The organism is Psychromonas sp. L1A2, from assembly GCF_009828855.1.
In the GTDB taxonomy this organism is placed as follows: Bacteria; Pseudomonadota; Gammaproteobacteria; order Enterobacterales; family Psychromonadaceae; genus Psychromonas.
The window spans coordinates 1,038,084-1,499,456 of the sequence record NZ_WUAG01000001.1 but is presented as its reverse complement, the minus strand read 5'-3'; the positions used below and the strand labels follow the sequence as shown (position 1 = coordinate 1,499,456).

Below are 461,373 nucleotides of genomic sequence, written 5' to 3'. Positions count from 1 at the left end.
AGCAATCATTTTCGGAAGCAGCTCGACAGATTCATATAGCCCAACCAGCATTAACTCGTCAGGTGAAAGCGTTAGAGGAAGATTTAGGTGTAATATTATTAATAAGAAAATCAAGGGGGATTAAACTGACTGCTATTGGTCAAATATTTTATGAAGATGCATTACAAATATTAGAACAAGTTGCACGATCAAAACAAAAAATACATTTAATTAATGATGGCCATACAGGTGAATTAATTATAGGAATTACTGTAATGCATTTATGGATAGAGGAAATATCAAATTTTCTAACTATTTTTCGCCAAAAATTCCCAGAAGTGATGCTCAAAATAAATACAGTACTATCTGGCCCACAAGTTAATTCATTACAGCGCGGGCAACTAGACTTGGGTGTGATGTATTTTCCGCCATATGACTCTCGATTAAATTCTATCAAAGTCTATGATGATAAATTAGTATTAGTTACTAGAGTATGCTCAAAACTTGCTAAATTAAAGCCTAAAAAGTTATCAGATATTGGTAAAAGTCGGTTTGTTTGGTTTGATAGAAAAGATTCCGTTAGCTATCACGATAATTTGATTGACCATTTTTCTAAAAATAATTTTTTTCCTAATATTGTTGAACGCGGCAGTGATAATGGTGCAATGCTTTCTCTTGCGGCCTCTGGAGTTGGTTGCACCATTGTACCAAAAGCAATAACTCTAAATTTACCATCTAGCCTTATAGTCATTGAACTAGACGACCTAAACTTACCTCTGGAAATGAGATTAGTGTGGCGAAAAGATTTAACAAACCCTGCAGTTAAAAATTTTGTTAATGTCGCTATTAATTTTTTTAAAAAAAGGTAATTTATTGATACTTGCATTCAAATAATAAGTGAATAACTTGAATAGGTAGGAAAAATGATCAGCTGAATAGTTGCTAATCGCTTTTTCTCCGGCAAGAGATGCAACAATGAAAACATACAAACAACTAACCTACGGACAACGATGCAAGATTTCAGCCTTAAAGAAAATAGACATAAGTCAAAATAAAATTGCAGGACAATTAAATATTAGCCAGTCCACTGTTAGTAGGGAGTTTTCTCGTAACACAGGCAAAAAAGGTTATCGAATAAAACAAGCTCAATTGTTGGCAGATAATCGTCGCTCAGACTATCACAAAAATCTAAAAATGACCGAGAGTATGATTACACTCATCAAAACCAAACTCCAATTAAAATGGAGTCCTGAACAAATATCAGGATGGTTAAGAGAGGCGCATGGTTTACCAACCACGAAGTAAAGATAAACAAGTAGGTAGAGGCTTTATTAAAAACCGCGTCAGTATTGATGTTCGTTCATCAATTGTAGATGAAAAAAGTAGAGTTGGAGACTGGGAAATTGATTTAGTCATTGGTAAAGGCCATAGCGGCGCATTGTTCACGATTGTAGAGCGCAAGACGTGCTTTACGGTTTCTATGCGTGTTAATGATAAATCAGCTAGAGGCGTAACGGCTGCTACAATTGCTTTGTTAAAACCGTACAAAGAAGTTGTACATACGATCACAGCCGATAATGGTAAAGAATTTGCTTCTCATGGCGTGTTAACAGAGCACTTAAAGTGTGATGTTTATTTTGCAGATCCTTATTGTTCCTGGCAACGAGGTTTAAATGAAAATACGAATGGTTTATTACGCCAATACTGGCCGAAATCAACAGACTTCAAAAAGGTATCGCAATCATCAATTGAAAATGTGATAGTGAAATTAAATAACAGACCGAGAAAAAAGCTTAATTATAAAACGCCAGCCAAATTAATGGCTGAGTATATGGTAGCGTTAGCTGCTTAGCTGTTATGCACTTCAAGGTTGAAGGTGTCTTGTAAAGGCACCTCTAAATAATAACGAAACACAACAAACAAAAAAACCACTCTATTGAGTCAATGCCGTTCGGTTAAGAGATGTTAGGCTTATATCTTAACGGATACCTTGATGGTATATAAAACACTGAATGTGAAAACGTTCGGTGTTTTCTTTTTTTAGGCAAAATAAAATGCTTAACATCTTCTAGCATAAGTCGAAGTTTTTTGGGAATAGTGCCATCGCCTGATAAAGCGTAGCCACGGATTTGCATATCTATTATACAAATAGCTGAAGTAAAGCTAATACAAGTGGGTTCAACGTTTGCTTCTTGAGCTATATGTACCATCTCAAGCCTAATTAGATTATAACCAAGCACACTCCCCACAACTCTTGCTTTACCCCTTCTGGAAATCGACTTCGTAAGGTTATTTCGCCATTGAGTTGGTTATTTTTAAGTTCACCAAAGCTCTGCTCTATTTCCCAACGTTCCCAATAAACAGTTAACAATGCCTCCATGGTATAAAGCTCGGAATCAATGAGTGAAGTAATAAAACCTTTAATTTCCCCTTTGGGTTGCTTATAACAAATCATTCTAGCTTGCCAAGTTTCTGGTAATGTTGGATTTTTGGCACGTGCCTGGGGAGAAACAGGCATTTCAATCAATAAGTCATTATCTGCATATCGCTTAATAACTTCATACCTCATGCTCTTTTTTACGGGCGTTAACCAGTGAGCATTGATGCCAAATTGTTGCCAATTTAGCATTAAATCAGCTGAAAAATAACATCGGTCAAATAATGTTAAGGAGTCTTCGGGAATATCTGTAAGCAAGCGTTTTGCTAACGTTGTTTCTCCGATGTCACAACTATCAAAGGCAGCGCCAAGTAACATTCTTGTTTGTGTTGAATGTAAGGAAACCATACGTAATTGAGGGTATACAGGATGTTTTTTTGAAATAAAACCAAATTCAGCTCTATTTTCAGATGTGTCTTGAGCTCTAAATGTAGTGCCATCAACTGCGAGTAAATTTAGCCCTAATGAATGTGGCTTTGAAATAATGGCCTCATGCCATGCAGCGCACGTCGTACTAAAAAGATAACTCATTGGTGACTCACCTAAGCGTTTGCGACAGTCTGTTAATACACTAGGAGCAACATGGGAGTATGTTTCATCTGGGTTTATTTGCAGGGCAATATCTAAGGAGCCACAAACTTCTTTAATAGAATGGTTGCGCATCAAGCCCATCATAATGATGAGCCAGACAGCTTGCTCTGCTGGTAAACGACGACGTCGAATACTTGCTTTTTGTGTTTTAAATAATGCCTCTTCGATCCATTTTGTATCGATAGCAGTTAAAACATTATTGTATGAGTCTTGATTTTCAAATGACTCATAAACTAATTCCATTTCTTGATTATACCATTTCCGATAAATATGTGATCTAATTAAGCTTCTTACAAAGGAGTTAATATGAGTCAAAATTTTTCTGAATTAATTAATGCGCAACCAATGCGAGACAACGATTAAAATTACTCGCTGTCTCGCATTTCTTAGAAGGGAAAAGTAGAACTGATATTGCGACTTTTTTAAAGGTAAGCCGTAGAAGTGTCAACATTTGGATTAAAGCATACCTTCATTCTGGGTTAACAGGTCTGGAAGTAAAGCCCCGTAGCGGGAGGCCTCATCGACTCACGCCAGAGCAACTTGCTAACATAAAACAATATGTCATTGATAATGCGATAAAATCAGAAGGAGGCCGTCTGCAGGGGAAGGATATAAAAGAATATATTGAAACAACATTCGGGGTCACTTATCAAAAAACTAATATTTATCATTTACTCAACAAATTAAATCTAAGCTGGATAGCAACTCGCTCTAAGCACCCCAAACAATCAGAAGAAATCCAAGCATCTTTTAAAAAAATTCCAAATAAATACGATCCTTAAGATCCCTGGGCATGTTCATTTAAAAGATGTACATATTTGGTTTCAGGATGAGGCTAGGTTTGGTCAACGTAATACAACAACTAGGATATGGGCAAAAAAAGGAACCAGGCCAAGGGCCATTCAGCAGCAACAATTTGAGTATGCTTATTTATTTGGCGCGGTCTGTATCAATACAGGTCAAACCGAGGCATTAGTAATGCCTTACAGTAATAGTGAAGTGATGAAGGTTCATTTACGCTTAATTTCTGATGCAACCCCAAAGGGAAAATATGCCGTTGTAATAATGGATCGAGCCAGTTGGCACCAGTCGTATTTAGCTGAAGAGTTTACTAATTTAACGATCATTCACCTCCCTCCGTATTCTCCTGAATTGAATCCAATCGAACAAGTTTGGCATTGGATGCGGGATAATGGAATCGCGAATAGATGCTTTGACGGTTATAACGATATTGTCAATAAATGTTGTGATGCTTGGAATCGCTTCAGTGAAGATAAAAATAGAGTCATCTCACAATGTTATAGGGACTGGGTTAATCTGGAAACTTAATTATCGGAATTGGTATTAAACAAAAAAAATCCCCAACCTTTAATAAGATTGAGGATTATGATCTATCTGTAAGATCGTTCAAGTTTTCTTAACAGATCCTTAAACGATCGGCATTACTCTATTGAGTGGCTTTCTATTCGTTACATAAACTAGCTAATTGCTTATCAACTTAAAGATTAACCATTAATACGTTTATGTAACTCTTGTACTGAGTTAACTGTCGCTTCTGGTGCTGTTGGGTCAGCGGTATGAGCCTGACACGTTGCAAATGCACCGTTTAGTGTTGTTGTGTAGTCTACTTTGTAACGTAACGCAGCACGACGTAATTGACGAGAATCTTCAATCGCTACGCGCCCTTCTGTTGTGTTTACAATGTAGTTGTACTCACTGTTCTTAATACGGTCAAGAATATGCGGACGACCTTCTTGTACTTTATTAACCAGACGAGCATTGATGCCTGACTCTTGTAGTACGATCATAGTGCCGTGTGTCGCATCCAATTCGAAACCTAAATCAAGTAGTTTCTGTGCTAGTTTAGCAACACGCTTTTTATCACTGTTACGGACAGAGATTAATGCGCGGCCAACCGTTGCGACTTCTTTAGTCGAACCTAATTCAGCTTTAGCATAAGCTTCAGCAAAAGTAGCACCGGCACCCATTACTTCACCCGTTGAACGCATTTCAGGGCCTAAGATTGGATCTGAGCCTGGGAATTTGTTGAACGGTAATACCACTTCTTTAACAGAGTAGTATGGTGGAATAACTTCTTCAGTAATGCCTAGTTCTTTCAGCGTTTTGCCTGCCATGACACTTGCACCAATTTTAGCAATTGGCACACTTGTCGCTTTAGAAACGAACGGTACGGTACGTGCTGCACGCGGGTTTACTTCAATCATGTAAACTTCGTTATCTTTAACAGCAAGCTGTGTATTCATTAAACCAACAACACCTAGTTCTAACGCTAATGCTTTGATGTAGCCACGCATTTCGTCTTGAATTTCAGCACTTAGTGTATAAGCAGGTAATGAACATGCAGAGTCACCAGAGTGAACGCCAGCTTGCTCAATGTGCTCCATGATGCCACCGATAACCACATCAGTACCGTCACAGATGGCATCGATATCAACTTCGATTGCATCATCTAGGAAACGGTCAAGAAGTACTGGTGATTCATTTGAAACACTCACTGCTTCTTTAAAGTAACGACGTAAATCAATTTCGTCATATACAATTTCCATCGCACGACCACCTAGTACATACGAAGGACGTACGACTAATGGGTAACCAATACGTGTTGCTGACGTAACCGCTTGCTCAAGTGTGGTTACAGTATCGTTTTCAGGTTGTTTAAGGCCTAGACGCTCAACCACTTGTTGGAAACGTTCACGGTCTTCTGCGCGGTCAATGGCTTCTGGTGAAGTACCGATGATGGGTACGCCAGCAGCTTCAAGTGCACGTGCTAATTTAAGTGGTGTTTGACCACCGTATTGCACGATAACGCCTTTAGGCTTTTCAACACGTACGATTTCAAGTACGTCTTCAAGTGTAATTGATTCGAAGTATAAACGGTCAGAGGTATCGTAGTCCGTTGAAACGGTTTCAGGGTTACAGTTCACCATGATCGTTTCGTAACCGTCTGCACGCATTGCTTGCGCCGCGTGTACACAACAGTAATCGAATTCAATACCTTGACCGATACGGTTAGGGCCACCACCGATGATCATGATTTTTTCGTTATCTGTTGGGTTTGCTTCACACTCTTCGTCGTAGGTTGAGTACATGTAAGCAGTATCAGATGAGAACTCAGCAGCACAGGTATCTACACGCTTGTAAACTGGGTGTAATACAAATTTTTCACGTAGTTTGCGTACTTCAGTTTCTGAAATACCGACTACCGTTGCGATACGGCTATCGGCAAAACCTTTACGTTTAAGTCCACGTAAACGCGCTTCATCTAGAGAACGTAAACCGCCTTCTGCTAGTTTCTTCTCTTCTAAGATTAGATCTTCGATTTGAACGAGGAACCAGTTGTCGATCATGGTGATGTTATGAATTTCTTCCATCGTCATACCTAGACGGAATGCATCGCCGATGTACCAAATACGTTCAGCACCCGCTTCACGTAGTTCGTATAATACTTTGTCTTTTGCGCCAGCATCGTTTAAGTCAACCATTGGGCTGAAACCGTCAGCGCCCACTTCTAGACCACGAAGTGCTTTTTGTAATGATTCTTGTTGGTTACGGCCAATCGCCATGACTTCACCAACTGATTTCATTTGCGTTGTTAAACGAGAATTAGAGTTAGCGAATTTTTCAAAGTTAAAACGCGGGATCTTAGTGACAACGTAATCGATTGTTGGTTCGAACGATGCTGGTGTTTTACCGCCAGTGATATCGTTTTGTAATTCATCAAGCGTGTAACCGATGGCTAATTTTGCTGCGATTTTAGCAATTGGGAAACCCGTTGCTTTTGACGCGAGCGCAGATGAGCGAGATACACGTGGGTTCATCTCAATCAATACCATACGGCCGTCTGCAGGGTTGATACCAAACTGTACGTTTGAACCGCCTGTTTCAACACCAATTTCACGTAGTACTGCTAAAGAAGCATTACGCATTAGTTGGTATTCTTTGTCTGTTAGTGTTTGAGCTGGTGCAACGGTAATTGAGTCACCCGTATGAATACCCATTGGGTCAAAGTTTTCAATCGCACACACAATGATACAGTTATCATTTTTGTCGCGAACTACTTCCATTTCATACTCTTTCCAACCAATTAATGATTCATCAATCAATAATTCGCTTGTTGGAGAAAGGTCTAAACCGTTTGAACAAATATCGTCAAACTCTTCTTTGTTATACGCGATACCACCGCCTGTTCCACCCATCGTAAATGATGGACGGATAATACAAGGGAAGCCAACCATGTCTAATACACCGTAAGCTTCTTCCATTGTATGTGCGATACCTGCACGTGGACATTCAAGTCCAATTTTCTTCATTGCTGTATCAAAACGACTACGGTCTTCAGCTTTATCAATTGCATCCGCTGTTGCACCAATCATTTCAACGTTGTATTTCGCTAAAATACCTTTTTCTTCAAGCTCTAGTGCACAGTTAAGTGCCGTTTGGCCACCCATTGTTGGTAATACTGCACATGGGCGCTCTTTAGCGATAATTTTTTCTACTACTTGCCAGTGAATTGGTTCGATGTAAGTGGCATCGGCCATTTCTGGGTCAGTCATTATTGTTGCTGGATTAGAATTAACAAGTACAACACGGTACCCTTCTTCTCTTAACGCTTTACAAGCTTGTGCGCCTGAGTAATCGAATTCACAAGCTTGACCGATAACAATCGGACCTGCACCAATGATTAGGATAGTTTTTAAGTCATTACGTTTTGGCATCTGAAATTACCTTTTTATTTTTTGTTCTTTGATTAGGAATCGTTACAAAATAACTTGCGATAAATTGTTTCCAAAAAGCCTTAAATGACTGGCTATTTTAAAAACTAAACCGCAAGTAATGTTGAAGCCAATTCTTAACTAGGCGTTTTTGTACTGTTCAATCAATTCAATGAAGTGATCAAATAAAGGCGCTGCATCATGTGGACCCGGGCTAGCTTCTGGGTGACCTTGGAAACTAAATGCGGCTTTATCAGTACGGTGAATACCTTGTAATGAACCATCAAACAATGACACATGCGTTGCACGTAAGTTTGCCGGTAATGTAGATTCGTCAGCTGCAAAACCGTGGTTTTGACTAGTGATCATCACAACGTCACGCTCTAAATCTTTAACAGGATGGTTTGCACCGTGATGACCAAATTTCATCTTCACTGTTTTTGCGCCACTTGCTAGTGCAAGTAACTGGTGACCTAAACAAATACCGAATACTGGAATATCAGTTTTTAGGATTTCTTGGATAGCTTCAATCGCGTAAGTACATGGTTCTGGATCGCCAGGGCCATTAGATAGGAAGATACCATCTGGATTCATTGCTAACACTTCAGATGCAGGTGTTTGCGCTGGTACCACGGTTAATTTACAGTCACGGTCAGCTAACATACGTAAAATATTACGTTTAACACCGTAGTCATAAGCAACAACATGATATTTACAATCTGTTTTTGGTGCAGGTAAGCCGCCAGTTAATGTCCAGCTGCCTTCAGACCATTCAAATGATTCTTTTGTTGTTACTTCTTTCGCTAAGTCCATTCCTTTTAAACCGGGGAAGGCTTTAGCTTGTGCAAGTGCAGCAGCTTCATCAATGTTATCACCGGCGACGATACAACCAGATTGCGCACCTTTCTCACGTAAAATACGTGTTAACTTACGTGTATCAATATCAGCTATACCAACAACATTACGTGCTGTTAAGTATTCACTTAATGATGCTTGACTACGGAAGTTGCTTGCTAGAAGAGGTAAATCGCGGATAACGAGGCCACAAGCATGGATTGATGGAGATTCTTCATCTTCATCGTTTGTTCCAGTGTTGCCAATGTGAGGGTAAGTGAGTGTAATGATTTGTCTTGCGTATGATGGATCAGTCAGAATTTCTTGGTAGCCTGTCATTGAAGTGTTAAAAACAACCTCACCAACAGAGCTTCCGTGAGCGCCGATTGATACGCCTCTAAATACAGTCCCATCTTCCAATACCAGTATGGCAGAATGACTCAAGTTAACCTCCATGAAATAACAAATAAATAAAAATTTATATAATCTGAGTGAGGCCATGCAGAGCATTTTTTCACCAGAAAATAGTAAAATTTGGCAAATTCCGCGTATTTTATAGATCTTAAGCGCAATTGACCAATCAAATTTTTAATTTTATAAAAATAAATGTCTATTTTGGCAATTTATTTATATCTCGAAATATGTTAGCAATTGGTAGATAAGATACCGAGATCAAATTTCGTTTACTTGAGCGTTAAATCAATTAGAAATTAATGACATAAGAGGGAAAAAAGAGTAGCGTGGAGGGAGTAAATTCGGTTACCAATTATCATTAATGAAATTAGTAACCGATTGATTTTTAAGACAGTACTTTAATTAACGTTAAAGTAGCTGGCAAGGTTGGAATTAAAAACACAGCCAACAAACCAAGAAAATGACGTAGGCTATATGGGTCTTTAAAGTTTTCTTCTGACACGGTAACTTCCTTAACGTTTATTTTTATAAATTGATCTAGATCAATTACATAATAACGTAAAAGACTTGGAATTCAAACCAAGTAAAACTGAGGTTATTCTTCTTTTAAGCGGCAAAAGGCCTGTTTATGCAACAATTACAATCACTTCAAGCAGCTCCAGTTTGGTCATTCTTTGAAAAAATATGCGCAATCCCTCATCCTTCAAAGCATGAAGAGCAACTTACTCATTGGATTATTAATTGGGCAGCTAAAAAAAATATCGCCTGTGTTAAGGATAAAATAGGTAACTTAATGCTGACAAAATCAGCTTCCACCGGTTTTGAAGACAAAACTCCCGTTATATTGCAATGTCACCTTGATATGGTGCCGCAAAAAAACAATGATAAAGAGCATGATTTTGTTACTGACCCAATCACCCCTATTATTGATGGTGAATGGTTACGTGCAGATAATACAACGCTAGGGGCTGATAATGGTATCGGTATGGCGTCATGTTTAGCTATTTTAGATGATGACAGTATTGAACATGGTCCATTAGAAGTCCTGATCACTACCGATGAAGAAACGGGAATGACCGGTGCATTTGGTTTAGAAGCGGATGCTTTACAGGGCAAGATTTTAATCAACACCGACTCAGAACAAGAAGGCGAACTTTACGTGGGTTGTGCTGGCGGTGTGAATGTTAACGTACTGCTTCCTTTTGAAAAAATGGAATCTGACATCTCTGAATATGCCTATGAAATTACTATTTCAGGTTTAAAAGGCGGCCATTCTGGCGTTGATATTAACTTAGGCCGCGCAAATGCTGTTAAAGAGCTAGCCTCTGTATTAACTAACTTAGAGGGCACGCCTTTTTTAATCTCGTCACTTTCAGGTGGTAGTTTACGTAATGCTATTCCACGTGAAGCAAAAGCCGTCATTGTGTGTGATGAACAATATTACAATAGTATTAAAACCGTCATCAATACATTAGAAGTTAGCCTTAAAGATAAGTACAGAGCCAGTGAAAATAACTTTTCAGTAAACATCACTCCATGTTCGTTACCCGGCTCAGTATTAACCCACACAAGTCATAACAATCTATTAAACTCGTTAGAAAATTGTAGCAATGGTGTATTTGCAATGGATGACAACTTTCCTAATGTTGTTGAAACATCAAGTAACTTAGGCGTTATCACTCAACAAAGCGGCTCAATTAATCAGTTTGCTATTCAAGTATTAGTGCGCTCACAAGTTGATGCTGACAAACACGCTCAAGCAGATTTAATTGCAACTCACTTCAAACAATTTAATGGACGAGTAGCAAAAGAAGGTAACTACCCAGGCTGGACGCCGAATACAAACTCAGCAATATATAAAGTTATGGAAACACAATATGAAACGTTATTTGCTAATAAACCTAAAGCGATGGTGATCCACGCTGGATTAGAATGCGGCTTATTCAGTGATAAATACCCACACTGGGATATGATTTCATTTGGCCCGACTATTAAATTCCCACACAGTCCTGACGAAAAAGTACATATTGCATCCGTTGATAATTATTGGGCGCTTTTGAAAGCCACCTTAAAAGCAGTTGAGTAAGCATGTAAATGCCTTCGTGGTTAATCACTTTTAATTTTAAAAATCTTAAGTAACCACGAAGAGCACGAAGGAAAACCATCATTAATACTTTTATTAAGCTTTTGACCTAACCTTCTCCACCCTTCGTGCCTTCGTGGTTAATCGGCTTTTGATTTTAAAAATCTTAATAAACCACGAAGCGCTGCGCTACACGAAGAGCACGAAGAAAAACAAGCCCAAACAAAATAAGGTTGTTTAGTTTTAACACTTTTTGCTTTTGACCTAATCTTCTCCACCTTCGTGCCTTCGTGGTTAATCGGCTTTTGATTTTAAAAATCTTAATAAACCACGAAGCGCTGCGCTACACGAAGAGCACGAAGGAAAATAAGCCCAAACAAATAAGTTTGTTTAGTTTTTAACTTTTTGACACTAACCTCCCTGCCAATTCAATCAACGCAACAATTCAAATGTGTTAGGTGATTGGAGACACAACGCAAGTTAGTCGCGACAGCTATTAAGCAAAGCTTGATATTAGGGGCGCTGGCTTCAGCCTGCCAGTATGCGAGCCATCGCATACTGCTATTAGCTATAATGAGCGAAGTGAAAAAAAATCGATTATCAACATCAAAAACAACAATCAAAGTCAAAACAAGCAGGCTAAAGCCAGCGCCCCTTAAAAATGTTTCGTTTAATTGAAATGATCACACTAAACAGACTAAAAACAGGGTTCACAGAGCTCTTCCGCTCGTGACACTAACCTCCCTTCCAATTCAATCAACGCAACAATTCAAGTGTGTTAGGTGATTGGAGACACAACGCAAGTTAGTCGCGACAGCTATTAAGTAAAGCTTGATATTAGGGGCGCTGGCTTCAGCCTGCCAGTATGCGGTCCATCGCATACTGCTATTAGCTATAATGTGTGAAGTGAATAAAAATTGATTCTCAACATCAAAAACAACAATCAAAGTCAAAGTCAAAGTCAAAACAAGCAGGCTAAAGCCAGCACCCCTTAAAAATGTTTCGTAATTGACTAATATGAGCAATTTTCATAAAAACTTATCTCATCCACCTTTGCTAACCTACACAAACAAAAACGCCTCTGATAAAAGAGGCGCAATTATTTTAACTAGAGATCTAAAAAACAGTGAGCTGATTACCTCAGTTGCATTGCTGTATCTGAGCGATTCAATAAGGTTGCTACACCTTCACCAATTGACAACCCTAAGCTTTTAGTAAAACTTTCTAGTTTTGATGGTTTAATTGAATAATCAACAATTTCTTCAGCTTGAATAACATCCCTTGCTACGTAACCTGGGCTACCTAGCCCATCAATCAAACCAAGTGCTAAAGCTTGTTCGCCATTCCAGATTAAGCCTGAGTAAAGATCTTTATTACCTTTCACTAAGCGGTCGCCACGGCCTTCTTCTACTACTTTAATAAACTGTTTATGAGTACTGTCCAACACACCTTGCCAGAATAATGCTTCTTCTGTTTTAGCCGGTGAAAACGGGTCTAAGAAAGCTTTATGTTCACCGGATGTATAATGACGACGCTCAACACCGACCTTCTCCATTAAATCTACAAAACCAAAACCTGATGCGGTCACGCCAATTGAACCGACTAAACTCGATTTATCAGCATAAATGTCGTCCGCAGCAACGGCCATGTAATAACCCCCCGAAGCGCCTAACTCTGCAATCACCGCATACAATTTTTTCTCAGGGTAAATACCACGTAAACGTTTAATTTCATCATTTACGTAACCTGCTTGAACTGGACTACCGCCTGGACTATTGATAACCATCATCACTGCTTTTGAATGTTCATTCTTAAAAGCGGCTCTTAACGAACTGACGATACTATTTGCATTGGCTTCTTCATCAGCGGCGATAACACCATTTACCACGACCATTGCCGTATGCGCTTCTTGAGTTGACGTGTCTTTATCAAGTAAACCTGTGTTCATGAATAAAAACAAAGCAACAAATAAGTAGGTAAAGGTTAATAATTTAAAGACGATGCCCCAACGGCGTGTTCTTTTCTGCTCTCTAAACGTTTCTTTCATGAAACCAGACAGCCACTTTTCTTGATTACTTTCAGGCTCTTGCATAGGTATTTCTCAGTTATAAAATAGGCTCACCATTCAACCCGTAATTAATCTTAATATCAAGTATAAATATTAGCTTTGCTGTTGTAATAATATTGGCATCGTTCATACTTTCCTATTTAAACTCAGCTTGTAATAATAAAAGTGCAAACTCCGTTAACACTGACATTAGCGATAATGGCCGTGCTACCGCAATCACGTTTTATTTATTCATACCTGAGGCTATTTACTTAAGCACCACAAGGAACACAATTACATGCTAATTAAAGCAATTATTTTCGTCTTATTCAGTCTGCTTTCATCTTTCACTTGGGCCGATGTAGAAACGACTGATGAATCAGTAGCAGCGTCAGTTCAAGAACAAACCGCTGCAGCCGTCAGTAAAAAGACAAATGACATTGCAACAGCTAGCTTTGCAGAGAAACCTTTAGTTGAGCGTTATATTCTCGATGAACTAAAAGCGACGCGACATGATTTACAAGATTTAGAACGTAGATTAACCATTGAAATTACCGATAGAGAGCTGGATGTTGCTGAAAAATCACTAAGTTATGCAGAACAAACTGTTAACTTTTTCTTCTATGTGATTGCCGGTGTTGCATCATTAGTGGCTTTATTTGGTTGGAAATCACTGCATGAAATCCGTGTTAACACCACTAAGAAAGCTAATTCACAAATTAAAATGATCGCACAATCTTACGAAGAAAAGTTTCAAACGTTGGAAAAAGACTTACGTCGTAAAACATTACGTATTGCCGATAACCATATTGAAATCGAAAAAATTAATGAGATTCATAACCTCTGGTTACGTGCTCAAAAAAGCCAAACACCAGAACAAAAAATGGCCGCTTACGATGCTATTTTGAAAATTCGCCCTGGTGATTTAGAAGCGTTAACTTCAAAAGCGGATGCAGCAATGGAACTGAAAGAATTCCATTGGGCACTCAGCATTTGTAATCGTGTACTCGACATGGATGATACGAACCAAGATGCATTTTACCAACGAGCTTGTGCTTATGCGTGTTTAGGTGTGGAAGATCAAGCAATCAGTGACTTAGAAAAAGCTATTGAAGGCCGTTCGTCATTGAGAGAATTAGCAGCAGATGAAGATGACTTCGAAAACTTACGTGGTAATGATGCGTTCGATGCTCTATTGACCTGTACTGATAGTTAACTTGTACGATAGTTAATTGCTTTGATGGTTAATTAAACAGGCAGTTAACTTTTACTGGGAGTTGGTTTTAAATAATCAAGAGTTAAAAAGCACTCAATAAATAAGAGCCTATTAGCTATTAGGCTCTAAGCTTTTTTAAGTATAAAAGCTTAGATTTCAACTACTCTAAGTCAATGGCTCGTATGGCTTGTTTTAAAGCATTAACCTCAGTCATTAACACCTCTCGTTTACTTTGTGATTTTTGTGCTTGTAACCTACTTTCAATACCACTTATCTTTTGCACTAACCACCCTCTTATCATTAAATAATAGCGACTATCTGAGCCAAATTTAGAGATAGTTTGTAATGCATTGTCATCTGCAGGAGAGCTTATTGCGATTTGTAATTGTTGAACCATTTCGCCTATTACTTGTTGTTCTGTTTTCTTTTTACTAACGACTTCAGTGTCGAATGTGTTGTTTATTTCATTAGCCGGATTTAAGGTCAATACGATTAATGTGGTGAAACTCAACAAACAGGCAACACTGCCTGCAATAATACTACCTGTAACTAATTTCATGGTTTCGCCTCTTTTAAGTCTTTATTTGAACGTCTTATTCATGTATTTCAATTCTGAATCAAAGACTGTTCGACAATCAATAATGACTTTTGCTCAGTGAAAGTTAAAGAAAAATTAAAGAAAACATTCAACGCCCTATTTGTTATACTGCGCGCGATTTTTGGTATAGATTTGTTACACAGGATAAAAGATGATCATTGATAAGACATGGCGAGTATTAACCGTAGGAGATGGCGATTTATCCTTTTCAGCTTCGCTACTCACTCACCACCAGCCTGCGAGTTTAACAGCAACAGTGCTAGATACTAGCGAGGTTTTATTAAGTAAATATGCGCACAATGATTATCAAACCTTATTAAAACAAAACTGCCCTGTTTTGTGTGAATTTGATGTAACCAACCCAGACTCTTGGTCACAACTAGAGAAGCACAGCTTTGATGTCGTTATCTTTCAATTTCCACTTATTCCTGCTTTTAAATCACAGGCTGAGTTTCAAGAGAAATGCAAAGAAGTCCATATCAATACGTTAAATCGTCAATTGTTACGTTACTTTTTAATTCATTCTTTTAAGCATTTTTTAGACCCAAACGGTGCACGTTTATGCTATATCACTTCTAAAGATGTGAAGCCTTATAAAGAATGGAATATTGAAAATGCGCTACATAGAAATACAGATATTGACTATTTAGGCTGGCATGATTTCGATATTAACGCGTTCCCAGGTTATAAGGTGCGAAATGTTGACCGAGATAAACATGTTAAAGACACTAAAGGCATCACCTATGTGTGGAGTGATAACAAAGAGCATCAGCTCAAAGCGCAATTAAACGAGGCTTTATATCAAGGTGAACTGTATTGCCAATTATGTGCGACTGGCCCTTATAACAATGAGCAAGATAAACTAAAGCACCAAGCGACTAGAAAACACCTTAATATGGTGAATTATGAAGCGTTATGGCAATTGTTATTAGATAAAGAATAAACAAACGACTCATTAATACTAAACCCACAAAAGAGCGAGTCGTTGTAGCTATCAGACAGAGTCTAATTTAAGGGGCGCTGGCTTCAGCCTGCCAGTATGCGAGCCATCGCATACAACGATTGGATTCAATGAGTAAAATGAACAACACAATCAAAATAAGTAAGTGGTAGTTATTAGACAGAGTCTAATTTAAGGGGCGCTAGCTTCAGCCTGCCAGTATGCGGCCCATCGCATACAACGATTGGACTCAATGACCAAAGCGAACGAACAGCCATTATTTGATAACTAACAACACAATCAAAAAAGCAGGCTAAAGCCAGCGCCCCTTAGAAGATGTATCGTTTAATTGTGTTAATTTTACTAAGCTTGTAAAAAGGAATCGCAGAGATCTTCCGCTCGTGACACTAGCCTATCGGCACACACTCAAAAACATGTTTTGTATTTGACTTTAAAAACTCAATCAACCAAGAAGCGCTGCGCTACACGAAGAGCACGAAGGAAAACCAATAAAAACCTTAAATAATGCTTTTGACTTAACCTTCTCTACCCTTCGTGCCTTCGTGATTAATCAGCTTTTGACTTTAAAAACACAGTCGACCACGAAGCGCTGCGCTACACGAAGAGCACGAAGGAAAACCAATAAAAACCTTAAATAAGGCTTTTGACCTAACCTTCTCCACCCTTCATATCTTCGTGGTTAATCGGCTTTTGCTTTTAAAAAACTAAGCAACCACGAAGGGCACGAAAGCAAACCAAAACAAACTAATACTCTTATTCAATAAAGCTTTTTATCTAATCTTCTCTACTCTTCCTACCTTCGTGATTAATTGGCTTTTGATTTTAAAAAATTCAATCAACCACGAAGCGCTGCGCTACACGAAGAAAATCAAACCCAACCAATAAGGTTGTTTAGTTTTAACGCTTTTTGCCTAACCTTCCCCACCCTTCATATCTTCGTGGTTAATCGGCTTTTGATTTTAAAAAACCCAATCAACCACGAAGCGCTGGACTACACGAAGGACACGAAGAAAAAACATCATTAATATTTTTTTAAGCTTTTGATTTAACCTTCTTCACCCTTCGTGCCTTCGTGGTTAATTAGCTTTTGACCTAATCTTTTCTACCTTTCATACCTTCGTGGTTAATTAGCTTTTGCTTTTAAAAAAATCAATCAACCAATCTTTGGTAATGAATTATTTCTTAGGGTTTAATTGTTCAAACTTAGCCATCTGTTCAGGCGTTGCTGGTAATTGATGATTAGCCTTCCACTCGCTGTATGGCATACCATAAACATGTTCACGCGCTTGATCATGCGTCATGTCAATATCACGTTGTTCCGCTTCAGCTAACATCCATTTAGACAAACAATTACGACAAAATCCTGACGTATTCATTAACTCTATATTTTGCACATCTTTGCGGCTATCCAAATGTTTTAATAAACGGCGAAATGCAGCGGCTTCTAATTCAACTTGTTGTGCGTTATCCATAATTTTTTTACCCTATTCTGATAATGTAAGTAGCTTAGACTCAGTTTAATGCTCTGCGTTTTAATATTCAACGGTTGTCGTTCACCTAATCAATAATACCAATCTAAGTAATTATCTAGTCATTTATGCTTGTTAAAATGAATCCTAGCTTCGTTGTTGATTTTGTAATGAGAATAACTAGTTACTGCAATCAACTCCTTGCTATCATCCATTTTCCCTAACGCCTAAATAGACCATTTACTTATCCAGATTGGTATAAGCTGTTTTTGATTTATGCTAAGTAATCTATGCTCAATAATTTAGACTTTATTAACTTCTCTATAAAACAAAAAAGCACCATTAAGTCACGAAACTAAATGGTGCTTTTTACTAAACCAAGAAATTAAACCGCAAAGCCTTACTTATTAAAAGTAAAACTACTGCTACAGTTAACATTACGGTTAAACATGGTTATTTTGCTTTATTCTTTTCTAATCTTTTCTCCCAGAAAGTCGCTTCTTTAATACCTAGTTTAAGAGGATCAAAGCTGTACTCTTCTGGAGATGATTTTCGTTGTAGTTCGTAATCTTTTAAGGCTTTAATCGCAGGTTTACCCATGAAAAAAATAATCAATAAGCCAACAATATTTAACCAAGCCATTAAACCAACACCAACATCGCCTAGACCCCACGCTAAATTAGCGGTTTTAACTGTGCCATAAAAAGCAGCAGTGATTAGCACGACTTTTAAAATGAACGTAAAATCAGGCAATTTTAAGGTACGACGTAAATAAGCGACGTTGGTTTCAGCAATATAGTAATACGCTAAAATAGTCGTAAAAGAGAAGAAGAACAATGCCATTGCAATAAATGGCTTTCCGATACCCGGTAATACTTTTTCAACAGCTAGTTGTGTAAATGCAGGACCATTTGCCGCCATTTCAGCTGCCACGTTTTGTACTAAGAAGGAATCCCCTAGCCCATGAACGTTGTAAGCTCCGGTAATTAAAATGACAAACGCCGTTGCAGAACAAACTAATAACGTATCAATGTAAACTGAAAATGCTTGAACTAACCCTTGTTGTGCTGGATGTTCAACTTCGGCCGCCGCGGCAGCGTGTGGACCAGTACCTTGACCTGCTTCATTAGAGTAAACACCACGTTTAACCCCCCAACCAATAGCAGCACCGATACCCGCCATTGGGCTAAATGCATCACCAATAATCATCATAAATACAGACGGTAGTTCTGTAATATTTAAGGCAATAATAACAAAAACAACCAATACATAAGCAAAGGCCATAAAAGGCACAACCACTTGCGTAAAGTTTGCGATACGTTTAACGCCACCAAAGATAATGAAAGCCAGCATTAAAACAATTAGCAGACCTGTCATTATTTTAGCTTCACTCACTATGCCCATGCCTGTTTCAATTAACATCCCAGTGCCAAACGCTAATTCGACTCCGTTACCAATACTATTAGATTGAATACCCGGTAATAGAAACCCACAGGCTCCGATAGTTGCGATGGCAAAGGTGACCGCATACCAACGTTGACCGGTGACTTTCTCAAGATAGTAAGCTGGACCACCACGATATTGGCCTTGATCGACTTCTTTATAAATTTGCGCTAACGTTGATTCAATGTAAGCAGTGGCAGCACCTAAAAAGGCAACCATCCACATCCAAAATACAGCTCCAGGACCACCAAAACCGATCGCAGCAGCAACCCCCGCTATATTACCGGTTCCTACACGGCCAGATAATGAAACAGATAAAGCTTGAAACGATGAAATACCGTGCTTTGAATTTTTACCCGATAACAACAATGTGTACATTTCTTTAAACAGACGTACCTGTACAAATTTAGTTTGAATTGAATAGAATAACCCGGCAGCTAAGCACAAATAAATGAGTGCTGGACTCCATATAATACTGTTCAAAAAATCAATTACTTCCTGCATAAAACCTTTCCTTAAATTAAATAACCTAATGGGTAATTAGATTCCCATTCTAGAGAGTCAGACTAGTTGACTAACCTAGCACTGCGACAAAAAAAGTAAATAATTTAACGCTTCTATTATCTAAAAAATTTAAGATTTAATATTTTCTAACTCATTAATAATATTAATGTTAATTAAAAATTTAAAATTTGTTTGAAATTTAAGCAAAATAAAAATAGACAGATTATAAGAAGGATCTTGAACGATTTTGTATGACACATAATAAATAAGGAATAATTTGATTGAAAATTTAAGAGTCATGAGTGAAGTAATATTGAAGTGAAATAATCATGCAATATTAATAGACATCAATATTGCACTGTTTATAAGTTAAGTTACAAATGAAGTGAAGTTAACTTTATTTCTCTAATGGAGGTGACTACTTTTTCATTTTAGAGAGTAGATCAGCAAATGGATTATAAGTCGCCGTCGCTACGTTCTCATCTCCCGCTTCAACATGGCTACCGTACAAGTCAGCTTGCGTATATTTATCATGTTCGTGGTCATGACAATAAATACATAACAACTCCCAATTACTGCCATCAGAAGGGTTATTACTATGGTCGTGATCCATATGATGTACCGTTAGCTCTTTAAGGTTTGAGTAAACAAACTCACGAGTACATTTCCCACAAACCCAGGGAAATAACTTTAATGCTTTATCACGATAATCGTGTTCTAAACTTTTATAATTACTTGGAATATAAGCCATCACTACCTCTATGTATCAGTTTCAAGCACATGATATGTTTTCAATCACCATAAGTGAACACATTCAGTTTAAAATAGCGTATTAAAACACTGAAAATGCCTTGATACTTTCATTTAAGTAAACATTAATTTTAAGTTGCTGTAAGCTTGCACTGTAAATAATGTAATAGTAACCGCATTAATAACGACACGAACTAACACGATCTAAATAAGACACATAAACATGCAAACAAATGACCCTTTATACGGCATCAAACTGGCACAAATACTGACTGACCTGCAAACTAAACATTCATGGAAAGAGATGGGTGACAAGTTAGGTATTAAATGCTTTTTAAACAATCCAACTCAAAAATCGTGTTTGAAATTTTTACGTCAAACACCTTGGGCGAGAAGCCGCGTTGAGATTTTATATTTAAAGACTTTTTGCAGTAAACATCCAGAAACAACAAAGCTAATACGTAGCATATTAGCAGCTCAGGATAATACGCAAAACGCACCGATTGAAAAAAAGCCTAAAAAACCCTCTGTTATTAAAAGTAATGACGGATTTCAATGGGCTAAAATGAACAACAAATAAAGCTATCAATAAACCAGTTAATCTGTGTTATTATCGCGCGCCTAAAATAAACAACGTCTAAACTAGGAATAGCTCATGACTCAACAAAAAAAGTTCGATTACCAAATCAAACAGGACGCTAATACCTGGAGTGCAGAAATCACCCGTCGTGTTAGTGCTCGTAGAAGCAGTGTTTCAAAAAAACAAGATGGTTTTGTCACTGAAGCGTTAGCCATTGAATGGGCTACAGCTGAATTAGCAGGCTTTTTAGAGAAACAAAAACAAGCAAACGCACGTAAATCAGAACGTCGTACTGAACGTAATGCGTTAGCTGAAAAAGCAGCAGCAACAAAAGAAGCTTCAAATGCAGCATTCTTAGCTAAAAGAGCTGAATCTCGCGCACTAGCGTTAGCTGCAGCAGAAAGTGATGAAGATGATGACTTCGATTACGACGAAGAGTAATACTGATTCCTGTCGTTTCTGTTAATAGAAACGGCAATATAAAAAAGGCTAACCTGTGAAAATGGGTTAGCCTTTTTTGTTGGAAAAAATTTAAGTAATCAACACAGTTCTACATGAAAAAATGTTTAACAATGAATGTCTTTTTTTGGCTTTACCTTCTCTATCCTTCGTGTAGTCGTGGTTAAACTGCTTTTGGTTTTAAAGAACTTAATCAACCACGAAGCGCTACACGAAGGACATGAAGAAAAACCAAAACAAACGAATACTCTTATTAAATAAAGCTTTTGATCTAACTTTCTTTATCCTTCGTGCCTTCGTGGTTAATCAGCTTTTGACTTTAAAAACACAGTCGACCACGAAGCGCTACACGAAGGACATGAAGAAAAACCAAAACAAACGAATACTCTTATTAAATAACGCTTTTGATCTAACCTTCTTTATCCTTCGTGCCTTCGTGGTTAATCAGCTTTTGATTTTAAAAACATAAATAACCACGAAGCGCTGCGCTACACAAAGGACACGAAGAAAATCAAGCCCAACTAATAAGGTTGTTTAGTTTTAATGCTTTTTGCTTTTGACCTAACCCTCTCTGCCCTTCGTGCCTTCATGGTTAAACCGCTTTTGGTATTAAAGAACTTAATCAACCACGAAGCGCTGCGCTACACGAAGGACACGAAGAAAAACCAAATAAACAAATATTCTTATTAAATAAAGCTTTTGATCTAACCTTCTTTATCCTTCGTGCCTTCGTGGTTAATCGGGTTTTGATTTTAAAAACATAAATAACCACGAAGCGCGGCGCTTCACGAAGGACACGAAGAAAGCCTTTAAAATGAATATCTGCTTTTGACCTAACCTTCTCCACCCTTCGTGCCTTCGTGGTTAATCAGCTTTTGATTTTAAATAAATTAATCAACCACGAAGCGCTTCGCTACACGAAGGACACGAAGAAAACCTTTAAAAGTGAATTTATGCTTTTGACCTTAACTTCTCCACCCTTCGTGCCTTCGTGGTTAATACGCTTTTGACTTTAAAACACAGTCGGCCACGAAGCGCTACGCTACACAGAGAACACGAAGAAAAACCAAAACAAACGAATACTCTTATTAAATAACGCTTTTGACCTAACCTTCTCTACCCTTGTGCCTTCGTGGTAAATAAGCTTTTGATTTTAAAGATCTTAAGCAACCACGAGGCGCTACGCGAAGGACACGAAGAAAACCTTTAAAAGTGAATTTATGCTTTTGACCTTACCTTCTCGACCCTTCGTGGTTAATACGCTTTTGACTTTAAAGCAAAGCCGACCACGAAGCGCTACGCTACACAGAGAACACGAAGAAAAACCAAGGGTAAAATTAGTAGCAAAAAATACATTTTCATTACTTCCAATTCTTTTGATCTAACCTTCTCTGCTCTTCGTGCTTTCGTGGTTAATCAGCTTTTGATTTTAAAAACACAGTCGACCACAATTTTCAGATACAAAAAAGCCCGTCTAAAAGACAGGCTTAGCACATAAGCAAGACAGTTATTTAACTCTCTTGTGCTACAACTTCAACACCATCGTCATCAATGGCGTTACCATCTTCATTTACAAATAAATCACGTTTAGATTTAGTTAATACATAAACAGTAATAACAACGGTTGCTAAAATACCGATAATTGTTGACGTTTGCATCGCTAGGCCAAAACCTAATGATGAATTGTTTAAAATGAACGTAATAACAACAGCCGTCATAAACATCGCTGGCACAGTCGCAATCCAATGGAATTTATTATGGCGAGCTAAGTAAGCCGTTGCTGTCCATAACATCATTACCGCAGTTGTTTGATTTGCAAACCCAAAGTAGCGCCAGATAATACCGAAATCAACTTGCGTTAAGATGCCACCTAGAATGAATAATGGTAGTGCCATCAATAAACGGTTACGCATTGTTTTTTGATTCATATTGAAGTATTCAGCAAGAATCAAACGACTTGAACGGAACGCAGTATCGCCAGAAGTGATAGGTAAAATAACCACACCTAAGAAAGCAAGAATACCACCGAACACACCTAATAAACCAAATGATGCTTCGTATACCACGGCACCAGGACCGCCCGTTGCAACTACGTCAGACAATGCTTCAACCGAACCAAAGAATGATAACGCTAATGCACACCAGATAAGGGCGATAGCACCTTCACCAATCATTGCACCGTAAAATACAAAGCGACCGTTTTCTTCATTTTCAATACAACGCGCCATTAAAGGCGATTGTGTTGCATGGAAACCAGAGATAGCACCACAAGCAATCGTGATGAACAGTGCAGGCCATAATGGAAGATCATTTGGATTCATATTAACGAACATTTGGCTTAACTCGTAATCACCTAATAACGTATGCTCACTAGAGACAACCACTGCAGTGATTAAACCGACAGACATAAAGATTAACAACGCACCAAAGAATGGGTAGAAACGACCAATGATTTTATCAACCGGCACGATCGTTGCGACAACATAATAAGCGAAGATAATAGCAACCATCGACATTAACGACACATTCATATCTGTTTGTTCGTTAACTAAGTTCGTAATCATACCCGCTGGAGCTGATACAAATACCACACCAACTAACAGTAATAAAACTAACGCGAAGATATTCATGAAATGTTTCGCGTTATTACCAAGGTATTTACCCGTAATAGAAGGAACAGACGCCCCGCCGTTACGTACTGATAACATGCCAGAGAAGTAATCGTGAACACCACCAGCAAAGATACAACCGAATACAATCCATAACATAGCAGCGGGACCGTAAAGCGCGCCCATGATAGGGCCAAAGATAGGACCAACACCGGCAATATTCAGTAGCTGTACTAGGTAAACTTTAGGCGTCGACATGGCAACGTAATCTACGCCATCTTCTTTTTCGTAGGCAGGCGTTTGGCGTTGTTTCTTAATGCCAAATACTTTCTCAACAAATGTGCCGTAAATATAATAACCACCGAGTAACAACGCTAAACAGAATAGAAACCAAAGCATGGCCAAGTCCTTTTAAATGAGTGAATTTGATGGTGGCACTATAATCCTTCAACTCAAAATAGCAGTGAATGATTACGTGAGTGGTCAAATACGCATTTAAACGGTCGGTATATTTGTTAAGTGGTTTTAACAGTTTTTTAATATCGCCATAACTTTTTTAAAACAGCCTTTTCTATATAGATTTTGAGCGGTTTTAGACGACTTTTGTGACGACTGAACAAGCTGAATTAACAACATTAATGATCAAAGTCCTTTCAAAATATTTTCAATATTGGTCGCTTTACAACAAGCCAAAACGATCTTTAATCACTTTCAGGTATCGTCGACTAACGGGAGCATGATGGTTTGACTTAGTCACTATTTCTGCAGAGCCATTATCTAAGAGTTTAATTTCTCTAATGCACGTTGGATTAATTAAATACTGACGATGACAACGTATTAGGTCAGTTTTTTCCTCTAATACTTTAAGTGATAAGCTTGCCGTAAACTTGTCACTATCAGTTAATAGATGCACACCTGTTTGTTCAGACATCGCAATTTCGATGTTATTCGGCTCTAATAACAAAATACGATTAAACCCAGAACACGGGATTAACTCTAATTTCTGACTAATGATGGGTGAATAATTAGGTTGCTCCAACTTCTGTTCATTAATCAACTTAATGCGTTGTAAGGTTTTATGTAAACGAGAGCTTTCAACTGGCTTTAATAAATAATCAAAGGCATTATCTTCAAAGGCTTTGATAGCATATTCATCATAAGCTGTTACAAAAACCACTTTAGGCATACTCACAGGATCTAACATACTCAGCAGTTCTAGCCCTGTAATTTGCGGCATATGAATATCTAGAAAAATAACATCGGGCTTTAAACTGTTAATCGCTTTTAAACCCTCAATTGCATTGCTACATTGCGCAATCACTTCAACTTGTTGGCTTTCAACTAATAGCTCATTAAGCTCTTCACGCGCATATAACTCATCATCAATAACAATTGCTTTTAACATCATGCTTCCTGTCTACTGTGTAAAGGTAAAGTGATGGTCGCTTTACAATAGTGATTGGTTTCACAGGTCATCACTAAACCATATTGCTGCCCATATTGGTTCTTTATGCGTTTATCAACAATTTGCAAACCTAACCCAGTACTGCTACTCGGTTCACGGTAATTACCTGCATTATCAATCACCTCTAATACCACTAAAGTTTCTTTACCTTGCTCTAAAAAGTAACCTTTAATCGTTAACTTACCTTTACCAATTAATGTAGAAGTACCATGCTTTATAGCATTCTCAATCAGCGGTTGTAGTGTAAAGGTTGGAATTTTAAGCGATAACAAACGTTCGTCGATCTCTTCTTTTACCGTTAAACGATCGGCAAAACGAGCCAACTCTATCTCAAGGTAAGAATGGACATGTTCCAGCTCTTCTTTGACTGTTACCTGTTCAATATTTTGTTTTAGATTACTTCTGAAAAAATGCGATAAATGCTGAATCAATTCACGTGCTTTTTTTGGATCTTTACGCGTTACCGCACTGATCGTGTTTAACGTATTAAATAAAAAGTGTGGATTCACTTGTGCTTGTAATAAACGAATTTCAGATTGATTAATCAGATTTTTCTGCTGTATATAACGCCCTAATAGAATTTGATTAGAAATCAGTTTAGCTAAACCTTCGCCTAAACTACGATTCAGTGTAGAAAACAGTTTTTGCTTTGGCTCATACAATTTAACCGTTCCAAAGACACGCCCATCCGCTTCTAGTAAAGGGATAACCAGCACAGAACCTAGTTTACAACCGTCATTTAATGAACATTGATAACTTGTTGAATACCCATCAACATACATTATTTCGCCCTGTTCAATGGCTTGTAAAGTATAAGCAGATGAAATCACAGTACCGCATAAATGATGATCTTGACCGACCCCAACAAAAGCTAATATCTTCTCTTTATCCGTAATTGAGACTGCACCAACCGCAGTTTCTTGATAAATAATATCAGCAATTTTTTGACAACTTTTAGCATTAAAACCATGCTTGAATACACCGACGGCACGCTGTGCAATACGCAAAGCCGTAGTAGAAAAGGCATTATAGTTTTTTTCAAAAATGGCTTTTTTATCTTGAATAATACTCATGAATAAAGCCGCACCAAGAGAGTTAGCAATGATCATCGGTAATGCAATGGATTGAACTAATAACCACGCTTGATCAAAAGGTTCTGCGACGGCGAGTATGATCAGCATTTGTACTATTTCAGCAAACAACGTAATACCTAAGGCGATCATCGGTCTAAAGATCTGTTCGATTCGACCTTTACGGAGATAATAAAGATGAAGTAAACCACCAATCAAGCCTTCTGTGGTCGTTGAAATCATACAAGCGACATCGGTAAATCCGCCCATCGAATAACGATGTATTCCACCGGTTAAACCAACCGCGAGCCCAACTAAAGGACCACCCAGTAAGCCGCCCATGACCGCACCAATAGCACGAGTATTGGCTAATGCATTTTCAATGGAGAGACTGAAATAAGTGCCTAAAATACAAAAAGAACTAAACAATAGATAACAAGCGATACGGTGAGAGTTACGTCCGGAGATAAAAATAAGCGGCATAAACAGCGGTGTTTTACTCAATAAGTAAGTGATCACCAAATACACACTAAGCTGCTGTAACAATAATAAAGTAACTTCCACAACAACTCCTAATAAGCAAAGCCAATAACAACATAAAACGATAGAAGCGCATATTATAACAATGTCACAATACTGTCTTAACAATAATTAATTTTTTGACCTTACCTTCTCTACACTTCGTGCCTTCGTGGTTAATCCGCTTTGAGTTTAAAAATCTTAATCAACCACGAAGCGCTGCGCTACACGAAGAGCACGAAGAAAAACCTTTAAAAGTATAATGAGAACACAAAAAACAAAACAAGCAGGCTAAAGCATGCGCCCCAAAGTCAAAACATCTACCTTTGTGGTTAATCTGCTTTTGACTTTAAAAATCTTAATCAACCACGAAGCGCTGCGCTACACGAAGGACAAGAAGAAAAACCTTTAAAAGTTAATGACTGCTTTTGAGCTTACCTTTACTACTCTTCGTGCCTCCGCGGTTAATTCGCTTTGACTTTAAAAACACAACTAACCACGAAGCGCTGCGCTACACGAAGGACACGAAGAAAAACCTTTAAAATTGAATAGCTGTTTTTGACCTTATCTTCTCCACCCTTCGTGGTTAATTCGCTTTTGACTTTAAAGATCTTAATCAACCACGAAGCGCTTCGCTACACGAAGAGCACGAAGAAAACCTTTAAAAATGAGTTTCTAATTTTGGCCTTAACTTCTCTACCCTTCGTGCCTCCGCGGTTAATTCGCTTTGACTTTAAAAACACAACTAACCACGAAGCGCTGCGCTTCACGAAGAAAAACCATCATTAATATTTTTTTAAGCTTTTGACTTAACCTTCTCTACTCTTCGTGCCTTCGTGGTTAATCCGCTTTTGACTTTAAAAACATAACTAACCACGAAGCGCTTCGCTACACGAAGAGCACGAAGAAAAAACGACATGATTAAAATAATTGAATCTTCTCCGCCTTTCACACCTTAGTAGTTAAATAGCTTTGGTTATTAAGTTTTAAAACGCTTAATACCATTCTTCAAAAAAACAGTATTAAAATTAATTAACAGACCTGTCTTCACATTAGCTAATTTCATATAGGTTAATATTTGTGCTTCATGGATAGCTGTTAACTGACTTACACTTTTGAGTTCAATAATGATCTCATCAGCAACGAGTAGATCAATTCTATAGGCGCAATCAATCTCAATAGATTTATATCTTATAGGTAAGGAAAATTGTTGCTTGTATGGGATATTTAAATTGGATAATTCATAAGCTAAACATTTTTCATAACTCGACTCTAGTAATCCAGGACCTAAGTTTTTATGAACTTCAATAGCACAACCAATAACTTAAAAAGATAAATCATCAAACTCCATATTATTATCCTCAACTTCAAATATTAATTAGTATAGTTAACTAACTAAAATAATCTGTTAATGCTATTTAATCGTAAAGTTTTTGCTTTAAAAAGACTTAGCAAACCACGAAAAACACCTTTAAAAATGAATGTCTGCTTTTGAACTTACCTTCTCTACTCTTCGTGCCTTCGTGGTTAATTCGCTTTTGACTTTAAAAACACAACTAACCACGAAGCGCTGCGCTACACGAAGAAAAACCATCATTAATATTTTTTTAAGCTTTTGATTTAACCTTCTCTACTCTTCGTGCCTTCGTGGTTAATCCGCTTTTGAGTTTAAAGATCTTAATCAACCACGAAGCGCTTCGCTACACGAAGGGCACGAAGAAAAACCTTTAAAATTGAATAGCTGCTTTTGAGCTTACCTTCTCTACTCTTCGTGCCTTCGTGGTTAATTAGCTTTTGACTGTAAAGATCTTAAGCAACCACGAAGAGCACGAAGAAACACCAACATGATTAAAATATTTTTTGATTTAACCTTCTCCACCCTTCGTGCCTTCGTGGTCAAACTGCTTTTGATTTTAAAAACACAACTAACCACGAAGCGCTGCGCTTCACGAAGGACACGAAGAAACACCAACATGATTAAAATGTTTTTTGATTTAACCTTCTCCACCCTTCGTGCCTTCGTGGTTAATCGGCTTTTGACTTTAAAAAAAACAACTAACCACGAAGAACAGAACTACACGAAAGCCTCGAAGAAAGACCTTTAAAAGTGTAATGTGAACACAAAAAGCAAAACAAGCAGCCTGAAGCATGCGTCCCAAGGTCAAAATATCTACCCTTTGAGGCTAACCTATTTTTTAACTTATCCCCTATTTCCCCTTCGAGGTTAATCCATTTTTGAGTGTTAAATTAACGCTTACATTGCTTATTAATCGCTTTTTTCAACACGACAAGCTCTGCAATCAACACGCTTTTTTGCGATGATGTTAAACTGGCCTGATATTTTATTTGGTTATACAACGTAGCAAACTTTAGCAATGAAGGCTGCGCATTAACCTTAAGCTCGCCTAACGTTTTACAGTAATCTACAACTGTCTGTCCTTTGCTTCTTGTTAAATATTTTTCAGTTACTTTCTCATATAACTGATTAAACAGACGATCTTCAATAGATAATTTTTCAGATTGCCACGGTTTAAATATCCATAATGCAGTGATCGTTGCGCCTAAAAATAACAGTAGCAGAATCAACATTGATAAATTTAACCAAGGAATATTACTCAATAAACGTTTCAGTATTTCAAGTTGCTTCTGATTATCATAATTTATAACCCAAACCGCCCAAAAATAATCAGCTCTATCAAGAAAGTTAGTAAGTTGATTGAATAATTGATTATTTTGCCAATGACGAAGTGACAAGTATTGCCCTGATAAAAACTCACTTTGATCATCCAAGCTTTGCAAGATACCTTGCTCAACGCGTTCTGGTGAAACATAAGCCGTTGGGTCAACACGCACCCATTGCTTATCTTTCCAAATTTCAACCCAAGCATGAGCATCATATTGGCGTACGCTCAAAAACGCATTCGAGTTATCCCATTCCCCTCCTAAATAACCAGCGACCATACGTGCAGGCACATCCAATACCCTAGCCACATACAAATAAGTACTCGCGTAATGAACACAAAATCCTGCTTGTGATGAAAAGAGAAAATCATCAATTTGTTGCCCACCCAATAAAGGTGGTTTTAAGGTATAACGAAAATCACCTTTATTAAACATCGTTAACAATTGTTCTAATATCGTATATTTATCAATACCTGCAGCGAGCTTATTGTCTATCCACTCTCTTGTTTTAGGGTTATCTATTGCTGCAATCTTATTTGGTAACTGCGTATATTTTTGTAATGATTTAGCGGTATTAGCAAAACCATCAACTTGCTTATATTGCTCTATTTCAAAGGCTTGACGTTTATAAACAGGATCGATACTGCGTAAGCTAAAGTCACTTAACAAGGTACTGTCATTACTTGAATAGGCAAAATCTAGACTCGGTACGTAATGTTTATAATGAGGTTCTAGTATTAATTGATAACTACTTTGTTTATCAATTAATTCGTATTCAATCTGTTGTCCTCTTCTAACCCTTCGTTCTTCTCTTTTCAGGCTGCTACTCTGTGACCATGTTTTCCCATCAAACTCATCTAAAGTAAGCACTCGCCAATAACGCGCTTGCCCCTTCGGCGGCTCACCACTAAAACTCGCTCTAAACGCTAATGCAGAAGATTGACTTAACTCAGCAATACTGCCCGGGCTGACACTATCCGTTAACCCCGTCGTTGCTTTATTTTGTAATGGCATTTGCCACATAGAAGGTAGGCGAGGTAACACAAGGAAAAGAATAATCGCCAATGGCAAACTTAAGACTAATATCTTACTCAGTATTTTAAGTTGGGGTTTTGTGTTTAAAGCTGCACCGTGTATTGACAGTAAAATCATTAGCAGCAGACATGCCACAATGGCAGCTGCACTGGCCATCAATATAGTATGATTAAACACAAGGAAAACCGCGACGAGCACTAAACCTGTATTGACAAAAAAGTGCACATCTCGAACAGATTTTAATTCCAGAAACTTAAGACTAAACCCTAACAAAATGACATGTACTAATATATTTAGCACACCTAATTTATAAACCATCAACACAATAATCGCGATACAAACGACCGATATACTATTGGTAATAGCTTTATTTAATGCCGTCACTCGTCCAGTAAACAGTGCAATACGCCACGCAGCACAAAGCACACCAAAAATGATTAATAGTGCATTGACTTGATCAGCTAATAACACGAGAACTAATGCATAACTAAACACAATTAACGACAAGCTTTGACGTGTTAGAAACTCAGGCATGCTCATCTCCATATAACGCTAAGGCACGCAAACATAACTGTTGATGTTCCGCACCAGAGCCAACGTCAATAACCCTTGTTCCAAGATCTAATGCATAGCTAATGCCTTGCTGTTCATACGTTAACACTTGATAAGCTAACATGGATAACCGCTTTTCAGTGGGCACACCATTAAAAGCAGATAGCGATAAAAACACATCGCCACCTCGCTCTTCCTCAAACAACTTAGTAAAAGTCCCTTTGCCTTGAGCAACTTGTTTCCATGCGATCGATTTTAAGGACTCGCCCTGTTGAAATGGCTTTAAAGTACTAAACGTATCAAAACCAACTTTAGCTGCTTGGTTGCCTACATCAGTTTCTTCACCGCTTAGCACCACGTCATTTAATGCATTTTCAATGGGGCTTGGGTATAACAAGCTTGAGAAACCCAGATCGATATGTGACCACACTCTAAACAACCCAAAAGGATAATAAGACTGAACCGTGACTCGCCCAGGTTTAAACCAACCTCGTTTCGCACTTTTTGCAAACAAGGTTATATTTTGTTGTTCAGATAAAGGTTGCGCGATGCTCGAAGGGAAAGTTGAACTAGCCTGTTTAAAAGCAAAACTCGTTTGTTGGGCACGATTCGATTTGGCATTTCTTGGCAAGGTTAAACGAAGTGTGAATGTACAATTTTCATTAGCAAATTGATCTTCACTATTGGTCGCCGTCAACACAAGACCTGATAAGTTTTGATAACTTAATAGTAAACACGTGATCATAAAGCTTAATAAAAAGTATACTAAAAATAGAATTAAGTTGTTTTGATAATTAGTGCCAACCAAAAATAAAATAACACAGGTCGCCAAAAACATCAGGCCAAAACGAGATGGGAAAATAAAACTATTACCTCGATTTAAGGTAATACTATCAACCACGGGAATACGCTTAATAAGCCAACGGTCGAAGCGTTGATTTATCAGCGTCTTAAACTTATTAGTAATTTTTTTTGCGGTCATTCCGTTACCTTTACTCGATCTTTTTTGCTATTTCAGTTTCAGTGATGGTTTATAAAGATAATGTTTAGCAGTCGCTTTAGTCTGCATATGTAGTGATAGCTTGTGGTACCACCTTATAACAATGCCTTATAACAATACCTTTTACCTATAACAACGACTGATGGTGAAGTTCTTATAGCCTTTAAGTGAAAAACTATTGCAGAGGATCAACATTGTTTAACAGTGTTTGGCTCAACGCTTGACCGCCTTTCTTAAAACCATTCACTCCATTTAATCGGTGATCTGCCACAGCAGCAAACACCGCTTGAATATCTTCAGGCGTCACGTAATCACGCTGTTCAATAAAAGCCATTGCTTTAGCTGCACTTAACAACACTTTTGAGCAACGAGGAGACAAGGCATTGGTGTATTCAGCACCGTAACGGCTCTCTTCAATTAAACGGATCAGGTAATGTAATACCGCATCACTTGCTTGCACTGTTCGGACGGCTGCTTGCATTTCATTTAATTGTAGGCTGTCAATAATGGCTTCGGTTGATTGTGGCTGATATTGCCCTTTTAACATTAATAACTCAGCGTCCTTACTAGGAAAACCTAATTCGATACGCATCATAAAACGGTCTAACTGAGACTCAGGCAATGGGAACGTGCCAGCTTGATCCTGTGGATTTTGTGTCGCAATAACAAAAAAAGGGTCGCTTAACGGGTAGGTATGTTTATCAATAGATATTTTACGCTCTTCCATCGCTTCTAATAATGCACTTTGTGTTTTAGGACTGGCGCGGTTTATTTCATCGGCTAATAACACTTGTGTAAAAACAGGACCTTGATGAAAGGTGAATTGCTGCAATTGCTTATCAAAAATGGACACCCCTAAAATGTCGGCAGGCAACATATCACTGGTGAATTGTACGCGTTGATAATCTAACCCTAATGTTCGAGCCAATGCACCCGCTAACGTTGTTTTGCCCATCCCCGGTAAATCCTCAATCAACAGGTGACCATCGGCTAATAAACAAACCAGCGCCAGCTTAGTCTGTCGCTCTTTACCTAATAAAACAGCATTCAGCTGTGCCAATATTTTTGCAATCTTATTATGCATTGTCTGTTATTCCTCTAAGCAAGCACTAACACTTCAGTGATAGATATTATTGATAAACAACAGATTAGCTTAATTACATCCAGACAAGAAACAATTAAATAAAATACTTACAATACAATCAGTTTAACCACAAAACGGCGTTTATTTAATTAACGCTTTCTACAAGATGCGATCTTTAGTGAATTTACAACTATGTTGGCCAACCCCCATATCAAATATAAGCAACTTAATATCTATACGACAGCATAGCTCAAACATTAAAATACAAATCTAATGCTAAAAACTTAATTTTTTTAAGATGCATTTGCTTATATTTAATTTACTTCTACTCTCTTTGTCCATTCAAAATGAATAAAATAGTTAATAACTTAATTAATAAAACTACACACTACAACATAAGTTTTGGATCAATAATTGCTAATTTAAATAGTAATCACTTTTCGATAATATTTATAGTGTATATACTCCTTTATGGCTAACTCCTTCACTTTTTATATGAATCTAAGAAGGAATATTTAACAACTTCAGGAAATAGAAAATGAAAAAAACAATACTAATAGTAGTATTTGCAATGTTTGTTATTGCGGCAATTACTAGCATTGCTTCAACCTCTTATATTTCTAACCAAGAAATAGATAAAATAATTCTCAAAAAATCACAGCAACAGGCTTCTTTACTGGTTACCAATGTTGAATATATTCTAGAAAATCACCACAACCATTGGTCGACTTACAAAGTTTGGTCACTTCACTTAAAAATCGTCCTGATATTTCCTATGCCATTGTCATTAATAAACAAGTAAAAGCGGTTGCACACAGTGACAGAGAAAAGCTTAATAAAGTCTACGACGACAGTTATTCGGTAAAAGGTGCAAGCCAAGGGGTTTCTCAACACTCTAAATGGTATGCCGACGTACAAAAAGTGTGGGTTTACGACATCATGACTCCTATCTATGTCAACGGTGAGCTTTATGGAACGGTAGATATCGGTATTCCAATTACAGAAGTCAGCAAAGCGGCTGCTGACATATTAATGATTCAGTTAGTTGCAATCTCAGGGATATTTATTATCTGTATCTGTATTCTTATTTGGGTAATGAATCATCTTTTCAAACCCCTTTCAGGATTACAACTTGCATTAGAAGATATCTCTAAAGGTGACGGTGACCTTACCGTAAGATTGCCTATTAAAGGTAATGATGAAATCACGCGTATCTCGATCGCTTTCAATTCCTTTGCTAGCAATATTAATGAAATAGTGACTCAAGTTGTTAAAACAGGCGTGCAATTAGGTCTGTCAGCTACCGATGTTAGAGACCAAGCTTTACGTTCATTAACACGAGGTGAAGAACAAAGTGAGCAATCTATCTTAGTCGTCACCTCAATGAACGAAATGATCGCAACCATCAATGAAATTTCTTCAAATGCATCAGGTGCGGCTGATGCAGCACAAGATGTAAACAAAGAAACGCAAGAGGGTAATAAAATACTACAGGAGGCGACGAGCACCATCCAAAACCTATCTGAAGAAATCAACAATACTTCACTAGTGATTACGTCATTAGCCGATAGAACACAATCTATAGGATCAATTCTTGAAGTTATTAACAGTATTTCAGAACAAACTAATCTGCTTGCTTTAAATGCAGCCATTGAAGCAGCGCGCGCCGGAGAAGCCGGAAGAGGTTTTGCAGTAGTAGCCGATGAAGTCAGAAACCTAGCAACAAAAACTGCTAAATCAACGGGTGAAATCCAAAAAATGATTGACTACCTTCAAACTGAAGCTAAAAGTGCAGTAGAGGCAATGGACATCAGTAAATCGTTAACCTATGAAGGTTCAAAAGCCACTGAAGAAGCGCAACAAGCACTCGTCAAAATATCAAATCAAGTCATCGCAATATTAGATTTAAATACTCAAGTAGCCACTGCAACAGAGGAACAATCGAGTGTATCTAATGAAATTAACATGAATATGGATACAGTGAATAACTCAATAGTAGAAGGTGCAACTGCTAGTCAGGCATTAGAGGTCACCAGCAGAAACTTAACCGAACTTGCAGACACGTTAGATAAGCATGTAGGCTCTTTCAAAATATAAAGCGCATTTTGTAGATCAACTGACAGGTTATATTACAAATATAATCTGTCAGTAAATACAGCTAAAAATACTATTTTAAAATCAAACTTAACGTGTTCAGCTCCTCTACAATACGAAATAAACTACTCCTTAAACTACTCCTTAAACTACTTTCTAAATTTGAGTCCATGAAATGACTTTAAAACTAGGGGGACTCTGCATTACTTTAAATTACTTAATATGCTGATAATTCTTCATTTACATTAAAGTATTTCTCGAAAAAACATCTAATATTTGCTATATTCCACCACCCCTTTCCGGCGTTGCAGGTTTACTTTTAATTTGTTCGCCCTTTGAGAGGCTAATATTTACTAACCGGAGTGTTGCAATGAAAGTTCGTGCATCCGTTAAAAAGATCTGTCGTAACTGCAAAGTAATCAAGCGCCACGGTGTGGTGCGAGTTATCTGCGTAGAGCCAAAGCATAAACAACGCCAAGGCTAAAGTTTGGATATCAAAATCCTAGTGATTCAAGTTTGAATCGCATTTTATAATCATTATTTGTAGAGCATCCTTTCGGGCTTTTCGCAAATAAATCGTTAACTTTAAGGAGTGCATAGTGGCCCGTATCGCTGGCATTAACGTTCCTGATCATAAGCATGCAGTTATCGCATTAACTGCTATTTTTGGTATCGGCAAGACTCGTTCACAAATTATTTGTGCTGAGTCAGGTATTGCTGAAAATACTAAGCTTAAAGATCTGGATGAAACACAAATCGAAGCGCTTCGTACAGAAGTAGCTAAATTCGCCGTTGAAGGTGATTTACGTCGTGAAGTATCTATGAGCATCAAGCGTCTAATGGACCTTGGTTGTTACCGTGGACTTCGTCATCGTCGCAGCTTGCCTGTACGTGGACAGCGTTCTAAAACGAATGCTCGTACCCGTAAAGGTCCGCGCAAAGCAATTAAGAAATAGGGTAAGAGATCATGGCTAAAACACCAACTCGTGCTCGCAAGCGCGTTAAAAAGCAAGTGGCAGATGGTATGGCTCACATCCATGCTTCTTTCAACAACACAATCGTCACTATTACAGACCGTCAAGGTAATGCGCTTTCTTGGGCTACTGCAGGTGGTTCTGGTTTCCGTGGTTCTCGTAAATCTACTCCGTTCGCTGCACAGGTTGCTGCTGAACGTGCTGCTGAAGCAGCGAAAGAGTATGGCCTTAAAAACGTAGAAGTTTTTGTAAATGGACCAGGACCTGGTCGTGAATCTTCGATTCGCGCACTAAACGCGGCGGGTTTCCGTGTAACTAATATTACTGACGTTACACCGATCCCACATAATGGTTGTCGTCCACCAAAGAAACGTCGCGTTTAATCGCAACTTCTAAGGTAATTGGAGAAAGAACAATGGCAAGATATTTAGGTCCTAAGCTTAAGCTTAGCCGTCGCGAAGGTACTGATTTATTCTTAAAATCAGGCGTTCGAGCGATCGAATCTAAGTGTAAAATCGAAAACGCACCGGGTGTACACGGTGCGCGTAAACCACGTCTATCAGACTACGGTTTACAATTACGTGAAAAGCAAAAAGTACGTCGTATGTACGGTGTATTAGAAAAGCAATTCCGTAACTACTACAAAGAAGCTGCTCGTTTACAGGGCAACACTGGTGAAAACTTACTTCTTTTATTAGAAGGTCGTTTAGACAATGTTGTATACCGTATGGGTTTTGGCGCTACACGTGCTGAATCACGTCAACTAGTTAGCCATAAAGCTATCCTAGTGAACGGTAAAGTTGTAAATATCCCTTCATTCAACGTTAAACCTAGCGATGTTATCGCAATCCGTGAAAAAGCTAAAAAGCAAACACGTATTGGCGCTGCATTAGAAATCGCTGGTCAACGTGAAGCCCTTGCTTGGGTTGAAGTTGATACAACGAAGATGGAAGGCGAATTTAAGCGTCAACCTGAACGTTCAGATTTATCTGCTGAGATTAACGAACAGTTAATCATCGAGCTTTACTCTAAGTAAAGTTAACTGCTAAGAGAGGGCATAAATGCAGGGTTCTGTAATTGATTTTCTAAAACCAAGATTAGTTGATATCGAACAAATTTCAACAACTAGAGCTAAAGTGGTTCTTGAGCCACTAGAACGTGGTTTTGGCCACACTTTAGGTAATGCGCTTCGTCGTATTTTATTATCGTCTATGCCTGGCACAGCGGTAACTGAAGTCGAAATTGATGGTGTACAACATGAGTACAGCACCAAAGAAGGCGTGCAAGAAGATATCCTAGAGATTCTTCTTAACCTTAAAGGGCTAGCTGTAAAACTTGAAGGTAAAAACGAAGTTTTAGTTAGTTTAACTAAATCTGGCGCTGGTCCTGTTACTGCAGGCGACATCATTCATGATGGTGATGTAGAGATAGTCAACCCAGAACATGTGATCTGTAATTTAACGGGCAATGCTGAAATCAGCATGCGTATTAAAATTGAAGCAGGTCGCGGTTATGTTCCAGCTTCATCTCGTATTCATAGCGAAGAAGATGAGCGTCCAATTGGTCGTCTTTTAGTAGATGCGACTTTTAGCCCTGTTGAGCGTATTGCTTACAGTGTTGAATCAGCTCGTGTTGAACAACGTACCGATTTAGACAAACTTATTATCGATATGGAAACAGACGGTACTATTGAGCCTGAAGAAGCAATTCGTCGCGCAGCTACTATTTTAGCTGAGCAATTAGACGCATTTGTTGATTTACGAACAAAAGTACAAGTGCCAGTTGAAGAAGAAAAACCTGCATTTGATCCAATTCTTTTACGCCCAGTAGATGATTTAGAATTAACTGTTCGTTCTGCTAATTGTTTAAAAGCAGAGTCGATTTACTATATCGGTGATCTAGTACAATGTACTGAAGTTGCACTTCTAAAAACACCTAACTTAGGTAAGAAGTCTCTAACTGAAATCAAAGATGTACTTGCTTCACGTGGACTGTCTCTAGGCATGCGCTTAGAAAACTGGCCACCAGCAAGTTTAATCGAAGATTAGTCTAAAACCGATTTACGAATAATAAGGATTAGGTTATGCGCCATCGTCAAAGTGGACGTCAACTTAACCGAAACAGCAGCCACCGTCAGGCTATGTTTCGTAATATGGCAATCTCTATTGCTACGCATGAAGTTATTAAAACGACTGTGCCGAAAGCAAAAGAATTGCGTCGTGTAATTGAGCCATTAATTACACTAGCTAAAGTGGATAGCGTTGCTAACCGTCGTTTAGCGTTTGCTCGTCTTCGTGATGATGCAACAGTAGCAAAATTGTTTAATGAACTAGGTCCTCGCTACGCGACTCGTCCTGGTGGTTACACTAGTATCATTAAATGTGGTTTCCGTACTGGCGATAAAGCTCCAATGGCTTACATCCAGTTCGTAGACCGTCCAGTTGTAGCGGACGAAGAAGCGTAAGTTTCTTTATAGTTGCAAGAAAAAAGCCGAACTTATGTTCGGCTTTTTTGTTTTAATATTATGCTCTAATCTAAATTTTAAAATTAGAAAATTAGAAAATTAGAAAATGACAATGAAATCAGTCTATGCTTTTACAAAGCAACTTAAGTACAACACATCCAATCTGTTGGGCCAAAAAAGGTGGCACTGCATTACCTACTTGAACATATTGTTCTGTTCTATTTCCTTCAAAAATATAGTTATCAGGAAATGTTTGTAATCTAGCAGCCTCACGAACAGTAAGACTCCGGCATTGTTTAGGATCGTAATGAACGAAGTAGTATTCTGGTCTAATTGAACTGGACACTTTAATTTTGGATAATACTATCCACTATAGAGGTGAACATGAATACAAAACGTCAGTACAAAACTTATACCACAGAATTTAGAGCAGAAGCATTAGCGTTGGTCAGTGAACAAGGTTATACCGTTCAAGAAGCTGCATCTGCATTGGGCATTACGACTAGTCTACTTTACAGCTGGAAACAAAAAGTTGAAGAGCATGCAAATTCAACCGTAAATTCTGATGAACGGACTGAATTATTAGCGCTAAGAAAAGAAGTTAAAACCCTCCGAATGGAGAAAGAAATACTAAAAAAGGCCAGTGCCTTCTTCGCAAAAGAAATGAAGTAAAGTTTCGATATATTCGATCGTATCGCTCTAAATATCCCATAAAACTACTTTGTAATGTACTGCAAGTGAGTCGCAGTGCATTTTATGATTGGCTAGAACGACCGGCTAAAATTATCAGTGAAGAAGAATTGAATATGTACCGTACTGCACGACAGCTATTTAAACGTAGTCGTGGCAGTTTAGGCTCGCGGCAACTGTGTAAGAACTTAAGACTAGCAGGATTTAAAGTCGGCCGTCACCGTACGCGTAGCATCATGCGTAAGTTGAAATTCGTTGTTAAGCAACGCCAAGCATACAAAGTAACAACCAAACGGAAACACAGTGATAGCATTGCAGATAACTTACTGGCTCAGCAATTCAATCCTGCTCAAGCAAACTTAGTGTGGGCAGGTGATAAGAACGAATCAAGGCTGGATGTATTTAGCTATTGTGATGGACTTATACTCACGTAGGATCGTTGGCTGGTCAATATCAAAACCTATGACCGTTGATTTGGTTGAGCGAGCATTACAGATGGCGATTAATATTAAGCGACCAAAACCTGGCCTAATGTTCCATAGTGATCGAGGCTCTCAATATACGAGTGGACGATTTAGTGCGTTATTGAACAAATATAGAATAACCGCATCGATTAGTAGTGTTGGTGCTTGCTTAGATAACGCGGTTGTAGAGCAATTTTTTGGCAGTTTAAAGAATGAATGGTTATTCAATGTTGTTCATTTAACACGTGATGCAATGAAGATGGATATTGAAGAATATATCCGTTATTACAGCCATGAAAGACTGCATACTACACTTGGTGATTTAACACCGATTAATTATGAAAATTTACAAAGTCAGGTGTCCGGTTGGGCTTGACCAGAATACCCTAATAAGTTATTAAATTGATTCAAAAATAATGTTTAAAAACCCAAGAGATATTACCCGCAGGTATTAAAAAATGTATTCAGGTCGATTGATAAGTCATGGCTCTCCTGAGTTCGCATTTTGCCAAGTAAAATACCTTGATGTAACTGCACTTGACGTAAAAGAGGCAAGATTGTTTTTTCATCCCAAGTGAAATTGGCTAGTTAGTTTGTTTCAAGAGCCACATAACGCCCCTTCCTATTGCTTTAATAGTGCAAATAGAAACTTTATTCGATTCATGTTATGAGGCGAATAATTAATATAAATAATTGCCTCATTATGTGAATATTAAGACCTATCACTGATCTGACGTAAAATAACTAACAGTTAAAATGGCAGATCAATAAATCAATTTATTTGATTACACCAATGGAATCAAAATACCTATATCTATCAATAAACGCACTTCAATGAAATAGATAAAATAATATCAGCTTTGCACTTGTAGAAAACTTTATTTGAAACAGCAATAATATATTGATGCATATTAAGTCAACAACTTAAGTTTTGTAAATATTTGACTGTCTCGGATTAAAAAATTTATAAAATGCCAAATTAAAAAAGTCACTTCATAACTATTATATTAACTCCAAAGCTTATCAACAAAAGATAATCCAACTCTCGTTTGATTTGCTCCAAATTTTTGTAATAGATTCAATGCATATTCATAACGTAGTTCAGAAATGACTTCGACTTTAATTGGGGCCGTTAATTTTAGTTCATCCGGTCCTGTTGCTACTTGCTGTTTTTTATTTTTTATTCTGTTATTAAGCTTTATGGTTTTACCTTTTACAATTCTAAGATGTTGAAGTTTAAAACAATTAGCGTCATCAAACTTCCCATGTTGCACTGCATAAAAAGTTTCCCAAATTGGGCTCGCATTTTTATCTTTTTTAAATTTAAAACTAACTATTTCATTATTAATTGAAATAAAAACTCTCTCATTCGAATTAATTTCACTTTTTATTGTTCCATCACTTTCACCATCATTTTGCAATTTTATAGCTTGAAATGATAAATGATCATCACCAATTCTTTCAGACCATTTCCTTTGACTTTGTGAAGGCACCAAATCACAAGCAGGGGTTAAACATAACCAATATGTGTCCCTCCCATTATCAACTAAATTAAAAACAGTTCCGGTAGTTAAATGATGAGAAGAAATAGAACGAGTACAGGCATAAGCATTTAGATTAGTTAAAGCTTTAAATTCTTGATTAATACATTCAGGAAAATACAATTTAACAATATCTTTATCAGACTGGTTTGTAGCTTTCAATGCTTTTACTATACGTTTAGAAAAATCTACTAAGGAATTCTTCGAAACCACAGATAACTGCTCCCAGTGCCTATCTATTGCATCATAGTGCTTAGTCTGGTCACCATCAGAATTAGCTAAAAGATCAAACATCCACCCTGCTTGAGCAAAGCGATTTTTAATTATTTCACTAGCTTGACCTAACCCTTTATCATCTAGTTCACTTCGCATCAATAACATTAATAAAAACATTGGTGATGCATTTTGCATATTGAGTGCAGTACAAAGTTTTTCATGTAGCTTGACCGCAGGGTCTGTATTTTTCTTTCTAATCACAGATATAAAAATTCGACCTGTAGAAATATAATTCACCTCTGTTTCAAAATCCCATTCCCAAGCTAAATTATGAAATTCATCACCTTCAAATAAAGCCGAATATGGTTTTATTTTTTCTGAAATAATCCAATTCACAATAACTTCAACAGATAAACCAGTACCTTTGCTTATTTCATTAATTTCTGAGGTATTGGGAGACAAAAAATGTTTTGGATTTCTGACCTGAGTTATTTCTTTAGGCTCTGAAGAAGCTAAAAGTTTAACTAAACTTTTTACATCTACTTTATCTGAAATAAATTTATATTTTTCAAAATCAGGATCTTCTTCATCAAGCCATTCGTTAATTTTCTGTTTAGCTGAGTTTTCGAGACGTTCAAATTTTTGTAATTTTAAAAAGTCAGTTAAAATATCATTGTATACTTCCTGAATATCGTCATCATCCCCTTTTGTATGCACCAATATGAGGTTAAAGTGATTATTCTTAGCTAATGCCTTTAAAATTTTTCTTGAACGGCCACCATCATCTTCAGATGAATCTCCATCTAAATGATAATCTAAAATAAGCAAATCACTATGGTTAATATGCTCAGGTAGAACACTATTTTCACCAAGTTTAGGGGATTGCCCATCATATACATCGATACTCCATTTATAGTTATTGTTACACATATCTATAATGGACTTTAATCGCTCAATATTTTCAATTTTAAGCTGTTTTTCTAATGGTTCAGGTCCTATTTTTTCTTTTGCTTGCATGTTACTTTGAACATTTAAAAAGCTATTAAGAGTTGGATATTCATCGTCGATAACAGTCACAGTACGGATTGGTTTAACGAACGCTTCTCGAATTAAATCTGAATAAGTATCAACAGTGCTTAAAGTTACATTAGGCATTATTCATTCCTTTAAATTCAATCGCAAAGTTAGCCCCTAATAGTTTCTTATTTTCTGGTAATGTTTCGTAACGAATTTTATGCCCACCAGCCTGTAAGTTTTGTTTACAAAGATAAAGACCTATCCCTCTTCCACCTCGTTGTTTACGGGTAAAAAACAAGGTAAATAACTGCTCCAAATCATCTTTATCAACACCTGGTCCAGAGTCAGAAATAATAACCTCTTGATCTCTTACATCTAAATTAATTTGCTTTTCTGTAACTTCATTCCGCTCAACCCAGTACTGTGAGTTATTTATTAAATTGATAAAAACAGGATATATGTTGGAAGGCTTTTCCCAAATTGATAAAGACAAAAACTCGTTTGTAGCCGTAAAATTAATTTGTTGAGTTGTGAAGTGATCTTTAAAAAAAGTATTGGTATAAGAAAATATATCTTTACCACTTATTTGTTTACTTGTTTTATCTCCTGATAATTTCAAGGGAGAAAGGAATCTCCATTTATCACTTAACGACTGCTGTGCAACAATGACATCGTCACATGATTGCCTTTGTCTATCACTTAACTCACCACTTGCAATTAAATTAACCCCCCTTGAAATCGTCATGTCTAAACCTTCTATTTCATGGCCGATAATTTCTACTGTGATACCCAATTGAGCCAAAGCATGTAAGCGATTGATTTCCTGACGATATTTCATCGTTTCATTCATGCTATATATTGCTAAGCCCTCTAAATCTATTTGTTCATTTATCAAAGTAAGAGCGGTGACATACGGACTTAGCTTTTGACTATTTTCAATAACAATCTTTTCTTGGTCTTCGTCGAGCTTATCAAGTACTTCATTTAATGTTATTTTTTCTAATTTTAGGTCTTCTAAATACTCAAAAGTTGTAGCTTTATACCTCTCACGGCACTCTTTAATTAACGAATCAAATTCACCAGTTTGCTTTGCAAGCATAGCTTTACCATCACTTGCATACTTAGTAATACTTGCATTTATACTCGCAACTTTACTACGGTAAGCTTCTTGTGCTTTCTCTGTATCTGTTTTTTCTGTTGCTTCAGAAATTGCTTTATTTATGAAGAAACTAAGTTCGTTAGTATACTCTTTAGCTTGTAGTTCTTGTTTACGGTAAGCTCTGTAATCTTCTTCAAGCCTACCCAAGTTATTTGGGATTGGTGTTAAAGAGTAAGATCGTGTTTTATCAATTAAAATATCAATTTCAATTTTTAGCTTTTGTAATTCATCTAAACTATTAAGGCTTTCTCTCTGCGAATATGTATCGTAAATATTTTTTATGTTAGATACATGAGTTATTAGAGCCGTTGAATTTTTATCTATAGAAGAGCGTATACGTTTACGCTCTTTGGTTTGTAATGTTTTACGGTCAGCTTCAGCTTTAACAATTTCTTTTTGCTCTTTAATATCGTTTATCGTTTCTTTCCTATTTGGAGACTTTGTTCCTAAATGCTTATCTGCGACATCAAGAAGAATATTTTCCACTATCTCTCTAAATAGTTTTGAAGCCTTATTTTCTATAAACCCTTCACGACCTGCTTTATCTTTTAAATTAGGATTGCCTTCTCGCGTTATAGCTATACGACCAAACATGCGGCGATTAGCCCAAAAATAACGACCTGCATGTTTAGATCTTCGAAATTCGACTTCAAAATAATCACTATCAACTCGACCATATGGCATGACACGTAAACCATCTCTATATACACGAAATCCTGCATATTTTTCTGCTTGTTCAACGTAAGTTGAATGTAGATTATCTGGTAATGATGTACTCCCAATCTGAAGTTCAAAAGTGCCTAACCTGATATGAAACTCACCGAACGCTGAATCTCGACGTGTTTTATATGGTACTTTTGGTTTGACTAAATAATTTTCATACCATTCGCCAAATACTTTAACTCTACCTTTAAAATATCCATCTGCATCAACATGACCTTCTATGACATGTTCTAGTGATTCAAGAGTTGCGATATCAAACTCTCGAGCTTCATCAATAAGTGCTTTTGGGAATTTACCGTGCCAAGCAGTAACTGAATTTATAAAATCATATGATTGAGGTTCGTCCTCTTTTGAAAATGGGTCAGTGAAATTCGATAGTGTTTGAAAAAACCGATCACGAGCGAGTATTTCAGCACCATCTGCATCTTTTATAGGCGTTTTAGATAATTGATACTTTAAATCATCATTCAGATTAGCCATAAACATAGCTGTACCTTGAACTGTATCATTATTCCATAATGGCCATTTATCAAAATGCCTTTCACTAAAAACATCACTAATTAGCGTATTAACTATTTCATCTTTCGTTGATTTTTCTTTACCATCTAATGATTCTTGTTCTTCAAAACGCTTCCAAGCTTCGTTTAATCTTTTGTCTCGCCCTTCATCATCACCATCACCCCAAACGTTGCCCATTAACTGATCAAATAAGTTAGGTAATTCATCGATTAGATTATGACAAAGTTCAAAGTCAGTAATAGGAATTCTAATATCTTGTAATAGAAGGTATGGATTTTCAAACAAACGCCAATCGATCAACGCGGCAACAAACTTATGGTCAGTTCGTTTGGATACTATAAGAAGTAGAGAGCCAAGGGCGGCACTTGATAAACGCCCAATACCTTTTTGACCTTGTTTAGCTCTATGCTGAAGACCATTTCGGTCATCCAATGCGATTTCAAATTCAGAGGTTTTAGATTCGGTACCTATCGTTAGCCACTTACTTTCGAATTCATCACGACTCATTCCATGACCATCATCAACTAATGCTGCAACTGATATATCGCCATCAAACAGATGTAGCTCAACTTTTTGGGCATATGCATCGTATGCATTTTTCCATAGTTCTGATATTGCTGTTGGGCAATCAGCAATTTGTTCGCGACCTAAGTGATCTATTGTTCTTGCACGGGTTTGAAAAGAAACAGAAGAGCGCATATTATTTCCTAGTGATTAGCTAACTATGTGAATAATATGCTTTTTAATAAAATAAATATACCAGTATAAAGCTATCTACATCTCAGACGTAGTATCTAATATTTGACTTTTAATTGTTTTAATAAGCGATTTACCAAGTTTTATTGGAACCGCATTACCTATCTGTCTCGCCCTTTCTGTTGATGAACCTAAAAAATTAAAATCATCTGGAAAACTTTGAAGCCTAGCTGCATGCCTTAAAGTAATACCATGATCTAACCAAGGATGAACAAATCGACCTTTTGAAGGGTTATTACAGCCAGTAGTAACAGTATTTGATGGTGTATGAAAAAATACCCGCCCATAAACATCTTTATGGCCTCTGTAACCCTTACTGTGACATTTCAATCTAAAGGATATGTCTTCTCGACTACCATTAAGCGGAGTCTCCCTAAAGCGTTCACTTACTTCTGAAGTATGTTTCATATGAAGGTCACAAGGATCATTAGCTAAAAAAGGAGAACCAAATTCAAGATCATTAACAACCTTTTCAGCCTTACTTTTCTCAAATATTTTTTTTTCTACCAGTCTTTCTTTCAGTTTATCTAAAATTTCCTTAGGAGGTGTTTCAAAAACAGTTGATGCGGTTTTCCAGTGAGGTTTAGTTTTCAATCTAGGATCAAAGTGAGTCGCGACAGGAGGCCACTTTAATTTTTTAATGCAAATATCTTTTCGAACAGCAAGAATAAAAGCTCTTTTTCTATTTTGAGGGACACCATGATCTTTTGCATTAACAATAATCGGAGCATCATTAATAACTTGATAACCATGAGATTTAGCTAAGTTTAAAAATTTATTAAGATGTTCCTCATGTCTTTTCCATAAAAGACCAGGAACATTTTCTACAAGAAACACTTTAGGTAATAATGCTTTTACAAAATCAAAATATCTGATTAACAATTGATTACGGGGATCCGAAATCCCAGCACCTTTAATCCTATGAGTAGAAAAACCTTGGCAAGGTGGCCCACCAAGTAATAAATCAAGCTCTCCCTGTTTAATATTCTGATATTTCATTAAACTATGAACATCTACGTCGTTAATATCTTGATTGAAAACTTTTGTTCTTCCATCAACTTTATCCACTAAATTATGGCTATAAGTGCTAGAAGCTTTATCATCAAATTCAACTGCAGCTAATAATTCAAACCCTTGTTTTTGTGCGGCAAGCGAGAAACCTCCAGCCCCTGCAAAGAGATCAATTGCTGTTAAATTCGTAGACATAGTTCATAACACCTTTTTAGTTAGCGCCGGATTATATATCCTCCATTTTATTTAACCTAGAAGTTTAATATATTGGTTATAATTGATGGTCAATATCCTTTAAATAATTCATTTCTATGATGATCTAAATACTTCATATGGCCTTTATGCACATCGAAACGCATTCCATCCTTTAGACCTAATACTTGTGGTTTTTCTAGATGTTTTGAAAGTATTATTTCACCTGTATTTGCAAATGAAATAAAACCGAGATCAAATGCTTTATCTAAATTTGCTAATAATAATAAACCATTATATTTATCAAGCCGCTCTTCATTGTTTGATACATGCCAAGGCTTTATATGAGATGCCATTAATAACTGAGAATTTTTATAACCCGTTACAGCACAACCTTTCCACATATCTATAAGTTGCCTTCTAAAAGTTCCTTGCCCTATTCGAGCACTTATCATTATCGATCTTTCTGTTGCCGTGAGTTTATTATCTTGTACAATTTTTTGTATATCCGATTTAATATCTAATTGGGCTAAATCTTTTAAAAATTGTAAATATGAATTTAAAGCTGCCTTATACATCCCATGACCACGTGCATCGATAACTTTAAACTTATCAAGATTCTTTGCTTGCTCAGCTAATAAGTTAAATTTACTAAATGAATTAACACTAGTTAATGGAACTTGAATAACATTCGCCTCTATAAGCCAATTGGTAATTGAGCCTTGGATTGCTTGTAAATATTTTTTTATTGTATTATTTGATTTCCCAAGGTCTAACATCCATTGAACATACAATGTAGGTAAATCAGATAAATTTTCAAGCAATGCATCTTTAAGGTCATTACTCACAATACTACTTTTAAAATATTCAAATAAGTTATCATCTAAGTAGGCATGTGAAATTGATTTTGCTGAATATCGAGTAACCTTTTCAGAATCAACATTACTATTATAAGCTAGCCCCCAAAACCCCTCTGTTTGTAAATGATAAAAGGGAGTCTCTGGTTTGTCTTGATCATTACCTTGTTTTCTTTCATTAAAATGAAATGAAAATCGCTCTTTCAATACATCATTTAATTGAATTTTATTTGAATGAATATGTCCTGCTTGAATGAGATCCATTACTGATAGCAACATACAAACTTTATGAGGGCTATTTCGGCCACCTCGAGAGTTAGTGTTAAGATTCCGAAATTTTTCTAAATAAAAATCTAATGGCATTATTTTTACCTACTCTTAGATTCTAAATTGGTATGCAACACCACCGTTTGCCATGTTACTGACTCTCGTCCAATAACATCTGCATTTTTATCAGTGACCAATAATGGAGATAATCCAAACTCTTTACTCATGTGTAGTAACTGGTCACTGCACACATCAAGCATATTACGTTCATCGCCACTTGGGCCATGACGCAATGAGATAACTAATTTTCCACCGGGTTTAAGTAAGTTGGCTAATTTTCGTAACGAACGTGAGCGTTGTGTCTCGGGAATATGCATCCAGACAGCACTGAGTAAGATCAAGTCAAAACTGACTTCTTGTTTGGTGACTGTGGTTAAATCGGGTAAGGAGTCTTGCAACCAACGAACGTTTAAACCTTGGGTATGTTGTTTGCCTAGTTCGGCAAGCATTGCAGCAGGCTCTATCGCGGTAACTGAGATATTATTGCTAGCGCCTTGTTGCGCCATATATTTACTATCGCGCCCCGCGCCTGCCCCTAAATCTAACATGCGGGTATCGGGTTTGTTTAAGATGGGTGTTAGATATTCAAGCCATGGTTGATGCACCTGCTCAAAAGATTTTGATAAATACAATTCTACTAATTGCTTTGCATTTTTATTGTAAAAGCTCTCTGGCATTTTATTTACTCAGTTCCCTGCGCATTAATTTCATCTTGTTATTGAAAATATTTAAGGTTTGATTCTCAAAATAGGAAAAAGGAGCTTATTCCTTAATAGCTAAGTTCATTAGATAAGTTCAGCTATTAAATCAGTTTTATCACAAAAAAGTGATTTTAGGAATGATAAGAGTTTGAAATAGCTGATATTAATAAGAAAAACGATGAATATTGCTTATTATTCACTTTTTTAGAGTATTTCAATCTGAAACACTCTTTATTGATGAACAGTAGATTGGTTAATTAATGTTTTGAAATGGCTGATCAGTTTAGCGATTAAGGTATTATTGAGACGTTATTTCAATGTACTACACATAGTAATGAGCCTTCGTGCGAGGTGTTGTTCTGACACGTAAAGCACACCTTGATGGTTCATGTAGTTTGAATCGTGTCGATTTAAATCAAGCGGATTGCCGTGAATATCACTGACCCAAGTGTCTGTCGCGGTGGCTAAACAAGCTGTTGCACTGAAATCCCACAAACTGCCTCCGCCTAACTGAGGTTTAGGTAATTTAATATAACAAGCGGCATTATGTTGAGAGTTCCATTTTTCCATCACAGCACATTCAATCACGGAGATTGCATTCATTACCGCGCCTGCTTGTTCTTTTATCACGACTTTTTCATAACCTAACTCATGGGCTAATATTGTTAACTGCTTAATTAACAATGGATAGTGTTCACTAAACTGAAAGCTTCTGTCGCTGTAAAAAGTAAATGTGTTATTAACTTTCTTGAGGGTATTGATACCACTTGTGCTGCTTTCAGTTAATTTATTGAATGGCTGTTTATTTTTAAAACCTTGCGTCATACCCAATGTGGCTATCATTGTATGGTAAGTGGTATTGCTCGTAGGTTGATGAACAGCCGCCAATATGGGTTCGCCATTTGCTGCGACTAGTGCAATCGATACGGCATAACCATTTCCGCCTTCTATGAAGGGCAAGGTGCCATCCAGTGGATCGATACACCAAAAGTAGTCTTTTGTTAAACGTGGATGACTGTTTGTATTTTCTTCACACCTTTCTTTATTACCTTCTTGGTTAGTGCTTTCTAGATTAATAGCTTCTAGATTAATAGCTTCTAAATTAGTGCTATCTTCGCTTAGTTGTTTTTCGTTTACTTGTTCTTCACTAAGCAGTGCTAAATCGTACTGTTCACAGGTCGGTTGTAAAATGGTTAAGATAATATCTTGGCATGCAAAATCAACGTCTGTTACCACTTGTGCACTTTGACTACTGCCTGCTTCTTTAAAGTGTGTGGTTAATAACGCACGATCAAATTGACGGATATAATCACCGGCTTGCTCCGCTGCTTGAATGGCTAATAAGCTTAATTGATTGAGTATCTCTGTTGTTAATCGCACGGCTATTTGGCCTTATTTAGGGAATTGTATTAATGAATCAATCGCTTGTTTGGTTAACTGTTCAGTGTACTCATTAATCTTCCAATGGCTCGGTGACCACCCTTTTACAAAACGTTGAAAATCAGCCCAAGCAATGGCATATAAAGGTCGCCACGCTTGCTCTAGATGCATTGCATCAATATCTTGTCGTGTTTTTGAAACTGCTGTGGTTAAACATTTAAAGTAATGATCAATTAACGCCACTTGCAACTGTTCGCAATCTTCAGGAGAAATGGCACTGCTGATAAATAAGATCAGGTCTTTCATACCACAACCCTGCCCAACGTATTGAAAATCTACCGCTGCAACTTTTGTCGTATCATCAGAGAAACAAAAGTTAGCTAATTTAGCATCGCCATGCACTAATGTTTGAAAAGGTGATTGGCTCAATATGTGATCGATACGTTGTGCTGAATGTTTTAATTCACTGTCTTGCAAAGCGGCTAATTCATCGGGGCGAGTAGCCAAGTGCCAATAGGTACCCGTTGCCCATAAGTCATTGGCTTTTCTTTGAAGATGTAACGCATGAAAGTTAGCAAGCCATTTAATGCACGTTTTGGCTTGTTCGAGCGTTGCTTCCGTTTTAACGAGGGGATAACCGACTGCGGCCAAATCTTCTAATATCAATAAGCTTTGTTGTTGGTTACTTTGTACTGCAATACAGCGTGGTGAGTAGCAGTCATCATTATTTAAATCCGTGTAATGAGTATACCAATTTGCTTCGACTTGATAAGAGTGCAATTTACGCTGATGCGAAAGTGTAGTATTCCACCCTTTGGGATGCGAGCTAGGTTGTGGTGTATTCACTAATTTCACGACCACTGAGCTATTTTCACCACCTTGCAAACTTACTCTAAACAGTTCTCCATAACCGCCCCACACACTTTGAATTAACTGAACATCAGTTACCGCTTGCGCGCCAGTCAATGATAATAAGGTTGTTTTTAATGAAGATGAAATGGGCATAGTGGCTTCTTGTATGGAATAAATAATCTCAAAGTAGTTGATGGTACCGCACTCGGTCATGAATTCAATAATATGGGTAATGTTATTGGTTTAGATTGAGTTAAATGAGCAATAAGTAATGAATAATGAATAATGAATAATGAGAAAAATATAGATGGTAAAAGTATGGGATATAAAAATAGAGGGTTAACCTTGAGGTAAAACATACAAAATGCGGAGACAAAAAAAGCTTGTCTTCATTCCGTTATTTAATAAACGATACAAAGCCAAGCTATTGATGTTGCTTGTATTAATGATGTCTTTTATGGCGCAAAGCCTAGAAAGGCATTTTGAAGCCAGGTGGTAAATCCATACCACCTGTTAAGCCACTCATTTTAGATTTATTAACTTCTTCAACACGACGGACTGCATCGTTCATTGCGGCTGCTACTAGGTCTTCGATCATGTCTTTGTCGTCTTCAAATAAGCTTGGATCGATTTCAACTTTACGTACATTATGGTTACCTAATAAAGTAACTTTAACTAGGCCTGCACCTGATTCGCCAACGACTTCTGTGTTTGCAATTTCAGCTTGTGCTTTTTGCATATTCTCTTGCATTTCTTGGGCTTTTTTCATTAAGTCGCCCATTCCGCCTTTATTAAACATATTTTCTCTCTTTATATTAATTAGTTAATGAAACTATGCAGATTATAGCGGCACTACGCTATTTTCATAGACTTTTGCAGCATAATCTCGCACAAGTGTCTGTACAATTGGGTCGTTTTTAATCGATGCTTTGGCATTATCAAGATATTGTTGATATACAATCTGCTCTAGTTCCATTGGTGTGTGGCTCCCTTCTATTGAACCTTGCTCAATGGTAATAGTGTATTGCTGACCATAGTAATGACTCAGTTTATTTTTTAAGTCATCACACAAACTTTGATTATTTAATAGATGTGCTTGCGATTGATGTAATTTCAAGTCTATAGACTGATCTTTTTGCTGTATAACACAACTTTTTGCCAATAATTTTTCAAATCCCACTAACTCCATCGCTTTAATAGCTAAGAACCAAGGGTCTGTCATTTTATCTTCAACGTAAGCGGCAATATCAATTTCAGGATTTTGTAAGCTTGGATCATTCATTAGTTGTACTTCCGTACCGACTTCTGAATGATGTAATGCTGAAATATCATGATTTGCTATTGCAGATTTAGCCACTACTAATTGAGCGTTATTCGCTTGTACATTGGCTGATGCTTGAGGATCATTTTGACTAGAGTTACTTGAATTAGAACTACTTGAATTAGCAACACTTGAGTCAGAAGTACTTAAGTGGGTTGTATTTAAATGAGCAGCATCCACTTTCGCTGGCACAGATTTAGTGTCTTCGAAGTAATCATTTTGAGCATGATTGTCAGGTGCTGGAGGCGGAGGTGTAGCTGCATCAACACCTTCAGCATGATTATCAAAGTAGTCGTTATGTTCATTACTATAATCAGCATCGCCATAATCATCATAGCTATTTTGATTATGTGGTTGTTCTTGGTAGCTTGTTAAAGGCGGTAATTCTTGCTCGTTAGTTGAGCCTTCATTACTTTTTGCTTCAACTTTTCTTGTAGGCATCGGTGTTTTTTCTACTGATGCTGTCGTTATATTGGGCGCTGCATGATTGACAGTTGACGGTTCAACGACTTTCTTTTCTAGCGTGTCAACGCTTGGTGTTGCTTGGGCTGTTACTTCAGGTGCGGCAAACCGATCGTTTGCTTTTGGTGTCTGTTGCTCAGTTGCCGCTTCAATCTTTTTTAGTTCTTCTCGCTTTAAACGATGGCTGCGTAACATGTTACGTGAGTTTGTTGTCGCAGCAAGATCAAAGCTTGCAGGCGCAGGTTCGCTTTGCACTGGCGGTGTTGAAACCGGTTGTGCTGTTGTTTGTTCATATTGAGTCGGAGCAACATGTTGCTCTGGTGCACTGATATTTTCAGGGACATTTTCAAAACCAGCTTCAGGGGCCATTTCCGGTGTAGTATCTGGTTCCGGAGTCGTATCTGGCGCCGTAGCAGTATAAGCAGACGCTTGATGGCTAGGCGGCTCTGGAGTTAGTTGCTGTTCAGGCATAGTCTGCTGAGGTGCGCTCTGAGTTCCCGCTTTTATTGGGTTCACTTCTGGTTGAGCTGGCGCCGTCTGTACTGGAATGTCACTTGGCGCTTTCTGTGAAATAGGTGTGTTCTGTTTCTGTAAAATAGGTGTGTTCTGTTTCTGTAAAACGGGCGCAGGCTGTGAAACTGGCTCTGGTGTTGAAATTGTTGTCGGCGGCACTTGAGATGGCGCTTGAGATGCAACCGATTCAGGTTTTGATTGAGTCGATGTACTAACGTCTGGTCTTGCGGCAAGCGGTTGTTGCTCAGTATTAACTTCTGACACAACGGGCGCAATCGTTTCAACTTGTTGCGCTTTAGCTAGCATTGATTCATCAATATCAATGTAGTTTGCAGGTTTAAAAGCCAATAGACGCATTACAGTCATTTCTAATGCTACTTTTCCGTTTGGTGCATAGGCGTAATCTTTAAAACCTTGTACTGCAATTTGATAGAATAACTGCACTTCTTCTGGCGTTAAACGTTCTGCTAATAATTGCACGGTCGTTTTTTCAGTGACATTAGCGTTGAGTTGTAATTGCATTAACGCAATTTGGTGACATAAGCTTGCTAGCTCTTGATGTAACGCTGAGAAGTCAGCCCCTAAATGCACAAACTCTTGGATTTTTTCAAATACTTTTTGGCTATTACCCGATGCAATGAAATGTAATAAGTAATGTAAGTGCGATTGGTCAATCGTACCTAGCATTTTTAATACGGCTGCATATTTGATATTGCCTGCGCCAAACGCTAATGCTTGGTCAGTTAAGCTTAAGGCATCACGCATACTACCATCTGCTGCTTTGGCAATAACGCCTAACGCAGGTTGTTCGTATGTTGCTTTTTCATGATCTAAAATCGCAGCCAGTTGTTGTTCTATTTGCTCTGGCATGATGGCTTTTAAATGGAACTGTAAGCAACGCGATAAAACGGTAATAGGTAATTTTTGAGGATCGGTCGTTGCGAGTAAGAACTTCACATATTCTGGTGGCTCTTCTAGCGTTTTTAGCAGTGCGTTAAAACTGTGCTTGGATAACATGTGCACTTCATCAATCAAATAAACCTTATAACGCCCTTGCGCTGGTTTATATTGCACGTTATCCAATAGTTCACGTGTGTCATCAACTTTAGTACGAGAAGCCGCATCAATTTCTAATAGGTCAACGAATCGACCTTGATCGATTGCTTGGCAGTTAGCACAAACACCACAAGGAGTTGCTGTTACGCCAGTTTCACAATTTAAACTTTTTGCTAAAATACGCGCGATGGTTGTTTTACCAACACCACGGGTACCACTAAACAAATAAGCATGATGTACGCGATCTTGTGTTAACCCATTTTCTAATGCGGTTAATACATGCGGTTGACCGATGACTTCTTTAAAAGACTGTGGTCGCCACTTCCGTGCTAAAACTTGATAGCTCACTAATTATTCACCCGCGTATTCAATCAAAGAGAAAACAGGAACAGACATGGCTTTTAATTTATCTTCACCACGTAAGTCTGGTAATGAGATAACAAAAGCTGCTTCAATTACTTCACCGCCTAAGCGTTCGATAAGTTTAACTGATGCTTCTGCTGTGCCGCCTGTTGCTAGTAGATCATCCATCAATAAGACTTTTTCGCCTTTTTTGATAGCATCTTTGTGGATCTGTAAAATGTCGTTACCGTATTCTAATTCGTAACTTTCTTGGATCGTTTCACGCGGCAGTTTGTTAGGTTTACGAACTGGGATAAAGCCAGCGCCTAACGCTGCGGCTAATGGCGCACCAAAAATAAAACCACGTGCTTCTGTGCCAACTATCTTATCTATCTTTTGTGTTTTATAACGCTCTACGAACAAGTCAATTGTTGCGGCGAATGCTTCACCATTTTCAATCAGGCTGGTGACGTCACGAAAAACAATGCCTGGTAATGGGTAATCTTTAATGCTTTTAATACTATTCTTAATTAATGCTAATGATTCCATGCTCATCTTTTTTATCCTGTAATATCTAATATCATAGGGTAAATAGTTGCTTGCCGTAGTGCAAGTTGTGTTGTCATAAAGTGAGTAACTATTTTCATTTGTTGCATGAAAAATCGTCTGATTTACTTTTGTGGATGTATTGGAAGTTGAAGAAGTTCTATTTAGGGCTAAAAAGATGGTGAGTCATAGCTTAAAGATTATACAAGCAGCGGGAATAGATATTGATAATATGCTTTGGATTTAAAAGAATATTGGGCAACCACGAAGCGCTGCGCTACACGAAGAAAACTTAATAATAAACAGGTTATGTCATTACTTTCTTATTTGAATCCAAGCGTCAAGTCGGTGAAAGGAAATACAACAGTAAAAACAAGCAGGCTAAAGCATGCGCCCCAAGTTCAAAAGACAACTCATTTCTAAAACATATAGCGATACGATCTTTTGACTTAATCTTCTCTACCCTTCGTATCTTCGTGGTTAATCGATTTTGACTTTAAAAAAGACAGCCGACCACGAAGCGCTGCGCTACACGAAGGACACGAAGAAAAATAAATAATAAACATATGCAAGCTGAAGCATACGCCCCAAGTTCCAAAGATAACTAATTTCTAAAACATATAGCGATACGATCTTATGACTTAATCTTCTCTACCCTTCGTGTCTTCGTAGTTAATTGCTTTTGATTTTAAAAAAACACAGCCGACCACGAAGCGCTGCGCTTCACGAAGGACACGAAGAAAAATAAAGATAAAAACGTGTGCCTAGAGTCAGAAGATAATTCGCTTCAAAACATGTACCCAATAACGCTTTTGACTTAACCTTCTCTACCCTTCGTGGTTAATTGCTTTTGATTTTAAAAAAACACAGTCGACCACGAAGGGCACGAAGAAAAATAAATAATAAACATATGCAAGCTGAAGCATGCGTCCCAAGATCAAAACATTTTCATCTAGAGCAATAACAAACAATATGGTTGGTCATTAACGCTTTTGACCTAACCTTCTTTACCCTTCGTGTCTTCGTGGTGAATTGCTTTTGATTTTAAAAAACACAGCCGACCACGAAGCGCTGCGCTTCACTAAGGATACGAAAGAAAACCAATATAATTTAGTCATTAGCTCTTTTGACTTCACCTTCTCTACCCTTCATTCCTTCGTGGTTAATTGCTTTTGACTTTAAATACTCACAAAACTCCAACGAGAAATAAGGCATTTATTTCTGCTTATACTTATTTTTGCTTATCTTATATAAAGGGAGCAGGTATAATCCGCGCTCTTTAATTTCTCCATAACTATTTGAGAACATTCATGCATATAACGCTTGCTCCAATGGAAGGTGTGATGGACTTCCACATGCGCCAATTTTTAACCCAACTTGGCGGGATCGATCGTTGTGTTACTGAGTTTGTTCGTGTTGTTGAATTGCCTTTACCTTCGCGTGTTTTTTATCGCTTATGCCCTGAATTACATAATGCCAGCCGTACTGAATTTGGCACACCTGTTCGTGTTCAATTGCTCGGTCAAGACCCTCAATGTTTAGGAATGAATGCAGCACGTGCTATTAGACTAGGCTCTGACGGAATTGATTTAAACTTTGGTTGCCCGGCTAAAACAGTCAACAAAAGCCGTGGAGGTGCGGTGTTATTAAAAGATCCTGAAGCGTTATATCAAATAGTAAAAACGGTTCGTGAAGCAGTGCCTAGTGAGCATGTGGTCAGTGCTAAAATCCGTTTAGGTTATGAAGATAAAAGCTTAGCGATTGAAAATGCACAAGCGATTGCCGAAGCAGGCGCAAGCGAGTTAGCAGTCCATGCGCGTACTAAAGATGAAGGTTATAAGCCACCTGCTCATTGGCATTGGATTAAAAAAATAAAAGACGCTATCGATATTCCAGTAATTGCTAACGGTGATATTTTTAGTTTTGAAGATGCGCAGCGCTGTATTGAAATAAGTGGTTGTGATCATTTAATGCTTGGACGAGGTGCGATGGCGGTTCCTAATCTTGCTAATGCACTTAAAGGGTTAGAAGCACCTTATACTTGGCTGCAAAACTTACAAATGATGGAACAATATTATCAATGGTTACGGGTTATTGAAGATAAAGAAAAATTTATGCCTAGCCGTATTAAGCAGTGGTTGATGTTTATGAAAATGCAACATGTACAAGCTGACTCGTTTTTACAATCCGTAAGAGCCATTCGTAACCCTGATGAAATGTTAATGTCATTACAACAAGCACAACAAGTTGAGTCTGAAAAATAAGCGATAATACGAACAATAAAAGCTTAGCAATAAAGATCTGTCATAAAGCGATGCATAAAAGTGAGCAAGAAGTACCACTCTATTCTTTCATTAAACTCAGTACGACTGTAACACTAAGCCATTCTCTATTATCACTTAATTTTATAGAGATAATTGAGCAACACAGGCTTATTTTATGTAATCCATCGACTTTATTCTTTATGTTTTAAATCTACTTCTCAATAAATCTAAAAAAGCATTTAAAATCAGTTCTATTTTGTCATTATTAGCCTACTCTTATTGTAGTAGAAAAATGATACGTATTTTAAACTAGTGCAACCATCTCTGTGCCTTCGCACTATTGCAGACATATAATAGGAATAACATGCCTTTACCCATTTTAATTTGTGATGATTCTGCGTTAGCCAGAAAACAAATTGCTCGTTCATTACCCAAAGATTGGGACATTACCGTCAATTTTGCTGAGAATGGTAAAATTGGCTTAGAAGCTATTCGCCAAAAGAAAGGCGATATAGTATTCCTTGATTTGAATATGCCGATTATGGATGGATATCAAGTATTAGAAGAAATTCAACGAGATGATTTACCAGCGATTGTTATTGTTATCTCGGGAGATATTCAACCTGAAGCTCATCGTCGAGTAAAAGAATTAGGTGCGATGGATTTCATAGAAAAACCCATCAACAATCCCAAACTGATTGCAACCCTTGAGCAATATGGGATTTATAAGCCTGGCAGTCACAACTCACTTTCAAGCCCAGAAAGTTTAGAAAAAGTCAGCGTTCGCGAAGCACTGCAGGAAGTTGCTAATATTGCAATGGGTCGAGCGGGTGATTTATTAGGACGGCTATTAGATGTTTTTATTTTACTGCCAGTCCCTAATGTAAATACCTTTGAAAGCAGCGAGTTGCATATGGCGCTGACGAATATCGCAAAAGATAATACGGTTTCAGCCGTCACTCAGGGGTTTATTAGCTCTGGTATCAGCGGTGAAGCGATTGTTATTTTCCACGATTCAAATTTTGATGAAATGACTAAGTTACTTAAATATGAAAATATGATTAGTGACCATTTAGAACTTGAGGTCATGAATGATATTTCTAACATTTTGGTAGGTGCTTTTTTAAATGGTTTAGCAGAGCAGTTAGATATTCAATTTAGTCAAGGGCAGCCTAGTGTTTTAGGGCAACATGGAAAAGTAGAAGACTTGATTAAAAGCCGCCAAAAAGACTGGCAAAAAACGCTTACTATCGAAGTTAGTTATAGCATTCAAGATCACGACATCAAGTGTGACCTACTACTTTTATTTACTGAAGAATCAATCAAAGTTATTCAACATAAAATAGGATACCTCTTAGACTAATGAGTGCAACAATAGAATTAAAAGATATCCATTGGCTTATAGATATGGTGCATAGCATAGACGTAGGTATTGTGATCATCGATAAAGACTTCAATGTCAAAGTTTGGAATGGCTTCATGGAAAACCATTCTGGTTTTTTAACTGCGCACATGATGGATAAAAAAATTACCGATGTGTTTACCAGTATTCCTGAAGACTGGTTACAACAGAAAGTTAAAAGCGTCTGTTTATTAAAAAACAAAGCGTTTACGACTTGGGAGCAACGCCCTTATTTATTCAAATTTAAGAGCTACCGTCCTATTACTAGTAATGCCGAATTCATGTATCAAAATGTAACCTTTTTGCCACTTACCGACATAGTCGGTGTTGTAACGCAAATTTGTATGATTGTTCATGATGTGACTGATGTTGCGTTGTCTAAGCAGACCTCTCAAAAAGCAAATGCAAAGCTTACCCGTTTAAGCCAAACAGACACTTTAACTCAGCTCAATAACCAAGGTTATTGGCGAGAAAGATGCGCTAGTGAGTTCCTGATTCATAAAAAATCAGGACGCATAGCTTCAATGATAATTTTTGATATCGATCATTTCAAAATTGTTAATGATACCTATGGGCATACGTTTGGAGATGAAGTGCTTAAAGGCATTGCTGATGCAATACGAGATAATAGTAAAAAAGAAGATATCACAGGTCGATTTGGTGGTGAAGAATTTACATCAATATTAATTGATACGAATTTAGAGGGTGCAAAGTTAGTCGCAGAGCGTCTTCGCAAAGCTATTGAAGCAATACACTTTGAGTTTCAAGGAACCGTTGTTAAAGTGACTGCAAGCTTTGGGATCGCGCAAATGACAAGCTCTATTACTGGTCATGAAAAGTTAATTGAAGTGGCAGATTCAGGGTTATATATTGCGAAGAATAATGGTCGTAATCAAATTGGAGTTAGCAAACATTAAACGCAATAGTTTAGCGTGTCTAACAGAATAACTTACTGCATCGAATAAGATAGCTAATCATTAAAAACGTTAATCAAGCATCCTTCATTGGGTGCTTTTTAGTGTATGGATACTTATCTCAATTCCAGATAAGTAAATCGATACCGCATCATTGCTTCTGTGTGTTTCTGTGTTAAGCCATCCAAAATTAAGCCACAACATGATAACAATGGTTAGTCCTTATTACAGGTTACAAGCAGGGTTGGTTTTCAAACTAATATCAAAAGAATTAATAAGGTGATCATTCCATTGGTATAACGAGCCAGAGGACAAGCTTTAAAGCAAACACTTTCGTTGTTAGAAAGTGTCGATTTAACTCATTAAATCTTCCTCTTTCAACCTAGAATCTACTTGCTGAACTTTGCACCTTGAATGTTAACGGGCATATATTGATTTTAAAGGGTGACTTGTAAAAAATTTTTTAAATGCGATTAACCAGTTTTACTTCAAAGGACTTGGCTATCCATTTAGAAGAGACTTCATTAAGGTTATTCTGCTTCTAATCGCATCATCTTTCTAACCGAATTCTCTTTTTAACCGCATTACGTATCTAACCCATAAACAAAAACAGCGCTATTAAGCGCTGTTTTTATTATTTTTGACTAACTAACCATTTCCTAGGGAAATTATAGGCCTAGTTTAGCAAGCTCTTTTTCAACTACAGAAACGGGTAGTGGAATGTAACCATCTTTTGCAACAATTCCTTGACCTTGTTCAGATAACATCAATTTAATGAACTCAGCTTGTAATGGAGAAAGTGGTTTGTTTGGGTGCTTGTTTACGTAAACGTATAAGAAGCGAGATAATGGGTATTTACCAGAAATTGCATTATCCATTGTTGCTTCAATGAACGGACCGCCTTTCTTAGAAAGCGCAACCGCTTTAACACCAGCAACTTTATAACCAATACCAGAGTAACCGATAGAGTTTAGTGAAGATGATACAGACTGTACTACAGAAGCAGAACCAGGCTGTTCATTGACAGAGTTTTTAAAGTCACCTTTACAAAGTGCTTTTGATTTAAAGTAACCATAAGTGCCTGATACAGAGTTACGACCAAATAATTGGATATCTTTCTCCGCCCAGTTACCGTCCAGACCTACATCAGCCCAGCGAGTCGCATTTTTATCGTTACCACATTTGTGAGTTGAAGAGAAAATAGCATCTACTTGCTTAATTGATAAACCTTCAATTGGGTTATCTTTATTGACGAATACAGCAAGTGCATCGATAGCAACACGTACTTCGGTTGGTTTGTAACCGTAACGTTTCTCGAATGCTTCAATTTCTTTAGACTTCATTTGACGACTCATTGGGCCGAATTGAGAAGTACCTTCAGTAAGAGATGGTGGAGCAGTTGAAGAGCCTGCTGCTTGGATTTGAATGTTGATATTTGGGTATTGGCGTTTAAACTCTTCAGCCCAAAATGTCATCATGTTTGCTAATGTATCAGAACCAACAGATGAAAGATTACCAGAAATACCGCTTACTTTAGTGTAAGTCGGTAAAGCATGATCTGCTGCAAGAACAGGCGTTGAAATTAATGACGCAGTACCTAAAGTAACCGCTGCTGCTAACATTTTAAGTTTCATTCAAAACTCCATTTTCTACTAAGTTAATTTAATTTTTTGTATTTCATTAATTTGTAATTTAACAAAATATTCATTACGCTTCGTAGCGATGTTGCTTAATATGAAGCTTAAGTGTGACACTTTCATTACAAGTGAATTATTTTATTCATGTTTTTATTATAAAAATAAAAAAGGCTTATTACATCTAAGTAATAAGCCTTTTAAATCAGTCAGTTGATTATTTAAACAACCGTATTAATATTTATATTATTTATTGCTTTTAAATCGACGTATTAACATCAATGGTAAAGCGAATATCCATAACCAATAACTTGCACCGCCACTACGTTCAAAGCTTTGATCGCTATTGATCAATGCATCGGAGACCCAACAATTAGGGCTGTCATCAGGTGTAGAGTTTAAATCAGGCGTTAATTTTATAAATATACGCGTTGCACCAACCAAGTCAGTAAAGTCACTAATACTACCGTATTGAAAGCCTTCAGCTAGCACAACGCCATTATCATTAATCGCCGTTGCACTTTGTAAACGAATGAGTGGATGTGTTACTTCAACAACACCATCTTCATCTACAGTTTGAGTACACAGTAAGTCTTCTAAGAACCAGCTATCGCCAGTTGTATTATCATATAAAAATGCACTTTGATTACGAGCACTGCCACCTACGACAGGATCCGTTTCATCATATGCATCTGCTTTACCGACCACAAGACCGTTATTATTCATGTCATAACCACGACTATTTGCCCCCGTATTAGCAGCACTGGTCCCTGCTAAACGTTCTTTGGTTGTTAATACTTTTTTATCAAGAAATGGGAAAGTCACACTGTCATCATCAATATCATAAATAAACATTTCAATTGGTCTGTTGATATTTTTAGAAACAGCATACTGACGATTACCCATCACCACATTATCATCGGTAATGGTTTTAGCCCAAGTATTGTACAATGTATCATCTTGATTACTAACACCTGATGTCGCTTGTGTAAGCTCCGTTGGCACGCCATAACTGCCTTCATCATCAGGCGTCATGATAATCGCGCGTTGACGTGCACCTTCAACATTATCTGAATATTCAAATGATGAGACACCAACTGCAATACCAACATTGTTAATATCAAATGCCGCTGCGCTGTAAGTAACATCACTACCCGAGTCACGCTCTTCATTATCATCTAACCACTCAGTTGCTAATGTAAACCCTGTTAGTTCTGATTCTGTGAATAAATCCGTTCCACTATATTCCCAAGCCCATGCTTGTGTATCAAAACCAGGGCAATAAGTTAACTCGCTAAGCGTGTCAAGATCTTCAATATTTCCTTCGTTATAACAAGCATCGAAATAATCACTATCGCCACCAGCTAACGACACGCTTGAATTTCCTATGATTAATTTTTTTACAGTGCCATTATTGTAAGTGACCTCACGCATCTTATAAGCACTAGAAAAACCACCTTCTACACCCTCAGCTTCATCGCCGTCAAACTCAGGTAATAACGAAACTGACACAATGCTAGTACTTGGATCGGTTACAAAGCCACGTCGTACAAATTCACGCTCACCATCATTATAAGGCGCTGAGCCATAACCAACGGCAAATAGCTCATCATCGATTTTGACGACGTCAGTCATTTTAACTTCGGTGTCTTCGGCAAACCCTTCTATTTTAACATTACTCGTAGCACCTAATGTGTAGCTTTCAGGGTCAAGAACGCCTTGGTTAATATTCGCGGTCGCAGCGCGCCACGCTTGATAACCATTTTCAAAACTTAAATTAGAAGAATTTTCACTTCCTTCATAAACTTCATCACAGACTTCATCATCCAAGAAACACTCTTGATTAAATGTATAAGGCAAGCCAATATCGATATCTTGTTCAAGCCTTGCTTTTAATGCGTAGGCACTAAATGTGTTATCATCTTCAGTGATGCCAGAAGCATAAGGTCCATAATTACTGCCTGTTGTATCAGGTTCAATAATTTCATATTCATAATAAGAAGTTAGTGTAGTCGCATAAGCGCTACTAGCTGATAATAAGGCAGCCAATGAGATACTTTTAGTATATTTCATCTGAAAATCATTCTCCGTTTTGTAATTCGTCCAACTCTTCCCAACGCATAAAAGCAGTTTCTAGTTTTTGTTCTGCTTCTGCTAATTGCGCTAAAAATTGGTCAGCTTCTTTTTTGTCTTTAGTAAAAAATTCAGGTGTATTGATGGTTGCCTGTAAATTTTCTACTTGTTCTTCTAATTGTTCTAAAACAAGCGGTAAACCATCTAGTTCAAGTTGCACTTTATAAGATAACTTTTTCTTTTTAGGTGATTGAACTACCGATTTTTCAACTTTAGCAGGTGTTGGTTTATCTACTTTTATTGGCTGTGTTGACGCTTCACTTTGTTGCTTATGGCGAACAGCATCACTGTACCCACCAACAAATTGTTGAATATTACCATTGCCATCAAAGAACCAAGTATGCGTTACGGTATTATCAACGAAACTACGGTCATGACTTACTAGCAATAAAGTACCTTGGTAATTGGCTAATAATTCTTCCAATAACTCGAGTGTTTCGACATCCAAATCATTAGTCGGTTCATCTAAAATCAAGAAATTACTTGGCTTCAGGAATATTTTAGCTAATAAAAGACGGTTCTTTTCTCCACCCGATAGTGCTTTTACTGGCGTACGAGCACGATCTGGGTGAAATAAGAAGTCTTGTAAATAGCCTAAAACATGACGTTTATTACCATTAATTTCAACTTCTTGCTTACCTTCAGCAAGATTGTCTACCACTGTTTTTTCTGGATCTAATGCATCACGGTATTGATCGAAGTAAGCAACTTCTAATTTAGTACCACATTTAACAGTGCCTTGGTCAGGTTCAATATTACCTAGTAACAATTTAAGTAATGTACTTTTACCACAACCATTTCGGCCAACCAATGCAATTTTATCACCACGCATGATCGTTGTTGAAAAGTCACGTACAATTAATAAGTCATCGTAGCTATATGTTAATGCATCTGTTTCGAAAATAATTTTTCCTGAACGAGCGGCTTCATCAACAATAATTTTAGCTTTACCTTGAACATTGGTTCGCTCTGAACGTTCTTGACGCAATGATTTTAACGCACGAACACGTCCTTCATTACGTGTTCTACGAGCTTTAATACCTTGTCTTATCCAGGTTTCTTCAATCGCTAACTTACGGTCAAACTCAGCATTTTGCTCGTCTTCAACACGTAATGCCTCTTCTTTTGCAATAAGGTATTCTTCATATCCGCCCGGCCATGAACTTAATTTACCACGGTCAATATCAACAATACGTGTTGCTAATCGACGAATAAATTCACGGTCATGACTAATAAAGATGATTGAACCTTGAAATGAGATTAAGAACTGCTCAAGCCATTCGATAGTACCCACATCCAAATGGTTAGTCGGTTCATCAAGTAACAATAAATCTGGGTCGTTTACCAGCGCTTTAGCTAATGCCACTTTACGTAACCAACCACCAGACAACTGATCTAATGTTATTTCTGGGTCAATGCCTAAACGATCTAAGATTTGATTAATTTTAGAATCCAGTTGCCATGCATCTAACTGGTCAACTTGTTCTTGTAATTTTTGTAATTTATTCAGTTGTTTTTCACTGCAATCTTCTGCAATGATGCTTAATTGTTCGTGATATTGACTTAATACTTTACCCGCATTTTCCATACCAGAGGCGACAAAATCATAAGCACTCATTGTACTCGCCGTTGGGGGATCTTGCTCTAAACGAGCGACTTTTACGTCATTATTAATTAATAATGAGCCATCATCTAATTGAATACGACCGTCTAATACTTTTAATAGCGTTGATTTACCTGCGCCATTTCGGCCTACTAAACAAACACGTTCATTCGGTTCAACAACCATGTTAGATTTATTTAATAATGCACCGCCACCAAAGGCTAGTTCTGCGTTATGTAATGTTAATAATGCCACGTTGACTCACTCTTGTTTAATGTACATATTTTACTAAATTGTGGGTTAAATTAAGATTAAGATAAACCACATACTTCCTGTTATCTACAGGATAAAAATTGTTCAATTTTATAATAGTCAAAAGGCCAATCTAAGAATTGGCCTTTTTCATTTTCTAATACTGGAATACGCGTGCCAAATAAAGTTACCAAGTCTTGTTTAAAAACGATATCAACTAATTGATATTCAACTTGGCATTGCGCTAACAATGCCATTGCTTGGTTACAAAGATGACAACCATCAGTATGGTATAGAATGCATAAACTCATTGTTTATTGGTTCTTCTTTATACTTAATTCTTCTTTATCCATATTTGATTAAACCTAACTATGCTTAGTTAGCAACCAACATTGATGGATTTTTTCGTTACCTTTAAAGTCTTCAGGTATTGATGCTTTACTAATATCTTTAACATAAAACCCAAGTGCTTTAATCGCTTCAATATCTAATTTGAAACCACGTTTGTTATTAGAGAAAATAATCTCTCCATTAGGGTTAACACGTTCACTAGCTGACGTTAATAATGCTACATGATCATCCTGTACATCAAACACATCACTCATACGTTTTGAGTTTGAAAATGTTGGTGGATCAATGAAAATAAGATCATACATCTCATGTGCATGTTGCAACCACTTAATACAATCCTGTTGGATAAATTCATGATTACCTTTGATGCCATTTTCTGCAAAGTTCTCTTGGCCCCAACTTAAGTAGGTATTAGACATATCAACACTGGTAGTTGATTTAGCCCCGCCTAATGCAGCATGAATTGAAGCAGTTGCGGTGTAACAAAATAGATTTAGAAAGTCTTTGCCTTTCGCCATATTACCAATGCGTAAACGTGTTGGACGGTGATCTAAGAATAAGCCTGTATCTAAATAATCTTGTAAATTAACAATGATTTTTGCAGGCCCTTCTTGTACTACTAAACGTTGTTTTTTACTGTCTAATTTTTCGTACTGTTGACGCCCTTTTTGGCGCTCACGTACTTTAATGATTAACTGGTCATCAGTTAAATCTAATAAGTAGCGCGTAGTGGAAACAATATCTAAGAAACGACGACGTACTTTTTGTGCGTCTATTTCTTTAGGTGCACGATATTCTTGAATAATTAAATATTCATTGTAGCGATCAATCGCGACGTTATATTCAGGTAAATCAGCATCATATAAACGGTAACATTGAATGTTTTCACGTTTAGCCCATTTGTCTAAACGTTTCATGTTTTTTAATAAACGGTTAGCGAAATCTTCTGCATAAATAGCGGGTTTAATTTGCTTAACCGCTTTAAATACGATTTCTGATTCAGACTCTTCTGCCATTGGGAAGTCTTGAGTGGGTGTGATAGTGCCCCAAGGATTGTCATCTGTTGATTCAACATAAACCACTTCAGCTGCTTTAGTTTGTTTAGGTTGCTTAGGCTGTTTAATTGGCTTAGCTGCTTCTTCAACGATAGCCGCTCCTTCAACAAGGCGCTTAGGTGAGATTCTGTAATTTTTAAGAACACACTCAATCGGACCATTAAAGAATTTAAAGCTTTTACCTGCACGCATCCCTAAACAGCTTAATAATTCAGTATCCATTGCAAACATGCTCAGATTCCAACCTGCAAAAGCTTCTTTAAAGTGATGGCCTAATTCAGTATATAAACTGATGGTGTCACTGAAACCACCCAAACGTTCACCGTATGGAGGATTTGAAATTAACATACCTGTACTTAATTCTTCAGGTGGTAATACTTTTTTGGCATCTTGTACGCTGAATTCAATTAATTCCGCAACACCAGCACGTTGTGCATTTTGACGTGCAATCGCAATCATATCTTTGCTTAAATCTGATGCATAAAATCGAGCAGAACAATCTTTAACAGCACGTTTACCATAAACTTGTGCGGTTGTTTTTAATGTTTTCCACGTTTCAGCGTCGTGTTTTTTCCATTGTTCAAAACCGAACTTTTCACGTAAAGAACCCGGTGCGATATTCAATGACATCATCGCGGCTTCAATAATTAAGGTACCCGAACCACACATAGGATCTAATAAGGCTTCTCCGGCCCAACCACTGCGTTTAATAATACCTGCAGCTAATGTTTCACGTAATGGCGCTTCACCTGCAATAGTACGGTATCCACGAAGATGTAATGGCGACCCCGAAAGATCCAGATAGATTGATGCTTTATCTTTAAATAAACGACCATTAAAGCGGATATCTGCATCACGTTTTTCAACGTTAGGACGTTCATCAAACTTTTTACGGAAGCGATCCACAATGGCATCTTTAATTTTTAAGGCGCCAAACTGGGTATTACGAATTTCATCATTGCTACCAGAGAAATCAATTGAGAATGTTTTATCAACATCAAAATGAGTTTCCCATGGAATATTACTACACCCGAGGTATAAATCCATTGGGTCAATTACTTTGAATTCACTTAATTTAAGTAATACACGAGAGGCAAAACGAGACCATAAACAAACTTGGTAACCTTGCTCTAAAGAACCGTCAAAGCTAACACCACCAGCAATTTGCTTGGTATTTTCAATACCAAGATCTTTAAGTTCTACTTCTAATAAAGGCGCAAGCCCTTTGGCGGTGGGGATAAAATAACTGAACATAGACGCTCTCATGCAATTGTTGAATAAAAAATAGCACGTATTATACCTTGCAAAAGAGATTATCCCTATGGAATTTTCAGCTGTTTATCGTCTATTATTAATCTGTATATTTTGCTGGGTTTGTTTATTAATTTAATAATAAACAAACCCATTTTTCTTTATTTTTTATAAATAGTTTTTATACGTTGCTATAAAATAAGGTTTGATGCAGCTTCACCATGTCGCGCTTTTATGTCATCGATATCATTATCAATTAACAGTCCCATTTTAACTTTCCATTGACCCGCAACCATTACATAATCAGCTTTATGAGCACCACATAAAATTAATGCAGCCAATGGGTCATGTGATCCAGAAAAACGTAATTCATCAAGATTAAACAATGCAAGATCGGCTTGTTTTCCAACCGCTAATTCTCCTATGTCATCTCGACCTAATACTTGAGCAGAACCTTTTGTTGCCCAAAATAGAGCATCAAGATGAGTGACTTGATCCGCTTGATAACGTAAACGATTAATCATTAAGGCCTGACGAACTTCTTGGATCATATTAGAACCATCATTTGAAGCAGAGCCATCAACTGCGAGACCAACGTGTGCCCCCGCAGCTTCTAATTCTTTGGTTCGGCAAATGCCGGAAGCCAGTATCATATTAGAAGAAGGACAATGAGCTATTCCTACTTTTGCTGTACCTAATCGTTTAATTTCTTGGTCATTAAAATGGATACCATGTGCAAGCCACACATCAGAAGACAGCCAACCAACGGATTCTAAATAATCAAGCGGACGTAAACCAAAGGTGCTCAAGCAGAAATTATTTTCATCTTCCGTTTCCGCTAAATGTGTATGTAAGCGCACCCCATTTTCACGGGCAAGCTTAGCTGTTTCTTTCATTAAATCGGTGGTTACCGAAAAAGGAGAGCAAGGCGCTAATGCTAATTGCACCATAGCGCCCTCGCCCTCTTGGTGAAACTGAGTAATCACACGTTGACAGTCATCTAATATTTCAGCATCGCTTTGCACTGTAGATTGTGGCGGTAAACCGCCATCATCTTGCCCTAAACTCATTGAACCGCGGGTTAACATGACACGATTACCAATGAGTTTTGCTGCTGACACTTGGATATCAATCGCTTCAGTTAATGCTTCAGGAAAAAGGTAATGATGATCAGCAACGGTTGTGCAACCTGACAGTAATAATTCCGATAACCCTAACTCCGTTGCAGCATGTAACATATCAGGCTGTAATTTCGCCCACACTGGATACAGTGCCTGCAACCAAGGAAACAATCGTTTATTTAAAGAGGCGGGAAAAGCTCTGGTGAGTGTTTGGTAAAGATGGTGATGTGTATTGATTAAACCAGGTAAGATAACGTGTTGACTGGCATCGAAGATATCATCAATAGGCTGTATTGGTTCGCGATTACTCGCAACAAGCTCAATGATGACACCATTTTTAATAACAATGCCATTGCCTGCATCTTGTTGATTAGCTGTAAAAATTGAAAGTGGTTTTTTAATCCATAGACTGGTAGACATTTGTTCACCTATATAAAAATAGAGCGAACGATAGAAAGGGATTTAACAAGCAGTTAAAAAGGTCAATTACTCAGTCACCTTATATCGTCGCGATATAATAAATAGCAGTGACTTGCGTGTTAATCTGCTGAGAGAATTTAATTGTACCGATTTATTTCAAAATTTAAATAGCGGCTGACAAAGTTTTGAAGAAGCGTCAAAGTAAGAGTAAAGCTAAAGTAGAAGTAGAAGTAGAAGTAGAAACGCTTCAATACAAAAGCGTTTTTACTAAAACTGGAAAATAAATAATAATATTATTTATTTAATAAATATTTAATGCGTGTTTTTAAAATATCAGTAGCGATACGATTTTTACCACCACGAGGAATGATGATATCGGCATGTTGTTTTGACGGCTCAATAAATTGCAAGAACATCGGTCTTACTGTTTTTTTATACTGTGCCATCACTGAATCTAACGTTCTACCACGCTCCATAATATCGCGTGTTAAACGTCGCATTAAACAAATATCCAACGGTGTATCAATAAAGATACTGGCATCAATTTGTGAGCGCAATGTCGAATCTGTTAGTAATAAAATACCTTCAATGATAATAATTTTTTTAGGTGTTAAATTAATAACTTCATCAGTTCGAGTATGTTCAGTGTAACTATAAACAGGGATTTCAACAGATTGGTTATTTTGTAATGATTCTATATGTTGACTTAATAACTGATGGTCAAACGCTTTTGGGTGATCGTAATTGGTTTGTATACGCTCTTCCATTGGCATGTGTGACTGATTTTTATAATAAGCATCTTCGGAAATAATGCCTATTTGATCAGTCCCTAATTCTTGTCGAAGCTCATTACAAATTGTATGTGCAATTAAACTCTTTCCTGAGGCTGATGCCCCTGCAATTGCGATAACGACACAGTGATTTTTATTCAAAATTGACCTTCATAAAATAAATTAAATTTAAAAAAGGTTAATAGGTTAGAGAGCTGAAAATATTTTTAAGTCTATAAAAACTCTTAAAAAAACTTTCTAATCTATTAACACTTAATATAGATACGTTTAATAAGCTGGAAAAAAACGGTTAGTAACATAAGCTAACGTTGCGCCACAAGTAAGTCCGCCAATATTAGCTAACAAATCCAACCATTCACCATAACGGTTTTGGTAAGGTTGGATTAATTCGATAGCACCACTTAACATAGTAAATAAGATGACGATAACAACCCAATAATTTGGCTTCTTTAACATCAGTGGAAAAATTAAAGCACTATAAGCAATAAAGTGGTGACTTTTATCACTACCAGGTACATCGGGTAACTGTGCCATTGGCGTAAGTGATAAAAACGTAATTATTGTGGCTAATATTAATGATAATATGACCCAATAATCTCTTATTAACTGTAGTAGTAGCTTCATAAAATAATGTCCAATTATTTCTTAATTCATCGATTCTGCTAGTTCTGTGAGTAATTCATGCTGACGTTCAGTTAATTCTGTCGGTGTTGGAATGACAACAGTATAAATTAAATCGCCTACTTGATCGCTGTTCATGGCCTTAACACCACGTCCTTTAATTCTAAATTTTCGCCCTACTTGTGTGCCAGCAGGTATTTTCAAATTAATGTGCCCAGTAAACGTAGAGGCTTTAGCGGTACCTCCGACACTTGCAACAGGGAAAGAAGTGACTAAATCACAATATAGGTCATTGCCTTTACGCGTGAAGAAATCATGCTCTAATAACACGACTTCAACAAACAAATCACCACGAGGTGCGCCTAACGTACCAGGGTTACCTTGACCAGCAATACGAACACGCTGACCTTGATTAATACCCGCAGGAACAACGACTGCTAATGGATTTGTTGTATTAGGTAAACGTACTTCTTTGTTACAACCTTCCACACACTCTTCTAATGTTAATTCGATTTGTAGAATAATGTCTGAGCCTTTTTCCGGCTGTGGTTGATGTCGTGGAGGTTGCTGATGTTGTTGGCGTTGACCAAACATATCGCCAAACATGTCATTAAAGTCACCGCCGCCTTGTCCGAATCCACCACGGCCACGTGCTTGACCATTTTCAAATGCACTATGCCCAAAGTCATCGTATTGTTCGCGCTTTTCAGGATCATTTAAAATTTCATAAGCTGCTTTCACTTCACGAAATTTCTCTTGTGCAACAGGGTTATCAGGATTTCTATCAGGGTGATATTTCATCGCTAATTTTTTATAGGCTTTTTTAATTTCTTTTTCAGATGTTGTTTTAGTAACACCTAATACTTCATAACAATCACGTTTTGACATTCTTTTCTCAATAATTCAATTGTAGTTGCATATTGCACAGCAAAGCGCGCGAATTATAGCTTAACTAATTTAAAATCACATAAAAATTACTGAATGCAAAAATAAAAAAAGATAAATAAAGCCATCTTTATATTTATTTATGCTGTATTTTATTTTTTAATAATAATTCAGGAAGATGATGTTAATCAGCAATCTTAAAACGATGAATACAGACTTTAAATTGTATTGAAACTAATAGATTTAAATTTCATTGGCACTAGTAGATTAAGTTTATCAGGGATATTTAGTGCATAAAAGCGGCAATATAATGCAACTAACACAGCGATCTAAAATACATGGCCTTACTTACTTCCATAAATATCTATTCGTAATAAACTATTAACGCTTCTTATTTCATAATACATACCGCCTCTTTCTTTTCGTTAAGTAATTCTATGATCAAATAACTAAACAACTGATTAAAAAGATTATTAGTACTTATTTTTCCTTATAAATTAATTTGATAAATATATATCTTCAATACATAAAAACTATATAAAAACCACAATCAATCAGTTTTACCTATCAATAAGATTAGAATAAACGTTTTTTCTTTTCATGAGATTCCCCCTATTATCCTCATCACTTATTACAAACAACAAGTTAAAAGGGAATGAATATGAAATCTAAATTAAAGGTCCTAGTACCAGTATTAAGTCTTGCAACTGCTTTTAATGTTGGTGCTGAAGTACTTACAAAAGATAATGGTGCTGCTATCGGCGACAATCAAAATTCACTTACTGCCGGTCCAAATGGCAGTGTTTTATTAGAAGACGTTCATCTTATTCAGAAATTACAACGTTTTGCTCGTGAACGTATACCAGAGCGTGTTGTACATGCCCGCGGTACTGGTGCTCACGGTACATTTGTAGCCTCGACTGATTACAGCGATGTAACGACGGCAGCTCCTTTTGAAAGCAAAGGAAAAGAAACACCTGTATTCGTACGTTTCTCTTCAGTTATTCACCCGTTAGGTAGCCCTGAAACGTTGCGTGACCCAAGAGGTTTTGCCACTAAGTTTTACAGCGATGAAGGTAACTGGGATCTAGTAGGTATCAACTTACCCGTTTTCTTTATCCGAGATGCTATTAAGTTCCCAGACATGGTTCATTCATTGAAACCTTCTCCAGTGACTAATATTCAAGATCCAAATCGCTTTTTTGATTTCTTCTCAAATGAGCCAGGTTCAACAAGCATGTTAACACGCGTATTTAGTGATAACGGCACACCTGCTAGTTACCGTGAAATGGATGGATTTGGTGTTCATGCTTATAAAATGATCAATGATAACGGCGATGTTAACTATGTGAAATTCCATTGGAAGAGTCATCAAGGCATTAAAAACCTAGATGCAGATCAAGTTAAAGCAGTGCAATCAACAGATACACAACATATGACACGTGATTTATATGCAAACATCTCAGAAGGTAACTTCCCAAAATGGGATTTATACATCAAAACGATGAAACCTTCTGACCTTAATAAATTTGCTTATAACCCATTAGACGCAACTAAAGCTTGGACAAATATCAAAGAAACTAAAGTCGGTACAATGACTTTAAACAGAGTACCTGATAACTTTTTCCAAGAAACTGAGCAAGTTGCTATGGCACCGGCAAACCTTATCCCAGGTATTGAACCATCTGAAGATAGATTGCTACAAGGTCGTATGTTTTCATATGCAGATACACAGCTTTACCGTTTAGGTTCTAACCACCAGCAACTACCGATTAACCGTCCAAAAGTAGTTGTATTTAATTACAACCAAGGTGGCGTAGGTAATGTGGGTAATACTCAATCTGATATTAACTACCAACCAAACTATGAAGGTGTTACTGAAGATGTAAAAGCACGTCATAGCGAAACACCTCTAACAGGTACAGTGCAACAAAAAGCAATTCATAAAACGCTTGATTTTGCACAAGCAGGTGAAGTTTACCGCGCATTCTCTGAACAAGAGCGCACAAACTTAATCCGCAACTTATCTGGTGACTTAGGTGCTGTTACTAATAAAGAAACTCAACATAAAATGTTAAGTCACTTTTACAAAGCAGATACAGAATACGGTACACGTTTAACGAAAGCTGTGAACGGCGATATCGAAAAAGTGAAAGCAATAGCTAAAACGCTATAAATTCACACACTAATAAGTAGGTGAAGCCCCCTCACCTACTTTTATAACCTGATCATAAAGAGAGGAATAGATATGTTTACTATTAAGTCATTAATTTCGAACAATAGAACGACGAAAAAAAATTGGTTATTGGCGATTGTATTTCCTCTTTTTCTAATAGCGATAACGTCTCCATTCACCTTTGCTAATGCTAATGCTGACGAAGCCAATCAAGAAAAAGCCTATGAACAACTAATACCTTACTACTATGCTGCAGCACGTACTGGTGACAATGAAGTCATTAACGAGTTTTTAAATGCAGGTTTACCGATTGATGTTAAAAATCATAAAGGTTACACCGCATTAATGATTGCAACATACAATGGACAAAAAAATATTGTTAATACGTTAATTAAAGAAGGCGCTAATGTTTGTGCACAGGATAATAAAGGTAATACCGCTTTAATGGCCGCCGTATTTAGAGGTGAATTTAGTATTGCTAAAACATTAATGTCTGAAGATTGTGATGAAAACCAACAAAATAAAGCAGGTCAAACAGCCGTCATGTATGCAAGTTTGTTTGGTCGTGAAGAACTTCGTGAATTATTAGTTGAGCGCGGTGCGGATATTAACTTACAAGATAATAGCGGTAATTCAGCTACATCTATTGAACAACTTCAATAACCTTCTATTGGTTAGTATTACTTCAAAAAGCAGTGAATATTAAGTAATGTAAATAACCTCAGCTCAGGATAAGCAAAGCGATACAACACCGCTATTTCCGGGTATTCACTGTTAACTTATCACTGAACCTTCCCTCTTTTTAAAAACAAATCAGGGTCATTATTAAAACTGATGACACAAGCATTGCAAATACAAGATTTATTGGCAAGCTCAGCAGGCACTAACGTTAAAAGCTGGGCGGGTATTTTTATTACCTTACACCAACAACTATTAGCGACATCACATTGATTATCCTTCAAACAAAAAGGACAGGATTTATTATCTATATTTTGACTCATTTTATTGCCCTTAAAAGTAATTAATGGCTCATGTTTGATAAATAGACTCAATAAATAATGAGCAAAGCATCTATAAAAATAGCATTTAATTATTAGAATAAAACACTACTTTTATATTCAATACTTATTAATTCAGATTAATTTTATTGGTTATGCTTACAAGCTGTATCATTGCAGCACACTTCAACTTCAGTATGCTTATGATCATCTTCACTATGTGCTGTTGAATAAGCATTAAGAATCTCACTGCTAGGGCTGTAATCATCTTCATTACCAGCAATAAAACGAATGTGCTCCCAAGTTAACATATAGGCAAAAAACAGACGATGTTGACGTTTAACCTTAATAGATGTTTCATCAAATAATTGACTACCCGCATAACCTTGTAAAGATTCAATAATATTGACATAACGTAACCATGGCTGTGCACTTTTACTGGTAGGATTAAAGTTAACTTGGTTAAAAGCTAATAAAGCATTCCAAAAATGTTTGTTGGTATCTGCATTATGTGTTTTTTTAGCTTGTTCGATTAAAGAGAAAAAACTTCTTGGTAACGATTGATCAACATTTAAATAGTCTTTTAACTGAGTCACTAAATGAAGTTCTGCTTGATAAAAGAATGTAGCTAATGAGACTGGTTTTTGCTCTTTAAATTGACCAACAAAATTTTCAAAACTATTTTCCACGTGCCTTTCCTTATGATGTAATGAATACAGATGATTATAATCATCACTATTTAAACGAGTCTAGCTTAGAGCACGACTCTTGTTTAGGTAAAACTTAAGAGTTTAATATACAACCTTAACTTACAATCCTGATACAAAAAAAGAGATGAATAAATGGCTATTCATCTCTTTTTATTTTCAAGTCATAACACTAGGTTATTAGGCGTGATTATTTTTGCCATGCTCTTTTGCTACTATTATATGCTCAACCACACTTTAACAATAGCGAGTAAAACTAACCTAGTTTATTTTGTAAGTAACCAAATGCCGTTAACATTGCTTGCTCTTGGAACTTTTTAAGTCCTACTTCAATGGCAGTAGGTGTATTTTGTGCTTGCTTAAGACCTTGTTTAATATAATCAGATGAAATTACCTGCACTTCTACACTTTGCATTAATTGTAATGCACCTTCAATTTTAAAACTTAATGTATGACCAGCAAACTTGCCTTTTAATGCGCGCTCACGAATGATCACTTTATCTATTTGGTAATCTTTCATCAGTTGAGCAAAGTCAAATTGAAACTTCTTTAACGGCTCAGTATTAATTGGATCATTTAATGTTAGTTTTGTTGTACGCACAGGTGGCACATCATATAAACCATTTTTATACTGCATAATGGCAATCACTGCTTCATTACCTGTTAATTCAACACCACATACTCTCATTTTCTTTCCTCTTTTATTCGATAGCTTCTTTTAATTAACGCTAGTATATTCGTCAAAGTACAAAAGCCCTAATCAAAGATTAAGGCTTTTATTTTAAGAACCTAGTGATGGCTAGATTTTATTAGTTAACGATAACTTTTTAGCGTTAACTTTATTTATTATGCATACGCAAGTTGATCATGCGGATCGTTGCACCAATCCCGGCTAAGACCTGATTTGCATTAACACCACGGGTTGTAAAATGATCATCACCATCTTCCCAAGTAACAATACACTCGGTAAAGGCACTCGTTTGACCACCAGGTGGAATGCGTAATTCAAAATCAACTAATTCAGGGAATACAAACTGTTCATTATCTAACACTTTTTTCATCGCGCTAATAAAGGCATCAAAACCACCATTACCGCTGCCACTGGTTTTGTATATTTCATCATTAACACGAACACGAATACTAACCGTTGACTCTAAATCTAGACCTGAATTAATAGAACAGTTTAATAATTCAACATAGTTATAATCATTGCGCTCTAATAAATCAGCAATAATAAACGGTAAATCATCCGCAGTAATCGTCGCTTTTTGATCTGCCAAACGCACAATGCGTTTTAATAGTTTCTTTTGCTGACCTGCATCGAGTTCAATATCCATTGCTTCTAGGTTTTTAGCAATTGAAGCTTTGCCGCTCATTTTTCCTAATGCATAACTGCGTGAACGCGCAAAACGTTCAGGTGTTAACGCAGAGATATATAACCCCCCCTTTCTATCACCGTCAGCATGAATACCACTGGTTTGAGTAAATACATCTGCTCCCACAATCGGAGTATTATCAGCGATACGTTTACCTGAAAAATTCTCAACTAATTTGCTTAGATTATGAATTTCAGACTCGTCGATATTTACTTTTTTACCTAATTTATCTTTTAATACCACAGCTACTTCAGTTAAAGAAGCATTACCCGCTCGCTCACCTAAACAGTTCATGGTGCAATGAATAGAAGACACACCGGCTTTTACAGCATACATTGCATTCGCAGTTGCTAAGCCATAATCATTATGAGGGTGAAAATCAAATTTTAGTTTTGAAAAGCGTGTCACCATATCACTCAGACTTTTAAACACTTCATCAGGTGACATGACACCTAATGTGTCTGGTAACATAAAATGTGCAATGCCTACATCAGATAGTTTAGTGACCATATCGTAGACATATTCAGGGCTATTCTGATAACCATTAGACCAGTCTTCTAAATAGATATTGACCTTTAAGCCTTGCTTTTTTGCATATTCAATCGTTTGTTTAATATCATTAACATGCTCATCTAAGGTTTTTTTTAATTGCTCAGTACAATGCTTTAAACTACCTTTGGCTAATAAATTTAATACTTTACCGCCAGTATCAGTAATCCAATCAACACTTAAGGTGTGATCGACAAAGCCTAATACTTCAATACGGTCAACCAACCCTTCTTTTGCGGCCCACATATTTAACTTAGTAACACCTTCTTTTTCACCTTCTGATACTCGTGCAGAGGCAACTTCAATACGGTCAATTTTAAGCTTTTGTAATAGTGCTTTGGCAAGGCTAACTTTTTCAGCAGGAGAAAATGAAACAGCTTGAGTCTGTTCTCCATCGCGTAATGTTGTATCCATTAACTGTACAGTGACATTATCTTGAGTCATTGCTTACTCCACATGTAAAAATTTAAAATAAAAGCTTATTGCACTGAATTAATAAAAATAGTGTTAAATAACAATTCACTACAAACAATCCACTACAATAAGTTTTCGATAAAAAAGGTGCAACAAGTGCACCTTTTATTTGTGATAACAAACTACTACCAATTTAGTTTAATTGGCATCAAGCTTGATTAAGCGCTAGGCCATAACCACGGTAAACGTTTTCTTTGTGCAGCTTCATACGTAGAAATTTGCTCTTCATGCTTTAACGTCCAAGCGATATCATCAAGACCATCAAGTAATGATTCTTTGCGGAATGCATCTACTTCAAATGAGATTGAAAGACCACCTGGTGTCGTAACTTTTTGAGCTTCTAAATCAACAGTAAATTCAACACCTTCGTTACCTGCAATTTCAGCCATTAAGGCAGCAAGTTGCTCATCGGTTACGATAATTGGCAAAATACTATTTTTAAAACAGTTACTGTAGAAAATATCAGCAAAACTAGTTGAAATAACAGTATTAAAACCGTAATCAGCGATTGCCCATGGCGCATGCTCACGAGATGAACCACAACCAAAGTTTTCACCAGCAACTAATATTTTAGCGCCTTTAAAAGCAGGTTTGTTTAATTCAAACTCAGGGTTTGGTGTCACGTTATCCGCAAGGTAACGCCAGTTATGGAACAAATTAATACCAAAACCAGTACGTTCCACTTTTTTCATGAAGTTTTTTGGGATGATTTGATCCGTATCAACGTTACTACGATCCATTAACGCTGCGATACTTGTATGTTTAATATATGGTTGCATTATCTAGTCCCTATTTCCAATCTCGAATGTCTACAAAGTGACCTGCAACTGATGCTGCAGCAGCCATTGCTGGTGATACAAGGTGAGTACGACCACCTTTACCTTGACGACCTTCAAAATTACGGTTCGAAGTAGATGCACTACGTTGACCATCTTCTAATTCATCACCGTTCATTGCTAAACACATTGAACAGCCTGGATCACGCCATTCCCAACCAGCATCAACAAAGATCTTATCAAGACCTTCTTTTTCTGCTTGTACTTTAACAGGGAAAGAACCTGGTACAGCAAATGCTTGAACACCGTCAGCTACTTTTTTACCTTTCAGTAATTCAGCAGCGGCACGGAAATCTTCAATGCGGCCATTAGTACAAGAACCAATAAATACAACATCAATATGGATGTCTGTGATTTTTTGACCTGCTTCTAATGCCATGTATTTAAGTGCATTTGCACATGCTTGTGATTTAACTTCGTTAGTAAAGTCAGATGGAGCTGGAACCACACCGGTTACAGAAATAACTTGCTCTGGAGATGTACCCCAAGATACTTGCGGTGCAATATCTTCTGCTTTTAATTCAACAAGAGCATCAAACTCAGCGCCTTCATCAGAGACTAATGATTTCCAGTATTCAACAGCCATTGGCCATTCGTCGCCTTTTGGTGCGAACTCTTTACCTTCAAGATAGTCAAATGTCACTTGGTCTGGTGCAACAAGACCAGCACGAGCACCTGCTTCAATCGCCATGTTACATAGCGTCATACGACCTTCCATTGTAAGGTCTGTAATTGTATTACCAGCGAACTCCATTACATAACCCGTACCGCCAGCAGTACCTGTTTTAGCAATAATAGCTAATGCAATATCTTTAGCTGTTGAGAAAGCAGGTAGTTTACCTTCTACTTTCACTAGCATTGTTTTTGCTTTTTTCTGTTGTAATGTTTGTGTTGCCATTACATGTTCAACTTCACTAGTACCGATACCAAACGCTAACGCGCCGAATGCACCATGCGTTGCTGTATGGCTATCGCCACAACATACAACCATACCTGGATGAACAAAACCATGCTCAGGTACAACGATATGAATAACACCGTTTTGGTTACTGTCCATACCGTAAAGATTAATTTCATTCTCTTCACAGTTAGCAGTCATCGTTTCAACTTGTTTTTTTGCAATAACATCAACAATATTAAAACGGTCTTTAGTTGGTACACAGTGATCGATTGTCCCTAGAATACTATGCACGTTTCGCACTTTACGGTTTTGCAGGCGTAGGCCTTCAAAAGCTTGTGGACTTGTTACTTCATGCATTAGATGTCTGTCAACAAACAAAAGCGGAGATCCAGCTTCTGGTTCATGAACTAAGTTCGCATCCCAGATTTTTTCATACATTGTTCTAGTCATTGTTTCCCTTACCACACTATTACTTAAAATCTTTTTTCCGGCCTAAACATATTTAGATAATGCGAATGATTATCAATAAGCAGATCGCGGCGCATTTGTAAAGGTGTATTCTAATGGATCTGCAACAAACGCACAATAATAAGCACTTAAATTTGTTAGCCTTGCTTATATATTTATGCAATAAATCATACTTTTTATGCATTAAAATTTATTTTAAATAAAATTTAACTAATCAATATTTCAATAGAAAAAATACATCAATTTCCGTAAGATAAGAGAATATTACAATTCTATTTAGGTTATCAATTGATGCAATTTGAGATCATTTCCACACAAGAAAAATTATCTGAGTATATTGCTACATTAGATAACTCCCCTATCTCTTTAGATACTGAATTTGTTCGTACTCGTACTTTTTTCGCTAACCTAGGCTTATTACAAGTCTCTCAAAACGAAAGAATCGTTTTAATAGACCCTATCGAAATTGGCGACATTAGCGAATTTTGGCAAGCTATCAATAACAAAGATTGTATCTTACATGCCAGTAGTGAAGATTTAGAAATCATCAAACACCAGAAAGGCAACCTCAATATTAAGTTATTTGATACACAAGTTGCCTGTGCTTTTTTAAATCATGGCGGGTCGTTAGGTTACGCTAAAATGGTTGAATTGATTGAAGGTGTTGTATTGGATAAAGGTGAGTCTCGTACCGATTGGTGTGCTCGTCCATTAACAGAAAAGCAACAACATTACGCAGCAGCTGATGTCTTATATCTACAACCAAGTTTAGAAGTATTACAAGCGCAACTGGCTGAAAAAAACATGTCGACATTTTTTGAACAAGAGTGCCAAATGATTCTTGACCAAAAAATGAAACCAGTCGATCCAGACAAAGCTTATAAATCATTAGATAACCTTTCTCAATTAGACAGATACGGTTTAGCGCTTATTAAAGCACTTGCAAAATGGCGTTTAGAAACAGCACAAGCAAGAAATTTAGCACTTAACTTTGTGGTTAAAGCTGAACATTTATGGTTATTAGCTTATTACCAACCATCAACACATGCTGATTTGAAACGATTAAATTTACTACCGAATGAAATCCGTATTCACGGTGATAGTATTTTAGCCGTTATGGCAAAAGTAACAGCACAAGATCCAGAAACTTATCCACCATTGATTTCACGCTTAGTCGACTTTCCTACTTATAAGAAAACATTAAAGTCGATCAGAGACCAAGTTAAAAGCTGTGCTGAAAAATATGAATTGCCTGTTGAATTAATTGCTTCTAAACGTGTCATTAATGAGTATTTAAGCTGGTGTTGGAAATTAAATGATCAACAACGTTTAACGGCAGTAAAACCTAAAATATTAACAGGTTGGCGTTTTGAGTTGATCGGGCATCAATTAAAAAATTAATAATAATATCAATGACATTAAACTGCCCCACCATAAAAACTCATGGGGTAGTTTAAAAAATTCAATTAACTAAATAAGCAAACCGCTTAATTTTCATCCTTTTATTTTAGCGAGACCATCAACCTTTATCGAGTTAATTCTATGGCAACAGAAATATCACAACAAATAGATAAGCCGACTTGGTTAGAAAGTTGCAAAATTTATCTACAAAAACGTGTCGCAATTTTGTTCTTTTTCGGCTTTTCTGCCGGCTTACCTCTCTTACTCGTTTTTTCTACTCTCTCATTTTGGTTACGTGAAGCAGGTGTTAGTAGAGCAAGTATTGGCTTTTTCAGCTGGATAGCACTGGCTTATGCTTTTAAATGGATATGGTCACCTTTTGTAGACCGTTTATCGATACCATTATTAACCCCTTGGCTTGGGCGAAGACGATCTTGGCTGTTACTGTCGCAGCTATTTATTATTATTTCACTTATTGGCATGGCCATGAGCGATCCACAACAAAATTTAGTAATGTTTGCTGTTTGTGCTTTGGTGGTTGCTTATAGCTCTGCAACACAAGACATTGTTATTGATGCTTTTCGTATTGAATCTGCTCCAGAAAAATTTCAAGCAGCAATGGCGGCTGCTTACATGACGGGTTACCGCTTAGCGATGATTATGGCTGGAGCGGGATCCTTAGCAATTGCTGCTTGGTCGAGTAGTTCAGAGGCATATGAGCTTTCAGCTTGGTCAACGTCTTACTTTGTTATGGCTGCATGCATGGGTGTTGGCATAATCACAACATTCGTAGCGAAAGAACCTGATTATAAAGGGACGGAGTTACAACAACAGCAAGCAGCAATTTTGGAACAATTAAACGCAGCTGAAATCCCTACAAAAGCTGGACGCTTTATGGCCTGGTTAAATATGGCTGTGATTGCGCCTTTCACAGACTTTTTTAAACGTTACGGTAAACATGCCATCTTAATTTTATTATTGATTGGCACATACCGAATTTCCGATATTGTAATGGGTATTATGGCTAACCCATTCTATGTGGATATGGGATATACCAAAGGTGAAATTGCCGCGATATCAAAAATATTTGGTGTCACTATGACGTTATTAGGTGCTGCATTAGGTGGTATTTTATTAACTCGATACAGTACTTATTCAATCCTTTTTCTAGGTGGGTTATTAGTAGTTATCACTAACTTCATTTTTGCTATTCTCGCTTTTGTGGGGAAAGACTTAACATTATTAACGTTAATCATTTCTATGGATAACATCAGTGCAGGTATTGCGACAACGGCCTTTATTACCTATATTTCAAAACTGACTAATATTGAGTTTTCAGCTACACAATTTGCACTATTTAGTTCAATAATGTTGTTATTTCCAAAGTTTATTGCAGGATTCTCTGGTGTGTATGTTGATGATTTTGGTTATGTAAACTTCTTTATTGCCTCGGCCTTGATTGGTGTACCAGTGTTAGGATTGATTGTTGTATTAAAGAAAGTTATCGAAGAATAGGTTTAACGAGCGAACATTCTAATACTCATTAAAAAATTGTTAAAAAACATTTGTTAAAAAGTACTTTTTACAAGCTATTCTTACAAAGCAGTTGTTACGAAATGATTGTTTAATACCATGGTTGCTTTAATAGACAACGGTTCCTTTGATAGACAACAGTTCCTTTAATAGACAAAGGTTGCTTTAATAGACATTAAAAGAAAATAATAATAAAAAGCCCTACGTTAACATATTTTAACGTGGGGCTTTTTATTACAGGGAGATAAACTTAGGTAAAGCTAAAGAAGGTTAAGTAATTTAAATAACGTAAATTACTTAACAGATATTTCGCCAGATTCTGCTGCCTCACCTTGCATGATCATGATTTCAACACGACGGTTACGACGTTGTTCAGCAGGCGTATCACCTTCGACTAATGGTTTAGTATTAGCATAACCGACCACTAACATTTTTTTATCTCTAATCCCTTTTAACTTAAGCATTTCTTGAGCAACAGAAACAGCACGTTGCGCAGATAAATCTAAGTTAGAGCGATAGAGCTCTGATTGTATTGGTTCATTATCAGTATGCCCTGCAACAGTCACCACACCAGGTACATCAACTAATATTTTTGCTACTTTCGCAATCACGGGTCTAAAACGAGGCTGTAAAAAAGCAGAACCTGCAGGAAAAGCCCCTTTTTCTCTAACACGAATAATCAACTGCTGTCCTAAAGATTCTATTTCAATCGCACCATCTTCAATCTCTTCACGTAAATCTTCAGCTACTTTCTTGGTGAGTGCCTGTTGTGAAGCCGTGCTAGCACTAGCAGCCTGCTCAGTTTGCTCTAGTTGTTCTTCTGATTGTTCAGCAACTGATTTAGAAACCTCTGCAGATAAAACCTCTTTTGTTTCTTCATTTACTTGTAAAGAGGTTTCTCGAACAGGTACATCTTGTTGTCCACCAGAGCGGCTACTATCGCCCTCTTGAAAGTCCAAGGTTGTTTTAGTCACTTCCGAAGTACGCTGCATAATCACTTCGATAGGCGTTGGTTCAGGTTTACCAGGTCTAAATTCCTGTGCAATAACTGAGGTACCTTTAGGAATGTCTTTTACTTCTAATTGGTTTTGTACACCAAAAGCAAATGCCATTGATCCTGCTATTTGTTTGAACTTTAATACATCCATTTCTGAGAATGATAAAAGTAAAACGAAGAAACACATTAACAATGACATTAGATCTGCAAAGGTCCCCATCCATGCAGGTAATCCCTCGGGGGGACATTTACATTCTTCTTCCATTATTCAGCCCCACCATCATCAGCACTACCTCGTTTAGACTCAGGTAGGTAATTACGTAATACACCTTCAATAACACGTGGATTTTGACCATCTTGAATACCTAATACACCATCTAAAATAAGGCTACGATTCAGCTTCTCTTCTTGAGCTCTTAATTTTAATTTGTCTGAAATTGGTAAAGCAACCATGTTTGCCACTACCGCACCATATAAAGTAGTCAATAACGCAACAGCCATCGCTGGACCAATTGATTTTGGGTCATCCATATTTGATAACATAGCAACCAAACCAATTAAGGTACCAATCATGCCCATCGCAGGAGCCACATCACCAAAGTTTTTAAATATATCAGCACCAATTTCATGTCGCTCAGAGGTTAACCTAATATCATTTTGTAGGGTTTGACGAACCACGTCGGCATCATGACCGTCAACTAACATATCAACCCCTTTCTGCATGAAAGGATTACTAATTTCAGCTTCTTCAAGTGCTAAAAAACCACCTTTACGGGCAGCATCAGCCATTTCTACTGTTTTTACTATTAGCTCTTCAGGTGAGTCAGTTTTAAACATAAATGCTTTCATCGCAATTTTGACGGCACCAAAAAATTGCCCGATGTTATATTTCATCATTACAACGAATGCTGTACCACCGAACACGATCAAGATAGAAGTCACATCGACAAACATATCGATGGTTCCCCCCATCAGCATTGCCATTACGACAAAGCCAAAGGCGCCTATAATTCCAACGAGTGTTGCTAAATCCACAGATAAATCCTTTTTAATTTAATATTAATGCGTTGTTATGTAGATAGTATAGCTATTTATGGTTAGTTTGTAGCCATAAACTATTATTTAAAATAAAATATTTTACAAGTCACTAAACAGCTTACAACTTCACTCTTTCGAAATTATTTTTATACCTTAGTTTGACATCCTTAACAGGCACGGTAATCTTGCACAAATTATAGAAAAGAGATCTCCCATGGCCTTAAAAAAACCTGAAAATATGCAATATGAAGAAGCAATTACTGAACTTGAAAAAATTGTTCAACATTTAGAGGGTGGTGACTTGCCACTTGAGGATGCGTTAAAACAATTTGAACGAGGTATTTCACTAGCACGCAGTAATAGTCAAAAGCTGCAACATGCTCAGCAACAAGTCAGCATTTTAATGCAAAATGATGTACAAGCGCCTTTACAAAATTTTGAAGAATAACTTTTTGTCTTCCATTTCCAATACTAAGCAGCCTAGATGACACAATTAACTTCTACCATGCAACAATTTCAAGTGCGTGTAAATGAACAGCTTGAAAAACATATTAATTACTCGAGCCCTGCTTCAACAAAATTAAATGAAGCAATGACTTACGGTGCGTTACTAGGAGGGAAACGTGTCAGACCTTTCTTAGTTTATGCGGTTGGTCAAATGCTCGGCAGCAAACTTGAAACACTCGACCCAATTGCCGCGGCTATTGAATGCATTCATGCTTACTCTTTAATCCATGATGATTTACCTGCAATGGATGATGATGCACTGCGTCGTGGTCACCCGACTTGCCATATTAAATACGATGAAGCGACAGCTATTTTAGCAGGAGATGCATTACAAACATTAGCATTTGATATTCTATCTACAGACATTGAACATTTATTGCCTCAATCGCAATTGAAAATCATCAACACATTGGCGAAAGCTTCTGGTGAAAAAGGCATGTGTGCGGGACAAGTATTAGATATAGCGGCTGAAAATACGGCAATCTCTTTAATTGAACTAGAAACAATACATAATGCAAAAACCGGCGCACTCATATTAGCGGCAGTGCAAATGGGCGCATTAACTAAAGCAGATATTGCTCCGGAAGAGTTTGCATTATTGACTCGCTTTGCAACTGCGATAGGATTAGCTTTCCAAGTACAAGATGATATCCTAGATATTACTAGCGATACACAAACCTTAGGTAAACCGCAGGGTTCTGACCAAGCATTAAATAAATCGACCTACCCAGCTTTACTAGGTTTACCTGCTGCACAACAAAAAGCACAAGACTTATATAAAGAAGCGCTTCATGCTTTATCACAATTACCTTATAATACTCAGTTACTCGAGTTGTTCTCTCACTACATCATCAAACGTGATAAATAAATATGCCATTGGATTTAAAAAATTACCCGTTGCTCGCTGATATTAATTATCCAGAAGATCTGCGTCTATTAAAAAAACACCAGCTCCCTGCACTGTGCGAAGAATTACGTCAATTTTTATTAACCAGTGTTAGTCAAACTAGTGGTCACCTAGCTTCAGGCTTAGGTGTGGTCGAATTAACCGTCGCTTTACATTATGTTTACCATACACCGTTTGATCACCTAGTTTGGGATGTAGGCCATCAAGCCTATCCGCATAAAATCTTAACGGGCCGTCGCGATCAAATGGAAAATATCCGAATGTTTAAGGGGTTACACCCTTTCCCTTGGCGCGAAGAAAGTGAATACGATGTATTAAGTGTTGGCCACTCATCAACTTCTATTGGAGCCGCACTCGGTTTAGCTATCGCTGCAGGAAAAGAGAAAAAAGACAGAAAAGTGGTTGCCGTTATTGGTGATGGCGCCATTACTGCAGGCATGGCATTTGAAGCGTTAAATCATGCAGGTTCTTTGCATAACGATATGTTAGTCATTCTCAATGATAATGAAATGTCTATTTCAGAAAATGTTGGTGCTTTAAATAATCACCTCGCTAAGATACTGTCTGGTGATTTATATACTCAATTTCGTGAAAGCAGTAAAAAAGTATTATCTAATATTCCACCGATTAAAGAACTAGCTAAAAAGACTGAAGAACATCTGAAAGGTATGGTTTCACCAGGCACTATTTTTGAAGAGTTTGGTTTTAATTATATTGGCCCAATGGATGGACATAATGTGATTGCATTAGTCGATACATTACGCAATATGCGTTCTCATTCTGGCCCACAGTTTTTACATGTGATGACTAAAAAGGGTAAAGGCTACAAACAAGCTGAACTTGATCCGATCACTTATCATGCAGTACCCAAGTTTACACCCGATCAAGCATTACCTATTCCTAAACCGTCTGCACCGACTTTTTCTAAAATATTTGGTCAGTGGTTAAATGACATGGCAGATAAAGATCCTAAACTAACAGCAATTACCCCTGCTATGCGTGAAGGTTCTGGCATGGTTGAGTTTTCTAAACGTCACCCTGATAAATATTATGATGTTGCTATCGCAGAACAACATGCTGTGACATTAGCAGCAGGTATGGCGATTGCAGATTTAAATCCTATCGTTGCTATCTATTCAAGTTTTTTACAACGTGCCTACGATCAAGTAATACACGATGTAGCGATTCAGAACCTAGGTGTTTTGTTTGCGATTGATAGAGCGGGTATCGTTGGCGCTGATGGTCCTACACATCAAGGTGCTTACGACTTAAGCTTTTTACGTTGTGTGCCTAACATGACGGTCATGGCTCCTTCTGATGAGCAGGAATGTCGTGATATGTTATATACAGGACATTTGCTTAATACGCCAGCCGCAGTTCGTTACCCAAGAGGGAGTGGAACAGGTATAGCGGTTGAAGCAGTAATGACACAATTAGAAATTGGTAAAGCAAAAGTCGTTGTAGAAGGTAATAAACTTGCTATTTTATGTTTTGGTACGTTTTTACAAGCCGCGATGCCAGTGGCAGAAAAACTCAATGCAACGTTAGTCGATATGCGATTTGTAAAACCATTAGATCAATCATTATTAAAACAACTTGCTGGAACACATTCGCAAATAGTCACTATTGAAGAAAACAGCATTGCCGGTGGCGCAGGTTCTGCCGTTAGTGAATTTTTAATGACACAGCAATACACAGGTAAAATACAACATTTAGGCCTACCAGATTCATTCATTGAACAAGGTACGCAACAAGAAATTTATCACATGCTCAAACTTGATAGTGAAGGTATCGAAGAACAAATAGTAAACTTCTTTGCATAAGTATTGGGGGCTTTACAGGTAGGCTTTAAAAGCTACACTTTGTTAGTGTTTTCAGACAATCTTTGCTGACTAGTTTTTACTAGATAAGTTTAAGTGATATAACGAATTAAGCTTTTTGAAAAAATTTATTTAAAAAGCCTAATCAAACTGCAACATAATGAAGTAATTAACACCACTTCATTATGTTGCAGTTCTTATACCAATCACACTAATTAACTGGTCTATTTTACTGGTTAAAATAACTTATTGCTTCGTTGTAAATTTCGCAAAGGGAATAACAATTAATGAATTAACATGTTTTAGTTAATTCACCGACAGACGATTAACAAGTTAATCTTCGAAAGGCCTCTCTTTTCGCCTTAAACTAAGTCATTTTTTCTGCGCAAAATTTAGATCACTTATTTAATGTAATCAGTATTATATTATCCTTGGTTTTTCTCTTTCAACTTTAATAACGTCTCTTCATTTTTGGGTTTATCTTCAGTATTTTTTAATTTAAGTAATGACCAATATGGGATTCCGTTACTTGAAAATATTTCATCTAAATTAAATTTATTATTTTGAGCCCAAATTTTATCTTGATAAAACAATGGGATAACCCAGTTATCTTGCTGTAAGGTTTTAAAGTAAGCAGATTCCTGTTGAAAGTTATCCTTTAACCCCTGATCCTTAAACTTATCTTGTAAATAACCTGTTAAATAGCTTTGTAAAAATAAGTTTTCATACATATTATCTCGACTCATTAACTGAGTCTGCCAAGTAGAAACAGTTAAGTCATAGTATAAGTTAGTATTTTTCCATATTTCTTCAGAGCTAATTTCTTGCGTAGCAACAACAATACCAGCCCTCTTCAACATTTTACTTAATGCTTCAGCTACTTTTTTCGTATTCCCAACATCATCTAACATTACCAATAAAGACATTTGTTTTGGTAACTTCATTGCTTTGACTAACGCCTTAGATTTTTCTAAATCGTATTCAGGCATATCTTCTTTTATTTTATCTTGTTTCTCTGAAAACGTATTATCAGCTAAAGCCATAACAGAAGGATGCACTTGACCATTATCTTTTAAGATATATTTCAACATACCCGCTTGATTGATCGCTAGATGAATAGCATCACGTGCTTCATTATTTTTTAATACTGGTGATAATTTATCGTTAATCGTTAAAAAAATGACATTTGAAGACGGTACTTTAACTAAGTTTTTTGTAGTATTACTTTCAAGGTCTTCGGTACTTTTATTAGGGATTGCATAACTCACCTGTACATCATCGGCTAACAATGCAAATAAACGAGATTGGGGCTTATTAATACGCATAAAGCGAAAGAATTGAACCTTAGGAAAACCGTCCCAATAATTTGGATTTGCAACAACAACCATTCCTAAAACAGGATTATATTGTTGTATTAAATAAGGACCAGTCCCAGACATCGGTAAATTTCTTACCGGTGGGAGTATTATTGAAGGAGAGCTATTTAATACGTTTGTATTACTTTCATAGAACCTTGAGTCTAATATAAACACATTGGTTAAATAGTCTAACAGTTGGATATCACTGAGACTTGTCCTGATATCAAAGCTATTTTTATGATTAGCTTTAACCCAATCTAACTTACTTAAAAAATTACTATTAATTTGTTTCTTTGCTTGCTCAAAGGACCAAAGTACATCATTTGAAGTTAACAAATTACCCGTATGAAAATGTATATTGTCACGAAGAAAAAAACGCACCGTTCGTTTATCGACACGCTTCCAATTTTTGACCAAACGCGGTTCTATTTTTTGGTTTTTATCCCAGCGAAATAACGGATCAAATAGTAGATGTTTAAATTGCTGTCCCATTAATGCTTGATCAGAATAAGGGTTAAATGAAACAGGTGTTTTATCTATCGCAACAGTAATGGCCTGTGGGTTAAATATATTCTGGCTTTCTGCAATACTACCAGTTGTATAAAACGTTACAGTAAGAATAAGCCAACGTAATAACATATTTACCCCCAATATTGAATGATCAAAAACAATCCAATTGCAGCAAAGACTCCGGCAACGATATCGTCAATCATGATCCCAAAACCGCCATGCACTTTTCTATCTAACCAACTAATAGGAAAAGGCTTTAGTACATCAAAGAAACGAAACAAAGCAAAACCAACAACAACCCAAATAAAAGGAATATCCATGGTACTTTTAAGGTCCGGATAAAATAATAAAACAGGTAACATAGTAATCCAATAACCTACAAACTCATCCCATACAATCGCTTTATGGTCATGCACTCCCATCGCTGCACTAGTGACATGGCAAAACCAAAAGCCAGCAACGCTAGTGACCACTAAAACTGCGATATAGGATTCAATATTAAGCATGGCTAATAGATAAAATAAAGGTACCGCCGCCAGTGTACCAAAGGTACCAGGCGCTTTAGGTGCCAAACCACTACCAAAGCCAACGGCCGCTAAATGAATTGGATTCGATAACTTTAAGCCTTTTAAATCATCACGATTTAACATTTTATTACCTTATTTGAAATGATCCCAACCAGTACTATTTAAATCGACTAGTTGTTGTAGATGAGTGAATAATATCGAAGTTTCAGTAGATATTACTGTAGAGTCTTCACAATCAACTTGCTTGCGCTCTGTTATTTTTCCAATTTCATAACAAGCTAAATCGATACATTTTGATTGTGTATTTAGAAGTGTTTTAAATGCAGCGACTTTCTCCGCAGGCATGGTAAATAATAACTCATAGTCATCGCCACCATTAACCGCATATTGCCATGCCTGTGACAAGGAAAGGTGATCTAATTTAATTTCATTTAATATCGCGTCTGAAAAAGGTAAGTTTTCTAATGCAATTTCAGCACTACATTGAGATTTGTTAAGAACATGTGAGAGATCTTGACTTAGGCCATCAGAAATATCAATACAACTTGAGGCATAACCTACGAGTAATTTAGCTAAATGTAAGCGAGGCTCTGTTAACTCTAATGCATTGACAAAGGCTTGCTGATTATCTTTAGTAAACAATTCCGTTTCAGTGGCCAATAATTTAACCAGCAGACCTAAAGCGCCATCGCCTAAACAACCACTAACAAAAATGACATCACCAATCTTTGCATTATATCGTGTTAAAGCTTGCCCTGTTTTGACTAACCCTTTCGCTGAAACGGTAATCGAAAGAGGTCCTTTTGTGGTATCACCACCAATTAATTTAACGTTGTATTTATCAGCTAAAGCGAAAAAACCTCGGCAAAACTCAGCTAACCAAGTTTCATCTATTTTTGGCAAAGTAATGGCTAAAGAAACCCACTTAGCAGTTGCTCCCATTGCCGCTAAATCACTTAAATTAACAGCTAACGATTTATAACCTAAACGGTAGGCATCGACATCCTCAAAAAAATGAACTCCGCTCACTAAGCTATCTGTGGTAACAGCTAGTTGATGATCGCAAGGTACATCTAAAATTGCACAGTCGTCGCCTATACCAATCTCAACGCCATCAACTTTATTGGTTGAACGCTGAAAGTAACGTTTAATTATATCGAATTCACCTTGGCTCATTTTCTTTTTAATGACAACTTTGGTTTATTGGTTGTTGTACTTGGTTTTGCATTTTTATTGATAAATACTTTCTTGGCTTTAGGTGTACTTTTATTGTTTGTGCCGTATTTATCATTTCTATCGCTTTTTTCTACTTTTCCGCTTTTTTCTACTTTTCCATAGTAAGCACTAGCAGTGCTAGGCTCTGAAGATTGCTTTTGACGAGATAATTTATCACTATTTGTTTGGTCAGTCGTTCGTTGTTGTTTAGGTAGAGTAGTATTAACAGCTGTTTTTGAAGATCCTTCAACAGCTGTATTAATCTCTTCCATCTCTTTTTCAGAGAGATTTCGCCACTGCCCTACTTTTAAGTTATTTAACGTCACGTTCATGATACGCGTTCGCTGTAGGCGTGTAACTTCATAACCTAAATATTCACACATACGACGAATTTGGCGGTTTAAACCCTGCGTTAAAATAATAGTAAATACAAAACGACTTTCTACTTTAACAGTACAAGGCTTAGTAATGGTGTCTAGGATAGGTACGCCACGTTGCATGCGGTCAACAAAACGCTCGCTTAGTGGTTGATCGACTGTGACACGATATTCTTTATCATGTGCATTTTCAGCGCGTAAAATTTTATTAACGATGTCGCCATCACTAGTAAGAAAGATTAAACCTTCTGAAGGTTTATCTAAACGGCCGATAGGGAAAATACGTTCTTTGTGTCTAATAGCATCGATAATATTACCGTAAACATCACGTTCAGTGGTGCATGTAATACCTGTTGGTTTGTTATAAGCAATATAAATACGGTCTGATTTATTCTCTGCTATTTTATTAATACGCTTACCGTCAACAAACACTTCATCGCCAGGCTGTACTTTAGTTCCTAACTCTGGAACTTGCCCATTAATTTTAACGCGGTTTTGTTCAATTAACTTATCTGCTTCACGTCGAGAACAATGTCCCGAATCACTGATAAATTTATTAAGACGCTTCTCGATATCTTGACTCACAGTAAACCCCAATGCTATTTATTTAACGACTAACTAAGCGCCGTATTAAAGCATAATCAGGATGTTAACGGAAATGAAATGAAGTGATATCAATGATACACGGTGTGATTACTTGAAGATTTTCTTTTATAGCTGAATGCTTTTAATAATAGTGTGGATCTTATCTCAAACCTTATATACCCGTTACCATTCAAGGTGCAAAATTCAGCAAGCATTGAAGTGAACAGGTTTTAGGCAGAAAGAGCAAGATCTAACGGGTTAAATCGACACTTTCTAACAACGAAAATATTTACTTTTCCGCTTGTCCTCTGAGTCGTGAGCTTGAAAACTAACTTATGTTGCAACCTTTGATAAGGACTTCCCACTGACATCATGTCGCGTCTGATTTAGAGTCCAAGCTAACGACTAAACAAAGCATATAGAAGGTATAAATAACTAAATAATACTATCAATAATAAGCATTCTATTCAGTAAGGTTTTATTAGTGATACTCCACCTTACTTATACTTTTTATTATCTGAATCCAAGTGTTGAAAACAATGGGTAACGATACTTAACCATTAACTAACATTAACCATTAATATTTAAGTGATATTTTGACCAAGCTTTATCTGGCTTCCAATTCTCAGACCATTCTAATATATCAATAGCAGGCATTGGTCTTGCAATACCGTAACCCTGAGCTAAATAACAGCCTAACGCTAATAATGCGACTCCATGTTCAAGCGTTTCAACACCCTCTGCAATGATATTAAGTTCGAAAGCTTTAGATAACCCCATTACCCCTTCAACAATCGATAAATCTTCAGGATCATCCAACATACCAAAAATAAAGCTTTGATCTATTTTAATTAAGTTAACAGGTAAGCGTTTTAAATAAGTTAACGAACAATAGCCTGTACCAAAATCATCTAATGCAAAGCCAACACCTAACTCAATACATGCATGCATTATTTTTGCTACATCTTTAACATCAGCTAATTCACTTGTTTCTAATACTTCTAATTGAAGGGCACCTTTAGGTACATCAGGATGGGCAGCTAATAATGTAGATAATCGATCGACAAAAGACGCTTGCTGTAACTGTAGCGCATCGATATTAACACTGACAATAATATTGAGACCTAGTTTTTGCCAATGAGAAATTTGAGTAAGTGCAGTATCAATCACCCACTCTCCTACATTGATTGTCAATTCATGGCGCTCTATAACCGGTAGGAATTCAATCGGTGGCAATAAACCTCGCTCTGGATGCTGCCAACGAATCAATGCTTCCACCCCAATCAATTCACCTGTTACCATATTAACTTTAGGCTGGTAATAAAGTACAAACTCATTATCTTTTAATGCAGCTTCTATTCTAATTAATTTTTCATGCTGGCTTTTTAAGGCTATATCTTGGGCCATATCAAATAAATGATATCGATTTTTACCTTCTTGCTTGGCCGTATACATAGCTTGATCTGCATGACGTAACAATTGTTCTGCATCAACATTGTCATGGGGATAGATGGTGACACCAATACTTGCAGAAATATTAATAGCGACATGACCAATCATCAGAGGAGCTTTTACTACCGCAAGTAATTCTTCTAAAATAGGCTCACAATCATGGGCATCATCAAGGTTTCCTAATACGGCAACAAATTCGTCTCCGCCGAAACGAGCAAGAGTACCTTCACCCCCTAATGAAGCTTGTATCCGAGAAGCAATCTCTACTAATAATTTGTCTCCAACATTGTGGCCATGAGAGTCATTAATTTCTTTAAAGCCATCTAAATCAAGAAAAACAACCGCTAAAGATTGGTTTCTTTTTGTACAAAGCAACATTGCTTGCTTTAAACGATCAGCCAACAAGCTTCTGTTAGGTAAATTAGTCAACACATCATAGTGCGCAATACGTTCTAATTGACCTTGTTGTTCTTTTATTGCACTGATGTCAGTGTATAACGCAATATAATTTGTTATTTGTCCTGATGCATCGCAAATGGTACTGACAGTCAGTAATTGAGAAATAATCGTTCCATCTTTACATCTATTGCGGATTTCACCATTCCAATGACCTTTCTCTGAGACAACATCATATATTTCGTTATAAAGCTCATCAGACTCTAAGCCAGACTTAAACAGAGACGTTTTTTGGCCTATCGATTGGTCTTTTGAATAACCACTTATTTTTGTAAATGCGTCATTAACATCGATGATATTATTATTTTGGTCAGTAATCATAACGGCTTCTTTAGCATGAGTGAAAACACCAGCTGCTAGTTTTAATTTATCTTCAATTAACCTTCTTTCTGTTATATCGATACCAATCGCATAATACGTTCTATCTTCATTTGAGACAGTGCATGACCAATCAATTAAACGATATTCACCATCCTTGCTCATGCAGCGCGTTTCAAATGAAAGAAGATCTTGTTCTGTTTTTAATTTAGTCGTCACTATTTTAGATTTTTGAATATCATCTGAGTGCATTAAGGCTAATACATTAGTGCCAACCAGTTCATTTGAGGTATACCCAAGAATTGATTCCCACCCCTTGTTTACTTTAATAATTGATTTATCGAAATTAATGATGGCATGCAAATTCATCGGTAACTTAAAGAAATTATCTAACGTATCCTGATTACGTTTATCTTCTGTTATATCTTTAACTAATGTAGCGAATCCATTAATAATGCCCTCTTCATCAAGAATAAGGGTGTTATACCAATTACAATTAATGGTGCGACCATCTTTAGTTATATTCACACCTTTAAAGTTAGTTCCTCCTTCTTGCCTTAATAACAATCCATATTGTTCTATGAATTCAGTTTTTAAGTTAGGTGAAACGATTAAATCACTAATATCGGCACCAATAGCTTCACTCGATGAATAACCAAATATATGCTCAGCCGCACGATTCCACTCAGTACAAACAAAGTTTTTATCCCAAGTGATTGAACCAAGTGGTGTATTTTGTAAATGCCTAGATAATCTTGTTTCACTTTCTTGCAAAAACGCTTGGCTGTATTTAAGCTGCTGCTCTGCATACAACCTTGTTTTTGCCATTAAAGAAAAATGTTCTTGTAGATCAACAAGCTCTTTGGTTCCTTCCACAGAACTCACGTTTTCACTGAGGCCTAATTCAAGTTGTTTAGTAGAATTTTTAAGCGCTTTAAGTGGTTTTAGGACACTTTTATTAATAGCAAAAATAGCAAATAAGATGCTAATTAAAATAAAAATGATTAACAATGAGATGATTTTCAAGAGCCTTGAATCAACAAGCGCTAATTCATTTTCAAAAGGGATACCAACAGTAATATTGACCGCACCATCAGCATCACTCCCCTCGTTCATGCTTATCAATGCCCGACTCACAAAGATGCGCAAATAATTATTTGAATCTTCGATTAATTTTACTTTTTTATCTGACATTGATTTAACAGAATATTGAACACTATCTAAGGAAAGACCAAGTTGGGTTTTATTCTCAGGGTAAACAGCAATAATTTTATTATTAGAATCAGTAACATATGCAACTGATTTTTCAGGTAAGTTAGCATGTTCAAGTTGCTTGCTCCACCAATCAAGTGAAACAACAGCAACGGTAGCCCCAACAACCTCATCATTTAATGCATTGATAATAGGATAAGCAAAATTAATACTGGTTTTTTCAGCGGCTCGATCAAATTGAAATTGACCAATAGTAAACGCTCTTTTTGTTATTGCTTGTTGAATATAAGCTCGGTCAGACACATCAACCGGTTCGCTCAATGGTGTGGCACTACAAAGTAATTGTCCATCTGCACTGGGTGCACCTAAATTGACGTAATAATCTGTTAAATGATGAATATTAGCTAAAAACTGATGACATTCAATTGAACTAGGCTTTAATAAAATTGGAGATTGAGATAAACGTTGTAAAAAACTTTTTGTTTTTTCTATTATTTCTGTTTGTTCCCATGTGATGTTATCGACAGTCATCACAGCAAATTGCCGAGCACTTTTTATCGCATTATTACGCTCAGAAGTTGCTTGAAATAAAACAGCAACTAATCCTGGTAATGTAACAATAAAAATCAAAAACAGTAAACGAGATTTTAACGTATGGAAAAAGTCCATTATTTATCTATACCTTATCTAAGTCTAACGACTTCAAGCTAACGTGTAGCATCCAGTAATTGAGCTTTTCAGTCCTTGAACTCAAAAATCACATGAGGATTTATAATACTAATAATTATTACATCAAATTTAACTGAGTTACTCCAAAAGGTCTATAAAACAATAGCGTATATAGACCTATAATTTCAGATTTCAACACGACAGAGGCCTAAAGTGATTGAAAATTGAAATGTAACTTTTATACCTATTAGTAGGTTGGTAGAGTTTTATAGTAGGTTGGTAGAATTTTAGTAAGTTGGTAGTATTTATTTAAGAAATTAAAAATTTGTTAAATAAGCTAAGCATTATTTATACCAATGGAATTAAATAAGTGTTCAGAGATTGCGCAGGAAAAATTAACACTAATAAGGCGTGAGTTGTAGGAGATAGTTGTTCTCACTTCAAAACTCACAACGCAGTTAGGGGTGAGTTTAACCAGCAAGAATGATCACCTTATTAATTATTTTGGTATTATTTTACCTTAGTGCCCTTATCGATGGTATAGAGCATATGAAGTCACTTTAAGAAGAAAAATTCTATTTGAAGGATAAACCAATGTAAACATTGATTCTCTTAACAAAATTTATAATACCAATAACCATAAATTTTAGGCAAAAAAAAGCTTCGCAAATGCGAAGCTTTTTCTTAAAATTGGTGCCCGGAGACGGACTTGAACCGTCACGACCATAAGTCGAGGGATTTTAAATCCCTTGTGTCTACCGATTTCACCACCCGGGCGATTGCTTTAAAGCGTTCTCAAGCAAGTGAGGCGTATTATAGAGAAGTTAATTTTAACCACAACCCCTAAACAGTAATAAAATCAAAAATATGAACTGACTGTCGATAATTTCAACACTTTGATATTTAACAAGCAATTATTGTTTAAGATTCATACCCGACTTTGAATGTCAGACTCAAATATTATGTTGGTAATACTATCTTCATAAAGTATCTTCATAAAGTACCTTCACATTAAATGGCCTTTATTCTCTCTTTAACAAGCTTTCCTTTCTATTTTTACTATTGAGTAAATCACTTTAAAGCGGTGATTTAATAAAAGAGTAACAATAATAAGGTACAAATATGTCTAATTTATCCAAAATGACATGGAAGCCTTACGATGAAACATAATTTAATCACCAGTATGATTCTTTCTTCAACTATTTTCAGTTGTTCAACTATATCAGCTCAAGCAACAAAACAAGATCAACTATCCAATATTAAACTGGTTGAAGCAGGTCGATATCAATCCAATATTTTTGATCAAAGTGCAGCTGAAATTGTCGCCTTCGATAAGTTAACTCAACAAACATTCGTAGTGAATGCACAATCAGGGAAGATCGACGTACTTAATAGCAACAATATAGACTCCCCTACTTTAGCGAATAGTCTGAATATTAAAGCGGATATCAAACAACACTTAAATGAAGAAGCTGGCGCTGCCAATAGCGTAGATGTTTATAATGGATTGTTAGCCGTTGCGATTGAAGCAAAAAACAAAACTGATACAGGCTGGGTTGCCTTCTATGATACTTCAGACTTACACTTTTTATCTGCACATTATGTTGGTGCCTTGCCAGACATGCTAACGTTTACACCTAATGGAAAGCAGCTTGTTATTGCACTTGAAGGTGAGCCGAGTGTCGGGAATTACGCGGTCGATCCTGAAGGTGAAATAGCAATCTTAGATATTCGTTGGCAAAATAAACAACTCTCTACCAATGTTACTCATTTAAACTTCACTGATTTTAACGAAGGTGGTTCTCGACATAATGAACTGCCTAAAAATATCCTGTTAAATGGTTATCAAGCCAGTGTTGCTAAAGATATAGAACCAGAATATATCGCGATTAATCAAGACAGCAGTAAAGCTTACGTCGCTTTACAAGAAAATAATGCCATTGCAGTTGTCGATTTAGCAAATAAAAAAATCGAACGCATTATGTCCCTTGGCTTTAAAGACCATCTCATTAAAGGTAATGAGATTGATGGTAACGATAAAGATAAACAAGCATTGTTAAAAAATGAAGCATTATTGGGTATGTATCAGCCTGATACGGTAGCGACAGTAAAAATCAATGATATTGATTATTTACTGACGGCAAATGAAGGAGATGACAGAAGTGATTGGGTCACTGAGTTATCTCAAAATGAATGTGAACAAGGCCATTTTTATTATCATTTAGAAGATAAGAACTGCGCCGATGATCTTAAGTTAAAAAATGCTTTTTCGAGTGACATTTATTTACCTAAATCAACGTCTGCAACATTGGACTTATCAAACTTTAAACAAGGTGGTCCGCAACAATCAACCGTCGATAGAATAAAGTTTTCACACTCATTAACTAAAAAACATGGTGATTTAGACGGTGACGGTAAGATTGATCGTTTATTAACCTTTGGCGGTCGCTCTTTCTCGATTTGGAATATGAGCAATTTAAAAATGGTATTTGATTCAGGCAGTGATTTTGAACGAATAACAGCTGAAAAATACGGCAAAGATTTCAACCAAACACATAACAAATTAAAAGCAGAAGATCGTAGTGCTAAAAAAGGCCCTGAACCAGAAGCGCTCACTACGGGTGTGATTGATGGAAAAACCTATGCTTTTATCGGCTTAGAACGAATGGGTGGTATTATGGTTTATAATATTAGCCAACCTAGTAACGCGCAGTTTGTGCAATACTTAAATAGCCGCGATATGTCTGTTAACCCAAAAGATAATAAACAAAAAAATACAGATGGCATTAAAACCTATCAAGTCGATGCCGGAGATTTAGGGCCAGAAGGTTTTAAATTTGTTAGTGCGAAAGACAGCCATTCTGGAACACCTATTTTAATCGTAGGAAATGAAGTGAGTGGGACAACTCGTTTTTATCGAATTAATACGCAGGTAAAATAGCTCTGCTAGTGAATATGAAATGAGTAATGTGCAAGTTTCCTTACAAGTTAAACTATTTTGCTCATTTGAAATTGACAACTAAAAACAGTGCGAATACAATCCGCTCTGTTTTTAGTTAATTAAGTTAGTCATTTATTAAGCGATTGATTAACTAGGTTACCGAAAATAAATACAGCAATATAGTGGGGCTATAGCTCAGCTGGGAGAGCGCGACGCTGGCAGCGTTGAGGTCTGCGGTTCGATCCCGCATAGCTCCACCACTATATTGTTAAGTATTGTTTAGTTAAGTATTGTTTAGTTAAGTTTCTTTGCTTTTAAACACTTACCTTTAAAGTCTTACTTTTAAAAAATCAAATACTGTTTAGTCTTTACTTACTCACGCTATTGTCTTGTGGTGCGCCTGTTTGTGGAGCGGTTTTCAATTTACGGCGTTGTCGAATTAAACCTTCCTGAACTGTTGAAGCAACTAACTTACCCTCTCTAGTAAAAAACTTACCTGAGACTAAACCACGGCCATCAGAGGCGACCGAGCTTTCCACGGAATACAATAACCAATCATCTAAGCGAAAATCATGATGGAACCACATAGAATGGTCAATCGTCACCACTTGCATCCCTTCACTTAAAAAAGAAACACCGTGGGGTTGTAGTGCTGTCGGTAAAAAGTTGAAATCTGAAGCGTAAGCTAATAAATACCGATGAACACGCAAATCATCTGGCATATGCCCATCCGCTTTAAACCACACTAAACGTTGAGCAGGTTCAATTTCTGGTTCGATAGGGTTAACTAAGGAAACAGGCCTCATTTCAATAGGTTTTTCTGCCACTAACTTATCACGGATAAAAGCAGGCAATAAATCAGAATGTAACAACGCCATCTCTTGTTCTGAAATGAGATCTTCAGGTGCTGGTACATCAGGCATGACATCTTGATGCTCAAAGCCTTTTTCAGGGGCTTTAAATGAGGCTGTCATATAAAAGATTGGCTTACCATTTTGTATTGCTTTAATTCGTCGTGCTGACAGTGATTTACCGTCTCTTATTCGCTCGACATCATAAACAATGGGTTGGTCTGTTTTGCCAGGACGTAAGAAGTAAGAGTGAAAGGAATGTACTTGTTGTTGAGATTGCACCGTTTCTTTTGCAGCAGAAATGGCTTGCCCCATTACTTGTCCACCAAAAACAGCACCATAGCCTAGATCTTGGCTTTGGCCTCGAAATAAATTCTCTTCTAACTTCTCTAAACTTAACTGTTTTAAAAGATCGTTTAATACTTTGCCCATATTCTACTCCCAAAAAAGGGCGTCTAATACGCCCTTATCTAAAACTTAATAAATGGCTTATAAAGACATTAATAGTTCACGTACTTTTGCAAAATCAACCGGGAACTCTTTTGATAACAAAGGTAGCTCTGCACGTGATGCTAGCTCTTCAGGAATGAAAATTTCACGCCCTAAAATCCCTTCAACGCTTTCTCTGAATTTAGCAGGGTGCGCTGTACATAAGAATAAACCAGTTTCATTTTCTTTTAGTTGTTTAGTCAACTCATGGTAAGCAATAGCACCATGCGGTTCACATAAATAACCTAATTTATCCATGTCGATTAGAGTCTTTTTAGTCTCTTCGTCAGATAACTTACCGTAACCTAACTCAGATAAAGACCAACCTTTCACTTTGAATAACTCTTCAATACGTGGCCAGTTATTTGGTGCACTTACATCCATTGCATTTGACAGTGTTGCAACCGTCTTTTTAGGTGCCCAAGTACCTTCTTGTAAATAACGCGGTACCGTATCATTTTCATTGGTTGCAGCAATAAAGCGTTTAATCGGTAAACCGAGTGCTTTTGCTAATAAACCTGCAGTCAAATCACCAAAGTTACCACTTGGTACTGATACGACTAAGTTTTCACGTTGAGCAACTGATAACTGTGCAAAAGCTTCAAAGTAGTAGCAAATTTGCGCAACTAAACGGCTAATATTGATTGAGTTAGCAGAGTTTAGACCTACAGCTTGTTTTAATTCTTGATCATCAAACGCTTGTTTAACCATTGCCTGACAATCATCAAAATCACCTTCAATTGCCACAGTGGTAATGTTACCGCCTAATGTGCAAAATAGTTTTTCTTGTAACGGACTAATTTTACCTTTCGGGTAAAGTATAACCACGTTGATATTCTCCATGCCAAAAAAGGCATGTGCTACCGCAGCACCAGTATCACCAGATGTTGCAGTAAGAATCGTTATTTTCCCATCATCTTTAAATTGCGCTAAACATTGCGCCATAAAACGGCCACCAAAGTCTTTAAACGCCAATGTAGGTCCGTGGAATAACTCTAAGGCATTGATATCTTGAGTTACTTTTTTCACTGGAGCAGGGAAAGTAAATGCTTTAGATACGATATCAAATACGGCTTCTTTACTTAGCTCGTCACCAATTAAGTGCGATAAGATTTCAGTTGAGCGATCGACTAAATTCATTTCAAGTAATGCATCAATATTATCTAATTGGCGAATATTCTCAGGAAAAAACAAGCCTTGGCCACGTCCTAGTCCTTGTTTAACAGCTTGTTGAAAGTTTACTTGTTCGCTGTTGTCTGTGATGTTGTATAAATTCATAGTTCTTTTCCTAACACGCGTGCACCCTGTTCATCAAGGTGACAAATATGACAAAATCCTTCTTCATTTTGAAGGAAGTTTTCTGTTAACCAATTTTTTAATAATTCAGCTTGCGGTAAGTCAGTCATCACTGCAAATACCGTTGGCCCCGACCCAGAAATTCCCATCGCTAATGCACCACTTTGTTGTGCAAATAAACGCGCTTGGTCGAAACCTGGGATTAGCTGTGAACGATAAGGTTCTGCAATAACATCTTTTAACATAGAAGCAGCTAAAACTGGCTGATTACTATGACAAGCATGTACAAATGCACCTAAACGGCGACCGTAAGTCAATGCGTCAGATAGACGATATTGTGATGGTAAAATATCACGAGCAGCAGACGTAGAAATAGTAATGCCAGGATAAGCAACAACCCAGTACCACTCTTTAAATGAAGGAATCGTTTGGCTAATTTCGCCACCTTCATTAATCATCAACTGCATTCCACCAAGATAACATGGTGCAACATTATCATAGTGAACACTGCCACTAATTTTGCCTTCCATTTCACCCATAATCGTTAACATCGCATGTTCATCTAACAGATAATCATGCCATGCATTTAACGCTTCTAATGCCGCAACAATTGAGCTTGAACTAGATCCTAACCCACTGCCTACAGGCAAGTTTTTCTCTAGTGTCATTGCAACTGGTAATATTTCTTTGTTCAATTTTGCTATTGTTTCTTGATAAGCTAAATAACAGTCATAAACAATATTGCTTTTAAAATCATCTGGCAATTTATGTGAGTATGGACCAACACATTGTAACGAAAACCCATAATCACCTTTGGTGATTTTAACGCGGTCACCTAGTGGTGAACCATCAATCGGCGTAAGTGCTCCACCTAACACATCAAAACCTACACTCACGTTAGCTGTTGAGGCTGGAGCATAAACAACAATAGACATCTTAAAACTCCTGTTTCCAGTTCAACGTACGAAGTACATCAGCAAACACACCTGCAGCGGTTACTTCAGTACCCGCACCATATCCACGTAATACTAACGGGATTGGTTGGTAATATTGGCTATAAAATGCTAATGCATTTTCGCCATCTTTTACTTTATTTAACGGATCATTTTCATCAACCGCCATAATACTACATTTACATTTACCGTCTTCAATACTACCAATGTAACGTAAAACTTTGCCTTCTTCATTAGCTTTATCTTGTAACGCTTTGAAGTAAGCATCGGCTTCGGGTAAACGTGCCATAAACTCATCTGTTGTACCTGTATCATCAAAACCAGGTGGCAATGCTTGTTCAATTTCTACATCGTCTAAGTTTAACTCCATACCGGCTTCACGTGCTAAAATCAGTAATTTTCGCGCGACGTCAGTACCACTTAAATCATCACGTGGATCCGGTTCAGTAAAACCGATATTGCGTGCTTCAATTGTCACATCAGAAAATGATTTACCTTCATCTAACTTACCAAAAATAAATGATAATGAACCCGATAAAATACCATTAAACTTAACTAAACGGTCACCTGCATTAAACAGATTTTGCATGTTTTCAATAACCGGTAAACCAGCACCTACGTTAGTATCATATAAAAATTTACGACGCTTCATTAATGCTGTTAAACGTAACTGATGGTAGTAATCCATACTACTTGTGTTGGCTTTCTTATTCGCAGTAACCACATGGAAACCAGCACCTAAGAAATCGACATAGCGCGCTGCAATCCCATCGTTACTCGTACAGTCAACAATCACAGGGTTAATAATGTGAGAACCGTCGACTAGTGCTTTCATTGATACTAATGACAATTCATCCGTTGCATCTTTTAATAGGTCGCGCCAATTATTTAAATCAACACCTTCCACATCTAAGATCATTGCTCGGCTATTGGCTACACCACAAACACGGATAGCAATATTACGTTCAGCTAAATAGCTTTGTTGACGGTGAATTTGGTCAACTAAAGCACCACCAACACCACCACAACCAATCACAAATAAGTCGATAAATTGTGCTTTACTAAAGAAGCTATGGTGACAAGCAGTCACGGCTTCATTGGCTTTTTTCTCAGACACAACCGCAGAGATAGAGCGTTCAGAAGAGCCTTGTGCAATCGCTGTCACATTGATAGACGCATCTGTTAATGCCATTAAGAAACGCGCTGCAACCCCTTTTTCTTTTTTCATGCCATCGCCAACCAGTGAAATAATCGCCTGTTTATCGATGACATCAATCTCTTCTAATAAGTTATTTTCGAACTCTAATTTGAACTCTTCATTTAACGTATCAATGGCTTTTTGCGTATCATTTGAATAAATACAAAAGCTTAAGCTGTATTCTGACGAAGACTGCGTAATAAGGATAATAGAGACACCAGCACGGGAAATCGTCGTAAATATACGTCCAGCCATGCCAACAATGCCTTTCATGCCAGGGCCTGAAATGCTTAGCATACTCAAACCTTTCAGGTCTGAAATACCTTTTACGCGTAACTTTTGGTCACTTTTTTGTGCACTAATCAACGTACCTTCCGCTTGAGGATTATGTGTATTTTTAATTAAACAAGGAATATGATGCTGCGCAATCGGTGCAATTGTTTTTGGATGCAAAACTTTAGCACCAAAGTACGACAATTCCATTGCTTCTGCATAGCTCAGTGATGTTAATAATTTAGCATCTTTTACTAGACGAGGATCACAACTGTAAACACCGTCTACGTCAGTCCAAATTTCACAACATTCAGCTTTCAAACACGCGGCTAATACAGCGGCAGAGTAATCAGAACCATTACGGCCTAGTACTAATGTTTCACCTTCTTCATTACCAGCAGTAAAACCAGGCATTAGATAAATAGCATTACTAACAATCGCTTCTTTAGCAAATAACTCACGTGATGCTTTAATGTCAATTTGCGCTTCTAAATAACCCCCTTTGAAAGAGATTAATTTTTGCTGCGGAATGATCATTTCAACATCTTGGCCTTTAGCAATAAGGAGTTGCTTCATACAAGCAACACTTAATACTTCGCCTTTACTTAAAATACGCGCTTCAATACTAGGAGGACATTGACCTAATAAACGGACCCCCTCTAGCAATTGAGTCAATTCAGCAATTTCGTTTTCAAAGGTATTGCGCAACAATTCATCAGCTAATTCAACGTAGGTTTCTTTTAAGCCTTGAATTAATTCAGAAAATATTTTTTGAATTGCAATTAAATGTTCGTCAGCAGACAATCCTTGGCTGGTTTTTTCTACTACCGCAACTAAGTTATTGGTCACCCCAGATGGTGCCGATAATACTAGTGCAATTTGAGACTGTTGATGATTGTTAATAACAATATCAGCAACCTGATTGAAACGTTGAGCATTTGCTAATGAAGTGCCGCCAAATTTAAGTACGCGCATCGTACCCCCCTGCTTTAATACGAAAAAACCCGCCATCAATAGCGGGTTTTATGAATGTTGAACTTACTCTTTTACAAATAACAAAGAGCACTGCGCACAAAGCGCAGCACTTTTCTGTTTGAACTGAGAAAATGAAGTAAAATCCATGTGTGTTAATAGTTTCGTTAAATTTATATCGTTCGATTATATCAAAGCTTATTGCGTACTGGAACAAACAACCGAACTAGGTTGCAACTAATTAGCATAACAAATAACAAAATGTTAACTATAGTCATAGAAGCATTGATAAATATCAACTAGATAAGGTAAAAGTACCGTTTAGTGACAGAATAAGTTGTTATCTATATGTTAAGTAATTACACTTTGATTACTGAAAACTAAGATTTTTTAAACCGTATTCGCTTTCACTTACACATTTTGTTTAAAAAACAGCCAGCATTTAGTGCGGTAAAGAAGTTTCACTTAACCTTTTTAATGTTAAATCAGTTAGTTTTAAACTAAAAAATGTTAAATCAGGTTAAGAAAAGAATTATTAATTTTATAGGAGTCAATTCATGTCTAGCGCTAAAATTTTAGTTGTAGAAGATGAGTTAGTTACACGTAGCACATTGAAAAGTGTTTTCGAAGCCGAAGGTTATCAAGTTTTTGAAGCGAACGATGGCACAGAAATGCACCAAGTTTTAAATAATAATGACATCAACCTTATTATTATGGATATCAACTTACCAGGGAAAAATGGTCTTTTATTAGCACGTGAAATTCGCGAGCATAAACAGATTGCATTAATTTTCTTAACAGGTCGAGATAACGAAGTTGATAAAATTTTAGGATTAGAGATCGGTGCTGATGATTACATCACTAAACCGTTTAATCCACGCGAATTAACCATTAGAGCCCGCAACTTATTAACGCGTACTATGCAAGATACTTTGTATTTTGAAGAAATACGTCAAAAGGTTGAACATTATAAGTTCAGTGGTTGGACGTTGGAAATAGACAGTCGTTCATTAATCAGTCCAAATGGCCAAGTATTTAAATTACCGCGTAGTGAATTTCGTGCAATTTTACACTTTATTGAAAATCCAGGGAAAATTCAAACCCGTGCAGATTTATTAATGAAAATGACGGGTCGTGAATTGAAAACTCATGATCGTACTGTTGATGTGACCATTCGTCGTATCCGTAAACACTTTGAAACAGTACCTGAGTCAGCGGAAATCATTTCAACCATTCACGGTGAAGGTTACCGTTTTTGTGGTGAATTAGAATAATCTGTTTATAGGTTATAAGTTGAAATAATAAGCTGACTACCCCTAACATAGGGTGACAGACTTTTAGTTAAAAAGGCCTGCTATATTACTAGCAGGCCTTTTTCGTTTTACGCTATCACTTAAATTTCAGCTTCAATACTCACTTCACTTTTACTTCAAAATGAAAGCTCACTAATGAATATTTAGTAAATCCCCCAATAAACTAAGCATTAGCAACAATCCATTTTTTAAGCTCTTTGACATCTTCTAAATACAGATTCTTAATTAACTCATGCCAATCATCAATATTATCCCACCATGCAGGCAAATCTGGAGATTGCATTTTTTGTGCTAAGTTTTGAATACGTAACAGTCCAACAGAAGCTGCAGCCCCTTTTATTTTATGTGATTTATCAACAATCCCTAGTTCATTTTTAGCGACCATATGACTATCTAACACCGCTAAATATTCAGGCATTAGTTGCTCAAATAACGACACATTATCCAACATCACTGAAAGCGGTAAAAACTCCATTAACTCTTTTAACATAGGTTCGTTAAACAGGACTAACTCTTCGTCAATAGGCTCTACCTCTTGCACGTCCTCTTCAATGGTCGAGATCATAATACGGTCACTAAATTGACGTTCGACCATGGTATTAAATACCGATAAACTAAACGGTTTACCAATCGCATCATCCAAACCTTTGTTAACAAACTCTTGAGTATTGGAGAATACGTTCGCAGTTAACGCAACAATTGGAGGGAGTTTAGGATGTTTTTCACGTAAACGACGAGTCACTTCAAAACCGTCCATATCAGGCAATTGAATATCCATTAATATCAATTGATAGTCTGACGCCGCGACTTTATCAATCGCTTGTTGCCCATTCATTGCGACATCGACTTGATGTCCTTGTCTTTCTAGTAAGGCACGCGCAACGAGAATATTTAACTCAATATCTTCCACTAACAATATAGATAAAGGAGGAACGTTAAAGTCCCCTTTATGTTTTTTCTCAGGAGAACAGGTACTTGGTAAATCCAATGTAAAGATGCTCCCTTTACCTAATTGGCTGGTCACCGTTAATCGACCATTCATCGCTTTTACTATTTGGCTAGAAACAGATAATCCAATACCCGTTCCCGTTGCATGACGCTCACCTTTCACTTGATAATACATAGCAAATATTTTATCTAACTTGTCTTCAGGGATACCAACACCTGTATCCTCAACTTCAAAACATAGCCATTTTTTATTGCCTTCTCTACGATGACTACAACGGATATTCACCTGCCCTTGATCAGTAAACTTAACGGCGTTAGTGATTAAGTTCCATAATACTTGGCGTAGACGTGTTCCATCCGAATAAAGACATTTAGGTAAATCACCTTTCTGCTCAAACACTAACTTAAGCTTCTTTTGTTCCGTTTGAATATAAGCAAGACTTTGTAAGTCATTCATAAAATCATCAACGATAATACAATCATTTACTAAATTTAAGCGTCTTCTATCTAGTTTATCTAGATCGACAATATCATTAAAAATATTACCTAACGTAATCGCACTCATATGAATCGTTTTAAGATATTGAATTTGTTCTTTATTAAAACTTTCATCTAACAACATACGACTTAAGCCAACAATACCGTTAAGTGGTGTACGTAGCTCATGACTAATAGTTGAAATGAAAGTAGTTTTATCGCGACTGGCTTTTTCTAAAAATTCTTGATGTTTTTTACGTTCAGTAATATCGCGTCCAAAACCAATTAAGCCAACACATTCATTTTGACTATTAAATAAAGGTAACGCGCGAATTTCAAAATAACCTAACCGACCGTTCGGATATGACAACCAAGTTTCGTGAATTTGTTCACTGTGTGTTTTGATTACTTTTTGGTGGCGTAATGAGACTTCTGCTGAATATTCAAGGGAATAAATATCCTTAGGCTTTAATCCCACCAGCTCTTTTTCTGTTTTACCAGATAATATTTCCATTGCTTTGTTACAACTAACGAAACATTCATCTAAATCACGATGGAAGATTAAATCAGGAGAGGTATCAAAAAACGATCGTAATAAGCCAGTACCTTCACGTAACCTTTGTTGTGTTTTTTGATGTTCTACTATTTCTTTTTCTAGCAGTTTGGTTTTAGCTTTATCGTCTTTTAGAATGTTCTCTAACTTTTTAACCGTTAAAGCAAGGCGATGTCTCGCATTATCCAAATCTCCTACAACAACACTTAAAAAATAAACCGCCCAAGGCGTAATAATTAACCCTAAAATCACCGAGCGATAAATATCAGCGGTATCCAATTTTTCAGAAAAGACTTGGGCAATAATAATTTGCAAACAAGCATCAGCGAAAATAATGGCAAAAGCTAATAACAAACTAAATTTGATTGGTCCCAGTCGTTTCAATAAAGAAACATAATAATGAACCCAGGTTTTAAGATTAAATAAACTCACACATCCTCACAATAATAATGGCTGAATCACTATTTTTGCATTGTACCGACTTTTCAGTGATTAACATTGATTCAATCTCGATCAATCATTAAATAACTTAGTTTTAAGCTCATTTACCTCGCTATCCCCTATGATTTATAAAGTATAGGGATAAATTATCAATCACTTAGTTAAAACCTTTGTATTTCATGGTTTTTAATTTTTCATAACCCGTTTATAATGCGCGCTCAATTTCATAATCATCTATCCATGTAAAGCATGTTGAAGGGAGCCTTATTGAATGGCAATGCCAGATATCGCAAATAGCGCACAAGCTCAAACTGAAGGAACGCTCGATCGCGTTGGTATGAGTAATATTGAGTTACCATTGATGGTACAAACAGATAACTACCCTGCTCAACAAGTTAGTGCAAAGGTTGAGTTATTTGTAAACCTGGGTGACCCACAAGCAAAAGGCATTCACATGTCGCGTTTGTATTTGCAATTAGATCAGCTTTCTACGGAATCTGAATTAACACTGCAAACATTAACGATATTATTAAATGGATTTATTGAAAGCCACATTGACTTAAGTACAGAAGCTTTTGTAAAAGTTGAGTTCGATTATAACTTACGTCGTAAATCGTTAATCAGTGAAAAACGTGGCTGGAAAGCTTACCCAGTAGTGATTATTGGACGTTTAATTGATGGGGTATTCGACTTTGAACTACAAGTAGATGTACCTTATTCTTCAACTTGTCCATGTTCAGCGGCATTAGCGCGTCAACTAATCCAAGAAGCATTTAGCAAGCAATATGAACAACAAGAAAATGTTGCGAAAGAAGACATTTTAACTTGGTTAGGCTCTACACAAGGTATTGTGGCGACACCACATAGCCAACGTAGTGTTGCTCAAGTTAAAGCAAAACTAAATGAGTCTGCAGATAACTTTCCAATTATTGCATTAATTGACTTAATTGAAGCAACATTGAAAACACCAGTACAAGCAGCCGTTAAACGTGAAGATGAGCAAGAATTTGCACGTCTAAATGGTCAAAACTTAATGTTCTGTGAAGATGCGGCACGTCAATTACAATACGCATTGAATCAACAAACACAGTTCTCTGACTTTTGGTTACGTGTAAACCATTACGAAAGTTTACATGCTCATGATGCAGTATCAGTGACAACTAAAGGTATTAAAGACGGTTACAAAGCTTAAGATTAAATTCACAATAAGCCTTCGTTTTTTATACGTTTTATAGTTCTGCATAGCACTGAATAAAACAATAAAAAAGCCCTTAATCAGCAATGACTAAGGGCTTTTTATTGTCTATAAAATCAGTGTACTGCCTGATGACTTCACTGTCTAATATGCAAGCTCATTAGTATATGAGTAAATATTGTATAAAATAGTGAATACTTTATTTCAAAATAAAAGCGTTTATTGACCGTTTACAGGCGTTATAAAAGGCACATCCGTTTTAAAGCATATCGTCTTTTTAGTATATGGATGTTGAATAGATATTTTGCTCGCATGTAATAGCAAACGAGGAGACAAGGCTAATGCCACTGGATCAGCATAAAAGTCATCACCTAAAATAGGATGTCCGATCGCCATCATATGTAAACGTAATTGATGAGTACGGCCAGTGACTGGCATTAATTTAACTAATGTACTTTGCTCTCCGTAACTCACCACCTCATAAAATGTTTTACAAAGTTTACCTGCTTTTAAGTCAACCTTATGTTTAGGCGGATTATCTGTATCTTTGATTAATGGGAAATCGATACATCCTTTCTCTTCTTTAACATGACCCAATACACGAGCGTAATATGTTTTCTTTGTTTCACGTTCTTGAAATTGTATTTTCAACGCCCTTTCTGCATCTTTACGTAATGCAAAAATAATAACGCCAGACGTCGCTAAATCTAAGCGATGTACCGTATGACTATCAGGATGTAATGTTAGCAAACGACTGTACATACTATCATGACGTTCAATATCTCGCCCTGGTACAGACAAAATCCCTGCAGGTTTATTAAACACAATCATATCTTTATCTTTATAGATCGTATCTAACCAAGGTTCAGTAGGAGGATTATACAAGAAGTCATTCATCGGCTTGTCAGTTAGTTGTTTAAACAAGTGGCAAAGATACCTATTTACTAATAATTTTTCAATGGATGAAACGCCCATTTGTGGGATAGTTGTGGGGATAGTTGTGGGGATAGTTATCAGCATAATCATAACCCAGCTTATTCAATTGCTAATGAGATATTAAATTAAAAAAACAACACATGTTATAGTCAATAATTTAGGCAGCTAAATGGCAATATCACCATATCCTTCAAAACTGAGTTTGCCTATCGTCAACCCAGGCATCACTACAGTATTTGAATACCTGCTTATAAAATTCCCTTATGTTAAACCGAGCGTTTGGCAACAGCGTATTCATGATGGCAAAGTGCATTATCATGATGGCTCTCTAGTCTCGATGCAATCACCCTTTCAATCACAACAACGTATTTACTATTACAGAGAAGTTGAAAACGAACCTCTCATCCCTTTTTCGGAAACCATATTATTTCAAGATCAGCACATTCTAATCGCCTATAAACCGCACTTTCTTGCTGTTACGCCAGGCGGTGTTTATGTCAATGAGTGTTTACAAAATCGTTTACGTCGACGCACTGGCATTGAATCCTTACAAGCATTACATCGTTTAGACAGAGTCACAGCAGGATTAGTGATGTTCTCAGTGAACCCTGACTCGCGAGCGCTTTACCATGATTTATTTGAAAATAGAAGAATACATAAAACCTATCAAGCCGTGGCGAATATTACAAAAGGTCAGGTTTTAATCGATAAAGAATGGCAAGTCCACAATCGTATAGAAACCAGTAAACCACGTTTTACAATGCGCATCACTGAAGGAGAAGCTAACAGTCACTCTATGATAAAATGCATACAACAAACGACTCAACAGGCCTTATTTGAACTAACCCCCGTCACAGGTAAAACCCATCAGTTACGAGTCCACATGCAATCATTGGGTTGGCCGATAGTAAATGATAAATACTACCCACATTTACAGCCATTATCGGAAGATAATTATTCAACCCCATTGCAGTTATTGGCTAAAAAACTCAAATTCATAGATCCACTTACCCAGCAACCGAGGCACTTTCAATATGAGGGTAATTTATCATTGCTTTAAGTGTGCTATTAAATGACGTATTAATTAAGAGTCGAATGAAGTACTTAAAAATAGTTATATCAATGGAATTAAATAAGTGATCAGAGATTGCGCAGGAAAAATTAACACTAATAAGGCGTGAGTTGTAGGAGATAGTTGTTCTCACTTCAAAACTCACAACGCAGTTAGGGGTGATTTTAACCAGCAAGAATGATCACCTTATTAATTCTTTTGGTATTAGTACTCAACTATCAACTTATCATTTGCCAACTTATCATTCATCAATTTAACATCCATCATCACATACTTGAGTTAAACCTATCGGACTTAGACTAAATAGAGAGTGGCTCTCTATACTTTAACCTTTTGCTTTCATATACTTCTGCCTATTAACTTACAAAAACCTATTTATCTATCGATTAAATAAACCATTATCTATACCTAGGAACAACGATGTCGACAATCATATTCATATTCCTCGTTATCCTTCTAGGCTTTTTAACGGGACAAATTCTATATCGTAAAGCCACGATCAATTTAGATAAAATCAAGCTGTTCACCACCTTTCTGGCAATGCGCTTTACTATCCCGTTATCCGTCATGCTCGCAATATGGCAATTAGAACTACAAAGCTGGAGCTTAATCTGGCTCCCTATTATTGGTTCTGCCATCTTATTGTCAGGATTTTTAATTGGCTGGTTAGTGTCAAAATCCTTTCGATTACCTGGCATACAACGTGCCGTTGTTGCACCCGCAGGAGCCTTTACCAATATAGGAGCGATAGGTTCACTAGTAGTGTTTGTCTACCTTGGAGAATCAGCTTTTGCACTAGTACCCTTATTTAAATTATTAGAAGAGTTTATTTATTTTGGCTTCCTATTCCCCTACGCAGAACGTTTTTCAACATTAAAAACAATAAAGAAACGAGCACTTTGGAAAGATCCGACCTTGCAAGCCATGTTTGCAGCCTTAACCTTAGGTGCCATATTAAACTTCACAGAAGTGGTTCGTCCAGATTGGTTTAAAGATGTTACATCGGTTTTAATACCGTTAGGCACATTCTCTATGATGATAACAGTTGGTTTAGTATTTCGATTCAATGCCATCTTACAACACTGGAAAATTGCATTGGCATTATCACTTTCTAAACAGATGCTCTTACCGGTTATCGCCTATTTATTAGTGGTATTAACAGGGCAAGCAGACGCTTATGATGGTTTAGTTCTACAAATCGCCGTGCTCATAGCCACCATGCCAATCGCATTTATTGTTATTTTACCCGCTTCTATCTACAAATTAGATCAAGGCTTAGCCAATTCATGTTGGGTAATGAGCTCATTGGTATTTCTGGTTATGTTGCCTTTCTACTCAACGTTTTTAGTGTAGATATAGCTTAATTAAAAGGAATGAAATAGTTTGTTACATTTACAGAGAAACTATTCATTATATGACTGGGTTTGACAGTAAAAACAGCAGTTTTACCTGAAGGCTTGAGAGCCACTAAATACTTAAAATTTTCTAAAAAAACAGAGTGGGAGCATGTTGTACCTGCAGAAAATTTTGGACGCTCTTTTATAGAGTGGCGTGATGGCGATGACTCATGCTTAGACAGCAAAGGTAAAAGCGTTACAGGGTGTAAGTCCGCCAGTAAATAAATCGTTATATGCAATCAGATTGTACAATCTCTGCCCTACTGCTGGAGCAGTTAATTCATTAAAAAGTAATTACAATTAACTATGATACCAAGTGAAAAAGCGACTTTGGCTCTTATTCGATGAAAATTGAGAATAAAAAAGTAGAGCTACCAGAATCAGCTCGAGGCCGAATAGCTAGAGCACACTTGTATATGGAAGAATCATATAGTCGTTACAAAATGAGTAAGGCGCAAAAACAACCAATGGATACTTGGGATAAAATGTATTCGGTTTATAATAGAGTTTGAAGACCGCTTGAAAAACCATCTGTAAAAATGGTAATTATACAGAATTATTTACAGGGTCTAATTTTCCAATATCAATTAACGGCAATTTTAACATTGTTAACGCAATCAATTAAGAACTAGATGCACATATTGGCTTTCAGAGTATAATTTCATTTATTGTAAATAATACTTTCTCTTAATATTTTTATTAAAGACATTTAAAACAAATTTCATATAAGAAAAAACTTCTTTTTTTATCTCTGATAATTCGTCAAATGTATAATTTCTGCCACAATCACTAAATGAAACATCCCCATGTGCTAAATTGTTTCTTTGTGTTTTGACAGTAAGAAGTTTTCCAGCAGGCTTAGTCATTATCGCTTTTGATGTTAATCCATATGCTTTTACGCATTCTTTAATTTTTTTACCATCAACATTTCCAGAAATTCCAATACCATCTAGAGTCCTTGGGATTGTCAGGACATAATTGGTAAGATCATTGATAATTGAATATACATGATCTAATTTCTTAGACTGCTTCGGCTTTTTAGTAAAATATTCAGACTCATATTCAAGCCACATTTTTTTAACTTCAGGGATCAAATTATCATAGGATGTTTCCGAATTATTTATTTCGTCACAAAGTGATTCAAGAGTGCTCTTGAATGACGATTCAATTAAATTATATAAAAGTATAAATGAGTTTGCTTTTAGTATTTTCTGAATTTCTCCATCAATTTTTTTAACTTTCCGTCTTTTCCTATCCTTAAAATATAATGACGCTTCATCTTTAATCACATTTTCAACAAAAGAAAAATATCTATCTATTTCTTTGGTTCGTTCGGTGAACTCTAAAATAATATTTTCCATATTATTTTTTGCCTAATAAATGTAATTTAACAAAATCAATACGACCAACAAGATTCGATTTATTATTTGCAGCATCCGAACGAGTGACTGCTCTAAACTCATCTGAATCAATCCAACTAGTGTTTACAGTCACCAAAGTAGGAACTTCCTCTAATGCTTTAGCCACTCCAATTGCAATAGCTTCAAATCTAACTCTAGGTGTGGAATTTGCTTTTTCAGCTTTCTTAAAGCCCAAAGGAAAGTTATTATTAACAAAAGTAAGCATTGATTCAAATTTTAGCTTTAATTCTATTTCAACATCACTATTGAATGTTTTTATTGAATTTTTCATATATTTGTCTAAAAATAACGTCACTCGACCGTTATACCCATTTAATGTATCAGAGTATGCAAAAAACCTTAATACACGCTCAGTTCCCTCTGCCCTCAAACCAACTTTATCGCTAATAGGGCAAAGTTTCTTAAATAAACTATTTTCAGAACATTCTTTAATAAAATCCCAGAATGGACCAGCATAAGCCCCTTTCCTTATTTCGGCAGATTTAAGTTCATCACTACCAGTATTTATCCTTTCAAATAAATCATGTCTTGCTGCCCCATCTGTATTTTCACCCAGAAAGATAGCTTTTAAGCCTTTATTTAGAAATCGACGTTTACGTATAGGTGGTAAATCCCAAAATGTCATTTTATTGAGAAGAGTTAACTTTTCAAGCCCTTTAAGCTTTAGTTTTCCACTTTGAAACTCTTCAAGAGTTCTAATCCTCTGAGAACCATCAACGACTTCCATTCTTCCCAATATATCTGCGAAAAAGAAATATGGAATAGGAATGCCAAGTAATATTGACTCAATAAACTTGGATTTCCTTTCAACATCCCAGATAAACTCTCTTTGGTAATCAGGGATATAAATTATACTATCTTCGATTTCCTCCCCTTCAATATAATTAGTTGCTAGGCTTTTTCTATATTTATCTATTATAACTTCTATAGGGAACTCTAATGTATCAAAATCGAATAATGTAATATTTTGTTTGATTTGCTCTTCAATTTCATGACTATCTGTAAATTCATTTACCTTTTCCATGTCAAAGTTCCTGTAAGGATAATAAGTATAAGTCAACTAGCATAGCACTAATTTTTGGAGGAACTGCATTTGCAATCATCAGGTGTAAATTACCTCTTGTTTTATATTCTGTAAAACTAAAGAAATCAGGAAAACCTTGAATACGCGCAGCTTCATGTGGTGTTAATGTTCTACGTCTTAATGGATGTACAAAACGCCCCTGTCCCATGGTGCTAAATCCACGAGTAATTGTTGTTGATGGTTTATCCCAACTTAAACGACCGTAAGACGTTGGATAAGTATGGCTTTTATTCTTGTGACAATCAGGTCTTAAATCGTTAGGCAAATCATACATATTATTATCAAAGAGGTAATCAATTCTTTCTGTATGTTTCGTTTTAGAAGGTGTTTCAAAGGTGTCTTTAGAATTTTCACAATTATCAATAATGTCTGCAATTACATCCGAAAGCACTGATTTTGATTTATAAGATACTAAAGAAAGATCTAGTTGTCTGAGGCTTGCTACTTGTATATGGCGCACTCGTTTTTGTGCTATGCCGAACTCAGCTGTTTTAACCACTAAATTGTCAACTGTGTAACCTATTCCCTTTAAAAAATCTGCGCTTGTAGTTAATACATCATCAGAGTCATGCTTAATGTTTAACACATTTTCTATGATCACAAATTGAGGTTTGCACAGCTCTACAAAGCGAATAACTTTTAAGTATAATTTATTACGGGGATCTTTTGAGCGAGTATGATTATTCAACCTTGAATGTCCTTGACAAGGAGGTCCAGCTAAAAGCACATCGATGTTTGTATTTTCAGACTGTAGTTTCATCTCTGCTTCAGACAATTGATCACCAGGATAATTACTAATTAATTCTCCGATATCACCTTTAAAAATTGACGATAAGCTATGAGAAAAATTTTTTTCGTAAGTACTTGCTGCTTGTGGGTTTAATTCAACGGCAAGCTTAATATTACTTGATAACTGATGCTTTTTAGCAGCCTCAATCGCTCCGAGAGTTAAGCCACCACATCCCGAGAATAAATCCACAATATTTAATGCATTAGGAAACTGTTTATAATTAGGGGTGTCCCTCTCAGTTAACCATTCATTGTTACAAATTTCATTGCTCATAAAATCACTTACACAATACTAACTAAAAATAAAAAAAGGATAATATCAAAATAGTTTGTCTTTATTGATTAAATTAATTATGAATAAAGAAGACCACTCATCTTTTATTTATAATTACCTTACTGACAAATTAACCTCATTTACAAGGCCAATACTCCTCACTAATTACTGTTTATTTAAACAGCCCGATTGTAATCTAAATTCCAATGAACAAATACTTCTATATAGTTATTTAAAACCATTAACTCCTTTTAATGAATAACAGCAATTAAAAAATGGAGCACGTATTTTCATAAATTAAGTTAATTGGGGTAAGTCTGCTGAAGCCTACTTTTTTAAAGTCTTAAAAATAGTAAATTAATTCAATAAATTAAAAAACTATAACGTAACATAATATATAAAATTTACATGACTACGAGGTAGGACTAAAATTATCAGGCATAAAAAAAGCCCGTAATATCAATTGGTGATTGACGTTACGAGCTTTAGTCGATTCCTAATATTTTAGAATCTAGTAGGTGGTGGAGATGGGGGGAGTCGAACCCCCGTCCGAAAAACCTACATCCTCGGTACTACATGCTTAGTCAGTTATTTGGTTAACTCGTTAATCTCCAACTGACAGGATATTAAAAAGCGAGTCCGATACTATTTCGCGGTTCACCCTCGAACAAGGTTCCCTCGCTATCCGATGTAAATGACCTTCCGAATCCCTACCCATTGGAAAAGCGCGGGTGGAAGGCTAGCTAGCCTAAGCTGCTAGAGAGTAGTTAGAGTCGTTTGCAACTATAACGTTGGCGGCTTTTTACGAGGCCAACCGCCACCTCGGCATGCACCTTGGGTTTCAAGAATCTCGTCGAGTCCTAAATCATCCCCACAGTGGTTAGTGATAAATCACCAACAAGTTAAGTCTAACAAAGCTAAGTGATGCAAGATAGTATTATCTTGCATGTTGTTTGCTAACTGCTTGTTTATCGAACGCTATGCTTCATCATACGTTCTTTTTGAACTTGCCATTCACGATCTTTAACATCACTACGTTTGTCGTGATCTTGTTTACCTTTTGCTAAAGCAAACGAGATTTTTACCCACGCATGTTTCCAATAGAGTGAAATTGGAATAATAGAGTAACCCTGTCGTTCAACTTTACCGACTAAGTTATCAAGCTCACGGCGTTTAAGTAATAATTTACGATAACGTAAAGGATCACAAACTACGTGTGATGATGCTGCGAGCAATGGTGGAAATGTTGCATTAAGTAAGAAAGCCTCTCCATTTTTTAAGAAGATATAACTATCTGCAATATTTGCTTTACCTGCGCGTAAAGATTTTACTTCCCAACCTTGTAACTCAATTCCCGCTTCAAAGCGTTCCTCTAAGTGGTATTCATGAGAAGCACGTTTGTTACGTGCAATCGTATTGTCGTTATTTTTTGGTTTTGAGTTTTTTTTAGCCATAACCTGCATTATACCCTTTATCATTCAAGGTGGAAAGTTCAGCAAGCATTGAAATGAACAGGATCTAGGCAGAAAGTTGGAGATATAACGGGTTAAATTATAACTTTCTAACCACTAAGATGCTTACTTCATAATTTGCTTTATGCGTCGCTAGCTGAGAATCAACTTTGTAATACAATACTGAGTAATGATCAACTATTATCATCACCTTATGATCTTGATTTTAATCGACAAGCTAGTGACGGAGTAAAGCATGTTAATGACTGAACTGTCACTAACATTTGTTGTTAAATGATTATTTTATTTGTTGGAAAGTCACTCATTTATCAGCATTTTTTTGCTATTTTTTTTCAGTTCACGCATCGCATCGTGTAAGATACCCTTTTTCAAACGAGGTAAGACATGGCTCAAGTATCACGTAGCGCATTGTTGATGTATAGCGCACAAGAAATGTATCAACTAGTGAATGATGTGGATGCTTATCCTGAGTTTTTGCCTGGTTGTAGTGAAACGTCTGTATTAGTCGACCAAGCTAATTTAATGAAAGCGTCTATTAAAGTCTCTAAAGCAGGTATTAGCCAAACCTTTGTTACTGAGAATGCACTTGTACCAGGGAAGTCGATTGCAATGAATTTGGTTGAAGGCCCTTTTAAGCATTTAACAGGTGGTTGGACTTTTACTGAATTAGATGAACAAGCATGTAAAGTGAGTTTAGATTTAGAGTTTGAGTTTAGTAACTCTCTTATTGAGTTAGCTTTTGGTCGTATTTTTCATGAGTTGATCGGTTCTATGGTGAAATCATTTTCTAGTAGAGCTAAAACAGTTTACGGTAGCCGTTAATTTTCATTTTAGTTAAGTCTAAAGTTGAGTATTAAAATTAAGTGTTAAAATTAAGCGTTAAAGTTGAGAGTTAAAATAGATGAATCAGTTAATTGATATAGAGGTCGTTTACGGCCTCCCTCATAAACAAGTGTTATTGTCCTTAAAAGTACCTAGCGGCACGACTATTGAAAACTGTATTAAGCTATCGGGTATTGTTAAACACTTTCCAGAAATTATCCCAAGTAAAGCGGTTGTTGGTATTTTTAGTAAACCAGATAAATTAGAAAACACTGTCAAACAAGGTGATCGTATTGAAATTTATCGCCCATTAACAGCAGATCCGAAAGAAATGCGTAAGTTACGCGCTGAAAAAGCCAAACAAGCTAAAAACAACTAACTGATTACTGCAACTCACTTATTATGCGAATTTAGAATTTAGGTTAGTAATAATTTGTATTTCTATTGCTAATAAAAAAGCGCCCTTCGGCGCTTTTTTTCTTGATTTAATAAACGTTATTAATAGTAACGTAACAGAGCCTAAAATTCGTGGCTATATTGTACCGCTACTAATAATGCATCAGCATGTGTTGTACCGGTGATAGATGATAATGCAGTGCTTTCTGAAACAGATACGTTTTTACCTAACAAATAAGTAGCACCAAAATCCACATTGCTGCTTTCAGAGAAGTGATAAGTAAAGCCGCCTGAGAACCATTGGCGATCTGAGTCAGGTACTGAGATTGAAGTCACCTCATCTTGAGCGCTCATGTCGTACATATAGCCTGTACGTAATGTCCAAGTTTCATTTAAGTAATAAGTGCCACCAATTGAAAAGTGCATTGTATCTTTCCACTTATAAGTACTCACTGTACCTGTAGCGTCAGACTCTAATGTGTCGAATGAAGACCAACCAATCCATTGAACACTATAATGAACCGCATATTTGGTATCTGTAATACGGTGGTAACCAGAAAATTCAGCCATATCAGGCAATCCTAAATATAAAGAATCATTTTCAGTGGTTACATTATTACGAGTAACATCCCCCTCTACTTCTAACTCAGGGCTATAATGATAAGACAATCCAAAACGATTATTTTTATTTAATTCAAATACGGCACCTAAATTAAAACCTACAGCAAAGCCATCAACATCAGCATCTAAGGCAGTAATTTCAGCAACTCCAATATCTAGGGTTCGTTTTAACTCCCCTACTCCATAAATAATATCGATCCCAGCACCAACACTCCATTGTTGGTTGATACGGTAAGAAGCGGCTAACCCTAAATTCAAACTTTTAACATCGGTCAATCCACCAAACTCTGAACCTGTAAAGGAATCATCAAAATCCGTTCGAGTACCAAAATTACTATACAAATTAGCGCCAATAGCAAACTTATCGTTAATTGGAAAAATAACGTGAATATTAGGTGAAACAGAAACACCACCTGCATCATCATAATTTGAACTTGTTCCACTAGGAGCTGTTGGTCCTGTATAGACACCATCTGATATTGAAATATCAGTCTTTAAAAAGTTAACACCTAAAGATACCGCTGTTTTATCAAACAATGCCATTGCTGCTGCATTACGAGCCATAACTGACGCATTATCAGCAATAACAGCATCACCTGCAAAAGCACGACCTAACCCTGTTGCAGATTGTGAATTTAATTGAAAGCCCGCTGCATTGACTTGCAAAGCAGAAAGAGAAAGAGCACTAACGAGTAGTGTTTTTTTAAATAAATGAAGTCCTTGCATCCGAGTGCGCATATTATCATCCTTGGTATTTGGTGTAGTGAGTCCGAAGTGTTACAACATCACTTAATATTAAATAAGAAGAGCATAATTCAGAAAAAATAATTAGATTTAGTTATGCTCTGAAATCGTGATCCGGTGCAAATGCTTTCCATTAATTTATCGAAAATAGCTAAGTTGGGTATGGATTTCACAATTTTAATGGGTCTCTATAGTATTAAATTCAATAGTAAAATCGATAAGAATTAATACTATAGAGTAAAGAAAGTACGAATAATTAGTAGACGAGATGCACTAAATTATTGTCTGATAAAAAAGTATCATCGGTTACGCTTAGTTTGTTATAACGAATTAAACTACGAAGTCCGTCGATATAAGCTTGACCACGTTCAGAATATTTGATCAAGGTACCAGCCAATAATAAACCGGAAAAAGTTTTATTAGCAGCCACTTGTTTAGCGCGTAAATTACGCAGTGACTTATAAGCAGAAGTAGTATTAATGTTTAACATGTACCCTTCCACTGAGCCTAAAGGACTATCAAAACGAGCAATGCCGTAATTACCTAATTCAGTACGTTGTTGTTTTGGTTTAATGCCATTGCCGCTAAAATCCCATTGCCCAAAAAACGCATTTCCCTCAAGTGCAAATCGTGAAGTTCCCCATGCACTCTCTTCCGCCGCTTGTGCTAACGCTAAAGAAGGTGGAATAATATTAACGCGCTTCAATAATGTTTGTTTGTTTGCATTGGTTAAAGCCGTTATTTCATCTTCAATAACTTCATATTTAAGCGCAATAGAAATCAGTTCAGGAGAGATTAATTTAGCGGTTTTAACGATTTCTCGTTCACGCAAAATATTTTCATTTGAGACTAAAACTAACGGTAATATTAAACGTAGAAAAATACTTTTTTTATTTTCTACGGGTAGATTTTTAGAGATTTCTTGCCATTTTGGACTAACACTTTCAAACGTTAATCGAGGTACTTCTTTCACTCCATTTTCCCAATCTTCAGGGGTGTAATGTAGTTTTTTGAATACCGCATTGAGATCATCTAATGAGGTGATTTTTATTTCAGTTGGATTAGCCATTAGTTTTTCAGAGGTCGACAGATTCTCCGTACAGGCAGACAAAAACAACACACTAAGTAATGTAAAAATGATGATTTTTTTCATAAAGAGTAATTTCCAGAAAATAGTTAATGACACCTATTTTTATAATATTGGTATAACAGGTAATAAGTTAATTTCATTTACATGTTAAGGAAGTTGATGACATATTAAGATAATTGATGGGTTAAATAATGCGATAAGAAACATTCAATAAGTAAATAATATGGTTATGATCGTTGTATTATAGGCAACAAAAGAAGAAGTTAGTTAGTAAACTAATTATAAAATAAATATAGAAATTAAGTTTTAAGGGATGTTAATTGAAGTTTGCATCAAAATAAAAGTAAAGGTAACAAGCAGTTGTATTGTTATTACCTTTTTCAATTATCACTCATATAATGCTAGATAGTCGATTTTATTGACTTTAAGAGCCAATATTTATTATTCCAAACATAGTTAACAAATGGATAACAGGTAGCATTAACATACATACCAATGCTAACCACATCAACCAACCAATGAATCCATTACCCGTCATTGTTTTTAGAATACTACTACCATGTATTTTACCTACAAAGTACAAAAGACCATACTGAATAAGCATCACACCTATAACGATCGGCATTGCAGGCAAACCTACTGAATTAATAGCAGCAGGAATAGTTAATAATGACATATACGCAACAGCGATAATAATGATAAATGCCTTGGGTTTAAACCCTGTGAGCTCTTCGAGAACTGAATTACCCGGTTTAGAACCGTTGCTATCCATGTTTACCTCTTTCTATAAAATTTAAGTTAGCTATAAAAGTCTAAGTGTTTAAAAGTGCAATAATACCCTGTTAAAAACTAAATGCTTGTTCCTTATTTAGATTGTGTGATAGTAATTGTATGATGAATGAAATTCATACAATTACCTCCCCTACTTTTACCATTAAAAGTAGCCCATCTAAACAACATCATTATTTTCACTTAATATTATAGATATACCTTTAATTATGAACGATTAAGACAATTCGCTTGTTCTTTAAGCAACTAGCATCTCATTTGCTTAGATACACCAAATAACGCTTGCAATATAATGTGATCTCTATATCATTCGCCGCACTTAAACGGACGCGAGATGGAGCAGTCTGGTAGCTCGTCGGGCTCATAACCCGAAGGTCGTAGGTTCAAATCCTGCTCTCGCAACCAATTCTTCTTAAGAAGAAAAAGTTGTCGTTTAAGTGTTTATTAAATCCGGACGCGAGATGGAGCAGTCTGGTAGCTCGTCGGGCTCATAACCCGAAGGTCGTAGGTTCAAATCCTGCTCTCGCAACCAATTCTTCCTTCAAGAAGAAAAGAAAGTTTAATAGTAAAAAAGTTACAAATATATCGGACGCGAGATGGAGCAGTCTGGTAGCTCGTCGGGCTCATAACCCGAAGGTCGTAGGTTCAAATCCTGCTCTCGCAACCAATTCTTCCTTCAAGAAGAAAAGAAAGTTTAATAATAAAAATGTTACAAATATATCGGACGCGAGATGGAGCAGTCTGGTAGCTCGTCGGGCTCATAACCCGAAGGTCGTAGGTTCAAATCCTGCTCTCGCAACCAATTTTAGAACGTTACAATAGTAGAAAAAAGAAACATCAATTCCGGACGCGAGATGGAGCAGTCTGGTAGCTCGTCGGGCTCATAACCCGAAGGTCGTAGGTTCAAATCCTGCTCTCGCAACCAACTTCTAATAACTTTAGAAGTTCTTTAGTTACTCAATCAACACATAGGTAATACCCTACCAAAAACTAATATCTATTTTACGTTTATGCGAAAAGACCTAATCGATAAAATATATTGTATTCAAAGTAGAAAAACCTGGTAGCTCGTCGGGCTCAATTCTCTATAAACAATGGCGAAGGTCATAGGCTCAAATCCAGCTCTCGCAACCAACTTCTAAACTCTTTAAAAGCTCTTTAGTTATTCAATCAACACATACCCAATACCTTACCAAAAAACTAATATCTACTATATGCTTATGCTTATGCTTATGCGAAAAATCTAATCGTTAAAATATATTGTATTCAAAATGGAACAATCTGGTAGCTCGTCGGGCTCAATTCTCTATAAACAATGGCGAAGGTCGTAGGTTCAAATCCTGCTCTCGCAACCAACTTCTAACCTCTTTAGAAGTTCTTTAGTTACTCAATCAACACATAGGTAATACCCTACCAAAAACTAATATCTATTTTACGTTTATGCGAAAAGACCTAATCGATAAAATATATTGTATTCAAAGTAGAAAAACCTGGTAGCTCGTCGGGCTCAATTCTCTATAAACAATGGCGAAGGTCGTAGGTTCAAATTCTGCTCTCGCAACCAACTTCTAAACTATTTAGAAGTTCTAAAGTTTACATTTTAAATACCCCAAATAGTTAATATCTACGTTATTTTTAAATAAAATAGTTTGATCATTAGAAAACATCTCTTATGTAAGATGAATCAATCTGGTAGCTCGTCGGGCTCAATTCTCTATAAACAATGACGAAGGTCGTAGGTTCAACCCCTGCTCTCGCAACCAACTTCTAAACTCTTTAGAAGTTCTAAAGTTTTCATTTTAAATACCCGAATAGTTAATATCTACGTTATTTTTAAATAAAATAGTTTGATCATTAGAAAACATCTCTTATGTAAGATGAATCAATCTGGTAGCTCGTCGGACTCAATTCTCTATAAACAATGGCGAAGGCGTAGGTTCAAATCATGCTCTCGCAACCAGCTTCTAAACTCTTTAGAAGTTCTTTAATTATTCAATTAACACATAGAATATACTCTGCAAAAAAATTAATATATTCTTTACGTTTATGTAAAACAATCTAATCGATAAAAGAATATTGTATCCAAGATGGAGCAGTCTAGTAGCTCATCGGGCTCAATTCTCTATAAACAATGGCGAAGATCGTAGCTTCAAATCCTGCTCTCGCAACCAACTTCCAAACTCTTTAGAAGTTCTAAAGTTTTCATTTTAAACACCCCAAATAGTTGATATCTAAATTATTTTTAAATAAAAAATTGCTCGTTAGAAAACATCTCTTATGTAAGATGAATCAATCTGGTAGCTCGTCGGGCTCAATTCTCTATAAACAATGGCGAAGATCGTAGCTTCAAATCCTGCTCTCGCAACCAACTTCTAATAACTTTAGAAGTTCTTTAGTTACTCAATCAACACATAGGTAATACCCTACCAAAAACTAATATCTATTTTACGTTTATGCGAAAAGACCTAATCGATAAAAAATATTGTATCCAATATGGAGCAGTCTGGTAGCTCGTCGGGCTCAATTCTCTATAAACAATGGCGAAGGTCGTAGGTTCAAATCCTGCTCTCGCAACCAACTTCTAAACTCTTTAGAAGTTCTAAAGTTTTCATTTTAAATACCCCGAATAGTTAATATCTACATTATTTTTAAATAAAATAGTTTGATCATTAGAAAACATCTCTTATGTAAGATGAATCAATCTGGTAGCTCGTCGGACTCAATTCTCTATAAACGATGGCGAAGATCGTAGCTTAAAATCCTGCTCTCGCAACCAACTTCTAAACTCTTTAGAAGTTCTAAAGTTTTCATTTTAAATACCCAAAATAGTTAATATCTACGTTATTTTTAAATAAAATAGTTTGATCATTAGAAAACATCTCTTATGTAAGATGAACCAATCTGGTAGCTCGTCGGGCTCAATTCTCTATAAACAATGACGAAGCTCATTGGTTTACATCTAGTTCTCACAATCAATCTTTTGTTGAAAGAAATGCTCACGACTGAACACCCTACAAATAAAATCGTAAATTTAAACTCTGATTTTGCAACTAACGAGTCATAGACTAAAAAATAGTTAGTAGATTATTTTAAGAAATCACCACTTTCAGGTTTTTCTAGCCTTAAAAACAAGCCCTATTTGAAGACTTTTTTCATTTATTTTCTCATTATATTTGTAAATTTTTTTATTGCTATAGCGAACTTTTGATTAAAAAATCACACTAAACCTATCTAATAAGTATTAATAAAGATGACAGTTCACGTATACTATGCTCGTAAAACATAACTACACGTTTCGTTTCTGAAACCATAAATCACATGTAAGTATAAATAGTAATAAGTATTAGTTACTATATATACTCACAAAGATATAAAGCTTATTTCACTGCTTATCTTTATGTTTGCTCATTTTTTAAACTAGATTGGAAGAACTAATTTGAATAACCAAAGGCAAGTCGTTATTGTTGATGATCAATCAACAGGCAGAATGATTTTAGAAAAGATTATCCAGCAAATAGCTGATGATATTAAAGTCATTGATTTTTCAGACCCTAAAAAAGCCCTTAAATGGTTAAGCAATAACAAAGTAGATCTTATCGTAACCGATTATAGAATGCCTGGTTTAAATGGTGTTGAGTTTATTAAAGAAGTTCGTAAAACAAGCAGTGGCGAACATATTCCGATTATGATGATAACAGTTGTTAATGATAAAAAGGTCAGATATGAAGCATTGGATGTAGGTGCAACCGCCTTTTTAACAAGACCCATTGATCAAATTGAATGTCGTACAACTTGTAGAAATTTACTCAAATTACATAGCCAACACGTTATTATCCAAAATAGAGCCGATTGGTTAAGCGAACAAGTCCAACTAGCCACAGAACAAATCCTTCAACGGGAACAAGAAACTATTTTAAAGCTTGCTAAAGCAGGTGAATATAGAGATGAAGATACTGGTAACCATGTTATTAGAATGGCAAAGTACTCTAAAGAAATTGCAAAACAATTAGGGCTAAATGAGCTCGAATGTGATGATATTGAACATGCCGCACAGATGCATGATATTGGTAAAATTGGCATTCCCGATCGTGTTTTATTAAAGCCAGGTAGATTTGAACCTGAAGAATGGGCAATAATGCAAACTCATACCACTATCGGCTATGAAATACTTTCTGGAAGCAATTCAAAATATATGCAAATGGGCGCTATTATTGCCCTTAATCACCATGAAAGATTTGATGGTACTGGCTACCCAAATAAATTAGCAGGTACAGATATCCCATTAATCGCTCGTATCGTTTCTGTCGCAGATGTATTTGACGCCTTGTTATCGGTTCGTCCTTATAAAAAAGCTTGGCCGCTTGAAGATGTAATTTCATTTTTAAAAAAGAACTCAGGTACTCAATTTGATCCAAAATGTGTAGATGCATTTTGTAAATGCTTAGATAAAATAGAACAAATTCAATTTCAATACCCAGATGTTCAGTAAAACAATTAAATGGATTAGATGTCTTAATGAACATATTTCTAGAAAAGCTGAGAATAGCTAAAAGTTGCATAAAAAAAAATAATGACCCAGAAGCTGAACAAGCATTAGTACGTGTATTTATAGGGCTATCATTAATTATTTATTTCTGTATTCCTTGGGGTTTTGAAGAAAACTTCATTGTCCTAATAAATTCAAAAATTAGTATTATCATTTTAACAGGCACTATATTCGCTGTTTTGATTTTGGCTGCAATCATAATTTGGCCCCAAATTAGTATTTCAAGACGAATCGTAGGTATATTACTGGACCTAGTAGCCCTTTCACTTCTTATGGAAACGGCTGCAGATGAGGCAGTATATTTATTTGTTTTTTATCTATGGGTTATTTTGGGTAATGGCTTTAGATATGGGGTTAATTACTTATATGTATCACTAATTGTTGGCTTTACAGGATTTTTGATTGCAATTAATTACGGTGAATATTGGCAACAAAATATACCTATTGCAATTAGTTTATTACTTATTATTACATTAATTCCTTTATATTCGATCTTTTTAATTAATAAGCTTTATGCTGCAATAAATATGGCAGAGAAAGCCAATCAAGCTAAAAGTAGATTCTTAGCGAACATGTCACATGAATTAAGAACACCATTAAATGGTGTATTAGGTTTGGGTGATTTATTGAGAGAAACTGAACTTGAACAAGAACAACGTAATCTTGTTAATACAATGCAAGGATCAGCTAAAATTCTATTAGGGTTAATAGAAAAAGTACTCGATATATCCAAAATTGAAGCGGGGAAAATTGTTATTGCACAAGAGCCTCTCGACTTGCATTCAGTTATTAATTCAGTAATGGCAACACAAAAAGTAATAGCTAAAACTAAATCATTAAATATCACTTCTAATATCAATTCTAATGTCCCTTTTTTATTGAAAGGGGATCAACAATATCTACGACAGATTTTAGTTAATCTTATTGGTAATGCTATAAAATTTACAGATCATGGCTCTATAAATTTAAATATTTATGAAATATCTCAAAAAGAGAATTCTACTCTACTTCGCTTTGAAATTAAGGATACTGGGATTGGCATTGAAAAAAACTTACTCTTTAGTGTATTTGATGACTTCACTCAAGTAGGTATAGCTACAACTCGCCATATTGGTGGGTCAGGCTTAGGTACAACGATATCGAAAGAGTTAGTCGAATTAATGGGGGGAAACATTGGAGTAGAAAGTGAACTAGGTCAAGGTTCTACATTTTGGTTTGAACTTCCTTTTACTATACAACCTAACCCTCTAATAGATATTAGCCAAAACTGTTTATTAATTTTAGCGACTGAAAACACAAAAAAAGCAATCCAACCTTTTCTGAATACATGGAGTTTAACAGCGGACTTTATACTGTCAGAAGAACATGCTATCGCTATGTTAAAAAAAGATTTATCTAAAAATCTAGCTTATAAAACAATGATGATCGATAATTTAAGTTTTTCTGAATTAAAACTTCAAAGTTTTGTTAAACGCTTAAAATCGGAAGAGTTATTAAATGATTTATCTTTAATTTTACTAAACCCTAAACCTATGGGCTTGGAAGATAATAATAAGATTGAGTGTTTTTTCTCATCTATAATCGAAGATCTAAAAGATAAACGCGCATTATTTAACGCTCTACATCAACCTAAAAACTTAGAAGAAAATAATGCCAAAATAATTTCTTTAAGTGAATTTTATACAGCTCAAACCGGTTCGAAGCATTTAAATATATTGATAGCAGAAGATAACAAAGTAAACCAACAGGTACTTTCAGGTATATTGAGACGAGCAGGACACTCTGTAATAATCACCAACGACGGTGAACAAGCGCTGGATGTTTTAGTCAAGGACTTTGATCAAATAGATTTACTTATTGTAGACAAGAATATGCCCAAAAGATCTGGCGATGAAGTTATACAAGCTCTACGTTTTATCGATACAACCCATAGCCTACCTATTATTATGTTGACCGCAGACGCAACAACAGAAGCTAAAGAACTAGGTGTGACATTAGGTATTGATCAATTTCTAACTAAGCCAGTGGACTCTCATGATCTGTTAGAAAAAATTGCAGTTATCTCCAAATCTATTGATAAAAAAATCAGCAATAAATCACCTTTGTCATCCAAAAACAAATTTTCAACTTTTTCAATTGATATAACTGAAGTAAACAATCCATGGTGTAATGGTGAAATTATTAACGCTCTTTATTCATTAGATAACGATATTCAATTTATAGAAAAATTGATTGAAGCCTTTATTAAGGATGGGGATAAACACATCAAACTACTTAATGAAACCGTTTCAAATGATTATTTACAATTTCGAGAATCATTACATGCATTAAAAGGTGCGGCTTCTGAACTTGGTGCTGATAAATTATCTGAAATATGTTCTAAAGGAGAAACTTATAAACCTTACGATATTGGTACAAATAAGCTAACATTTTTATTAAAGGATATTGAAAATACTTATAGTAAAACTGTAGAGACTCTTCACAAAATATTAAATAAAGCCTCCACAGGTAAAAATTAATAATTTATTTAATGGTTATATTAGATATTTTTAGCTGTTTGACGTAACACTAATTTTTCCATCATACGAAGATCTTTATTAGTAAGTTTCAACGCTGCTTCAACCCAAACATTTGTTATACTTAACAACTCCTCATAAGGAATTGGATTACAAATATCTTTTACTTTTCTCATCGCCTGATAACTGTTAGCTTTACGGTTTGAAATATTAATATACCTGTAAACCTCCATTTCTCCCTCTCCTTTTTCAGCTAAAATATCAACGACACCTAAATCATATAACTCTTCAGCAGAGTACAATTTACCACTTAAAATTATCTCTTCTGCTTTTGATGCTCCTACTTTACGAGTCAATAATGAATAAGCTCCCATTCCTGGGAACAAATTAAATAATACTTCAGGAAGTCCTAATTTAGTCCCTCTTTCCGCAATTAATATGTTACTTGATAAAGCACCTTCAAACCCACCTCCTAATGCATCCCCCTGTACTAATGCAATAGTAGTAAGTTCACAATCAAGATGGGTAATATTATGGTACAAAACATTAATACACTTAATTGCGTAAGTAAGTAATGCGTCACGATCTGCTGCTTTAATAAACTGTAAAAAAACAGCTAGATCCCCCCCTAAATTAAAAACATTTTCAACCTTAGAAGCTAATATCAAATAATCATATTTATCATTGTTACTATTTTTCATCTCAGTTTTAATGTTACAAGCATAATCATTTAGTTCATCTAGTAAAGTAGAGGTAAAGCAAGGACGAGGTTGTGCATGCATATAATACCAACCTGCTTTATATTTTTCGTCATAGTGAGTAGTTAGTTGTGAGTATTGAATATTAGATTTTTTTTCTTGTTCTACAACAACATCTAATTTAGTAACTCTAGCAAAATTATTCATTATATTTATATCCTTTAAGTATTTATGTTCATTAGTAATATGAAACATTTGATTAGTAGATATCCACATAGATATCTACCCTTAAAGTGTAACAATATAAGGTTAACTACAACCTAACTCTGTAAAACTTAAGCTTTTTCAATATATAAGAAAAAACTTTAATTGAAAAAATTTTATTAAATTAAAGTTCTCATAATAATAAGTCAATAAGATATAACAAAACAACTCTAAATAAGTATTCACTAAATATCATTAAGGAAAATTCATATTATTCTATAAGTTTAAATTCTTTCTAGGGGCAAGTAATCAGTATGAGTAAATGTAGTAGTAATATAAGACCTATAATAAGCATTTGATAGATTCGTGGTTTGATTGATAGTAAAAAGGGTCTAACGTACTAAAAATCACAAAAATATTCATTTATGATTCAAAATTAATATGAAGAGTCTAATTTAACCTAGGTATAGTCGATATGAATAATACGTCACCACTATTGCTATTTTGCAGTGGTACAGTGATGACGTTAATGTAGAGAATAGTCGTTTTAACTAATGTTAGCTTTTCTCTAACTTTATTTCTTTTTCTGCGAGTTCATTATCTGAATTAGCATTAACTACCATCCCATTACCTGAACTGGGCTGGTCGCTTAAGATATCAGCAAGTGTTGAACGTGATAAATAACCTTTCACTTCACCTTCTGCGTTTAATACAGGTAGCTCATGTATATTATCTAACATTTCAGGGATAACACTTTCTAATAAAGCATCACTTTGAACTGATGGAACATCTTCAAGTAACGATGAATTAATACTATTACTATGATCGCTCTCTTCCACATTTTCCAATGTTTCCTGTGTGATAACACCGCGATACCCTTCATCATTCACAACATAGCCGTAATCTTGTTTAGATTGTCGCATTTGAATTAAGGCTTCACCAATAGTGTCACTAGAGATGCGACAAATTTGTGGTTGCATAACTGTTTCAACTGTTAATGCACGCGCTCTGTTAACGTCTTTTACAAAGGCTTCAACATAATCATCAACTGGGTTTAGCAAGATATCGACAGGTTCGCCCTGCTGTACCAAAATACCATCACGAAGGATCGCAATTTTATCACCGATACGTAACGCTTCATCAAGGTCATGTGTAATAAAGACAATGGTTTTGTGCAGCTTATCTTGTAGTTCAATTAACTGATCTTGCATCTCACTACGTATCAGAGGGTCTAACGCAGAAAAGGCTTCATCCATTAATAGGATATCGGCATCAGTACATAAAGCACGCGCTAATCCGACACGTTGTTGTTGACCACCAGAAAGTTGTGATGGGTATTGATTTGCATAACCATCAAGTCCAACCGTTTCTAACCATTCTCTTCCACGTACTTCTCGTTCTTTTTTACTAATGCCCTGCACTTGCAAACCATAAGTAATATTTTGTAAAACAGTACGATGTGGCATTAAACCAAAACGTTGAAATACCATCGCCATTTTCTGACGACGAAATTCTTGTAGTTCTTTACTGTCTAACTTCATTACATCGCTACCAGCGATTTCAATTTCGCCAGAAGTCGGTTCAATTAAGCGATTAAAGTGACGAATAAGTGTCGATTTACCTGAACCAGACAGCCCCATTATCACGAAAATTTCACCAGGATAAATATCTAAATTAATATCAGACAAGCCAACTGTATGGCCAGTCTCTGCTAAAATAGTCTCCTTTGATTTCCCAGCGATAACTTGCTCAAGTACCTTTTTCTCATTTTTGCCAAATACTTTATATAGCTTTTTAATACGTATTAAAGGTTGTTTATTGTCTTTGTTACTCATCTTAGTGACCTCCAAAATCTTGCAGTGTACGTTTCGCGTAACTTTGAGATAGACGGTCAAAAATAATAGCGATGGCCACAATTGCCAGACCATTTAATAAACCCAGTGTGAAATATTGATTTGTAATTGCTTTTAATACCGGCTGACCTAAGCCTTTCACACCAATCATTGATGCGATAACCACCATTGAAAGTGCCATCATAATAGTTTGGTTAATACCCGCCATAATATTAGGCATCGCTAAAGGAATTTGAACACCAAATAGTCGCTGCATTGAGCTTGCACCGTACGCTGTAGCGGCTTCTAATACTTCTTTGTCTACAAGTCGGATACCCAAATTCGTTAAGCGAATAACAGGCGGAATTGCATAGATAATCACGGCAATGACGCCTGGTATTTTACCAATACCTAATAACATAACTACGGGTATTAAATACACAAAGGCAGGCATGGTTTGCATGACATCGAGAATCGGTGTAACGATGGATTGAACGCGATTCGAACGTGCCATTGAAACGCCAATAGGGACACCTAATATAATGGCGAGCATGGTCGAGACGGTAATAATACTCATGGTACGCATGGTATTTTCCCACATACCTAAGAAACCAATCAAGAAAAAGGCAAGCACAACACCGACTGTTAACTTCCAAGAACGGCTAATCGCGTAAGCAAAAACCGCTAATACAGCGATCACTAACCACCAAGGTGTCGCTAATAATAATTTTTCGAACCAGATAAGAAAGCTAAGAAGAGGATCAAAGAAAGATTCGATGCTGTCTCCGTACTCTCGAGAGAAGCTGCGGTAGGCACCATCTAGTGTTTTTCTAAAGTCTAATAATTGGTGGCGATCAAGTTGCGGAATTTCCGACAACCATGATTTGTCTGACATGTTATTTGTCTCCTAAAATGAAAAAGCCCAGATAAACTGGGCTTGGGGAGTTATGTAATTAAAGTGCTGCTAATGCTTTTTTAATTTTTGATGCTGTTGGCGCGTCAACCCACTGCGTCCAAGTACTTTCGTAATTTGTTAAAAAGTGCTCAACAGTGTATTCCCCATCAGCTTGTTGATCTTCCATCCAAGCTAATAATACGTTCATTTGTGCATTTTTAAATTCACGTTTTGCAAGGTATTCCATTACTTCAGGCGCTCTTTTAGCAAAGCTTTCAGTCACAACTGACTCAACGATTGAAGGTGGGTACATAGTCACTTTTGGATCTAAACAATCTTCTTGCGTAATACAATTTTTGAAATGTTCTTCATCAATACCTGAACCTAAGTCAACTTTAACCATTTTGTATTTACCTAGCACAGAGGTTGGTGCCCAGTAGTAACCAAACCACCCTTCACCACGTTCGTACGCTTTAGCAATCGAACCAGAAAGGCCGGCACCTGAACCTGGATCTAACAATTCAAAACCAGCTTCTTCAAGATTCATTGCTTCATATAGATTTTTTGTTGAAATTTGACAATTCCAGCCAGCTGGACAGCCCATGAAACCTGATTTTGTTGGATCTTCTGGATGTTTAAATAGCTTAGCATTGGCTTTAACACCAGCGAGTGTGGCTAATGTTGGATCTTTTTCTACCATGTAAGCTGGAACCCAAAATGCTTCTTCACCGCCATCTGTTAATGTGGTACCTGCATAACGAATACGGCCTTCTTCGACACCTTTATTCAATGCTTCACGCATTGCGTTACTCCAGAATTCAGGAGCAAGGTCTGGTTGACCTTTTTCAATCATCGATGCACCTGTTGCTTGTGTGTCACCAGGTACTAATTCTGCGTCACAGTCGAAACCATGCTCAAGGATAAAACGGTCTACATTAGCGATTAATGTTGCAGAACTCCAACTCATGTCAGCGATGGTGACTTTGCCACATTCACTTGCGACAGCCGGCATAGTGAAAGAAGCACATGCCAATAGAATAGAAGACGAGATAATCTTACGCATATTAATATCCTTATTAATTGTTAAATTTATTATGAATCATTTAGTTAAAACGATTCTATACTACACTAAATAGCTACTTATATGAAATCAAGCTAAAGTATAGGCCTAAAAACGTTAATCAACGCATTCACAACTCACGTTCGATATCCCCTCTTTTAGCCTCAATTTTCGTCACTAAATAAATAACCTCAGTTCTGGATAAGCAAAGCGATGCAATACCGCTATTTCTGCGAATTTCTGTGTTACATTATTTTTCAATAGCCCGTTATTGCTTCAATAATTCGCTTTGAACGACGCAAAACTAACGGCACTGATTAGTAAAAAATAGCACTTTATGACTTTAAATATAATTCCGCTTTCATTAACCAGAATTGAGGTTAAATACTAAAATTGACACTTATCACTTATTTATTACAAATACTTATGACAGAATAAACCACCTCCTCGATCATCAATCTGGCAAATCTAATGATAAATATTATAAATTTAGAACATGACAAGTTAACAATTAATCACTGGCAATTACTTGAAAATGAAAGCTGGTGTGTTTTAGGCAGAAATGGTTCTGGGAAACAATACCTAGATCAATTGCTAACAGGTACTTTCAAGCCTACCCAATTTAAGCAATTAACCTTACCTGATGAAAAAAAAATAGGGATGATTTCCTTTGAGGCACAACAAAAGACCTATGAAAACGCGTTACATGCAGAAGCACCTGATTATGTAGAAGTTAATGAGGCAGCCACTAAAGCCAAAGACTTTCTACCTAAAGATAAATGGAATGATCCACTTATCCATGAGTTTGGTCTAAGCCATCGTCTAGATACTGGTTATTTACAACTCAGTACAGGTGAAAGCCGTAAGTTACTCATCCTGCAAGCCATTTTTAGCGGTATTGAACTTTTAGTGTGTGATAATCCTTTTGATAGTTTAGATGTTGCTTCCTGCGAGGCGCTGTCTATTGCTCTAGAACGTCTCTCTAAAAATGGTGTTAGCATTTTATTGATGTTAAGTAATCGACAAGATATTCCAAAATGGTGTAATAACATTGCATTTATTGAACGTGGTCGATTTGATGTTATCGGCCAACTTGAAGATGCTGAAACAAAAAAACAATTAGATGCTTTATTAAGCCCAGTACCCGATGAAACAGACTGGCCTGAAAATATGCATGAGTTATCCGATTTCGATCATCCTTACTTAGTTAAGTTAAACAAAGGGACTGTTCATTATAATGGTGTGAATGTCTTTAAAAACTTAGATGTAGAAATAAAACCACTGCAACATACTTTGATCACCGGCCCTAATGGCAGTGGCAAATCGACCTTAATGCAATTAATTACCGGTGATTGCCCTCAATGTTATAGCAACGATATTAACGTATTGGGTTTTAAAAGAGGCTCTGGTGAAACAATTTGGCAAGTTAAAGAACATATGGGAATTGTTAGCTCAGAGTTACATCGTCAATACCGTGTCAGTAGTGATTTATTAACTGTAGTTGTATCTGGCTTTTATGATTCAATCGGCATGTATCAGCAGCCTAGCCCGTACCATATTAAAATTGCACGCCAATGGTTAGATAAAATAGGATTACTCGCACAGCAAAAAAGCGCATTTCAAAGTTTAAGTTACGGAGAGCAACGACTAGCGTTAATTGCGAGAGCATTAGTTAAGTCACCTTATTTGTTAATCTTAGATGAACCAACACAGGGATTAGATGAATTAAACAGGCATAGAGTGCTTAACTTTTTAGAGCATTTAGCCAGCCAACAACATAGTACTATGTTATTAGTAAGCCATCGTAAAGATGAGTTTTTATCGATATTTAACCAGCATATTAAGCTTTAACGTAACTGAAAATACATAATTAAGAGTACGTAACTGATTGCCTCAGAGATGTACTCTTAATTTAAATTATCGCTTCAACTTTTATATTTTAAACTGACCAACAAGTCCTTCTAACTTACCACCTTCAGAAAGTACATCACTGGCTATTTTTTCAGCTTCAATACTGCTTGAGGTTAATGAGTTAACAATATTTTGAATCTCATAAACATTACGGGTTATCTCTTCTGTAACAGAACTTTGCTCTGTGGTCGCTGTCGCAATTTGAGTACTCATGTCATTAATTGAAGTAATAGATGAGGTTACTGAAAGTAAGCTTTGTGAAATGGTTTTCGATGAATCTACAGAACGTACACTTCGTTCTTGGCTTAACGACATAGCATTCACTGACAATCCAACTAATCGATGTAATTCTTCAAGCATTTCATTGATTTCAAGTGTACTTTTTTGGGTACGACTTGCTAAACTTCTGACTTCATCCGCAACGACGGCAAATCCCCTGCCTTGCTCACCAGCTCGTGCCGCTTCAATCGCAGCATTTAATGCTAATAAGTTAGTTTGATCGGCAATAGCACCAATCACAGTTAAGACTTGGTTAATTTTCTGAGACTGCTCACTTAAAGCATTCATACTTGTTACCGCACCATTTATTTCTTCTACTAGCGCAGATACTTCAGTTAATGAGGTTTCAACACATTCTTGAGCATGCATTACATCTATTGATACCGCTTGAGTGGCTTCTGCAACTTGGTTTGTATTGCTCGCCACTTCGCTCGCTGTAGATGACATTTCAGTCACTGCAGATACAACCTGATCCGTTTGATCGTTATGGTGGTGAAGTTGTGACGCAATCTCAGTGCTTTGATGATTCATATCGAGACCTGCTTTATTAATCCCGGTTGTTGCGATACTGATATCAGCAATCGTATTTCTTAATTTATCAACAAATAGATTAAACGATCTACCTAATTGCGATATTTCATCATGGCCATGTATATCAAGTCGTTGCGTTAAATCTCCTTCGCCTTGTGCAATATCATTTAAGTTATCGGCCATACGTTTAATAGGTTTAACCATTCGCGCTGCAACGAAGAATATAATCACAGTAGTAAGGATAATTAAAGCAATTGAAATTGATAAAATTAACCATATTTTTTCATTAAAGCTTTTTGTTACTGAAGCTGAATATTCATTAATTGATTCTTCGATATCATCGATATAAGCACCTGTACCGATCATCCAATTTGTATTAGGGATCATGGCTGCAAAACCTAACTTTTCAAACTGGGTTGAAGAGCCTGGTTTTTGGAAATAAAAGGAATAAACACCATCTCCTTTTTGCGCCGCATCCAATAAGCCCACAATAATGTTATTACCCTTGGTATCTTTCAAATCAATTAAATTTTTACCTTGTAATGCAGGTTTCACGGCGTGAAAAATATTCTTTCCGCTTGTGTCATAAATATAAAAATACCCTGCCACACCAAAACGGATATCGCGTAAAGCTCCTTCTATATCACCTTGATTAGGTAACGACATTTGGTACGAAACAATTCCAGAAGCAACTTCAGTGATTTCTTTTAACTCTCGCTTTCTTTCTTTCAATAGAGCCTGACGAAATTCAGATATATTATTAGTGAGTCCTTCTTTTTCTAGAGAATAAGAGATAGATGACAGTAAAGTTAATATGAAGATCAGTGGTAATAAGGTGAGTAATAACAATTTTTGAAGTAAATTTAATTTATTCATATATATCTTAATTCCTTGATATAGGTTGCACTAGTAAATATTGCAGTCTGCTAAGTATATTTACTTAATTGATTGCCGCCTTCTTAATTAGCGAAATAATTGTAAAGTTAAAAGCAAATAATTATATTATTAAAGTTAAAGAATTAGATTACTTCTTAACTATAAAAATCAACTACATTAATAACCGTAAGGTATATCAAAGCTTTCAGAGGATCTCGACTATGTAAGATTTAAAATCTATACCATTCTAGGTAAATTATCTCTTTCCATCCTAACACTTACTTTTTAAAAAACACAAAAAAGCTAACCATAAATGGTTAGCTTTTGTTAGAAGTGAGACTTTGCTAGAAATAAATCTTTTAAGTTTAAAAAACTATGAGATTAACCCGAAGAATCGAGGAAGGAATAAACTAATTTCAGGAATGAATGTAATTAGCAATAAAGTCACTATCAAGACAGCACAAAATGGCATAATACTTCTTATTACATCTTCAATCTTAGACCCGCTGACACTACAACCCACAAATAACGCAGTGCCCACTGGTGGTGTCGCTATTCCGATACATAGATTAAATATAAGCATCATTGCAAAGTGAATAGGATCCATACCTAATGTTGTTGCGATAGGCATAAAGATTGGTGTAAAAATCAGTACCGCTGGTGTTAAGTCCATAAACATACCAATAATCAACAAAATCACATTCATCAGAATGAAGATAATAATAGGATTATCAGAGATGGATAACATCCAATCACTGATCATTGTTGGTAAACCAGTAAAGGCCATTGCCCATGACATGATGGTTGATGCGCCAATCAAGAACAGCATAATACCGGTGATCTGTGTTGTTTCTTTGCAAATGATTGAAAAGTGTGACCATTTAAGTGTTCGGTAACAGAGTGACAAAGCAAAAGAATACAAAACAGCGATACATGCTCCTTCTGTTGCAGTAAATACACCGCCAATAATACCGCCAATAACAACAAAAATAAGTCCTAAACTTGGCGTGGCTTGCCAAACAATTCTCAATACATCTTTAATAGTGTAACCATCATTAGCACTTGTTTTGTAGCCTTTCTTTTTAGCGATAAAATAAGCAACAACCATACAGCTTAATCCCATTAGAATACCTGGTACATAACCTGCGATAAATAGTGCCGCAACAGATGTTCCACCCGATACAACTGAGAATACGATTAATGAGTTACTTGGTGGAATAAGCAGACCAGCAGGACATGAAGCAACATTAACGGCTGTCGCTAAGTTTTTATCATAACCTTCTTTTTCGAGTTCTGGACCTAATGTCTTACCAACCGCAGCAGCAGCAGCGACGGCTGAACCAGAAACTGCACCAAACATCATATTAGCGAAGATGTTAACGTGTAAAAGCGAACCAGGGATCCAACCAACCATGAGTTTTGCAAGGTTGATAAGTCGACCAGCGATACCGCCCACATTCATTATATTCCCTGCAAGAATAAAGAAAGGGATCGCCAATAAACTGAAACTATCAATACCGGTAATGATTTTTTGACCCGCAGTAATACTTGCCACATCAAACGGTAAAATGAAATACATGATAGTCAAAGATGACATTGCAATGGCAATGGCAATCGGCATGCTTATCGCAATCATGAATAAAAATAGGCCTAGCAGCCAAACACCAATGGACAAGTCCATAATAAAAGTCCTTTTAAAATTTATTTTTTGTTCGATTTACAAAAAAGTTCAAGCGTATTTAATGCCAAATAAATGAGAATAATAACGGCTGAAATAGGTAATATTGAATAAACGGTAGACATTGGTAATTGCAATGCAGGAGATAATTGTTGTGTGGTTCTTCCCATCAGTGCAAGCCCACCTTTAAGCATTGCTAAAGAAACAAATGTAAAAGAGATCCCGTTAATGAGTAATTGTAATGCTATATTTGCTTTTCCCTTAAGGTAACCATCTAATAACGTTATCGCTAAGTGCCCTTTAATACCAAACAAATAACTGGCACCTAATAATCCAAGCCATACCATCGCATAGCGAGCAAGTTCATCAGTCCAGCTACTTGGGTCATTTAACACATAACGACTAAAAACTTGCCAAGTGACAGTGGCGACCAACAACATTAATGCAAAGGAAGAAATAAATAGAATCGACTTATCAAGTAGGTTTCTAAAAGATGTTAACATGCAGTTATACCTCAAAAAATTTTGCCCTAGCAAGGCCAGAGCAAAATTATATTTTTACTAATACTAATTAAAGTGCTTCAATTTTCTCAATGAAAGGCGCTAATTTAGAATCTTTTTTAGCTTCATCAATCATAGGTTTAACAGCTGCTCGGAATGGGGCTTTATCCACTTCAACAAATGTTACGCCAGCTTTGATGCCTTTTTCTTTGTTCATGTTGTCAGTTTCGTCCCAGATTTTGATTTGCTCATCAAGAGACTCTGCTGCCGCTTCTTTTAATATTTTTTGCTCTTCTGGTGTTAGTGAATTAAATGCATTTTCTGAAATAATAATGACATCAGGTGTCATTAAATGCTGATCCATTGAGTAAAATTTAGCAACTTCGCTGTGTTTCATTTCAACTAAACTAGAAATATTATTCTCTGCACCATCAATTACGCCTTGCTGCAAAGCAGTGTAAACTTCATTGAATGGAACAGGCGTCGCTTTACCACCTAATAAATTTACCATTTCCATCATTGTTGGAGACCCTGGAACACGTATTTTCATTCCTGCTAAGTCAGCTGGTGAATTAATTGCTTTTTTAGCATAAAAACTACGTGTACCTGAATCATAAAATGTAAGGCCAATAAACCCCTTACCTTTACTTGAAACTAGCATCTCTTCAGCTATGTCACTTTTCATGAATTTTCTCATGTGTGCAACATCACGGAATAAGAAAGGCAGTGCATTAACCTTAAACGTTGGTTCGAAAGATTCTGCTAAACCACCGTTGATTTTAGCCATATCAATTGCTCCCGTCACCACTTGCTCAGCTTGATCACGTTCAGAACCAAGTTGGCCATTCGGGAAAATACGGATAGTTAAATCACCGTTAGACTTCTCCTTCACTTTATCAGCCATAATCACCATGCCTTGGTGAGCAGCACTTTCTAATGACATAGCATGACCAAGATTCAACGTTTTTGCATACACGCTTGGTGTGAGAAGTAATGTAGTCAATAAAGGTATTAATATCTTTTTCATTATTTTCATTTCCTTAATAAAATATCTATTTTACAACAATCGGTTTAATCGTTAATCGCGATAACGGCTATTGCAATACTGAGTGAAAACTGTTCAATGATCTGTAACAACAAGAGCATCTTACAAAGTGTATTAAGTATTACAATAATAAAGTATTTCAGTATGACACTGCTCACGCTTACTGATATAAAAATCAGACCTTTATCACTTTTACTTAAATTTATAATGAAGAAGCAGTCATTTAATTAATTGAACATAATAAAAAACAAGTTAACGGCTGCTAGCCTTGAGATTGATAAAGCATCTATTTTAAATAAGGCTATTCACCTCATTTACTCCCATAAACATCAGCCATTACAGAAAATTAATAAAACGATTTTAATAGCGATTAAAGTTAAAAAGTAACGATATGTATGACAATAAATTAAAAGAAGAAGTGAAATAAACACGTATTCTCGATAAATTAAAAGTTAAAAAATGACGTTAAATGTAAACTATTTAATAAAATATTTTACATTATGTGAAGTATGTCCGAATTAATTCGTGTCAAATTTCGCTGAACTGCTACGCAGTCATCATATCTACTTAAAGCAAGTTAGGTTTTATATTGGTAGTGATATCATTTTGTGACTAACAACAACTTATAGGTAAATTCATGTTAAATAAAAGCACATTTGCTACTGTAAATAATAAGGTTTTTAAACTAGCTGCATTAGCTTGCTCTTTTGCTTTATTAGGCTGTGCGAATACAGCTTCTGACAACGCACAATCTATACAATCTAAGGCAGCCTCTCCTGCAAGCCAGTTTGATTTATTAGGTTGGACAATCAGTGTCCCTGTCGATGCAGATGGCAACGGAAAGTCAGATCAAATAAAAGAAAAAGCCTTAGCCGGTGGTTATTCTGATGAAAACTTCTTCTACCTAGCTCAAGATGGCGGCATGGTTTTTAAGTCTCCAGTTAAAGGTGCTAAAACCTCAAAAAACACAAAATACACACGATCAGAATTACGTGAAATGATGCGCCGTGGTAATACGTCTTACAATACAAAAGGCGTTGGCGGTAATAACTGGGTATTTTCAACAGCGCCAACATCAGACCAAGAAAATGCAGGTGGCGTTGATGGCACATTAGAAGCAACATTAGCGGTTAATCACGTAACGACAACCGGTGTTAGCTGGCAACAAGGGCGAGTGATCATTGGTCAAATTCATGCAAATGATGATGAACCAGTACGTCTTTATTACCGTAAACTGCCTAACCATCAAAAAGGGTCAATTTACTTTGCTCATGAACCTAATAGTGAAGCAGATGAACAATGGGTTGATATCATTGGTAACTCATTACCTAATTATTGGAATCAAGATGCAACACCAGCAGAACCAGAAGATGGTATTGAGCTAGGTGAGAAATTTAGTTACCGTATTAAAGTAACTGGCCATGAACTAGCCGTCACTATTATGCGTCCAGGTAAAGCTGATACGACTAAAACAGTTGATATGTCTAACAGTAAATATGATGTAGGTGGTCAATACATGTACTTCAAAGCGGGTGTATACAACCAAAACAAAACCGGTGATGCAAAAGATTACGTTCAAGCAACATTTTACGACTTGAAAGTAACGCACTAGATATATCAATAAGAGTTATTAACTTTTTACAATAAAATATATATGAATTTCATTGTAAAATATCAGTATAAAGACATCCTAAGCACTATCAAACATCACATTGATAGTGCTTTTTTATTAGCGGTTTTTTATTTAAAAGTTCTTGTGTATTTAAAGTACTTTTGTATTTAAAGCACCTATCTAAAAATACCTCGCCAACATAAGATAAACCAATGGCTTACCATCTAAGCAATCAAAAGTGTTTTGAAATAGATATATAAGCACATCACAACAGCGTAGGATGCACCTATAACTCCTTAAGTAATATGAGCATTCAATGTCAATCGCGACCACAGAAGATACAACGACCCGCGCCCTGCTAATTTCTATCCGTACACCTAATGTCACTCAGCAAGAAGTAGATGAATCATTGTCTGAATTGGGCCGCTTAGTGAATACTTTAGGCTTTTCTGTTGTCGGTAGTAAAACACAACGTCAACGATCCACTAAACAGTTATCTGTATTAGGATCAGGAAAATTGGAAGAGCTGGCTGCACTAACCAATGATGATGAACTACCGGAGCAAAATGAAACAACAGATAAGTTCGAATCAGTTGACTTTGACCAAGATGAATTAAATGACTTAATAACATCGTCAGAGATTAAAGAACAAGCTAACGTGGTCGTTTTTGACTGTGAATTAAGTCCAAATCAACTGCATAACGTGCAAGCCGCATTAGGTGTAGAAGTTTACGATCGTACGCGTATCATTATCGAAATTTTTAGTAAACATGCACGTACTCGAACAGCAAAGTTACAAGTAGAAATAGCACGTCTTAATTACTTAACACCAAGAGTACGCGATGAAAACAGCGGTGATAGAGAACGTCAAAAAGGTCGTTGGATAGGGGAAACCGCTTTTGAGATTAATCGTCGTCGTATTCGCGATAAAATAGCCGATATAAAAAAAGAAATTCAAAAGCTACAAAAAGAAATGCAAGGCAGACGTAGTGGTCGTATTGAACAATTGTGTGTTGCATTAGTTGGTTACACTAATGCTGGTAAATCTTCTTTAATGCGCGCCCTAACAGATTCTGATGTACTAGTTGAAGATAAGCTCTTTGCAACATTAGACACCACGGTTCGTACCTTACAACCCGCTACTCAACCGCGAATTTTAATTTCTGATACTGTCGGTTTTATTAAAAAATTACCACATGATTTAGTGGCCTCGTTTCACTCTACACTAGAAGAAGCAAAAGAAGCTTCTTTATTGCTTTATGTTGTTGATGCTTCTGATCCAAATTTTGTTTCTCAACTTGCTGTCGTTGATCAAGTCCTAGGCGAACTCAATGTAGATTTCAATAATAAATTATTAATATTGAATAAAGTTGATTGCTTAACAGAAGAGCAACAATTGACATTATTAGAGCAATACCCTGATGCGCTACAAATAAGCACTCGAGATAAAAATGATGTGGCCATGGTCCACCAGCAAATTCAAGTGTTTTTAGAGAAAAAAATGTGTTCAGCTTGTTTTAATATCCCTTATACAGCTAGTGGGATTATGGGTGAAATACACAGTAAAATGCAGGTTATCGATGAGCAATATAAAGAGGATGGTGTTCTACTGACTTTAAAGGCGAGCCCTATTGCTTTAGAGCGCTTACATAAGATGCTATTAACCTCTTCTTTTTAAAGTCCACTTTTTAAAAACTCATTAGAAAAGTAATACCGATTACATTAAATAAGTGTTCTAAATTTTGTGCAGGAAAAATGACTTAGTTTAAGGCGTAAATTGAGGCCTTTCGAAGATTAACTAAAAGATGTTAATTCGTGTGATTGGTATAATCACAACAATTTCAAAAATAATCTCTATTCGTTAAAAAGCAAAAAGCCTAATATTTTACATTAGGCTTTTTGCGATCAGCTTGAACTTAGATATAACCTAAGTCACCATTAATTATTTTTCAAACTCAAACTTTCTTAATGTACTCTTCCTAAGCGCTGACTTTTCTTGTGGAGACTTTTTGTACCATTTTCCACCACCATAAACAGCCGCTTCCCATGCACCATAAATTGGATTAGGTAATACAATGAACTTATCACCAAAACTCATTTTATGAGTTTCAACAGCTTTACTTCTACCTTCCATTGTATCGCCATCAAAAGCAGCATCGAAATCCGCTAGGTTATCGCCCATTAACAACACAATTTTATAGCCCATTCCTGTCACACTATCACGTCGTTCTTGTTTTTTTGATGTGCCTGTTCTAAGCATCATATGCTTCTCGTCAACCTGTGGAAAACCTAATGCTTTTAAGTTTTCCATCGTTGATTGTTTCAGGTCCATATTTTTTTCAGGCATCGATTTTCTGTTAGTAACATAAAAAACATCACCACCTGTTTCAACGACATAATTCAAAAAATCCACAGCGCCAGGCATTGCTGTTGCACTTTTATCTTCACTCCACGCTTTCCACGTATCACCACTATAACCATAGTCTTTATCAATTAAACCACCGTTGTATGGGCTGTTATCAATGATAGTTTCATCAACATCAACAACAATCGCTTTTTTGCCTTCTTGCTTATCCATATCCCATCTTAATTTAGCAAGGTTAAATGCTTGGTAAGAAAGCGCTGTAAATTCAGCTGAATTTTGTACCCATGAAAGCGCTAATACTGACTCTTGATTTAAGTCTTTAGTTGTAAATTGTTTCTCAGATGCAAAAGATGTTGAGCTAAGTGCAACCACCATTGCAAGACCTAAAAGGCTTTTAGAAAGGTTCTTCATTTTTTCTCCGGAATAGTTTAATTGAAGAGATATAAGGTATAAGCTTTAAATATTAACATGTTACATCTCTATTACTTGATCTTTATTGATTAAGAGAGTTGCCTTTAAATAAAGGTAACTCCCTTACAATGAGATTAATCAGCCCAAATTTCATTAACATATTCAGGGTGGTCAATAAATGGATTACGATTTCCTTGGAACTCATAAGCCGCTTCATTACGATCTAACTCTTTTTGACTCACAGGATCATTCTCGTTCCAGGTTTTCAGCATAGTAATAACCCATTCCTCAAACACATAATCAGAACTACTATCTAACACAGCATCTGCAGAATCAGAGTTAACTTCCCATGTCGAAATGATATCTTCATAACGTGTTGCCATGTAGAAATAAGCACGAGCAAAATCACCTTTAAACTCATCAATCGGCTCAAATACGGTACCAGAGTAACCTAAATCACTACTTGCAGAGCCAACTTTACTGCCATTGTCTGATACAAATGTACTTGTACCAACAACACCATAAGGGTAATTACTACGTTTACCGTTCACATAACCATCCGTTGCAAAAAGGTGGTGGATATCTGTGTACATTGGGTATTGGTCATCAAACCAACTTTTCGGGAAAGAGTGTTCACGGTTATAACAGCTACCTTCACCAGAGTAATTACCACACTGATCTGTAACAGGTGTATAGTTATAAGTATCTGAGCTTGATGGGTTTTCAGAGTACATATCTAAAATAGTGCCATCATTTTCATAGTAAACATCTAATGAATTGGTGCTCATAAAGTCCCATAAGTTACTATAGGTTTTCGTCGTATGGTCTTTAATAATATTATACAGTGCTGTTTTTAATTCAAGGCCCGTTAAATCAGCAGCACTTGCATAGTAAGTACTCGTATCTGAACTAGAGTTCGAGTCAGCAATGACTGAGAAACCGTCAATATATACAATTTCAGGATCAATATAACCAGTTTGATCATAAAAACGAATTCCAGCTTCGATACTTTCACTAGCAGTCGCAGTGTAACTATAAGTCACCTCTTGCCACCCACTTAACACAGTATTATCTGAATAAGTTCCATAATCACCACCGATGTATAAACGCGCTTTTATTAAGCCATCGGTGTGGTAAACCGACGTTGAAAAGGTATAAGTTGTTCCTTCAGTAACATCAATATATTGACGAAGGTCAGTACTACCTTGTGTGCCACTATTGACAGATATTTCTGCAGAAGATGAACCTTCATTATAAATAGTCGTATTTTGTGAAACACTAATATCACTGTCGATAGTTGTCCAATCATCAGGTAAAGATGTAGACCAACTTTCAAAGTCACCATTAACTAACAAATTACCATCAGATTCCTCTGTGACGGTCTCATCTGTTGTCTCTTCTTCAGCGACTACTTCTGATGCTTCTTCTTCCTCTATTATTTCTTCTTCTGCAGTCTCATCAGTCGTTGTTTCGACCGTATCAGATGAAAATGAGAAATTATCTACGTAAACAATTTCTTCACCATCAAACCCAGTTTGATCATAAAAACGTAAGCCAACTTCAATACTTTTATCTTCATCAGCAGCGTAGCTATAAGTCACCTCTTGCCACTGATTAACTAAATCTGCATCAGAATACCCTTGGTAACCATCAACATATAATCGAGCACTGATCATGCCTTCCGTATGATATATCCATGTGCTAAATAGGTAGGTTGTACCAGAAACGACATCAATTGATTGACGGAAATCAGTATCGCCTTGTGTTTCAGTTGTCACTGTTATTGCTGCTGAATTTTCACCAATAGCAAAAGTTGAAGTTTCATCTGTATAGTAAATAGTCGTACTCTGTGCAACACTAATCCCATCATCAATGATGGTCCAACCGTCAGGTAATCCATCTGTCCAACTTTCAAAATCACTATTCAGTAATAAATTACCTTCTGTGACTACTGAATCAGTATCTTCGCTTAGATCTTCTACCGTTTCTTCAACTTCTTGAACTACGGTTATATAATCGTTACTAGAAACCGTTGATGAATCATCACTATTACAGGCAGTAAGGCTTCCTAGCACCAATAAACATAGTGCTGTTTTTTTTAATTTATTATCCATTATATCTCTCTTTAAATTCCATTTAATCATTCATCGTTAATCATCATAAAAACAACAGCACTTACAACAAGCGTATTTTAAACTAATGTAAAAGCGCAATGAATGTAAGTACCATCGTTATAATGATTAGATTCGAATTTAGTTATAGCTGCGCTTTAAAGCGACGTAAGAAACCCAAGCCTAATAATGAGATAAGGCCAAATATACCGAATGAGCCACCACCAGAACCATCGTACTGTTCAGCAGGTGCAACATTTGCAGTCGAGGAATCTTTAGAAGCCGCTTCAAATGACATCGTTTTTGTAAATTCAGACATCACTTCTGCATCACGTGTTAATGTCATTTTTGCAGTGTAAGTTCCTGCATCTAGACCATAAACTTCAATTTCAACTAATGACTGATTATCTTCAGTAATAATCACATTTGGTAGAACCACATCACTCATATCGGTTGATGAAGATAATTGAATTTGTGCAACATCACCAATTAAAGCACCTTCTTCAAGCACATAAGGCACATCGACCGCACTGCTGCTAATTGTAAGGTAAACAGGCTCGCCTTCTCCCACTTCTCCATATTCGTAGCTTAATGACATAATTGCTGAATCGTGATCCGATGAACGGTACTCGTCATCAACATAGAAATTCTCATAATCATCACCTTTATATTCAGTGTTATAGTCGTATAGAGAGGATTCAGGTGCATTAATGTGCCAGTCAACTGCGTCTATTAAGCGTGTTTCTAATGAAGGACTAATTAATATATGGTCAAGAGAACCAATTTCATCATTGTAAGAATAACTCCAACTTGATTGACCTTTTTCTGCATCTTTTAAGGTAATAGTATTGATGTAACTATAGGTTTTAGTTATTTTTTGAGGGGTACCAGCCACTGTAAACTGAGGTTTATCACCAATGAACGTATCACGAGCAGTAGTAATGGTTTTGCCTGTTGTATTTTCAGTTAGCACTAAAAGAGGATCTTCTTGACCGTAAGAATTTAAGTCACCAACAATAATACGGTCACCACCTAGCCCTTCAAGCTCTTCACCTAGCTGTACAGCTGCGGCAACACGTAGGTTTTCACAAGCACCTTGTAAATCTTCATCAGGTGCATCATCTGACCATGTGCTTTCATCACCAAATTCAACACCATCCCACTCTTCCCAACAAGTTGAACCTTTAGATTTAAAGTGGTTAACAGCAACCGTTAATGTTTTGCCTGTATTGTTAACTTTAAAGGTAGCTGCGATTGTTTCTCGTTGATAGTTATCACCACTTTCAAGTACGGCACCACTGCTATCTTTCATTACCGTATTAGCACTATTCACCACAACTGGTGCGTGCTGTTCTGGCATAGAGATAACTCTCATACTTTCAATGCTGACTTTAGATGGACGATATAATAACCCCGTCGTGATAGCATCTGAACCTAAAGAATCAGACTCATCAAGTACTAAGTCACCGTTAGAGTCATATCCAACAAAAACGTAACGGTTACTTGTAGATACCGCACTATCTTCATCTTTAGGGTCTTCATCGTAATATTCTTCATTAATCGCATCAACAAATGCTTGAATAGCACTGTCGTTGCCAAAACCATTATTCTCAATTTCCATCAAGCCTACAATATCAGCGTCAAGACCTGTAATAGCTGATACTAACTTAGCTAATTGTTTTTGATATTCAGCTTCGTCATCTGCACCACGGTTTTCACCATGTGAGTTAGTCTCTCCACCGTATGGCGAGTTAAATAGGTTTAAAACATTTTTTGTTCCAACTGTAATAGAGAAATGACCATTTTCAGTCGTTGTACTTAAATCTGGTGATGAGCGTCTATCTGTATTATGTACAAAGTTGTTGCTATATAACTCATTGGTAACCACTAGGTTAAAATTACTGAAACTATAAGTAATAACACCCTCCATACCAATAACACTATCGTCAACACGGATGTAGTTATTAGCAGGATCTGAACTGAAAGTTGAATAGTAAGGAATTTCTCCATCAGCTGCTTTGGTACTACTTTCTATCACCAAACGATAATCATTATTTTCAGCAATGGCGGCCAAAATATCCTCACTTCCAGGAACATTTTCTTGTGTAGGATTTAAATTAGGTCGTTGATAAGATAGACTCATATCGTTACGGAATGTATCGTAATTAAAACCAAATGTTTTTGAGACGCGCATGTCTTGATTACCACTAGTATTGACATCAATATCTTCAGGTAAATTAACTAACATGCCTTCATAACGTTCTAATGTTGCATTAAATGAATCACCATCGGCAGCAATCATTTCGATATCCGTTGCCGCTGGTACCGATGATGTTGCATCAACGGTATCCCACTCATCAGTTTCAAGCTGCGTTAAATTATAAGATTCAGTTACTGTGCTCGTTACACAAACGGTAGTGCCGATCATGTCATCGCTTGCGTTAGCAGTGCTAACAAAGATGCCATCAGAGGTCAGTTCATCTCCATCTGGCGCAACATCTTGCATATAAAACCCTTTTTCAGGGTAAGTCGTTACAGCCGTCACAATACCCGTGATATTGTAAGATTCTGCAGTGGTAAAGCCACTTGTGATCAATGGAGAAGATGTGCCTGTACCTTGCACTTCTGCAATTGTTGTTTGCGTATCTAACGAACATGTAGAAGCAACGACTTCTTGATATTCTGAGTAACTTGCCGTTCCAAGATCATCATATACATCTTCACCGAAGTCTTCCCAATCTGCTGCTTTGTAAATTGCAGATTGAGTCGGTATTGAATTCCCCTCTACAAATCTACGACGCAATGTTTGCCCAGAGCCCCAATAAGTTCCATCTATACCGATAATATCGTAGGTAGTATTAGTATCAGTATTGATAAGAGAAACTTTATCATCACCATTAAAACTTAAACTATTAAATGATTGTTCATCGTACGTCGCAGCGATAACACTTGTTGCACTGCTTGCAATGGCTTCTGATAATGCGGTATCTGACCCACTATTATAAATAACTAATGTTGAATTAGCAGGAATCGTGACACCTTCAAGTACATTATCACCAGCAGGATTACGAACTTGATTATTATAAGAACTATATTGCAATTCGATATTGCTTGGAAAGGTGTAGTTACTTGTGCCAGTATTCGTTAATTCTATCGCTTTATTATCACCCGAACCTTCTAAATATTCACTGATAATAATATCGGTTATTGCAGCGCTAGCATGGCTCGATAAAATACCGCTTATCACTAATGCTAATAGACTTTTATTTAAATTCTTATTCATTATTTGATCCTTCAATTTTCTTTTATTTTTTAAGTTTTATAGCTAATTAGAAATATACTCGAGCGTATGCGTAAGCATCTTGTGCTGCTTCACCAAAGTTACCTTCCAATGCAAAAATAACAGAACTTGTTGGTTTGAAATTAATACCTAACGTCCCCCAAATTCGCTCTTTACCCCATGAGTACTCATCATCAGGTGAAACACCATAAGCACTGTTGATATCCCAAGTCTCGTATTCTTCGTAATTTAATGACCCAGTAAATTCAACTTTTTTATTTAAAGTGTAACGAGCCGAAATTAATGCTCCTTGGTTTTTAAGTGTTTGGTAATCGTTATAAGAACTTGTTTCTTCAAAGTCATTACTAATAGAAATAACCGTGCTCGTTTGTGCAATATCTTCATTTTCAATATAACCATTTAAACCGATAGCGAAATCATCCGTAATGTAAGCACGTAGGCCTAAGGAGAAAAGTGTTTGCTCTCCGTACTTCGACATACCTTCTGAGCCACTGCGTGTTTCAGCTCCAATCACCACATCAACATAATCACTAAAGTAACCAACATACCCATTAATAATGTCGCCTAATTCAGAACCAGATGAACTTTCACCTTCATAAGAATAAGAGAGTCCCATTTTAAAATCAGAAAAAGAACCTTCATATTTGATCGTATTTTCTTGATCGCCTGCTTCGCCAGTTTCAACCGTTGTATCGAAAGTAAAGTCACCAAATTTATCGTAATCATCCAGAGCGGTATCAGTTAATCCGACCTCAATTGCATGATTTTTGTAAAACTTATAACCGATAAATAATTTATCTATTGTCAATTCCAGGTCACCAGAACCGTATGCCCAATTTTCACGTTCATAATCAAGCTCAAGGCGGTAATAAATATCCTCGTATTCACCTTTAAGGCCCAGTGTTGCAAAACTGTCATCGATATATGATTTATCATCCGTATAAAATTCACCATATTCATAATCGGCACCAATATGTCCACCGACACCGACTTCACCATAGACTTTCAGATTATCGCCATTTTCTTTTTCATAAAGGGTTGCAGCTTGTGCCGTAGCCCCCGCCAAAATGGTTGATAATGCGATGCATAGCGTTGATTTTTTTAACATTTTATAATCCTTAATTGAATGTTATTTGTCTTAATGTATTACTATATTTATATATTACTAATAAGTTAAATGTACTTTTAAATTTCCATAATCATAATGCGCATGAAACTATCATGCGTTTATGGCAGTTATATGTAACTTATTAATCGGTACTTTTTATTGTGAAATATTGATTAGAATTTATCTTTATTAAATAAATTATTCATTTTTAGGGATGAAATCAGCAATATTAATCGGTGAGTTTTTCTGGATAAAATCCTTTAAAACTTCCGCATCGACATAACCGGTATTAACATAAGAGGGATGCTCAGAGAGCTTTGGATAACCATCACCACCAGCAGCATTAAATGATGGAACGGTAAAACGATAAGTACGATTTAAATCAATCGGTTTATCACCAATAACAATATTGCTAACCTGCATGTCAGCAACCGTCATTGTAATACCTGAGAATTGTGGATAAGCACCTGAGTCTTTGCTTTTTGTTGCCACTTGATTAAGATAAGCAACGACTTCAACTCCTGTCATATCGACATAAGTGATCGTATTGGCAAACGGCTGTACCGTTAAAACACTTTTATAAGAAATATCACCCGCTTCAATCGAAGCACGAATGCCGCCAGAATTCATAACAGAAAAATCAGCTTGAGCGCGTTGCATATGTGCTGTGGCAATCAAACGGCCTAAGTTAGTTTGATTATTACGAACAACTTTTCGCTCACCTTGTAACAATCCATTACTATGTCCAATCACAAAATTTAAAGCTGCTTGACCTTGTTCTTGAAATGGTTTTAATGTGTTAAATACCACTTCATCTTGTTTGATTTCATCTTGAATAAAGACACGCGTTTTATTACCGTTGGCATCTTGTACTTTCTTCTTCAAATTCACTGGAATTAGGTTGTAAGCTTGTAGTTCAAGCTCTCCATTTTTAAATGTGTAATCAGCACGCCCTACATATTTACCCCATTCATGTGCTTGTACAATATAGGTGCCATTTTGAATATCCGGTTTACAAGCTTGTCCTGCTTTAAAGTCAGCATATTCATTAACACCTTCCATACAAACAGGTTCTTGAGAATGACCACCCACAATCATATCAAGAGAGCCTTCATCAAGATAACGTGCTAATTGAACATCACCGGGTGCGTTAGAACCGTTGTCACCATTTAAATAATGCCCCATGTGTGTAGCAGCAATAATGATATCGGGGTTATATTTGGCTTTTACTTCAGCAATGACTAATTTTGCCTCTACTTTAGGATCTGTAAATAGCACGTCTTTAATAAATTCTGGATTACCAATTTTAGCTGTATCTTCTGTCGTTAAACCTATAACCGCAACTTTAACGCCATCTTTATCAAAGATTTTGTAAGCTTCAAACATACGCTTGCCATCTTTGTATATGTTAGCGGCAAGAAAAGGAAAGTTTGCCCAATCAGCTTGTTTAGCTAGGACATCAAGAGGATTATCAAATTCATGGTTGCCTATAGCCATCGCATCATAACCAATCATATTCATACCAATAAAATCAGGTTGTGCATCTAAAAGATCAGATTCAGGTACTCCAGTATTAATATCTCCACCAGAAAGTAACAATACAGAACCACCAGCAGACTCGACTTCTGCACGAATATGATTAACTAACGTTGCACGGGCAGCCATGCCACGTTCACCATATTGATTCTGCCAAAAGTGTCCGTGGTTATCATTGGTATGAAGAATAGTTAGAGTATATTCTTTATCTTGTAACCATTTTTGTTGGCTTGTATTAGGTGAAGTAAGAGTTGAACATCCGGTCAACATTAGTGACGTAATGCCTGCCACAATGAAGTGTTTGTTATTCATAGATCTAATCCTTTAAATTCAATAAATAGTCTTGTAACTTTAAATTTTTATATGTGTTTTGCTATTAGAAAAATCCATTTACTCTCTACACCATCTAATAAATGACAGTGAATATCAATAGCCAACATCCTTATTTTACAATATTTCCACGCTCCTTTTTGGTGCTAATAATGCCCTTATTTGAGGATTTGTTATTATTTTAAAATATCATTTCGTTTATTGGACAAGTGTAATCAAAGGCTGTGCTTTGATTGAATACTGACCAAAAGGTCAATACATGCTCTATATTGGTGCCGTTCTTCTGTTTAACTTATTATAAAAACAATAAAAAATGACTTTTAATTTACCAAAATAATGAAATTTAATTCGAAAACTAATAACCGAATTGATAATCAACAAGAATCTATCAAAGCTTGTTAAATACTAAAAGTGAATAATAAGCGTCTTTTTGAAGGCTAAAATGCAAGGCGGTAAGGAATCGATAAAACACAAAAACGACTATAAATGAAAGGATAAGAACCTGATTTATGATGTACTGAGCGACATACTAAATAAACAATAATATAAACCTTTAAAAAATCAGGACGAATAACAAACGACCTTAAAATTAAAATGATAGATATTTTAAAATAGAGTAAATTTCAAGCCATCACATATAAGCGAGCTTTAAAAGTTATTATAAGATTGAGCGATATTAAACAGTAAAGTAATTAGTGTCCTTTTTCAGCGTTTTAGACAATGTTTCCAATAACTCTGCTTGAGTCACATTGTTTTTAAGTGTCTCACTTGTTTCTTTAGACATCACAGAGATTTCTTCCATTCCATTTGATACATCATAAATCGTAGCAACTTGCTCATTGGTTGCACTAACAACTTCTAATACTTTAATCAAAGAATCGTCAGCTTGTCGCTGTATATCACTAAGTAACTCATTAGCTTGGTGAGTTAACGTCAAGCCTTTTTCAACTTGAGGCACAGTCGTTTCCATTGCTGTAACAGAAGCTTGCGTATCTACTTGGACTTGATTGATCATTGCTTCGATTTCACCAGTTGCATCGCCGGTACGAATAGCAAGTTGACGAACCTCATCAGCGACAACCGCAAAGCCTCTACCCGTTTCACCTGCTCGAGCGGCTTCAATAGCAGCATTTAACGCTAACAAATTTGTTTGATCTGAAATACTTCTGATCACGTTAATGATTTCACCAATTTCACGGGTTCTTTGTTGTAGGATATTGATTTGCGCTACAGTAGCATTGACTGTTGTCGCAATTTTTTCGATTTCTGTTGCCACATTCAAAACAGCATTTCTACCGCGTTGAGATAACTCTACCGTTGCTTTTGAATTATCTTCAGTCTGTCTCACCGTCTCAACAACAGCATCAATACTATTACTCATTGAGTCTAAATGATGTTTAGCATCATTGGTTTGAACTACCTGTCTATCCGCTGCATTAAGTGCCAGTAAGGAACCCGCAGTTACTGAGATCGCACGTTCAGATAATTCAGCAGAAGAGGACATAATATTGTTCACTGTGGTTTTTAATTGCTGTTGCATAACATTGATTGATGCCATCATACTTTCAGGACAGCAGGAAATAACTTCACCTGTTAGGTCACCTTGAGAAATTTTAGAAACAACCTTGGCTGCTTCTTGAGGATCACCACCAACAGATTGTTTTACTTGAAAACTGATCCTATAAGTCACCAATAATCCAATAATAATCGCTAAACTTGTTAAACTAATCATCCAACTTTGAAATGAACTCGCTACAAATCGTACTTCTTTTGTCGCTTTTTGATTGACAACTTCTTGGTAATCAATAAATTGATTGATTGATGCTAACCATTGAACAAATGTAGGTTTAGCCTGATTAAATAAAATATCGTTTGCTAATTTAATGTTATTAGCTCGTTTAGCCTCAATGATCAGATCCACTAATGGTAAGGTTTGGGACTCAATATTGTTTATTTTTGAATAAATACGCTTCTCTTCAGCAGTCATCACAATGCCAGATGACATAATTTTATTCATATCAACAACTGACCTTTGATAATCCTCACCCAAATCTTTCATATCTTGAATTGCACTATCAAGTTCCCCTTGGGTTCTTGCTAATGAGATATCGCGTAATGTAATAGCGCGATCATGAACGCTACCCCGAAAATTAATAGCATGTCTTTGTTTAACAGAGTTTTGATCGGTTATTTCTGTGATTGTAGAATCAATAAAGTTAACACGGTGAATACTAATGAAGTTAAGGGTAAGCATCATTAAAATGACTACACCAAAACCAATAACCAAACGTAAGTTAATCGTCATATTTTTTGCTCAAGATTAAATGGATGAAAAAACGTTATTTAATCTTGTAGACTAGTAGCAAAGCAATGAATAATCCATTTAAAAATCAAATAAATACTTACATTGATATAGATTTAATAAAATATAGTAAATAGAGGGATTATGAGTAAATTATAAAAAAGGAATTCATGACGTGTATAGCTTGTATTTTATTAAGAATAAGTAACCGATACATACTAGAAGTTTTCAAGCTTAAATCATTTTAAAGTGAACATGATTGCACTTGATTAATCACAAGTGCAATTTAGCAGTGTTTCTATTCACTTTTAGCAGGTAAAAAGTCTTTTATAATTTCATACAAGCGAGGACGTTTTATCGCAATATCTTCTGCCGATAGCCCTTCTAATGAATGAGGATATTTCAACCAAGCATCGGTTTCGTGTAGATAATAATCAGGTATGCGATCGGTTTGATTACGTGTTGGTTTATAATAAGGCACTGCAATCCTGACATCTTCCGGCATATTTAATCTGGTTTTTCTATGCAGCTCTTTAATAATAGCTTCGATAGAACGACCAGTATCATAGACATCATCGACTAACAGTAATTTATCATGGTGCTGAAGGTTTTTAACCAAGTAGTTTAAGCCATGCACTTTAACTTCTTTCTGTTGTTGGTCGATTGCAGCAGCGTAAGAAGAAGTTCGAATCGCAATATGGTCAGATTGAATACCATGAACGGCTAGGAACTCCTGCACCGCAATACCAATCGGAGCACCACCACGCCAAACAGCAACAATAAAAGTCGGTTTAAAGTCACTATCGAGAATATTGCGAGCTAAAGCATAAGAGTCTTCTAATAGGTTTTGCGCAGTTAGGTATTGTTTGTCAGCCATGTTAGTTCCAAGTAAAAACATTAAAGATAGTGCCACTAAAGATTGAATAAAAATCTTCTTTATGTTCTAATTTTTTGATTCAAAATCCTGCAAACATAACACATTAAATGGGTGATTTCTTGGCTAAATATAGTGAAAAAATATTTTTAGATGAAGACACGTTAATCGAAGAGTCATTTCAGCTAGCAACACAAATTATGGCCAGTGATTTTAAACCAACTTTTATTGTTGGATTATGGCGTGGTGGTAGTTCAGTTGGTATTTACGTACAAGAATGTTTACAAACCTTAGGTGTACAAACTGACCATATCTCTATTAGAACCTCCTACGGTGGCTACGATAGTTATCATCAACAGGCTGATGGCGATCAACCTATTCATGTACACGGTTTAACTTATTTAGTTAAAAAGTTAAATGCCGAAGATAAATTATTAATTGTTGATGACATGTACCGTTCTGGAAAAAATGCAGATGCTGTCATTAAAGAACTAAAAGTAAGACTTAAACGAAATATGCCAGCTGATGTGAGAATAGCAACCGTTTGGAAGAAAGCATCATTACCGAAGAATACTGGACCAGACTATTTTGTTAATGCGACTGATGATTGGGTGGTTTTCCCCTATGAATTACAAGGTTTATCGCTTGAAGAGATCAAGCAACATAAATCTTTTGCCTATCCTTCTATTAATCCAGAATTATTTACAAAGAGTGAATAATTAACAAAGTAAAAGCTGGTTGTCACTCGACTATTCAAGTGCATTGCCAGCAATACGAACGATGTTATTGATTACTATCAACTGAATAATCTCAAGAATAAAATATTAATTACTCCGTAAGACTTTCTATCTTTAACTATTTTAAAAATTCAGGTAAGGCTCACTCGCTTTTATTTCTTGTATGTTTATATTCATACATTTGAGCATCTGCATCAGCTAATAAAGCTTCAATCGAATCGTGCTGTTCGTGATTAAACTCTGCAATGCCATAAGAAAATGAGACATCTAATAAAGGTTCTTTCTGCTCTAGGTAGGAATGTAAAGTTATTTCAAATTCATCAATAACTCTCGCAGCTTCTGTGATTGAAGTACTACTAAGCAAAACCATAAACTCATCACCACCTAACCTTGCAATAATGTCTGACTCTCTAAAAGAGTCACTTAACAGGTTTGAAAATGTTTTTAAAACAATATCTCCAGTCGCATGACCAAAATTATCATTAATGGCTTTAAATTTATCTAAATCTAAATAAGCGAGTGTTACTGGAAAGTCATTTCTCACACTTAGGCTTAATGTATTATGTGCAATAGAAAGGAAACCTCGTCTATTTAAGACGCCTGTTAATTCATCATGTGTCGCTATTTGTACTGCTGAAAGTTCCAATTCTATAGTTGCAGCAAGATCTTTTAAAGCGGCGATATCTTCACGATCAAAAGTTCGTGCAATATTATCAACAATGCATAATGTACCTATGCGATAACCATTCACTTTTAATGGGCAGCCAGCATAAAACTCAACATATGGTGCTTCAATAACCATTGGATTATCTGCGAAACGCTCATCTTTACTGGCAGCTGGAATAATAAAAACGTCATCTCCTAATATGGCATGACCACAAAAAGAAATATCGCGAGAGGCTTCTTGAATAGCGAGTCCAACACAAGATTTAAACCATTGACGATTTTCATCAACTAATGAAACTAAAGCAATAGGGACATTAAACATTCTTTTCGCCATACGCGTCACACGATCAAAGCGCTCTTCAGCTAATGTATCGAGAACATCAAGAGATTTAAGCGTTTTGATACGGTCTTTTTCATTTAATGGAATATCTGCTTGTTTCATAAATAGTCCTGAAAATAATTTAAGTATTAGTTTAATCACAATGTATAAAAAACATGTTAAAATCAAAATAAATCACAAAAAGTAATCACAAAGTATTACTTTTGTGATTTTACTCTAAAATAAAAGTAATGTAATAACCATAGCATTTCTATTTCATGATTGTGAGTTAGGTATTAATAATCTACTAAAATGAATAGTGTCCGTTCACATTAATCTACCGAAAATTCCCCTATATCGGCAAAAAAGAACATAATAAAAACAATTATATATCCATATAATAATTTTTTATAAATCACCTTAATAAACTATAAAGTCTTATATTCCACTATTTTCCTAAAAATAGTTTCTATTTAAAACTTTCATTTAAAACTTTCATTTAAAACAAGGAATAATGCATGGAAGACATTAATTTCCCATTTCTTAAGCATATGGGAGCATCGTTAAAAAGCTTTTCTAAAGGTGAAGCAGAGGTAGAGTTACATGTAAAACCTTACCATCTACAACATAAAGGCTTTGTACATGGGGGCGTAATATCGACGCTAATGGATAATACCGGTTGGTATGCTGCTGTATCAGGGCTTGAGAATGGCTTTACAGCGGTTACTATGGAAATAAAAATCAATTACTTAAAGCCTGCTTTAGGAAAGTATCTACTCGCGTCAGCATCAATTAAACGCCAAGGTCGCACGACTTCATTTGTCACCATCGAATTACACGATGAAGGTTCACTTATTGCTTATGCAACAGGTACTTATGCAATTATTAACGATGAATAATGTGAATATAATTCAGAGAAAGAGATATAAATAAAGCAGTAAAAATAAAGTTCAACATTGTTAAGCTAGCTATATTAACACTTACCTTCCTATACCTTTATAGTTTTTCCTATGCTGCTATGGGTGTTGTTTACTGTGATTGTTAGCCGTGCTTTTTACAGTGATGATGTATCGCTTCTATAAAGCAATACTGCAGATATTACGCTGCAGTATTGGCATTAAATATTGATATACTACATTGTTATAAAGACAAACTACTTAAAGCGGATCACTACATCCATTTTTGTCGACATAGTCGCACTCAAGGTTTGCTTTTTATCTGTTGCTAAAATCACCATACCGTTATGTTTAGCGATATTTTTAAATAGATTATTTAAGTTAAATCCATTATCACGTTCATGTGAGTTCTTGACTTCGGTTTTTTTGTCAAATAATAAATCTGAATTCTCAAAAAGTAATATATTTCGACTATTACGTACATCCGTAAACAACTCATCAACAGTGCTTTCAGGTGCTTTATCAATGATGGCAGTTGTATGTTGTACGGTACTTTTTGTATACGATGTTAAATCAGCAGTGGCTGCAGCTAAATCACTTTCATTAGCACCATTACACGTAATCAAAAAACGTGTTTTATGGTTTGCAATTTGTGGCATATCATTTAAAAATCGGTGATAACTCTTGCTTTGGTAATCTACTATTAACATTTATTTTCCTATTTAACCCCATTGTTTCTTCTGCCTGTATTCTAGCAGTTTATTATGTGAAAGGTTCAAAACTCTTTTACATTAATAGATTTATATACCGGATATTAAGATCTATTTTTAACTGAGAATACTTTTGCAATAATTCAATTAATAGATCCATCACCTTTATCTTTGTTCACTTACTTAAATGATGTTCAAAGAATTTAATACAAATAACAATAAGTTGTCTGTTATCATCTCCCGTCTTTTTTAATTGTGGAATATTGTGATGAATTCAATTTCGCCGACTCGCTCCCTGTTTGCCTCCATCATTTTAATTTTAGGTATTTTACTAATAGCAGCCAATTTACGAGGACCAATCACCGGTATTGGCCCAGTATTAGATCAAGTCATCGACAGTTTCCAACTTACCTCCTCTCAGGCCGGTATGTTAACCACATTACCACTACTTGCTTTTGCTATCGCCTCTCCGATGGCAACAACTTTAGCCAAAAAACAAGGACTTGAAATATCTTTGTTTATTGCACTGGTATTGATTGGTTTAGGGCTAAGCACTCGTTTGATTGATTCAGTAATTATCCTTTATCTCGGCACTGCAGTAATCGGTGTCGGTATTGCAATTGGTAATGTTTTATTACCCAGTTTAATTAAACGAGATTTCCCACATAAAGTCGCAGTCATGACTTCCGCGTATGTTTTAGCGATGGGTATATTTGCAGGCAGTTATTCGGCTTTACTTATTCCATTAGCCGCGTATCAGAATATCGGATGGCAAATTGCCTTAGCTAGTTACGGCTTAATCACTCTCTTCAGCCTTATTATTTGGCTACCACAGTTAAAATTACATACAAAACCAACTAAAGATCTAACACAATCTCATACTCAAGGTAAAATTTGGCATCATGCTATAGCATGGCATGTCACTTTGTGTCTTGGCCTCAACTCATTTTTTACTTATATCATGATAGCTTGGTTACCCAATATATTAATAGAAGGTGGACACGATGCTCAACAAGCTGGTGTCTTACACGGTGCATTCCAAATGGCTTCAGCTGTGCCAGGCATTATATTAATACCGTTGCTATCTAAGCTAAAAGATCAACGAATATTGGCGTTATCATTAGCAATTTTAGGCTTTATTTGTGCGTTGGGATTATTATACTTTCCTCACTTTGCTTTTATATGGTCAACGACCTTAGGTTTTTGTGCTGGGGCTATTTTTATTTTAGGTTTATCTTACATAAGCTTACGAACTCATCATTCAAGACAAGCCGCTTCATTATCAGGTATGGCTCAATGTGTAGGTTATTTATTAGCAGCTATTGGGCCAATGTTTGCTGGTGCTTTGCATTCACACTTTGATAGCTGGGCACCTGTATTGTGGCTATGTGCTTTAGCAAGCTTGTTATGTGGAGTCTTTGGTTATTTAGGTGGCCGAAATGTTAGTCTAAATGAGGATGCCTAAGCGTCTTACGTCAATGATAAGTATCGAAAATAGCTAAGGTTAATGCTTAGCTATTTTAATTTAAAGTCATTAAAAATAAATAGTCATAGAAAGTAAAATTATTTAACGATTTAACGATTTAACGATTTAACGATTTAACGATTATTTTACAGGTGGCGCCTTATCAAATGCAGTAATATTACTTAATTTTTTAAGCCATGGAACAGCAGAACAACACCATATTTGTATTTTAGGTGTTAACTGTTCACGTTGTTTGATAGCACCGATGCGTAAGCCATATACTTTGTCACTATCATCGACAGATGTGGCATAAAGTGTTGTTCCACAATTCCCACAAAAACCCTGTGCTCTCTTGTTACCACTTTCAGCGATTTTTACATATTCTTTAGGCTTACCAGCACTAAAAATAACGCTATTAGGTAAAGAGATAACCGCACTACGAAAAGGCCCACTAGACATTTCTTGACAATCTGAGCAATGGCAACTCACTACTTTAGTTTCATCTATTTCAGCTGTGTAAACGATATCACCACAATGGCATTGACCATTAACTTTCATAAAAATCCTAATTAGTTTAATGATTAACTACTTTACTTAAGTTAGCTTTTAACAACTGTTTCTTAATAACTATTCCTTAATAAAACAAACCGTGTACACCTGCAACACCGGCAAAAACAGCAAGTAGACTAATTGATAATAAAATCGAATGCATAAGTTGTAAATAATGGAATGCTCTTTCACTATTCTTCTGTGCTTGTTGATGAAACCATTTATGCAGAAATAAAGGCTCAAGAACAAACAAAACCAACATAAATAGAGTCCAAATAAACAGCATTAAATGTACCCACCATTGCATTGATGCCCATCCATTTAAAACGTACAACATATAAAAACCAGAGAGCCCTGTGATTAATGTTGTTAATTTAGCTTGAAAACCAAACTTATGCTCCAAGGTTTCAAATAAAGCTAACCTATTTTCAGTGGATGGCATTTTTCTAATCGCAGGAATTAACACCGTACTCACAAAAGCGACACCGCCAATCCAAAGCACAACTGCAACGACATGTAATGCACGTGCAATAACAAAGTAACTATGTTCCATACTAAGCTCCTTATATCGGGTATAAAAGCCATTATGTTTTGATCTGTAGTTGAATAATTAAATCAAATAAACCGCTTATGAACCCTAACAAAATCAATAAAATAAAAGTTATAAGAAAAGGTCGAATGTCTACATTAACCTCACTTCTACTATATTAAGCTTTATTTTATACTGAGCTTTGTTCTACATTAACTTTTGTTGTTTAAGCCACTCCATAACTTTAATTGATCCAAGTGAGCAGAGTGATTTATTTTCATAATCAATGAATTGAATTTCTTCTATTTCTGCTGCAGGGGATAAACGCCCTTTGAACTCCGCAAAATAACACGTTAACTTAACAATAACGTCTTCACTTTGACCATCAGCCTTCGCTTTAAAGGTAACTGCATATTTAATTGACTCAGGTATTAAATCAATAGATATCTCTTCTTTAATTTCGCGTATAAGTGCGGCCTCATCTGACTCACCTAACTCACGTTTTCCACCTGGAAGGTAAAAAAGCGTTTTATTTATTGATCGCGCATTTAATAATTTTCCCTCATAAATATACAACCAAGCTAACTTATCAATTTCTTTTTTCATTATTACTCCAAAACATAACAAACAAGTCTAAGCATCCTTATTAACTTAGCTTTTCCTACTCATTCCTGCAGATATTGCTAAAGCACTCCCTAAAATAACAAACACGCTACCAACAGTGCGATTCACCAACATCATTGTGTTAGGTTTTGTAAGTAGTGGACTTATTTTTGAGCCTAATCCTGCATACATAAACATTGAAGAACAGTCTATAAAAAACCAAGTGCAAGCGAGCACCGCATATTGTTCAACTTGTGGTAAATCTGCATTCATAAAACTAGGGAATAGTGCAATAAAAAATAATAGATCTTTAGGGTTACTGATGCCCACCATAAAACCTTTTCGAAACAATGAATAAGCAGAATAATGGCTAAGCTGATGATGTCTCTGAACTTTAACTACAGATTCTGTAGGTTTTGTCTCAGGTGTACTATCTAATGCACCTTCTCTCCAAGCACTCCAGCCTAAATATAATAAATACCCTGCTCCAAATATTTTGAGCACAAAGAAAAGTGTTTCAGAAGCCGTTAATATAGCGCCAAGGCCAACAGCAGAAACGGTCATTAGCATTAATGCAGCAATCGCACCACCGATGATGGTAGGAATCGTTTTTTTATTACCAAACTTAACGCCATCAGAGATACATAAAAGAGCGGAAGGACCCGGGCTAAATATTAACACGCTAATAACACTGACATAAACTAGCCAAGTACTTAATTCCATTTAACTAATCCCACTTATTAAACTCCATTTACCTAATTTTTTCTGTCGTTTTATTACTAATTTAATATTACTTTTGAAAATGATTGAGCAGTAGAACATAAATAATATTGTTTATGTTCTACTGCGAAGTATATGAGAATAAAAGACTTCGCATTAAAAATCTATGAATAAACCTTACAAGCAATGTTTATCTGTCAATCCTTATCTAGCAATTGGCAGATACAATGATTAAGAATAAGTACCACGTATCGGGTAATCATTTTCTGGTGCTTTGATAAATTCAAGTCCACCAGCTAGTATGCCAATTTCAGGGCGAGCAAGCGGGCCATTAGATATATCAATTACTTGTACTTGGCCTTTTTCATTGATAACAAATAAGCCAGGTTCAGCAAATAAATGATCCGTTTCTTTCTCAGAGCGAGGGTTAGAAATATAAAGACCTAAAGCTTGCATTTGCTCAACAGTTAAACCGTAATAGATAGGAAAACTGATTTCTAGATCTGCTAAATGCATTTCAAGTTGTGCTTTACTATCTGCAGATACCGCTACAATTTCAACACCATTAGCCGTAATTTTCTCTTTGAATGTTTCAAGTAAATTAAGATATTTAGTACATAATGGGCAATGTTTGCCACGATAAACAACGACCATTTTCCAATCTGCATTATCTGATATGGTGCTAAGATCTACACTGGCTCCATCAAGGTCTTTAACTAATAGGCTCGGAAAAGGTGAACCTGCTGCAATGGCTGAGTGTGTCATTATATTTACTCCTGATTTATATTAAAAAATTAAAATAAAAGTCTTTATCTAATTAAAAAACATTATTTAAAATGCGTTTAATTTAAAACTGCTTTTATTGATTAAAAATGAGATTAAATGTAACTGGTACAGCATTACTGATTGATGGAAGCGCAGCAATATTTCTTAGCTGTTCAATACCTTTTTCTAAACCATAGTCACTTGCATTAATAACTATCGGCATAAGTGAAGTCACTAATAATCTTTCACCACTTAATTTAGTCACTTGAACATCACTTGTAACTTGATTTGAGATACCGTGAAGCGATAGGTTGAATTGAACAGATTCTGTATAAGTATCACCTACGTTCAAACTCGCCACTTTCTCTACGTCAACAAATCCAGATAGTTTTGCATCTGCAAACTTTGCCGTATCAAACAACATGCTTTTCACTCTGTCATTACGAATACCAATATTGGTTTCAACACTACTGAGGTCGATATTGAGCTTCACCTGACCAGAGTCGTTAATTGTCCCGGTTAGCTTTTGGAAACTATGTACTTCTCCAACTTTTAAACTTTTAACGCTTACGAAATTGAGTGAGGAATTATCACTAGACAAATCCCATTGGGCAAATGCACTTGGTGATAAAAAAGCAAATAACAGGGCAACTCCAGAGAGTGCTTTCATAAAAATCTCCATTAATTTTTAGTTAACTTAAAAAAACCTACAAGTACCAACGTCTTAACATCTTGTTAAATACAATAACTCCGTATTTACGGTGGATAGATAGCTTTAATATTAAAGCTATCACACAATATCAAACGTAATTATTTAATCAATAAGTTAACGAAGGTTTAATCATAAGAAACAAGGTATATGAAATAATCAGGAAGGGAAAAGCATTATTTAATCAAAAAGTTATCGGTTAATAATAAGGCTTAAGAATTTAGCTAGATGTTCAGCGCTTAAATATTCAATACAAAAAGTGACTTATACCAATGGAATTAAATAAGTGTTCAGGGGTTGCGCAGGAAAAATTAACACTAATAAGGCGTGAGTTGTAGGAGATAGTTGCTCTCACTTCAAAACTCACAACGCAGTTAGGGGTGATTTTAACCAGCAAGAATGATCACCTTATTAATTCTTTTGGTATTATCTGCTTTTAATCTACTCAGGAGACTTGAAATCGTTTGCTTTAAAGAAAAAACAAAAAGAATGCATTCCTGAAAAACCCAAATATGAAGCAATTATTGTTTTGATTGTCCATATTTAATAATGTTTATAATTTCAGTCATATGTTTAATTTGCACAGAGGCAAGTGGATGTTTTTCTTCTAACGTAGGGGCATAATAAACACTTTTCATTTTTGCACCGTTAGCGGCCTGTAAGCCAACGAGACTATCTTCAACAACATAACATTGGGCAGGTTCAACGTTCATTTTTTTAGCGGCATGTAAGAAAATACCAGGTTCAGGTTTCCAGGAGTCAATTTCATAAGAGCTGAATATATTACCGTTAAAATACTGAGCTAACCCTGTCACTTGAAGCGCTTGCTCAATTTTATCTCTAGGCGCAGAAGAGGCAACACAGAAAGGAACTTTTAACGACGCTAATAAATCTTTAACACCTTCATTCGCTTTTAAATGTTGTTCGAAAAGGTGTTTTACTTTAAGACGATAATCAGGAATAAAAGAGTCTGGAAAACGAGTATCAAACTCAGACTCTAAACTAGTAAGTATGACATTGAGTTTAACACCTCGATATAATGCCATTAACTCTTCCGCATCTGAATCAATACCAAGCTCAGCAAGTTGTTGTTGTAACGCTAAATTACAAAGGTACTCACTATCAACTAACGTACCATCACAATCGAAAATGATTAAATCCATCATGTCCTCCTACATAAAGCATCATTTAACAGCCTCATCAAACAATTCCATTAAATAATGTAATTGAAAAAGTATTGGTTATTTACACTACCAAACATAACCAGTTAATTAAGCTAGCGAATCTCTTTTAGTTTACAGGCTCTAACTCTCATTAAAAAGCGCAGCAAAAGCGCTTTATGAAAATATTTGACTTTTAGATGTGCAAATTAATGTGCAAAACCTTATAGATAAAAGTATCAAAATAATTAAAAAAATGATTTATAAAGCACATGAAAATCAGCAAAAACATAGATAACTGACTCTGAAATAAAAAATTATGAATTCGTTTATCGCTTTTATAAATGAACTAACAATGTCTATTTTCAGTATCTATTTATTATTGAGTAAAGAAGATTAAGTAAAAGAAGTTAAGTAGAAATCTCATCTGCCCACAGTGTTGACTCGACAGAGGAATTAATAATTTCAGCTTCAGTAATGTTTAAGGTTTTACTTAATTCATCAACTTTAGTCCAATTTGAGTTCTCTACTGCTTCTGCTAATTTAATCAGATCTTGAAGTCTGCCCTCTTCACCTAAAAGCGCATCTTTAATTTCTTGATTAATATTAAGAGGTTTCACAATAACGGACATATCAGAATCGAGTAAAGCATCAATAACAGACAGCATTCCACAAAGATAACCTATCTCTTTTTTATGATGTAATCCCATTGAAGACAGTATCATTTCAAAGAATTTTGCTCGCTGTAAAGACATGTTAGAAAGTATACTTGGTTTGTCCGCATTTAACGTTTTAATAACAGCATAGGTTATAAACTTACGTACACGATCTTCACCAAGATAAACAAGTGCCTGTTGTAGGGATTTTATTGGCGATCGAACCATCGAGTATTCGTTTACAAAATTTAATAATTTGAATGATAATCCAGGATTACTTGCGATAATTTTTTCAATTAAATGAAGATCTAAATCCTGACTAGATACGGCAACTGATAACTGTATTTTTGAGTTAAGTGATGAGTCTAATATTTTATTGTAGATCATCTCTGGCTTACTAAAAAAGTAGCCTTGAAAAAGTTCAAAACCATATTCCTTTGCAGTATGAAACTCTTCATAGGTCTCTACTTTCTCTGCTAAAAATTGAATATTGTAGTTGGATAATGCTTTGATATAAGCAGCCGCTTGTAGGAGAGAATAAGTGGTTATATCGAATTTTATAATATGAATGTGCTTATAAAAGCGTTCCCACTCTTTATTCGGCACAAAATCATCTAAAGCAATCGTGTAGCCTTTATTTTTTAACTCAATAACAATATTGTACAACTCATCAGTTGGCGGGCAATCTTCTAAAATTTCTATTACATAATTTTGATTTGGAAAATCAAATGGAAGTCTATCAATGAGGCTTTCATAACCAAAATTGACAAATCCTTTTTTCCCATCAAGAATACGCTTTTGATGCACTAATGTTTGATTAACCAAGATGCTTTTAGTTGCGAAGTCTGAGCTTACATTTGGGAATGAATTTTCTTTCCCGTCACGATAAAGTAATTCAAAAGCAATGGTTTTTTTGTTTCTATCGACAATTGGTTGTCGAGCGACATAAGAAGACATATTCCTACCTAATCGTAATAAGTAAAATGGATTGTTTATTAGAAAACCCATCTAAAATAATAAGAGCACTGAACAACTTCATTATATACGTTTTACAATATGGCTATTATATTTTGAAGTTGAGAAGTAAAAAGTTGAAAAGTAACTACAAACCACAATGACAGGTTTATAGCTTAAATAATATAATTAAAATAGAAAACAAAAGAACTTACATAACAAAGTGTGAAGCAATTATCTTTTGCCCTTTTTATGTCGTTATTTTAACAAATAATTGATCTTGGTCATTACTAATGAGAGTAAAAATACCTACATTTAAATACCACCGTAATGTAAAATGATACCCACACCAAATTTAACGACTTTTTTAAATAATAATCGCTAACCTCATTTTTTGTGCTTTGCTAAAGTGGCTTATACAGTGAATACGTAACGATTGATGCTCAACATTTGATGTTATTATCAGATCACGTATCGATGAGAGAAAGAGCTGCTATTTAGTGAAGTTTACTGAAAGGCGTTTAGAGTGTTAGTTGATTTAGGTAAATTACAAAAAGAACAAACCGCATTAATTCATACCGATGTCAGTGAATAATCTATTCTAAAATGAAACGAAAATATAGGTAAGCTTGTCTTATGAGTTGAATCTGCCCTATTAAAAAATGCTGAATATTTTTTTTAGTTTGTTAATGCCATGTTCAACCAATATAATTAATTTATTAGCAACTCTACTTATAGCAACGCAACTTAAATTATGAAAAAACAATTTAAGAAACAACAAGTCAATGACAATTAAACAAGGCTACAAATGAACCCAATTATTGCAATTTTAAAAAAACACAATGTAAGTGACGAAAAAATAAAATCACTTTTTGAAGCACTAACTGATAATCCAATGATGGCAATGAGCCTTGTACAACAATTAGGTATCCCACCAGAAGAGCTGAAAAAAATGATGGGCACTATAATGACACAACCTCAATTAATTAAAGAAGCAACAGATGAATTAGGTTTAGACTTCGCTAAAGTACAAGAAGCAAAAGATAAACTAAATAAGTAGTTAAACAGTTCTTTTCCAGTCCAAAATATCACTATGACTTAGTCTATCAATCATAAAATGAGTAACTTAATAACGTGACTCATTTTATGATAACTCAGTATAAAAATATTAAAGTATTTGGTTTTATTTATTGACTATCCTGCCCACTCTTTCTTATTAGTCATTTGTTTAAATGCATAATTTGCTTATGTTAACACCCATCTAATAGTTTGGTTTTCAATAAAAAACATGATCCTTTTTCTATGGTTAATTTATTCCATAATGATTGGAATTTATGCCTCTTTTTAACCTAGTCCACCCAAGGCAAAATACCCCTATCAGCACAATACACACACATAAAGTAAAGAGGTACTGAAAATGAAAGCCATTGGATATCAACAAAATTTACCTATAGAAAATGAATTATCTCTACAAGATATAATATTAGATACACCTATTGCACAAGGCCATGATATTTTAGTTGAGGTCAAAGCAATATCTGTCAATCCAGTTGATTTTAAAGTTCGTCAAACAGCTCCAGCTACTGAAAATGAATACAAAGTATTAGGTTATGATGCGGCAGGCATTGTTAAGTCTGTTGGTGAAAATGTCACATTATTTAAACCAGGTGATAAAGTATGGTACGCCGGTGATATTACTCGCTCAGGTAGCAATGCACAGTTTCAATTAGTTGATGAACGCATTGTTGGTTATATGCCAAATACATTATCGTATGGTGAAGCCGCAGCATTACCATTAACCAGTCTCACTGCATGGGAATTATTATTTGATCGCCTTAATATAGTCAAAGATGATGCTTCTAAACGTATTTTAGTGATTGGGGCAGCTGGCGGAGTAGGATCCATCATGGTGCAATTACTAAAAAAACTCACTAAACTTGATATTATTGCGACTGCATCACGCCCAGAAACAGTCTCTTGGTTAGAAGATTTAGGTGCTGATACCATCATTAATCACCGTCATCCATTAAGCGAAGAATTCGCAGCCAAAAACTTAAAAGATGTTGATTATGTAGTCAGTTTAAATAGCACAGAGCAACATTTACCTGAAATTATAAAAATCATTAAACCACAGGGTAAATTTGGATTGATTGATGACCCCACTACCTTGGATATTAAACCTTTTAAAACAAAAGCGGTTTCAGTTCACTGGGAATTAATGTTTACTCGTTCATTATTTAAAACAGATGATATGCAAGAACAACATGACATTTTAAATAACGTTGCCAATATGATTGATAATGGATCCATTAAAACTACTGTCGGTGACAATTTAGGTGTTATTAATGCGACGAATCTACGTAAAGCACATCAGTATTTAGAATCACAAACCGCTAAAGGTAAAGTGGTATTAGAAGGGTTTTAATAACAATTTTTCTTTCTTAATTTTATTGAAAAAAGAGCTAAATAGTCGCTCTTTTTTCTTTTTCTATTAATAATTAATGAGGCGGCTTTATTGATACATCTGTTTATAATTGGGCACATGTTTAACCCAAAAAGCTGGCGTTCCTATATATTCCTGAACTGTTTTTATAAACTCACTGACTAGAGGTGTTTGTTTTCGGTGTGGGTAAAGCGCATAGATTCCAGTATCCATCGTCGACAGTTTATAATCGGTTAATAGTGTTAATAATCCCATTTCTTCTATTGGTTTTTCTAAGTTAAATAAATCAATAATCGCATAGCCTACTCCTGCTTGTACTGCATCCATCATCGCGCGTACATCACTGACTTTATAATTTCCTTTTATCTTAAAGGTTTTCATTAGTTCGCCATGTGGTTGTTCACTCACTTTTATTTGATCCAGACTGACATCTCCATTTCCGTAAATAATAGCAGGTAAAGCAATCAACTCTTCTGGTGTTGTAGGTAATCCATATTGAGCAACAAAATCATGTGAAGCAATTAACGCAAAATGTGCATTAGCGATTTTCTTAACCATTAAATTTGAATCATTTAATTTACCGATTCGAAAAGCTAAATCAAAATGGTCTCCAATAATATCGCTTCTTTTATCATCTAACATAAGTGTTATTTTTACATGCGGATACTGTTGCATAAATTGATTAATAGCAGGCTGAATATACTGCTGTCCAAAAAATATACCAGAAGTAATACGCAACATACCTTTTGGTTGAGATTGATAAGAATCAGCCGTACTTTTAATGTCATTAAGCGTATCGACTAAGGTATGCGCCTGAATTAATATTTCTTCGCCCGCCGAGGTTAAAGAAAATGAACGCGTAGAACGGTTAAGTAATTGTACCCCTAATGTCGTTTCTAACTTTTTAATTTGCTTAGATAATGATGAGTTATCCATATCGTGAATGGCGGCAGCTTTAGCAAATGATCCTTGCTGTACAACATCTATAAATAACATTAACTGATTAGTAATCGACACAAGTTGCTCCAATAAATACTCTTTGATACAGAAATAAGTCGCCTTATAGGCAATAGATTAAACAGACTCACTGAGCCAAATTAAAGACGATTAAATTATAAAACTTAATTTATAATTATTGATGATTTTGACCATAATACACTTAATTAATTTACTAGGATAAAACCATTTTTAAGAAAGTTCAGATCGATGAGATGGTAAGTCGGCATATCAATAAATGAGTAAACAAGCTATTTTCAAATACACTTGATAAGTAAATATTTTATTGCCAGATAGTGATGGTTTATGGCTAAAAATGTGGTTATACCAACCACATTAATTAAATAACTCAAATATAAGCGAATCAGAAAATAAGAAGGCTCCTTGTAAAAGCGCTTTCTTAATAAATGCTTTTTCGCTTATTTAGAGGACTAATTTATTGTATGAATTTATTGTAAGATGTTAGCGAGTGACTAGCTTCCAAGTTTTAAAACCTCCCGTCATATTTTTCACCATATAACCTAAGTTAGTTAATAATCGTGCAGCAACATGTCCTCGGACACCAACTTGACAATAGACTAAAATTTCTTTGCTTTGATCGAGTTTATATAAATTTGAACGAAGTTCATCGACTGGAATGTTAATCGCTCCTGGAATCAAGCCCATTTTCGTCACCTCTGCTTCAGTACGAACATCCAGTAAAATCTGTTGTTCAGAAAGACAATTTAAGGATTCAGTATGAAAAATAAATTCATCGCCTTTCATCACATTAGATGCCACTAAGCCAGCCTGATTGACAACATCACGCGCAGAGCCAAAAGGTGGCGCATAACATAACTCAAGATCTTGAAGATCAAAGACACTTAACCCCGCTCTTTGTGCGACAGAAATAACATCAATACGTTTGTCAATCCCCTCTTTTCCTACCGCTTGAGCACCTAAAATAGCGCCTGTATCAGGATTAAATAATAATTTTAACGTAACAGGATGCGCACCTGGGTAGTAACCAGCATGACTGGCTGCATGGACATACACTTTTTCATAGACTATTCCTTTACGTATTAAGGTTTTTTCATTTAACCCTGTAGAAGCAACGGCTAAATCAAATACCTTACAAATCGCTGTACCTTGTGTTTTTTTATAGGTTTCCGTGGATCCAAATATAACATTAGCCGCTAAACGACCTTGTCGATTGGCAGGTCCAGCTAACGGCGCGAGCATTGCTTCACCTGTTACAAAGTCCAGAGTTTCAATAGCATCACCTACCGCAAAAATACAAGGATCACTGCTACGCATATACTCATCGACTCTGATACCACCTAATTCACCAATCTCTAACCCTGCTTTCATTGCTAAAGAGGTCTCAGGTTTTACGCCTACCGCCATAATCAACAAGTCAGTTTGAAACTGGGTGCCATCATTTAATGTTAAAGATAAAGTGCGATCAGTTTCTTCGCATAAAGCGACTTCTTTTAAGGCCTTACCTAGTTTTAACTCAACATGATGAGCCTCTAATTCATCATGTAACATATTCGCTATTTCAATATCAACCGGTGCCATCACTTGAGGAGCAAGTTCAACTAATGTGACGTCAATTTTACGGTGGCGAAGTGCTTCTGCCATTTCTAAACCAATAAAACCACCACCGCAAACGGTCGCATGTTGAGGTTTATTCTGTGCAATTGAAGCCATAATGGCATCCATGTCAGGTATATTTCTCAAAGAATGCGTTAGGTGGTTATTAATCCCTGAAATAGGTGGAATAAAAGGACTCGCCCCAGGACTTAAAATAAGCACATCATAAGTTTCAGTATATTGTTCATTTGTCAGAGTATTCTGAATATGAATAAATTTTTCTTCTTTATTAATCGCTAAGACTTCATTTTGTACACGGACATCTACATTAAATCGCTTCTTAAAACTTTTCGGGGTCTGTAAAAGTAACGCTTCTCTTAATTCAATCTCCCCACTGATATGATACGGCAGACCACAATTAGCGAATGAAATATGTGGCCCTCGTTCTAATATAATGATTTCAGCGGTTTCATCTAAACGACGTGCTCTTGCAGCAGCGGAAGCGCCACCAGCAACACCACCAATAATTAGTATTTTTTTAGACATATTGACTCCAAATTAATATAAAAATGGCACCCCAGTGCCGTTCTTGATTCAATTTCAAAATAAGAACAACACATTAAAAAATAACTTAATGTGTTCCTATAAATGACTAATTAAAACCATAACAAACTAAATTAGATAAATCTAATACATAAAAAACTAATTTACCCACACCTAATATAACTAAAACTAATAAAGAAAAATCTAAATTATATTTGATAAGATGAAAAATGAATGTAATATCATCATTATTAAAGAGGATTAAAACATGAAAAATAAATTAGCAATGATTCATGAAAATGCGGGTGAAGCAAGTGCTCTGCTTAAATTAATGGCTCACAAAGACCGAATGGTCGTGTTGTGTTTATTATCTGAAGGTGAGATGGGTGTCGCTGAGTTACGCGAACATACCCAATTAAGCCAGTCAGCATTCTCTCAACATTTAAGTGTTTTAAGAAAAAATGAGTTAGTTAAAGTGAGAAAAGAATCGCAACTAGTCTTTTATTCACTAGCAGATGAACGCGTGAATATATTATTAAAAGCAATGCAACAAGCCTTCTGCCCTAGTTTATCGTCTGATTATCAACCAGAAGAATGATTTATTGTGATTAATGTATGGAGTCAGTGATATGGAAAATTTTACCCCTTGGACATCTTTAATGGGCGGTGCTTTATTAGGCCTATCCGCTACATTATTAATGTTGTTTTCAGGAAAAGTCGCAGGGATAAGTGGTATTTTAAACGGATTACTAACACCAAAAAAAGGTGATTTTTTATGGCGTTTATTTTTTATAATAGGGATGGCGTCGAGTATTTTATTGTTAAGTCCTTTTTCCATTGAATTACCTGAGTTATCAGGCCAACCATTAGTCTTTATTATTGCAGGGTTATTAGTTGGCTTTGGCACCCGCTTAGGAAATGGTTGTACAAGTGGCCATGGTATTGTTGGTATTGGCCGCTTTTCTACACGTTCAATTATTGCAACCTGCGTTTTTATCGGCGTCGCAGCATTTGTTGTTTTTCTTCGTTTACATGTGGGAGTTTAATCATGCTTAAAACTATCATCTCTTTAATTTCAGGAATATTATTTGGTACAGGGATGATTATTTCGAATATGGTAGACCCGACTAAAGTCATCGGATTTTTGGACGTGATGGGTTCTTGGGATCCTAGCCTCGCATTAGTTATTATTGGTGCTCTAGCCGTATTTACACCTTGTTATCATTTTTTTATTAAACAACGCAGTCATGCAATAAATGGGGAAAAATTTAACTGGTCAAATAATACTAAGGTTGACGGAAATTTACTAATAGGGGCAACCATTTTTGGTATTGGTTGGGGTTTGGTTGGTATCTGCCCTGGTCCGGCAATGAGCAGTATTGGCAGTGGTTCTTTATCTCTTTATTTGTTTATCGTGAGTATGCTTTGTGGGATGGCGATCGCTAACACAACACTTTTCAATAAAAGATGTTAATTTAAGTTCATAAAGCTAGTTTACAATAGTCAATTAATGAATGAATCTTCTTTTAGTGCAGTACATTTTACACTTTTTACATAATGCGCTAAAGGCTTAGGTCGACCATGAAAATAACCTTGCTGTATATTAAAGCCTAAAGAAAACAAAATGTTAGCGTGTTCCTCAGTTTCAATACCTTCTATTAAACTTTTCATACCAAGGGTGCTAACTATTCGGTTAATACATTCACGAGTGACAGTGTTATTATTGATACTTTCGAGGAATGATTTATCTACTTTTACGGTTGTAGCCGGAATATTGTGTAAATATGCAAGCGATGAGAAGCCCGTTCCAAAATCATCAATACTGATATTAATGTCATTTTCTACGAGTCTTCTTAATGAATTATTTTGGTCTTTTATCTCAGTAAAGAGTACTCTTTCAGTCAGCTCTATATTAATGTCTTTAGGTTGCAGATTATGCTCGTTAAGTTGTTGTAATATAGTATCGACAAGATTTGGATCTTGATAAAGATAAACCAGAAAAATGACAAAATGCTTGAACCTCTTCTCCTTTAGGATGAAATCACCAGAGTTCGTTAATCACACCCCCCTCCTTGAAATACAAGCTTATAAATTAATAGATTCTCTTTTATTACCTCTGACTGGCCAGTTTTAAATTTCTATTTAATAATTCATCGAGACATGGACTATTCCATAATTTAAGTGAAGCAATATTTGCCCAAACAATTTTTGATTGGTCAATGTAATACACCCAAATAGACGTTAAAAACCTTTTTTCTTTAATTTTTAACGTGCTCAATTTAATACCAATCACACTAATTAATTGTTCTATTTTACTGGTTAAAATAACTTATTGCTTCGTTGTAAATTTCGCAAAGGGAGCAACCATTAAAGCATCAAACTCTTTTGGTTAATTCTCCGATAGACGATTAACGAAGTTAATCTTCAAAAGGCTCAATTTACGCCTTAATCTAAGCTATTTTTCCTGTGCAAAATGTAGATCTCTTATTTAATATAATCGGTATAACAATTCAAAAAGCTATTTATAAATTGAACATAGTTAAAATCACTAAAATTAACAAAAGTTATAAGTGACTAAGATCACATTTAGAATTAACATGCAGTCTTTATTTCATCATTACTATTAACATTCTAATATTTGAGTTCGGCACAATACGCCCTATCGATAAATGAATGTCCTAAGTAATAATCCCGTTTAAAGGATAATTATGACGTCAGATCACTTACCTCAACCAACAAACCGCGTCGCGATTATGTTTGTCTTAGCATTAGGGACTTTCATTTTAGGCCTGACTGAATTTTCAATGATGCCTATGCTACCTCTAATCAGTGACACATTTAACGTGACACCAACACAGTCAGGCTATGCTATTAGCGCTTATGCTATGGGGGTTGTTGTAGGTGCCCCTATTTTAATGCTGACCACCGCGAATATGCGTAAACGTAAAGCATTATTAATATTTTTAACGTTAATGTTTATTGCTAATGGTTTAAGTGCCCTTTCAAACTCGTTAAATCAATTGATTTTATTTCGTTTTTTAAGTGGGTTACCTCACGGCGCCTACTTTGGTGCAGCAATTCTTTTAGCAGCTGATATTGCTCCAAAAGGAAAACGATCTGCATTTATGTCTAAAATTTTTATGGGGTTAACCATCGCCACTATTGTTGGAGTACCTATAGTAACTTTAGTTGGACAAAACCTCAGCTGGCGTTATTGCTTAGCAGGGGCGTCTATTTTATCACTTATTGCTTTAGTCTTTGTTTATAAAATAGTTCCAAATATTGATAACAGAAAACCATCTAACCTACTTAATGAATTTAGTGTATTAAAAGATAAACTTGTTTGGTCGATTTTAGGCATAGTGATCATTGGTTTTGGTGGCGTATTTTGTATTTATACTTATATCGCAGACACTATTTTAGATGTCACACAAACGCCCGCTTATACCATCTCAATTGCCATGGTCATGTTTGGCATTGGCTGTACTTTAGGCAATTATTTTTTAGGTAAGGCAGCTGATGTATCGGCAATTAAAGCGACAGGTATTTGTTTAATTTGTACCATTATATTTGCTATCGCTTACGTTAATGCAAGCCATAATATTTGGTTGCTATATGCCGTTATTTTCTTAATCGGCTGTAGCATTGGTTTAGCCACCTTAATCCAAACATTATTAATGGATGTTTCACCAGATGGTCACGCGATGATCGGTGCATTGGTTCAATGTGCTTTTAATGTAGCCAATGCAATTGGACCTTGGGTTGGTGGAATGGCAATTGCACAAGGAGCACAACCTAACCAAACGGGTTATGTCGCCGCAGTTTTATTCTTCGGTGGCTTCATAATGTGGGTATTAAGCTATATGCAGTTAAATGCAAAAAAGAAATTAACTGTTCCAGCATAAACTTTCCTGTAAAAAATAGTGGTGCAGAGTTAAATTTAGCACCACTCACCCGCCTGAATGAAAAGATGATAGTTTTCAAAAAGTACTTAAATATCCATTTTACAAACTAACGTCCTTCCTTTAAAAATTGATGTAATCAAATACACTGTTAAAGACTTTTTGTTATCAGTGCTATTTCCAAGATCGACAACTTATTGTCATTTAACTTTATTCAGCGTTATTATGACCGTTCAACAAATTCTATTGAAAGAGAAAACCAATGTTATTTAGAGGAACAGTTCCGTTTTTATCTCAGTTAATTAAACTGATAATAGCCGTTAATATAGTGCTTACTTTCAACGTCAATGCATCAGTCAATGTCACCTCACTGGAAACAAATGGTATTAATAGCTGGGAAAGTGAATCATTTGAAGGTGAGTCAACTTATAACCTTGTTGAATATGATAATCGTAAAGTTTTAAAGGCTCAAAGTAATAACTCAGCATCAGGATTGGTGTTAAAAAAGAAAATAGATTTATTAAAAACGCCTTATATCAATTGGACTTGGCTAACCAAAAATAAATTCACTGGATTAGATGAAAAAAGTAAAAGTGGTGATGATTACGTCGCACGGGTTTATGTTGTTATTGACGGTGGGTTTAAAATTTGGAACAGTAAATGTTTAAGCTATGTCTGGTCAAGTAACCAAAGTGAAGGTGAAGTTTGGGATAATGCTTTCATAGGCGACAAAGTAAAAATGGTTGCGGTGCGAGGCAAACAAGCAAAAGTAGATCATTGGTATAATGAAAAACGCAACGTATTCCAGGACCTAGTTGAGCAATTTGGCGATAAAGGCAGCGACAAAAAAAACCTAGCGGCCTACCAATATATTGATGTGATCGCCATTATGACTGATACCGACAACAGTGCTGGAAAAGCAGAATCTTATTACGGAGATATCATCTTCACTGCTGAATAATAATTCACCGATCATTTACACAAACACATTACACAAGGGATCAATATGAAAGATAAAGTTGTTTTATTCAAAAAAATACCAAACCAACAGCAACAATTATTAAGTGAATATTTTAACCTTGTGTGTTTTGATAAAATTGATGCCAATAATATGGATGCTTTTATCCATGAAATCAAAGATGCAGATGGATTAATTGGCGCAGGTGTAAAACTAACCACAGAAATCTTAGATAACGCGATTCAATTAAAAGTTATCTCAACCATTTCAGTTGGCTTTGATCACTTTGATCTCGATTACTTAAATAAACGTAATATTGCATTAACCAACACACCTGATGTATTAACCAATACCACCGCTGACACTATTTTCACGCTAATAATGTGTGCCGCTAGACGCACCACAGAGCTAAATAATATGGTCACATCAGGGCAATGGACTAACAACTTAAAAGACCAATACTTTGGTGTTGATATTCATGGTAAAACCTTAGGGATATTAGGTATGGGTCGTATCGGTTATGCCGTTGCTAAGCGAGCACACCATGGTTTTGATATGAAAATTAATTACTATAATCGTAGTGCCAACAAACAAGCTGAACAAGATGTTAACGCACATAAATTAGCACTAGACGAGCTATTAGCAACATCTGATTTTGTATGCTCTATTTTACCTGCAAATGAACAGACTGACCTGCTGATCGGACAACGTGAATTAGACTTAATGAAACCTTCTGCTATTTTCATTAATGGAGGCAGAGGTAATGTTATAGATGAACAAGCGCTTGCAATGGCACTTAAAAATCGAACCATTAGAGCAGCGGGTTTAGATGTTTATCAAGTAGAGCCTTTGCCAACATCATCACTTTTAATGTCTTTAGATAATGTCACTCTATTTCCACATATTGGCTCTGCAACAGCAGAAACCAGACTCGCTATGATTTGCAGCGCAATAGATAGTCTTCAAGCCGCTTGTTCTGGAGATTTAACAAAAAACTGCGTTAATGCAGAAAATATAACTCGATAACTTTCCTCCTGCTTTAAGGGATAGTATTTAATAAAGGTGCTCGAAAATCGCAATGTTTGCGAGTAGGTTTGTAAATAACCTCAATTCTAGTTAATGAAAGCTGAATGATATTTAAAATCAGAAAGTTGTATTTTTCACTAGGCAGATTCAAGCTATCAGTGCCGTTAGTTTTGCGTAGTTCAAGACGAATTATTGAAGTAATAATGGGTTATTGAGAGATGATTTAACGCAGAAATCCGCGGAAATAGCAGTCTTGTATCACTTTGCTTATCCAGAACTGAGGTTAAATAGGTTTGTGTGTAGATTTTCGAGCATATTTACGCCAAACAAGCCCAGCCTGCTTAATGGGTAAAGAGTAATGAGTAAAGAGTGACAATATTAACTGAATTATTTACAGGGTAACAAATTTTACTGATCTCATTTCTACACGTCCATCTCATTACCACTATTGCATAAAGAAATTCGACAGTTTATTCTCCGTTACCTTTTTTACTTATTAAGAATGGATTCCCCATGATCAAAACAATCACTAACCTATTCCCTGTGTGGGCTATTTTATTATCATTATTAGCTTTTTTTCAGCCATTATTATTCACTTCTTTAAAAACATTAATAGTCCCTTTGTTAACACTTATCATGCTAGCTATGGGACTGACATTAACACCTAAAGATTTCGCGAATGTCAGTAAAAATATTAAAGCGGTCTCAGTAGGCGTTATATTACAATTTACTGTCATGCCGATAGTTGCATTGGTCATCGCAACATTAATGAACTTTGATGCAAACTTAACCGTTGGCTTAGTATTAGTTGGTGCGGTAGCTGGAGGAACAAGCAGTAATGTAATGTGTTTCTTGGCTAAAGGTGATGTTGCTTTATCGATTTCAATGACCGCTATTAGTACATTATTAAGTGTCATATTCACTCCTTTACTCGTTGAGTTACTAGCGGGTAAAAGTATTGATATCCCTGTGACGGGCATGATTATCAGCCTCATAAAAATTGTGTTAGTGCCTGTCGTAATGGGTATCGTACTCAATACTTTATTGCATAAACCAATCAAAATAATAGCACCAGTTTTACCACTTATATCAATGGCAGCCATTGTTATTATCATTGCAATTGTCGTCGCACTTAATGCAGAAAAGTTAGTAGAAGTGGGTTCAATGGTCGCGATCGCCGTTATCTTACACAACTCTTTTGGTTTACTAGCGGGTTACTGGATCACTAAAAAGCTAGGCTTTGAAGAAAAGGTTTGTAGAACTATCGCATTTGAAGTTGGTTTACAAAACTCAGGTTTAGCCACTGCATTGGCAATGAAGTTCTTTGCTCCAACTGCAGCAATTGCAGGTACTATTTTTTCTATCTGGCATAACATCAGTGGTTCTATATTAGCGGGATACTGGTCTCGTACAGCAAATGAAATCGATACGAATAAAATAACAAGTAAATAACAACTTAAAACTATAAATGATGTCATCTATACCCTCTCCATAGACGACATCATAGCTCATGTGCTTAAAAGTATTATCAAAAATAAAACTAGAATTTACTCCTCCCTATTAACCATTAACTATCATTAGCATGGTAAAAATAATGTACATTCACCGTATAACACTTAGAAAATAACTAATGACAACCAATCATTTATAATCACTACCAAACCTAACATTCCTTTCAATTAAGTTTAATTTACCTCATCCATTTCCTCATTATTTACACATTTCGTCTATATGATGCACTAGTATTTATTAACAGATTAATTTACCTAGGAGTAAACGATGGGTTTATCAACAATGGTAGTACCAAAAAAGTTATCACTAATAACCAGCGTTGCTATTAGCACAATAGCCTTAACAGGATGTGATTTATTATCTACTGACTCTCCTTCTTCTAAAGAAACTAAAGTCCCTGTTCAGTCAGCCACTCCTAAAGGAATCGATCTTTCATTATTTGCTAATGGTGCATTTACTAAAACACCTAAAATTGTTGATTGTGAAACTTCTGACGGTACAAAAACCAGTTGTTATGAAATAACCACAACAGGTACGCCAGCAGGAAGAGAACCAGGCCCATTTTGCCCAAGAACAACGAGTGATGGTCCAGAAGCCGGTGGAGCTTGGTTTAGTAAAGAAGGATCAGGTGATTTAGTTGATATTACGGGTGAGTTCATTTTAAAACTTAGTGATTATTATGGCGATGAAAAATGGGTCGTTTACGATACAAAAACAAATAAAGTTCGCTATACAGCAACTAAAGCAGCTTGTTTAGGTGCTGCTCGTCCAGATGTTGAAGAGCAATACAAGCAAAATTGTATAGAATGCCAACTATCCTATCTTGATGACGATTTTTCATTAACGTATCTTATTCCTGTCACCCCAATCCCGGCAGATAAACCAGGCCGAGTTAGAACGGTTGGTATTGCTTTAGATGGAGCAGAGCTTTCAGGTCCAGCACCAATAGGCGCTATTTTAGGAAGTTATACCATTGCAGCCTTCGATGATTGTGGTGGGCATATCAATGTACACCAAGGCTATCACTATCATTCAACAACAGGCTGTACCGATACAAATGATAAAACTGATGACGGTCACGCTGCATTAATTGGTTACGCAGTAGACGGTTATGGCATCTATGCAATGAAAAATGCGAAAGGTAAAGAAGAGTTATTAGATGAATGCCGTGGAACAACTGATGATATTAGGGGCTATCATTATCACGCAGCAAGCCCAAGTGAAAACATGTTTATTGGATGCATGCATGGAAAAACTGTAAAAACAGCGGGCGGACCTCCAGATGGCGGACCTGATGGACATCGTGGACCACCACCAAACGGCAATAAACCACCAATGGCAGAATAATAGGAGTTGCAACAATAATGTCTACATTGCTTTTAAAAAGAAGGTTATTAATAACTATATTTTTATTATTAACAACAGGTTACCTACAAGCCCATTCTGGACCATTAAATCAGATTGCACTTAAAGCTTGTGATGTTAAATCTCGTTCTCAATCTTGTCAGTATGAAGCTGGTCATCAAAGTTTATACATCGGTACTTGCCAATATATGTCAGAAGTTTTGATGTGTGTTAGAAATCAACCGATTCAAAAAATTGAAGCTAACAATAATGAGAGCACTACAGAAGAACATAAACATGACTAAATATTAAACATCATGATCTGGTATATCTGCTAATAATTATTTACATATCAAAAAACAAAATAAAACACCCATTTAGCAATACACAGTAAGTTAAAATATAAAATTACACTTAGTTATAAGTGATTATGATCACTAGAATAAGTGTTATTTAAAATGAATGCTGGATGTATTTGACATTTTTCGGTACATTGTCAATTTTATGTACGTACAAACTAAGGATAGTAAAATGAACCCAGAAGAGATGGTAAATTCGGTAACGGATATAGCCCTAGTATATGGACCTAAATTGATCGCAGCAGTGGTCGTTTGGATTGTTGGTTCGTGGATTATTAAGTTGCTTTTAAGCGGCTTAAATAAAGTCATGACTAAAAGTAATGTTGACGCATCATTAAGACCATTTTTAAATAGTCTTACTGGTATGATACTGAAAGTAATGTTAGGTATTACTGTACTTGGCATGTTAGGTATCGAAATGACTTCGTTCGTTGCGATTTTAGCAGCAGCTGGTTTAGCAATAGGTATGGCATTATCTGGCACACTGCAAAACTTTGCAGGTGGTGTAATGATCTTGTTATTCAAACCTTTCAAAGTAGGTGATTTCATTGAAGCTCAAGGCCATGCTGGTTCAGTTAAAGAAATTCAAATCTTTAATACCATTTTAAAAACAGGTGATAACAAAACTATCATTCTACCAAATGGCGGTTTATCAACAGGTTCAATGACTAATTTTTCAACGGAAGAAAAACGTCGTGTAGATTGGACTATTGGTATTGCATACGGTGATGATATCGATAAAGCTCGCGCTGTAATCAAAAAAATGTGTGATGCAGATGCTCGTATATTAAAAGATCCAGAAGTAGTTATTGTAGTTTCAGCTCTTGCTGACAGCTCTGTTAACTTTACTGTTCGTGCATGGGTACAAGCACCAGATTACTGGAGTGTATTCTTTGCGATGAATGAAAATGTATACAAAACATTTGCGACTGAAGGACTTAGTATTCCTTTCCCACAAATGGATGTTCATTTACATAAATAAGCTAATTTAAACGCTTATTAATAAGGTCGAATATTAAATATTCGGCCTTTTTTTATGCCTAAAATAAAACCAATTATCTTTAATTGAAACAAAATTAGCTTAATAATATCTGCTTATCTTACTTTGTTAGCTCTCCCCTCTTAAATGCACCTACCAGTATTCAAAAAATTAAGGTGTAATACCAATCTGGATAAATAAATGTTCTATTTAGGTGTTAGGGAAAATGAATGATAGCAAGGTATTGATTGCAGTAACTAGTTATTCTCATTACCAAAATCACCATACAAACGTTAATTTTTTAACCTGTAAAATAACTTATTTATTCGCTGTAAATTTCGTAAAGGGAACAGCCATTAATGAATTAACCTGTTTTAGTTATACCAATGGAATTAAATAAGTGATCAGAGATTGCGCAGGAAAAATTAACACTAATAAGGTGTGAGTTGTAGGAGATAGTTGTTCTCACTTCAAAACTCACAACGCAGTTAGGGGGGATTTTAACCAGCAAGAATGATCACCTTATTAATTCTTTTGGTATTAATTAACCGATAGACGATTAACGAAGTTAATCTTCGAAAGGCCTCAATTTACGCCTTAAACTAAGTCATTTTTCCAGCGTAAAATTTAGATCACTTATTTAATGTAATCGGTATAAAAAATAGAATGATTAAATTAAAAAATAAGCAGAATGTCAGGGTCAGAAATTGCTCATTAAAGACAGATAATTAAAGGTAGAAAATTAAGGACTGGTAATTAACGGTTACTGATGGTTAGTGGTTAGTGGTTAGTGGTTAGTGATTAGTGATTAGTGGTCAGTGATTAACATTTTGAAGTAATAGGAGCACTTGTCTTTACATGAAATACTCATATGATTAGCCAGAATGACTGACAACGTCAAACAGGCTAATCTTTAATAATTTAAACAATTATTAAAGCGTGATACATTTTTCTGATGATGGAGAATCACCTGCGCTATTCGACGCACTAATACGGTAACAATAAGTTTCACCTGCTTGAACATCTAAGTCATCGTATGATGTGATATTTTCAGCAACATAAAAAGTTGCATCATAATCTACTTCAGACTCCATGCGGCGCTCAATTATGAATTCAACTTCATTGTCAGAATTATCGTCCCATGTAATATTCAAGTTTACAATTTCGTCTTCGCTTTCATCTTCATCAACAGGCGTAGAAACCAGCTCCTCATCTGATGAGGACTCTGAATTAGTGTCATCAGGTATCACTAACTCTTCTTCCAATGATTCCCCCGTTGGAATAGAGACAAAAATATCATCAATATCAACATCCGCTTCATCTGTAATAACGTTATCTTCTTCTACAATTTCATCTGAAGGAGCAGCGACTATTTCTTCATCGATAATAACTTCTTCGACACTAGATTCCTCAGATGTTTTTTCCTCTGTGCTAACTGAGCTACTAGAGCCAGAAGATCCACCACAAGCGAATAAAAAAGTAGTGCAAAGTAGTAGCGAAGTTCTAAGTAACAGGTGTTTGAAAATCATCAGTTTTGTCTCCAACAAAATTGATGATTCAGAAATTTTTATATAACAGAAGAAAAATAAAGAGAGGTATAAAATGTACCATTGCCTCGGTAACTCCGCTGCCATTGACGTTAATCTACAGGTCGGTGGTTTTGCGTATTAAGGTTTCCCCTAACTTGCCTTTTTCTAGCTAATAATATTGTAATTACTGAATCAAGTGCATAATTGCGTTAGTGCATTAGATTATTTATAAATCAGTTAACTCAGATTATAGAGCTTGAATTTGAAAATACAAAGAATAAGTTCAATTTATAATCAAAAAGTAGTATAAAAAGAAAACAAATATCATAAAAAGTACAATATTTACTTCCCCTTAAAGACTATTTTATTTTCTTTTCATTAAGGTAATGATTAAGCAATAATGCAACTAACATGATGCAAGCACCAACACTAAGCCTTAACAAATCTGCCTCTTTATTCCAAATAATTACATTGACCACTATACCGGCAGGGATCAGTAAATTATTCATCACAGCGAGTGTCCCAATATTCACTAAAGTTGCCCCTTTATTCCACCCAAAATAGCCTAAGCCCGAGGCAATCGTTCCTAAGTATATAAGCACTCCCCACTGTGTACTGGTTGTTGGTAACTTATCTGCGTTACCAAATAAAAGATAACAAAGCGTTGCCACGCAGAGAGCACCGACAAAGAACCAACCAAATACCGTTTTATGGTCAATAGTGCTGTTAATCATTAAACGACTATAAGTCACCTGCCCTATTGCAAAGCAAATATTCGCTCCTTGTACTAATAACAAACCAAACCAAAAATCCGAGTTAATGTTTTCATAGCGTATCGCAACAGCACCAAATACCGCAATAACAGCCACAAGCAAACATTGAGGATTAAAACGTTTACTCATCGCATCATTTAACAAAGTCACATAAATTGGCGTCATGACAGTAAACAGCAAGACTTCAGGAACAGACAAATACAAAAAAGAATGATAATAAAAAATATACATCATCCCCAATTGAACAGCGCCGATAAGCATGATTTTTACTGCCATTGAGCATGGTATTTTTTTAATTTTAAGGAAAGGTAAGAACAATAAAGTTGCCAGTGCAATTCGTATAAACACACTAAACCAAGCATCTACTTGGCCCGCTAAATAAACGCCAATCAAGCTAAATGAGAAAGCCCAAAGCAATGTCACTGATAATAAATAACCCATATAAAATCCATTTTAAATAATTAGGCCGCACAGTTTACCGCATATATTGAAAACAGCTAGCGTATTGAAATAGAGGATTTAAGCAAGTTATAAAATCAATCTATAGAGGGGGCAACGCTGATGCTAACAAAGTTAAATAAACGCTAACTTTAATTTAAACTGGATCAATTTCATTCAAAGGTAAAATAGCGATCAGTTTACTGGCATTATCTGCAAATATACTCTTATATGATGGTTGTTAGTTATATTAACAAAGGGGACAATCATAGTGACCGGCCATTGACGAAGCACAGCAAAATGAAGCAACGTATAAATGGTCGGATACCCTAACGAGTTAAACGTGCTGATATTAGTCTTAACTGCTTATAACCATCGCAATAAACAATACAACACTCAAAGAAGTAGAAACGATGGTTAACTGACGTAGCTTTGGCAATTGCAAAGCAAGAATAAAACCTGAAATAAGTATTAATAGTAACCCAATAGCGAAGGCAGTAGCGTACACTTTAAAGGGAGTTCCGCCTTTTGCTTTATGTAATTGTACAAATTGTCGATACCAACTAGTCTCTTCTATTGTTAGTGTGGCAATTAATGGTTGAAATGTAGGCGCTAAAATAACATTAATATCTGAACCGCTCCATTCGAGCTGAAAGGCTGAACCCATTTTTTTGATTTTAGCTTTACCCGATGGCATAGCCACATTTTGTCTTTTCAATTCGTTTTTTGCTAATACCATGAGCTCTGTCAGCTCTCCTTGGATTGGCCTTTTAAGATGTAATTCCTGAGTAACTGTCTCATAGCCACCTTTTATACCCCAAGTATAAAGCGCGCCAGTCACAAAAAACATAATTGCCACTGGTAAGATAAAGGCGGCTAGCAATGCATGAATTTTAATTAATAAAGAACGATTTATTTTTTCCATTAGTCATTTCCTCTGCTTCTTTTTATTGTTGTCTAATATGGCTGTAGAATAACTCATTTGCAGCCTACTGATTTAAATCAGCGGGCACAGTAATTTACATTTGCTTGATATTCAATGAGTTTTATTATTTTTAATAGGAGATTGAATAAATAGAATTATAAATGGTTTGTTGGGAATAATGTGAGAAGGTTTATCGATGTGATAGTGTCGACCTTGAGTTAAGGGAAATAGTTGCTTAACTCAACTATTCGCTAACTTAATTGGTCCTGAAAAATGAATAAGGTACTCTATTTACCATGGCGTATTTACGTTTTGCTAAAAACTAAAAAAAGTATTTAATACCGATTACATTAAATATGTTATCTACATTTTGCGCTGAAAAAACAATTCAATTCAAGGCGTAAATTGAGTCTTTCAAAGATTAACTTCGTTAATCGTCTATCGGAGAATTAACCAAAAGAGGTTAATGCTTTAATGGCCGTTCCCTTTACGAAATTTACAACGAGGAAGTGGGCTGTTTTAACCAGTAAAATAGATAAGCTATTTATTTTACTGCTATAACATGAATTAATATCATTACAGTGCCTACCATTAAGTTTCCCTAACGGTTAATTTTAGACAATAAAAAATCCTTATTTGTATTCAACAAACAAGGGCTAGACATTCGAACACTCAATGAATAGAAATTTCGCCATTAAACCTTAGCTAGGAAAAGCGAAATTTGCACCTTCTCTAACACCACTTGATGGCCAGCGTTGTGTGATGGTTTTACGTTTAGTGTAAAACTTAACTCCATCAGGGCCATAGGCATGTAAATCACCAAATAACGAACGTTTCCAACCACCAAAACTGTGGTAAGCAACCGGTACAGGTAATGGCACATTAATCCCCACCATACCCACTTCAATATTGTCAGAGAAATAACGAGCAGCCTCACCGTCACGGGTGAAAATACAAGTGCCGTTACCGTATTCATGGTCATTGATTAACTGCATTGCGTGTTCCATCGTTTTTACACGCATGACTTGTAAAACCGGACCAAATATCTCAGCTTTATAACTATCCATTTCAGCTTCAACTTTATCAATTAAAGTGGCGCCAACAAAATAGCCACTTTCATAACCTTCTACTTTCAACGAACGCCCATCAACAACAATATCAGCACCTTGTTGTTCCGCACTATCAATGTAACCTATTACTTTTTCTTGGTGCTGTTTAGTAATCAAAGGACCAAAGTCATTATCAGTATTATCAAATGCCCCTACTTTTAACTCTTTCATCGAAACGGTCATTTTTGCAATCAAGTCATCTGCCGCTTTATCACCTACAGCAACAACAACCGACAATGCCATACAACGTTCGCCAGATGAGCCGAATGCGGCGCCTAATAGCTGGTTAGCGGCGTTATCCATATCTGCATCAGGCATAATAATGGCGTGGTTTTTAGCACCACCTAGAGCTTGGCAACGTTTACCGTTAGCCGTTGCTTTAGTATAAATTTGTTCAGCAATAGGTGTTGACCCTACAAAGCTAACCGCTTTAATACGAGTATCTGCTAATAATGTATCAACGGTTTCTTTATCACCATTAACCACATTTAAAACGCCTTTTGGTAACCCCGCTTCATGTAATAACTGTGCAATATATAAAGTGGCACTCGGGTTTCTTTCTGAAGGTTTTAAGATAAAGCAATTACCACATACAATCGCTAACGGGAACATCCACATCGGCACCATGGCAGGAAAGTTAAAAGGCGTAATACCAGCAACCACGCCTAAAGGTTGTAATTCGCTCCATGAATCAATATTTGGCCCTGCGTTCTTACTGTGTTCACCTTTTAATAACTCCGGTGCTCCACAAGCATATTCAACATTCTCGATGCCTCGCTGTAACTCACCTGCAGCATCATGTAAAATTTTGCCATGCTCTTTGCCTAATAAGTGGCAAATTTTATCTCTATTAGTTTCCAACAACTCTTTAAATTTAAACATCACTCGAGCACGTTTTAAAGGCGGTGTATTACGCCATTCGGGAAAGGCTTTCTGTGCCGATGCAATCGCAAGTTCAACTGTCTCTTTAGAAGCTAATGCAACTTGCGTTGCCACTGCACCTAGCGCAGGGTCGAAAACATCTTGTGTTTGATCATTGTCATTTACTATTTCGCCATCAATAAGGTGGCCTACTACTTGTGTCATAAAAATCTCCATGTGGCTATTAATGCCAACTCGTTTAATTTTCTACGCTATTTCATTAAAAGTTTCACCAAGTGCATTGATCAGAGAATCGATCTCTTCTTTTTCACTGGTAAAAGGCAAACCTAATTGAATCGTTGCACCGCCATAACGGACATAAAATCCTTTTTCCCACATTTTCATAGCAATTTGATAAGGACGTAATGCAGGTTCACCAGGAAAAGGTTCAATGCTAAAACCAGCAGAGAAACCATAGTTTCTAATGTCAGTAACATACTTACAGCCTTTTAAACTATGTACTGCACTTTCAAAGTAAGGGCTGAGTGCTTTAACACGTTCAACTAGTTTGTCTTGTTTCAATATATCCAAGGCTGCAATGCCAGCGGCACAAGCCACGGGATGAGCTGAATAAGTATAGCCATGAGGAAACTCAACCATATATTCTGGGCCACCTTGGTCCATATAAGTATCGTATATTTCTTGTTTCGCAATTACAGCGCCCATTGGAATAGTGCCGTTCGTCACTTGTTTAGCGATGTTAATAATATCTGGCACAACACCAAAAGCTTCAGCGCCCGTGTTTTCGCCCATGCGGCCAAAGCTACAAATCACTTCATCGAAAATAAGTAAGATATTATTGTCATCACATATTTCACGTAAACGATTTAAATAACCGATAGGAGGTGGCATAACACCGCCCGATCCAGATAACGGCTCAACAATTACTGCGGCAATATTAGAGGCGTCATGTAGTGCAATCAGATCTATTAATTCATTGGCTAACTCTGCTCCAGCTTTAGGTTGACCTTTACAGAATAAATTTTCAGGTAAGAGTGTATGGCGTAGATGATCTGCTTCAACGGCAGGACCAAACAAAGCACGATTACCACCAATGCCACCTACTGAAATACCACCGAAATTACTGCCGTGATAACCTAAACCACGTCCAATTAATTTAGTTTTACTGGCCATGCCTTTTTTACGCCAATAACCACGAGCCATTTTTAATGCCGTTTCAGCCGCTTCAGAACCCGACCCGGTATAGAAAACGCGATTAAGTCCCTTAGGCATAAAATCAGCAATTTGCTCTGCAAGTTGGAATGATTTTACGTGGCCAAATTGAAAACCTGGTGAATAATCTAATGTTTTTAGTTGTTCACTCACTGCTTCAGCTATCTCTGGTCGACCATGCCCTAAACCACAGCACCACAGTCCAGATAAACCATCGAATATTTGTCGACCTTTTGAATCGGTATAATATTTACCTTGCGCAGAGGTAATAATACGCGGGTCTTTTTTGAATTCACGGTTGCCTGTATAAGGCATCCAATGCGCATCGAGTTGGGATTGAGTAATGCCACTATTTAACTGTTCATTGTTCATTGTTCACCTCAAAATCAATTGACTAACGTCATATTTATTTACCTTGTGGCCATTCATTGTGATGTTGATTTTCTTTAATATCATCATCAATAACCATCAAGGTAATTGCCTCAGTTAAGCTTATTGCTTATGCTTCTTCCCTATGAGGGTTACGCACATCTTCCATCCAATTCATATATGGTTGGCCCGTAGAGCGTTCATCCATAGTGATGCAATCATCAACAGGACAAGTGATCTCACATAAATTACAACCCACACAGTTATCATCAATAATGCCAAAGGTGTTGGTGCCATCATCATTAGACGTCACCGTAATAGCTTGATGTGAAGTATCTTCACAAGCTTGGTAACAACGGCCACAACCAATACATTTATCTTCATCAATAGTTGCAACGACTTTGTAATTCATGTTTAACTTTTTCCAATCAGTTGTATTTGGAACCGCTAAACCTTTAAAGTCATTGATGTTTTCATAGCCTTTACTGTCCATCCAATTTGATAGACCTTCTTTCATTTCTTGAACAATGTTAAATCCGTAAATCATGGCTGCGGTACATACTTGAACAGAGCCCGCCCCCAATGCAATAAACTCAGCCGCATCTTTCCAGTTACCAATACCACCGATACCAGAAATTGGCAGACCAGCAGTTTCAGGGTCACGAGCAATCTCACTTGTCATACTCAGCGCAATAGGTTTCACTGCAGGACCACAATAACCACCATGGGTACTTTTACCATCCACCATCGGACGAGCAGACATTGCATCAAGGTCGATACCAGTAATTGAATTGATTGTATTGATCAGAGAAACCGCATCAGCCCCACCACTTTTAGCAGCACGAGCAGGAAGACGTACATCGGTAATATTCGGCGTTAATTTCACAATCACTGGCATTTTACTGTGCTGTTTACACCATCGAGTGACCATTTCAACATACTCAGGTACTTGTCCGACTGCCGCACCCATACCACGTTCAGGCATACCATGCGGACAACCAAAGTTAAGTTCAACACCGTCAGCTCCCGTAGCTTCAACCAGTTTAAGAATACGTTTCCATACTTGCTCTTCACAAGGCATCATCAAAGAAACCACTAATGCGCGATCTGGCCAGCGCTTTTTAACCTCTGTAATTTCACGTAAATTAATCTCTAAACTACGGTCGGTAATTAATTCAATGTTATTAAAACCAGAGACATCACCGTTATGATCATAAAGCGCAGAATAACGAGAAGAAACATTCACCGCAGCCGGATCTTCACCTAATGTTTTCCAAACCACACCACCCCAACCTGCTTCATAAGCACGTTCAACGTTATACGCTTTATCTGTTGGCGGCGCGGATGCTAGCCAAAATGGATTAGGAGATTTAATACCTACGAAGTCAATTGATAAGTCAGCCATGTTATTTCTCCCTTTTATGCGCTAAGTGCTGTTTGTAATGGTGTAGTAGTTGAGACATTAAGTTGCTCATTAATCGCGATTGCCGCTAATTTTCCTTGCTGTACAGCTTCAACGGTAAGGTCTTGTCCAACCCCAGTACAATCTCCACCAGCAAAAACACCATCGATACTGGTTAATTGATTATGAAAAGTAGCAATTTTTCCGTTACTTATAGTCGGAATTAATTGTTCTGCATCTGGGTAAGCCATTTTTTGACCTACTGCTTTAAAAATCGCACTACAAGCGATATCAAACTGCACATCACCGCCTTTAAGCTTGCCATCTTCTAAATAGGTTTTACGAAAACTCATTCCTGTGACTTTGCCATAATCATCGACATCAATGCTTTCTGGTTGACTCCATGTTTTAATTCTTACTTGATGATTTTTAGCAATTTGTTGTTCATGCTTAGTCGCACTCATTTGCTCTTCACCACGACGGTAAACCAACGTCACTTCTTCTGTGCCTAAACGTTTTAACTGACAAGCGATATCGATCGCTGTATTACCCGCACCAATCACCACTGCACTATCTTTAGGGACAGTTAACTGTTCAAGATCTGTTGCTTGGCGTAGCTCTTTAATATAATCAACTGAGTTAATCACCATTTCATTATCTTCGTTATCTAAATACAATGATGATGTGTCTTGTAAACCAATACTTAAAAAGACAGCATCGAAATCTTCTTTTAATTTATCTAGGGTAATATCTTTACCCAATGCAGTTTCATAGTGCACGGTAATACCGCCAATACTTAAAATGAAATCGACTTCTTTTTGTGCAAAATTTTCAGTCAGTTTATATTTAGCAATACCGTATTCATTTAAACCACCCGCCTTATCTTCTGCTTCAAAGACTTCAACATCATTACCTAATAATGACAAACGATGAGCACAACTTAAGCCTGCTGGCCCTGCACCCACTACTGCTATTTTTTTGCCTGTCGATGCTGCACGTTCAAAAGGATGACCTTCAAATTCAGCATTATCAGTTGCGTGACGTTGCAACAAACCAATTCTTACAGGGGCTTTCTCTTCTTCTTTATTTCTAACACAAGCCTGTTCACAAAGAATTTCAGTAGGACAAACTCGCGCACAACTGCCGCCCATTATATTTTCTTTGTAAATGGTTTTTGCAGCACCCGTCAGGTCATCTGCGTGTATACTAGCGATAAAACTAGGGATATTAATTTTAGATGGGCAAGCTTTAATGCAAGGAGCATCGTAGCAATAATAACAACGAGAACTTTCAATGCCGGCTTGGCGGGCACTGAGGGCGGGGTTAATATCTTTAAACATCTGATTTAATGCCAGTTGTTGCTGCGAATAATTTACTGAATTGTCCATATTCATCACGATGATCTCTCCTGTTGGTAATTAATGATCAGCCAGTGTCTAAGTGTTAATTTAAGTTTGAGTTACAATTAAGACAATGCAATCAGCAAGCCAACTAACTGACCACAGGGTCAACAAGTTAGATCAAAAAACAAACTAACAGTTAAGCTTTTGTTTTATATGAAATAAATGTGAATAGAATTTTTCTTGGATTTAACCACTCAAAAAGAGAATAATTATCACTATTATTTACAAATGAAAATATGAGATGATGTCGCACCATGAAGTATCCGATTGCGACATAACAGTGCAGAGAAAACTAAATGAAAGAAAATAAAAAAGTCAGTACCACACGTCGTAAATCAGCAGATATTCGTAAAGATAACCTGCAGCTTATTCTGTCTGTCGCAGAGCAACGCTTTGCTGAATATGGATATAATGGCACCACTATTTCATCTATTGCAGAACAAGCACAGTTGCCAAAGTCTAATATTCTCTATTATTTCAAAACAAAAGAAGTGCTATATAAAGAAGTCTTAATTCAAATTTTAAAAATTTGGTTAGTGGACATGGAAGGGATGAGTGCAGATCAACACCCAAGGGAAGCGCTTAGACACTACATTATACTTAAAGTAAAACAGTCTAAAGATCATTCAAATGCATCTCGTATCTTTGCTTCAGAGCTTCTACACGGCGCACCTTTCTTACGTGAAAAGCTACAAACAGACTTAAAAGATCAATTCATGAAAACCTGTCAGGTATTTCGAGAATGGATAGCAAAACAATGGATGAACCCAATCAGTCCTGAACATCTATTATTTATGATCTGGTCATCAACCCAAGCGTATGCTGACTATGGTCTACAAAGCAGTATTTTGATGGGCAAAACTGAATTAGAAGAAAGTGATTTTGAAACAGGAGCAGAATTGATTACGCAGGTCGTATTAAAAGGCTGTGGTGTGAAGTTGCTTTAAAGCGATTTAAATAAAATAACAGTAAGTTAATTAATTTAGCTAACTTACTGTTATTTAATAAATTAAAAAATATTAACGATATAAAATAAATTATATCGCCTACACCACCTCTGCCATTGTCAGCATCGCATTAAGTAAAACTGAACAGCCCCCCTCACACTCTTCTTGTGTCGTACTTTCAATTTCATTATGGCTAATTCCATTTAAACATGGCGTGAAAATCATACTTGTTGGTGCGAAATCTGAAACATAACAAGCATCGTGCCCAGCGCCAGCAATAATATCCATGTGACTATAACCCAAATCAACAGCGGCTTTGCGCACTGCACTAACACACTCAGTGTTAAAGTGAATAGGCTCGTAATACCAAAATGGGTCTAATTCAACAGAAACACCTGTCGCTTCTATTTCAGCAATTGCTTCTGTTAATGCTTTATCCATCAAGGTTAACTCACCATCTATAGGATGGCGTAAGTCAATACTCATAGAAATTGAACCAGGAATAGTATTACGGGAATTAGGGGTAACTTGCATGAAGCCAACAGTGCCGCAGCCTGGAGGATGTGCTTTAGCAATTTCCTCTACCTTCAATACCAACTGAGAGCTGGCAATTAATGCATCGTTACGTAGATGCATCGGTGTAGTACCTGCGTGTGATTCACGGCCTATAAAGGTTGCATTGTACCAACGTTGCCCTTGCCCACCTGTCACTATACCGACTTGTTTTTCTTCAGCTTCTAGGTACGGCCCTTGCTCGATATGCGCTTCAAAAAAGGCATGGAAGTCACGCCCTGTGACTGGTGTTTCACCAGCAAAGCCTATACGTTCCAATTCATCACCTAAACGTAAGCCATCTACATCGGTTTTATCTAAAATTTCTTCAAGGGTAAAACGACCTGATACCACACCAGACCCCATCATTGCTGGTGCGAATCGAGAGCCCTCTTCATTCGTCCAAACAGATATTTCGATGGGATGCTTAGTTTTAATGCCTTGATCGTTCATTGAACGCACCACTTCTAAACCCGATAACACACCATAAACCCCATCGAACTTGCCACCGGTCGGTTGTGTATCGAGGTGACTGCCTGTGCCCACTGGCGGCAAACTCATATCTTCACCAGGACGCGTACACATTATATTGCCAATGGCATCAACCTTAACAGTACAGCCTGCTTCTTCAGCCCACTTTATATAGAGTTCCCTTCCTTGTTTATCTAAATCAGTTAAGGCTAAACGACAACAACCACCTTTGACTGTACCGCCTATTTTGGCCATTTCCATCAAACTATCCCATAGACGATCACTATTAATTTTTAAAGCTTCCATGATTGACTCCAATAAAGTTGAATTAATCTACATTCCAAAAAACATAATCAATTAAACATAATGCAAAATACTGACCAACAGGACAGGAATATTTAATTTTACTTAAATGCCGTATTTCAAAGGCTTTGAGTACCATAAAATCAATTAGGTTTTATATTAACCGAAAGGAGTACAAATTTAACGCACCAAATGAGGGAGTAAATGCGCTAATAATGAGCAAGGTGCTCTTTCAATATCGACAACACCATCAACAATAACAACCACCCAATGAATTAACACACTAGTAAACATGCTGCCCCACAACAAAAAGTAGTCCAATTGGTCAACTAGTTTGTTATTGGCTTGTTAATTGCAACCGCATAAAGAGACATATTTATCGTTACAAAAATAATGGTTATAAAAGATTTTTTGTAACAGATGACAATAAAAAATATTTCATCGAGATGCAACAACCCACTTTTAGCATCTTAACTATTTTAAAAAGTGCAATATCGGCACTACCACGGAGGATTGAGTGATGATGAATTTATTAATAAAAGGCGGCAAATTAGTTAATGCAGATAACAGTATCTTTGCTGATGTTTATTGTGAGAATGGAATCATTAAAGCGATAGGTCATGACCTCGAGGTTCCTAACAATACTGAGATAATTGATGCGACGGGTAAACTAGTCATGCCAGGTGGCATCGACCCTCATACGCATATGCAACTTCCTTTTATGGGAACCGTTGCCAGTGAAGACTTTTATTCAGGTACAGCGGCAGGTTTAGCTGGCGGTACCACTATGATCATCGATTTTGTTATCCCAAGTCCACAACAACCATTAATGGAAGCTTTTGAAACATGGAAAGGTTGGGCATCTCGCTCGGTAGCTGATTATTCGTTTCACGTAGCGGTGACATGGTGGGATGATTCAGTTTCAGATGATATGAAAACCTTAGTAGAAGAAGAAGGTGTTAATAGCTTTAAACACTTCATGGCTTACAAAAATGCAATCATGGCTGAAGATGAAACCTTGGTAAATAGTTTTAACCGTTGTTTAGAATTAGGCGCAATGCCAACAGTACACGCAGAAAACGGCGAATTAGTGCATCACCTTCAAAAAAAAATGTTAGCTGCTGGTATCACAGGCCCAGAAGCTCACCCACAATCAAGACCCCCTGAAGTTGAAGGTGAAGCCTCTAATCGTGCGATTCGTATTGCTCAATCTATTGGTATTCCACTGTATTTAGTGCATGTTTCTTGTAAAGAAGCGATTGATGAAATTGCACGCGCTAAATCTGAAGGGCAACGTGTTTACGGAGAATGTTTAGCAGGGCATTTAGAGTTAGATGATAGCGTTTATAGTAACCCTGACTGGGCAACAGCAGCGGCACATGTCATGAGTCCTCCCTTCCGTCCTAAAGGTCATCAAGAAGCATTATGGAAAGCCCTACAAGGCGGCACAATTCAAACGACCGCTACAGATCACTGTTGTTTCTGCGAAGACCAAAAAGCTATGGGCAAGGATAATTTCACACAAATACCTAACGGCACAGCAGGAGTTGAAGACAGATTAATGGTGTTATGGGATTCCGGCGTGAATAAAGGACGTTTAACTGAGAATGAGTTTGTAGGCGTAACCTCTACGAATACCGCGAAAATATTTAACCTGTATCCTCAAAAAGGTTGCATAGCGGTTGGCTCAGATGCAGACATCGTCATTTGGGATGCACAAAAAGAACATACCCTTTCAGCTAAAACACACCATCAAAAAATCGACTTCAATATTTTTGAAGGTCGTACAGTCGTCGGCTCTCCTTACATCACTATTAGCCAAGGGAAAGTGGTATTTAAAGACGGAAAATTAAACGTTGAAGAAGGTGCTGGACGCTATATTAAACGCCCTGCTTTTCCCACTATTTTTGACGCCGTCAGTAAATATAACCAAACACATGCACCTTATAAAGTTGAACGTTAATCTGCCGATTAGCAAGCTCAATAATTCACAATATCAACAGTGAGTAAGATAAAAAGTTAATAAGATAAGAGAGGTAATATGTTAGCAGTTGAAGAACAAACCACACTGACAGAGCCGAGCCTAACTGTTAAGCCAAAGCGTGAAATGATATCTGTACAGGATTTATCGTTGATTTTCCCAAGTAAAGACGGCGATGTACACGCGTTATCTAATATTAATTTAAGCATTAAGAGTGGTGACTTTGTTTCTTTTATTGGTCCTTCCGGTTGCGGGAAAACCACTTTATTACGTGTTATTGCGGACTTAGAGCGTCCAACATCAGGCAACCTTAAAGTAAATGGTACCGATGCAGAAGACGCGCGTTTAAATCGTTTATACGGTTATGTTTTTCAAGCGCCTGCATTACTCCCTTGGCGAAATATAAAGCAAAATTGCGCACTTCCTATGGAAATTTCAAAGCAATCTGATGCTCATAAGAATAAACAGATTGATAAATATCTACAAATGGTTGGGTTACAAGACTTTCATAATAAGTTCCCTTGGCAGCTTTCAGGCGGTATGCAACAACGAGCCTCGATTGCACGCGCATTGTGCCTTAATCCAGACTTATTACTAATGGATGAACCTTTTGGTGCACTAGACGAAATAACCCGTGATCACATGAATATTGAGCTACTACGGATTTGGAGTGAAACACAAAAAACCGTCGTGTTTGTGACCCACTCAATTGATGAAGCAGTATTATTGTCAACGCATATCGTAGTGATGTCGCCGCGCCCAGGACGTATCTTAAAAGTCATTGAAAGCCCGTTACCAAGGCTTAAAACATTAGCATTAAGAGATCGACCTGAGTTTCATGCATTAGCCAGTGAGATTCGCTCTGCACTAGCACATGAGCATGCTATCGACTAGTTTCCAGTCTAAAGGAGTAGACAAAAATGAAGCAAAAAATATTCTCTTTTGTCAGTTTGTTCATCATAGTGATCGCGATATGGTACCTCGCTGCGTTAATTATGAATGGCAATCAACTGATCAATAACTTGGAACGAAAAAACCAAGAGTGGACTTATCAACAAGTCATATCTCAAGCCTATGAAGTTAAAAGGCCAATGCTACCTGCGCCGCATCAAGTGGGCCAAGAGTTGATAAAATCGATAATTGATAAACCGGTTACTTCTAAACGCTCACTTATTTTTCATGCACAAATAACCCTTAACTCCACCTTATTAGGCTTTGTATTTGGTTCGCTACTCGGCATCTTAATTGCGGTCGGTATCGTCAATAATAAAACCTTAGAGTCGAGTTTAATGCCTTGGGTAATAGCTTCACAAACTATCCCAATCCTAGCGATTGCACCAATGGTTGTGGTGGTGCTCGGGGCGATTAATATTACTGGTGTGATTCCTAAAGCCATCATATCCATGTATCTGTCTTTCTTTCCCGTCACTATCGCGATGGTGAAAGGATTACGTTCATCAGATAAATTACACGAAGAGTTAATGCACACCTACAGTGCTAGTGCCAAAGATATTTTTTGGAAACTACGTTGGTATTCTGCACAACCTTATTTATTTGCTAGCTTAAAAGTAGCGATTGCAGCGGCATTAGTAGGTGCGATTGTGGCAGAGCTTCCAACAGGTGCACAAGGTGGTTTAGGGGCGCGCTTATTGAGTGGTTCTTATTACGGACAAACGGAACAAATATGGGCTGCATTAATTGTCGCTGCGACATTAGGGTCGATATTAGTTTGGTTAGTGGGACTTGCTGAAAAAGTATTATTACGTCGTCGAGGAGAACTTACTCATGCTTAACTTGCTCATGCTTAATTCAACTAAACCGAATTCATTTATGTCTCAAAGCATAAAGAACACCGTTTATATTGCCTTAATATCATTACAGGTGATCATCATCGCCAGCAATGAGATTGGTTTCTACAAAATCTCACCGATGCTGATTTTAGTATTAATTGCAGCCGCTTACAGTATGGCAATGTTACTAGGGCAACTAACTAATTTAGAAGGTAAATATAAAGTTGTTAAGGCTCTTATTCCTAGTCTATTTGCTTTTATGTTGCTACTAACTTGGGAAAGCGTTATCAAAGGTTATGCTGTTTCACCTATTTTAATGCCTGCTCCAAGCAATATTTTTAATGCCTTAATTAATAATATTCCTATGTTATGGGCTGACTTTAAACAAACTTACTTAAAGGCGGTATTAGCAGGTTATATCATCGGATGTTCATCAGGATTTATTGTTGCGCAATGGGCAGTTAGAAGCCAAGTGCTACGAGACGCTTTGATGCCCTTAGGTAACTTCATGTCGGCCATTCCAATTGTTGGGATAGCACCGATCATGGTGATGTGGTTTGGTTTTGATTGGCAATCTAAAGCCGCTGTGATCGTGGTGATGACCTTCTTTCCTATGTTTATCAATACACTTACAGGCTTACAGTCAACCGATGCATTACATAAAGATTTAATGCATACCTATGCAGCTAAAAAATCACAAATATTCTTTAAAAATCAATTACCACACGCCCTACCGTTTATTTTTAATGCCTTAAAGCTTAATTCTGCTTTGGCGTTAATAGGCGCAATTGTAGCCGAGTTTTTTGGCACGCCAATTGTGGGTATGGGATTCAGAATTTCGACAGAAGTTGGTCGAATGAATATGGACTTAGTATGGGCCACTATTGTAGTGGCCGCTATTGCGGGTTCATTAAGTTATGGGGCACTTGCCTTATTAGAAAAATCATTACTGTTTTGGCACCCCTCGTACCGAGAAGGTAATAACAGTCGTTAACGTCATTCTATTAATAGAAAAGGGAATACACTATGAAAAGAACGCTAATCACACTCGCAACAGGTGCTGCTTTATTGGCATCAAGCTTTAGCGCTAGCGCTGCAGATAAACTCACATTACAACTTAAGTGGGTTACTCAGGCACAATTTGCAGGTTATTACACGGCACTAGAAAAAGGCTTCTACAAAGATGAAGGCTTAGACTTAACGATTAAACCCGGTGGTCCAGATATCGCACCCGCTCAAGTATTAGCAGGTGGCGGTGCCGACGTTATTGTCGACTGGCTGCCTTCTGCTTTAGCCACTAGAGAGAAAGGTCTTCCAATGGTCAATATTGCTCAAGTTTATGCAAAATCGGGCATGATGTTAACTTGTTTAAAATCAAGTGGTATTAAAACGGCCGCTGACTTTAAAGGCAAAACATTAGGCGTTTGGTTCTTTGGTAATGAATACCCATTTTTAAGCTGGATGTCTCAACTTGGTTACCCGACAACCGGTGGTGACGATGGCGTAACGGTACTTAAACAAGGCTTTAATGTTGACCCAATCTTCCAAGGACAAGCTGATTGTGTTTCAACCATGACTTATAACGAATACGGTCAAATCATGGACGGTGGTTTAACACCAGAAGAGCTAGTACTGTTTAAATACGAAGAAGAAGGCGTAGCAACCTTAGAAGATGGTTTATACGTTTTAGAAGAAGATTTAAAAGACGCTAAAAAAGTAGAAAACTACGCTAAATTCTTAAAAGCTTCATTGAAAGGTTGGAAATGGGCAGCAGAACATCCTAAAGAAGCCGCAATGATCGTATTAGAATATGATGACACGGGTGCACAAACAGAACATCACCAAACACGTATGATGACTGAAGTGGCAAAACTATTGGGTTCAGGTCCAGAAATGGGTTACTTAGATCCAGTGGCCTTTGATCGCACTGTGGGTATTTTACTTAACAGTGAATCGGCACCTGTTATCACTAAAAAACCAGTGAATGCTTATTCGCATATCGTATTTGATAAATACAAAGAGCTTTAATATTTATTTAAAAGCTTAAGTGAAGCTGAAGTAAAGGTTAAATAAAGCCTGATTAAGCTTTCATTAAAAGTAATTAAGAACACCGAACCTAATACGTTTGGTGTTTTTAATTTAACTGATTGTAGTGGTCTAGTTCGATAATAAAGCTTGGATAAATACTTATCTGTTATTTACCTGTTGCTTACCTGCTAATGGCTTAATAGTTTTGATCGATAGTACGAAACGTTAAATTAATACGCGCTGTAGTGACTTTCTTAGTCGGTGGTAATCGGTGCAACCAATGGGTTTGGGTGGCGCCTTTCATCACTAATAAACTGCCATGTTGTAAGGAAATCGACTTAGTCTCTTGATTAACTTTATGTTTAAAAGAAAACTTACGCTCTGCACCAAAACTTAATGAAGCAATCGCCCCATTCTTTTGTAAATCCGTTTCACTGTCGTGATGCCAAGCCATCCCCTCTTCGCCATTACTATAGAGGTTTAATAAGCAGGAATTAAACTGATGTCCGGTTGCTTCTTCTACCCTCTTTTTTAACGCTAACAACTCAGGTGTCCAAGGTAAGGCCACTTTCGTCATGTTGGAATAAGTATAATTAAAAGATTCATTAGCATACCAAGCCACTTTTCTCTTAGTCACAATCACTTCACCCAGTATATTCGCTTGGTCATGCTTCCATTGGATGTTGTTAAGCAGCGCATCAAAATAATCATTGGCTTCTTCAAAAGGAATTAACAATCCATGATACTCAACAACACCATCGTAATTGATGATATTAATAGGTGTGTCTTCAAGATCGGAAAATAAGTCCATGTTGTACATTTTACTTCCTATTTAAGCTTATTTATTAAGAGCGATTGGGGATTTAGTCTTAGCGTAGGAAAGTGTAGAGAATTCGAGGTACAGCTGCAATTTTAAATAATCAATGACAAATAATGGATAACGAAAAAACAACCATAAAAAAGAACTATTAATTATACCAATCACAATAAATAGCTTATCTATTTTACTTGTTAAAACAGCCCACTTCCTCGTTATAAATTTCGTAAAGGGAACAGCCATTTACATCAATTTACGCCTTGAATTGAACTGTTTTTCCAGCGCAAAATTTAGATAACATATTTAATGTAATCGGTATTAAAAGTCTATTAGCAGAAAGCCCTATCAATAAATAATTACTGATAGGGCTTAACTGTTTAAAATATAGCCCCAAAGACAGCAGACTTTCGCTTTCCACCTTTGGTACTTTTATGTTTTATACTTCATAGTTAATAGTTAAGGTGTTACTGACACTTCAATCGGTGTATAGCAAACTGATGATGAGGCTTCTTCGCCGTATAAGCTAAGAGAATCTTCGGCGCAAATATCTTGTGATACACCCAATCTACCGTCACTACCAGAGCCCCAAGCATAAACAACATTATCTTCACTCACGGCAAAATGGCTAGAGGTATTTGCACTTATTGAAACAATAAAAGGTTCATCTAAATCAGCGACTTTGACTGGTTGAATAGAGATTTGACGTTCGATACCTGATTCATCAACCTCATAACCATTACCAAAGTAACCTGTTCCCATATCACCCCAAGAGTAAACATCACCATTTAAGCTAATCGCCTGCGCATTGCGACTTCCACCTTGGAAACCTATAATTCGATCACTTCCCATAGCATCAGATCCTGTCGACAAGTTAACAATCACTTCAGGTATTAATATATTTTCAATATCAGATATTTTATAAATAGTGCCGCTCACTGTTGGTGTACCTTGTGCTAGTGCACCATAACCGTTGTAGCCCCAACCATAAACTGTACCCGTATTATCTACCGCTAAACCAAAATCAGCTCCCGCTTCAACAGCAATAATATCTTTACCTTCTAATATTTTTAATGGGGTTGAACGATCCACACTAACACTACCGTCACCAAGCTCACCGTTACTTGAGTTATTTCCCCAAGAGTAGATATCACCATTTTCAGTCAAGGCATAAACATGATGATCACGTACTGCAACATCAACAATCACTTCGTCTTCTGGAATAAGTACTAAACCAAACGTATTTTGATCGTCAGATGAATCCTCTGAGCGACCTAATTGTAGGTTGCCGTTATCACCCGCTGAATAGACTTTCCCTGAACGTGTAATAACATAACTACTGGATGTCCCTGACGTTGCATAAACAGCCAATTCTTCATCGGGTAAAATCACTTCAATAGGTGTTGTAACAGGACTTTCATTGCCAGTACCTAACTCACCGCTATAATTGGGACCGAAAACAAACAATCTCCCTTCGCTAGTCACTAACGCACCATCAACTTGATCAGTAGAAACACTGTTGAACGTTAAAGTGTCATCAGTTAACGTCATCCAACCAGAATTTGCATTATAAAGGCCGTATTGGCGTGCAATATTACCTTCGATATAACATTCATTTTCTTCATCGGTTAAAGTATCTCTGCCTTCTTCATCAAGCTCAGTACCAGGCTCAAGATCTTGGTCAGATTCACGACCTAATTTATTGCGTAACTCGCTGCCACAATAACGGCTAGGCGATTCCGCATAAACAATACCCGCATAGTTTTCACCAAAACTAAAAGGCTTTCCTTCAGCCGATAACCCTAGAGTATGGTGGTTGCCAGCAGACATCGTGATTGTGTTATCAACGTTCATCCATTTCAAATAAGCATAAACTTTAGCGTCCCCTAATCCATTGGTTATATCTGAGTATTCAATATCAGAAATACTAGCAAACTCAGCACTCGTCTCATTTAACCCTGTCGTATCCCATGTTAGTCCGTTATAAACATCGTCGTCATCATCAAGCGAGATCATCGCTTTTAATAATTTAACCGTTTGAGTTTCTTGAAACATTTCTTCTCCAACTAAAGAAGCCAACGTTATTTGATCGCTAGCTTCAACAGCTGAAAGACTATACTCACCTAAACTAAAGGTAATACTCTCACCATCTCGGTATTCAAATGAACCTAATTCATCTGTGGTACCAGAAAGCGTATCTGTTTTATAACTTAATCCTGAAACAGGCACATTTAATTGCCCACTCACTATTTCTGCTTCTTCAGTCGTTGTGTCATTACAAGCTGCCGTTAAAACAGCAACAGAACACAGTACAAAAGCTTTCGTTAATCTAATATCCATATAATTTCTATCTTACACCTTAAAGTAAATGATAATCACTCTCATTGTATTTTATGCAACATATTAAATCCAACTTTTTATTGATATAAAATCAATAAGTTAAAAAATTATCCAAATAGGGTTATAGAAAGTAATAATCAATAAAAAGAAGTTAACAGCAACTTAAAGGAAATGAAGAAGTGAATAGCGAATGGACTATAAATAGATTACAAATAAGTTAAGTAGAGATGAAAAGAATGCTAATAGCGACTATCTAGAAGTTACATAGTCGTTATCAGGTCGTCGTTATAAAAAGCTATTACTCATACTCTGGGTAATCAGTTAAGCCTTGTTCCGCTCCACCAAATAAAGTATCAGGGTTATGAGAGGCTAGAGGATAGCCATTTTTAATGCGATAAGGTAAGTCTGGGTTAGCTACAAAAGGACGCCCAAAACCAATCATATCTGCTAAACCACTTTGTAATGCTTGCTCTCCTCTTTCTGCATCATAACGACCTGCATAAATTAAGACTCCTTGATAAGCGGCACGTACATTTTCTTTGAATAGTAGCGGTGTTTCTGGCGCATCATCCCAGTCTACTTCTGCAATATGGATATACACCACATTATGTGTATTCAACAATGCCGCAGCTGCGCTGTAAGTTTCAACAGGCGTTTCATCAACTGTCCCATTTAATGAAGTAAACGGAGCTAAACGTACACCAACACGGTCTGAACCGATTGCTTCAACCATGGCAGCAACCACTTCGCCAAGAAAGCGTAAACGATTTTCAATACTTCCACCGTATTCATCGGTGCGATTATTGGCATTAGAATCAATAAATTGATTAATTAAATAACCATTGGCAGCATGTAATTCAATACCATCAAAACCGGCTTCTATCGCATTTAGTGCTGCTTGACGATACTCTTCAATAACATGATTTATGTCCGCTTTAGTCATTTGACGAGGAGTGGCTACATCAACAAAACCCGGTGCACCAAGGCCATTATCAACAAAAACTTTTACGTTATCTGCTTTCAAAGCAGAAGAAGAGATAGGCTGTACTCCACCCGTATTGTCTGGATGTGATACACGACCAACATGCCAAAGCTGAGCAAACATAACACCGCCCTTTGCATGTACCGCATCGGTTACTTTTTTCCAACCCGCAATTTGTTCTACGCTGTAAATACCAGGTGTCCAAACGTAGCCTTGACCTAATGCAGAAATTTGTGTGCCTTCGCTCACAATAAGCCCTGCTCCTGTTCTTTGTGAATAATACTCAGCCATCATATCATTCGCTTCATTACCAGGTTGAGTCGCACGAGAACGTGTCATTGGTGGCATCACAATACGATTTTTTAATGAAAATTTACCTAATTGGATTGGTTGAAATAGTGAGTCAGTCATCATATTTACCTTTAAAAAAGCCATTGGAACTTAAATAGTTCATTGTCTGAAATTATTATTCTTCTAAACCCATTACAATCAATCTCAAATCTACTTTTTAGCTAAAAAACTACTAATTAGTTATAAATTTCGCAAATGCAACCTCTATTAAAGAATTAACATATTTTGATTAATTCTTTTGGTATTAACGAAGTTAATCTTCGAAAGACATCAATTTACACCTAAAATTGATGTCTTATCTACGCATAATTTAGATTCTATATTTAATGTAAATTGGCATGATGAGAAGTGTTTAATCATTTCCATCAACAATAAGATACGCTTACCACTGAAAAAATAAAATTATGATTAGTTATCATTATAATAATTTTTGGTTATATAAAAGAAACGCTATGATGCATTGTTAAAAATGAAAGGAAATTATTTGCAACCTCATTGGGCGAGCGTTAAGCCTATTAATTAAATATCAAGAAGAAAAGGAGTCATTCAAAATTTATTATGCCTACACCTGTTGCCGTTCATTGTTCATTCGTTAATTTGAACTCTAAACCAAGACGCAACATGATGACAATGGCGAGTCCTTACCGAAGGTGGCAACGTAGAGTTGGCTTTCAAGCTAACGGCCCAAAGGACAAACTGCGAAGTAAACACCTTCGATGTTAGAAAGTGTCGATTTAATCCGTTAGATCTTCCTCTTTGGCCTAGAATTTGTTCACTTTACCGCTTGCTGAGTTTTTAACCTTGAATCGTAACGGGCGTATAAATTAATGAGTATAAACAAAACCACCATAAAGATACTTAGTCGCTTCAGCGCCTAACACCAATACTTTATCACCTGTATTTAATTTTTTTGAATTAACTAATCTTGCTAGGCTAACCCATATTGCAGCTGACCCTAAATTCCCAAGAACTTGTGCATCATTAACGATCCTATCAGGATGTACATCTAACTTCTTAGCCATCATCAAATCAATATGACCATTGGCTTGGTGCGGTAAAATATAGCGAAAGTCATCAAGCTGATAACCACGAGATAATACTGCTTTTAAGCCTAATTCAAATAGTTGTTCACCATTATCTTTAACGGCCTGAGTATTATGATGAAAGCGAGCCATGTTACCTGTTCCAACTGTATTTGAACCACCATCTAGATAAAAGCCTGGTTGTTTATTATGCCCAATCTGTCCAATATAAATATCGCTTATAAGTTGTCTTGGGTCTGTAGCAGTTTGAACAATCACAGCCCCACATCCATCCCCCATTTGCATATAATTAACCATTTGAGAGGTGGTAATAAACTGTTCATTAATATCAAAATATACTGACCCAGTCTCACACCCTACAATGGCAATAGGTCGAGAATCGGTTGCACTAAACGCACTAGCTATTTGTAATGCATTAGCAAAGCCAGTACAAGCTTGACGTAATTCAAGATAAGGGCTGATTAAGCCTATTTGATCAGCAACCCAAGCGGCATTAGGAGGCACTTGAGTATGGGGAGTACAAGTATGACTCAGTAAATAGCTAAGTGATTCAACAGGAGTATTCGATTGTGTTAATGCATCATTTAATGCAGTTAAACTCATATCAATGCTTGATGTTAAACATTCACTTAAAGGTTTCGCTAAATCACGTACCAAATGGCGTTCTTTAATACCTAATCGTTTAGCAATGATACTTGCTTTTCTGGCTGCAGATTTTCCACACAATGTTTCTAATGCACTAATTAGTTGTTGATTAGTAACATGTTGTGGCGGTAATACTGCGCTAATTGCGAGTAAATTTAGGTCGTACGGGGCAAAAGTTACTGCCATTTTCCCTCCAAATTTGTAAATATTTTATTTAAATCTACACCCAAGAAGTTAAAATGCTCAACTTGAGTATCGAGTAACTGATGTAATAAGTGACTTACCGAGTGTTGCTCCTTCCTAAACATTGCAGAGGTAGCACCTAAAGCTTGAGCATGATGTCTTGCGACATAAACATGCTTAGCTTCGTCTTTTTTAATAAGTCCACAAAGGTGAGAAAAGGGATGATTGACGCCTAATAAGCAATGTTCAAACTCATGCATTACTTGCGTTACACAAGCGTCTAAAGTGGCAATTTTAATAAAATGCTGACAACGATCCTCTCCACGCCCAAGTTGAGCATAAAAACGTTGTGCTTGACGTTGAATATGACGCTTACTTTCAATAATAGGAAGAGCATTAAGTATTGCTTGTAAAGCTTGATCATGCCGATGCTCATCAGCTTCCACTTCAAGTAAACTTTTAATCATCATTTGATTATCGTCTTGGTTTTCACTAAATAAACGATTGATTTCTTGATTAAATACAAGCTGAGCCGATTGTTCACCGCACAATATTAAAGGAATAAGATGTGCCAGTGCATATTGCTCAGTTACCTTCCATGTTTTAACTTCCTTAGCATGCAAGGCTATCCATTTCTCTATTCTTTTTCCATTAGCATTATCAGGCAGTATGAATTTGTCTAATGCGGCCTGGCTTATTTTAGGTAGAGGAAAACATCGGGAAGGTTGATTATGCATTAACGCTCACCTCGCATTGCCAAACGATAACAAACGGGTAATACAATGAAGTCAAACAACCAAGCAATAAAAATAGTTAACAAAGAGAGAAAACTTAATTCGATAATAGGAAAGAAATCTGAATTAAGACCTAAAGAAAACCCTAAAACCAATAAAATACTAGTAAAAGTAATAGCAGGCATTACCTCCCGAAATCCATTCAGTGTAGAACCTATTTCACTTGACTCACCCTCACTCACTTTTAATAATAAATGTAAACTATCATCAATAATAATACCTAAAATCATGCCCATCACTACAGCGCAACCTAAGCTTAAACTGCCTCCAATAAATTGCCAAAACCCAAAGACCAACACAAGAGGAAGCATATTTGCCAACAACCCTAACAAAGCTAATTTAAACGAGCGTTTTAGAAATATTAACAAGGTCAAAAGCAATAATAATGCTGCTATAAATGAACTCAACATGGTCCATGAATTTTCACGACTTAAATGGGCAAACACAAGTTGTTGACTAAGCGGAGGTGAAATCAATGTATGTAAATTATTTGATGTTAGATAACTTAAGACTTTATCTTCAAAATCAATAAGTTCACTGGCTTTCATTGGTACAAGATTAACTCGAAGTAAACTAGCGCTGCTGTCTACATTAACCAGCCTTTCCACGCCTAATGTTTCTGTCGTATTGTCCGTTAATATTTGCTTAAATTGATGCTGCCCTACTCCATACCATTTAAGCCAATCAACGATACTATGTACTTCAATGACTTCATCTTGTTTTACTAAGAAACGACTAAACTGGTTAATTTTTTTAATATAAGATGATTCAGTAATACCTAATTCGGTATTAGTATCGACAACAAAACTTACTTGATTTATACCATTAAACTTTGTTTCCATTACTTGCTTGGACACACTAAAAACATTATCGGTAGGAAAATAATTGGCGGCATCATCATCAAAACGTAACTGACTTAGGCTTATTGTAGCAAGTAAGGTTAATCCCCCTACAATGGTTAACATTGGTCGACGATAATCCCAACCTAATTGATATAAATATTCACAAAAACGGGAAAGGTTAGCAACCGAAGTCACTTTATAATGAGCTAAACGAGCAAAGGTAATTAAAACAGAGTAGTTAACAAGAAAGCTAATTAGTACAGCAAAAGCAACCATTCCACCAAAGTCTTGGATGGGGGGTGATGGGCTAAACCTTAATAGAATAAAACCAAAAGCAGTGGTTATGCTTCCCCAAAATAAAGGTTTAATATTACGTTTCATCGACGTTATTAGTGCGGTTAAAGCAACTTGTTTAGGAGTGTAATTAAGCACATTATCAGAGGATGTATTACCGTAGATATTAGCGCATGCGTTACGCCAATCAAAATACAAGTGCATTGCATAAGCCACATTTAATACAATAATAATGACTGGGACAAAAGCACTAATAGCCGCAATAGTAAAATGCCCCCATGCAGCTAAACCCAGTGTACAAATCAAAACCACAAATGATGAACTTGCAATGCCAATTATCCACCACTTTTCTGGTATCACTAGCCACAACATAATACAGAGTAGAAGTATTAATCCAGGTAAGAACCAGATCAAATCATGTTTCAATACTTCAGCATATTGCCAATTAAGTGCGAGCTCTCCTGAGTAGTAAGCCTCTAATTTAGGATCATATTCCGTCATCTGACGATTAATTAAATCTCTAGCGCTATTTAATTGAGTTAAAAAATCAGATACTGCACCATGCTGATTGAAGGAAAGAGTTAATAACACGGCACTATTATCCGTTGCAACAAACTCTGTTAATGCAGGGTTTTGTTTACCTCCTACCGGTAACGCGCTAGATAATGGATTAAAGTAACTTTCTTTAAAACCGCCCACTTTTTTAACAAAAGACAGATCAGATAAAGCAGAAGTAAGGTCTTTAATAAACGGCAAATGTTTTTTAATATTATTATCTTGTTTGGACTCAATAATAATCACCAGTTGATCATCTTGAGCAAAGTCACGCTGAAATGTTCGAAAGCGATTAAATCGCTGATCATCTTCAGAGAAGTAACTCGTATAATCTACTGCAAACTTAAGCTGTTCTAGTCCCATAGACGCAACAATGCATAATAGTAACCAAAAAAAGAAACTAAAACGTGTCGTTGCAGTGGTGGTCAGGTAGCTAAAGGTCATGTATTGGTCTTCATAAATTAAGTATAATTAAATAAACTTACTGGATATCGTTATTATTAAAAGACCTTAGCAGCCCTCTTTTTAATTCAATTATTTATCATAAATTAAAGACATAACTAATATCAGATTTATTGCTGATATAAATTAGAGAAAAGTATTCTTTATATCGACTTAAGATAAAAAGAATAGATCAATGAATGATTTTTTAACAAGAAAATAAATAAAAAATATTAGCCAGAAAGCATCAAGAGCGAGTAATCAAGCGCCAACATTAGAGTACTCTAATTGTAGTAAAGGTTAACTTTAATCTTGAATTCTAAAGCGCACATTCAAGATTAAAAATGACAGTTAATAGGTATAAAACCAATACCGAGACACTTAAACACGATTCACAAACTGTTATGTTGCATAGTTTATTAATAAGCACTATTCTTCATACAATAATATAAAAAGGAGTTTTATAAATGAAAGAGATGATAGTGAAAAATTATATGGATGTTAATTTTGCGAAGATTTACGAAGACATGCCTGTCATCACCGCATCAATAGAGCTCATCAAAAAAGAAGCATTAGGTGGCCCGGTTGTTGATCAAAATAACATATTACTTGGTTGGATTTCAGAACAAGAATGCTTACACGTAACCACTCAATTTGCTTACCACAACCAACGAATCGGTTTAGTTCAAGATATCATGCGTAAAGAAGTGTTGAGTGTTAAAGCAGATCAAACGATTTTCTCACTGGCAGAAAAGATGGTTGGCCCTCAACCTAAAACCTACCCTGTTATCAATGAAAACAATAAAGTGGTGGGTGTAATATCTCGGCGTCGAGTGTTAAAAGCACTATTAGATAATAATTTTTAATTAGTTGCTCATTAATTGGTTACTTATACATTTAATGAGAAAGCTGTATTAGTTAATGCCTTAGATAATAAAGAAAATACTGATTAACACGTTATTGACCCGAGCTTCTAATTTAGAAGTTCGGGCATAAATATATACCCGTTACCATTTAAGGTACAAAACTCAGCAAGCAATGTTTTATATAGAAGCATTTCAATATCACTCCTATATCGCCTCTATAGTATTTCTAGACAGAAGTCTTATATAGAAACACTGCTATAAACCACGGATAGTTAACAGACAATTAAACAGCAGATAACTTGTTCGCTGTCCAAACATACAACAATTCTAAAGCAACCGTTGCTGCCGCAAGTGCCGTGATTTCACTTTGGTCGTAAGCAGGTGACACTTCAACTACATCCATCCCCACCAAGTTAATACCTTGTAATGCACGAATTATTTTTAATGCTTTATCCGAACTAATACCACCACATACAGGCGTACCGGTACCCGGTGCAAAAGCAGGATCTAAGCAATCAATATCAAAGGTTAAATAAACAGGTTTATCACCCACAATCGTTTTTACCTGTGACACTATTTGCTCAACGGATAAATCATTCGCTTCCATTGCATTAATCACATTAAAGCCATGACCTTGCTTTTTATATTCAGTACGAATACCAATTTGCACTGATGATTTAGGATCAATCAATCCTTCGTTAGGCGCATGGTAAAACATAGTGCCATGGTCATAACGGCTGCCATTATTGTAAGTGTCAGTGTGTGCGTCGAAATGAATCAACGCCATTTCACCATGATGTTTTGCATAGGCACGTAATAAAGGTAACGTGACAAAATGATCCCCTCCTAAACTGAGTAACATTTTACCGCTACTTAATATTTGATCCGCGGCTGCTTCAAGACGTTGTGTCATGTCTTCAGCATCGCCACAATCAAATACTAAGTCCCCAGCATCAATAACATTAGTATGTTCGAACAGTTTAAACTCCCATGGGAATTTTTTACTTTCCCATGACAAGTTAACCGAGGCGCGACGTACTGCATCAGGCCCCATTCGAGCGCCAGAACGACCTGATGTTGCCATATCAAATGGCACACCGAGTACAACCACGTCTGCATTTTCAGCCAAAGGTTCTTTCGCTAACGGATTCTTTACTAAAGGACGACGCATAAACGTCATCGCATTAGAATATAAAGAGTAATCCTCTTTAGTAAATAAATCACTAAACACTCCGTTAGGATGATCATTAGATGAAGCTGACATTTAAAAGCCCTCTAAGTAAGTGTAACCCGCTAAGCCTTGCTCTAACTCATCTAAAATACTTTGCTGCTCTTCAACAGACACACGTGATGACGCTAAAGCACGGTAATTATCACGAATCGCTTCCACATCAATATGCACATACTTCATTACATCTTCAACGGTATCGCCTTCGTTTAATGAATCGATATTCCAGCTACCATCTTCTTGTACATTCACCACCACACTGTGCGTATCACCAAATAAGTTATGCATATCACCTAAAATTTCTTGATAAGCACCGACTAAGAAGAACCCCATTAAGTAAGGTTTATCAGCAGACCATGCAGGCACAGGTAATGTTGTTTCAATACCTTGTCCATCAACATATTGGTCTATAACACCATCAGAATCACAAGTAATATCTAACAATACGGCACGACGCTCACCCGCTCGGTGTAAATCAGACAACGGTAAAATTGGGAATACTTGATCAATGCCCCACGCATCCGGTAATGATTGAAACAGTGAAAAGTTAACAAAAAACTTATCCGCTAAACGTTCATTCAAGTCATCTAAAATCGGACGATGGAAACGATTTTTAGTGCTCATTTGTAAGCTCAATTCATAATAGATGCGTAAAGCCACTTGCTCACCCCAAGCACGTTCTTGAAGATTTAACACGCCCGTCGCAAATTGGTTATGTACTTCTACAATGTCACTTTGCGTATCGTTATAAATTTCAATTAATGCACGGTCATCACTTCCACCAGACAATAACTTCCAGTTGTTCCACATGTTTTGTAGCAATAAAGAGCCTTGCTCAGCAGGTGCATCAAACTGTTCTGGCTTATAAGTTTCAGCGCCAATAACATTGGTGATCAATACTGCATGATGCGCTGTTAATGAGCGACCAGACTCAGAAATAATCACCGGTTTAGGTTGTTCATATAAATTACAAATATCACTGATCGTAATCACAATATTGCGAGCGTATTCCGCTAAGCTATAGTTCATTGAGTTATGAGATTGGCTACGTGTACCGTCATAATCGACAGCCAAACCACCGCCCACATCTAAATAATCTAATGGCACGCCCATCGCACGTAATTCACAGTAAAAACGCGCCGCTTCACTGACGCCATTACGCACGTCACGAATGTTTGCCATTTGTGAACCTAAGTGAAAATGTACAAGTTGTAATGTATCTAATTGGTTTTCTGCTTTTAAACGCTCAACAACCGTTAATACTTGAGATGCTGCTAACCCAAATTTAGATTTCTCACCACCACTTGACTGCCATTTACCAGCCCCCTGTGATGCTAAGCGAATACGTAAACCCATACGAGGTTTAACACCTAACGAACGTGCTTCTTCTAACACTAAATCAAGTTCAGATAATTTCTCTAAAACAATTAAAACGCTGTGCCCTAACTTCTCACCAATTAACGCTAAACGAATGTATTCTCTGTCTTTGTAACCATTACATACAATCACTGAACTGGCTTTTTGCGCTAATGCTAATACAGCTAATAGCTCTGGCTTACTGCCCGCTTCTAGACCTAATTGCTTATGCTCTAATCCAGCTTGGCTTTCTAAAATTTCATCAACCACTTCTTTTTGTTGATTCACTTTAATTGGGTAAACCAATAAATAGCGGTTATCGTAATCCACTTCTTGAATCGCTTGATTGAAAGCATCACAAATATTATGCACACGTTGGTGTAATATTTGAGGGAAGCGAACCAAAGCGGGCATACTTAAATTACGCTCTGCTAATTCTGCTGCGATGTCACTTAATGCCACCTGATGATCACACCCACTGCGCGGCGATACATACACCTCACCTTGGTCGTTAATCCCATAAAAACCTTGGCTCCAGTAACGAACATTGTATTCCGCGCGGATGCGGTCCATATCAGTTGAATGTTGCAAATTTAGATCTCTCATTAATGTAGGAGTAATGGTGATTCAGTTATCTGAAATCACAGTATGGCAAAAATTTCAGGCGGATTATTGGTCAATAAATACATTACGTCTAGATAATAATTTTCGCGTTATTAATCAAAAAAATTGTACAGACAAGCCACCTATACACTTTTATCGATTAGAAGGCAGAAATAAAGGTCCAAAAAAAACGAAAAGATAACAAGGCAGAAGTATTTACAGAGGCTATTAAAAGTTTTGGTATTAATAACTTATCAATTAATCCAACCACGACCATAAAGTGGCTGGATTAATTGAATAGCAGTTAGCTCTTTGAGTTAAGCTGTTTAGTTAAGCTGTTTAGTTAATTGAATAACAATTAGCTCTTTGGGTTAAGCTATTTAGCTACTTGGGCGTAACTATTTTAATTTCGTCACTAAAATTTGCTCAACACGCACCCCTTCAAGATCCAAGACTTCAAATTTATAACCTTGATGAGTAAAGTTATCAGTACGCTTAGGTAAACGTTTCAAAGTGTAAATCATAAAGCCCGCGATGGTTTCGTATTGATTACGATTAGGGAACTCTTCAATCGATAAACAACGCATCACATCGTTAATTGGCGTTAACCCTTCAATCAGCCAAGACGAATCATCCCTTTGCACAATTTGTTCTTCGTCTTGATGGGTAATTAACTCCCCCATAAAGCTACTCAACAAATCTTTAACGGTTACAAGCCCTACTACCGTGGCGTATTCATTGACGATCACAGCAAAAGGTTGTGCCGCCACTTTAAAAGCATTTAACGCTTCAGATAACGTTAATGTTTCTGGAAGATAAAAAAGGTCCTTATCCACTTTTGTTGGGTGTATTTGTGCTAACTCGCCTTTCAGTACTAAACGTAAAATCTCTTTCGATTCAATGCTGCCACGTATTTTATCCAAGCCACCATCACACACTAAAAAATCATTATGAGGTTGCTCGATAATCTTTTTGCTGATCTCCTCACTACTATCATCTAAATCAAAAAAGATAATCTGATCTCGCGGTGTCATCACACTGCCAATGGTGCTGACTTCTAAATCGAATACGTTACCAATTAGTTGATATTCTTGCTTTTGCAGGCTGCCATCTTCCGCACCAGCATCCATCATCGCGATAATATCTTCGGTGGTCACCAACTCAGTGCGCTCAGTAGGAATATGGAATAAACGTAACATTATATTGGTTAAACCATTAAACAAAAATACAGCAGGCATTAACAAAAAGGTTATCCAGCGCATCAGTGACACGATACGTATAGCAACCGCCTCTGGCATAATAATAGCTAAGCGTTTAGGTAATAAATCGGCAAACAAAATAAACAAAGAGGTTAAACAAATAAAAGAAAGTACAAAGCTCACTTCGCCTAATAATGGACCTTGATAAAACACACTGATCATATTACGAATATAAGGAGTTAACGCTTGCTCACCGATAATACCGCCAAGAATAGAAATGCCGTTCAATGCAATCTGCATCATTGCAAAAAAATTACCCGGTTGCTGTTGCAGTTCAATCACTTCCAACGCTTTATTACTACCTTCATCAGCCATTACTCGCAGCTTTATTTTCCTAGCCGCAGCAATAGAAATCTCGGACATAGCAAATATCGCACCTGCTAATATTAATAAAACAATGCTCAACACATCACTCATTTTTAAACCCTTTCATCACAATGTCGTTATCCTGATTGATAACTTTCAATTAGCCTATTTACACTTTTACAGTAGTAAAATCAGGCGCATTATAGATCGAGTTTCAGCTTCGACAATCGTTATTTTTTTAAATAATAAAACCCGTCAACAAAATAAACTTAACCTACTGAATATAAATATTAAAATAGAAAAATAAATATAAAAAGTTCGTTTTATAAAGGGCTAATATGACCTTAATTAGAAGTAACGCCACGATATCGAATAATTAATCCAATGTTAACTACATCGATTAAAACACTAAACTTAAGCATGAGACTTGCAAAGTAAATGGCACAATTAATAACAAGTTTAAATAAAACCCATAAAAATAAAGTAGGTTAATTTTTTAATATTGGCAGATAGACAGATAGATAGACAGACAAATAGACAAAAAACTTATCTAAAAGTGACACAAAGGCTTATTTATAAAGCCTCTAGGATGGGATACAGAACGAACATGAAGACTTTATTTTGTTAAGTATTCATGTAGTATCAAATTATTAACTTTTGTAAAGATGAAGCAATAATAATGATAACTAGTTCTATTTTGATAATTTATGCGGATATATGATTTTTTGAATAAAAAAATAAGCTTAAAGGCATTTAATGCCTTCTTTTTTGCCAGCCTTTTTATCATTGTTTTCTCTGGTTTATACTATCAATATACCGCCTCCAATAAAATAACGTCAGTAAACTTCAAAAATTCAAATTACACTAAATCATTAGAGATGAGAGAAAAATTCAGATCTATATTCGATAAGCTCGAATATCAATTTATCCAAGCTGAAGGTCAAAACATCGACAAACTAGAGCAATTATCAACACTATATAATAATCAAAAAACACATTTGAATTTAAAGCAGATGGAAGATGAATTAAATCGAAATGTGAATTTTGGAAAGTATGAAATTTTCATGATCAATCAAGATTATATTATCGAAAAAGCATCCTACGAAAAAGAAATTGGCTTTGACTTAGGGCAATTCAAAACCGTACGAGAACTCTTTAATAAGATATTCAATAAAAATATTAAACTTGATATTTCTTCGCCTAAATTGGACCTTGATTCAAAGTTAAAAAGATATTTAGTGAAAGTATCAGACGATGGAAAGTATATTCTGCAAATAGGATTTGCTTTAGATTACAGTGAGGAAATAAGTAAACAGTTACAATATTTATTAACTGAAACCAGTCAAACAAGCCTATATATGGCGACCGAATTTTTTATACAAGATATTAATATTAAAGCCATCGACTTTAAATCTAAAGCGGATCACAATGCCTATACTCACAGCCTGACACAAGACTTTTTATTTGATATTAACCAAGCATTAAAAAGCGATGAAATAGAAAGATTAGCAACCTCAGACACTAGAAAAATAAGCTTAAATAAAACACTAGTGAAACTTATTCCATTAAATGAAAAATTAATCAGCTTTACAGATAAGAAGAAAAACACACTAAACTTCTACTCTTCTACTGGTTCTTTATTTGGTGAAAAAAGCGATACCTTATTATTTATTAAAACATCCTTTCCTTTAGCACCATTAGACAGTGATTTAAGAGCAAACCTAAATACCTTTTTATTTATAAGTATCCTGATCTTGCTTGTTTTAACTTTGTTTGAATATTATAAAAAAAGAGAGATAACATCAAAAATCAGCGCCATCACAAATATGATTAAAGATAATAAAATGATAGAAAATGAGACTTCTTCAATCAAAGATATTAGTGATTTAATTAGTAGTTATAATCAAACGTTAAACAATTTACACAAACAAATTAACATCAATAGAAGTCTATCCTACACCGACTTTTTAACAGGCATTAAGAATAGAAAAGCTTACGATGAAAGCATAGAAAAGTTGATATCTCAATATAAAAGATACGGTACTACTTTTTCTCTCGCTATTTTTGATGCTGATGATTTTAAAAAGATAAATGACAATTACGGACATAGTTTTGGGGATACCGTTTTAAAGAATATAGCCAACGCATTAAAGTCGAATATAAGAGATGGCGATATGTTATTTAGAATCGGTGGAGAAGAGTTTGTTATTATCTTCCCCAGTACAAACTTAGAAAATAGTAAACAAGCCATTGAACATATAAGAAAAAATATCGACTTAAGCCTTAATACAAAGAACAAACCGACAATAACATTGAGCATAGGATTAACAGAAGTCACTAGCCAGGATAATAAGGACTCAATATTTAAAAGAGTGGATACCTTTTTATATGTTTCTAAAAAGAATGGTAAAAATACAATGACTTCAGATTAAAATCTGCCATTCAACTTAAAATTTAAAAGCCCCAAACACAACAAGGCATCAATAGAACATAAACAAGTTATGTTAAAATTCAGCCAACATTGGGATATTATAAAGATCCACTTTATCTTCAAAGAATAAAATTAATAACCTTTCAGCCATAAAAAAGCAGACCATCGGTCTGCTTTAAAATAACTATTTCCTAATTTAACCAGCCGTACAATAACGTCGACTAACCTAAATAGAGATGAAGTTAACCTTATTCGTGGTTAACCCAGAAATCGTAAACAACAACTTCACCATAGTTATCTTCATCGTCAGTAGAACTACCTTCTTCATCTGCGTTCGTTTGAGTGTAGTTACCAATTTTAAAGTATGATTTATCATAATTAAGGTCCATCACATAATCACTAGAACCATCTTTCACTAAGTATTTACTAGCATTACCTGCAGTATAAGCCGCGTTTAAACCACCGTCTTCACTGTAATAAACGTAATGTTTATCATTAACCACTTCAAAAATAACTTCATGAATGGTACCTAACTTATAATCCTCTTTAATCGTTAGGTTAGATCTTAACTTACCGCCATTAAAGCTTAAGAATAAGTGCTCACCTTCTAGCCTTAATACCATAGAATCATCAATACCATCATCTTTGTTACCATGGATTTGAGTCGCGACTAAATGGTCTTTTACAAGTGGTAAATGCGTAATCGCTTGTTTAGAGTAAGCAACATGAGTACCGCTAGTCGTCCAGTAAATATCTGATTTACCATCAGTAGTACGTTCACGAAGTTCAGAACGGATATAGTCAGAGTTTGGTGTAGTCCCGTTATTTGATTTCACTGGTGCTCTAAATACAATGCCATTGCCTTCGTCGTTAACATAGAAATATTCATTGGTAGCTTTTAAAAGTGTTTTGTCTTCTACACCATCAGGATAAGTGATTTTCCATTGATTATAGTTACTCATTAAATCAGAAGGATATTCAGCATCGCCAGGCGCTACGGTCACATTATCAGAAGGATCAGAATCACTTGTATCACTTGTATCACCTGTGTCAGTGTCAGCAGTTGAACCATCGGTACAACCTAAAATTTTTGTTTCGACAATACTATTCCAATTAGAACCTTCAGAATTACCATTACCTGTCACACGAACATAACGCGCTTCAGTATCTGTGACATCAATCGTCTCATAGCTTGAATCTCCACCAGAAGAAATCCCACCAGATAATACTGAAGTCCAGTTATTATTATTAGTCGATGTATGAATATCGAAATATGAACTTCGCTCACTGCCTTTATACCATCTTACAGCAAGTTCCTTGACTGAAGTCTCTGAACCTAAATCATAAGTAATTGTTTTTCCTTCACCTTTTGAAGACCAGCGAGAATCATCAGTGGTATCTTTATCAATGGTATTTTCAGGGCCATGACCGTCGTTAGTGCCATCATCAGAAGCAGAAGAGATGACTAATGCAGCGCTACTTGTACATGTTTCGCTGGTTACTGTCTCAGTCGTTCCTACACTTTCAAGCGCAAAATCATCAAAACGTCCTTCTTTGTCGTAGTAGTTACCAAAAATAGTAATTGAAGTAGAAGAGCCAGAGTTAAAAGACACAGAAACTTGCTCATAATCATTGCCACCGCCTGTTCTTGTATAACGGGTGCCATCAACCGATGCTCCGATTTTACCGTAACCAGCAATGTAAGCAGTTAGTACATAATCAGTATTTGCTTTAACAATAACATTCTGCTCAAATTTACCACCATCACCTGTGATCTTAGCAGCTTTAGAACCACTACGTTCATCGCTAGAAATAGCAGAAGGATCAGTATCTACCCAACCACTTTTAAAGCTATCTTCAAACCCAGCATTAACAATACTGACTGATGCCGCATTCACAGCTGGGATAGCAGCCACAGATAATGCAGCTGCAACAAGTGTTGTTGTATATCTAAGTTTCGTATTCAATTTCATAAATATTCCTTTGATTATTTTCCAGTAAGAGCTGGTATTACACCGTCCTCCCATTATTTAAATAAAACTTGTTATTACACGGTTTAAAACGCGGCGCTAAGAATTGAATAAACTAAGATATTTAGCAACAATTAGTCCGCTCAAAAGTAAAGAGCATCACATTAATCATACTTTTAGAAATGACAAGTCACACTTTAACTTCTTTGTTCAATATTAAATTGAACGTTAAAGTAGAGATCAAAGTGTTGATAAAGTTCAATAAAAATAATTTAACTGAATATAACCACTAAAAAAGACCCACTAATTAACCTCCTAAAATAATACTTATAAGACTAACAATAGTGGAGTGAGAGGTTAAAAATAAAATGACAATAAATAAACAAAAAAATTATTTAAACCTATATTCACCAAAATACGTAAGAATAAAACCCATAAATTTTTGTGAAAAATAAACAACTTTTAGTATTGAAACGACATAATAGCCAACATAAAGTGAGCGTTATTCGAACAGTTAGCGAGGATAAAATGTGCAGCAAGTGAATCAGGTAATATATAAAATAAAGAATTGAGTAAAGAGTTTGATAAAGGGACTGAATACAATGTGGTGAGACTTATTAATGGTTTTATCAATGTAATGGGGTATGACGTAATGAGCTATTAATTACCTTCTCGAAACATAGCTATATTCAATTCAATAGGCATGATGTCTCATCTAAAAAAAGACATGTTCTATTCAATAACATTGATAATTCAAGATAAAATTAATCAATAAACCACTACTATACGAGTACTCTAACAAAAATAAAATAAGATATTGATATATAAGAGGCATTAAAAACTTTTTCTTATACACAATAAGAAATTTAAAAATAAATACTCATTAAGGGTAGTTTATAATATCTTTACAGTTATAATTTTAGATTCTATTGTTTCAATTTTACATGCTAGTTTTCTGTTCTACACTCAATTTAAATATTATTAATTTTACAAAGCTACACACTCACTTAAAGGAATATATGTGATTCATTCTATCGGCTTTAAACAGCGCATCATGCTCTCTGCAACGTTATTCGTTGCATTATCATTATTAGTATCAAACTGGGTTTCATACTCAAATACACGTGAAGAAAGCGAAAATTCTGTCCATGACCAAGCGACCGACGCTTTAGACTCCATCAAAAACAATATAAACACCTGGCTTGATAGCAATAAAAAAGTGGTTAACAGTGCCAAAGTGCTATTGAACAGTGACGATTCATCAAAGAAAATAGAAATAGCAAAACTGCTAGTTGCATCAACCCCTTTAGATGCTGTTAATTTTGCAGATAAGGCAGGGATAACTATGGGTAATGGTGGTCAATTTGCAGATTATGATGCTACTCAAGAAGAGTGGTATCAAGACGCTAAAGCGGCTAACCGTTTAATGATTACCGATATCTATTTCGATAAAGGTATTTCTGACAAATATATGTTTAGTTTTTTAGACGTTGAAAACAATGGTGTTATCGGCGGTGATATTTTTCTAGAAGCGGTTGACCCTTTTATCAAAAAAGTTCATTTTGAAGGAGCAGTGATTTCCCTTTATGATGGACAAGGAGGATTAATTAGCACCTCTGGTAATGAAAAATTTGGTTCGCGTATTGCCAATAAAGCACTTGAGCAACAAGTATTAAACAATGGTTCAGGTGAATTTAATTATCAAAAAGACGGGAATGATCAACAAGTTGTTTACTCCAACATTGAATTACTTGGTGGTAAACAGTGGCATGTGGTTATTGATATTGATAAATCGATTGCCTACGCATTTTTAGAGGAGCAACTAATATCCTCTATTGTGACGGCTAGTAGCTTAATCATATTAACTATTATTTTATTAATACTGACTCTCGCAAAAATTTACTCGCCAATTATATCTTTAAAACACCGTATTGCTGATTTAGCCAAAGGTGATGCAGATTTGACTCAGCGATTAAATGTTGAAGGTAATGACGACCTTGCAGATATTGCACAGGGAATAAATACCTTTATTAGTCAGCTGCAAACAATGATGTCTGATATTTTAACTTCATCTGCTGAAATTTCACATGGCATTGAGCAACTTCATAAAGTATCAGCTTCTAACGATCAAGCACTCAATGTTCATGCAGGCGAAACACAGCAAGCTGTTGCGGCGATCACCGAAATGAGCGCTTCTGCGAATACGGTTGCAGAAAACGCCAAGCAAACCTCACTGAGTACACAACAAGCCAGCGATGAAGCATTGATCTCAAAACAATTAGTCGCTTCATCTTCTGAAAGTGTACAAGCTTTGGTAAACGAAGTAGAAGTAGCTTCTCAACGCATTAATACCATGCATGAAAATACGCAAGAAATTGTTACTGTATTAAGTGTGATTGGTGCAATTGCAGATCAAACTAACCTACTCGCATTAAATGCAGCTATTGAAGCAGCACGAGCGGGTGAACAAGGTCGAGGGTTTGCTGTCGTAGCAGATGAAGTTCGTTCACTTGCAGCAAGAACGCAAGAAAGTACTGCCGAAATTAATGAGCTATTAACCAAGCTAACGGATGATGCTGCATTAGCTGTTAATGCAATGAATACAACAAAAGAAAGTTGCCAAAATACAACGGATAATACGATTAGTGTGGGCACAGGCTTAGATTCTATGGCAGGTTCAATCATTGAAATTAATGAATTAAGCTCTCATATCGCCACCGCATCATCGGAACAAAGCCAAGTTGCAGAGCAAATCAGTTTCAACATGGCGTCGATTCAGGATATGGTGCATGAATTGACTCAAAATGGACAACTAACATCAGAAAGTACAGAAAGCCTATCTGCTGCGAATACTAGATTAGCAGCAATGGTAAACCGCTTTAAGTTAAGTTAAGTTATATTAAACTAAGCTATACTGACTTAATAAATACCGATGATTCGTCAGAATTAAATACTATTTAACTCTGACGAATCATCGGTAATCTACAGCACTGCATCAACACTTCCTGCCCTTTTGAAAAGCCATTTATCCCTTAATTCATAAACTTCAAATTTTTATCCACAATCTGCAACTTTAGAGTTTAGAGTTTAGAGTTTAGAGTTTAGAGTTTAGAGTTTAGAGTTTAGAGTTTAGAGTTTAGAGTTTAGAGTTTAGAGTTTAGACAGAATAAATCATTTAAAGTGGTATAAAAGCACAGCTATTTATTCTGACAAGCGTTAAATGTTACTATATTTAGTTAAGGTGTAAACAACGGTTAACACTAACTTTTTATTAGAGGCAACATAATGGCACCTTGTTTACCAACAAAGATTAATTATCGTAATAGTTTAGAATGGATAACCGCTTTTATAACTTGTTTATTAGTATTGGGCGTTATTCAGACTTTTGTTATAGGTCGTCACTTTATTATACCTACTGCTATTTTGACGTTTACAATATTACTGGGAAATCTAACCGCTTATGCCTTTATGGGGAGATTATGGGCAAAAAGAATTATTTTTTGGTTATATCTTATTTTCACCAGTCACGTCTTCTTTGCCTTATTTTGGGCTAAAAAATATCGAGAAATATTAGAACAGGCTTTTGTCCCCTCTTTTGCAATCATTTTTCTATTACTCGCTTTTTTATTAGTACAATACAACCAAAAAAATCGTCTTTTTATTTGTAATAAATAAGGATGTAAAAAAGTAATTGAAATTTATTTAACCTTTTTGCATCCAAAATGCATTGTCGTAACAGTAACAAATTAACTGTTTTTTACATTCGAAATCAATTAATAGGGAAGTGACAATGAAAACTCAATACATATTAAAAGCACTAAAAATCATAGGTGTATCGCTTTAATAGCAATAACAACACAGTCATATGCAGGTATTTTTTCTCGAGATAAATTACCAAGTGAAGTGCGTGTACCAGCAGGAAATCAAGTTGCGATATTTACTACTGCAAAAGGTAACATCACTTGGGAATGTAAAGTAGATACAACCAATGAAGCAAAAGCAAAATGGGCATTCGCTGGTCTACGCGCGATTTTAAGTGACAATAAAGACAACCATTTAGTCTCTTACTTTAGCCCACCAGCAACATCGAAATCGCTTGATGGCTCATCTATTACTGGCACACAGTTAACCATTTAACCTTCTACAAAAGGCAGTATTCCAATACAACTCTACGAACAAGAAGCAACAAGGCTACTCACAGTTGTGGTGAGAATATTAAAAAACTACCCTCTTGCTGAAGATGTCGTTCATGATTCCTTTATCAACATTTGGAAAACCGCAGGCACCTATAATAGAGAGTAAGGATCTGCTCGAGGTTGGGTTTAAGTGATTTAATAGTAAATTAAACATATAGAAATGAAAAAGCCCCTATTTGCATAAAGCAAACAGGGGCTAGAATGGTTGGAGTTGGCCGATAAGCTAACTCTCGCAGCAGTAAGTTAGTTGATATATAAGTGTTTAGTGTAGCACCAAATAAAAATACCTATCCGAATGTTACACAGTTTGTTGCACAAATTGTTACTCGATAATCTTTAATAAAAAGTACTTTTGATAAGAAGTTGTTTTAAAACAGTAAAGATTGAGGTTAAAATAATGTTTTTTTTACCCCTTAAGTTTAATTATTTCCACATAAAACCCAGAAGAAACCTAAAATGACCAAAAGACTCAAAATATGCGCTTTACTACTTGTACTCGGTTCAATCACAAGTTGTGCAAGCAGTCCCCATGCAATACGTAACCTATTAGTAACAGGAGTCGTTAATTTATCAGATATGCCAGCCTCAGTTGCAAAAACGGAAGGTTACGATATAAAAGCTCAAATTCGTTCCGCTTATGACTTTAACTTTAATACCAACGACCTTGATGATCGCCTTTTTATAATCAAAACACTTCGTCCTAATTGCCCAAACCCAATCGTTATTAATGAAAGTATCGTCGAGGGTACTACTCCAATTGGTGTAACAATGAACTGGTATTATATGGACATAAAGTGCATCTAACCTAACCGTCCAGACTGAGGCAGTAGGAAGACTTTATAATCTTTTAGCGGCCTCTTTTCACCATAGTTTTTGCACTTCACATCTGCTCTGTACGATATTATTTTTGCTGTTTTGTAGTTTAGATATTCTTTTAACTCTTAAGCATTCCCAACTATCAACCGGATACATTTTATCCCAAGCATTCATTAACTGCTTCTGTTGGCGACTCATGTTGTACCTGCTGTAAGTCTCATCCATATACAAGTAAGTACGAGCTATACGCCCCCTTGCTCTTGCTGGTGGCTCTGCTTTACGATCAGCGATTTTCATTTCACAACTACCAAAATCACTTTCTTCACTTGGTTGCATAGTAAAATTGTAATTACTTCTTAAAGCATTTACTGCTCCAATAGCGGGGTATAAATTAAACATATCAGCCTGCATATAGCGATATTCTACATTTACCTTTTCAGCACAACGACGCCCCTTAAATTCTTTGCCTTTGCTATTTACACACAAGGCATCTCCATCTCGCCATTCTTTAAATGTTCGACCAAAGTTTTCGGCCGGAACAGCGTGCTCCCATTCAATTTTTTTAGAGCGCTTAAGAAATTTCTCTGTTGTAAAACCTTCAGGTGGAGTAACCAGTTTTTTATCATCAAACTCAGCTCCGCAATACAGTGTTATACGATGGTCTTGATAGACTTCTCGTTCAAGTATCTTCTTTGCTTTATTGAATGATTGAATAGTCTCATTAGCCGCAAACGAGCTCGCAGGTATTAACAAAAGTATGCTGATCAATGAATTTTGTAATGGCTTCATATAAGTATCCGTTCTTAATTGAATTTTAATAGGAGTAACTCCATAAGTGAAATGTATTAGTAGTTACATATATTCTAGACGTAAGTAGAAAAGAAACCAGAGAGCAAAATTACAGAATATGACACGCCTCCCCCTCTTCTAAGTGTTTAACTCACAACTAATCGAATAAGGGGGGTAATGGTTATATAGACCATCTTGAATTAACTCTGATGTCTATCGGACCGTATCATTTAAGTATACTTAGCCAGAACCTTTGATACTTAGGCGAATTAGTCTCATTTACCACATTGCAACAACTCAAAAGATAACGTATCATTTAAGTTATTCAATTGAGACAAAGGAGTTGTAATGACTATCAGAATCTATTTACGAGCATCGACTTCAGACCAAGATGCCGAACGAGCTAAAGAATACATAATAGCGGAAGCTAAGAAGCAAAAATTAGACCTAGATAATGCGGTGTATTACGTTGAAAACTACTCAGGCCGTAAAGTTGCCAGACCACAACTAACAAAACTCTTAAATGACTCAAAGCAAAACGACATTATTCTACTTGAGCAGATTGACAGGCTAACTCGTTTAACATCATCTAAGTGGAAAGAGTTAAAACAGGCTATCGATGGCAAAGGTTTAAATATTGTCGCTTGTGATGTACCTACAAGCTTTCAAGTACTCAATCTCAATCAAGATGAAATGCAACAGCGTATTCTTGAGTCTGTTAATAGTATGTTGATTGAGATATTGGCAGCCACGGCTTCAAAAGATTACGAAGATCGGCGTAGACGTCAACAAGAAGGTATCGAAGCAAATAGAGATAAATTTAAAGGACGAAAAGCTGATCCGGAAACAGCAAATAAATGTGAGAAAGTATTTAAAGCTGTATCGGCCGAAATTGAAAAGCTGAACGATGCATTAAAAACATATGGGGTAGGTAGAGCAACCTATTATCGATGGAGGAAAAATAACAAGTTACAGTGCCCGAATATACAAATGTAATTACTACTGAATTAACCACTGTAAAAAGAAATTTAACTCATATGGATATGGCAACTAGATAGGCTATCCATTGTATGAGTTAAGGACTTGTATATGACTTATGAAATAATGTAGAAACTATTTCTTAATAATAACTTAATAGTTAAAGTAGCTTTCAGTGAGAGTCAGTAAATTTTTTTAATCCTAAATATGCACAAGGTTGATGTATGAAAAAGAGGTAAAGTAAGTGGTTTATAAAACCATGCTTTTCTAAATAGAATACCTCATCTGCATAAAATTACCCCTTTCGACCAAATAATAACAATCTCAATGAATATCAATAATCTAATTTATCTCTCTAACTTCCAAATATTTTAGATATTAATACGCGAATTTTTATTTTGCATTACTTTACTCACCGTAAATACTGTGCACACAGTGCACTTACACTGTACACGCAGTGTCTATACGTGTGTATACAGTGCGTATACAGAGTGTATACAGTGCGTATACAGTGCGTATACAGTGCGTATACAGTGTGTATACACTCTGTTATACTACATACTAATAAATACTAAACTAGGATATTTTTCATGTCTGTTATAAATACAAACAAAAACAAAAAATCGATAACAAAAAACATACGTTTTGAACGTGTTTTAATTGAAGCAATAGAGAATAATAAAGAACCTTTTGATACGTTTTCATCTTGGGTTAAAAAGGCTTGTATAGAACAGTTAAAGCGAATGAGAGTTAATATAACAGAACAACAATTCCAAGATATTTCCGAAGCTAAATCAACTTCAAAAGCCAATGAAAACCTAGACGATTTAGATGACATTTTAGATGGAATTTTAGAGCCAACGTTAAAGGAAAAAGAGACACTCCCTTACAATAAAGAAAAAATAGTGATATTTATCAGCGAAATGCGAATAAATGGCCATTCAGATCATTTTATTGCTAATCAGTTAAATGAAAAAGGAATTAGAACCTTTAACGACCGAAAGTGGCATCAGAATAATGTAAAATCATGCATGATGAGAAGTAAGTAAATTCTTAACGAATTATTAAACGAACAAGCTTTAGGTGGGTTTGATATAGAACCGGCTTAAGAATTAATTTTCATTGTTAAGATAAGATTATTACTCTTCAATAAAATCCAAATGAATTACTTATTTTATTATGAAAGCGGAATAGTTTTTAAGCAGAAACAAGGCGAAGCCGCTGTTTCTAAGCGAACGGAGTGAGCTAAGGGTTATAATTCATTTAATTTCAATCACTTACGATTTTATTTATATTCAATTTCCGCATATCATCACTTTTTTGTGTTTCTACTATATATATATAACACTTAAAAGACTTAAAATAACTAATAGCAAAAATCATACCAACAATTAAATTTCAAATATATTTTGCATGCGTGTGTTCTACTAGAATATTCAAACTTTGTATTAACATGGGTCATCCATAAGTGGCTAATAGATATGTCAAAAATGACATCTGTAATTATGTAGTTAAATGGGGTCTGTGGTCTTGCCTTGTAAAGTGGTATTTTAGCAACTCTAGCGGGCTTTGCTCGCATTGATTGGGTTAACACAAGAAAACGAAGCACAGACTGATTATGGAGCTTCTACACCGCATTCGTAAGCCTCTCTGGTTGTGCACCTGATAATTTAAAAACATTTCATGCTTAATATTGAATTAATGATATATCTTTGAAGTAATGGGTGGACTAACTTTTTTGTTTATTAGCGCTGTATCTAAATACGGGTTTAATTAAGGTAAATTATGCGACCAGTGTTCTGAATGAATAAAAACCGCATTAAAATATTCTGATGGTATGAACGTTACTATTTAATTACTAGCCAAGCCCTTAATAGCTCACTGTGACGATTTTATGATTTTTGCTAGCATAATGTAATTTATCATTAAAAACGCTCTTACGTTGCAGCTATGCTCGTTATTTCGCGCATTTGAAAGTGTTATTTATTAGTAATCTTTGTGTCTATAAAAATTTGTAGTAATTAAAAATTCCGATGGTATTAATGACTTCACTCAGATGAGTGCCTTATTAATACAAATCCCAGATGACACCCATAACGATCTTTGAAGATACCAGTTCAATCATCATGTCGGTTAATTACTGCCAACTATGCTACCTAAACGCTACCTTAATGCTACCTTTAAACAGGCTTTTTTTTAAAAAAAAACTACATTAGATAGCATTAAGTGCGCTATTAGATAGCATTCGGTGCGGTGAATTAAGGTCGGTAAGCGCTGTATATTTAAAAAACTGAAAAAACGAGTGGTTTTACATTAAACCGTTTTATCTTGGCGAGCGCATAAGAATCAAATAGAGAATTACTTCTAAGCTCAAATCTATGTAACATCCGGAGTCCTAGGAATATCCGGAATATGTTTATGGAGTCAAGGCAGTATAAGTTGTCAATCTTTGGCACCCTTATACATTGCCACCTCAGTTATAAATTCAAGAGACCAGATAAAACACGAGGTGTAGTGGTATGTAGGAAAATTTCGGTAAAACAAGACAGACCTTTTTAGAGTATTTAATGATTGATGTTGCTAGTTCTGCATTTCCAACATTGTTATTGAATAGAGAGGGGCAAAGTAGAGCATAGAGCAACAGAATCGTTCTATAATAAGAGTTCTTAGTTGTAGCAATAAATGTATTAACATACTCAGAACGTCTTAAAATCGCATATAGAAGTATATTATATATGGAAACCCTAGGTGAAATATAAGTGTCTATATAGTGTTGTCATTTAGTTTGTTCAATTTGAACCGCTCTTATACAAACCATGATAGTAATTATTAAGCTAAAATTTGGACTGTAATTAAATTAAAAATTTAATAGCTTTTTCTATAGTCTGACTAAGTCGCCAACGCCTCCATAGCGATTTAAAAGCTAATTATTAAAACGCAAAATGAAAGACCTGATCCTCTTCCTTCCTTAGTATACTAAATGTCATCAAAGCGACAGTTAAACGTAATGATATAAAATATTTGTGTAAGTGCTCATGTGGAAATTAGACTGTTGTTGCAACACGTAATTTAACAACTAGCCACACTAAGTCCAGTGGATGCCTTGCGAAAGTATGTGCTAAGGGAATAGTGTAGCCAAGAAGTGATAAATAAACTGGAAAACTATACCGATATAATATTTATTCTATTTTCTAGAAATCACTTTCTCTTCTATTAACCACTCTAAATCCTCTTCGTACTGCGTTGGAGTAATTGTTATAAATTTGGCTTTCTCACATGCGAGAGTGGCTAGTGTAGATCCAAGTAAACCGTAACCAGCTCCAAAGCCTGGTAATAATATAAACTTACCTGATTTTCGTTCATGAGCTGTAATTACATAACCCTCAATTCCTGCAATATCTAATAAAAAAAGCTTTCTAGCATACTCAATTCTTAACGGGCTTATTTTATATGATTGAGCGTCAATAGAAATAAAGTTTCGTTCAATTAAATCATTTTCAACACGTGAAATTTCATCCAGGGAGTACCCTTGAGATAACAAAATATTAAGAACTTCTCTACGGTTTCCCGATGTAGTTTCAATGATTGCATGCTCAAATTCTACTGGCGTTAGGAATAATATACTTTGAAACTCTCTTCGTAAACGAATCAGAATAGACTTTACTTGAATGAAAGAGTGAGTGTCTTCCATAGTCAACATATGCTCAAGATCTCCTCGAAGAGAAGCGAAATATCCTGCGCCATCAAGATATTCTATAAACCTAGCACTAGGGTACTTAGACTTTGTAAAATCTCTAGAGGCAGATGTTTGATCTACAACTTTATGAGATAGACTTCCACTATCACCAGCATAAAATTGCGATTGGATAAATAGCTTTGGTTCCCAAGTCTCAATTTTATAAGGTAAGATAAAATCATAGGCTCTAGTTTTTTTCTTCCGCTTTCCTGACTCTTCTATAATTTCTTCACCTACTATGGCATCAGAGGTATTAAAGTCTCTATCAGCTATCAAACCAATCTCTACTAATTTTTCTCTAAGGAGGTTCTCTGGAATATGACCTCCAGAAGCAGAAACTGAACCTCTAACTTTAAAAATAGTACATGAATTTATTAGCAATCTTGCCATGTCTTTTGATTCTTTGCTGAGGTGGATAAATGATTTACAAATTACCCACAGTTGTAGCAATTCCTCTTCATCTTCAAGAATTAGTGATATGTACTCGGCTAGATATATTTTAAGATATTCATTTAATGAAAAAGTAGGTTCTGTTGATACGATATTATCGTATTCTGACATACTCCCTACATAACAAGATGCTAACAATTTAGCTATATAATCTGATGTAGTTGTGCTTGGTAATGCCCTTAAGGAGAATTTAATGTTTTTCTTACCAGTTCCTCGTTTTGGTATTTTTGAGGATATATCGTCTTCTTTTAACTTAATGAGAAAATGATTTTTTAAATTATTGTCAGTTGCACCAGTTGCTAAGAAAAGCAGATTGAAGAATGAAATATAGAAATTAGTTAATGAAGCTTCATCTTCAAAAAAGTTTGAACCATTTGTATAGGAAGAACTTACTTTGCAAATTACCTCAACCAAAGAATCGATAGAGCAAAGGTCCATATCTATGAATTGATTCAGATCCTTGGACAGAGTTTTAATACATTCACTTAATAATTCTACTTCACTATTGAATTTATCAGTATCTTTAATGCGTTCGAGCTTTGGTGTTAGCCATTGGTCAAATTCTGCAAGCTGCTCTTTTACTGTTAAATTTTCCTGTGGTAACTTCATTTTTACTTCCTCTACACTATAAATTAGCGAAGAAACGAGTATACTTTCTTCTATTATTAAGGGAAGAAAATGAATCAAGATATATATAAAAAAATCAATAGCCTATCAATGTTACTAGGGCTTTCAAAGCATAGCCAGGGTGATATGTTTACACCTCCAATTCCCACAATACCGAAATTTAACCAAGATTGTACTTTGTTATGTGGTGATAACTTAGAGTATTTATTAAAAATGTTTCCTAGCCACAAATCAACAATTGGTTTTTGTTATATCGATCCTCCGTACAATTGTGGGAGCAAGTTTATCTTCAATGACTCTCGCAATGGCACTAATACGGGAGCTTGGGGAAAGCATTCTGAATGGTTATCATTTATGCTTCCCCGACTTGTAACAGCGCATGAGCTTCTTAAAGATACAGGTGTTATCGCAATCAGTATTGATGACTATGAGTTTCCATATTTAAAAATCTTGATGGATCATGTATTTGGTGAGGAAAATTTATTAGGAAATATTGTTGTTTGCCGTTCTAAAAATGGAAAAGGTAGTAAGAAAAATATTGCAACAAATCATGAATATCTAATGGTGTATGGGAAGACTAAAAAAGCAATCCTACGTGGAGCACCTGACGATCTGGATAGCTATGATAAAAAAGATGAATATGGTTATTACAGAGTTGACGGACTTTTTCGTAAAAAAGGTCAAGCTAGTTTAAGAACAGATCGACCAAATATGTATTATCCTCTTTACGTTAATAGCAATGGAAAAGTGTTTGTAAATCCTGCGCCAGAGCTTACAGAAATTTTTCCTGTTGACTCACAAGGGATCGATAGACGTTGGCTTTGGGGTAAAGAAACTGCTGAAAAAAGAGAATGGCAACTATACGCTAGTCCTAAGGGAACAATTTACGTTAAGAACTATTCATCAAAAGACAAACGTAAAAAAATAAGGACTTTATGGGAGAAAAGCTCATATTACACAGAACGAGCGACACTCGAAATCAAAAAAATATTTGGAGATAAGATTTTTGATACTCCAAAACCACTTGAATACATAAAAGATATTATTGATCAAATGGCACAACCTGACGATATAATAATTGATTTTTTTGCTGGTTCTGGAACAACAGCTCAAGCGGCTAGAGAGTTAAATAAAACGGATAAAGGTACTCGTAGGGTAGTTTTGATGGAAAGTGATGATTTAATATCACCTGAACATTTAGCGCATAAGATGGGCTATAAGCATATTTGTGATATTACTGTCCAAAGGCTTAGTTTCATTAAAGATGATAATGCAGACTATGATTTTGTGGTTGTGAAGAATACTTAAATTAAGAAAATGTTAATAGGGTCGTGTCTTGCCTTTTGGTCTTATTAGGCTGATATGTGTTTTTCCACAGCTAATTCGAGTCGCTTCTATAACTCGCTTTGTGCCCATTACGACTTAGATACTTATCCAAACAACGATAAAATCAGCACTTTCTTTAACAAGTAAACTTCGGGAGGTGACGCCAATTGCTAGTATATTGAGGCGTTAACAGCTCTCTACGCATTGACCATGGTTCATCGACACCTTGGGCGGCAAAAAACAGACTACAGCTGCCATAGCGTTGGTTAATGGAATCTATCGCCCCCATTAACTTGATATTGTCTTTAGATGGATTAAACAAGTCTCCTTGTTGATGTGTTTCACTACTTAGATTTAAAAGTCCTACTCCCACTCGGTAATAGGCTACATCTGATTTATATAAGTGATGCATATTTTCACTAATCACTTTCAAGATTTGAGAAGTATCGTTTGTTGGTGCAGCAAATTGCTTGATCACTTTATAACTGTACGGTGTTTCATCGAAAGGACTATTCGCGGCAAACAACATCAAAGTGCCACAAAGCGATTTTTGTTCTCTTGCTTTTATCGCAGCAATAGCCGCATGTTTAGCAAGTGCTTGATTTAGATTTTGAGCATCGATTATCCGTTTCCCCATACTTCTTGTTGAAAATATTTGTAACTTATCAGCCCTTACACCATCCCATGTTTTACAAGCGATACCATTTAATTCGTTAATAGTGCGGCTCAATTCAACATTAAACCCTTTGGGTAAAAAACGAGTATCTAATTTTCTTAATTGTTCAACGGTAACAATTTTATTTTGCTTTAATTTTTCATTGGTTTTTCTACCAATTCCCCATACATCTGAAGGAGATAATTGTGTAAAAACGTCCTTTTTTAATTTTTCATCCAATACGCAAACACCATTAAAACCATTCCACTTTTTAGCGACATGATTCGCTACTTTAGCTAAGGTAAGCGTATCTCCAATACCAACACAAACAGGTAAACGCGTTTCTTTCCACACGGCTTTGCGAATGGCTTGAGCGTGTAAGGCGAGATCGGGTATTGCGTGTTCGCAGTCAGCAAAACTCAGAAAGGATTCGTCAATGGAATAGATATGTTGAGACGGTGCAAAGCGCCCTATCACTTGCATCATTTTATGTGATAAATCGGCATACAATTCATAGTTTGAAGAGCACACAATAATGCCCGTTCGTTCACAAAGATCTTTTACTTTAAAAAAGGGATAGAATTTTTTAACACCTAATGCAATGGCTTGCTTGTTGGCCGCTACGATACAACCATCATTGTTAGAGAGTACAATAATAGGTTTACCGCGCCACTCAGGTCTAAAGACTTGTTCTGCACTGCAATAAAAGGAATTTGCATCAACCAATGCAAACATCAGAGGCTTGCCTCAAGTAGGTGACTTTCACGATGACAACGAATCGAGCGAATAACCACGCCTTCAATAGTAAATTGATCACTATCGCTAATAGTCATCGCTGGGTATTGAGGGTTAGCAGATAATAAAAGCCTTTCGGTAATATTTAATATTTTACAAATAAATTCACCGTTAAAATTAGCAACGATGACATCATTATTTTTAGCGTTAACATAACGATCTACAATTAAAATATCACCATTAAATATACCAACACCTTTCATGGAATGGCCGTCTGCCTTGCCAATAAATGTGGCACTTGGATGCTCTACTAATAATTCATCTAAGCTTAGCGGGAGTTGTAGGTAATCGCTTGCTGGACTTTCAAAACCAGTAATACCCGCGCTTGCAGTAATTGGAATAAACTTCATAAATAACCACTGTATATAAAAACAGTTAATAGTATAAGTTAGATCAGGTTAAGTACAAGTTAGAATTTCATTTATACGCAGGTGAATTCTTTTTATAGTATCGTATATTCTATTTACTTCGAGTGAATATCAATGGGGTCGCATCTTGCCTTTTGCCATTATTAAATTTAAATCAAGTCGTTTTACTGCAATAAAAGAATGTATATTCTAAGGCTCTATATGCCTCTTTTAGCCTTATAAAGTTAAAGTATTAACCTAACTAGTAAATTGAAAGTAATGATTATCGGCACAGTGTTCGCTTTATATTGGCGAATTTTACTGAAAAATCTTATCTATCGGCCACTTTAGCTTTAATCTTTTACGAACTGTCCCTTCTGGTATTTTATGAAATAGCGCGGCTTCACGGATTGAGTTAAAGCGCTTCCCATTAACAGTAATAGGGATTGCATTAGGCCTTCAGTAGCATCGAGGCTCTTTTTCAAGAGCTTCATTTTCAGTCCACCCTGCGCTCATCCGTTCATGGACTTTTTTGTATGGGATACCGGCATTCATAGCTTTTATTTTTAATGGAATTTTATGGCCATTTCGATATGTTTTTAAGTACATACCTTTGGGTACTACGATTGCCTCTTTTAAAGTCCACCTAAGGCGCAATCTACTCTCAATTCGCTTAAGGTTTAAATTAAGTATTTCAGCTAATGATGAAAGGTTCTTGTAAGCTACACCTCGGTAAAACATTGGATTAGAAAATCCATTTACACCTTTACCACCAGGGTCTAGATTGTAACCATACGGTGAAAGAGTATTCTCTTTTCTTATTCGTTGTATTTCCGCATTTTCTAACTCATCAAGAGAGTTAAATTTGCCAACTTCATTGAATATAAAACTACCTTTACCGAATTGGATAATAGCCTCTTGAAGTGAACCAGAGGAATGGCTTTTACGAATAGCTTGCCTAAAGTGCCCACGTTTACGTTCCTCTAATGTCTGTGTAGTAATACCAATGTACTTTTTGTCGTTAACGGAGTTTGTTACTTCATAAAGGATACCGACAACGCAATCTATATTAAAAGGTATCTCAGCAAGTTTTATGGCTAGATCCTCATTTATGGACTCAGTTAATTTAAGATGACGTCTAATTTTTCTTTTCCATGATTTAAACGAGCATTTAAATTGGATGGCTGTAAGAGACTCAAAGAATTTTTTTCTACTGAGCCCAAAGTTTGGGCTACCTTCATCAAGCCATTGAGCATCCTGCCTAACACAATAATCTTCCACACCTTGTTTCGTAGGTTCACGACCAAAGACCTTTCGGTGATTGGTTATCCGTTGACTAACCATAGGCCATTTTACTTTTGGCTCTTCTTTATCTTGCCAAATTTTACGATACTTTGAAATCCGAGTCCCTTCATTACTAACGACCCTTGTTCCTTTTAAACATGCAGTAATAAAATCGTCGTCTATATCAGTTAGGTTACTTCTTAGATTAAGGTGAAATGCTTTAAAGCCAATATTGGCAATCTCTATATTAGCCTCATACAGAGCGCTTGGGCCGTTGTATCGAATACCTTTGTAAGAAAGAGAACTAGCTGCTGCACGGGGTGTTAACCAAGCAGATATAAGTTCATCTGTAGGCTCAAGATCAGAGTTGTTTATTTGCCACTTTCTCCATTTAGCATCGAATTGTGCGCAGGTTATTTGCTTATAGCTTTGCTTACGTCGATTAGAATGGGCAACTAACTCTTTATAATCATCCCATTCTTTGCCTTCATACTTAATGCTTTTTAACTTCATAGCTATTTACCCCTCCATTAGTGAAGTTAGCATTTAAAAACAAAATCAAATGAAAGTCAAATAACCCTTTTCTATCAATAACTTAAGTAAGCTCTTAGTGGTATTTGTGTTGGATTATAGTTCTATCTTTAGGTAGCTAAAATTTTACTATTAACAGTAAGCGTGTAACGATTTTGGTATCAATACGATTACTATCTAAAAAATGCTTCGATATTATTGAGAAAGGGCTTTTAGCGGCTTTGATAAACCGGCACAAATATTTACCGGTTTCATCACTTCTAAAGGGACTTATTTAAAAATAGAGTCAATAAATTGAGGGCTTAGTTTGACGAGTTAATCACCCACGGTAATCCATCTACATATGATTTAAGTTCATTCAGTGGGAATAACGCTCGTTTTGTATAGCCATCATGTACAGAAGACCCGCTCTCATGCCCGACAATTGCCGTAGATATTGCTTCATTAGCACCTTGCGAGCGAATAAACGAAACAACGCTATGTCTGGTAGAGTACATTGATAACATATGCCCAGAACTATCAATTTCAGGTAATTGACATGCTTTTTTAAGTGTATTTCCATAGTACCTTGTTAACCATTTATTAGGCACAGAGAAAACTCGCTCATTAGGCTGTGAAAATGAATTAATGTATTCCATAAGGCCCAAATCTATCAAGGGTTGCGCTAAAGGAACACGTCTAATACCTGCCTCAGTTTTTGCTTTACCAACTTCTGAAGTGGTGATCCCTACTTGGATATGAAATAAGCCACTATCTTCACAAACCTTAAACTGACTCCGTTCTAGTTCTTGGATTTCGGAGTTACGCATTCCGGTATAAGCCATGATCAGTGGAATAAACTTTTTATTTGCATCTGTTTGTTGGGAACTAAAATCAACTATTCGCTGTAATTCTGATACCGTAAATGCCCCTCTTTTGTTCTTTTTTGAACTCTTAATTCGTCGTTCATTAAATGGTTTATCATTTACAATATATTTTGAAGCCATCCAACTATAAAAGCCTTGGCAGGATTTTAAAACAGGTGAAAAATTGGCTACTCGATCTGTTTCCGGAACCTCATTATTAAGCACCATTTTTATTCTTTGGATGTATCCCTCTTCTCTAAGCTCTCTGCTAAAAGAGGACTTAACCATACTATTATATGGCTTCATATTACTTCTTGGCATACGCTTAGCGATTGATAAAACTTCATCTGCTTGTTTTGGAGTTATTGAGTCCGGTTGTTTATCACCATGTAAGTACAACAAGATTGCCATATTTCGTCTATGGTTCTCTTGCTCTTTAGCGATTAAGCCCTGTTCGTCCCATGAAGCCTCCCACTTTTGGTACATATCTTTAATGGTTGGTTTAAAGTTTTTTTTCTGTTTAATTTTTTTATTTAAAGAAGCATCATTTTCATTCGTAACTAGTTTAGTCTGAATCTCAGCCAATTTTCTTGCACTATCGGGATCGGTAAGGTGAGGATTATCTTTAAGAATCTCTTTCGCAGCAATTTTTTCAGCTTCAATATCTCCATTTCCCTGATCAATTATTAGATCACCCAAAAAAGTAGGGATAGATATAAATTCCTGTTTAATATTTTTTTTTATTTTCTTGGTCACGCAATGCACCTTGATTTCATTAAATGCAGAAACGAAAGAATTCACCATAGAAGAAGCAATAATTGCTGAGCGAGTGTGGAGGCTCTGTCGAATCATAGAAGGGAATGAATAAAATATTCTGATAACTTTAGGTACGCGATAGCAGAAGTAATACATACCATTACGTTGATAAGTATGGGGAATTTTTTGTAACACAGATTGTTGCACAGTTTGTTTCACAAGGCCTCGCATTAGCTACGAGACCTTGTAAATCAAAGGTTTAGAGTTGGCCGATAAGCCGGGTTCTGTCGTGAATCGTCATTCGTCTAGGCCTGCAATCACTCACAGGCTCAAGCAACCTACCCGCTTCCAGCATGGGCCATGCCTCAGGAAGCCTATTTGGTTTTGCTTCGGGTGGAGTTTACCTTGCACTAATGATTACCCACTAGCCGGTGCGCTCTTACCGCACCCTTTCACCCTTACCTACTAATAAATTAGCAGGCGGTCTCCTCTCTGCTGCACTTGTCGTTAGCTCGCGCTACCCAGGCGTTACCTGGCACCCTGCCCTCTGAAGCCCGGACTTTCCTCCCCTCTTATTTCTTAGATAGCAAGCTAACTAAACAATAAAAGCGGCGACGATCTAGCCAACTCCGCGGCGGATTATACGGAAACCATTATAGATAACAAGCGCTTTGCAGTGATACGAGAAAAGAATTATAAGTTTTCTAGGCCCCATTTATATAAGTCGTTTTTCTTAAGATGATGTATTTCAGCAGTTATCGCTGCGGCTTTCTTAAGAGGTAACTCTTTTTTCAATAATGTCAGCGTTTTAATCGCTTCTACTGATAAAGCGTCTTCATTTTTACTTGCCCCTCCCACCATTAATACAAATTCACCACGGCAATGATTGGTGTCTTGTTCTAACCACTCCAACATTTCGCCAGCTGGTAATACGTAATATGATTCAAATAATTTAGTGAGTTCACGCGCAACGACTAACTTTCTATCCGCGCCCATGATATTAATTATATGTTTTACCGTATCTTGCATACGACGAGGAGATTCGTAAAAAATCATGGTTTGTGTTTCTTCCGCTAATGCAGTCAATTTTTCTGTTTTAGCTTTTTCTTTCACTGGTAAGAACCCTTCGAAAGAAAAACGGTCTGATGGTAAACCAGCAGCTGAAAGAGCGGTAATTGCTGCACAAGCACCTGGTACAGGAACAACATCAACACCTGCTTCACGACATTCATTGACTAAATGATAACCGGGGTCACTAATTAATGGCGTCCCCGCGTCTGAGATCAGTGCAACAGATTGCCCAGCTTTGATTTTTTCAATCAATACGCTGCCACGTTGACGCTCATTATGATCATGAAGAGGGAAAGTTGGTTTACTGATTTGATAGTAGCTTAATAATTTACCACTATGTCGAGTATCTTCTGCTGCAATTAAATCGACGTTTTTTAATATTTCGACGGCACGGTAAGTAATATCGCCGATATTGCCCAAAGGAGTGGCGACAATATACAATTTTGCACTTACTTCGTTATTTAATTGATTTTTTTCAGACATATTTGACTCTATTAAAGTGTTAAGGATTGTTTAACTAGGTCTGCAATATTACACTATAGGTATCTTGATACCTATCTGAAAACTTATCTTGAATTAGTTTGATTAAAAAGGACAAAAATTTGACCATTGCAAATATATCTAAACGAGCTGTACATCTTTCTTTCATGGCGGTGAGCATTCTGCTTATTTCCGCTTGTTCTGGATTAGGACAAGATAAGAAAAATGCTCCGACTCTTTTTACTGACTTTTATGAAACAGCTGAATATTTATTACAGCAAGCAGAAGTCGTGAAAGAGCCTAAAAATACTGAATGGCAATTAGCAGCGGTACAAGCGCTCACTAAGGAAAGTAAATATGTTCTAGCAGATTCAGTAATTGAATACTTACAAAACAAAACCTTAAATGCTCAGCAAAAAAATCATCTTATTTTATTAATAGCTGATAACCAATACGCCCAAAACCAATTAGATAAGACTATGGTTTCTGTTAAAAGTATTGATATGAATGTGTTGTCTGATCAGGCTAAGTTACATTATCTAAAATTAAAGACGGATCTGCATGTTCGTAAAAAAGAACCTCAAGCAGCCGTTGATACTTTATTTATGTTAACGCCTTTATTAAAAAGTGATGAGCAAAGACAACAATACAATGACCTACTGTTAACGCAGTTGAACATGTTAGATTCAAGCGTGTTGAGTAGTTTTGAAAAAGTATCTTCAACACCTGGTGCCGATAACTTTAAACAAGGCTGGTATGCACTTGCGAATGTTTATCACCGTTATCAATTACGCACTAACCAGTTGATACGTGGTGTGGATGCTTGGAAGTTACTTTATCCAACTCACCCTGTATTAAAATATATGCCGTCACAATTACTTAACCTTGCTGAGGCGACGCCGTACCAACCTTCTAAAATTGCAGTATTGTTACCTTTAACGGGTCGATTCAAAAAACCAGCTCAAGCAATACAATACGGTATTAGTTATGCGTTTTATAACCAAGCAGAAGCAAAGAAACAGTTACAAGCAGAACAAGCGAACGGTTCAGGTAACGCAAGCTTTATTACTATTGATGGTGATGTACAAGACGGTAGTCAAGCTGCTAGTAGCAGAATAATAGATAGAGATTTTATTACTGCCCCACCTCATATTTTATTCCTTGATACGAATACGATGACCATGCAAGAAATTGCAGATCAACTTCATAATCAGAAAATAGACTTTGTTATTGGTCCTTTATTGAAACCTAATTTAAAAGCATTTTTACCGTTAGTAGGAGATATTCCTGTGTTAGCGTTAAATAGTTTCCCGACTAAAGATGGTAGTGCAACGTCATCGATTCATTATGCATTCCCACTTTCACCGGAAGGTGAAGCTGAACAAGCTGCTGAAATGATTTTCCAAGACAAACATACAAAACCTCTAATATTTGCACCTAACTCAGACTTTGGCCGCAGAACATCTACTGCTTTTGAAGCGCGTTGGAAAGAACTGAGTCGTTCACAACAAGCATCGGGTAATGGTCTTGAGCTATACCCTGCTGAAACACACTTTTTCTCTAAAGATACTGATTATGGAAAATTCCTTGCTGAAGCGTTACAAACAGACAAAAGTAAAGAACGTAACCATCAAATGCAAACAGTGTTAGGCAGAAAGTTAGAGCAAGAAGTAAGAAGTCGTGCCGATGTTGATGCCATTTATATCATTAGCAAACGTAAACAATTAATGTTCATTAAACCATTTATGTCAGTTGCTATTAGCCCATTTGCAAAAGAAATTCCTTTATATGCAAGCTCACGTAGCCATGTAAAAGACTTTACTAATACACAGGATAAAGAGTTAACGGGTGTCACTTTCTCAGATGTTGCTTTTTTACTCGAAGATAAAACTAAAATGAATGAAAAAGTACAAGCGGCATGGCCGCAACAACGTCTTAGCACATTGCGTTTATTTGCGTTAGGTAATGACAGTTACAGCTTAATTGAACAGTTAAAACTTTTAGAAGTGGTTGAAGGTTATAAATTCCAAGGTTTAGTGGGTGAAATAACATTAGATGCACGTAATACGATCAAAAGTAAGTTAAGTTGGGCAACCTTCCAGGATGGCAATTTAGTTGAAGCTACCTCGTCTATTTCAAGCCAGTAATTCCATTGGTGTTCAATATGAGCAACAAGCTTTAGCGTTTTTAAAGGCGCAAGGTTTGTTGCTTGTCTGTCAAAATTTTTATTGTCGGTATGGTGAAATAGATTTAATCATGTCTGATAATGACACTTTAGTGTTTATTGAAGTAAGATACCGCAAGAATCAAAACTATGGTGGTGCAACAGCATCAGTTACACTACAAAAACAAAAAAAATTAATTAAAACGGCAAAGCATTATTTATCACAATTAGATAATGAGCCCTATTGCCGTTTTGATGTCGTTGCAATCAGCGAAAAAACAACACAGCCACAATGGATACAAGATGCATTTCAAGAGTAGCAAGTCACATGATTAATGAAAAAATTCAAGCTCACTTCGCAGAGAGCATTCAAACTAAGATTGTTGCAGCAGAAGCACTGCCAGAGCAAATAGAAGCAGCCGCTCTTTTACTTAAAGATTGTTTAATCAACGGCCACAAGCTACTTATTTGCGGTAATGGTGGTGCTGCAGGGCTAGCACAAATTTTTGCTTCACATTTATTGAATAAGTATGAAACAGATCGCCCTGCTTTACCTGCTATTGCGATCACTTCTGATTCATCATTAGTGTCAGCAATTGCCAGTGATAGCCATTTTGATCAAATTTATGCTCGTCAAATTTCAGCATTAGCACAACCGGGTGATGTATTAATTACTATCAGTCACGGTGGTAATAGCCGTAATATGGTAAAAGCAGTAGAAACCGCATTAAGTAAGAATATTCATATTATTGCGATGACGGGAGTTGATGGTGGTGAAATTGCCGGTTTATTAGGTGCGGATGACATTGAGATTCGAGCGCCAAGTGATAAAGGGGCACGAATTGAAGAGATTCACATGTTAGTAGTAAACTGTTTAAGTGACCTCATCGATCAACAATTATTTCCACAGTATTAGGATACATTATGACATTCAAGCCTTATCTATTTTCAATTTTATTAGCTGCCTTTATGTTGCAAGGTTGTGCAGGCGGCCTTATTGTAGCGGCAGGCACTGCGGTAGCGGTAAGTAGCGACGAACGTAGTATTTCGCAATTAGTAAAAGATGATGACCTGTCTGAAAAAGCGATTGATGCAGTGATTGCTTCAAAAGCTTATAACGACAATATTCGTATTAATATCATCGCTAATAATAGTTACTTATTATTAATTGGCCAAGTTGATACGCAAGCTAATAGTAATGAGATTGAAAACGAGTTAAATAATGTACCGGGCGTGGTCGGTGTTTATAATCAATTACGTATTAACCAGCCGATTGGTCTTATTCAAAAAACTAAAGATAGTTGGTTAACCACTAAAGTAAAAAGTAAATTAACGAGCCATGACAAAATTAATCCTTTAAAGATTAAAGTCGTTACGGAGAATGGAGAGGTCTTTTTAATTGGTCAAGTGACACAAGAGATGTCTGATTTTGCGACCGAGGTAACCAGTAATGTTGAAGGTGTTCAACAAGTCATTAGAGTATTTGAAATAATCCCAGCTAAAAGTACAGCTTCATAAAATAAAACTAATCTGTCGGACTCTCTGTGAAATAACAAGCAACAGAAAAGTATCAGATTAAACATTAAAGATGGCGTTCAACAAGGTACAAAAAGTAACAAGATATAAAAAAGGAGTGATAAATCACTTCTTTTTTATATTATACCAATCACACTAATTAACTGATCTATTTTACTTCTTGGATTTATATCATAAGTAAATAACTTATTTCTTCGTTGTAAATTTCGTAAAGAGAACAACCATTAATGAATTAACATATTTTAGTTAATTCATTGATTAACGAAGTTAATCTTCGAAAGGCTTCAATTTACGCCTTAAACTAAGTCATTTTTCCTGCGCAAAATTTAGATCGCTTATTTAATGTAATCGATATCAGTAATAACGTTAACTCTGCAATAGAAAGTTATAAGTCGGTTTCTTCTATCCAACATCCTGCTTAACAAGGCGATAAACAGCTGTAGACTTACTTTTCAACTCGTTGCACTGGTCACACCAAAAACTCACTGCTCCGCACGCTTTTAATCGCTGTAATGGTTGAGCACATTCAGCACAATCTACATGAAGTATGAAATCGTTATCACAATGAGCGCAGTGGCGTTTTAATTCACCACTGCGTTGTAATTCTGATTGGCAATCAGTACAAAGCAATTGCATATTACTTTTTATTTTTACTATTAGCGTAGTTACGTAGTAAACGTTGGCGTTTATACATTTGATGCGGCGTTAATTTGTTACGACGTCCTTCAAATGGGTTACTACCTTCTCTAAACTCTATGCGGATCGGCGTCCCCATAATCTCTAATGTACGACGGAAGTAGTTCATTAAGTAACGTTTATAAGAATCTGCTAATTTTTTAACTTGGTTACCGTGAATAACGATTAATGGCGGATTATAGCCACCCGCATGTGCATAACGTAATTTCACACGGCGAGCGCCAACCATTGGTGGTTCATGGTCGTCTGTCGCCATTCCCATAATACGTGTCAGCATTGCTGTTGAGATACGTTTCGTTGAAGAAGTGTAAGCTTCTTCTACTGATTCAAATAAATGACCAACACCTGTACCATGTAATGCAGAGATAAAGTGAATTTTAGCAAAGTCGATAAAGCCTAAACGGCGATCTAATTCTGTTTTAACTCGTTCTTTATCATACTCAGTCATACCATCCCATTTGTTCACTGCAATAACCAATGAACGTCCTGAGTTTAAGGTATAACCTAATAGGCTTAAGTCTTGATCTGAAATACCATCGCGCGCATCGATAATTAATAGCACTACGTTTGAATCTTCAATCGCTTTTAACGTTTTGATTACTGAGAATTTCTCAACCGTTTCATTTACTTTTTTACGTTTACGAACACCGGCTGTATCAATTAAAATATATTCACGACCATCACGTTCCATTGGAATATAAACACTGTCACGTGTTGTGCCTGGCATATCAAATACTAATACACGTTCTTCACCTAAAATACGGTTTGTCAGTGTTGATTTACCCACGTTCGGACGACCAATAAGTGCAAGTTTAATCGGTAAAGCAGCTAAACGCGCTTGCTCTTGTGCGATTTTGTCTTCGTCTTCGTCATCATGATCCAGTGCGAATTCATATTCGTCCACTTCGTCTGTAACCGGGTTTTCTTCTTGGAATTCTTCTAGTGCCGCATCAATCATTTGACGCACACCTTTACCGTGAGCAGCGGCGATATGGAAAACTTCACCTAGTGCAAGGGCATAAAACTCACCACACATTGAGTCAGCATCAATGCCATCCGTTTTGTTGGCAACAACCATTACTTTTTTATTTTGCTTGCGTAAATGCGATGCAATAGCTTCATCTGCAACCGTTAATCCGGCACGCGCATCAACTAAAAATAGCACAGCATCGGCTTCTTCTATTGCAATCAATGATTGCTCAGCCATTAATGCATCAATGCCTTTTTCATCACCTTCAATACCACCGGTATCAATAACGATAAATTCAAGTTCTTCAACTTTGGCTTGACCATATTTACGGTCACGCGTCAAACCGGGGAAATCGGCAACGATCGCATCTCTGGTGCGAGTTAAACGATTGAAAAGAGTAGATTTACCTACATTAGGGCGACCTACTAAAGCGATGACTGGTAACATATATTTTGTATATCCTTTAAAACTAAAAAAGCCCCATGCACAGCAAGGGGCTACAGTATAGCGTAAAAACGTATTAAATTATTCTACATTTAATATCGGTTTTTCAATGGCAATTACATCACCACTGCGTGTTTGTAAATAAAGGTGAGTAGAGGTTGCAATAGGCTCAATATATAAACCATCAGAGTCTAGATCTTGTTGTGCAACAAACTGACCAGATTCACGATCAATCCAGTGCAAGTAACCTTCGGCATCACCCACAACGATGAAATCATTTGCAACGGTCACACCAGTTACATTGCGGTAAGCTAACTCTTTGTTAACCCAGCGCTGTTCACCATCATTACGATTTATGGCAAAGACGTAACCACGGTAGTCTGTTAAGAAAATATCACGTCCTGACACACTAATATCATTGTAACCAGCGTACTTTTTCGTCCATAATAATTCGCCTTTCAGCAAGTCGATAGCGACTAAATTACCATTGTAAGCTAAAGCATAAACAGTACCATTAACAACAATAGGTTTCATATCCGCATCGGCTAAACGATCTAATTCCGTTGCACCGTAAGGCCTCGCAACAGGGATCTGCCATAGTGGTCGACCAGATTCTAATAAAGCAGCAGAAACATAACCATCAGCTCGGCCGTAAATAACACCACCTTGAGAAACGCTTGGTGTCGCACTGCCGCGTAATGTTAATTTTGGTTGTGCGTTTGCTAATGTCCAAACTTCTTCACCTGTTTTGCTATCTAAAGCAATTAATTCACCACGAGAAGTATGAATAATAACGAAGCCATTATCGTAAACTGGTTGAGCAATCACTTCACCAGAGACGTTACTGACCCATTTGATATCACCTTTTTCTGCATCTAATGCAAATACTTGTGCATTTTCAGTGCCGATATAAAGGGTATCAATGCCTAAACCAATACCACCAGATAAACGTGCTGAGCGGTTAGCAGTATTAGAGTTATGATCATCTAGATCAATTGACCATAGCTTATTACCCTTTTTAACAGAAAGTGCTTTCACTTCTCCATCACGAGCTGCAACATAAACGGCTTTTTCATCAACGGCAGGTTGAAGTTGTGAATAGTATTTATCCACGCCACTACCAATGCTCGTTGACCAAGCAATGACTGGTTTGTACGTTGCTTGAAATTCAGGTAACTCAGCCATTTTAACAACGTCTTCTTCACTGCTGAAAATAGAACAACCACTTAAGATTAACGCGCTGCTAGCAATGACAGTTATATTTTTAACCCATTTAATCATTATATTATCTCAGTTTATTGCGCAGCATCTAATTTAGGTGCTGGAGCAATATCTGCTTTAGCAACGGCTAAATCATCTAACTGTAATTGTAAGATTGGGTCAACACGACCTTCACTTGCGTCAACTGCGTCTTGAAATGCACCACGTGCAGATTCAACATTACCTTGTTTTAAATAAACAACCCCTTTACTTTGATTAGCTTTTACTAAAAAGCCTTCATCTGTAATGTTGTTTAACGTTGATAATGCAGCATCATAATCACCTAATTCTGTATTCACACGTGCTAAACGTAGCTCTATAACAGGGTTTAAAGGCGCATACTCATTGCTTGCTAATAGATCAGTTAATTGTGTTTTTGCTAAGGCAAAGTCACCTGCTTCAACCGCTTCTTTTGCTAATAACAAAGAACCTAGTGTTGCGTAACTATTCCCTTTATTGTCTGCAATGAATGTTTGCATTTCTGTATTGCTATGATCTTCACCTTTAGCATCATATTTAACTAATACTTGTGCAAATTCAGCTGATGCTTGCTCTTGGTTTGTCGATACGGTTTCACCGTAGTAACGCCATCCCCATAAACCAGCTAGACCAATAACAGCTCCCACGATAAGCATGGTTCCGTTTTCACTCCACCATTTCTTAATTGCATCAACTTGTTGTTCTTCTGTTTCGTAACCTTCAATAATATCAACCACGTGTGTTCCTTACTTAATCTATTTTTTGATGAGTATTCTTATGCAAAGTAGGTAGGTAATACCTTAACTAAGCTGTCAATTGCAACGGTTTGTTGCTCTGAATTTCCATGTAAGTCTTTAATTGTGACACAGCCACTCTCTAACTCACTTTCACCTATAATTAAGGCAACTGAAGCGCCACTTTTATCGGCACGTTTCATTTGTTTTTTAAAGTTACCAGCACCACAGTGATGCATCATTTTTAAATGCGGTAGTTGGTCACGAATCAGCTCAGATGCTTTAAATCCTGCAACATCTGTCCCTTCACCAACTAAAATACTGTAAATATCAACATCACCTTTAACATCGTCGTTCAATTCTAAAGTTTCAAGCATTAAAATAATACGCTCTAAACCCATTGCGAAACCAACAGCCGGTGTTGCTTTACCACCAAGTTGTTCAACCAAACCATCATAACGTCCACCAGCACAAATAGTACCCTGTGAACCTAAGCTCGATGTGACCCACTCAAATACAGTGCGATTGTAATAGTCTAAACCACGAACAATACGTTCATTAATCACATATTTAATGCCTGCAGCATCTAAATAAGCTTGAACTTTTGCAAAGTGTGCAGCTGTTTCGTCACCAAAATAATCAGATAGTTTCGGTGCATCTTCTAAGATTGCTTGAACTGCTTCATTTTTACTGTCTAAAACACGTAATGGATTAGTTAACATACGACGTTTACTGTCATCGTCTAACTTATCTTCATGCAATTGTAAAAACTCAACTAACTTAGCTTTATAAGCATTACGCTCTTCATTACTACCTAGTGAATTCAATTGCAGTTCAACATGATCTTGAATGCCTAATGCTTTCCACAAACGAGCTGATAATAAAATAACTTCTGCATCGATATCTGCACTGGCAATACCAAATGTTTCAATCCCAACTTGATGGAATTGACGGTAACGCCCTTTTTGAGGACGTTCATGTCGGAACATAGGTCCGATGTACCACATTCTACGTTCTTGGTTATAAAGTAAACCATGCTCGTTACCTGCACGTACACATGATGCAGTACCTTCAGGACGTAAGGTTAAACTATCACCGTTACGATCTTCAAAAGTGTACATTTCTTTTTCAACGATATCAGTTACTTCACCAATTGATCGTTTAAATAGATGCGTGCTTTCTACGATTGGCATACGAATTTCAGAATAGCCATAACTGCTAACTGTTTGTCTAATTAACGATTCTAATTTCTGCCAAACTGGGGTTTGCTCAGGAAGGGTATCGTTCATACCACGAATAGCTTGTATCTTCTTTGCCACAATGATTTCCGAATTCTGTCGATGAATAAAAATACATTCAAGATGTATTGATAATAAAATTGAGATTCATTATAAGGAAGTTTGTGGCTAGATGGAACAATGCAACTCAGCTTTGCTTGTTTTAAGGCTAATAAAAAGCCCAAATATCAAAAACATTTGGGCTTATTTAGTGTTTTAGGTTAAAGCAGTCATTAACTTCTACTTTAATGCATCATTAAACGTTCATTTAATGACGTTCAATCTAAAACTGTATTTAGTTCAGTCATTGAGTATTCAAACTCAAATCAGTCTAAAAGTTACCCTTTTACAATAATTTGGCTTTGATCGCTACGACTGATACGCGCACGAATTTTTGCTTCTAGCTGATCAATTACATTGTCATTATCAAAACGATCTCGTTGACGCGTACCGTCTTCATAAAAACCACTTTTATTTTTACCACCAGTAATACCAATATCGGACACTAATGCTTCACCAGGACCATTTACCACACAACCAATAATTGAAACATCCATTGGCATCACTACATCTTCTAGACGTTCTTCTAATGCATTGACCGTTGCAATCACATCAAACTCTTGACGTGAACAGGTTGGACAAGCAATAAAGTTAATTCCACGGCTACGGATGCGCAGTGATTTTAAAATATCAAACCCAACTTTAATCTCCTCAACGGGATCTGCAGCCAATGAAACACGTAATGTATCGCCAATACCTTGTGATAATAACAAACCCAAACCGACAGCTGATTTAACACTACCACTACGTAAACCACCCGCTTCAGTGATCCCTAAGTGTAATGGTTGAATGATTTGTTTTGCTAGTAACTGGTAAGATTCTACGGCTAATAATGCATCAGATGCTTTCACACTGACTTTAAACTGTTCAAAGTTTAAACGGTCTAATATATCCACATGTCGTAATGCTGAATCAACTAAGGCTTGTGCCGTTGGTTCGCCATATTTTTCTTGAATATCAGCTTCTAATGAACCACCATTAACGCCAATTCGAATAGGAATATTATTGTGTCGAGCACAATCAACTACACTACGAATTCGTTGTTCATTACCAATATTACCTGGGTTAATACGTAAACAATCCACACCGTATTCTGCTACTTTTAATGCAATACGGTAATCAAAATGAATATCGGCAATGAGAGGAATGTTGCATTGTTTTTTAATTTCACGAAATGCTTCTGCAGCATTCATAGTCGGTACTGATATACGCACCATATCTGCACCAACCGCTTCTAAACGTTTGATTTGTGCAACCGTCGCGGCAACATCGGTGGTTAAAGTATTGGTCATTGATTGAACGGTAATTGGCGCACCGCCACCCACAGGGACATTTCCCACCATAATCTGTTTAGACTCGCGGCGTATAATCGAAGAGGTATGGCTCATTATATTTACTCTTAAAAGTTAAAGGTTATTACGCTATTTGATAAATCAATCGTTTAATAAAACTAGAGCCTTAGTAAATATAGGTTCTAGCAGGTCTAGCGTTCTGATAAGTCGGGTAACATTCACTATTTAAACTAACCATTATATTAAAATGCTTAACTTAATTTAGCTTACAATTTTCATTGAATGATTTAATTTTAAGTTAAATTAATAAGTCTCTGCAAGTGTTAACCCGTTATTAAAGTGTTGCATCAGCTTCAGATGTTGCTTCTGTCGATAGCGGTTCTTCTTCACTATCAACAGCCTGACTTTCGACTGATGAAGTCTCTGTCGCTTGCTCAGCCGCTAACTCGTTGTCTTCAGCATAGGTATCGATAAAACTATTTTCGCCAGGTTCAGGTAAGCGCATATGTATATTTTCAGTATCAACAACCGTCTGAGAAAATAATGAAGCAGAAACACTTTCCCAATAATAAATAGTACTCGTAATACAACCAACAAGAAGCAATAAAACAAACCATGCAAATTTATTCGATGATTGTTTTTTATTAGTCAGAATGTAAGGGTTGCTTAATGTATTTACTGATTTACCTGGACTACTTAATTGTTGATATTCTGGGAATGATTCAAGGTTTGGTAAACGTACTGCTTTACTAAAGTTAGCTAAGTAACCTCGTAAATAAATAACTGGATGAACTTCATCTTCAATCAATTGTGCAAGGTCATTTTCAAGTCCTTCAATGACAGTTGTTTTTAGATTAAGTTTTAGTGCGATTTCCTCAACGGACAAATTAGCCGCTAAGCGATGTTTTTTTAGGGCTTTGTCAAGCGTCATTTTATGTTCCGTTGTAGGCATATCATGTTCTGTTATAGGCATAGTTTGCTCAGTCATAGTATTTATTCGTTAAGTAATTTAAGGCTTGCTCTGATTCAGGGAACTTTTGTAAAAGTTGAGTCGAATAGCGAGATAAACTGCTCTCCTTTCCTGTAGCATAACTCAAACGAATCCATTGCCATAAACTTTCAGCCGTAGGTTTTGAATCTTTTTGAAAAGCAAATAAGTTAAGGACAGCGGCTTGGTAATTTTTTTCAGTAATATTTAGCTTTGCTAATGATAAGTTTATTTCATTACTGTTAGGGCTATGCGATAAAGCATAACCATAATAGAAAATAGCTTTGTCATTATGATTGGCTTTTTCAGCACAAATAGCGGCATTAGCATAAGACCGAGCAACACGCGTGTAGTTCGGAGCAGAGATAGCTTTTAAGAAATATTCTTCAGCTTTAACGTATTCACTTTGACCACATAAAAAAGTAGCGTAGTTATGGTTAGTATCGCCGTTGTCAGGATCTAATGATAGGGACTCTTTGTAGAATTTCTCCGCTTTATCATTTTCATTCACTTTCTCGTAGTAATAGGCAAATATACGGTGAACTTTAGCGCTATCAGGTTGGTATTTTAGTGCGGTATCGAGGTTTTCTTTTGCTTGCTGCATTTGTTTGTTTTCTAGATAAAGCAACGCTAACTTAATGCGCGTATCAGCAGCACCTTTAGGATCAAAGGCCATTTTTTTGCCACCAGGACTATTAACAGTGGTGGTCGTTTCGGTCGAGACACAAGCTGAGATAAAAAAGACAGATATTAAAGCTACAAATATAAAACGCATACATTCCTCATAAACTAAAAGCCGTACAGGAAACTTCTTTAAGTATCCTATTGTGAAGTAACTTGAGACTTGATGCATGCTTTTTTTAACTGTTCTTGAACTTTACTCTTAAAGCACAAGAACAGTTTTAAGTTTTAACTTAATTAGTTCTGTTGAACGCTGATATTTTCACCATGTTGACGTTTATTCATAGTGCGTTTTGTACGGTCAATAACATCCCCTACCAACTGACCACAAGCAGCATCAATATCATCACCACGTGTTTTACGTACAATAACAGTGTAACCATATTCCATTAACACTTTATTGAATCGGTCTACACGACTATTACTTGGTTTAGTATAATCATTACCCGGGAACGGATTAAAGGGTATTAAGTTAATTTTACACGGTGTATCTTTTAATAGATGTGCTAATTCATGTGCTTGATCTGTTGAATCATTAACATGATCTAATAATAAATACTCAATAGTCACTTTGCCACGGTTAGCATTTGATTTACTAATATAACGTTTTACACCCGCTAAGAAATCAGCAATATTATATTTATCATTGATTGGCATCATTTTCGAGCGTAGTTCGTCATTTGGTGCATGTAATGAAATAGCTAAAGCCACGTCAATTTTATCACCTAGGATATCTAAAGCAGGCACAACACCCGATGTTGATAACGTTACACGACGTTTAGACAGTGCATAACCTAAATCATCTAACATTAACTCCATTGCAGGAACCACATTATTTAGATTTAATAAAGGTTCACCCATTCCCATCATTACAACATTAGTAATAGGTCGCGTTCCACTTTCTCCCATCACACCAATGATTTTAGCAGCACGCCATACTTGGCCAATAATTTCAGAGACGGTTAGGTTACGGTTAAAGCCTTGTTGAGCTGTTGAACAAAAATCACAAGCTAAAGCACAACCTACTTGTGAAGATACACATAAAGTTGCGCGCTCTTTTTCTGGGATATAAACAGTTTCAACTTCTTGATTACCTACCGTCATCGCCCACTTAATAGTGCCATCTTCACTGCGTTGCTCAACTTTTATTTCAGGTGCCACTATTTCTGCACGCTGCTTAAGCTTTTCTCGTAGGCCTTTGTTGAGATCAGTCATTTGATCAAAGTCTTCACAGCCAAAATGGTAAATCCATTTCATGACCTGTTTAGTACGAAATGGTTTCTCACCCATTTCAGTGAAAAAATCTTGCAAACCTTGACGGTTTAAATCTAACAGGTTTACTTTTTTCTGACTCATTAATGCCTCGACTAGACTGATTCGGTATAAATTGGGTGTGGATTGTACATATTATGAGTAGACGATGCTAGTCACAAATTTGAACTAAAAAAATACCTGAGCAAGTAATTACATCAGGTATTTGTTGTTTAAGGATATTTTCAGCTATAAGACGATTTAAGGATCAATAATAGTTTATTTAATGAGCTATTTCATTACCTATACTCGTTACCGTTCAGGTACTTTTCTCAGTCGTTAGCTTGAACTCTAAATGAAGGTACAACATGATGACAATGGCGAGCCCTTATCGAAGGTTACAACGCAGAGATGGTTTTCAAACTAACGATCCAGAGGGCAAAGGCTGAAGCAAACATCTTCGTTGTTAAAAAGTGTCGACTTAACCCCGTTAGCTCTTCCTCTTTCTAGTTAGCATCTGTTCATTTCACCGCTTGCTGAATGTTGCACCTTGAATGGTAACGGGTATATAAGTAGCTAAAATTTAATAACGATGTAATTTATTATTTTTCACTTTTAATCCGAGACTTACAACAAACCATTGATAACGAACGGTTTATAATAAGGTCGTCATCGGTATGACTTGATTCTCCTGCCAACTATAAAAAACTTGAGCCGTTAATCGATCACCACGACTGCTTACTGTTTTTTGTACATGTCCAGAACGAATAAGAATTTCGATCATAGGAGCAAGGCCATTTTGCTTTAAATGGAATTGTTTTAATACAGTCGCTTCATCTACATGTTGTTGTTTTTGTATGTAAGCAGATAAACGTTTTAATATCATTTCCACCTTCCTAGATTAATTTATGTTCAGTGCTAATAGACACATCAGCTAATAAATTACCTCTATGCTTTAACTTATACAGCACGGTCATAATAATTAATAATCCTGATAGCAAGTAAGCCAGACTGTTCATTGGGTGAAGTGAAAAAGTGGCAACTTGGTAGTAAGCAACTGACACAATATAAGCAATAGCCGTTGACCATATCGCCACAAACCGAGCCCAATTTACTCCTACTTCTCTGACAATTGCCCCCATCGCCGCTGCACAAGGCGCGTATAAAAGAATAAACAATAAATAAGCAAAGGCGGCTTCTTGGCTAATGAAAGCTTGCTTAATATTACTGTAGATAGTTAAGTCTACGCCCTGTTCTTCTGCTGCACTTTCTAAATTAGTCAGATCTCCAACATTGATACCCAATGGATCGGCAATATCAATCCCCATTAGGTTTTCAGGAATAGTTGCTATCGCCGCGTTAAGTTTACCCAATAAAGTAATCTCTATTTCGTCTTCACTATCAATACTTGAATATAGATTATTAAGCGTGCCGACAACGGCTTCCTTAGCAAAAATACCGGTCACTATACCAACCGTTGCTGGCCAGTTATCATTGTTAATGCCCAATGGCGATAATATCGGCGTAATAATTTGAGCGCCTTGGCTGAGTAACGAGCTATCACTATCTTGATGACCAAAGCTGCCATCGATACCTACTGAATTAACAACATTTAAAATAGTGACTACTAAGACAATGGTTTGACCCGCTCCAAATACAAAACCTTTCAGTTTTTGCCAAGTTTTAATTAAGGTACTTTTAATGGTTGGAATTTCGTAGTCCGGTATTTCTAAAAACATATTTTCGCTTTTGCCAGGCAAGATGGTTCTACTCAATACATACCCAGTCAATACAGCGACCAAAATACCAATCAAATACAATAAAAAGACGATATTTTGTCCTTGTTCAGGGAAAAAAGCACTAGCAAATAAAGCATAGACAGGTAAACGTGCACCACATGACATAAAGGGAGACATAATTACGGTTAACAAACGTTCACGCTCTTTTTCTAAGGTTCTTGCCGCCATCACTGCTGGTACAGTACACCCAAAACCAACAATCATAGGGACAAAAGATTTTCCTGGTAAACCGATGAATTGCATTAAACGGTCAATAACAAAAGCGGCCCTTGCAAGGTATCCAGAACTTTCTAACATAGCTAAAAATAGATATAAGCAAGCAATCACAGGTATGAATGTCATTACGGTTTGAATGCCATTACCGACTCCATAAGCCAGTACATTAATAATCCATTCAGGTGCATTAATAACACCTAACCAATGGGCCGTTTCATCTACAAAAATAGCGCCCGATGCGATATCAAAGAAGTCAATAAAAGCACTACCAATGTTAATGGCAAACATGAACATCAAGTACATAACTAACAGAAAAACAGGAATACCCGTATAACGATTTAAGGTAATGGTATCGATTTTTTCAGATAACGTTTTACTCAAGTGGCGTTTTTCTCTGACCGCTTGTTGCGTTAATGCATAAATGAAGGTGTAGCGAACGTCTGCTATCTGCAAATCCAAATCAATCGATAATGAATTTTTAAGGTGATTGATGGTGTGTTTATCCTCACTATTAAACTCTGAGAGAATAGATTGGTCCCCTTCAATACATTTTATCGCTAAGGCATTTTTATTTAACTGTATGAGGTTATTAAATGATTTTTCAGGTTTATCGGATGATTGTATTAGCTTATCAAGTAGTTGTGAGGTTTCATTAATAACTGGTTGTAATTCATTGCCATAATCAAGTATAAGTTGATTGTTTAAATTGGCTAAATCTAGACTAGTGAAGGTACGTATTAGTTTATTTACGGCTTGTTGATCATGGGCTGACAAACAAATGATAGGACAACCTAACTGCTTACTTAATGTGTTTACGTTAATCACTAAATGTTGTTTATCCGCAAGGTCCATTTTATTTAAGACCATCACAACAGGTAAACCCAGTTCTAATAATTGTAACGTTAGATATAAGCTCCTTTCTAAACAACTTGCATCAATAATATTCAATACAATATCAGGTTGATTTTGCATGATATATTCAAATGCAATGCGTTCATCCAATGAAGTACCTAGTTGATCGTTATCAAGATTATAGATACCCGGTAAGTCGATTATTTTAACGTTTTTCCCGTTATCTAAAGTAAAATGCCCGGTCTTTTTCTCAACGGTAACACCACTCCAGTTTCCAACACGTTGATGGCCACCAGTAAGTGCATTAAATAAGGTTGTTTTACCTGAATTTGGGTTGCCAATCGTTGCAATATTTAAGGTCATATCAACACTCCACTATGATTTGCTTAGCAATGCTTTTACGCAAAGCAATAGAGCTATTAGCACAGCGAATTGCAATAGGGTCTCCTAGCGGTGCAACGCGTAATAGTTGTATTTTAGCTTTAGGTAAAAAACCAAGATTAAGTAATTTTTTACGCATCACAGGTTCAATGCCATTAATGTTAATAATGCTGGCGGTTTGACCTACTTTTAATTCTGACAATATCATGATTGACCCTTACTATTTTTCGTTCAAAAAATACGTTTATTCTTTGAACCTGCTAACGCTATAACAAGCAAGTTAATACAAACCATTATCATTAACAACCAATAAACAGAGCGAGCAACAGGTATAAACAAGTCCTTTGTTTTAGATCAATTTAGTCGGGTCAACTCCTCTATTTAAGAAGAAGTTTTGGCTGTGTTTTACATCTGTAATAGGAACAGGTATAAACTAGATGAGAAATTAATTGGTGGAAATAATTATGGATTTTGGTGAATTAAATTTAGTCTACTCTACAGATGGTGGAAAAGTAGAAAAGACAAAACAGAAACAAAAAGCACCTGAGAGTGATGGCGTTATCCGCTTGCATCGAGAGACTAAAGGTCGTAAAGGTAAAGGTGTGACTTTAATTAAAGGCTTACAGCTAGATGAGAAAGCGATTAAAGCGTTAGCTAAAGAAATTAAAAAGCGAACTGGTTGTGGCGGTACAGTAAAAGACTTCGTCATTGAGATACAAACAGACCAACGTGAAATTATTAAAACAGTATTAGAAAAACAAGGCTACCAAGTTAAGTTAGCTGGCGGTTAGATTACTTTTTTAAAGCGTATAAAAAACCCGATGTTTTAAGCATCGGGTTACATTTTATTCGTTTAGGTGAGATAACGTTATGTAGTTTTGAGACTGTAATAAAAACAGTCTCTACTTATGATCTGAATCCAAGTATCTTATTAACATGATCTATTAACACTACCTACTAACATAACCTACTAACATAGCTGAATGCTACTAACATAGCTGAATGACCTACCCTACTTAAACGTATATTTACTACCGGTTACTTGTTAACAATTATTTGCTAACTAAAGGTGCAGAATCAAAACTAATACCAGACCAACCATTAATCATAAACTGACGAATATTTTGATGATCCCTTGCATCAGGGTTTCCTAAGACATCATTACGGTAATAGATGCCAAAACAAGCTAACGTTTGCTGTTCAGTTAATCCATTTAATTGTGCAAACGAAAAAATCTTACATGAGCCTGAGTTTTCTCCTGCAGCATTACTTTGTTGACCATTAGTGAAAGCTGTTTCACTAAACGTGTAATTTGCTTCAATGACAGCCATTGTGTCAGTAAATTCAATTGTCTCTGGTTGTGTATTTAATTTTGTTAAAAAATCACTTAGTAGCATCATACTTCCTTATATTTTTATCTTATTTTATCTATCTGTTTTATGTCTATTTTTAATACCAATGTTTTTATTAGCGCTTTCAACTAAGTTATTAATCTTCTTCAAAATAAATTGTTTTATTTTGCGGTAAATTCTCTGGGCTAACAGACTCACCTTTGATGCGTTTTTCTTCATCAGCCCATTCACCTAAATCAATTAACTGACAACGTTTACAACAAAATGGGCGATACAAGCTCTGTTTATCCCAGACAACTTGTTTTTGACAAGTTGGACAATTAACCTTCATTTATTTTCCTTACCTTTAACAATATTTAACATTTTGATTGTCTATAGACGTTTTAACAAAAAGTCTGTTCGAATTCAATATTCTCAGCTTGGCTATTTTCAGCATTAGCATTCATAAACCTGACAGAGTAGCGATGTTTATGCCCAGAGATCATAGGGTAAGCTTGTAAAGCAGGATCAACACTCAAAATAATAAATAACGCATGCTCTACTTCACCTTGGAAGAAACCATTTTTAGCTTGCTGTGTCGATTTAATACCTTGATGACGTTTCATTTTCAAAAATAAAGATAATGCCCGATCTAAAACAGTAAAGTATTCAAACCATTGTTTAGTGTCTGTTCTTTTTAATTCAATCGGTTGTGATAACCAGAAATGAAACTGCGGTAGGTCAAAGTTACAACATCCACCAGGGATGAAAAATCGCTGTTTTAAAGAAGTTAAAAAACGGCTATCTTTAAAAAATTTAAGTTGTTTAGACATCACTAATAAAGCACTGATTAATTCACTAATTTCTACCATTAATGCTTTAATCGCTTCAGTATCAGCTTGCTCACTGTTTAACCATGATTGCATTTCTTCTAATAGTGAACGCAAGTCTTTAATTAAATCGTGTCGAATATCACTGCGATCACTTAATTCAATTAACTCAAATAAAGACTTAAAATAAGTAACGGCATCACTCTCATTATCTAGTGAAATGCTTTGTTTAATTTGTAGAAAAAGAGATTCAAAACGTAGATAACTACGGCTCTTTTCTGTTAAGGGGTATTCAAAGGCGATCATAAGGCTGTCTATTTATTTTATAAAAAAGTAAGGTTACATTAAGGAGTCTTTACTAAACAATCAAAAAGCCTACTTTTGTATAGATAAAAACTGTAAATGTAACATTTTAACTTGCTGCTTCAATACAACAAGGTCTGTGCAGTTATTATCAATAATATAATCAGCTTGTTGTAGCCTAAGCTCTCTACTGATTTGTGCATCCATAATAGCTTGAATTTGGGTTATTGAATTACTATCTCGTTGCGTTGCACGCTCGATTTGCAAAGCCTCAGTAACATCAACGACCAATGTGTAATCAGTATACTTTGTTAACTGATTTTCTAATAGCAAAGGCGCTTCTAATATCACGTATTTACTTTGTGCTTGTTCAAGTTGTTTCAACAAAGTATCACGGATAATAGGATGCAACAATTCATTCAACCACTGCTTTTTTGTCTCAGATTTAAAGATGATATTTCTAAGCTTCGCTCTATCTAATTCACCGTTAATATCTACGACCTCTTTGCCAAAATAAAGTTCAATTTTAGCTAAGGCTGGTTGTCCAGGTTCTACTACTTCTCGAGCTACTTTATCAGCGTCAACGACGTCAATACCTAAAGCAATAAACTCTTTTGCGACAGTTGATTTTCCACTCCCGATTCCCCCTGTTAAACCAATTATTAAACGCATCTTATTTTCACTTCTTATTTTTACTTTTAGTGTTAAGGCTTATTAAATCTTTTAATCTGACCCAGAGCATCTTATTTTATAAGAGTTAAGCATTTAGATCATTGGTATTCAAAGATCATTAAGGTAATATTTGATTTTTTTACCGCTGTCTGGAAATTTACCATGATTGAACAAGAAATTGCACAAAGTGTTACCTTAGCTTTAAATGAAGACTTAAATGGATTGTCTGCTGCAGAAGGTGATATCACCGCTAATTTAATACCAGAAGATAAACGTTCAAAAGCAACAGTTATTACACGTGATGATGCAGTTTTCTGTGGTAAAGCATGGACTGATGAAGTGTTCCGTCAATTAGGCAATTCAGTCACTATTACTTGGCATGTAAAAGATGGCGATTATGTCCTTGCAAATAGCCCTTTATTTACACTTGAAGGTTCAGCAAGAATATTGTTAACAGGCGAACGTACTGCACTCAACTTTATTCAAACGCTTTCAGGTATTGCGACAACAACCAAATATTACTCAGATTTAATCGCAACCACTGAGTGTAAATTATTAGACACACGAAAAACCTTACCTGGTTTACGTAATGCTTCTAAATATGCAGTGACATGTGGTGGTGGTTTTAATCATCGTATCGGTTTATATGACGCTTACTTAATTAAAGAAAATCATATTATGGCCTGTGGTGGTATCAAACAAGCGATTGAAGCAGCTAATCAACAACATCCAGAGCGTTGGGTAGAAGTTGAGGTAGAAAGCATTGATGAGCTTAACCAAGCACTAAATGCAGGTGCACAACGTGTGATGTTAGATAACTTTAGTATTCCGATGATGTTAGAAGCAGTTGCCATTAATAAAAGTAATCCTCAGCAAGCCGATTTAGAAGTATCAGGTAATGTCGATAATACAACGATATTAAGTTACGCAGAAACGGGGGTTGATTATATTTCTGTTGGCGCATTAACTAAACACGTACATGCTATCGATTTATCGATGCGTTTTATTCAACACTAAAATACGATCTACCCAATAGAACCTGTAAATAATTTGCTGGTAAGCAAACATTATTGTATTTAAATAGTCTCACTTTTTTAAAAACTTCCTACACTTATTACTTGAATTAAAAAAATATTTATATTTTGCCAAGTGTAGGAGCTTTTTATGACGTCATTATTTACCTTTCAAAAAATCGTCTTTTCTCATCTGAAAAATAGTCAATTTACTTACTACCTATTTAACTGCATTGCAATATTAATGCTTTCGATTTCTGCCGCTATTGCTAAACCTCCTCCCATTCAGCTTGCTACCAATTATCGACAAGATATCGATGTTACACAATATTATGTCAGTGAAAAGTTAGATGGCATTCGTGCTTATTGGGATGGACATCAACTCATTTCCAAACAGGGAAATGTATTTACAGCGCCAACATGGTTTATTAAATCATTCCCAGCGACCAAAATGGATGGGGAACTATGGATCGCAAGACAGCAGTTTGAAAAAGTGTCGGGCATTGTGCGTACTCAAGATAATCAAAATGAGCATTGGAAACAGGTTAAATTTATGATTTTTGATCTGCCTGAAAGTACAGCCTCTTTTGAACAGCGTATTAACAAAATGCAAGGCATAGTCACTGAAGCTACTAGCCCTTATTTACAAATGATTAAACAACAAAAACTACCCAATACAGAAGCGTTATTTGATTTGCTAAATAACGTAGTAATGGGACAAGGTGAAGGTTTAATGCTTCATCATCAAAATGCCCTTTATCAAACAAAGCGAAATCGTGACTTAATGAAGCTAAAGAAGTTTGAAGATGCTGAAGCAACTGTTATTGCTTACATACCAGGAAAAGGTAAATATGAAGGTTTATTAGGTTCAATTCTAGTAAAAAATAAAGAGGGAGTCACCTTTAAGATAGGATCTGGATTTAGTGATCAGGAGAGAAATAATCCGCCTGCTATCGGCAGTGTTATTACTTATCGCTTTACGGGTAAAACAAACAATAATATCCCTCGTTTTGCATCATTTGTCCGTGTTAGAGTAATTTATTAATCACCGTTAAATTAGCTTTAGGGAAATCATATTGGCTTAGTTCGGCAGCAGAGACCCATTTAATTTGTTGTCCTTCAAGAGAAGTTGCTTCGCCTTGATAATCTGTGACTAAATAAAAGTTTAAATGTAAATGCACCTCATCATATTGAAAACTTAACGAATCAAATAAACTGTACTTGGTTGCCGTCAAGCCAACCTCTTCCTCTAACTCTCGTAACATTGCCACTTCAAGCGCTTCACCTTGTTCTACTTTACCACCAGGAAACTCCCATTTACCAGCGAGATGCTGGCCTTTTTGACGACGAGATATCAATAGTTTTTTATGCTCATTCTGCACTATAGCGATACTAATTATTTGCTCTGGCATTGTTGCTCCTTTTTTATTTTTAAAGCAATAAAAAAGGTGGTCTTCAATGAAGTACCACCTTTTATTTGTTAAAGAGGATTAAACTTCCTTAACGAGATGTTAGCCTAATTTACCATGACATTGCTTGAACTTTTTACCTGAACCACATGGGCAAGGTTCATTACGTCCTACTTTTTTATCTTGGCGGATAAACGTATCAGATGACTCATCTTCTGCTTCAGTTTCAGCTTCTCCATCACCATTTACTTGTGCATGTTGATATTGAATATTAGCTTTTGCTTCATCTTCACGACGTTTTTCTTGAATCGCTTCAGCTTCTTCTCTACTTTGTATTTGTACTTTAGATAAAATACCTACGACATCTGCTTTTAAGTTTTCTAACATCGCGATAAACAACTCATATGATTCACGCTTGTACTCTTGTTTTGGATCTTTTTGTGCATAACCACGTAAATGTATACCTTGGCGTAGGTGATCCATTGCTGACAAATGCTCTTTCCAAAGCATATCAATTGTTTGCAACATGACAGACTTTTCAAAACCAGCAATAATAGACTCGCCTACTTGCTCTTTTTTGTCTTGATAAACTGCTTTTGCATGCTCAAGTATGTTTTCACGAATAGTTTCTTCTTGTAAATTAGCATCATCAACTAACCACTGTTGAACAGGTAATTCGATTAAGAAATCTTGTTTTAAACGGTTTTCTAAACCTTCTAAATCCCATTGTTCTGTTAATGAATGCAATGGTACATATCCATCGATACAAGCGTTGAATACATCATCCCAAATTTGTTCAATATTTTCAGTGATGTTTTCACTATCCATTATACCGTTACGTTGTTGGTAAACCACTTTACGTTGGTCATTAGCAACATCATCAAAGTCTAATAAAGATTTACGCATGTCAAAGTTACGCCCTTCAACTTTGCGTTGTGCGTTTTCAATCGCACGAGTTACCCAAGGATGCTCAATGGCTTCGCCATTTTCCATGCCTAATTTTTTCATCATATTAGACACTTTTTCTGAAGCAAAGATACGCATTAACGAATCTTCCATTGAAAGGTAGAAACGACTTTCACCAGCATCACCTTGACGACCAGCACGACCACGTAACTGGTTATCGATACGACGAGACTCATGGCGTTCGGTACCAACAATGTAAAGACCACCAGCAGCTAATACTGCGGCTTGATCTTCTTTCCAAGCAGCCGTTTCAGCGGCAATTTGCGCTTCAGTTAAATCACCTAATTTTTCAAGACGATTCTGTAAATTGCCGCCTAGTACGATATCAGTACCACGACCAGCCATGTTAGTGGCAATAGTCACTGAACCTAATGCACCAGCATGAGCAATAATATCAGCTTCTTTTTCATGAAACTTAGCATTTAACACGCTATGTTTGATTTTTGCTTTAGTCATTAACTCTGAAAGCAATTCAGAGCTTTCAATAGAAACGGTACCGACTAACACGGGCTGACGACGCTCTAATCGCGTGTTAATATCTTCAATAATTGCTTGGTATTTTTCAATTTCAGTTAAGTAAACTAAATCACCACCATCTTTACGTACCATAGGACGATTTGTTGGAATAACAATCGTTTCTAGACCATAAATAGACTGGAACTCAAAAGCTTCAGTATCAGCAGTACCTGTCATACCACCTAGTTTTTCATAAAGACGGAAGTAGTTCTGGAATGTAATTGAAGCCAGTGTTTGATTTTCATTTTGAATTTTAACCCCTTCTTTAGCTTCTACAGCTTGGTGTAAACCTTCAGACCAACGACGACCTGGCATTGTACGACCAGTATGTTCATCAACGATCACAACCTCACCTTCAGCAGTAACGATGTACTCAACGTCTTTTTCAAATAATGTGTGAGCACGTAATGCGGCGTTAACATGATGTAACAAACTGATGCTTGATGCAGCATATAAAGAAGTATGTTCTTCTAATAAACCACGTTCTTGTAGAATACGCTCAACTTTTTCTTGGCCACGTTCAGTTAGCAATACCTGCTTACTTTTTTCATCGACAGTGAAATCACCTTCACCAATGTACTCTTCAGTATCTTCTTTATCTTGTTTTGTTAACAATGGGATAATAGAATTTAATTTAGTATAAAGCGTTGCATCACCGTCAGTAGGTCCTGAGATGATCAATGGTGTTCTTGCTTCATCGATTAAGATTGAGTCAACTTCATCGACAATCGCAAAATGTACACCACGCATAACACGTTGAGAAGCTTCGAAAGCCATGTTGTCACGTAGGTAATCGAAACCAAATTCATTATTAGTGCCGTAAGTAATATCAGCAGCATAGGCAGCTCGTTTTTCTTCACCGTTCATGCCAGATAAATTGATACCAATTGTTAAACCTAAGTATTCAAATAGTTGTGCATTCCATTCAGCATCACGGCGCGCTAAATAATCATTCACGGTAATAACATGTACACCTTTACCGGTTAATGCATTTAAGTACGCCGGTAAGGTTGCAGTTAAAGTTTTACCTTCACCAGTACGCATCTCTGCGATTTTATTTTCATTTAAAACCATGCCGCCAATAAGCTGCACATCAAAATGACGCATACCAAAAACACGCTCAGATGCACTTCTAACTACAGCAAAAGCTTCAACTAAAATATCGTCAATCGTTTCACCATTGGCAAGACGTTCTTTAAAGTAAGCAGTTTTCGCTTTGAGTTCTTGCTCAGAAAGAGCCTGGATTTCAGGTTCTAGTTTGTTAATTTCATTAACAACTTTGCGCAGGTTTTTTAGATAACGGTCATTTCGACTGCCTATTATTTTTGTTATTATCGATGTGATCATTTGCTTTTCTCATTGTAAAAAGTCGGATAAAATTTGTAATTTAGCTTGGTAATCTTTGTATATAATAATTTGGATTTATTTGCCTGCCATCTTTAATAACTTCGTAATGGACATGCGGTCCTGTAGAGCGACCAGTTGTTCCCATCACGGCTATTTGTTGGCCTTTTTCAACAACATCACCAACTGAAACAACTAGTGACGATGCATGTGCATAACGAGTCTTAAAGCCGTTACCGTGATTAATTTCGACCAAAAATCCATAACCCGTTCTAGCTTCAGAAGTTGTTATCACCCCTGCTGCCGTAGCATTAATTGGCATACCAGTATAACCTGCGATATCCACTCCGTTATGACGACGTAAACGACCTGTAAACGGATCTGAACGAGTACCAAATGGAGAAGATATCCATGAGCTTTCATCGGGAACTGGGCGACCAGAAATAAACAGTTCATCAACTAGATGGAGGTTGTTTAACGTAATTTCAAGTTGTTGTAGTAGATTTTGACTCTTTTCATACTGATATGCGAGCTGTGAAACACTTTTATTTAAAATTGTTAGTTCTGGCGTCACAACTATAGCTGGATTATTGAGGGTGCTTGTTGGAATATCTTCTTTTGTATTTTGTTCAGTATTTTCATTTAATTCAAATTCAAACTCTTCTTTAGGGAAGTTTGATTTTTCAATAATACGTTCACCTAAGCTATTTAATTTGATACCTTGGGCTTGAAGTTGACCTACTTTTTCAGTTAATGACTGCAGTTGCAGGCTAGTCTGAGACTGCATAGATTGAAGATATTGTTGTTTAATGGCATTTCGTTCGTTCAGTGAATTTATTTTATGCTGTATTAACTGCTGATGATAATGAGACTGTAATAACCAAGCGCTGGTCATCAATAAAGCGACCGTTGATATACAGATGAAAATAAATGTCGATCTTGTTATAGAAAAACTATGTTTAATCTCATTCCTATTATAAATAACCGTTATACTCATAAACCTAATTCACTATTGATGGCTGTTATGACAACACATAAAAAACAACCTAAACCCATCTCATTATTACTGAAGAAAAATAATTTTCAGCAGAGCACATCATTGATTTCTAAATTGGATATAGTACTACAAAGGGTTTTAAAACAACACAACATCAGTGGCTGTCGTATAGGAAATGTTGAAAATGGGAGCTTGCTTATAGAAAGTCCAACCTCACTTTGGCTTCAACGTTTACAATTTATACGAAGCGACATATTAACGGAGTTACGTCAGCACCATTCCTCTTTAATCAGTATCAAAGTAAAGGTAAATCCAGAACTTGCTAAAGTAAGCCCTGCATTGATAAAAAAGAATAAACCGGTCAAAAAACGAGCTACAAAAATGAGTAAAGATATTGCAGATTCTTTTTTAGCATTAGCAGAGAATGCAGACCCAAAACTAAAAAAAGCATTACAATCACTAGCCAAATTTTCAACTAATAAAAGTGAATAAATAACTACTTATACCAATTACGTTAAATAAGCGTTCTAAATTTTGCGCAGGAAAATGACTTAGTTAACCTCAATTATGGTTAATAAAAGTGGAATTACATTTAAAATCATAAGGTACTATTTTTTACTAGTCAGTACAGTTAGTTTGCGTAGTTCAAGGCTAATTATTGAAGCAATGACCGATTATTGAGAGATAATACCAAAAGAATTAATAAGGTGATCATTCTTGCTGGTTAAAATCACCTCTAACTGCGTTGTGAGTTTTGAAGTGAGGACAACTATCTCCTACAACTCACGCCTTATTAGTGTTAATTTTTCCTGCGCAATCTCTGATCACTTATTTAATTCTATTGATATAATTTAACGCAGAGATCCCCGAAAATAGCGGTATTGTATCGCTTTTCTTATCCAGAACTGGGGTTAGTTAAGGCACAAATTAAGCGAAAGGTTTGTTCCCTTTACTAAATTGACAACGAAGAAATAAGTTATTTTAACAAGTAAGATAGATCAGTTAATTAGCGTGGTTGGTATTATATAAGCTTACATAACAAAGTTACTGCAGCCATGACTACTCACTTTAATAGACTATTTTAGAGCTAAAAAAAAACCACTTTATTTACATAAAGTGGTTTAGCTATTCTTTCATGTTGAATGCCTCTAAATAAACATCACAACTTAACAATCATTAAGCAGGTACAAATAATGGCTCAATGTATTGCACTGGAGACTCGCTAACAGGTTCTTCGAATGTCACCATTTCAAATGCTTCTGCATCAGCTAATAACGCACATAATAGTTTGTTATTTAATGCATGGCCTGTTTTAAATGCTTTTAAATGGCCTAAAATAGTAAAGCCTGATAAGTATAAATCACCGATAGCATCTAATACTTTATGTTTCACAAATTCGTCTTCGTAGCGTAAACCTTCAGGGTTTAATACACGGAATTCATCTAGACCAATAGCATTGTCTAAACTTGCTCCTAGCGCTAAATTATTTGATTGAAGGTATTCAACACTCTTCATGAATCCAAAAGTACGAGCGCGACTGATTTCTTTAACAAACAAGTCACCAGAAAATTGCATTTCAATGTGTTGGTTTTGACCTTCGAATACAGGATGATCAAAATCAATTTTAAAATCTAAGCTGAAACCATTGTTAGAAGGTTGTAATTCGGCCCACTTGCCTTCTTCTTCATCTTCAACTCGTATTGTTTTTTTAACACGAATGAATTTTTTAGCTGCATTTTGTTCTTCAATGCCTGCTGATTGTAATAAGAAAATAAAAGGACTTGCACTACCATCCATAATTGGAATTTCTGGCGCATCGACATCGATAATAATATTATCAACACCTAAACCAGCAAGTGCTGCTGATAAATGCTCAACAGTAGAAATCTTCTGCCCTTGATCATTAACTAAACAAGTACATAAAAGCGTTTCTTGCACCGCTTGAGCATGAGCTTTAAAAGTCACCACCGGATCAAGATCGATTCGACGATAAACAATACCTGAATTAACAGGTGCAGGGTGTAACTCGATAGTTACTTTATTCCCTGAATGTAAACCAATACCTGTTGATTTAACACTCTTCTTTAATGTTCTTTGTTTAATCATTAAATGATCTCCAATACAATGATATCTATTTCTAAGTATAACAGTTTGAGACCTAGATCACAAACCGTTATATTTTTATAGTTAATTTAATTATCTGCTTGACGTCTTAAGAAAGCAGGAATATCTAAATAACTCTCAGCATTTTTTTTATCTTTAACTTCAGCAATAGGTTCTACTATTTCAGGCTCAGCCTGAGTAGTGTCTTCAGATGTTTGAGTTTCTGCTTCTACATTATCAGTAGAATTATCGGCATTAACTGTTTTTTCTGCAGTATCACTGACACCTTTTGTCTTATTTAATGTTGGGTTTTTAACTACATTAAGTTCTGATTTACGTTCACCGATACCTGTTACGATAACTGTTACGTGTAATTCACCACTATCAAGTGTTGGATCAACGGTTACACCAATGATGTTTTGCGAATCTTCAGAAGCAAATTGTTTCAATGCATCACCGACTGTATGGTATTCATCCCAACTAAAGTCAATACCAGCAACAATATGTACCAATACGCCTCGTGCATCAGAAAGATCAACATCTTCTAATAATGGGCATGAAATAGCTTCTTCTACAGCTTCTTCAGCACGGTTTTCACCTGATGAAACACCAATTCCCATTACAGCCGTTGTACCCGCTTCAGTCATAACGGTACGAACGTCGGCGAAATCAATGTTAATGGTACTTTCTTCATTATTAATAATAGAAGAAAAACCAGAAACTGCATCATAAAGTACACTATTAGCAGCACGAAGTGCGTCTAAGAAAGTGATACCACGAGGTAATGACTTTTGTAATTTATCATTTGGAATAATTAATAAAGAATCAATATTTTCCGACAAACGAGCGATACCTTGGGTTGCGTAGTTCATACGCTTACGACCTTCGAACATAGAAGGTTTTGAAACAACACCAATAGTTAACGCGCCTTCTTCTTTAGCAATTTCAGCAACAACAGGACAAGCCCCTGTGCCTGTACCGCCGCCCATACCTGCAGCAATAAATACTACATCTGCGCCTGTAACAATTTCGCGAATTCGTTCTTTATCTTCAAGTGCCGATTTGTAACCAATTTCTGGATTTGCTCCAGCACCTAAACCATTGGTAATGTTGGCACCTAGTTGCAGTCGAATATCTGCTTTTGATGAACGTAATGCTTGAGCATCAGTATTCATTGCAATAAATTCAGCACCAGTTAAGCCTTTTTCGATCATATAATTGATCGCATTACCACCACCACCACCTATGCCAATAACTTTAATTACGGCTTGTGCTGAATGGTCTTCATCATCGATTATTTCAAACATTTGACTCTCTTCCACTCTATTAACTTCTTGTGACATCGTTTGTTACCACCCAATCCATGAAACTTGATAACTAATATTCTTTTTTAATCCAGTTTTTTACTTTACTGAAAAAACTTGTAATACGGTTTTCAGGCTCTACTTCTTCTTCACCTGCAAACTCATCATTTTTATAGCGTAATAAACCAACTGCTGTTGAATATGCAGGAGAGTTTACATCATCTGCTAAACCTTGAATATGTTGTGGTTTACCAATTCTAACTTGGATATTACCAAAAACTTCTTCGGCAACCTCAACTAATCCTTCAATTTGTGCAGCACCACCCGTTATAACCACACCTGCAGCTAATTGTTGCTTTAAACCTTCACGGGCAAATTTATCATTTAATTTATTAATTTCATTCTTAACTAATGTTAACAATTCACTATAACGTGGTTCAATAACATCAACTAAAATAGAACGTTGCAAGCTACGTGCAGGACGCCCACCGACACTCGGCAACTCAATAATTTCATCGTCTTGCACTAACGAACGATCCAAACAACCATATTTAACTTTCACTTCTTCAGCAGAAGTTGGCGGTGAGCTAAATGCAATAGCGATATCATTGGTTACAGAGTTACCAGCGTAATCAAGCACCATACTATGTTGCAAAGAGCCTGCGATATAAATGGATAAATCCATTGTACCACTTCCCATATCAATCATGCACACACCTAACTCTTTTTCATCTTCACTGAGCGTAGCGGCACTTGATGCAACACCAGACGATGTTAGTTGGTCAATAACTAATCCACATCGTTCAACTGCTTTTTCTAAATTTTTAACTAAATCATTATGACAGGTGATTAAATGTACATTTGCTTTTAATTTTACACCTGACAAACCAATTGGGTTATTAATACGTCCTTGAGAATCGATAGAATATTCTTGTGGAATAACGTGTAATACACGTTGCTCATCTCGAATTTTTACTGAACGCGCATTGTGAATAACACATTCAACATCATAAGTACTGACTTCATGTGCTTCTATCGCCCAAGTACCCGTTTCATTAATTGACTCGATATGTGAACCTGAAACAGATAAATTAACCGATGAAACACGGCAGTCAGCCATATCTTCAGCTTGTTTCAAAGCTTGTGTAATCGATTCAACAACTGAATCTAAATTGGTCACAGATCCTTTATCAACACCTTTAGAAGGTGCAGAACCTACACCCACTATATTAATCGCATCATTTGCTAATAATTCACCGATCAAGACAACAACTTTATGACTACCAATGTCTAAACCAACTGTGTAATTACTTTCCATTCGTTTATCACCATTTTCTCTAATTTAAGAGAGAAGAATTAACTCTATGTAATACTAATCATATTGTTGTACTGAGTAAATTACCTAAAGTGAGTAATTAAGCACTTAAAACTCAAACATAAAGGGCTGATCTTATTAAGTTTTGATGATTAATTGTTCTATCTCTTTACGCTGTATTTTCTCACACCTGTTATCATTAATATTTACATTACTTTTTGTTTATTTCTGTTTCTTTCCATCCAATAGCCAACCCAGTGTCATAACGAAGATCAACATATTTAATGGTATTAATATCGTATTTTTGTACAATCCTAGGGAATGCATTTAAAAACATTTGTATACGTTCTAATTTTTGTTCTTTACCTAAATTCAAACTAATACCATTTTTTAACTCAAGCTCAGTTGCATTACGTTTATCACTATATAAGGCGGCAATGCGATAATGGCTAGGCTCTAGCAACTGATTGAGTTGCAAATAAGTATTAAGCACATCCTCTGATTGTTTATCATCGCCAGAAAGTGCAATAAATTCGTCTTGTTCCTTTGGTACTACATCTATTATTTCACCAAAACGATTAAGTAATGCTTTGCCGTTCCATGACGCGACGATTGTTTGTTCAACAATATGTATTTTTAACGTGTCAGGCCAATGCTTACGGATTGACGCAGAATATACCCATGGTTTATCTTCTAACTGTTTTTGAATTTCAGAAATTTTTAACGTAAAAAAGTTAAGTTTATCTTTTTGCTTTGCTAATACAGCTCTCACCATATCTTCTGTCACATGCTCTCTGTTTCCAGTTAGCACTAGGCCGGTTAATGGCAAAGACTTTTCGTCAGTTAACCAGTGTTTTAATTTAAAAAATCCATCTTGTAGCGCGTAAATTAAAAGTACAAAAACAAAGAAGCTAATCCATTTACTGATTTTGATTTTTTTTAACTTTTGCCACATAAATTATATAGTTTGCTTTAAGATATCTAACACTAACTGGTCAAAGCTAATTCCTACTTGTTTCGCAGCCTTTGGTACAAGACTTGTTTCTGTCATACCCGGCACTGTATTTACCTCTAATAAATACCAGTTTTTATTGCTATCTCGCATAAAATCAACACGTCCCCAACCACTACAACCAATTGCTTTAAATGCTTCTACTGATAAACGATTAAGTTCGGCTAATTCATCATCAGACAATCCACAAGGGCATAAGTACTGCGTATCTGTCGATTGATATTTAGCTTGGTAATCATAAAATACATTAGTTGTTTTCATGCTAATAGCAGGTAATGCTTTTCCATTTAGCATTGATACAGTGAATTCATCACCTGTGATCCATGATTCTAATAATACTTTGCTATCAAAGTTAAAAGCTTCTTCTAATGCACTAATTAACTGCTCTGCATTTTCAGCTTTAGCCATGCCAATACTTGAGCCTTCGTGTACCGGTTTTACCATGACAGTGCCTGATAAGCTGTTTAGTATATCGTTAGCGCTTGATGGTTCAAAGTTTTCTTTGACAATAATTTGATAGTCAGCGGTAGGAAGTAGACAACTTTGCCAAATTTGCTTGGTTTTTGCTTTATCCATACCTATCGCTGAGCTTGAAACATCACTTCCAGTAAAAGGAATCCCCAATGTTTCTAGGAAACCTTGGATAGTGCCGTCTTCACCGCCTCGACCATGTAAAACAATAAAGGCACGGTCAAAGCCTAATTTTTTAATTTGTGAAATATCATCATGTTTTGGGTCAATGGCATGTGCATCTATACCTTGTCGTAGTAACGCACTCAAAACTGCATTACCAGACTTTAATGAGACTTCACGTTCAGCGCTATTTCCGCCAAACAAAACTGCTACTTTTCCGAAATTTGTCGCCATTACTTTGTGCTCTCTTGTTGCATTTTCTCAATATCTAACTTGAAATCTGCTAAAGTTTTTACTACTGCGCCGATATTACCAGCACCTTGAGTTAACACTAAATCACCGCCCTGTAACACTTTTGCAAGCGCAGCAGGTAAAGCTTCCGGAGAAGCCACAAAAATTGGCTCTTTACCACTTTGTTGACGAATAGTTCTGCATAATGAACGACTATCAGCTCCTGCAATTGGAGTTTCACCAGCAGCATAAACATCTAGCAGTAACAATTGATCAACCTGCGATAACACATGCGCAAAATCTTCATATAAATCACGTGTACGCGTATAACGATGTGGTTGATAAGCCATCACTAAACGTTTTTCAGGCCAACCCTCTCGTGCCGCATTAATCGTAGCTTGAACCTCTGTCGGGTGATGACCGTAATCATCAGCAAGCATCGCTTTACCACGTCCAGTTTCAAATTCACCATATTGTTCAAAGCGACGACCAATACCTTCAAAGCTTTCTAATGCCGTTAAGATTGCAGCATCTTCAATATCATCTTCCATCGCCACTGCAATCGCAGCTGCAGCATTTAATGCATTATGCTTACCTGGCAAATTCAGATGGATAACTAAATCAGGGCGATTGACACGGTGCACAATAAACTCACTTCTGCTAACCGTTTGCTTAAAGCTTGAGATGCGAACGTCAGCCTGCTCATTAAATCCATAAGTCACACACTGACGAGCAAAACGTGGAATTAACTCTTCTATTACTTTATCGTCTAAACAAACAACGGCGGTACCATAAAAAGGCAAGTTTTGAACAAACTGTACAAAGGTATCTTTTAATACTTCAAAATCACCTTGGTAAGTATCCATATGGTCAGCTTCAATATTGGTGACTACTGATACCATTGGTTGTAAGTGTAAGAACGATGCATCACTTTCATCAGCTTCTGCAATTAAGTAGCGACTTTGACCTAATTTAGCATTAGTACCAGCGCTGTTTAACAATCCACCAATCACGAAGGTTGGATCTAAATCAGCCTCTCGATAAATACTTGCAATTAAACTCGTTGTTGTCGTTTTACCATGAGTCCCTGCCACTGCTACACCATGACGGTAGCGCATTAACTCAGCTAACATTTCTGCACGACGAACAACAGGAATGCGCGCTTGTTTAGCTGCTAACAATTCAGGGTTTTCAGGGTTAATCGCTGTTGAAACAACCACCACTGATGCACCGTATATATTTTCTTGCGCATGACCGATAAAAATTTCAACACCAATTGAACGCAGTCTTTTAACCACCGTATTTTCAGCGATATCGGAACCAGTGATTTTGTAACCTTCGTAGGCTAATACTTCAGCAATACCACCCATTCCCGCACCACCGATACCAACAAAATGTATCTGTTTTACGCGACGCATTTCAGGGATCATGGTACGAATTTCTGCTAATTCAATTTTTATCATCGGAATTCACTTTTACTATATTTTTAAACTAGGTTTTAAATTAAGGAATTACAAACCGCAGCCACTTGCTCCGTTGCATCTCTAATTGCTACTTTTTTACAGTTTTGGCTCATTTTATTAAGCAACTGCCTATTTTGACTTAATGTAAGCAAACATTCACTTAATTTATCAGGATTTAAATCTTTTTGAGCGATTAACATCGCAGCATCAGCATTTACTAAGCTCATTGCATTTTTTGTTTGATGATCATCGACTGCATGAGGCAAAGGAACAAAGATAGCGGGTAAGCCTACTATTGCCACTTCTGCTACCGTTAATGCTCCAGCTCTACAAATTATAACATCAGCCCAATCATATGCTGTAGCCATATCACTAATAAAATCATGAACTTGATATTCAAAATCAGAGTCTTTGTAAGCAACTAACACAGATTCAGAATTACCCTTCCCTGTTTGATGCAAAATAGACACTTCGCTTGCTTTGAAGTTCATAAGTGCTTTAGGTACCGTTTCATTTAATACTCGAGCGCCTAAACTTCCACCAATCACCAATACTTTTAACGCAGCCTCTGGTGCTGAGATACTTTTATCAGTTAAAGCCAATAGATCTTTTCTGATGGGATTTCCGACCAAAATAGCCTTTTCGCCAGAAAATGCATCACTAAAGCCCATTAATACTTTTTTCGAAAATCGTGCTAATAAACGATTAGTCATGCCAGCTGCTGCATTTTGCTCATGCAATACCACAGGAATACCTAATGTCCAAGCAGCAATCCCGCCAGGGCCACTAGCAAAACCACCCATGCCTAAGACTAAATCTACATTTCTCTTTTTTAATACTTTACGCGCTTGAAAAATTGACTTTAATATTTGAAAAGGAGCTGCTAATAAACGTTTTAAACCATTGCCTCTGATACCAGCAACATCAATAAAATCAATTTCGTAACCATGCTCAGGTACTAACTTTGCTTCCATTCTTGCCGCAGTGCCTAACCAACTTACCTGCCAACCTTCATTTTTTAATTTATCTGCCACGGCTAATCCAGGGAAGACATGTCCACCTGTACCGCCCGCCATCACTAATAAGGTTTTATTTTTACTCATTATTCTCAACCTTTATCTTTTCTGTTGAATCATCTGCTGCCTCAGATGTTAATTTTTTAGTCTTTTTCGTTTTTTTGGTAATGCGTACTTGGCCTGAATTAATACGTGTTTCAAAATCGATACGTAGCACTAAACCCACTGCAATCGCAATAGTAATTAAACTAGAACCTCCATAACTGATCAAAGGTAATGTCAAGCCTTTAGTTGGTGCAATACCTGATGCGGCACCTATATTAACGGCCGTTTGAAATGCAAACCAAATAGCAATACCGATGGCAACATAGCCAGCAAAAATAAGGTTTTTCTCTAATGCTCTTTTACCAATAGAAAACGCTTTATAAACTAAAACAAACTCTAAAATGATAACAATACTTACACCAATAAAACCTAGCTCTTCAGCCAAAATTGCCATAATAAAATCTGTATGTGCTTCCGGTAAATATTCTAACTTTTGAACTGAATTTCCTAAACCTTGACCAAACCAACCGCCACGCCCAAAAGCCATTAGTGATTGAGTTAGCTGATAACTTCGACCAAAAGGGTCTGCCCATGGGTCTAAAAATCCAAATACCCTTGCCATACGATAAGGAGACGTCACGATTAATAAAATAATCACCGATAACATTGCAACTGCAATACCAACAAAAGAAATCATTCGCGCATTAGCAATAAACAACATTCCCATCATAATAACTACGATCACGACGGTTGAGCCTAAATCGGGTTGTAATAATAAAAGCATTGATATTAAAGCGAGTATCGCTAAAGGTTTAATAAACCCTTTGATCGTATCAATCACCTCTTTTTGGCGACGAATAAGATAACTAGCAATAAACAAAACAACAGACAGCTTCGCAAATTCAGAAGGTTGAAGATTAAGTGGACCCAGTCGTAACCATCGAAGTGAGCCATTAACCTCTGTACCAACAATCAATACTGCAAGCAATCCTAAAGTTGAAAGCAATAAAATTAAAGGCGTATATTTATGCCAGGCATCTATTGGCACAGAAACCACTGTCGCTAAAACAAATAAACATAAAATAATATAGATAAGATGTCGCTTTAAAAACTGGAAAGGATCGGCTGATATAGCAATACCTTCAGGCATCGACGCAGAAGCAACAATCACCAATCCAATCCCCATTAAGGTAAAAACCAATACCAAAAGAGAGCGATCGTAGGCATGTGAATCTGACTTAACAGTCAAGCGCTTAAATATTTTACCTAGCTTATTAGTCACAACTTGCAACATGATTAGACTTCTCCAACCAAAGCATTAACTAATTCAATAAAATGATCACCACGAGCCATAAAGTTTTTATACATATCTAAGCTAGCACAAGCTGGCGTTAAAATAGCTAAATCACCAGCGACTGCATATTGGTTAATATGGTGTATGGCTTGATCTAAGTTATTAACAATAAGCGCATCAGGATGTTGCAATGCAATTGATTTAGCATCTTGACCAAAACACACAATTTGCCCTTTGATCTCAGTTAATACAGGTGCTAATTCAGTAAAATCTGCACCTTTACCATCGCCACCTAATATAACGTGTACTTTTCCTGAAATTGTTTCAGAAAGTCCTAACAATGCTGCTTGCGTAGCACCGATATTGGTTGCTTTGGAATCATTAATCCAGCGAACGCCATTCACTTCTTTGACAAATTCACAACGATGCTTCAAGCCAGAATAAGATTGTAAAGTGTCCAGCATTGAAGACATTGGTAAACCGACTTGTTTGCCTAACGCAATCGCGGCAAGTGCATTCATCCAGTTATGTTTACCGCTCAACTTAAGCGCATTGCAGCTTAATAAAGGTTGCTGCTCAATACTAAGGTAATATTCACCTTGCTGTTGAACCAATCCATATTGCTGTTGATCAAAGCCAAAACTGATTTGTGATTTTTTATCTGTGAATGTTAATGGGTCATCACGGTTAATTAATACTGTTTGAGCTTGTGTATATATTTTATGCTTAGCCAAACTATAAGCTTGATAGCTTAGGTAACGATCTAAATGGTCTTCACTGACATTTAAAATGGTAGAAATCGTAGCATTTAATGATTCAGTGGTTTCAAGTTGAAAACTTGATAGCTCTAAAATATAAAGTGTTTTATCTGGGCTTAATAAATCTAAAGCTGGCACGCCGATATTGCCACCCACCCCAACATTTACATTGGCATTAGCAGCCATTTCACCCAACAGGCTAGTCACAGTACTTTTACCGTTTGAGCCAGTAATAGTAACTAATTTCACATGTTGATATTGTGGTGTATTTAACTCTCGAGCAAATAACTCAATATCACCAATCACTTCAACGCCCGCTTCAATTGCAGCGTTAATCGCTGGCGTTGCAATAGCAATACCAGGACTAACAACTAACGTATCAAATTCACACAACAATGGAGCAGATAACGGTCCAATCACCAGTTTGGTGCTAGCATCAAGCTTATCTTGACCTGGTGGTACCAAACGAGTATCGAAGACAGTGACATTAATGCCTTTTTGACGAAAAAAGGTGACACAGGATAATCCTGTGACGCCCAATCCAATAATCGCGACTCGTTTAGTAGTTGCCATATTAACGAACCTTCAGTGTAACTAAACCAATTAAGACTAATACGATAGTAATGATCCAAAAACGCACAATAACACGCGGCTCAGGCCATCCTTTCTTTTCATAATGGTGATGAATAGGTGCCATTCGGAAAATACGTTGCTTACGCATTTTGTAAGAACCTACTTGTAAAATAACTGACACCGTCTCCAGTACAAAAATACCGCCCATGATCACTAATAAAAATTCTTGGCGCACCAATACCGCAATCACACCTAAAATAGCACCCAATGCAAGTGAGCCTACATCGCCCATGAATACTTGAGCAGGGTAAGTGTTAAACCATAAAAACCCTAAACCAGCCCCAACGATAGTGCCGCAAATGATCACTAACTCACTAGCTTGTGGAATGTAAGGTATAAATAAATAATGAGAATAATTAACGTGACTTGTTAAGTAAGCAACTAAGGCAAAAGCCGCTGCGACCATCACCGTTGGCATAATAGCTAACCCATCTAAACCATCGGTTAAGTTAACTGCATTACTACTACCTACAACAGTAAAGTAAACCAGAGGAATGAATAGGAGACCTAGGTAAGGCATGTATTCTTTAAAAAAGGGAACAACAAGTGTTAACTGTGCGTCGCCTTGTGCCGTCATATATAAAACAACACCAATAACTAATGCCGTTAGTGATTGCCAAAAGTATTTCCAACGAGCAATCAATCCATCTGGATGTTTACGTACTACTTTTAAGTAATCGTCCATAAACCCAATCGCACCAAAAGCAATCGTAGTGAATAATACAACCCACACATAGAAGTTATCTAACCTTGCCCATAATAAAGTACTTAATACGATAGCGGCTAAGATTAAAACACCGCCCATCGTTGGTGTTCCTGCTTTACTAAAATGAGATTCAGGGCCATCATCACGGACTATTTGGCCAATTTGTTGGCTTTGTAAGAAGCGGATTAATTTAGGTCCCGCCCACAAAGAAAATGCTAATGCAGTCAGAACAGCTAATACCATTCTCACGGATAAGTATGTCAATACATTGAAAAAAGTATAATGACTTGAAAGTAATTCCGCTAACCAGACTACCATTTTTAAAATCCTATTTTATAAAGCTGTTGACCAGCAGATGATGAAGACTTACGCACCGAACTCTTGTTTAATGAAAGCGACAATTTCTTCCATTTTTGCACTACGAGAGCCCTTTACAAGCACCACAACTTTAGATTTTTGACTTCCTAAATAAGCGCTAATAGCTAATTTAAGTTGTTGTTTGTCTGAGAAGTGTTCTGCCCCTGCATTTTTAGAGGCAGCATTATACGCATTTGTTGCCTGTTGACTCAAATTTCCAACTGTAAATAATCGATCAATATTATGCTGCTGAGCATACTCACCAATGGTTTGGTGTTCTTGCTCTGCATAACGGCCTAATTCGCCCATATCGCCACAAATTAATAATCGTTCAGATGGATATTGAGCTAATAAATCAATACCGGCACTTACTGATGCAGAGTTCGCATTATAAGTGTCGTCAATCACGGTTAATTTTTCAGAAATAGCAGAGCAGTTAACGCGCCCTGCGACTTCTTTTAATGTTTGTAAACCTTGTTGAATGTCATTTAATGAACAGCCTAATGCCAATGCCATCGCACTTGCTGCTAATGCATTACTGACATTATGCTTGCCTGGAAGGTTCAACTGAATTTGAATATTTTGTAATGAATTAGTCGATTCATTTTGTGTTTGTTTATGGCTTAATAATACAGATGTTTTAACGTTCAATGTAAAGCTTGATTGACCTAAATCATTACTGTGTAATTCAGTAGCAAATAGATCGGCATCTACCATACCATTATTGTCATTCTCTCTAGAAAAACCGGTAAATGGTTGCTGCTTTTTCTGTAATTGCTTAACAAAATCTGCTGCAAAATTAGCATCTAAATTAACCACCGCTATTCCATCAGACGCTAAGCTAGACCAAATTTCAGATTTAGCCGTTGCAACACCTTCTAAAGAACCAAAACCTTCTAAATGAGCAGGCATGACGTTATTAACTAATGCAACATCAGGTTTTGCTAAAGTGGCAGTATAAGCAATCTCACCAATATGATTTGCTCCTAACTCTACCACCGCAAATTGATGTTGTTTTTCTAGTCGAAGTAACGTTAACGGTAAACCAATATCATTATTAAAATTGCCCGCTGTAGCCAATACTTTATCTGCACTACCGCTATGCACGGTTAATATCGAACTAAGCATTTCTTTACAGGTGGTTTTACCATTACTACCAGTAATGGCAGCACATTTTAAGCTATTGATTTGCAGTCTTACATAACGACCCAATAAACCTAACGCAATACGAGTATCTTCAACTTCAACAACAATACTATTAATTGGAATATTCAAAGGGATATTGGCTTCAACTAATAAAACAGAAGCCCCCTTATCAAGCGCGCTTTGTAATAATTGATGGGCATCAAAAGACGGACCTTTTAATGCGATAAACAAGTCATTACTTTTAATTGTGCGAGTATCGGTGCTGACATTACTAAAAGTGATAGCAGCAGTATGTGAAAGCGATGCGTAACCTTCTTTTAGGTTACCTTCCGTTGCGTTACATAATTGCTCAACTGAGAGTGTGATCATCGCTTTTGTTCCTGTGTTTGTTCTTTTTCTAATCCAGATTGTTTTACTTGCGAATGTTCGATTAACTCACTTAAACATTCTCGATCGCTGTAATGAACCTTTTTATCACCAAATATTTGATAGTCTTCATGGCCTTTACCTGCGACCAAGATAATGTCGTTTTCACTTGCCGTTGCTAACAAATGTAAAATGGCTTGCTTACGATCATGTATGACCAACGCTTTATCAGGATCAGTTAATCCTTTTTTAATATCTTCAACAATTTCTTGTGCATTTTCACTACGTGGATTGTCATCAACAATCACGACTTGGTCAGCTCCTTTCTCAGCTGCTTTAGCCATTTCAGGACGTTTACCTTTATCACGATCACCACCACAACCAAACACGGCAATAATACGACCTTGTTGTGTGTGGTTTTGTAATGCTTTTAATGCATTCTGTAACGCATCGGGTGTATGAGCATAATCAACAACAAACGTTAGCTTTTTCTGTTCAAATACATATTGCTCCATTCTCCCAGGCACTACTGCTAATTGAGCAATTACCGTTTGAATGTTTTGAATCGAAAAACCATCGGCTAATAATGCACAACTGACAGCGGCAATATTTGAAATATTAAAATCGCCGTAAAAGCGCGTTTCTATAAAACCGTCACCCCAACTAGAGCTAAATTTAAAGGCCAAACCTTGTGCTAAATAATCGACTTTAGTAACACTAAAATACTGCTGTGTTGGTGAGTGAGGTTTTACATTAAAACCATAAGCAATTGCGTCAGAAAACTCAGCTAGCCACGCTTTACCGACTGAGTCATCGGCATTGATAATACGATGTTGTAATGGAAATTCTTCGAATAGTATTTTTTTAGCATCGGCATAAGCTTGCATAGTACCGTGATAATCAAGGTGGTCACGCGTTAAATTAGTAAAAATAGCGGTTTTAAAAGGTATAGCAGCCACTCGGTTTTGTATTAAACCATGAGAAGAAACTTCCATCACCGTATGTTGAGCACCCTGGCATTGGTATTGTGATAATTCACGACATACTGAGATAGCGTCTAACGTCGTATTTAAACTTGTTTCAAGCTGACCATATAAGCCATTTCCTATAGTTCCCATCTGCGCACTTTTCTGACCTAACAGCATGTAACTATTGGCTAATAAACTTGCAATAGTTGTCTTACCATTAGTGCCAGTAATGGCCGTGACTGCATGAAGGTTCGAGCTAGGAAAGTAAAATCGCATTGCGATTGCACTTAGGTGCTTATTTAACTCAAAAACGTCAATAACAGGGATGTCTTGTTCAAAGCGTATATTGCCATGTACTATTTTATCTTTTGTTTCAGAAAGCACGACTGAAGCACCCGCATTGATTGCGTTACCAATAAAGGTACGTCCATCACTTATTGCACCTTGCAGCGCAACGAACAAATCACCCTGTTTAATAACGCGGCTATCTAGAGTCATGCCTTTAATGGAGATTTCTTCTAAAGAGTTAACAGGATTAATATCTGCATTGTTAAAAAATGGGGTTAATAACCAAGAAAGCATACAACTATGTTGTGTTAGCTCAACTTTATTGGTCATTACTTAGCCTCCAGGTAGGTGTAGCTTTCATCTCCACCATCCGGTAAAACATGTGTTAGTAATAGAGTGCTCTTCATGACTTCAGAAAACACGGGGGCAGCAACATCACCGGCATAATAACGATCGCCCTGTGGTTCATTGATCATCACTGCGATTGCAAAACGAGGACGCGTTGCCGGTGCTAAACCAGCAAAAACCGCCACATAGTCATCTCCATAGCCACCTGCTTCCGCTTTTCTAGAGGTACCTGTTTTACCTGCAATGCGATAACCATCAACTTTTGCTTTTGGAGCTGTTCCACCTTTTTCACTGACACCTTCCATCATTGCAACAACTTCAAGTGCAATTTTTTTAGGAATAACTTGTTCACCAGGCTGTTGTGTCCCTTTGATAATAGAAATTGGGTATTGCATTCCACCACTACCTAAAATCCCATAAGCTTTAGCAAGTTGTAATGTAGTTGCAGTAATGCCATAACCAAAAGACATCGTTGCTAATTCAAAGTCAGACCAGCGATGACGAATCGGTAAACGGCCCACACTCTCACCAATCAGTCCAATACCAGTGTCATTACCAAAACCAAAATCAGCAAAAGTTTGTTGTAATTGCTCTGGTTTTAATCGTAATGCCAGTTTACTTACGCCAACGTTACTCGATTTTTTTAATATTTTAGCTAAATCCATTTTTCCGTAATTATGACCGTCACGCACTCGACGACCACCAATATTCATCCAGCCCGGTGATGTATCGACGATCTCATCTAAATCAGTTTTATGGTTCATTAACGCACTAGCAACCACTAATGGTTTAACTGTAGAACCCGGCTCAAAAGTATCGGTGATAGCACGGTTACGTAATTTATACGCTTGATATTGATTACGATCGTTAGGATTAAACGACGGGTAATTAGCCATCGCATAAATTTCACCATTGTGAATATCAATTACGACAATAGATCCAGAAGTCGCATTATTGATTTTAACAGCACGCTTTAATTCACTATAAGCCACTGCTTGAATACGTTGATCTATTGTTAACTGTAAATTACCTGCTAATTTTTTCTCTCTAAGTACTTCGATATTATCGATGACATTACCTAGACGATCTTTACGTACACGCTTTTTACCTGTTTGCCCTTCCAAGTAAGCGTTATAACTTTTTTCTATTCCTTCAATACCCTGTGAATCAAGATCAGTTAACCCCAAAATATTGGCATTGATCTCTCCAGTAGGATAAAAACGATGTGATTCTAATTGGCTAGAAATACCAGATAGTCTCAATTGTTTTACATATTGCACTACAGGATCATTTACTTGTCGTCTTAAGTAAGCAAATCGAGAATTTGGTTTTTGGATTGCTCGAGCAAGATCTTCCATCTTAATATCAAGTACTTCAGCTAAGGCAGGCCACTTTTTAGACTCATAAAAATACTTTTTAGTATGTCTTTCTAACCCTGTTTTAGGATTAACCACTGCACTATCTGCCCATTCTTCACGGGTAAATACAAAATGTTTTTTAACTTCTTTAGGATCGACCCAAATCGCATAAGCAGGCACACTAATAGCTAACTCTTCACCATTTCGATCTTCAATATTACCTCGATGAGCAACAGAACTAGTGACACGTAAACTACGTTTATCAGCTTCATTGGTAAGGTATTCAGGCTCAAGGACTTGGATAAATGCAAGACGTGAAATTAGAGCAATAGCGATCATAGTGATCGTCACCGCGACAAAAATATATCTACCTGATGAATAAGTCTGATATATTTTTTTCTTACGTGTTTGTGAACCCGCCTTGGTTCTTGATGTAGTCCGTTTTCTGTTCATCGAATTTCCACTAATACACTATTATTCTTAGTTGGCTGTGACATTGATAATTGATTACCTGCAACAGAACGGATCCGGCTATGCTCATCAAGCGTATGCTCTTCGATCAACAAGTTTCTCCATTCGATCATTAGATTGTCTTTTTGCTGTGACAAATATTCTTTTTTAGTCACTAACTCACGCGTTTCATGAGTGATGTAAATGTTATATAAAGCACTGATCAGTATAACAATACCCAATATCACCAAAATCGCATTTTGGCGTAAATCAGCTAGGATAAGCAGTAACAAACTATCTCGAGAATCAACCACTTACTTAACCTCTGGCTGTCTGATTTTTACTGCTACGCGTAAAACCGAACTACGAGAACGAGGATTAGCTTCAACCTCTTTTGCACTGGGTTTAATAGCCTTACCTGCTGACTTCAAGTTCTTTCCATCTTGCATCTGCGCATCTGTTAATGGCAGACCCGGTGGATATTCAGGACCTTTCTCTTCTTTGCGAATAAATCGTTTAACAATACGATCTTCTAACGAATGAAAGCTGATCACTGAAAGTTGACCGCCAATCGCTAAAATATCCAACGCACCCTCTAATACTTTGTGGATCTCTTCTAATTCGCTATTAATATAAATTCGAATACCTTGAAAGCTTCGTGTTGCAGGATGCTTTTTCTTTTCACGCTTAGGACATAAACGCTCAATTAACTGTGCTAACTGTAAAGTGCGTGTAAACGGTGTTTCCACTCTATCTGCGACGATTGCGCGAGCAATACGATAAGCAAACTTTTCTTCACCAAATGTTTTTAAAGCCCAACCAATATCATCTACATCTGCTTTTGCTAACCAATCGGCAGCACTAATCCCAGACGTTGGATCCATGCGCATATCTAATGGGCCGTCACGCATAAAACTGAAACCACGTTCAGCTTCGTCAAGTTGTGGTGAAGACACACCTAAATCCAATAAAACACCATCGATTTTTCCAGCTAATCCAAGATCTTTAATATATTCAGCTAAACCAGAGAAAGGTCCATGAACGATCTCAAAACGACTATCTTCTAGTTTTAATGCTTCAGCAGTTGCGATTGCACGTGGATCACGATCAATCGCGATCAAACGTCCATTTGGACCAAGTTTTGATAAAATATGACGAGAATGTCCACCACGACCAAAAGTGCCATCGACATAAATGCCGTCAGGCTTAATCGCTAGGCCATCTACTGCTTCATCTAATAATACGGTTACATGCTCACTCATTAGAACGAGAACTCCTTGAGAGAATCACTTAATTCCATGCCTAATGACATATCGCTTTCCAGATCTTGCTGTACTTGTTGATGCCACACTTCTTCATCCCAAATTTCAAATTTATTCAATTGACCTACTAACATAATTTTTTTATCTAATTTTGCATGTTGACGAAGTGTTGGCGCGATCAACGTACGTCCGTTTTTGTCTAATTCACACTCGCTAGCGTGACCTAGAATGAGTCGCTGTATACGTCTTTCCTGTGGATTGGTACTGGATAAACCACGTAATTTATTTTCTATCAATAGCCATTCATGTAATGGATAAAGTAATAAACAATTCTGAGATTGAAAATCGATCGTGCACACAAACTGGCCCTGACAATTGTCAGTCAGCCAATCACGATACCGAGTAGGTACCGCAATACGTCCTTTTGTGTCCAGATTTATTGCATTTGCGCCACGCAACATGATTATTCAATTCCATTTATTTGTGGGTGAATGATCCACTTTCTAAGAAAAAGATCCACAATTTGACACTTTTCCCCACTTTTGACCACCCAGTCTAATAAAGTTCAATATTTTTGCAAGTGATGGATCTTTTTAAATAGAGATCTAAATCACATTTTTATCTGGTAGCCATTTTATTTGTATGGTTTATCAGTTAATAAAAAAGTGAAATTAATCTCAAAATGCGTCCAATTAATAAGTTGCGTGATATACTCCGCCGCTTAAAACAATTTAATCAATAAACTCGGAAGGAAATTCCCTTGCAAGACGAACAATTAAAAGCATTTATCATTAATCAACTTGAAGAAATGAAAGCAAAAGAAATCGTTACGATTGATGTTGCTGGAATATCAGATGTGACTGACACTTTAATCATCTGTACAGGTACTTCAAAACGCCACGTTCGTTCAATTGCTGAACAAACTGCGCTAGCAGCAAAAAATGCAGGTGAAGTACCGCTAGGCGTTGAAGGCCTTGAAGGCAGCGAGTGGGTATTAATTGATATGGGCACTGTTGTCGCGCATGTTATGCAAGACGAAACGCGTCAATTTTACCAACTAGAAAAATTATGGACTGAAACTGCATAATGAAAATTCAGCTAATTGCAGTGGGCACTAAAATGCCAGACTGGGTTGAAAAAGGTTACCTAGAATATGCACGGCGTTTCCCAAAAGAAATGCAGCTTGAGTTATTAGAAATTAACGCAGGTAAACGTGGCAAAAACGCTGATATTAAGCGTATTTTGAAAAAAGAAGGTGAGTTAACCTTAGAAGCGATTCCAAAAGGTAACAAAATTGTCACGCTAGAAGTGACAGGGAAATCGTGGACAACTGAACAATTAGCCAATGAAATGACAAAATGGCAACATGATGGGCGAAATATTAGCCTATTGATCGGTGGCCCTGAAGGTCTAGCGCCTGAATGTATTCAACAGTCTGAACAGCGCTGGTCTCTTTCTGCATTAACATTACCGCATCCTTTGGTTCGCATTATCGTTGCAGAAAGCTTATATCGCGCCTTTACACTCACTATTAATCACCCCTACCACAGAGAATAAAGGTGAAGAGAAAACGTAATAGCATTCGTAATCACAGCGCAGAGTCTGCTTTATTTATGCGCAGAACGATTGTTGTTTTTTTAGGGATCTTATTTGCAGTAGGTATTTTAATCACTAATTTGTATTACCTACAAATTAACTCTTTCAATACCTATAAAACAAGATCCAATGCAAATCGGATCAGTGTGCAAACCGTCCCTCCGAATCGCGGTTTAATCTACGATCGTAATGGTGTGATCCTCGCTGAAAACAGACCCGTATACAGTTTGCAAGTTATCCCCAATAAAACAAAGCACTTACAAGATGATATTGAACGTTTAGCTTCTCTACTTTCACTGACTGAAGATGAGTTAAGCGATTTCAAAAGTAAAAGTCGCTATTCTCGTTCTTTTAAAGCCATCACGATCCGTGATCAACTAACACCTGAAGAAGTCGCAAAATTCACCGTTAATCAGCACTTATTCAGAGGTTTCTCAATTCAAGCTAACCTAAAACGTTATTACCCATTCGGTAATGCATTTACACATGTTTTAGGTTATATCGCGAAAATTAATAGCCGCGATCTAGAAAAAATCGAAGAACGCGGTGAACGTGTACGCTATCAAGGCACCCACTATATTGGTAAATTAGGTATTGAAAGATATTACGAAGATATTTTACATGGTCAACCAGGTCAACGCCAAGTAGAGGTTGATAGTTGGGGTAAGGTAATCAGAACACTAAGCTTTACTTCTCCAGTGCCTGGTAAAGATATCAAACTTAATATTGATATTAACTTACAGTTGAAAGCACAAGAATTATTAGGCGATAACCGTGGTAGCATTATTTTAATGGATGCCAGAAATGGCGCTGTATTAAGTCTTGTGTCAGCACCAAGTTACGATCCTAATTTATTTGTAACTGGGATCAGCCAGAAAAAATACCAAGAACTATTAGAGTCAAAAGATCGACCGCTGATTAACCGTGCTACACAAGGACGCTATCCTCCCGCTTCAACCATTAAACCACAAATGGCTTTATTAGCATTAGATGAAAAAGTCATTACAGAAGAAACAAAAATATTCGATCCAGGTTGGTGGATCGTCCCTAATTCTAAACGACGTTTCCGTGACTGGAAACGTTGGGGACATGGGTTAGTAGATGTATTCCATGCAATAGAGCAAAGCTGTGATACTTTTTTCTATGACACTTCATATAAATTAGGTATTGATCGTATCGAGCCGTTCATGCGCTTGTTTGGCTTTGGTGAATACAGTGGTTTAGATATCGCAGAAGAAACAAAAGCAATTATGCCATCACGAGATTGGAAGCGTACGCGATTCAATCAACCTTGGTACGATGGTGATACGATTTCAATTGGTATCGGGCAAGGTTATTGGACAGTGACTCCTATCCAATTAACTAAAGCAACGGCTATGTTATCGAAACGTGGTCAAAATATTAAACCACATATATTAAATTCTATTATCTCTGCGGAAGAGACAATTACACCTGAGTATGAAGTAAAACAAGCGGTTAAATTACATAGTCAACGCTATTGGGATGTCGCATTAGAAGCAATGCAAGGCGTAACCAGTAAAAGAAGAGGGACAGCTTACCGTACTTTTGGTGATGCCCCGTATACCGTCGCAGGTAAATCAGGAACAGCACAGGTTATTAATATTAAAGAAGATGAAGTATACGATGCAGATAAAATAAGCGAGCGTCATCGTGATAATGCTATGTTTGTCGCATTTGCACCTTTCGAGTCTCCTGAGATTGTAGTGACTGTTGTATTAGAGAATGCAGGTGGTGGTAGTAGTAATGCTGCGCCAATTGCTCGTGAATTATTTGATGAGTACTTTAAAGAGAAAACCTCAGCAGCTTCAACACCGGAACCGGGTTTATAATTATGGTCAGTACACAAGCTCAAAAAAGCATTTTCTATCGGTTACATATTGACCCTTACTTATTATTGGGCTTGCTTGCATTAATGAGCATTAGCTTGACCGTTTTGTATTCCGTAGGTGGATATGAAATGCTATATCGTCAGGTAACACGTTTAGCAATCGCATTGACGGCAATGATTTTTATCGCTCAAATACCACCAGAATGGTATCAACGTTGGACCCCTGCTATCTTTTTAATTTGTGTATTATTATTGATTGCCGTATTAGTGATGGGGCACACTGGTAAAGGCGCACAACGTTGGTTAGATTTAGGATTTACAAAATTTCAACCCTCTGAAATCATGAAGTTAATTATGCCATTAATGGTGGCTTATTATGTAAGTCAGTTCACCTTACCAACACGTTTTAAACAAGCTTTTATCGCCTTATTATTAGTAGTCATTCCAACTTTATTAATCGCTAAACAACCTGATTTAGGCACCTCTATTTTAGTGGCCTCTTCAGGTATATTTGTACTCTTTTTATCGGGTATTTCTTGGTTATATATAGGTCTTGCTCTAGCAGCTGTGTTAGCTTTTGCCCCTATTTTATGGTATTTCCTGATGCTTGATTATCAGCGAGGTCGAGTTCTAACACTGCTTAATCCTGAAGCTGATCCTTTAGGTGCGGGTTATCATATTATTCAATCTAAAATAGCAATTGGTTCCGGCGGTTTATGGGGCAAAGGTTGGATGCAAGGAACACAATCTCAACTTGAGTTTTTACCTGAGCGTCATACTGACTTTATATTCTCGGTATTCTCCGAAGAATTTGGGTTTGTGGGTGTTTTACTCTTATTAAGCATTTATCTTCTGATTATTGGTCGAGGATTGTGGATTGCTAACCAAGCACAGGATGCTTTCACTAAATTAATTGCAGGGAGTATTATTCTTACTTTCTTTGTTTATGTTTTTGTAAACATTGGTATGGTAAGTGGTTTATTACCCGTGGTAGGTGTACCGCTACCTATTGTTAGTTTTGGTGGTACCTCTATTGTAACTTTACTTGCAGGGTTTGGTATTTTAATGTCTATCCATACTCATAAACGATTTAATATAAAACGGTAAAATTATGCTTAAAAATATACTCCAACTCTGCTTTATAAGCATTTTTTTAACGGCTTGTAGTAGTAACAATAATGATGCAGGCAACAAGACTAACAATAAGGCTGAAGAACCTGTTTATACTGATAATTATGGCCGCTATCAATACAGTCAAGATCATGCACCAACAGAGATTCCATCATTAGAACATATTGAAAATGTAACCCCTCGTTATGAACCTTATTCTCGTGGTGGCAATAAAGATTACACCGTACGCGGCGTTGATTACAAGGTATGGAGAGATATTACCGAGCTAACGGAAAAAGGTGGCGCTTCTTGGTACGGTAATAAATTTCATGGCCATTTAACTTCTAATGGTGAACGTTATAATATGTTTTCGATGAGCGCAGCCCACAAAAACTTACCCTTACCAAGTTATGTAGAAGTGACAAACTTAGCCAATAAAAAGAAAATTATTGTAAGAGTAAATGACCGTGGACCATTTCATGAAGGTCGCATTATTGACCTTTCTTATGCAGCAGCGAGCAAACTCGATATTATTAAAGCAGGTACAGGCCAAGTTGAAATTAAACTATTACATTTCCCTGAAGATGAAAGTGTTACGATATTAAATGAGCAAGAAAATCTTAACGGCACTTTTAGTATTCAATACTTAGTGACATCGAGCGCAGAAAAAGCAGGTTTACTATCAGAAAAATTAACCAAACAATACAAAGTAAATAGCTTTATTGAACAAAAAAACAACCTATATTATTTACGTGTTGGGCCTTTCTCGAGTGAATCTAAAACAGAAGCATTACTAAAATCGGTACAGTTAGATTACCCTAAAGCTTATATTATTCATAAAGCTCAATAGCGTTTATCTATTCAGCTTATTTACTAAGCTTTATTAATAAAAATGTAATTAAAAAAGCCGCTACTTTAGCTAAATTAAAGTAGCGGCTTTTTTATTAAGTTCTTTTTATGAAATGGTTTTTATTAAGCAATACTTCAATAGACAATATTATGCGCCAGCTATTTTCATTTTTTTAATTAAAATAGAGCCTGTTTTCAAACTACTTCTTGGGTCAGTATCACAACCAATCGCACTGATATCCATGAACATCTCTTTTAAGTTACCAGCAATCGTTATTTCGTGAACAGGATAAGCAATTACACCATTCTCAATCCAGAAGCCTGCAGCACCTCGAGAATAATCACCGGTCACCATATTAACGCCCTGTCCCATTAATTCAGTCACAAATAATCCAGTTCCCATCTCTTTTAATAAACCAGCTAAATCTAAACCACCGTCTTTCACAAACCAATTGTGAATACCACCAGCATGACCTGTACTTTCTAAACCCATTTTACGTGCCGCATAACCGGTCAGAAGATAAGTCTGTAAAAAACCATTATCAATAATATTACGTTTAATAGTACGTCCACCCTCACTATCAAAAGGAGAACTTGCAATGCCTTTGATGATATGAGGATCTTCTGAAATTGACATCCAATCAGGAAAGATTTGTGTATCGATAGAATCGAGTAAGAAAGAAGACTTTTTATATAAGCTTGCACCACTAATAGCACTGACTAAATGTCCAAACAAGCCACTCGCCATTTCTGGAGAGAAAAGAACAGGGCTTTCTTGAGTTGCTATTTTACGTGCACCTAAACGCTCTACAGTACGTTTCACCGCTTGTTCTGCTACCCATTGAGGCGATAGCAATTCATTCATATCACGCGCGCTGGTATAACTGTAATCACGTTGCATTTCATCATTTTCTTGTGCAATCAATACACAACTTAAACTATGACGACTGCTACCGTAACTTTCTAGAAAACCATTACTATTGCCATACACTTGTAAGCTAGTATGGCTATTCACACCCGCACCATCAGAATTCACGATACGTTTATCCAAACCTAATGCAATATCCTCACATTGTTTGGCTAATGCTAATAAATCCTCAGTACTTTTGTTACTTGCATGGTACAAATCTAAATCAATTGGATTTTCTTCTAAGTAACGTTTATCTAATAATCCCGCATAAGGGTCTTGGCTTGTATATTTAGCAATATCGACAGCTGCTTTCACACTAGCGGCAATCGCTTCTTCACTTAAGTCAGCTGTAGATGCACTGCCTTTACGATGATCAACATAAACGCTGATGCCCATTGCACCATCATGATTAAACTCTATATTCTCTACTTCACCTAAACGGGTATTCACAGAAATGCCTGCACTTTTACCTAATGCGACTTCAGCTTGGCTAACCCCTAAATCATTGGCAATATTAAGCGCCGTATTAACGGCATTTTCTAGCATCTGTTTCTGTTCAATCATGTTATAGCACCACAATGTAAAATAAATTTAAGATAAGAAATAATAACATGGATTAAGGTAAGCATCTTGTGATGATGGTATGATGCGCTTAATTATTTAATCCCTAACGTGATAGACCATAATCTATGAATAAAAAAGTTGAAGAAATCTCTGAAGAAGAAGAGATTAGTAAGTCGCAAATCAAACGTGAAGCTGAAGCTTTAAAAGAGATTGGCCGCCAGTTAGTGGCCTTAAATGCAAAGCAATTAGCCCAAATCCCAGCAAGTGATACATTAATGGAAGGTATCAAGGTTGCACATAAAATTTCGACTAAGCATGAAGCGTTACGTAGGCAGTATCAATATATCGGTAAAGTATTACGTACAGAAGATATGGAAAAGATTACTGCTAAACTTGATATTTTGAATGATAACAATCGTAAACGTACTCATGCGATCGCCCATTTAGAATTATTAACAGAGCAGTTAATCGAATTAGGCGATCCTAAAGTGAACGATACATTAGAAATGTATCCACAACTAGAACGCCAAAAGCTGCGTCAATTAATACGCCAAGCGAACAAAGAAAAGAAATTAGAGAAACCAGCTAAAACAGCAAAAGAATTATTTGTTTACTTAAAAACGAATTGTTTATAGGTCGCTAATATTTATAGCTCGCTAATATTTATAGCTCGCTAATATTTATAAATCTCTAATAAATAATCTACGTAACAAAAAAGCCAGATTAGCTAAACTAATCTGGCTTTTTTGTATTGATATTAATACCACTTCCTACTTATAAAAAACGGTATAAATAGAAAGCGCTATAAATTCAAGCTAGCGTAATGGAAAGCAAAAAACATAGAACAATAAAAGTAAGTTTAGTTAGTGCCACCAACTGTTAACTGATCAATTTTCAACGAAGGTTGCCCAACACCAACAGGTAGACTTTGCCCTTCTTTACCACAAACACCAACACCCGCATCTAAGCACATGTTATTCGCGACCATAGAGATTTGTTGCATTGCATCAAACCCATTACCAATTAAAGTTGCACCTTTAATAGGTGCGGTAATTTTACCATCTTCAATTAAATAAGCTTCTGATGCTGAGAATACGAATTTACCTGACGTAATATCCACTTGTCCACCACCAAAGTTAGGCGCGTAAATACCCTTTTTAACACTTTCAATTAACTCTTCATGCTCATACTCACCATTCAACATAAAAGTATTCGTCATACGTGGCATTGGTAAATCAGCATAAGACTCACGACGACCATTTCCCGTTGGATCAACGCCCATTAATCGTGCATTAAGCTTGTCTTGCATGTAACCTTTTAAGATACCGTTTTCAATTAAAACGTTACGTTGTCCTTTAGTCCCTTCATCATCGATATTGACTGAGCCACGACGATCAGCAATGCTGCCATCATCAATAATCGTACAATGCTTAGAAGCCACTTGTTGACCTATCTTGCCAGAAAATGCTGAAGACCCTTTACGGTTAAAATCCCCTTCTAAACCATGCCCTACTGCTTCATGCAATAACACTCCCGGCCAACCTGCACCGACAATAACCGGCATAGCACCAGCAGGTGCAGCAATAGCATCAATATTAACTAATGCTTGGCGTACTGCTTGACGAGCATAAGAGAATGCTTTTAATTCACCTTCCTGCGTATCAGTAAAGTAATCTAAATCAAAACGGCCACCGCCACCTGAACTACCACGTTCACGCTTACCATTTTTTTCAACTAAGACTGAACAACCGAAACGGATTAAAGGGCGAATATCTGATGCTAATGTACCGTCAGTTGCCGCCACTAGAATTTCTTCATAAACCGCATTTAATGACACAGTCACTTCACTTACCGATGGCTCTAAAGCACGAACAAAAGTATCAACTTGCTTTAATAATTCAATTTTTTTATCACGGCTCATACTTTCTAAAGGATCAGAGGTACCGTAATAAATAGGTTGTGCCTTAGGCATGATTAATTTAATGGTTTTCTCTTGGCCAGAGTTAGCAATACTTTTAGCAGCATTAGCCGCTTCTGATATCGCTTTTTTAGAAATATGGTCCGAATACGCGAACCCCGTTTTTTCACCAGAAACAGCACGGATACCGATGCCTTTTTCTATGTTATAACTACCTTCTTTAACGATACCATCTTCTAATAACCAAGACTCATGACGACTCGCTTGAAAATAAAAATCTGCATAGTCAATTTGTGCCCCAGAAATTTGGCTAAGCTGTGACTCTAAATCACTGATTTGCATATCTGCAGGGGCTAAAAAATTGTCTACAACTTGTTGAAAAGACATTAAGGATCCTTATTTTATTTAAATTTTTGAGTGCTATTAAATTGGTTATGTTGCTGTACAGGCATGTTTTTTTTAATGCTGTTTAAAGCACCTTTGTCGAAGTTAGCTTGTGCAAAGCCATTACCCGTTGTTAATTCACTAAGTACCTCTCCCCAGGCATTAATAATCATGGAATGTCCGTAGGTTTCACGTATTTTGAAAGCGTCGTGGTTAACAAAGTGTTTACCACCTTGATTCGCCGCAATAACATAACATTGATTTTCAATTGCACGAGCTTGTAATAGTGCTTTCCAATGTGCTTCTCCTGTTACTTTGGTAAAAGCTGCCGGTAACAATATAATATCAGCCTCAAGTTCAGCGAGTTTTTGAAACAAACCAGGAAAGCGTAGATCATAACAGATCGCTAAACCGATTTTTGCAAAACCGCAATCAACCACTTTTATTTGCTGTCCTGCGATAAAGGTATCAGACTCTTTGTATGCACCTTGTGTATCGGCAACATCAGCATCAAATAAATGAATTTTATGATACGACTCAAGCAGCTTACCACTCTCTGAATAAACTAAGCTAGTCGTGTATATTTTATCTGCTTGCTCACTTTGAATAGGGAAACTACCACAGATTAAAATACAATTATGTTGTTTAGCGAGTTCGCTTAAACGTGTTTGATTCGGTCCGTCACCCAAACGTTCAGCAACGCTTAAGTAATGCTCTCTATTCGCAAAGCAAAGGGCATTTTCAGGTAATAACACAATGTGCTTTGTTACATCTGTACTTGCCGGCAAAGCATTAAGTTGTGTTTCTATTTGTAAGAAATTATCGTCAACATTGTCATTACTAATAATTTGAATGGCGGTTAATTTACATGTGTCGATGCTATTTATATCAGTGCTCTTTATATTAGAACTCATCTTCTAGCTCCTCATTATCCGTTGCTTCTTCATTTAATACACTATCTTGCAATGGCTTTACTTTTATTTGTTGATCTTCAATCTCTTCTAACACTTCACTGTTTTGCAGTTTTACTTTGCCTTTTAATCTATCTTCAATTTTAATTTCAGGATCGTTCAACGCACCTTTTACCGAGAAGTCTACTCGTATAATGGTGTCCACTACAGGCTCTAGTATTTTAGTTAACATTAATACCGCAGCGCCGGTTAATGGATTAATCGCAAAAGCCGCTAACACGGGCAAACTAGAGGTTACCGCAGGGCTATAACTAAAACGGTAATTCACATTAAGATTTGGTAAATCAACCAGTCCATCACCGGAAATTTTACCGGCAGAGCCATACAGATAATAATCATCATTTTTTAGAATGCCGTTGGTAATATTTGCAGAAAGCGACATTTCATCAAAACCTAGCCCCTTAGAGAAAACATCATCAAACTCTAAGTTCAAACTACGTCGAATACCATCAAGACTCAAAAAGCCTAATAAACGTGCACCTTTGTCATCTACTTCGGTGATTTGACCATTTTCAACGTCTAAAGAGAGATCGCCATTTAAAGAATCAAAATTAAACTGCCATGGTGCACCAATCCAATTAAATGCACCATTTAACTGAGCGTCTTGAAAATTCATTGGACTATCATAACCTAGACGATGAACAATGCTGGTTTCACTACTCGCACGACTATCTACAATAATATTAGTACGGCGCTGATCCCAAACTCCTGAAATATTCGTTGCTTGTCCCTCTTCACCTAATTGCAAATAATCAATACTAAAGCGAGATTGGCTAGGAAATACATGCGCTTTTAAAGGTGATAGATCCATTTTTTTATAAGTACAGGATAAACATTCTAAAAATACTTCAGGATAGTCTTCACGTAAATTATCACTGTATTCAGTTAACGTATCATTTTCTTCGTTAAAGAAGACTGCTTGTAATGCATCCATGTCTAATAACTGAAAATTCATTTGTTTAATACTGATGTCATAACGGTCAGGAATACCTTGTCGATATTCAATATTCGCCAATAAGTCATCACCTTTAATATTAACAGTCAGTTTTTCATCTGTTTGTATTATCTCAGAACTCAAGTTAACCAAAGGTTGCTCGAACAACTCGGCATGTTTGATATTAAGATAAAATGCGTCAAGGTCTATCAAAGTATTAGTATCAACTGCCGCTAAACTTTCAGTGGTTTGTGTTGCGGTGTTAATTGCTACTGCAGCTTGCTCGACAAAGTGTTCATTTAAAATTTCCACCCAAGGCGTTAAGTTAACTTTATCTTGATTAACACGAACCACTTGTTTTGTTTTATCAATATTAGTACCAGTGTCTTTACCTAACCCTAAATAAAGATACTTAATAAACGTTTGTTGTTTTGAATATGCTAATTCGCCAGCTGATTTTAACTTATCAGTAATCAACGCATCCCAACGCATACTATTCTGGTTACCATTAATATTGATTGTTGTTGGCCAAACTTGTAATGCATTTTTATTATATGGAGCAGGGAGCCCAATCTTCATTCCCTGTAATTGAGAGGTTAAATGCACACCAAATTTATAATCTTGATTTAAACTTTGTGTGAAGCTCATTTGCCCTTGCCAATCCAAATTGCCGCTTAGTTGTAAAGGTAATAATGATTGTTGATGATCACTCAATTTAGCCACATCCCACTCACCAGAAAGACTAGCTTTGAGTTCATATTTATCGGGAAACTCTTTACTAAAGAAAGAAAAATTAACAGGTTGCCCAAATAATGTAGCCGTTAAATCATCAGCTTCTAAATCACCATTAATAAAACTAAAGGTACCTTTCACATTCTTTAATGGCAGTATATAGTCACTACCAAGTTCAAGATCAACATTGTTCTTATTAAGGTTAAATTTTCCCGACACTTGAGTATCATCATTATCCTCAGCTAATGGGATAGTCAGCGTTAGATTGCCTTGTAGACGGTCATTAATATGAATTGATTGTACAGCCTTACCCACACTGTCTTTTAATGGCGATGCGATAAGATATTTAACAATCGACTTAGACTTCTCTTCAAGATCGACATTAACCGTTAAAATACCTTCTGAACTCAAATGATCAACATCAGCAATCAACTTATCTACTTTAATATCACCTAACCTAGCTTTATTACTTTTCATGATTAAGGAATCATTTTCAAATAACAAATTAAGATCTAAATCGCTTAACCCTTGCCAACCTTGGTAAAAATTATATTCAGCATCTTTTACTGGTACGTAGGCTTGGAATACACCTTGATTTTCTGTAAATGGATAATCAGAGAGACGTCCACTCCATAGAACCTTAGCACCGGTTACCGTGCCTTTTTTAAGTGTTGGTTGTAAATAGTCAAAAACATCCTCGCCCATCGCATGAACAGGAAAGTAATGTTGTGCTTTACTGGCATCATTGAGAGAAGCATAAGCATAAAGATTTAGGATAGGGCTAGTATCAGTGGCGCTTTCACTAGGAAAAAACAATGAAAACTGAGAGAGACTATTAAGTTCATCAGTAACCAGTAAACTTTTTTTACTAATGAGTTCGAACCCCTCTTCATTATTCGTCCAATTTAATTCGAAATCACCCTGTTGTAAGGGCATAGGGCGATTAAATTGCCCGTCAAAATGAATTTCCTGTTGCCCTAATTTTATGGTCGCATGCCCTGACTGTTGATTCGATGTTACCGATATATTGGCATCACTAACACCAGGAATAACGCCAACAGCTTGGTTATTAAAAGCATCAATATTAGCATTAACGGTCAGTTCGCCTGGTTTTTCGACCTTCAAACCTATTTTATTTAATTTCCCACCAATTTCTAACGCTGAGATATAGTTAATATCCGCTTCAGAAAGAGACGAAAATAAAAGTCCAAATGGCATAATAGAACTGACATCAATACCGTTTAAATCAAAACCACCAAATTGGCCTAATGTTCCCTCAGCAGATACTTCCACATCGCTAAAAGGAATATAATTATGAGTGATATTTAAGTCATAACTATCAAACAAACAATAATTATTTTGATAGGTAAACTGTAACGAACCATGGTTTATTTGCCAATCGTGCGATTGATCCAACATTGACCAAGCTATCTCAGAATTCCCCCATTCTAATTGCATATTTTTAGGGCCATTAAAATCAAACTCACCCCATAACTTGAATGACATAGTCGCAGTTTTTAATTCTGCTAATGGATTAATTTGAGGCCTAATATACTCAGCGACATTTAAATTTTCAGCATGGGCATAAAGACTACCAATTAATTGTTCGTTTGATCCTTCAGCATCGCCTTTTATATCAATGATAAATTCTAAACTATTATCGTCCAATGTATTAGGGAGTGAGGCTTTGCCGACGCCTTGATGATGTTCACCATCGTTAATCCAACTTAAATCTTGTATTAAAACTGTTTTTTTATTGTAAAGGTGATCGGTAAAGTTAATGCGGCTTTCAGTAATGGAAAAGGAACTTAAACGAAGAAGAAATATATTTTTGAGTGCATCTAGCGTACTTTGGGATTGTGGTTCGTCTGTCTCAGATAATTCTAACTGTTCAATTTCCTCTGTATCAATAGGAGATTTTAAAAGTAAATCAGCCCCTTTTATCGATATATCATTAAACGTAATGTGTTGTTGACGAAGACTCTCTAAAAAATCAAAATGTAAAAAAAGATTATCTACTTTCAATTCAAAAGGTAAGGCTTCAGTTTCAGTGAAGGTTACATTTTTTAGCGTCAGCACTAAGCCAGAGAAATCAACTCCAGCAGTGACTTTATCTGCATTTACATTAATATCGTGTTCAGCGGCAACCCACTCTACGAGTTGTTCTTTATAATCATCAACACTATTTATTGCAAAACGGGCAGCCGTCAATAATACTGCAATAAGAATCAATGTAATGACTGCTAACATTAATAAACACTTTAAACACCCAAAAGTAAAATATTTCAAAAATGAAAACCCATTTACCACCCTTTCATAATATCACAATGCTATTTGCATTAATTTTCAATCACCTAAAAACTATTAATACGCTTTTATGTAAATACAATCAACTTACTAACTTCATATTTTTTAGACCATTGTGACGAAAAGTCACATTATCCCTACATCATAACCACATCAAACTGTTCAGGCCCGTATAAAGGCTCAGGATGAATTTCCACACGCTTTTGCATAAAGACAATCAATTCACCTAAGTTATAAGACTCATCCCCTTTGAGGGCTTCAGCAACTGATACAGAGGCATAAACAGCAAAACGTTCTGCAGAGTAAGCACGATCTACACGTAATATTTCACGTAAAATTTCATAACAAACTGTTTCAACAGTTTTAACATAACCGCGACCATTACAAGTCGCACATTCACCACAAAATATATGCTCAAGACTTTCATGAGTACGTTTACGGGTCATTTCGATTAACCCAAGCGGCGAAAAGTCATTAATATGTGTTTTAACACGATCTTTAGCTAATGCTTGTTCCAAACTATTAAATACGCGGCGTCGATGATCTACTGATTTCATATCAATGAAATCAAGGATAATAATGCCACCTAAGTTACGTAAACGTAATTGACGAGCAATCGCTAATGTTGCTTCAACGTTAGTATTAAAAATAGTTTCTTCAAGATTACGATGTCCAACAAAAGCCCCCGTATTAATATCAACCGTAGTCATCGCTTCCGTTTGGTCGATAATTAAATAACCGCCCGACTTCAGTGCTACTTTACGATTTAAAGCACGTTGTACTTCATTTTCAACATCAAACAAATCAAAGATAGGACTTTCGCCGTCGTAATATTCAACTTTGCCTTCTAATTCAGGGATAAACTCAGTACTGAAATTGGACAGTTCTTTAAAACTAAGCTTTGAATCAATACGAACGCGATCAATCTCTGTACCGACAAAGTCACGTAGAATACGAAATGCTAAACTAAGATCTTGGTATAGCATTTTGTTTTTTGATTGAGTACGCTGTTTGCGAGTGATCACTTTACGCCAAACGCGCTGTAAAAAAGCCGCATCATTTCTTAATTCAACTTCTGGCGCACCTTCAGCCGCAGTTCGAATAATAAAGCCACCCAATTCATCAACACAAGATTCAGTGATGCCTTTCAAACGTTCTCTTTCTTCAGCGCTTTCAATACGTTGTGACACACCCACATGTTTTGTATCGGGCATAAAAACAAGGTAACGAGAAGGTAGCGTAATATCGGTCGTTAAACGTGCGCCTTTAGTGCCTAAGGGATCTTTAACCACTTGCACTATAATATTCTGACCAGGTCTAACTAAGGTTGAAATATCAGCGACTTTAAATTTATCTTTATCAGGTCCAGTAAAACACTCTGCGTGCAAGTCGATATCAGAAGCATGTAAGAATGCCGCTTTTTCTAAACCGATATCAATAAAGGCCGCTTGCATACCCGGTAAAACACGCGTCACTTTACCTTTATAAATATTGCCAGCAATCCCTTTACTCACTTGACGCTCAATATGTAACTCTTGTAAAACACCACCCTCGATTAAAGCCACACGAGTTTCAGTGGGGGTGATATTCATTAATAATTCAACGGACATGTTAAGCCTCTCTAAAGCATTTAATAAGTTGCGCTGTTTCATAGAGAGGAAGCCCTACTACTGCACTATAACTACCTGAAATATGGGTGACAAATTGACCTGCAATCCCTTGGATACCATAACCACCCGCTTTATCCTGTGGTTCACCCGTTTCCCAATAGTCCGAAATTTCTTGTTCAGTTAAGGTTTTGAACGTGACCTCTGTAACCACTAACTTGACGACTTGTTTCTGTTTAGTCACCAATGCAATAGCCGTCAATACTTGATGTGTATTACCCGATAACAATGTCATCATTTGTTGTGCGTGTTGTTTATTTAATGGTTTTTCCATCACTACGTCACCACATACAACAATCGTATCAGCGCCTAACACTAAACCTTGCTGGTTATTTTTAACTAATCCAGCCAATGCTTTTTCTAAGGCTAAACGCTGTACATACTCTGCACTGCTTTCTGTGCTTATTTTTGTTTCGTCAATAGGCGCACTAATACGTTCAAATTGAACATTAATTTGCGACAACAACTCACCTCTGCGTGGTGAATTTGAAGCCAAAAATAATTGAATAGACATTAACTAACCCTATAATGAACACGTATAAAACGCATAAACAGAAAGAACCAAGGCCAAATAAGCATAGAAGTAAAAATAGACCAAAAATAAGGACGATGTAAGGTAATTTCTTGCATGCTTGATGCTATCCAATATAAGCCGACTTTCGCTAAAAAAATAAATAACCCCAATAATAACGTCGTTTGTACTAACGTAAAATTACGAAAACGTTGGAAATTAATACTCGTAAAATACGCTAACAATGCAAATAATAATCCGTGCATTCCTAGAATAGAGCCTAATAATAAATCTAATAACAGCCCCAATATAAACGCATGTCCGATATTAACTCGATGCGGTAACGCCATCACCCAATAAGAAAGTACTAATAGCATCCAATCGGGCCTAAAAGCATTAAACATGATCGGTAATGGAAAAATGGCTGCCACAAGACAGAATAAAAAAGACAGATAAATTATTTTATAACTATTGAACAGGGACATCGAATAATTCCGGTGAATCTAACGTTAAATCAGCATCAGCTAACGGATCATCATTCCATAATAAGAGTAAATAACGGCTTCTATCTAGATCAGCAACAGGTGTAGCCGTCACCGTTGCATACAACTCACCTTCTTGATACTCAAAACGACTGATTTTAGCAACGGGGTAACCGGCAGGAAAACGACCGCCTAAACCAGAGGTCACTAATAAATCACCCTCTTTTATATCTGCATTACTTTGTACAAAAGGTACTTTTAATTGATCCCAAGCGCCACTGCCGTGAACAATTGCAATCACATCATTACGTTGAACACGTACCGGAATACCGTGGGTAGCATCAACAATTAACACAACACGGCTAGTCGTACTACCCACCTGTGAAACTTGTCCAACCACACCTTGCTCATTGATGACTGGTTGCCCTAAATAAACACCATTTAACGCGCCTTTATCAATCAATAATTGATGTGTAAAGGGATCTGAACGTAAACTCATTACTTCAGTGATCATACGTTTATATTTGAATTTTTTTTCCGAGTTTAATAATTCACGAAGTTGCTTATTTTCATTTTGCAATTGTCCTAATAAAAGACGATCTGCTTTTAAATGTAGATTATCTTTTTCAAGCTGCTGATTGCGATCCACTAGCGCTTGTCTGGTCATCAGGTTTTCAGAGAATGAACCAAACAACTTTTGTGGCGCATCAGCAATGTATTGAATAGGGGCAACAATAGAGTTTAAATAAACACGTGCAGGGGAAAAGAGATTATATTTATTGTCGGCTATCAGTAAACCAACGCAACAGGCTATCACAATGGATAGCCTTAATGTAAACGAGGGACCGCGGGTAAAAATTGGTTTCATGGATATTTTTATTGAATGTTAGCGCAGTGATTAAACCACGCTAATTAATATCAATCTCCGTTAAAGACATCACCACCATGTGTATCGATCATCTCTAACGCCATACCGCCGCCACGAGCAACACAAGTAAGAGGATCATCGGCAACAATAACAGGAATACCAGATTCTTCAGATAACAAACGGTCAAGCTCACATAATAATGCGCCACCGCCAGTTAGTACCATACCTTGCTCTGCAATATCAGCAGCAAGCTCAGGTGGTGTTTTTTCTAGCGCTAACATAACCGCTGAAACAATGCCGCTCAATGGTTCTTGCAATGCTTCTAAAATCTCATTGCTGTTTAATGTAAAGCTACGAGGAACACCCTCAGCAACATTAACACCACGCACTTCAATCTCTTTAATTTCATCGATTGGGTAAGCGATAGCAATGCTATGTTTAATACGTTCAGCAGTAATTTCACCGATAGTACAGCCGTAATTACGACGTACATAGTTGATGATAGCTTCATCAAACTTATCACCACCAATACGTACAGAAGCAGAATAAACAATACCGTTTAATGAAATAACAGCTACTTCAGTGGTACCACCACCGATATCAACAACCATTGAACCTTTTGCTTCAGAAACCGGCATACCAGCACCGATAGCAGCAGCCATAGGTTCATCAATCAAGAAAACATCACGTGCACCTGCACCCATTGCAGACTCACGAATAGCGCGTCGCTCAACTTGTGTAGAACCACAAGGAACACAAACTAAAACACGTGGGCTTGGGCGCATCCAACTATTGTTATGCACTTGTTTAATAAAATGCTGTAACATTTTTTCTGTAATATAAAAGTCAGCAATAACACCATCTTTCATTGGACGAATAGCTTCGATATTACCAGGTGTTTTCCCTAACATTTGCTTTGCAGCACTACCAACAGCGGCAACTCTTTTGCCATTTTTATCCTTTCGGATTGCAACCACAGAGGGCTCATCCAGTACAATACCTTGGTCTTTAACATAAATAAGGGTATTTGCAGTTCCTAAATCGATTGATAAATCGTTAGAAAACATACCGCGGAACATTTTAAACATGAATATTTCCAAAAGAAGCGAATAAAAGTAATCCGCGTACTCTACCAACCCACCAAAAATACAGCAAGAAAAGAAAGCGAAAAGCGTACTTTAAGTACCGATACAATTGATGAAATGATAATTTTAATAATTTATTGACATTAATTTGCAAGCTCTCATATGAACTTTATTTATAGAGATAATAATTTAACCCGCTAATAATTCATCTTCAGGGTATTTTAATAGCGTTGGTTTTGCGCTAGCAAGCATATACGCTAATGTAATTGGTCCAATACGACCAATGATCATCACAACAACCATAATTAACTTACCTGCTTCGGATAACTCAGCGGTTAACCCAGCCGTTACCCCTACCGTAGCAAAAGCTGAAATCACCTCAAAAACGACCACTTCAAAAGGTGCCTGTTCCGTTAACATCAATAAAAACATAGCGACAACTAACACTAAGAAACTGACTACAATAATCGCTAAACATTTGGTGACTTTAGTCCAAGCAACGGTACGTTTAAACAATACCACGTGACTTTGTTGACGAAGAAAAGCCCATGTTGCCGCCATCGCCACCACAAAGGTCGACACTTTAATACCGCCACCCGTAGACGTTGAACCAGCACCAATTAACATAAGCACCATCATCACTAATAAAGCAGGATGCGTGAGCTGACTTAAATCAACACTGTTAAACCCAGCAGTACGTGCACTAGCTGATTGAAAAAAGGCCGCTAACCATTGGCTTGATAAAGGTAACTCTGCAAAGGTCTGATTGTTATGGTGCTCTAAAACCCATAAAAAGACCGTCCCAACTAATAATAAAACAGGGGTTGCCGTTAACATCACTTTACTGTGTAAACTCAACGCCAAAAAGCCTTTGCGCCAATGTCGTTGTAGGTCAGAGATCACCGTAAACCCGAGCCCACCAAAAATGAATAAAGCAGCAATAGTAAAAATAACTAGCGGATCACCAACGTAATCAACCATGCTATTACTGAATAATGAAAATCCAGCATTATTAAATGCCGAAACAGAATGAAAAAGGGAATAAAAAGCACCTTGCCACCACCCCATCTCCGGCACCCAGCGAAAAGCTAATAGACAAGCACCAATCACTTGGGCAATTAATGAGAAAATAATAATATGAATAGTTAAACGACGTAAGTTTAATGAGCCACTTTGTCCTAGCTCTTCTTGTGTTGCACTTCGTTGTCGTAAGCTCAGGCGCAAGCCAAACATATACAATAAAATAGCTGACAAAGTCATCTGTCCTAACCCGCCTATTTCCATTAACAGCATTAATAATATTTTACCTGACAAAGTAAAATGTGTGCCGGTATCAACCACGCCTAAACCCGTCACACTGATAGCAGACGTAGCGGTAAACAAGGCATCCATAAAACTCAGCCCTGAAATAGAAAATAATGGCAGAGTTAACAAAATCGCTGAAGGAAATAAAATACCCAGAAAGCTAAACAAGATAATACGTGGCTCAGACCAACGTCTTTTACCCTTTCTACCTTTAAGGTCAATACTATTGCTCTTTTCAGCTAAGAAGCTCATCGGACTTTTTAATAAACTCATAGATATTTTAATAAACTCAAAGGTATTTTAATTTTTGTTTTAACAGCACTTCTTCTCCGGCCACAATCAATATATCGCCAATTTCTAAACTTACCCCATCATCAGGACGGTCATGAATAGTCGCACCGCGTTTGTAAGCAAGTATTTTAATACCATCAATATTACTGCAAGGATGTTCATCAAGGCGTTGCCCCAAATACTTTCCACCAATGACAACTTCGGTAATCGCTAAACCACTGCCTAACACTAAAAAATCAAATACATGTTTATAGAGCATGCTGCGCGCTACACGAATCCCCATGTCTCTTTCAGGACTGATAATTTTATCAGCACCAATTTTCTGTAATATTTTGGCGTGAAATTTATTCTTCGCTTTCACCCAAACATTTTTAACACCTAACTCTTTCAACACTAACGTCGCCAATATACTGGTATTGATATCATCACCAATCGCGACCATCACAATATCGTATTCATCCAGTTTTAATTCCGCGACAGTCTCTTCATCACTACAATCAGCAATAATGGCATGAGACGAGGTTTCAGCGGCTAATTTAACGCGTTCTTCATCAATATCTAAGGCTAAAACTTGTGCACCTTGATCCATCAATTCTTCACATAATGCTAACCCAAATCGACCTAAGCCAATCACAGCAAATTGCTTTTTCTCCATATTCATTGAGAACATAAATTCACACCGTTTAAATTAAAAGTTAAGAAGCTCACTATAGATAAAATACTGACTAGTCACTAGCGCATTTAAATGATTATACCAATGGAATTAAATAAGTGATCAGAGATTGCGGAGGAAAAATTAACACTAATAAGGCATGAGTTGTAGGAGATAGTTGTTCTCACTTCAAAACTCACAACGCAGTTAGGGGTAATTTTAACCAGCAAGAATGATCACTTTATTAATTCTTTTGGTATTAGTATCATAAGTGCATGACTAATACCTATAACAATACAGCTATAAAAAAACCTACCGAAGTAGGTTTTAACAAAATGAACAAAGCAACTTTGAAAACAATAAGTTAACTTATCGGCTTAGAAACTAACTGATGCTAACTTTTCAAAGTAATCAGGGAATGTTTTAGACGTACATTTTGGATCGTTGATGGTCACAGGCGTACCGCTTAACGCAACCAATGAGAAACACATCGCAATACGGTGATCATCATAAGTATCTATTTCAGCATGTTTGATTTGAGCAGGTGCCGTCACTTCAATAAAGTCATGGCCTTCTACTACTTCAGCGCCGACTTTACGTAGCTCTGTCGCCATTGCATATAAACGGTCCGTTTCTTTCACACGCCAATTATATACATTAGTGATTTTCGTAGTACCTTCAGCAAACAAAGCCGCTACTGCAATCGTCATCGCCGCATCAGGAATATGATTCATATCCATATCAATGGCTTTAAGCTCGCCCTTGCTGGCTTTAATGTAATCATCGCCCCATTCAATATTAGCGCCCATTGCTTCTAATGCGTCAGCAAATTGAATATCGCCTTGCACTGATTTTTTACCAATACCTGTTACTTTAATACTGCCGCCGCCAATCGCCGCTGCCGCTAAAAAGTAAGAAGCCGATGAAGCGTCGCCTTCTACTAAGTAGTTGCCTGGCGCTTGATAAGTTTGTCCGCCTTTAATCACAAAGCTTTGGTACTCACCACCAACATTATCTACTTCAACACCAAAATCTTGCATAATTTGCAACGTAATTTTGATGTAAGGTTTTGATACTAATTCACCAATAATGTTAATCGTTGTATCTTCAGACGCCATTGGTGCAGACATTAAAAATGCCGTTAAGAATTGGCTTGAAACACTACCATCAATGGTAATAGTACCGCCCTTTAAGCCAGTCCCTTTGATTTTTAATGGTGGATAATTTTCATTTTTTAAGTAAGTCACGTCAGCGCCAGCTTGCTTTAGAGAATCTACTAAAGAACCGATTGGACGCTCAAACATACGCGGCTCGCCCGTTAACGTATATTCACCTTGGCCTAAACATAATGCCGCACATAATGGACGCATCGCCGTACCCGCATTACCTAAAAACAACTCAATATCACCCAACTCTTGGGTATTGAATGCACGGCCTAAGCCTTCAACAACACACTGTTTTTTATCTGCAGACAATTGGTAGTTAACACCCAATTTAGTTAATGCATTCAACATATGACGAATATCGTCACTGTCTAATAAGTTGGTTAATGTCGTGGTACCTGATGCTAATGCTGCTAGCAATAAGGCACGATTTGACAGGCTTTTTGATCCCGGTAAATTAATTTCGCCATCGACTTTTTTAATCGGGTTTAATAATAACTGTTCCATTATTTTCGTTTCTCTTATTGCAAATTTAAAACGTGAGTTAGTGCTTGTTTGAAGCGTTGATTTTCCGCTTCAGTACCAATACTGATACGCAAATGATTCGGTAAACCATATCCTGTGATCGGACGTACAATAACGCCTTCTAGTAATAATTGTTGGTACACCTCGTCACCCGTTTTCTTATCAGAAGCATTGCCAACATTCACAGTAATAAAGTTACCCATTGATGGGATATACTCTAAATTATTCACATCAAAAAAGGCGCTTAAATCTTTCATGCCTGCGTTATTTAACGCCACACTATCAGCTAAGTATTGATCATCTTGTAAAATCGTTTCAGCGGCTTTTAAGGCTAATGCATTGCAGTTAAAAGGCTGACGAACACGATTTAAAATATCAGCGATATCAGGATGTGAAATACTATAACCCACACGTAACCCCGCTAAACCATAAGCTTTCGAGAAAGTACGTGAAACGATTAAGTTAGGGAACTCAGCAATCCAAGCAATCGCATTACCACGACGTTCGCTAGCAGCATATTCAAAGTAAGCTTCATCCAATACAACCAAAACAGTCGCCGGTACTTTTGCTAAAAAGTCCTTCAACTCAGCTTGTTCTAAAAAAGTACCCGTTGGGTTATTAGGATTAGCAATAAAAATAAGCTTAGTGTTGTCAGTGATTGCCGCTGTCATCGCCACCAAATCATGACCATAATCTTTTGCTTTAACCACCACTGCTTGTGCACCAATGGCTTGTGTCACCAACGGGTAAACAACGAACGCATGTTCAGCAAACATCACTTCATTCGTTGGTTCAACAAAAGCGCGCGCAATCAACTCTAATAAATCATTAGAACCATTACCTAAAGTCACTTGGTTAATATCAACCGCGTATTTCTTTGCTAATGCTTGTTTTAGATAAAAACCATTCGCATCAGGGTAACGAGTTAATTCCGTTAACTCTTGTTGTAATGCTGATTTTACTGATTCACTTAACCCTAATGGGTTTTCATTAGACGCGAGTTTTACAATATCCGTAATGCCTAATTCACGCTCTAGTTCGTCAGTTGGTTTACCAGCTTGGTATGGGCGTAGTTTTTGTACGCCTGTATTCGCCAAACTTAAAAAATCATTACTCATTCTAGTTCCTTACAATGAATCACTATTCTTTAGAGGTGCCTTTATAAAAAGGTAATATAAAAGCACTTTTTACACCCTGCTTTAATCAGCAGTGTTATGCATATTTCTTTTCAAAAACAGCCATAAAGTCTACTAACGCTTGTACACCTTCAATAGGCATAGCGTTGTAAATACTCGCACGCATACCGCCTACTAACTTGTGACCTTTTAAGGTCAACAAACCAGCCGCTTTAGATTCACTTAAAAAGGTTTCGTTTAAGCTATCATCAGCCAATGTAAATGGAATATTCATACGGCTACGGACACTTGCATCAACATTATTTGAATAGAATGGAGAGCTATCGATAGCGTTATAAAGCAACTCAGCTTTTGCAATATTGTTCTTTTCAACCACTGCAATACCACCCTGTGCTAATAACCATTTAAACACTAAACCTGCTAAGTACCATGAGTACGTTGGCGGTGTGTTGTACATCGAATCAAAGTCCGTTTGTACTTGGTAATCAAAAATAGACGGGATAGTTTGACGAGCATGACCAATTAAGTCATCACGAACAATCACAATCGATAAACCCGATGGACCGATATTTTTCTGTGCACCAGCATAGATAACGCCAAATTTTGAAACATCGATTGGACGAGACAAAATAGTTGAACTCATATCAGCCACTAATGGCACCACACCTGTTTCAGGCACATCAAAGATTTCAATCCCTTCAATAGTTTCATTCGGGCAATAATGAACATAAGCAGAACCTGCATTTACATTCCAATCATCAGAAGATTTAACACCAATTTTGCCGTCTTCAGTGGTTCGCATAATATTGGTTTCATGAATACGTGCATGCTTTTTAGCTTCAACTACCGCAGATTTAGACCACTGGCCCGTTAAAATGTAATCAGCATCTAGCTTGTCGCCTAATAAGTTAAATGGCACCGCAGCAAATTGACCACGTCCACCACCATGACAAAACAATACTTTATAATTATCAGGGATCGCCATCAATTCACGCAAATCAAGCTCGGCTTGTTTTGCCATTGCAACATACTCAGGGCTTCGGTGACTGACTTCCATCACAGAAACGCCTGAACCTTGCCAGTTACAAAATTCACTTTGGGCCTGTTGCATTACAGCTTCAGGTAACATCGCAGGACCGGCACAAAAGTTATATATTTTTGTCATTGCTAACTCTCTTAAAAAAGTTGACTCTTTTAAAACAAAATAAGCGGCTATTGCCGCTTATTAAACTGTAATTAACCGTTATTCAGGTGCGTCAGTTGGCTGTTCATCCACATTATCTACTGCGTCTGATTCGCTTTCTTGCACTTCACCTTCAACTGCCTCTAATACTTCAGCAGTTTTTGGCACTAATTCACCATTTTCATCATAAACAAGCACATCTTTGATTTCTTCAATGCGTTGTAATGCAACGATTTTTTCATCTTCAGCAGTACGTATTAAAGTAACACCTTGTGTATTACGACCGACCACAGACACCTCTGAAACACGTGTACGCACTAATGTACCACGGTTAGAGATCAACATGATTTCATCGTTATCATCAACCTGAACCGCACCAACCACTTTACCGTTACGCTCACTCACTTTGATTGAGATAACACCTTGTGTCGCACGACTCTTAGATGAGTAATCATCAAGTGGTGTACGTTTACCGTAACCATTTTCAGTCGTTGTTAATATATGACCCGTTGCATTAGGTACGATTAATGAAACAACTTTACCGCCTTCGTTTAATTTAATACCACGAACACCCGTTGCTGTACGACCCATTGGGCGAACACCTTTGAATTTAATCTCAGGGTTACCGTTTTCATCTAATACAACATTACCTTCTTCATCGGTTACTTGGCTTTCTTCCGCTTCTTTAAAGCGAACTACTTTACCAGCATCCGAGAACAACATGATTTCGTTTGTGCCATCCGTTAATGCTACACCGATTAGCTCATTATCATCATTTAGGTTAATCGCAATCAAACCACTTGAACGTGGACGACTGTAAGCACTTAATGCGGTTTTCTTAACCGTACCATTTGCGGTTGCCATAAACACATACTTATCATCTTCGTATTCACGTACCGGCAAGATTGCAGTAATACGTTCGCCCTCTTCAAGCGGCAAGATATTCACAATCGGACGACCACGCGCTTGACGAGATGCTAATGGTAGTTGGAATGTTTTTAGCCAGTACAGACGACCACGTGTAGAGAAACATAAAATCGTATCATGCGTACTTGCTACTAACAGTTTCTCAATGAAGTCTTCATCTTTCATCTTAGTCGCTGCTTTACCTTTACCACCACGACGCTGTGCTTCGTAATCTGATAACGGTTGGTACTTAACGTAACCTTCGTGAGAAAGTGTTACAACCACATCTTCTTCAACGATTAAATCTTCCATACATAAATCAGATTCACTTTCAGTGATTTCAGTACGACGTTCATCATCAAAGTTATCACGCACTTCTTCTAATTCTTCTTCAATCACTTCCATCAAACGCGCAGGACTTTCAAGAATGAATAATAGAGCAGCAATGATTTCTAATAGCTCTTTGTACTCACCTAAAATTTTCTCGTGCTCAAGGCCCGTTAACTTGTGTAGACGTAAATCTAGAATCGCTTGTGCTTGAATTTCAGTCATGAAGTATTGATTATCACGAATACCAAATTCAATCGCTAACCCATCAGGACGAGCAGCATCAACACCACTTGCTTCTAACATAGAAGCAACAGCACCTAAATCCCAACCACGAGACTGTAGCGCTAATTTTGCTTCAGCTGGTGTTGGAGAGTTACGAATCATTTCAATGATAGCTTCAATGTTAACCAATGAAATCGCTAACCCTTCAAGGATATGTGCACGGTCACGTGCTTTACGTAATTCAAATACCGTACGACGTGTCACCACTTCACGACGATGTAGAATAAACGCTTCTAACATCTCTTTCAGATTGAATAATTTTGGTTGGCCATGGTCAAGTGCAACCGCATTAATACCAAATGTGACTTGCATTTGCGTTTGCGCGTAAAGGTTGTTTAAAACCACTTCACCCACTTCGCCACGTTTAACTTCAACCACCATACGCATACCGTCTTTATCTGACTCGTCACGTAGTGCGCTGATACCTTCAATTTTTTTATCTTTAACAAATTCCGCGATTTTTTCAATCAAACGAGCTTTGTTAACTTGGTACGGTAGCTCATGAACCACGATCGTTTCGCGACCGGTTTTTTCATTAACTTCAATGTCCGCTTTAGCGCGTACTTTAATTTTACCGCGACCCGTATGGTAAGCTTCAATAATACCTTTACGGCCATTGATGATACCCGCCGTTGGGAAATCTGGACCAGGGATGTGCTCAATCAACTCATTGATCGTAATATCTTCATCTTTAATTAGCGCTAAACAAGCACTGATCACTTCACCCAAGTTATGCGGTGGAATATTCGTTGCCATACCAACCGCAATACCTGATGAACCATTAATTAATAAGTTAGGGATTTTAGTCGGTAACACTTCAGGAATGAACTCAGTACCATCATAGTTAGGTACGTAATCAACCGTTTCTTTTTCTAAGTCAGCTAATAACTCATGTGCTAACTTCTGCATACGGATTTCCGTATAACGCATCGCTGCCGCACTATCGCCATCAACAGAACCGAAGTTACCTTGACCATCAACCAACATGTAACGTAGAGAGAAGTCTTGCGCCATACGAACAATCGTATCGTATACCGCAGTGTCACCATGTGGATGGTATTTACCGATTACATCACCAACAACACGTGCTGATTTCTTGTAAGGTTTGTTCCAATCATTACGTAAAACATTCATCGCAAATAAAACACGACGGTGAACTGGTTTTAGACCATCACGTACATCGGGTAATGCACGTCCTACGATCACGCTCATTGCATATTCAAGATAAGAATTCTTTAATTCATCTTCGATATTAATTGGGGAAACGTCAGAAGCAAATTCGCTCATAGAAACTTAAATCCTTAAATTAGTGGAAACAGACTGAATTTAGTAAGGGGTCGATAGTAGCACAAATGCACCTTGGCAGAAGCGTTTTAATGAGCAAAATCGTCTGAGAATCGTTTTATGGGACAATATGAGGCATTTATTAACTAACCGCTCACTTTTTATACAGGAAGATAGATATTTTAAAGCCCCTTAAAATCGCAAAATTAATCCCCCATCATTATTATTATCACGTTATAATCGCTGTTCTCAATTTGGTCAGGTAATCAATAGCGTAATAAGATCGCTACAACGACTGTTTTTTCTACAAATCACCATATAAAAACCGTAACTAAATAGGATGACAATAGCGTGGCTGAACAAAATCCATCACAGAATAACAAACCACAAGCAACTTTATTAAAAGACAATGTGCTAGAAGCGAATGTAGATCAGCAAGAAATTGAAAAGTTTTCTGCGATGGCAGAGCAATGGTGGGATCTAGAAGGCGACTTCAAACCACTACACCTATTGAACCCAACTCGCCTAGATTATATAGAACAAGGCGTAGACGGACTCTTCGCAAAGAAAGTGGTTGATGTCGGTTGTGGTGGCGGTATTTTAGCGGAAAGCATGGCCATTAAAGGCGCAGAAGTGACGGGCATTGATATGGCACATGCCTCATTACAAATCGCCCGCTTACACGCATTAGAAACACAAACCAAAGTCGATTACCAAAAAACCACTGCGGAACAATTTGCCCAAACTAATCCACAGGCGTTCGATGTTGTAACTTGCATGGAAATGCTAGAGCACGTGCCCGACCCGGCATCCGTCATTCAAGCTTGTTGTGATTTGGTGAAACCCGGTGGCACCGTTTATTTCTCAACCATCAATAAAACATGGAAAGCGTACCTGATGATGATTTTAGGCGCAGAGCATGTGTTACGTTGGGTACCAAAAGGCACACATGAATATGAGAAGTTTATTCGCCCTTCTCAGTTGTTGAATGCGATTGATGCAACGCAGTTACAGTGTGATGATTTGTGTGGTGTGGAATATAGTCCGTTTACTAGTGATTTTAAGATCACCAAGAATGTGGATGTGAATTATATGTTGAAGTGTACTAAAGCGGTTTAGTTTTTCGTTGTTTATTGTGTGTTGATTTTCGGGGGCAGGGTGAATTAGCCGACAGGCTAGTGTTATGAACGGAAGAGCTCTGCGATTCCTTTTTTCAGCCTGCATGTTTTTACTTTGTGTTGTGTTTTGTTATTTCTCGTCTGCGCTCGTCGGGTCAGCTTTATACTTGTTCGCAGTGGTTTCGCCCTGTCGGCGAGTTCATTTTCTTTATACGAACAAAGAAAACAGAACCAAAAGAAAGTCGCCCTATAACGTTTTTTTAATCTGAATAAATAACTGCCTTCTTTACGCACCGCTCAGACTCGACATCCATGTCTCGAACTGAGCTAGCAACGGCATCCCTGCCTTACCTTACTAAAGGCAGTGATTAATTCAGAAAAACTTGACGGGGAGTTGTTGCTCGTCTGCGCTCGTCGAGGCTGTTTGATATTTATTCGCTTTTGATTTCGCCCTTTCGGCGACTTTACTTTCTATAGACCCTTAGAGAACCTATGTCTACAAAGAATTCAAAGAGACTGGCACTGAATCGCTTTCTGATCCAAATAATACCTATGTTTTTAAATAAGCTTTTATAACGGCACCGGTTCTTGCTGGCCATCCATGGCCAGAACGAGCCAAACCCAAACATCCTGTTTGGGTTTGCTAAAAGTAATGTATGATTTGGGAAAGCTCAACGGTGGGGAGTTGTAGCCGCGTTGAGTGTGGTTTATTACTAAGACGCGATTCAAGAACCGAAACGTAGTTTCGCAGTCTGAATAAGCAAGATTCTTTATACGAACAAAGAAAACCTATACCTGTAATATGGAAAAGAAAGTCGCCCCATAACGTTTTTTAATCTACTCTTTTAGAAATAAAGTAATAACTGCCTTCTTTACGCACCGCTCAGACTCGACATCCATGTTTCGAACTGAGCTAGCAACGGCAGAGGGCACGCAGAGCTTAGCCCGCTCATAACAGTATGCTGTCGCATAATTCGCTCCATGCCTTAGCTTGCTAAAGGCAGTGATTGATTCAGAAAAACTTAACGGGGAAGTTATCGTAACAGCAGCATTGAACAAGGCCTTGTTACAGCTAAATCAAGAGTTGTTAGTTCAGTTTGTTAACTTAGTATTTGGCTTACGGATTATGGGGTTTCGGGGCGCTGGCTTCAGCCTGCTTGTTTTTACTTTCTGTTTTGTTATTTCTCGTCTGCGCTCGTCAGAACATTAACGTTTTAATTTACATTTATTTCGCCCTGTCCGCGAATTTATTTTCTCTAGACCCGTAGAGAACCTATGCCTACAAAGAGTTCAAAGAGACTGGCACTGAGTCGCTTTCTGATCCAACCAATTAACGTATTTTAAACGTACCATTTCGGACGTGCATCCATGCACTAGCCTCAACTACACCAAACATCCCGTTTGGTGTTACTAAAATGCGTTAATTATTTGGGAAAGCTTGACGGTGGAGAATTGTAGCTATGTGAGTATTAATTCCACCTAGCGAATTAATATTTAATCGCCATTATGATAATCAATATCATATTTTTGTTGGACGCAAGCAAACTGAATTGTTTTTATCACTCTTTCATTTGCTACTTTATATGCAGCAACTAATATCAATGCCACGAGAGTAATAAGGATTGCTAGAATAAACGATAAAAAATGTTCCATTATCGCAGTTTTGTTTGTAATTCCACCTTCAACATTTAGTAACACTCTTATCCCTAAATTAAAGAAAAGCATATATATTGCCCAAGACACACCAATGCCCCATTGATACAACTTAATTCGACTCTTAATACTTTCAAATAACAAGTTGAAGTTTTGCTCTAAAAGTTCTACTTCTTTTGATGTGTATATATCTTCCTCATTAATAAATCCTACAGTATCTATAATATGTTTTGAATTAACTCCCCCACTAATAAAAGTTGTAGGAACTGCAAATAAAATCAAAATCAAAGTTACAACGAAGCAAATGTAAATCATAAACGGTTTTACTGTTTCGATTAAGTCTATGGAACTAAAAAAAAATCCACTAACCGCTAATAGTGAGACTAATGTAAAGACAAAAAAAGGAATATGTTTAAATAAATCTTCAAAGCCCATAAACATATACTTAAATGGTAAAACTACATTCCTAGTAAACTTACTCCAAAATTTATACCGAGTTGATTGACTTAATAACAAAGCTTCAGTTTTTTCAATAATATTTTGAGCTGCATTAAACATATTTAACACTTATGATATAAGAATAAACTCAAATAATATCATTAAATATATATTTCTATGATTAAAAAACAATAAAAATTAAATTAATATTTTTAGGAAATATCAATATTTGTTTAAATAAATTAATTCAACATTTTAGGATAAGTCTCAAATGAAATTTATTGTAGTACCTAGCAATCAAAGAACTCCAAATGAAGCAATAAATACTGCTTATTTACATATTGATAATTGGAATGATTATTCATTTGTAACAATGTTTTATTTAACTCTTTTCGATGAGTTAGGAAAAAAACATGATTTAGGTAACATAAAAATTGGTTTTAAAGGACAAACTACTGAGATAAGTACTCATTCAAAATTAGAAAGAGCTTTCATTAAACTACCAGATAGTTTTTTTTCTTTAAGCTCAAGTGCTGGCTATTACAAAACGATTTATACCGCACTATCTAAAGAGTGCAGCGACTCTTTATTGAGTGGACTGAAAGATGTAGTTTACTTTCCTGAGTTAGTAGATTTAATTAAAAATGAAAGTGTTTTTGGGACTTCATTGATGAGGACTACTAGCTTAAGCACTATTACAGGACAATTTACCAGAATACTAAAAGGTCTTGCAGAATTAACTAAGTTTGATTTCTCATTTAAAAGACCAGTTAGTGAGAAATTTTCAGAGTTAGAATTAAGTTTTAAAGTTTCCCCTAATTCAATACCAAGAAGTAATATTCACGCAATTATTGGTCGGAACGGTATAGGGAAAACCACTCTTTTAAATAATATGATTTCAAGTGTTATAGGGAGGCAGCAAGGAGAACAAAACACATTTGGTATATTTACGGATAACGATAATATTTTTGTTGGTTCCAAAGAAATAGGCCCTTCTTATTTTAGCAGTATTGTTTCAGTTTCATTTAGTGTATTTGACCCATTTACACCTCCTGAAGAACGTTCTGACCCATCTAAAGGTACATGTTATTATTATTTAGGTTTAAAGAAAGCACACCAAAAAAAAGAAGATGTAACTCTTAAAGATATTGAGCAATTAAGAGCTGAATGTGTTACTAGTTTAAAGTCATGTTTCATTCAAAAAGATAAAAAAGAGCAATGGCTCAATGCTATTAAAACGCTTGAGTCCGACGTTAATTTTGCAGATATGGCTTTATCTGAACTTGTTCTCTATGAGGAGGATAATTTCAAAAAAGCAGCTATTTTTCTACTGAGTAAAATGAGCTCTGGACATGCTATAGTTTTACTTACAATAACAAAGCTAGTTGATAAAGTTGAAGAAAAAACTCTTGTTTTAATTGATGAACCAGAGAGTCACTTGCATCCACCATTATTATCTGCATTTATTCGAGCCTTAAGTAATTTACTTTTAAGTCGAAATGGAGTGGCAATTGTTGCTACTCACTCACCTGTTGTTCTTCAAGAAATACCAAAAAGTTGCGCATGGAAGGTTACTCGTTACGGTAAAGAATCTACTATCGTAAGGCCAGCAATTGAAACGTTTGGAGAAAACGTAGGAGTACTAACAAGAGAAGTTTTTGGGCTTGAAGTAGAGAAGTCGAGTTTTATAGATACTTTGAAACAATCTGTAAAAAATGGTGGAGATTTCGATGATATTTTTGAAAGTTATAGTTATCAAATTGGGTATGAAGGGCAAGTTTTATTAAGGACTTTAATTGCATCTAGAGATAAAAAAATTGGTGCTATTAATGAATAAATTAAACCCACCTGATTTATTGGTTAGAGATACTTACCTTAGTTGCTTGTCTGATATCAAAGGTAGCAATATTATATATAAAAATAAGATGTCAAAAATCCTTCCTCAAATTGTTTCTCAAAGTAGATTATATGCACTAAGAGCAGTCGTGCCTGAGTTACACCTTTTTTCATGTGCTAGGCATGGACACGGTAGTGATAACATTGTAGATGATATCACTAAAGATAATTTAATAAATTTATATGGTGGGTATTTTTCAAAGTCAGGAACTTCTTCGAGGAGCATTTATGATATTTTAAGAGCATCTTCTAATAGCGTTTGTCCGTTTTGTAGCTTTGGAAATGTAACTACTTTAGATCATTACCTTCCTAAGGCGCGTTATCCTTTATTTTCAGTTGTTCCTGATAATTTAGTCCCTGCATGTGCGGAATGTAATAAGGGTAAAGGTAGCTCTATTTTAACTACAATAGAAGAGCAACCTTTGCATCCATATTTTTCTGAGGCTAAATTTTATAATGATATTTGGATTACTGCTTATATTGAGCATACATGCCCACCTTCTGTTGTATATATAGTCGAACCTCCAACTAATTGGGATAAACCATCAAAACAAAGAGTAATAAATCATTTTAAAGATTTTAATTTAGGGGAGCGTTTTTCAATTCAAGCTGGATTAAATATTCAATCTGCGGTTACAACCGTTGAAACTCTTTTACCTATTATAGGTTCCGAGGGCATTAAAGATCATTTTAAAAAAATTGCTGATAATGAACCCCCTAATTCTATTTTAGGCACGTTTAATAGAGCATTAGCTAGAGATAATTGGTTTTGTGCTGGAGAGGCTAGTGAATAACGGGAAGCAAGAAAGTGTAAAGTGCTGGACATATATGGTCACTCTTTGTAAATCAAGATTAGATTGATTTTTATTTGCTGCTGACTAATAAGTTGTGGACACCCACTCATTGCGTTAAGAAATATCAATTAGTTACGATAAAACATTACTCAATGCGGTTACAACAAGCCCCTCCGTCTCGTTTTTCTGAAACAAGAAATACCTTTAGCAAGGTTAGGTAGCGAATTATACGCCAGTATTGTGTCCTGAGCAGACGTGCTAGCTCAGCTCGCCACAGGGATGTGGCGTATGAGCGGTGCTTAAAGAAGGCAGTTATTACTATATTTCCAAAAGAGTAGATTAAAAAAACGAATCGGAGGTCAGTCTTTTTTGTGTGTTGTGGGTAAAAAGTTTCTTCTGACAAAAAAAGTAGAGTCGCCGACAGGGCGAAAACACTGTAAATAATATTCAAACTGACCGGACGAGCAAAGACGAACCAGAACCCGAAATAAACAATATAGCCATTACAAAGTGCTGGACACCCAATCATGAAGTAAGCAATATCAAATAGTTACAATAAAATATTACTCAACGTGGCTACGTCCATTCCCCCCGTTGAGTTTTTCTGAATCAATGATTGCCTTTAGCAAGGTTAGGCATGGATGCCGTTGCTAGCTCATTTCGAGACATGGATGTCGAGTATGAGCGGTGCGTTAAGAAGGCTATCATTTATTCAGATTAAAAAACGAATTGGGGCGAGTTTCTTTTGGTTCTGTTTTCTTTGTTCGTATAAAGAAAATGAACTCGCCGACAGGGCGAAACCAAAGTTAATAAGTATCGAAATGCTTCGATGAGCGCAGACGAGCCAATACTAAAACCGAATTGGTAATAATAAGTTGTGGACACCCACTCATTGCGTTAAAACGAAAAACGCGGACATCCATTAATTTAAACAACCAAAAACAAAGCCATTTTCATTAGTCAAAAATAAAAGTAATAACGAAAATAGTTTATTTAATCGTAAGATATATAAATTTGAGGGTGTTTGTGGCAAATAATGACTTTTTCAAATATGAAAAACTTTAGCGGTAGCTAATAGAGGATTTTATTATGTTGTGAATAGAAAAATGTACAGGTTAATGCAGTCGTAATTGATTCTTACTCGCTATCCAGCGTTTACCAGTGTTACTTGCATAAGTCGCTAATGCTTCTAACGACCCCACTGCCCCGTGATAATCTTTACCAAAACTACTGGCTAGTGATAACCAAGTATCATCATCTAAACCAAGCATTGATAATAGCCTAGGTCGTTGATTTGAAATAGCACCACGTTTATCTTCCCTTATTATTCGCCCGCTCCAATCAACTAACTCAATATAATCTAATAATGAAAATGGGATACCTGGAATGTTGTTTTCATTATTATGTTGACTATCATCACCCACAAAGCCAAATAAGGGTTTTTTAGTAAAAGTGTATTTTAGTGGCTTTTCTTGCTGTTGGGCAACACCAACTTTTTTGCAAGGTAACAGGCGTTCGTAAGCAGATGTATATTCTGACGTTTCTACACTGACAGTCATTTTTGCTCGCACTGGATTCAAATCAACATAAGCCATGCAAGTTAATAACGCATCTTCGTCTAATAATGCTTGAGATTTAAACCGACCTTCCCAAAAGCGTCCTGAGCACTCATCTTCTTTATTGGCTTTACGCGCAATGAATTCATTTAAACAGCGCATAAACCATGAAATATCCACTAATCTTCCTCTCCATCCTTCGATAATAGCTAATGCGGCTTTGTTTTCAGCCTCAGAGACTATTTGCTCTGATTGCCAACGCTCAACGAGTATAGGTTTTGAATAAAGCTGACACCATCGTTCACAAACCTCTTCATGACTTAAGCTTTCGTTAAGCGCTTCGTCGATATGTAATACAAGGTGATAATGGTTAGACATGATAGCGTAGGCACAAATGTCGATATTAAACAAAGAGGCTAGGTAATGCATACGCTCAACAACCCATTGTCGTCTATGTTCAAATGATTTTTCCGTGTATTTATCTTCTCCACACAAATAAGCTCGACGAACACAGCGAGAAATACAATGATAATAAGGGGTATCAGATAACGATACTTGGGATTGGCGAGATTGAGTCATAACGAACTACCTCCTAGATGCAGAAATAAGCATTTCTAAAAGATAGTCTAAGCATTACAATTATTCAAATAGATGGGTGTCCGCAATTTCCTCCGTCCGCAATTTCCGCGCAATTTTTGTTATTTAGCGGTTCTTTGCTTTAGCTGCGGTTTACTTGTGACTCTATGTAATATAATACCTATAAGTACTTACTACAGGAATAAACCAATGAACAACGACAAACAAACTATTAACAGTGAAAATATTATTAAACTAGCCAATGCACAGTTACCAGAGCATGAAGATTTTATCGAAGGTATTAAAGTAGAAAGAGTGTCAGAACAACACGGCGTCATCACCTTTAAAGGTGAGTCATTTTTAGATGCAGAGGGTCTGCCAACCGCAAAGAGTATGGTTGCGTTCAACCTATACAAATGGCTCTGCCACCACTTTTCAAATAAATACACATTAGTTGATTGAAAGCGTGAACACCTAACTACCTACTTTTATTACCCCAAAAAAGAATAGGGAAAATACAATGGTAGACTCCAAATATTTTCATTATTTTAAATTAAGGTTCTTTCTTTTAATAATAGAGATGTTTTTTGATCGTTTAAGTTAATGATTGATGATATGTACGCTCTCTAATATGGCGTCGATAGCCAAACTACTGAATATAAGTAGTTAACTTAGGAGCGTTAATATATTTCCTGTATTTTATTTTGTGAACAGTTCTTCAACAGATAGTGCCAATGCGATGAGTTCTTCATCCTTTTTTGCTAGGCCTTCGAATTCAATACCAACAGGTAATCCTGATACGGTCGGACAAGGAATCGAAATACCAGGAACACCCAGATTTGAACCAAAATCTGTATTACGAATAAATGTTGGAAAGGTTGGAACTTGTTTTCCATTTATAGAGATAGTTTCATCATCTCCTATGTTGGAAGCAGTCGTTGGAGTAGTCGGAAATACTAAGGCGGATAAACCATTTTGTTTGAACAGGTCAGCATACAAAGTCTGCATAGCAGGACGATGGATATCCATTGCAGCACGATAGATAGCTTCTGGAATGGCATCGCTGCCTAGTTGGCTGGTTATGATGCCAGCCACATCTGGCGACCCGATTTTAGAAACAAGTTCTTCAAAAGAAATTCCTGGTGCATATTGCTTTAAGTATTCAGGTAGTTCTCGCATAACTTCATAGAGTGCAACAGGGAAGCCAACGGCTTCATTGTGTTGAAAAACGTCAGCAAGGCTTATTTCAACAAGCTTCACTCCAGCACGCTCAAATTCCCTCAGTGCTGACTGCACTGCTATTTCAACAGCGGGATCTAGGTTATCAAACAAGACTTCTTTAGGCACACCTAAAATAACGTCTCTGAGATCTTTCTTTTTTGTAATGTGAGTGCGACTTGATAAAACACTGTCTATAAGAATGATGTCTTCAACATGACGTGCCAATGGCCCGACCGTGTCACGAGTAGGGCTCAATGGCACGACACCATCTCCAGAATATCGTCCAATAGTAGGACGAAAGCCGACAATGCCACATAAAGCAGCAGGAAGGCGTACCGATGCTCCGGTATCCGTTCCTAGACCAACTGGAAATATCCCTGCCGCTACGGCAGCAGCTGAGCCACCAGATGACCCACCCGGAATTTTACTAGGATCGTGTGGATTACGAACTGCACCTGTAACCGCATTATTGCTAGTGATACCAAAGGCAAGTTCGTGCATACCCGATTTTCCGCCGACATAAGCTCCAGCTTCTAGCAAAGCGGTTACCACTCCAGCATCTTTTTTAGGTGTATTGTTGAGAAGTGCAGTTGTACCAGCGGTCGTCGGAAAAGCTTTGGTATTGATGTTGTCTTTTAGAACGATAGGCACGCCACAGAGAGGTCCGTTTCTACCTTTCGCTCTTGTTTCATCAGCCTTTTCTGCGCTTTGGATTAGAAGGTTTGCATCAAAATGAGATACCGCATTGAGGTGAGTGTTCTTTTCCTCATGGAGGATAGTTTCTTTAGCATATTCTACTGCTGAGATTTCTTTTTTTTCAAGCTGACGGATCAATTCCGCCGCACCCATCATTGTTTTTAATATCATTGGATACCCCTATAAGTTGTCTAGATAAATTATCAGCTAGGGGTAATGGAGGATATCATCATTAATGATGATATTTCACGAAAGTCTTAATTTCTCTGAGCGATTGAGTGCTAGCTATTTTACCGATATGACTTTGATATAAACCCTGAATGGTCTGTAAGGAATTGAGCTATCTGGGTTCGTCTACATAGGCCTGTTTTCTTAAAAATCGCGGTGATATGAGAGCGTAACGTAGGTTTTGAGATAAGTAGTTTTGAACAGACCTCGTCGTCTGATGAGCCAATGGCAAGTAAATCTGCTATTTCGTTTTCACGAGGTGTTAAATGGAATTTTTCGCCTATAACTGCAAAACGTAGGATTGGACTTTCATTGTTAGGCTGACGTGCTCGAATAAGAGCATTGACAAAACTAGGGCCAATAGCGTTTACAATTTCAGCATCTCTTTTGGAAAAGTCTTCCTTATTTTCAGCGCGCCAAACTCTCACATCTCCGATATTTGAACTACGGTCATAAGCAAAAAAGTTCATACCATAACAAAGTCCGTCTTGCTTAAGAAAGTCATTGTAAAATTCTGTTTTCACTAAACGATCATGGCTCATAATTTCGCTGACAGGCGTTGCTTTTTTACGACGCTGGAGTGAAGGCGTAATGGGATCTTTAAACTGATAATAGTCATCGTAACGGGCTATATTCTCATCCGCCATATTGATTGTAATTCCAGCTACAAATTTATTAGTATCGTCATCCCAAACATACGAAGCGAAATGATCTGCATTCAACAATTTTAGTAAACTTTGTCCGACACGTTGGCGAATTTCAAAGTGATCAAAGTCTCCACTCAAGTCTCTCATAATAGAAAAAATGAGATTTGACTCTTTATCTTTCAGATACATTTCCTCTCCGTTTAAGACTATTTAAAAATACTTAGAACCTGATAATAAGTGCATAATTTATGCACTAGTTACTGACTTGAAATTAAATTTTCCTGCAATATATTTAGTTCTTTAATTAAACAATAGTTATCACTGTGACATACAAATTATCAAGAATAAACTCTCAATTAGATTTTATGTCTTCGCATATACCTACTATATTTCAAATAGAATGAATAAAATGAATCTAGATATTCATTAAATTAACGCCACCAAAATAAACCTATTTTGGCTAGTAAATAAGTCATCAGGGTTACCCATTAGAAAAGCCCGGCCAATAGACGAGATAAAGTTCTTTACTCTTTTTAATAAAACAACCCTGCTCCATCAGTTTGCTGTACAAATATGGTCCTAAAATTTACTATTGTTGATGTTACAAATACACATCAGTCACACATCTCAACTAATGCTTATGAATGCTGACGTTAAACGGTAACCTTCGTCTTTAGCTTCAGTAATTACTACCTCAATGAGGCACAAGTGCGCTCGCTTATCACAGTTCTTAGAGATTAATGATAAATCACTCCAACCCTTTATCGAAGAAGATCTGGTCTCAGATATTGCTTTTTTCCTTTAGCAAGCTAAGGCTCGGATGTCGTTGCTAGCTCAGTTCACCACATGGACATGGCGTATGAGTGGTGCTTTAAGAAGATAGTTATTTATTCAGATTAAAAATGGATTGGAGGTGAGTTCTCTGCCAGCATAGTTTCACCAGCGGTTTAAACTCTGCATACCCTGACGTCATGAACAAACTAAGCTCTGCGCTCCTTTTGCTGTTACTAATTGAATTCGTTACCGCTATCTTTATGTTTTTAATAAAGAAACCAATAAAAAGCTAATCACATAAACAGTGATTAGCTTTTTATTAAATATCGTCTACAAATGTTATTTGATGTAACCACCGACTGCTTGAATAGGAGTGAGACTATTCTCGTTACTTACCCATGCGCTAATCGCCTGTGCTTGTTCTTTATGTGCCCCTTTAGATAAATTCAACGTCGCTACCCATTGATTATTTTCAAATGTCATCGGAATTTTTTGCCAATCTAACGCCACAAATTCATGGTGTAGTTGCTTATTACTGTTTTCACCACGTTTCACATCACTCTTTAGCCCCATCCCTAATGGTGCAACGGATAAAATCAATGGCTTATTTTTATCTGCAATAAATTCTTTGTCAGGCGAGAAAACTGCTTTAACTTCGTGCTGAGAATCTGATGCTTGATAATCTATTTTTAAATTGCCAATTGAGTTTTTTGCAAAGGAATCTACGCCACTTTCTATAGAGCGCCCTCTAAAGAAACCCTTCCATTCATTACCCGAAATAATGAAGTTTGGTGTGTAAGCGCCTCTACGACCACTTTCTGATAACAAGTTATATTGCCTAGTGGTATATTCTGGAGTAGCAAAGGGATCTTTCCACCCTAATCGATCCCAATAATCGACATGAAAAGCGACAGGAACAAATTTTTTAAATAATTGTGGACTATCTAACAACTGACTCAATTTTTCATCGGCAGGTGGGCAAGAATGGCAACCTTCAGAACTAAAAAGTTCAACTAACGCAACAGAATCAACTCCACTATTAAACGTTTCGGCTAATACTTGTTGTTGACCGAACATAGCAATGGTTAACAAACCAGATGTAATTAATTTTTTCATAATGACCTCTTTCATAACGAGAAGATTTAACTTATTTTTCACTTCATTTTTCTATTGAAATGCCTAAATAGACTTAAAAGATGCAGTCAGATCTTTATTTTAAATTTCCCAGTTAACAAAAACTAAACTCAACCGAAATATGTAAAATAAATGCAATTCAATCGATATTTAGTTGATTGAACATGATCGTGTTTGATTAAAATCTTTGATGTCACGTTTAATAGACCAAGCAGGAAGGAGTTTGATTTCATTAAAAATAAAAAATGACTAATTTAACGACAATGTTGATGTGATAAACCACTTAAAGTTAACGATAAAAACTGACTCAATATGGCTACAATTTAGCCCCCTAACTTTCCCAATCAATTAATTTATTTTGTAATTCAAAGCTGAACATCTACAAAATAATACGAATAAAATCAATTAATTACAAAAACACTTATTCAACCTGGCTACATTCACTCTCCTTGATTGAGTTTTTCTAAATCAATGGCGACTTCTAGTAAGTTTAAGCGTGGATTTAAGACTATTAAGATAGGAATCCGTTTATATAAATATCACAAATCACTTATTTTACCTCTTATTTATCAATCGCCTATATATTTATTTTGAGAGATTCACATCACAATAAATATTATTGTAATGCAAATAAAAATGGCTTTAAGGTTATTCTTATACTTTAGCTTAATCTACAGCATGCATTTACTTAGGAAGTTTCTATGAAGCGTATACCACCTCTACAATATTTGTTTACCAGTATCAGCGTATCATTACTTTTATCTGGCTGTACGCTTCCCCCTCCAGCTAGTGGTGTATTGCCTGCTGATATTACCGACTTGAGTTATTGGAAAATAACGCTTCCGTTAGAAGGCAATAGCGGCAAAGCGAGAGAAGTTGATGTCGGTAGTATTAATGCTTTTTACGATCCTAATTTTTTCTATGCGAATGCTGATCATGGTGTTGTTTTTGCGGCGCCAAACAAAGCTGCAACCACAGGTGGCTCAACTAATACACGTAGTGAGTTTAGACAAATGATGAGTGGTGACTATGGAGGCGATCCCAAGTCTAAACGTAATAATTTTGCACTTTCCGCTAACCCTAATGCAAAAAAATTTGCTGATATAGGCGGTAAATTAGAAGCGACATTAAAAGTGGATGCTGTTTCTGTGCATGCAGGTTACCCAAATAAGCCACCAGCCTACTCAGTTGTTGTTGGGCAAATACATGCAGGGAAAGATGACAACCTGTTATATAACACCGATGACGCGTTTGGTTGGGGTAACGAGCCGATTAAAATTTATTATAAAAAATGGCCTAACCATACCAAAGGCTCTGTTTTTTGGACCTACGAAAAAAACCTTCCTAAAAGAGATCCAAACCGTACTGATGTCGCCTACCCTGTGTGGGGAAACTCATGGGAAAACCCTGCAGAACCAGGTGACCAAGGTATCGCGTTAGGAGAAGAGTTTAGCTATATCATTAACGTTCACGACAATACTATGTACTTAACCTTCACAACCAAAAATCAACCTGAAGTTAAGTATGAAATTGATTTATCAAATAATATTAATGCTTACGGCAAAGCAGACGCATTGGATAACCCTAATGGTTATCAAAAAGATTGGTTTTATTTTAAAGCAGGTGCCTATAACCAATGTAGCAGCAAAGATGCACCGGGAATATGGTACACAAATTGTCCTGGTACAGGTGATTGGTCGATTGATAAAGCAAATGGAGATTATGTACAAGCGACTTTCTCTAAAATCGAGCTCAGCCGTTCTGAGGCGCCGAATAAGTAAGTTATTAAGTTATTTAAACAACTAACCTATTAACCTATTAACCTATTAACCTATTAACCTATTAACCTCGGTATTTTAAAGCCGTTTACCTAAAGAACCTCATTTAATGAGATCACTTGATGCTTGACGGCTTTTATATCTACTATTTAATGAAAGTAAATAATACCAATCCCCTTAATTAACCACTCTATTTTGCTGATTAAAATAACGTCTCGCTACAATGTAAGTGCCGTTAAAACATCAATATATTTTGGTTAATGATCATTTATAAAGCACTACATTCAAAAATATTATGAATGAATATCAAACCGTTAATAAAGAGACCAGATATTAATAATGGTGATATCTATTCTTTTCTTTGAGGTTTTAGGTTTTGAAATTTAATGACAACCTTTATTAATAATAGACATAAAAAAGCGTCACTTACCCTCTAACTTCTTTAATCGATTTAATGAATATTTACTCACAGCAAAAGTTTTAAAACGATAAATCCTATCAAAATAAAAATTTAACATCAAAAAACCTATCAATAGAATAGAAACTTCCCATTTTACTTAATGATAACAATTATCAATAATGACCACACAAAACAGAGAATCTATTACAAGGAACAGACAATGACCAAAACAATTACTTTTGCAGTTATTCACTTCAGCATCGCAACCTTCGTTGCTTTCACTTTAACGGGTAATTTTTTATTAGGTAGTTTGATCGCTGTTATCGAGCCATCAATCAATACCGTTGCTTTTTACTTTCATGAAAAAGCTTGGCAACAATTGCCTTTCCTTAAAAAGCGAGAGTCAATGACCAAGGTAAAAACAGTGAGCTTTGCAATCATTCACTTCAATGTTGCTTTTGCTGTGACTTATGCTTTAACCGGTGACGCTTTTATAGGAGGACTAATGGCAGCCATTGAGCCAGCAATAAACTCTTTTGCTTACTTTTTTCATGAAAAAGCATGGGGTAAAAAAGCTAAAAATACAGAGTACGAAATTGAACAAGCTATATGTGCTTAATAATATGTATTCATAATTTAAAAGATAAAAAAATAAAAAGTATAGAAGTCTTGGCCCCCAATTTTTGCGCATGGTTTTAAGATCACTAAAAATGTAAATATGAATGATATGTTGAAGTGTAAGAGACAAGTCTAGGTGTTAGTTTGGAGTTGATTCAGCTCTGTTGAAGGAGTTGAATCAACCTTTATAAAGATAAAGGAACGAGGTATATTTTAATAAAAAACGTTAGATCGCATAACTAAGGTTTTTTATACGCTTTGTTATAAAGTTCTGTTCTATTTCGGCCCGACTCTTTGGCTTTATATAATGCATGATCAACTTCAGCATAAAGTGTTTTAAATATGCTATCAGGCCTGCTGATCGTTAGCCCTATACTGGCTTTGATGTAATAATCTCCAGCTTTAATTTCCCCTATTAATTGGTGTAAACGTTCGCAAAACAATATCGCATCTTGTTTATTGGTATCGGGCAGTAGAATTAAAAACTCTTCACCACCAAAGCGAGAAACTAAATCTGTTTTTCGTGCAAATTCTTTTAGTCGTATCCCAAGCTCTTTTAAAACACGATCACCTTCAGGATGCCCATACACATCGTTTACTTTTTTAAAGTGGTCGATATCAAGTTGTATTAGTGCAACGGAATAGTGAGATCTTGCTGCTAGTTCAATCGCTAAAATACTTCTGTATTTCATTTCTCTTCTATTTAGTAAAGTGGTTAATTCATCTGTTGATGCAAGTAGTTTTAATTGCTCCGCTTGTTGTTCAAGTGTTTCTCTAGCTTGAATTAACTCTTCGTATAATTTATCCCGTTTTGATGCGTTAAAAAAGCTCCAGTAAATAAGGCCAGCGTTATCAGTTTTAACGTTAACGGTGATTGGAATGCGAAGACCTTTTCCATTGATCATGGTTAATTGCATCTCTTCACAAATTTTTTCGTGTAAGAGTGTTGGAATTAAATAAGTTTGGTAAAAAACCTTAGAAGCGAGCGTAAAAATAATGTCTGCACTTTTTCCAATCAGCGCATCGGGCTCCCACCCTAATTCTGTCGAAAAATAATCATTACAATAAACAATTTCTTTTGATGTATTAGTGATAAAGACACCATTAGGAAAGTTATTTAGGGTATAGGTAGAGATAGTCGAAGCAATATTGATTTGCTTATCTTTCATTATTTATTTAAATATTTAAAGATAGAGTTTGTGACTTGGTCAGGGTGAGTCATATGTAAACAATGCCCATCAGCCTCTACCAATTCAAGTTCACTATTGGTTATGTTTTGATTGATAAATTCTCCTATTTCCGGGGAAGCTAATGAATCGTTTTTACTTTGAAATATTAATGTAGGTTGTTTCACTTCTTTTAATATATGTCGATAATCAGACAGGAAAGTAGCTTTAGCAAAACCCTTTGCAACAACAGGGTCTGTAGAACAGAAACTACTAGAAAGTTCATTTGTAAGTTCACTTGGATTATTGTCACCCATGACTAATGGCGCTAAATAGTTTGCCCATCCAATATAGTTTTTATCCATCAAATTTAATAATTCTTGTAAATCTTGTTTTTCAAATCCACCTAAATAATCAGGTGGAAAGTTTAAAAAACAGGGAGAAGGACAAATCATGATCATTTTTGAAAAAAGTTTAGGTGCTTCTATACTCGCAAGGCTACCAATAATGCTGCTAACAGAGTGCCCAATAAAAATAACATCAGTGAGTTGTAACGCCTCACCTATTTCGACGATGTCCTCCGCATAACCTTCAAGATGACTATAGCGTTCTTTATCATATTGAGATAAATCAGAACTGCCTGAACCGACATAATCAAATAATACGATTTTAAACTTTTGTTCAAGCGCAGGCGTCATAAAGCGCCACATATTTTGATCGCAACCAAAGCCATGTGCCAGCATTAATGTTTTAGACCCATTACCAATTACTTTGACGTTATTGCGCGCCAGTACATCATTTGGAAGAAACATATCACTCTCATTTTATAAGTGGCTAAAAAATAATACCCATTTAGTGTAAGTTAAAAATGATGATTCATTAAATCAATTTATGGTTAATTGCCAACTAGCGCGGAATAAAAATGAGATTCAAGTCATTGACCGTTAAAAATAGTCTCATTTTACGAAAAGATAGCAAAGCTGGCCCCCCAAATACTTTCATCTTAAAAACACCCATTTTCTCTGCTAAGAAATCAAAGCAATGACAGAGATAATTTACTCTCGACAAGAAAAACTAAAGTTAAAAATAAAGATCATAAATACTAAGACCAGAAAATACCAAAGCTGGACACCAGACCAGTAAAACCGGATATTCATAAACTTTTAAATCGCAAAGTGAAAAACCAACAAAGACTAGGCTACCGTTCAACCTATATAAAATAACTCATCAAAAAAGAGACGCATTTATAACGCCAAAATAACCCGTTTCTGAACAATATTTTTATTATTAAAATATAATTAGATTTGCATCAAAAAATTAACTATTCCTTGATGTTTTTAATTCTATAATCCTGTAAATATCTTACGTTAGAGCTATTTTCTAACTTCATGATAATTAGAAGCAATAGGAATTTAAGATGATAAAAGAAAATGTAGGTGGTGTTGATCGTACGCTGCGTATTATTGTCGGAGCGGTGCTTATTGGTATAGGTTTATGGTATCTAAGTTGGTGGGGCGCAATTGGTGTAGTGCTAATGCTTACTGCTCTACTGGGTTGGTGTCCCGTTTATTTACCTTTTGGAGTTTCAACTAGCAACAAAGAAAAGAAAACTGAATAATTAATTGATCATTTTACTTTAACAAAATAGATAAGATCATTTTCTTTTACTTTTTTTAAACCTAGCTTAAAGCAGATGATCTTTTCAAGATATAATCAATACATAGAACCGATAATAGAAAAAATAATAAAAACCGCTCCTCCATTAATATTTAACTCCAAAGTTAAACTATTTTCATATTCTGATAGTTAGACAGATAATTAAACTGATAATTAGAATTACTTATTTATTAATGGTGAACCTTCCCTAAATCTAAGGTTAAACATTTAATTTATGTCTTTTATTTCTTTAAACAATTAGTATGAAAAGCTTTTATCAAATAATCCTATGGAGAGAACATTGACTAACAAAGTGGCAACTAACTCAACATCAACTAACAATCGTATATTATGGATGGCTTTTTTAGGCTTGTTGATGACTAATTTATTTTGGGCTATTAATGCTATTCTAGCCCGTGGTTTTGTGCCTGAAGTCGCCCCTATTGCCATGAACTTGTTCCGTTGGATTGGTGCATTTATATTACTAACACCTTTTGCCCTGCCGCGTGTGATTAAAAGTTGGCCAACCATCCGCCCTCACTTATTACCTTTATCTGGGCTGGCGATATTAAGTATCGCGCTTTATAACAGCTTGCTTTATGTGGCTGCAAATTTTACAACAGCCGTTAATATTACGCTAATTAATACACTGATACCGATTGCGACATTATTGATTGCGTGGCGAGTACTGGGTAATCGCCCACGTTTAATGCAGTCGATTGGGATGGCGATATCGATATTAGGTGTGTTACTAATTTTAACAAAAGGACATTTACCACATCTATTAAGCCTTAAATTTAGTCAAGGCGACCTGTTTATGATTGTTGCTGTAGTGGTCTGGGCATTATTTACTGTGCTATTAAAAAAAATGTCACTTAAATTGCCCGCTATAACGGTGCTATACCTATTAGTTATGCTTGGACTCCCTTTTTTAATGATTGGTTATGCTATTGAAGCGGTATTTTTTAAGTTTTATTTACCCTCATTAGCACACCTAAGTTTGTTTGCTTATCTATGGGTTTTCCCGTCAATACTTGCTTACATATTTTGGACAAATGGCGTGGTACGTCTTGGCCCAGAAAGTGCTTCGTTATCAATCACTTTAATGCCATTATTCGGTGCAATATTAGCCATTATCTTTCTTGACGAGTCAATCTACTGGTTTCATATTGCGGGAGGACTATGTTCATTGGTCGGCATGCTACTCGCATTATTACCTGCTAATAAACTAGCTACTATATTCAAATTGACTACACGAGAATCGAAGGCTTAACAATTATAATCAAAGGAAATTAGCAATAGGTGTAACCTTAATCAATATATTCAGGGGATTAGATCTTGCTTTTTTCCGTTAAGTTAACAATAAAACCTAATTCAACATGTCTACAATTCTCACACTATTAAACATTTCCAATCAGTTCATTTATGTTAATAAAGCCAGGATTAGTTGAGGTTAGTGCATGGATACACTCTCGAAACGCTACATTATATAATGAATGAATTGCTTGGATAAAAAGTGATTCAATGGCCAGTTTTTTACCAGCTTTTTCTTCTGTTAAGAACAAGCCGGTAAAAAACAAACTAATCCTATAACTTATAATTCAACTAATCTAATATTACGCCATTTTATTTTTGTTTTATTCTCACCATGAATCTGTAATGAAATCCCTCCTTCACTTTGACTTATTTCAGAATCATTAACAGTGACCATTTGAGTACCATTCAACCATGAAATAATTAAGCCACCTTTTACCTGAACTTTCATTTTATTCCACTCCCCCATTTTAATTACGGCATCTTTTGCAGAATTAGGTTTAGCTAACCACCCTCTTTTATATGCATTAATTCCACCAGTATTATGTCCTGGCGGGGCAATCTCAACTTGCCAGCCAGTTGCTTTATTACCCTCAACAATTGAATGTACGAAGATACCGCTGTTACCTCTTTTTTCCTGTTTATACTCTAAGGTCAATTCAAAATCTTTGTAGTGCTTACTGGTGGTTAAATAGCCAAAAGTATTGTCAACGCCATTTTCACAAACTAATAATCCATCTTCTACATACCATTGTTCAGTGCCATGTATTTTCCAACCACTTAAGTCCTTTCCATTAAACAAGGAAATAGCTTTTGATTGATCAACTACAATAGGTGAATACGCAACACTTGGATCGTCGGTGACGTTAGTCGGGGTACTTTTACAAGAAACGACAAAAGCCAGAGTGATACCTATTAATAAACTATTTTTCATATTAGTAAAAACCCGATGGATAAAAAGTAAGTCACAATACTAAGTAACCCAAAAATTAAATACAACCGACCGATACGACAGTATTGACTTAATAACCGTTTCGTATCAAAAATAAACGTTTATAAGCTTTAGCTTTAATCTATCCAATATGCACTAGCCTCAATGATAGAGATAAAATATTAGAAATATGGCATTATTGGCGGCTGTCTCTTTCAAATAGATAAAAGAGAACTTTTAAATTAATGATTTAATGAAATCATTAATACCCATTTAATGATGAATATTAACGTCGAGGCTATCAAATTTTACCGCCTCGCTAACCCCAATTAGAGACGATGAATGGCAAAGCGTAAATCCAGTTTTTTGAGTAAAGTATGGTCGAAGGTATGGCGTATATTATTAGCGTTGATGTTGTTTGTCGGTCTAATCTTACTGATGTTTCGCTTTGTGCCATTACCGACCACGGCATTTATGTTGCAAAGCCCTTATCCAGTAACTCAAAAATGGATCGGTATTGATAAACTCCCCTCGTCTATGCCTCTGGCTGTTGTGGCCTCTGAAGATCAACGCTTTCCAGAACATTTTGGTGTTGATTTTACAGCCATAATTGATGCTGTTGAGCAATACAGTGATGGTGACGGCCTTCGTGGTGCAAGCACTATTACTCAACAAACGGCGAAGAATATTTTCCTTTGGTCTGGGCGAAGTTTTATACGTAAAGCACTGGAAGCTACTTTAGCGCTTAGCCTGGAAGCTATTTGGGGAAAGCAACGTATTTTAGAAGTGTATTTAAACGTGGCGGAGTTTGGTAAAGGAATTTATGGTGTGGAAGCAGCTAGTCAACATTATTTTGGTAAATCGGCACGTTATCTTACTAAACATCAAACGGCACAATTAGCGGTGTTATTACCGAGTCCAAAAACACGGGATCCTCGCAGTTTGACTGCATCGCTTAGCCAAAGGGTCATGTGGATTGAGCGACAAATGAACCAGCTTGGTAATGATTATTTAACCCCCATTTTTAAAGATTAAAAAAAGGACTGTTTGAAAAATCTCCCATTAATTTAACTTTAGAAAATGAAATAAGTTAATCGTTAGCTACCTTTTAATGAATGTAATAAATTAGAGAGCAGCTAACGGTCAGTCGATCAACGTTTTTTCTTCATACCTTGTACAGCCTTAAATCTCGGATTCGATTTACAAATAACATAGGTACGCCCGCGTCGTTTCACTACTTGGCAATCTGAACTGCGTGTTTTGGCACTTTTTAAAGAACTCAATACCTTCATTACTTGCTCCTAAGGCTTCCAAAACGATTATTAAACTTAGCAATTTGCCCTTCTTGCTTAGCGGCACGTTGTTTACCTGTGTATTGAGGATGTGATGCACTCGATATGTCGATAGGCAAATAAGGATAAATTTTTCCTTCATGCTCTATCGTTCTATCGGTTTGTAAGGTTGATCCAATAACAAAATAAACGTCTGCTGCCGTGTCATGAAACACAACTTTTTGGTAATTAGGGTGAATATTTTCTTTCATTGTTGACTCTCCATCTTATAGTTATGTTATAACATAACAATTAAAATGAAATAGATCAATGTTAATGATAACTGTTACCATTAATAACAATCGAATGACTCATAGATAACCGAAGTACAAACTTTATTAATACAATTAAGATGCTAACTCCAAAATATGATTTGATATCAGTCTCTTCGGCTTTTATTGCTATGGATGACATTAAACAATAGAAGTGCTTAGCATCCCGATTTGAATTTAATTAGTGTAATTGGTATGGCTTAATGAACAACAGGGTTAATTTTTTCGCTTAGCTACTATTTCATTTTTACCAAAGAAAGTGATTAATAGTGCGATGACAATGCCCACAAAGCCAAGACTTGAAAATAACAAACTATATTCACTCTTAGTACCAGACAGATTAAGTAAACTGGTGATGAGTAATAACGATACTCCTAACATTTTCACAAATGAGAGTGTCGTATTTAAACTAAACCAAACTTGACAGGAAGGACATTGCTTTTCTACGTGCAGCCCCTTCTTCTTAATGTGCTTGATATCTTTAACGTTAATTTTTGCTTGGCAACCTGGGCATGTTACTTTCATTTTTATTCCTTTAATTCAATTGAATCATTGCACTAAAATACTATAACCGAGTACATATAAGACATACTTTTTAAGTAGAAAATTGCAGGATATCCAGATGTTTAACTTATAATTATATCTAATTTAACTGATCACTTTATTTCTATAAGGCAAAACAGTCATTTCTCTTTTTAGATATAATTTAGAAGTATGTAGTTTAGAGGTATGTAGTTTAGGGTATGTAGTTTAGAAGTAGAGTTTAAAAACATGGTTTATCTAAAAGCCCCCATTTTCAACGACTGCTTTTATTAAGGCAGCGATCAACATGATAAAAACCAATATAGGTAATATTTTACTGTATTTAGCTTGTTGTTGCTGATCGATTGGCTTTGCAAAGCGCTCACCTAAAACCACCATCAATATCAAAGCTAAAAATAACATCCCTAGAATAATTAATATTGTCATGAACATCACCTTGTGTATTAACGTTTGTCGATTCTCGAAACATTTGAGATATCTGCTTGAAAGTGTACAGATCTGAACGTTAAGTTTAATCATATTAAGCAACAACGATAATAGAGTTAGTGAAGTGATGCAACGTTGTAAATATTTTCTTTAGGCTTTTCTGATCGATGACTAACGTTAGAATAACGGTAAAACAGCAACAAGATTAAAAGAGAAATCTTGTCGCACAGCTCATATATTCAGTATTCAGTATTCAGTATTCAGTATTCAGTAAAAAATATAAAACGATTTAAAAGAGCATGAAAACTGAAAAAACCACCAACTATCTTTTCAAAGTCACATTCATAAAGTAACAATATGGTAGTAATAAAAAGTAATTAAAAGACTCGTTATAGCTGATTAGATTGAGTCATAACCGAGAAGTTGTAGCGCTCAACCAATCTATTTAGAAGATAACTTACAAATTAAAGTCAATTAATATTTACAACCGTTAGTCAGTTTTATGTAACTTTATGTAAATAAACACAGTTTTAACTTAATTAAATTGCAATAATCAAAAATGCTACTACTTTAGTAGTAACCATGTAAAATATATTGTTATTGGAAAGGTTATTTAAAAAAACAGATCGAATTCAAAATGTTGAATAGAACTATATTTAACAATAACAAAACTAACTTAATGAGAATGATGATGACGATAAGAAAAAAAATGTATATGGCTTTGTTTTGCTTAATGACAGTATTATTTATTCAATCTGCATTTATGATTTATCAAAGTAATCGCATTCATAAAGCCTCCATTCTGATAGGTGAAACGATTGAACCTATTCTTTTCAAAAATTATGAATTAAAAATAGCCGTTATTCAGGTTCAACAATGGCTAACTGATATCAGTGCAACCAGAGCACAAGATGGTCTCAACGATGGTATAGAAGTCGCTGAGGAAAATTATCAGATTGCAGTAAAGTTATTATCTGAATTAACGTTATTAGATGACAGCAATGCGCAGTTCTATCAAAAGATGCTACCAACACTTAATAATTATTTTGCAACAGGTAAGCGGATGGCGAATGCTTATATTGAAGAAGGTCCAAATGGCGGTAATAAAATCATGCCTGAATTCGACAATGCTGCAGCCGCAATTACAGACCAAGTCGAAAGTATTATGAAAATAGCCGAGTTGAATTCACAGGAAAATCTTAATAAACAAACCAGTGATTCAGCACTTATTCAAACCTCCATTTATTTATTATCTGGCATATTTTTATTGGTATTAATCTTGTTATATATCATGACCAGCCGTGGTTTATTGAAACCATTAGATGTCATGACTAATATGGCAGATGATTTGGCCAATGGTGAAGGCGATTTAACCAAACGATTAAATGAATCTAAAAATGATGAATTAGGTATTACGGCGCATCATATTAATAGTTTTATTAAAAAGACACAGACTGTGATTGAAGCGGTAAGTGAAACGATGAAAGATCTGAGTAATACATCCGATTCATTGCAAAGCTCAGCTCAAAAAACCCAAAGCGCAATGGAAATGCAAGCTAAAGAAACCGACCAAACTGCAGCGGCCATTAATCAATTAACAGCGACATCAGCGGAAGTATCTCAGTTCACGATTGATGCTTCTAATGAAACAGAAGCGGTTAACGAACACATTATTACCGGTATGGATATTTGTACTTCGACTACAGCGCAAATGGCAGAGTTAGCCAATAAGATGAGCTCTGCAGAAGATGTGGTCAAAAGATTAGGCGATGATAGTGCTAACATTGGGGCTATGTTAGATGCTATTTCTGGCATTTCTGAACAAACGAACTTATTAGCACTTAACGCAGCTATCGAAGCTGCTCGCGCAGGTGAAAGTGGTCGAGGCTTTGCTGTTGTTGCTGATGAAGTACGTTCACTTGCAGGTCGATCTCAAGAATCAGCACAAAATATTCAAACAATAGTAAACCGTTTACGTGAAAACGTTGAAGAGGTTATCGATGTATTTACTGTTAGCCGAGATAACGCAACCAACTCACATAGTAAAGTTGAAGCATTAACGCTCTCATTTGGTGTCATTGCTGAAAACATGAAAAATATTAATCAAATGAATGCACAAATTGCCACTGCAACAGCAGAGCAAAACCAAGTAATGTCAGAAATCGAAGAAAGCATTGTTAGTATATCGTCTGTCTCTCACTCAAACAAAGACAATATTATGGTGGTACATACAACGGGACAAACACTTAAAACCAATGTGAATGAATTAAACAAGTTATTGGAACAATTTAAATATTAAGCACTCATTTTATTGAAATTGAGTCCTTGATAAATAATGGTCTAAGTTTGTAAAAACTGTTATTTATCAAGGACAATAATTTTATTATTTAACCTTATTTCTAGATAATAAAAGCGCAGTATCAATAAATCAGACTAAACATCGACAACTTGAACATTAAAAACTTAAGCACAAATAATGTAAACATCTAAAAATCAAACATAATCACGTTCATTTTTTATTTAGGTTTCGTATAGTTCAATTACATAGTTCAATAACATAGTTCAATTGCATAGTTCAATTGCATAATTCAATTGAATGATTAAAACGATAACGGGCGATTGGAAAATGATTTAACACAGAAATACGCAACAACTCTAATCTTTCACCATGATCTAAAATACATACCTTTTATTCATACCTTTCCTGTCGTTTCTTCTATTATCAATAAATTAACTGATCTATTTTACTGGTTAAAATAACTTATTTAACCTCAATTCTGGTTAATGAAAGCAAAATCACATTTAACATTAGAAGGTATTATTTTTTACTAGTCAGTGCCGTTAGTTTTGCGTAGTTCAAGGTGAATGATTGAAGTAATAACGGGTTATTAAGAGGTTGTTTAACGCATAAATTCGCGGAAATAGCGGTGTTGTATAGCTTCGTTTACCTAGAACTGAGGTTATTTAATGTAGTCCGTATTATAAGTAAACTTCCTCCTGTTATACGTAAATTGACACGTGTTATACCTAAATTTATCAGCGGTAGAAGCAATTTTTTGATACTTCCTACTGTCTTATTTCAATCTAGTAATACCGATTACATTAAATAAGTGATCTAAATTTTGCGCAGGAAAAATGACTTAGTTCAAGGCGAAAATTGAGCTAAATGGTTGTTCCCTTTACGAAATTTACAACGAAGAAATAAGTTATTTTAACAAGTAAAATAGATAACTTAATTAGTGTGATTGGTATAAGATATTTTATGTGTGAAGAAAGCGTTTAGCGACTATTCATGTAATTCATCACGTGGAGTAAATAAAATGGAAAATAATGATATTGGCTTTAAAACTGATTACGAAGAAGAAATGGTTTCATTCAAACAAGTAAGTGATTTACAGGGCAATGTGTTGCTTGAGTTTGGTGCACCTTGGTGTGCGCACTGTCAGGCGGCACATTCAGTTGTTAAGGAGGTATTGAATGAGTACTCAAAATTGTCTCATATTAAAATTTATGACGGAAAAGGTAAACGATTGGGAAGAGCTTTCAAGGTAAAACTTTGGCCGACGTTAATTATCTTACAAAATGGTGATGAAATCGCGCGTATAGTGAGGCCATTAACCCCTGATCAGGTTCGTCAATTAATTTCAAAAGTCAGTTAAAAAAAGGGTAAAAAGACAACCCCAAGCTTTGATAAGCAATTATTGGAGGGAATTGCCTCTGTCAATAATTATTGATAGACGAGCACCTATCGATAATGGTCGTTTACTACTATTGCTTTAACTTTACTTTAATGCAGATTACATTAAACAAGTGATCTAAATTTTGCGCAGGAAAAATGACGTTGTTTAAGGTGTAAGTTGAAACCTTTCGAAGATTAACTTCCTTGATCGTCTATCGGAGAATTAACTAAAATATGTTAATGCTGCTCTCTTATACGAAATTTACAACGGAGCAATAAGTTATTTTAGCCAGTAAATAGATCAATTAATTAGCGTGATGGGTATAACGATTGAGCGTTGTATTTTAGTGACAAAAACGACTATCATATTGATAAACAGTCGCCGTCTTACTTAAGGAGTCAGTTGAATTCCATTTGGCTAAAAGTGGGTTTTCTTGCATAACCATAAAGAGCTCTTTTGCATGCTTGACTTCATTACTACTTTTACTGCTTTTACTGCTTTTACTGCTGTTATTACTAATATTGTGACTATCATTTTTATTAAATTCTTCTTGCTCATTGTCATATTTAAAAGAGATTTCAACAACAATTGCTTGCGTCGTACTGACTGACTCGTTGTACCATAAGCTTAATGAAAACTCGTTATCCACTACGCCAACTCTATTAACTATCTCAATATTTTCACTTTTATAAACATATTCATTGATAGTTAAATTACTTACTTTCTCAATCGCTAAGCTTTCATCAAAGTGTTCATTTTTTAAGCCTGGATATAAACCGGCAGGATCATCCATTTTATTCAAATTTTTACTATTTCCAATTTTTTGTGTAGTTGAAGATGAATAGGTACTGATGAAAGGCACTGCAATATCCTCTTCAAATTTACTTTTAGCCTTAGACTTTTTTCCGCGAAGATCTTGTGCGCTAGCAAGCAATTGATCTGCGCTACGAAACTTCAAGGTGACTTTACGTTTGCCATTTTCAACTCTTTCTCGAAAACTATAACCCGCATTAAGTAAGTCACAACTGCCTTGAACATCATAAAATGAAACAGTCCTGCTTTTTTCTAAGTTTAAATGACCTGATGCCTCGGATTTTAAAGCGCCCTTTTCAATCAGGCTTTTCAATACTTTCCAGTAATCATTTATTTTACTTATTCTGACTGATTCATCACCAGTGAATAAGCTCGGGTTTAATAATATTTTATATTCACGAGAGTCTACCTTTGCATTTGTAGCAGATACGTTAATAGACAAACATAACATAGCGAGGAGTATTACTTTGTAGGCCATAGTTTTGTTCATGTCACTCTCATTATTAAATAAACTTGATTTGACCACGACAAACTCGGGCGAGAACACTTATACTTTTTCTTACTTATTATGGCTTCATCAGCATTATAAAATATATTAACCAATCGTTTTCTCAAGCCACAATCATCATAAAACAGAATCAACTAAACTGACTTATTGCAGCAACCTCACTGTCATTAAATCTTTACCAACATAAATCTTTCCTTGGTAACCACTTTCTAGTGTAGATTTTAAATAATCTTTTTCACTTAGCGCACCACCCGGTACAGTATGAGGTCCTAACTTTTCGGCTCCAATAGCTGGAACTAAATGCGTTAACATTAAATGACTAACATTAGCTCGTTTAGCTAATGCTCCGAGATCCGTTGAGGTGCTTTGTCGATAAAAGATTGGCGCAGGAAAAGTACTACCATAGATGGGGCCAAAATATGGATGAATGGCGGAGTGTACTAAAATATCAACATCTTTAGACAATAATTCGACATTTTTTGAAGTAGAACTAATGCGTGGAGGTGTTAATTTCTCATTACCTGCATCTCCGCCAATAACGACAGAACCGGCTGGAGAATCAACTCGATAAGATAAATTACCAGGAATATGTGAGGAAGTAATTGCAGTCACAATAATTTCACCAGACTGCCATACGACTTTAGGTTTATTGACTAATGGTAATGCAACAGGCATAAAATTAATCAAATCATTAGGGCCATTCTTATTACGCTTTTTACTTTCAGATATTCTCTGTGTAATTTCACCTGCATATAACGCAGCATCAGCAATATGAATCGCAAATTGTTCGCAGCTCATTACGCGGGCAAATACACCATTAGCTTCTACATCTTCACTACAGACTAAATCAAGTTTTTTCGAAAAACTATGCCAGCGAGTTTGTGCAATATCGATTAACCCAACAGTATGGTCAGAATGTAAATGCGTCAGAAAGACTGCATCAAGCATATTGGGGTGTACATCAAGTTCTGCAAGTCTCAATGCAGTTCCTCTACCGGCATCAAATTGCAAGAAAACATCACTACAACCATTATTGATTGTCCCTACTTTCACTAAAGTACCAGCTCCAGCAAGTCCTTTATAAACATCTGGACCACCGAGCGTGCCAGTTAGGCTAACCTCCATACATTGTCTATCTTGTGCAAAAGCATTCATACTAAAAGCCAATAAAAATAGGCTTAAAAATTTAATAAATTGAGTCATCTAGTACCATCCTTTGTGATTGATTAATGCAACTTTTTATAAATTTAAGGGGAAAAATATTCTCTCAACACCTTAATGACAAAGCGTTTTTCAGCAAGCCATCATCATTTACAAAAGACGCTATTCAGGACATTGTAAATTAAAAATATTGTATATTAACTATCTTGATCTACTAAGATCGGTTCTGTATCAAAAGTAACCACTTATTAGAAATAATGGTGCATTAACAGGATTAAGTGCTTTGTTATAGCAGAAAATAGTATCTTTTATACTTAACCTAAATAGTCCTTAATTCTAAAAAATAAAAAGAACATTCCGTACTTAAAACCATAATATCAATTTGTCAAAAACAAAATCAAAGCAAAAACTATCAAAGAAACAATATAAATTGAAATAACCTATCAAATAAATAGAATCTTCCCATTTTACTTAATGATAATAAGTATCAATAATAGCATCACAAAACAGAGAACATATTACGAGGTACACGCTATGATCAAAACAATTACTTTTGCAGTTATCCATTTCAGTATCGCAACTTTACTTGCTTTTGCTTTAACAGGGGATTTTTTACTAGGCAGTTTAATCGCTATCATTGAACCGTCGGTAAATACGGTTGCCTTTTATTTCCATGAAAAAGCTTGGCAACAACTACCCTTTCTTAAAAGACGAGAATCAATGACAAAAGTTAAAACCGTGAGCTTTGCCGTTATTCATTTTAACGTTGCTTTCATGGTTACTTATGCTTTGACCGGCGATGCTTTCTTAGGTGGATTAATGGCCATCATTGAACCAACGATTAACTCTTTCGCTTACTTCTTCCATGAAAGAGCATGGGGCAACAAAAATAAAAATATTGAGTATCAAGCTGAACCAGCCATGTGCGTTTAATTATCTTTAGTCTTAATTAAACCTAAGCCTAATTAACAATAAAAAAGCGCGTAAATAAATAATCCCTGCTCGCTCTATCTCTTTTGTAGAAAAAGGGAAGTGATCCGCAGCAGGGAAAGTAATGCCTTACTATATTAATAATGACACTTCTTACTATATTCTTGTTATTTTATCCTCGCGACATTAAAGACGACCACTTCAAAAGTACCTATTACTAAAATAATTTATAAATCAGATTTTATTTTCACAAATCAAATAAAAACCAATCTGTATCAATTCACAAGTCAAGTGACTATGATGTCATCCCTTTATAATTTGGATGATTTAAAACGTCATTTTTATCACTTTTAACAACTTTTAGAGACTTGTAATGAACAACAAAAAAAACTCAACTCAATCTGCTGGAGCATGGACTCGCCTAGAACTATGGAAGAAAATTCTTATTGGGATGATTCTGGGTGTTATCGCGGGTACTTTAATGGGCCCCGATGCAGAAATTTTTAAACCGTTAGGTACGCTTTTCATTAATGCCATTAAAATGCTAATTGTCCCGCTGGTTTTTTTCTCCCTTATTGTTGGCATTACTTCAATGCAAGATACCAGCAAAATGGGACGAATTGGCCTTAAAGCAATTGTACTTTATTTAGGGACAACTGCTGTCGCGATTACTATTGGTCTTGGCCTTGCTACTATCTTCACACCAGGTGCAGGTTTAGACATGGTGGCAATGACTACTGATGCAGAAATACCAAATGCCCCTACTTTAGTGCAAACATTACTTAATATGATCCCTAAAAACCCAGTCGGTGCGCTTGCTGCAGGTAATATTTTACAAATCATTGTCTTTGCTATTGGTTTAGGAGTTTCATTGGTTTTAATTGGTGAAAAAGGTAATCCAGCCATTAAGCTTTTTGAAAGCCTTGCTGAAGCAATGTATAAACTAACTGAATTAGTAATGAAACTTGCACCTTATGGTGTATTTGGTTTAATGGCTTGGGTTTCAGGTAAATATGGAGCGGATGTGCTACTACCACTGGTAAAAGTAATCGCTGTCGTTTACTTAGGTGCATTAATCCACGTTGTTATATTCTACAGCGGTATGATCAGTATTTTAGGGCGTTTAAATCCTGTTCGTTATCTAAGAAGTTTAACTAACCCAGCGGCTGTTGCATTTACCACAACAAGCAGCTCAGGCACACTTCCAGCAACAATAAAAGCTTCTCGTGAAGAGTTAGGCGTTTCTAAAGGTGTTTCAAGTTTTGTATTGCCTCTAGGTGCAACAATCAATATGGATGGAACAGCGCTATATCAAGGTGTTTGTGCTCTGTTTATTGCCCAAGCATTTGGTGTTGACCTTGCTGCTTCTGATTACGTAACTATTATATTAACTGCAACATTAGCTTCTGTAGGTACTGCAGGGGTTCCTGGTGCAGGCCTAATAATGCTTTCATTAGTATTAACAACGGTTGGTCTCCCGCTTGAAGGATTAGCGATTGTTGCTGGTATTGACCGTATTCTAGATATGGCACGTACAACAGTTAACATTTGTGGCGACATGATGGTTTCATTATTAGTTGCTAAAAGTGAAGGTGAGCTTGATAAAGACATCTTCGACGGTAAGAAAAAATTTGAAGAAACAGCGTAACCTTTATCTTTTAAACAGTTACCTTTAGAATAGGTACCTGTAAAAAGCTAATCTGCAAAACGTTCGTTTTTAATAAAAATAAACGCCACTTTAACCAGTGGCGTTTTTATTAAAAAACTATTCACTTATTAAGACTTTCCTCATAAAAGTATCACAATACCCCTCTCTTTTTCTTTGTTCTGTCCTGTAATAATTCAAACTACTGCAACTACTATTTATATTTATTGAGTTATAACTAAGTTAAATTTATAAGTGAATCTTGTTTTGTATCAACCAGAAAATAAAATAGTTGATTATAGTGTTTATCAATTAAACACGTTTAAAGAGAATAAAAGATGAATCAATCAATTCATGGACATCAAGTAATAGAAATTCTTGAAAAGTCTGAAAAGGCTTATACAAAAAAAACATTAAAGACAATGATTTCAAAGACTTTTGGGGATAGTGCACGTTTTCATACTTGTATGAGCAGCGACTTAACAGCAGATCAACTCATTAACTTTTTAGCGGCCAAAGGAAAAATTTTTGAATCAACAGAGGGAATTAGCATGCCCAAAGATTTTCTTTGTTAATAGGCGATGCCTTTATTAGTAGAACATTCATTGAGGAATAGACCAAAGCTTTAATCGACGATCAAACTGAGATATTTTAGAGTTATGTTGTTATGTTATAAATGATGGTTATTTTTATAACTCACTGAAAGAATAAAAGAGCGTATAAACGCTCTTTTCCAAGAATATTATCTGATCTAAAATCCAGTTGACATAATAACTCTAATACGAAACATTGCCTTTTTAAGATTTTACATGCATAGCCGCAACCTTGAAAAACTCATGCAATGTTAAGATTAAATGCTTCTCTAATATTTGAGAGGTGTATTCATTTAAACTATTAAAAGAATCAAAATCTCCTTTCTCATGATCGACTTCATCTCTCACTCGAAAATCTTGAGTAAAGATCACTTCACCTTTTTGTTCTAAAATATATTTTGCGTCGAAATCAGCAACAATATTGTACTCTGAAGAAGCAAAGCCTAGTGTTAATAAGTTTTTACCGAAGCTCTTTGCAAATTCATAATCTGCATAAGCTGGCCCATGTTTATCATGTGCTGTAATTTCAAGTTTTAAGATTAAATCGGGATTATTGGCTAAATACTTAACCGAAACGGGGAGTTGCTCAAAAATTAATTTAGGCAGTTCTTTTAATGTAGATGCTGATGCAATAGAGAGTTCCGCTTTTTCCAATGGCACTAATGGTAATTGCTCGCCACCGCTGAAAACACCAGGTTTAGGTTGGCTGTATAAGATTTCATAATTGAGGCTTTTATTTTCATATGCGGCATCATGCACTTTTGTTGTCACTGGCATTTTTATTTCTGCATGTGTTGCACAACCAGCTAAAACTGACATCATTAACAATAATATTATTTTTTTCATCTTATTATCCCACGTCCTGTGAATGTTTGAGTATTAGGCTCGGACGATTATAAAACCTAATAGAACCGCTCTAAAGTAACACTTAATAACTACAATAATGATTTATTTGTGATTATTATTTTCAAGCAGGAGTCTACTACACTCCAAAAAAATATCAATAACTTAAGAGCCAAATATGACTTAATCTCAACTCTGGATAAATGCAAATCTAATACAATTAATTTCACTATGTTAAATTTTTATAATATTCGATCTCAATCGTTTTACTTATTAGGGTTATTTTTTATCCACAATTGAGGTTACTGACTTCAACGCTGAGCGTTAAATAAGTAGAGAGCTATTGTTCAATTACTTTTATCTTTAGTAAGCGTTATCAGCAGTCAGTCTTAGGGACAGTAAATTTATGAGCAAAAACAAAGTCATTTTTCGTATTTCGGCATAGGCAATATGATTCATTGCGTTGGCTGCACCAAAACCCACAGTAAAAGTCATAAGAACACCTACCTTGCCTCGTTTTTTTGGCAAGGTTAAGGTGTCAATAAATGAAATAGCTATCAGCACTTCTGTGAATACAAAGCAAGAACCATGGAGATTAACCACAACGACATTCATAAATATCGTGATAAAATGAGCGGTAGTAATTTAGGGTATCGGAGTTACAACATTTAAGCGTTAAATTGATAGATTATATCAATACTATAAAACCTGATTAATATCTAAAAATGAGACATTAAAAAATAAATTTAAAAAATTATTGTCTGCATAAAATACAATTTAGAGGTATAAAAAAAACAAAAATAGTTATTGCAATTTGTATAAAACAGACCTCACTTGCGGCATTTTGTTAGTAAGCACTAACCGTCAGAATACCTGCTAATTTGTCCACAATTTTATCCACTAATTTAGTAAAAGTTATCCCTTGAAATTATTCTAAAAAACGTTATCTTGTGTCTCTTCTTTGAAACCAACACTACATCTTGTGTTTTAATTAAACAATTCACACTAGTGTGAGTAACTCTTTGTATTTAATAAAATAGTTACTCGCGCTTTTTGATAAAGGCAAAATAATGAACAAAAACCTATCTGTTACTAAACGAAATGGTAAAAAAGAACCTATAGATCTTGACAAAATCCATCGCGTCATCACGTGGGCAGCGGAAGGTCTAAACAACGTTTCAGTTTCACAGGTAGAGTTGAACTCACACATTCAGTTTTATGATGGCATTCGTACTGATGATATTCATGAAACTATTATCAAAGCAGCAGCCGATTTAATCTCAGAAGAATCTCCAGATTATCAATATTTAGCAGCGCATTTAGCCGTATTCCACTTACGCAAACGTGCATATCAACGCTTTACACCACCAAGTGTGTTTGAGCACGTTAGTAAAATGGTCACTAAAGGTAAATATGATGCACATTTACTAGAAGATTATACCAAGCAAGAATTTGAAGAGATGAATAAGTTTATCGATCACAAACGTGATTTAAACTTTTCATACGCTGCCGTAAAACAGTTAGAGGGTAAGTACCTTATCCAAAACCGTGTCACGGGTGAGATTTATGAAAGTGCGCAATTCTTATACCTTTTAGTATCAGCTTGTTTATTTGCTGATTACGATAAAGACGTACGTTTAGATTATGTAAAACGTTTTTACGATGCGACTTCTCAATTTAAAATCTCATTACCAACACCTATTATGTCTGGTGTTCGTACTCCAACACGTCAATTCAGTTCATGTGTATTAATTGAAGCAGACGATAGCTTAGATTCAATCAATGCAACATCAAGTGCAATTGTTAAATATGTATCGCAACGTGCTGGTATCGGTATTAATGCAGGTCGTATTCGCGCAATGGGTAGTAACATTCGTGGTGGCGAAGCTTATCATACCGGGTGTATTCCATTTTATAAACATTTCCAAACAGCGGTTAAATCTTGTTCACAAGGTGGCGTTCGTGGTGGCGCAGCAACGGTTTTCTACCCTATCTGGCATTTAGAAGTTGAATCGCTATTAGTATTGAAAAATAACCGTGGTATTGACTCTAACCGTGTTCGTCACCTTGATTATGGTGTGCAATTAGGTCGTTTATTCTACCAACGTTTAATCGACAAAAAAGACATTACCTTATTCAGCCCTTCTGATACGCCGGGAATGTATGATGCGTTCTTTGAAGATCAAGATGAATTCGAACGTTTATACCACCTTTACGAAGGTGATGAGTCAATCCGTCAAAGCTCGATTCCAGCAGTAAGATTGTTCTCACTGTTAATGCAAGAACGTGCAAGTACTGGACGTATTTACATTCAAAATGTTGATCACTGTAATACGCACAGTCCATTTGACAGCAAAGTTGCACCGGTTCGCCAAAGTAACTTGTGTTTAGAAATAGCGTTACCGACGAAACCACTTACACATATTAAAGATGAAGAAGGCGAAATCGCTTTATGTACTTTATCTGCAATCAACTTAGGTGCGATTGAGTCATTAGATGAAATTGAAGTGTTGTCTGAACTTGCTGTACGTGCATTAGATAACTTGTTGGATTACCAAGATTACCCAATCATCGCAGCAGAAAAAAGCAGCATGAATCGCCGTACGTTAGGTATAGGTGTTATCAACTACGCTTATTACTTAGCTAAAAATGGCGTAAAATACTCAGACGGTAGTGCTAACAATCTAACGCATAAAACCTTTGAAGCGATTCAATTCTACTTATTGAAAGCATCAAACAAGTTAGCTAAAGAGCGTGGTGCATGCCCTAAGTTTAATGAAACTAACTATGCTAAAGGTATTCTACCGTTAGATACCTACAAAAAATCTTTAGATGCAATTTGTGATGAAGAATATCATTTAGACTGGGAAACGTTACGTGCAGATATCGTTAAAGATGGTTTACGTAACTCAACGTTATCAGCATTGATGCCTTCTGAAACATCAAGTCAGATTTCAAATGCGACTAACGGTATTGAACCACCACGTGGTTTCATCAGTATTAAAGCAAGTAAAGACGGTATTTTAAAACAGGTAGTACCTGAATTTAATAAATACAAAAATAACTATGAGTTATTATGGAGTATTCCAAATAATAAAGGTTACTTGGAACTTGTTGGCATTATGCAAAAGTTTGTCGACCAAGCTATCTCAGCAAATACGAACTACGACCCTAAACGTTTTGATGACGGTAAAGTACCAATGACAATCTTACTTAAAGATCTGTTAATGGCTTATAAAATGGGCTTAAAAACACTTTATTACCATAACACTCGTGACGGTGCTGATGATGAAAAAGTGTTTGAAGATGACAGTTGTGCTGGCGGTGCTTGTAAGATATAAATTTCAGCCTTTAACAACATAATAAGTTAATAAAAGGGATGTGTTTAACACATCCCTTTTTTATGCCTTTCAAATCTTCAAACTTACTCTTTCAAACTAAGTATTTTAAAGATTACACTCTAATAATTCCTCTTAAACATATAATTTATTTGTTCTTTTAGATTATTGAACTAAAATAAAAATACCACTTATTAAATACATATTGATAACTACTGGCTTAGTACTGCTAAAAATTAAATTGTAATTATTTGAATAATTAAGCAATTAAATTAAACATAATCAGGTCTTTATGTGGGAGCTATCAATTATGCAGAAAAACACCCATAATCAAAAGCTAGATATCGACAAAAAATAAAATTCGACTTAGGTGCTTTAACGGTTGCAAAACAACATACAAAACACCTTACCGCCATTCATTTAAAGGCTAATAAATTATGTTAAAAAAGATCGTACTGCTGTTACTTGCAATCGTATTAATAGGATTGTTTTTCCACTTCAATTTACATCAACTTCTGACCTTAGAAGGGTTAAAAGGGTCAATGGACCAATTTACTGAATTGAGAGTGCATTCACCTGTTCTTGTTATTGGTGGATTCTTTATTTTATACGTGTTGGTGACGGCATTAGCATTACCTGGTGCTGCTATTTTAACGTTAGCCGCCGGCGCGCTATTTGGTTTATTTGAAGGCTTTGTGATTGCTTCATTTGCTTCTAGTTTAGGGGCTTTATCATCATTCTTAGTGTCTCGTTACTTATTACGTGACTCACTGAAAAAGCGTTTCCCAGAGCGTTTAGCCTCAATTGATGAAGGTATTAAAAAAGAAGGTGCTTTCTACCTATTTACTTTACGCCTAGTACCGATCTTCCCATTCTTTTTAATTAACCTATTAATGGGTGTCACTGCGATTAAGGCATGGACTTTCTACTGGGTTAGCCAATTAGGTATGTTAGCAGGTACGTTCATTTTCGTAAATGCAGGTACACAGTTAGCGCAAATCGATAGCATTTCTAACATCCTATCTTTTAATTTAATTCTTTCTTTTGTTCTATTAGGTGTATTCCCACTCATTGCTAAAGGTATTGTTAATATGATTAAAAAACGTCGCGTTTACAGTAAATGGACTAAACCCGCTAAATTTGACCGTAATATGGTTGTGATTGGCGCTGGTGCAGGTGGTTTGGTAACAAGTTATATTGCTGCAGCAGTAAAAGCTAAAGTAACGTTAATCGAAGCTGGCGAGATGGGTGGAGATTGTCTTAACTATGGTTGTGTACCAAGTAAAGCTATTATCAAAAGTGCTAAAATTGCAGAGCAAATTCGTAATGCACATCACTACGGTTTAGAAGATACAACACCACAATTCTCATTCAAAAAAGTAATGGAACGTGTTCATCAAGTAGTTGCAGATGTTGCACCTCATGACAGCGTTGAACGTTACACTGATTTAGGTGTTGAAGTAGAAAAAGGTTATGCAAAAATTCTAGACCCTTGGACAGTTGAAATTAGCTATGAAGACGGCACTAAGAAAAAATTAACAACACGAACAATTGTTATCGCGACCGGCGCGCGCCCATTTGTTCCACCATTACCAGGTATCGAAGAAACAGGTTATGTAACCAGTGATACATTATGGAATGAGTTTGCAAAATTAGAAGAAGCACCGAAGAAACTAGTTGTATTAGGTGGCGGTCCAATAGGCTCAGAACTAGCACAAAGCTTTGCACGTTTAGGTTCAAACGTAACACAGATTGAAATGGCTGAACGCATCATGATCAAAGAAGATCTTGAAGTGTCTGAATTTGCCACTGAGACGCTAAAAGAAAGCGGTGTTAACATCTTAACCTCACACCAAGCATTACGCTGTGAAATCAAAGATGGTAAGAAGTTCATTATCGTTAAACATAACGAAGAAGAAATTGCGATTGAATACGACCAACTACTGTGTGCAGTAGGACGTAGTGCTCGTTTAACGGGTTACGGCTTAGAAGAGTTAGGTATTGAAACAAACCGTACTATTGTCACTAATGAATATTTAGAAACACTCTACCCGAATATTTTTGCCGCAGGTGACATTGTTGGTCCATACCAATTTACACATGTAGCTGCACATCAAGGTTGGTATGCTGCAGTAAATGGTCTATTCGGTCACTTGAAAAAATTCAAAGTTGATTATCGTGTTATCCCATGGACTACCTTTATTGACCCAGAAGTGGCTCGTGTAGGTATCAATGAAGATGAAGCAAAACAAAAAGGCATTGATTATGAGATCACTCGCTTTGACTTTGAAGAGCTTGACCGTGCAATTACAGACAGTGCAACAAAAGGTTTCATCAAAGTAATTACACCTAAGGGTAAAGATAAAATTCTAGGGGTAACCATTGTTTCTGAACATGCTGGTGACTTAATTGCAGAATTTGTTTTAGCAATGAAACATGGTTTAGGGCTTAATAAAATCCTTGGTACTATCCACAGTTACCCTACTTGGGCTGAAGGTAATAAATATGCAGCTGGTGAATGGAAACGTAATCATGCACCACAAACAGTATTAAACTGGTTAGAGAAATATCATACTTGGAGACGTGGATAATGAACTCAATAATATCAACATCAACTAATAAAGTGAGTGCATTAGTGCGCTTCACTTTAGGAGCCGCTTTGTTAACTGGCTCATTAATGAGCAATGTATATGCAGAAACGGATCAAAAAAACTTACATGCTGATTGGACCGAATTACTTGAGCAAAATATATCGCCAATTAATAAAGGACACAGCACAGCCGTTGATTATGCAGCCTTTAAAAATCAAGAAAGCGAACTACAAGCTTACCTTGATAAATTAGGTGAAGTATCACGCGCAGATTTTGATGCTTGGTCAAAAGAAAAACAGTTAGCTTTTTTAATTAATGCTTATAACGCTTGGACTGTTGAGTTTATTTTAACTAAATACCCTGACCTAGAATCGATTAAAGATCTAGGCAGTTTATTTAGCTCTCCGTGGGATAAAGAATTTATTCCACTATTGGGTAAAACGGTGAGTTTAAATGATATCGAACACGGTCTTATTCGTGGTAGCAAACGTTACAATGATCCACGTATTCATTTTGCAGTTAACTGTGCAAGTATTGGTTGCCCTGCACTTCGCGAAGAAGCTTACACAGCAAGCAAACTTGAGCAACAGTTAGAACAACAAACTGAGCGCTTTTTAACAGATTCAAGCCGTAACTACATCAAAGGCAACTCAATCTACTTATCGTCTATTTTTAAGTGGTATGATGAAGACTTTGAAGCAGGATTTCGCGGTACTAAGTCAATACAAAGTTTTATAAGCCTGTATGCTGATGCATTGAAACTAGATGAAAAGCAACTGACTACATTACAGAAACAAGACTTTAGTGTTAAATTTTTAGATTACAATTGGAAGCTTAATGCGAGTAAGTAATTATTACCGTAAGATTCTTGTTAGCCTTTGTCTGCTAAGCGTTTTTTCGCTTAGCAGCAACTCATTTGCCGATGAGGCAAATAGTACGGCTGAATCAACTTCCCGAGTTTGGAAAAACGTTGAAATGCGTGGCACTACACAAGATGTATATTTTCATGCTTGGGGAGGCGATCAACAAATTAATAATTATATTCAATGGGCTGCTAAGCAGGTTAAAGAAAAATATAAAATTAATTTACACCATGTAAAACTCACCGACACAAGTGAAGCCGTCAGCAGAGTGTTAGCAGAAAAAGCCGCTGACAATCACCGTAACGGACAAGTTGATCTAGTTTGGATCAATGGGGCAAACTTTGCTTCAATGGCAAAATACCAATTATTAGCCGCAGACTGGGCTGGCGAACTACCTAATTTTCAATTAACAAACCCAACCAACAATCCCGCTATGACTCGTGACTTCGGCGTTCCAACGCAAGGAATGGAAGCACCATGGGGACAAGCTGCGCTCACCTTTTATTTCGATAGTTTAAAAGTAAATGATGTACCAGAGACTCTCTCTGATTTATTGATTTGGAGTGAAAAGCATCCTGGCCACTTTACTTACCCTAAACCGCCCGACTTTTTAGGCATGAGCTTTTTAAAGTATGCATTACTGGTATTAAGCGAATCACAACCGAAAAGCATTCAAGATAAACTTTATCAACCAGTGTCAGCAGAAAGTGAAGCTGAATTATTACCTGCTTTATGGCAATTTTTAGATCAATTACACCCGACTTTATGGCGACAAGGTAAACACTTTGTATCCAATGGCTTAGCATTACGACGTTTAATGAGCGATACCGAATTACAAGTTTCTTTCACTTTCTCAGCCGCTGAAATTCCTTCAGCTATTTCTCGTTACGACTTACCTGATAGTACTCGCAGTTACAGAATGAAAGACGGTAGTTTAAGTAATATTCACTTTGTTGCAATCCCTTATAATTCCCCTCATATTGAAGGTGCAAAGCTAGTTGCTAACTTTTTATTAAGCCCAGAAGCACAAGCGAGAAAACAAAAAACAGTGATATGGGGCGACAGTAGCGTGCTCGATTTATCGCAATTAACACCGACACAAAAAGCACTTTTTGACGTCAATGAAGAACAACATTTAAGTGCGAATATCATCAATATAGATAACACCCGTTTGTTAAGTGAGTTACACCCTAGCTGGGTTAAAGTCATAACTGAACAATGGCTTACTCGTTATGGAGTTCAATAAACAATGATTGTTGCTAATACCCTGTTTACTCGCTTAGTTCGTAATAGTCCGTATCTTTTAATCGCTTTATTAGTGGTGCCTGTACTAGGTGGTTTATTAGGTGTGTTATTACCTGCTTTTGGTTGGTTCCCTGCACTTGGTGCTAATGAGTTCGGTTTATTTGGATTTGTCCAACTGTTTAATACTCCTGGTATTGAACGCATGGTATTACTGAGTTTTGGTACCAGTTTAATTAGTACTCTACTCGCTTTTGTTATCACTGTATTGATACTAGCCAGTTACTTTAACAGCCCTTGGTTAAAACGAATTCAACGTTTATTAGGTCCGATATTAGTTATTCCACATGCGGCGGCTGCGATTGCCATTGGTTTTTTAATCGCCCCTTCTGGGTTCTTATCACGACTTTTTTCACCCTGGTTAAGTGGTTGGGATACTCCACCTGACTGGTTGTTGCCCCATGATCCTTATGGATTAAGCATCATATTAGGATTAACACTTAAAGAGCTCCCTTTTTTGCTTTTAATCGCATTAGGCGTACTTGCTCAACCTGAAATTGGTAAAACATTAAAAGCACAACATAAAGTGGCATCAAGTTTAGGTTACTGCCCGATGACTGGCTTTTTCAAAGTCATTTTACCAAGCCTTTACGGTTATATGCGTTTACCTATTTTAGCGGTACTTGCTTACTCAAGTGCCAGTGTCGAAATTCCTTTAATTCTAGGATCTAATACGCCTCCTACTTTAGCAGTTGCGATTATGCAATGGTTTAATGATGTTGATTTAAGCCTACGCATCAAAGCATCATCAGGTGCCATATTACAAATACTGATCACTCTATCGTTATTGGGCAGTTGGTGTTTATTAGAATTATTAGTTAAAAAATGCAGTACTTCATTCTTAGTAAATGGAGAAAGGGAATACGGTGGCATGTTGATTCAACGTGTGACTCATTTAATAACCACGGTGATGTTAAGTGTTATCGGTTTAGCGCTTGTTGCTATGGTGTTATGGTCTTTTGCTGGCTTCTGGTCTTTCCCTGATTTATTACCTCAGCAACTTGTTACTTTACACTGGTCATCTGCTTTACTACAAATGCAAACCCCACTGTTTAATACCCTTGTTATTGCTATTAGCACCACGTTAATTGCCATTGCATTAACCTTATTTGTACTAGAAGCTGAACAGCAAAATACAAAAACTATTTCGGCTATTAGCGGCTTTATTATTTACTTACCATTACTCATTCCAAGTATTGCTTTCTTATTTGGACTGGTTTGGCTGTTTGAGCAAGTCAATAGTCAACATGCTTACATCAATGTGGTTTTTTCACATTTATTATTTGTTTTACCTTATGTGTTTTTATCGTTAGCCAATAGTTACCGTCGCTTAGATCCTCGTTTTAGCACCGTGGCAGCAAGTCTTGGTGTACCACCCTCTAAAATATTTTGGCAGTTGAAACTCCCATTACTATTATCACCGATTTTAATCGCCAGTGCATTAGGCTTAGCGATTAGCTTTAGTCAGTATTTACCAACATTGTTATCAGGCGCAGGCCGAATCAATACTATTACAACGGAAGCCGTTACGCTTGCCAATGGCGCAAGCAGAAGAACCAGCGCGGTCTATGCGTTAATGCAAATGTTATTGCCAGCATTGTTCTTTATATTAGCTTGGGCGACACCAAAGTTGTTCTTCCGGAACCGAGGTTAGGAAATAAAATGAATTCACAATCAATGTCATCATTAAAGATCGATAATCTACAATTAAGCCAACAAGGTAAACTTTTACTTTCTCTTAATGAAGAAGTTAAAGGCGGCGAAGTCCTGACGATTATGGGCCCATCAGGTAGTGGTAAGTCGACACTACTAAATTGGTTAGTTGGTATGTTACCAAGTGACTTTTATGCTAATGGTGAGCTCTATTTAAACCAACAAATTATTACCAATACAGCAAGCCATCTACGTAATATCGGTTTATTATATCAAGATCCTTTATTGTTCCCTCATTTAAGCGTTGAAGGTAATATTGCTTTTGCTATGCCTAAAGGTGATAAACAAACACGTAAAGATGAAATTAGTGATGCGTTAAATCAAGTGGGTCTTGCTGGCATGGAAAAGCGTTGCCCACAAAATCTATCAGGCGGTCAGCAAGCACGAGTTGCTTTGTTACGTGTATTATTAAGCAAACCAAAAGCCATTTTATTGGATGAACCTTTTAGTAAATTAGATAGTCAATTGCGCCAAGAAACACGTCAATTGGTTTTTGAACAAATACAAAAATACAGTTTACCAGCAGTAATGGTGACACATGATCAAAGTGATGCTGTTGCAGCAAAAGGTAAAGTGATCACATTAGATGCTCTCTCTTTAAATCAAGTTGTTTAATAAACACTGAATAATAGGAAAAAGACATGCTAGATAGATTTGTCACACCGTATATCAAACCGCTTTTAACGCCAGTAGTGGTTCAATTAGATAAGCGTGGCATACATCCAGATCAAGTCACCTTAGTAGGTTTTATAGTCGGCTTATTAGCGGTACCACTGTTAGCTGCACAACTATGGACAGCAGCGCTGATCATGATAATACTTAATCGTATTTTAGATGGTTTAGATGGTGCGTTAGCTCGGCATCAAAATAGCAGTAATAGCGCTGGCGGCTATTTAGATATTTGTGTCGACTTTCTGTTTTATGCGGCCATTCCTGTGGGTTTTGCCTTAGCGGATCCCGCCGTAAATGCCTTGCCAGCCGTGGTATTATTATCAGTGTTTATAGGTACAGGTTCAAGTTTCTTAGCCTTTGCAATTCCAGCAGAAAAACTCAATTTAGCAAGACCACAGTTTGCAAATAAAAGCTTTTATTTTTTAAATGGTTTAACGGAAGGCACTGAAACTATCGCCTTTTTTGTTGCCTTCTGTTTATGGCCAACCTATTTCCCTGAGCTAGCTTATAGCTTTGCTTTTTTAGGTGCGATTACTGTTTTTACTCGCCTTCACGGTGGGTACCAAACATTAAAAAGTCATAATGTTAACAATGTAGAAAAATAGCAGGATAGATAACGATGATCGATGATACTTTTATTCGCCTTGGGATATTTATTAGTATCTTAGCGATAATGATAATCTTAGAGCAAACCTTTCCTGCTCGACAACTATCAACTAAAAAACAAGCACCAACAAAAACCACTCGTTTGATTGGAAACTTCGGCATCGTATTTCTTTCAGGCTTATCAGCAAGGTTAGTACTTCCGGTTGGGTTAGCAGGATTTGCGCTTTATTGCACTGAACAACAATGGGGTTTATTTAACCTTATACACTTACCCTCTTGGCTAACCATTGTTTTAAGTTTGTTGTTATTAGATATGCTCATCTATTGGCAGCATCGGTTATTCCACAAAATCCCTCTGTTATGGCAATTACACAAAGTACACCATGCCGATTCACATGTTGATGCAAGCACGGGGTTACGTTTTCACCCTTTAGAAATCGTGGCCAGTATTTTTATTAAAGCAATCGCTGTGATGTTACTAGGTGTGCCTGCCTTTGCAGTTATTTTATTTGAGGTTTTATTAAATGGCTTTGCTCTATTTAATCATGCCAATATTCGCCTTCCTAAAAAAGTAGAAGCGGTAACTCGCTTAATTTTGATGACCCAGATATTACACCGCATTCACCACAGTCAGTTATTTAAAGAAAGTAACTCAAATTATGGGTTCAGTGTTATTTGGTGGGACCGATTATTTGGTAGTTATTCAGCTGAAGCAACTAAACCAGATTTAGAAATAGATATTGGTATTAAAGAATTTCCTGATGCTAAAGATAATGCAAATTTATTAGGTTTGTTGACCATGCCTTTTAAACGAAAAAGATAAAATAACAAATATTTTTCTAGCTAAAGTGATAGAAAAAGGCGACTCATCCGTATAGTATAGCGAACAATAATTTACCACGGAGAGTCTCATGGCTTACACAACTTTCTCTACCCTTTCCAATGACGCTATGAAAGAACCTATGTTCTTTGGCAATCCTGTTAACGTGGCTCGTTACGATCAACAAAAATTCGAAGTTTTTGAAAAATTAATCGAAAAGCAGCTTTCATTTTTTTGGCGTCCGGAAGAAATAGACGTGAGTCGTGATCGTATCGATTTCTTAAACCTGCCAGATCATGAGCAACACATTTTCATTTCTAATCTAAAATATCAAACATTATTAGATTCGATTCAAGGACGTAGTCCAAACGTTGCACTACTCCCTATTGTTTCACTACCAGAATTAGAAACATGGATTGAAACATGGGCATTCTCAGAAACAATTCACAGCCGTAGTTACACGCATATTTTACGTAACTTATTCACAGATCCAAATGAAGTGTTTGAAGATATCGTTAATAATGACGAAATCCAAAAACGTGCTGTGGATATCTCTTATTATTACGATGAACTAATCCATGCAGTACAATTCATGCAGCTACACGGATTTGAGCAAACTGATATTAAATACGTTAATATTCAAGGTAAAACTGAAGCCTTAACATTGCGTGATATTAAAAAGAAACTCTATCTTTGTATTTGTTCAACTAATGCACTAGAAGCAATACGCTTTTATGTTTCATTTGCTTGTTCGTTTGCCTTTGCTGAGCGTGACTTGTTAGAAGGCAATGCTAAAATTATCAAATTAATTGCACGTGATGAAGCTTTACATTTGAACTCAACGCAACAAATGCTAAATATTTGGGCTGATGGTAAAGATGATCCTGAAATGGCTGAAATTGCATTAGAATGTTTTGCTGAAGGCAAAGCTATTTTCTTAAAAGCAGCAGAGCAAGAAAAAGAATGGGCTCAATACCTATTCAAAGATGGCTCAATGATCGGCTTAAATGAAGAAATTCTATGTCAGTATGTTGAGTACATTGCCAATCAACGTATGCAAGCAATTGGTTACGAAGCTCCTTTTAAAGTTAAAAGTAATCCAATTCCATGGATTAACCATTGGTTAGTCAGTGACAACGTACAAGTAGCGCCTCAAGAAGCGGAAATCAGCTCTTATTTAGTAGGTCAAATTAATAGTACTGTCGACAGTGAAGACCTAAGTACATTTGAACTATAAGCGTACAAAAAATAATGTCATCTAAACTAATTTACAATGAACAACAATATACATTAGATGCAAATAAGACACTGCTTGAGAATTTAGAATCTCAATCAGTGTCTGTTGAGTTTCATTGCAGAGATGGACATTGCGGCGCCTGCCGTTCAATTCTTGTTTCTGGTGATGTGACTTACAGTAACTTTCCAATGGCTTATTTAAAAGAAGGTGAAATTTTACTTTGTTGCAGTAAAAGCGAAAAAAGCATCACGATTAAAACAATATAACCATAGATTTAAATATAGCTAACCTCCATTCTGAATAAACAAAGCGGTACAACACCGCTATTTCCGCGGACTTCTCCATTAAATTATCTATCAATAGCCCGTTATTGCTTCAATAATTCGCCTTGAACTACGCAAAACTAACGGCACTGTATAATAAAAAATACAACCTTCTGATTTTAAATATAATTCTACTTTCATTAACTAGAATTGAGGTTAACTATCTATTTACCTTTCATATTATTTACATCAAAATTTTGTAACTATGATTTAAATAATATAGGTATACTTTCTTTATAAAAGCGATTTATATATCAATATAAGTAATATAAACCTGCTTTAATCGTAATCTAATGGCATAATCAATAATATCACTTTTTTGTCATACGGATTTAGTATTTGCATGAAGCAAAGATTTTGTAATTTATTTCTTTTATTTACAATTATAATCCTTTTTTCAGGGGAGCTAATTGCACAAGCCAAGTTTTCTGAGGGCTACGAAGCCGCTCATTCTGGTAACTATAAAAAAGCCGTAAAGATCTGGATCCCTCTAGCAGAAAAAGGTGACGCTTCTGCACAATATACCGTTGGTTGGATGTACGAAAGTGGCCAAGGTGTTAAGAAAGATTTAAAAAAAGCTATCCATTGGTATTTAAAATCTGCACAACAAGAATACAAAGCAGCACAATATGTTCTAGCTACCTTGTACGAGAAAGGAACCGGCGTTGAACAAGATAGCAGTAAGGCATTAAGTTATTACCTTCTCGCAGCTGAACAAGGCGATCCAACATCTCAATATCAAGTTGGTAACTACTACCAGTACGGTATTGGCACTAAAAAAAATAATAAACAAAGTATTGTTTGGTATCAAAAAGCTGCTGAACAAGGCCATGTAAACGCACAAATAGATCTTGGCTATCTATATCAATCAGGCGAAACACTCGAAAGAGATTATAAAAAAGCGCTTGATTGGTACCAATCAGCAGCACACCAAGACAATCCGGTCGCTCAATACCAATTAGCCTATATGCATGAAAATGGATTAGGTACACAGCAAGACTACGCAAAAGCGATTCAATTATATAAACAATCTGCTAACAATAATTACTCTCAAGCAGCTTATAAATTAGGCCAAATTTATGAAGCAGGTAACGTAGATGGCGTTGATTATAAAAAAGCTATTGCTTGGTATCGTCTTGCGGCTTTGAAAGGGAATACCGATGCACAATTTCAACTAGGTCAATTATCAGAAATGGGCAAAGGAACACCCAAAAGTATTCAACGAGCGATTGACTGGTACACTCAAGCATCTCGTCGCGATCATGCGGAAGCTTATTACCGACTCGCTACAATTTATGAAAATGGTACAACACAATACACCCGTAATATTCATCCTAACTTACAAAAAGCCTTTAAAAATTATCAATATGCCTCTTCACTAAATTACCCGTTAGCGCATGCCAAATTAGCGTACTTTTATGAAAATGGTATTTTTACTAAGGTAGATAAAGAAGCCGCTATTTTGTTATATCAAAAATCATCACAGAAATGGGCAAAAACACGGTTATTTAAATTGGTGACACACGCTCGATGTTTAAAAACAGCGACCACACTTTTATTTTCTGAAAAACTCAGTTGTGCAAACCGAACTTTGTTGAGAGAAAAAATAAAGTTACAAAAAATCAAGGTTATCTCAGAGGATGACAAATCACTTACAGATACGTATTTCACAGCAGCAATGACCAAAGGATCTAGTGAATTAACCATTCGATACACTGAAGATAACGAGTTTTCACAAGCAACTTATACTTTTGTGGGTCGAAACAACCCTTCGCTTATTATCACGGTCAAAAATAAGTTAATAGAAACTTATGGCCAACCAAGTTACTCACAGGGAAACGAATTGCAAGGCGAAGCTAGTTTTCAATGGAGATTAAAAGATAATATTATCTTACGTGTTTTCCGTCTTTGGCCTGATACAACAACCTTTGTCGAGTACTCACAGGCAGAGTTTTTTCAATAAATAAATGGAATTTTTTCTGCAAAGAAAAAAGAGAGATAAACTTCATTTATTAACGAGTGTGATTAAGCAATTAATATTATTGAGCATTAAGTTAATATAGTGATTGTCCTAATTACCTCTATCCCATAAAATCACCTCTTTATAATTTCCTCATATTTAAATACTTGTTTTCTTAGGCTCATTAGCCTTATCAATTGCATTCAAATAAGACACATTAATTTAAAAATAAATACAGCCAGGCATAAAAGTTAAAACCTCGTTCTTGGAAATGCTAGAATACAAAGGATTAAAAGCACCCAGATATTAATGGCCAACATAAAAACCATTAAACTCAATGACATTAATTATTTAAATAAGTGAATTCATGGACAGCACAATATTACTTTTTATAGGCGTTGCTTTTACATTTGGCATGCTGATTAATTTAACAGGCCTCCCACCTATGGTTGGTTTTTTATTGGCTGGTTTCACGCTTAATTTTATTGGTTTTGAATCATCAGATAACCTCGTGACTTTAGCTAATTTAGGGGTAACTTTATTACTCTTTTCAATTGGCCTAAAATTAGATATTCGCACGCTATTTAAGTCTGAAGTATGGGGTGGAGCGAGCATTCACCTTATCGCGAGCCTTATTTTTTATACCGCTATTTTATTTGTAATAAAGCAGCTTGGCGTATCACTTTTTGCAGGATTAGATATTGTTGGTATTGTGCTTATCTCTTTTGCATTAAGCTTTTCCAGTACGGTATTTGCAGTCAAAATATTAGAAGAAAAAAGCGAAGCAAACTCCCTTTACGGCCGCATTGCGATCGGTATACTGATCATGCAAGATATTTTTGCCGTGTTATTTTTAACCATTTCTGTTGGTAAAATACCGTCTATCTGGGCCATTGGTTTAGTTGCCCTTCCACTCGTTAGACCGCTGTTATATAAACTATTAGACAAAGCGGGCCACGGTGAATTATTAGTTTTATACGGTTTCTTTTTAGCCTTAGTGGTTGGTGCTGGTTTATTTGAAAGTGTTGGTATGAAAGCCGACTTAGGCGCTTTAATCGCCGGCATGTTGTTAGCCGCTCACCCAAGTGCAAAAGAGATGGCGCGCTCTTTATTTAATTTAAAAGAATTATTCTTAGTCTGTTTCTTTTTAAATATAGGATTCGGTGGTTTACCTAACTTAGATCATTTAATGATTGCGACTGCTTTATCACTTTTACTCTTTGGTAAAATTGTGCTGTATTTTCTAACGCTGAGTAAATTCAAATTGCGCTCACGTACCTCATTATTTGCTGCATTTAGCTTAGCTAATTATAGTGAGTTTGGATTAATTGTCGCTTCGCTCGCTACTTATAAAGGTTGGTTATCAAAAGACTGGTTAATTATTACGGCTATCGCTGTTTCATTAAGCTTTATTATTGCCGCACTATTAAATAAATATGCTGATGCTATTTACGACCGCTATCGAATAGCGCTAAAACGTTATCAAGCAACTCGCTTACATTTAGATGACCGACCAGTACGTGTTGGTGATGCACAAATATTAGTAATGGGAATGGGACGAATTGGTGTGGGTGCTTATGATGCGTTAAAAACGACCTATGGCGAAAAAGTAATGGGCATTGATTATAACCATCTCACTACATTACAACACAGAGAGGCAGGAAGACGCGTTATCACTGGTGATGCTCTCGACTCTGATTTTTGGACTAAATTACAGCTCACTAATAATATTAAACTTATTCTATTGGCGATGCCGGACCATAACGGTAATCGTTACGCGGCTGAACAATTAAATAATATTCAAAACTGTAGTTTTAAAGTAGCTGCACTTGCGCATTATAAAACAGATGAACAAGAGTTAAACGCCTTAGGTGTTAACTTAGTGTTTAATATGTACGAAGAAGCTGGTGCAGGTTTTGCTCGCCATGTATGGACAGATTTTCAAGCAATTTTGGGCAAAAGTCCGCAAAAACTGGACCTATAAAGATAAATATTGAGGTGTCGATGTTTTTTGTTAGTAAATTGTACTGATTTCGTGTGACTTTTGATGTTTATTCTGCAAAAATCATATCTCTCAATATGTTGATCTAATTTGATCACGAAGCACATCAGTTAATAAACTTGTGCTTAAAAGTAATTCAAGAAGTAACGGATAACTTTACTATCCGTTTACAATAAAAAAGGTAACCTTATGTGTTCTATTTTTGGTGTGCTCGACATTAAAAGCGATCCTATCGCATTGCGCCAACAAGCAATTGAAATGTCAAAACTGCTTCGTCATCGCGGCCCAGATTGGTCTGGCGTTTATTCTTCTGATAAAGCGATCCTTGTTCATGAACGTCTTTCTATCGTTGACGTGAATACAGGTGCACAGCCTTTATACAATCAAAATAATACACACATACTTGCTGTAAATGGTGAAATCTATAATCACAAAGAATTAGCGAAAGAGCTAACTTGTGGTTACCAGTTTAAAACTAAATCTGATTGTGAAATCATCCTTGGTTTATACGAAGAGAAAGGTAATACATTTTTAGATGACCTAAACGGTATCTTTGCATTCTGCCTATATGACGAAGAAAAAGATAAATACTTAATTGGTCGTGACCACATGGGTATTATTCCTCTTTATCAAGGTTGGGATGAATTTGGTAACTATTATGTAGCTTCAGAAATGAAAGCATTAACTCCTATTTGTTCAAAAGTATCTGAATTCCCACCAGGGCATTACCTAGATAGTGAAATTGGCGAATTAACTAAATATTACACCCGTGATTGGATGGAATATGATGCAGTTAAAGACAACGGTGGCAGTGCAGCTGAAATTGGCGAAGCATTAGAAGCAGCGGTAAAACGCCAACTAATGTGTGATGTACCTTACGGTGTATTATTATCAGGTGGTTTAGATTCATCTGTTATTTCTGCAATCACTCAGAAGTTTGCTAAGCAACGTATCGAAGATAACGATGAAACAGGCGCTTGGTGGCCACAACTACATTCATTCTCTGTTGGCCTTGAAGGTTCACCAGACTTAGCTGCTGCACAAAAAGTAGCTGATGAATTAGGTACCGTTCACCACCCTATTATCTTTACTGTACAAAACGGTATTGATGCACTTAAAGAAGTTATCTATCACTTAGAAACTTACGATGTGACGACTATTCGTGCGTCTACGCCAATGTACTTAATGGCACGTAAGATTAAAGCGATGGGTATCAAAATGGTACTATCAGGTGAAGGTGCTGATGAAATATTCGGTGGCTACCTATACTTCCATAAAGCGCCAAATGCTAAAGAGTTCCATGAAGAGTTAAACCGTAAACTAAGCAAACTACATATGTTTGACTGTTTACGTGCTAACAAATCAATGGCAGCTTGGGGTATCGAAGCTCGTGTACCATTCTTAGATAAAGAGTTCTTAGACGTAGCAATGCGTACTAACCCTGAACTTAAAATGATCAAAGATGGCAAAATTGAGAAAAATATCTTACGTGAAGCGTTTGATGGTCAATTGTTACCAGAAGTTTTATGGCGTCAAAAAGAACAATTCTCTGATGGTGTTGGTTACAACTGGATTGATACGCTGAAAGCGCATATTGAAACACAAGTAACCGATCTACAACTTGAGAGTGCGGAATTCAAGTTCCCAATCAATACACCGGATACAAAAGAAGCTTACTTCTACCGTAGTATTTTTGAAGGTCACTTCCCACTTGATAGTGCAGCAGAATGTGTACCACATGGTAAATCTGTTGCTTGTTCAACAGTTGAAGCATTAGCATGGGACGCAAGTTTCCAAAACAATGCTGACCCATCGGGTCGTGCTGCTGGCATTCATAACGATGCTTACGCGCAAAAATAAGTATCATTATTAACTGATATTAAAAAGCGCTCTCTGAGCGCTTTTTTTATGCCCTTTTTTTATAGATTTTGATGGAAGAAAGAAAATGAATACAAACCAGTGTTTATGTAAAAGTGGTCAAACATACCAACAATGTTGTCAGCCTTTTCATCAATTACAACAAAAAACAGACACTTGCGAACAATTAATGCGTTCTCGATTCAGTGCTTTTTGTCTGCAATTAGGTGAATACTTATTTTCTACTTACCATCCCAGCTTTCGTGACAATTTAACTATTGAGCAACTCTCAGAGAAATCATTAGATTGGAAAAACTTAGAGATTGTTCATTCTAATGATGGATTAGATAAAGGTACTGTGGAATTCAAAGCCTGGTATTTATTTGAAGATCAACTTCATTGCCATCACGAGCTTTCTAACTTTGTGAAAGAGCATGATCAATGGCTTTATTGCGATGGGACTTTTTATCCTGGCCAAAAATCAGGTAAGATACAGCGCAATGATACTTGCCCTTGCGGCAGTGGAAAGAAATATAAAAAATGCTGTGCTTAACAGTAGAATCGAATCAATAGAGATAATAATGGAAAAGAAAACACTATTAACAAATTGCCCTGATGCAAAAGGGTTGATTGCACAAATTACTAATATCTGTCAAAAACACCAATTAAATATCGTTAAAAATAATGAATTTGTTGATCATCAATATAATCGATTTTTCATGCGTACAGAAATTGAAGGTATTTTTAATGATCACACTTTATTGGCTGATTTAGATTTAAATTTACCAACAGGTTCTTCTCGCGCTCTTATTAATTCAACGACACGTAAACGTATTGTAATTTTAGTCACTAAAGAAGCACACTGTCTTGGTGATATCCTAATGAAGAGCACTTATGGCGGCATTGATGTAGAAATTGCAGCAGTTATCGGCAATTACGATGCATTAGAAGACTTAGTCACTAAATTTAATATCCCTTATCACACAGTAAGCCATGAAGGTTTAACACGTGAAGAGCATGAAGATAAAGTATTAGAAACCATTGCGCCTTACACACCAGATTACGTTATTTTAGCTAAATACATGCGTATTTTAACGCCAAAATTTGTTGAGGCTTATTCAAATAGATTAATTAATATCCACCATTCATTTTTACCTGCTTTTATAGGCGCAAAACCTTATCAGCAAGCCTTCGATCGAGGCGTAAAAATTATTGGAGCAACAGCTCACTTTGTTAATAATGATTTAGATGAAGGCCCTATTATTACGCAAGATGTCGCTCATATTGACCACGCTTATAGTGCTGAAGAATTAGCAAAAGCAGGCAGAGATGTTGAAAAATCAGTATTAAGTCGTGCTTTACAACAAGTGCTAGACGATAAAGTGTTTGTTTACGCTAACCGTACTGTTGTTTTTAAATAGTTTTTAAATAGTTTTTAAATAACTTTTAAATCGCTTTTAAATCGCTTTTTAGTCACTTTTAAAAGCTATTTTTAAACCAACACAAAAAAGCCTTAACTACCTATTTGATAGTTAAGGCTTTTTATTATCTGTTTCTTTATAAGATAAGCAGCTCTTAATTAGTCTCTTATAATTAGTCTCATCGCTGATCGACTAAGATTTAGTTTTCTGTTCAGGTGTCATATAAGCTTGTAAATCATCAATTGAAGCCGTTGTTACATGCTCACCATTTAATGAGAAATTAACAAGCTCACCGACTTTTTCGCCACGTAATACCGCTTTTTCACCGTTTGTATAAACAATATCGTAATCGATAGTATTTTTATTAACAGGATTAACTTCCACAGAATAAACAGATTTTTCAGTATTAGATGCTTTGCTTTCAGATTTATTAGATAACGGCTTTAAAGGTGCCTTTCTTAATGAGGGATCTAAGTCATCATTGATTTGATATTGCGTTTTCACTTCAGAATCAAAAATATGCGGACTACCGTTTAAAGGATTTTTCCCAGTCCAAAACTCAAGAGAATTAAAAACAACAACATCAACGGCAAGTGTTAATGCATAAACAGGGAATAGTAATATATTAACGCCACCACGCGCATATCGATTATCTACCACTTCTAGGTTAAATTGCATCACTTTGTCTGTCACAGCGTTACTACCGACACAAGCCGATAAAGCAGTCGTTAATGAAGCGACTGTAGCAACCATCGCGACTTTTTTAACCGCTACTTTAGACATTTTATTCATCATAAACTCTTTCCTACCTTGATATATTGAAACAAAAACAACCTTACAAAAACTAACTTTTTATATCTGATGGTCTGACAGCTTGTTACAAGTGAAGTTCAAAGTCCACTTTAGCGGCCTCAAAATATACGTTATATGACATTAAGAAATGAGAAAAAGAGCAATAAAGAAGAGAAATATAAGAGGTTAAACATGAAGGAATATATATTACTTATAATGAACTTGTAGAGGTCGGTTCATTAAATCCATATTTTTGTATTCATCTAATAAACTTGCATCTATCCCTATTGGCTTTTTATTATCACGTTCTTCAGTCAATGAATTTGATTGATAAGCCGCGTTCATGCGTTGCTTCTTGAGTAATGGTAAATTATCTAACAATTCTTCTGGGAACTTAGCACCTTGTTGCTTTGATAATAATGCTTCATTGGTTATTAACTGTTTAAAGCGAATATCGGTTAATTTTTTTTGCTGTAAATCATCATTCAACTCAGCTAACAGTTTTTCTGATGGCCCTTCATTCACTAAAGGTTGTTTTTCTGGCAATTCAAAATAAGTACGTAAGTTATCTTTTTTTGCAACTAAATCAATTTCTGACTTTATTTCAAATTGTGCAAAATCTCGAGCATCATCGGACAGGAAACTTAATAACAAATTAAATTTTTCACGAGTGCCACTATGAACAGCAGTATTTAGCTGTTGCCCTAGTTGCCATTCGTTAATAATTATCTGTTGATCAAGTTGCTCAATATTCATACTAAAAGAGACGTCCCTACGCTTATTGTTTAATAAAGTATTATCTTTATCGGCAACAACCTGATTTTATTTAATGTTTTTTCAATTTTAATCTTCACAAGCGATCATTTTCTGATATTATGCACCTCGAAATAACGGAGGGGTTCCCGAGTGGCCAAAGGGAACAGATTGTAAATCTGTCGCGAAAGCTTCGGTGGTTCGAATCCACCTCCCTCCACCATTTCATTTTAAATTAGCTTGAGGCCATCAAGTTTCAAATACCTTCTTTAATACATCAATTAATACTCCAATTTATTATTTACACTGCAAAGATAACTGACATAAATAAAACTTGCTTTTTTTGTGACTTTTAAAAAATCATTTAATCAAAAAATACTCTACAATCTTATTAAACATTTTTCATAACTTACTTTTGTTATTAAATCATTATTTTATGTACGCCTTTCCAACAGATGATCTCTCAAATAAACTTAATGGTAGCGATAGTAATGCTTTTTCTGCTGGTTTATAAGAATCGAATTATTTAATCTATAAAATTAATTTGTTTAACTTAAATTGTTTTAACTTGGTCGGTACTCACTATGTTTCATTATCATGATAAAAAAATCTTAATAGTAGATGATCAAAAAGCATTTCATGTAATGCTTAAAGCCATGTTGACCAATCAAGGCGCAAAAAATATCACGTTTGCCGACACAATAGACCAAGCAGTAAAAATAACTAAAGTGGTTAAATTCGATATTTACCTGTTAGATTACAATCTAGGATCAGGTAAAAATGGTGTGCAGTTATTAGATTACTTAAAGAAAAATAATCTAATACCAGACCATGCGCTGTGCTTTATTATTACAGGTGATAGCAATAAAAGAATGGTATTAACGGCAATCGAGAAATCACCTGATGATTACCTGATGAAACCTTTCTCCCCCGTACAATTAAGCACCCGGTTAACGGCAGCAACACATCGTAAAGTTATGTTACATGCAATTTACAAAGCCATTTCAGATAAGCATTACGAATTGGCTATCTCACTTTGCAAACAAAAAATTGACCAAGCACCTGAATATAGAAATCTATGTAAAAACTTACTTGCTGAAATTTATATTCAAATAGAGGATTTCCAAAGCGCAGATAAAATCTTAAAACCCTTAATTGAATTAAGGCCATTAGTACGCCCTTGTATTAGTTTAGGAAGATCCTATTTTCTTCAGAAGGAATACAAAAAATCAATTGAGGTATTAACGCGTTTGATTGAAGACGCTCCATTACAAATGGAAGCTTACCGATGGTTAGCCCGCTCATATAAAAATGATGGGCAATTAAACAACGCCTTAAATATATTAACTCAAGCAGCCAATACCACACATCATAGTATTGAGCGTCATCAAGAAGTGGCTTTATTAGCAAATGAAATGGAAGAGTATATTGTCATGCTCAATAGCTATTACTCTATTTTGCATTTAAGTCGTAGTTCTTTTTATCCTGATCCTTGCCACCTTGCTAACTACTTACGCAGTATTATTAATTTAGCAAAACAAGAGAAAGATATAGGAGAGCGAAAACATATATTAAAAAAAGTGTCTTCAGCGCTTTATCAAAGTCGTTTCGAAGAAGGAAAGAACAAAGACTTTAATTTTAATGGTTTTGATGAAATATATCAGGCTAATGTTCATTTAGCGCTAAATGAACCACTTAAAGCTAAACGTCGTATCTTCAATACATTAAAGAACACACATCAAGCTGTTGTAGATTTTGATACCACTTTTTTAATGGAAAGCTCATTATCATTATTAGATATCGGTGAGTTTGATGAGGCGGAACCACTCTTAGAAGAACTTGAACAACGACATATTATTGACCCGACAACAGCCATAAATATTAAAAAACACACAGGTGATCTATTAACACAACGTATTGAAAACTTTAAAGGTTACAATAAAGCTGGCATTGAGTTTTTTACTGCGAAACGATACCAAGAAGCGTTGGATAGTTTTGAAAGAGCATTAATATTAGAGCCTCTTAATTCAGGAGCAATCTTAAATCGTGCCCAAGTCTTTATTCATATGCTACAAGAAAACCCAGCAAATAAAGATGAGTTAATAACTCAATTCCAAAACAGTATCGCCTTATTGAACAATACTCACCTACCAGAAATGCATGCGGAACGATTAAATGCATTACGTCATGAACTCAAAAAGATTAAAGGGGTAGCGTAAGCTTTTCGCACTACCTTTTATATCCAATCAAATTCAGTCACTTGAGGCGACATTTAAGACATACCTTTATAACGAGTCACTTTATTAACTAATCCATGTTAGACGTAGAAGCGTACATACAGAATCAATTAATAAGTGACTTTGGTATTAAAATATCCCTCAAAGAGAGTTAAGCTAATGTTTTAGAAGGACCGAATACTTCATAAAATATTTGATCATCATTAACCTGTAGTGCTTTTAATTGTTTATATACCGCTTTCATCATCGCTAATGGACCACAAAGATAAAACTCAGCTTCTGTTAATGGCAATTCGCCTTTAATAGCATCAATATTGATAATACCTTGGTGGGTTTTATCTTGTTGGGATGACGCCTCTTTATCTTGATAAAAAATATGAGCCTGTACTTTTCCAGCATCCGCTAATTCATCTAATTTATGCATAAATGCGTGATGTAATTCATTCAATGTACCGTGTACAAAATGGGTTTCTCGAGATGGAGTCTGAGTTGCTAATGTTTCTAACATGGCTTGCATTGGCGTGATACCTACACCACCACTAATCAATACCACTGGGCGTAGTGTTTCCTGCAATACGAACTCACCATAAGGGTTAGAAACTTGTACCGTGCCGCCTTGTTCAAGCTTCTCATGTAAATAGTTAGAAATTAACCCATCACCCTGTTCATTCTGTTCTTTTTTAACTGAAATACGATAGCCGCTTTGATCAAACGCACCAGATAAACTGTATTGACGAATTTGATGATTCGGTGCGCCTTCAGGATGTAAATGTAATGCAATATATTGCCCTGCTTGGTAGGTAGATACTTTACCTTGGTCGCTAGGCTGTAAATAGAATGATGTGATTAATGGCGTTTCTTGGCGTTTTTTCACTACAGTAAATTCACGTGTTTCTGACCAACCGCCCTCTTTTTCTGCGCTCTCTTGGTATAGCTGTTTTTCTCTTTCAATGAATACATTAGCTAATACACCATACCCGCTTGCCCAAGCTGAAATAACGTCATCACCAGGATTTAATATTTCTTTAATTGACTCCAACAACGCCGCGCCGACTAATGGATAATGCTCTGGTTTAATACCTAAGCTTGCATGCTTTTGAGCGATACGTTCAACGTCCCCTAAAATAACTGATAAATTATCAACGTATTTAGAAAAAGCATACACCGCCATTGCTAACGCTTGTTTTTGATTACCGCTTTTTTGGTTTGTCATATTAAAAATATTTTTTAGTTCAGGGTTTTTCTCTAATAATATTTGGTAAAATCGCCCGGTGATCTGCTCTCCGTATTCAGCTAACGCAGGTGCACTTGATTTTATAATTTTTATTTCATTGTCAGTTAACATAGCTCGCCCTTTTAAGTTGCATTTTAAATACTTGTTTAATTCCATAACCTGTATACTAAATACTTATTTTAAAACATGCAAATAGAATGCATAATTAAAAACTAACAAGAATTTCTACGTTATAATAGAAAATATCGATATAAAGACGAATAGAAACGAAGACGATTCACTATCCATAAAGCTTAGCTTACAGATGAAAATAAAAGGATTTATACAATGAAAAGGTCAAAAGATTGCAATTAACTAAACATACGGATTATGCAATTCGTGTTTTAATTTACCTCAATACACAGCTTGAGCAGGAGTCATTATCTAAAGCGACCGATATTGCCTCACTTTTTGGTATCTCATTTAATCATTTAACCAAAGTTGTGCACCATTTAGGGAAAGCAGGTTTTATTCAAACAGTTAGAGGAAAAAGTGGCGGTATTAAGTTAGCTAAATCAGCTGATTTAATTAATATAGGTGAAGTGGTTGCGATCATGGAAAATACACTTGATCCCATTAATTGTTCTGAGCCACCTTGCCGATTACAACGTGTTTGCCTTGTTAAACCGATTTTAAATAAAGCAATGCAGGCGTTTTTAGATGAATTAAACAAGCACACCTTAGCAGACATTTGTCTTGCAAAAAGTAATGACGTTTGGACATTAGACCTCAACGACCCTGTTCAACTTTAATGAATATTTGGTTTTAATATAAATTTAGTTTTCATGTAGCATTAAACTTAAATACTAAGTAACCTCCATTCTGGTTAATGAAATCGCAATTATATTTAAAATCAGAAGGTATATTTTTTACTAGTCAGTGCCGTTAGTTTTGCGTAGTTTTTGCGTAGTTCAATGCGAATTATTGAAGCAATAACGGGTTATTGAGAGATAATGTTAACGCAGAAATCCGCGGAAATAGCGCTGTTGTACCGCTTTGTTTACCCAGAACTGAGGTTAAGTAATAAAATGCTACTTCAATACTTGTCGAGCATAACTTATCACTTGATCACTAAACTGTTGCATTAATTCTCCACCTAATTGCCAACAATGCCAGTACAAAGGAACACGTACCTTATGTTCTGGCAAAATATCCACCAGCTGACCACTTTTTAAATGGGCTTCGACACTGAAGTGACTATTAAAACTATAAGCACCACTGGCTAACGTTAAATCAATAAAAGCTTCAGATGAACGTATCGTATGGCAAGGATATTGACCCATTTGTAACCCAAAGTGCTCTCGTAAAAAAGCTAAATGCATATCGTCATACTGATCGAAAGACATTGCAGGCGCATGTTGTAATGTTTGCTTATTCACGCCTTGTTTAAAGAAACGTGCTATGAAGTTAGGGCTGGCCACGCACACATATTCCATATAACCCAAAAAATGACTATCACTACCACTAATCGCTTTAGCTTTACTGCTTAAACAAGCTAATGCTTCTCCACTGCGCATTCTTTCCCAGGTAGTGGATTCGTCTTGAACAAATAAATTTAATTGGATATTTTTAGTCTGCAGTAACGGGCTTAGTGCCGTAATTAACCAGCTGGCTAAGCTATCTGCATTAACAGCTAAAGGCAGCGTTTGGGCTTGATTACTTTGAAGATCTAACTGTTGGTTAAGCTCCATCTCTAATTGTAATACACGTTGATAATGCCCAAGTAATAAACGCCCTAAATGTGAAGCCTGTGGTGGTGTAGAACGGATCAATAAGGGTTCACCAAAGTGTTTTTCAAGTAATTTAATACGTTGAGATACGGCGGATTGTGTAATAAAAAGACGCTGTGCAGCTCGGTCAAAGCTTTGCTCCATCACCACTGCATCCAATGCTTTTAGCAACTTATAATCAACATTACTTAAATCCATATTTTCGCCACCTTAAGTTCGAAACCCACACGTTAAATACTTAAAAAGTATACATTTTAAAATTTAACGTCCTACTTATTATAAGTTTAACACTTCAACATTAGAAATTTTAATGAAACATTAATTTTATTAGCTACACTAACTAGTTAAATGAAATTATAGTAGCGACCTCTTTTTCATCACCTATTATTGAGTAACTATGTTCAGCACTTACTTCACTGGTTTAACGCTAATGGCCACCTTAATTATGCCAATCGGCATGCAGAATGCGTTTGTATTAAATCAAGGAATACGTCGTCAACATCATTTATTTGTTGCGATATTTTGTTCACTTGCGGATGCCATCTTTATGTCTGTCGGTGTATGGGGAGGTGCAAAAGTATTTACGACTTTTCCATGGTTACTAACCAGTATTGGCATACTCGGTGCAATTTTTATGTTCTATTACGGTTCTTTATGTTTTAAGAGTGCGTTTGCAGGCGGTAATCATTTACAAACTGACAGTAAAAGTAGAAGTTTCAAAGCTATCGTATTAGCCTGTTGTGCATTTACTATTTTAAATCCACATGTGTACATTGATACGATTGTAATATTAGGTGGGTTTGCCGCTAATTTAACAGCCGATGAGCGCCCTTGGTTTGTATTTGGTGGTGTAAGCGCCTCATTTATTTGGTTCTTTGGCCTTTCTTTATTAGGACAAAAATTGGCTCCCATTTTATCTAAACCAAGAAGCCAACAAATTATCGACTTTGTCATTGCCATTATGATGTGGGTGATAGCCGCTTATTTACTATATTATGTTATTACAAATTAAATGATTACTTAAAAGTAAAAAATAGAAAGTAATCACTACGCTATCAAAGAATAGTTAAAAGATAAAAGGAAGTCATCAGTGAGCAATCTATCAAACACACGTAATGTAAGAGTTAATGAAGTCGATATATTACGTGGGACGGCAATTGTCTTGATGGTGATATTTCACTTTTGTTATAACCTTGCCGCTTTCGACTGGCTAGATATTAATACCAATAAAGATATCGAATGGCGTGTCTTTAGAGCGATTATTGTAACTGGTTTTTTATTAGCAGTAGGAATGAGCAGTTATTTAGTTTATTCAAAACAAGTTAATTTAATAAAGCTAAGTAAAACCGTCACAAAATTAGTTGTTGTCGCCTTACTGCTAACAATAGGCAGTTTATTTATGTACCCTAATGCTTGGGTCTATTTTGGTATTATTCATTTTATTGCCGTTGCTTTACCTATCTCGGTCCTATTCGCACGCTTACCCAATACAGCACTCGTGATTGGTGTTGCTTGCTTAATAAGTTATCAACTCGATTGGATAAGTATGCGGCCTATCTGGTTATGGTCAGTAGAACACTTAGATATTCCTAGAAAAACGACTGATTTAGTGAGCTTTATCCCTTGGATTTCTCCCGTGTTAATTGGTATATACTTTATGCATAAGTCGTTATTTAATATCAAAATAACAAACAATATTATTAGTAATAAATTGGCCTACCTTGGCAGACATTCATTAGCTATTTATCTTATTCATCAACCTATAATGTATGGTGCTATGTTGGCAATTAGTAAGCTATAACTGTTTTATATTAATGACGCGGTTGTTTATATAATGAAGCAGTAGCGATACAATAAACAACATAGTGACCAGTAACCTCAAAAAACCAAGTAACCGTTTATTTAATTATTAGGAAGTCTATTTTGCAGAGCATTGCGCAACTTAAAGCAGGAAAACTAACAGGCATTAAACGCTTACAACTATCAGAGAATTTGACAGAATTTCCAATGGAGATTTTAACCTTAGCTGATAGCTTAGAAATATTGGATTTATCGAACAATCAACTAACCACCCTACCCGATGAAATAAAGCAACTGACTCACCTTAAGATTCTTTTTGCTTCTAATAATTGCTTTAAAGTATTACCAGCCGCTTTAGGCGCTTGTCCATTATTAGAAATGGTTGGTTTTAAATCGAATCAAATACAAGAAGTGCCTGCTGAGTCATTACCGCTACAACTACGTTGGTTAATTTTAACTGATAATAAAATAACCAGCTTGCCAGAAGCATTAGGTGAACGAAAACGTTTGCAAAAACTAGCACTGGCAGGTAATCAACTTAAACGGTTACCTAAAAGTATAGATCAGTTGGTTAACCTTGAATTATTGCGTATTTCAGCTAACCAATTATTAGCTTTTCCAATACAAATATTAATACTACCTAAGTTAGCTTGGTTAGCTTTTTCAGGTAACCCTTTTTGCGAAACTGATTTACATATCAAATCAGTACCCGAAGTGGCTTCAACTGACTACCGTTTATTAGAGGTATTAGGCCAAGGTGCATCAGGCATTATTTACCAAACAAAGTGGAATAACACAGTTAACCAAGCAGATTCTTTTCCAGAAGATATTGCAGTTAAAGTCTTTAAAGGGGAAGTGACCAGCGATGGATACCCTCAAGATGAATTACAAGCTTGTTTAAAAGTAGGAACTCACAAAAATCTAGTAAAATCCGTAGCACAAGTCAACGAAAGTAATTATCTAGCATTAGTGATGGAACTAATCCCGACTCACTTTAAAAACCTGGGTTTACCGCCAGACTTTCAAACCTGTACGCGTGATACTTTTGAATCAGGGTTTAGTTTATCCATTGAAAGCATTAAGAAGATAGTAGAGCAAATGCAACAAGTGTTTGAACATCTACATAATAACCAAGTATGTCATGGTGACCTTTATGCGCACAATACCTTGTTTGATCAACAATCCAATATTATTTTTGGCGATTTTGGCGCAGCCAGTATGTACCACATGCTACTGCCAGTCGTTAAAGAAAGTATTAAAGAAATAGAACGACGAGCGCTGATGCATTTTATTGATGACTTGTTGAAAATTTGTGATGTTAACGATAAAAAGTCGCCAGACTATCAAATGTTAAAAGCGTTAGTTCAAGCATAAGTTTGTTGATACACAAAATTTCTTTAAATATAAAACTAACGACTTAAGCTAAAAAAAGCCTAACAAATTTAATTTGTTAGGCTTTTTTCATTTATAGACCATAGCAAAGTACTTATATATGTTGACTAACGTAGGTCGTCAACAACCGCTAACATAGCAACGAGTGATGCTTCACCTAATTTAACTGAGCGCTCTGGTGACCACCCCATTGTTGGATCTGGTACATTGTCGTTATCTTTAAAAGGCATTTCTAATGTATTAGCAACGCAATCGAAGTGCTCAGCAACCCAGTTTGTCGCGACCGTCATATTCGCTTCACCCGGTGCATCAACGTCATAACCAAACTCAGATTGGAAATCTGCACTGGCTAATTTAAATACCTCAGAGAATCGATCACGTAATTTAGCTAAACGATCGTTATAACTCGGTGTGCCTTGCGATCCTGCTAAAAAGACAAAAGGTAATGCTTCATCACCATGCACATCATAAAAGAGATCAACGCCTACTTCTTTCATTTTATTAATAACATGAAATACCTCAGGGCTTTTTTCGATGCTTGGGTTTAACCATTCTCGATTTAAGTTGACACCTGCGGCATTGGTACGTAGATGACCGCGCACACTACCATCTGGATTCATGTTAGGAACGATATAGAAGTTTGCTTTATCTAAGAGTAATTTACCCGTCGCATTATCGCTGTCTAACAAACTATGCATTAAACCATCAACTAGCCATTCCGCCATTGTCTCACCAGGGTGCTGACGTGCAGTGATCCATATATTACGTTTATTAGCATCACCATCACCAATTTTGACTAACGTTAAATCACGTTTATCTAACGTTTCACCTAAATGTTCAAGACTCACTAACGGGTGCATTTGTACGGCAGCAAGCAAATCTTGATGGCGTTCGTAACTGTAAGGCGCAAAGTAAGCAATTTGGATAGTTTCACAATCCATATCTGCAACAATAGTTAGCTTTCCATCTTTATAGAATGTTGGTAGGCGAAACCAATGCTGGCGATCATAAGAAGCCACGGCTTGATAGTTGTCCCAACCTTCAAGATAAGATGCTTCACCTGCATTAAGAATATTAAGAATATATTGTTCGCCTACTTCACCGTCGATACGAAAGTTAAACCATTGAAAAAACTCCCCGCCAAAGTCTGGACGAATAGCCAATTGAATGTCTTTTTTATCTTCTAGATTTATAACTTCAATATTACCTGCATCGAAATTAGCAGTGATACGCATAACTTTTCCTTAATTAGTAATTTACGAGTTACCCTGAGCATAAACGATCCTAAACAAACAACAAAGCAGAGTTAATCAATGCCTAGCAATTTAATCTAACGGCGCTTATTAAGTTAGTTATTTATAAACCAGTTAGTTACTCATAACCTAAAAAGGATAAGGACAATCCTTTACTCATTCCAATAAAAACTATCCCCTATTAGCTTAAATAATCCAATTGGAAGTACCAATACAAATCTGCTAACGTAAATTGCTATAGAGTAAAGAATGTAGACGCTTACTAGACCGGCTTATATTGAAGTAATAGAATATTTTTTATAGTTTAAAACCCTATTTTAAGTCGTTTAAAACAAGGAAAATAAGTGAATAATATAAAAAAAGTTCAAGGAACTTGCCATTGTGAAGCCGTTCAGTTTGAAATTGAAAGCGACTTTATGGAGCTGACGACATGCGATTGTTCTATTTGTATCAGAAAAAATGCGTTAATGGTAAAAGTACATGAAAGTGCGATGCATATTATTGTAGGAAAGGACTATCTAACCACCTATCAATTCCATACCAATACCGCAGAACATTACTTTTGTAAGATCTGTGGTATCTACCCTTTTCACCGTAAGCGCGTTACACCTGATTATTTTGGCGTGAATGTATTTTGCTTAAAAGAGCTTGATTTAAAGGGTATCGCTTTAAAAGATATTCCAGTTCGCTCTACCGTGGGCGCAGGAATGAAGTGAACATTAAATAAAAGGTATTAAATAAAAAGTATTAAATAAAGAATATTAAACTAAACATTGGAAGCTTATTATGATGTAAACGACCGACTATCTAACTGTGTAGTACCTTATGGTAGTAGTGCTCTAATTCTCTTTTCTAAGCTTATACACGATGCCTGTGCTCTAGCTCACAATGCGATTAAAAAGCTAATTCCTGATCCATAAAACCAGACCAAATCGACGCTATTAATTTAACCTTCATGTTAATTTCAAATAAATACTACAATATGACATAAGGTTATTTTAATGAAAAAACAACTACTTGCTATCTCGACTCTCATGGCGATATCTTCTTTTTCGACTGCAAATGTTCAGTTTTCTAATCAAGATGGAGCATTAGGCGAACCAGCTAACTACACTCAATTTCAACATGTATTAACTGAATCAGAATTGCAGATTTCAGATGCGGAAGGTAAAAAAGGCAACAAAGAATATTTTGCATTAGACGGTAACTTTACTGGAATTGTTAATCAATATTTCTATGTTGATAAAAAAAGCGAAGCACTTGTTTTCAAAATGAAAAATGATCACCTTCGCAACGAAGTCCGCGTCCATAAAAACTTTCGTACTGATTTACCCAATAAACTTTATACGTTAAGTGCAGAAGTGGAAATTATTGATCCAGTTGCTTCAATGAAGAACTCAAATTCTAAACAAAATGAAATCACTTTCCTGCAAGTACATAACAAAGGGTTAGATAACCAAGGTACACACAATGTGCCGCATCCCCTACTTCGTGTTGTTTGGAAAGAAGATGCTAATTCAGTAAAAGGCCATTTCTGGGCAATGGTTAAAAATAATGCAGTCATTTGTAAAGGATCATTTGGTAAAAAGAATAAAGATAAAGAGATGTGTAAAGCAGATGTAGCCTATAAGAAATATGATTTAGGTAAAGCTCCCTTAAATAAAGCAACGGCTTTTGACATCACGGTCGGCAATAAACAGTTAATCATTGATGTAGATGGTAAACGTCTTGTTGAACATGATATTGATTACTGGCGCCACCTGTTAAGCTACTTTAAAGCTGGCGTATACAATCAATTCACTAATGGTATGAGTGAAGCGCATTTCAATAAACTTGAATATAAAGCGTTAGAAACTAAATAAACTTAATTAATACCAATCACAATAAATAGCTTAAAGGCTTAACTCAAAAAATAGGCCCTCCATTAAGTACAGGAGAGCCTATTAAAGCGTTTATTGTATAAATATTAACATGATAAACCTCGTACCGACGGCATCATTCACTTCAAACCTGAAACGGGAAATAGTCAGTAAAAAGCTTAATCGATCTGTAAATACTTATGCATTTGTACTGACAAGCGCCAATTACGTTCAATACATATTTTCATACATAACACGGTGGCTTTTGCTTTTTGCGAAATAGGTTGTAAGCAAATCGTTTTATCTTTAATAGATGTTATTTTCGATAATAAAACATCTAATTGCTCGATATCTTTTTCAGTGCCCACTGGATGCTTAATTTCATTAGCACGTTCCAATGCTTCTTTTAACACTTCTTTTTTACCACGCATATTCACTTTAGGTGACAAAGTAACCCAAGTTTGTGCATCGACTAGAACAGGATAAGTACCACTCGTTTCTAATTGAATCGTAAAACCAAACTCATGTAGTACTTGAGTTAACTCTCGCAAGTCATACATACAAGGCTCACCACCAGTGATCACGATTAACTTTGCGCTATAACCTAAACGTTTAATTTCATCAACAATGTCTTTCGCTGAGCTATCTGCCCAACGGTCAGATTCATTGCTTTTATCGGTCAATAAAATTAAATCAGACTTTTTAGCAGGATCAATTTCCCAAGTATGTTTAGTATCACACCAAGCACAGCCAACATCACACCCTTGTAAACGAACAAAAATGGCAGGCACACCAGTATAAAAACCTTCGCCTTGAATGGTTTGAAACAGTTCATTTACTTTATAGTTTTGTGTCATTGACGTAAAATGCCTTATTTGATCTTGCTCACTCTTTTAGTGGGCTGTTTTTATACCCGTGATATCGTAAGATGTAAAGTCAGCAACGTAAATAGTGCTATTAAATAGCTATTGGACTGGGCTTTATAAACATCCAGAGATCACTTCGCTATCAAGCAATACAATAGGAAACACAGTGTTATGAGCAAAAAAGTTGTCGTTATATATTCAGGTGGGATGGACTCATATACTGTTTTACACAAAGCCATTGAAGAAGGTTTAACACCTTATGCATTAACTTTTGATTATGGGCAACGCCATGTTAAAGAAGTACAAGTTGCAGAGCAGGTTTGTAAAGAACTAGGCGTTCATCATAAAGTCATTGATATTACCTCAATCAATCAAATCATTGGTGGCTCATCATTAACTGATAGTTCAATAGAAGTGGCACAAGGTGATTACGAAGAAAGTAATATGCTTAACACTGTGGTGCCAAATCGTAATATGATTTTATTATCGTTAGCAATTGGTTATGCCGTTTCATTAAAAGCAGACCAAGTTTATTACGGTGCGCATTCTGGCGATCATGATGATATTTACCCTGATTGCCGCCCAATTTTTCTTGAAAAAATGAATGATGTGGCTGCTGTTGCTAACTACGAAAAAACTGAAATCCATGCCCCTTATCTACAAACGGACAAAATAGGTATTTTAAAAGACGGCATTAGAATGGGTTTAGATTATGCTAAAACATGGACCTGTTATAACGGTCGCGAACAAGCCTGTGGTCAATGCGGCAGCTGTGTTGAACGCTTACAAGCCTTCGAAAAAAATGGCATAACAGACCCGATAGCTTACGAAGCTTAAATTCAATGTACTTGAATATTCTGCACTAAAAACTGAGTGATAAAAGCGCGAATGAAAAATATTAACCTCGATTTCAGCAAAAAAGTGGTCATTGATACCCAACAACAACCTTGGCTCAATAGTCCAATGGCTGGCGTTAGGCGTAAACCATTAGCAAGATCAGAAGATCAAGTACATGTCACCAGCATTGTTGAATATGCAGCAAACTCTTATTTTAGTGAGCATCCACACCCACAAGGTGAAGAGATTTTCGTGTTAGAAGGTATATTTTCAGATCAAGATGGAGATTACCCTGCCGGCAGTTATTTACGTAACCCGCCAGGTAGTCGCCACAAACCTTTCAGCGAACAAGGCAGTCTTATTTTTGTCAAACTGAATCAGTTTATTGCAACTGATTTAGAAACCGTTCGAATCAATACAACAACATCGAAATGGTTACCGGGTATCGGCCATTTACAAGTAATGCCTTTACATAGTGTTGAAACCCAGCATACCGCATTAGTAAAATGGCCTGCAGGGGAAAAATTTCAACCACACAGACACTTTGCAGGAGAAGAAATATTAGTGATATCAGGTACTTTTCAAGATGAGTTTGGAGCCTACCCAAAACATACTTGGATACGTAGCCCTCACATGAGCCAACATACTCCGTTCGTAGAAGAAGAAACTATTATATTAGTGAAAACGGGGCATCTACCACTAAATTAATATAAAATCTCTCCTTTAAAGTTAGAATTTTACTTTTAATTTGCATATTATTTGCACTTTTACTATTCCATAACGTTAATTTTTTTTATAAAATGCTAGGTTAACCCTATATCTGGCCCAATTTATTCCGCGCCTATACGTTTTTATATTAGAGAGCTGAGATGTTATTAGATCCATATTATACCCAGCAAGAAAGCAGCATCAAAATTAGCGCAGAGCAAGCGAGTGTTTTTGCTAAAAAAGAATGCCAAGATTTTAATCCTATTCATGATCCTGATTCAAAACGATTTTGTGTTCCGGGAGATCTATTATTTGCATTAGCATTAAAAGAATACGGTGTTAGTGAATCAATGAATTTCACCTTTACTAACATGGTTGGTGATAATGTTGCACTGAATTTTCCAAAGACTGATAGTGACCATATTATCGTGACAAATGATCAAGGTAAAAGTGTCTTAGAAATTAAAAAATCAGGAAAATCGAGCGACGATATTGAACTGATTGAGTCATTGATCAAAAAATACGTGGTTTTTTCTGGTCAAAATTTCCCTACGTTATTGATGCCATTAATGAAAGAAAATAACGTGATGTTTAATCCTGCGCGTCCATTAGTGATGTACAACAGCATGAACTTCGAATTTGATACCTTAAGCTTAAATAACCCAGTACACGTTGAACTAGCAGAAAGTACGTTAGAAGTGGAAGCTAAACGTGCCAATGAATTTTTACACTTTGATATCTATGATGGCGAAAAAGTGATTGGACGCGGTGTAAAAACGGTAGTGGTTGGCGGGCTTAAACCATACGACCATGATTCGATAACCGCTTTTGCTGAAAACTATTTAGCAAATCGTAACGCGTTTTAAATTATTACTTGTCTCATTGTATTTAAACGTTGTTATCAATAGATAAAGCCAGTGTATTCACTGGCTTTTTTTAGTACTTTCAAAAAGGCTTGAGTTTATCTGGAGTCTACTATCTTATTGAGATTCTAAACTATCCACTTTTAACCCATTCACCTCGCGTTGCGAAGCCTCAAGTCAGCACCTAGATCTTAATCCGATATCTGAGCCTAAACATAAAACTTTAAGCTTAAATATAAAACTCAAACCCTAAGTTCGAAAACGTAGATTATCGCTAGAAAGCTGACTCACAGATGTTTTCCCCATTAGCTTCATATCTCGCTCCAACTCTGCACGCATTAAACCCAATGCTCTTTCTACACCCGGTTGACCTGCAGCACCAAGCGGGTATAAATACATTCGTCCAATACCGACTGCTTTTGCACCTAATGACAATGCTTTTAATACATGCGTTCCTCGCTGAACACCGCTATCAAAAATAACATCTATTTCGTCACCCACTTCAGCCACTATTTCAGCTAATTGATCAAAAGAACTGCGAGAACCATCCAATTGACGTCCTCCATGATTAGAAATAATGATACCCGTGCAACCAATTTCAACGGCTTTTCTAGCATCTTCTCGGCTCATAATACCTTTTAAACAGAATTGGCCATCCCAAAACTTAACCATCTCAGCGACATCATCCCAATCCATTGATGGATCGAGCATATTAGTGAAATAGTCACCAATCGAGGTCGCACCATTTCCCATATCCACATGCTCATCCAGCTGCGGTAAACTAAAAGGTTCATGCGTCACATAATTAATGCCCCACATCGGTTTCAGCACAAACTGCAACATGCCACTTAGGTTTAACCGAAATGGAATTGAGAAGCCCGTACGTAAATCTCGCTCTCGATTACCACCCGTGATTGAGTCAACCGTTAACATCATGACTTGCACCCCAGCTGTTTTTGCCCGTTGCATCATGGCTTTGTTTAATTCACGATCTTTATGAAAATAAAATTGATAGACCTGAGGTGTATTGGTTTGTTTTGCAATTTCCTCCATGCTCACGGTACCCAATGACGACACGCCAAACATAGTGCCGTATTTTTCAGCGGCACCAGCGACCGCCCTTTCACCTTGATGATGAAATAAACGTTGTAATGCCGTTGGTGAACAATAAACCGGCATTGCTAATTTTTGCCCCATTACCGTCACAGATAAGTCCACATCTTTAACACCCGCCAGTACACTCGGTATCAAATCACAGGTTTCAAAAGCTGCAGTATTACGTCGATAGGTTGTTTCGTCATCTGAGCCACCATCAATATAATTAAAGATAGGACTGGGTAAACGTTTTTTAGCCAAGGTACGAAAATCTTGAAAATTATGGCAATCTTTTAATCTCATGAACTTCAATGTCATTGTCGTCTTCCTTTCTTTTTAATTATTTGTGAATGGGATCCTGTAACTCACTATAGTCCTTGATTGATTTCTAATAAATACGACATAAAATAATAAACTCTTTCTTAAAACGGCCTAATAAAATTGAATTCAGCAGATCTCACTTTGTTTGCTTACGTCGCAGATACAGGTTCTTTCAGTAAAGCCGCACTGCAAGCAGACTTATCAACCCCAGCACTCAGTAAACGAATTACAAAATTAGAGCAATCACTCGGTGTGCAACTAATTCACCGGACTACACGTCGTTTGAGCTTAACGGAAGCCGGAGAAAACCTGTATGTCCATGCTAAAAACATAGAAGGCCAAGTCAGTGATGCGATTGCGTCTGTCTCTGCTTTTAGTCAAGGTTTAAGTGGGCATATCAAGCTGTCCGTTCCTACTATTTCAGGTGAGCTATTACTCGCGGAGGCTATCGCTGACTTTTGTCAAAAATATCCTAATATCAGTGTTGATATGCGACTTGAAAATCACTTCGTTAACCTTGTAGAAGAAGGTTTAGATCTCGCAATACGAACCGGAAAATTAGAAGATTCTAGTTTGATAGCAAAACCATTAATTAAATCTAACTGGGTGGTGTGTTGTTCGCCAAGCTATAGAGATAAATATGGTGAAGTCACCACCATTGAAGCGCTCAAAACACATAATTGTCTTGCTTATACTTATCAAGCTCAAGGGTCTTTTGACTGGCGATTCACCAAAGATGGAATAGAAGAAACAGTGCGTATTAGTGGTAGTTTAGCCACCAATAATGCACAAGCATTGCGTAAAGCTGCCTTAGCAGGTTTTGGTATTGTCTATGTGCCACGTTGTTGTGTTTATGAAGATCTACAAAAAGGACAATTAATCAGTATTTTGCCTGACTTTACACCGAGACAACTCGGCGTTTATGCCATTTACCCTTTCACCAAACATTTACCTGAAAAGTTGAAGCGTTTAATTGAACATCTAAAGCAAGCCTATGCAGATAAAAAAGAATACTTTTAAACAAACTAATGAGATGAATAATCTCTCTATAGACTTCATAAAAAAACAAAAAAATTTTACACTAACTCTTGAAAACTATTTTTAGCCCCCCTAAATATAATAGTGTGATGCGATGACACACTGATAATGACTCATCGCTTATTGTTTTATTTTATTTACTCCAAGGAGACTTATGATGAATACAATTGATTTAACTCCCCTTTACCGTAATAGTGTTGGCTTTGATCGATTAGCCTCATTGATTGATCACGCGTTAAGCACAGACACAAAAGCATCAGGTTACCCACCTTATAATATCGAAATACTGGGTGAAAATGAGTATACGATATCACTTGCTGTAGCAGGTTTTTCACAAGACGAGTTAGATATTCAAGTTGAAAAAGGCGTATTAACTATTTCAGGCAATAAACAGAATACGCAAGAAGAGCACAAATATTTACACCAAGGGATCCCTCACCAATCCTTCGAACGTAAATTCAATTTGGCAGATTATGTTGGAGTAACAGGCGCAGCTCTCTCTAATGGTTTGTTAAATATTAACTTGGTTAAAGAGATCCCAGAAACCATGAAACCTAAAAAGATTTCAATCAATCAAGTTGATAAATCTTTAACTCACCAAAAACAAGAAAAAGTGATTAACGATAACAGTAAAAATAAAGACAAAGTCGCTTAAAAGCTTTTTTATCAATAGGATAAAGTGGGCACAAAAAAGAGGCAGTAAAACTGCCTCTTTACTTTGGGTAAACTTATATTTATTTATACCAATGGAATTAAATAAGTGATTAGAGATTGCGCAGGAAAAATTAACACTAATAAGGCGGGAGTTGTAGGAGATAGTTGTTCTCACTTCAAAACTCACAACGCAGTTAGGGGGGACTTTAACCAGCAAGAATGATCACCTTATTAATTCTTTTGGTATTACACTGCATATATAACACCTTCAAACACAACGTGAAATACAGCAGTAATTAGCAGTCTCAGAAATGGCTGATTAAAAGGGAAACCTGAAAGTACTACACGTCAATTATATGGCTGAGTATACGGTAGCGTTAGCTGCTTAGCAGTTATGTACTTCAAGGTTGAATCTGCCTCTTATAACAGCCTCATATTTTTTCTTAGAAAACACATCGTAAAAGGTAAAACTAAAAATATAAGTAGTCAAAAAATTATGGATGTCACATACTTCCTCTTTCAGGCGATTTAGTCTTCTTACTTCTGTAAGTAATGCTTATTGACGATAATAAACTCCACAACAACAACATTAAAGTTTAAGGATACAAAACAATGGGATACAGTGACTTCGCAAATATTTTCTCAGAAAAAACCACATATAAACCAGTTGAAACATTTGCCATGGAGCATCGTATCGATTTAGCTGAACTTAAGACAACAACCACGGCAGTATTGAAAGAAAGTGGAAAGTTACCCGCTATTAAACATATCAATGCATTCTTCGGTTTAAGTCGACCGCTTCCACTGTTTTCAACAAAAAATTACGTTGAGCAAATCGAAGCTGAGTTAGCTATAGGTAATGACTAAATAGAGCAATGTTCATGGATGAATGGTACTTTTTAAGTGTGGATAGCAAATATTTATTGGCATGCAATAACGACATGATAAAAAGATAGAACTAAAAATATCACAATTAAGTTATTAGGTGCTGCACACTTTCTCTTTTGAACACCTGATTTGAAAACTATTTATAGTATAATTAAACAACTATTAACCCATTACAGAATAACTTTGATCATTAAATAGTCTTGATGCTTATCATTCACAACAATATTAATATAGGGAAATAAATATGAACGAATCAAATGAATTGATACCTTTACTCTTAGCGCTTATTGCCGGTGGCCTTATTGGCTTTCTTATTTATCATTTAACACTTGGTAAAAGCAAAGCTTCTAAACAACAAGAAGAGCTTGATAAAAACAAAATAGAATTGGAAACATACAAAACACAAGTCAATGAGCACTTTAATAGTAGCGCAGAACTAATGGGACAAGTGGCGAATAGCTACCAAGCTCTTTACAATCACATGGCAGATCAATCACAGTCACTATTAGGCGAGACAGCAACCACTCAATTTCCATTATTAAAACAATCAGATGATACAGATGAAGAAATTGAAATAGCTGAAACTGAAATTAAACCTGAGGAAGTTGAAGCAACTGACACTGAAGTTAACCCGGAAGAAGCTGAAGCAACTGACACTGAAGTTAACTCTGAAGACGTTCAAACAACTGACACTGAAGTGAAATCAGAAGACGCTGAAGCAACTGACACTGAAGTGAAATCAGAAGATCCTGAAACAACTAAAACTGAAGAAGCTGAAACCGAAGTTAAAAAAGAAGAAACAAAGTAAAGTTGGTAACCCAGATAAAATATAGTCTGAACTGATACAGTTAGTTGCAATTGCGACTATATGATATCTATAAATAATCCTACATAATTGCCTTTTAGAGCCTATTTAAATATTAGCTAAAAGGTTTGGATATCCTGTACTTTTTCTTTTATTTTTTTGGTTCGTCTACGCTCATTTGGGCAATTAGGCTTTTATCAACTGAGATTTCACCCTGTCGGCGACATCCTTTCTTTTACCAGAAAAGAAAGGATGCAAAGAAACTGGCCACCGAATCACTTTCTTATCCAAACGCTAATTGTCTTTCTTAACGCACCAGCTCATTCAGCATATCCATGTGCTGAATGAACTTACAGCAAACGTCCTGTTTGCTGTTGCTGAAAGTCATTTATCGCTTGGGAAAGCTTTACGGTGGGAAAGTTGTAGCCACATCGAGCATCGTTTTTATGGGGATTTTGATGTCGTATTTTTAAAAGGCAAAAAACAAAACTTGACCCTATTTTCCTTTAAAAGCAGACTACTTTTTAAATATTGATTAAAGGTTTGGATGCCCAGCCTTATCTAATATTGTTCATTCATATCAAACATAGCTAAAGAATTAAAAAAGGTAAAAGGAAGGTCTCCCCCCGCAATTATTTTTACTAAATCATAAATTATTTAATTCTCAGCGAATAAAAATGATTATTGTTTATAAATCCATTTTCATAATCACCTAGAATCCATGTATTCGCTAAGAATATGAATTATAAGTATTTCTATGTGTTATATTAATTGAACATAAATTAAACAACTGGAATAAAAACAAAATGAAAATTAGATTATTAGCACTATTGTTTTTTATTAGCCCTTCTGTATTCGCAGAACAAACATGTGGAAAAGTCACCATTGCAGAAATGAGTTGGGCATCTGCAACCTTGATAGCCAATATTGATAGTTTTATTTTAGAAAAAGGGTTTGGTTGTGAAACAGAACTAATCCCAGGAGATAACACAATAACATTGACCTCAATGTACGAAAGAGGCGAACCCGATATCGCGCCAGAAATATGGACTAATGCATTTAAAGAAATACTCGAAAAAGGTATCAATGATAAGCGGATACGTTATGGCGGTAAATCACTAAGTGATGGTGGAGAAGAAGGTTTTTGGGTGCCTAAATATATGGTAGATGAATACCCTGAACTATCGACTATTCAAGGAGTTATTAAACATGCAAAACTCTTCACACATCCAGAAGATCCTGATAAATCTGCTTTTTATAGCTGCCCTTCTAGCTGGAGCTGTCAAACTGCCTCAGCTAATTTATTCACTGCACTCGAACTAGATAAAGCAGATTTTGATTTAATTGATCCAGGTTCAGGCGTTGCACTTTCAGCCTCGCTTGCTAAAGCAAACTTCCAACATAAACCTTGGTTTGGCTACTACTGGGCACCGACAGCAGTCCTAGGTAAATATGATATGGTCAAAGTCGATTTTGGCACAGGTGTAGATGAAGATGAATATGCCAACTGCACAACCAATATCGATTGTGAATCACCTAAAGTAACCATGCATCCACCAACAATAGTTTATACAGTGATTACTGAACCTTTTGCAGTTCGCGAACCTCAAATTGTGAAATACATGAATAAGCGTAGTTTTACTAATGCCCAAATGAACAAATTATTAGCTTGGGTAGAAGAAAATCAGGCTGATGGTAAAACTGCGATGGAATATTTTTTAACTGCAAGACCAGATATTTGGCGTACATGGTTAACACCAGAAATAGCTGATAAAGTTGCCAAGGCACTTTAATCATTTATTTAAATTTAATATGAACATGACAGAACTAAAAAATAATAATAAAACAATCCGCGAGTCAGCTCATTATGCTTTTTATGTATGTTGCTGACTCTTGGTGCGACCCCTGAAAATTAAAAAAGAAACGATAACATTGTTAAATAATGACTCTATTCGTACACAATTAGACTTAGATATTCATCACCTTGTAGTATTTGGGGATAGCATGTCTGACAACGGCTTTGAAAATGGACATGGCTTTCAACGCTACTCCAATGGCAAAGTGTGGGCTGAATATTTAGCCAAAAAAATGGATTTAACAACTCTTGATGTTAGAGCTTGGGGCGGAGCTACATCAGGTAAAGGGAACTATCGAAGTAATGCGAGAGATTGGTCTGGGTTGTTATGGCAAACCGAACAATATACACCAGCAACAAATATGGACAATACATTAGTCGTAGTTGAGATTGGCTACAACGACTTACATGATCCAGATATCAACATATCTGCAATACAAGTGATGGAAAACGTAATAGAGGGATTAAAACAACTATTCTCTAAAGGCGTAAAACACATACTTCTTTGGAATCTAAATACGACCTTAGTATTCCCAGGTTATACGGATAAAAATTATCAGAGTTTTAATTATTATCAGAACAAAAATAAAACCGCACAAAGTACATTTAAAGAATATAACCAACTAATTAATTTAGCAATTCATGAACTCAATCAAAAGTATCAAACAATAACGATTGATTTATTTGATGCAAACTTAGCTATAAATGAAATTTCTAAAAAGTTTGAAAATATCACAACACCGTGGATAGAAACAGGTAAATATCCTAAAATAGGTCAATGGTTCTGGTTTGATCATTGGCATTATATGACCGAAGCCCATAGTAAAATAGCTGATTACCTTTATAAATATTTATCACCTACAAATAATAGTTTTCACAATAAACCTTAGATTCAGGCGTTTTTTTACTGCTTTTTATTTTAGCAAAAACGATGGTAGCCGTTATGCATCCAGTTGAGAAAGTTATTAGACTCGAGCTTAACTGACTACCCGAATTCAATAATTCCATTTATATAATAAAGCACTTTTTTCTAGCATATCAACCGTAATAGCTTCAAGCGCTCGCTTATTACCTAACCTGGAAAGTATGGGACATCCAATATTTTAAAAAATATCAATAGAACATTAATCAATACGGCTTGATATTAATAACTTCAACTATTGTCAGCCCAATAATAGTTTAGGTATTAACTCGTCTTCGCTCGTCCTGTCTAATTAATGTTTATAATATTTGGGTGTCCCGTACTTTTGTAAGCTAGACCATTGGATCCGTCACCGACTGCGAATGTGCTACTGGCGGCAATGGCGAAAACCACGGACGAAAGTAAGATCATTGATCAAACTAGGAGTCAGTGAACGTTTAGCCATTTCCTGTGGAATCACCGGTAAAGGACCTTGTCGTAGTTCGAAAACCAAAGGGATCAATATAGCGATCAGTAATGAGTTTTTAGTCAGACAAGGTTTGATATCATTAAAGAATTGTGGATTAATATTCACTATTCATCATAAGATGAGCCGCATGCACGGTGGTGTGGGGGCTGAAGGTTAGAGACCTCCGGCTACCCGATTATATTTTTTATGCCACTGCAAAATTTACTGAGTGGACATTGGTTAAGTTTATTTGTTGCTTAGCATGCCAAAGATCATAGTTATCTTGCATTGATAGCCAACTCTCAGGAGTTCGTCCTATTGCTTTAGACAAGCGCAGTGCCATTTCGGGAGAGATGGCACTTTGACCTTTAAGAACTCGATTTAAAGTAGATGATGCTACATCTAATTGTTTAGCCAAATAGCGACAGCTAAAACCAGTTGGTTCCAAATAAACATCATAAATGAACTCCCCTGGGTGCGGTGGATTATGCATAGTCATTAGTGGTAGTCCTCATAGTCGAGAATAAAAGCATTACCATCGATAAACTCGAAAGTAATGCGCCAGTTACCGTTTACAGTAATAGACCAAATCCCATCTCTATTCCCTTTTAAAGGATGTAATTTGAAACCAGGCAAATTGATATCATCAATTTCTTGAGCGGTATCTATTGCGGCTAGTTGCATACGTAATTTACGTTGATGCTTTGCCTGAATACCTGAGATACTTCCAGTTTGGAAGTACTTCTTGAGGCCTTTGTGTTTAAAAGATTTAATCATGCAACAAGTGTAGCGTGATGCGCATCAGTTGTCGATAAAAATATAACGCCGCAAACACTGGCGGCGTGCAGATGTGTAAACTTGAATGTAAACTTGGAAATGTAAACTAATGTAAACTTGGATAATGTAAACTTGGACATCCATTAATTTAAAATTTACAAATAACGTTGCTAATGATTAGCAATAAATTGAATCGCTAATAAAAAGATACTGGTTAATAATAAAAAATTACAATTAATTGAAATTGAAGTAAATAATAGCTTTTTCAGATATAACAGATTTTAGCGGCCGCTAATTGGTGTCTTTATTATGTATTCAATAGAAAAATAGACTATTAATGCAGCCGTAATTCATTTTTACTAGCTATCCAACGCTTGCCTGTATTACCGGCATAAGCCGCTAATGCTTCTAAAGAGCCCACTGCACCGTGATAATCTTTTCCAAAACTACTCGCCAGTGATAACCAAACATCATTTTCTAAGCCTAATGTTGATAATAACCTAGGTCGTTGGCTTGAAATAGCCCCCCGTTTATCTTCTCTAATAATACGACCACTCCAATCCACTAACTCAATATAATCTAATAATGAAAATGGAATACCTTGAGTTGATTGTTCATTTTCGTCACCTACGAAACCAAATAAAAGTTTTTTAGTAAAAGCGTATTCTAGTGGCTTTTCTTGTTGCTGAGCAACACCAGCTTTTTTGCAAGGTAATAGGCGCTCATAAGCTGATGTATATTCTGATGTTTCAACGCTAGTTGCCATTTTGGCGCGAATTGGATTTAGGTCGACATAGGCCATACAGGTTAATAACGCATCTTCGTCTAGTAATGCTTGAGACTTGAATCTTCCCTCCCAGAAACGACCTGAACATTCATCTTCTTTATTCGCTTTGCGCGCAATGAATTCATTTAAACAGCGCATAAACCATGAAATATCAGCTAATCGCCCTCTCCACCCATTAATAATAGTTAATGCGGCTTTATTTTCTGCTTCTGAGGTGGTTTGCTCGGATTGCCAACGCTCAACTAATACAGGTTTTGAATAGAGCTGACACCAACGCTCACAAACTTCTTCATGCGTTAGGTTTTCATTATGTTGCTCATCTATGTGCAATACGAGATGATAATGGTTGGACATGATAGCGTAAGCGCAGATATCAATATTAAAAAGAGAAGCGAGGTAATGCATTCGCTCAACAACCCACTGACGGCGATGTTCAAAGGATTTCTCGGTGTACTTATCTTCACCACATAAATAAGCGCGGCGAACACAACGCGAAACACAGTGGTAATAAGGTGTATCAGATAATGATACTTGTGATTGGCGAGATTGAGTCATAATAAACTACCTCCTAAATGCAAAAACACGCACTTATAAAAGATAGTTTAACGATGGCAATTATTCAAATAGATGGGTGTCCAGATCTTCTCCTCCAACAACCCACTGACGGCGATGTTCAAAGGATTTCTCGGTGTACTTATCTTCACCACATAAATAAGCGCGGCGAACACAACGCGAAACACAGTGGTAATAAGGTGTATCAGATAATGATACTTGTGATTGGCGAGATTGAGTCATAATAAACTACCTCCTAAATGCAAAAACACGCACTTATAAAAGATAGTTTAACTATCGCAATTATTCAAATAGATGGGTGCCCAGATCTTCTTGCTTATCTTCACCACATAAATAAGCGCGGCGAACACAACGCGAAACACAGTGATAATAAGGTGTATCAGATAATGATACTTGTGATTGGCGAGATTGAGTCATAATAAACTACCTCCTAAATGCAAAAACACGCACTTATAAAAGATAGTTTAACTATCGCAATTATTCAAATAGATGGGTGTCCAGATCTTCTTGGGCTTTTAAAATTTGCAATTAATAGTTAAATTTTACTAGCGGTCCACCTCAGGGCGTGTTGTTAGCTGTCTAGCTTATGCTCAATTGACAATAATACTTTCACAAGCTTATTATCTAGTGAATTTTCTTTTTAAACTACGTACGATTTCGGGATAGTTTACAACAACCCCATTCTTATCATATTTCTTTACTTGTATAAATTTACCAAATACAGATTCAATATCATCTTCACTTTGTTTTTGGGTAGGAATTATATTTAAAGCATTACACTCATCCTTAATTTGTAATGCTTCTATTGCAAGTTTTTGAGCTTGAATAGTACGTTCATATGCCATCATTGTTGTTTGCACAAGTTGAAGTTGGCTGTTCAAGTTTGTAATATTAAATTCAAGTTGAGCTACGGCAATATCTTTTGATATATCAACATGAAAGCTTTTTACTTCATTTGGCAAGGCTAAAAAAGCAATAAGCGCATCTCTAATATTACCCAAAGCCTCATTCTTATCTTCAGGGATTATCGATAATAATGTTTTATCACCTTCATGGTTAAGATTACTACTGACCTTAATACCTAAATCAATCATAAATTGACTAAAGTAGGTTAAATACTGTTCACAAGGAGCCTTTATTTCGGGAGGAAAATTGAAACTGACTTCTAAGCCTGACTTAGATTTCAATAAATTACTTTGAGCATTCTTGATAATATTTTCGATAGGTATAATATTTTCATTAACGAAGGAGTTAATACTCCTATCAGCAGTCGCTATTTTAATTTCAAATCCCATTGTATTTATATACTCGTCATCATCTACACCGTACTCATAACTAATACTGCTATCACCTAATAAATCGATACACTTTGTAATTTCACCCCAATATTCAAAAATACTGTACGGCCTAGCCCAATTTTCAAATGAGTAGGATAACTCAATAAATATAGTTAATTCACTTTCATAATAACTTGGAGTGGTTAGTTCAACTTGATGGCAGTCTTCGATACTTTTCTTGAGAGGTAATGTCAATTTACCTACCTGTATAATAAGTTCAGATATAGACAAATCTAGTATTTCCCCCGCAAGATCTTTATCATAAATCTGTCCGATTATTGGGAGTTTCTCATTAATTGTATATGAATTCTGATCGATAACGCCTTTAAAGCTAATGCAATATTTATCATTACCTTTGTTGATTACACTAAACATTCTGAACTCTCTATTAGTTATATAACTCGGATTAGATAAATCTCTGAACTGACAGCTAACGCCAACCTAAACTGCAGCGTGCTGGTGCAGGTTTTGCGTCTTTTGTTTATTTGCAAAAAATGCAACAGCTCTAGCTGTCGGATTTTAGGTTCTTGTTACACGTTAATGCGCTCTATTAAAGATTTCAAATTATCATAACGATGTTGCTCTGCAATATTAGCTAATTCAATTACTGCTTCTTTCGTTAATTCCGCTTTCCTTCTATTGAAAGTGGAGTTGGCAGAACGAGATTCTCCGTAGCTGTTGCCGACATAATACCCTACTCGGTTGAGGTTATATGCTATCGTTTCTAATAACGCAGGTGGAATTTGCTCAAGCTCTAAAATCGTTAACATATCTAACTGCACAATTAAATTTTTATTGTAAGCCTCAAATGCACCATTAGGCTCTGCACGCTTCCATAACTCGTCAAAAACTTCGCTTAGAAACGATATAAACCCAGATATAACGGGCGAAGTGAATTTTGCTAACACTTTCAACATGCCCAAACGAAATTTTCCATCATCAATGAATTTACTAACTAAAGCTTCACTTGCCTCTTCCAATTGATTGATAATTAAAGAGAGTTCTTTTTCATCATTTTCTTTTTTTTCCAGGTATTTCTGGTTTTCTTCGGAGAAACCTTCAAAGAAGTCATCAAGATCACTTACTTCATAAATAAGAATGCCATTCCGATCTTTATACGCTTTACGTGATGGATTATCTTTTCTTACTACTTGTATGACTTCATTTGGATAATTTTCATTGCTTGATGAAAATACATTTTTTGACCAATCTAAAGCAGTGAGTACATTTACGTCACCAAGACCATAACCTAAAAGTAAAACCGTAGATTCTTTTATAGTTAAAGCTAACTTTATTTGCCGATATTCATGTGGACGAAAAAGCGAAACGTAATCTTCTTGAGCAATTACTATGCTCTCTGGTGTCGAACGAATCCCATGCAAATGATAAATCGGGACGATACCTTTTGGGGCACACATAGATTCATTAGGACTTAGAGGTAAACATTTACCTGTAAATAAGCTTTCAAGAACTAAATCATAATTAGTCGTAATAATCCAATTTGGTAAAAGAGAATTAAGAAAAGCCGAATATTTTTCTCGCTGTTCTTTTTCTGGATACCAGCTTGTAAGTGCTGCTATCTCTTCCTTTAGTCTAAATAGAGACTCAGAGTATTCTAGGTCATTTTTGGCTGAATGGAGTTCACAAATCTTTGATGCAACTTCTGGATAGCCAACACCGTATATGTCAATATCATCATATTTTATCGACATTTTGTTGGATGCTCTCTGCAATAACTCCCCCCAAGATAAAGCAATATCTTTAGCGCCGTTATTTAGTACCGCTTTTGAGAACCCTGCACCTACGAACACACCTAAATTCCCAAAGTCACTAGACTCAGACAGTGTTTTAAGCAGTTTTTTCTTTGATATTTTTTCCACTTCATGACTCAACTTTGAAAATTAACTATAGAAACGTGTAACAGCATATTAGATAACAAAATGTCACCTTTCCAACGGAAAGATGGCAAATATCTAATGATTAATAATAGACTTAGACTACTGTAATTATTAATTTAATCAATAATTTAAAATAAAATGTGAAATATAAGTCATGTAGAAAGACGACAAAATGCAATATTTACGGCGGAAAGATGGCAAATACATTACACTGTATAAATAAACATTGGTTTTATTTGTAGAGGTATTTTATGAAATCACCATTTTTAATGGCTGTTACTGAAAATATGCGTATGAAAAATTATGCAGAAAAAACAATTAAAGCATATATTTATTGGATTACATCTTATACATACCCGTTACCAATCAAGATGCATTTATCAGTCGCTAGCTCGAACATCAAGACAAGGCGCAACAGGATGTTAATGACTAGTCCTTATAGAGTGTTCCAACGCTGCATTGATTTTTGAGCTAGTGACCCATAGGGCAAGCCGTGAGGCAAGCATATTCGTTGTTGTAAAGTCTCGATTTAACCCGTTAGATCTTCATCTTTACGCCTAGCCTCTGCTTACCTCACGACTTGCTGATTTTTGCACCTTGAATGATAACAGGTATAAATTTCAATCAAAAAAAACACCCTATTGAATGCCACAATCAGGATGTTGAGTCTTTCCTTTCATTTTTAGCTAACCAACGAAATGTGGCCCCTAAAACACAATCATTAGCATTAAATGCACTGGTGTATCTGTATAAAGAATTTTTAGATAACCCTTTAACATTAACACTTAAATTTAACCGCAGTCATATACAACCTAAACTTCCTGTTGTTTTAAACTTAGCAGAAACGGCATTATTATTAAAAAATATACCTACACCACTCTCACTTCCCTGTAACATTTTATATGGTAGCGGTTTACGACTTATGGAAGTGTTAAGGTTACGAATACAAGATATTGATTTTGATTATTCATCACTTCAAATTTGGAATGGTAAAGGAGGTAAACATCGTAGAGTTACGTTGGCAAAAGAACTATTAGGGCCTTTGAGGGACCAAATATCCAGTGTACGTTTGTATTATCAACAAGATATTAAAAATCCTTATTACAATGGTGTTTATTTACCTTTTGCACTCGCTGCTAAATATCCGAATGCATCAAAAGAATTGAGCTGGCATTATTTGTTTCCATCATCAAAACTAAGTTTAGAACCTGGCACAAATAACTTAAGGAGGCATCATTTACATGAAAGTAATTTACAGCGAACAATCAAGCTGACTGCAAAAAAATTAAACTTTGATAAACACGTCACTTGCCACACATTACGTCACTCATTTGCAACACACCTCTTACAAACAGGTGCAGACATAAGAACAGTTCAAGAGCAATTAGGGCACTCAGATATTAGGACAACACAGATTTATACCCATGTATTACAAGCTGGTGCAAATGGTGTACGTAGCCCTTTCTCTGATTTACAAACGATAAATGAGTAATAAGCCCTTATGCGTTACCACGGAGACCGTAGATCGAGGAACGACCCCACCTCAAACAACACACAAAAAAAGGAGATAACGTCACTATCACTAGTAACATCACCTCCCTTTCTATAAAGAGAAAACTAAATCAAAGAAGATTAACCTTCTTTAGATTCTTTTTTTTCTTCTTTATCAACTTTAACAACAGCAATATTAAGCTCAGCTAATGCAGCTGGATTAGCAAAACCCGGTGCGTTAGTTAACGGACATGCCGCTGACGCTGTTTTCGGGAAGGCAATCACTTCACGAATTGAACTTGAACCTGTCATCAACATTACGATGCGGTCTAAACCAAATGCTAAACCTGCATGTGGTGGAGCACCATATTGTAATGCTTCTAATAAGAAACCAAATTTATCTAAAGCTTCTTCATCAGAGATATTCAAGATGCGGAAAATTGCTGCTTGCATATCTTGTTTGTGAATACGTACTGAACCACCGCCTAACTCACAACCGTTTAATACCATGTCGTAAGCATCAGAAAGTGCGCCTACTGGGCTCGCTTCTAGTTCTGCTGGTGTCATGTTTAATGGTGCAGTAAATGGGTGATGAATTGGCGTTAATGCGCCGTCTTCTAATGGTTCAAACATTGGGAATTCAATCACCCAAAGTGGTTTCCATTCGTCTTTAATTAAGCCAAGATCTTCAGAGACTTTCAGACGTAATGCACCAATTGCTTCAGCAACTACATTTGCTTTGTCTGCACCAAACATAATAATATCGCCATCTTGTGCGTTGGTACGTTTAAGTAACTCAGCAACAATCTCTTCATTTAAGAATTTAGCGATAGGTGATTGAACACCTTCAAGGCCTTTAGCTACTTCATTCACTTTCATCCATGCTAAGCCTTTAGCACCGTAGATAGTGACGAATTTACCGTATTCATCGATGTTTTTACGAGACAGTTTTGCGCCGCCTGGTACACAAATAACCGCAACACGGCTATCAGCATCATTAGCAGGGCCAGAGAATACGTTGAACTCAACTTCTTTTAATAAGTCAGCTACGTCAACTAATTCAAAGTCGATACGTAAATCAGGTTTGTCACTACCAAAACGACGCATTGCATCTGCGTAAGTCATTTTAGGGAATGAACCTAAGTCTACATTTAACATTTCTTTGAAAAGTTTAACGACCATTTCTTCTGTTTTTTCCATGACCTGATCACCAGTCATGAATGATGTTTCGATATCTATTTGTGTAAATTCAGGCTGACGGTCAGCACGTAAATCTTCATCACGGAAACATTTTACAATTTGGTAGTATTTGTCTAAACCAGACATCATTAACAGTTGTTTAAATAACTGTGGAGATTGTGGTAAAGCAAAAAATTGACCTTTATGCGTACGGCTTGGTACTAAGTAGTCACGTGCACCTTCTGGTGTTGCTTTGGTTAAGATAGGTGTTTCAACATCTAAGAAACCGTTGTCGTCTAAGAAACGACGTACAAAGCTACTGACTTTAGAACGAAATACCATACGTTCAGCCATTTCTGGACGACGTAAGTCTAGGTAACGGTAACGTAAACGCTGCTCTTCTGAGTTTGTTTGGTTACTATCTAATGGAGATGGTTTAGCACGGTTTAAAACTTCAAGCTCAAGACCACAGATTTCAATGCCACCTGTTGTCATGTTTTTGTTCACTTGACCTTCTGGACGAGCACGAACAAGCCCTTTCATTTTAATACAAAACTCATTACGTACTGTTGCAGCAACGGCTGTTGCTTCTGGTGTATCACCATCAAAAAATACTTGAACAATACCTTCACGGTCACGTACATCTAAAAACGTCACACCACCTAAATCGCGCTGTTTGTTTATCCAACCTACTAACTCAACTTCTTGACCAATATTTGCTTCGGTCACTTCACCACAATACATAGTGCGCATTATCGATTCCTGTTTTTAAATACGTTACAAAATAATTGCACGTATTATAGAAGAAAACCACTGAGAGTCATATGCTTAAATAAAAAAATGACCCTGCCACACAATTTAAGTAAAATGCGCGGCAATACATCATTAATAACACCGTTTAACCTTAAATAATTAGGCAGCCTTATGAGCCAAACCGACAATATTTTCAGTCAACCACTAGATAAAGTAGATAGCTTTAGTTTTGATCAACAAGTGGTACAGGTCTTTCCAGACATGATCAAACGATCTGTTCCAGGTTATGAAAACATTATTAATAGTATTGGAGTGATCACGCAACGTTGTGCGATTGATAATTCAAACCTATATGACTTGGGGTGTTCATTAGGTGCTGCCACTTTATCGATGCGCCGAGGTCTTGATGAAAAGACAGGTTGTAGCATTATTTCCGTTGATAATTCATCGGCGATGGTTGAATCTTGCAAGCAACATATCCATGCTTATAAGTCAGATATTCCGGTCACGGTAATACAAGATGATATTTGTAACATTAAGATTGAAAATGCGTCTGTTGTTGTGCTTAATTTTACTTTGCAGTTTTTAACCCCTGAAAAACGCCTTTCTTTATTAAAAAATATTTACCAAGGGTTATTACCTGGCGGTGTATTAGTACTTTCTGAAAAGTTTATTTTTAATGACTCAACAAGTAACCAATTGTTAGTTGACCTGCATTTAGACTTTAAACGCAGCCATGGTTATAGCGAGTTAGAGATAAGTCAAAAACGTTCGTCTCTCGACAATGTATTGATTTCCGATACCGTTGAGCAACATTATGCGCGTTTACAACAAGCTGGATTTAAACATAACGACCTTTGGTATCAGTATTTTAATTTTGGATCCATTCTTAGCATTAAATAAATTCTTAACTTTAAATAAACTCTTAATATTAAATACATTAATCGTAGCAAGGCATTGACATGATCGATTTTAATAATTTTTACAGCATCATCGCTAACAACCGCTTAAACCATTGGTTACGTACTTTACCTGCACAATTACATGAATGGGAAAATATCCATGTCCATGGCACTTTAGCAAGTTGGATACGTGTATTAAATAAGTTTCCCACCATCAAAACTGAGCATATTGAACTCAAAGATGAAGTGCGTATTGGTAATGACTCTGCACTGTCAGCAGGTGAAACTAAGAAATTAGAGAATCTATTACAAAAGTTTCACCCATGGCGTAAAGGCCCTTTCCATATTCATGGTGTGCATATTGATACTGAATGGCGCAGTGACTGGAAATGGGATCGTGTTTTACCGCATATCAGCCCGCTTAAATATCGTTACGTGCTAGATGTTGGTTGTGGTAGTGGTTATCACATGTGGCGTATGCGTGGTGAAGGTGCTGAATTTGTAGTCGGTATCGACCCGAGCGAGTTGTTTTTATGCCAATTTGAAGCGGTACGTCACTTTGCGAATAAAGACCAAAATGTACATTTATTACCATTAGGTATTCAAGAGTTGCCTAAATTGGAAGCCTTTGATACGGTATTTTCCATGGGTGTTTTATACCATCGTAAATCACCAATGGATCATATTACACAACTACAAGACCAGTTAGTTGAAGGTGGCGAATTAGTGCTTGAAACCTTGGTCATTGCAGGCGATGAAAATGATGTGTTAGTGCCTTTTGATCGTTACGCTAAGATGCGTAATATTTGGTTTTTACCAAGTGCAAAAGCGTTAAAATTATGGGTAGAAAAATGTGGTTTTGAAGACGTACGCATTGTGGACATTAACGATACGCTAACTGGCGAACAACGCAGCACCGCTTGGATGACTAATGAATCTTTAGAAGATTACCTAGACCCGAACGATGCGACTAAAACTGTTGAAGGCCACCCTGCGCCAAAACGTGCTTTATTGATTGCTAAAAAAGCAATTAAACCACTGAATTAACTGTTTGCACTGTCATTAACTCTACACAAAGAAGCCTGATATTAGTATTTCAGGCTTCTACTTTAACGTGGCTGAATGAGATTAGTATTAATAAGATTGTATTAAAACAGGATATAGCTTACTTTAATAAACAAACATAAACATAACCTAATGAAAAACCGCTGTAAATAATAGATGGGCAGTTACTGGAGAGAGTTATATTACATGAACAAACAACACTTTCTTAACCGTTTTATTTTACAACAAGGAAATTCAACAGCCCCTTCTTCTCATCTTGCACAATTACAATTAACACAAACAAAGCCATTAAAAAAAGCAGCCGTATTAATGCTACTGGTACAGCGCGACAATGGCTTGCATATGATACTAACCCAACGGGCATTACATTTAAGGCATCATGCAGGACAAGTTAGTTTTCCTGGTGGACGATATGAATTAAGTGATGATTCTTTGGCAGAAACCGCATTACGAGAAACTCAAGAAGAGATAGGCATCCAACAAAAAAGTATACAATTAGTGGGTAGTTTATCGCCTTTAACCACCACCACTGGATATCACGTGACACCGTTTATCGGTTTTGTAGAAAATAATGAGCAAGTGATTATTGACCCTCATGAAGTGAAAGAGTGTTTTGAAGTGCCTTTTACATTCCTGTTAAACAGAAACAATTTTACTAAGCAGCATTTAGTCGCTAATAAGAAGCGTCATTTCACTTATTGTTGCGCTTATCAAAATCATTTAATTTGGGGTGCAACTGCCCAAATGATTATTAATTTGCAACGACACTTACGCCGCTAAATACACTACTTAAGTGAATTAATGTCAGTTATTTTTTTTAAAACGCCCATATAAGATCTTTCTATATTATTATACGTATATAGAGGTAATAATTTTCAAAATTAATCATCAAAGTTAATTTAATAAATGATTGAAAAACATCACTATACTCTAAGTGATTCTCGTTAATAATTTTAATCCATACGCTATAAAATAAAAATTTAATAATTCAATGATAGTGTTATTGAATGCATAAAATAATAGTGTCGAAATGAATCCGTACTCTACCTTAGCGTGATTTACGCAATGGCTAATTTTAATCAGTAATATTAAAAATAACATGGCAACTAAAAAATATATTAAGTCGTATTAACGCTTTATTCATAACATCGCTACTTTTAATTTTACATCTTAGATTCAAAAAAAGTCAGTCGAGTATTACAATTTATGCACTATCTCAGACACATTAAATAATAATAAACATTGTCTTAACAATGAATAGAAAAAGGAAAGAACTATGGTTGAACACATCACAGGCATGCTGGCATTAATTGGTGTGCTGTCGCTTTTGTGTCAATGGGTAGGTTGGAAGTTGCGTTTGCCAGCTATTTTACCGCTCTTATTGTGTGGTTTAATGCTCGGTCCTGTTTTTGGAGTATTAGATCCCGATGCTATTTTTGGTGACTTATTATTTCCAATTATCTCTTTAGGTGTGGCAGTTATTCTGTTCGAAGGTGCATTAACCTTAAACTTTAAAGAAATTAAAGAACATGGACGTATGGTGACACACCTTGTGACGATCGGTGCTTTCATTACTTGGGCTTGTATTGCCCCTGCTGCTCACTATATTTTAGGATTTGACTGGGTTATTGCAATGCTATTCGGTGCATTAGTAGTGGTAACTGGCCCAACGGTAATTGTTCCTATGCTACGGACGGTTCAACCAAAATCAAATTTAGCCAGTATTTTACGTTGGGAAGGTATTGTTATTGACCCAATTGGCGCTTTACTTGCCGTACTGGTATTTGAATATATCGCTGTTACCGCAGATCCAACATCGCATGTTTTATACGCGCTGGGGTTAACGTTATTAATTGGTTTTGGCTTAGGTATCATTACTGGTTATTTAACTGGCTTATCAATAAGAAAGAACTTATTCCCACATTATTTACGCAATACCGCCGTGTTAACTATCATGTTAGGTATTTTTGTTGCATCAAATATTTTACAAGAAGAGTCTGGTTTACTGACGGTAACGGTCATGGGTATTTGGTTAGCGAATATGCGTGGCGTTGATATTGCCGACATTTTAGAGTTCAAAGAAACATTAACGGTATTACTGATATCCGCGCTATTTATCCTGCTCGCGGCACGTCTTGACTCTAGCGCGATGTTAGATCTAGGTTGGGGAGGCTTAGGTGTGCTATTAGTGGTTATGTTTATTGCTCGCCCTTTAAGTATTTGGATTTCAGGGCTTGGCACTAACCTCACATCAAAAGATAAATGGTTTTTAAGTTGGGTCGCTCCTCGCGGGATTGTAGCCGCCGCTATCTCATCATTATTTGCTATTAAATTAGAAACCGTTGGTTTAGCTGGTGCGAGCTCCATTGTACCTTTAGTCTTTTTAATTATTATCGGTACTGTGGTTATTCAAAGTTTAACAGCAGGTCGATGGGCTAAGTTTTTAGGTGTTAAAGAAGGATCTAATGAAGGTTTATTGATGTTTGGTGCCTCTAAGTTCTCACGTGAGTTAGCCTCTCTTTTAATTTCAAGGAATATAAAAGTAATCTTAACGGATAATAACTGGGACAGTATCCGTAAGGCGCGTATGCAAAATATTCCCGTTTATTTTGGTAACCCAGCTTCCGAACATGCAACAAACTACATGGACTTGAGTGGTATTGGGCGCGTATTAGTGATGTCACCTTACCGTCAACTAAACCCTTTAGTTACTTTCCACTTTCAAGATGTGTTAGGTGTGGATAATGTCTACGGTTTAAATAATGCAGATATTGCCAGTGCACGACATCAATTATCAGAGTCTTACCTAAAGCGTTTAAGTTTATTTGGTGAGAATGTTTCTTATGCAAAAGTAGCAAACTTAATGGCAAAAGGTGCAATATTAAAAGTGACCAACATTACTGAGAACTTTACCTTTGAACGCTTCAAAAGGCGTTATGGTGAAACGGCAATGCCATTGGTTTATTTAACAAAAGAAGGTCAGGTTACGATTGTTTCAGGCTTGGAGGTGATGAATTTCCCTGTAGGTATAGAGTTAATCAGCTTATTGCCACAAGAAGCACAAGACGAAGCGGTTATTCAACGGGCAATAGACGAGGAAGCAGAGCGTAAAGCTAAAGCTATTGCAAAAGCAGAAGCTAAAGCCGCGGCGCAAGCTGCAGCAGAAGCTCGAGCAGTTAAAGAGGCAGAAGAAGCAGCACAACGCGCGATGGATAAAGTACGCCGCGAAGAAGAAGCATTAGCGGCCGAGAAAAAGCGCGTTGAAGAGAAAATATTGGCTGAGGAAAAAATAGCAGAAAAAAAACGACTTCAAGAAAAAGTACTGGCAGAGAAAAAAGCAGCTGAAAATAGTAAACTGCAAGAGAGAGCACTAACTAAGAAAAACGAAGCGGACCAAAAACGTCTCGAAGAAGAAACGTTATCTGAACAAGAAAATGCGCATAAAGAAAGTGAATATAAAGAAAATACGGATGCTAACTCAGACGATAAAAAAGATGACAAGTAGGTGTTAAATAAGCCTAAAGATTGAGACAACAGTCCACGTACATTAATTAACTATTTATGTGTCTTTTTACTCCGTGATCCTGTCACTTTGTAGATAAATGAAAAAGCTAAGCGTTAGCTAATACCAAAAAAATTAATAAGGTGATCATTCTTGCTGGTTAAAATCCCCCCTAACTGCGTTGTGAGTTTTGAAGTGAGAACAACTATCTCCTACAACTCACGCCTTATTAGTGTTAATTTTTCCTGCGCAATCTCTGATCACTGATTTCATTCCATTGGAATAATACCAAATCAAAATTTCAATATAATAAAAATGCAAAGAAGCAAACCTTAACTACTTACCTCTACTGGAGATTTGGTTAAAGGCTCTGGTTTTGCAAAATAATAACCTTGCGCATAATCTACACCTAATTTAGTTAATGCTTCAACTAAACTAAAATCTTCCACAAATTCTGCAATAATATCTTGTTTAGCTGCTTTACCAATCTCACAAATAGACTTAACTGCGGTAAAGTCTATTGGGTTGCTCATCATATTCGCCACAATAGCACCATCTATCTTAATTTTATCCGTAGGTAATTGCTTAATATAAGCATATGAAGAATGACCACTACCAAAGTCATCGAGTGCAAACTGACAACCTAATGCTTTTATATTTTCCATAAACAATTGCGCCCGCTTGATATTTTTGATGGCAGCCGTTTCAGTAATTTCAAAACAAATTTTATCTGCAGGTATTACGCAGTTAATAAGCTTTTCGATAATAAAGGTCTCTAGTTCATTATCAGTTAAAGAGTATCCGGATAAATTAATAGCGATTGTTTCAATAGACTCAAGCTGATCACCGTAAGATTCATAGTGTTCACAAACTGCATTAATAACCCAACGATCTATTTTACTTGTGAGTAAATAACGTTCGGCGACCGGTAAAAAATAAGCAGGGCTAATCATCTGACCATCATTGCCTAACATCCTTAATAATATTTCAAAGCTTTTACCTATTTTTTGCTGCTGTAAAGGCACAATATCTTGTTTATATAATACAAATAAATTGTTATTTAATGCGTTATTTAGATGGTGTACAGATATTAATTGTTGCTTGGTATCTGAACACATCTGCTGGTTACCATCAAAAAGATACACAGCGTTTCTTCCTGAATTTTTAGCTAACGCACAAGCCATATCTGCCGAGTTCAATAACTCTGTGACAGTATTTTCACAAGCTTTAGGTGCGACACCAATACTGGCACTTAAGTTAAAATTTTCACCTTCCCAATGATAAGTTAACAAGTTAATAGCTTGCTTTATTTTATTCGCTATTTCTAAGGCTTTTTGCTCAGTACATCGATTAATTAAAATAGCAAATTCGTCACCACCTAATCTCGCCACTGTGTCGTAATTACGTACATTTTGCTTAAGTATATGAGCTACACGCACTAAAACCTGATCGCCTACAGCATGCCCACAGGTATCATTAATAGTTTTAAAATAATCTAAATCGATAAAACATAAAAACCAATTTTGATCATTAACTTCTGAATTACCCATTACCTCGTTTAGATGACGCTCAAAAGCGCGGCGATTATAAAGCTCTGTTAGCGGATCATGTGAGGCTTGGTGGGACAATGTTTGTGTTAATAATTTAAAATCATTGCTTAGTGCTGTAATTTCAATGGGCGCGTTATCGACTTTTTGAAAGTCATCTCCAGCTAATGCTTTATGTGATGAAACAATCAAGCCATTTAATGGATTACAAATTTTTCTATTTGCCCACCACCAAACAGCGATAATGAATAAAAAGAAAAATCCGCGAGAAACCCAAGCAGCAATCACTACAAAACTTTTTTCTTTTTGCAAAGCGATTGTATCTTGTAGAATAGTGTTCTTGGTTTCAGACATCATAAATTGAATACTTTTTACCAAAGATAAACTAATAGAATCGTAATTTGGCAATAACTGACGTAAATGCATAATCAGTTCCTTTTCAGGTGTACTGCCAATTGTATCAAGCTGTTTATTAATTTTTTTGATATTAATAATTGTTTTTTGAATTTCAGCGTTAAGCTCAGCAGAAAGATTGACACCTTGTATTTTTGATAATTCAGCACTGATATAGTTTCCCATATTTTTTGCACCAAAAATGAGGTAAGTATTGCCTGAAGCAATCACTAGATCCGAAGAGACTAAAAATTGCGAAGTGCTATTTTCAATTCGTTCGAAATCTTTAGCTCGTAAAAGATTTTGAGTGTGTTTACTCGCTAATATTTGGACATGATTGAAGCGATACCCTAATACTTGCTCTAACATATAAGCACCAAGTAAACAGGCTAAAACAAGTATCGCTAAATAACTTCTTATTCTCATTCAATACCTTTAGTTAATATATAAATTCAATTATCAGCAAATTTATTAATAATTAGCTTCAATTTTTTCAATATCTTTTGCCCAACTAATATCAGTAATAGCTAAGGTTTTTAATGCTGAACGTAATACTAATAACGACAAATCTGGTGAAGTTAAAAATGCGCTTTCTCCAGCTTCTGATAGCGCCTCGCCATCAGCAGAGAGAAATAGTTTCAGTTGCTCAATACTTTTATTATGAAGCTCTTTATTGATGCGTTTGACGACTGTGTCGTTACATTCTGGGCTACGACAACGTTGAAAATAAAAACCTTTCAAGCTTCTATCTAAATTTATAGCCCATGCAATTTCTACTAATCCCCATTTAGCCCACTCGGACCGAGCTTGTAAAAAACCAGCAGGCTCTTCATTTTTATAAAGTACGTATAAAGTATGTTTGCTCACTTCACTTTGATGGATAGTAAAAGGTAGTATCTCTTTAACTGCTAATCTATCTTGTTCAGTCACCGTCCCAATTAATGAACGATATTGGTAACCACCTTGATAAAGTATTTGAATCGCAGAGACAGGGTCTCTTAAGGAACAAAATGCAGCATAAGCAGAAGAAATTGTCAGCATTTCTACGACTAATAATATAATTAATCCACAAACTCTATTTCGTTTCATACAACCTACCATTACATTCTATATCTCAACTGCAAACTAAAACTAGGATCAATATTAATGCCTTCTGCTTCTTTTAATTTTTGTTTATATTGAGCACTAATATCAAACCCACCATCGCTTACCCATTTTATGCCAGCAGTCCAATCACTTTTTGAGTCATATTTACTGTTCTCCGTCTGGTCAACTTCAAATCGTTGGTAATCTATTTGAGTATAAACTGATAAATTTTCTTTCGCATTGCGCCATAACACCTCTACAAAACCATTGAGTGTGTTATTATTCTCAACCTTTCCAATAGAAGATTCAGCCATAAACTGCCACTGATAGTAATAATAAGAAGTATCTAAACCAATATATTTCTGTTCAGCAACGCCATTAGCAGTTAAAACATCACCCGTTAACCATGATATGCCAGCCACTGTATTTTTATTGCTAAGCGTAGCGATTCGACCAGAAAACAAATGTGGATTACCGTTACTATTTAATTCGATACCAGAGCCACGTGTTAGGGCAACTTCATATTCAAATCGAGGCATAATACCATTAATAGAGATTCCCCAGTCGGTTTTTATACCTCGTTGTGCAGCGGTTAATTGACGTAATGTACCATTTGTATCTATCTGGTATTCTAATCCGAATGGCACTTCAAAATGCCCTACTCTAATATTGAATTTACCTTGATTTAAAGCAGTATAGTTGAAGTTCGCAATACGCCACGTAAGCTTTGTATCGTTACCATCATCAAAAATAAAAGGAGGGTTATTAACGTTATTTAGTTTAACAATATAAGGTTGTAATATTAACGTTCCAATATCCGCAGTATCATTACTGAAAACTTTATGTATATCGATCCCAAATACGTTCAAAAAAGAATACTTTTGAGTATTAATATTACTATTAATTCGTGAAGAAAAATCAATAGAACTACGGCTATTCTCCCCTAGAAATGTCCAATCACTTGCAATTGTTAAAGGAGAAAAAAGAAGATTACTGCCTATACTTATAGCTAGCCACTTTGAGTAACTTTTTTGCATAACAGATAACCCTTGTTTAAACTAAAATTTAAAATGCTCAAAGTCATAAACAACATAACTTATTAAACGGTTAAATTAGCCTGTTAGTTAAATTAATCAATAAAATAAAGAGTTAGCTTAAATACATCTTAGCAATCATGTTCCAATATTATTCAATAGCTTACCAACAACTGAATTCTATGAAACTTCATTATAGTACAAAAAAATCATACATAAAGAGGTATGAATTTAAAATATAGACATTCCTCTCGATACGGCATTATTATCTTTTATTTAGCAAACTATTAATTATTTTCTAGTGGTCAGGTTTAACTTTATCGACAATAGGGCTAACGCATTTAACATTTGGATTCAGATAAAAAATTATGGAACCAAACGTCTAATAAAATGCACTTTAACTAAAGTCATGGTGAAGATTAGCGACACGATTAAGGTCACCAAAGTAATCATTGGAATAGCAATCCAGTTGCTCCCAAACAAATCATAAAAACCATTATTTAGCTCACGTACTGGAATTAATAAAAGTGGGTGAATTAAGTAAATACCCAAACTATAAGTAGAGATAAGCGTTACTAGAGCACGAAATTTCCCTCTTATTTTTTCAGCGTAAGCTTGCGCTAACACAAATAACATACCGCCAATAACAGCTGTATTTAAGGTTTTATATCCCATAAAGAATGAACTATATTCACCTGTTTCAGTTGCTAATAACCATGTCCCGAAAAAATTAAATAAAAGCATGCTAACACCTGCCACAAGCCACAACTTTAATTGAGGACGGTTATCTCTATTAAACAAATACCAACCTAACACTAAATAACCACTGTATAGGACTAAATTTTGTTGTAAAAAGCTTCCCACTTTTAGCCAATGCATAATGAATAAAATAGCCCAACTGAATAATGCTAATTTAATATGATCTGGTGATGCCTTTTTTAGTAATGGAATTAAAAATGGGATCACAAAATACAATGGAATGAAGTCATAGAAAAACCATAAGTGATACCAAACAGGATCAATAGCAGCATTTTTTAATACATCAAAAGCAGTACTACTCACCCACTGCCCAGTAAAGACATCATCAATCATAAAACCAGCGATCAGCCCATAGATAATGGTCCAACCGATAAAAGGAATAGCCACTTTACTTAAGCGTTTAGTAAGATAATGTTCGCATTGAAAAGCCCTTTCGGTAGAAAGTAACAACGCACCACTAATTAGCATAAAAACAGGCACAGCCCAGCGCGTTAAACTATTCATACCAGCCGCTGCCAACCAATCACTGTCTGGGATATCACCATATAAAAAACGAAAAGGTCCAAGTACATGAATAGTAATGACTGCAATTGCCGCGATAAAACGTAAAAAATCGATATAAAATATTGATGGACGTTTTTTCTGCATATTAATGGCCTATATTTATTGATTAAAAAGAGAGTACCTGCTTGTTATAGGGCTTGCAATGATAGGAGTTTAAAAGAATCATGCTTAGATAAAATAACACATGGCAGTGATCTGTCTGCAATACATTAAAATAAGGTATTGCAGACAAGTAAAAAAGCACGATAATAAGCAAATTTATCTACTCCCAAGTCAATGCTATTAAGCTTATGTTATTAAATTAAGTCTATATGTGGGGCTATTAATTGGCTTTAACTGCCTCAAGGATTTATCTGTGATCACCACAAAGTACATCGTACGTTCGCTTTTTTTCTTACTCTCGATATCAACACACAGCTTACTGCTTGCTGACGAAGAGACGATAAGTGGCACTCTTCAATCAGCATCAGATGAAGTTAATAAGACTTCAAGCGAAAAAGCTTCTATTAAATTGCCTATTGCTGAAAATAATGAGTTACAAAAAACACCTGTATATGAAGGGACAGACCAACAACTACTCGATCCGCTACCAGAAGTTTCAGTAACTGATGTTCAAACAGAAACAACCGATAACGAGAAACAAGCGGCGGAGTACAAAACTGCGTTTACTAACTCAGCTTGGGAACAATTTGACGTCCCTGATAGCTTTTATGACAATCCTTATAAAGTCTCTTTATTTTCGCCAAAAAATGGAGAGGACAGTGAACGTCTATTATCACAAACGTCCTCTATTTTTTATTATGGACTCGGTGTTGTCTCGGTACTTGCAGTTATGCCTGAATCAGTTACCAATTGGAATAATGATGAGGATGTTAGCTTAGCGCAGAAATGGCTTGATCACGTATCAGAGGGCCCTGTATGGGATCGTGATGATGCTGTTTTAAATTATATTATGCACCCTTACTTTGGTGGTGTTTACTACCAAGCAGCACGTAAATCAGGCTATCGTCAATGGGATTCATTTTTATACTCAGCGCTTATGTCTAGCGCATTTTGGGAATATGGTGTTGAAGCCTTTGCAGAAAAACCGTCTATGCAAGATTTAGTCGTGACACCGGTATTAGGTTGGGTTTATGGTGAATGGGCCTTTAACACTGAACGCGAAATTTGGGCTGGCGGCGGTACGGTTTGGGGAAGTGAATACCTGGGTAACACCGCTCTGTTTTTATTAGACCCAATTGACTCTATTGGACGTAACTTCAACCGCCTATTTGGTAGAGATTTAATAAAAGCAGGTACAGGTTACATTAAACTATCAGAGCAAGGCGATGACGCAAGAGTCCCTAACGACAGACAAATTATGTTTGAAATAAATTACCTGTTTGGCGAAGATAGTAGCTCAGCTCAATCTGGCATTAGTGGTAAACGCAAACTAGGGTCTGGTTATACATTTGCAAATTCACGTGATCCCGTTAATTTCGGTATTGTCGGATTAAGTTTAGGCTCGGGTTACCTTAATTACGATAATAAACGTGGCCTCATTAATGAACAATATGCTCAAGTCTCATTAGGTTTATATTTTTCCCCCCGCTTTTCAGCGCGTTTAAATTATGCCTCAACAAAAATGATGCAAGCTTTCACAACACCAAATGAAACCTATGAAACCTTTAGTGTTGATGGCCAATATTACTTTAATACCAGTTCAAACTTGCGCCCTTATATAACCGCAGGGTTAGGCGAAGAGATTTGGGATGAAGATGACGATCAATACAACTTTCAAATGAACACAGGCGTTGGTCTTCATTATCGTTTAAATGCAAACTGGGCAATACAAGCTGACTATGTTAATTACTTTACGACACATGAAAGCAGTCATGATCAGCAAATGACGGGTAAACTCGTCTACCGTTTTGGTGAAGGCGAAACAATGCAAGTTCAATAAACGTTAAATCAGCTGTAAAAAAAAGGCCTGTGATAACGTTTATCACAGGCCTTTTGGGTTTTTACATTCGAGTTGATGTTTCACCTTAAATTCAAGGTAAAATGATACCGAGTGAGATATCAATTAACCTTTGATACTACAGCGCTCACAGCCCGATTTTTAGCTTCAGACTTTCCACCATTAATCTTTCAACATTAACCTTTCATTACGTCTACTAATGCTTCAGCAAGGTAGCTAACTTGGGCTTGTTTTAAACCCGCAATATTAATTCTGCCATTTAACATACCGTAAATTGCATGTTTTTCACGTAAAGCGATCATCTGTTCAGCGGTTAATGGCAACAAAGAAAACATGCCTTTTTGTCTTGTTACAGCTTGTAAAGAAACAGGTGCATCCATTTCTAACAATAATTTGCCTAGTGCTTTACGTAAATCATTAATACGCTCTCTGCACACTGACAGTTCGGCTAACCAAGGTTCAGGATCTGAAAATAATAATGACGCGACTGCCGCACCATGATTTGGTGGCATAGAATAGTTTGCACGCGTAATACGCTCTAATAAAGTACGTAAAGGAGCATGCTGTGAATGATCGTTTGTTATCACCATCGCTACGCCAGTCCGCTCACAATATAGCCCCATATTTTTTGAACAACTTGCCGCCACCAGCATGAAATCAACTTGATCAACAAACAGTCTTAAACCAGCTGCATCTTCTTCAGGCCCATCACCAAAACCTTGATAGGCAATATCAATAAAAGGCACGACTTTTTTAGCAAGGCAAAAATCAATAAACTGTTGCCACTGTGCGGGTGAAGGATCTACACCAGAAGGATTATGACAACTCCCGTGTAGCAATAAGATATCGCCTTCTTTAGCTTGTTCCAGATCTTCAAAACACGCGTCTATATCTAAAACGCCTCCAACATGCTGCCAACGGAACGGTTCAACTTTGAGGCCAGCCCCTTCCATAATTGGACGATGATTAAGATAACCAGGGTCAGTATTCCAAATCACTGCATCGGGTGATAGCGTCGCAACAAAGTCGGCAATAACTCTTAAAGCACCTGAGCCACCAACCGTTTGAATAGTACATTGGTCAGAAAATCGCTCACTATCACCCAATAAAAATTTGGCCATATGGTCATTAAACTCAAGGTTTCCAGACAACATTTTATAAGACTTTGATTCAGCGGCGGCAGCTAGTTTTTGTTCTGCTTTCTGTACTTGTTGCATCACAGGTGTTTGCCCTGTCTCATCACGATACACCCCCACTAACATATCAATCTTATGGTCTCGTTGGTCTGCATTAAATTGATGTAATAGCGCCCAAAGAGGATCGCCTTGAACAACAGGTAAGTTTTCTAACATAACGACATTCCTTAAATAAAAAGGGTTAGATAAAAAGAACTAAATAAAAGTACAGAAATCCCCATACTTAAATAAAAACATTTAAACAAAATAAACTAATAACGACTCGATAAAATAACCCCTATCACTGTTAAGGCGACTCCAATACAAACAAAAACAGATAATGATTCACCTAAAATCGGCACTGCTAATAATGCAGTGACGGCAGGAGAAAGTGAACCTAACACTGAAGATCGAGCAGAGCCTAATTGGCTTACTGCATAAGAAAAGCAAATGGTTGCCACTACGCCAATACCAAGCCCTTGGATTAAAATAAACGGTAACGCTTGTTGGAAAGAGAAATGCCCCAAGTTACTCGGCACCATACCCGTTCCAATCAGCAGTAACATAATAAAACCTGAGAGGTAAGAGATAATAAGCGTAATAGTCATTGGTTTCAAAGCGATTTTTCTAAGTCCTATGATATAAATAGACCAAAGAAAACTAGCACCAAACAAAAAACAAAGACCAATAATTACATCCAACGACATACCTTCTGACTCACCAACAATCATAATTAATATGCCAACTAATATAAATGAAAGTGTAAACAATCGTTTTTTAGAGAGTGTTTGAGCCAGAAAAAAGTAAGAGATAATAGCGACAAAGAATGCAGGAGTACCGGCAAGTATGGTCCCAACGTAAGCTACAGGCACACTTTTAGCACCTAAGGCAGCTAAGAAAACAAAGGGAATTCCACCAAGTAAAATAAGTGCGATATCGGATAATTTTACTTTTTTTATGGTTTTACAATGAGAAACCAACCAGGGTGACAATAATATTGCAGGTACTAAAAAACGAATTAACGCGACATCAGCAATCTCTAATGCTGAGCCATCAATAATACGTATAGTCAGAGCAAAGCCAGACCAAATGAATAAAACCAATAACATTGAGATATATCCCCAAATAACAGGGGAATTTAAAGCGATAGAGAAGTTATCGCTTAATCGTTTATAAACGTTGCTTTTATAAACATTACTTTTATAGACATTACCTTTATAAACATTATCTTTATAAACATTGCTATTAACCTGCCCTTTATGGTGACTATGCTGTTGTATTTTTTGCATTTTTTGAAGCCCTGCCAATTGTTTATAAAAAGTATCTTATAAACAATATTATCTATTAAAATCGACGCTCTTATCGCTCAAAGAAAGGCTAAAAACCTCAGGTATTAGCTGATACAATCGATATATAAACGAATTAAGCATTAAATCACTAAAAAAGAGTCAGATGAAGAATGGATAAAATAGACCAACACATATTGAAGCACCTTCAAAAAGAAGCACGTATATCAATAGCAGATCTGGCCGATAAAGTCGGTTTATCCGCGTCTCCTTGTGCCAGACGCTTAAAACGATTGGAAGATGAAGGTTTCATAAAAGATTACCAAGCCAATCTAAATAAAGAAAAAGTCGGTATTAATATGACTTTTTTTGTTGAAGTGAGCTTAGATAGACACCAAGAAAAAGCCATTGAAGAATTTGAAATTGCTTTGTTAAAAATTGAAGAAGTGATCAATGCACATATCGTATCCGGCGCTTTTGATTACTTATTAGAAGTTGTTAGCCCTAATTTACAAGGCTATGAAACCTTCACCACTAAACTCCATAAAATCACCAGCGTTAAAGATATCCATACTCATTTGTCCGTAAGGCAATTAAATACGCAACGAGAACTGCCTATGTATATTTAGGTGTTCTAAAAGCTCAGAGGTTATATTAACGGGTTCAAAGCTAGGCATGTTAAACGTTGAAGGTCATAACGTCTGTTGTTGATAAAATAACAAGATAAAAAAGCACAACCTTATTTAATCCATGAATATTAAAAAAGGTTGTGTATTCTCTAAGCTAAATATTAACTTAAACATTAGCCCTTAAGCATTAACCACAAAAATAGTGACTAAATATAATCTCGTAATGCAAACAATAATTGCTGCTTACGTTGTGGGCAACAAAAGCTAGCGGTAATGCTGTTCTCAACCAGTTTAATCATTTGTTCTTGAGTCATATCTAATGATTGAATTAATGCCTCAAAATTTTCAGTCATGTAACCACCGAAATAAGATGGGTCGTCAGAATTTACAGTGACACAAATGCCTAGGCTTAATAAATTTAAAATATTATGTTGGTTCATATCATCAAATACTTTTAGCTTAGTATTTGATAGCGGACAAACAGTCAATGGAATCTGACTCTCTTGTAAGTACTCAATTAAAGCAGGATCATGGATAGCATTCACACCATGATCAACTCTTGATACTTTTAAATCATTAATCGCAGTCCATATATAGTCAGCAGGCCCTTCTTCACCAGCGTGCGCAACCGTTAATAAACCTAGCTCACGCGCTTTAGCAAAAACACGACTAAATTTCTCAGGCGGATGTCCTAACTCAGAGCTATCTAATCCGACTCCTTTGAGTTTATCTAAATGATCCATCGCCGATGTTAATGTTAAGAAAGCACTTTTTTCATCTAAGTGACGTAAAAAACACATGATCAACTCACTACTAATACCTAATTTTTCTTCACCGTCCTTTAATGCACGGTCAATTCCATCGATCACAGTAGCGAAGCTAATACCACGTTCAGTATGTGTTTGAGGGTCAAAAAATGGTTCTACATGAAGTACATTTTGATCTTTGCACTTTACTAAATAAGCCCATGTTAAATCATAAAAATCTTGTTCCGTGACTAAGGCGCTTGCCGCTTGATAATAAATATCTAAAAAGTCTTGTAGCTGAGTAAATTGAAATGCTTGTTTTACTTCCTCTACGTTTTGATAAGGCAATTTAATGTGATTGCGAACCGCTAAATCAAATAACATTTGCGGCTCTAAGCTCCCTTCTAGATGTAGGTGTAATTCTACTTTGGGTAATTGTGCTAACCAGCTTAGTAACACAGGGTCGGCTTTAGGAGAAGTGTCTGAATTTAATGTTGAATGCGGCATAATGTTCTCTTTTAATTTTACACTGACTAAGCATAACTAATTTCTTATCTATAAAAATAAACAACAGTCATTATTTAATACGATAAACACAGAGATAAACGTGAAGTACTTTAATTAAAACTTGTTTTATAGGCACTAACCATTATGATCACGTAATTAAAGCCCCTTCCCAGCTCGACGTAAGACCTGTCATAAAAGCAATAAAAATTAAGGACATAACATGTATAAATTTTTTGAAAATTTAGTGCCTGCACTAGATGATCAAGAGCCGACTCAACCGCCTAAAACGCTAGTCGCTTTTTGTATGCATTATACAAAAGGTTATAAAAAAGCGCTTTTTGCGATGACACTATTAACCGCTTTATTAGCGATTTTAGAAGTGTCTTTATTTGGTTTTATGGGACAGTTAGTAGATTGGTTAATCACTAAAAATCCAGAAACCTTATTACAAGATGAAGGCCAAAAATTATTAATCATGTCAATCATTGTATTGGTCTTAATTCCTTTATTAATACTGCTGCATTCTTTAATTGTTCATCAGATTTTACTCGGCAATTACCCAATGTCGATACGCTGGTTTGCACATCGTTATTTATTAAAACAAAGTGTTTCTTTTTATCAAGATGACTTTGCCGGACGTATCGCAACCAAAGTAATGCAAACCGCATTAGCTGTGCGTGAAACGGTAATGAAGCTATTAAATGTCATGGTCTACATTTTAGTTTACTTGATTTCGATGATTGTCATGGTAGCACAGGCGGATTACCGCTTAGCTATTCCGATGTTAGTCTGGTTGGTGATATATACTTGTATTCAATACTACTTTATACCCAAGTTAAAAAAAGTAGCGGTAGAACAAGCCGATGCTCGCTCAACGATGACGGGTCGTATTGTTGACAGCTACACCAATATATCAACGGTTAAATTATTTGCGCATACCGACTCGGAATCAGCTTATGCTAAACAAGGTATGACTGGATTTTTAGAGACAGTTTACCGTCAAATGCGCTTAGCAACAGGTATTAATATTTGCGTACAAATATCAAATTACACCTTAGCATTTGCAATTACAGCCTTATCAATATCGTTATGGATGCAAAGTGCAATCACGGTTGGCGCGATTGCCGTCGCGATCAGTTTAGCACTGCGTTTAAACGGCATGTCACAATGGATCATGTATGAACTAAGTGCCCTATTTGAAAACATTGGTACTGTAACAGACGGTATGAACACCCTTGCTAAACCTAATATTATTAAAGATAAAGAAGATGCAAAGCCATTAGTCGTCTCTAAAGGTAACATCTACTTTAAACAAATGAGTTTCCATTACGGTGAAAATAAAGGCGTGATTGAAAACTTTGATTTGAATATTAAAGCCGGTGAGAAAATTGGTTTAGTCGGTCGTTCAGGTGCAGGTAAATCTACCTTAGTAAACCTATTATTACGTTTCTATGATGTGGAAAAGGGCCAAATCATTATTGATGGCCAAGACATTAAAGCAGTGCAGCAAGAAAGTTTGCGTTTACAGATAGGCATGGTGACTCAAGATACTTCATTATTACATCGTTCTATCCGAGAAAATATTCTCTACGGACGTCCTGATGCAACAGAAGAGGAAATGGTCAATGCAACGAAACAAGCTCAGGCACATGAGTTTATTTCAATTCTGACAGATAACGAAGGTAACGTTGGATACGACGCGCAAGTCGGGGAACGTGGCGTGAAACTTTCAGGTGGCCAACGTCAGCGTATTGCTATCTCTCGCGTACTATTAAAAGATGCACCTATTCTAGTATTAGATGAAGCGACATCAGCCTTAGACTCAGAAGTTGAAGCGGCGATTCAAGAAAGCTTGTATGAATTGATGCAAGGCAAAACGGTTATTGCCATTGCCCATCGTTTATCGACTATTGCCGCTATGGACCGTTTAATTGTATTAGATAAAGGGAATATTATTGAGCAAGGTAGTCACCAAGAATTGATTGCTAAAAACGGTGTTTATGCACAATTATGGGCACATCAAACAGGTGGTTTTTTAGGTAGTGAATAGTTTTTTAACACTCACTAATTTTGTAAAGTATCAGTAAAGGCTCACTTGTTAACAATTTACCTTTAGTAAAAAGCAGCTTAATAGCCCATTATTAAGCTGCTTTTTGTTACTCGATATCGAGTTTCAATTTCCCGCATTTTAGAAAACAATATGTATTTCCTATTTGTTAATTTTGCTCCTTTTTAATGTAAACCTTAAGCAATTGAAACCTCTATAAATTTCATCTTACCAATATGTTTGATTGCGCTTTTAGCAGAACTTGTTATGATTTGGCGCAATTATAGTCGGGGAGCCTTTGGCTGAGAACGAATGTGATATCAAGATTCATTGATAAAACATCGATACCCGTTGAACCTGATACAGTTAACACTGACGCAGGGAACTATTTATAAACCATCCCTGTAGCATCTCTTTGCTTGATGTTGGTTGATATAAGTTCCGCTCGCGTTTTCATCGGAGCCATTATGTCTGACCTTATTCTTAACGCTATTTCTACACCTATTAGCACACCCATTGTATTGACTATTGCTGGTTCTGACAGCAGTGGCGGTGCAGGCATCCAAGCAGATATTAAAGCTATTTCAGCGACAGGCAGTTACGCTTGTTCGGCAATCACCGCTATTACCGCACAAAATACACTTGGCGTATCCGCTATATTTCCGATTCCGCTCGAGCATGTTGAAAAGCAGTTAGATGCTGTTTTTAGTGACCTCAACATTGTTGCAGTAAAAGTAGGCATGCTAGCGGATTGCGACATCATCAACGTAGTTGCTAAAAAGCTCAAGCAATACAAACCACCCTTTTTAGTTATCGATCCTGTAATGGTCACGACCAATGGCGATTTGCTATTAGAAAAAGTAGCCATTCAAACCTTAAAAACTGAACTACTGCCAATGGCTGATTTAATCACGCCAAACCTACCTGAAGGGGCAGCGTTAATTGACAGTCGACTTCCCACCAGCGAACATGAAATGCAAACAATGATTGACGCATTACGTTTATTAGGTGCGAAAGCAGTCTTATTAAAAGGTGGGCATTTAGAACAAGACGAAAACAGTAATGATTTATTAATTTTACCGGATTCAGTACAACAACTGACAGCAAAACGTGTTGATACTAACAACAATCACGGTACCGGCTGCACCTTATCTTCAGCCATCGCTTCTTATCTTGCTCAAGGTAATGATCTAACAACAGCAGTACAATTGGGCAAAGATTATATAACTCAAGCGCTACAACATGCTGATCAACTTAAGATTGGTAAAGGCCGTGGCCCTGTTGATCATTTTTACAAGCTGAATCAATAGATGTTAAGCATGAACAATAAGCATTCATCGAAGCAAGCTGTGCCAAAGCAAACATTATCAAAGCAAACAATATCGAATGAAATAAATGCACCGAGTATTGATATTAAAGATGCAAGCTTACGTTATCACCATAGTGAACAATACGTACTGTCATCGCTGAACATGCACTTTCCTGCTGCACAATGGACCTGTATTTTAGGGCGAAGCGGTTGCGGTAAAAGCTCTCTATTACGTTACCTCGCTAATTTATTGATTGATAAAGTCGCATGGTCAGGACAACTATCCACCAGCACTAACCTGCCTTTACAAAACCAAATCGCTTATATGGCTCAGCAAGATTTATTAATGCCATGGTTATCGGTATTAGACAATGTTCTGTTAAGTGAAAAGCTCAGTAACAAAAGTCACAAGACTGATAAACAACAAAAATCACTACACATTGCAAAAGCACAACAGCTATTAGAGCAAGTAGGCCTGTCCGATAAAACACATTATTTACCACAGCAATTATCTGGCGGTATGCGTCAACGTGTTGCGTTAGCTAGAACCTTAATGCAAAACAAACCAGTGGTATTGATGGACGAACCTTTTTCAGCATTAGATGCAGTCACTCGCTATCGTTTACAAAACCTAGCCCATCAATTATTAAAAGATAAAACAGTGGTGTTGATTACTCACGATCCACAGGAAGCAATTCGCTTAGCTAATCAACTTTATATTATGCAAGGTCAACCAGCCTTTGCAGAATCATTAACAGTGCCTGATAGCGAAACCCCAAGAGCATTTGATACTCAAAGCACAAGTTTACAGCAACAAATTTTAGAGCGGTTGGAGCAAGATTATGAGTAATTTACCTCCCATGATTAACCTAGCGAAACCGATTAAAAGTAAGGATAAAACCCTACATCCAGTACTACGTTCGTTACTTACTTTTGCAGTGATTATTGCCATTTGGCAAGCGGTTGTGATCCTATTTAAATTACCTGCTTTCATTCTGCCGGAGCCTTTATCTGTGTTCGAACGTTTGATTGCACGCTATGACGTTTTATTAAGGCATAGTTGGGTGACCACTCAAGAGATCATACTCGGCTTATTATTAGGCTTATCCATGGGCTTATGTTTTGCCTTGCAGATGTTGTTATTTAAACCAATCAAACGTTGGTTATTGCCGATTTTAATTACTAGCCAAGCCATCCCCGTTTTTGCCATCGCACCTATTTTGATGATCTGGTTAGGTTATGGCATTGCTTCAAAAATAGTCATGGCCGCAATGATCATCTTTTTCCCTGTGACAACTTGTTGTTATGACGGGTTAAAAAACACACCAACAGGCTATCTCGACTTAGCTAAAACCATGAATGCGAGTAAATGGAAGATGTTGCGTCATATTCAATTACCAGCATCGTTACCCACCTTAGCTTCTGGTATTCGTGTCGCGGTTGTTATTGCTCCGATTGGCGCCGTTGCGGGTGAATGGGTTGGCTCAAGTGAAGGCTTGGGTTATTTAATGCTACAGGCTAATGCTCGCATGTTGATTGATGAAATGTTCGCCGCTTTATTTATCCTGTCTACAATTTCGGTTAGCTTATATTTCATCACCGATAAGTTATTAAAAAAACTGATCCCATGGGAGGCCTGAAAGCACGTTTTCTCTTATTTAAATTAGAAAATTAAAATAGAAAATTAAAATAGCAAATATGAATACCCATTTGCGTACAACTAAAGCTCAACCATATTAATTCATAAACAATGCACACTCTTTAAATACAATAAGGAAATACACTACATGAAAAAGAATTTCATCTTAACCACGCTTACTTTGGCGGCCTCGTTACTCTCATTTACAGCACAAGCTGAAGATAAAAAAGTCACTCTGATGTTAGATTGGTTTGTTAACCCGAACCATGGCCCAATTATCGTGGCACAACAACGTGGTTACTTTAAAGAACAAGGTTTAAATGTGGTTATTCAAGAACCAGCAGATCCAAGTATGCCCCCCAAATTAGTAGCAGCAGGTAACATTGACCTTGCTATTACTTATCAGCCGAATCTAATTATTGATGTTGCAGAAGGGTTACCTTTAGTACGTTCCGCGACGTTAATCGCTACGCCATTAAACACACTAATGGTACTCGATAACGGAAAAATTAATTCACTAAGCGATTTGAAAGGTAAAAAAGTAGGTGTTGCTATTTCAGGAAGTGAAGAAGCGACCATCGGTAAAATGCTAGAAACCGTCAATGTCAGTTACGATGAATTAGAAATCATTAACGTGGGTTGGGCATTATCAGCATCATTAGCATCGGGTAAAGTTGATGCTATTTGGGGTGGTTTACGCAATTTTGAAACGAATCAACTGGCATTAGAAGGCTTTAAAGCTAAAGCTTACTTCCCTGAAGAACACGGTGTTCCAGCTTATGATGAACTTATATTTGTAGCTAATGCTAAAAAATATGATGCAGCGATGATTAATGCTTTTAATAAAGCCCTAGAACAAGCCACCATTTATATTGTTAACCACCCCAAGGAAGCTTGGAATGAATTTGTTAACTATGCCCCTGATACCTTAAACAATGAGCTTAATAAACGAGCATGGCGCGATACGTTAACACGTTTTGCATTACGCCCAGCTGCTATCGACTTAAAACGTTACGATGATTACGCGCAATTTATGTTTGATAACAAGCTTATTAAGAGCCTGCCAAAAGCAAAAGATTATATGCCTACATTCAAATAGAAAAATGGATTAATGCCCGTGAAATGGCTTAGTGTCCGTTGAAAAAACGGACTAAAAATTCACTCAATGGTAAATTTAAAATAGTGAGAAAATCATGAACCATAAAGATTTAATCAACGCTTGCCAGTCTGACTGGGATGACTATACAAAGCACCCTTTTGTGATGCAATTAGGTAATGGAAGCTTAGCGCAACCCTGCTTTTTACATTACCTAAAACAAGACTTTTTATTCTTGAAGCAGTATTCACGTGCCTATGCACTAGCGATTTATAAAGCGAATACGTTAGCAGAAATGCGTAAGGGCCTGACGAGTGTTCAAGCATTGTTGAGCTTTGAGATTAATCACCACATCACTTATTGTGCAAATTGGGGATTAACCGAGGCGGATTTAGAAGCAGAAGATGAAGATTTTGGCACGGTCGCCTATACACGTTACGTTTTAGATACGGGAATGATGGGCGATATTGTTGATCTTTATGTCGCGCTAGCCCCTTGTTCAATTGGTTATGCTGAAATTGGTCGTTTATTAGCAAATGACAAAAACACTAAAATTGAGGGTAATGAATTTGCGAGTTGGATTGATTTATATAGCGGTGAAGAATTTCAACAAAGTATCATCGACAGCACCGAACATTTAGATCAATTACTCGCAGAAATTGATCTCAATAGCCAACGTGGTCAACACCTTCTGAAAGTATTCAGAACGGCGACTAGAATGGAAGTGGCTTTTTGGCAGCAAGGTTTAAATGCCGCTATTTAGCGAGTGTGGTGATAAAGAAACCTTGTAATAGAAAGCCATGCAATAAATAAAATAGTGAGCAGAGGATTAACGATGCAAACAATACAAAAAGAAGACGCACAAAAAGAAAGCATACCGAAAGAAAAGACCAAGCTAATTATCGATGCGTTACACACATTACGTACGCAAAAACCATTAGTCGTCAACATTACTAATTATGTTGTTATGAACAATACAGCGAATGCCTTATTAGCTATTGGCGCATCACCGATCATGGCGCATTCTCGTCAAGAAATGGCTGAAATGATGTCATTTAGTGGTGCATTGGTTATTAATATCGGTACCCTAGATAGCCAATGGGTTCCGCGTATGATTTATGCTGTTGAACAAGCCAACGTACATGAAAAAGTCGTAGTATTAGACCCAGTAGGCTGTGGTGCGAGTACATTACGTACCGAGACTTCGCGTCAAATCGCAGCACTTGCAAAACATTTAATTATTCGTGCAAACGCATCTGAAATAATAGCGTTAGCCGGTGAAAAAGCACAAAGTAAAGGTGTTGATTCACTTGATAGCAGTGAAATGGCCGTGGATGCTGCTCGCTATTTAGCTGAAACTTATCACTGTAATGTAGTTATTTCGGGTGAAGTCGATTACATCATTACCGCTGACAGTGAAACCACATTACATAACGGTCATGCAATGATGCCAAATATCACAGGAATGGGGTGTAGTTTAAGTGCTTTAACTGGCGCTTTTGCTGCGATTGGTGAAGATTCTGGTTTAGCCGCTGCCGCTGTATTAGGTGTTGCTGGTGAAATTGCAGCAGAGCAATCTGCCGGCCCAGGTAGTTTACAAATGAATTTGCTTGATGTGTTATATCAGTTAGATGCCACCGCTATTAATAAACGTTTAAAAATAACTGTCAAATAGTGGCTAATTTAAAGGTATTTTTTATTCTTCATGGAATATTAAGCGCCTTTATTAGGTACTATTACTCACTCTATTTTCAAGGAAAACACCATGAACCCGTATCGTCTATATTTAGTGACAGATGATCAGCAAGATTTAGAAACACTAAAACATGTTGTCAAAGAAGCCGTTGCAGGTGGTGTTACCATGGTGCAAGTCCGAGAAAAAAGTGGTGATATACAATCTTTCATTGTTCGTGCTCAAGCAATTAAAACCATTCTAAAAGACACTAACGTGGCACTTATCATTAACGATCGTGTTGATGTCGCATTAGCCGTTGATGCTGACGGAGTTCACTTAGGGCAATCGGATATGCCCGCTGAATTAGCACGACAATTGATTGGCCCTAACAAGTTACTCGGCCTGTCTATCGAAAATGAACATCAGCTATTAGAAGCAAATGCATTATCTTTGGATTACATCGGCTTAAGTGCGATTTTTGCAACGCCAACTAAAACAGATACTAAAAAACAATGGGGAATAGCAGGCTTAGCGAATGCGTTAACAAAAACAAACTTCCCAGTCGTTGCGATTGGCGGTATTAACCAAAGTAATTTAGATGACATCATAAAAACTGGTGTCGATGGTGTCGCGTTAGTATCTGCGATTTGCCATGCAGATGATCCTAAATCTGCTGCTGCAGCTCTGTTAAAGCAAATACACGCAGCTATGCCATAAGCCTTTTAAAATCAAATCACTTAACCACAAAGTTAAAGAGATAAAAAATTAAAATCAAAAGCAATTAACCACGAAGGCACGAAGTTGAAAGAAGGTTAAATCAAAAGCTTTATAATTAAAGACAACTTGAAATACTTTCAGGTTTAACTTCCCTCTTAATTATTTTGTTGTATTTTCTTCGTGTCCTTCGTGTAGCGTAGCGCTTCGTGGTTGATTAAATCTTTAAAGCCAAAACCAATTAACCACGAAGGCACGAAGTTAAAAGAAGGTTAGGTCAAAAGCCTTAAAACTCACAACTAACTTTAATGTACTGAGTTCTGCATATTTTCACTTTTAGCTACTCTTTATGCCCTTCTTCGTGCCCTTCCTGTAGCGTAGCGCTTCGTGGTTGATTAAATCTTTAAAGCCAAAACCAATTAACCACGAAGGCACGAAGTTAAAAGAAGATTAAGTCAAAAACCTTAAGATTAACAACTAACTTAAATGTGCTGAGTTCTGCATATTTTCACTTTTAGCTACTCTTTATGCCTTCCTTCGTGCCCTTCGTGTAGCGTAGCGCTTCGTGGTTGATTAAACCTTTAAAATCAAAAGCAATTAACCACGAAGGCTCGAAGTTAAAAGAAGGTTAAATCAAAAGCTTTATAATTAAAGACAACCTGAAATACTCTCTTATTCAACCTCCCTGCTAATTATTTTGTTATATTTTCTTCGTGTCCTTCGTGCAGCGTAGTGCTTCGTGGTTAATTAAGTATTTAAAGTCAAAGCCAATTAACCACGAAGGCACGAAGTTAAAAGGAGATTAAGTCAAAAACTTTATAATTAAATACAACTTGAAATACTCTCTTATTCAACCTCTTCCAAATTATTTTGTTATATTTTCTTCGTGCCCTTCGTGTAGCGCAGCGCTTCGTGATTAATATTTTTTAACTTTGAAACTTTGTCTTTGCTTCTGACTTAATATTTTTCTATTGATGACTTCTCAAGCACAGCATTTATATTAAGAATAACTTACACTAACATTCATCTTGTTAAATAAATCGAAACCCTTGGCTGATTATGAATATCACACTTAAGCAATTACATGTCTTTATGACGATCACACAAGAAAAAACACTAACTACTGCGGCAGAAAAACTATTTCTAAGCAAACCAGCGGTAAGTATGGCGCTAGCAGAGTTAGAAAAACAACTCGGTCATAAACTATTTGAGCGTACTAATAATCGATTATTAATCAATGAGATGGGCAAAGCACTATTGCCCTTAGCCGATGAACAAATAGAACGTAGTAAGGCAATCACAAGTTTATTTGATAATCATAACTTTCAAGGAAAGCTAAGAATTGGTTCAAGTAATACAGTAGGTAATCATTTACTGCCGGCTTTATTAGCACAGTTTCGTGACATTAAAAATCATCAAGATCAATTAATATGTATTGATAACAGCACCACTATTGGCGAAAAGCTAAAAGAATACGAATTAGATATTGGATTAGTTGAAGCTTTATTGGTGGATAAACAGTTACATATTGAACGTTGGCTTAAAGATGAAATGGTCATTGTGGTTCACCCTAATCATCCTTTAACCAGTAAAAAATCAATTACCATCGAAGACTTGAATCACCAACATTGGATCTTACGAGAGCAAGGTTCGGGTACTCGTGATTTTTTTATTACGCACATTGGACAGCATTTAACAGACCTAGATATTACCTTTGAGCTCACGACGACTGAAGCAATCATTAATTGCTGTGCAGCTGGTTTAGGGGTGTCTTGTATGTCGCGAACAGCTGCTAGGCATGCGCTGCAAGATAAACGCTTATGTACTCTACCTATCGATATCGACATGTCTCGCGATCTTTATTTGGTGTGGCACAAAGATAAGTACCAAAGCCCGATACTAAAAGAATTTATAGAATACGCACAACAATGGAACTTACAAGATTAAGCAAATGTAATAACACTCACATTCAATACCTGCTCTACTGTACAGAGCAATGCCACTTTTAAATAAACAATGGTGAGATTCACAACATAATAAATAACAAAAACAGCGACTTGCTATCATTTTCATTAAATAACCATCGACAAAACTACCTATATTTAAATAATAGCCTATTCTAAACGCTCCATTATTAGCATTTTAAAAGGCGATAACAAGATATGACTAGAAGTAAAACCACCTCTACAGATGATGTATTATTAGTATTATGTAATTCGATGAAATCTGTTTTAAGTAATGCGACGGGTCGCCAAATTAATTATTCTTCAATGGTTCAAAAAATCAATAAAACCTGTCTTAAACCAGACATAGGTTGCTTTGTATTATTTGATGGTGGTTTTTCTGGATTAGTTATTTTAAATTTTAGTGCTGCTGCCGCAATGGAATTATATACGACTTATATGACCAATATGGGGCTATCAGAAGAAGATTTAGCAATATCGCATACTGCTGACGATGTGAGTGATGTAATGGGTGAGTTAATGAATCAAGCCGTTGGTGATTTTACCAGTGTCATTGGCCATGAATTACATACTTCTATTAATCAAAATCAACCTAAAATGTTGACCATTAATAAACAAGTCGTACTCTCTATAGATACAAATTTAGACCGCCCACAAGCACGTCGAGTAAGTTTCACGACAGCAAAAAATAACATTTTCTACCTTGAATTAGCCATGGATAAAACGGAGTTTATTAAATTACCTAATTTTGAAGAACGAGAAGCGTTTGATCCTGATTCAATAATTGAAGAAGAAAAAAACAAAATATCTCAAGTAAATACAACCGCAGCTAAAAATTCAGCTGTTGAAATCGATTTATTCGATGAATTAGGCATCTAAAACAAAGTGCTTAAAAAGTAGTTCATTAAAGAATAATGCCAATAAATTAGGATAATGAAAGTGGATATTAAAAGTCACTCATTGCAATGAGAACGGTACTAAAACGCATACTGAGAATGATATTAAGAATAATGACAATAATATAAATAACTTAAACTCTGGATAATGAAAGCCTCTCTATATTTAAATCCATAATGTTATATTACTTATTACACAGTGCCGCTAGTTTTGTGAAATTCAAGGCAATTTAATGAAATAATAATCGATTCTTGCAAGACAAATCAACATAGCAATTTACGGAAATTAGCGTAAACAATGCCGATTACATTAAATAAATGATCTACATTTTTGCGTAGAAAAAATAGCTTAGTTTAAGGCATAGGTTGAAGCCTTTAGAAGATTAACGAAAAAATTGATTGGTATAATGGTGTTGTGTCGATTTTCTGTTCCAAAACTAGAGATTAAATCGCACAATTAAAAAGGCCTGACGAGAAAACTCATCAGGCCTTTTATTTGTAATAGTAATTAAAAACTTATGAAGCTTATTTTTTCATTTCAGCATGTTTTTGTTGAAAAGCAGTAAACTCTGCATTTGATACTTTACCGTTGCCATCAGCATCTAACATTTCAAATGTTGGACGTTTGTTGCCTTTACGGTCTCCACGTTTTGCATCTAATTCTTGAGTTGTTATTTTACCGTCAGCATCACCGTCGATTTTATCGAAGTTATTAAGTAAGCGACCTTTTGCTTCGTCTTTAGTAATGGCACCGTCTTTATTCACATCTAATGTTGAGAATGATACTTTCTGCCCGTGCTTACCTTTTTTCATGTTTTTAACTAATTCAAACTCAGCTGACGTAATAGAACCATTCGCGTCTGTATCTACTTTATCAAAGTGTTTAGCTAAACGACCTTTTGTCTCATCTTTAGTGATAACACCATCGCTGTTCACATCTAACTTAGCAAAGCTAACTTCTTTATTCCCTTTTTTATGACCTTTTCCTTTATGCATTTTTTGCATTTCTGACAATTCAGCTTGAGTAATAACACCATTTTTATCGCTATCTATTTTATCAAAATGTTTCGATAGGCGACCTTTTGCTTCATCTTTTGTAATTTGGCTGTCGTTATTGGTATCGATAGCAGCAAAGTCTAATTTGTGATTACCCTTACCTTTGTGCATTTTTTCTAGCGCGGCAAATTCAGCTGTTGAAATTAAACCATTCGCATCTGCATCTACTTTATCAAAATGTTTCGCCAAACGACCTTTTGCTTCATCTTTTGTAATTTTACTATCGTTATTCGTATCGATAGAGCCGAAATCTAGTTTATGATTACCTTTACCTTTGTGCATTTTTTCTAAAGCTGCGAATTCAGTTGTTGAAATTGAACCGTTTGCATCGCTGTCAATTTTATCAAAACGTTTAAGTAATCCTCGTTTCGCTTCATCTTTAGTAATTTGTCCATCTTTATTAACATCTACTTTAGCGAAGTCTACTTTATGATGACCCTTGCCTTTTTTCATTTTCTTCGCAGCATCAAATTCAGCGCTAGAAATTGAACCGTCATTATTTGTATCAAAATCAGCGAATGTTGGTTTTTTTGACTCTCTCATTTTTTTCATTTCAGCAAACTCTGCTTCACTGATTAAATCATTGCTATCTGCATCGATTTTATCAAAATGCTTCGCTAGTTTACCCGTCGCTTCTACGACACTAATTTGGCCATCTTTATTAAGATCGAACTTTCCAAAGTCATATTTAGCTGAGTTATTGCCAGCAGCCATTGTTAGCGAACTTGAAACCATTAATGCAACACCACTTAGAATAAATAACTTTTTCATATAAACCTCTTTTTTTACTTAGAATATAAAGCTCTCTTCTGAGCCGATGTAGAGACTATAGATAAGCATTGTGTAGAGAATATGGATAAAAAAAGGAGTTAACTGTTTTGCTTGATTTTTAGGGAGATAATTGAAGAAAAACGAAGGAGGTCACTAATAATGCCAATAAAGCGTTCGTAGATGATGTTAATCATACAGTCAAAGTGGTTAACTAAGATAAACAATACGGATAAGGCACACTAACAATAACAAAAGATACATGCCCTAACACTTCCCCCTAAAGCAAAATACCTAACATCCTATTTCTAAAGCAGAACTTTAAAATATATATCAACATAGACTTCAAAGTTATACCGATTACATTAAATAAGTGATCTAAATTTTGTGCAGGAAAAATGACTTAGTTTAAGGCGTAAATTGAGCTAAATGGCTGTTCCCTTTACGAAATTTACAACGAAGAAATAAGTTATTTTAACAAGTAAAATAGATCAGTTAATTAGTGTGATTGGTATTATACCAATCTAAGTAATTATCTAGTCATTTATGCTTGTTAAAACAAATCCTAGCTTCGTTGTTGATTTTGTAATGAGAATAACTAGTTACTGCAATCAACGCCTTGCTATTATCCATTTCCCCTAACGCCTAAATAGACCATTTACTTATTCAGATTGGTATTAATCGAACTAGCGACTTGTTTATGGAAAATGCAGGTTTATTCAAACCGTTTGTTTAGTGGCTATGATGTGAGCAACTACAGAGCAAACTTGTAACCGACCCCATAGATAGATTGAATGCAATCAACCTCGGCATCAACATTTTGAATTTTACGACGCAAATTTTTAATATGGCTATCAATAGTTCGATCAGTCACGACACGGTTATCTGAGTAGATTTGAGTCATTAACTGCTCCCGGCTAAAGACTTGCTCTTTATGTTGATGAAAATGCGATAGAAGGCGAAATTCAGCACGCGTTAAGCTAACTTCTTTGCCTTTGACTAATACTTGCATCGTACTTTCATTAATACTCAATACTTTATCAGCCATTTTCAGTTCATCGCTTGAGCGACGCAGGATGTTTTTTACTCGTACCACCACTTCTCTTGGACTATACGGCTTACAAATATAATCATCAGCACCTAGTTCCAAACCAATTAAACGATCAATCTCATCGATTCTGGCGGTGGCCATCACGACCGGAATATCCGTAAAGGAACGTAACTCTCTGTAAATATCTAATCCATTTTTCCCTGGTAACATTAAATCTAATATCAATAAATCAACAGGATTCTTTTTTACCCATTCAATGACTTGTGAACCATCATTAATAATATGTGTAATAAAACCAGACTGAGTAAGATACTCGCCTAATACTTGTGCTAATGACTCTTCATCTTCTACGATTAAAACATGCTGTGACATCGTAATTCCTTTATTAATTCTCTGAAATTGGCAGATAAATAGTGATGGTTAGTCCACCTAAAGCGGAATGGGTTGCAATCATTTCACCTTGATGTGCTTTTACAATCGTTTGACAAATTGATAAGCCTAAACCAGATCCTCCACTCAAACGACTTCGAGACTCATCTACACGATATAAACGTTCAAATAATTTAGGTAAAGCATGGTCAGGCACACTTGGCGCGCTGTCCTCAATGCATATTTGAAGCTGCTGCTTATTCCTTTTTAACTTAACCTGCAATAAACCCGGCGCATCGGTATAACGTAAGCTATTTTCTAATACATTAGAGAATAACTGCGTTAGAGACTTTTTATCGCCTTTAATATAAACAGGCTGTTTAAGGTTAAAGTAACTTTGTAATTGGATCTGCTTTTCTTGGAAACGTAATTGATATTGTGAACAACTCATTGCAAGCACTTGTTGCACGTCAACCGATTCAGATAAATCAAATTGCATTCCAGCATCGGATAACGATAACTGATATAAGTCATTCACTAATTGACTCAAGTTTTGTACTTGGTTATGTAATGAATCAATATACTTTGGCTCTGGTTTACGAATACCATCTTGTAATGCTTCTATTTCGCTTTTTAAGACAGAAATAGGCGTCCGCAGTTCATGAGAAATATCAGCTAACCATTGCTCTCTGTTTTCTTTTTGACGTAACAGGCTGTTGCTTAATTCATTAAAACGTGAAGATAACGCTGCTAACTCATCCTCTCCATTAACTTCAATTTGTGTTAAATAATCGCCCTCTTGTAATGAATTTGCTGCATTTTCAAGACGTTTTAAAGGCGTTAAAAAATGGCGAACTAATAACCAAGCTAAGGTAAACGACAGTAATGTCACCCACAAAACAATCCACATTAAATTATACTGTTGTTGATGGTAGAAAGTACTCTCTAACTCCCCAGGAATAACGTAACGTTTTTGTGTGGTCACCCACCCCACTGTTTTTTGCTGGTATATAACAGGTACTTTGATAACTTCATTTTTCGATTTAGATTTTCTTTGCGTAAAAATGGGTTGATAGTTTTCATCCAACACCACGATACGTTTAAATAAACGTTCTATACGATCTGAACGAAATTTCTTAGGTTCTTTACCATCACCTCTAGGGCGATTAAATACTTGCGATAATACTGATAACATCGTATCAGGCGTTAACCCTTGCCATCCATCTTTCTCAGAGTAATAAGGTGCAATAAATTCAGAAACAATTTCTAATCGATTTTCTTCTCCATGATTTAAATACTTTTGTAAACCAGTACGAAAGCTATCATTAATAGACCATGCCATCCCCAACACCATTAAAGCGCTAATGAATAACATAGAAAACAGAATTTTTTTGAATAAAGTAAGACGCATCAGCACCCTTTTCACTAAAATGAATGAAATAAACATTGCTAACTTTAACGCAAAGCTGCTTAATTGAGGTTATTATTTTTTAATTTTTCGTTAAATTAGTTTAAGAGTAACATCTAAAAGCACTTCTCATTTATCGGAAAAATTGAGAGTTGGATGAGAAACTAAGAATAAAAAGTGGGAAAAAAGAACAAAAAAAACCACTAAGTGAAACACTTAATGGTTTTATCAATACTAACAATATAAAACGATTATGCTGAGCTTTTACCACTCAACGTAATCACTACAGGCGAAATTAAATATTATCGACAGCAGCGTTTAACGTTTTACTTGGGCGCATTGCAGCAGATACTTTAACAGGGTCGGTATGGAAGTAACCACCTAGGTCAACAACAACACCCTGAGCATCGTTAAGCTCTTGAACGATAACTGCTTCATTGCTTAATAGTGACTCTGCTAAAGGTTTGAACTGTGCTTGTAGTTCAGCATCTTTCGTTTGTTCAGCAAGTGCTTCAGCCCAGTACATCGCTAAATAGAAGTGACTACCACGGTTATCTAATTCGCCTACTTTACGTGAAGGAGATTTATCTTCTTTTAAGAATTTACCGTTAGCTACATGCAATGCTTCAGCCAAAATAACTGCTTTTTCATTACCTGTTTTAGCGGCAATATCTTCAATCGAGACAGCCAATGCTAAGAACTCACCTAAAGAATCCCAACGTAAGTGGTTTTCTTCAACAAATTGTTGAACGTGTTTAGGAGCAGAACCACCAGCGCCTGTTTCAAATAAACCACCACCTGCAAGTAATGGAACAATTGAAAGCATTTTAGCACTTGTACCCAACTCTAAAATTGGGAATAAATCTGTTAGGTAATCACGTAATACGTTACCTGTTACAGAGATAGTGTTTTTACCTTCTTTAACACGTTGTAATGAGAACTTACATGCTTCAACAGGCGTTAAGATTTGAATATCTAAACCAGCTGTATCATGATCTTTTAAGTAAGTATTTACTTTTTCGATTAAGTTTTTATCGTGAGCTCGTGCTTCGTCTAACCAGAAAATTGCTGGTTGGCCAGTTGCTTGAGCACGGCTTACTGCTAAACGAACCCAATCACGGATTGGAATGTCTTTAGCTTGACACATGCGCCAGATATCACCTTGCTCAACATCGTGAGACATTAGCGTGTTACCAGCAGAATCAGTTACTTTAACCGTACCCGCTTCAGTGATTTGGAATGTTTTATCATGTGAACCGTATTCTTCAGCTTTTTGAGCCATTAGACCTACGTTTGATACGTTACCCATAGTTGCTGGATCAAAAGCACCATTTTCACGACAGAACTTAATGGTTTCTTCGTAGATACCTGAGTAACAACGATCTGGAATCAATGCTTTAGTATCTTCAAGTTTACCTTCTACATTCCACATTTGACCGCTAGAACGCACCATAGCAGGCATAGAAGCATCGATGATCACATCACTTGGTACGTGTAAGTTAGTGATACCTTTATCAGAATCAACCATTGCTAAGCTTGGACGAGTTGCGTAAACCGCTTGGATATCTGCTTCTACTTCTGCTTTTTTAGCTGCATCGATATTAGCAATCTTAGCGTAAACATCACCTAGACCATTGCGTTCATCAACACCTAACTCTTTAAATAGATCTGCATGTTTAGCAAATACATCTTTAAAATAAACCGTTACTGCGTGACCAAACATGATTGGGTCAGATACTTTCATCATAGTTGCTTTAAGGTGCAGAGAAAGCATGATGTTATTTTCTTTTGCGTCAGTCATTTCTTTTTCGAAGAAATCACGTAGTGCTTTAGCACTCATACGAGATGAATCAATAACTTCATCTTTTAAAACAGGTGTAGATGCTTTTAATACGGTTGTTTGCCCAGCTTTGTTTGTGAATTCAATTTTAACATCGTCATCTTGACCTAATACAACTGATTTCTCAGAGCTGTAGAAATCACCATCAGACATATCAGCAACGTGTGATCTAGACTCTTTAGACCATTTGCCCATACGGTGTGGATGATCTTGTGCGTACTGTTTAACTGCATCAGCAACACGACGGTCAGAGTTACCTTCACGTAATACAGGATTTACTGCACTACCTAATACTTTTGCATAAACCGCTTTTGTTTCTTCTTCTTCAGGGTTTGTTGCTACTTCAGGGTAATCCGGTAATGCAAAACCATGAGATTGTAATTCTTTAATTGCCGCTTGTAGCTGTGGGATAGAGGCACTTACATTCGGCAATTTAATGATGTTTGCTTCTGGTGTTTTTGCTAAATCACCTAATTCTGCTAATGAGTCTGCTTGCTGTTGTGCAGCTGGCAACTTGTAAGAAAAGTTGGCAATAATTCGACCAGCTAAAGAAATGTCACGCGTTTCTACAACAATGTTTGCTGCTTTAGTGAATGCATTAACAATAGGTAAAAGAGAGTGAGTTGCAAGCGCAGGTGCTTCATCTGTTTGTGTATAGATGATCTTTGCTGATTTATCTGTCATTTTATTTCCTTTAACAAAAATTTATGAAGTGAATTAATATCGTTAAAAATGTTATCAAATTGTTACGCATAATAATTACGCGCATATCATATCGAAAAAAACAAAATTATCTAGTTTCATGCCCTTAAGTCATCGATTTAAACGTGATCTTGATCGTTATTTGTGAACTCGTACTTGTTAACATAAAGTAACAAGATGCCGATGGGCTATCGTTTTTGATGTTATAAACATAACATTTAATAAGCAATACTGTCTGCACTATTTATTCTGATACAATAACTCTTTTGACTGCTTTAAGGGCAACAAGTGAATCAATCTCCAATTAAGAAAACCAATAATAAATTTAAAGCAGACTCAACGACAACTAAGCGACCAGGTAAAAAGCCTACTCACTTTAATGTAAAAAAGGCAGCGCATAAAAAGTTTGTACCGAAAAAAGTACTGCCAAAATCGATGCAAAAAGTCGTCTTATTTAACAAACCTTTTGATGTATTAAGTCAATTTACCGATGAAGGTAATGAAGATTCAATGCGAGAAACATTAAAAGACTATATTGATATTCCAAATATCTATGCTGCAGGGCGCTTAGATAGAGATAGCGAAGGTTTATTAGTATTAACCAATGATGGACAACTTCAGTCTGAGATTACCCAACCAGGTAAAAAAACAGAAAAAACTTACTGGGTACAAGTTGAAGGGGCACCAAGCGAAGCTGATTTAGATAAGTTACGTCAAGGTGTGAAGTTAAAAGATGGTATGACCATGCCTGCAAAAGTGAAAATAATGGATAACCCAGATATTTGGGAACGTTACCCGCCTATCCGTGAACGCGCTAACATTCCAACGACATGGTTAAGCATTACGATTTCTGAAGGTCGTAACCGTCAAGTTCGACGTATGACAGCAAATATTGGTTTTCCAACATTACGCTTGATTCGTTATTCGATTGGAGAATGGACAATTAAAGGCTTAGCAAACGGTACTTATACGGTCCTTAAAAATACTTAACGCATGGTTAGCTTTGTCTTAACTAAATTAAGTTAAGTTAAGTCACATGAACAATAACGATGCCTTGAAATCAATCATCGTTATTGTTTATTGCGATTAAGTGCAGTTTATATATTACAAAGGCTTAATTTCATAAACCCATAATCAATAAAGCGTTTGTGTAAAGCAGATAGGTGTATTTGGTTAGAAAATGCTTGCGTATAAAAAGCTTGATGGCTTTGTAATGCTAAGTCACTGACCTCTTTTTCAAGCTTTAATAACTTTTGCACTCGCATTGCAATTGCCTCTCCAGAATCCACTAAACAAATAGAACGTGTAAAACACGCTGATATTTCTTGTTTAAGTAAAGGGAAATGAGTGCAGCCTAAGACTAACGTGTCGGGCATATTTTCTTCATCTTTAATCCAAGGTGCCAATATTTCTTCAAAATCACTTTGCAGTAAAAATTTTCCCATTAATTTATCTTCAGCTAACTTTACCAATTTCGTTGAGCCAATGCGTAGCACCGTTTTATCAGCAGCAAACTCATTGATTAAAGCCGTGGTATAAACGCGTTCAATGGTGCCTGGTGTTGCTAATAACCCAATGATATTGTTGTTGGTAACTAAGGTTGCAGGCTTAATAGCAGGGACGACACCAACGATAGGAATAGAAAAGTGTTGGCGTAAATCTTCAAGTGCAATGGTACTGGCTGAGTTACAAGCAATAACAATCAAGTCAGTGGGGTATTCTTTTATAAAATCAGTGAGTAATTGTGTAATGCGCTTGATTAGTTTTTCTCTTGGTAACTCGCCATAAGGAAAATAAGCATTATCAAACAAATAATGACATTTGATTGTAGGATTAACTTTGATGATCTGTTCATAAACCGATAAGCCCCCCACTCCAGAATCAAATATAAGCACTCGTTTAGCTGACATATCACTGCTTCCTAAGTAAAAAAAAGTATTTTAGCCTGTAATCCAAGAAGAAAGAAATAAAATAATCAACTAGATAGCACACAGAAATACCATGACATTCTGTTTTCACTAGCCAAGTTCTACTGCCTGCTTTAGAATGCCCCTCCATTTATATGCTATTGATTGAATAGTGACATACAGATTTAGAATACAGAGGTAATAATGAGCTTAGAATTTGTTGATCCGGACAATTATGAATCACAATTAGACGCTAAAAAAGAGCAATTTACACAACTCTTTTCAACCTTTGAACTACCTGAATTAGATTGTTTTGCTTCAGAAAAACAACATTACCGTATGCGTAGTCAATTTCGTGTTTGGCATGAAGATGAAGATCTATATTTTTACATGACAGATCAAGAAACGCGTCAACGTATTCGTGTTGAACAATTCTTACCAGCAAGCACCTTAATTAATAAATTAATGCCTATGCTAGTTGAAGAGTTAAAGATCTCTCCTATCCTACGTTTTAAGTTATTCCAAGCTAACTTTTTATCGAGCTTGAGTGGCGAAATCATGGTCAGTTTGCTTTATCACAAAGTGTTAGATGACGAATGGTTAACTGCAATAAAAGCCTTAAAAGAACGTTTATCTGAACACTTCACCATCAATATCATTGGCCGAGCAAGACGTCAGAAGTTTATTGTTGATAATGATTTCGTGATTGAAAAGCTAGAGGTTGATGGACAACAATTAATCTATCAGCAAGTTGAAAATAGTTTTACACAACCGAATGCTAAAGTGTCTGTAGATATGTTGGAATGGGCCATTGATTGTACGCGTGATAGTGAAGGTGATTTATTAGAGCTGTATTGTGGTAATGGTAACTTCTCGTTAGCGCTCGCTAAAAACTTTAACCGCGTGTTAGCAACCGAAGTATCAACACCCTCAGTTAATTCAGCACAATTTAATATTGCTGCAAACAATATAGATAACGTAACCATCGTGCGTATGTCTGCAGAAGAGTTTACGCAGGCCATTAATGGTGTTCGTGAGTTTAATCGTTTAAAAGAGAAGAATGTTGAGTTATCTAGCTACCAATGCAACACTATTTTTGTTGATCCACCGCGTGCAGGTTTAGATGATGACACAGTTAAAATGGTACAGCAGTACGAGAACATAATGTATATCAGCTGTAACCCTGAAACATTAAAAGATAACCTAGAAGTCTTTACTCAAACTCATGACATTAAGAAGTTTTCTCTGTTTGATCAATTCCCTTACACACACCACACTGAAGCGGGTGTATTCTTAGTCAGAAAATAAAGTACTAGAAAGAAAGAGCTAAAGCAAAATAATAGCGCTAAACGTAAAAGGAGCTCAATATGCAAATATTGAGCTCCTTTGTTTTAAACTGAAATAAAAGCGATATCGCTTAACTCGTCGCTAAATGCTTATTAAAGAAGTCGATACTTCTTTCCCAAGCGAGGTCAGCCATGGTTGGCACATAACGCGCTGTCGAGTCATTATGGAAGCCGTGGTTAGCTTTTTCATACATAAACATTTCATAATCAACATTGTATTTTTTCAAATCAGCTTCATATTCAGGCCAGTAGGCATTAACTCTTTTATCAAGTTCAGCTAATTGAATTAATAATGGTGCTTTAATATTTTTTCTTAGCTCAGAAGCAGCCGGTGTTCCGTAAAATGGGACCCCTGCATCCAATGTTTCAGGTATCGTTGCAGCTAGCATGTTAACAATATAGCCACCAAAACAGAAACCAACAGCACCTAACTTACCGTTACTTTGCGGGTGCTCTTTTAAAAATGATGCTGCAGCAATAAAATCTTGCTCTATTTTCACTTTATCAAGTGACTTTTGCATCACCTTACCTTCATCATCATTACCTGGATAACCACCTAATGGATACAATGCATCCGGTGCAAATGCGATAAACCCAGCTTTTGCTAAACGACGCGCTACATCTTTAATATAAGGATTTAAACCACGGTTTTCATGAATAACTAATACAACCGGTAATTTACCATCCACTTTTTTAGGTGTAACAAAGTAACCTTGCCCTTCACCATGGCCATTTGGCGATGAGAACTTCTCATAAGTAGCGGTAATATCAGCATCATTAAATGAAATTTGCTCTGCTAATGCATAGTTAGGAGATAAAGCAGTAGAAAGTGTTGCTAACGTAATACCTGCTCCAGCAATGCCCGCAAGTCTTCTCAAAAAAGTACGTCGATCAATATCTCCATGTGCGTATTCATCATACCAATCAAAAGCTTCTTGAGGAATCTGCACTGTATTTTGTTCTTCTGTTCCTGATGTTAACTGCGGTGATTGTTGCTGCATAGGGTTAGTCATATTAACACTCTCATTATTAAACGTTACGGACATTATTAAATGCTATGGAAATAAAAAGGAAAAACGATCGTTCAAAAGATAGCTATTTTTTAAACAACTGTAAATCAAATAATAACCATTAAAATAATAAGTGAAATTGGAATTTAGGACAAAATCATGATTCATTATCTTTGAAGGTAGCTATTTATATGGGGTTTACAAGGCAAACAATGAACAGGAATAATAATAAGGTATTTTCAAAAGAGACTAATTAACTTGAATATGTGACCTAAAGCGTATGCAGAACCAGTAAGTTTGAGGAAGAAATAGTTTTAAATGGTGATCATTTTTACAACGTAGATAATAAAGTTGTAGTCGAATTAATAGCAAAATTAATGCCACAGAAATAGATTATTTTACCAACAAAATGAAAACGACTATTTGCCGTCGTTAGTATTAATCGCTTTAATATAAGACCCAACGACAGTGACATCATATTGCGCTTGTATTTCTGTTAACGCAGCAGAAATATGCGCATCTTCTTGGTGTCCATCAATATCAATAAAGAAATGGTAATTACCAATTTGAGAACGTGTAGGACGTGACATTATCGAGGTTAAATTCACTTTTTGTAACGCAAAAGCACTCACAATATTACCCAAAACACCGGGACAATCTTGCTTGTTATTAACAACTAGCGTGGTTTTATACTCTTTACCTTGAATACGCGCTTGTGCTGTTTCAGAGAGCACTAAAAAACGCGTTTGGTTATTCCTGTAATTGGTAACATCATTATCGATTAGCTTTGCATCACTTGCTTGTGACAATGCATGTTGCGGAATAATCGCTCCAGCTGTTTTACCTTTTTTCTGTGCGAGTACCAAAGACTCAATATTACTTTGTGTCATGTGGATCTGTACACCTTCCAAACCATTAATAAATTCAGAACATTGCCCATGTGCCACAAATTGAACATATAAATCGGTTAGCTCAGTTAACTCTTCACAAAACCCAACAAACGAAAATTGGATTGGTAGTAATAACTCAGAAATAACTGAGAGTTTAGTATCAAGCAGTTGATCTAATACGACTTGTACGTAACCTTCCGATAAATTCTCAATCGGTAATACGCCTAATTGACAATCTTGACCAATGGCTTCAAAGGTTTGTGATAAAGTAGCATAATATTGAATATGTGTTGTTTGTAGAGGTTCTTTAGCTTGTATGGCTTGAATATACTGCTTAGTCGCGAGATCAGAGAATGTATCTTTAGGGCCAAGTGTTGCAATGTTAAGCATAAAGTACCGAGTTGATGATGTTACAGAAAGGAATAAAAAAGGTGAGCCAAAGCTCACCTAATCAAATTATTGCTAATTAGAAATCCATATTAGTTTTGAGTTTCTTCAATGCATTAGCTTCTAACTGACGTACACGTTCAGCTGAAATATCATATCGAGCAGCTAAGTCATGCAATGTCGCCTTTGGCTCACTTAACCAACGAGAACTTAAAATATCTTGGCTACGTGCATCTAACGTTGATAATGCTGAATACAATTTATTTTTTGTATGAGACTCTGTATTTTCTTGCTCAATTTGCGTTTCTACACTTGCACTTTTATCTTCAAGATAATGCATTGGCGCGAAATTGTTATCGTCATCATCATTAACACTTAAATCAAATGAATGATCTTGTGCATTTAAACGTGATTCCATTTCAAGTACATCTTTAGTACTTACATTTAAGTCTTCTGCTACCGCTTCAACTTCTTCTTTTTTAAACCAGCCTAAACGTTTTTTAGATTTACGAAGGTTAAAGAACAATTTACGTTGTGCTTTAGTAGTCGCAATTTTAACTACACGCCAATTACGAATAACGTATTCATGAATTTCAGCTTTAATCCAGTGCACAGCAAAAGATACAAGACGCACACCCACAGTTGGGTCAAAGCGTTTAACTGCTTTCATTAAGCCTACATTACCTTCTTGAATTAAATCAGCTTGTGCTAAACCATAACCGGCATAGCTTTTAGCAATATAAGCCACAAAACGAAGATGTGACATTACTAATTTTTTAGCTGCTTCTAAATCACCTTGATAAAATAGACGTTCTGCTAACTCTTTTTCTTCTTCAGCACTTAGCTTAGAGAATGAGTTTACAGATTGAACATAGGCTCCAATACTTCCTTGAGGAACGATACTCATTGAATTTATTGTTTCACTCATGATTCACCTTTGAATTACTATAGGTTTAGATAATAAATGTTCTGTTATAAAGATAACAATTTATTATACAGTAGCAAACAGAAAAGAAAAATACATTAACTAATGTATTAAGGTTAACTCGCTATCAAAAAATTTAAATAGCACTTTCTTTCAAGTTTACGTTTTACATAACGAGATAACCAGTATTGTCCTAATACATGATGTTGAAAAACATCCCTGAAATGCAAAGAATTGATGCGCATAATTTGACCATCATATAGGTCGAAAGTTCCATAAGCAATCAATCGTCCATCAAGACGTATGACAAGAATTTCCTTACAGTCGGCCGTTAGATCAATTAATTTCATTTCTTTTTGAAAGGCCATTTGCTCTTGAATAAGAACTTGGCAAGTAGGCGACGAGATTGGTAACAACTTAATATCAACAATTTTCATAAAATACCTGAAATCAAATCTTCCCAAGGAAATCCCGTGAAGTAGATCACATAATACATACAAAAAAAAAGAGATCAAGCTTGATCTCTTCAATTTATAAGTGCATAAGGTTGGCTATCGTTTATTCAAATATCATCTTTAAAAGTGACTTAAATTATTGGGGTTCTATCGTGACAAGATATTGCTTCACTGAAATAAACGAAGCAATTAGTCCTAATAATGCACTTGTCACCAATAATATAATTGTTCCATCAAAACTGAGTGATACCAATTCAAAGTTAGCTTGATAAAGATCCGTTAAATTCATCACGCCAGACTCTAACCAAATCACCAGCACAAAAGAAAATAACCAAGCAATAACACCTCCTAAGAAACCATACCAGGCACCTATATATAAATAAGGTAATTGAATAAAGCTATTAGTCGCACCAACTAGTTTTAATACTTCAATTTCGGCACGTTGGTTAAGAATATTCAAACGAATAGTATTACTCACGATTAGCAGTACTGATAGTAGTAACAATGTCGCAATACCTATCACCACATCAACTATTAAATAGAAAATAGCCTGTAGCTTTTCTATCCAATCAATATCAACTCGGACTAAATCAATATCTTGTTCACGCTCTAGCTTAGCCACTAATAGCTTATTTCCAGCGGTATTCATTGCCTCTTTAACAGGAATAACAACGAGCACTGCAGGTAATGGGTTTTCATCTAGATAGTTTAATGCCTTTGAAAACCCTGACATTTCTTTAAACTCTTCTAATGCTTGATGACGAGAAATGTAAGTGACCGTTTCAATATCTTTATATAAGCCAAGTTTATTAATCAGTACTTGTACTCTTTCATCTGATATATCTTTTTTCAAAAAAAGACTAATTTCAGAAGCACTGTCCCATTGTCCACTAACACGCTCTACATTTTTATAAACCACATGAAAAACAGTCGGTAAGGAAAGTGCAATACCGAGTACAAAAATAGTCATTAATGTAGCAAAAGGTGTTTTCCATAATTCAAAAAAACTATTTGATAACTGATGTATATGCTGACCAAGTGATGCTTTAACACGGCCAAAAAAAGAAACTTTATTAATTTTTGGAGAACCTGACAGCTTTCTTTTTGCATCCATTGAATTACGCATTACGATCCCTTAATAAGCCATCATTAATCATATCGCCTTCACGTAGCGTTAATGTGCGATAACGCATCTTAGCAATCAGTCCTAAATCATGTGTTGCAATAAGTACAGACATGCCAAATTGATTTAACGACTCAAATAAAGTCAAAATTTCTAATGATAATTTAGGATCCAAATTACCCGTAGGTTCATCAGCTAATAGTAATGGAGGTTGATTGATAATTGCACGTGCAATACCAACACGTTGTTGTTCACCGCCTGATAAGTTAATAGGAAAAGAATGCTCTTTACCTGTCAAACCTACTTTATCTAATGCAGCTAAACTACGACGTCTTATTTCAAAGCTACTATACCCTTCAATTAATAAAGGTAAGCCTACATTATCAAGTACCGTACGGTTCATTAATAAACGATGATCTTGAAAAATCATACCAATGTGACGACGTAGATAAGGAATATCATTACCTTTAATATGACTGATATCATTACCGTTTAAAACAATGCGACCTGTTGTTGGACGTTCCATTAAGCTAACTAACTTTAATAGTGTACTTTTACCAGAGCCTGAGTGACCGGTTAAAAAAGCCATTTCACCTTGTTTTAAATGAAAATCTACTTTATTTAAAGCAATTTGATCATCGCCATAAATTTTGCTGACTTCTTCAAATAATATCATTATCTAATTTTACCTTGTTATGATTCATCTTCTTTAGAAAAAAGAGCATCAATAAACTCTTTAGCATTAAACTCCCTTAAATCATCAATACCTTCACCGACACCAATATAACGAATTGGAAGTTTGAATTGATCGGCGATAGAGAAGATAATACCGCCTTTTGCCGTTCCGTCTAACTTAGTAAATGTTACGCCAGTTAAACCAACAGCCTGATTAAATAACTTAACCTGACTAATGGCGTTTTGACCTGTACCAGCATCAATGGTTAACATTATTTCATGTGGCGCAGTTGCATCTTTTTTACGCATAATACGCACAACTTTTGCAAGCTCTCCCATCAAATGCTCTTTGTTTTGTAAGCGACCAGCGGTATCTGCAATCAACACATCTGCACCACGAGCTTGAGCTGCATCCATTGCATCAAACAATACTGATGCACTATCGGCACCTGTTTGCTGAGCAATAACTGGGATATTATTACGGTCGCCCCATACTTGTAACTGCTCAACAGCGGCTGCACGGAATGTATCTCCGGCAGCAAGCATCACTGACTTACCTTCGCTTTGATATTTTTTAGCGAGTTTACCGATAGTCGTAGTTTTACCAACACCGTTTACCCCTACCATTAAAATAACGTAAGGTTTTTTAGTTTCGTCAATAACTAAAGGCTGCTCAACTTTTTCTAAGATATCAGACAAATCTTTTTTCAATAATTCATAAAGTACTTCTGCATCTTTTAATTGTTTTCTATCCGCATGATCCGTTAAGTTTTGAATAATACGTAATGTTGTTTCAACACCAATATCGGCTACAATAAGTTGCTCTTCTAACTCTTCAAATAAATCATCATCGATTTTTTTACCTTTGAATAAAGATAATAAACCACTACCAATACTAAGACGTGTTCTCTTTAGACTATGTGCAAAACGTGCAAAAAAACCAAGTTTCTTGGTTTCTTCAGATTCTTCAGGCTCTTCGACTACTACGGGCGCTACTTCTGTTTCAGTCTCAACTTCTTCATTAGCATCTTGTTCTACTTGTTGACGTGCTAGCTCAGCATTTCGTTGCGCTTCTTGATAAGCAGCTCGAGCTTTAGCAGCTTGCTCTTTAGCGGCTAATTCTGCTTGTTCACGTGCTAACAAATCAGCATGATTTTGTGCTTCTTCGGCTGCCGCTTTTTCTTGTGCGGCCAGTTCTGCTTGCTCTTTTGCTAATAAAGCAGCAACTTGTTTAGCCTCTTCAGCGACTTGCTCTTTAGCCGCTAATTCTGCTTGTTTGCGAGCGAATATTTCAACTTGCTTTTGTGCTTCTTCAGCAGCTGCTTTTTCTCGAGCGGCTATTTCTGCTTGCTCACGAGCTTCTAATTCAGCTTGCTTTTGCGCTTCTTCAGCAGCCGCTTTTTCTCTTGCAGCTATTTCTGCTTGCTCACGTGCTTCTAATTCAGCTTGTTTTTGCGCTTCTTCAGCAGCTGCTTTTTCTCGAGCGGCTATTTCTGCTTGCTCACGAGCTTCTAATTCAGCTTGCTTTTGCGCTTCTTCAGCAGCCGCTTTTTCTCTTGCAGCTATTTCTGCTTGCTCACGAGCTTCTAATTCAGCTTGCTTTTTCGCTTCTTCAGCAGCCGCTTTTTGTTGTGCAGCTATTTCAGCCTGCTCGCGTGCCAATAACTCAGCTTGTTGCTGGGCTTCTTCGGCGACCGCCTTTTCCCGAGCAACTATTTCAGCCTGCTCGCGAGCTTCTAACTCAGCTTGTTGTTGGGCTTCTTCAGCAGCCGCTTTTTCAGCCTGCTCACGAACTAATAATTCAGCTTCTTCTTGCTCAGTTTTCTTCGCTGGTTTTTTAGAAAACCATGAAAACAATCCTTTCTTCTTAGACATTAATTAAAAACCTTACTAACAACCTGTTTACCCTGCTAAAATAGCAAGCGTATTGAACTGCTATATTAACACTATTGCTTGCCGGACTAAAAATAATATGCGTAAAAATCAACGTGCTTCAACCCAAGAAAAAAGCAGAAAGCCAACTAGTGACGGATTTATCCGCTTAATCTCTGGTCAATGGCGAGGAAAAAAATTACCCGTTAAAGATAAACAAGGTTTACGTCCAACAACCGATCGAACAAAAGAAACTCTTTTTAATTGGTTAATGCATGATATTCGAGATGCAAACTGCTTAGATTGTTTTAGTGGTAGTGGCAGTTTAGGCTTTGAAGCTTTATCTCGTTACTGTAAATATTGCACTTTTTTAGAACTCGATAAGCAAGTCGCGAATCAATTACAGAGCAATATAAATACGCTTAAAGTTGAAAACGCGCAAGTTATTCAAGGTGACTCTTTAAAATATTTAACACAGCCTGCTGCTCAACAACATAATGTGGTATTTGTAGACCCGCCATTTAATTTAGGTTTAGCTCAACCTTGTATTGAACAATTAGAGTCTCAAGGTCATTTAGCGGATCCTTGCCTGATTTATGTCGAAATAGAAAATACATTAACCACGCTAACAACACCTGACAATTGGGAACTATTAAAAGAAAAAACATCAGGTCAAGTTAGTTACCAATTATTTAGCAGAGGTAAATCATGAAGTACTTTATTCCCTTTGCTAAAGCGTTAATGATCATTATTTGGGGGCTATTAATTGCTAACTTATTTTTTCCTTTCCCTGGTAAAGCCGCTCTCGCCTTTTACTTTTTATTGGCTTTTGTAGTAGCCATGCATGCCATCCAACTATTAGTTATTTATGGTGCATTCGCTGAAAAACTAACATTAACTAAAAAAGAAGGATTGGCTATTTTCTTTTTTGGTGTGTTTAAAATGTGGCAGTTAAAAGACCGATTAAATTAGTCTTTTTTGGAGTGTTCTTTGAAAACTAAAAAGGGTGAACATTTATATGTTCACCCTTTTTTAATGAAGTAGATTGAGGCCATGGCGTTAATGTATTTAGCACTGACTCAGCTATTTAAACCTGCTCTGCAATTTATAACTTATTAAATCCACTCAGCTATTTAACCCGCTCAGCTATTTTAACTATTAACCCCACTCCGCTATTTTTATTTATTGTGCCCATTCAATGATGCCATCTACTTTTTTGCCATCTTCACTTACCACTAGCCATTTAATGTGCTTTTCACGCATTAGCTCTTCAGCTTCAGTTAAACGTGCAGATGCTGAAATTAAACGAGGTGTTGAATTCATTAAGTGTGACGCTTGGCTATCAACAATACTTTCACCCGCGATTAAGAATCGTCGAACATCACCATCAGTAATAACACCTTGTAAGTTCTCGCCATCTAACACTAATGCTAACCCAGTACGAGTTTCAGTCATCACCATTAACACATCAGTTACTGATGTGTCAGCAGAAACAATTGGTAAATTATCACTACGCATTTCATCGCGAACGAAGGTTAATAACCGCTTACCTAAGCTACCTCCAGGATGAAAACGAGCAAAGTCCATTGGACTAAAATCTTTTTCTAAGGTTAAAGTATTTGCTAAAGCATCACCAATGACTAAAGTGAGTGTTGTTGATGTACTTGGCGCTAAATTATTTGGACAGGTTTCCTTTTCCACACTCGCATCTAATACAACATCTGAATGTTTAGCTAACGTAGAATGTTTACCACCGGTAATCGAAATTATTTTATTACCGAAATGCTGTAACGAAGGAATTATTTTTAATAGTTCATCTGTTTCACCACTGTATGAAATCAGCAATAACACATCATCTTTAGTCACCATGCCTAAATCACCATGAAAAGCTTCACCTGGGTGCATGAAAAATGATGGCGTACCAACAGATGCAAGTGTTGCTGCGATTTTAGTACCGATGTGTCCTGATTTCCCCATACCACAAACGATCACTCGTCCTTGGCAGTTTTTCATTAATGATAAAGCTTGTAAGTAAGGTTCACCGACCAATTTACTATGTGCGCTAATTGCTGCACTTTGTACTTCAAATACGGTTTGAACTTCTTTTAATAATTGAGACTCAGGTAATGAAAAACGAGACATGAAACGTCCTTTATATAAGAGGAAAGGTAATAAAAGAGGAATTGGTCGGTATGAGAAGATTCGAACTTCTGACCCCTGACACCCCATGACAGTGCGCTACCAAGCTGCGCTACATACCGATGGCCATAATTTTAATTAATTACCATCAAGTTGCAACAAAAAAGTCACGCATTTATTAGAGCTCTAAAATAAACAAGCATAGTTACAGAATAAATAAGGCATTCTTTTTTTGCTAAAAAAATACCCGCAAGTAAGCGGGTATTTTTAATGTTTATCTTTCAGCTTAATGCTGATTATAGACAGTCGAATTCTACTAAAGTTTCAACTTCAGCATCATAGTCAACACCATCGAGACCAAAACCAAATAGTTGTAAAAACTCATCTTTGTAATCTTGGTAGTCTGTTAATTCAAACAGGTTTTCAGTAGTAATTTGTGGCCATAAGTCAGTACATGCTTGTTGTACTTCATCACGAAGTTCCCAATCATCAAGACGTAAACGACGCGCTTCATCTGTTGTAGGAGCTGAACCATCAGCTTTGAATAATTGTGTTGTGAATAGACGGTGGATCTGTTCCATACAACCTTCATGTAAGCCTTTTTCTTTCATGATTCTAAAGACCATTGAAAGGTATAGAGGCATCACTGGAATAGCAGAACTTGCTTGTGTTACAACACTTTTTTGTACTGAAACATAAGCTTCGCCACTTAAAGATGCTAATTGAGCTTGAATAGCAGTAGAAGCACGGTCTAAATCTAATTTTGCTTTACCTAATGCGCCATTCCAGTAGATAGGCCATGTTAATTCTGTACCAATGTAAGAGTAAGCAACGGTTTTAACACCTTCAGCTAATACACCAGCATCTGCTAGCGCATTGATCCAAAGTTCCCAATCTTGTCCGCCCATAACAGTAACAGTATTCGCCACTTCTTCTTCTGTTGCAGGCTCGACTGATGCTTCAATGATCACGTCTTTGTTAGTATCGATAGCAGTTGAAGTGTAAGTTTCGCCAATTGGTTTTAGACTTGAACGAATCACTTCACCTGTCTCTGGTAATTTACGCACAGGCGCTGCAACTGAATAGATGATTGCATCGATTTGACCTAAGTCAGCTTTGATTGTATCGATAACAAGTTGCTTTGTTTCATTCGAGAATGCATCGCCATTAACACTTTTAGCGTATAGACCATCTTCTTTAGCTTGTTTTTCAAATGCAGCACTGTTGTACCAACCTGCAGAACCTGGTTTACGATCGGTTGCTGGTTTCTCAAAAAACACACCGATTGTTGAAGCATCGCTTCCGTATGCAGCAGCAATACGAGATGACATGCCGTAACCTGCAGAAGAACCAATCACTAATACACGTTTAGGGCCTTTTTCAATTTTGCCTTGTTTTTTAGTGTATTCAATTTGTGCTTGAATGTTTTTTTCACAACCCGTTGGGTGTGTAGTTGTACAAATAAAGCCACGAATCTTTGGTTTAATGATCATATTATTTCGCTCTTATGGTATTTGAAACCTTCAATCTAGACACATTTATTTAATTAAACTCATTAAAAAGTGTCGTTTCAATCAAAGGCGTAAGTAAAATTATCGCTAATATACCTGTTCTCAGGGGAAATGCCAAAAACAACAAGTATCGCTACCGGTTTACTGATGCTAATTTATTCAACCGTTGCTATTGGTAAACATAAAGTAGGCTTATTACCGCCTAATCCCATCGCCTGTTTAATAAACTGCTTTTTTAATGGGCTAATATTGTCAGCCATTAACAGTGCCACATCTCTTAAGACTTTTTGCACAGGATTTACACCATTAAATAATTGCTTTAATAGCTCCATCGACGCAATCATCTCTGTTGCTTCTGTTTTTCGCCAGCGCTCGAAGTGACGTAAATTATTGTACAAGCCAATATCATTACCTAATGTCGCATTTTGCAATATTTCTTGCCCTAAGCAAGCGGCATCCAATAAACCTAAGTTTACTCCTTGTCCCGCTAACGGATGAATCGTATGTGCCGCATCACCGATTAACGCAACACGATGTTTAGCAAAGTCTCTCGCATAACGCATACTTAAAGGAATGCTTTTACGTTCTCCCTGTACTTCGCATAACCCTAAGCGATTATCAAAGGCTCGATTTAATTGTTGATTAAATGCTTGGTCGTCTAATGCGAGCAACAACTCAGCTTGCATTGGTGGTAAAGACCACACAATAGAACAAGTATTTTCATCATATAAAGGCAAGAACGCCAAAGGCCCCTGCCCTGTAAATATTTGACGTGCACAAGCTTGATGTGGTTCGACTGTTTTCACCGTAGCCACAATCGCATGATGATGATAATCCCATTGCGTTAATGGAATATTAAGTTGTTGTCTCACCCATGAATTTGCACCATCTGCAGCAACCACTAATTTTGAAGTTAATTGTTTACCGCTACTTAACGTTAACCACGCTTCGCCATCACCTATCGCCATATTTTGTAATGAATCAGGGCAAAAGAAAGTGACGTTTTCTTGTTGTTCAACACCGCTTAAGAGTGCTTGTTGCAGGTTTTTGTTTTCAACGATATAACCTAAATCTTTTTGATTCACCTGTTCAGCAGCAAAGTCGATTTTTCCAAAACTGTCTTTTTCCCATACTTGCATGGTGTGATAAGGCGTAATGCGCTGCGCTTTCAATAATGGCCAAATACCTAAATTATCGAGCATGGTTTTACTGGCAAAACTCACTGCGCTCACTCGACTTTCTGGCATTTCTGATAAATCAGTTGCTTCATTAGCTTCAATAATGGCTATCGATAAGTTACTTTTCGCTAATGATTTCGCTAAGGTTAACCCAACCATTCCGCCACCAACTATGGTCACATCATAAGACTGCATCATGATAAACTCTCTCTTTTAAACAAATCAAATTGGCCTTTTGCTTGTTCGATAATAGGCTGAGATAAAAAGGGGAAAAGACTCATTGCCTGAAGACCAATATTGCGAGGAATACTTAATACAGGATATTGATTACTGAATACGCGTACTAAACTATCGGTCATTAAAATAGTGCGGTGATGATCTTTTGCTCGGCACTGCCAATAATGATTTAACATTGAAAATGAGCCGATCTGTTCAATTTCTGATCCGCTGATCACTTTCGCCAATACAAACAAATCTCGTAGACCTAAATTAAACCCCTGTCCTGCTACGGGATGTAAGCTATGCGCAGCATTACCAATACACACAACTCGATGTGCAATTGGTTTTGTGGTTTTTAATAAATTTAGAGGGTAAATATCACGCTTACCTGTCACTTCAAATAGACCTGAACGATACCCAAATTTTTTCTGTAAGTCAGCCAGAAATAGTGAATCAGGCAAACCAGCGATAGACTCAGCCTGATCTTCTTCAACACAATAAACTAAAGAGTAACGATTTTTTGTTAGTGGCAATAAAGCAATTGGACCGCTTTTAGTAAAACGTTCATAAGCAACACTGTGATGAGGCTCAGAACAACTCACATTACAAATGATTGCACTACGTTGATATGCAACATTGGTACTGCTGATATTAGCCAGTTCTCTTACTTGGCTACGACTGCCGTCAGCACCAACGCACAGCTTAGCTTGAACACTTTGCCCATTGCTTAACTCACAAGTAACGGAGTCCAATGTTTGTTTAATATTATCTAGTTTAACTTGATATAACGTAGTTAATGATGAAAATTTCGATAAAGCATTCGATAATATTTTACCAACAAGCCGTAACTCAACCACATAACCAAACGCTGTTTTTTTATTTTCAGGCATTAACTCAACCGCACCAAAGTAACCTTTATCAGAGACTTGAATTTGCTCAATGGGTTGTGCATTCACTTTAATTGCAGACCACATAGACAAACCATCTAAAATGTCTACCGAACCAGCATTAAGCGCAATACAACGAGCGTCAAAGCTTGGGTTACTATTACTATCACCTTGAACTTGCTTAGCAGCAATAGAAGCAGAAGAATGCTCAACTCTTTGTGCATTCTCATCGAGTAATAAGACCTTGAGCAGAGAATTTTGTTTTAATAACGACAACGCTAATAAAGAGCCAGACATGCCAGCACCAACAATCACTACATCATATAATGTATTGTTGGTGGTAATTTTTGATGGTGTTTCTATATGAGTTTGATTAGCCATTCATTAAAGCTTCAATTTCTAGGATACTTTTAGGCACGGCAGACGTTAATACTTCACATCCGCTTTCTGTGACAATCACATCATCCTCAATACGAATACCAATTCCTTTCCAACGATCTTCAACATCAGCATCATGACTAATATACAGACCCGGCTCAATAGTAATCGCCATACCGGCCTCTAATGGACGCGGTTGGTCAATGGTGCCTGCGTTGCCAACATCATGTACATCTAAACCAATAAAGTGCCCTAAACCATGCATGTAAAATGCTTTATGCTTATCTTCTTTAATTAAAGTTTCAATGTCACCTTGTAATATGCCTAAAGCTAATAAACCTTCACACATTTTACGAACGACTAATTTGTTAATACCTAATACACTTGAGCCAGGTTTGACTTGATCAATCGCCAATAATTGACAATCTAACACCAGTTGATAAATGGTCGCTTGCTCTTTAGAAAAACGACCGTTAACAGGGAAAGTACGTGTAATATCCCCTGCATAACCTTGGTATTCAGCTCCTGCATCGATTAGCACTAAATCCCCGTCTTTTAACGGTTGATCATTCTCTGTGTAATGTAAGATACAAGCATTTTTACCACCAGCAACAATACTATTATAAGCAACATCACGAGTGCCTTGTTTAGCAAACTCATATTCAACTTCCAACTGTAATTGAAATTCAAGCATGCCCGGCTTACAGTTTTGCATAGCGCGTACATGCCCTAATGCAGATATTTCACCAGCTTTACGCATGATTTGCTTTTCAGCTTCACTTTTAAATAGACGCATTTCGTGTATCTGTGGCTTCCAGTTTAAAAATTGATTGGCAGCAATCAAACCACTTCGAGAACGACTACGTAATTTATTTAATACATTTTGTAGTTTTTGGTCTAATACTAAGCCACTTAACACTGGGTAATATACACTTTCAATGCCTGTTAATAGTTCACTTAACTTCTCTTCAAAATCATCAATAGGAAATGCTTGATCGACTTCTAATTGGATAACAGCATCAGCTTGTCCTAAACGATAACCATGCCAAATCTCGGCTGTTTTATCTTTTTTACGATTAAATAAAACCGTGCTAACTTGACCATTTTGCTTAATCAATAACAAACAAGCATCGGGCTCATTAAATCCACACAAGTAATAAAAATCACTATTTTGACGAAAACGAAACTCCGTATCATTACTACGCGTTAATTCTTCATTGGCAGGGAAGATAGCCATACTGTTATCCAGCATGCTATTAGCAAATATATTACGACGGGTTATAAATTCAGTCATGGGTTCTCACTTTAATGCAGGGTCTTAGAAACAGGTAACGGCGTATTACGAGAAAAAGTATTAAAACATAACATAGCACTGACACGAAGGTACTCAACAATTTCAGTAAAAGCAATTTCAGAGTCTTCATCTTCTTGTTCAAAATCCAAAGATAGCTGTGAAATATCGCGAATATCGCGAATAACTTCTTGAACATCATCCGATGCTTGATTAAGAGCCTGTTGAACCATACCGAAACCCACTAGGAAACCTTGCGCCCATTGCGCCATGGCTTCCGCTCGTTCATCTAAGGGTTTGTTGTCTTCTGGTAAAAGTAAATTAAAACCTAAACCATCATCGGTACATTGTTTGACAACATCAGCATAAATATTTGAAACCAAGCTTTTCACTGCTTGTGGTAGTGCCATACCTTCATTAACAACATCATTAAATAATGGCTGCCAGCTTTTATCATCAAGGGCAACACCACCGCAAACAAAGCCAGATAACACGCCATGTGTTTCCGCTGCATTGGTGAATAGGTCAGCACTGTCAAGGGCTTGGGATATTTTGTCAAAACTTGGTAGAACGGCAGAACTCATAGCGACACTCTTAATAAACTAAGGATAGTGCAACTATTCTATCATCCAGAGGATCTCGTCGCTAGTAAGTACTTGAAACTTGATAGCTAGGTCGATATAGTTCGCCCACAATATGACATTTTTTTTAGGGAAACTGATAACTCCCTTATTCTTCAGCACTAACGGGGGCATTATGGCGCAACTTGATATAACTATTTTAGGCCAACAATATAAAATCGGCTGCCCTGACGGTGAGCAAGAAAACTTATTAAGTACCGTCTCTCAGGTAGATGAGCATTTAAAAGAAATGAAAAGTAGTGGAAGAACATTACGAAACGAACAATTAGTGGTAATGGCTGCATTAAACTACCGCCATCAATTAAATACCATAAAAGCAGAAGCTCAAGAACAAACAGATCAATTGAATAAGCGTATTCAAGAACTTCAAGATGCAATTAATGGCGCACTAAATAAAACAACCACTAAAGAGTAACGTTAAACGCGGTATAAACTTAAACAACTTTCTTATTACTTTCCTTATTGCCCCCTTTTGAATAAATAACACCGACTCCCAAATAAGCTTCATTTCTTAGTGGACTCGGTGTAATTTCAGTGTGTTAAGCCTATATTCTTAAAACTGATCTAAAAGATATTCAACATTGTTATACCGATTATATTAAATAAGTGATCTAAATTTTGCGCAGGAAAAACAGTTCAATTCAAAGCGTAAGTTGAGCCTTTGAAAGATTAACTTCATTAATCGCCTATCGGAGAATTAACCAAAAGAGGTTAATGCTTTAATGGCTGTTCCCTTTACGAAATTGACAACGAGGAAATGGGCTGTTTTAACCAGTAAAATAGATAAGCTATTTAGTGGGATTGATATAATAACAACCTTTTCAAAAACCGATTCCAAAATCAACTAGATACTTTGTGTAGAAGGCATTCAATTTCAACGGAAAATCAATATAAAACGCAACGCCCTTTACAAAAATAATTACAAAAAACAGGTTATTTTGTTAAGTAAAATAGTTCATCTATTTACTGCTATTGTAAAATGTTTAAAAAACCATCAAGCAGTATCAAACTTCATGTTTTTTCCTAAAAAGCCTTTTAATACGGTTCAAATGTAGGTACAGTTTATTCAACCCTCGGGTACACGTTAATCTTGACTAAGTCCCTGAGCCGATAAGTATTACCCTGGTGAATTGTTTTGCTTTGCTTTTGTGTAAGCTCGACTCGTATCGAGAAACCTACGGTAGACATCAATACGCCAACCTTGACCTTCGGGTTCAAGGTCACAGTCAAAAGCGGTATCCTTGGGTTATCTTTTTTAAGTCTTTTTATTAAGATTTAATAACATTTTCATTGTTCTTCAATACCTGTCGTTCCCTCAAAAAATCATTATTTAGCAATGCCAACTGGTTACATATTTGTTATGTTACTAATATGACCTGTTTACTTAAAAACGCTAATAATATGATGCCTAAGATGACCGACAACATTTCCCAGCAACGAGACTTAATTCGACGACAAGTTCGTGCTGCACGCAAAGCATTGTTACCAAAACAGCAACTACAAGCGTCATCACAACTATTAAACCGCTTAATTAAACATCCTAAAGTGAAAAAATCTCAGCATATTTCCTTAACACTCGCACATGATGGTGAAATCGATTTACATCCTTTTATTGAATGGTGTTGGCAACAAAGAAAACAGGTTTATTTACCCGTTGTTCATCCCACCAGTCCTGGTGAATTATTGTTTTTAGCCTATCAAGAAGAGACAGTGATGGTTAATAATCGCTATGGTATTAAAGAACCTAAACTCCAGTTCAATGTAAACTCTAGCATCACTTCTCATAACAATGAACATCAATCGAATATTATCGCCGAAAATTCAGCTCCTTACTTTAATACTTTCCCAGCTCAAAAATTAGATATCGTGTTCACACCATTAGTTGCCTTTGATCCCCAAGGAAACAGGATTGGTATGGGGGGAGGATATTACGATCGTTTATTAGCCCCTTGGTTTTCTGACAAAATAGGCCCCTATCCAATCGGGCTTGCGCATAACTGTCAATACGTTGATTTATTACCGATTCAAGCTTGGGATGTACCTTTACCTGAAATAATGACTCCTTTACAACATTTTCATTTCTCTTAAAAACCTCTTCTAGCTCTTGGCAAAGCACATAGTAAAACGATGAGTAAAATAATAAGCACAATTATTTACTGGTTTTTAGTAAATAGAGCTTAAAATTACAGCGTAATTAGGGGTATAATCGCGCCACTTTCAAGACTCACGCTCACTCAACAGGATACAAGTCATGACTCAAGATGATAAGAAAAAAGCAGCCGCTTATGCAGCCTTAGAATATGTTGAAAAAGATACCATCATTGGTGTTGGAACAGGCTCAACGGTAAATCATTTTATTGATGCGTTAGCAACAATAAAAAATAGCATAGTAGGCGCAGTATCCAGTTCAGAAGCTTCAACAGATAAATTAAAATCGTACGGTATCGAAGTATTCGACCTAAACGAAGTCTCTGAATTAAGTGTATATGTTGACGGAGCAGATGAAATTAACCCATACAATCACATGATTAAAGGCGGCGGTGCTGCATTAACACGTGAAAAGATTGTTTCAGCAGTAGCAGATAAATTCATTTGTATTGTTGATGATACTAAAAACGTCGATATTTTAGGTGACTTCCCACTGCCTGTTGAAGTCATTCCAATGGCACGTAGCTACGTTGCTCGTGAACTTGTTAAGTTAGGCGGCGACCCTGTTTACCGTGAAGGAGTGATCACAGATAACGGTAATGTTATTTTAGATGTTCATAACCTAAAAATTGCTGAGCCATTAACACTAGAAAATAAAATCAATTCAATCGTCGGTGTTGTGACAAATGGTTTATTTGCAAATCGCGCGGCGGATGTTGTTTTAGTCGGTGCAGAAGACGGCGTAAAAACACTAAAATAATCTCATTTAACGATTTTTTTGTTCCATTCGCTTACTATTTTAAAAAACTAAGTGAATGGATCAAACATTATGCAAATAATAACAATGAAATTGTAATAAGTTGTTTCGATTTATAATATAAAAACAACAGTCTCAGATTCACAATTACAACTATTTTTGCTATTTTACATGCACTAAAATTATTCTCAAAATTGCTGTCCATCCACCTTTAAATAAGGCTCAAGGAAATACAATGACTAAGTTTTCACTCAATAAAGATAAAATTAAAATTCTTCTTTTAGAAGGTTTACACCAGAGTTCAGTTGATACTTTTACTCAAGCTGGTTACAACAATATCGAAAGTATTAAAACATCACTAAATGAAGATGATTTAATCGAAAAAATTAAAGACGTGCATTTTATCGGTATTCGTTCGCGCTCTAACTTATCAGCAAAAGTATTAGCAGCAGCAGACAAACTAGTTGCAATTGGTTGTTTTTGTATTGGTACTAACCAAGTAGATTTAGGTGCTGCACAAACAAAAGGTATTGCCGTTTTTAATGCGCCTTTCTCAAACACTCGAAGTGTTGCAGAACTAGTACTTGGTCAAGCACTTTTATTATTACGTGGTGTACCTGAGCGTAATGCTAAAGCTCACCGTGGCGAGTGGGACAAATCAGCAACAGCTTCTTATGAAGCACGTGGTAAAAACTTAGGTATTATTGGTTACGGTCATATCGGTACTCAATTTGGTATTCTTGCTGAAGGTCTAGGTTTCAATGTTTCTTTCTACGATATCGAAAGCAAACTAACACTAGGTAATGCAACTCAAGTAGCAACCATGAAAGAGCTATTAGAGAAATCTGATGTCGTCAGCCTACATGTACCAGAAGTTGATTCTACAAAAAATATGATGGGTGCTAAAGAGTTTGCGCAAATGAAAGATGGTGCAATCTTCATGAATGCGGCACGCGGTACGGTTGTAGATATCCCTGCATTATGTGAAGCATTACGTAGCAAAAAACTATCTGGTGCAGCGGTTGATGTTTTCCCAACAGAACCAAAAT

Annotated in this window: 370 protein-coding genes, 9 tRNA genes, 3 other RNA genes, 8 pseudogenes and 2 riboswitches (2 of these 392 running past the window's edge); of the genes and pseudogenes, 164 read left to right on the top strand and 226 right to left on the bottom strand. The window is 36.3% G+C overall.

Features of this window, described 5'->3' with window-relative positions; all coding sequences use genetic code 11:
* Positions 1-848, top strand: partial view of a LysR family transcriptional regulator gene (locus GQR59_RS06500; RefSeq protein ID WP_160061200.1) — the 3' portion only. It extends 43 nt beyond the left edge of the window; only the last 848 of its 891 coding nucleotides appear in the window; its start codon lies off the left edge, out of view; its stop codon occupies positions 846-848.
* A 106-nt stretch (positions 849-954) separates the two neighbouring features.
* Positions 955-1,831, top strand: a pseudogene (locus GQR59_RS18995) (IS30 family transposase).
* A gap of 103 nt (positions 1,832-1,934) precedes the next feature.
* On the opposite strand, the pseudogene GQR59_RS06490 reads toward GQR59_RS18995, so the two are convergent.
* Positions 1,935-3,250: pseudogene (locus tag GQR59_RS06490) on the bottom strand (IS4 family transposase).
* Positions 3,251-3,351: 101 nt separating this feature from the next.
* Between GQR59_RS06490 and GQR59_RS06485 the strand changes: the two are divergent.
* Positions 3,352-4,336 (top strand): annotated as a pseudogene (locus GQR59_RS06485) (IS630 family transposase); the annotation flags it as partial.
* A gap of 176 nt (positions 4,337-4,512) precedes the next feature.
* Here the strand turns inward: GQR59_RS06485 and carB are convergent.
* Complete coding sequence (carB, locus tag GQR59_RS06480) at positions 4,513-7,743, bottom strand: carbamoyl-phosphate synthase large subunit (protein ID WP_160061199.1); 3,231 nt, start codon at positions 7,741-7,743, stop codon at positions 4,513-4,515.
* Positions 7,744-7,881: 138 nt separating this feature from the next.
* Positions 7,882-9,030, bottom strand: coding sequence for a glutamine-hydrolyzing carbamoyl-phosphate synthase small subunit (gene carA, locus GQR59_RS06475; RefSeq protein ID WP_201288077.1), 1,149 nt, complete (start codon positions 9,028-9,030; stop codon positions 7,882-7,884).
* 586 nt (positions 9,031-9,616) lie between these two features.
* Here carA and GQR59_RS06470 point away from each other — a divergent pair.
* Positions 9,617-11,074 carry an aminoacyl-histidine dipeptidase gene (locus GQR59_RS06470; protein ID WP_160061197.1) on the top strand — a complete coding sequence of 486 codons (1,458 nt, stop codon included), beginning with the start codon at positions 9,617-9,619 and terminating at the stop codon, positions 11,072-11,074.
* Positions 11,075-12,206: 1,132 nt separating this feature from the next.
* On the opposite strand, the gene GQR59_RS06465 is transcribed toward GQR59_RS06470, so the two are convergent.
* The gene (locus tag GQR59_RS06465; protein ID WP_160061196.1) at positions 12,207-13,163 is read right to left on the bottom strand and encodes a S49 family peptidase; all 957 of its coding nucleotides are present in this window, start codon (positions 13,161-13,163) and stop codon (positions 12,207-12,209) included.
* Positions 13,164-13,416: 253 nt separating this feature from the next.
* Here GQR59_RS06465 and GQR59_RS06460 point away from each other — a divergent pair, with 253 nt between their 5' ends.
* A complete protein-coding gene (locus GQR59_RS06460) occupies positions 13,417-14,334 on the top strand; it encodes a tetratricopeptide repeat protein (protein ID WP_201288026.1) in 918 nt (305 codons plus the stop codon).
* Positions 14,335-14,494: 160 nt separating this feature from the next.
* Here the strand turns inward: GQR59_RS06460 and GQR59_RS06455 are convergent, their stop codons facing one another.
* The gene (locus GQR59_RS06455; protein ID WP_160061195.1) at positions 14,495-14,893 is read right to left on the bottom strand and encodes a hypothetical protein; all 399 of its coding nucleotides are present in this window, start codon (positions 14,891-14,893) and stop codon (positions 14,495-14,497) included.
* Between the two features lie 190 nt (positions 14,894-15,083).
* Here GQR59_RS06455 and GQR59_RS06450 point away from each other — a divergent pair, with 190 nt between their 5' ends.
* The gene (locus GQR59_RS06450) at positions 15,084-15,875 is read left to right on the top strand and encodes a class I SAM-dependent methyltransferase (protein WP_160061194.1); all 792 of its coding nucleotides are present in this window, start codon (positions 15,084-15,086) and stop codon (positions 15,873-15,875) included.
* A gap of 1,193 nt (positions 15,876-17,068) precedes the next feature.
* On the opposite strand, the gene GQR59_RS06445 is transcribed toward GQR59_RS06450, so the two are convergent.
* From GQR59_RS06445 to GQR59_RS06435, 3 genes are all read right to left on the bottom strand, one after another.
* The gene (locus GQR59_RS06445) at positions 17,069-17,365 is read right to left on the bottom strand and encodes a DUF1244 domain-containing protein (protein ID WP_160061193.1); all 297 of its coding nucleotides are present in this window, start codon (positions 17,363-17,365) and stop codon (positions 17,069-17,071) included.
* Positions 17,366-17,815: 450 nt separating this feature from the next.
* Positions 17,816-19,309, bottom strand: a complete 1,494-nt coding sequence (locus GQR59_RS06440; RefSeq protein ID WP_160061192.1) for an alanine/glycine:cation symporter family protein — start codon at positions 19,307-19,309, stop codon at positions 17,816-17,818.
* A 418-nt stretch (positions 19,310-19,727) separates the two neighbouring features.
* Positions 19,728-20,060: a YajD family HNH nuclease gene (locus GQR59_RS06435; RefSeq protein ID WP_025564566.1), complete on the bottom strand. Its 333-nt coding sequence runs from the start codon at positions 20,058-20,060 to the stop codon at positions 19,728-19,730.
* A 222-nt stretch (positions 20,061-20,282) separates the two neighbouring features.
* Here GQR59_RS06435 and GQR59_RS06430 point away from each other — a divergent pair, with 222 nt between their 5' ends.
* Complete coding sequence (locus tag GQR59_RS06430; protein WP_160061191.1) at positions 20,283-20,639, top strand: VF530 family DNA-binding protein; 357 nt, start codon at positions 20,283-20,285, stop codon at positions 20,637-20,639.
* A 75-nt stretch (positions 20,640-20,714) separates the two neighbouring features.
* Positions 20,715-21,080 (top strand): DUF3622 domain-containing protein, encoded by a 366-nt coding sequence (locus GQR59_RS06425; RefSeq protein ID WP_160061190.1) that lies wholly within the window; start codon positions 20,715-20,717, stop codon positions 21,078-21,080.
* Positions 21,081-22,609: 1,529 nt separating this feature from the next.
* Here GQR59_RS06425 and GQR59_RS06420 read toward each other — a convergent pair.
* From GQR59_RS06420 to GQR59_RS06390, 7 genes are all read right to left on the bottom strand, one after another.
* Entirely contained in the window at positions 22,610-24,106 is a 1,497-nt protein-coding gene (locus GQR59_RS06420) for a carbon starvation CstA family protein (protein WP_160061189.1), read from the bottom strand.
* Positions 24,107-24,386: 280 nt separating this feature from the next.
* The gene (gene btsR / locus GQR59_RS06415) at positions 24,387-25,112 is read right to left on the bottom strand and encodes a two-component system response regulator BtsR (protein WP_160062466.1); all 726 of its coding nucleotides are present in this window, start codon (positions 25,110-25,112) and stop codon (positions 24,387-24,389) included.
* A complete protein-coding gene (locus GQR59_RS06410; RefSeq protein ID WP_160061188.1) occupies positions 25,112-26,806 on the bottom strand; it encodes a sensor histidine kinase in 1,695 nt (564 codons plus the stop codon). The genes btsR and GQR59_RS06410 overlap by 1 nt, the downstream gene beginning before the upstream one ends.
* Positions 26,807-27,740: 934 nt before the next feature.
* The gene (locus tag GQR59_RS06405) at positions 27,741-28,082 is read right to left on the bottom strand and encodes a GxxExxY protein (RefSeq protein WP_236546729.1); all 342 of its coding nucleotides are present in this window, start codon (positions 28,080-28,082) and stop codon (positions 27,741-27,743) included.
* A gap of 926 nt (positions 28,083-29,008) precedes the next feature.
* Positions 29,009-31,012, bottom strand: coding sequence for a transglutaminase family protein (locus tag GQR59_RS06400; protein ID WP_160061187.1), 2,004 nt, complete (start codon positions 31,010-31,012; stop codon positions 29,009-29,011).
* Positions 31,005-32,012 carry a DUF58 domain-containing protein gene (locus GQR59_RS06395; RefSeq protein WP_160061186.1) on the bottom strand — a complete coding sequence of 336 codons (1,008 nt, stop codon included), beginning with the start codon at positions 32,010-32,012 and terminating at the stop codon, positions 31,005-31,007. The genes GQR59_RS06400 and GQR59_RS06395 overlap by 8 nt, the downstream gene beginning before the upstream one ends.
* Before the next feature lie 193 nt (positions 32,013-32,205).
* Positions 32,206-33,114, bottom strand: a complete 909-nt coding sequence (locus GQR59_RS06390) for an AAA family ATPase (RefSeq protein WP_160061185.1) — start codon at positions 33,112-33,114, stop codon at positions 32,206-32,208.
* Between the two features lie 720 nt (positions 33,115-33,834).
* On the opposite strand from GQR59_RS06390, the gene GQR59_RS06385 reads away from it, so the two are divergent.
* From GQR59_RS06385 to rplQ, 7 genes are all read left to right on the top strand, one after another.
* Positions 33,835-35,211, top strand: a complete 1,377-nt coding sequence (locus GQR59_RS06385) for a methyl-accepting chemotaxis protein (RefSeq protein WP_236546672.1) — start codon at positions 33,835-33,837, stop codon at positions 35,209-35,211.
* A gap of 367 nt (positions 35,212-35,578) precedes the next feature.
* Positions 35,579-35,692 (top strand): 50S ribosomal protein L36, encoded by a 114-nt coding sequence (gene rpmJ / locus GQR59_RS06380; protein ID WP_011770886.1) that lies wholly within the window; start codon positions 35,579-35,581, stop codon positions 35,690-35,692.
* Positions 35,693-35,807: 115 nt separating this feature from the next.
* The gene (gene rpsM, locus GQR59_RS06375) at positions 35,808-36,164 is read left to right on the top strand and encodes a 30S ribosomal protein S13 (protein ID WP_025565958.1); all 357 of its coding nucleotides are present in this window, start codon (positions 35,808-35,810) and stop codon (positions 36,162-36,164) included.
* A gap of 11 nt (positions 36,165-36,175) precedes the next feature.
* Complete coding sequence (gene rpsK, locus GQR59_RS06370) at positions 36,176-36,565, top strand: 30S ribosomal protein S11 (RefSeq protein WP_019613697.1); 390 nt, start codon at positions 36,176-36,178, stop codon at positions 36,563-36,565.
* A gap of 32 nt (positions 36,566-36,597) precedes the next feature.
* Complete coding sequence (rpsD, locus tag GQR59_RS06365; RefSeq protein ID WP_160061184.1) at positions 36,598-37,218, top strand: 30S ribosomal protein S4; 621 nt, start codon at positions 36,598-36,600, stop codon at positions 37,216-37,218.
* A gap of 25 nt (positions 37,219-37,243) precedes the next feature.
* Positions 37,244-38,230, top strand: a complete 987-nt coding sequence (locus GQR59_RS06360; RefSeq protein ID WP_160061183.1) for a DNA-directed RNA polymerase subunit alpha — start codon at positions 37,244-37,246, stop codon at positions 38,228-38,230.
* A 35-nt stretch (positions 38,231-38,265) separates the two neighbouring features.
* On the top strand, positions 38,266-38,646 hold the full coding sequence (rplQ, locus tag GQR59_RS06355) for a 50S ribosomal protein L17 (RefSeq protein WP_137297931.1): 381 nt from the start codon (positions 38,266-38,268) through the stop codon (positions 38,644-38,646).
* A gap of 118 nt (positions 38,647-38,764) precedes the next feature.
* Here rplQ and GQR59_RS06350 read toward each other — a convergent pair.
* Positions 38,765-38,968: pseudogene (locus tag GQR59_RS06350) on the bottom strand (DNA cytosine methyltransferase); the annotation flags it as partial.
* 62 nt (positions 38,969-39,030) lie between these two features.
* On the opposite strand from GQR59_RS06350, the pseudogene GQR59_RS06345 reads away from it, so the two are divergent.
* Positions 39,031-40,176 (top strand): annotated as a pseudogene (locus GQR59_RS06345) (IS3 family transposase).
* Positions 40,177-40,238: 62 nt separating this feature from the next.
* Here the strand turns inward: GQR59_RS06345 and GQR59_RS18990 are convergent.
* The 11 genes and pseudogenes from GQR59_RS18990 to apt form a co-directional block, all read right to left on the bottom strand.
* A pseudogene (locus tag GQR59_RS18990) lies at positions 40,239-40,370 on the bottom strand (hypothetical protein); the annotation flags it as partial.
* Between the two features lie 437 nt (positions 40,371-40,807).
* On the bottom strand, positions 40,808-42,712 hold the full coding sequence (locus GQR59_RS06335; RefSeq protein ID WP_160061181.1) for a response regulator receiver domain: 1,905 nt from the start codon (positions 42,710-42,712) through the stop codon (positions 40,808-40,810).
* Positions 42,705-45,674 carry an ATP-binding protein gene (locus GQR59_RS06330; protein WP_160061180.1) on the bottom strand — a complete coding sequence of 990 codons (2,970 nt, stop codon included), beginning with the start codon at positions 45,672-45,674 and terminating at the stop codon, positions 42,705-42,707. The genes GQR59_RS06335 and GQR59_RS06330 overlap by 8 nt, the downstream gene beginning before the upstream one ends.
* 75 nt (positions 45,675-45,749) lie before the next feature.
* Complete coding sequence (locus GQR59_RS06325; RefSeq protein WP_160061179.1) at positions 45,750-46,937, bottom strand: DNA cytosine methyltransferase; 1,188 nt, start codon at positions 46,935-46,937, stop codon at positions 45,750-45,752.
* 89 nt (positions 46,938-47,026) lie between these two features.
* Complete coding sequence (locus GQR59_RS06320; protein WP_160061178.1) at positions 47,027-48,154, bottom strand: HNH endonuclease; 1,128 nt, start codon at positions 48,152-48,154, stop codon at positions 47,027-47,029.
* 5 nt (positions 48,155-48,159) lie between these two features.
* Positions 48,160-48,795 (bottom strand): class I SAM-dependent methyltransferase, encoded by a 636-nt coding sequence (locus tag GQR59_RS06315; protein WP_160061177.1) that lies wholly within the window; start codon positions 48,793-48,795, stop codon positions 48,160-48,162.
* A gap of 333 nt (positions 48,796-49,128) precedes the next feature.
* Positions 49,129-50,199 carry a 3'(2'),5'-bisphosphate nucleotidase CysQ family protein gene (locus GQR59_RS06310; RefSeq protein ID WP_160061176.1) on the bottom strand — a complete coding sequence of 357 codons (1,071 nt, stop codon included), beginning with the start codon at positions 50,197-50,199 and terminating at the stop codon, positions 49,129-49,131.
* Between the two features lie 12 nt (positions 50,200-50,211).
* On the bottom strand, positions 50,212-51,204 hold the full coding sequence (locus GQR59_RS06305; protein WP_160062464.1) for a phosphotransferase: 993 nt from the start codon (positions 51,202-51,204) through the stop codon (positions 50,212-50,214).
* 316 nt (positions 51,205-51,520) lie between these two features.
* Complete coding sequence (locus tag GQR59_RS06300; protein WP_025566137.1) at positions 51,521-51,850, bottom strand: YbaB/EbfC family nucleoid-associated protein; 330 nt, start codon at positions 51,848-51,850, stop codon at positions 51,521-51,523.
* A 42-nt stretch (positions 51,851-51,892) separates the two neighbouring features.
* Positions 51,893-54,751: a DNA polymerase III subunit gamma/tau gene (gene dnaX / locus GQR59_RS06295; protein WP_160061175.1), complete on the bottom strand. Its 2,859-nt coding sequence runs from the start codon at positions 54,749-54,751 to the stop codon at positions 51,893-51,895.
* A 3-nt stretch (positions 54,752-54,754) separates the two neighbouring features.
* Positions 54,755-55,300 carry an adenine phosphoribosyltransferase gene (gene apt, locus GQR59_RS06290; protein WP_025566139.1) on the bottom strand — a complete coding sequence of 182 codons (546 nt, stop codon included), beginning with the start codon at positions 55,298-55,300 and terminating at the stop codon, positions 54,755-54,757.
* A 1,301-nt stretch (positions 55,301-56,601) separates the two neighbouring features.
* On the opposite strand from apt, the gene GQR59_RS06285 reads away from it, so the two are divergent.
* The 3 genes from GQR59_RS06285 (at position 56,602) to GQR59_RS06275 (ending at position 59,874) form a co-directional block, all read left to right on the top strand.
* Positions 56,602-57,555, top strand: a complete 954-nt coding sequence (locus GQR59_RS06285; RefSeq protein WP_160061174.1) for a tRNA-dihydrouridine synthase — start codon at positions 56,602-56,604, stop codon at positions 57,553-57,555.
* Positions 57,556-57,919: 364 nt separating this feature from the next.
* Positions 57,920-58,918: a response regulator gene (locus GQR59_RS06280; RefSeq protein WP_160061173.1), complete on the top strand. Its 999-nt coding sequence runs from the start codon at positions 57,920-57,922 to the stop codon at positions 58,916-58,918.
* Positions 58,918-59,874 (top strand): sensor domain-containing diguanylate cyclase, encoded by a 957-nt coding sequence (locus GQR59_RS06275; RefSeq protein ID WP_160061172.1) that lies wholly within the window; start codon positions 58,918-58,920, stop codon positions 59,872-59,874. Before GQR59_RS06280 ends, GQR59_RS06275 begins: the two co-directional genes overlap by 1 nt.
* A 665-nt stretch (positions 59,875-60,539) precedes the next feature.
* Here the strand turns inward: GQR59_RS06275 and GQR59_RS06270 are convergent.
* The 9 genes from GQR59_RS06270 to GQR59_RS06230 all read right to left on the bottom strand — a co-directional run bounded on the left by GQR59_RS06270 (position 60,540) and on the right by GQR59_RS06230 (position 71,991).
* On the bottom strand, positions 60,540-61,505 hold the full coding sequence (locus GQR59_RS06270; RefSeq protein ID WP_160061171.1) for a PstS family phosphate ABC transporter substrate-binding protein: 966 nt from the start codon (positions 61,503-61,505) through the stop codon (positions 60,540-60,542).
* A 246-nt stretch (positions 61,506-61,751) separates the two neighbouring features.
* Complete coding sequence (locus GQR59_RS06265; RefSeq protein ID WP_160061170.1) at positions 61,752-63,578, bottom strand: DUF3466 family protein; 1,827 nt, start codon at positions 63,576-63,578, stop codon at positions 61,752-61,754.
* 7 nt (positions 63,579-63,585) lie between these two features.
* Positions 63,586-65,496 carry an ATP-binding cassette ATPase Uup gene (gene uup / locus GQR59_RS06260; protein ID WP_160061169.1) on the bottom strand — a complete coding sequence of 637 codons (1,911 nt, stop codon included), beginning with the start codon at positions 65,494-65,496 and terminating at the stop codon, positions 63,586-63,588.
* An 80-nt stretch (positions 65,497-65,576) separates the two neighbouring features.
* The gene (locus tag GQR59_RS06255) at positions 65,577-65,804 is read right to left on the bottom strand and encodes a glutaredoxin family protein (RefSeq protein ID WP_160061168.1); all 228 of its coding nucleotides are present in this window, start codon (positions 65,802-65,804) and stop codon (positions 65,577-65,579) included.
* 54 nt (positions 65,805-65,858) lie between these two features.
* Positions 65,859-68,153 carry a bifunctional 23S rRNA (guanine(2069)-N(7))-methyltransferase RlmK/23S rRNA (guanine(2445)-N(2))-methyltransferase RlmL gene (gene rlmKL, locus GQR59_RS06250; protein ID WP_160061167.1) on the bottom strand — a complete coding sequence of 765 codons (2,295 nt, stop codon included), beginning with the start codon at positions 68,151-68,153 and terminating at the stop codon, positions 65,859-65,861.
* A 188-nt stretch (positions 68,154-68,341) separates the two neighbouring features.
* Entirely contained in the window at positions 68,342-69,691 is a 1,350-nt protein-coding gene (locus GQR59_RS06245) for an 8-oxoguanine deaminase (RefSeq protein ID WP_160061166.1), read from the bottom strand.
* A gap of 293 nt (positions 69,692-69,984) precedes the next feature.
* Complete coding sequence (gene udk / locus GQR59_RS06240; RefSeq protein WP_160061165.1) at positions 69,985-70,623, bottom strand: uridine kinase; 639 nt, start codon at positions 70,621-70,623, stop codon at positions 69,985-69,987.
* Between the two features lie 126 nt (positions 70,624-70,749).
* Complete coding sequence (locus GQR59_RS06235) at positions 70,750-71,106, bottom strand: VanZ family protein (protein ID WP_160061164.1); 357 nt, start codon at positions 71,104-71,106, stop codon at positions 70,750-70,752.
* A gap of 21 nt (positions 71,107-71,127) precedes the next feature.
* A complete protein-coding gene (locus tag GQR59_RS06230; RefSeq protein ID WP_160061163.1) occupies positions 71,128-71,991 on the bottom strand; it encodes a DnaJ C-terminal domain-containing protein in 864 nt (287 codons plus the stop codon).
* Positions 71,992-72,643: 652 nt separating this feature from the next.
* On the opposite strand from GQR59_RS06230, the gene GQR59_RS06225 reads away from it, so the two are divergent.
* Together GQR59_RS06225 and GQR59_RS06220 are read left to right on the top strand one after the other, a co-directional pair.
* Entirely contained in the window at positions 72,644-74,164 is a 1,521-nt protein-coding gene (locus GQR59_RS06225; protein ID WP_160061162.1) for a catalase, read from the top strand.
* Between the two features lie 72 nt (positions 74,165-74,236).
* Positions 74,237-74,827: an ankyrin repeat domain-containing protein gene (locus tag GQR59_RS06220; RefSeq protein WP_160061161.1), complete on the top strand. Its 591-nt coding sequence runs from the start codon at positions 74,237-74,239 to the stop codon at positions 74,825-74,827.
* Positions 74,828-74,946: 119 nt separating this feature from the next.
* Here GQR59_RS06220 and GQR59_RS18985 read toward each other — a convergent pair whose 3' ends face one another.
* From GQR59_RS18985 to leuC, 6 genes are all read right to left on the bottom strand, one after another.
* Positions 74,947-75,165: a cysteine-rich CWC family protein gene (locus GQR59_RS18985; RefSeq protein WP_160061160.1), complete on the bottom strand. Its 219-nt coding sequence runs from the start codon at positions 75,163-75,165 to the stop codon at positions 74,947-74,949.
* Positions 75,166-75,308: 143 nt separating this feature from the next.
* Positions 75,309-75,851, bottom strand: a complete 543-nt coding sequence (locus GQR59_RS06210; protein ID WP_160061159.1) for a hypothetical protein — start codon at positions 75,849-75,851, stop codon at positions 75,309-75,311.
* 274 nt (positions 75,852-76,125) lie between these two features.
* The gene (locus GQR59_RS06205) at positions 76,126-76,557 is read right to left on the bottom strand and encodes a DUF3010 family protein (protein ID WP_160061158.1); all 432 of its coding nucleotides are present in this window, start codon (positions 76,555-76,557) and stop codon (positions 76,126-76,128) included.
* Positions 76,558-76,708: 151 nt separating this feature from the next.
* A complete protein-coding gene (locus tag GQR59_RS06200; RefSeq protein ID WP_160061157.1) occupies positions 76,709-78,238 on the bottom strand; it encodes an alpha-isopropylmalate synthase regulatory domain-containing protein in 1,530 nt (509 codons plus the stop codon).
* A 188-nt stretch (positions 78,239-78,426) separates the two neighbouring features.
* Positions 78,427-79,047, bottom strand: coding sequence for a 3-isopropylmalate dehydratase small subunit (leuD, locus tag GQR59_RS06195; protein ID WP_160061156.1), 621 nt, complete (start codon positions 79,045-79,047; stop codon positions 78,427-78,429).
* Positions 79,048-79,057: 10 nt separating this feature from the next.
* On the bottom strand, positions 79,058-80,455 hold the full coding sequence (gene leuC, locus GQR59_RS06190) for a 3-isopropylmalate dehydratase large subunit (protein ID WP_160061155.1): 1,398 nt from the start codon (positions 80,453-80,455) through the stop codon (positions 79,058-79,060).
* A 309-nt stretch (positions 80,456-80,764) separates the two neighbouring features.
* Here leuC and rnd point away from each other — a divergent pair, with 309 nt between their 5' ends.
* Together rnd and GQR59_RS06180 are read left to right on the top strand one after the other, a co-directional pair.
* Positions 80,765-81,874, top strand: a complete 1,110-nt coding sequence (rnd, locus tag GQR59_RS06185; RefSeq protein ID WP_160061154.1) for a ribonuclease D — start codon at positions 80,765-80,767, stop codon at positions 81,872-81,874.
* A gap of 141 nt (positions 81,875-82,015) precedes the next feature.
* Positions 82,016-83,389: an AmpG family muropeptide MFS transporter gene (locus tag GQR59_RS06180; protein WP_160061153.1), complete on the top strand. Its 1,374-nt coding sequence runs from the start codon at positions 82,016-82,018 to the stop codon at positions 83,387-83,389.
* Between the two features lie 311 nt (positions 83,390-83,700).
* On the opposite strand, the gene GQR59_RS06175 is transcribed toward GQR59_RS06180, so the two are convergent.
* Together GQR59_RS06175 and pomA are read right to left on the bottom strand one after the other, a co-directional pair.
* Positions 83,701-84,672 carry a flagellar motor protein MotB gene (locus GQR59_RS06175; protein WP_201288074.1) on the bottom strand — a complete coding sequence of 324 codons (972 nt, stop codon included), beginning with the start codon at positions 84,670-84,672 and terminating at the stop codon, positions 83,701-83,703.
* Positions 84,669-85,439: a flagellar motor protein PomA gene (gene pomA, locus GQR59_RS06170; RefSeq protein ID WP_160061151.1), complete on the bottom strand. Its 771-nt coding sequence runs from the start codon at positions 85,437-85,439 to the stop codon at positions 84,669-84,671. The genes GQR59_RS06175 and pomA overlap by 4 nt, the downstream gene beginning before the upstream one ends.
* Positions 85,440-85,656: 217 nt before the next feature.
* Here pomA and xseB point away from each other — a divergent pair, with 217 nt between their 5' ends.
* From xseB to dxs, 3 genes are read left to right on the top strand one after another with little or no spacing between them, the layout of a single operon-like run.
* On the top strand, positions 85,657-85,890 hold the full coding sequence (gene xseB, locus GQR59_RS06165) for an exodeoxyribonuclease VII small subunit (protein WP_160061150.1): 234 nt from the start codon (positions 85,657-85,659) through the stop codon (positions 85,888-85,890).
* A 36-nt stretch (positions 85,891-85,926) separates the two neighbouring features.
* Positions 85,927-86,817 (top strand): (2E,6E)-farnesyl diphosphate synthase, encoded by an 891-nt coding sequence (gene ispA, locus GQR59_RS06160; protein WP_160061149.1) that lies wholly within the window; start codon positions 85,927-85,929, stop codon positions 86,815-86,817.
* Between the two features lie 2 nt (positions 86,818-86,819).
* Complete coding sequence (gene dxs, locus GQR59_RS06155; RefSeq protein ID WP_160061148.1) at positions 86,820-88,679, top strand: 1-deoxy-D-xylulose-5-phosphate synthase; 1,860 nt, start codon at positions 86,820-86,822, stop codon at positions 88,677-88,679.
* A gap of 422 nt (positions 88,680-89,101) precedes the next feature.
* Here the strand turns inward: dxs and GQR59_RS06150 are convergent, their stop codons facing one another.
* From GQR59_RS06150 to GQR59_RS06125, 6 genes are all read right to left on the bottom strand, one after another.
* On the bottom strand, positions 89,102-90,673 hold the full coding sequence (locus tag GQR59_RS06150; protein ID WP_160061147.1) for an ABC transporter substrate-binding protein: 1,572 nt from the start codon (positions 90,671-90,673) through the stop codon (positions 89,102-89,104).
* Positions 90,674-90,675: 2 nt separating this feature from the next.
* On the bottom strand, positions 90,676-91,194 hold the full coding sequence (locus tag GQR59_RS06145) for a phosphatidylglycerophosphatase A family protein (protein WP_160061146.1): 519 nt from the start codon (positions 91,192-91,194) through the stop codon (positions 90,676-90,678).
* A 9-nt stretch (positions 91,195-91,203) separates the two neighbouring features.
* A complete protein-coding gene (thiL, locus tag GQR59_RS06140; RefSeq protein ID WP_160061145.1) occupies positions 91,204-92,247 on the bottom strand; it encodes a thiamine-phosphate kinase in 1,044 nt (347 codons plus the stop codon).
* Positions 92,244-93,248: a 23S rRNA pseudouridine(2604) synthase RluF gene (gene rluF, locus GQR59_RS06135; RefSeq protein WP_160061144.1), complete on the bottom strand. Its 1,005-nt coding sequence runs from the start codon at positions 93,246-93,248 to the stop codon at positions 92,244-92,246. Before rluF ends, thiL begins: the two co-directional genes overlap by 4 nt.
* A 570-nt stretch (positions 93,249-93,818) precedes the next feature.
* On the bottom strand, positions 93,819-97,355 hold the full coding sequence (locus tag GQR59_RS06130) for an EAL domain-containing protein (protein WP_160061143.1): 3,537 nt from the start codon (positions 97,353-97,355) through the stop codon (positions 93,819-93,821).
* A 691-nt stretch (positions 97,356-98,046) separates the two neighbouring features.
* Positions 98,047-98,132, bottom strand: a tRNA-Leu gene (locus tag GQR59_RS06125).
* 382 nt (positions 98,133-98,514) lie between these two features.
* On the opposite strand from GQR59_RS06125, the gene GQR59_RS06120 reads away from it, so the two are divergent.
* Both GQR59_RS06120 and GQR59_RS06115 read left to right on the top strand, forming a co-directional pair.
* Positions 98,515-100,296, top strand: coding sequence for a choice-of-anchor I family protein (locus GQR59_RS06120; RefSeq protein WP_160061142.1), 1,782 nt, complete (start codon positions 98,515-98,517; stop codon positions 100,294-100,296).
* Positions 100,297-100,480: 184 nt separating this feature from the next.
* Positions 100,481-100,556 (top strand) — tRNA-Ala (locus tag GQR59_RS06115).
* A gap of 108 nt (positions 100,557-100,664) precedes the next feature.
* On the opposite strand, the gene tesB is transcribed toward GQR59_RS06115, so the two are convergent.
* From tesB to thrA, 4 genes are read right to left on the bottom strand one after another with little or no spacing between them, the layout of a single operon-like run.
* The gene (tesB, locus tag GQR59_RS06110; protein ID WP_160061141.1) at positions 100,665-101,579 is read right to left on the bottom strand and encodes an acyl-CoA thioesterase II; all 915 of its coding nucleotides are present in this window, start codon (positions 101,577-101,579) and stop codon (positions 100,665-100,667) included.
* 57 nt (positions 101,580-101,636) lie between these two features.
* Positions 101,637-102,914 (bottom strand): threonine synthase, encoded by a 1,278-nt coding sequence (thrC, locus tag GQR59_RS06105; protein WP_160061140.1) that lies wholly within the window; start codon positions 102,912-102,914, stop codon positions 101,637-101,639.
* Entirely contained in the window at positions 102,911-103,867 is a 957-nt protein-coding gene (gene thrB, locus GQR59_RS06100; protein ID WP_160061139.1) for a homoserine kinase, read from the bottom strand. Before thrB ends, thrC begins: the two co-directional genes overlap by 4 nt.
* Position 103,868: 1 nt before the next feature.
* Positions 103,869-106,331 (bottom strand): bifunctional aspartate kinase/homoserine dehydrogenase I, encoded by a 2,463-nt coding sequence (gene thrA / locus GQR59_RS06095; protein ID WP_160061138.1) that lies wholly within the window; start codon positions 106,329-106,331, stop codon positions 103,869-103,871.
* A gap of 554 nt (positions 106,332-106,885) precedes the next feature.
* On the opposite strand from thrA, the gene arcA reads away from it, so the two are divergent.
* Positions 106,886-107,602: a two-component system response regulator ArcA gene (gene arcA / locus GQR59_RS06090; RefSeq protein ID WP_160061137.1), complete on the top strand. Its 717-nt coding sequence runs from the start codon at positions 106,886-106,888 to the stop codon at positions 107,600-107,602.
* A 202-nt stretch (positions 107,603-107,804) separates the two neighbouring features.
* On the opposite strand, the gene arcB is transcribed toward arcA, so the two are convergent.
* Complete coding sequence (gene arcB / locus GQR59_RS06085) at positions 107,805-110,051, bottom strand: aerobic respiration two-component sensor histidine kinase ArcB (RefSeq protein WP_160061136.1); 2,247 nt, start codon at positions 110,049-110,051, stop codon at positions 107,805-107,807.
* Between the two features lie 280 nt (positions 110,052-110,331).
* Between arcB and folE2 the strand changes: the two genes are divergently transcribed.
* Positions 110,332-111,252 (top strand): GTP cyclohydrolase FolE2, encoded by a 921-nt coding sequence (gene folE2 / locus GQR59_RS06080; RefSeq protein WP_160061135.1) that lies wholly within the window; start codon positions 110,332-110,334, stop codon positions 111,250-111,252.
* Between the two features lie 222 nt (positions 111,253-111,474).
* On the opposite strand, the gene GQR59_RS06075 is transcribed toward folE2, so the two are convergent.
* Positions 111,475-112,152 carry a pseudouridine synthase gene (locus GQR59_RS06075; protein WP_160062462.1) on the bottom strand — a complete coding sequence of 226 codons (678 nt, stop codon included), beginning with the start codon at positions 112,150-112,152 and terminating at the stop codon, positions 111,475-111,477.
* A 208-nt stretch (positions 112,153-112,360) separates the two neighbouring features.
* Here GQR59_RS06075 and GQR59_RS06070 point away from each other — a divergent pair, with 208 nt between their 5' ends.
* From GQR59_RS06070 to GQR59_RS06060, 3 genes are all read left to right on the top strand, one after another.
* Positions 112,361-113,251, top strand: a complete 891-nt coding sequence (locus tag GQR59_RS06070) for a pseudouridine synthase (RefSeq protein WP_160061134.1) — start codon at positions 112,361-112,363, stop codon at positions 113,249-113,251.
* A 432-nt stretch (positions 113,252-113,683) separates the two neighbouring features.
* On the top strand, positions 113,684-114,616 hold the full coding sequence (locus tag GQR59_RS06065) for an AEC family transporter (RefSeq protein ID WP_160061133.1): 933 nt from the start codon (positions 113,684-113,686) through the stop codon (positions 114,614-114,616).
* Between the two features lie 71 nt (positions 114,617-114,687).
* Positions 114,688-114,885, top strand: a complete 198-nt coding sequence (locus tag GQR59_RS06060) for a hypothetical protein (protein WP_160061132.1) — start codon at positions 114,688-114,690, stop codon at positions 114,883-114,885.
* A 440-nt stretch (positions 114,886-115,325) separates the two neighbouring features.
* On the opposite strand, the gene GQR59_RS06055 is transcribed toward GQR59_RS06060, so the two are convergent.
* The 5 genes from GQR59_RS06055 to smpB form a co-directional block, all read right to left on the bottom strand.
* Positions 115,326-116,021, bottom strand: a complete 696-nt coding sequence (locus GQR59_RS06055; RefSeq protein ID WP_160061131.1) for an MAE_28990/MAE_18760 family HEPN-like nuclease — start codon at positions 116,019-116,021, stop codon at positions 115,326-115,328.
* A gap of 1 nt (position 116,022) precedes the next feature.
* Complete coding sequence (locus GQR59_RS06050) at positions 116,023-117,105, bottom strand: DUF262 domain-containing protein (RefSeq protein ID WP_160061130.1); 1,083 nt, start codon at positions 117,103-117,105, stop codon at positions 116,023-116,025.
* A gap of 1 nt (position 117,106) precedes the next feature.
* Positions 117,107-118,228: a DNA cytosine methyltransferase gene (locus tag GQR59_RS06045; RefSeq protein WP_160061129.1), complete on the bottom strand. Its 1,122-nt coding sequence runs from the start codon at positions 118,226-118,228 to the stop codon at positions 117,107-117,109.
* Between the two features lie 519 nt (positions 118,229-118,747).
* Positions 118,748-119,101, bottom strand: a transfer-messenger RNA (tmRNA) gene (ssrA, locus tag GQR59_RS06040).
* A 95-nt stretch (positions 119,102-119,196) separates the two neighbouring features.
* Positions 119,197-119,682, bottom strand: a complete 486-nt coding sequence (smpB, locus tag GQR59_RS06035; RefSeq protein ID WP_025565722.1) for an SsrA-binding protein SmpB — start codon at positions 119,680-119,682, stop codon at positions 119,197-119,199.
* Positions 119,683-120,084: 402 nt separating this feature from the next.
* Between smpB and GQR59_RS06030 the strand changes: the two genes are divergently transcribed.
* A complete protein-coding gene (locus GQR59_RS06030) occupies positions 120,085-120,522 on the top strand; it encodes a type II toxin-antitoxin system RatA family toxin (RefSeq protein WP_160061128.1) in 438 nt (145 codons plus the stop codon).
* 79 nt (positions 120,523-120,601) lie between these two features.
* Positions 120,602-120,901: an RnfH family protein gene (locus tag GQR59_RS06025; RefSeq protein ID WP_160061127.1), complete on the top strand. Its 300-nt coding sequence runs from the start codon at positions 120,602-120,604 to the stop codon at positions 120,899-120,901.
* Between the two features lie 140 nt (positions 120,902-121,041).
* On the opposite strand, the gene GQR59_RS06020 is transcribed toward GQR59_RS06025, so the two are convergent.
* The 3 genes from GQR59_RS06020 to GQR59_RS06010 all read right to left on the bottom strand — a co-directional run bounded on the left by GQR59_RS06020 (position 121,042) and on the right by GQR59_RS06010 (position 124,145).
* A complete protein-coding gene (locus GQR59_RS06020) occupies positions 121,042-122,277 on the bottom strand; it encodes an outer membrane protein transport protein (RefSeq protein ID WP_236546671.1) in 1,236 nt (411 codons plus the stop codon).
* A gap of 262 nt (positions 122,278-122,539) precedes the next feature.
* The gene (locus GQR59_RS06015) at positions 122,540-123,436 is read right to left on the bottom strand and encodes a glucosaminidase domain-containing protein (RefSeq protein ID WP_160061126.1); all 897 of its coding nucleotides are present in this window, start codon (positions 123,434-123,436) and stop codon (positions 122,540-122,542) included.
* A gap of 361 nt (positions 123,437-123,797) precedes the next feature.
* Complete coding sequence (locus GQR59_RS06010; RefSeq protein WP_160061125.1) at positions 123,798-124,145, bottom strand: hypothetical protein; 348 nt, start codon at positions 124,143-124,145, stop codon at positions 123,798-123,800.
* A 345-nt stretch (positions 124,146-124,490) separates the two neighbouring features.
* Between GQR59_RS06010 and GQR59_RS06005 the strand changes: the two genes are divergently transcribed.
* The 7 genes from GQR59_RS06005 (at position 124,491) to GQR59_RS05975 (ending at position 131,227) form a co-directional block, all read left to right on the top strand.
* Positions 124,491-124,567: transfer RNA gene (locus GQR59_RS06005), tRNA-Met, on the top strand.
* A gap of 50 nt (positions 124,568-124,617) precedes the next feature.
* Positions 124,618-124,694: transfer RNA gene (locus GQR59_RS06000), tRNA-Met, on the top strand.
* Positions 124,695-124,752: 58 nt separating this feature from the next.
* Positions 124,753-124,829 (top strand) — tRNA-Met (locus GQR59_RS05995).
* A gap of 58 nt (positions 124,830-124,887) precedes the next feature.
* A tRNA-Met gene (locus tag GQR59_RS05990) sits at positions 124,888-124,964 on the top strand.
* Between the two features lie 46 nt (positions 124,965-125,010).
* Positions 125,011-125,087, top strand: a tRNA-Met gene (locus GQR59_RS05985).
* A gap of 2,511 nt (positions 125,088-127,598) precedes the next feature.
* Positions 127,599-128,651 carry a response regulator gene (locus GQR59_RS05980; protein ID WP_236546670.1) on the top strand — a complete coding sequence of 351 codons (1,053 nt, stop codon included), beginning with the start codon at positions 127,599-127,601 and terminating at the stop codon, positions 128,649-128,651.
* 26 nt (positions 128,652-128,677) lie between these two features.
* A complete protein-coding gene (locus GQR59_RS05975; RefSeq protein ID WP_160061124.1) occupies positions 128,678-131,227 on the top strand; it encodes an ATP-binding protein in 2,550 nt (849 codons plus the stop codon).
* 20 nt (positions 131,228-131,247) lie between these two features.
* On the opposite strand, the gene GQR59_RS05970 is transcribed toward GQR59_RS05975, so the two are convergent.
* The 4 genes from GQR59_RS05970 to GQR59_RS05955 all read right to left on the bottom strand — a co-directional run bounded on the left by GQR59_RS05970 (position 131,248) and on the right by GQR59_RS05955 (position 135,916).
* On the bottom strand, positions 131,248-132,129 hold the full coding sequence (locus GQR59_RS05970) for a crotonase/enoyl-CoA hydratase family protein (protein ID WP_160061123.1): 882 nt from the start codon (positions 132,127-132,129) through the stop codon (positions 131,248-131,250).
* 554 nt (positions 132,130-132,683) lie between these two features.
* Positions 132,684-133,961 (bottom strand): quaternary amine ABC transporter ATP-binding protein, encoded by a 1,278-nt coding sequence (locus GQR59_RS05965; protein WP_160061122.1) that lies wholly within the window; start codon positions 133,959-133,961, stop codon positions 132,684-132,686.
* Position 133,962: 1 nt separating this feature from the next.
* Positions 133,963-134,853, bottom strand: a complete 891-nt coding sequence (locus GQR59_RS05960; protein WP_025565281.1) for an ABC transporter permease — start codon at positions 134,851-134,853, stop codon at positions 133,963-133,965.
* Positions 134,854-134,911: 58 nt separating this feature from the next.
* Positions 134,912-135,916: an ABC transporter substrate-binding protein gene (locus tag GQR59_RS05955; RefSeq protein WP_160061121.1), complete on the bottom strand. Its 1,005-nt coding sequence runs from the start codon at positions 135,914-135,916 to the stop codon at positions 134,912-134,914.
* A 468-nt stretch (positions 135,917-136,384) separates the two neighbouring features.
* Between GQR59_RS05955 and GQR59_RS05950 the strand changes: the two genes are divergently transcribed.
* Positions 136,385-137,764 (top strand): ATP-binding cassette domain-containing protein, encoded by a 1,380-nt coding sequence (locus GQR59_RS05950; RefSeq protein WP_160061120.1) that lies wholly within the window; start codon positions 136,385-136,387, stop codon positions 137,762-137,764.
* A gap of 81 nt (positions 137,765-137,845) precedes the next feature.
* Here the strand turns inward: GQR59_RS05950 and GQR59_RS05945 are convergent, their stop codons facing one another.
* The 4 genes from GQR59_RS05945 to GQR59_RS05930 form a co-directional block, all read right to left on the bottom strand.
* Entirely contained in the window at positions 137,846-139,510 is a 1,665-nt protein-coding gene (locus GQR59_RS05945) for a methyl-accepting chemotaxis protein (protein WP_160061119.1), read from the bottom strand.
* Positions 139,511-139,883: 373 nt separating this feature from the next.
* Entirely contained in the window at positions 139,884-141,191 is a 1,308-nt protein-coding gene (locus tag GQR59_RS05940) for a TRAP transporter large permease (RefSeq protein WP_160061118.1), read from the bottom strand.
* A gap of 20 nt (positions 141,192-141,211) precedes the next feature.
* Entirely contained in the window at positions 141,212-141,691 is a 480-nt protein-coding gene (locus GQR59_RS05935; protein ID WP_160061117.1) for a TRAP transporter small permease, read from the bottom strand.
* 67 nt (positions 141,692-141,758) lie between these two features.
* Entirely contained in the window at positions 141,759-142,715 is a 957-nt protein-coding gene (locus tag GQR59_RS05930; protein ID WP_160061116.1) for a TRAP transporter substrate-binding protein, read from the bottom strand.
* Between the two features lie 655 nt (positions 142,716-143,370).
* On the opposite strand from GQR59_RS05930, the gene GQR59_RS05925 reads away from it, so the two are divergent.
* Both GQR59_RS05925 and hflX read left to right on the top strand, forming a co-directional pair.
* Entirely contained in the window at positions 143,371-144,345 is a 975-nt protein-coding gene (locus tag GQR59_RS05925; protein ID WP_160061115.1) for a polysaccharide lyase family 7 protein, read from the top strand.
* 316 nt (positions 144,346-144,661) lie between these two features.
* Positions 144,662-146,023, top strand: a complete 1,362-nt coding sequence (hflX, locus tag GQR59_RS05920) for a GTPase HflX (protein ID WP_160061114.1) — start codon at positions 144,662-144,664, stop codon at positions 146,021-146,023.
* Positions 146,024-146,287: 264 nt separating this feature from the next.
* Here hflX and GQR59_RS05915 read toward each other — a convergent pair whose 3' ends face one another.
* The 7 genes from GQR59_RS05915 to GQR59_RS05885 all read right to left on the bottom strand — a co-directional run bounded on the left by GQR59_RS05915 (position 146,288) and on the right by GQR59_RS05885 (position 158,686).
* The gene (locus GQR59_RS05915) at positions 146,288-147,121 is read right to left on the bottom strand and encodes a 5'-nucleotidase, lipoprotein e(P4) family (protein ID WP_160061113.1); all 834 of its coding nucleotides are present in this window, start codon (positions 147,119-147,121) and stop codon (positions 146,288-146,290) included.
* Between the two features lie 134 nt (positions 147,122-147,255).
* Positions 147,256-149,235: an endonuclease gene (locus tag GQR59_RS05910; protein ID WP_236546669.1), complete on the bottom strand. Its 1,980-nt coding sequence runs from the start codon at positions 149,233-149,235 to the stop codon at positions 147,256-147,258.
* Positions 149,236-149,377: 142 nt separating this feature from the next.
* Positions 149,378-152,515, bottom strand: coding sequence for an ExeM/NucH family extracellular endonuclease (locus tag GQR59_RS05905; RefSeq protein WP_160061112.1), 3,138 nt, complete (start codon positions 152,513-152,515; stop codon positions 149,378-149,380).
* Positions 152,516-152,561: 46 nt separating this feature from the next.
* On the bottom strand, positions 152,562-153,641 hold the full coding sequence (locus GQR59_RS05900) for a porin (RefSeq protein WP_160061111.1): 1,080 nt from the start codon (positions 153,639-153,641) through the stop codon (positions 152,562-152,564).
* Between the two features lie 198 nt (positions 153,642-153,839).
* Complete coding sequence (gene ushA / locus GQR59_RS05895) at positions 153,840-155,489, bottom strand: bifunctional UDP-sugar hydrolase/5'-nucleotidase UshA (RefSeq protein ID WP_160061110.1); 1,650 nt, start codon at positions 155,487-155,489, stop codon at positions 153,840-153,842.
* A gap of 694 nt (positions 155,490-156,183) precedes the next feature.
* Positions 156,184-157,812, bottom strand: a complete 1,629-nt coding sequence (locus tag GQR59_RS05890; protein WP_160061109.1) for a methyl-accepting chemotaxis protein — start codon at positions 157,810-157,812, stop codon at positions 156,184-156,186.
* Between the two features lie 295 nt (positions 157,813-158,107).
* Complete coding sequence (locus tag GQR59_RS05885; RefSeq protein WP_160061108.1) at positions 158,108-158,686, bottom strand: phosphoribosyltransferase; 579 nt, start codon at positions 158,684-158,686, stop codon at positions 158,108-158,110.
* Between the two features lie 119 nt (positions 158,687-158,805).
* Here GQR59_RS05885 and GQR59_RS05880 point away from each other — a divergent pair, with 119 nt between their 5' ends.
* Positions 158,806-159,402: a phosphoribosyltransferase gene (locus GQR59_RS05880; RefSeq protein WP_236546668.1), complete on the top strand. Its 597-nt coding sequence runs from the start codon at positions 158,806-158,808 to the stop codon at positions 159,400-159,402.
* Positions 159,403-159,562: 160 nt separating this feature from the next.
* Here the strand turns inward: GQR59_RS05880 and GQR59_RS05875 are convergent, their stop codons facing one another.
* A complete protein-coding gene (locus tag GQR59_RS05875) occupies positions 159,563-160,528 on the bottom strand; it encodes a sensor domain-containing diguanylate cyclase (RefSeq protein WP_160061106.1) in 966 nt (321 codons plus the stop codon).
* 395 nt (positions 160,529-160,923) lie between these two features.
* On the opposite strand from GQR59_RS05875, the gene GQR59_RS05870 reads away from it, so the two are divergent.
* Positions 160,924-161,304 (top strand): PaaI family thioesterase, encoded by a 381-nt coding sequence (locus GQR59_RS05870; protein WP_160061105.1) that lies wholly within the window; start codon positions 160,924-160,926, stop codon positions 161,302-161,304.
* Positions 161,305-161,558: 254 nt separating this feature from the next.
* Here the strand turns inward: GQR59_RS05870 and GQR59_RS05865 are convergent, their stop codons facing one another.
* Positions 161,559-162,011, bottom strand: a complete 453-nt coding sequence (locus GQR59_RS05865; protein WP_160061104.1) for an AAA family ATPase — start codon at positions 162,009-162,011, stop codon at positions 161,559-161,561.
* 268 nt (positions 162,012-162,279) lie between these two features.
* Between GQR59_RS05865 and GQR59_RS05860 the strand changes: the two genes are divergently transcribed.
* A complete protein-coding gene (locus GQR59_RS05860) occupies positions 162,280-163,476 on the top strand; it encodes an MFS transporter (protein WP_160061103.1) in 1,197 nt (398 codons plus the stop codon).
* Between the two features lie 141 nt (positions 163,477-163,617).
* On the opposite strand, the gene GQR59_RS05855 is transcribed toward GQR59_RS05860, so the two are convergent.
* The 8 genes from GQR59_RS05855 to GQR59_RS05820 all read right to left on the bottom strand — a co-directional run bounded on the left by GQR59_RS05855 (position 163,618) and on the right by GQR59_RS05820 (position 170,124).
* Complete coding sequence (locus GQR59_RS05855) at positions 163,618-164,034, bottom strand: GFA family protein (RefSeq protein ID WP_160061102.1); 417 nt, start codon at positions 164,032-164,034, stop codon at positions 163,618-163,620.
* Positions 164,035-164,110: 76 nt separating this feature from the next.
* Positions 164,111-164,578, bottom strand: coding sequence for a hypothetical protein (locus GQR59_RS05850; RefSeq protein WP_160061101.1), 468 nt, complete (start codon positions 164,576-164,578; stop codon positions 164,111-164,113).
* A gap of 183 nt (positions 164,579-164,761) precedes the next feature.
* Positions 164,762-165,160, bottom strand: coding sequence for an NUDIX hydrolase (locus GQR59_RS05845; protein ID WP_160061100.1), 399 nt, complete (start codon positions 165,158-165,160; stop codon positions 164,762-164,764).
* A gap of 45 nt (positions 165,161-165,205) precedes the next feature.
* Complete coding sequence (locus GQR59_RS05840) at positions 165,206-165,880, bottom strand: LysE family translocator (RefSeq protein ID WP_160061099.1); 675 nt, start codon at positions 165,878-165,880, stop codon at positions 165,206-165,208.
* Between the two features lie 228 nt (positions 165,881-166,108).
* Positions 166,109-166,642 carry a peroxiredoxin-like family protein gene (locus tag GQR59_RS05835; RefSeq protein ID WP_160061098.1) on the bottom strand — a complete coding sequence of 178 codons (534 nt, stop codon included), beginning with the start codon at positions 166,640-166,642 and terminating at the stop codon, positions 166,109-166,111.
* 94 nt (positions 166,643-166,736) lie between these two features.
* A complete protein-coding gene (locus GQR59_RS05830) occupies positions 166,737-167,312 on the bottom strand; it encodes a YceI family protein (RefSeq protein ID WP_160061097.1) in 576 nt (191 codons plus the stop codon).
* Positions 167,313-167,872: 560 nt separating this feature from the next.
* The gene (locus tag GQR59_RS05825; protein ID WP_160062454.1) at positions 167,873-168,514 is read right to left on the bottom strand and encodes an HAD family hydrolase; all 642 of its coding nucleotides are present in this window, start codon (positions 168,512-168,514) and stop codon (positions 167,873-167,875) included.
* Positions 168,515-168,921: 407 nt separating this feature from the next.
* Entirely contained in the window at positions 168,922-170,124 is a 1,203-nt protein-coding gene (locus GQR59_RS05820) for an EAL and HDOD domain-containing protein (RefSeq protein ID WP_160061096.1), read from the bottom strand.
* A gap of 805 nt (positions 170,125-170,929) precedes the next feature.
* On the opposite strand from GQR59_RS05820, the gene GQR59_RS05815 reads away from it, so the two are divergent.
* Positions 170,930-171,181: a DUF2999 family protein gene (locus tag GQR59_RS05815; protein WP_160061095.1), complete on the top strand. Its 252-nt coding sequence runs from the start codon at positions 170,930-170,932 to the stop codon at positions 171,179-171,181.
* A 357-nt stretch (positions 171,182-171,538) separates the two neighbouring features.
* Positions 171,539-172,546 (top strand): zinc-binding alcohol dehydrogenase family protein, encoded by a 1,008-nt coding sequence (locus tag GQR59_RS05810; protein WP_160061094.1) that lies wholly within the window; start codon positions 171,539-171,541, stop codon positions 172,544-172,546.
* 87 nt (positions 172,547-172,633) lie between these two features.
* On the opposite strand, the gene GQR59_RS05805 is transcribed toward GQR59_RS05810, so the two are convergent.
* Both GQR59_RS05805 and GQR59_RS05800 read right to left on the bottom strand, forming a co-directional pair.
* Positions 172,634-173,581, bottom strand: a complete 948-nt coding sequence (locus tag GQR59_RS05805; RefSeq protein WP_160061093.1) for a LysR family transcriptional regulator — start codon at positions 173,579-173,581, stop codon at positions 172,634-172,636.
* Between the two features lie 441 nt (positions 173,582-174,022).
* A complete protein-coding gene (locus GQR59_RS05800; RefSeq protein ID WP_160061092.1) occupies positions 174,023-175,681 on the bottom strand; it encodes an FAD-dependent oxidoreductase in 1,659 nt (552 codons plus the stop codon).
* 265 nt (positions 175,682-175,946) lie between these two features.
* Between GQR59_RS05800 and GQR59_RS05795 the strand changes: the two genes are divergently transcribed.
* From GQR59_RS05795 to GQR59_RS05785, 3 genes are read left to right on the top strand one after another with little or no spacing between them, the layout of a single operon-like run.
* Positions 175,947-176,276, top strand: coding sequence for an ArsR/SmtB family transcription factor (locus tag GQR59_RS05795; RefSeq protein WP_160061091.1), 330 nt, complete (start codon positions 175,947-175,949; stop codon positions 176,274-176,276).
* Between the two features lie 31 nt (positions 176,277-176,307).
* Positions 176,308-176,724, top strand: a complete 417-nt coding sequence (locus tag GQR59_RS05790) for a YeeE/YedE family protein (protein WP_160061090.1) — start codon at positions 176,308-176,310, stop codon at positions 176,722-176,724.
* A 2-nt stretch (positions 176,725-176,726) separates the two neighbouring features.
* Positions 176,727-177,152 (top strand): YeeE/YedE family protein, encoded by a 426-nt coding sequence (locus tag GQR59_RS05785; protein WP_160061089.1) that lies wholly within the window; start codon positions 176,727-176,729, stop codon positions 177,150-177,152.
* Between the two features lie 29 nt (positions 177,153-177,181).
* Here GQR59_RS05785 and GQR59_RS05780 read toward each other — a convergent pair whose 3' ends face one another.
* Positions 177,182-177,676 (bottom strand): EAL domain-containing protein, encoded by a 495-nt coding sequence (locus GQR59_RS05780; protein ID WP_268892993.1) that lies wholly within the window; start codon positions 177,674-177,676, stop codon positions 177,182-177,184.
* Positions 177,677-178,386: 710 nt separating this feature from the next.
* Between GQR59_RS05780 and GQR59_RS05775 the strand changes: the two genes are divergently transcribed.
* The 7 genes from GQR59_RS05775 to GQR59_RS05745 all read left to right on the top strand — a co-directional run bounded on the left by GQR59_RS05775 (position 178,387) and on the right by GQR59_RS05745 (position 185,761).
* On the top strand, positions 178,387-179,583 hold the full coding sequence (locus GQR59_RS05775) for an MFS transporter (protein WP_160061088.1): 1,197 nt from the start codon (positions 178,387-178,389) through the stop codon (positions 179,581-179,583).
* Between the two features lie 259 nt (positions 179,584-179,842).
* Positions 179,843-180,541 (top strand): DUF3047 domain-containing protein, encoded by a 699-nt coding sequence (locus GQR59_RS05770; RefSeq protein ID WP_160061087.1) that lies wholly within the window; start codon positions 179,843-179,845, stop codon positions 180,539-180,541.
* A 45-nt stretch (positions 180,542-180,586) separates the two neighbouring features.
* Positions 180,587-181,564, top strand: coding sequence for a 2-hydroxyacid dehydrogenase (locus GQR59_RS05765; protein ID WP_160061086.1), 978 nt, complete (start codon positions 180,587-180,589; stop codon positions 181,562-181,564).
* Between the two features lie 513 nt (positions 181,565-182,077).
* Positions 182,078-183,016 carry a bile acid:sodium symporter family protein gene (locus GQR59_RS05760; RefSeq protein ID WP_160061085.1) on the top strand — a complete coding sequence of 313 codons (939 nt, stop codon included), beginning with the start codon at positions 182,078-182,080 and terminating at the stop codon, positions 183,014-183,016.
* Between the two features lie 327 nt (positions 183,017-183,343).
* Complete coding sequence (locus GQR59_RS05755) at positions 183,344-184,423, top strand: YHYH protein (RefSeq protein ID WP_236546667.1); 1,080 nt, start codon at positions 183,344-183,346, stop codon at positions 184,421-184,423.
* A gap of 17 nt (positions 184,424-184,440) precedes the next feature.
* Positions 184,441-184,725 (top strand): hypothetical protein, encoded by a 285-nt coding sequence (locus GQR59_RS05750; RefSeq protein WP_160061084.1) that lies wholly within the window; start codon positions 184,441-184,443, stop codon positions 184,723-184,725.
* 226 nt (positions 184,726-184,951) lie between these two features.
* Positions 184,952-185,761: a mechanosensitive ion channel family protein gene (locus tag GQR59_RS05745; RefSeq protein WP_160061083.1), complete on the top strand. Its 810-nt coding sequence runs from the start codon at positions 184,952-184,954 to the stop codon at positions 185,759-185,761.
* A gap of 929 nt (positions 185,762-186,690) precedes the next feature.
* On the opposite strand, the gene GQR59_RS05740 is transcribed toward GQR59_RS05745, so the two are convergent.
* The 7 genes from GQR59_RS05740 to GQR59_RS05710 all read right to left on the bottom strand — a co-directional run bounded on the left by GQR59_RS05740 (position 186,691) and on the right by GQR59_RS05710 (position 195,791).
* Positions 186,691-187,287, bottom strand: a complete 597-nt coding sequence (locus GQR59_RS05740) for a fibronectin type III domain-containing protein (protein WP_160061082.1) — start codon at positions 187,285-187,287, stop codon at positions 186,691-186,693.
* An 85-nt stretch (positions 187,288-187,372) separates the two neighbouring features.
* Positions 187,373-187,457: riboswitch (cyclic di-GMP riboswitch) on the bottom strand.
* Between the two features lie 189 nt (positions 187,458-187,646).
* Positions 187,647-188,501, bottom strand: coding sequence for a DMT family transporter (locus tag GQR59_RS05735; RefSeq protein WP_160061081.1), 855 nt, complete (start codon positions 188,499-188,501; stop codon positions 187,647-187,649).
* 355 nt (positions 188,502-188,856) lie between these two features.
* On the bottom strand, positions 188,857-189,423 hold the full coding sequence (locus GQR59_RS05730) for a PepSY domain-containing protein (protein WP_160061080.1): 567 nt from the start codon (positions 189,421-189,423) through the stop codon (positions 188,857-188,859).
* Positions 189,424-190,124: 701 nt separating this feature from the next.
* The gene (locus GQR59_RS05725; RefSeq protein WP_160061079.1) at positions 190,125-191,618 is read right to left on the bottom strand and encodes a CoA-acylating methylmalonate-semialdehyde dehydrogenase; all 1,494 of its coding nucleotides are present in this window, start codon (positions 191,616-191,618) and stop codon (positions 190,125-190,127) included.
* A gap of 42 nt (positions 191,619-191,660) precedes the next feature.
* Complete coding sequence (locus tag GQR59_RS05720) at positions 191,661-192,998, bottom strand: aspartate aminotransferase family protein (protein ID WP_160061078.1); 1,338 nt, start codon at positions 192,996-192,998, stop codon at positions 191,661-191,663.
* Positions 192,999-193,125: 127 nt separating this feature from the next.
* Positions 193,126-194,400, bottom strand: coding sequence for an NAD-dependent dihydropyrimidine dehydrogenase subunit PreA (gene preA, locus GQR59_RS05715; RefSeq protein WP_160061077.1), 1,275 nt, complete (start codon positions 194,398-194,400; stop codon positions 193,126-193,128).
* A gap of 14 nt (positions 194,401-194,414) precedes the next feature.
* Positions 194,415-195,791, bottom strand: coding sequence for an NAD(P)-dependent oxidoreductase (locus GQR59_RS05710; RefSeq protein WP_236546727.1), 1,377 nt, complete (start codon positions 195,789-195,791; stop codon positions 194,415-194,417).
* Positions 195,792-196,096: 305 nt separating this feature from the next.
* Between GQR59_RS05710 and GQR59_RS05705 the strand changes: the two genes are divergently transcribed.
* Positions 196,097-196,747 carry a TetR family transcriptional regulator C-terminal domain-containing protein gene (locus GQR59_RS05705; protein WP_025565502.1) on the top strand — a complete coding sequence of 217 codons (651 nt, stop codon included), beginning with the start codon at positions 196,097-196,099 and terminating at the stop codon, positions 196,745-196,747.
* 99 nt (positions 196,748-196,846) lie between these two features.
* Here GQR59_RS05705 and GQR59_RS05700 read toward each other — a convergent pair whose 3' ends face one another.
* Entirely contained in the window at positions 196,847-198,076 is a 1,230-nt protein-coding gene (locus tag GQR59_RS05700) for a Zn-dependent hydrolase (RefSeq protein ID WP_160061075.1), read from the bottom strand.
* Between the two features lie 517 nt (positions 198,077-198,593).
* Between GQR59_RS05700 and hydA the strand changes: the two genes are divergently transcribed.
* The 5 genes from hydA to GQR59_RS05675 all read left to right on the top strand — a co-directional run bounded on the left by hydA (position 198,594) and on the right by GQR59_RS05675 (position 203,872).
* Positions 198,594-200,036: a dihydropyrimidinase gene (gene hydA / locus GQR59_RS05695; RefSeq protein WP_236546666.1), complete on the top strand. Its 1,443-nt coding sequence runs from the start codon at positions 198,594-198,596 to the stop codon at positions 200,034-200,036.
* 78 nt (positions 200,037-200,114) lie between these two features.
* The gene (locus GQR59_RS05690) at positions 200,115-200,948 is read left to right on the top strand and encodes an ABC transporter ATP-binding protein (RefSeq protein WP_160061074.1); all 834 of its coding nucleotides are present in this window, start codon (positions 200,115-200,117) and stop codon (positions 200,946-200,948) included.
* 26 nt (positions 200,949-200,974) lie between these two features.
* Positions 200,975-201,847, top strand: a complete 873-nt coding sequence (locus GQR59_RS05685; RefSeq protein ID WP_025565506.1) for an ABC transporter permease — start codon at positions 200,975-200,977, stop codon at positions 201,845-201,847.
* Between the two features lie 37 nt (positions 201,848-201,884).
* The gene (locus GQR59_RS05680) at positions 201,885-202,838 is read left to right on the top strand and encodes an ABC transporter permease (protein WP_160061073.1); all 954 of its coding nucleotides are present in this window, start codon (positions 201,885-201,887) and stop codon (positions 202,836-202,838) included.
* A gap of 32 nt (positions 202,839-202,870) precedes the next feature.
* The gene (locus tag GQR59_RS05675; protein ID WP_160061072.1) at positions 202,871-203,872 is read left to right on the top strand and encodes an ABC transporter substrate-binding protein; all 1,002 of its coding nucleotides are present in this window, start codon (positions 202,871-202,873) and stop codon (positions 203,870-203,872) included.
* A 196-nt stretch (positions 203,873-204,068) separates the two neighbouring features.
* On the opposite strand, the gene GQR59_RS05670 is transcribed toward GQR59_RS05675, so the two are convergent.
* The 6 genes from GQR59_RS05670 to GQR59_RS05645 all read right to left on the bottom strand — a co-directional run bounded on the left by GQR59_RS05670 (position 204,069) and on the right by GQR59_RS05645 (position 213,159).
* Positions 204,069-204,692, bottom strand: a complete 624-nt coding sequence (locus tag GQR59_RS05670; protein ID WP_201288024.1) for an alpha-ketoglutarate-dependent dioxygenase AlkB family protein — start codon at positions 204,690-204,692, stop codon at positions 204,069-204,071.
* Positions 204,693-205,145: 453 nt separating this feature from the next.
* Positions 205,146-207,026 carry an RCC1 domain-containing protein gene (locus tag GQR59_RS05665; RefSeq protein ID WP_160061071.1) on the bottom strand — a complete coding sequence of 627 codons (1,881 nt, stop codon included), beginning with the start codon at positions 207,024-207,026 and terminating at the stop codon, positions 205,146-205,148.
* A gap of 298 nt (positions 207,027-207,324) precedes the next feature.
* Positions 207,325-208,419: an alkene reductase gene (locus GQR59_RS05660; RefSeq protein WP_160061070.1), complete on the bottom strand. Its 1,095-nt coding sequence runs from the start codon at positions 208,417-208,419 to the stop codon at positions 207,325-207,327.
* 764 nt (positions 208,420-209,183) lie between these two features.
* Positions 209,184-210,233, bottom strand: a complete 1,050-nt coding sequence (locus GQR59_RS05655) for a 3-oxoacyl-ACP synthase III family protein (protein ID WP_160061069.1) — start codon at positions 210,231-210,233, stop codon at positions 209,184-209,186.
* Positions 210,224-210,967: a hypothetical protein gene (locus tag GQR59_RS05650; RefSeq protein WP_160061068.1), complete on the bottom strand. Its 744-nt coding sequence runs from the start codon at positions 210,965-210,967 to the stop codon at positions 210,224-210,226. Before GQR59_RS05650 ends, GQR59_RS05655 begins: the two co-directional genes overlap by 10 nt.
* Positions 210,967-213,159: an efflux RND transporter permease subunit gene (locus GQR59_RS05645; RefSeq protein ID WP_160061067.1), complete on the bottom strand. Its 2,193-nt coding sequence runs from the start codon at positions 213,157-213,159 to the stop codon at positions 210,967-210,969. The genes GQR59_RS05650 and GQR59_RS05645 overlap by 1 nt, the downstream gene beginning before the upstream one ends.
* Before the next feature lie 464 nt (positions 213,160-213,623).
* Between GQR59_RS05645 and GQR59_RS05640 the strand changes: the two genes are divergently transcribed.
* Complete coding sequence (locus GQR59_RS05640; protein ID WP_201288023.1) at positions 213,624-214,022, top strand: CBS domain-containing protein; 399 nt, start codon at positions 213,624-213,626, stop codon at positions 214,020-214,022.
* 283 nt (positions 214,023-214,305) lie between these two features.
* Here the strand turns inward: GQR59_RS05640 and speB are convergent, their stop codons facing one another.
* The 3 genes from speB to GQR59_RS05625 form a co-directional block, all read right to left on the bottom strand.
* Positions 214,306-215,286: an agmatinase gene (gene speB / locus GQR59_RS05635; RefSeq protein WP_160061066.1), complete on the bottom strand. Its 981-nt coding sequence runs from the start codon at positions 215,284-215,286 to the stop codon at positions 214,306-214,308.
* A complete protein-coding gene (gene speA, locus GQR59_RS05630) occupies positions 215,287-217,179 on the bottom strand; it encodes a biosynthetic arginine decarboxylase (protein WP_442966188.1) in 1,893 nt (630 codons plus the stop codon). It lies immediately after the preceding gene.
* Positions 217,180-217,607: 428 nt separating this feature from the next.
* A complete protein-coding gene (locus GQR59_RS05625) occupies positions 217,608-218,885 on the bottom strand; it encodes a hemolysin family protein (RefSeq protein WP_160061064.1) in 1,278 nt (425 codons plus the stop codon).
* 614 nt (positions 218,886-219,499) lie between these two features.
* Here GQR59_RS05625 and GQR59_RS05620 point away from each other — a divergent pair.
* Positions 219,500-221,206 carry a GGDEF domain-containing protein gene (locus GQR59_RS05620; RefSeq protein ID WP_160061063.1) on the top strand — a complete coding sequence of 569 codons (1,707 nt, stop codon included), beginning with the start codon at positions 219,500-219,502 and terminating at the stop codon, positions 221,204-221,206.
* 247 nt (positions 221,207-221,453) lie between these two features.
* Here the strand turns inward: GQR59_RS05620 and GQR59_RS05615 are convergent, their stop codons facing one another.
* A complete protein-coding gene (locus tag GQR59_RS05615) occupies positions 221,454-223,178 on the bottom strand; it encodes a polysaccharide lyase family 7 protein (RefSeq protein WP_160061062.1) in 1,725 nt (574 codons plus the stop codon).
* A gap of 1,018 nt (positions 223,179-224,196) precedes the next feature.
* Here GQR59_RS05615 and GQR59_RS05610 point away from each other — a divergent pair.
* From GQR59_RS05610 to GQR59_RS05590, 5 genes are all read left to right on the top strand, one after another.
* Positions 224,197-226,068, top strand: a complete 1,872-nt coding sequence (locus GQR59_RS05610) for a methyl-accepting chemotaxis protein (protein ID WP_160061061.1) — start codon at positions 224,197-224,199, stop codon at positions 226,066-226,068.
* Positions 226,069-226,460: 392 nt separating this feature from the next.
* Complete coding sequence (locus GQR59_RS05605; protein ID WP_160061060.1) at positions 226,461-226,850, top strand: hypothetical protein; 390 nt, start codon at positions 226,461-226,463, stop codon at positions 226,848-226,850.
* Positions 226,851-227,078: 228 nt separating this feature from the next.
* Positions 227,079-227,312, top strand: coding sequence for a hypothetical protein (locus tag GQR59_RS05600; RefSeq protein WP_160061059.1), 234 nt, complete (start codon positions 227,079-227,081; stop codon positions 227,310-227,312).
* Between the two features lie 18 nt (positions 227,313-227,330).
* A complete protein-coding gene (locus tag GQR59_RS18980; protein WP_160062442.1) occupies positions 227,331-227,477 on the top strand; it encodes a sigma factor in 147 nt (48 codons plus the stop codon).
* Positions 227,478-227,827: 350 nt separating this feature from the next.
* Positions 227,828-228,175, top strand: a complete 348-nt coding sequence (locus GQR59_RS05590) for a hypothetical protein (protein WP_160061058.1) — start codon at positions 227,828-227,830, stop codon at positions 228,173-228,175.
* 57 nt (positions 228,176-228,232) lie between these two features.
* On the opposite strand, the gene GQR59_RS05585 is transcribed toward GQR59_RS05590, so the two are convergent.
* Positions 228,233-228,976, bottom strand: coding sequence for an endonuclease (locus GQR59_RS05585; protein WP_160061057.1), 744 nt, complete (start codon positions 228,974-228,976; stop codon positions 228,233-228,235).
* A gap of 348 nt (positions 228,977-229,324) precedes the next feature.
* Here GQR59_RS05585 and GQR59_RS05580 point away from each other — a divergent pair, with 348 nt between their 5' ends.
* Both GQR59_RS05580 and GQR59_RS05575 read left to right on the top strand, forming a co-directional pair.
* Entirely contained in the window at positions 229,325-229,972 is a 648-nt protein-coding gene (locus GQR59_RS05580; protein WP_160061056.1) for a recombinase family protein, read from the top strand.
* Positions 229,973-230,544: 572 nt separating this feature from the next.
* Entirely contained in the window at positions 230,545-231,003 is a 459-nt protein-coding gene (locus GQR59_RS05575; RefSeq protein ID WP_160061055.1) for a recombinase family protein, read from the top strand.
* A 2,135-nt stretch (positions 231,004-233,138) separates the two neighbouring features.
* On the opposite strand, the gene GQR59_RS05570 is transcribed toward GQR59_RS05575, so the two are convergent.
* On the bottom strand, positions 233,139-234,749 hold the full coding sequence (locus GQR59_RS05570) for a hypothetical protein (protein ID WP_160061054.1): 1,611 nt from the start codon (positions 234,747-234,749) through the stop codon (positions 233,139-233,141).
* A 69-nt stretch (positions 234,750-234,818) separates the two neighbouring features.
* Between GQR59_RS05570 and GQR59_RS05565 the strand changes: the two genes are divergently transcribed.
* Entirely contained in the window at positions 234,819-236,075 is a 1,257-nt protein-coding gene (locus GQR59_RS05565) for a site-specific DNA-methyltransferase (protein ID WP_160061053.1), read from the top strand.
* A gap of 154 nt (positions 236,076-236,229) precedes the next feature.
* Here the strand turns inward: GQR59_RS05565 and GQR59_RS05560 are convergent, their stop codons facing one another.
* The 6 genes from GQR59_RS05560 to rsmI all read right to left on the bottom strand — a co-directional run bounded on the left by GQR59_RS05560 (position 236,230) and on the right by rsmI (position 242,860).
* A complete protein-coding gene (locus tag GQR59_RS05560; protein ID WP_160061052.1) occupies positions 236,230-237,483 on the bottom strand; it encodes a Y-family DNA polymerase in 1,254 nt (417 codons plus the stop codon).
* Entirely contained in the window at positions 237,483-237,893 is a 411-nt protein-coding gene (locus GQR59_RS05555; RefSeq protein ID WP_160061051.1) for a LexA family protein, read from the bottom strand. The genes GQR59_RS05560 and GQR59_RS05555 overlap by 1 nt, the downstream gene beginning before the upstream one ends.
* 456 nt (positions 237,894-238,349) lie before the next feature.
* Entirely contained in the window at positions 238,350-239,687 is a 1,338-nt protein-coding gene (locus GQR59_RS05550) for a GIY-YIG nuclease family protein (RefSeq protein WP_160061050.1), read from the bottom strand.
* Between the two features lie 320 nt (positions 239,688-240,007).
* Positions 240,008-241,525, bottom strand: a complete 1,518-nt coding sequence (locus GQR59_RS05545; protein ID WP_160061049.1) for a tyrosine-type recombinase/integrase — start codon at positions 241,523-241,525, stop codon at positions 240,008-240,010.
* Positions 241,526-241,563: 38 nt separating this feature from the next.
* Positions 241,564-241,937, bottom strand: an RNA gene (rnpB, locus tag GQR59_RS05540) — RNase P RNA component class A.
* A 62-nt stretch (positions 241,938-241,999) separates the two neighbouring features.
* Positions 242,000-242,860, bottom strand: coding sequence for a 16S rRNA (cytidine(1402)-2'-O)-methyltransferase (rsmI, locus tag GQR59_RS05535; protein ID WP_160061048.1), 861 nt, complete (start codon positions 242,858-242,860; stop codon positions 242,000-242,002).
* 119 nt (positions 242,861-242,979) lie between these two features.
* Between rsmI and GQR59_RS05530 the strand changes: the two genes are divergently transcribed.
* From GQR59_RS05530 to GQR59_RS05515, 4 genes are read left to right on the top strand one after another with little or no spacing between them, the layout of a single operon-like run.
* A complete protein-coding gene (locus GQR59_RS05530) occupies positions 242,980-245,004 on the top strand; it encodes a penicillin-binding protein activator (RefSeq protein ID WP_160061047.1) in 2,025 nt (674 codons plus the stop codon).
* On the top strand, positions 244,973-245,341 hold the full coding sequence (locus tag GQR59_RS05525; protein WP_160061046.1) for a YraN family protein: 369 nt from the start codon (positions 244,973-244,975) through the stop codon (positions 245,339-245,341). Before GQR59_RS05530 ends, GQR59_RS05525 begins: the two co-directional genes overlap by 32 nt.
* Before the next feature lie 11 nt (positions 245,342-245,352).
* Entirely contained in the window at positions 245,353-245,937 is a 585-nt protein-coding gene (locus GQR59_RS05520) for a D-sedoheptulose-7-phosphate isomerase (protein ID WP_160062440.1), read from the top strand.
* Positions 245,938-245,945: 8 nt separating this feature from the next.
* Entirely contained in the window at positions 245,946-246,539 is a 594-nt protein-coding gene (locus GQR59_RS05515; protein ID WP_160061045.1) for a BON domain-containing protein, read from the top strand.
* A 420-nt stretch (positions 246,540-246,959) separates the two neighbouring features.
* Here GQR59_RS05515 and GQR59_RS05510 read toward each other — a convergent pair whose 3' ends face one another.
* The 12 genes from GQR59_RS05510 to GQR59_RS05455 form a co-directional block, all read right to left on the bottom strand.
* Positions 246,960-247,193 (bottom strand): zinc ribbon domain-containing protein, encoded by a 234-nt coding sequence (locus GQR59_RS05510; protein ID WP_160061044.1) that lies wholly within the window; start codon positions 247,191-247,193, stop codon positions 246,960-246,962.
* Between the two features lies 1 nt (position 247,194).
* Complete coding sequence (gene der, locus GQR59_RS05505; RefSeq protein WP_160061043.1) at positions 247,195-248,670, bottom strand: ribosome biogenesis GTPase Der; 1,476 nt, start codon at positions 248,668-248,670, stop codon at positions 247,195-247,197.
* Between the two features lie 78 nt (positions 248,671-248,748).
* On the bottom strand, positions 248,749-249,948 hold the full coding sequence (bamB, locus tag GQR59_RS05500) for an outer membrane protein assembly factor BamB (protein ID WP_160061042.1): 1,200 nt from the start codon (positions 249,946-249,948) through the stop codon (positions 248,749-248,751).
* A 14-nt stretch (positions 249,949-249,962) separates the two neighbouring features.
* Positions 249,963-250,643, bottom strand: coding sequence for a YfgM family protein (locus GQR59_RS05495; RefSeq protein WP_160061041.1), 681 nt, complete (start codon positions 250,641-250,643; stop codon positions 249,963-249,965).
* Positions 250,644-250,681: 38 nt separating this feature from the next.
* A complete protein-coding gene (gene hisS / locus GQR59_RS05490; RefSeq protein ID WP_160061040.1) occupies positions 250,682-251,959 on the bottom strand; it encodes a histidine--tRNA ligase in 1,278 nt (425 codons plus the stop codon).
* A 296-nt stretch (positions 251,960-252,255) separates the two neighbouring features.
* Positions 252,256-253,365, bottom strand: coding sequence for a flavodoxin-dependent (E)-4-hydroxy-3-methylbut-2-enyl-diphosphate synthase (gene ispG, locus GQR59_RS05485; protein WP_160061039.1), 1,110 nt, complete (start codon positions 253,363-253,365; stop codon positions 252,256-252,258).
* A 238-nt stretch (positions 253,366-253,603) separates the two neighbouring features.
* On the bottom strand, positions 253,604-254,257 hold the full coding sequence (locus GQR59_RS05480; RefSeq protein WP_160061038.1) for a helix-turn-helix domain-containing protein: 654 nt from the start codon (positions 254,255-254,257) through the stop codon (positions 253,604-253,606).
* The gene (gene pilW / locus GQR59_RS05475; RefSeq protein ID WP_160061037.1) at positions 254,250-255,032 is read right to left on the bottom strand and encodes a type IV pilus biogenesis/stability protein PilW; all 783 of its coding nucleotides are present in this window, start codon (positions 255,030-255,032) and stop codon (positions 254,250-254,252) included. The genes GQR59_RS05480 and pilW overlap by 8 nt, the downstream gene beginning before the upstream one ends.
* Before the next feature lie 143 nt (positions 255,033-255,175).
* Positions 255,176-256,294 carry a bifunctional tRNA (adenosine(37)-C2)-methyltransferase TrmG/ribosomal RNA large subunit methyltransferase RlmN gene (locus tag GQR59_RS05470; RefSeq protein ID WP_160061036.1) on the bottom strand — a complete coding sequence of 373 codons (1,119 nt, stop codon included), beginning with the start codon at positions 256,292-256,294 and terminating at the stop codon, positions 255,176-255,178.
* A 550-nt stretch (positions 256,295-256,844) separates the two neighbouring features.
* Positions 256,845-257,075 carry a FeoC-like transcriptional regulator gene (locus GQR59_RS05465; RefSeq protein ID WP_160061035.1) on the bottom strand — a complete coding sequence of 77 codons (231 nt, stop codon included), beginning with the start codon at positions 257,073-257,075 and terminating at the stop codon, positions 256,845-256,847.
* Positions 257,076-257,085: 10 nt separating this feature from the next.
* Positions 257,086-259,419 carry a Fe(2+) transporter permease subunit FeoB gene (feoB, locus tag GQR59_RS05460; protein WP_160061034.1) on the bottom strand — a complete coding sequence of 778 codons (2,334 nt, stop codon included), beginning with the start codon at positions 259,417-259,419 and terminating at the stop codon, positions 257,086-257,088.
* Between the two features lies 1 nt (position 259,420).
* A complete protein-coding gene (locus GQR59_RS05455; protein ID WP_160061033.1) occupies positions 259,421-259,645 on the bottom strand; it encodes a FeoA family protein in 225 nt (74 codons plus the stop codon).
* A gap of 256 nt (positions 259,646-259,901) precedes the next feature.
* On the opposite strand from GQR59_RS05455, the gene yciH reads away from it, so the two are divergent.
* Positions 259,902-260,228, top strand: coding sequence for a stress response translation initiation inhibitor YciH (gene yciH / locus GQR59_RS05450; RefSeq protein ID WP_160061032.1), 327 nt, complete (start codon positions 259,902-259,904; stop codon positions 260,226-260,228).
* Positions 260,229-260,489: 261 nt separating this feature from the next.
* Here yciH and GQR59_RS05445 read toward each other — a convergent pair whose 3' ends face one another.
* The 4 genes from GQR59_RS05445 to coaE all read right to left on the bottom strand — a co-directional run bounded on the left by GQR59_RS05445 (position 260,490) and on the right by coaE (position 262,573).
* Positions 260,490-260,834, bottom strand: a complete 345-nt coding sequence (locus tag GQR59_RS05445) for a HopJ type III effector protein (protein ID WP_160062438.1) — start codon at positions 260,832-260,834, stop codon at positions 260,490-260,492.
* A gap of 91 nt (positions 260,835-260,925) precedes the next feature.
* The gene (yacG, locus tag GQR59_RS05440; RefSeq protein ID WP_028869794.1) at positions 260,926-261,120 is read right to left on the bottom strand and encodes a DNA gyrase inhibitor YacG; all 195 of its coding nucleotides are present in this window, start codon (positions 261,118-261,120) and stop codon (positions 260,926-260,928) included.
* A 52-nt stretch (positions 261,121-261,172) separates the two neighbouring features.
* Positions 261,173-261,904, bottom strand: coding sequence for a cell division protein ZapD (zapD, locus tag GQR59_RS05435; protein ID WP_160061031.1), 732 nt, complete (start codon positions 261,902-261,904; stop codon positions 261,173-261,175).
* A 69-nt stretch (positions 261,905-261,973) separates the two neighbouring features.
* Positions 261,974-262,573 (bottom strand): dephospho-CoA kinase, encoded by a 600-nt coding sequence (gene coaE, locus GQR59_RS05430; protein ID WP_160061030.1) that lies wholly within the window; start codon positions 262,571-262,573, stop codon positions 261,974-261,976.
* A gap of 162 nt (positions 262,574-262,735) precedes the next feature.
* On the opposite strand from coaE, the gene nadC reads away from it, so the two are divergent.
* A complete protein-coding gene (nadC, locus tag GQR59_RS05425; protein ID WP_160061029.1) occupies positions 262,736-263,590 on the top strand; it encodes a carboxylating nicotinate-nucleotide diphosphorylase in 855 nt (284 codons plus the stop codon).
* Positions 263,591-263,737: 147 nt separating this feature from the next.
* Positions 263,738-264,631 carry a DNA ligase gene (locus GQR59_RS05420; protein ID WP_160061028.1) on the top strand — a complete coding sequence of 298 codons (894 nt, stop codon included), beginning with the start codon at positions 263,738-263,740 and terminating at the stop codon, positions 264,629-264,631.
* On the opposite strand, the gene mutT is transcribed toward GQR59_RS05420, so the two are convergent.
* The 3 genes from mutT to GQR59_RS05405 all read right to left on the bottom strand — a co-directional run bounded on the left by mutT (position 264,615) and on the right by GQR59_RS05405 (position 268,716).
* Positions 264,615-264,998, bottom strand: coding sequence for an 8-oxo-dGTP diphosphatase MutT (mutT, locus tag GQR59_RS05415; protein WP_160061027.1), 384 nt, complete (start codon positions 264,996-264,998; stop codon positions 264,615-264,617). The genes GQR59_RS05420 and mutT overlap by 17 nt on opposite strands.
* A 99-nt stretch (positions 264,999-265,097) precedes the next feature.
* Complete coding sequence (secA, locus tag GQR59_RS05410; protein WP_160061026.1) at positions 265,098-267,824, bottom strand: preprotein translocase subunit SecA; 2,727 nt, start codon at positions 267,822-267,824, stop codon at positions 265,098-265,100.
* Between the two features lie 40 nt (positions 267,825-267,864).
* A complete protein-coding gene (locus GQR59_RS05405) occupies positions 267,865-268,716 on the bottom strand; it encodes a M23 family metallopeptidase (RefSeq protein WP_236546665.1) in 852 nt (283 codons plus the stop codon).
* A 60-nt stretch (positions 268,717-268,776) separates the two neighbouring features.
* On the opposite strand from GQR59_RS05405, the gene GQR59_RS05400 reads away from it, so the two are divergent.
* On the top strand, positions 268,777-269,310 hold the full coding sequence (locus GQR59_RS05400; protein WP_236546664.1) for a DciA family protein: 534 nt from the start codon (positions 268,777-268,779) through the stop codon (positions 269,308-269,310).
* A gap of 684 nt (positions 269,311-269,994) precedes the next feature.
* Here the strand turns inward: GQR59_RS05400 and lpxC are convergent.
* From lpxC to mraZ, 16 genes are all read right to left on the bottom strand, one after another.
* Complete coding sequence (gene lpxC, locus GQR59_RS05395; protein WP_160061023.1) at positions 269,995-270,924, bottom strand: UDP-3-O-acyl-N-acetylglucosamine deacetylase; 930 nt, start codon at positions 270,922-270,924, stop codon at positions 269,995-269,997.
* Between the two features lie 86 nt (positions 270,925-271,010).
* The gene (gene ftsZ / locus GQR59_RS05390) at positions 271,011-272,228 is read right to left on the bottom strand and encodes a cell division protein FtsZ (RefSeq protein WP_201288070.1); all 1,218 of its coding nucleotides are present in this window, start codon (positions 272,226-272,228) and stop codon (positions 271,011-271,013) included.
* 70 nt (positions 272,229-272,298) lie between these two features.
* Positions 272,299-273,543, bottom strand: coding sequence for a cell division protein FtsA (gene ftsA / locus GQR59_RS05385; RefSeq protein ID WP_160061021.1), 1,245 nt, complete (start codon positions 273,541-273,543; stop codon positions 272,299-272,301).
* A gap of 208 nt (positions 273,544-273,751) precedes the next feature.
* On the bottom strand, positions 273,752-274,495 hold the full coding sequence (locus GQR59_RS05380) for a cell division protein FtsQ/DivIB (protein WP_160061020.1): 744 nt from the start codon (positions 274,493-274,495) through the stop codon (positions 273,752-273,754).
* A gap of 3 nt (positions 274,496-274,498) precedes the next feature.
* Complete coding sequence (locus tag GQR59_RS05375; protein ID WP_160061019.1) at positions 274,499-275,419, bottom strand: D-alanine--D-alanine ligase; 921 nt, start codon at positions 275,417-275,419, stop codon at positions 274,499-274,501.
* The gene (murC, locus tag GQR59_RS05370) at positions 275,419-276,879 is read right to left on the bottom strand and encodes a UDP-N-acetylmuramate--L-alanine ligase (protein WP_160061018.1); all 1,461 of its coding nucleotides are present in this window, start codon (positions 276,877-276,879) and stop codon (positions 275,419-275,421) included. Before murC ends, GQR59_RS05375 begins: the two co-directional genes overlap by 1 nt.
* Before the next feature lie 35 nt (positions 276,880-276,914).
* Positions 276,915-277,991 (bottom strand): undecaprenyldiphospho-muramoylpentapeptide beta-N-acetylglucosaminyltransferase, encoded by a 1,077-nt coding sequence (gene murG / locus GQR59_RS05365; protein WP_201288020.1) that lies wholly within the window; start codon positions 277,989-277,991, stop codon positions 276,915-276,917.
* The gene (gene ftsW, locus GQR59_RS05360; RefSeq protein WP_160061016.1) at positions 277,975-279,234 is read right to left on the bottom strand and encodes a putative lipid II flippase FtsW; all 1,260 of its coding nucleotides are present in this window, start codon (positions 279,232-279,234) and stop codon (positions 277,975-277,977) included. The genes murG and ftsW overlap by 17 nt, the downstream gene beginning before the upstream one ends.
* Positions 279,235-279,236: 2 nt before the next feature.
* Positions 279,237-280,565 (bottom strand): UDP-N-acetylmuramoyl-L-alanine--D-glutamate ligase, encoded by a 1,329-nt coding sequence (gene murD / locus GQR59_RS05355; RefSeq protein WP_160061015.1) that lies wholly within the window; start codon positions 280,563-280,565, stop codon positions 279,237-279,239.
* A gap of 1 nt (position 280,566) precedes the next feature.
* Entirely contained in the window at positions 280,567-281,649 is a 1,083-nt protein-coding gene (mraY, locus tag GQR59_RS05350) for a phospho-N-acetylmuramoyl-pentapeptide-transferase (RefSeq protein WP_160061014.1), read from the bottom strand.
* Between the two features lie 48 nt (positions 281,650-281,697).
* Entirely contained in the window at positions 281,698-283,203 is a 1,506-nt protein-coding gene (locus GQR59_RS05345) for a UDP-N-acetylmuramoyl-tripeptide--D-alanyl-D-alanine ligase (RefSeq protein ID WP_160061013.1), read from the bottom strand.
* Entirely contained in the window at positions 283,200-284,786 is a 1,587-nt protein-coding gene (gene murE / locus GQR59_RS05340) for a UDP-N-acetylmuramoyl-L-alanyl-D-glutamate--2,6-diaminopimelate ligase (RefSeq protein WP_236546663.1), read from the bottom strand. The genes GQR59_RS05345 and murE overlap by 4 nt, the downstream gene beginning before the upstream one ends.
* A complete protein-coding gene (locus GQR59_RS05335; protein WP_160061012.1) occupies positions 284,786-286,615 on the bottom strand; it encodes a peptidoglycan D,D-transpeptidase FtsI family protein in 1,830 nt (609 codons plus the stop codon). Before GQR59_RS05335 ends, murE begins: the two co-directional genes overlap by 1 nt.
* Entirely contained in the window at positions 286,612-286,926 is a 315-nt protein-coding gene (ftsL, locus tag GQR59_RS05330) for a cell division protein FtsL (protein ID WP_160061011.1), read from the bottom strand. The genes GQR59_RS05335 and ftsL overlap by 4 nt, the downstream gene beginning before the upstream one ends.
* Positions 286,927-287,874 carry a 16S rRNA (cytosine(1402)-N(4))-methyltransferase RsmH gene (rsmH, locus tag GQR59_RS05325; RefSeq protein WP_160061010.1) on the bottom strand — a complete coding sequence of 316 codons (948 nt, stop codon included), beginning with the start codon at positions 287,872-287,874 and terminating at the stop codon, positions 286,927-286,929. It lies immediately after the preceding gene.
* Positions 287,874-288,335: a division/cell wall cluster transcriptional repressor MraZ gene (gene mraZ, locus GQR59_RS05320; RefSeq protein ID WP_160061009.1), complete on the bottom strand. Its 462-nt coding sequence runs from the start codon at positions 288,333-288,335 to the stop codon at positions 287,874-287,876. The genes rsmH and mraZ overlap by 1 nt, the downstream gene beginning before the upstream one ends.
* A gap of 299 nt (positions 288,336-288,634) precedes the next feature.
* On the opposite strand from mraZ, the gene rsfS reads away from it, so the two are divergent.
* Genes rsfS through GQR59_RS05295 form a run of 5 tightly spaced genes read left to right on the top strand, consistent with a single transcriptional unit; the run spans position 288,635 to position 293,279 of the window.
* Positions 288,635-288,961 carry a ribosome silencing factor gene (rsfS, locus tag GQR59_RS05315; RefSeq protein WP_028869770.1) on the top strand — a complete coding sequence of 109 codons (327 nt, stop codon included), beginning with the start codon at positions 288,635-288,637 and terminating at the stop codon, positions 288,959-288,961.
* Entirely contained in the window at positions 288,961-289,431 is a 471-nt protein-coding gene (gene rlmH, locus GQR59_RS05310) for a 23S rRNA (pseudouridine(1915)-N(3))-methyltransferase RlmH (protein ID WP_160061008.1), read from the top strand. Before rsfS ends, rlmH begins: the two co-directional genes overlap by 1 nt.
* A 2-nt stretch (positions 289,432-289,433) precedes the next feature.
* Entirely contained in the window at positions 289,434-291,320 is a 1,887-nt protein-coding gene (gene mrdA, locus GQR59_RS05305; RefSeq protein WP_160061007.1) for a penicillin-binding protein 2, read from the top strand.
* 2 nt (positions 291,321-291,322) lie between these two features.
* The gene (gene rodA / locus GQR59_RS05300; protein ID WP_160061006.1) at positions 291,323-292,426 is read left to right on the top strand and encodes a rod shape-determining protein RodA; all 1,104 of its coding nucleotides are present in this window, start codon (positions 291,323-291,325) and stop codon (positions 292,424-292,426) included.
* Between the two features lie 4 nt (positions 292,427-292,430).
* On the top strand, positions 292,431-293,279 hold the full coding sequence (locus GQR59_RS05295) for a septal ring lytic transglycosylase RlpA family protein (RefSeq protein ID WP_160061005.1): 849 nt from the start codon (positions 292,431-292,433) through the stop codon (positions 293,277-293,279).
* Between the two features lie 147 nt (positions 293,280-293,426).
* Here the strand turns inward: GQR59_RS05295 and pmbA are convergent, their stop codons facing one another.
* Positions 293,427-294,752, bottom strand: coding sequence for a metalloprotease PmbA (gene pmbA / locus GQR59_RS05290; protein WP_160061004.1), 1,326 nt, complete (start codon positions 294,750-294,752; stop codon positions 293,427-293,429).
* Between the two features lie 125 nt (positions 294,753-294,877).
* Here pmbA and yjgA point away from each other — a divergent pair, with 125 nt between their 5' ends.
* Positions 294,878-295,387 carry a ribosome biogenesis factor YjgA gene (gene yjgA, locus GQR59_RS05285; protein ID WP_160061003.1) on the top strand — a complete coding sequence of 170 codons (510 nt, stop codon included), beginning with the start codon at positions 294,878-294,880 and terminating at the stop codon, positions 295,385-295,387.
* A 224-nt stretch (positions 295,388-295,611) separates the two neighbouring features.
* On the opposite strand, the gene tldD is transcribed toward yjgA, so the two are convergent.
* The 14 genes from tldD to gyrA all read right to left on the bottom strand — a co-directional run bounded on the left by tldD (position 295,612) and on the right by gyrA (position 315,671).
* Positions 295,612-297,057, bottom strand: a complete 1,446-nt coding sequence (gene tldD, locus GQR59_RS05280) for a metalloprotease TldD (protein WP_160061002.1) — start codon at positions 297,055-297,057, stop codon at positions 295,612-295,614.
* Positions 297,058-297,071: 14 nt separating this feature from the next.
* Positions 297,072-297,968: a carbon-nitrogen hydrolase family protein gene (locus tag GQR59_RS05275; protein WP_160061001.1), complete on the bottom strand. Its 897-nt coding sequence runs from the start codon at positions 297,966-297,968 to the stop codon at positions 297,072-297,074.
* A complete protein-coding gene (locus GQR59_RS05270) occupies positions 297,958-301,941 on the bottom strand; it encodes a YhdP family protein (protein ID WP_160061000.1) in 3,984 nt (1,327 codons plus the stop codon). The genes GQR59_RS05275 and GQR59_RS05270 overlap by 11 nt, the downstream gene beginning before the upstream one ends.
* Before the next feature lie 194 nt (positions 301,942-302,135).
* Positions 302,136-303,608 carry a ribonuclease G gene (gene rng / locus GQR59_RS05265; RefSeq protein WP_160060999.1) on the bottom strand — a complete coding sequence of 491 codons (1,473 nt, stop codon included), beginning with the start codon at positions 303,606-303,608 and terminating at the stop codon, positions 302,136-302,138.
* 1 nt (position 303,609) lies between these two features.
* The gene (locus GQR59_RS05260; protein WP_160060998.1) at positions 303,610-304,179 is read right to left on the bottom strand and encodes a Maf family protein; all 570 of its coding nucleotides are present in this window, start codon (positions 304,177-304,179) and stop codon (positions 303,610-303,612) included.
* Positions 304,179-304,661 carry a rod shape-determining protein MreD gene (gene mreD, locus GQR59_RS05255; RefSeq protein ID WP_160060997.1) on the bottom strand — a complete coding sequence of 161 codons (483 nt, stop codon included), beginning with the start codon at positions 304,659-304,661 and terminating at the stop codon, positions 304,179-304,181. The genes GQR59_RS05260 and mreD overlap by 1 nt, the downstream gene beginning before the upstream one ends.
* Positions 304,645-305,526, bottom strand: a complete 882-nt coding sequence (mreC, locus tag GQR59_RS05250) for a rod shape-determining protein MreC (RefSeq protein ID WP_160060996.1) — start codon at positions 305,524-305,526, stop codon at positions 304,645-304,647. The genes mreD and mreC overlap by 17 nt, the downstream gene beginning before the upstream one ends.
* A gap of 50 nt (positions 305,527-305,576) precedes the next feature.
* On the bottom strand, positions 305,577-306,614 hold the full coding sequence (locus GQR59_RS05245) for a rod shape-determining protein (protein ID WP_137297282.1): 1,038 nt from the start codon (positions 306,612-306,614) through the stop codon (positions 305,577-305,579).
* A gap of 186 nt (positions 306,615-306,800) precedes the next feature.
* Positions 306,801-308,189: a TrkH family potassium uptake protein gene (locus GQR59_RS05240; RefSeq protein ID WP_236546661.1), complete on the bottom strand. Its 1,389-nt coding sequence runs from the start codon at positions 308,187-308,189 to the stop codon at positions 306,801-306,803.
* 16 nt (positions 308,190-308,205) lie between these two features.
* Positions 308,206-308,877 carry a potassium channel family protein gene (locus GQR59_RS05235; protein WP_236546660.1) on the bottom strand — a complete coding sequence of 224 codons (672 nt, stop codon included), beginning with the start codon at positions 308,875-308,877 and terminating at the stop codon, positions 308,206-308,208.
* Positions 308,878-309,236: 359 nt separating this feature from the next.
* A complete protein-coding gene (gene aroA, locus GQR59_RS05230; protein ID WP_160060995.1) occupies positions 309,237-310,529 on the bottom strand; it encodes a 3-phosphoshikimate 1-carboxyvinyltransferase in 1,293 nt (430 codons plus the stop codon).
* A 14-nt stretch (positions 310,530-310,543) separates the two neighbouring features.
* The gene (gene hisC, locus GQR59_RS05225; protein ID WP_160060994.1) at positions 310,544-311,665 is read right to left on the bottom strand and encodes a histidinol-phosphate transaminase; all 1,122 of its coding nucleotides are present in this window, start codon (positions 311,663-311,665) and stop codon (positions 310,544-310,546) included.
* Positions 311,666-311,759: 94 nt separating this feature from the next.
* Positions 311,760-312,848 carry a 3-phosphoserine/phosphohydroxythreonine transaminase gene (gene serC / locus GQR59_RS05220; RefSeq protein ID WP_160060993.1) on the bottom strand — a complete coding sequence of 363 codons (1,089 nt, stop codon included), beginning with the start codon at positions 312,846-312,848 and terminating at the stop codon, positions 311,760-311,762.
* 78 nt (positions 312,849-312,926) lie between these two features.
* Complete coding sequence (gyrA, locus tag GQR59_RS05215; RefSeq protein ID WP_160060992.1) at positions 312,927-315,671, bottom strand: DNA topoisomerase (ATP-hydrolyzing) subunit A; 2,745 nt, start codon at positions 315,669-315,671, stop codon at positions 312,927-312,929.
* A 408-nt stretch (positions 315,672-316,079) separates the two neighbouring features.
* Here gyrA and ubiG point away from each other — a divergent pair, with 408 nt between their 5' ends.
* Positions 316,080-316,787, top strand: a complete 708-nt coding sequence (ubiG, locus tag GQR59_RS05210) for a bifunctional 2-polyprenyl-6-hydroxyphenol methylase/3-demethylubiquinol 3-O-methyltransferase UbiG (protein ID WP_201288069.1) — start codon at positions 316,080-316,082, stop codon at positions 316,785-316,787.
* 1,493 nt (positions 316,788-318,280) lie between these two features.
* Here ubiG and GQR59_RS05200 read toward each other — a convergent pair.
* Entirely contained in the window at positions 318,281-318,997 is a 717-nt protein-coding gene (locus GQR59_RS05200) for a hypothetical protein (protein ID WP_025562441.1), read from the bottom strand.
* 151 nt (positions 318,998-319,148) lie between these two features.
* Here GQR59_RS05200 and GQR59_RS05195 point away from each other — a divergent pair, with 151 nt between their 5' ends.
* Both GQR59_RS05195 and GQR59_RS05190 read left to right on the top strand, forming a co-directional pair.
* Positions 319,149-320,714: an AAA family ATPase gene (locus tag GQR59_RS05195; RefSeq protein WP_160060991.1), complete on the top strand. Its 1,566-nt coding sequence runs from the start codon at positions 319,149-319,151 to the stop codon at positions 320,712-320,714.
* Positions 320,707-321,567, top strand: a complete 861-nt coding sequence (locus GQR59_RS05190) for an HNH endonuclease (protein ID WP_160060990.1) — start codon at positions 320,707-320,709, stop codon at positions 321,565-321,567. The genes GQR59_RS05195 and GQR59_RS05190 overlap by 8 nt, the downstream gene beginning before the upstream one ends.
* 1,115 nt (positions 321,568-322,682) lie before the next feature.
* Here the strand turns inward: GQR59_RS05190 and GQR59_RS05185 are convergent.
* Positions 322,683-323,702: a transposase gene (locus GQR59_RS05185; protein ID WP_160060989.1), complete on the bottom strand. Its 1,020-nt coding sequence runs from the start codon at positions 323,700-323,702 to the stop codon at positions 322,683-322,685.
* A gap of 207 nt (positions 323,703-323,909) precedes the next feature.
* On the opposite strand from GQR59_RS05185, the gene GQR59_RS05180 reads away from it, so the two are divergent.
* Positions 323,910-324,161 carry a DUF2498 family protein gene (locus GQR59_RS05180; protein ID WP_160060988.1) on the top strand — a complete coding sequence of 84 codons (252 nt, stop codon included), beginning with the start codon at positions 323,910-323,912 and terminating at the stop codon, positions 324,159-324,161.
* A gap of 237 nt (positions 324,162-324,398) precedes the next feature.
* On the opposite strand, the gene iaaH is transcribed toward GQR59_RS05180, so the two are convergent.
* The 3 genes from iaaH to GQR59_RS05165 all read right to left on the bottom strand — a co-directional run bounded on the left by iaaH (position 324,399) and on the right by GQR59_RS05165 (position 328,381).
* Positions 324,399-325,769 carry an indoleacetamide hydrolase gene (gene iaaH / locus GQR59_RS05175; RefSeq protein ID WP_236546726.1) on the bottom strand — a complete coding sequence of 457 codons (1,371 nt, stop codon included), beginning with the start codon at positions 325,767-325,769 and terminating at the stop codon, positions 324,399-324,401.
* Between the two features lie 137 nt (positions 325,770-325,906).
* Positions 325,907-326,680, bottom strand: coding sequence for a response regulator transcription factor (locus GQR59_RS05170; RefSeq protein WP_160060986.1), 774 nt, complete (start codon positions 326,678-326,680; stop codon positions 325,907-325,909).
* 924 nt (positions 326,681-327,604) lie between these two features.
* Positions 327,605-328,381 carry a DUF1223 domain-containing protein gene (locus GQR59_RS05165; protein ID WP_160060985.1) on the bottom strand — a complete coding sequence of 259 codons (777 nt, stop codon included), beginning with the start codon at positions 328,379-328,381 and terminating at the stop codon, positions 327,605-327,607.
* A 719-nt stretch (positions 328,382-329,100) separates the two neighbouring features.
* Between GQR59_RS05165 and GQR59_RS05160 the strand changes: the two genes are divergently transcribed.
* Positions 329,101-330,180 (top strand): polysaccharide lyase family 7 protein, encoded by a 1,080-nt coding sequence (locus tag GQR59_RS05160; RefSeq protein ID WP_160060984.1) that lies wholly within the window; start codon positions 329,101-329,103, stop codon positions 330,178-330,180.
* Positions 330,181-330,797: 617 nt separating this feature from the next.
* Positions 330,798-331,196, top strand: a complete 399-nt coding sequence (locus GQR59_RS18975; protein ID WP_160060983.1) for a DUF2061 domain-containing protein — start codon at positions 330,798-330,800, stop codon at positions 331,194-331,196.
* A 238-nt stretch (positions 331,197-331,434) separates the two neighbouring features.
* On the opposite strand, the gene GQR59_RS05150 is transcribed toward GQR59_RS18975, so the two are convergent.
* Positions 331,435-332,364, bottom strand: a complete 930-nt coding sequence (locus tag GQR59_RS05150) for a sensor domain-containing diguanylate cyclase (RefSeq protein ID WP_160060982.1) — start codon at positions 332,362-332,364, stop codon at positions 331,435-331,437.
* Positions 332,364-333,173 (bottom strand): alpha/beta fold hydrolase, encoded by an 810-nt coding sequence (locus GQR59_RS05145; protein WP_160060981.1) that lies wholly within the window; start codon positions 333,171-333,173, stop codon positions 332,364-332,366. The genes GQR59_RS05150 and GQR59_RS05145 overlap by 1 nt, the downstream gene beginning before the upstream one ends.
* Positions 333,174-333,778: 605 nt before the next feature.
* Here GQR59_RS05145 and GQR59_RS05140 point away from each other — a divergent pair.
* Complete coding sequence (locus GQR59_RS05140) at positions 333,779-333,979, top strand: YgaP family membrane protein (RefSeq protein WP_201288019.1); 201 nt, start codon at positions 333,779-333,781, stop codon at positions 333,977-333,979.
* A 339-nt stretch (positions 333,980-334,318) separates the two neighbouring features.
* On the top strand, positions 334,319-335,290 hold the full coding sequence (locus tag GQR59_RS05135; protein ID WP_160060980.1) for a DMT family transporter: 972 nt from the start codon (positions 334,319-334,321) through the stop codon (positions 335,288-335,290).
* 127 nt (positions 335,291-335,417) lie between these two features.
* On the opposite strand, the gene GQR59_RS05130 is transcribed toward GQR59_RS05135, so the two are convergent.
* Complete coding sequence (locus tag GQR59_RS05130; protein WP_160060979.1) at positions 335,418-335,597, bottom strand: hypothetical protein; 180 nt, start codon at positions 335,595-335,597, stop codon at positions 335,418-335,420.
* 14 nt (positions 335,598-335,611) lie between these two features.
* Positions 335,612-336,265: a 3-keto-disaccharide hydrolase gene (locus GQR59_RS05125; RefSeq protein WP_160060978.1), complete on the bottom strand. Its 654-nt coding sequence runs from the start codon at positions 336,263-336,265 to the stop codon at positions 335,612-335,614.
* 339 nt (positions 336,266-336,604) lie between these two features.
* Between GQR59_RS05125 and mtgA the strand changes: the two genes are divergently transcribed.
* Positions 336,605-337,297, top strand: coding sequence for a monofunctional biosynthetic peptidoglycan transglycosylase (mtgA, locus tag GQR59_RS05120; protein ID WP_160060977.1), 693 nt, complete (start codon positions 336,605-336,607; stop codon positions 337,295-337,297).
* 116 nt (positions 337,298-337,413) lie between these two features.
* Here mtgA and ykgO read toward each other — a convergent pair whose 3' ends face one another.
* The 4 genes from ykgO to GQR59_RS05100 all read right to left on the bottom strand — a co-directional run bounded on the left by ykgO (position 337,414) and on the right by GQR59_RS05100 (position 338,834).
* A complete protein-coding gene (gene ykgO / locus GQR59_RS05115; RefSeq protein WP_025562424.1) occupies positions 337,414-337,554 on the bottom strand; it encodes a type B 50S ribosomal protein L36 in 141 nt (46 codons plus the stop codon).
* Positions 337,554-337,805, bottom strand: a complete 252-nt coding sequence (locus GQR59_RS05110) for a type B 50S ribosomal protein L31 (RefSeq protein ID WP_160060976.1) — start codon at positions 337,803-337,805, stop codon at positions 337,554-337,556. The genes ykgO and GQR59_RS05110 overlap by 1 nt, the downstream gene beginning before the upstream one ends.
* 276 nt (positions 337,806-338,081) lie before the next feature.
* The gene (locus GQR59_RS05105; protein WP_160060975.1) at positions 338,082-338,390 is read right to left on the bottom strand and encodes a hypothetical protein; all 309 of its coding nucleotides are present in this window, start codon (positions 338,388-338,390) and stop codon (positions 338,082-338,084) included.
* A gap of 255 nt (positions 338,391-338,645) precedes the next feature.
* A complete protein-coding gene (locus GQR59_RS05100) occupies positions 338,646-338,834 on the bottom strand; it encodes a hypothetical protein (RefSeq protein ID WP_160060974.1) in 189 nt (62 codons plus the stop codon).
* Positions 338,835-339,525: 691 nt separating this feature from the next.
* Between GQR59_RS05100 and GQR59_RS05095 the strand changes: the two genes are divergently transcribed.
* Together GQR59_RS05095 and GQR59_RS05090 are read left to right on the top strand one after the other, a co-directional pair.
* Positions 339,526-341,133, top strand: a complete 1,608-nt coding sequence (locus tag GQR59_RS05095) for a methyl-accepting chemotaxis protein (protein ID WP_236546659.1) — start codon at positions 339,526-339,528, stop codon at positions 341,131-341,133.
* 1,021 nt (positions 341,134-342,154) lie between these two features.
* A complete protein-coding gene (locus GQR59_RS05090; protein ID WP_160060972.1) occupies positions 342,155-342,493 on the top strand; it encodes a thioredoxin family protein in 339 nt (112 codons plus the stop codon).
* 364 nt (positions 342,494-342,857) lie between these two features.
* Here the strand turns inward: GQR59_RS05090 and GQR59_RS05085 are convergent, their stop codons facing one another.
* Positions 342,858-343,817, bottom strand: a complete 960-nt coding sequence (locus tag GQR59_RS05085; protein WP_160060971.1) for a hypothetical protein — start codon at positions 343,815-343,817, stop codon at positions 342,858-342,860.
* A 162-nt stretch (positions 343,818-343,979) separates the two neighbouring features.
* Positions 343,980-345,038, bottom strand: a complete 1,059-nt coding sequence (locus tag GQR59_RS05080) for an MBL fold metallo-hydrolase (protein WP_160060970.1) — start codon at positions 345,036-345,038, stop codon at positions 343,980-343,982.
* Between the two features lie 492 nt (positions 345,039-345,530).
* Between GQR59_RS05080 and GQR59_RS18900 the strand changes: the two genes are divergently transcribed.
* From GQR59_RS18900 to GQR59_RS05065, 3 genes are all read left to right on the top strand, one after another.
* On the top strand, positions 345,531-345,929 hold the full coding sequence (locus GQR59_RS18900; RefSeq protein WP_160060969.1) for a DUF2061 domain-containing protein: 399 nt from the start codon (positions 345,531-345,533) through the stop codon (positions 345,927-345,929).
* A 370-nt stretch (positions 345,930-346,299) separates the two neighbouring features.
* The gene (locus tag GQR59_RS05070) at positions 346,300-347,574 is read left to right on the top strand and encodes a dicarboxylate/amino acid:cation symporter (RefSeq protein WP_160060968.1); all 1,275 of its coding nucleotides are present in this window, start codon (positions 346,300-346,302) and stop codon (positions 347,572-347,574) included.
* A gap of 335 nt (positions 347,575-347,909) precedes the next feature.
* Positions 347,910-348,146 (top strand): YecH family metal-binding protein, encoded by a 237-nt coding sequence (locus GQR59_RS05065; protein ID WP_160060967.1) that lies wholly within the window; start codon positions 347,910-347,912, stop codon positions 348,144-348,146.
* A 222-nt stretch (positions 348,147-348,368) separates the two neighbouring features.
* Here the strand turns inward: GQR59_RS05065 and GQR59_RS05060 are convergent, their stop codons facing one another.
* Together GQR59_RS05060 and GQR59_RS18815 are read right to left on the bottom strand one after the other, a co-directional pair.
* Positions 348,369-349,010: a hypothetical protein gene (locus tag GQR59_RS05060; RefSeq protein WP_160060966.1), complete on the bottom strand. Its 642-nt coding sequence runs from the start codon at positions 349,008-349,010 to the stop codon at positions 348,369-348,371.
* 360 nt (positions 349,011-349,370) lie between these two features.
* On the bottom strand, positions 349,371-349,502 hold the full coding sequence (locus tag GQR59_RS18815) for a hypothetical protein (RefSeq protein WP_268892966.1): 132 nt from the start codon (positions 349,500-349,502) through the stop codon (positions 349,371-349,373).
* A 575-nt stretch (positions 349,503-350,077) separates the two neighbouring features.
* Between GQR59_RS18815 and nrdA the strand changes: the two genes are divergently transcribed.
* The 15 genes from nrdA to purU all read left to right on the top strand — a co-directional run bounded on the left by nrdA (position 350,078) and on the right by purU (position 369,712).
* The gene (nrdA, locus tag GQR59_RS05055; protein ID WP_025564903.1) at positions 350,078-352,348 is read left to right on the top strand and encodes a class 1a ribonucleoside-diphosphate reductase subunit alpha; all 2,271 of its coding nucleotides are present in this window, start codon (positions 350,078-350,080) and stop codon (positions 352,346-352,348) included.
* A 434-nt stretch (positions 352,349-352,782) separates the two neighbouring features.
* Positions 352,783-354,936 carry an FAD-dependent oxidoreductase gene (locus GQR59_RS05050; RefSeq protein ID WP_160060965.1) on the top strand — a complete coding sequence of 718 codons (2,154 nt, stop codon included), beginning with the start codon at positions 352,783-352,785 and terminating at the stop codon, positions 354,934-354,936.
* On the top strand, positions 354,936-355,787 hold the full coding sequence (locus GQR59_RS05045) for a DUF547 domain-containing protein (protein ID WP_160060964.1): 852 nt from the start codon (positions 354,936-354,938) through the stop codon (positions 355,785-355,787). Before GQR59_RS05050 ends, GQR59_RS05045 begins: the two co-directional genes overlap by 1 nt.
* Entirely contained in the window at positions 355,774-357,045 is a 1,272-nt protein-coding gene (locus GQR59_RS05040) for an ABC transporter substrate-binding protein (protein ID WP_160060963.1), read from the top strand. The genes GQR59_RS05045 and GQR59_RS05040 overlap by 14 nt, the downstream gene beginning before the upstream one ends.
* Before the next feature lie 3 nt (positions 357,046-357,048).
* Positions 357,049-358,755 carry an ABC transporter permease gene (locus GQR59_RS05035; RefSeq protein WP_160060962.1) on the top strand — a complete coding sequence of 569 codons (1,707 nt, stop codon included), beginning with the start codon at positions 357,049-357,051 and terminating at the stop codon, positions 358,753-358,755.
* 8 nt (positions 358,756-358,763) lie between these two features.
* Complete coding sequence (locus GQR59_RS05030) at positions 358,764-359,429, top strand: ATP-binding cassette domain-containing protein (RefSeq protein ID WP_236546658.1); 666 nt, start codon at positions 358,764-358,766, stop codon at positions 359,427-359,429.
* 26 nt (positions 359,430-359,455) lie between these two features.
* Positions 359,456-360,091 (top strand): CDP-alcohol phosphatidyltransferase family protein, encoded by a 636-nt coding sequence (locus GQR59_RS05025; RefSeq protein WP_160060961.1) that lies wholly within the window; start codon positions 359,456-359,458, stop codon positions 360,089-360,091.
* Positions 360,092-360,105: 14 nt separating this feature from the next.
* Complete coding sequence (locus GQR59_RS05020) at positions 360,106-360,915, top strand: sterol desaturase family protein (protein WP_160060960.1); 810 nt, start codon at positions 360,106-360,108, stop codon at positions 360,913-360,915.
* 88 nt (positions 360,916-361,003) lie between these two features.
* Positions 361,004-362,149 (top strand): class Ia ribonucleoside-diphosphate reductase subunit beta, encoded by a 1,146-nt coding sequence (gene nrdB / locus GQR59_RS05015; RefSeq protein WP_160060959.1) that lies wholly within the window; start codon positions 361,004-361,006, stop codon positions 362,147-362,149.
* 14 nt (positions 362,150-362,163) lie between these two features.
* Positions 362,164-362,415: a class I ribonucleotide reductase maintenance protein YfaE gene (yfaE, locus tag GQR59_RS05010; RefSeq protein WP_160060958.1), complete on the top strand. Its 252-nt coding sequence runs from the start codon at positions 362,164-362,166 to the stop codon at positions 362,413-362,415.
* A gap of 400 nt (positions 362,416-362,815) precedes the next feature.
* Positions 362,816-364,435 (top strand): tetratricopeptide repeat protein, encoded by a 1,620-nt coding sequence (locus GQR59_RS05005; RefSeq protein ID WP_160060957.1) that lies wholly within the window; start codon positions 362,816-362,818, stop codon positions 364,433-364,435.
* A gap of 364 nt (positions 364,436-364,799) precedes the next feature.
* On the top strand, positions 364,800-366,416 hold the full coding sequence (locus tag GQR59_RS05000) for a cation:proton antiporter domain-containing protein (RefSeq protein WP_160060956.1): 1,617 nt from the start codon (positions 364,800-364,802) through the stop codon (positions 366,414-366,416).
* Between the two features lie 207 nt (positions 366,417-366,623).
* Positions 366,624-368,294: an asparagine synthase B gene (asnB, locus tag GQR59_RS04995; RefSeq protein ID WP_160060955.1), complete on the top strand. Its 1,671-nt coding sequence runs from the start codon at positions 366,624-366,626 to the stop codon at positions 368,292-368,294.
* Positions 368,295-368,379: 85 nt separating this feature from the next.
* The gene (locus GQR59_RS04990) at positions 368,380-368,844 is read left to right on the top strand and encodes a YchJ family protein (protein ID WP_160060954.1); all 465 of its coding nucleotides are present in this window, start codon (positions 368,380-368,382) and stop codon (positions 368,842-368,844) included.
* Positions 368,845-368,872: 28 nt separating this feature from the next.
* On the top strand, positions 368,873-369,712 hold the full coding sequence (purU, locus tag GQR59_RS04985; protein WP_160060953.1) for a formyltetrahydrofolate deformylase: 840 nt from the start codon (positions 368,873-368,875) through the stop codon (positions 369,710-369,712).
* A 192-nt stretch (positions 369,713-369,904) separates the two neighbouring features.
* On the opposite strand, the gene GQR59_RS04980 is transcribed toward purU, so the two are convergent.
* Positions 369,905-370,507 carry a DUF3332 family protein gene (locus GQR59_RS04980; protein WP_236546657.1) on the bottom strand — a complete coding sequence of 201 codons (603 nt, stop codon included), beginning with the start codon at positions 370,505-370,507 and terminating at the stop codon, positions 369,905-369,907.
* A 204-nt stretch (positions 370,508-370,711) separates the two neighbouring features.
* A complete protein-coding gene (locus GQR59_RS04975; RefSeq protein ID WP_160060952.1) occupies positions 370,712-371,260 on the bottom strand; it encodes a VC2046/SO_2500 family protein in 549 nt (182 codons plus the stop codon).
* A 136-nt stretch (positions 371,261-371,396) separates the two neighbouring features.
* Between GQR59_RS04975 and GQR59_RS04970 the strand changes: the two genes are divergently transcribed.
* A tRNA-Tyr gene (locus tag GQR59_RS04970) sits at positions 371,397-371,480 on the top strand.
* 361 nt (positions 371,481-371,841) lie between these two features.
* Positions 371,842-373,476 (top strand): response regulator, encoded by a 1,635-nt coding sequence (locus tag GQR59_RS04965; protein ID WP_160060951.1) that lies wholly within the window; start codon positions 371,842-371,844, stop codon positions 373,474-373,476.
* A 169-nt stretch (positions 373,477-373,645) separates the two neighbouring features.
* On the opposite strand, the gene hmpA is transcribed toward GQR59_RS04965, so the two are convergent.
* On the bottom strand, positions 373,646-374,839 hold the full coding sequence (gene hmpA / locus GQR59_RS04960; protein ID WP_160060950.1) for an NO-inducible flavohemoprotein: 1,194 nt from the start codon (positions 374,837-374,839) through the stop codon (positions 373,646-373,648).
* A gap of 233 nt (positions 374,840-375,072) precedes the next feature.
* Here hmpA and GQR59_RS04955 point away from each other — a divergent pair, with 233 nt between their 5' ends.
* Positions 375,073-375,519 carry an Rrf2 family transcriptional regulator gene (locus GQR59_RS04955; RefSeq protein ID WP_160060949.1) on the top strand — a complete coding sequence of 149 codons (447 nt, stop codon included), beginning with the start codon at positions 375,073-375,075 and terminating at the stop codon, positions 375,517-375,519.
* 279 nt (positions 375,520-375,798) lie between these two features.
* Here the strand turns inward: GQR59_RS04955 and GQR59_RS04950 are convergent, their stop codons facing one another.
* The gene (locus tag GQR59_RS04950; protein ID WP_160060948.1) at positions 375,799-376,695 is read right to left on the bottom strand and encodes a LysR family transcriptional regulator ArgP; all 897 of its coding nucleotides are present in this window, start codon (positions 376,693-376,695) and stop codon (positions 375,799-375,801) included.
* Positions 376,696-376,894: 199 nt separating this feature from the next.
* Between GQR59_RS04950 and GQR59_RS04945 the strand changes: the two genes are divergently transcribed.
* The 3 genes from GQR59_RS04945 to GQR59_RS04935 all read left to right on the top strand — a co-directional run bounded on the left by GQR59_RS04945 (position 376,895) and on the right by GQR59_RS04935 (position 379,671).
* Complete coding sequence (locus GQR59_RS04945; protein WP_236546656.1) at positions 376,895-377,509, top strand: LysE/ArgO family amino acid transporter; 615 nt, start codon at positions 376,895-376,897, stop codon at positions 377,507-377,509.
* Positions 377,510-377,587: 78 nt separating this feature from the next.
* A complete protein-coding gene (locus tag GQR59_RS04940; protein WP_236546655.1) occupies positions 377,588-378,298 on the top strand; it encodes a DUF1624 domain-containing protein in 711 nt (236 codons plus the stop codon).
* Positions 378,299-378,420: 122 nt separating this feature from the next.
* Positions 378,421-379,671, top strand: a complete 1,251-nt coding sequence (locus tag GQR59_RS04935) for a leucine-rich repeat-containing protein kinase family protein (RefSeq protein WP_160060946.1) — start codon at positions 378,421-378,423, stop codon at positions 379,669-379,671.
* A gap of 125 nt (positions 379,672-379,796) precedes the next feature.
* Here the strand turns inward: GQR59_RS04935 and GQR59_RS04930 are convergent, their stop codons facing one another.
* Positions 379,797-380,924, bottom strand: a complete 1,128-nt coding sequence (locus tag GQR59_RS04930; RefSeq protein WP_160060945.1) for a M14 family metallopeptidase — start codon at positions 380,922-380,924, stop codon at positions 379,797-379,799.
* Positions 380,925-381,286: 362 nt separating this feature from the next.
* Between GQR59_RS04930 and GQR59_RS04925 the strand changes: the two genes are divergently transcribed.
* Together GQR59_RS04925 and GQR59_RS04920 are read left to right on the top strand one after the other, a co-directional pair.
* On the top strand, positions 381,287-381,658 hold the full coding sequence (locus tag GQR59_RS04925; protein ID WP_236546654.1) for a GFA family protein: 372 nt from the start codon (positions 381,287-381,289) through the stop codon (positions 381,656-381,658).
* Between the two features lie 285 nt (positions 381,659-381,943).
* Positions 381,944-382,804: a polysaccharide lyase family 7 protein gene (locus GQR59_RS04920; protein WP_160060944.1), complete on the top strand. Its 861-nt coding sequence runs from the start codon at positions 381,944-381,946 to the stop codon at positions 382,802-382,804.
* A 176-nt stretch (positions 382,805-382,980) separates the two neighbouring features.
* On the opposite strand, the gene queE is transcribed toward GQR59_RS04920, so the two are convergent.
* Positions 382,981-383,658, bottom strand: a complete 678-nt coding sequence (gene queE, locus GQR59_RS04915) for a 7-carboxy-7-deazaguanine synthase QueE (RefSeq protein ID WP_160060943.1) — start codon at positions 383,656-383,658, stop codon at positions 382,981-382,983.
* 150 nt (positions 383,659-383,808) lie between these two features.
* Between queE and queC the strand changes: the two genes are divergently transcribed.
* The 3 genes from queC to GQR59_RS04900 all read left to right on the top strand — a co-directional run bounded on the left by queC (position 383,809) and on the right by GQR59_RS04900 (position 386,078).
* Complete coding sequence (gene queC / locus GQR59_RS04910) at positions 383,809-384,504, top strand: 7-cyano-7-deazaguanine synthase QueC (RefSeq protein ID WP_268892992.1); 696 nt, start codon at positions 383,809-383,811, stop codon at positions 384,502-384,504.
* A gap of 51 nt (positions 384,505-384,555) precedes the next feature.
* Positions 384,556-385,212 (top strand): cupin domain-containing protein, encoded by a 657-nt coding sequence (locus GQR59_RS04905; protein ID WP_160060941.1) that lies wholly within the window; start codon positions 384,556-384,558, stop codon positions 385,210-385,212.
* A gap of 161 nt (positions 385,213-385,373) precedes the next feature.
* Positions 385,374-386,078 (top strand): DUF3581 domain-containing protein, encoded by a 705-nt coding sequence (locus GQR59_RS04900; protein ID WP_160060940.1) that lies wholly within the window; start codon positions 385,374-385,376, stop codon positions 386,076-386,078.
* A 246-nt stretch (positions 386,079-386,324) separates the two neighbouring features.
* Here the strand turns inward: GQR59_RS04900 and GQR59_RS04895 are convergent, their stop codons facing one another.
* Positions 386,325-387,488, bottom strand: coding sequence for an alpha-hydroxy acid oxidase (locus tag GQR59_RS04895; RefSeq protein WP_236546653.1), 1,164 nt, complete (start codon positions 387,486-387,488; stop codon positions 386,325-386,327).
* A 123-nt stretch (positions 387,489-387,611) separates the two neighbouring features.
* Here GQR59_RS04895 and GQR59_RS04890 point away from each other — a divergent pair, with 123 nt between their 5' ends.
* The 7 genes and pseudogenes from GQR59_RS04890 to GQR59_RS18600 all read left to right on the top strand — a co-directional run.
* Complete coding sequence (locus GQR59_RS04890; RefSeq protein ID WP_160060939.1) at positions 387,612-388,511, top strand: LysR family transcriptional regulator; 900 nt, start codon at positions 387,612-387,614, stop codon at positions 388,509-388,511.
* Positions 388,512-388,686: 175 nt separating this feature from the next.
* Complete coding sequence (locus tag GQR59_RS04885) at positions 388,687-389,184, top strand: Hsp20 family protein (RefSeq protein WP_160062416.1); 498 nt, start codon at positions 388,687-388,689, stop codon at positions 389,182-389,184.
* Positions 389,185-389,795: 611 nt separating this feature from the next.
* Positions 389,796-390,050 carry a hypothetical protein gene (locus GQR59_RS04880; RefSeq protein WP_025565798.1) on the top strand — a complete coding sequence of 85 codons (255 nt, stop codon included), beginning with the start codon at positions 389,796-389,798 and terminating at the stop codon, positions 390,048-390,050.
* Between the two features lie 265 nt (positions 390,051-390,315).
* On the top strand, positions 390,316-390,879 hold the full coding sequence (locus GQR59_RS04875) for a YhcB family protein (RefSeq protein WP_160060938.1): 564 nt from the start codon (positions 390,316-390,318) through the stop codon (positions 390,877-390,879).
* A gap of 803 nt (positions 390,880-391,682) precedes the next feature.
* On the top strand, positions 391,683-392,669 hold the full coding sequence (locus GQR59_RS04870; RefSeq protein WP_160060937.1) for an ABC transporter substrate-binding protein: 987 nt from the start codon (positions 391,683-391,685) through the stop codon (positions 392,667-392,669).
* A 103-nt stretch (positions 392,670-392,772) separates the two neighbouring features.
* Positions 392,773-393,621 (top strand): SGNH/GDSL hydrolase family protein, encoded by an 849-nt coding sequence (locus tag GQR59_RS04865; protein WP_268892964.1) that lies wholly within the window; start codon positions 392,773-392,775, stop codon positions 393,619-393,621.
* Positions 393,622-393,985: 364 nt separating this feature from the next.
* Positions 393,986-394,239: pseudogene (locus GQR59_RS18600) on the top strand (hypothetical protein); the annotation flags it as partial.
* Positions 394,240-394,306: 67 nt separating this feature from the next.
* Here GQR59_RS18600 and GQR59_RS04855 read toward each other — a convergent pair.
* The 7 genes and pseudogenes from GQR59_RS04855 to GQR59_RS04825 form a co-directional block, all read right to left on the bottom strand.
* Positions 394,307-394,600, bottom strand: coding sequence for a HigA family addiction module antitoxin (locus GQR59_RS04855; protein ID WP_160060935.1), 294 nt, complete (start codon positions 394,598-394,600; stop codon positions 394,307-394,309).
* Complete coding sequence (locus tag GQR59_RS04850; protein ID WP_160060934.1) at positions 394,600-394,878, bottom strand: type II toxin-antitoxin system RelE/ParE family toxin; 279 nt, start codon at positions 394,876-394,878, stop codon at positions 394,600-394,602. Before GQR59_RS04850 ends, GQR59_RS04855 begins: the two co-directional genes overlap by 1 nt.
* A gap of 334 nt (positions 394,879-395,212) precedes the next feature.
* Entirely contained in the window at positions 395,213-396,220 is a 1,008-nt protein-coding gene (locus GQR59_RS04845) for a transposase (RefSeq protein WP_160060933.1), read from the bottom strand.
* Positions 396,221-396,319: 99 nt separating this feature from the next.
* Positions 396,320-396,460 (bottom strand): annotated as a pseudogene (locus GQR59_RS04840) (transposase); the annotation flags it as partial.
* A gap of 60 nt (positions 396,461-396,520) precedes the next feature.
* Positions 396,521-396,655 carry a hypothetical protein gene (locus tag GQR59_RS04835; protein ID WP_442966179.1) on the bottom strand — a complete coding sequence of 45 codons (135 nt, stop codon included), beginning with the start codon at positions 396,653-396,655 and terminating at the stop codon, positions 396,521-396,523.
* A gap of 203 nt (positions 396,656-396,858) precedes the next feature.
* Positions 396,859-397,950, bottom strand: a complete 1,092-nt coding sequence (locus tag GQR59_RS04830) for a hypothetical protein (RefSeq protein ID WP_160060931.1) — start codon at positions 397,948-397,950, stop codon at positions 396,859-396,861.
* Between the two features lie 155 nt (positions 397,951-398,105).
* On the bottom strand, positions 398,106-399,455 hold the full coding sequence (locus GQR59_RS04825) for an SIR2 family NAD-dependent protein deacylase (protein WP_160060930.1): 1,350 nt from the start codon (positions 399,453-399,455) through the stop codon (positions 398,106-398,108).
* A 269-nt stretch (positions 399,456-399,724) separates the two neighbouring features.
* On the opposite strand from GQR59_RS04825, the gene GQR59_RS18895 reads away from it, so the two are divergent.
* Both GQR59_RS18895 and GQR59_RS04820 read left to right on the top strand, forming a co-directional pair.
* A complete protein-coding gene (locus GQR59_RS18895; protein ID WP_328600587.1) occupies positions 399,725-399,943 on the top strand; it encodes a phage integrase N-terminal SAM-like domain-containing protein in 219 nt (72 codons plus the stop codon).
* 131 nt (positions 399,944-400,074) lie between these two features.
* Entirely contained in the window at positions 400,075-400,965 is an 891-nt protein-coding gene (locus GQR59_RS04820) for an integron integrase (protein ID WP_160060929.1), read from the top strand.
* A 140-nt stretch (positions 400,966-401,105) separates the two neighbouring features.
* On the opposite strand, the gene aspS is transcribed toward GQR59_RS04820, so the two are convergent.
* Positions 401,106-402,896, bottom strand: a complete 1,791-nt coding sequence (aspS, locus tag GQR59_RS04815; RefSeq protein WP_160060928.1) for an aspartate--tRNA ligase — start codon at positions 402,894-402,896, stop codon at positions 401,106-401,108.
* 171 nt (positions 402,897-403,067) lie between these two features.
* Between aspS and cmoA the strand changes: the two genes are divergently transcribed.
* The 4 genes from cmoA (at position 403,068) to GQR59_RS04795 (ending at position 408,368) form a co-directional block, all read left to right on the top strand.
* The gene (cmoA, locus tag GQR59_RS04810) at positions 403,068-403,799 is read left to right on the top strand and encodes a carboxy-S-adenosyl-L-methionine synthase CmoA (protein WP_025562261.1); all 732 of its coding nucleotides are present in this window, start codon (positions 403,068-403,070) and stop codon (positions 403,797-403,799) included.
* A gap of 59 nt (positions 403,800-403,858) precedes the next feature.
* Complete coding sequence (gene cmoB, locus GQR59_RS04805) at positions 403,859-404,845, top strand: tRNA 5-methoxyuridine(34)/uridine 5-oxyacetic acid(34) synthase CmoB (RefSeq protein ID WP_025562260.1); 987 nt, start codon at positions 403,859-403,861, stop codon at positions 404,843-404,845.
* A gap of 204 nt (positions 404,846-405,049) precedes the next feature.
* Positions 405,050-405,643, top strand: a complete 594-nt coding sequence (locus GQR59_RS04800) for a CoA pyrophosphatase (RefSeq protein ID WP_160060927.1) — start codon at positions 405,050-405,052, stop codon at positions 405,641-405,643.
* Between the two features lie 496 nt (positions 405,644-406,139).
* The gene (locus tag GQR59_RS04795) at positions 406,140-408,368 is read left to right on the top strand and encodes a cation:proton antiporter domain-containing protein (protein WP_236546652.1); all 2,229 of its coding nucleotides are present in this window, start codon (positions 406,140-406,142) and stop codon (positions 408,366-408,368) included.
* 329 nt (positions 408,369-408,697) lie between these two features.
* On the opposite strand, the gene GQR59_RS04790 is transcribed toward GQR59_RS04795, so the two are convergent.
* The 4 genes from GQR59_RS04790 to GQR59_RS04775 all read right to left on the bottom strand — a co-directional run bounded on the left by GQR59_RS04790 (position 408,698) and on the right by GQR59_RS04775 (position 413,832).
* Positions 408,698-410,731 (bottom strand): putative bifunctional diguanylate cyclase/phosphodiesterase, encoded by a 2,034-nt coding sequence (locus GQR59_RS04790; RefSeq protein ID WP_160060926.1) that lies wholly within the window; start codon positions 410,729-410,731, stop codon positions 408,698-408,700.
* Between the two features lie 45 nt (positions 410,732-410,776).
* Positions 410,777-411,394: a hypothetical protein gene (locus GQR59_RS04785; protein WP_160060925.1), complete on the bottom strand. Its 618-nt coding sequence runs from the start codon at positions 411,392-411,394 to the stop codon at positions 410,777-410,779.
* Positions 411,395-411,405: 11 nt separating this feature from the next.
* Positions 411,406-412,428, bottom strand: a complete 1,023-nt coding sequence (locus GQR59_RS04780; protein WP_160060924.1) for a hypothetical protein — start codon at positions 412,426-412,428, stop codon at positions 411,406-411,408.
* Positions 412,429-412,791: 363 nt separating this feature from the next.
* A complete protein-coding gene (locus GQR59_RS04775; RefSeq protein ID WP_160060923.1) occupies positions 412,792-413,832 on the bottom strand; it encodes an acyltransferase in 1,041 nt (346 codons plus the stop codon).
* Positions 413,833-414,103: 271 nt separating this feature from the next.
* Between GQR59_RS04775 and GQR59_RS04770 the strand changes: the two genes are divergently transcribed.
* Positions 414,104-415,690: a DUF3943 domain-containing protein gene (locus GQR59_RS04770; RefSeq protein ID WP_160060922.1), complete on the top strand. Its 1,587-nt coding sequence runs from the start codon at positions 414,104-414,106 to the stop codon at positions 415,688-415,690.
* A 194-nt stretch (positions 415,691-415,884) separates the two neighbouring features.
* Here the strand turns inward: GQR59_RS04770 and GQR59_RS04765 are convergent, their stop codons facing one another.
* Positions 415,885-417,060: an amino acid aminotransferase gene (locus GQR59_RS04765; RefSeq protein ID WP_160060921.1), complete on the bottom strand. Its 1,176-nt coding sequence runs from the start codon at positions 417,058-417,060 to the stop codon at positions 415,885-415,887.
* A 95-nt stretch (positions 417,061-417,155) separates the two neighbouring features.
* The gene (locus GQR59_RS04760) at positions 417,156-418,172 is read right to left on the bottom strand and encodes a DMT family transporter (RefSeq protein WP_201288018.1); all 1,017 of its coding nucleotides are present in this window, start codon (positions 418,170-418,172) and stop codon (positions 417,156-417,158) included.
* Positions 418,173-418,342: 170 nt separating this feature from the next.
* Between GQR59_RS04760 and GQR59_RS04755 the strand changes: the two genes are divergently transcribed.
* Positions 418,343-418,798 (top strand): Lrp/AsnC family transcriptional regulator, encoded by a 456-nt coding sequence (locus tag GQR59_RS04755; protein ID WP_160060920.1) that lies wholly within the window; start codon positions 418,343-418,345, stop codon positions 418,796-418,798.
* Positions 418,799-419,004: 206 nt separating this feature from the next.
* On the opposite strand, the gene GQR59_RS04750 is transcribed toward GQR59_RS04755, so the two are convergent.
* The gene (locus GQR59_RS04750; protein WP_160060919.1) at positions 419,005-420,051 is read right to left on the bottom strand and encodes an adenosine deaminase; all 1,047 of its coding nucleotides are present in this window, start codon (positions 420,049-420,051) and stop codon (positions 419,005-419,007) included.
* A gap of 220 nt (positions 420,052-420,271) precedes the next feature.
* On the opposite strand from GQR59_RS04750, the gene GQR59_RS04745 reads away from it, so the two are divergent.
* The 10 genes from GQR59_RS04745 (at position 420,272) to GQR59_RS04700 (ending at position 431,374) form a co-directional block, all read left to right on the top strand.
* On the top strand, positions 420,272-422,101 hold the full coding sequence (locus tag GQR59_RS04745; protein ID WP_160060918.1) for an ABC transporter ATP-binding protein: 1,830 nt from the start codon (positions 420,272-420,274) through the stop codon (positions 422,099-422,101).
* 275 nt (positions 422,102-422,376) lie between these two features.
* Positions 422,377-422,499: riboswitch (TPP riboswitch) on the top strand.
* 66 nt (positions 422,500-422,565) lie between these two features.
* A complete protein-coding gene (gene thiD, locus GQR59_RS04740) occupies positions 422,566-423,408 on the top strand; it encodes a bifunctional hydroxymethylpyrimidine kinase/phosphomethylpyrimidine kinase (protein WP_160060917.1) in 843 nt (280 codons plus the stop codon).
* Between the two features lie 9 nt (positions 423,409-423,417).
* The gene (locus GQR59_RS04735) at positions 423,418-424,257 is read left to right on the top strand and encodes an ABC transporter ATP-binding protein (RefSeq protein ID WP_201288017.1); all 840 of its coding nucleotides are present in this window, start codon (positions 423,418-423,420) and stop codon (positions 424,255-424,257) included.
* Positions 424,250-425,047, top strand: a complete 798-nt coding sequence (locus GQR59_RS04730; RefSeq protein WP_160060915.1) for an ABC transporter permease — start codon at positions 424,250-424,252, stop codon at positions 425,045-425,047. The genes GQR59_RS04735 and GQR59_RS04730 overlap by 8 nt, the downstream gene beginning before the upstream one ends.
* Positions 425,048-425,194: 147 nt before the next feature.
* A complete protein-coding gene (locus tag GQR59_RS04725) occupies positions 425,195-426,145 on the top strand; it encodes an ABC transporter substrate-binding protein (protein WP_160060914.1) in 951 nt (316 codons plus the stop codon).
* 94 nt (positions 426,146-426,239) lie between these two features.
* The gene (locus GQR59_RS04720) at positions 426,240-426,905 is read left to right on the top strand and encodes a TenA family protein (protein ID WP_160060913.1); all 666 of its coding nucleotides are present in this window, start codon (positions 426,240-426,242) and stop codon (positions 426,903-426,905) included.
* Positions 426,906-426,977: 72 nt separating this feature from the next.
* Positions 426,978-427,817, top strand: coding sequence for a hydroxyethylthiazole kinase (gene thiM, locus GQR59_RS04715; protein WP_160060912.1), 840 nt, complete (start codon positions 426,978-426,980; stop codon positions 427,815-427,817).
* A 90-nt stretch (positions 427,818-427,907) separates the two neighbouring features.
* On the top strand, positions 427,908-428,534 hold the full coding sequence (gene thiE, locus GQR59_RS04710) for a thiamine phosphate synthase (RefSeq protein WP_160060911.1): 627 nt from the start codon (positions 427,908-427,910) through the stop codon (positions 428,532-428,534).
* A 1,056-nt stretch (positions 428,535-429,590) separates the two neighbouring features.
* Positions 429,591-430,478, top strand: coding sequence for a LysR family transcriptional regulator (locus GQR59_RS04705; RefSeq protein ID WP_160060910.1), 888 nt, complete (start codon positions 429,591-429,593; stop codon positions 430,476-430,478).
* Between the two features lie 215 nt (positions 430,479-430,693).
* Positions 430,694-431,374, top strand: coding sequence for a DUF3334 family protein (locus GQR59_RS04700; RefSeq protein ID WP_160060909.1), 681 nt, complete (start codon positions 430,694-430,696; stop codon positions 431,372-431,374).
* Positions 431,375-431,916: 542 nt separating this feature from the next.
* Here the strand turns inward: GQR59_RS04700 and GQR59_RS04695 are convergent.
* From GQR59_RS04695 to GQR59_RS04680, 4 genes are all read right to left on the bottom strand, one after another.
* Entirely contained in the window at positions 431,917-433,218 is a 1,302-nt protein-coding gene (locus tag GQR59_RS04695; protein ID WP_160060908.1) for an EF-hand domain-containing protein, read from the bottom strand.
* Positions 433,219-433,969: 751 nt separating this feature from the next.
* Positions 433,970-434,638: a response regulator gene (locus tag GQR59_RS04690; RefSeq protein ID WP_201288016.1), complete on the bottom strand. Its 669-nt coding sequence runs from the start codon at positions 434,636-434,638 to the stop codon at positions 433,970-433,972.
* Positions 434,639-434,651: 13 nt separating this feature from the next.
* Positions 434,652-436,046, bottom strand: coding sequence for an ATP-binding protein (locus GQR59_RS04685; protein WP_160060907.1), 1,395 nt, complete (start codon positions 436,044-436,046; stop codon positions 434,652-434,654).
* 292 nt (positions 436,047-436,338) lie between these two features.
* A complete protein-coding gene (locus GQR59_RS04680; RefSeq protein ID WP_160060906.1) occupies positions 436,339-438,567 on the bottom strand; it encodes an NADP-dependent isocitrate dehydrogenase in 2,229 nt (742 codons plus the stop codon).
* A 306-nt stretch (positions 438,568-438,873) separates the two neighbouring features.
* Between GQR59_RS04680 and GQR59_RS04675 the strand changes: the two genes are divergently transcribed.
* Positions 438,874-439,575 carry a pseudouridine synthase gene (locus GQR59_RS04675; protein ID WP_442966178.1) on the top strand — a complete coding sequence of 234 codons (702 nt, stop codon included), beginning with the start codon at positions 438,874-438,876 and terminating at the stop codon, positions 439,573-439,575.
* A gap of 107 nt (positions 439,576-439,682) precedes the next feature.
* Here GQR59_RS04675 and murI read toward each other — a convergent pair whose 3' ends face one another.
* Positions 439,683-440,495 (bottom strand): glutamate racemase, encoded by an 813-nt coding sequence (gene murI / locus GQR59_RS04670; RefSeq protein WP_160060905.1) that lies wholly within the window; start codon positions 440,493-440,495, stop codon positions 439,683-439,685.
* Between the two features lie 201 nt (positions 440,496-440,696).
* Between murI and trmA the strand changes: the two genes are divergently transcribed.
* Positions 440,697-441,800, top strand: coding sequence for a tRNA (uridine(54)-C5)-methyltransferase TrmA (gene trmA, locus GQR59_RS04665; protein WP_160060904.1), 1,104 nt, complete (start codon positions 440,697-440,699; stop codon positions 441,798-441,800).
* 109 nt (positions 441,801-441,909) lie between these two features.
* On the opposite strand, the gene GQR59_RS04660 is transcribed toward trmA, so the two are convergent.
* The 7 genes from GQR59_RS04660 to ftsY all read right to left on the bottom strand — a co-directional run bounded on the left by GQR59_RS04660 (position 441,910) and on the right by ftsY (position 449,178).
* A complete protein-coding gene (locus GQR59_RS04660) occupies positions 441,910-442,839 on the bottom strand; it encodes a dienelactone hydrolase family protein (protein ID WP_160062408.1) in 930 nt (309 codons plus the stop codon).
* 428 nt (positions 442,840-443,267) lie between these two features.
* Positions 443,268-444,128 (bottom strand): prephenate dehydratase, encoded by an 861-nt coding sequence (locus tag GQR59_RS04655; RefSeq protein WP_160060903.1) that lies wholly within the window; start codon positions 444,126-444,128, stop codon positions 443,268-443,270.
* Between the two features lie 76 nt (positions 444,129-444,204).
* A complete protein-coding gene (gene rpoH, locus GQR59_RS04650) occupies positions 444,205-445,053 on the bottom strand; it encodes an RNA polymerase sigma factor RpoH (protein ID WP_160060902.1) in 849 nt (282 codons plus the stop codon).
* A gap of 113 nt (positions 445,054-445,166) precedes the next feature.
* Positions 445,167-445,487, bottom strand: coding sequence for a hypothetical protein (locus GQR59_RS04645; RefSeq protein ID WP_160060901.1), 321 nt, complete (start codon positions 445,485-445,487; stop codon positions 445,167-445,169).
* Between the two features lie 154 nt (positions 445,488-445,641).
* Positions 445,642-446,631 carry a permease-like cell division protein FtsX gene (gene ftsX / locus GQR59_RS04640; RefSeq protein ID WP_160060900.1) on the bottom strand — a complete coding sequence of 330 codons (990 nt, stop codon included), beginning with the start codon at positions 446,629-446,631 and terminating at the stop codon, positions 445,642-445,644.
* Entirely contained in the window at positions 446,624-447,304 is a 681-nt protein-coding gene (gene ftsE, locus GQR59_RS04635) for a cell division ATP-binding protein FtsE (protein ID WP_160060899.1), read from the bottom strand. Before ftsE ends, ftsX begins: the two co-directional genes overlap by 8 nt.
* Positions 447,305-447,321: 17 nt before the next feature.
* Positions 447,322-449,178 carry a signal recognition particle-docking protein FtsY gene (gene ftsY / locus GQR59_RS04630; RefSeq protein WP_160060898.1) on the bottom strand — a complete coding sequence of 619 codons (1,857 nt, stop codon included), beginning with the start codon at positions 449,176-449,178 and terminating at the stop codon, positions 447,322-447,324.
* 97 nt (positions 449,179-449,275) lie between these two features.
* Here ftsY and rsmD point away from each other — a divergent pair, with 97 nt between their 5' ends.
* Together rsmD and GQR59_RS04620 are read left to right on the top strand one after the other, a co-directional pair.
* Positions 449,276-449,887 carry a 16S rRNA (guanine(966)-N(2))-methyltransferase RsmD gene (gene rsmD, locus GQR59_RS04625; RefSeq protein WP_160060897.1) on the top strand — a complete coding sequence of 204 codons (612 nt, stop codon included), beginning with the start codon at positions 449,276-449,278 and terminating at the stop codon, positions 449,885-449,887.
* Positions 449,884-450,147 carry a DUF1145 domain-containing protein gene (locus tag GQR59_RS04620; RefSeq protein WP_160060896.1) on the top strand — a complete coding sequence of 88 codons (264 nt, stop codon included), beginning with the start codon at positions 449,884-449,886 and terminating at the stop codon, positions 450,145-450,147. Before rsmD ends, GQR59_RS04620 begins: the two co-directional genes overlap by 4 nt.
* A gap of 210 nt (positions 450,148-450,357) precedes the next feature.
* Here GQR59_RS04620 and GQR59_RS04615 read toward each other — a convergent pair whose 3' ends face one another.
* From GQR59_RS04615 to GQR59_RS04585, 7 genes are all read right to left on the bottom strand, one after another.
* Positions 450,358-451,317 (bottom strand): KpsF/GutQ family sugar-phosphate isomerase, encoded by a 960-nt coding sequence (locus tag GQR59_RS04615; protein ID WP_160060895.1) that lies wholly within the window; start codon positions 451,315-451,317, stop codon positions 450,358-450,360.
* Positions 451,318-451,359: 42 nt separating this feature from the next.
* A tRNA-Pro gene (locus GQR59_RS04610) sits at positions 451,360-451,436 on the bottom strand.
* A gap of 174 nt (positions 451,437-451,610) precedes the next feature.
* A complete protein-coding gene (gene fabV, locus GQR59_RS04605) occupies positions 451,611-452,807 on the bottom strand; it encodes an enoyl-ACP reductase FabV (protein ID WP_160060894.1) in 1,197 nt (398 codons plus the stop codon).
* Positions 452,808-452,980: 173 nt separating this feature from the next.
* Complete coding sequence (locus GQR59_RS04600; RefSeq protein WP_160060893.1) at positions 452,981-454,201, bottom strand: FAD-dependent monooxygenase; 1,221 nt, start codon at positions 454,199-454,201, stop codon at positions 452,981-452,983.
* The gene (ubiH, locus tag GQR59_RS04595; RefSeq protein ID WP_160060892.1) at positions 454,198-455,490 is read right to left on the bottom strand and encodes a 2-octaprenyl-6-methoxyphenyl hydroxylase; all 1,293 of its coding nucleotides are present in this window, start codon (positions 455,488-455,490) and stop codon (positions 454,198-454,200) included. The genes GQR59_RS04600 and ubiH overlap by 4 nt, the downstream gene beginning before the upstream one ends.
* Positions 455,483-456,781 (bottom strand): Xaa-Pro aminopeptidase, encoded by a 1,299-nt coding sequence (pepP, locus tag GQR59_RS04590; protein ID WP_160060891.1) that lies wholly within the window; start codon positions 456,779-456,781, stop codon positions 455,483-455,485. Before pepP ends, ubiH begins: the two co-directional genes overlap by 8 nt.
* Before the next feature lie 11 nt (positions 456,782-456,792).
* On the bottom strand, positions 456,793-457,362 hold the full coding sequence (locus tag GQR59_RS04585) for a UPF0149 family protein (protein ID WP_160060890.1): 570 nt from the start codon (positions 457,360-457,362) through the stop codon (positions 456,793-456,795).
* A 172-nt stretch (positions 457,363-457,534) separates the two neighbouring features.
* On the opposite strand from GQR59_RS04585, the gene GQR59_RS04580 reads away from it, so the two are divergent.
* From GQR59_RS04580 to serA, 5 genes are all read left to right on the top strand, one after another.
* Positions 457,535-457,834 (top strand): cell division protein ZapA, encoded by a 300-nt coding sequence (locus GQR59_RS04580; RefSeq protein WP_160060889.1) that lies wholly within the window; start codon positions 457,535-457,537, stop codon positions 457,832-457,834.
* Positions 457,835-458,485: 651 nt separating this feature from the next.
* A non-coding RNA gene (gene ssrS / locus GQR59_RS04575) (6S RNA) lies at positions 458,486-458,671 on the top strand.
* Positions 458,672-458,832: 161 nt separating this feature from the next.
* Complete coding sequence (locus GQR59_RS04570; RefSeq protein WP_160060888.1) at positions 458,833-459,507, top strand: 5-formyltetrahydrofolate cyclo-ligase; 675 nt, start codon at positions 458,833-458,835, stop codon at positions 459,505-459,507.
* A gap of 163 nt (positions 459,508-459,670) precedes the next feature.
* Positions 459,671-460,327 (top strand): ribose-5-phosphate isomerase RpiA, encoded by a 657-nt coding sequence (rpiA, locus tag GQR59_RS04565; RefSeq protein WP_160060887.1) that lies wholly within the window; start codon positions 459,671-459,673, stop codon positions 460,325-460,327.
* Between the two features lie 232 nt (positions 460,328-460,559).
* Positions 460,560-461,373, top strand: the 5' portion of a protein-coding gene (gene serA / locus GQR59_RS04560; RefSeq protein WP_160060886.1) for a phosphoglycerate dehydrogenase. The gene runs 416 nt beyond the window's last position; 814 of the gene's 1,230 nt are visible here — the first part of the coding sequence; the start codon lies at positions 460,560-460,562; its stop codon lies beyond the right edge, outside the window.

Coding starts and splice junctions, on each gene's coding strand:
- carB (WP_160061199.1), bottom strand. CDS start 7,743: ATGCCAAAACGTAATGACTTAAAAACTATCCTAATCATTGGTGCAGGT.
- carA (WP_201288077.1), bottom strand. CDS start 9,030: ATGGAGGTTAACTTGAGTCATTCTGCCATACTGGTATTGGAAGATGGG.
- GQR59_RS06470 (WP_160061197.1), top strand. CDS start 9,617: ATGCAACAATTACAATCACTTCAAGCAGCTCCAGTTTGGTCATTCTTT.
- GQR59_RS06465 (WP_160061196.1), bottom strand. CDS start 13,163: ATGCAAGAGCCTGAAAGTAATCAAGAAAAGTGGCTGTCTGGTTTCATG.
- GQR59_RS06460 (WP_201288026.1), top strand. CDS start 13,417: ATGCTAATTAAAGCAATTATTTTCGTCTTATTCAGTCTGCTTTCATCT.
- GQR59_RS06455 (WP_160061195.1), bottom strand. CDS start 14,893: ATGAAATTAGTTACAGGTAGTATTATTGCAGGCAGTGTTGCCTGTTTG.
- GQR59_RS06450 (WP_160061194.1), top strand. CDS start 15,084: ATGATCATTGATAAGACATGGCGAGTATTAACCGTAGGAGATGGCGAT.
- GQR59_RS06445 (WP_160061193.1), bottom strand. CDS start 17,365: ATGGATAACGCACAACAAGTTGAATTAGAAGCCGCTGCATTTCGCCGT.
- GQR59_RS06440 (WP_160061192.1), bottom strand. CDS start 19,309: ATGCAGGAAGTAATTGATTTTTTGAACAGTATTATATGGAGTCCAGCA.
- GQR59_RS06435 (WP_025564566.1), bottom strand. CDS start 20,060: ATGGCTTATATTCCAAGTAATTATAAAAGTTTAGAACACGATTATCGT.
- GQR59_RS06430 (WP_160061191.1), top strand. CDS start 20,283: ATGCAAACAAATGACCCTTTATACGGCATCAAACTGGCACAAATACTG.
- GQR59_RS06425 (WP_160061190.1), top strand. CDS start 20,715: ATGACTCAACAAAAAAAGTTCGATTACCAAATCAAACAGGACGCTAAT.
- GQR59_RS06420 (WP_160061189.1), bottom strand. CDS start 24,106: ATGCTTTGGTTTCTATTCTGTTTAGCGTTGTTACTCGGTGGTTATTAT.
- btsR (WP_160062466.1), bottom strand. CDS start 25,112: ATGTTAAAAGCAATTGTTATTGATGATGAGTTATATGCGCGTGAAGAG.
- GQR59_RS06400 (WP_160061187.1), bottom strand. CDS start 31,012: ATGCCTGAGTTTCTAACACGTCAAAGCTTGTCGTTAATTGTGTTTAGT.
- GQR59_RS06395 (WP_160061186.1), bottom strand. CDS start 32,012: ATGACCGCAAAAAAAATTACTAATAAGTTTAAGACGCTGATAAATCAA.
- GQR59_RS06390 (WP_160061185.1), bottom strand. CDS start 33,114: ATGCATAATAAGATTGCAAAAATATTGGCACAGCTGAATGCTGTTTTA.
- rpmJ (WP_011770886.1), top strand. CDS start 35,579: ATGAAAGTTCGTGCATCCGTTAAAAAGATCTGTCGTAACTGCAAAGTA.
- rpsK (WP_019613697.1), top strand. CDS start 36,176: ATGGCTAAAACACCAACTCGTGCTCGCAAGCGCGTTAAAAAGCAAGTG.
- rpsD (WP_160061184.1), top strand. CDS start 36,598: ATGGCAAGATATTTAGGTCCTAAGCTTAAGCTTAGCCGTCGCGAAGGT.
- GQR59_RS06360 (WP_160061183.1), top strand. CDS start 37,244: ATGCAGGGTTCTGTAATTGATTTTCTAAAACCAAGATTAGTTGATATC.
- rplQ (WP_137297931.1), top strand. CDS start 38,266: ATGCGCCATCGTCAAAGTGGACGTCAACTTAACCGAAACAGCAGCCAC.
- GQR59_RS06335 (WP_160061181.1), bottom strand. CDS start 42,712: ATGCCTAATGTAACTTTAAGCACTGTTGATACTTATTCAGATTTAATT.
- GQR59_RS06330 (WP_160061180.1), bottom strand. CDS start 45,674: ATGCGCTCTTCTGTTTCTTTTCAAACCCGTGCAAGAACAATAGATCAC.
- GQR59_RS06325 (WP_160061179.1), bottom strand. CDS start 46,937: ATGTCTACGAATTTAACAGCAATTGATCTCTTTGCAGGGGCTGGAGGT.
- GQR59_RS06320 (WP_160061178.1), bottom strand. CDS start 48,154: ATGCCATTAGATTTTTATTTAGAAAAATTTCGGAATCTTAACACTAAC.
- GQR59_RS06315 (WP_160061177.1), bottom strand. CDS start 48,795: ATGCCAGAGAGCTTTTACAATAAAAATGCAAAGCAATTAGTAGAATTG.
- GQR59_RS06305 (WP_160062464.1), bottom strand. CDS start 51,204: ATGCCCATTTCATCTTCATTAAAAACAACCTTATTATCATTGACTGGC.
- GQR59_RS06300 (WP_025566137.1), bottom strand. CDS start 51,850: ATGTTTAATAAAGGCGGAATGGGCGACTTAATGAAAAAAGCCCAAGAA.
- apt (WP_025566139.1), bottom strand. CDS start 55,300: ATGAGCATGGAATCATTAGCATTAATTAAGAATAGTATTAAAAGCATT.
- GQR59_RS06285 (WP_160061174.1), top strand. CDS start 56,602: ATGCATATAACGCTTGCTCCAATGGAAGGTGTGATGGACTTCCACATG.
- GQR59_RS06280 (WP_160061173.1), top strand. CDS start 57,920: ATGCCTTTACCCATTTTAATTTGTGATGATTCTGCGTTAGCCAGAAAA.
- GQR59_RS06275 (WP_160061172.1), top strand. CDS start 58,918: ATGAGTGCAACAATAGAATTAAAAGATATCCATTGGCTTATAGATATG.
- GQR59_RS06270 (WP_160061171.1), bottom strand. CDS start 61,505: ATGAAACTTAAAATGTTAGCAGCAGCGGTTACTTTAGGTACTGCGTCA.
- GQR59_RS06265 (WP_160061170.1), bottom strand. CDS start 63,578: ATGAAATATACTAAAAGTATCTCATTGGCTGCCTTATTATCAGCTAGT.
- GQR59_RS06255 (WP_160061168.1), bottom strand. CDS start 65,804: ATGAGTTTATGCATTCTATACCATACTGATGGTTGTCATCTTTGTAAC.
- rlmKL (WP_160061167.1), bottom strand. CDS start 68,153: ATGTTCAGTTATTTTATCCCCACCGCCAAAGGGCTTGCGCCTTTATTA.
- GQR59_RS06245 (WP_160061166.1), bottom strand. CDS start 69,691: ATGTCTACCAGTCTATGGATTAAAAAACCACTTTCAATTTTTACAGCT.
- GQR59_RS06235 (WP_160061164.1), bottom strand. CDS start 71,106: ATGAAGCTACTACTACAGTTAATAAGAGATTATTGGGTCATATTATCA.
- GQR59_RS06230 (WP_160061163.1), bottom strand. CDS start 71,991: ATGTCAAAACGTGATTGTTATGAAGTATTAGGTGTTACTAAAACAACA.
- GQR59_RS06225 (WP_160061162.1), top strand. CDS start 72,644: ATGAATATGAAATCTAAATTAAAGGTCCTAGTACCAGTATTAAGTCTT.
- GQR59_RS06220 (WP_160061161.1), top strand. CDS start 74,237: ATGTTTACTATTAAGTCATTAATTTCGAACAATAGAACGACGAAAAAA.
- GQR59_RS18985 (WP_160061160.1), bottom strand. CDS start 75,165: ATGAGTCAAAATATAGATAATAAATCCTGTCCTTTTTGTTTGAAGGAT.
- GQR59_RS06205 (WP_160061158.1), bottom strand. CDS start 76,557: ATGAGAGTATGTGGTGTTGAATTAACAGGTAATGAAGCAGTGATTGCC.
- GQR59_RS06200 (WP_160061157.1), bottom strand. CDS start 78,238: ATGACTCAAGATAATGTCACTGTACAGTTAATGGATACAACATTACGC.
- leuD (WP_160061156.1), bottom strand. CDS start 79,047: ATGCAACCATATATTAAACATACAAGTATCGCAGCGTTAATGGATCGT.
- leuC (WP_160061155.1), bottom strand. CDS start 80,455: ATGACTAGAACAATGTATGAAAAAATCTGGGATGCGAACTTAGTTCAT.
- rnd (WP_160061154.1), top strand. CDS start 80,765: ATGCAATTTGAGATCATTTCCACACAAGAAAAATTATCTGAGTATATT.
- GQR59_RS06180 (WP_160061153.1), top strand. CDS start 82,016: ATGGCAACAGAAATATCACAACAAATAGATAAGCCGACTTGGTTAGAA.
- xseB (WP_160061150.1), top strand. CDS start 85,657: ATGGCCTTAAAAAAACCTGAAAATATGCAATATGAAGAAGCAATTACT.
- ispA (WP_160061149.1), top strand. CDS start 85,927: ATGACACAATTAACTTCTACCATGCAACAATTTCAAGTGCGTGTAAAT.
- dxs (WP_160061148.1), top strand. CDS start 86,820: ATGCCATTGGATTTAAAAAATTACCCGTTGCTCGCTGATATTAATTAT.
- GQR59_RS06150 (WP_160061147.1), bottom strand. CDS start 90,673: ATGTTATTACGTTGGCTTATTCTTACTGTAACGTTTTATACAACTGGT.
- GQR59_RS06145 (WP_160061146.1), bottom strand. CDS start 91,194: ATGTTAAATCGTGATGATTTAAAAGGCTTAAAGTTATCGAATCCAATT.
- thiL (WP_160061145.1), bottom strand. CDS start 92,247: ATGAGCCAAGGTGAATTCGATATAATTAAACGTTACTTTCAGCGTTCA.
- GQR59_RS06130 (WP_160061143.1), bottom strand. CDS start 97,355: ATGGACTTTTTCCATACGTTAAAATCTCGTTTACTGTTTTTGATTTTT.
- GQR59_RS06120 (WP_160061142.1), top strand. CDS start 98,515: ATGAAACATAATTTAATCACCAGTATGATTCTTTCTTCAACTATTTTC.
- tesB (WP_160061141.1), bottom strand. CDS start 101,579: ATGGGCAAAGTATTAAACGATCTTTTAAAACAGTTAAGTTTAGAGAAG.
- thrC (WP_160061140.1), bottom strand. CDS start 102,914: ATGAATTTATACAACATCACAGACAACAGCGAACAAGTAAACTTTCAA.
- thrB (WP_160061139.1), bottom strand. CDS start 103,867: ATGTCTATTGTTGTTTATGCTCCAGCCTCAACAGCTAACGTGAGTGTA.
- thrA (WP_160061138.1), bottom strand. CDS start 106,331: ATGCGCGTACTTAAATTTGGCGGCACTTCATTAGCAAATGCTCAACGT.
- arcA (WP_160061137.1), top strand. CDS start 106,886: ATGTCTAGCGCTAAAATTTTAGTTGTAGAAGATGAGTTAGTTACACGT.
- folE2 (WP_160061135.1), top strand. CDS start 110,332: ATGGCAATGCCAGATATCGCAAATAGCGCACAAGCTCAAACTGAAGGA.
- GQR59_RS06075 (WP_160062462.1), bottom strand. CDS start 112,152: ATGAATGACTTCTTGTATAATCCTCCTACTGAACCTTGGTTAGATACG.
- GQR59_RS06070 (WP_160061134.1), top strand. CDS start 112,361: ATGGCAATATCACCATATCCTTCAAAACTGAGTTTGCCTATCGTCAAC.
- GQR59_RS06065 (WP_160061133.1), top strand. CDS start 113,684: ATGTCGACAATCATATTCATATTCCTCGTTATCCTTCTAGGCTTTTTA.
- GQR59_RS06055 (WP_160061131.1), bottom strand. CDS start 116,021: ATGGAAAATATTATTTTAGAGTTCACCGAACGAACCAAAGAAATAGAT.
- GQR59_RS06050 (WP_160061130.1), bottom strand. CDS start 117,105: ATGGAAAAGGTAAATGAATTTACAGATAGTCATGAAATTGAAGAGCAA.
- GQR59_RS06045 (WP_160061129.1), bottom strand. CDS start 118,228: ATGAGCAATGAAATTTGTAACAATGAATGGTTAACTGAGAGGGACACC.
- smpB (WP_025565722.1), bottom strand. CDS start 119,682: ATGGCTAAAAAAAACTCAAAACCAAAAAATAACGACAATACGATTGCA.
- GQR59_RS06030 (WP_160061128.1), top strand. CDS start 120,085: ATGGCTCAAGTATCACGTAGCGCATTGTTGATGTATAGCGCACAAGAA.
- GQR59_RS06025 (WP_160061127.1), top strand. CDS start 120,602: ATGAATCAGTTAATTGATATAGAGGTCGTTTACGGCCTCCCTCATAAA.
- GQR59_RS06020 (WP_236546671.1), bottom strand. CDS start 122,277: ATGCGCACTCGGATGCAAGGACTTCATTTATTTAAAAAAACACTACTC.
- GQR59_RS06015 (WP_160061126.1), bottom strand. CDS start 123,436: ATGAAAAAAATCATCATTTTTACATTACTTAGTGTGTTGTTTTTGTCT.
- GQR59_RS06010 (WP_160061125.1), bottom strand. CDS start 124,145: ATGGATAGCAACGGTTCTAAACCGGGTAATTCAGTTCTCGAAGAGCTC.
- GQR59_RS05975 (WP_160061124.1), top strand. CDS start 128,678: ATGAACATATTTCTAGAAAAGCTGAGAATAGCTAAAAGTTGCATAAAA.
- GQR59_RS05970 (WP_160061123.1), bottom strand. CDS start 132,129: ATGAATAATTTTGCTAGAGTTACTAAATTAGATGTTGTTGTAGAACAA.
- GQR59_RS05965 (WP_160061122.1), bottom strand. CDS start 133,961: ATGAGTAACAAAGACAATAAACAACCTTTAATACGTATTAAAAAGCTA.
- GQR59_RS05960 (WP_025565281.1), bottom strand. CDS start 134,853: ATGTCAGACAAATCATGGTTGTCGGAAATTCCGCAACTTGATCGCCAC.
- GQR59_RS05955 (WP_160061121.1), bottom strand. CDS start 135,916: ATGCGTAAGATTATCTCGTCTTCTATTCTATTGGCATGTGCTTCTTTC.
- GQR59_RS05950 (WP_160061120.1), top strand. CDS start 136,385: ATGATAAATATTATAAATTTAGAACATGACAAGTTAACAATTAATCAC.
- GQR59_RS05945 (WP_160061119.1), bottom strand. CDS start 139,510: ATGAATAAATTAAATTTACTTCAAAAATTGTTATTACTCACCTTATTA.
- GQR59_RS05940 (WP_160061118.1), bottom strand. CDS start 141,191: ATGGACTTGTCCATTGGTGTTTGGCTGCTAGGCCTATTTTTATTCATG.
- GQR59_RS05935 (WP_160061117.1), bottom strand. CDS start 141,691: ATGTTAACATCTTTTAGAAACCTACTTGATAAGTCGATTCTATTTATT.
- GQR59_RS05930 (WP_160061116.1), bottom strand. CDS start 142,715: ATGAAAAAGATATTAATACCTTTATTGACTACATTACTTCTCACACCA.
- GQR59_RS05925 (WP_160061115.1), top strand. CDS start 143,371: ATGTTAAATAAAAGCACATTTGCTACTGTAAATAATAAGGTTTTTAAA.
- hflX (WP_160061114.1), top strand. CDS start 144,662: ATGTCAATCGCGACCACAGAAGATACAACGACCCGCGCCCTGCTAATT.
- GQR59_RS05915 (WP_160061113.1), bottom strand. CDS start 147,121: ATGAAGAACCTTTCTAAAAGCCTTTTAGGTCTTGCAATGGTGGTTGCA.
- GQR59_RS05910 (WP_236546669.1), bottom strand. CDS start 149,235: ATGGATAATAAATTAAAAAAAACAGCACTATGTTTATTGGTGCTAGGA.
- GQR59_RS05905 (WP_160061112.1), bottom strand. CDS start 152,515: ATGAATAAGAATTTAAATAAAAGTCTATTAGCATTAGTGATAAGCGGT.
- GQR59_RS05900 (WP_160061111.1), bottom strand. CDS start 153,641: ATGTTAAAAAAATCAACGCTATGCATCGCATTATCAACCATTTTGGCG.
- ushA (WP_160061110.1), bottom strand. CDS start 155,489: ATGAATAACAAACACTTCATTGTGGCAGGCATTACGTCACTAATGTTG.
- GQR59_RS05890 (WP_160061109.1), bottom strand. CDS start 157,812: ATGACGATTAACTTACGTTTGGTTATTGGTTTTGGTGTAGTCATTTTA.
- GQR59_RS05885 (WP_160061108.1), bottom strand. CDS start 158,686: ATGGCTGACAAACAATACCTAACTGCGCAAAACCTATTAGAAGACTCT.
- GQR59_RS05875 (WP_160061106.1), bottom strand. CDS start 160,528: ATGAAACAAGCAGATATTCCATTAAATGAAAAAGACCGTATCAAAACG.
- GQR59_RS05870 (WP_160061105.1), top strand. CDS start 160,924: ATGGAAGACATTAATTTCCCATTTCTTAAGCATATGGGAGCATCGTTA.
- GQR59_RS05865 (WP_160061104.1), bottom strand. CDS start 162,011: ATGTTAATAGTAGATTACCAAAGCAAGAGTTATCACCGATTTTTAAAT.
- GQR59_RS05860 (WP_160061103.1), top strand. CDS start 162,280: ATGAATTCAATTTCGCCGACTCGCTCCCTGTTTGCCTCCATCATTTTA.
- GQR59_RS05855 (WP_160061102.1), bottom strand. CDS start 164,034: ATGAAAGTTAATGGTCAATGCCATTGTGGTGATATCGTTTACACAGCT.
- GQR59_RS05850 (WP_160061101.1), bottom strand. CDS start 164,578: ATGGAACATAGTTACTTTGTTATTGCACGTGCATTACATGTCGTTGCA.
- GQR59_RS05845 (WP_160061100.1), bottom strand. CDS start 165,160: ATGAAAAAAGAAATTGATAAGTTAGCTTGGTTGTATATTTATGAGGGA.
- GQR59_RS05840 (WP_160061099.1), bottom strand. CDS start 165,880: ATGGAATTAAGTACTTGGCTAGTTTATGTCAGTGTTATTAGCGTGTTA.
- GQR59_RS05835 (WP_160061098.1), bottom strand. CDS start 166,642: ATGACACACTCAGCCATTGCAGCAGGTTCACCTTTTCCGAGCCTATTA.
- GQR59_RS05830 (WP_160061097.1), bottom strand. CDS start 167,312: ATGAAAGCACTCTCTGGAGTTGCCCTGTTATTTGCTTTTTTATCACCA.
- GQR59_RS05825 (WP_160062454.1), bottom strand. CDS start 168,514: ATGGATTTAATCATTTTCGATTGTGATGGTACGTTAGTTGATAGTGAG.
- GQR59_RS05820 (WP_160061096.1), bottom strand. CDS start 170,124: ATGTCTTCTTATGTCGCTCGACAACCAATTGTCGATAGAAACAAAAAA.
- GQR59_RS05815 (WP_160061095.1), top strand. CDS start 170,930: ATGAACCCAATTATTGCAATTTTAAAAAAACACAATGTAAGTGACGAA.
- GQR59_RS05810 (WP_160061094.1), top strand. CDS start 171,539: ATGAAAGCCATTGGATATCAACAAAATTTACCTATAGAAAATGAATTA.
- GQR59_RS05800 (WP_160061092.1), bottom strand. CDS start 175,681: ATGTCTAAAAAAATACTAATTATTGGTGGTGTTGCTGGTGGCGCTTCC.
- GQR59_RS05795 (WP_160061091.1), top strand. CDS start 175,947: ATGAAAAATAAATTAGCAATGATTCATGAAAATGCGGGTGAAGCAAGT.
- GQR59_RS05790 (WP_160061090.1), top strand. CDS start 176,308: ATGGAAAATTTTACCCCTTGGACATCTTTAATGGGCGGTGCTTTATTA.
- GQR59_RS05785 (WP_160061089.1), top strand. CDS start 176,727: ATGCTTAAAACTATCATCTCTTTAATTTCAGGAATATTATTTGGTACA.
- GQR59_RS05775 (WP_160061088.1), top strand. CDS start 178,387: ATGACGTCAGATCACTTACCTCAACCAACAAACCGCGTCGCGATTATG.
- GQR59_RS05770 (WP_160061087.1), top strand. CDS start 179,843: ATGTTATTTAGAGGAACAGTTCCGTTTTTATCTCAGTTAATTAAACTG.
- GQR59_RS05765 (WP_160061086.1), top strand. CDS start 180,587: ATGAAAGATAAAGTTGTTTTATTCAAAAAAATACCAAACCAACAGCAA.
- GQR59_RS05760 (WP_160061085.1), top strand. CDS start 182,078: ATGATCAAAACAATCACTAACCTATTCCCTGTGTGGGCTATTTTATTA.
- GQR59_RS05755 (WP_236546667.1), top strand. CDS start 183,344: ATGGGTTTATCAACAATGGTAGTACCAAAAAAGTTATCACTAATAACC.
- GQR59_RS05750 (WP_160061084.1), top strand. CDS start 184,441: ATGTCTACATTGCTTTTAAAAAGAAGGTTATTAATAACTATATTTTTA.
- GQR59_RS05745 (WP_160061083.1), top strand. CDS start 184,952: ATGAACCCAGAAGAGATGGTAAATTCGGTAACGGATATAGCCCTAGTA.
- GQR59_RS05740 (WP_160061082.1), bottom strand. CDS start 187,287: ATGATTTTCAAACACCTGTTACTTAGAACTTCGCTACTACTTTGCACT.
- GQR59_RS05735 (WP_160061081.1), bottom strand. CDS start 188,501: ATGGGTTATTTATTATCAGTGACATTGCTTTGGGCTTTCTCATTTAGC.
- GQR59_RS05730 (WP_160061080.1), bottom strand. CDS start 189,423: ATGGAAAAAATAAATCGTTCTTTATTAATTAAAATTCATGCATTGCTA.
- GQR59_RS05725 (WP_160061079.1), bottom strand. CDS start 191,618: ATGACACAAGTAGTAGGCCACCTTATTGATGGCGAAATAGTAAATGAC.
- GQR59_RS05720 (WP_160061078.1), bottom strand. CDS start 192,998: ATGAACAATGAACAGTTAAATAGTGGCATTACTCAATCCCAACTCGAT.
- preA (WP_160061077.1), bottom strand. CDS start 194,400: ATGGCTGACTTATCAATTGACTTCGTAGGTATTAAATCTCCTAATCCA.
- GQR59_RS05710 (WP_236546727.1), bottom strand. CDS start 195,791: ATGAATATGGACAATTCAGTAAATTATTCGCAGCAACAACTGGCATTA.
- GQR59_RS05705 (WP_025565502.1), top strand. CDS start 196,097: ATGAAAGAAAATAAAAAAGTCAGTACCACACGTCGTAAATCAGCAGAT.
- GQR59_RS05700 (WP_160061075.1), bottom strand. CDS start 198,076: ATGGAAGCTTTAAAAATTAATAGTGATCGTCTATGGGATAGTTTGATG.
- hydA (WP_236546666.1), top strand. CDS start 198,594: ATGATGAATTTATTAATAAAAGGCGGCAAATTAGTTAATGCAGATAAC.
- GQR59_RS05690 (WP_160061074.1), top strand. CDS start 200,115: ATGTTAGCAGTTGAAGAACAAACCACACTGACAGAGCCGAGCCTAACT.
- GQR59_RS05685 (WP_025565506.1), top strand. CDS start 200,975: ATGAAGCAAAAAATATTCTCTTTTGTCAGTTTGTTCATCATAGTGATC.
- GQR59_RS05680 (WP_160061073.1), top strand. CDS start 201,885: ATGTCTCAAAGCATAAAGAACACCGTTTATATTGCCTTAATATCATTA.
- GQR59_RS05675 (WP_160061072.1), top strand. CDS start 202,871: ATGAAAAGAACGCTAATCACACTCGCAACAGGTGCTGCTTTATTGGCA.
- GQR59_RS05670 (WP_201288024.1), bottom strand. CDS start 204,692: ATGTACAACATGGACTTATTTTCCGATCTTGAAGACACACCTATTAAT.
- GQR59_RS05665 (WP_160061071.1), bottom strand. CDS start 207,026: ATGGATATTAGATTAACGAAAGCTTTTGTACTGTGTTCTGTTGCTGTT.
- GQR59_RS05660 (WP_160061070.1), bottom strand. CDS start 208,419: ATGACTGACTCACTATTTCAACCAATCCAATTAGGTAAATTTTCATTA.
- GQR59_RS05655 (WP_160061069.1), bottom strand. CDS start 210,233: ATGGCAGTAACTTTTGCCCCGTACGACCTAAATTTACTCGCAATTAGC.
- GQR59_RS05650 (WP_160061068.1), bottom strand. CDS start 210,967: ATGCATAATCAACCTTCCCGATGTTTTCCTCTACCTAAAATAAGCCAG.
- GQR59_RS05645 (WP_160061067.1), bottom strand. CDS start 213,159: ATGACCTTTAGCTACCTGACCACCACTGCAACGACACGTTTTAGTTTC.
- GQR59_RS05640 (WP_201288023.1), top strand. CDS start 213,624: ATGAAAGAGATGATAGTGAAAAATTATATGGATGTTAATTTTGCGAAG.
- speB (WP_160061066.1), bottom strand. CDS start 215,286: ATGTCAGCTTCATCTAATGATCATCCTAACGGAGTGTTTAGTGATTTA.
- speA (WP_442966188.1), bottom strand. CDS start 217,179: ATGGACCGCATCCGCGCGGAATACAATGTTCGTTACTGGAGCCAAGGT.
- GQR59_RS05625 (WP_160061064.1), bottom strand. CDS start 218,885: ATGAGTGATGTGTTGAGCATTGTTTTATTAATATTAGCAGGTGCGATA.
- GQR59_RS05615 (WP_160061062.1), bottom strand. CDS start 223,178: ATGAAATTGAATACGAAACTTAGATATACAACAACACTTGTTGCAGCT.
- GQR59_RS05605 (WP_160061060.1), top strand. CDS start 226,461: ATGGCACCTTGTTTACCAACAAAGATTAATTATCGTAATAGTTTAGAA.
- GQR59_RS05590 (WP_160061058.1), top strand. CDS start 227,828: ATGACCAAAAGACTCAAAATATGCGCTTTACTACTTGTACTCGGTTCA.
- GQR59_RS05585 (WP_160061057.1), bottom strand. CDS start 228,976: ATGAAGCCATTACAAAATTCATTGATCAGCATACTTTTGTTAATACCT.
- GQR59_RS05580 (WP_160061056.1), top strand. CDS start 229,325: ATGACTATCAGAATCTATTTACGAGCATCGACTTCAGACCAAGATGCC.
- GQR59_RS05575 (WP_160061055.1), top strand. CDS start 230,545: ATGTCTGTTATAAATACAAACAAAAACAAAAAATCGATAACAAAAAAC.
- GQR59_RS05570 (WP_160061054.1), bottom strand. CDS start 234,749: ATGAAGTTACCACAGGAAAATTTAACAGTAAAAGAGCAGCTTGCAGAA.
- GQR59_RS05565 (WP_160061053.1), top strand. CDS start 234,819: ATGAATCAAGATATATATAAAAAAATCAATAGCCTATCAATGTTACTA.
- GQR59_RS05560 (WP_160061052.1), bottom strand. CDS start 237,483: ATGTTTGCATTGGTTGATGCAAATTCCTTTTATTGCAGTGCAGAACAA.
- GQR59_RS05555 (WP_160061051.1), bottom strand. CDS start 237,893: ATGAAGTTTATTCCAATTACTGCAAGCGCGGGTATTACTGGTTTTGAA.
- GQR59_RS05550 (WP_160061050.1), bottom strand. CDS start 239,687: ATGAAGTTAAAAAGCATTAAGTATGAAGGCAAAGAATGGGATGATTAT.
- rsmI (WP_160061048.1), bottom strand. CDS start 242,860: ATGTCTGAAAAAAATCAATTAAATAACGAAGTAAGTGCAAAATTGTAT.
- GQR59_RS05515 (WP_160061045.1), top strand. CDS start 245,946: ATGACATTCAAGCCTTATCTATTTTCAATTTTATTAGCTGCCTTTATG.
- GQR59_RS05510 (WP_160061044.1), bottom strand. CDS start 247,193: ATGCAATTGCTTTGTACTGATTGCCAATCAGAATTACAACGCAGTGGT.
- der (WP_160061043.1), bottom strand. CDS start 248,670: ATGTTACCAGTCATCGCTTTAGTAGGTCGCCCTAATGTAGGTAAATCT.
- bamB (WP_160061042.1), bottom strand. CDS start 249,948: ATGATTAAATGGGTTAAAAATATAACTGTCATTGCTAGCAGCGCGTTA.
- ispG (WP_160061039.1), bottom strand. CDS start 253,365: ATGAGCCATACCTCTTCGATTATACGCCGCGAGTCTAAACAGATTATG.
- GQR59_RS05480 (WP_160061038.1), bottom strand. CDS start 254,257: ATGACTGAGCAAACTATGCCTATAACAGAACATGATATGCCTACAACG.
- pilW (WP_160061037.1), bottom strand. CDS start 255,032: ATGCGTTTTATATTTGTAGCTTTAATATCTGTCTTTTTTATCTCAGCT.
- GQR59_RS05470 (WP_160061036.1), bottom strand. CDS start 256,294: ATGAGTCAGAAAAAAGTAAACCTGTTAGATTTAAACCGTCAAGGTTTG.
- GQR59_RS05465 (WP_160061035.1), bottom strand. CDS start 257,075: ATGATATTAAAACGTTTATCTGCTTACATACAAAAACAACAACATGTA.
- feoB (WP_160061034.1), bottom strand. CDS start 259,419: ATGACCTTAAATATTGCAACGATTGGCAACCCAAATTCAGGTAAAACA.
- GQR59_RS05455 (WP_160061033.1), bottom strand. CDS start 259,645: ATGATATTGTCAGAATTAAAAGTAGGTCAAACCGCCAGCATTATTAAC.
- yciH (WP_160061032.1), top strand. CDS start 259,902: ATGGATTTTGGTGAATTAAATTTAGTCTACTCTACAGATGGTGGAAAA.
- GQR59_RS05445 (WP_160062438.1), bottom strand. CDS start 260,834: ATGCTACTAAGTGATTTTTTAACAAAATTAAATACACAACCAGAGACA.
- yacG (WP_028869794.1), bottom strand. CDS start 261,120: ATGAAGGTTAATTGTCCAACTTGTCAAAAACAAGTTGTCTGGGATAAA.
- zapD (WP_160061031.1), bottom strand. CDS start 261,904: ATGATCGCCTTTGAATACCCCTTAACAGAAAAGAGCCGTAGTTATCTA.
- coaE (WP_160061030.1), bottom strand. CDS start 262,573: ATGCGTTTAATAATTGGTTTAACAGGGGGAATCGGGAGTGGAAAATCA.
- nadC (WP_160061029.1), top strand. CDS start 262,736: ATGATTGAACAAGAAATTGCACAAAGTGTTACCTTAGCTTTAAATGAA.
- GQR59_RS05420 (WP_160061028.1), top strand. CDS start 263,738: ATGACGTCATTATTTACCTTTCAAAAAATCGTCTTTTCTCATCTGAAA.
- mutT (WP_160061027.1), bottom strand. CDS start 264,998: ATGCCAGAGCAAATAATTAGTATCGCTATAGTGCAGAATGAGCATAAA.
- secA (WP_160061026.1), bottom strand. CDS start 267,824: ATGATCACATCGATAATAACAAAAATAATAGGCAGTCGAAATGACCGT.
- GQR59_RS05405 (WP_236546665.1), bottom strand. CDS start 268,716: ATGACCAGCGCTTGGTTATTACAGTCTCATTATCATCAGCAGTTAATA.
- GQR59_RS05400 (WP_236546664.1), top strand. CDS start 268,777: ATGTTTAATCTCATTCCTATTATAAATAACCGTTATACTCATAAACCT.
- lpxC (WP_160061023.1), bottom strand. CDS start 270,924: ATGATTAAACAAAGAACATTAAAGAAGAGTGTTAAATCAACAGGTATT.
- ftsZ (WP_201288070.1), bottom strand. CDS start 272,228: ATGTTTGAAATAATCGATGATGAAGACCATTCAGCACAAGCCGTAATT.
- ftsA (WP_160061021.1), bottom strand. CDS start 273,543: ATGGAAAGTAATTACACAGTTGGTTTAGACATTGGTAGTCATAAAGTT.
- GQR59_RS05380 (WP_160061020.1), bottom strand. CDS start 274,495: ATGTGGCAAAAGTTAAAAAAAATCAAAATCAGTAAATGGATTAGCTTC.
- GQR59_RS05375 (WP_160061019.1), bottom strand. CDS start 275,419: ATGGCGACAAATTTCGGAAAAGTAGCAGTTTTGTTTGGCGGAAATAGC.
- murC (WP_160061018.1), bottom strand. CDS start 276,879: ATGATAAAAATTGAATTAGCAGAAATTCGTACCATGATCCCTGAAATG.
- ftsW (WP_160061016.1), bottom strand. CDS start 279,234: ATGTTGCAAGTTGTGACTAATAAGCTAGGTAAAATATTTAAGCGCTTG.
- murD (WP_160061015.1), bottom strand. CDS start 280,565: ATGGCAACTACTAAACGAGTCGCGATTATTGGATTGGGCGTCACAGGA.
- mraY (WP_160061014.1), bottom strand. CDS start 281,649: ATGGTAGTCTGGTTAGCGGAATTACTTTCAAGTCATTATACTTTTTTC.
- GQR59_RS05345 (WP_160061013.1), bottom strand. CDS start 283,203: ATGATCACACTCTCAGTTGAGCAATTATGTAACGCAACGGAAGGTAAC.
- murE (WP_236546663.1), bottom strand. CDS start 284,786: ATGACCAATAAAGTTGAGCTAACACAACATAGTTGTATGCTTTCTTGG.
- GQR59_RS05335 (WP_160061012.1), bottom strand. CDS start 286,615: ATGAACAGAAAACGGACTACATCAAGAACCAAGGCGGGTTCACAAACA.
- rsmH (WP_160061010.1), bottom strand. CDS start 287,874: ATGAGTGAGCATGTAACCGTATTATTAGATGAAGCAGTAGATGGCCTA.
- mraZ (WP_160061009.1), bottom strand. CDS start 288,335: ATGTTGCGTGGCGCAAATGCAATAAATCTGGACACAAAAGGACGTATT.
- rlmH (WP_160061008.1), top strand. CDS start 288,961: ATGAAAATTCAGCTAATTGCAGTGGGCACTAAAATGCCAGACTGGGTT.
- rodA (WP_160061006.1), top strand. CDS start 291,323: ATGGTCAGTACACAAGCTCAAAAAAGCATTTTCTATCGGTTACATATT.
- GQR59_RS05295 (WP_160061005.1), top strand. CDS start 292,431: ATGCTTAAAAATATACTCCAACTCTGCTTTATAAGCATTTTTTTAACG.
- pmbA (WP_160061004.1), bottom strand. CDS start 294,752: ATGATTGAACAGAAACAGATGCTAGAAAATGCCGTTAATACGGCGCTT.
- yjgA (WP_160061003.1), top strand. CDS start 294,878: ATGAATAAAAAAGTTGAAGAAATCTCTGAAGAAGAAGAGATTAGTAAG.
- tldD (WP_160061002.1), bottom strand. CDS start 297,057: ATGTCTTTTCAACAAGTTGTAGACAATTTTTTAGCCCCTGCAGATATG.
- GQR59_RS05275 (WP_160061001.1), bottom strand. CDS start 297,968: ATGAGTTCTAATATAAAGAGCACTGATATAAATAGCATCGACACATGT.
- GQR59_RS05270 (WP_160061000.1), bottom strand. CDS start 301,941: ATGTTAGCAGTCATTACATTGATTCTTATTGCAGTATTATTGACGGCT.
- rng (WP_160060999.1), bottom strand. CDS start 303,608: ATGTCCGTTGAATTATTAATGAATATCACCCCCACTGAAACTCGTGTG.
- GQR59_RS05260 (WP_160060998.1), bottom strand. CDS start 304,179: ATGTCTATTCAATTATTTTTGGCTTCAAATTCACCACGCAGAGGTGAG.
- mreD (WP_160060997.1), bottom strand. CDS start 304,661: ATGTCCCTGTTCAATAGTTATAAAATAATTTATCTGTCTTTTTTATTC.
- mreC (WP_160060996.1), bottom strand. CDS start 305,526: ATGAAACCAATTTTTACCCGCGGTCCCTCGTTTACATTAAGGCTATCC.
- GQR59_RS05245 (WP_137297282.1), bottom strand. CDS start 306,614: ATGTTTAAAATGTTCCGCGGTATGTTTTCTAACGATTTATCAATCGAT.
- GQR59_RS05240 (WP_236546661.1), bottom strand. CDS start 308,189: ATGAGTTTATTAAAAAGTCCGATGAGCTTCTTAGCTGAAAAGAGCAAT.
- GQR59_RS05235 (WP_236546660.1), bottom strand. CDS start 308,877: ATGTTCTCAATGAATATGGAGAAAAAGCAATTTGCTGTGATTGGCTTA.
- aroA (WP_160060995.1), bottom strand. CDS start 310,529: ATGGAACAGTTATTATTAAACCCGATTAAAAAAGTCGATGGCGAAATT.
- hisC (WP_160060994.1), bottom strand. CDS start 311,665: ATGAGTAATGATTTTTTAAGTTTGGCGAATACAGGCGTACAAAAACTA.
- serC (WP_160060993.1), bottom strand. CDS start 312,848: ATGACAAAAATATATAACTTTTGTGCCGGTCCTGCGATGTTACCTGAA.
- gyrA (WP_160060992.1), bottom strand. CDS start 315,671: ATGAGCGAATTTGCTTCTGACGTTTCCCCAATTAATATCGAAGATGAA.
- GQR59_RS05200 (WP_025562441.1), bottom strand. CDS start 318,997: ATGTTTAATGCAGCTCAAAATATTATTGAAAAAACTGAAGCTTTGTTA.
- GQR59_RS05195 (WP_160060991.1), top strand. CDS start 319,149: ATGAAATTTATTGTAGTACCTAGCAATCAAAGAACTCCAAATGAAGCA.
- GQR59_RS05190 (WP_160060990.1), top strand. CDS start 320,707: ATGAATAAATTAAACCCACCTGATTTATTGGTTAGAGATACTTACCTT.
- GQR59_RS05185 (WP_160060989.1), bottom strand. CDS start 323,702: ATGACTCAATCTCGCCAATCCCAAGTATCGTTATCTGATACCCCTTAT.
- GQR59_RS05180 (WP_160060988.1), top strand. CDS start 323,910: ATGAACAACGACAAACAAACTATTAACAGTGAAAATATTATTAAACTA.
- iaaH (WP_236546726.1), bottom strand. CDS start 325,769: ATGGGTGCGGCGGAATTGATCCGTCAGCTTGAAAAAAAAGAAATCTCA.
- GQR59_RS05170 (WP_160060986.1), bottom strand. CDS start 326,680: ATGTATCTGAAAGATAAAGAGTCAAATCTCATTTTTTCTATTATGAGA.
- GQR59_RS05165 (WP_160060985.1), bottom strand. CDS start 328,381: ATGAAAAAATTAATTACATCTGGTTTGTTAACCATTGCTATGTTCGGT.
- GQR59_RS05160 (WP_160060984.1), top strand. CDS start 329,101: ATGAAGCGTATACCACCTCTACAATATTTGTTTACCAGTATCAGCGTA.
- GQR59_RS18975 (WP_160060983.1), top strand. CDS start 330,798: ATGACCAAAACAATTACTTTTGCAGTTATTCACTTCAGCATCGCAACC.
- GQR59_RS05150 (WP_160060982.1), bottom strand. CDS start 332,364: ATGAAAGATAAGCAAATCAATATTGCTTCGACTATCTCTACCTATACC.
- GQR59_RS05145 (WP_160060981.1), bottom strand. CDS start 333,173: ATGTTTCTTCCAAATGATGTACTGGCGCGCAATAACGTCAAAGTAATT.
- GQR59_RS05140 (WP_201288019.1), top strand. CDS start 333,779: ATGATAAAAGAAAATGTAGGTGGTGTTGATCGTACGCTGCGTATTATT.
- GQR59_RS05125 (WP_160060978.1), bottom strand. CDS start 336,265: ATGAAAAATAGTTTATTAATAGGTATCACTCTGGCTTTTGTCGTTTCT.
- mtgA (WP_160060977.1), top strand. CDS start 336,605: ATGGCAAAGCGTAAATCCAGTTTTTTGAGTAAAGTATGGTCGAAGGTA.
- ykgO (WP_025562424.1), bottom strand. CDS start 337,554: ATGAAGGTATTGAGTTCTTTAAAAAGTGCCAAAACACGCAGTTCAGAT.
- GQR59_RS05110 (WP_160060976.1), bottom strand. CDS start 337,805: ATGAAAGAAAATATTCACCCTAATTACCAAAAAGTTGTGTTTCATGAC.
- GQR59_RS05105 (WP_160060975.1), bottom strand. CDS start 338,390: ATGAAAGTAACATGCCCAGGTTGCCAAGCAAAAATTAACGTTAAAGAT.
- GQR59_RS05100 (WP_160060974.1), bottom strand. CDS start 338,834: ATGACAATATTAATTATTCTAGGGATGTTATTTTTAGCTTTGATATTG.
- GQR59_RS05095 (WP_236546659.1), top strand. CDS start 339,526: ATGACGATAAGAAAAAAAATGTATATGGCTTTGTTTTGCTTAATGACA.
- GQR59_RS05090 (WP_160060972.1), top strand. CDS start 342,155: ATGGAAAATAATGATATTGGCTTTAAAACTGATTACGAAGAAGAAATG.
- GQR59_RS05085 (WP_160060971.1), bottom strand. CDS start 343,817: ATGAACAAAACTATGGCCTACAAAGTAATACTCCTCGCTATGTTATGT.
- GQR59_RS05080 (WP_160060970.1), bottom strand. CDS start 345,038: ATGACTCAATTTATTAAATTTTTAAGCCTATTTTTATTGGCTTTTAGT.
- GQR59_RS18900 (WP_160060969.1), top strand. CDS start 345,531: ATGATCAAAACAATTACTTTTGCAGTTATCCATTTCAGTATCGCAACT.
- GQR59_RS05070 (WP_160060968.1), top strand. CDS start 346,300: ATGAACAACAAAAAAAACTCAACTCAATCTGCTGGAGCATGGACTCGC.
- GQR59_RS05065 (WP_160060967.1), top strand. CDS start 347,910: ATGAATCAATCAATTCATGGACATCAAGTAATAGAAATTCTTGAAAAG.
- GQR59_RS05060 (WP_160060966.1), bottom strand. CDS start 349,010: ATGAAAAAAATAATATTATTGTTAATGATGTCAGTTTTAGCTGGTTGT.
- GQR59_RS18815 (WP_268892966.1), bottom strand. CDS start 349,502: ATGACTTTTACTGTGGGTTTTGGTGCAGCCAACGCAATGAATCATATT.
- nrdA (WP_025564903.1), top strand. CDS start 350,078: ATGAACAAAAACCTATCTGTTACTAAACGAAATGGTAAAAAAGAACCT.
- GQR59_RS05050 (WP_160060965.1), top strand. CDS start 352,783: ATGTTAAAAAAGATCGTACTGCTGTTACTTGCAATCGTATTAATAGGA.
- GQR59_RS05045 (WP_160060964.1), top strand. CDS start 354,936: ATGAACTCAATAATATCAACATCAACTAATAAAGTGAGTGCATTAGTG.
- GQR59_RS05040 (WP_160060963.1), top strand. CDS start 355,774: ATGCGAGTAAGTAATTATTACCGTAAGATTCTTGTTAGCCTTTGTCTG.
- GQR59_RS05035 (WP_160060962.1), top strand. CDS start 357,049: ATGATTGTTGCTAATACCCTGTTTACTCGCTTAGTTCGTAATAGTCCG.
- GQR59_RS05030 (WP_236546658.1), top strand. CDS start 358,764: ATGAATTCACAATCAATGTCATCATTAAAGATCGATAATCTACAATTA.
- GQR59_RS05025 (WP_160060961.1), top strand. CDS start 359,456: ATGCTAGATAGATTTGTCACACCGTATATCAAACCGCTTTTAACGCCA.
- GQR59_RS05020 (WP_160060960.1), top strand. CDS start 360,106: ATGATCGATGATACTTTTATTCGCCTTGGGATATTTATTAGTATCTTA.
- nrdB (WP_160060959.1), top strand. CDS start 361,004: ATGGCTTACACAACTTTCTCTACCCTTTCCAATGACGCTATGAAAGAA.
- yfaE (WP_160060958.1), top strand. CDS start 362,164: ATGTCATCTAAACTAATTTACAATGAACAACAATATACATTAGATGCA.
- GQR59_RS05005 (WP_160060957.1), top strand. CDS start 362,816: ATGAAGCAAAGATTTTGTAATTTATTTCTTTTATTTACAATTATAATC.
- GQR59_RS05000 (WP_160060956.1), top strand. CDS start 364,800: ATGGACAGCACAATATTACTTTTTATAGGCGTTGCTTTTACATTTGGC.
- asnB (WP_160060955.1), top strand. CDS start 366,624: ATGTGTTCTATTTTTGGTGTGCTCGACATTAAAAGCGATCCTATCGCA.
- GQR59_RS04990 (WP_160060954.1), top strand. CDS start 368,380: ATGAATACAAACCAGTGTTTATGTAAAAGTGGTCAAACATACCAACAA.
- purU (WP_160060953.1), top strand. CDS start 368,873: ATGGAAAAGAAAACACTATTAACAAATTGCCCTGATGCAAAAGGGTTG.
- GQR59_RS04980 (WP_236546657.1), bottom strand. CDS start 370,507: ATGATGAATAAAATGTCTAAAGTAGCGGTTAAAAAAGTCGCGATGGTT.
- GQR59_RS04975 (WP_160060952.1), bottom strand. CDS start 371,260: ATGAATATTGAGCAACTTGATCAACAGATAATTATTAACGAATGGCAA.
- GQR59_RS04965 (WP_160060951.1), top strand. CDS start 371,842: ATGTTTCATTATCATGATAAAAAAATCTTAATAGTAGATGATCAAAAA.
- hmpA (WP_160060950.1), bottom strand. CDS start 374,839: ATGTTAACTGACAATGAAATAAAAATTATAAAATCAAGTGCACCTGCG.
- GQR59_RS04950 (WP_160060948.1), bottom strand. CDS start 376,695: ATGGATTTAAGTAATGTTGATTATAAGTTGCTAAAAGCATTGGATGCA.
- GQR59_RS04945 (WP_236546656.1), top strand. CDS start 376,895: ATGTTCAGCACTTACTTCACTGGTTTAACGCTAATGGCCACCTTAATT.
- GQR59_RS04930 (WP_160060945.1), bottom strand. CDS start 380,924: ATGCGTATCACTGCTAATTTCGATGCAGGTAATATTGAAGTTATAAAT.
- GQR59_RS04920 (WP_160060944.1), top strand. CDS start 381,944: ATGAAAAAACAACTACTTGCTATCTCGACTCTCATGGCGATATCTTCT.
- queE (WP_160060943.1), bottom strand. CDS start 383,658: ATGACACAAAACTATAAAGTAAATGAACTGTTTCAAACCATTCAAGGC.
- GQR59_RS04905 (WP_160060941.1), top strand. CDS start 384,556: ATGAAAAATATTAACCTCGATTTCAGCAAAAAAGTGGTCATTGATACC.
- GQR59_RS04900 (WP_160060940.1), top strand. CDS start 385,374: ATGTTATTAGATCCATATTATACCCAGCAAGAAAGCAGCATCAAAATT.
- GQR59_RS04895 (WP_236546653.1), bottom strand. CDS start 387,488: ATGACATTGAAGTTCATGAGATTAAAAGATTGCCATAATTTTCAAGAT.
- GQR59_RS04885 (WP_160062416.1), top strand. CDS start 388,687: ATGAATACAATTGATTTAACTCCCCTTTACCGTAATAGTGTTGGCTTT.
- GQR59_RS04880 (WP_025565798.1), top strand. CDS start 389,796: ATGGGATACAGTGACTTCGCAAATATTTTCTCAGAAAAAACCACATAT.
- GQR59_RS04875 (WP_160060938.1), top strand. CDS start 390,316: ATGAACGAATCAAATGAATTGATACCTTTACTCTTAGCGCTTATTGCC.
- GQR59_RS04870 (WP_160060937.1), top strand. CDS start 391,683: ATGAAAATTAGATTATTAGCACTATTGTTTTTTATTAGCCCTTCTGTA.
- GQR59_RS04855 (WP_160060935.1), bottom strand. CDS start 394,600: ATGACTATGCATAATCCACCGCACCCAGGGGAGTTCATTTATGATGTT.
- GQR59_RS04850 (WP_160060934.1), bottom strand. CDS start 394,878: ATGATTAAATCTTTTAAACACAAAGGCCTCAAGAAGTACTTCCAAACT.
- GQR59_RS04845 (WP_160060933.1), bottom strand. CDS start 396,220: ATGACTCAATCTCGCCAATCACAAGTATCATTATCTGATACACCTTAT.
- GQR59_RS04835 (WP_442966179.1), bottom strand. CDS start 396,655: ATGACTCAATCTCGCCAATCACAAGTATCATTATCTGATACACCTTAT.
- GQR59_RS04830 (WP_160060931.1), bottom strand. CDS start 397,950: ATGTTTAGTGTAATCAACAAAGGTAATGATAAATATTGCATTAGCTTT.
- GQR59_RS18895 (WP_328600587.1), top strand. CDS start 399,725: ATGAAATCACCATTTTTAATGGCTGTTACTGAAAATATGCGTATGAAA.
- GQR59_RS04820 (WP_160060929.1), top strand. CDS start 400,075: ATGATAACAGGTATAAATTTCAATCAAAAAAAACACCCTATTGAATGC.
- aspS (WP_160060928.1), bottom strand. CDS start 402,896: ATGCGCACTATGTATTGTGGTGAAGTGACCGAAGCAAATATTGGTCAA.
- cmoA (WP_025562261.1), top strand. CDS start 403,068: ATGAGCCAAACCGACAATATTTTCAGTCAACCACTAGATAAAGTAGAT.
- cmoB (WP_025562260.1), top strand. CDS start 403,859: ATGATCGATTTTAATAATTTTTACAGCATCATCGCTAACAACCGCTTA.
- GQR59_RS04800 (WP_160060927.1), top strand. CDS start 405,050: ATGAACAAACAACACTTTCTTAACCGTTTTATTTTACAACAAGGAAAT.
- GQR59_RS04795 (WP_236546652.1), top strand. CDS start 406,140: ATGGTTGAACACATCACAGGCATGCTGGCATTAATTGGTGTGCTGTCG.
- GQR59_RS04790 (WP_160060926.1), bottom strand. CDS start 410,731: ATGAGAATAAGAAGTTATTTAGCGATACTTGTTTTAGCCTGTTTACTT.
- GQR59_RS04785 (WP_160060925.1), bottom strand. CDS start 411,394: ATGAAACGAAATAGAGTTTGTGGATTAATTATATTATTAGTCGTAGAA.
- GQR59_RS04780 (WP_160060924.1), bottom strand. CDS start 412,428: ATGCAAAAAAGTTACTCAAAGTGGCTAGCTATAAGTATAGGCAGTAAT.
- GQR59_RS04775 (WP_160060923.1), bottom strand. CDS start 413,832: ATGCAGAAAAAACGTCCATCAATATTTTATATCGATTTTTTACGTTTT.
- GQR59_RS04765 (WP_160060921.1), bottom strand. CDS start 417,060: ATGTTAGAAAACTTACCTGTTGTTCAAGGCGATCCTCTTTGGGCGCTA.
- GQR59_RS04760 (WP_201288018.1), bottom strand. CDS start 418,172: ATGCAAAAAATACAACAGCATAGTCACCATAAAGGGCAGGTTAATAGC.
- GQR59_RS04755 (WP_160060920.1), top strand. CDS start 418,343: ATGGATAAAATAGACCAACACATATTGAAGCACCTTCAAAAAGAAGCA.
- GQR59_RS04750 (WP_160060919.1), bottom strand. CDS start 420,051: ATGCCGCATTCAACATTAAATTCAGACACTTCTCCTAAAGCCGACCCT.
- GQR59_RS04745 (WP_160060918.1), top strand. CDS start 420,272: ATGTATAAATTTTTTGAAAATTTAGTGCCTGCACTAGATGATCAAGAG.
- thiD (WP_160060917.1), top strand. CDS start 422,566: ATGTCTGACCTTATTCTTAACGCTATTTCTACACCTATTAGCACACCC.
- GQR59_RS04735 (WP_201288017.1), top strand. CDS start 423,418: ATGAACAATAAGCATTCATCGAAGCAAGCTGTGCCAAAGCAAACATTA.
- GQR59_RS04730 (WP_160060915.1), top strand. CDS start 424,250: ATGAGTAATTTACCTCCCATGATTAACCTAGCGAAACCGATTAAAAGT.
- GQR59_RS04725 (WP_160060914.1), top strand. CDS start 425,195: ATGAAAAAGAATTTCATCTTAACCACGCTTACTTTGGCGGCCTCGTTA.
- GQR59_RS04720 (WP_160060913.1), top strand. CDS start 426,240: ATGAACCATAAAGATTTAATCAACGCTTGCCAGTCTGACTGGGATGAC.
- thiM (WP_160060912.1), top strand. CDS start 426,978: ATGCAAACAATACAAAAAGAAGACGCACAAAAAGAAAGCATACCGAAA.
- thiE (WP_160060911.1), top strand. CDS start 427,908: ATGAACCCGTATCGTCTATATTTAGTGACAGATGATCAGCAAGATTTA.
- GQR59_RS04705 (WP_160060910.1), top strand. CDS start 429,591: ATGAATATCACACTTAAGCAATTACATGTCTTTATGACGATCACACAA.
- GQR59_RS04700 (WP_160060909.1), top strand. CDS start 430,694: ATGACTAGAAGTAAAACCACCTCTACAGATGATGTATTATTAGTATTA.
- GQR59_RS04695 (WP_160060908.1), bottom strand. CDS start 433,218: ATGAAAAAGTTATTTATTCTAAGTGGTGTTGCATTAATGGTTTCAAGT.
- GQR59_RS04690 (WP_201288016.1), bottom strand. CDS start 434,638: ATGTCACAGCATGTTTTAATCGTAGAAGATGAAGAGTCATTAGCACAA.
- GQR59_RS04685 (WP_160060907.1), bottom strand. CDS start 436,046: ATGCGTCTTACTTTATTCAAAAAAATTCTGTTTTCTATGTTATTCATT.
- GQR59_RS04680 (WP_160060906.1), bottom strand. CDS start 438,567: ATGACAGATAAATCAGCAAAGATCATCTATACACAAACAGATGAAGCA.
- murI (WP_160060905.1), bottom strand. CDS start 440,495: ATGTCAGCTAAACGAGTGCTTATATTTGATTCTGGAGTGGGGGGCTTA.
- trmA (WP_160060904.1), top strand. CDS start 440,697: ATGAGCTTAGAATTTGTTGATCCGGACAATTATGAATCACAATTAGAC.
- GQR59_RS04660 (WP_160062408.1), bottom strand. CDS start 442,839: ATGCAGCAACAATCACCGCAGTTAACATCAGGAACAGAAGAACAAAAT.
- GQR59_RS04655 (WP_160060903.1), bottom strand. CDS start 444,128: ATGCTTAACATTGCAACACTTGGCCCTAAAGATACATTCTCTGATCTC.
- rpoH (WP_160060902.1), bottom strand. CDS start 445,053: ATGAGTGAAACAATAAATTCAATGAGTATCGTTCCTCAAGGAAGTATT.
- GQR59_RS04645 (WP_160060901.1), bottom strand. CDS start 445,487: ATGAAAATTGTTGATATTAAGTTGTTACCAATCTCGTCGCCTACTTGC.
- ftsX (WP_160060900.1), bottom strand. CDS start 446,631: ATGCGTAATTCAATGGATGCAAAAAGAAAGCTGTCAGGTTCTCCAAAA.
- ftsE (WP_160060899.1), bottom strand. CDS start 447,304: ATGATATTATTTGAAGAAGTCAGCAAAATTTATGGCGATGATCAAATT.
- ftsY (WP_160060898.1), bottom strand. CDS start 449,178: ATGTCTAAGAAGAAAGGATTGTTTTCATGGTTTTCTAAAAAACCAGCG.
- rsmD (WP_160060897.1), top strand. CDS start 449,276: ATGCGTAAAAATCAACGTGCTTCAACCCAAGAAAAAAGCAGAAAGCCA.
- GQR59_RS04620 (WP_160060896.1), top strand. CDS start 449,884: ATGAAGTACTTTATTCCCTTTGCTAAAGCGTTAATGATCATTATTTGG.
- GQR59_RS04615 (WP_160060895.1), bottom strand. CDS start 451,317: ATGTCTCGTTTTTCATTACCTGAGTCTCAATTATTAAAAGAAGTTCAA.
- fabV (WP_160060894.1), bottom strand. CDS start 452,807: ATGATCATTAAACCAAAGATTCGTGGCTTTATTTGTACAACTACACAC.
- GQR59_RS04600 (WP_160060893.1), bottom strand. CDS start 454,201: ATGATGCAGTCTTATGATGTGACCATAGTTGGTGGCGGAATGGTTGGG.
- ubiH (WP_160060892.1), bottom strand. CDS start 455,490: ATGGCTAATCAAACTCATATAGAAACACCATCAAAAATTACCACCAAC.
- pepP (WP_160060891.1), bottom strand. CDS start 456,781: ATGACTGAATTTATAACCCGTCGTAATATATTTGCTAATAGCATGCTG.
- GQR59_RS04585 (WP_160060890.1), bottom strand. CDS start 457,362: ATGAGTTCTGCCGTTCTACCAAGTTTTGACAAAATATCCCAAGCCCTT.
- GQR59_RS04580 (WP_160060889.1), top strand. CDS start 457,535: ATGGCGCAACTTGATATAACTATTTTAGGCCAACAATATAAAATCGGC.
- GQR59_RS04570 (WP_160060888.1), top strand. CDS start 458,833: ATGACCGACAACATTTCCCAGCAACGAGACTTAATTCGACGACAAGTT.
- rpiA (WP_160060887.1), top strand. CDS start 459,671: ATGACTCAAGATGATAAGAAAAAAGCAGCCGCTTATGCAGCCTTAGAA.